Consider the following 416,407-nt stretch of genomic DNA (forward strand, 5'->3'; position numbering starts at 1 on the left):
GATACGAGTGGAAACGCTGGGCCGACGAACCTGCTTATCCAAACAATAATAATGCTATCAGGGTCGTGTATAGGTGATCTTCCGGACCGAGCGGACGCTTGAAAGCGAAAGTCTCTCGCGATCCGATACTTGTCTTGAAAACTTTGCACGAACAAGTCGTGCGAATTGAACTGATCCACAGTCATTAACGCCTTGTTGTCGTTACGGCATGGCGTTCATACAGCCTGCTGTGCCAACCGTTGCACATTTTTATGTTGCCGCATTCTTACCCCCATACCGGCGCACCCGAAGATCCGCCTGCTCCTGGTGCCCGGAGAAATTCTCGATCGCGCACAGCCGCGAACAATATTCCCCGATCATTGCCGTCGCCTCCGGGCTGACCTGCTGATACGTCACCGTCTTGAGGAATTTTCCCACCCACAGGCCGCCGGTGTAGCGCGCGGCCTTCTTTGTCGGCAGCGTATGGTTGGTGCCGATCACCTTGTCACCATAGGCGACATTGGTTTCCTTCCCCAGGAACAGCGCGCCGTAGTTGGTCATGCGATCGAGGAACCAGCGCGGCTCGCGGGTCAGCACCTGCACATGCTCGCTGGCGATCCGGTCGGCCTCCGCCACAAGTTCCTCATCGGTGTCGCACAGGATCACCTGGCCATGGTCGCGCCAGGCGACGCTGGCGATGTCAGCGGTCGGCAACACCGCCAACTGGCGCTCGATCTCCGCCTCGATGCCCTCGGCAATACGTCGGCAGGTCGTCAGCAGCACCGCCGGCGAGGTCGGCCCGTGTTCGGCCTGGCCCAGCAGGTCGGTGGCGCACATCTCCACATCGGCGGAGTCGTCGGCAATGATCAAGGTCTCGGTGGGGCCGGCCAGCAGGTCGATGCCGACGCGGCCGAACAGTTGCCGCTTCGCCTCCGCCACGAAGGCGTTGCCTGGGCCGACCAGCATGTCCACCGCCGCGATCGTCTCGGTGCCCAGCCCCATCGCGCCGATCGCCTGGATGCCGCCCAGCAGGTAGATCTCATCGGCGCCGCCCAGCGCCATGGCGGCAACGGTGGCAGCCGGGGGCACCCCGTTCAGCGGCGGCGTGCAGGCGGCGATCCGTTTCACCCCGGCGACCTTCGCCGTCAGCACCGACATATGGGCCGAGGCAACCATCGGATACCGCCCACCCGGCACATAGCAGCCGACGCTGGCCACCGGGATGTTCTTGTGGCCCAGGCGGATGCCGGGCAGGGTTTCCACCTCGATATCGCGCAGCGCCTCCTTCTGCGCCTGCGCGAAGCGGCGGATCTGCGCCTGGGCGAATTTGATGTCGTCGATGACCTGGGTGGGCAGGCTGTCGATCAGCGACTGGATTTCGTCTGGCGTCAGCCGGAAGGATGCCGGTTGCCACTTGTCGAACCTTGCCGACAATTCCCGCACCGCGGCGTCGCCGCGAGCGCCGATATCCTCCAGGATGGCTTCCACCGTCTGGCGGACGCGACGGTCAGCCTGATTTTTTTCAGCTTCGGTCGCACCTTGCTTCAATGTCCGGATCATGCGCTCGCCCTCTTTGTCGATCAGGCGCGATAGGCGGCCTCCGGAATTTTCGCAAGTTCGGAGCTGCACAGCTTTCCCGACGCCAGGCCATAGAAGTGCTGGAAACTTATGATCAGCGGGCGCCATTTGTCGGGATCGATGCGGTCGGGTTCGCCCTCGGTCAGAACATCGGTCGCGGCGTGGACGTTCCGCACCACGACGTGCAGCGCCAGGCTGCGGCCGCGCCAGATGGGGTCCTTTTCCGCGATCGGGTGGACCGCCTCCAATTCGGCTTCAAGCTGGACCGGGCATTCCATCACGCGGAGCGCCTTGACAATCAGCGAAGCGGTTGGGGTCAGACCGGCGACCTCGAATTTCCCGCCGACATGGCGATAGCCTCGACGGGCTTTACCTTCGGGCACCGGATCGCTGCCGGTGGTTCGGGCGATGCGGTCCACTTGAGCGGCCATGCTGTCCGAGGGAAGGTTCAGCACACACTCGCCGGTGCGCAGCAGGTTTTGCGTGGTCTTGGACATCGCCGCGAGGCCCAGGATACAGCGCTGGCCGAGCCACCAGGCGGAGGACATCGGAGCGAGATTGGCTGAACCGTCCTCGTTGACGGTGCTGATCAGCACGACAGGGGTGCCGAAGTACAGGATGGCGGGGTGGGTAACCTGATGCATGGCGTCTCTCCTTGTGCCAGCGAGAGATAGGCCGCGCATGGGAACGCTCGCCTGCCGGTTGTTGCCTAGGTTATCGCAAGCATGGCCGGAACGAGAGAGCGGCGCTGAGCCACCTTCGAGTCACACGTTTCTCAACGTCGCGGCAGGATCCAACTGGCTCAGGCAACCAGTCCATGCACCAGCCCAAGGCCTACCTTCCGGCGCCGACCGCGATCTTGGCCGGCACTAACTCAACATCCCCCTCATCGCCTTCGTCTTTCAGTTGCGCACGCTCGGCGAGCATCTGGGCGATCAACCGGTCGAAATGAAAGTGTAGCGCACACCGGATCGCATAGATGCGAAGCAAGTGGAGTCTTTTCGGCCGCTTGACGACATTCCACAGCCGCCAGCGGTACTCGCGGCGCAGCGTCGCGTCGGGAACGCCGCGCATCAGTTGCATGACAATGAAAACTGTCTCGGCAAGCGACCACGACCAGGCCTTCAGGCGGCGCCAGGGATGCCGGCGCAGATAGCGCGTCCGCGCCGAGGCCGGTGGCAGCTCGCCCTCGAGATAGAGCGCATCCAGGCGGCCGAAATAGGCCTCGGGCGTGTACAGGTCGCGGATCAAGGCCAGGTAGCCGTCGCATAGCGCGCGCCGGCTGATCCGTTTTGGAATCACATTGGTGCTGACAGTGCCAAAACTCGACAGCTCTCCGCTGTTGTCGAGCCGTCCTTCCTTCTGCAACCGGGCGAAAAGCGGGGTCCGCGGAATTGCCACCAAAACATTGACCATGGCGAGCGGAATCCGCGCGTCCCGCAGAAAGCGCCGTTGCAGGTCGAACACGCTCTCATCGTCGGTGTCGAAGCCGACGATCATCCCGCACCACACCTCGATGCCAGCCCGTTGGATGCGATGGACCTTGTCGAGCAAGCTGCCGTGCCTGTCGGTCAGGTTCTGGCTTTTCTTGGTTTCCCGCAACGCCTCCTCGTTGGGCGATTCGATGCCAACAAACACTTCGGTGATATTGGCATCGAACATCAGCCGCAGAAGTTCCTCGTCTTCCGCGAGGTCGATCGAAGCCTCCGTAGCGAAGCTGAGCGGGTAGCCACGCGCCTCCTGCCAGGCGATGATCTCACGCAGGATGCCTTTTATGACTTTCTTGTTGCCAATCAGATTATCATCGACAATGAAAAGATTGGTCTTGCCGACGGCAAGGCAGCCTTCGAGTTCGGCGATGACCTGTGACACGCCTTTGACTCGCGGGCGGCGGCCGAACACCACAATGATGTCGCAGAACTCACAGGTAAACGGACAGCCCCGCGACAACTGCACGCTGCCATAGACATACTTGCTCATTCGCAACAGATCAAGGCGTGGTGGCGGCACTGTCGCCATGTCGGTCTTTTCGGCCTGCTCATAATGCCGACCATGGCGGCCTTCGCGCCATTCCACCAGGAAGCGCGGCCAGGTCTCCTCCGCCTCGCCGACGAACACCACGTCTGGAACGTCGCCAAAATCTTCCGGAAAGACGGTGACCCAGGGACCGCCGACGACCGTGAAGATTTGCCGCTTCTTCAGTTCGCCGAGGATTTCATGCATGCGCGCACGTTGAACATTCATGCCGGTGACGCCGACGATATCGGCGCGGGCGCAGCGCTCGAAATCGATCGCTTCGACATTTTCGTCAATCAGCGTGACGGTATGATCCGCCGGGGTCAGCGCCGCCAGCAGCGGCAGGTTGATCACCGGCAGCACCGCCTTGGCATCGAGAAAGGGTAACGCGTAGTTCATTCCCCAATAGGATGGGCTGAACCGAGGATTGATCAGGACGATGTCGGCTATGGTCGCGGCCCTCCATTTGTACAAGGATGCAAATCCGCTTGATCCATCGGCCAACAAAGCCCGATTTCAAGGCGCCGTATCCTACGATGAACACGCGACAGGAATGCCGACGCGCCCCAGCCATCAAAATGACCTCGGTCACCGATCGACTTTATAATGATCGGTATAACTAGGTTAACCTACAGTGCACGGATTTTGCCCCTCAGACAACCGGGGGACAGGGCAGCGCCTTGATGCATGCCAAGGAGCCTGCCGGCGTCGATCGCTTCGATCAGCCGCGTAGAAAGCCTGCGCCACCAGGACTATCGGTTCGCCGCGTGAGTGATAGCGTTAGGTGACGCTATCGCAGATTGGCCGGGGTTGCTAACCACCGCTTCAAACCCATCAGTGCCGGCGCGCTTGCTCAGGAAAGCACTTCGGTTTCAATCCATCCCACAACACGTGCCGCGAGATCATCACTGTTGTCGTCCATCATGAGCATATGGGAGTTTCCGTGCACGCCCATCTCGGCCAGACGCCAGTCGGTCACCCGTGCGCCCTGCTGGATCAGCCGAACGGCCAATCCCGTCATCGCCGCCGCTAGTCCTTGCCAGAGTGGTGTCGCGTCAAGATAGTCACCCATCATGAACAGAAAGGGAATGCCGCTCAGCTTCGCGGCGGGTTCACCTTGCGGAAAACCCGATGGCTCCACCAGGACCGCGCCAGCGATCAGGTCAGGGCGACGCCACGCCGCCTCCAACGCGATCAAGCCGCCATTGCTGTGCGACACCAGGACCGCGGGCCCGATGCGATCGAGTATCGCCACCAGCGCCTCCGCGGCAGCCGGGATGGTGGAGAACCAGCGTGGCACGTGCTGGCAAAGCAGTGTGTCCAGCGCCGCCACTGGATGCCGCTGCCCCTTGAAGGCTTGCCGGTGCGGATAGCCCTCGGGCGGGCCGAACCGATACAACGTCCACATCTCCTGCGCACTGCGCGCGACCGGCGTCTCCGGCCAGACCCCCGGCAAGGCGCACCAGCCCGCTCGGCCGCGCTCCACCCCGTCCACCAGGTGAACGGGGAAGCCTGCCCGCAGAAAGCGGTCAAGCCATCCGGGGCGGCCGTCAGGCGTCGTTTCCCACATCGCGCCCGTCAGGCAGCCGCCATGCACGAGCACGACGGGCGGTCGCCCGCCAGCATTCGCCGGAACGATGAATTGCACATAGGCCTGCTCGATCCAGTAGGTCCCGTTGGGGTCATGCTCGATCGCGGCCTGGGCGGAGAAATGGATGGAGCGCGTCGCCTGACCCGCGACATCAATGCGCTTGCCGCCGGCAAAATAACTGCCGAACTGCGTGATGCTAAGCGACGATGAGGCCATCTGAACCCGTTTCCCCGTTGCAACACGATAAGAGTCGAAAGGACTAACATACGTCCTGGCAAGCGTCTGCTAGCTCGATTCTCGGTTTTGCTTGCGGACGGCATGGTCTCTCAAGCGGTTGAGGACGACACCGCCCTGGCGGTCGATGGCACAGGGCGCAGGCGAGCCGGCCGCAGCGCCAGGCCGGAGGCGCCCAGCATCAGCGTCATGCCCGCGGCGTCGCCCCAATCCAGCTTTTCGCCAAAAAACCCGCAGCCGATCACCACCGCGATGACCGGGGAGATGAACGCATAGGTTCCCGATCGGCTGGCGCCCCAGTCGCGCACCAGCATGAGATACATCGTGGTGGAAAGCAGCGCACCAGGAACCAGCAGGTACAGCCAGGCCAGCAACGCCGGCCATCCCCAGTGGAATTGCATCGACCGCCACGCTCCTGGTTCGACGGCCAGCGAGGCAAGCAGCAATATCAGGCCACCGGTCAGGTCGGTCAGGCCGGCCAACTGGACCGGTTCCAGGGTGCGCATGATTGGCCGGGTCATCACCGAACCGGCGCTATAGCAGAGGCAGCTTATGATGACGCCGGCGGCGCCGATCATCTCCCACACGTCCAGCCTGCCAGCCAGGGCAGCCGGGCCGAACAACACCAGTACGCCGATGATGCCGACACCGATCGCGCCAAGCTGACGGATGTTGAACCGTTCCTGCCCACAGCCAACAGCGAACACCAGCAGGGCGATCGGGGTCAGCGCGGAACTGATCACCGCGGCGAGGCCGGCGGTGATGTGCTTCAAGGCATAAAGCTGGATCACCTGGTTCAGGGTGATCAGCAGTATCGAGACGAACAGCAGGCGCGCGATCAGCCGGGGCGGCGGCATCACCCGCTGGCCGCGGAAGCGGCGGAACGCCAGCAGGATGGCGCCCGCGATGCTCCAGCGCAGGCCGGCGAAGACGCCAGGCGACACCGTGGCGATGCCGATTTTCATCGCCAGCCAGGTGGTGCCCCAGACAAAGCAGATGAAGACGAACATCGCACGCTGCGATGCGGTCGAGGTGATTATCATCGGCAACGCGGACGCCCTTCAACCAGACTGGTTCATCTGGTTGCCCCCCAGTAGCCTATCCAAGCCAATAGTTGCCGCGCCGAAGCGGAAAGGCCGCTATGCATCAGACGGACGCGCCGGCCTCACGATAATCGCCAGACGAACGCGTTTGCCTGATGAGAGCCGTACGCCGCGTCACGGCCGGTGGTCAGGCCGCTGTCGTTCGCGCGAACCGGGCGAGACGGAAAGGCGTCGGATCGACCGCCGGCCGGTCGCCGGCCACAAGGTCCGCCATCAGCCGGCCGGCGCCCGGCCCAATGCCGAACCCGTGACCGGAGAAGCCGGTGGCAATGAAAAAGCCCGGTGTGTGGCTGACCTGGTCGATCACCGGCACGGCATCGGGCGTGACATCGATCAGGCCGGCCCAGGACTCGGCGATTTTCATGCCGGCAAACGCCGGGAAGGCGCGGGACAGGACCTTGCGCGCCTCGTCCAGCACGCCCTGTTTGGGTTTGGGATCCAGCATCCGGACCGCCTCGAACGGGGTGGCTTCATCCAGGTTCCAACGGCGCGCGATACGAAGTTCGTCCCAGGATCGCCGGCCGATGCGCAGGCGGATCTCGTTGCGGTTGTTGATGATACGCGGCAGGAAGTCGGACAGCAGGCGAAAATGGTCGGGCGTGATCTCCGCCGTGTTGGCGTTGCGACGGGCGATCGAGTAGCCGCCGTCCAGCCGTTTGCGAAACGCGAAGACTGATCCGGCGGCCGTCATCTCGGGTGCCCCGCGCAACGGCGTGGTTCGAAACACCGAACCGAGGACTTTCAGTTGCGGCAGATCAAGCCCCGCGTTGCCGGCGAACAGGCGCGACCAGGCGCCGCCGGCCAGCACCACGGCGCCGCAGGCGATGCGGCCGCGTTCGGTGACAACGCCGCTGATGCGGCCGGCGCTACGCTCGATGCCGCGGACCGCGGTATTTGTAAAGATCAGCGCGCCGTGGTCGCGGGCAGCCTCGGCGATCGCCGGGGCGGCGATGGCGGGTTCGGCTCGCCCGTCGGACGGTGTGTGCATGCCGGCGGTGAAGGCGTGGCTGGCGCCGGGCAGGGCTTTGTCCAGAGCCGAACCGCGCAGCAGGCGGGCATCGACCTGATATTGGCTGGCCTCGGAAAGCCAGGCCTCCTGCGCGGCGATCTCCCGTTCGGTCTCGCATAGATACATCACGCCGGCTTGGCGGAAGCCGGTTTCGCGGCTGGTGCGGCGGTTCATGTCGCGCCACAGGCGCAGACTGTCCATCGCCAGCGGGATTTCGCCCTTGTCGCGGCCCATGGTACGGCACCAGCCCCAGTTGCGGGACGACTGCTCGCCGCCGATGCAGCCTTTTTCGCACAAAGTGACGGCAGTCCCTTTCTCCGCCAGGAACAGGGCCGTGGTGACGCCGATGATGCCGCCGCCGATGATCACGACATCCGTATGGTCGGGCAGCGTGGGATCGGACGCAACGGGCTCGACAGGGGGCGACATAGGCGCATCATAGTGCATTGGGTCAAAGAGGTAAGGCCAGGGCGCTGCCCTGGACCCGCAAAGGGGGCCAGCCCCCTTTGATCCCATCAATAGACGGGTTCCAAGGGCGTCAGCCCTTGGCGGGGTTTGGGGCAGCGCCCCGATCTTGCTTCTGCCATAACACGTCCTCGGAGGGTGTGCGCGCATGGCATGGCGTATCAGCGTTGATCAGGCATTGTCGAAGGCGGCATGATCGATCCCATCACGGTCGAGGTGATCGGCAGCGCGCTGTCCTCCATCGCCGAGGAGATGGGCGAGGCGCTGGTCCGCGCGTCCTACTCGACGAACATCAAGGAGCGGCGGGACTGTTCCACCGCGCTGTTCGACCTGGAGGGACGCACCCTGTGCCAGGCTGAACATATCCCGATGCACCTGGGCAGTTTCCTCGACCTGATCCCGCACATCATGCGGCGCCACCCGATCGAGCAGATGCGGCCGGGCGACGTGTTCTGCGGCAATGACGCCTATCAGGGCGGCGGCACGCACCTGCCCGACATCGTGCTGGCGGAGCCGGTGTTCGTCGATGGCGCGATGCTCGCCTGGGCGGTGAACCTGGCGCACCACGCGGATTTCGCCGACCGCGGTCACGCGCATATCTATCAGGAGGGGCTGCGCATTCCGCCGATCCGGCTGTATAGCGCCGGTGTGCTGCAACAGGATGTGCAGGCGCTGATCCTGCTGAACTGCCAGGTCCCCCGAGAACGACTGTCCGACTTCCGCGCCCAGATGGCAGCCAACCGGCTCGGCGTGCAGCGGCTGCAAGGCCTGTGCGCCAAGTACGGCCGCGAGACGGTCATGCAAGCCGGCGCGGCGCTGCAGGATTACGCCGAACGCAAGATGCGCGCGGGGATCGCGCTGATCCCCGATGGCGTTTACCGCTTCGCCGATCGCTACGACTGTCCGGAGATCGATGGCGAACTCGATTTGTCCTGCGCGATCACCGTAACCGGCGGGCAGATGCATTTGGCGTTCGAGGCGCCGCCGCAGGTCCGCGCGGGGCTGAACATGACGATGACGGCGCTGCTCTCGACGGTCTATTACGCGGTCAAGGCGATCGTTGATCCGACGATCCTGCCGAATGCCGGTCTGGCGCGACCGCTAAGCGTCACCGCCCCCGCCGGCAGCATCGTCAACTGCGTGCATCCCGCCGCGGTGAACGGGCGGCTGTCGCTGTGCCAGCGGGTGGTGGACCTGATCTTCGGCGCGCTGGCGCAAGCGGTGCCGGAGCAGGTCACGGCCGCCTCCAACGGCGCCTGCTTTTCCATTACGTTCGCCGGTCACCAGCCGGCGGACGGCGCGCTGTGGGTGTATCTGGAAACCATCGGTGGCGGCTCCGGCGCGCGGTTCAACAAGGACGGCCTGGATGGGGTGCATGTGCACATGACTAACACCTCCAACCTGCCGGTGGAGGCGCTGGAGCTGGAATACCCGCTGATCTTGCTGCGTTACGAACTGGTGGACGGGTCCGGTGGGGCCGGACAATACCGCGGCGGGATGGCGATACGGCGGGTGTACCGGGCGGATCATGATTGCCATGTGCGGGTGGATGGGGCGCGGTTGCTGTTGACGCCCTGGGGGCTGGACGGTGGGCTGGACGGAGGCAAGGCGACGATCCAGGCGTCCGCGCTGTTGGATCATGGATCAGGGATGTTACGCCAGGGCGACTGGATCGAGGTTGTCACTGGTGGCTCGGGCGGCTATGGGCCGCCGGCGGCTCGCCCGCGGGATGCCGTGGCGCGGGACCTGGCGGAGCGGCGGATCGATGCGGAAACGGCGGTTCAGGCTTACGGGTTGTCGCTCTAAGCCGAGGGCATATGGCGGGATTAACCTTGCAGGGGCAGCCGGTTGCTTCATACGCCTCGACCCGAGCATTGACTCCTTACGCACTTTGTGCGTATAAACTGCGCACACAGTCAATCAGAGTTGTTCCCGATGAAGTCGCAAAGCATGAGCGCCAGCGAGTTTCGAGCAGAAGTCAAGGGCCTGAGCCTGAACCAGTCCTCGTTCGCAGCATTGGCTCAGGTCCCGCTTCGAACTGTGCAATCCTGGGCTCTTGGTGAACGCAGAATACCTGGCACGGCATGGGCGCTCATCGAGAAGGTTGCGCGAATGTCGACGAAAGCCCGGATTACTGGAATTACACAGACGCTGCCTGAGGAGAAGCTGAAGGCTTTTGCCGCCATCGTCGAAGTCGTAAGTCGCGGAAACAAGGAGGTGAAAGCGCTCAGGGATGAAGTCCAAGAGCTAAAAGGCTCGGTCTCGAAGCTGCAAGGTGACCTAAGCAGGCTGCAGGAAACTTGCGTTTTCCAAGCCAACAAACTTTCGGCTTACGCGCACGATCTCCAGAAACGCGCCGAAAAGGTCGTGCCGTTCAACACATAGGATCGACCAGCGCCGGCTAGGCGACGCCTATGGCCGCGCTAATGGAGGTTGAGAACCGTGGTGGATAAATTTCACTGGGAAAAAGCCAATCGAGGGAAGAAAGTAGAGCAAATAGAACGCACGGAATTTCGGCGCGCTAAAGATGCAGCGGCAGCGCAGCAGAAATTTGCCCACCATTGGTTTCATCCATTTTCCGACTATCCAGGATGTGAAATGATCGAAGCTTGCGCCAGATGCGGATTCGGCAAAAGTCCGGATAACATCAATTCGCGCTGCCGTGGGCTGATCCTGACCCCCGAACAGTTGTTAGACTATGAAGATGCTCCTCGCCCTCGCGGAACGATAACGCGCATCAGGGGTTAATAACGCATCGGATACTTCGGAAAATGGTGCAAGTCTCCATATGTGATATGATACCACCAGTCACAGCGAAAATTCGGATGGGTGGTGGACGATTTGGCGTCCACCGAACCAAACCGAGCGCGCCCGGAAGTCGCGTCCCGCGAAATCGATCAGATCGGGCCAAGTTGGATGGGGGCGTTGGTATCGAGGCGTCTCGTAATCTGTTCTCCACCATCGATTCAAGAGTGTCGCCGGTTTGGGCGGAGGTCTGTTTAATTTAGTATTCATCGGTAGCCCCATAAAATACACATGAAGCCACTCGGCATATCGAAGTGTATTAGGCGTAGCGGTTAATCTTCTTCCTGACGGTTCCGCTGTGGAGACTTCTCCCAACCATAAGCCTTGAGCGTAATTTAGATTGTTCATTACATGATGTTGTAGGTTTGTGCTGCGGCGAGCAACATTATAGTTGCTAATGCCGATATATTGCGGTCGCCGCTTGTGGTTGCCCTTTCCTTTAGGGGAGCCGATAGCGAAATATAATCCCGCACCGAAATCCGGGATCTTTTCTATCGCTTCACTGCGGCCATACGGGCCATACCAATCAATACCGATGATGAATTGCTTTGCCACACGCGTCTCCGTCTGTCGGCTCTTGCATTTTGCTAAGGAGCTGGAAAAGGATGCTGGCGAGAGCCTTTCCCCGTATGTCAAAGCCGCATAACGAGGATATGGTAAGTCGACGTTTCCCGATATCGGCTATTTTCGGGAGCTCCAATCAGTGCATTACCCTGATACCTGAATGTTCGGTTTCCACCACATGCAGACTATCAAGGCAGGCAGATCATCGCCGCAACAAGACGGTGGAGTGTCGGAAAGCCGGGAATAACCTCCAGGTAACTCGTAAAAAACCCTGTGCAGCGTGACGAGCCTGTTTCCACGAAGCGCGGAAACAGGCGCCATCTATACATCAGCAAGCCGTTTCATCACCCTGGCATCGCCTCACCGTTCCAGCGACACTGTCACCACCCTACCCAATCGAAGCATTAAACGCCCCACCATCCAGCAGCAGGTTCTGCCCGACGATGTAGCTGATCTTCGCTGAACACAGGAACGCGCAGGCGTCGCCGAACTCGGCAGGGTCGCCGGGCCTCCCGGATGGATTGGTCGACAGCCGCTCCTTCACCAGCTCATCCACCGGCCGGTTGCTGGACCGCGCGGCCTCCTGGAACCCGCCACGCAACCGGTCGGTCAGGAACGGCCCAGGCAGAATATTGTTGATGACCACGTCGTGCTTCGCCACCTGCCTCGCCAGGCCGGCGACAAAACCAGTCAGGCCGGCGCGGGCGCCGTTGCTCATGCCCAGCTCCGGGATCGGCGACTTCACCGAGCCCGAGGTGATGTTGACGATGCGGCCAAACCGACGCTCGATCATGCCGTCCACCACCGCCTTGATCAGGAAGATCGGCGCCAGCATGTTGGCGTCCACCGCCTTGATCCACGCCTCACGGTCCCAGTCGCGGAAATCGCCGCGCGGCGGCCCGCCATTGTTGTTCACCAGGATATCCGGCGCCGGACACGCCGCCAGCGCCGCCGCTCGGCCGGCTTCGCTGGTGATGTCACCAGGCACCGCGGTGACCGTCACCCCCGTCATCCGCCGGATCTCCGCCGCCGTCGCCTCAAGCTCGGACGCCGTGCGGGCGGTGATCACGACCTCGACCCCCTCTCTCGCCAGGGAGATCGCGCAGGCGCGCCCCAACCCCTTGCTGGCGGCGCAGACGATGGCTTTCTTGCCTTGCAGTCCCAGATCCATGGTCGGTTCCCTCCGTTCCGCCACCGCACCGGCGGCGGTATCAGCCGCACGTTATCAGCGTGTTTCCCCGCCGCCTACCGCACCGGTCCGCAGGTTCATCCCCAAGACCTGATCGGACGCTCGATCAACGATCAGCCCGTTGCCGCGTTGACGCGCCGCACAAGGGGGATTGGACATGCATAAGATCGTAGTGATTACCGGCGCCGGCGCGGGCGTCGGCCGAGCAACGGCGACCGAGTTCGCGCGCAACGGCTGCGATTTGGCGCTGCTGTCGCGCGATCCCGACCGGCTGGAGCACGCGGCCGCCGAGTTGCGGCGGTTCGGCGTCCGCGTCCTGCCGATCCCCACCGACGTCGCCGACGCCAAGGCCGTGGAAGCCGCCGCCGACCGGGTGGAGCAGGAACTCGGCCCCATTGATGTCTGGGTGAACGTGGCGATGGCGACGGTGTTCGCGCCGGTCCACAAACTGACCGCCGAGGAATTCCAACGCGGCACAGCGGTCACGTACCTGGGTCAGGTGCACGGCACGATGGCGGCGTTGAAGCACATGCGGCCGCGCAACCGCGGCTCCATCGTCAGCGTCGGCTCCGCGCTGGCCTACCGCTCCGTGCCGCTGCAGTCGATCTACTGCGGCGCCAAGTTCGCCATCCGTGGCTTCCTGGACGCGCTGCGATCCGAGCTGCTGCACGACAAGATCAACATCACCCTGACCGCGGTGGACCTGCCCGCGGTCAACACGCCGCAATTCGACTGGGCGCGCAACAAGATGGGATACAAGGCGCAGCCCGTGCCGCCGATCTATCAGCCGGAGGTGCCCGCGCGCGCCATCTACTTTGGCGCCTTCAACCCGCGGCGGCAGATCTGGGTCGGCTTTCCCACGGTGCAGGCGATCCTGGCCAACCGGATCGCGCCGGGGCTGATCGACCGCTACCTCGCCAAGTCTGGCTATACCGGCCAGATCACCGACCAGCGGTCGGACCCGGATGCGCCGGGCAACCTGTTCGATCCGGTGCCGGGCGCCTATGGCGCGCATGGTCGCTTCGACGGCCAGGCCCGCAGCGGAAGCTGGGAGATGTTTACCAGCCGTCACCGCAACGCGATGTGGGGCGCGATCCTTATCAGCGCGGTGACCGGCGCGCACCTGCTGGCGAAGCGCCTGAAGATCTGAAGGATCGCCTGACAGGCTCGCCCGTAAGCTCGGTGACCCGGAGCATGATCGCGCTGAGCGGAACGTTCAGCGCGCGTCTATCATGTGAGCAAACACGGAGCCAGACCACTTTCAGGCTGTACAGTCAGCCTGAAAGTGGTCTAGTGGTTGAAATTTGACAGTTGGTACCCGATGCGAAGATGTACCTCGGAGAGGAAACAGTCGCCAATGCCGAAAGTCAGCACCTGCCTCTGGTTTGGGAAAGATGCGGAGATGGCCGTCCGCTTCTATGTCTCTGTCGTGCCCGGCTCCAGCATCGAGAACATCCAGCGCTCCCCAGGAATGTGGCCCGGCGGGGAAGCGGGCGACGTGATCCTGGTGACCTTCACCCTCGGCGGTCAGAGCTTCCAAGCGTTGAACGGCGGCGCGCCGGCCAGCTACGGAACCGCCGCTTCGATCTCAGTGACGTGCGCCGACCAGGCGGAGGTAGATCGGCTGTGGGCCGCGCTCACCGCCGATGGCGGATCGGAAATCCAGTGCGGCTGGCTACGCGATAGATGGGGCGTGCCTTGGCAAATCGTACCCGAGATACTGCCGCGTCTCCTCGCCGACCCAGACCCGACCGTCTCGGCCCGTGTCTTCGCCGCTATGACGGAGATGGTAAAGCTGGACATTGCCGCGCTGGACCGTGCGGCCGCCGGATGAAGCAGGTGCACCTGCGCTGCTACCCACATGGCGGACCGTACGACGTGTCAGGTTTTGGCCACTAGACACGCCACTGATGTTCGCTTCGTCAAAGTTCATATAGGAAACAATGCTTGATTCTTGTTACAACTTAGGGTAGAAGTCCGCCAGCATTTTTCGGGACGAACCATGAGCGAAACCACCACCCGCGGCGAGCCAGCAACGCACGACGCCCTGCCGATCCGGCCGAGTGACGTGCTGATAAGCCTGCTGATCAACCTGCTGGCACCGATGTTTCTGTGCGGCAGCGGCGGCAATGTCGAGTTTGCCCGCCTCGCGGCGCGTGAGACGGTGGAGGCTTACCGGGTCAGCAGCCGGATGGACCTGCTGGCGGTCGCGCAGATCGTCGCCTTCGGTCTCGCCGCGCTGGGCTCGCTCAGCCTGTCGATGGCGGATGGGATCGGGCTGCCGATGATGCTGCGGCTGCGCGGCAACGCGGCCTCGTTGAACCGTGCGGCGGAGCAGAACCGTCGCGCGCTGGAGCGCAGCCAGGCGGCCCCCCCGGCGACAGAAGCGCCGGCGACAGAGCCATATGACGAAGCCTATGAGAACGAGGTGCTCGAGTCGCTGCGGCAGACCGAGATCATGGTCGCACAGGCGCGGGCTGAGTTGGCGGCCCAGGCGGCCGCGGTAGCGGTTGCTGATGCACCGGTTGCCGGATCGGTTGCCACAGCCGCCAAACCGGTCCTGCCGGCGAATCCCGCCGCATCGGCCAACCCGGCTCAGGTGGCCGGTTTCGCCCCGGCGTCCCCGCTTGCTTCACCGCGCATGCCTGTTCCAGCGGCAGCCGACGCACGCGGCAAGACTGGCACGGCGGCCATCGCGGGTTCGGCTGATCCGATCCTGACCGCAAGCGAACGGACGTATCGGACAATGTTTGCCGCCGCGATGACCGAGGTTGCCGGCGAGTACGTCACGGATCTGAGCAACCAGCCGCCGGCGCAGCGCCGGGAGGCCTCGATCCGCGCCGAGGCGTTGAGAAGCAGCGCCAGCGCGCTGCTGGCCGGCAGTGAACCGCCACCGTTCACCTTCAGCCTGCGCGATATGGTCAGGCCGCCGAACGCGGAGTGACATCGATCCGCACATGTGTTGATCGGTTGGCGCGGCTGCGGCAACCGTCATGGGGCGAAGGCACCATAGGCGTAAGAGCGTGATCGCCTGCGGCTGACCCAGTCAGAAGGCGTGAATCACGCGATCAAACAATGCCTTAAAGCGCGATTCGTGGGTCAACCTAAACCAATCGCGCTTTAGAGCGGTTGCCGATCACGTTGCACCACTTCGTCATGGCCGGGCTCGTCCCGGCCATCCGCCCCCAGCCGTTGGTGCAAAGATGGCCGGGACAAGCCCGGCCATGACGGGTTCAAAACGGAGCGACTTGATTGGAACGGGCGCGACCCCAGGATCAGCATGACCAATGCGTATCGCCCAACGGGTCAAGGTCTCGCCCGCCGGTACCATGGTCGGCCCGACGATAACCTATGGCTGCTGCGCGCCGCGCTGGTTGGTGTAGATCGCGAACAGCGTGTGCGACGCGCAGATGAACAGGCGTGAGCGGTTGCGGCCGCCGAACGTCAGGTTCGACACGGTGAACGGCACCTTGATCCGGCCCAGCTTCGTGCCGTCCGCCGCGATGCAATGCACGCCGTCGCCCGCGCTGCTCCAGACATTGCCGTCCTGATCCACCCGAAACCCGTCGGCGAAGCCCGGCGTGACGGTATGGAACACCCGTCCCCCGGCCAGCCGCTCGCCATCATCCAGCACGTCGAACACCCTGATATGACGCTCCGGATCGGCGGCGAACTGCGGTCCGCTCTCGGCCACGTACAGCAGCCGCTCGTTGGGCGAGAACGCCAGGCCGTTCGGCCCGACGAAGTCATCCGCCATCACCCGCAACCCGCCATCGCTAGGATCGAGGCGATACAGCGCCGATGGCAGTTCCGCCGTCTGCTTGCCGCCCTCATAATCCGTGTTGATGCCGTAATGCGGATCGCTGAACCAGATGGTCCCGTCCGACCGGCACACGATATCGTTCGGCGAATTCAATCGCTTGCCGTCGTAATGGTCCGCCAGCACGGTGATGCTGCCGTCCAGCTCCGTCCGAGTAATGCAGCGATGCCGATGCGAGCAGCCGATCAACCGGCCCTGCCGGTCACGGGTGTGGCCATTGGCGAAGCCGGAGGGTTTTCGAAATATCGACAGGCCACCGTCCTCGGTCCAGCGCATGATCCGGTCGTTGGGAAGATCGCTGACCAGCAGGCAGTTCAGGTCGGCGAACCACACCGGGCCTTCCAGCCAGGCGAACCCCTCGCCGAGTTTCACCAGCGGCGCATTCGGCAAGACATAGGCCCGGAAGCGCGGGTCCAGGATTTCCAGTTCGTTCATCTAGCTGAGATGGCACGGCTTGGGGACGGGCGGCACGTGCAACTGCACGGTCATCAGCACCGCCGGCACATCGCCGATGGTGCCCGACCGGTGGCCTTTGCGCCCGTCAGTCAGGCTGCAGCCCTGATCCTCACCGAGCGAGAATTCGCCGGCCCCTTGCTCGATGCGCGTACCGTCCATCGACTCGATCCACCAACGTCCGGACAGCACGACGATCCATTGCGGCGCCGGGTTTTCGTGCCACTCGCCAACCCAGCCAACCGGCTGCACCGTGTAGACGACCGTCGCCTCGGAGCGGTCCTGCTTGTTGTTCCACTGCGGCGCGGCGCCGCCGACGCCCTTCAGTTCAAACCCCGTCAGGGTGCAGCGGGTCTGGTGGCTGATCCCCTGTTCGTCGCGCCACAGATGCCAGTACGGCACGTCCGGCCGGGGTCCGCTGGTCTCGCTCATTGGCTGCTTCCTTTGATACCGGTCGTCAGTCAGCCTGAACTTCCCAACGCACGCGGCGTTCCGTCACAAGGCCGTCCCCGGCAGTCCGGTGGCGCCAGCGCCCTCACCGACCAGGATCAGCCGATGTCCGTCGGGATCACGCCTGCCGCAAGGCTGGTCGCTCGGCGAAGGGCTGACCTCGATCGTGACCCAGTCGGCAGCCACATCGTTCGACTGAATGGCCGTCGCGGTGCGCCCTGGTGGCATGTAGCCGAGCAATTCCAGGCCGGGGCTGGTGTCCGACGCGGGACGCAGTGCGGTGATCCGCGCCTGCGCGTCCGGCAAGCCGTCCAGCCGATCCTGCGCGGGACCTTGGTTCAGCGACCGGTCGCTCACGTGAAACCCGAGTGCCTGATAGAAGCCCAGGCTTTCCGTGGTCGAGGCGACGGACAGCGCGCTGTGGTCGATACCCTGGAACAGCCCGCCAGCCACGTTCTCGTGCCAGATTGCCCGTCCTTGACCGGGTGGAAACCAGATCAGCTCCAGCGGGTGACCATCCGGGTCGCGGAACTTGAAAGCCCGCACGCCGCCGTTCGCCGGCGGCAGGTGTTGCGGGCCGCCCTGGCTGATTGGCTGCCACCCCGATTGCCGGCCCAGGTGATCATAGGCCGCCGCCATGTCGGTCACCACGATCGCGAGATGCTGAAACCAAAGATCGTTGCTTTGACTATCGGCCGGGTATGGGCTGCCCGGCGGCATCATTCGCACCAGGGCGACGACCTGCGTGCCCAGCCGCAGCACGACCTCCTCGGCTTTAGCGTTGGCAAGGCCGAGCGCTGCCAGGATCAGGGGGTCGACGGGTCCGTGAGAGACTGTCTGGAACCCCAGTGCGTCGCGGTAGAATGCTTCCGCCCGCGGCAGGTCCGACACCACCCGGCAAATCTGCCGAATCCGCCGCACCTGGAAATGCTCGGCGTTTGCATCGCCAGCAGTTGCAACCGCTGGACGCATCATCATGCACCCAGCCGCTGCTTGATGTGGTCGGCCACCCGAAGCGCGTTGGCGATGATCGTCAATGTCGGGTTCACCGCGCCGATCGACGGAAAGAAGCTCGCGTCCGTAACATAGAGGTTGTCTAGCTCATGCGCCTTGCAATCAAGGTCCAGCACCGAGGTTGCCGGATCGGTGCCGAAACGGCAGGTGCCAGCCTGATGCGCGGTTCCGCCGATCGGGATGTTTTGGCCCAGATACAGGCGGCGGTCGATCAGATGCGGCCAGCCGCCCAGCGGCCCCAGCAACGACTGCAACTTGGCCCGCAGCCGCTTGGCAGCTTCCTCGTTGCCTTCGTGGATATCCAGCATGACACGGTCGCCATCGTAACGGATGCGGTTCTCCGGCCGTGGCAGGTCCTCGCTTTGCATCCAGAAGTCGATGGAATGCTCCGCCATCTTCTCGAACGGCATTTCCGGCAGCCAGGACAGCATGGCGGGCAGCGCCTCGCCGCGGATCTGCTCGCCATGCGTGGTCGCGCACATCTGGATCAGGCCCATCGGGTAAGGCCACTCGTCGCTGCCGAAGTAGAAGTCGCTCAACGCCAGCGTCTTCTGGAACACCGTGTGGTTCGGCTCCTTCAGCAACGCCATCACGATGGACATGTTGTGACGCATGTAGTTGCGTCCGACCTGATCGGACCCGTTGGCCAGCCCGTTCGGGTGCGCGTCGCTCAAGGATCGCAGCAGCAGCAGGGCGGAGCTCAGCGCGCCGCACGCGGCCACCACGATGTCGGCCGAATATTGCTCGAAATTGTTGTCGCGGATCACGTGCACGCGGCTGACGCTGCGGCCGGCGGCATCGGTCTCCAGCCGGGTGACATAGGCGTTGGTCAGCAGCGTGAAATTGGGGTGGGCGGCGCGGGTGGGATCGACGCAGATCACCTGGGCGTCGGCCTTGGCGTTGATGGCGCAGGGGAAACCATCGAACGCGTCGCAGCGGATGCAGGGGCTGTAGGTGGTCGCGCTGCCGTCGGGGTTCTGCTCCAGCTTGATGCCCAGCGGCAGGTGGAAGGGATGCAGTCCCTCTTGCTTCAGGATGTCACTAAGGCCCTCGATGCGCGGTTCGTGCTGCACCGGCGGATAGGCATAGGGCGCGCTGGACCACGGTTCGTTGGGGTCCTCGCCGCGCTGTCCGTGCACGTGATACAGCGCCTCGGCCTGGGTGTAGTACGGCTCGAACACGTCGTAGCCGAGCGGCCAGGCCGGCGAGATGCCGTCCGTGTGCTGCAATTCCTGGAAGTCACGTTCGCGCAATCGGAACAGGGCGGCGCCATAGACCTTGGAATTGCCGCCGACGAAGTAGTGCAATCCCGGATGGAACGTGCTGCCATCGCCGCCAAACCAGGTCTCCTTCGTCTGATAGATGGCGTCGACGAAGACCGCCTTGGAATCCCAGTTGGTGCGGGAGCGTGGCAGGTAATCGCCCCGCTCCAGCATCAGGATGCGTTTGCCGGTGGCGGCCAGGCTTTGCGCCAATGTGGCACCCCCTGGCCCGCTGCCGATCACGATCACATCGTAATGGTCACCCGTCGCCGCCATGCTGGCTCCTGTCGCTGGCGCGTGCGGCCGGCGGCGTGATGCCTCCGCCGAACACATCGCGATGCTGGTCATCGCCTGGCACGGGGTCAAGCCACCACTGGTCGCAATGGCGCGAGGCCGATATGGCGCGATTGTCGGCGGACCGGGTCAGGCTGATCGGCACGTCGCGGGTCTTGCCGATCGAAATGGCGTCGGATCACGCTGACGCGCGTGGTCGGGCGGGTCTTCCGGACGATCTCGGTCATCGGCGCGACAGCCAGCCGGTCCGGCGGCGTGATCGTGGCGCGACATGCAAATCATGCCTCGAATTCGCCCTCCATCCGGCCGCGCCGCCGGCGGCCGATCGCCAGTTCCGTCACCATGCCGTGCAAGGTGCGAAGCTCCTGCTCGGTGATCTCGCCGCGCTGGAACAGGTGCCGGATGTTGCGCACCATGCCTGGCCGCTTCGGCAGGTTGCGCAGGAAGCCGCAGGCGTCGAGCTGATCGACAAGGTGCGTCAGGAAGTTCTCCAGCGACCGCTTTGTCGCGACCGCTGTCTCGTTGGTCATCAGCGTGCGCGGCGGCGTGCCGTCATCCGCCGTCCACCATTCGTAGGCCATTACCAGCACGGCCTGCGCCAGGTTCAGCGACATGAAGTCCGGATTGAGCGGGAAGCGCACCAGGGCGTCGGCCTGCGCCATGTCGTCGTTGTCCAGCCCGGCCCGCTCCGGCCCGAACAGCAGCCCGGCGCGCAGGCCGCGGGTGCTAACCGCCCGCAACTCGACCGCGGCGCCGCGGGCGGTCAGCACCGGCTTGACGATGTGACGTGGCCGCGGACAGGTGGCGAAAACATGATGCAGGTCGGCCACCGCGTCGGCCACCGTGGGATGCACGGTCGCCACATCCAGCAGCCGATCGGCGCCTGATGCGGTGCGCCAGGCCTTCTCCTGCGGCCAGCCATCCCGTGGTGCCACCAGCCGCAGGTGGAACAGGCCGCCATTCGCCATTGCCCGGGCGCAGGCGCCGATATTGTCGGCCAACTGCGGCCGCACCAGAATCACGACGGGTGCATTGCCGATCGGGTGCAGGTCAGCGCCGCCGTCCCGTCCGGTCACGTGCCGGGCTTTGTTTCGGCATCAACCGTGATCTTGCCGGCGCCCTTGAGGTCCACGCTCGCGGAATGTCGCCAAGTGGTGCCTTTCGGCCCATCCTCCAGCAGGATACCTTTCGCAGCCAGTTCCGAGCGAATTGCATCCGCCCGCGCGAAGTTCCGCGCCTGACGCGCCGCAAGGCGTTCGGCAATGGCTGCCTCGATTTCCGGCGCGTCATCCGCCGCGCCCCGAAACCAGACGTCCGGCGCCTGTTGCAGCACACCCAGCATGTCCCCGGCGGCGCGCAGGCCGGCGGCGGCGGCGCGGTCGCCGGCCAGTGCCGCATCCGCCAAGCCGTGCATGGCGGAGATCGCCAAAGGCGAGTTCAGGTCGTCGCACAGCGCCGCCAGCACGGCTGCCGGCATCTCGCCGGCCGCCATCTGCGGGAACCGTTCCAATGCGCGGTAAAAGCGGTCCAGTTCCCGCCGCGCGTCAGCCAGGCCTTGATCGGAGAAATCCAGTTCAGACCGGTAATGGGTGCGCAGCAGCAGCAGCCGGATCACCTCCCCGGGGACTTTCGCCAGCACGTCGCGCACCGTGAAGAAGTTGCCCAGGCTCTTGGACATCTTCTCGCCGTTCACCTGCAACATGCCGTTGTGCATCCACATGCGGGCGAAGCGGCTACCCGGAAAGGCGCACAGGCTCTGCGCCATCTCGTTTTCATGATGCGGGAAGATCAGGTCGCTGCCGCCACCGTGGATGTCGAAGGTCTCGCCCAGGTAGCGCCAGGACATCGCGGAGCACTCGATATGCCAGCCGGGCCGGCCGCGGCCCCAGGGGCTGTCCCAGCCCGGCAGCTCGTCCGAGGATGGCTTCCAGAGTACAAAGTCGCCAGCATCCCGCTTGTATGGCGCGACATCGATCCGTGCCCCGGCCAGCAGTTCGTCCTGGCTGCGCCCGGACAGCGTGCCGTAGCTGGGATCGGAGGCAACCGCGAACAGCACGTGCCCCTCGACTTCATAAGCATGGCCGGACCCGATCAACCGCTCAATGATCATGATCATCTCGGCGATGTGCGCCGTTGCGCGCGGCTCCTGATCCGGCGGCAATCCACCCAGTGCGGCCATGTCGGCGTGGAAGTCGGCGGTGGTGCGGGCGGTTATCACGCCGATCGCTTCGCCGGTTTCACCGGCGCGGGCGTTGATCTTGTCGTCCACGTCGGTGATGTTGCGGACATAGGTCACCGATGCATACAGCCGGCGCAGCAGCCGGGCGAGCACATCGTAGACGACCACCGGCCGGGCGTTGCCGACATGGGCGAGGTCATAGACCGTCGGGCCGCAGACATACATCCGGACATGGCTCGGATCGACTGGTTCGAACCGCTCCTTGCGGCGGGTCAGGCTGTTGTGCAGGTAAAGTTCGGGCATCGCGCGCGGTCCATTCCTCGGCCCTGCGTTGTCCGCGAAAGCCGCTGGCAAAGCAATGCGATTTGACAAAGCGGCGGCGGCGGCGGTAGGCACGGCTTTCCTGATTGAGAACCATTCGCAATGCTGGATGAAGTGGCGACTTCGCACACGAGCTCGCGGGCCGGCCGCCGGCTGCCGCGACTACTGGCCGTGTTCGGTCCCGGACTGGTGGTCATGCTGGCCGACACGGATGTCGGCAGCGTCATCACCGCCGGGCAGAGCGGGGTACAGTGGGGCTACAAGCTTCTGGCGCTGCAGTTCGTTCTGGTGCCGATCCTCTATATGGTGCAGGAGCTGACGGTTCGTCTGGCGATCTTCACCGGCCGGGGCCATGGCGAGCTGATCAGGGACACCTTTGGCAAAGGCTGGGCCTGGATCTCGGCGGTTGGCCTGGGCGTCGCCACCCTCGGCGCGCTGCTGACCGAGTTTTCCGGCGTCGCCGGGGTGGGGGAGCTATACGGCCTGCCCCGCTATATCTCCCTGCCGATCGCGGCGATCACGTTGCTTGTCGTGGTAATCACCGGTTCGTATCGCCGTGTCGAACGTGTCGCCATCGCGGTTGGTCTGTTCGAACTGGCGTTCTTCTTCGTCGCCTGGGCCGCCCACCCGAACCTATCGGAAATGCTCGTCGGCAGCATCAGCATTCCTTATCGCAATCCAGATTATCTGTATCTCGCGGCGGCCAACATCGGCGCGGTGGTGATGCCCTGGATGGTGTTTTACCAGCAGTCCGCCGTTGCCGATAAGCGGCTGCGGCCCGACCATCTGACCGTGGCCCGCTGGGACACCGCCATCGGCGCGCTGCTCACACAGCTCATCATGGCCGCGGTGCTAATCGCCTGCGCCGCCACGATCGGCCGAACCAATCCGGGGGCGAGCCTTTCCTCGGTTGGTCAGATGAGCCAGGCGCTGACGCCGTTCCTGGGCAACACCGTCGGCAACATGGTCTTCGGCCTGGGCGTGCTGGGCGCCGGCATGGTCGCGGCCATCGTCGCGTCGCTCGCCTTCGCCTGGGGCCTGGGGGAGGTGACCGGCTATCGCCGCTCCCTGGAGCTGCACCCGCTGGAGGCACATTGGTTCTATGGGGTTTACGCGCTGTGCGTGGTCGTGGGGGCCGCGGTGGTGGGCGTATGGCCGGATCTAGTGTCCCTGAACGTGGGCGTTCAGGTGATGAACGCGCTGATGCTGCCGATCGTGCTCGGCTTCCTGATTGCCCTGGCGGTGCAGGCGCTGCCGCAGGCGCACCGGTTGCGCGGATGGTATCTGTGGACGGTGGTCATCGTGGCGGCGGTCACCTGCGCGCTGGGTGTGTTCGGCGGACTTTCGGGGGCTGGGCTAGTCTGATCGCGGGCGGCGCCCTGCCCGCCGCGGCGCCTTCCTGAGCTGCCGCTGAACCGTGGCAGCAGGCACTGCTCGCTTGCGGCGTCTGACGAAGGGTCGCTGGAGCGGTCGCACCAGGAGTGGAACCGCTCCAACTGTATTTCACGCGCGATTCCAACCTGATACCAACGACCTTGGATGTTGACCGGTCGGCGTGGCGACGTTGACCGTCATGGCGGGCGAAGGGCCGCCATCCGCGCCTGCATGGACTTGGAAAAGGCGTGGATGCTGACCCGCGTCGGCAGGACGACGTCGCGTCGCCGATGTGTCAAGTCCCGCGACGGCTGTTGGGGTGGACGGCCCCACGGCATCGCGTGCCAAAGTTGGGTTGTCATAGCTCCAACAAGAGGACCGTCCAGATGAAGCTTAAGCGCATTGCCATTGATACCTCCAAGCATGTTTTCACGCTGCACGGCGTCGATGAGCAGGAACATCCTGTTGTGCGCAGGAATCTCAGGCGCGCAGAAATGGAAACCTTCTTTGGCAAGCTTCCCAGCACCGAGGTGATCATGGAGGCGTGCGGCGGCGCGCATCATTGGGGGCGCTTGCTGGCCCGGCTGGGCCATACGGTGCGCCTGATACCGGCTCAGTACGTCAAGCCGTTCGTCAAGCGCGCCAAAAACGATCGCGCCGATGCCGAAGCGATCAATGACGCGGCGTCGCGCCCTGGCATGGCCTCGGTGCCGGTCAAGAGCGCCGAGCGGCAAGCCGCGCTGGTCATTCTGCGCCACCGTGAGATGCTGGTCGGCCAACGCACTCAATTAATAAACGCCCTGCGCGGGCATGCCACCGAGTTCGGCGTCATTGCCGGCAAAGGCACGGCGCATGTCCAACCGTTGCTGGACAGGCTGGGTGCCGAGACGGCGATCCCAGCGGCGGCACGGACGATGTTTGTGCGCATCGGCGAGCAGATCGCAGAGCTTGACCGCCAGATTGGCGAACTCGATGCCGAGTTGCTCGCCCAGCACAAGGCCAACCCGGTCAGCCGCATGCTGGCTGAGGTGCCCGGCATTGGCCCGGTCACCGCCATCACCCTGGCACTCGCCATTGATAGCCAGGACTTCGCCTCCGCGCGCCACTTCGCGGCCTGGCTTGGCCTCACGCCGAAGGAGCACTCGACGGGCGGCAAGCAGCGCATGGGCCGCATCAGCAAAGCCGGCAATGAACGGTTGCGCAGCTTGTTCGTGGTGGGCGCCACCGCGGTGATCCAGCATGTCAGGCCAGGCAGGCCAAACACCTCCACCTGGCTGCTGGCGTTGCTCGCGCGCAAGCCAAAGAAGCTGGCTGCGGTGGCGCTGGCCAACAAGACAGCCCGCATCGTGTGGGCGATGATGTCGCGCGGCGAGGCCTACCGGCATCAGCCGGCTACCGCCTAGCCGCAGCGGCTGCCGGGGTTCAAGGCCAACAGCAAGATGACCAACGGTCGCACCGACAAGCGAGAAATGCCGTTTATACCTGTGGCCGAACCAGGCCGCGCGGTTGTTTGGCACTCGCTTGCGGATCCCATCTGGGCCAGCGGTCATGCGACCGCGCCAACAGGCCGGACACATGACCGCATGCGACCCTCAGCTCATCCTGTGCATAGCCGTCTTGAACCCAAGGGGCCGTCCACACATGGTATAAGATCGCTCCACTATTCCAACCCCGCGCGCGACGGCCGAGGTCCGAACAGCCGCAAATTGTCCAGCGCCCTGACAGTCGAAGGATGCGTACGTTGCCAGACCGGCAGCCGTGCCAACACCGGCGTACCATGCGACTTCCCTACAACTGGCGCATCAGAACGCCGGCCAGCAACGCCGATCCCGCGGCGAACAAGAACGGCGCACCCGGGAACACCACTGGGACAAGATGGGTGGTGAAGGCGTAGAACAGATCGGCGGTCAGCATCGGCGCGACGATCGCTGTCAGGCCTTCAACCGCCGACAGCACGCCTTGCATCTCGCCCTGGCTGTTGACCGCGCCGCGGCTCGACACCATGGCGCGAACCGACGGCGTGGCCAGCCCGCCCAGCGCGATCAACGCCACGGCCGGTATCATAGTCCAGCCGGCGAACGCGATGGCGAGGACACCGTAGCCAAGCGCGCCGCACAGATATCCCACGATGGCGGTGCTTCGGTCACCAATCCGGCCGGTGACATGGCGCAGCAGAAAGCCTTCCACGACCGCCTGTGAAAGACCCACGCCGGCGAGCACGAACCCGCTCAGCAGCGAACCCCAGCCAAAGCGGTAGCCGGTGAACAGCACCAGGCTGCTTTGCACCGCGCCTAGCCCGATCCAGGTGCACGACCACGCCACAGCCAGCCGCACAAGCGCCCGATCGCGCACCACGCCGAGCAGGAAACCGAATGGATTGGCTCGCGCCCAGGTGATCGGTCGCCGACGCTCCTCCGCCAGGCTCTCCGGCAGCACGAAGAACCCGAAGCACAGGTTGATGAATGATAGCCCGGCGGCAACGGTGAACGGCAGCCGCAGGTCAAATCCGCCGAGGAAACCGCCGAGCGCGGGGCCGATGACAAAGCCCGCGCCAAAGGTCGCGCCGATCAGCCCGAACAGGCGGGAGCGGTCTTCGGGCCGCGACACATCCGCGATATAGGCCGTCGCGGCAGGCACGTTGGCTGATGTCGCGCCGGCGATTAGCCGCCCGGCGAACAGCCACCAGAGGTTGGGCGCGAACGTCAGGAAGACGTAGTCGCAGCCGAGACCGAACACTGACGTCAGGATAATCGGGCGGCGGCCGAAGCGGTCGCTCAGTTCACCGAGGATCGGCGCCGCGAGGAACTGCACGCCGGCGTAAGCGGCGATCAGCGCGCCAACCCAAGGCGCGGCCCGTTCCGGCGGCAGATGCGTCAGTTGCCGGACCAGTCCCGGCACGATGGGCGCGATGATGCCGACGCCGATCGCGTCCAGACCGAGCGTCACCAACACAAAGGCAACGGAAGCGCGGCGTTGCTGTGACATGATGGACCAGATGTTGGGGGAACAAAGCGGCTGAACACCTCGCACGGGAACGTGCGATCGCAACCTCGGCCAACCGGCAATACTGTAAAGTTGTGCTGTCTGGATCGCCCTTGCCGCGGTTTCTGGTGCTCTACGCGGCGATGTTCGCCGCGTTTGGTGCCACGGCGCCGTTCATGCCTGGCTTGCTCGCACAGGACGGTCTGCAGGCTGACGCGATCGGGGTTGTGCTGGCTGGCGGCACGGCGATCAGGCTGTTGGCAGGCCCGATGGGTGGTCGCCTGGCCGACCGCACCGGCTGGCCTTCAGGCGTCCTTGGGGGCTTCACCGCCGCGGCTGCCGTCATCGCCCTGGCCTACGCCCCGGCGCGCGGCCTGCCGGTCCTGCTTCTGATCAGCGTTGCCCATGCCTCGGTCCTGGCGCCCTTGACGCCGATCGCCGATGCGCTGGCACTGGGTTCGGCGCAAGACAAGCCAGGCTTCGAATATGGCTGGGTGCGCGCCGCCGGCTCGGCCGCCTTCATCGTCGGCACGCTCGTTGCCGGGCAATGTGTGAGCCGAACCGGGCTTGGCGTCATCGTCTGGCTCAATGCTGGTCTGCTGGCGGTCGCCGCCTGTCTGGCCTGGCTGGTCCCGAACCGCGTCGCCGGCGCCAAGGCGACGGAGCGGGCGGCGGCGGCCAGCAGCCCGATCCGGACATTGCTGCGAATCCCGATGTTCCGCCGGCTGATGATCGTCGCCGCGCTGATCGGCGGCAGCCATGCGCTGCATGACGGCTTCGAGGTCATCCGATGGCGCGCCGCCGGCCTGTCGGCGAGCCAGTCCAGCGTGCTGTGGGCCATGTCGGTGGCCGCCGAGGTCGCCGTCTTCCTGTTTTTCGGCCGCCGCCTCCTGGACCGCCTCGGTCCGGGAAAGGCGATGATGCTGTCGGCCACGGCGGGGATCGTCCGCTGGGGCACGGCGGCCCAGACCGCCTGGTTCCCCGCCATGGCGCTGGTCGAGCCCCTGCACGGCCTGACGTTCGCCCTGTTGCACCTTGCGTGCATGGACATGATCGAGACCGTTGTGCCGGCCAACCTGGCGGCCACCGCACAGACCTTTTACGCGACCATCGCGATGGGCGCGATGGCGGCGGCGGTGACATTGGTCTCCGGCCCGCTGTACGGGACATTTGGCGCCGAAGCGTTCTGGGCCATGGCGGCGATGTGCGCGCTCGCGTTACCGATTGCCCGCGGCATTACACTGCCGCGGCGGCGGCCGGCCGCGTAGATTGCCGAACACGCAGCCCCGTCACCTAGAGCGTTTTCCGTTTCCGTTTGCCTTGGCTCACGGACCCCCCTCTAGCCCTTTGCTTGATCGCGTGATACACCGTTTCGGTGATGCCACCTGCTCGGATCACGCTTGTCTTATGACTTGCCCCAGGTTTTGCGGAACAATGGTTCACCAGCGGCGGGTTGCAACCCGCCGCTGGTGAAGCGGGATGGATCGAGATCACGCCGGTCGGGTAGGACCGAGTTAGAGTGGGATCGCCCGCTTCTTTTCCTCAAGGCCCGAACGGATACCTGGGTGTTGCACGCCCCGGATGACAAGCATGGGACAGGAAAAGATGAGCCACGCCATAGCACCAACCGCGGATCACGTCACCCTCGGCATCGACGTCGCCAAAGACACCCTCGAGGTCCACCTCCACCCGCAGGGCCTCGCCCAGCGGTTCACCAATGATCGCCAAGGCCACGCCAGGCTGATCGCCTGGATCACCCCCTACCAGCCAACCCGCATCGTCTTCGAGGCCACCGGCGCCTACCACCGCGCCCTCGAAATGGCGCTGGGCCGCGCCGCGCTGCCCGCCGTCAAAGTCAACCCGCTGCAGGCCCGCCGCTTCGCCGAGGCCACCGGCAAACGGGTCAAGACCGATCCCGTCGATGCCGCCATGCTGGCCCGCTTCGGCGCCCTCCTGCAGCCCGACATCCCCCCCGCCCGGGATCCAACCGTTGATCAGCTGGCCGAACTGCTGGCCGCACGGCGGGCCTTGGTGAAGGACCGCACCGCAGCACTCAACCGCGCCAAGACCCTCACGCTGCCCTGCTCAAGCGCCAAAGCCAGCAACACCTCAAGCAAATCGACACCCAGATCCAGGCCATCGATCGCCAGCGGACAACCATTCTGGCCGCCCATGACAGGCTCAAGGCCCGCTTCGACATCCTTGTCAGCATCCCTGGCCTGGGCGCCGCCACCGGCCTCGCCTTGCTTATCGACATGCCAGAACTCGGCTCGATGGACGCCAAGCAGGCCGCCAGCCTCGCTGGCCTGGCGCCGGTCACCCGACAATCCGGCACCTGGCAAGGCAAAAGCTTCATCCAGGGCGGCAGGGCCAACCTCCGGCAGGCGATCGACATGCCCGCCCTGGTCGCCATCCGCTTCAATCCGCCGCTGAAGGCCAAATACCAGGCGCTGCGCCAGGCCGGCAAACCCGCCAAGCTCGCCATCGTCGCCATCATGCGCAAACTCGTCATCATCGCCAACGCGCTGCTGCGGGATCATCGCAGATGGACGCCAGACGTCGCTTGACCAAGACGCATACTCTAGCCCTTGGTTTGATCGCGTGATTCACCGTTCCGGTGATGCCACCTACTCGGATCACGCTCTAGTCTCGAATTTCGCCAGCCTGACCGCGGTATGCCCCCGGCTTGGCCGCAGGCTGGGCATGACCAGCAGGCAATCGTCATGCGGCGTGCGAATTTCCGTCTCGCCGTCCATCGCGATCAAGGTGTTGCGGCGTGCGATGATGTCGCCGCCCCGATAGGCCTGCACGAAGGCGAAGTTGGAGGTCATCGCGGTCACCGCCGTGGTGACCTTGGCGATCCGGCTCTGCTGCGCCAGGGGCGGCGGCAACGGCGCATCCGGCGCGACAATCCCCAGGTGCCGCAGCAGTCCCGCGACGCTGCCCAGCAAGGTGTCCACGGTAGATTGTTCCCAATGCTGCCCGGCCTCCACCAGACAGGCGACATAAGGCGTGGCAGCGCTGCAAAATCGCGTGTAGTCGATCAGCCGCCGGCCGTTCACATGGCCTTCGTCGGCGATGACCAGAGGCGGCGTGCCGATGCCGACCGCCAGCGCCTGGCCCTTGGCCGGGGTGCCGCTCAGGATCAACGCCTCCGACGGCCACAGCATGGAATGCAAGTCGAGCAGGACGTCAACGGTGCCGATGAAGGCGCGGATCTCCCGCGCCCGATCCAGTTCGATCGAATGCCGTGGTCCGTCCAGGATCGCCTCGTCCCAGACCCGGTTCAAGTCCTCGTCAATAAAGCGCGAAGCGGTGGGCCGCCGAGCATCAAAACGGTCAAAGGCGGACAGGTTGATAAAGCCGAGTGACAGCCGGCCGACGGTTGGCACAAGACCGGTGCGCAGCAACAGATCCAGGACGATCGCGCCGGCGAATTCATTCCCGTGCATCAGGCTGAACAACGCGACATGCGGACCTCGCCGCCCGGAATCGCGCATCGTTATGCCCTGGATACCGGTGTTGCCGGCGATCCAGGCCGAAAGATCGGGCGGAACCAGACGGACCTCGAAGTCAGGCAGCGGGGGGTGGGGAATGAACGGACCCATCGGGCACCTGGATCAGGCCAGCAGCCGGTCCGCGAGCCGCCGGACGAACCGGTCGCAGGCATCCAGCTCGGACTGGGCGATCCACTCGTCGGGCTGGTGGGCCTGCACGATATGACCGGGGCCGCAGACGATCGTCGGGATGCCAGCCTGCTGATAGAAGCCGCCCTCGGTGCCGTAGCTGACCTTCCCGACACTGTTCGACCCGGTGACCTGCTTGACCATCGCGGTCAGCGCGTGATCCGGCGGCAGCGCCATGCCCGGCATTTCCAAGCCGACTTCATATTCAAAGCCGCAAGTGGCGTGCACCGCCTTCATCGCAGGCTCGATGGTTTCGCCGATCCAGGCCCGCATCCGCTGCATGTGCCGCTCCGGCGGGTCGCCTGGGATGCCACGCCATTCCATGCTGAACGTGGCGTGTTCCGGAATGATGTTGAGGATCGTGCCGCCGTACACGGTGCCGACATGAATGGTGGTGTGGGGTGGATCAAAGCCCGGCTCGAACGGGCCTTCCATCGCCAACCGGCGGGCTTCGCGGGCGACCCAGGCAATCGCCTCTCCGGCCGCCTGGACTGCGTTCACGCCACGCGCGGGATCACTGGAATGGCCGGTCAGCCCGCGCACCGTGACAGTCAGATCCAGTTTGCCCTTGTGCGCCAGGATCGGCTGCATGCCCGAAGGTTCACCGACCACGCACATGTCTGGCTTGAGGCCGGAGTCAGCCATGTCCTCGATCAGCCGGCGTGCGCCAAAGCAGCCGACTTCCTCGTCATAGCTGATGAACAAATGCAGCGGACGGACCAGTTCACGGGCCTGGAAATCCGGTACCGCCGCCAGGCAGGCGGCAACAAAACCTTTCATGTCGCAGGCGCCGCGGGCGAACAGTTTGCCGTCACGCCGGCGCAGGGTGAAGGGATCGCCAGTCCAGGCTTGGCCATCCACCGGCACCGTGTCGACATGGCCGCTGAGCGCCAGGCCGCCCGCCGTGTTCGGGCCGATGATGGCATGCAGATTGGCTTTCTGCCCGGTGGTGTCGGTGCTGACGCGATATGCCACGCCATGGCGGTCCAGGTAATCGCGGATAAACTCGATCAGCGCGAGATTGCTGTTCCGACTGGTGGTGTCGAACGCCACCAGACGCTCCAGCAGCGCTGTCGTGGTCATCCGATCGGCGACGGAAGCATGATCCATGGTCTTAATGTATACGGGTTCAGGGTGCCGGCAACCATGGACGCCCATGATGTCTGATGCAGCCACGGGACGATGGCGGTATCGGCACACGAATCACAAAAAATGAGGCACCGGGCTGCGCCGCCAAACGAACGAAGAAAAGCTTGGGATCAGAGGGGTTGGTGCATGGAATCGGAGTGGCCGCTCAGCCCCGTAGTAACCCGAATTTACTAACCCGGGGTTTCCGGCAAATGCGGTCGCGCCCTCTGTTCCTGGTTTACCCTGCCTTTCGTGCCAAGTGCCATACGTGCGTATCCTGAGCCGTCTGCTGATCCTTATGGCTGGCGTGTTTGCTACGGGAGGGTGATGAATGGGTTTGCCGAAACCGTAATTGCTCCGGAGTGAGCGAGAATGGCACTGATTATGTCGGTCGTTGGGCCAGCCGGTGATGCAGGCATGATGATCGGCACGACTATGGTCGCGGCCAAGCGGATCGGAGGCGGGTTGCCCGCGGTCGGGACGTTTCGCGGAACGCCGATCGTGTCAGGCGTTGAGGTGACGACGACGTAGCGGTCGCCGGGCTCTCCTGTCGTGGAGGCCACCAGGGTGCCGGCCGCGCCCCTGAACCCGCCGATCTCTCGACGCGGACGGTCATCCGCGCCATAGATCGTTGCTTCAGGCGAGATAAGGGCGCCCCCACGCGGGTGGCTGCGAACGGTGATCTGATAGGGGCTGTTATCGGCCGGTAGTGCGAAAACGATGTAGCTTGCTCGGCCCGCGGGCGTCTCGACGCACGGCGAGGCGGCGTCCATGATCACGGTGCTGCTGCCCCCGCGTCCAAGCGAGACCTCGTTGCCCGGCATGAGCCGGGGCGCCGTATCACACACGCGGTCCGCGAGCGAGAGGAGCGGCGGCTGACTGCAGCCAGCCAGGAGCATCAGCGACAAAGCCGGAATCGCGCTGGTTTTCATCACGTGAGCCGCTTGCAGACAGCGGACGCCGCTGAGCCCATTGCTGACTGAAGCGTGCGCGCGGCCCCATCCGAGTTGGCGGCGATGTCCGAGTAGTCCTGAAAGGAAGCAGCGGTCACCGTGGGATCGGCCGAAATCACATTTACCATGTTGATCGTGTCCTGCATGAGGACCCTGTGGCTTCGTATGTCCACGAGGCGCGCCTGCATGACGATGTCAGGCTTGAACGGCGCGGCGTTGGTGACGGCGTAATAGCCGTAGCGCGTGACCACAACATCAAGAACGGCGTCCGCGCCTTGGGCGCCGACCGAGCCATACTGCTTCAGGAGACTTGTTCTCCGCACGTCCGCCGGGAGCGCGGACGGCTGCACGCCGGCGTCACGCAGGCACGCGACCAGTGCCTTCGAGAACGCGGCTTCGGGGTCGGATTTGGCGTGAACGAGGGATTTCGCGAACTCGCGGCTGCGGTTGCCCTCCTGCACCGCGTTGACGAGCAGGAACAAAGCGCCATTCGTGGGCGGCAATACCGCAACGGTCGGCTGCTCCGGGAAACCCGGCGTGAGAACGTCCATACGCCGCACGCTGGCCAGGTTCGCATGATCGAACACGATCGGCGCTGTCCCGCAGCTCGCGAGAGACAGCATGCCGATCAGCGTGGCCCGTCATGTCACGATTGAGCCCATAAGCTGGAACACGCGCCATGATTCTGACATCGGAATGATCTTCCTTCGACTCACAATGCACGAGGTTCATGAATTCTGGCGCACGGACCGTGCGTCTAGATGGAACGGTACACTATCATAGTGAACTTTTGCACAATAAATCAGTTAATTGGAAGATTATAGATTCGATATCGCGTAGATACTAGGGGATCGGACAAACCATGTCGCAGAAGCCTGGACTTCCGCGCAAGCCTTTTATCATCCGGCATCATATTGAAATATTTGGATTAAATTCAGCAGAATTTGCTTTATGAATGTTTCAAGTTCCGTATGGTTGCCTGTGACAGTACACCGTACCGCTCAGACGCATGGACCTACTACCGGCGCGCTAGGGTAACGGCAACGCGATGATCAAAATGCAAGACTTTCGGATACCTAGCTGATGCTTATAGTTTCAGCAGCTTACAAGTTCCGAAAGTAACAGGGGCAAAACTGTGGGCAGCGCCTGTTCAGGCGGGGCGGAACTGGCCTCTGACATACCGATCGAGCGGCTGAACGACGATGTGCCCTGGCGTCGTGAGTCTGCTGCCCAGATAGTCCCAGAGCGCGATGCCAAGTTTGTCGCAGGTCTTGGCGAGACCCAGAAACGCATCACGGCAGTCGCGGCCGCCGTCGCTGCGTGTTCCGGCGCTGACGTTTCGCCGGGTCACGTAGCACCGGATGTCGTTCTCTGACCCGTTGGTGTGGAGCGGGATTTCTGGCCGCTGCAGCACCATCAGCAACTCGGCCTTGTTGGCATGCAGCCGCTTGAGCAAGCGGTCCAGCGTGACGAAGCCGGTACGGCGCAGGAAGATGCGGTCGAACCGCGCGCGCAATCCGACAGCCCGGCGCGGGCTTGGCTTGAGCCGGTAAGCCTTAAGACTGGTGTAGAAGTCCCAGATCAGGCTGCGCACCCGGGTCTGCGCCGCGCGATGCATGTCGGTGAAGGCGTCCAGCTTATGCACCAACCGTTCCGCATGGACCCAGCACAGCGCGTGATGTCCGACGTTGAACTGGCCGGCGTCATCGCTCAGCACGACGGCATCGCAGAGGAATTTGTGCGCCTGAACGCTGCCCCACACGGCGGCCTCTGTGGCAACCCGCACCGGATCGGGCGTCACCTCCAGTGCGGTGAAGCCTAGGCGGTCGAGATGCGCCAGCCATGCTTTGTGATTGGCAAAGCGCGTCTCCGGCTGACCCGCAAGGCGGGCGATCAATGGCGTGGCCAAAGAATGCTTTCGCATGTAGCCATAGGCTGCGTCGTTGAGCACATAGTCGCTATGACCGGCACGCAGCAGGTCAAGGAAGTTCAGCCGGGTTTTCGATGTGCGGGTGGCGAACCAGGTGAACCAGTCATTGCCGATCTGCGTGCAAAAGCCGTTCTTGGCCTTATGCCGTGCCCCGGTATCGTCCACCGAGACGTAGGGCGCCGTCGCCAGCCCGGCGCGCAGAACGTCCTGGGCTTCGGCGACGAAATCCGCCTGCTTGTCAGTCAACAGGCGTTGTAGCTGGCGCTTCGAGATCGACACGCCGACCGAGCGCAAGAGTGTCGTCAGCCGGGCTAGCGTGGACTGCCCCTGATGGTAGTGCATCAGCACGAAGCGGCGAAGTTCGGGACCAAAATGGCCATCGATCCCCGCCGGCAACGGCGCCAGCAGCGTGCGTCCATCCGGCGTGACCCAGCGCTCGCGCTGGTACCGGGTTGCACATACCGAAATCACCAGATCCTGCACCAGAAATGGCTCATGACCCCGGAAGCACGAGCCTTCCGGGACGGCGACCTTCACCACTTGGTCTTCGATGCTGACCCGGGGCGCCACCTTGCCCCGGAACCGCCGCTTCTCGTTCTTGGCGGGCCTGGGCGGCTCTGTCCCCTTGTCCATGCCGCTCGGTTTGATCGTCGGACGGCCCGTCAAACCTTTCAGACGGGCGATCTCTTCGCGTTGCTCACCAATGACCTTTTCCAGAGCGGCGACTTTACCAAACAGCTCAACCAGCAGCGCCTCAAGCTCTGCACGACTCAGCCCGGAAAGGGACGGTGGCGCCGGCACACCTGTAAAGAACCCGACCAAGTCGAGCCAGAGCAAGAGAAAATGCGACGGTGCCCACAGTTTTGCCCCTCTTACTGCTTATAGTTTCAGCAGCTTACAAGTTCCGAAATACGACCGGAAGCCTGCAGCACAGTCAGCGCCGAATGGCACGATCTCGCGTTCGTATCAATAAGCGTGCGGCCGTTCTCCAATAGCATGGGTTGGGCACGCCCATTCGTCTCAGCTAATTTGCGTCGAAAAAACCGATGATTGTGCGTTGAAGCGTTCATCATAGTGCGCCGCACCACCTATCTCCGCGTCCTAGCCCGTCAAAAGGCGGGTCCTCCCCCATGCTCGCCCAAAGCAGGGCTGCGCGTGGGTCCGGTCCCGGCTGCGCCGCTTTTGACGGACTGCGGGCGCTCCGATGATTCTGAATTGCAGGTGATTCTGAATTGCAGGGCGGGGACGAGGAACGGGCTTTTCAGGCCGAACAAGGAACGGGGCTAGAAAGCAAGGAAGAAAAAGGCTTGGCAAGGGAAGTTTAAATTGACGCTTGACGTATAGCGTATATATGCTGTATCCAAGTAATAAATGATTCTCAGCTACAGGGACAAACAGACCGAGCGGTTCAGTCAAGGTGAATTCGTCAGGGCGTTCCAGGGTTTCGAGCAGCAGGCTGAACGGCGGCTTGCCATCCTAAACGCCGCGTTGTCGCTCGATACGCTGCGGGCATTACCGAGCAACCGGCTTGAAGTCCTTAGGGGAGACCGCGCCGGCCAGTGTTCCATCCGGATCAATCATCAGTGGCGCATCTGCTTTGAGTGGCCGGACGGGCAGCCGGGACCGGATAATGTTGAAATCGTGGATTATCATTGAAGGAAAGGAGACCGTCATGTTCAAGCGCGCTGTTCATCCCGGCGAAATCCTGAAAGACGAGCTGGAAGGGTTGGGCATCACGCCCACTGAATTTGCGCGCCAGATCGACGTGCCTGCCAATCGCGTCAGCCAGATCATCGGCGGCAAGCGCGCGATCACCGGCGACACGGCGCTCCGCTTTGGGCACTGGTTCGGCACCGACCCGCAGTTCTGGCTTAACCTCCAGGCGCAGTTCGATCTTGCCATCGCCGACCGCCAGACCGGCAATGCCATTCGCCATCTGCCGACCAAGGCCACCTTGCCGCCGCACACCGAGCCGCCGAGGTTTTTTTGATGACGGGGCGGAACGCATGACCAGCCGCATGACCGACAAGGGGTTGCTGTGAAGCACTCGGATTTTACCCTTGGCGGGATATTCCGGTGCGGCGGGCGGCAATGGCGCTGCACGGATCTTGGCACCCGCACCATCATCGCCATACGCATCGACAGCGTTGACGTGCAGAGCACCACCGCCGAATTGTGCCGGACGCTCGACCGGGCCGCAGCAGAGGCGGAAGGTTGGTTTAGTGGCCCACCTTACGCCGTCGCGGAGCACGTTTTCGATGAAGACGGCATAGAGGGATGCACGGAGCAGCCGGGATAACCGATAAGTTTCTAGTGTTGATTTAGCAAGAAAATATTTGACAATCATAGCAAAAATGCTATAATTTTCTATGACTTGGACGGTGGAATTTCTGGATGACGACGTAAGGGCGGAACTTGACGCCCTCCCTGATGACATCGGGGCTGCGTTTTTGCGGATTGCTCGGTTGATCCAGAGCGAAGGGCTGCAAAAGGTGCGCGAACCCTATGTCAAACACCTTGAGGGGCCGCTGTGGGAAATGCGGATGAAGGGCAAGGACGGCATCGCCCGCGCCGCCTAAATCACCGCCACGGGCCGCCGCGTCATCGTCGTGCATGTCTTCCCGAAGAAGACGCACAAGACACCGCGCCGCAACCTCGAACTGGCCCGCAAAAGGGCGAAGGAGTTTTTACGATGACCAAGACCATTCCGGTTGATCAGTGGGCCGACGAAAAGCTGAAAGACCCGGCTTTCAAGGCCGCTTACGACGCCCTGGAGGACGAGTTCGCCCTTGCCGCCGCCCTGATCCGCGCCCGCGCCGACGCGGATATGACGCAGGAGCAGGTTGCCGAGGCAATGGGGACGACGCAAACCGTTGTCGCCCGACTCGAAAGCGGGAAAACCATGCCTTCCACCCGCACCCTTGAGCGATTTGCCAAGGCTACCGGAACGCGCCTGTGCATCAGCTTTAAGCCAATCCCTGCACGGCAATAACGTGTGCCGACCCGTTTTCAGCCTACCGGATCGGGCGTATGTGAAACCATGTTTGGCACCCGACGGATGGGAAGACTGACCCTCGCCGCAGCGTGCCTATTGGCGCAGTGCGCACAACCGCGCACAGCAAAGACCACGCTCCCAAGCGTGATGTCCTCTACAAACTCCTCGTTCCCGTATGGAACCTACACCGTTGACAGTTATCACATGCCGACGTTAGAGATGGTCGGCTTCGTCGCTACAGCATTTCGCCTCCGTTAAGTGGATCTCCTGCCTGTTGGTTACGTAAGGTACTGCTGTCAGGTCGCCTCGCAGGGAGGGCGTAGCCTGATCGGAGAGGCGACCCGACAGCAGCGGCAAAATTCATGCGGCTGCCACGTGTGGCGGCAGGTGGGTGAAGTAGGCTTGGTCCGGCGTCCGGGCGTCAAGGCTCGAGTGCGGTCGTTTGCAGTTGAAGAAATCCAGATATACCCCGATCAGGCGCCGCGCTTCGGCGACGGTTTCATAGGCCCGCAGATAGACCTCCTCGTACTTCACCGACCGCCACAGCCGCTCGACAAATACGTTGTCTCGCCACGCACCACGACCGTCCATGCTGATGGCGATCCCGTTCTCCAGCAGCAGCCCGGTGAACGCGGCACTGGTGAACTGGCTGCCTTGATCGGTGTTGAAAATGTCCGGTTTTCCCTGCCGCGCCAGCGCTTCCTCGACGGTCTCGAGGCAGAAATCAACCTCCATGGTGACCGACACCCGCCACGCCAGAACCCGCCGGCTAAACCAGTCAACCACCGCCGCCAGATAGACAAAGCCTTTCGCCATCGGAATGTAGGTGATGTCCATCGACCACACCTGGTTGGGCCGGTCAACCGGCAGGCCGCGCAAAAGATATGGGTAAATCTTGTGTCCTGGACACGGCTTTGACGTGTTCGGCCGACGGTAGATCGCCTCAATACACATTCGGCGCATCATCGTCCGCACCATCTCGCGGCCAATGATCACCCCCTCCCCGCGTAGCAGATCGCGCAGCATCCGGCTGCCCGCGAACGGGTAGTCCAGGTGCAGCGCATCAATCCGCCGCATGATGACAAGCTCGCCCTCGGGCACCGGCTGCGGGTCGTAGTACAGGCTGCTGCGGCTCAATCGCAGCAACGCCGCCTGCCGCCCCAGCGGCAACTCGTGCGTCCGGTCAATCATCGCTTTGCGCTCCGCAGGCCGGCCTTGCTGAGCGCACCGGACAAAAAATCGTTCTCCAGCGTCAGCTCTCCGATCTTGGCGTGGAGTGTCTTGACGTCGATGACAGGTGCCGGTTCGGATGCTCCGCCGCCCGAACCAAACAGGCCCGAGGCTGCCTCCAGCAGGTGTCCCTTCCAGGCAGTGATCTGGTTCGGATGCACCTCAAACTGTTGCGCCAACTCGGCCAGCGTCTTCTCGCCCTTGATCGCGGCCAGCGCCACCTTGGCCTTGAAGGCCGCAGCGTGGGTCCGGCGTGTTCGCTTCGTCATATTCGCTCCTGATCCGCGGCATCCTCGCCGCTCTCAGGCAGAAGTTCCACTTAGCAGACTGTCCGAATTTAGCCGACCACCTCTGTTCTCGTGGCCGGGCCACGCGAGCGAAACGCCAATTCCGGCGCTGTGTGAGCAGGAGGCAGACGACGCACAGACAGCGCGGCACACCTACCTCAAGTGGAGAACTCAGGGCTTGGCTCACGATGACGCCAACGATGCGGCGCGGCTAGAGCTCCGAGGCAGCAAGGCGGGAGAGAAATTGGAGACAATGAGCCAATCTCGGGAGACGCTGACGCCTCAAGAGGCATGGCTCTATGGACTCCGAAACTGCGTGATTAGCACAGAGGTAGAGCGGGCTAATAAAGAGGGGCGCTGATCATAGCCCACCTTGCCGCCGGATGGACTTTACGCATCCCGGATGCAATAGCTTATCCCGGTAAAATCAAATGGCGGCGTGACAAGACCCATTGTGGTAAGGGCCTCTTTGGCCTCCTTGATCAAGTCGGGCGGGACTGACGATCCCATGGAATGTCCATAAGCCAGCGGGACGGCGGCGAGCAGTTTCCCGTCCCGTGTGCATTCCACAATTTTCTTGATCGTGCTCGACATGCCGGGCCTTTTGCCTTCAATTACCGGGGAAGCTTAGCGCGACCCAAATCCGAAACTCAACATTATGCGGCACCGCCGGAGCGCCCGAGCCTACGGCCAGGGATGTCCTTCGTAACATGCGATACCCCAGTCCTCGGCAATCCGCCCATCGACAAAGCGATAGATTGCGATACAGGGCATCACGACCGGATGACCCTCCTTTTTGCCAGAGAAAAGCCACCGCACTGCGACGCGGTCGTCTTCTTCAACCATGTCTAGTATCTCAAACCGTGTTTCGGGTATTAGAGCCGTCCGCAAATGAGCCAGCATTCGCCGAGCACCCTCGTGACCAGTGACGCGTTCAAGTGGAACACCGGGCTCATACAGCTTGAAATCTTCAGTATACCATTCAGCAACGTCCACATCCCCAGCATTCGCTGTAGCGGCCAATCGTTGGAGAATCTCTTTGTTTGACATCGACGCCTCCGATTAAAAGTGACTTACTTAAATCTCACTTTGGGGGGCATTCCTCTATGTCATCAAGGAAGACCGTTCTCCTACGGATCGTGGAAGCGATGTCCACGGGAGACATTGACCACGTCCCCGAATGGTTCACGGAAGACTTCAAGTTGCATGATCCTTCGATCGGCGGCTTTCGATCGGGTCATAATGGTGCGCGAGACATGTTGCGGTCGCTTGCCGAGCATGTGCCAAGCGCTCGAATTGATGCCCTCGACATGCTGGAAGAAGGCGACCGCGTCGCGGTGCGGTGGCTTTTCTCTGGTAAGAAGGACGGCAGGCCCGTATATTTGTCGGCGGTAGCGACCTACCGCTTCGAGGGCGAACGTATTGCCGAGGATTGGGGGATTGCGGTTAAGGCGGAGTGGCCGATGACGACCACTCTTGCCAACCATTAAATTTCGTATGTGACCCAGCCGAGTGCCAGATGCACGTCAGGCCACTGGCACGAAACTCAAGATTTTCGGATACCTCGCTAATGCTTACAATTTCAGCAGCTTACAAGTTCCGAAGAATATGACCAGAAGCCTGCAGCGCAGTCAGCGCCGAACGGCACGATCTCGCGTCCGTCTCAATGAGCGTGCGTCCGTTCTCCAATAGCATGCGTTGGGCACGCCCATCCGTCTTAGCCAGCTTGCGTCGAAAAAGACCAATGATCGTGCGCGAAGCGTTCATTATTGCGCGCCGCCACACTTAGACCGTACCCAGTCCGTTCTTGCGCTGGCGGCTCGCGAGTGCCAACGTCCGGCTGAACAATAAGTAATCAAGCGGGAGGACAACGATGGTGGACGCATCCACGGCCTCGGCTGTGGAACAGGCTACCCTGCGCAAGGTGTATCTGCGCCTGGTGCCGTTTTGCTTTCTGCTTTACATCCTTTGCTATGTCGACCGGATCAATGTCAGCTTTGCGGCGCTGACGATGAACCGCGACCTCGGTCTCAGCGCCTATGTCTATGGGCTTGCCGCCGGCGCCTTCTTCTGGGGCTACTGCCTGTTGGAGGTTCCCTCCAACATCATCCTGCAGAAGGTTGGCGCTCGCCTGTGGATCGCGCGCATCATGATTTCCTGGGGCCTGCTGTCGGCGGCAACGGCGCTGGTGACCGGGCCGACCAGTTTCTTCATCATACGCGTGCTGATCGGCGTGGCCGAGGCCGGCTTGTTTCCCGGCCTGCTGCTGTACTTCCATCGCTGGTTCCCGCAGGCGCATCGCGGGCGGGTGACCGGCTGGTTCCTGACCGGACTGCCGCTGGCCACCGCCATCGGCGCGCCGATTTCCACCGCGTTCCTGCGGATGGAGGGGATCGGCGGCCTGCATGGCTGGCAATGGATGTTCATTGGCGAGGGCCTGCCCACCGCGCTGATCGGCGTGACGGTGCTGTTCTTCCTGACCGAGCGGCCGTCCGAGGCGAAGTGGCTGACCGAGGCGCAGAGAACCTGGCTGGATCATGCCCTGCGCGGCGAGACGCAGGCGATCGAGCAGGTGCGGAGCCATTCCATCCTGTCGGCGATGACCAATCCTCGCTTGCTGATCCTGACGGTGATCTTCGCCGGCATCGGCATGGCGGGGGTGGGGACGGTGCTGTTCCTGCCGCAGATATTAAAGGCGATCGGCGTGTCCAACACGCAGGCCGGATTGCTGACCGCGGTGCCCTACCTGTTCGGCACCATCGCGATCGTCGGCTGCGGGCATCTGTCGGACAAGCTGGCGGATCGTTACTGGACGTTGGTCGTCACCTGCGGCTGCGCCACGATCGGCATGCTGTTGGCGGCGATGCTGCACGACAGCCTGTGGGTGCTGGCGGCGTTTTCGCTGGCCACCATTGGCTTCTACGGCATGAAGTCGCCGTTCTGGCCGCTGCCATCGACGTTCCTGACGGGCTCCGCGCTGGCGGCCGGCCTGGCGCTGATCAACTCGCTGGGCAATTTCGCCGGCTATCTGGGGCCGATCGCGGTGGGCTGGACGAAAGAATCGACCGGCACGTTTCAGGCCGGGCTCTATGTCCTGGCCGCCGCCGCGTTCGTCTCGACGTTGACTGCTTTGGGCTGTGCGTTATGGATGCCGCGAAGTGCCATGTCCGGTGCAAGGCTGGTGCCGGTTCGCCGGTAGTGCTGGTCAGGCCGAGGCTCAAGATCAGGCCGAGGCTCAAGATCAGGCCGAGGCTCAAGAACAGAACATTGAGGAACACGATGACCAAGAAATGGATGGCCGGCGCATTGCTGGGTGGCGTGGTGGCGTTGCCGGCCTGGGCGCATGCCGCGACGCCCGGCGTGACCAATACCGAGATCAAGATCGGCCAAAGTGCTCCATTCAGCGGCCCGGCCAGCGTGTATGGCCAGATCTCCACCGCCGAATCCGACTACTTCAAGATGATCAACGACCAGGGTGGCATCAACGGACGCAAGATCAACCTGATCGCGCTGGATGACGGCTACAGCCCGCCCAAGACAATCGAGGTGGTGCGCCGCCTGATCGAGGAGGACCAGGTGGCGATCCTGTTCCAGACCATCGGCACCGCCCCCAACGCCGCCATCCGCAGATACGTCAACCAGAAGAAGGTCCCGGACATCTGGCTGGGTTCCGGCGCGTCGATGTTCGTTACCGACACGCAGGCGTTCAAGTGGAGCATCCCCTTCCAGCCGAGCTATCGGTTGGAAGGGCAGATGTATGCGAAGTTCATTCTGGAGAGCAAGCCAGATGCCCGGATCGGCATCCTGTACCAGAATGACGATCTTGGGCGAGACTACGTGGCCGGCCTGAAGGACGGGCTGGGCGACAAGTTCGACAAGATGGTGGTCAAGACGCTGTCCTATGAGGTCAGCGACCCGACGATCGATTCACAGATCCTGCAACTGCAGGCCTCCGGCGCGGATGTGCTGTTCGATGCGAGCACGCCCAAATTCTCCGCCATGTCGATCCGCAAGGTGGGCGATATCGATTGGCATCCGCTGCACATCATCGATTCCAACGGCGCACTGGTAAAACCGGCGCTGGAGTCGGCGGGCCTTGACAAGTCGGTGGGCGTGGTCACCGCGCAGTATCTGAAGGACCCGACCGATCCAGGCTGGGCCAATGACGCCGGAATGAAGCAGTTCCAGGCGTGGCGGGCGAAATACGCGCCCGAGAGCGATCCGGCGAACCCGGTCTGGGCGTATGGCTACACCATGGCGCAGGCGCTGGTCGTCGTGCTGCAGCGGGCCGGCAATGACCTGTCGCGGGAGAATATTCTACATGCCGCGACCACTCTGCCTGATACAACGACGCTGCCGATGGTTCTGCCGGGCATTACCATCAGCACGACACCGACCGACTACCGGCCGATGAAAAGCATGCGGCTGGCCCGTTTCGACGGCAAGATGTACCAGCTCATGCCGGAATAGACGGGTGCTTGTCGGCAACCACCCCGGCCGTGCTCATAATCGCAGTTCGGTTAATCCGGGGTGGTCCGCCGGCCGCGGCGCATTGCGGTCCCACCGAAACAGCCGCTTATCGGCGGTGATCGGCAGATCATTGATGCTGGCATATCGGACGCGCATCAGGCCGTTGGCTTCGAATTCCCAGTTCTCGTTGCCATAGGCGCGGAACCAGTTGGCGGAATCGTCGTGGTACTCATAGGCGAAGCGGACGGCGATGCGGTCCTCGGTGAAGGCCCAGAGTTCCTTGATCAGGCGGTACTCCAGTTCCTGGTTCCACTTCCGCGTCAGGAACGCGACGATCGCCGAGCGGCCGTGGATGAACTCGGCGCGATTTCGCCAGACGCTGTCTTGCGTGTAGGCAAGCGAGACTTGCCCGGGATCGCAGGTGTTCCAACCGTCCTCGGCGGCGCGCACCTTCTGGATAGCGGTTTGCTGGGTGAACGGCGGTAGCGGCGGGCGGTCGGTGGACACGCGGATCTCTGGTTCAGGCGGCTGAGACGGAGCGGCTGCGTAGCAGGGTGAAGGCCCGCTCGTCGTGATCCAGGCTGGCGGGATCGGATCGTATTGTGTCGCCGATCGTGCGGCAGGTCAAAACATCCCAACCGGTCCGCTCGAACAACCGCAGCAGACCGGCTTCGCTGAACGTCCAGTAATTGGTGGAATCGTTATTCGACTCGGTCGGGTGCAGCAAATAGGCCACGGGGATTTCATGGATCGGCTGCCCTTGCGGGGCGAATCGCGCGACCCGTGTGCTGACCAGCAGGTGTCGCGTGACCTTCGACAGGCTTTCCATCACCAGGAACGGATTCTTAAGATGGTAGAGAATGCCGAGAAAAAACACCAGGTCGTAGCGTGTATCAGGCAGCAGGAAGTAACTGTCGAGGTCGATGTCGTTGATCGGGATGGACGAGGCGAGGTGGCGGGACAGCAGGCGCGCGCCGCGCAGGCCGTTGAAGTTGGTCGGGGCATGATCAATGATTTCCGCCGCATAACCAAGTTTCTCCAGGAAGAAGGCAAGATCGCCATCTGCGGCGCCGATATCCAGAACGGCCCTGCCGCTGATGAGCGTGCCGAGGGGAAAGCCGTGGAAGATCGGCTTGAGATGAATGAAGTTGTTCAGGATGCCATAGGGATACCAGGGAAACGTCGGATCGATTGCTTGCTTGAGCGCCTCGATCTCGCGCATGAACAGCAGCGCGGCGGCTTCGAGATCATCGGCATGCAGCGACATGATGGAACTCAAGGTTGGTTGAGCAACCGTATCATGCACGTTGTGATTGTTCCATCACGTTAGCCGGCAGCCTTGGACATTGTCGCGACAGCGCTGGCCCAGCCGCGGCTCAGCCAGAAGCGGGCGCATCCTGATGGCGGATGATCGACCGCCCCGTCATCTCAGTCGGCTGCGCGATGTCCATGAGGTCCAGCAGCGTGGGTGCCAGGTCCGCCAGGCGTCCGTCCTGAAGGGAGGTCGCGCCGCCGCCCAGCAGCACGACGGGAACCGGATTGGTGGTGTGCGCCGTATGCGGGCCGCCGGTTTCCGGGTCCTTCATCATCTCGCAATTGCCGTGGTCGGCGGTGACCAGCAATGCGCCGCCCTGGCGCGTGATGGCGTCGGCGATGCGGCCAAGGCCAGTGTCCACCGTTTCCACCGCCTTGATCGCGGCGGACAGGACACCGGTATGGCCGACCATGTCGGGGTTGGCGAAGTTCAGCACGATCAGATCGTATTTTCCGTCGTCAATCGCCGCCACTGCCTTGTCGGTCAGTTCCGCTGCCGACATCTCCGGCTGCAAATCGTAGGTCGCCACCTTGGGTGACGGAACCATGGTTCGATCCTCCCCGGCATACGGCGTTTCCAGACCGCCGTTCAGGAAGTAGGTGACGTGCGGGTACTTCTCCGTCTCCGCCAGGCGGAGCTGGGTCTTTCCCGCGTTGGCAACCACCTCGCCCAGGATGTTGTGCAGCGTTTCAGGGGCGAACAGCACGCCCAGGAAGGGCGCGAGCGCGTCGGAGTAGTGGGTCATGCCGACCGCCGCGGCCAGGTTTAGCATGCGCTTGCGAGGAAAGTCGTCGAACGCCGGGTCCAGCAGCGCCGCCAGGATCTCCCGGACGCGGTCGGCGCGGAAGTTGAAGCACAGCAGGGCATCGCCGTCCTGCATCCCGGCGTAGTCGCCGATGACCGAGGCCGGAATGAACTCGTCGGATCTGTCCGCGGCGTAGGCGGCCTGCAGCGCGGCGTCCGCGGTGGGGAAGTTCGCGCCTTCGGCGTCCGCGATCGCGTTGTAGGCCTGCGCGACGCGGTCCCACCGCTTGTCGCGATCCATGGCGAAGTAGCGGCCAATCACGGTGCCGATCGGCACGCCGGCGGGAAGTGCGGCTTGCAGGCGGCTGAGGTCCTCGCCGGCGGATCGCGGCGGCGTGTCGCGACCGTCGGTAAAAGCATGCACCACCGTCTTGATGCCGGCATCGCGCAGGTATCGCGCCAATGCCGCCGCGTGTTCCTGATGCGCGTGGACCCCGCCGGGCGACACCAGTCCCATCAAATGGCAGGTTCCGCCGGATTGCCAGAGTGCCGAAACCAGGGCGGTGAAGGCCGGGGCCTGGGCGATACTGCCATCCGCCACGGCGTCGCCGATCCGCGCCAGTTCCTGTTTCACCACCCGCCCGGCACCAATGTTCAGGTGCCCGACCTCGGAATTGCCCATCTGTCCCTCCGGCAGGCCGACATCCCCGCCGGAGGTATGCAGGAAGGCGTGCGGGCACGCCTGCCACAGGCCGGAAAAGCTCGGCGTCTTCGCCAGGCGGACGGCATTATCCGACGTTTCCTCCCGCCAGCCAAAGCCGTCCAGGATCACCAGCATCACCGGTCTACTTGTCATGCTTGGAATTCCTTTACCTGACACTGCGCCATGATCCTGGGTAGCGCTGACCGGAGGCCTCCGACAAGCCATCTGCCTGATCCGATTTAATCAGTTTCTGGACACGGTCGATTGCCCGAGACAGATTTGGTGACTGGTAGGCAGCATGGACAGGCTGGTGCGTGGTCCAGAGCAACTTTAGCGCGGTGCTTTGACCAAGATCGGCTGCATCAAACCAGCACGTTCAAGCTAGCCTTCGCGATCGCGACATTCGGCATGAACCCCGTAGTGACGGCAACGATGTCAATGACCTTGCCATCGACCACCAGCGAAAGTTGTCGAAACGGTTTACTCGGAAGGCGCCGGCACGGCCCGCAATCTTGACCATGGGCGCCAATGGGTTTCCCATCCTTGCCAGCAACAACTGCGACGGGACACAACCATGCATGACACGGTGATCCGAGGCGGTACCATCGTCGATGGAACCGGACAAGCGGCTTACACGGGCGACCTTGCCCTGGATGGCGACAAGATCGCCCAGGTCGGCGGCAAGGCCGGTCCTGGCAAGCGCGAGATCGACGCGAACGGCCTGCTGGTCACGCCCGGCTGGGTCGATGTTCATACGCATTACGACGGTCAGGCCACCTGGGACCCGGTGCTGGCGCCCTCGTCCTGGCATGGCGTCACCACCATCCTGTTCGGCAACTGCGGGGTCGGCTTCGCGCCGGTGCGCAACGAGGACCATAGCGCGCTGATCGGCATGATGGAGTCGATCGAGGAAATTCCGGGTATCGCGCTCGCCGACGGCCTGAAGTGGAACTGGGAAACCTTTCCGCAGTACCTTGATGCGCTGGACCAGATGCCGCGCGCGATCGATATCGCCGCGCAAATCCCGCATCATCCGTTGCGCGTCTATGTCATGGGCGATCGGGCGATCAACCGGGAGCCGGCCACCGCCGACGACATCACGGCGATGCGCGATGCGGTGACGCAGGGCCTGAAGGCTGGCGCCTTCGGCTTCACCACGTCCCGCACCAACTCGCACAAGACGCCGAGCGGGGAAATGGTGCCAGGCCGGTATTCCGAGGTCGATGAACTGCTGGGCATTGGTGCCGCGTTCAAGGGCATGGGCTTCGGCGCCTTCGGCGTGAACAGCGACTTTGACGATGAACGTGAAGAACTGAAATGGATGACCCGGTTTGGCTGGGACACCGGCCGGCCGGTCTGGTTCCTGCTGACCGACCGCCCGACCGACAAGGTTCGCTGGCAGCGGCTGATGGACGGCGTGCACAAGGCGCGTGCGGACGGTGCCATGGTCACCGCGCAGATCGCCGGCCGGCCGGTGGGCGTGATGCTGGGGATCGATACGGCGCTGAACCCGTTCTCCATCCGGCCGAGCTACCAGGCGTTGTTGCAGCTTCCGGTGGCGGAACGGATCAGCCGGATGCAGGACCCGGCGTTCCGCGCCCAGGTGTTGTCGGAGGCGCCATCACCCGCGCTGCTGAACCGGCTGTCGCAATTCCGCCAGCACATCACCACAAGCTGGAACCGCATGTTCCCGATGGGCGATCCGCCGAATTATGAGCCGGAGGAGAAGGACAGTATCGCGGCGATGGCGACCCGGACCAACCATACGCCGGATGAGGTCGCGTATGATTACCTCGCCGGCGGGCCGGAACGGTTCCTGTTCTTTCCGATCGTCGGCTACAACGAAGACAATCTGGACATCATCCACACCATGCTGACGGATGACGCGACCATCCTGGGTCTTTCCGATGGCGGCGCGCACTGTTCGTCGATCGTCGATGCCAGCGTGCCGAGCTGGATGCTGATCCACTGGGCGCGGGACCGGTCTCGGGGTCCCCGGTTGCCGCTGGAGATGATGGTAAAGCGGCAGACCAGTGAGACAGCAGATTTCTTCGGCTTCCGTGACCGCGGCCGGCTGGCGGTCGGCAAGAAGGCGGACGTCAACGTGATCGACTATGAAGCCCTGCGCCTGCATATCCCGGAGGTGCGGTACGATCTGCCGATGAACGGCCGCCGGCTGGTGCAGCGGGTGGATGGCTACCGCAACACGTTCATGTCGGGTATCGCGACGTTCGAGAATGGCGTCTATACGGGCGCCACGCCGGGCCGGCTGGTGCGTGCCTCCGCGCGCTAAGTTCGGCTGATCCGGCGGAAAGGGCGATGCACCGGCGCCGCCCTTCTTCTTGTTGTTCGACCAGAGGAAAAAAGATGGAAAAGCGCAGACTGGGACAATCATCCTTGCAGGTATCGCCGATCACCTTCGGCTGCAACGTGTTCGGCTGGACAACGGATGAGAAGACGTCCTTCGCCTTGCTGGATGCGTGGCTGGACGCCGGCTTCAACTTCCTCGACACGGCCGATGTCTACTCGCGCTGGCATCCGGGCAACAGCGGCGGCGACTCCGAAATGATCATCGGCAAGTGGCTGAAGACGCGCGGCAACCGTGACAAGGTGATCCTGGCCACCAAGCTGGGGATCGAGATGGCGCCGGGGAAGAAGGGCCTGTCGCGTGCCTATATGCGGCAGGCGGTGGAGGCTTCGTTGCGCCGGCTGCAGACGGATTACATCGACCTGTACCAGTCGCATCGGGATGACCCGGAAACGCCGATCGAGGAAACCCTGTCCAGCTATGGCGATCTGATCAAGGCCGGCACGGTGCGGGAAATTGGCGCGTCCAACTTCTCCGCCGAACGTCTGGCGGAGGCTTTGAAGATCAGCGAGGAGAAGGGCTTGCCGCGGTATCAGAGCCTGCAGCCGCACTACAGCCTGGTGGAACGGACGGAGTTCGAGGGGAAGCTGGAAGAGCTGTGCCTGGCGCGGAAGGTCGGCGTGATCGGCTACTACTCGCTGGCGAGCGGGTTCCTGACCGGGAAGTATCGGTCGCGTGCCGACACCGAGGGCCGCGCGCGTGGGTCTCGGGCGGAGAAGTACCTGAACGATGACGGCTTCGGCGTGTTGGCGGCGCTGGATGAGGTGGCGAAACGCTATGAGGCCAAGCCCGGTCAGATCGCCATCGCCTGGCTGATTGCCCGCCCCAGCGTCACCGCGCCGATCGCCAGTGCGACGAACCTGGAGCAGTTGGCGGAACTGGTGGCAGCGGCGGACATCGCGCTTGATGCGGAGTCGATCGAGAAGATCGATGCGGCCAGCAAGCCGAGGTAGAGGTCGCGGCGAGCAATATCGCAGATCATGGCATGGCCGTCCGATCGGCCATGACGCAAAAGGAGCCGGCCGCTTAACCTGCTTTCTTCCCTCTCGACCCATGCAAGCGAGTAGGACTTGGTTCAGATCATTCCCTTGAGCTTCAGCAGCCCAAGTGCGGCAATGGTGGTCGCATCTTTTATGCTGCCGTCGCATGTCATTGCTTCAATCGCGGCTATGTCGAACGGTCGCGTGATAAGATCCTGCTCCTCGTGCTCCCGGTCCGCGTGGCCTTGCCGCAAACCCTTGGCCAGGAAGATATGATAGCCTTGCGTTGAGTAGCCGTAAGCCAGGAACAGGTGGCCGCCATACTTCATCTCGTCGGCTTCAATGCCGGTTTCTTCCCGTAGCTCAGCGCGGGCAACATCCAGCGGGTTGGTGCCGGGTGCCTGTTCCCATGAGCCTTGGGGAAGCTCCCAGTAGCGCCCGTGAACGGGGTAGCGGTATTGCTGCACCAAGTGGATACGTCCAGCATCAACCGCTGCGATTGTCACAAAATCAGGTTTTTCGATGACTCCGTAAATGCCTTCTGAGCCGTCACGACGTGCAACGGTATCCTCACGCACACGCATCCAGCGGTTCTCGTAAACAGTGCGGCTTTCGATGGTTTTGATGTCGGGGGTCATGTCAGCCTCACTGTTCAAGCCCTATTGGAAGCATAGCTGCCTGGAGCGGTTTCCGATCAGGTCGCTCCATCTTCGATTTGCCATGCCGCGGCTGGTCCGGGCCATCTTCGCAACAACGGCTGAGGGCGGATGGCCGGGACAATCCGCGTGGTCGGTCGCCCGGCCATGACGAATTTGTGCAACGTGATCGGAAACCGTTTAAGCAGACGAACCTCGCTGTGTTGTTTAGCATTTTGAATCTATGAATATTGGCGACGCAGTTCCCGCTTCAGCAGCTTTCCCGCCGTGTTACGCGGTAGATTGTCGACGAACAGAATTTTCTTCGGCAGCTTGTAGGCCGCCAGATGCGCCCGCGCGTGGCCGAGCAATGCCGCCGCATCCGCCGCATGGCCCGGCCGCAGCACGACGAACGCCGTCACCGCCTCGATCCATTTCTCATCGGGCAGTCCCACGACGGCGACTTCTGACACGGCGGGATGGGTGAACAGCACCTCCTCCACTTCCCGGCTTGCCACCAGCACGCCGCCGGTGTTGATCACGTCGCGGATGCGGTCGACGATGTACAGGTAGCCTTCCGTGTCGAAGTATCCGACGTCGCCGGAATGAAACCATCCGCCGGCGAAGGCCTCGGCGGTTTCCGCCGGCTTGTCCCAGTAGCCGACCAGCAGGTGCGGCGAGCGGTGCACGATCTCGCCATGCGAGCCAGGTGGCACGTCGTTCATGTCGGGGTCGACCACCCGCGTCTCGACGTTCAGCACCGGGCGCCCACAGGACGCCGGACGCGCATCATGCTCCTCCGGCCGAAGCACGGTGGCCGCCGGTGCGATCTCGGTCTGGCCATAGCAGTTGTATGGACGCGCCCGCGGCAGCCGTTCACGCAGTTCGTGCAGCACCGGGACCGGCATGATGGAAGCGCCGTAGTAGACCTTCTCCAGCGATGACAGATCGCGCGTGGCGAAGTCGGGATGGCGCAGCAGGCTGATCCACACTGTCGGCGGCGCGAAGAACGACGTGATCCGCTCCTGCTCGATCAGGCGCAGCACCAGGTCCGGCACCGGCGCCTCGATCAGGATGGTGCGCGCGCCGACCAGAAGCTGCGGCATGGTGAAGGCGTGCGTCTGCGCGGTGTGGTACAGCGGCAGGGCGGCCAGCGCGCGGTCGGACGCCGCGTAGTCCATGTCGTGGATCACCGAGTAATACTGCGACAGCATCGATTTGTGCGTCATCATCGCGCCCTTGGGCGCTGCTGTGGTGCCGGATGTATAGACGATCTGCGCCAGGCTGTCGTCGTCGAGGTCGAGGTCGGGGTCGGAGTCGGGGTCGGGCAGCTCCGCCGGCGCCGCTTGGTGCAGCGCCACCGCCGGCAGATCGGCCAGCGGCCGGTACGCCACGTCGATGCCGGAGAGGTTTTCCTCCAGCCCGGCGCCCACCAGGACCAGCTTGGCGCCGGACTGGCGGACGATGTACGAAAGCTCCTGCCCGGTCAGCGCGTAGTTCACCGGGACATGGACGAAGCCGCCGCGCAAGCAAGCCAGCCAGGCGATAAAGTACGCGTCGGAGTTCCGGCCATAGGCGGCGATCCGATCGCCGGCCGCCAATCCCAGGCCGGCGAAATGCGCCGCGACCCGGTCCGCCGCGCGATCCAGCGCGATGAACGACCAGTCCCGCTGCCCGAATACCAGCGCCGACCGATCCCGAAACACCCGCGCCGCGCGCCGCACCGCGTCGCCGACGGTATTGCGACGCAGCGGGTTCACGTCACGCCACCGCTTCGGCTTCGATCTCCACCACGAAGCGCGGGTCCGCGAGACCTGCCACGAACAGCAAGGTGGAGGCCGGCGCATGTTCGCCGAACACCGCGTTGCGGGCGGAGCGGAACACCGGCAGCAACTCGCGGTCGGTCAGGAAGACCGTGGTCTTGACAATGTTGCCGATGGCCATGCCGTTGGCGGTCAGGACCGCGCGCAGATTGGCGAAGGCCTGGGCGACCTGACCCTCGGCCGAACTCGCCACGGTGCCGTCCTGCGCCATGCCAATCTGGCCGGAGATGATCAGCCGTCGAACCTCTCCGGTGATCTGGATCGCATGGGTGTAGCCGGTCGGCTTGCTCACGGTGGGCGGATTGTTCCGGGTGACTTCGGCTGGCATGGGTGAACCTCCCTCTGGAGCATGATTGCGCCGGCGGAACGCCCGTCGTCCGAAGGACGCGCTGTTCGCGCGCGGCGCGTTGATCATGCGATGAAACATGAAGTCAGGCCATCCTCGGCCTGCATCGTCAGGCTGAGGAAGGTCTAATGCGCGAGCCAGGCTCGCACTTCCCGCTTGATAAACTCGAAATCGGCTGGATTGACAATCGGGTTGCCGGCGCGGTGGCCCCAGATGCTGCGGATCGGCCGCAGCAGGGCGTGGCGCAGGTACGGCAGCTCGGCCTCGTTGTCGGCGGTACGGAAATACAGGTCGGTGGCGCCGGGCATCAGCAGAACCTGGGCCTGAACGGCACGCAACGCCGCCGGCAGGTCGCCATCGTACTGGTCGTTGGCGCTGATGTCGGCGGCGTCCCAGGTGCGAAGCTGAGCGTACAAGTTGGCGGCGGGGCGCGCACCGAAACGATCCTCCCAATCGGTCTTCAGGAACGTCTCCAGGTCGGCGGCGCCGAGGTTCGGCCGCGGGCCGTCCGCCAGATGCAGGCCGGCGCGATAGAAGTCCTGGCTGAGCCCCCAGCCGGCGTAGATCCGCCCGAAGGCGCGTTTCGCGGCGCGCGGTTCGGCGGAAAACCGGCCATTGCCGATATGCTGCGGCGCGGCCTCCAGCGTCGCCATCAGCGAGCGCAGGAAGACCTGGTTATGCACCGCGGTGCGGGCGACGCCGCAGTTCACCACGATCCGCTGCACCGCATCCGGGAACAGGGCGGCCCAGTGATAGGCCTGCAGCGCACCCATCGACCAGCCGTAGACGCAGGCCACCCGCTCGATGCCGAACAGCGCCCGCAACGCGTGCCGCTGCGCCTGCACGTTGTCGTGCACGGTCACCAGGGTGGGATACTCCTCGGTATCGGACGGGGAGGACGACAGGCCGTTGCCGAACATGTCCGCAATGACGATGAACCACCGCGCCGGATCCAGCACCTTGTCCAGTCCGATCAGCCACTCCAGGTCCGGATGTTGCGCGCCGTAGCTGGTGGGATAGACGATCACGTTGTCCCGCGCGACGGACAGCGTGCCGTGCGCTTTCCAGGACAGCCGAGCGGCGGCAAGCCGGACGCCGGATTGCAGGGTGATGTCGCCGAGCTCGAGGACGCCTTGCTGCATGGGCCAGGTCATGATCCCTCCGTCTCCATTCGGGTTTTCAGGTCAGTATGCGGCTTCCCGCGGGTGTTGGGCAGTGCGGTCCTGGGTAGGGCCGGCGAACTTTTCCCCTTGCCTTGGCAGCACAACCTGGCGTAGTAATTCCGGAACAGACGATGAACAAGACACAGGACCCACCTATGAGCAGCCTATCCAAGCGCAGCCTTCCCGCCCACAGCGGTCAGCCGAACATTGAACTGACAGACCGGCTGGTGGATCGGGTGGTCGCTCGCATTGCCCCATTCTTCGACCCCGACCCCAGCTTCCATGAGGCAACCGCGCGGGAAGCCGCCCGCGAATTATTGAACGGCTATAATGCCGCCACCGGAAAGGAATTGCAGCTTGCCGCCCAGATCGCGGCCTTCAGCATGGCTGTGCTGGACTGTCTACGGTGCTCGATGAGCCAGCGCGGAATGCCGGTGCAGGTTATCCTACGCATGCGGAACGACGCCGTGAAGTTGGACACCATGTCGGCGAAAAGCACCAAGGCCCTGGAGGCTCGGCAGCGCGAACGGGCGCGGGGTCAGGCGCTGGGCCTTGAGGCCACGCAATTTGATGAGGCGGAGTTCAACGCCGCGATCGGCAAGGCGCGCGATATGGTGACGTTTGCGCGAGCGAAGCTGGAGGCGCATCGTGACGGTCATGCCAGGACCGTGGCGGCCGTCGTGGCACCGGCCCGGTCCGCCCCACCGCCTGCCGCGGACGCGATCGCCTTGCCTCCGCTGCTTGCCGAACAGATGACGCCGCAGGTGCCGGCGCGCCGCAAGAACCCTGATCCGTCGTGGGCTTCGGCGCTCGACGAGCTTGCCCGGATGGCGGGGCAGACCAGGCACTGAGGGGTGGGGTTGAGTGGGGCTTATCCTGCTATTCGGTAGCAACCGCCACCAAAATGCATCTAAACCAACTGTTTTTCATTGATAAATCGCGGTTCGTAACGGCACGTGTAGCTAAACCGAGTCATAACCTCACCCACCGTTACACGGCACATCTGCTACGAAGCGGCCTATGCCGGATGCCGTCTGAATGGAAACGGTCTGCTCTTGAACAAGGGACTTTTCGGATGCGCTCTCGTTTTCTCCTCGTGCTCTCTGGTACCGCGCTCCTCATCGGCTGTGCACAACAGCGACCGTCCAACCTCGTCACCGAATTCTACGACATGTCCGATAGCAAGTTCAGCGTGCGGGCAATTGCCCCGCCCGCCGCAGTGCGGGAGTTGGCTGTCTGCAAGGCGGTGTGGTTCGCCGAGAAGCGGAACGCGCGCAGCCTTTCGCTGAGCAACCCAGCCTACTCCGCCCCCAAGAACATGCCAGCCTATGTTGGGAAGGTACCGCCGGACTGGGTTGTATTGACTGCCACTGCCTATCTCACGGCGCCAAATCCTGATGGAAACCCGATCGTCACTGTGGCAGACAAGGCGCCAGAATGCCGCTCGATGTGGCCTTGGTATCAATAGCTGGAGACAGACCAGCCATCTGTTCGGATTTACTCGGGTAACTCCGGGCGCCACTTAAGGCACAACCTCGACCAACGATTGTGCGAACCTCGACACTTCCGTCCAAAGCCGGCATGAACATCTGTATGACGTTGAATCTGTCTCGCTGGATATGACCTTTCCGGTCTCAGAAACGGGCTAACATGTGCCGTCGCGTCCGTCTTTGAGGTGTTCCAACATGATTCCACTACGCAAGATATTGCGCTCTCTAACCTTGTGAACAGCGGGACGATCACCGCCTCAAAGGTTTTGAAGCTTTCTCTGTCCTGTGTTAGCCAATCGGATCATGTTGATCGCTCTGACACCCGAACAGCAGGCCTGGATCAAGGCCCACGTTGCGTGCGGCGACTTTGATTCAGTCGAAGACGGCGTCCGTCAACTCCTGGACGAGCGCATCGCGGAGCGTTCGGCTGAAGCGGAAGACGACCTGGCGTGGGCGAAACCCTATGTGGATGAAGCCCTGGCGGACGTCGCCCGAGGCGAGTTCTTGACGTTGGAGGAGCATCGCGCCCGCAGCGCCGCCCTTCTGGCGTCTTTCAAGGACTGATGGCGGCCGTCATCATCGCACAGGCCGCCATCATGGACACCGACGGTATTCTAACGGACCTCGCCAACAAAGCTGGATGGCGCACAGCCGCCTGATACGAAGGTCTGTTCGGAAGCCTCTACCAACGCCTTTCCGAACACCCTGACAGTGGCGCGCCTCGTCCGAAACCTGGTCAGCAGATCCGGATCGGGATCGTTTCACCGTATATCATCATCTATCGGCATAGCCGAACCGATGAGCCGTGATCGTGCTGCGCATTATGCACGGCCGGCGACGCATCACCGGCGGGCCGCTGACGGCCTCGCGTTGATCCGCACCGCGGCAATCCCGTTTCAATAACAACCAGCCTGGCGAGCCCGCTCCCGCACCAGGGCCAGAACTGATTGGCACAGCGGCATTGGCGTCCCGACCATCCCGCCCAGTTCCACCACCGCGCCCAGCAGCGCGTCGATTTCCATCGGCCGGCCTCGCTCCAGGTCCTGCAGCATGGAGGTCTTGTGCATCCCGACCTCCGCCCCGCCGGCGATCCGCTTGTCGACGTCGATGGCGAAGCGGACACCCAGCGCCTCCGCCACCAGCTTCGCCTCCAGCATCATGCCCCGGCACAGCGTGCGCAGGTCGTCATCGCCGGTAATCCGGTCCAGCGTCGTCGCAGTCAGCGCGGAGATCGGATTGAACGCCAGGTTGCCCCACAGCTTCACCCATAGCTCGTCGCGGATCTTCGGCCGTACGGGCGCCTTCAGCCCGGCGGCGATCATCGCTTTCGACAGTGCCTCGACCCTGGGGCTGCGCGACCCGTCCGGCTCGCCCAAGGTGAACCGGTCGCCGTAGGTGTGCTCGATCACGCCCGGCTCGATGACCTCGGCCGCCGGGTAGACCACACAGCCGATCGCCTGGCGCGGCGGCAGCACATCCCACAGCCGCCCGCCGGGATCGACGCTCTCGACGACCCGGTCCCGATACGGACCATCGACGCCATGGAAATACCAGTACGGCACGCCATTGATGCCGGTGACCAGCGCGCTGTCCGGCCCCATCATGGCGGCGATCTGCGCCGCGGCGGCAGGCAGCCCGTGCGCCTTCAGCGTCACCACCACATAGTCCTGCACGCCGGCCTCGGCGGCGGTGGCGACGCACCGGGGGCGCACCGTCACACTGTCACCGCTGACCGAGCGCAACGTCACGCCATTCGCCTGCATCGCCGCCAGATGCGGGCCGCGCGCGATGAACGTCACATCGATATCGGCCTGCGCCAACCGAACGCCGAGGAACCCGCCGATCGCCCCTGCCCCGAAGATCGCGACCTTCAAGCCGACAGCCCCAGCTTCTCCGCCAGCCCGATGCGTTGCAGCTTGCCGGTGGCGCCCTTGGGAATTTCGACCAGGAAGACGATCCGCCGCGGCACCTTGAACGCCGCGAGCCGCTCCGCGCAGAAATCTCGCAGCTCGGTGTCCTTGACCGATGCGCCGTCCCGCAACACCACCGCGGCGGCGACTTCCTCCCCCAGCTTGGCGTGCGGCATGCCGAAGGTCAGGCATTGCGCGACGGCGGGATGCTCCATCAGGATTTCGTCCACCTCCAGCGGGCTGATCTTTTCGCCGCCGCGGTTGATCAGTTCCTTCAGCCGCCCGGTCAGCCGCAGATAGCCCTCGGTATCGATGGTGCCCTGGTCGCCGGTGCGGAACCAGCCATTGGTGAACGCCGCCGTGTTGGCGGCCGGATTGTTCTCGTAGCCAGCGGTCACGTTGCGGCCTCGGATCACCACCTCGCCGAGGCCACCCGAGGGCAGCAGACTGCCGGTTTCGTCCATGATCGCGATGTCCGGCCCGGCGGCGATGCCGACGCAGCCAGGGAAGCGCGTTCGCGGCGGCAGCGGGTTGGATGCCATCTGATGCGCCGCCTCGGTCATGCCGTAGGCCTCGATCACCGGCACGCCGAACGTCGCCTCCATCGCCGTCATCACCGGCCCTGGCAAGGACGACGAGGACGAGCGGATGAACCGCAGCCGCCCGTTGGCGATCGCTTCACGGTGGCGCGGCGCCAGCTCCAGGATCGTCTGGTGCATGGTCGGCACCGCGGTGTACCAGGTCGGCCGCAGCTCGGTGAACCATGGGAAGAAGCGGAACGCGTTGAAGCCGGGGGAGCAGGCGACCGCGCCGCCCGCGGCCAGGCTGGACAGGGTCGCCGCGATCAGCCCATGGATATGGAACAACGGCATGATGTTCAGGCAGACGTCATCCGCACTGAGTGCCAGCGTCGCGCCGATATGATAGGCCGAAGCCGTCACATTGACATGCCGCAATGGCACGATCTTGGGCCGTGACGTCGTGCCGGAGGTATGCAGCACCAGCGCCACATCGTCTGGCTCCGCCTCCCCCGGCCGCTTCGCCGGTCCGGCCATTCCGGACGGCGGCAGCAGGACGAAGCCCCCGGCCGGCCCGTCCGCATCCGGCAGCAGGTCCACCACCGGAATGCCCTGTGTCGCGGCGACCTGTCGCGCCGGACTGTCCATCCCGGCCTGGATCACCAGCGCACTCGCCCCCAGGTCGCCGAGGTAGAACGCGAATTCGTCCGCCTTGTAGCCGGGATTCAACGGCGCGGTGGTGGCCCCGCAGGCGATGGCCAGGAACGACGAAGCCGCTTCAGGTCCGTTCGGCAGCACCAGCGCGACCCGGTCGCCGCGGCCGATCCCCATGGCGTTCAGGTCCGCCACCGTGCGGCCGGCCAGGCCGCGCAATTCGCCATGGCTCAGCCAGCGCCGTCCTGATGGCCCCGTCGTGGGTGCGCCGATCGCCGGCGCCTCGTCGGCACCCTTCGTCAACAGGTGGAACACCGTGTCGGCCGGATAATCGATCATTGTATCCTCCCGAAGAGACGCTTCGGCGCGCCTGGCTGTTTCGCAAAGCACGAAGCACGCCCTCTGACAAGACGCTCCGCGACAACTTGCGCGGCCCGTTGCCGCTTGCTTTCCGCTGTATGGCGGAAATTGACGCGATCCACCTAACAACGTTTGGGTTATGGTCGGGCAACACAGGAGAATGCATGAGCGAGGCAGGCGAAGCGTCCCCTCATCTGGATCGGCGAGAACAACGGCAGGCTGCCGCGGCGGCACCGATGGGACCACTGGTGATCCACGAGATCGTCCGCGCCCAGGGCGAGGAGGAGCTTGAACGCTCGTTCGGTGGCTTGGCCTGGTCTGGCTTCGCCGCCGGCGCGTCGATCGGCTTTTCGTTCGTTGTGCAGGCGACGCTGCAAGGCGCCCTGCCGGATACGCCTTGGAGCCGTCTGGTCTCCGGCTTTGGCTATTGCATCGGCTTCCTGATCGTCATCCTGGGCCGCCAGCAGTTGTTCACCGAGACAACATTGACGGCGGTGATACCCGCCCTGACGCGCCGCAATGTCTCGACCCTGCTGCAGACGTTGCGGGTCTGGGCCATCGTGCTGATTGCCAATATCGCCGCGACATGGATGTTCGCCGCCCTGGCCGCCTGGTTCGACGTGTTTCCGGCGGCGACGGTCACGGCGATGAATATGTTGTCAGCCCATACGATGGAGCACTCGTTCTGGCACACCGTGTTGACCGCCGGATCAGCCGGCTGGCTGATCGGACTAATGGTCTGGCTGCTGCCGGGCGCCGGGCCAAGCCGCCCGCTGATCATCATCCTGCTGACCTATGTCGTGGCGGTCTGCCAGTTCCCGCACGTCATCGCCGGGTCGGTGGAGGCCGCCTTCGGTGTCCTGTCGGGCCACGCCACGTTCGCCGGCTACCTGCTGGGCTTTCTCGTCCCCACGCTGCTCGGCAATTCGGTGGGCGGCACGATCCTGGCGGCGCTGTTCAACCACGCTCCCGTGGCCGGTGAATTGGCGGATGAGCTGAAGTCGGAAAACAAGTAATACCAACTGAGGTGGTCCCCGATGCGGGCAGCCCTTCCCGAAGATGACATTCACCGGGCAATGAGCTGCGAAATTTGCGTGAGATCGGTCCGCAGCAATGGCGCGGCGAAGTCGATGAAGGACCGCAGCTTTGCCGTCATCGACCGATCAGCCTGCATGACGAAGTGGACGGGAATCGGCGGCGGCTCGTAGGCCTTCAACAGCAGGACGAGCCGTCCCGCCACGACGTCCGAGGCGATCTGATACGACATGACACGGGTGATTCCGTGCCCGTCCAGGACGGAGTCGATCGCGGCTGACGCGGCATTGACGATCAGACGAGGGTGTATGACGGCCATCTGAAGCGCCCGCCGCCGGCCCGCCGCTTCATGCGCGAAGCTCCACGGTTCGGCGGCCGCTTCGTTGGACATGATGCAGGCATGGCTCGACAGCTCTGACGGCGTGTGCGGCATGCCGTGGCGCTCAAGGTAGGCGGGGGAGGCACACAGGACACGGCGAACCTCGCCAAGCTGCGTTGCGACCTGCGAGGAATCCGGGAGATGCGCAAGCCGGACCGCCACGTCGATGCCTTCGTCGAGCAGGTTGACCACACGATCGAGCAGGACCAGCCGCGCCTGGACGGCCGTGTTCGTATCCAAAAACCGGTCCAGCACCGGGCGGACCCGCAGGCGGCCGAACAAGACTGGCGCCGTCAGGGTCAACAGGCCGCGTGGCGTATCCTGGTCCGCGGCCGCCCCGCGCTCGGCCCGTTGCAGTTCGTCCAGGACGTGGCGGCAGGTGGTGAGATAGCTTTCGCCAAGCGACGTGAGGCGCAGCGCGCGCGTTGTGCGATGCAGGAGCTGCGCGCCGAGCCGATTCTCCAGCGACGCGATCGCCCGTGTGACCGCCGCCGGCGAGTAGCCCAAGCGCCTGGCCGCCGCCTGCGTCCGAGGACGGGTTGGATGCGCTGGTCGACGAATTCGTCGTTGCTGCCAACAAGGTATCTCCCGGCGTTTGTGTCCATTTCGAGGACTGTAAGGGAACGGACGCCATCCGGCTGCTGAGCCGGTACTCGGAAAGGTGCTCCGCTACAATGATGACATCCACGGCACGCCATCAGTAAGCATCGCTGGCCTGACGACGGCGCTGCAGATCAGCGACATGAAGCTGAAAGACCAACGTATCTTCTTTCTGGGCGCCGGGTCGGCGGGCATCGGCATCGCCAACATGATCGTCGAGGCGATGGTCGCCCACAAGGCGATGAATGACGACCTGACGCTCAAGCAGGCCGCGGTGCAGTCCGGCGAGGTGAGCGAGCAGCAGTTCGAGGAGATGGTCGATGCGCGCAAATTGGTGGGCAGCGGGTTGGCAGGAGCCTGAACAATGAGCAAAACCAAAGTCGCCGACCTCCTCACCGATGCCTTGAAGCGGGCCGGGGTGAAACGCGTCTACGGCATTGCCGGGGACAGCCTTAATGCCGTGACCGAGTCCTTGCGCCGCGACGGCGGGATCGAGTGGATCCACACCCGGCACGAGGAGGTCGCGGCCTTTGCCGCCGGCGCCGAGGCGCATCTGACGGGCTCGCTCGCGGTCTGCGCCGGAAGTTGCGGGCCAGGCAATCTGCACCTCATCAACGGGCTTTATGACTGCCACCGCTCGCGCGTGCCCGTGCTCGCAATCGCGGCGCAGATACCCAGCGCCGAGATCGGCCGCAACTACTTCCAGGAAACCCACCCGCGGAACCTGTTCGGCGAATGCAGCCACTACTGCGAACTGGTCACCAGCCCCGAGCAGCTTCCCGGCGTGTTCGAGACCGCGATCCGGACGGCCGTGGCCAAGAGCGGCGTCTCGGTGATCGTGCTGCCCGGCGACGTCGCCAACATGGCGTTGCCAAAGCTGCCCGAACTCTCCGCCTCGCTCCTGCCCGTCGCCTCGCTGGTCCGGCCGCACGATGCCCAACTGGATGCGCTGGCCAGGCTGCTCGATGGCTCCGCCCGCGTGACGCTGCTGTGCGGGCGCGGCTGCTTTGGCGCCCATGCGCCGCTGATGCGACTGGCCGAGGCGCTGAAGTCGCCGATCGTCCATGCGTTCGGCGGCAAGGAAGGCGTCGAGTGGGACAACCCGTACGACGTCGGCATGACCGGGCTGATCGGCTTCAGCTCCGGCTACCACGCGATGATGGATTGCGAGACGTTGCTGATGCTAGGGACGGACTTCCCCTACCGCCAATTCTATCCCACGGACGCCAAGGTGGCGCAGGTCGACCTCCGCGCCGAGAACCTGGGCCGCCGTTGCAGGCTGGACCTCGGCCTCGTCGGCGACGTCGGCGCCACGATCGAGGCGCTGCTGCCGCGGCTGGCCGTCAAGACCGACCGCGCGCACCTCGACGGCAGCCTGGCCAGCTACAAGAGGGCGCGCGGGGGCCTGGACGAGCTGGCGGTCGGCAAGGCCGGCGGCATCATGCATCCCCAGTTCGTCGCCCGCACGCTCAGCGAGGCCGCCAGCGAGGATGCGGTCATCACCTACGACGTGGGCACGCCCGCCATCTGGGTCGCCCGCTACGTGCACATGAACGGCAAGCGCCGGCTGATCGGCTCGCTCAACCACGGTTCCATGGCCAACGCGATGCCGCAGGCGATCGGCGCGCAGGCGGCGTATCCCGGCCGGCAGGTGATCTCTTTCTCCGGCGACGGCGGCTTTACCATGCTGATGGGCGACCTGCTGACGCTGGTGCAGCAGAGGCTGCCGGTGAAAGTGGTCGTGCTCAACAACGGCACGCTCGGCTTTGTCGAGATGGAGATGATGGCCGCCGGCTACCTCGATACCGGGGTTAAGCTGACCAACCCCGATTTCGCCGCCATGGCGCGCGGCGCCGGCATATTCGCACGCCGGGTCGAGGACCCGGCGGACCTCAAGGCCGCCATGGCCGAAATGCTGGCCCATGACGGCCCGGCGTTGCTCGATGTCGTTTCCGCCCGGATGGAGCTGGCGATGCCGCCGAAGGTCGGCATGGCGCAGGCGGCCGGCTTCGGTCTATGGCTGGCGCGGGCGGTCATCAACGGCCGCGGCACCGAGATCATCGATGTCGCGCGGACCAACCTTATCCACTGACCGGCAGGAGTTCCGCCCATGCGTGTCGGACTGTTCATCCCCTGCTACGTCGACGCATTCCATCCGGAGGTCGGCATCGCCACCCTCGAATTGCTGGAGCGGCTGGGCTGTGAGGTCGAGTATCCCACGGACCAGACCTGCTGCGGCCAGCCGATGACCAACACCGGCTGCCACGAGGAATCCGCCGCGACGGAAACCTTGTTCGTCCGCAACTTCGCCAAATACGACTACATCGTCGGCCCGTCCGGCAGTTGTGTACACCAGGTCCGCTTCGCATTCGACGCCATCGAGCAGACCGACGAGGTCAAGGCGGTGCGCGCGAAGACATTCGAACTGGTCGAGTTCCTGCACGACATCCTGAAAGTGGAGGCCTTTCCCTGGGCGGAGTTCCCGCACAAGGTGGCGCTGCACAACAACTGCCAAACGCTGCGGGGGCTTGGCATCGCCAGCACCTCGGAGCAGCGGCGCGCGTACTTCTCCAAGCCGATCGACCTGCTGAGCAAGGTCCGCGGCATCGAGTTCGTGGAACTCACGCGGCCAGACGAATGCTGCGGCTTTGGCGGCACGTTCTCGGTGTTCGAGGAAGGCGTGTCGGCGAAGATGGGGCACGACAAGGTGCGCGACCAGCACCAGGCCGGGGCGGAGTATGTCACCTCGTCCGACAGCTCCTGCATGCTGCACCAGCAAGGCTGCGCGGAACGGCTCGGCCTGCCACAGCGCTACATCCACATCGCGCAGATCCTGAACGGAGCGCGGCAATGAGCGAGGCTGAACCGATGCTGCATCCGGAACTGGCGGATGATGGACCCACCGAGGGCGCCACGCGGCATGGCGCCCGGCTGGACCATGCCGAGGGCACCTCCAAGCCGATGCGCTCCAAGACCGGCGAGCGGCAGGCGCCCAGGACGCCGGAGCCGCAGCCGCGCGGCGCGGTCATCCGTGGCAACCGCCCCGTGGACCAGTCGGAGGCCGCCAACCGCTTCATCGCCGCGACCGAGCACGAGAAGATGCACGACGAGCGGCTTTGGGACCTGCGGCAGAAGCGCGACCGCGAGATGCACGGCATTCCCGAATGGGAGGAGCTGCGCGAGCTGGCCTCCGCCATCAAGGAGCACACGCTTGTCAACCTGGCGCAGTATCTCGAACAGTTCGAGGCCAACGCGCGGGCCAACGGCATCCACGTACACTGGGCGCGTGACGCCGCCGAACACAACGAAACCGTGCTGCGAATTCTCAACGAGCACGGCGCCAAGCGGCTGATCAAAAGCAAGTCCATGCTGACGGAGGAGTGCAACTTCCGCGCGTTCATGGGCCAGCACGGCATCGAGATCATCGAAACCGACCTCGGCGAGCGCATCCAGCAGCTTGATGGCGAGGCGCCGAGTCACGTCGTCGTCCCCGCGGTCCACAAGCTGCGGACCGACGTGGCGCAGGTGTTCGCCGACAAGCTTGGGTCCGACCCGGCGAACGACGACCCCAGATACCTGGCCGGCAAGCAGCGGGACGCGACCCGGCCGCTGATCCTGTCCGCCGACGCCGGGATGACCGGGTGCAACTTCGCCGTCGCCGAAACGGGCACGGTCGTGGTGTGCACCAACGAGGGCAACGCCGACCTTTCGGCCAACACGCCGCCGCTGCACATCGTTTCTGCCGGGATCGAGAAGCTGGTGCCGCGCCTGGACGACCTGGCTGTCTTCGTCCGCCTGCTGTCGCGATCCGCGCTGGGTTCGCCGATGACGCAGTACACCTCGCACTTCCGCGGCCCCCGCGCGGGGGGCGAGATGCACGTCGTGCTGGTGGACAATGGCCGCTCCGAGCGGCTGGGCATGGAGCAGTTCTGGACGTCGCTGAAATGCATCCGTTGCGGCGCCTGCATGAACACCTGCCCGGTGTTCCGCCGCTCCGGCGGCCTGAGTTACGGCGCGACCTATGCCGGGCCGATCGGCCTGATCATCGACCCGACGTTCAACGCCCACAAATACAGCAAGCTGCCGTTCTCCTCGACGCTGAACGGCAGTTGCACCAACGTCTGCCCGGTCAAGATCAACATCCACGAGCAGATCGCCGCCTGGCGCCAGGTCATGGCCGAGACGCACGAGTTGCCGCTGCTGAAGAAGGCGATGATGAAGGCGGCCGGCGCCCTGCTGGCCAGCCCCAAGCTGTACCGCGCGGCGCTGCCGATGGCGGACAGCGCGTTGCGTCATCTGCCGCGCTTCGTCGTCTACAACCGGCTGAACACCTGGGGCCGCGGCCGCGACGTGCCGCATGCGCCGAAGCAGACGTTCCACCAATGGCACGCCGCCAACCGAGCGCCCAAATCATGAGCAGCCGCGACGACATCCTCGCCGCCGTCCGCGCCCACGCGCCGAAGACCGAGCGCCCGCTGCCGGACGTGCCGCTGTTCGACACGGCCCCGCCCGCCGATCTGACGGCGGCGTTCGTAAAGATGCTGGAGCTGATGGGCGGCGAGTGGCTGCGGCCCAGCGGGACCGATCCGCTGGCCCCCGTGCACGCCAAGCTCGCCCAGGCCAAGGTGGTCTGCTCGAACGTCCCGGAGATCACGGGCAACAAGGCGCTTGATGCCGGCACCAGGCCGACGGACCTGGCGGATGTCGATTACGGCGTGGTCCGCGCCGTCTTCGCCGTCGCCGAGACCGGGTCCATCTGCCTCACTGGCAGACAGCTCGGCGTCAACACGCTTGGCTACCTGCCGCAGCACCTGATCATCCTGCTCGATCCGGCGGATATCATGCCCAACATCCACCACGCCTACCGCCGCCCGGAGTGGCGGGACAGCCATTATGCCGTCTTCCAGACAGGCCCGTCGGCGACGGCCGACATCGAGGGCGTGCTGATCCATGGAGCGCAGGGTGTGCGGTCCCTCTCCGTCGCCGCAGTGCCCCGGCGCAACTGACGCACGTCTGGGATGGAATTTTTTGAAGGGCGATCGATTTTCCCACGCCGGTCAGGCAACAACTTTTTAATTCAAGAAGATTTTCCCGGGGTTCATGACACCGTGTGGGTCGAGCGCCTGTTTCACCGACCGCATGACCGCCAGCGCCTCGGCGCCGTGCTCCTGCTCCAGAAACTCACGCTTGCCGATGCCAACGCCATGTTCGCCGCTGCACGACCCACCCAAAGCCAGCGCGCGGGCGACGATCTTCTTGTCCAGCTCCCACGCGCGCGCCAGCCCATCCGGTTCTGGCGGCACCAGGATCACCGTGTGAAAATTTCCGTCGCCGACATGTCCGACGATCGGCGCGGTCAGGCCGGAGGCGGCGATATCCGCCTTGGCCCCCAGAATCGCCTCGTTCAGGCGCGAGATCGGCACGATCGCGTCCGTCGCGATGCCCTGATGACCTGGCTTCAGCGCCAGGCCGGCCCAGTAGGCGTCATGTCTGGCCTGCCAGAGCTTGGCGCGTTCGGCGGGATCAATGGCCCAGTGAAAGCCGCTGCCGTCGTTGCCCGCGGCAATCTCCTCGGCTTGGCTGGCTTGTTCCGCGACGCCCGCTTGGGTGCCGTGGAACTCGAAGAACAGGGTCGGCAGGGTTTCCAGCCCCACCAGCTTTGAATAGGCGATGCAGCCGGCCATCTGCACATCGTCCAGCAGTTCCATGCGGGCGACCGGGATGCCCATCTGCATGATGGCGATCACGGTTTCCACCGCGTCACGCAGCGTCGGGAACTGGCAGGTGGCGGAGGAGATCGCTTCCGGGATGCCTTGCAGGCGCAACTGAATTTCGGTGATCACGCCCAGCGTGCCCTCTGACCCTACGAACAGCCGGGTCAGGTCGTAACCGGCGGATGACTTGCGGACGCGTCCACCGGTGCGGATCAGCCGCCCATCGGCCAACGCGACGGTCAGGCCCATCACACTCTCCCGCATCGTGCCGTAGCGCACCGCATTGGTGCCGGAGGCGCGGGTGGCGGACATGCCGCCGATCGTGCAGGCCGCGGTGCCGGGATCGACCGGAAAAAACAGCCCCATGTCGCGCAGGTGCCTGTTCAACTGCTCCCGCGTCACGCCGGCCTGCACGCGGCAGTCCATGTCCGGCTGGCTGACGTCGAGGATGGCGGTCATATGGGACAGGTCCAGGGTGATGCCGCCGCGGACAGGGGTGACGTGACCCTCCAGCGAGGTGCCGGCACCCCAGGGCACCACCGGCACGTGTGCGCCGTGGCACAGTCCGAGCAGGCGGGCGGCTTCATCGGATGTTTCGATGAACGCAACGGCGTCGGGCAGGACAGGGGTTTGCGTGTCCTGGCCGTGCGAGTGATGGTCGCGCAAGGTCGCGTTGGTGGTGATGCGGTCGCCGAGGAAGTCGCGGGCGGCAACAATAACGGATTCCACGGCTGAGTTTCCGATCGGCATGGACGGGTCCTGCGCTGGGTCAGCGAGGAGGATTGGACCACTGCCCCTGTCCTGGCAAGCATATTTGGCCGAACCGGTTGTCAAGCCCTCATGGTTGCCTCATCGGGTAGGCCAACCCGTGAAAATGAGGGAAGATTCTCCCCCATGTCGTTATCGGATTCAGGCGGTCCAACGCCCGTCACTTAAGTCATCGGCGCTCGGCCATGGCCGGCTGAGATGCTGCCCGCGTCAGACAAGGTTCTCGGCGGCTTGTTTAATTACGCAGTTGGTAGCGGCGGGTTCTCTCGCCTGTTTGACAATTGATATCACTGAATGCAAATTTCTTACGCTTTCCCCAGAGCCGCCTCGCAAATCATAAGCTATTGCCGAGATGGCGAGCGACCGAGGCCTCATTCTCCGCCTGGATATCCACCGAACAACCTCATCCCATTGCGGTCTTGGCCGCGGTATCGTCCTGCTAAATTTCCGCGTCCCGCCGACCGACGATCATCCGGGGAAGCAGAAAGACCAGCGGAATTGTGAGCGCCGTGGTGGCCGAATTGGCGATCACTAGCGAATCAAATGAAAACCCGTATTGATCCAGCAATTTCGAGCCGAACCAGTCGGTTCCGAACAGTGCCAGATTTCGTACGCTCACCATCAGCGAGAAGCCGAGTCCCTCGCTTCCGACGGGCGTGGCACGCACGGCAAGATCCATCAGCGCAAGTTCGGCCAGCGTATAGCCGAAGCCGTTCAGCCCCTCGATCGCCTGGGCCTGTCCCACGGACGAGTAGAACAGGTACCCCAGGTTCGCCATGGTGCCCAAAACCATGCAGCCGACCAGCAGCGTGCGGAGTTTCAGGCGCCGGCACATAATCCCGTATCCCACTGCGGCCAGCACGCCGAAGACCCCCGCGATCAACTGCAGGAATCCTTGTGCCTGGGTATCGAGGTGCAGGTCGTTCTGCTGCTTGTAGAACACCGCGGTCGCGAAGCCCGGCGCGAGGTAGAACAGTGCCATCAAGCCCGCCGCGCCCCACATCGTCCGGGCCGTCGCGATGTTGATGAGTTGCCCGCGGGCGTTATGCAAAACCTCGTGGGAGTCCACGCGCTTCTGTGGCTCATGCAGGAACAGGACAGTGATCGGCACCAGAAGGAACATGACGCCGCCACACGCCGCGGCGGTCCATCCAAAGGCAATGCTGGCGAGATATCCCGCAATCGGACCGTTGACGATCGAACACCCTTGCTGGACGAACTGCCGGATGGCGGTCAAGCGGCCCGAGCCTGACATCGCTTGCGCTGTCTCCACCATGTAGCCGCCGACGACCGTGCTGCTCACGACCATGAACGTGTTGATCACGATCACGACCAACAGCAGGTCGCGGTAGTCGTGCGGCGTAACGGTCAAAGCGAGCCACGACAGCGCCGCCAACGTCGCGCTGATCAGAATGTAGCTCTTGCGGCGGTTGCCAAACAGCGGGAAGGCATCGGTGATGATCCCGGCGATGGGCTTCAGGTACCAGGCCAGCCCCGCCCAGAAGAAGAATGCGGCGCTGCTTGTGCGGTCCATGTGCAACGCGTTCTTGAGCAGATTCTGCAGTGGCAGGCGCGCCAGAACCTGTGGCTGCGCCAGGGTCGTGGCCAGCACGCCGGTAATGATGATGATCGCAGCAAAGGTTAGAACCTTGCCAGGCCGTGCTGCGGCGTTGATTGATGTGGCCATGCATCAGGGTAGGTCGCCATCTGGCCGGAGTGAATACCTGGATGGCAAAAGATCCGCCGCCTGGACGATGCCTAGACGATCCCGGTCCCCGTGATGAAGGACGCCACCGCCAGATGATCCCAGATGTGAACGCCGATCGCCTGTGGCAATCGATCATCGACATGGCCGAGATCGGCCCGATCCCAGGCAACGGCAATTGCCGCATGGCCTTGACGCCCGAAGACACCGCCGCCCGAGCGCTTTTCCTGCGCTGGTGCCAGCCGCTCGGCCTGCGCCATGAGCAGGATGCGATCGGCAACATGTTCCTCCGCCGAGCGGGCACGGATGCCGCTGTTCCTGCCGTCGCGTTCGGCAGCCATCTGGATACGGTGCCGACCGGCGGCCGCTTTGACGGAACCGCCGGCGTGCTGGCGGGATTGGAAGTGCTGCGTGCGCTTGAGGACGCTGGTCTGCGGACGAAAGCGCCGCTGGAACTTGTCAACTGGATGAACGAGGAAGGCAGCCGCTTCCATCCCGCCATGATGGGCAGTCGCGTCGCCGCCGGAGCGCTTTCGCTCGACGCCGCCCTGGCCGTCACGGATAACGCCGGTATCTCCGTCGCCCATGCGTTGGCCGAAAGCGGACAGGCCGGCCCGCTGTCACCCATGCCGCGTGACTGGACCGCGTGGCTGGAACTGCATATCGAGCAGGGGCCAGTGATGGAGGAGACCAGTACCGATATCGGCATCGTCACCGGCACCATGCATGCGCGGTATTTCAACCTGACCATTGTCGGCGAACCAAGTCATGTCGGCACCACGGCGATCGGGCGGCGAAGGGACAGCCTGGCGGCCGCGGCCGCGGTCATCCTGGCGGTGGAGCAGATCGCGCTGACGGCGGAACCGGACGGCCGCGCCTCCGCGACCTGGATCGAGAATACGCCCAACGCGCGCGGCAACGTTGCCCACATCACCCGGCTGCACTGCGACGTCCGCCACAATGAGGCGGCGCGGTCGGTCGCAATGGAGGCTTCCCTGCGGCAGGCGCTGAGCGAAATCACCGCACGCAGGCAAGTCCACATCGACATCGATCCCTATGCAACGTTTGGACCGATCCTGTTCGATGCGGGACTGGGCGCGCTGCTGCGGCGAAAGGCCAACGATCGGCAGTTGACGACACGGGATATGACGGCGGCGGCGGGGCATGACTCGGTATTCGTGGCGCCGCTATGTCCTTCGGCAATGCTGTTCGTGCCCAGCGTCGCCGGCATCACGCACAATCCGGCGGAGTATTCGACGAAAGAACAGGTGGCGCGGGGCGCGCAGGTGATGCTTGACGCCGTACTGGACTTGGCCGGATAGGCCGGGGGATTACAATGACCCGGCTGAACCGCTCGGGTTGAGGCACCATCTCGGCAGGATCATGGCCGTCCTCCGGCGCCAGGCCGACGTATGGTTCCCGTTCCGCGAGCGATAGCTTGATGCGCGACAGCATGGCGCCCGGGATCCCCCGCTTTCATAGCCATTCTCCGGACTGCTCAGGAGCGCGTTGACGGTCGTCTGCCTCGCGCCTAACTTGGTGTTTTGGTTCGTCTGGGGGAATTGCTCGAATGTCCAACAAACTCAAAGCCCGCATCGGCGCCGGCAAGGCCGCGGTCAACGGATGGCTTGCTATTCCGTCCGGCTTCGCCGCCGAGGTCATGGCGCAGTGCGGCTGGGACAGCGTCACCGTCGATATGCAGCACGGCGTGCAGGATTACCAGTCCATGGTGCAATGCTTCCAGGCAATGCAGGCGCATCCGATCACGCCGCTTGTCCGGGTGCCGTGGAATGAGCCAGGGATCATCGGCAAGTGTCTCGACGGCGGTGCCATGGGCATTATCTGCCCGATGGTAAACAATGCGGCGGAGGCGAAGGCACTGGCGGATGCCAGCCTGTACCCGCCCATGGGCAAGCGCAGCAACGGTCCAATTCGCGCGGCCATGTATGGCGAAGCCAGCAGCTACCAGGCGACCGCCAACAACGAGATCCTGGTCATTCCAATGATCGAGACCCAGCAGGGCATCGACAACATCGACGAAATCCTGAGCGTTCCCGGCATCAGCGGCATCTACATCGGCCCCTCCGACATGGGCCTCTCGCTCGGCATGATCCCGATCCTCGACCGCGAGGAGCCGATTATCCTGGAGATCTACAAGAAGCTGCTGGCGTCCTGCAAAAAGCACGGCAAGTTCGCCGGATTGCACAACGGAACCGCGGCCTATGCGGCACGCATGATCCAGATGGGTTTTCAGTTCACCACCATCGCCAACGACAGCGGTCTGATGGCACGGGCGGCGCGGGAGGCAGTGGCAGCCACCCGGAAAGCTGGCGGTGAGGCTGCCAACTAGATCGCCTGAGGCTGACCCAGTCGGAAGGCGTGAGTCACGCAATCAAGCAATGAATAAAAGCGCGATTGGTGGGTCAATCTAAACCAATCGCGCTTCAATGGCACCGGCGGGATCGCACACTTCGCCGGTCAGTCGGTCAAGCAAACAGGAAGTATCACGGCCCCACCGCCGGTCGCTCAAGCTTGTTGCCGGATCCCGCCCTGGTGTGATGGTCTTATCAGGTCGACGCTGGTGAAGCCGAAAGATCGGCTATCACAAGCCTGCCTTTTATCGTCGTGGCCGACGCATTAGAGCAATATCAGCCTGACTGGAATAGCGAAGCGATCTCAGGTTGATGAAAGTGCTCGTGAAATACAGCGAGAGCGGTTCCACGCTTGGTGGAACCGCGCCAGGGCACCTGTCGCGGCACGCGCTGGGGACTGCCGGCCAGGCTGAGCATGTCCATGACCAATTGAATGTTTCTGTTTCAACACGTGCTGGCAGAAGGGGATGACCAGTCCACGCGTTCGTCCAAAGGTGCCTACTGCGCTCTCCGCCCGGTATCAAAAAGATCGCGTAAGAACCCTGGCGTCAGGATACTAAGGGGATTCACCGAAACCGTCGTATCGCCAAACGGTCCATCGACCTTGTACCGAGCGGCGAATACGCCGCCACCGACCTCCGGGCTGAACAGCTTGCCGATCAACGGGATGTGGCCCAGCATCGAATTGATTGCATAGACTGGCACAATGGTTCCGTTAAGCGCCAACCGGTTCGTCGACAGATCGATCATCCCTCTGACTGTCAGGCCGAGCGACGGGCTGAATATGCGGCCGTCGCTGATCCGCAGATGGTTCTGCTGATAGCCGAGCGGAACGATCATGCGAGAAATCCCAATTCCTGGTCCCCTCAGCAAGTCTGCCAATCCGTACAACGTTACCGCCTGCAGCACCTTGCCGAGGATCGGAACGTTAACCAGACGAGCGTCTTCGATACGGGCAATTCCATCGAAAGGGTGATCGGGAACCCGGTCGTTGAAATCACCGTTGACCGTCAGCCGACCGGATCTGACGGTAGGGGTCAGGCCCGTGCCCGCCAGAAAGGCACCGGCATCCGCCGCGGCAACAGCCAGATGGCGCTCGCCCCCCGCCATGTTGATCCGGACAAAGAACACCGAAGCAGGTGATAGCGATCCATTCAGATCAAGGTAATGTAGCAACCCGCCGCTGGAACTTGCCCGAACAGACAGCGGCACGGCGGTTTCGCCGTTCGCCAGCAAAACCCGGTCGAACCGCGCATCCAGAGTCCAATCCGGCACCTCGGCTGCCACTGACCCGGCGTGGTCCGACAGGCTTTCCAGCGGTGACGACAAATCTATCTGTGCTCCGGACAAGCTGACATTGATCGGTTGATTGGCCGGAATCCGAATGGCGCCATGCATGTCGGTCTTGCCCAAGTTGGCGCGGTTGATCGAAATGGACTGTAGCACGCCGTCGGGACATTCAACCGATGCGGCCACCAAGGCATCGGTCGACACGGCAACGATATGCACGATCGAAACCAGCCTGTCGTGCGACAGCAGGATTGTTGCCGACGCCTTGGATGGCGTGCCGGCCGCCTTGCTCCAGCCAACTGGCTTGACCTGAAGCACCGCGGCCGCGAGGTTGGCATTCAGTGCAATGGATCCATCGCCATTGCGACGTTCCAACAGCGTGGCGGTCAGCGGGACTTGTCCCGATACTAGAACCCTTTTGACATCGATGCCCGCGTCGGCAAGCTGACCGGCGTCCGGCCGGCCGCTGATGCTGATCCGTTGCAGCACCTGGGTCGGCGGTCCGGCGGAAAAATCCATTGTTCCCGTCGCGGTAATCGGAACCATGGCCAGCGACCCCTGCCCGTTCGCGCTCAGGCCCGCCTTGTCGGCAAGCAGATCAAACTGTCCGTCGCTCAGATCACGACCCGCGACAACGTCCGCCAGATGAAGGCGATGGAGGTGCGCACCGACATGAAACACGATTTCATCGGCCCGCAGGTTTTCGTCCAACGGAAAGTCCAGGCTGACGGTGGCCGATGTGTCGCCCGATGGGTCTTTCAGGTCGAACGGCTGCTCGCTCAGAAGATGAAGTCGCGGCTCCTTCAACAGCGTGATCGCACTGGCGACCGGTCCATTGACCCGCAGGCTGATCCGTGTGACTTGGTCACGTCCGGCCAGGCCGGTGATCAGCATCTGGCCATCCTGGATCAGCAGGTCGGCGCCGCCCTTGCTGATGCGCTGATGCCCGGACGGCATGGATATGACCATCCTGTCCGGGTCGATCAGATGCAGATGGACCTGTGCCTGTTCGATTGGTGGCAGCGGCTCCAACCAGGCTATCGAGACGTCGTCTCCGTCCAGATCGCCAGTCGCTTTCGTCAGGACGACATGGTTGAAATTCTTGCCCGCTTCCATGACAAGCGAAACCGCGGCATGCGAAATCGTGCCCGTGGTGACGTTTTGCACAATCCAGAGGCGCGCGCCGCCGCCGACGCCGATCGGCCAATTCCTTGCAAGGTCAGCCAGGTCCAGGTGATCAAGCGTCAATGCGACAGCGATTGTCAGGCGTTCGGCCTGCCGTCGGATCTCGCCGCTGAACCGCACATCCGCGGATGGTCCAGCCTTGGACGATGGCAGGCTCAGTCGAGCGTCCTCGATCATCACCCGATCCATCGACCCGGACAACACGACACTGCCCCCGCGGATTGGCAGGCTGCCCTCTCCCATGTCGATCCTGCCCGCATCAAGCTTCACCTCGGCGTGGCCGCTGAGAGGCATGAAACCAGGGTCGAGCGCCAGAGTGGCTTTGATCGACGCTGGCGCTTCCAGCGCTGCGAGAAAACCGAGCGAAGGCACGATCTGACCGATTGCCGGCGGCTGGATCGGACTCAAGCTTGCCTCGATCTGGCCGTTGGCGTGAAACGGCAGGGCCACGGTCACTGCAAGGTCCACATGCTGATTGGCCAGAACGAAAGGCACATGCGCCGAACCCACGATGGCGCCGGTCGCCTGCCGCTGAAAATCGAGTTCGGCGCCTGATGCCTGCCAGTTCAGCCCACGCTGTTCGTCGTGAACGGTCACGCCGAAATTGTCCAGTCGGACGCGGCGGAGTCGCCCCAATCCATCGGAACCTCGGGCGAACCCGCCAAGAATAGACCGAAGATCGGGCGACCGGTCGATTTGATCCGTGTCCGCACCGCGTTCGGTTCCGGGTGTCAGGGCGAGGTTGAAGGCGCCTTCATGATCCCGCGTGATCGTGACGAGCCCATCGTCCAGTTCCACATCACGCGGCACGAGTTGTCCGCGCAGCAAGCCGCTGAGGGATAGCGACAGAAGCGCCTGGCGTGCCACGACCCGATGACGGCCCGCCGCATCGTTGACGGCAATGTTCACCAGTCGCAGATCAACAGGAAATCCCACCCCACGGTGGAACCCCTCCCAGGCCAGGGTGAACCCGTCGAACGACAGGGTGCCTGGGCCGACGCTGACGGTGAACGGTGCGCCACGGAACAGGCTGCTTGCGTTGATCGGCCCGGTGGACAGCCGAAATGCGATGCCGGCCAGCAACAGGCTTGCGGCGAGCAGCAGACCCATGGCGATAATCATGATAAAATGCAACATCCGAGCAGCGCTTTGCAAGACTTGACCGGACACTCGAATCATTGCGAGACTATTGCGTAATGCAATCCTGCTCCTTGCCGGACCAGTGGCCGACTCCTTATGATCAAACAGCGGCGGATCGGCTGGTGGAACGCTTCCGCGAGCTTGGTCGAGCCGAAGCACAACTGATTGGCGAGCCCCACTTTCTAACCATGCTCCGCTGCCTGGGTGGGAATAGTCCGTACCTGGCTGACCTTGCAATCCGCGAATCCCGTGCGCTCCGACGGCTTGTCCGGGATGGTCCGGATGCAATCGTCGCCGACCATTTGATGCAGCTAAAAAACACGCCGCCGGGGAGTTCGCGCCAAACCATATCGGCCGTGCTTCGGCAGGCGAAGCGGGTCACTGCATTGATCACGGGAATAGCGGATATCGGCGCGATCTGGTCGCTTGGAAACGTCACCGCGGTGCTGTCCGATCTGGCCGAGGCAGGGCTGCGCCTGGCCATCAGCCATTTGTTCCGAATTGCGCACGATGCTGGAAAGATTCACCTGACTGACCTGCACCGGCCGGAACAGAACACCGGCTTTGTCGTGCTCGGCATGGGCAAATTAGGCGCACGGGAATTGAACTACTCTTCTGACATCGACCTGATACTGATCTATGACCGGACTTCATCGATCTACAGTGGTAGTGTGTCTGAAGAGACGGCCGGCCCATTCACATCCCGCCTGGCACGCGACCTTGTCGGCCTGATGCAGGACCGCGACATTAATGGATACGTATTCAGAACAGATATGCGGCTGCGTCCTGATCCCGCCGCGACACCACTCGCGGTCGCTTACGATTCCGCTGTCATCTACTACGAAAGTCTCGCCCAGAACTGGGAACGCGCGGCAATGATCAAGGCTCGGCCGGTCGCCGGCGATCTGGCTCTCGGCCACCGGTTTCTGGCGGCGATCCGTCCGTTTGTCTGGCGTCGCGGGCTGGACTTTGCCGCCATGGCGGACATCCACGCAATGAAGCGCCGCGTCAACGCCAGGAAAACCTTGGTCGCGAACACGGCGCGGGACCTCGTCGCGCAAGTCGCCGAACGCGATGTCAAACTCGGTGAGGGCGGCATCAGGGAGATCGAATTTCTGGTTCAGACGCTGCAGCTTGTCTGGGGCGGACGCGATCCGGCGGTGCGGGTATCGCCAACCTTGCCGGCGCTCGATGCGTTGGTAGCGGCCGGGCATCTCAAGGCGACAGCATCCGCTGAACTCAAGGCAGCCTATCGGTTCCTTCGACAGGTTGAGCATCGGCTGCAGATGGTCAATGATCGCCAGACCCACAGTTTTCCAAGGGCGGGAGCCGAACTGGATCGCATCGCCCGGTTCCTGCGCTTTGACAGTTCCCATGATCTCGCCACGCGATTCTTGCGCGTCGCCGATACGGTTCGGCAAAACTATCAAGCTGTCTTCCGACATGTTCCCGATCCCCCCGGTGTCGTGGCGATCAGGCCCGATCTCGACTTCGGTCATGATGACCGGGAACAAGCCGGCACCATCGCGGCCTTGGAAGCCATGGGATACCATGCATCCTGGCATATCCTGACCACCGTGCGCGGCTGGCTGGCCGGGCATGTTCGTGCTTTGCGATCAAGCCGCGCACGCGAGTTGATGACCACCATGGTGCCGGCGATCCTGACGTCGCTCAGCCGTCAGTCCGATCCAGATGAAGCCTTCAGGCGGTTTGATCGTTTCATCACCGCCCTGCCATCGGGGGTGCAGCCAATGTCCCTGTTTCAGCACAATCCGGCGCTGCTGGAGCGGATCGCCGTCGTTCTCGGCGGCGCGCCGCTTCTGGCGGAACATCTGGCGCGCTATCCCAGCGCGCTGGAGGGACTGATCGTGCCGGAAGACGACATGTCATCGGCTCATATGCTGCAAACCCGCATCGCCGACAGTCGCCAACTGGAAGATACCATTCAGATCATCCGCAGCGCGGTGAAGGAGAAGGATTTTCTTATTTCGGTGGCCACGCTGGAAGGCCGCCTGGATGCGAATGCCGCGGGACGTCAGCGAACCGGCCTCGCGGATGCGACCCTGTCGATACTGATCCCGCGGGTGCTGGCTGATTTCGCCTTACGCTTCGGTGAGGTCGAGGGTGGCGCACTGGCGGTGGTCGCCATGGGCAAGGCGGGCGGCCAGGAGATGATGGCCGGATCAGACCTCGACCTGATACTGATCTACGACCACCCGCCTGACGTGACCGAAAGCCGCGGCGCACGCAGCTTGCCAGCCAGCCAATGGTTCGTGCGGGCGACCCATGCCTGTATCGCCGCGCTGACCACACAGGGATCCGAAGGACAGATGTACGCCGTTGATATGCGGCTGCGACCGTCCGGCAACAAAGGGCCGGTCGCGGTTTCGCTGGAAAGCTTCGTCCGCTATCACGCCCAGGATGCGTGGACCTGGGAACGCATGGCGCTGACGCGGGCCAGGGTCGTGGCCGGCCCGCCAGCGCTGTGGGAACGTGTATATCAGGCCATTCAGGATGTCCTTCACCAGCCTGGTGATCCAGCCCGGATCAGGATCGATGCGACCGCGATGCGGGCCAGGATGAGACGTGATCATCCGCACCATGGGCCATGGGACGTCAAGCTTCGCCCAGGCGGACAGATCGATGTGGAGTTCGTGACGCAGGTGCTGCAGTTGGTTCATGCGCCGGATCATCCCGATATCCTGAGTTCGACAACAGCCAGCGCGCTTCGGCGACTGCGGGATGCCAGCTTGCTGCCTGGCGATGATGCCGACCTGCTGATCAACGCCGATCATGTGTGGCGGACGATTCAGGGCATCCTGCGTCTGACGGTGGGGCAGGTTGGCCCGCGTGGACTGCCGCCGACAGCGGCGGACCTGCTGCTGCGGGCGGTCGCCCAGGCTGGCATTCAGGCGGTTGAAATTCCCGAACTGCTGTTTAAGCTCGATGATATTGCGCGACAGGTACGAACCATCTTCATCAGGCACGTGGGAGATTGCGGCGAATGAGCATTGCGGAAGGTGATCCGGCACCTGATTTCGAACTGCCCGCCTCGGGCGGACGAACAGTCAGTCTATCCAGAATGAAGGGCAAGACGTTTATTCTCTATTTCTATCCGAAGGCGGACACGCCAGGCTGCACGAAACAGGCCTGCTCGTTCGAGGAAGCCGGCGCCACCCTCGGCAAGATAGGCCTGGATGTCATCGGCGTCTCGCCGGACAAGATGAAGCCGATCGAGACATTCGCCGCCAAGTATGGGTTGACCTTTCCGCTGGCATCGGACGAGGCGCATGCGGTGTCGGAACGCTTCGGCACTTGGGTCGAGAAGTCGATGTACGGCCGCAAATACAATGGGATCGAGCGAAGCACCTTTCTGATCAACGAAGACGGGAAGGTGCTGAAGGCATGGCGGAAGGTCAGCGTCACCGGCCATGTCGACGAGGTGCTCAAGGAAGTTAATAAACACCTGGGATAATGTGGGGGATCGGCTTGCCGCCGCTGCACGCGAGTCATGGCCGGCCCAGGTCTCGGCCGCTCATGAGCCACATCGGGTTATCTGTCTGAGCCAACCAGGCCTGAGGCGCCTGCTTGGGCAAGATCAGTCACGATACGAAGGCACATCACCCGACGTTCGCGGCCCGCATCAATACGACGGCGGCGTCACGGGCCTGCACGGCAACAGACGGATCCTCGCGAACCAACATCGATGCGATCGCGCCTTCCAGCAGCAGCGCGATCTGGCTGGCGAGCCGATCTGGCTCGGATGCGCCGGCTTGTGCCAGCAGCGCGCGGATGTGGAGGCGCCGGTCCTCCTTGTATCGCAACGCAATGGCGCGAGCGGCTTCGCAATCCCGCGCCAGTTCCGTCACCGCGTTGACAAAGGGGCAGCCGCGGAAGCCGCCGGCGGCCAGGCGAGCCTGTAGCTGGTCGAACAGCGCCAGCACCTGCGCCATCGGATTTTCCGCTGAATCGGGAAATGGAAGAATGCGGCCGCGCAGGTAGGCGGCAACAAGCAGGTCCTTGGACGGGAAAGTGTCATAGAGCGACCGTTTGCTGATGCCGGCTTCGGCGGCGATGGTATCCACCCCGACAGCGCGAATGCCCTGCTGGTAGAACAGCCGGTCGGCCGTCGCCAGGATCCGCTCCGTCATGGATATCTTGTCCGCCACTGCAATAAACCTTCTGCCTGCCCGCTGGAATTAACTTGTCAACCGCCCTGATGCACCCCAAGTGCCCGACACACAGATCGGTGTGCCGCTTGCTGTAGACAAGGAGTAGATATCATGGACGTCGCCATCCACCTGCCGTGCGTCGAAGGCGCGGTCGTTTACCTGGCGAAGACCAAGGACAAACCGCATACCTATACCTACGATCCGCCTGAAGGCGTGGCGAAGTCCAACATCATCAGCGAACAACACGTGGTGCCCATCCATGACATGCGGCCGCTCGCCGATGGCCTGGCGCTGGACACGCAAGGTTTCCTTCTGACCAACGCGCCCACTGCCGTGCGAGACTTTTATAACGAGGCCGAACTCCGCGACACCTACTACGCGGAGGCCGAGGCGCTGGTGAAGCAGGCAACCGGCGCAAGCCGCGTGATGGTGTTCGACCACACGATCCGCCGCCGCGAACATGGCGTGGAAGACCGCACGCCAGGAACCGCGCGCCAGCCGGTGACCCGCATTTATGGAGACTATACGGAGCTGTCCGGCCCGCAGCGCGTCCGCGACCTGATGGGCGCGGAGGCCGAGACCCTGCTCACTCGCCGGTTCGCCATTGTCAACGTCTGGCGGCCGATTCGCGGTCCTTTGACGGATGCGCCGCTGGCGGTATGCGATGCCGGAAGCCTGGCTAACGGTGACCTGGTGCCGCAGGACCTGATCTACCGCGACCGCACCGGCGAGATTTACGGTTTGACCTACAATCCGGCGCATCGTTGGTACTACGCCCCGGACATGCGTGCCGAGGAGGCGTTGCTGCTGAAATGCTACGACTCCGCGCATGACGGGCGCGCGCGGTTCATGCCGCACACGTCATTTCAGGACCCAAACGCGCCGCTGGACGGGCTTCCGCGCGAGAGCATCGAACTGCGGACCCTGGTGTTCTTTTAGGTCTAGGGAGCGTGATCGCCTGAGGCTGACCGTCGGAAGGGTGAATCACGCGCTCAAGCAAGCCGTTAGACCACGATTGGACATCGGCAACGAGGCAGCCTTGAACGATCAGGTGGCTCCGTTTTGAATTCGCCATGGTCGGGCGCCCAAGCACGAGAGGGGATTGTCCCGGCCATCTTCGCACCAACGGCTGGGGGTGGATGGCCGGCACAAGGGCAGCCATGACGAGTTGATGCAGCTTGATTGAAAGGCGCCCTAATATCCAGCGACGCGATCGACGACTTCCCTCAGCGGTCGGCCATCGAGGAAGCGGCGCAGGTTATCGACAAACAGGCGCGCAACGATCTCGTCACGGCGCGGATGCGGGCCACCAATGTGCGGCAGCACCAGAATACCGTCGGTGGTCCAGAACGGATGCTCCGCGGGCAGCGGTTCCTGGCGAAACACGTCCAGCACCGCACCGGCGATCCGCTTCGCTGTGATCGCGGCGATAAGGTCAGCATCGTTGATCAGGTGCCCGCGGCCAAAATTCAGCAGCCAGGCGTTGGACCTCATTTGTCCCAGGCGTTCGGCGTTGATGAAATTCTCGGTTTCCGCCGTTGCCGGCAGCAGCAGCAGCACATAATCGGATCGCGCCAGCAGATCCTGGGTTCGTTCCGGCGGCAGTACTTCGACCGGACCGGACATCGGTTGCGGACGTCGGCGGGTGCCGATCACCTGCATGCCCAGCGCAGCGGCAAGGCGCGCGACCTCCTGCCCGATTACGCCCAGGCCTAGAATGCCGAGCGTCTTGCCGTTCAGCGGCTCCGCGACGCGGTTGGTCCATCGGCTGTGCTTCTGGTCCTCGGCGATCGCGGCGAGGGGCTTGGCGATATGGAACAACGCGGCGAGGATGTTCTCCGGCATTGATTCCCCGTGTGTGCCGCGGGCGCAGGTCAGCATCAGGTCCTTCGGCAGATCTGGCAGGGCCAGCCACGCCTCCACCCCCGCCGTCAGCGCCTGCGCCCATTGCAGCTTTGGCATCCGCGGCAGCAGACCAGGCGGAACATTGGCAACAAGCAGCATGTTCGTCTGTGCGAGTTGCGTATCCGACGGGGAAGCCTTGCGCCCCAGCGTCTCGATCACGATGCGGTCGGACAGGCCTGCCTCGCCGATCGCATCGACATAGGCGGCGGCGGCATCGGTCCACAGCAGCAGGCGAAGGGCATTGGTCACGGCGGGCGATCCTGTCCGGTTCGCCGGCAGCGTAGTGGCATATGCGGGCCTGGGGAAGCGACCGCCACACTGTTTGACAAGCCGGACGTCGCCACGTTCATGAACCGTAGACACGGATGACCAAGGACGTATGGGCTTGCGGATGGCTGCCGCCGGATCTGGGTCGCTGCGTCCATCTCACCTGCTGGCGCAGGCCTCAACCGAGGCCGACATAATCCTGGTTTGCCGCAACGCGGGCCGGATCGCCAAACACGGCAAATGATAATAGAACGGAACATAGATGATCATTGGCCGCAGCAACATCACAGAGGCAAGAGGATGCCTCCGTGACGGAACGCCACGCGCCGCCGTGCGTTTACTTTCGACCATGGAACGCATTGTCCAGCCTCGCAGAAGGGGCAGTGTGTCCTCTTGGTCTCGCAGTGAATGGATTCCCCTCATCTCATGTCGGTCGTGTCATCGTCAGACCCCGGCGACCTTGTTGTTCCACTGCACGCCGAAGACCTGTCGGTTGAGCGGCGGACAGTCGAGCGGAAACTCCGGATAAATATCCGGACCGTCAATCACGACCATCTGGTTGATGAAGCTGTTACGCACGAGAAAGTCGAGATCGAGCGGACTCCGATTGGCCGGCCAGTTGATGCCGTTCCACCGGTTCGCGAGGAAGGCGACACAACGGTGATTTCCGTTGTCGAGGAAGTACTCGTTGTCGAGCGCCGGCTGGTTCTCAAGGAGGAGATCCGGCTGCGACGTGTGCGGACGACGGAGCGGCACCGCGAGACGGTCACGCTGCGCGAGCAGCAGGTCGTCATAGAGCGGCCGGGTTCAGAGGAGCCCGGGAGTGGTCTCCGCCCTGAACTTGCGCCGATTCCCCAACCCCAGGCAGTTAAGGAAGATTGACACATGACGGATGAAACCATCGTTGCCGTATTCGATACGGCTGAACACGCTGCAGCCGCTGTTCGCGATCTTGAAGCAGCGGGCGTTCCGTCGGACGCCATCACCCGGCATGCGGAGGGCGGGCTTCCCGCGGACACGAGCACCAAGCCTGCCGTCAACCGCGAGCAAGGTTTTTGGGCAAACCTCTTCGGCGGCGCGCCGGAGCGTGAACATGACACCACCGTCTTTGATCGCAGCCTGGCGGGCGGGTCGGTTGTCTTGACGGTGAAAGCGCCGGAGCAGCACATCACCCAGGTGATGGATATCCTTGAGCGGCACAACCCGATCGATATCGATGAACAAGCCGCCGGCTATGGTGCAAGCTCGACGACGACAACCACCACTACCGCCACGCCGCTGACCGACAGCACGACTGCGGGGACTATGGCTGCCGGAACTATGCCTGTTGGAACTACGACTGCCGGGACCACACCTGCTGGAACTACCACCGCCGGGACCATGGCGGCCGGTGCGCGTGCTGGCGACGGAGAGGCGATCCAGTTATCCGAAGAAGAATTGGTGATCGCCAAGCGTGCCGTCAATCGCGGCACGACCCGGGTTCGTCGTTACGTCGTGGAAACCCCTGTGGAGGAGCAGGTTACGCTGCGCGACGAAACGGTATCGGTCGAGCGACGTCCGGTTACCGACGCACGCCCGGCGACGACAGCGGACTTCACCGACAAGGTCATCGAAGTCACCGAAAGCGGCGAGGAGGCTGTCGTCGGCAAGACAGCCCGAGTCACCGAGGAAGTGGTGATCCAGAAGGAGGCCGCCGACCGCACCGAGACCGTACGCGATACGGTGCGGCGGGAGGATGTCGAGATCACCAAGGAACCTGGAACCGCCACCGCGACCCCAGTCACTGGGACACCGGTCAACGAGACGCCGGCTACCGCTGCGCCGGGGACCACCAAACCGGCGGTCTGATCGATCCGATCATTAGCCCAAGGCGGTGGCCCGCCTTGGGCGCGGCTTCCAGGGTTTTGCAACAGCTCAACCGGTTCCGGCGAAGACGTTTCGCGAAACATGTGGAATTTGGCGGGCACGCCGACAGCGCGACAATGTTTCGATCTCCATCACCGCCGCGCCAGGATCAGATCCAGGGCAGTCGATCGTCGACACCGCGTTGATTCTTGATAACCCGCCGCCAGAAGACCGCCGCAACCAGCCGTCGATGACCGCGGCGTGACGCTACCGGGCCGGCAAGCATAGGCGCCCACTCCATCCGCACCCGGTCCTCGCGACTGATCCGCCCCAGCAGGACGCCAAAACTTGCCGGTCGGCACGGGCTGCGTCAGGATCAAACGCGATCATGGAAGAAGGAGAATCCTATGCCAGAATATGATCTGGTCATCCGCGGAGGCACCGTCGTCGACGGCACCGACAGCGCTCCGCTTGAGGCTGATGTCGGTATCATCGGCAACCGTATTGCCACGGTCGGCGCGGTGAGCGGCAGCGGTTCCGAGGAGATCAACGCCAAGGGCAAGCTCGTCACCCCGGGTTTTGTCGACATTCACACCCACTACGATGCCCAGGCGGTCTGGGACAGCCACATGTCGCCCTCCTCCAGCCACGGCGTCACCACCGTCGTGATGGGCAACTGCGGCGTCGGCTTCGCCCCCTGCAAGCCGACCGACCGCGAACGCCTGATCGAGCTGATGGAAGGGGTGGAGGACATCCCCGGCGCGGTCATGCATGAAGGCTTGAATTGGGAATGGGAAAGCTTCGGCGAATACCTGACGGCCCTGGAACGGCGCCGGCGCGACATCGACATCTGCGCCCTGCTGCCGCACGCCGCGGTGCGCGTGTTCGTCATGGGCGACCGGGCGATCAACCTGGAGAATGCCAACCAGTCCGACATTGCCCATATGCGCCAGATCGCCCGCGAAGCGATGCAGGTCGGCGCCTTTGGCTTCTCCACCTCCCGCAGCCTGTCGCACAAGACCTTGCGCGGCGATCCGACCCCGACCCTGCGCGCGCAGGAGGAGGAGCTGCGCGGCATCGCGCTCGGCATGAAGGACGCCGGGTCGGGCATGCTGGAGATGGTCTCCGAATGGATACCGGACCATAACGAAGAATTCGCCATGCTGCGCCGGATCATCGAGGCCAGTGGTCGTCCCGCCGTCTTCACCCTGACCCAGCGCCATTCCCGCCCCGACGTCTGGCGTGACTTGCTGGCGCATGCCGACCAGGCGGCCCGTGACGGCCTGTCCATCCGCCCCGTCGTCGCGCCCCGCGCGATCGGCGTGATGCTCGGCCTGGCCGGCAGCCAGAACCCGTTCTCCGGCACGCCGACCTACAGGTCGATTGCGGAACTGCCGGTGGCGGAACGCGCCCGCCGCATGGCCGATCCTGACGTCCGCCGCCAGATCCTGAGCGAGGATCCGAAGAAAGGCAGCACCTTCCCGTTGTTCCACCGCCTGTCGTTCGACTTCATGTTCCGCTTCGGCAACCCGGCCAACTACCTGCCGGCCAAGCAGGACAGCATCGCCGCCATCGCCGCCCGCGAAGGCCGCACGCCGCCGGAGGTCGCCTACGACATCCTGATCGAGGACGACGGCGCCAACTTCATCTACATGCCGCTGGGCAATTACGCTGGGGGCGACCTGACGGTTTCCGAAACCACGCTGGACAACCGCAACTGCATCATGGGTCTGGGCGACGGCGGCGCGCATGTCGCCTTCATCCTGGACGCCGGCTACCAGACCTGGCTGCTGACCCACTGGGGCCGCGACCGCAAGCGGTGGGATGTCGCCGAACTGATCCGCCGCATGACCTCGGACACCGCGACGGCGGCCGGGCTGCACGACCGCGGCATCCTGGCCGCCGGCAAGAAGGCCGACGTCAACATCATCGACTGGGACCGGCTCGGCGCCGACGCGCCCTACGTGGTCAGTGATCTGCCGGCCGGCGGCAAGCGGCTGCTGCAGACGGTGCATGGCTACGATGCGACGATCGTCTCCGGCAATGTGACGTTCCGCGACGGCCAGCCGACCGGCGCCCTGCCGGGCAAACTGGTGCGCGGCCCACAGACAGTATTGGCGGCGTAACAGCCGGCATTATCCCAGGCTGTCCGGCGTGGGGCGGCACGCCGGGTTCCAGGATAAGGCACGTCTGGACATCATCAGATGGTTTGCAGCAACTCAACCGCCTTAGATCGTCGTTATGGCGGGCGCAGGTTCGTCGTGCACGCCTTGCGGCCATGATGTTCGCAAAGACGTAGATAGCGAGCCTGCGGCAGCGATGAAAGCGCCGAGCGCGGTATGCAGATTGCATCTGTCTTGGCGCTGCGGAGCAACCGGAGAGACTAAGATGACCCGCCTTGGACAAATGCGGTTGGGCCTGTCGATGCGCTATCACGGGTATCATTTGGCCGGTTGGCGGCATCCTGATGTGCCGGCGGCGGGCACGCTGGATTATCGATATTTCCTCGATACTGCCCAAATGGCGGAGCGCGCCAAATTCGACATGGTATTCCTGGCGGATGGCATCGGAATGCGTGTCCGCGACGAACCCGAGGGTTCGCTGTGCCGCTCCGCCCAGACCATCGACCTGGAACCGCTGACCCTGCTGTCCGCCATCGCGGCGAACACGCATCACATCGGGCTGGTCGCAACCGCATCGACCACCTACAACGAGCCATTTCACGTTGCCCGCAAATACGCCTCGCTTGATCACATCAGCGGCGGCCGAGCAGGGTGGAACATCGTGACATCGTGGTCGGATGAGGAGGCGCGGAATTTTGGTCGGGAAAAACATCTCGATTACGAAACTCGCTATGAGCGCGCCGCGGAGTTCGTCCAGGTCGTGACGGGGCTGTGGGACAGCTTTGAAGACGGCGCGCTGGTGCGAGACAAGGAAACCGGTCTGTACTTCGATCCGGCGAAGCTGCATGTGCTGAACCACAGGGGCAAGCACTTCTCGGTACGCGGTCCATTGAGTTCAGGGCCGACGCCGCAGGGCCGGCCGATTCTGGTGCAGGCCGGCGCGGCGGAGCAGGGCCAGGCGATCGCCGGCGCGTATGCCGACGTGGTCTATTCGATGGCGTTCGACCTGGTCTCGGCGCAAAAATATTATGCTTCGGTCAAGGAAAAGGCCGCGCGACATGGACGCTCGCCGGATGCGGTGAAGGTCCTGCCCGGCTTCACGCCCTATGTCGGCCGCACTGAGGCGGAGGCACGGGCCAAGTATGACGAGATGCGGCGGCTGATCCATCCGAAGGTCGGGCTGGCGGTGCTGTACAACTACCTGGGTGATCTGTCCGATTACCCGATCGATGGACCGGTGCCGGAGCCCGATGGGAACGTGCGGATCCGCAGTATAGGCAAAGGCTTGTTCGAGATGTCTCAGCGGGACAAGATGAGTATTCGCAGCCTGTATGAATTCATGATGGCAGGGAATGGCGGACGCGTGCTGGTCGACACGCCCGGCCAGATCGCCGACGATATGCAGGTTTGGTTCGAGGCAGGCGGCGCGGATGGGTTCAATATCTGTCCATCGCATCTGCCGGGCGGCTTACAGGATTTCGTTGAACTGGTGGTGCCCGAACTGCAGCGGCGAGGGTTGTTTCGAACGGAATACGAGGGTTTCACGTTGCGGGAGAATCTTGGATTGACGCCTTACGTCAATCGTCATCAAACCCTGGCATCATCTTCCCAGGCGGCCGAATAAGCTGCGCTGCCCGGGGTCCTGGAAAGCGTTGTTCAACCTCTGCCTGATCGGCACGCCGGCGCGGATTGCCGACGAGATGCAGGCGAGGTTCGAGAGCCAGGCCTACGATGGCATTAACATCACGCCGACCCATCTGCCCGCCGGGTGCGAGGATTTCGTCGGCATGGTCATTCCCAAGTTGCAGTGGCGTATAATGTTTCTGCATAAGTACTGATTCCAGACACTGCGCGAGAACCTCGGGCTCAGGCCATGCGTTGATCGCAACCATCGGTACGATAGCCGACGGGCGGCCGAGTGAGCTGGCCTGCGGTTGACCCGCCGGTCCGGAGCCGATCGGCCGCCCTCGCCAATGAAGCCAGTAAAGTGTAGATAAACATCGTCCAAGAACCAACACCGGGGAGAATCCGGATGACCATATCCGGTATGCCAGCCAGCGCCAGGCCTGCCAGCAGTTACCGCTGGGTCATTTGTGGTCTGCTGTTCGTCATAACCACCGTCAACTACATGGACCGCAACATCCTTGGCGTGCTCAAGCCGACGATCCAGGGCAATCTGCACTTCACCGAAACCGATTTCGGCAATATCATCTTCTGCTTTTCGATCGCCTATGCCATCGGTTATGCGGGGATGGGGTGGCTCACCGACAAGATCGGCATCCGCCTTGGCCTTGCCGCCGCCGCGATCCTATGGTGCCTGGCGTCCACCGCGCATGGCATAGTTAGTTCCGTTGCCGGGTTCATCCTCGCCCGCATCGTCCTCGGCCTCGGCGAAGGCGGCAATTTCCCGACCTGCATCAAGACGATCGCCATATGGTTCCCGGTTCGCGACCGCGCGTTCGCCACCGGCATTTTCAATTCCGGCAGCAACATTGGCGCGATGCTCGCGCCGTTGATCGGCGCCCTGGTCGTCGCCTTCTCAGGCTGGCAGGCCGCATTCTACGTCACCGGCGCGATCGGGCTGATCTGGGTTGTCTTCTGGCTGATCAGCTATCGCAGCCCCGCCGAGCACCCGCGCGTCGCGCCGAGCGAACGCGCCTACATCAACCAGGATCCGGAAGTCTCTGTGCAGAAGGTTCCCTGGGGCAAGCTGCTGGCCTATCCCGGCACATGGGTCTACATCGCTGGCGGTGTGCTCACCAATCCAGCCTGGTGGTTCTACAACAACTGGGTGCCGAGCTTTCTCAACTCCAAGTTCCATGTGTCGCTGTTCGCTGTGGGATTGCCGCTGATACTCATCTATCTGCTCACCGATGTTGGCTCGATCGCCGGTGGGTGGGTATCCTCGGCACTGATCAAGCGTGGCATGGACGTATTCCCCGCCCGCAAGATTACGCTGCTTATCTGCGCTGTCTGCACGGTACCGGTATTCCTAGCGCCTCGGCTTGATAGCGTGTGGACCGCGGTTCTGCTGATCGGCATCGCCATGGCCGCGCATCAAGGCTTCTCCGCCAATCTGTTCACGCTGGTATCCGATACCATGCCGCGCGGGGCGATCGCCTCCGCGGTCGGGCTCGGCGGTGCCATAAGCTCCATCGCGGGTGCTTTCTCCGCTGCGGTCATCGGTCGTGTGCTTGACGCGACCGGCAACAACTACACCGTTGTTTTCTTCGCCTGCGCCAGCGTCTATGTGATTGCAACCGTGATCATCCACTTTATCCTGCCGAGCACCCGGGCATCGATGGTCACGGTCCCCGCCGAGACTGCCGTGCTGTAGCTCTGAAGCCCATCAGAACCTCATCCATCGCACCTGCCACGTCGCGATAGAGAGATGAGTTTCTGGAAAGTAGTTAACCGCGCGCTGATCAAACCGCATGCGATCCGCAATCAGCTCTGGACTCTCTGGGAGGGGTGGGATGTCCACCTGCTTGACAAAGTCCTATGCTCCGACCGCCTGCTTGATTCCGACGTATCGATTTGTCCGGAACCGGAGCCCCAGGTTTTCCCGCAACGTGGTGCCCTCATACTCGGTGCGGAAGATCCCCCGCCGCCGCAGTTCGGGTATCACCGTTTCGACGAACAGCTCAAGCGGCTGCGGGAAATACGGCGACAGCATGGTGAAGCCGTCCGCCGCATCCTGGGTCAGCCATTCCTCCATCATATCCGCCAGCCGCATGGCGGTGCCGACATAGACCAAGTGGCCCAGGCTGAAGGTGAAGCGCCGGGCCAATTCGCGGATGCTCAGGTTCTCCCGGCGCGCCAGGTCGATCATCATCTTCTGCCGAGCCTTGGCGGCGTTGCTGGGCGGCAGATCGGGTAGCGGACCATCCAGCGGGAAGTCACGTATATCCAGATTGCCACACAAACGTTGCACACTTGCCAGGGCGCCGTCGTCGGAGGCTTCCGACAGCATCATTTCGTACCGTTCCTGTGCCTCGCTCTCGGTCGCACCGAGCACGTAGCGGATGCCCGGCATGATGACGATGTCGTCCGTCGATCGGCCGTAGCGCGCCATGCGGCCCTTGACATCGGCGTAGAACGCCTGCGCTTCGTCCAGCGAAACCTGGGCGGTGAACACCACATCCGCGGTGCGGGCTGCCAGTTCCCGCCCAGGATCGGACGATCCCGCCTGCGCGACAATCGGATAGCCCTGCGGCGGTCGGGCGACGTTCAGCGGCCCGCGGACAGAGAAATGCTTGCCCTTGTGGTTGAGCACATGCAGCTTGCTCGCCTCGATGTATCGGCCGGTCTTGTGGTCGCGGATGATCGCGTCGTCTTCCCAGCTATCCCAGAGACCGGTGACCACATCATAGAATTCCTGCGCCCGCTCGTAGCGCAGCGCGTGGTCCATGTGCTTGTCCTGGCTGAAATTCTGCGCCTCGTCGACGTTCTGCGAGGTCACCAGGTTCCAGCCGGCGCGCCCCTTGCTGATATGGTCGATCGTCGCGAACTTGCGGGCGATGTTGAACGGGTCGTTGTAGGTCGTGGTCGCGGTGGCGACCAGGCCGAGGTGCTTCGTCACGGCTGCCAGGGCCGCAAGCAGGGTCAGCGGTTCCAGCCGCACGCAGCGCGCGGCTTCCGCCAATGTTTCGGCATTGCCGCCGGACAGATAGAACGCCGGTGCCACGGCGGCGCTGTCCTGGAAGAACAGCATGTCGAACTTGCCGCGCTCCGCCACCTGCGCCAGGTAGACGCATTCCTCGAAGTCCATGTCGGTGGGTTTCGCGCCCGGCATGCGCCAGTGGCCGGGCGGATGGCAGAAGGCGGTGAGCTTGAGCTGGCGTTTCGGCATGACAGGCGCTCCAGGCTTACAGATCGAGATGGCAGGCGGTCAGGTGGGCCGACGCGACCGGCCGCAGCGCGGGCTTTTCCACGACGCAGCGGTCGAAAGCGTGCGGACAACGGTCGCGGAAGCCGCAGCCGACGGCAAGATCCAGCGATCCGCCGCGGTTGTGCCGCAGCAGGATGGGTGCGCGGTTCTGCTGCGCGCGCGGCACCGGAACCGCGCTGATCAGCGCTTGCGTATAGGGGTGTCGCGGCCGGCGCACCACATCGGCGGTGGGACCGTCCTCGATAATGCGGCCGCGATACATCACCAGCGTGCGGGCGCAGACATAACGTACCAACGTGACGTCATGGGAGATGTAGATCGCGGCGAGACCCATCGCATCGCGCACATCCCGCATCAGGTTCAGGATGCCGGCGCGGACGCTGACATCCAGCATCGACACCGGCTCGTCTGCCACGATGAAGTCAGGCTCGAGGATCAACGCCCGTGCCAGTACCACGCGCTGAAGCTGCCCGCCGGACATCTGGTGCGGAAATGTTGCGAGGACCGACGCGGCATCAGGCAGGTGCACCTGCCGGAGGACCGCCTGCATCCGATCCTCCCGCTCGGCTTTTGCCACGCCGGCATTGATCAGCGGTTCGGCCAACGACTGGCGCATGGTGAACCTTGGGTTCAGCGCATCGAACGGGTTCTGAAAAACCAGTTGCGCCTGGGTGCGAAATGTCTTCAGCGCCGCGCCACGCAGCGACGCGACATCGGCGCCGTTGAACCTGATCTCGCCGCCGCTGGGTGGCGTCAGCCGCAGCAGCAGCCGGCCGGTGGTGGTCTTGCCGCTGCCCGACTCGCCCAGCAACCCGACGGTCTCGCCGCGGCTGATCCGAAAGTCCAATCCATCGACCGCTCTGGTGACGCCGCCGCTTGTGGTGAAATGCTTGGTCAGTCCACGCACCTCGACCAAGGCCGTGTCGGTCATCGCATCCACGTCGTCGCCTCCATGGCGCGTTGCCGCAATATGCCGGCTTCAGCGCTGCGCCAGCAGGCGGCCTTGTGGCCAGGTTCGATCTCGACCAGCGGCGGTACCTGAACAGTGCAGCGCGTGACGGCGAAGGGACAGCGTGGGGCGAAGCGGCAGCCGGCCGGCGGCTCGTGCAGGTCGGGCGGGCTGCCCTGGATCGGCACCAGCAGGTCCGCCGCCCGCTCCAGGTCCGGAAAGGCATTGCACAGGCCCATGGTGTAGGGATGCGCCGCCGCACCCAATAGCGCGCTGCTGGGACCGGATTCCACGACCTGGCCGGCATACATCACCACGATGCTGTCGCAGCAATACGCCACCACGCTGATGTCGTGCGTGATCATGATCACCGACAGGTGCAGCCGCTTCTGCAGGTCGCGCAGGGTGTCCAGCACCTCGCGCTGGACGATGACGTCCAGGGCGGTGACCGGCTCGTCGGCAATGACCAGCAGCGGGTCCAGCGCCAGGGCCAGGGCGATTGCCACCCGTTGGCGCATCCCGCCGCTGAGCTGGTGCGGGAAGGCGGCCAGCACGCTTGGCTCAAGCCCTACCATGTCGAGCAACGCCAGGGCACGCGCCCGCGCCGGCCGTCCACGCAGGCCGTTGCGGATCAGCACCTCCTTGATCTGCCGTTCCACCCGGTAGACAGGGTCCAGCGAGTTCATCGCCGATTGCGGCACGAAGGCGATCTGCTTCCAGCGGACCGCGCGCATCGCCTGCTTGTCCAGCGCCAGCAGGTTCTGGCCGGTGAATGTGACATTGCCGCCGGTGACGCTTGCATTGCCGGCCATCACGCCAGTCAGCGAGCGGGCGGCCGTGGTCTTGCCGCAACCGGATTCGCCTACCAGCCCGACCATCTCCGCCTGACCGACGTCAAAGCTGGCGCCGTCCACCGCATGGGCGATGCCCCGTCCGGTGCGGTAGGAGACGCGCAGGTCGCGTACCGACAGCAAGGCGGGAACGGCATGACGCAGCGGCGTGTGGGCATTTTCCGGTGCCAGCAGGTCGGGCATGAGCAGCTAGTCCCGCAGCCGCGGGAAAAGGAACTGCTCGTAGCTGCGGCTGATGAAGAAGCCGGCGGAAACCAGCAGCACGATGCAGATCCCCGGCGGCACGAACCAGTTGTACAGCCCACGCGACAGCGCCTGCGACACGTAGGCGTCCTGCAGCATGAAGCCCCAGGTCGTGGTATCCGGATCGGCGAAGCCCAGGAAGCTGACGCTGGCCTCGGTCAGGATCGCCCAGCCGATGGCGATGGAGCCGAACAGCAGCGCCAACGGCAGCACGTTCGGCGCGATGTGGTGGAACAGAATGCGCCAATGGCCTGATCCGGCGGTGCGCGCGGCCTCGATATACGCACGTTCCCGCAGGCTGAGCACCTGAGCGCGGATGATGCGCGCGGCATTCGGCCACAGCAGCAGCGACATGGCCAGCACCACGTTCCAGGTGGTCGGGCCGAGGAACGCCGCCAGCACGATGACGAAGGGCAGCAGCGGAATGCCCAGCGCGATGTCGGCCACGCGCATCAGCACGGCATCGACCAGGCCGCCGAAGTAGCCGGTCAGCAGCCCGACCAGGGTGCCGACGCTGACGACGACGACGGCGGCGCTGGTGCCGACGATCAGCGCGCCCTGGGCGCCGTGCACAAGCTGCGAGAAGATGTCGTTGCCGGATGTCGTCGTGCCGAGCGGAAACGCGGGGCTGGGCGGCAGCGCCGCCGCGAGGGTGCCATCGGGCCGGAACAGGATATCCCTTGGTGCATTGGGCGCAATGCTGTCGGCGAACAGCGCGACCACGATGAACAGCAGGTAGATTGCCATGCCCGCGACGAAATAGGGATCGCGGCCCTGCCGGCGCAGCGACACCGTCATGATGCTGGTGGTCGACATCAACGCTGTCCCACTCTCGGGTCGAGTGCGGAATAGACCACATCCGCCACGCAGTTCATCACCACCTGCGCGGCGGCGATCATCATGAACGCGCCCTGGGCCAGGGGATAATCACTGGCCGACACCGCCTCCACCAACCGCTTCCCGAGGCCAGGCCAACTGAACACGCTTTCCACCACCACGTTGCCGCCGAGCGACGAACCGATACCCAGCGCCAGCGCCGTGGCGACCGGCAGCAAGGCGTTGCGCGCGGCATGGCGGATGATGATCGACCACTCCGACAGACCCTTGATGCGGGACATCACGACGAATTCCTCCTGCATCACCTCCAGCATGTTCGATCGCATCAACAGGGTCGGCAGGCCTTGCAGGAAGATCGCCAAGGTCAGCGCCGGCAACACCAGATGGCGGAGAAAATCCAGCGACGCATAGCGCGCAAGGGCATTGGGGAAACTCGCACCGGGACTGGTGGCGCCGCCCGCCGGGAACAGGCCGAATGAAAAGCTGAACACCGCCAGCAGCACCATCCCCAGCCAGAATTCCGGCAAGGCTCGGCTGGCCAGCACCGCCGGCAGTGATATCGTTTCGATCCACGTGCCGCGGCGCGCCGCCAGGAATGCACCCGCCAGCGTGCCAAACGCGTAGGCGATCAGCAGCGAGGTCAGCGTCAGCAGCAGCGTGTTCGGCAGCGCCGCCAGCAGCAGCGTCCGTACGGGTTCCTTGTAAATGAAGGAGACCCCGAGGTTGCCCTGCGCCAGGTTGAACAGATACAGCAGGTATTGCTTCCAGAGTGGCTGGTCGAGCCCGAACTGGTGCAGCAGGATGGCCTGCTGCTCCGGCGTCATGGAGGTGTCGATGTAGGCTGCCAACGGCGATCCCGGCATCAGCCGGAACATGAAGAACAACAGCGTGGTGACCACCCACAGGATGAACACGGTCTGGCCAAGCCGCTGCAGAAGCGCCCTGCCGTTCACCCGCTGGTGATCTCCTCTTTGCGTCCCGCCGGATAGTGCAACTGGCCGCCCGCCAGCGTGTAGCCCGCCGCCGCCAGCAACTGCTTCGACTTCGCCAGGTCGCCGCCGGCCAGCAGGCTGTCCTCGGCGTGCCAGAACGGCAGCGCCGTGGAGACGCAGGACCCGGCCGGTTCCGCGTATCCGTTCCACGCCGCCGCCGCCATGATGCGACGGCTGATCGCGGTGGACAGTGCGACGCGGAACGCGGTGTCGTCGAACGGCGGGCGGCGCAGGTTCAACGCAATATACTGGAAGCCTAGATCGGTGGTGGTGACGACCTTGATCTTCGGCTCCTGCTTCGCCAGTTCGGCGACGTTCTGCGGGTCGCCGGTGAAGATCGCCAGGAAGTTGATCTCGCCGTTGCGCAGCATCCCCAGCGTTGCCTCCTGGTTGGACACCGTGCGCAGGATCCAGCGGTCCAGCTTCGGCGGCGACCAATGGTCAGGGTTACGCTCCAGCATGATCTCCTCCGGGTCGCGCCAGTGCACGAAGCGGAACGGGCCGGAGCCAATGCACTTTTGCTCCCGGTAGTCTTCCACCGTCTGCGACGTGCCTTCCAGGCCGTCCATGATGGGCTTCCAGACGTGCTTCGGAATGATCGCGATCTTCGACAGCGTGGCGGTGAAGAACGCGGCTTGCGGCGCCTTGAGCTTGAATTGCACGGTACGTGGCCCGGTGACGGTCACCGAGTCGATATTGGCGACGTTGGGATAGAACTGCGGCGCCTTGGCCTTCACCGCTGGCATTTGGAAAGAGTATTGCACGTCCTCGGCCGTGACCGGCTGGCCGTCATGGAATTTCATGCCGTCTCGCAGCACCGCCTCCACCGTCGTCGGATCGGTCAAGCGGACCTGCTCCGCGGCCCAGGGCACCGGGTTGCCATGAATGTCCACCCGCATCAGGTGGTCCCAGATCATGTCGGTGACCCAGCTTCCGATCGGGTCCATGTGCACCGGGTTGAGCGTCGACGTCGGTTGCGGCGCGTTCAGGATCATGTCCTTCTGCGCGCCAAGCGGTTTGGCTTGCAGAAAGCTCCAGAAGTTGCGGATGCCGATGCCGGCTTCCTCAACGATGGTGGCGGGATCCCAGATTTCAGTGTTGAAGGCCATCGAGCGGCGCGGATACACCAGATACACATAAGGCTGATCCCGCTTGATCAACATCTGGGTCTGCTTCACCAGCGCAACGCGCTTGTCGCGGTCCTCCTCGGCCCGCTGCGCCTTCGCCAGTCGGTCGTATTCCGAGTTCTTGTAGCCGACGAAGTCGTAACCGGTGTCGGCCAGGCCGGAATAGAACAGGCTGTAGGTGAGTTCGTCCGGATCGCTACGTTCCGGCCGTCCCACCATCTCCCACGTCGTCATGTCCCACTTGGTGCGGTTCATCCATACGGCGGAGCTTTGCTGCGTGGGCGGCAGCACCTGCAAGGTCACCTTCAGGCCCAGCTTGCGCCATTCCTGCATCGCGAGCTGCGCCGCCTGATACTGCGCCGGATCGTTTGCCTGCGGCTTGCTGATCAGCACCAGCGGGCGGATCGGATCGCCCGGTGTCTCGGCGTGCAACGGTTCGGCACCCAGCGCGAGTGCGGCGGAGGCGCCGCTTAACAGCGTCCTGCGGGTTGGCTTGCCATGCTTCATGACCTGATCCCTTGTCTGGATGCCGCGTAGCGGTTCGGCGGCACTGGAACACCAAGGTTTTCCCGCAGCGTGCGGCCTTCATACTCGGTGCGGAAGATGCCGCGGCGTTGCAGTTCCGGCACCACCAGATCGACGAAATCATTCAGTGGCCCCGGGAAGAACGGAAACAGCAGGTTGAAGCCGTCCGCCGCGCCGGCCAGCAGCCATTCCTCCATCGTGTCGGCAATGCTTCTGGCGGAACCATGCACCACCCGGTGCCCCTGGGAGGTGCCGAGGTAGCGCGCGATCTGTCTGATGGTCAGGTTCTTCTCGCGCGCCAGTTCCATGATCAGCGCCTGGCGCGCCTTCGCGGCATTGCTGGGCGGCAACGGCGGCAGCGGGCCGTTCGGGTCGTATTGATAGATATCCAGATCGCCGGTCAGGCGCGCCAGCGAGGTCATCGCCAGACGGTCGTCGATCAGTTCCTGCAACTGCTCGAACTTGTCTTGCGCCTCCGCATCCGTGCGGCCGGTGATCGGCATCAGGCCGGGCAGGATCTTGATGTCCTCCGGGGCGCGGCCATGACGTTCCGCCCGGCTTCTCAGGTCCGTGCGGAACGCCCGGCCGTCGCCGATCACGGTCTGCGCGGTGAACACCAGATCCGCGGTGCGTGCCGCCAATTCCCGCCCGACGTCGAAGGAGCCCGCCTGCGCCACGACCGGACGGCCTTGCGGCGTACGCGAAACGTTCAGCGGGCCGCGGACAGAGAAATGCGCGCCCCGGTGACGCAGGAAATGCAGCTTGTCCACATCGTAATAAAGCCCTGATTGCTTGTCGTGCAGGAAGGCATCGTCCTCCCAGCTATCCCACAGGCCAGCAACGACATCGTAGAATTCCGACGCCCGTTCGTAACGGTTGGCATGATCGACATGCCGGTCAAAGCCGAAATTGCCGGCCTCGTCCTCGACCTGCGAGGTAACAAGGTTCCATCCGGCACGGCCGCCGCTGATATGGTCGATGGTGGCGAAGCGACGGGCAAGGTTGTATGGCTCGTTGTATGTTGTCGTGGCGGTGGAGATCAGGCCGATCCGGGTGGTGACGGCGGCCAGGGCGGCGATCAGGCTGACCGGTTCCAGATGCACCTGCCGGCCCTGCGATGGCCGGTATGGACTGGTGCCGTCCAACGCGCCGCTGCCGCCCACCGCGGCGGTATCCTGCAGAAAAATGGTGTCCAGCTTGCCACGCTCCGCCGTGCGAGCCATCTCGACGTACCAGGGAAAGTGCATGTCGGTCTGTGGCACCGCGTCCGGGTGGCGCCAGCCGGCGCTGTGATTGCCGGGGGTGTAGAGGAAGGCGCCGAAGTGCAGTTTGGGGCGGGTCATCGCGCGGCACTAGCCAGCGTGACCCGGCGGAGCAGGCTCATGTGCGATCGGTCCATTCAGGTGAATACGGTGGCTTACGAGCATGCAGGTCCAGCAAGCGCCATGCCAGCAGATAGCAGCCGCGTCAGGTCGCCGCCGAATTCGTCGGCTGGCTGGGCTGCACGCGTCGGAGCTGCCTAATATCTAGCCGAAACATGGCGTTGATGCGCGACAAGGGCCTTGTTCCCAACTGGACCGGATGCGTCAGTCTGCCGCCGCGCACATCGGTCTGCTAGCCTGAACCATGTCCTCCGAGTCCCGTATCCGCCTCACGCTCACCACGTCGGAGGCCAGACGCATCTGGCTCCGGGCTCAGCGGCTCGATGCAGTCGCGCCATTCGGAACCGGACCCGAAGCGGTGTCCAGGGCGGTGGACCATCTAGGCTATGTGCAGATCGACACGATCAACGTGATAGAGCGCTGCCACCACCACATTCTCTGGACCCGCATTCCCGCATATCTGCGCGAGCATCTGCATCAGGCGCTGACCGTCGACAAGACCGTCTTCGAGTACTGGACGCACGCCCTTTCCTATGTTCCAGCCATGGACATCCGCTTCTTTCTGGCCGCCATGAAGCGCTACCGGCAATCGCCGAGGAACTGGTTCAGCTCGGTAAAGCAGGCAGATCTGCGAAGGGTTCTTGCGCTTGTTCGAAACGATGGCGCCCTGTCCATCCGCGACATCGACGACGAGGTGCTGATCGACAAGGAGCATGCCTGGGCCAGCCGGAAGCCATCAAAGCGGGCCTTGCAACTGGCGTTCTTCACCGGGGAACTGACCGTCAGCGCACGCCGTGGCATGGTCAAGACCTATGAGCTCATGGACCGCCATTTCGGCTGGGACGAACGGCCAAGGGCCGCGTCCGAACGGCAGGTCCTGGTCTACCTGCTCGATCGCGCGTTGCGGTCGCAAGGTCTGGTCAGCCTCGATTCGATCTGTCATCTTGATGCCGGCCGAAAGGCCCACATCCGGCGATTGATCGAAGCAAGAGTCCGCCGCAAGGCGCTATTGCCTGTCGCGATAGCGGGCGCCGGGAAGCTGGAACACTGGGTGCAACCCGAGGTGCTCGATATCCCGCCACCCTCTGCCCAGGCGATGGTCCATCTGCTATCGCCTTTCGATCCGTTGATCATTCAACGGAAGCGGCTGCGGCTGTTCTTTGACTATGGACATCGCTTCGAGGCCTATGTGCCAAAAGAGAAGCGGCTGCTCGGCTATTTCGCCCTGCCCGTGCTGGTCGGCGACGAGATCATCGCCGCCATTGATCTCAAGGCGGATCGGGAGAAGCAAAAGCTCCTGGTCCAGCAATGGACCTGGGTCGGACGCGGTTCGGCTCGATCACACAAGGCTTGTGTCGAGCAGGGACTGCATCGTTTCAGCCAGTTTCAGTTTGACCAGCGGCAACGGGTGGAAGCGGCGATGCCGCCATCCACGACCGACGCGCGATCAATGCCATTGTGATGTCGAGCCGCTCGCGACCGCCTCGTTCCGGCCGGCTTTTGCCATGGATCAGGCTTGCGGCGCTGATCCTGCTCGCGGGCCCCTTGGCCATCATCGTCGCGTTCCGGTTCGTGCCGCCGCCGGTGACACCATTGATGTTGATCCGCCTCGCTGAGGGCCACGCAATGCACCGGCATTGGGTCGCCTACGGGCGGATGTCTCCAGCGCTGGCGGACGCGGTCATCGCGTCCGAGGACAACCTGTTTTGCGAAGAGACCCTGGGTTTCGACTTCAAGGCGTTGCGCGGCCAGATCGAGGCGTGGTCGGACGGGGATCGCCCGCGTGGCGCCAGCACGATCACCACGCAGACCGTGAAAAACCTGCTGCTATGGCCGGGCCGCGATCCGGTCCGCAAGCTTGTTGAAGCGTGGCTTACGCCGCAACTCGCTCTGCTCTGGCCAAAGCGCCGGATCCTCGAGATGTATCTGAACATCGTGGAATTCGGGCCCGGCATCTATGGTGCCGAGGCCGCGGCACAATCGTTCTTCCGGAAGCGGGCGGCGGACCTCTCGCCGCATGAGGCGGCACTGCTCGCGAGCGTGCTGCCGCTCCCGCTTGCATGGTCGGCGGTTTCGCCTGACCCGCATATACGCCACCGGGCGTTTGTCATTGAACAGCGGGTCGCGCAGATCCGGCCGTTGCTTACGTGCGCCCGATAGGACGTGATACCAGTCGGTCGAGCGATTGGACCGGTCGGCACCGCCTGTCATCGTCATGGCCGCGTATGACCGTGGAGGCAGCGCGTCACCGGTTGATAGCAGATGGATGGCACGCCACTTTCGATCCGCGGCAGGCGCCGCGAGACGTTACGGTGCCTGCCGCAGCAGGTGGTAGCCGGAAAGCGCGGCCAGCACCTGCGGCTGTGGTATATCGGCCCGCAGCACCGAGGCGGCCTCGTCATCATCGCCGGCCAGCGCCAGCGCCACCGCCAGATCCTGGCGCATCCGCGGTGACGCGCCGGGGCTGCGCGCGAGCGGGCGCAGAATACTCAGCGCCTGCCGCGGATCGCCGGAAAGCGCCAGCGACAGCCCGAGATTGACCTGCCCGCCGACGTTGTCCGGATCAACCGTAAGGGCGGAGTGATAGGCGCGTTGTGCTTCAATGTGCTGGCCAAGCAGGTCTTTCGCAATGCCGAGGTCGATCAGCGCGGCGACGTTTCGCGGGTCGCGGGTGGTGAGCCGGAACAATACGCCCGCGGCCGCGGCCGGATTGGTTGCCAGCTCGAGTCGCCCCAGCCCGAGCGCCGCCCCGGTGTTGTCCGGTGCGATGGCCAGCGCCTGGTTGAAGCTGCGCGCCGCCTGATCGCGCTGGCCAAGCAGGGTTTGCGCCTCCCCCAGCCGCACCAGCGCCGGCACATCGCGCGGATTGGTGGCAAGCGCATGTTCGGCTATGTGCAGCGCGGTTTCGGGCGAACCGTTGGCCAACGCGACATCGGCCACATCGAGGCCAGGCGGCTGCGTTGAAAGCAGATTGTCGGGATGATTGGCGCAGGACGCGAGCAGCAGCAGCGAGAGCAGCAGGATGGAACGCATTTTGCGTGCCTTTCTAGTGGTGAAGGAAGGTTCGAGCGACCGTGAGACCCGCCGGTCCTCCAACGACAATGAAAATACAGGGTAGAATGAACAGGATCATCGGCACGGTCAGCAGCACCGGCAGCCGCGCGGCCTGCGCCTCGAAGCGCATCAGCATCTCGTACCGCATCTCGGTCGACAGCGTGCGCAAGGCCTGACTCAGCGGCGTGCCGTATTGCAGTGTCTGGATCAGCGTGGCGCCCAGCCGCTTCAGTGTCTCAAGCCCGGTCCGCGTGCCCATGTTGGTCAGCGCCGTGCGCCGATCGGCCAGGATGCGCAGCTCGCCCGAGGTAAGTTTCAGCTCCGCGGCGATCGCCGGGTGCGCCGGTTCGATCTCGTTTGCGACGCGCTCCAGGCCAAGCTCGAGGCCAAGCCCCGCCTCGCTGCAGATCACCAGCATGTCGAGCGCATCCGGCAGGCCACGGCCAACCGCGGCGAGGTAGGCGGCGCGACGTTTGCGCACGATGAAGTCGGGCAGCAGCAAGCCGACGACCGCGCCCATCGCGATGCAGATCAGCCGGATCATCGGCGAGATCGCGGTGCCGTGCAGCAGCCCATACACAAGCAGCGGAAGCAGCAGACAGAAGATAAGCTTGCCACCAATGAACAGCCCGAGCGCACTGCCCTGCCGCAGCCCCGCCGAAACCAGGGTCTGTTCCAGTTCCGCCACGGTGGCCGCGGGCAACAGACCGCTTTTGGACATCAGGGCGCCGAGGCCGGTGACCAGCCTGATCGGTAGACTTGCGTCCGACCGTGTCTCCAGCGCCGAGGTCGCGGCCCCCTGCCGCACCGCCATGACGCGACGTTCGCGCAGGTCCTGCCGTGCCACGGCGCGGAGCAACCCGAACCCGGCGCCCATCATGGTCAGGCTCAAGCCGCCAAGCAGGCTGAGCAGCCCTGGATGCATCATGACAGGCTCTTGCGGATCAAGGTCCGCATGCTGAAGGCGCCGATGCCAAGCAGGACGACGGCGAGCAGCAACAGATTACGCCCCGACGGATCGGTGAACATGACCCCCATGTAGTCGGGGTTGAGCAGCGACAGCAGGGCACCGGTGACCAGCGGCAGCGCGCCGAGGATGTAGGAACTCATTCGCGCCTCGGCCGCGATCGCATGTCCACGCATCTTCGCGGCGACCCGCTTGCGAACGGTGTCGGCCAGATTCTCCAGGGTTTCCGTAAGGCCGCCACCAGTCTGGCTCTGCAGCGACAAGGCTGTCGCGAAGAAACGATATTCCGGCAGCCGGTTGCGTTCGGCCATCTCCCGCAGCGCATCCTCCAGCGGCACGCCGATCGTGGTCTGCGCCACCAGCGCCGCGAATTCCCGTGCCGTCGGCTGCGAGCTTTCGTTCGCGACAACGCGGATCGCCTCCACCATCGGCAACCCGACGCGTACCGCGCGAACGATCATCGCGAGCGCATCCGGAAACTGCCGATACAGCGTTCCCGACAGGCGGTTATCAAACCAGCCAAAGAACGACCGGCAGACCAGCACGCACATGCCCGGCATCGTGATCCATCCCGCCAGCCCGACAAAGCCGGCGACGACATGCGCGAAGACCACCGCCGGCACCAGCGCCAGCGTCAGCACCACAAGCGGCCGTGCCGGATAAATGTCCCGATGAAGCGGATCATAGCGCAGCAGTCGGGCAACCAGGCCTACCTGGTCGGCGGTCTGCCGCGAGAGACTGAAGACGCGGCTTCCCAATGCAAGGTCGGAGCGCGATGCGCCATGGGCGCTTGCGACATCCTTGATGCGCGCGGCCCATTGCCGGCTGCGCCGCTGGTCGCGGTACAGCAGCACGCCACTGGCTATCAGGCCGAGCAGGCAGGCGCAGGATAACAGCAGCAGATGGGCCAGCTCCGGCTTCATCCTGGGGACGCCTCTTCGAGCGCCGCCGACCACGCACGGTCGATCTGGAAGTAGCTTAGCCGTTCATAGAAGCTCGGGCGTGCGCGATTGACCTTGTAACGGGCGATAAGCTCGCCGTTCTGCGTTTCGCCGTCGATTTCCAGCCGGAAGATGTCGTTCAGCGTCACGACCTCGCCTTCCATGCCGATCACATCGGTGACCTGCGTGATGCGGCGTTTTCCGTCGCGCTGACGTTCGACCTGCACGATCAGGTCGACGGCGCCGATGATCTGGGTGCGGATCGCGCGCAACGGCAATCCCATGTTGCCCATCTGCACCATGTTCTCGATCCGGCTGATGGCATCGCGGGTGGTGTTGGCGTGCACGGTGGACATGCTGCCGTCATGGCCGGTGTTCATCGCCTGGAGCATGTCGAAGGCTTCCGCGGAGCGCACCTCGCCGATGATCACCCGGTCGGGCCGCATTCGCAGCGCATTTCGAACAAGGTCGCGCTGCGTCACTTCGCCCTTGCCCTCCAGGCTTGGCGGCCGGGTCTCCATGCGCACGACATGCGGCTGTTGCAACTGCAACTCGGCCGCGTCCTCGATCGTCACGATGCGCTCGCCGGGATCGATGGTGGTGCTGATCGCATTCATCAGCGTGGTCTTGCCGGAACCGGTGCCGCCCGAGATGATGATGTTCAGCCGCGCTCGGCCGGCGATCTCCAGCACCCGCGCCAACTGCGGCGTGCAGGAACCGCCCGCCACCATGCGAGCGAAGGTCAGCCGACGCTTGGCGAATTTACGGATTGAGATATACGGGCCATCGAGCGCCAACGGCGTGAACACGATGTTGACGCGGGACCCGTCGGCCAGCCGGGCGTCGCACATCGGGCTGCTTTCGTCGACCCGCCGCCCGACCGAGGAGGCGATGCGCTGGCAGATGTTGCCGACATGCGCGGCGTCGCGAAACCTAACGTCGGAGAGCGAGACCTTGCCGGCGCGCTCGACGAACACCCGGTCTGGTCCGTTAACCATGATATCGGCGACGGCCTCGTCGTCGAGCAGCAACTGCAACGGTCCGAGTCCGAGCATGTCGTGCACCAGGTCGCTGGCGACCTGACGCTGCTCACGGCCATTAAGCTGGATGCGCCGTTCGGTGGCGATCTCGGAGACCAGACGCTCGACTTCCGGACCGAGGCGATCCGGCGGCAAGGCGGCGACCGCCGCCGGATCGATCCGCAGCAGGCACAAATTCCGCAATTCGGTAATTGGCTGCGATACGGTTGGCCGAACCACCAGCGGAACCGCGGCCGCGATCGCCGGTTGCGTCTCCATCTCGGTATTCTCTGGCCGGCGGCGGCCGAAGCTGGCCATTACCCCTTGCTCCGCCGGCCGAACAGCTTGCCGAACCGCCACGGTGCCTTGCCGACCGCGCCCGACGCCGCGACCTGCTGCGCCAGATCGCCGATGCCGGTGCGAAAGCCGCCGTGCGACGCCGCGGCGGGGGTGCCCATGGTTGCCGCCTGATTGACCACCCGCGGCAGGTAGGGAATGACGACATCGACCTTGTGCTGCAAGGCTGCCTCGACCTGCCGCCGCGTCATGGTTCCCGGCGCGCCGACCTTGTTGAGCACGATCACCGATTGGCGGACCTGTTGCGCGCCCGTCGGCAGCGCCATGATACGCAGGGCATCGCGCAACGCCTGCAAGGTCGGCTCCATTACCAGCACCCGCTGGCGTGCCTGGTCGAGCAGCTCGTTGTGCCAGCCGACCGGACCCAGGGGTACGTCGGCCACGATATAGTTGTAGCGCTGCCGCAGTCCGCGCAGCAGTGGTTGCACGGCACCGCTGGCGATGGTCATTCGCTCGGTCAGCTTCTCCTCTCCCGCGACCACGGCGAGGCGATCGGCCGCCGGTTGCGCGATGCGTTCCATGAACAGCTCGTCCACCCGATCCGGCGTTTCCAGGGCCAGCCGCAAGCCGCCTCCGGTCTTGGCGCCCAGCAGCATGGCCGCCGAACCGGTGTACAGGTTCGCGTCGAGCAGCACGGTATGCCGCTTGGCCTCGGTCGACAGATGCCAGGCGAGGTTAGCGGCCAGCGTGGTCACCCCGGCACCGCCGCAGACGCCGGTGATGGCGAGGATGCGGCCGCCGTGAACCTGCGTCGCGGCGACGCTGGCCGGGGCGATAAAGGGTCCGAAATGCTGCGCCACCACATCGGCATTCAGCGGCTTGTAGAGATATTCGCCGACACCCAGCGTGCGGGTGAGCTGGCGGTAGAGATCGACGTTCTGCCGGTCGCCGACAACCAGCACCTTCACGTCCGGCTCGACCACTTCGGACAGCGCGGCCAATGCCGACATCGGCTGTTCCTCACCGCTGATGTCCACCACCAGGACGCGCGGGCTTGGCATCCTGCTCATGGCATTGATCGCGCTGCGGCTGTCGCCGCGTTGCACGACAACGTCCTCGGCGGTGGCAACCAGGCCGAGGCGCAGCACCGCCTCGGTATCCGCATCAGTGACGAAGGCGAGCACCTGGGTGCGGCCACTGCGGCCGGCGGCCGGCGTCGCGGCGGCCGGCGCGGTCTTTACGGCGATATCGTCCGACATCAGGGGCTGCCTGACGAGGATGGCGATGATTGAACGCGCAGATCACTGATGGCGCTGTCGGGCAACGCCTTCACATGGCCGGTGCGAAGCCGCAGGATGGCGGCTGCCGCCAATTCCCCATCCGTGCCGCCAGCCGGCTTCCGCCCACGCTGCAGGTCCATGGGATTGACGACTTCCGCCGCGATGTTGGCTTCGTTGGCGCCATTGGGATTCCAGCTTCTGCCGTTCAGCAGCGGATCGGTGGCGGCGCAGCTCGCAAGCATGCCGAGCAGCATGAAGCCGGCCGTCCTGGTCGCGACGGTCCGGTGCATGGGCGGCATCATTGGACGATGAACCCGGCATCGCCGGTGATGTGGGCAACGGGTACCGCCGGCGATTGCCCGTTCTGCCGCAGCAGCAGGATGCGTTCCAGGTCGTTTGGCGGGCTCCATCCGTCGGCCGGGGTATGCAGCGCCGTCGGGTCGCTGACCGGGCGCACGATGTAGGGTGTCACCAGGATCACGAGTTCGGTTTCCTGCCGCTGAAAGCTGTCCGAGCGGAACAGCGCGCCAACGCCAGGCATGTCGCCAAGAAAGGGCACGCCGTTGCCGCTGTGGGTGACGTTGTCGGACAGCAGGCCGGCAATCGCGAAGCTCTGCCCGCTGCCGAGTTCCACCGTCGTGTCGGCGCGGCGCACGGTCAGCGCCGGGATGACGATGCTGTTGTTGCCCGCCGTCAGTTGCACGGCGCCTTGGTTGGTCAATTGGCTGATCTCCGGCCTGATATGCATGTTGATCCGATCGCCGCCGACCACTGTCGGCACGAACGCCAGCGAGATGCCGTACTGCTTGAAACTGACGGAAATGGTGTTCTGCTCCTGCGCCACCGGGACAGGAAACTCGCCGCCGACCAGAAAGCTCGCGGGTTCCCCGCTCATGGTCGTGAGGTTGGGCTCCGCTAGGATGTGGACGAGCTGATCCTGCGCCAGGGCGTCGACGATCGCCTCGACGCTGGTTTTCCTGAATGCCGCGCTGGCCACGACCGGCGCGGCTGCTCCGCTGGTCAGGTCCGCCAAGGGGAACTGCGTCGCCAGGCCGATTGTCGCGAAGTTGCCGATCCTGCCGGCAAGATTCTGCCAATTGAGGCCGAGATCGCGGGTCAGCGTGCGTGACATCTCCACGATGCGGACGCGCAACAGCACCTGGATCGGTTCGCTGACCTGAAGCCGGTTGGCGACGAATTGCTTGTCGCCGACGAAGGACCTTGCCATGGCGGCGGCGTGTTCGGCATCGGCCGGCGTGGCAACGTGGCCGCTGATTTCGACGCCGTCCGGTACCGCATGGGTTTGAATTGTCTCACCCGGCAGCGCTCGGCCGATCGTCGCCCCAGCCTGTTGCGCCGCGGCCGACGAGGGCAATACCGTCACCTGGTAGACACCCACCGGATGCCCGGCGTTGTCCATGGCGGCAACCGTCGTATGACCGATGGCGATGCCGAAGACGAAGACGCTTGTAGGGCTTGCCGGGCGCGCCTCGGCGACTTTCGGATCGGCGACAAACAGGTTCGCCGCCGGTCCGGCAAGCTGGATCACGCGTCCGGATCCGGCTTCGACCGTCACGCTGGGCGGGCCTGCCGGCGCGGCTTTTGCCGGCGCCTTCGCGGCCAGCGCCGGAATGCTAACAAGTACGGCTGCAAGCAGACGAAGCGCCCATTTTGGGTGCATCATTGGAAATGGAACTCCTTGCCCTCTGCGCTGCCCTCGTAGACGTGCAGCATTGCGTTGGTGGCGTCGCCTTTTGGCCCCGCCCGTAAAGCGGTGGAGACGTCGCCACCCCAGGTGACAGGGGCTGGCGCGGCGGCCTGGATTACGCTTGCGGGTTTCACCGGAACGCTTGGCGTGTCGGCGGAAATCACCGACAGCGACAGGTGGCCGAGCCTGGTGGCGACGGCGACGCGTTCGGCATCCTCCGGCGATACTTCCAGCGTGACCGTGCGGCCTTGCGAGGCGTTGAACGTCGACCCCGGAGTCGGCGCGGTTGCGCCCTGCATCAGCTCCTGGTCGATCGCGATGACGCGGACGTTGTGCAGCACGGTTTCCCCGGCGACGCGACGGCCGAGCGGCGCGGCGGGATTGTCGATCGTTTCTGTCAAGATCAGGTCGACATGGTCGCCTGGCCAGATCAGCCCGGCGCTGCCGGTGACCGCATCCACCCCGACGGTTGTCGCGCGCATGCCGGGGCCGAGGACAGCGGCAAGGAAGCCGCGGTCGCCGGCCCGCATCACGTGGATGGGCAGCAGCACCTCACCCGCCAGGACATTGCGGCGGAGCATCGCACCCAGCAGATCGGCCCGGTTCGCGGGCGTATCGAGGCGGGCACCCTCGGGAACCGCCGACTGGGCCACGACGGCGGCCGTCAGGTCGTCGGGCTTCAGCAGTACGCCGGGGCGCAACGTATGAGCCGCGGCCAGCACGGAGACCTTCACTGGCGGCGCGACGGCTGCCGCGGCCACGCTGGGTGGCGGAGGCGAGCGGGTGCTGATCCAGGCGACCGCGCCGAATCCGGCAAGGCCGGCGGCCATCAACGCGAAAAGGGCAATCCGAAGCAGCATATGATCAGCCCTTGGCCAGCATCAGGAGTGCCGCGGCACTGATTGCCGTTGCATAGGGAAGCGAAGCGCGGCGATGGATTCGGCGGCACTCGACGACGAAGACGCGCCAGAGCAGGGGCGCGGGATGGTGTCGACGGGGGTTCGGGATGACCCGTTCCAGCAAGAGATAGATCACGGCAAGACCGCCGCCGGCCAAAGCGACGGCAGCGATGTAGCCCGGAACCAGGGTCGGCGGGACAAGGATCGTGGTTGCCCCTAGCAGTTTGACGTCGCCGCCGCCCAGCCAGCCGCGCCACCAGCAGATCGTGGCGAGCGCGAAGACGGCGAAACCGCAGGCAAGATCAGCCCATAGATGCTCATTCAAGCTGCCCAGCATGAGTCCATCGGCTGCAAGCACCGCCGATACCCAGTTGGGGACGGTGCGGAACGCGATGTCGTGCAGTGCCGCGAATACCAAGGCGACCGCCGCGAGCGAGATCAGAAGGCTAGGACCGCCGAACGTCATTGGCTGGGACCATGGGCGGTGAAAGAGGCTGTGCCGTGATGTGACACAGCCCCTACCGTGTTTACGGAGCGGTTGGGGTAGGTAGCCCGTTCATTGCCCCGGACATGCCGGTGAATGTGCCTCGGATAGAAGTGCCCAACCCGGCCACGGCTGCAATGATTACGCCGGCTATGAGGGCGGCGATCAGACCATATTCCAGGGCAGTCACGGCACGGCTGTCGGTCTTCAAGCGAAGCCAGAGGTGCAGGAAAGCGTACATCAATAGTATCCTTCTGTTGCGTGGGTTGCGCCTTTAGCCGAAGGGTACTCACCTCGCGGAATGACACGAGTTCGACGTAGAAGGACATCTCTCCCAGCCTCTCCTATGAGGGAAGTCAGTTCCATCCGTGCAACGTTCACCCGGATGGTGTCGAAAGCGGCCCAAGGCCCGGCACCGCGCAAAATGATGGGTCAAAGTTAATGAATTCTTTACAGCCCCGATTTTTTTATGGCAGGCCTCGTGCTGAACTAGCTCATGGTCTGGATGCATGACATCGCGCATCAACCGAACCACGCCTGTTTCGCAAACGGGCCGTCACGGTTTGTGAAATACATAGCTGCACCTGCGGAACGCCCTGCCGCGGCGCCGACTGATACATCATTGTAAGATGTCAATGCGGAAGCGGTAGCGCGCCCCGCCGGCGAGCCTACCAAACTTTCGGGATCAATCGCGCTGTGGATCTTGCGTAGCCGTCATAGTCTGGCAAGGTTCGCCGCAAAAGATCCTCCTCATAGAAAATCCGCCTAACCTGCAATGTCCAATGGCACAGGAAGAGCAGCAGCATTATCGGCGAATAACACTGCAGCAGAATGCCCAGCAGTGCGACTTCCTCGGCAAGATACAATGGATGCCGAACAACCGCGTATGGTCCCGTCCGCACCAAGCTGCGCGCCTGGGGAACAATGCTGAAGCAACGACCTAGGTGAAGGATGACAACGACCATCGCTACGGCACCGATCAAGAGAAGCCCGGCTGAGACGATTTCCAGTTTGGCGGAAGCCGCGCCGGGCGCAAGCAGTCCAAAGGTCCACGGAAGATAGGTGCCGGTGAATGCGGTCAGCGACGGTAGAATGCCGGCGCTCCGTGCTGCCGGAGCAGGCCGATGAAGGATCAACCAACAGAGCGCCAGATAGAACAGAAATAGGCACAGGCTTGATAGCAACGCTGGCCATCCGGTTGGACCGAAATTGGTAATACTCATGCCACCGGCGACGATCAGGACCTTCAGGAACCCTGCAATCGTCAAGATCAAGAACCAGCTGCTGCCGAGAACTTGCAGCGTCATGTCCCACCCCTGGACTGTTCGAAGGCGGCAGGGCCATTTCCTCCAGGGCAAGCGGACAGATGCGGCCGGGCGACTGCTCGAAGCTGCATTGGTGTTCACGTAGTTCCCTCAGATTCCAAATGAATTGGTTACGGTTGCTCGACCGTCGGCATCATGCCACGCATGGGTCAAGGCCGGATGACCGGGATCGCGCGCGCCGTGGCGGACATGAGGACGACGAACTGGTCCTGGGCCAGCGGCCGGCCGACCACGTGCCGGGCGGCGGGCGTGGCGGCGGCTCCGAGAAGGACACCGCCCGCCCCCCATTGCGCCATGACCTTCTGCCGATAAGTCTCACCCTCGATTGCTTGGCTTGAATGGTAGCCGGCGATCGCGGCCGCCCAGCTACCGGTCTGGCCGTGCAGGGTGGTCAGGAAGCGCGCGGCGTAATCGGCGTTGGAAATTGGATCAAACGCCTGTTCCAGGCTGGAGAAGGCAGCCGGATGATAAAACAGGTCCACCTGGAAGCAGCCGACGTCGATCAGACGGACACCACGCGACTGCAACGCTCGCACGAACGCAACCGCCTCGGCGCGGGCCGTGAAATAGAAACCGCGACCATCGGCATTGACCGTCCATGGCCAAGGCGCCACGCGGCCTGTGGTCGGATCAAAGCGGCCGCTTTCCGCTCGGCCGATGGCATGGATAAGGTTGGGCGGCAGCGTCCAGTTGCGCTCCGCGATGTCCGCGGCATCGAGGCACGCGGACGCCGGCTCGGTCGCCGCCACACGGGTGGACAGGAACGTCGCGACGAGCAGAAGGGCGATGAGGCAGGCCCTGGGCATGACGCCAATCTGCCTCTATAGTCTTAGCAAATCGTAAACGCGGTGGAGATTACCGGACGGACCGCGGCAGGCCAATACACGCTCCGGTGCCGGTAGCCTCCGGCGACCCGCACTGGCAAGCGACCCGCACTGGCAGTTCGAGGGCGATGCGATTACACTCCGTGACTCTTGGATTGCCGGCGGCGCCACGTTTGCGTTGATGATCCGCTGCCGACCTATTCTGGTTTGAAGGAGGCCTCGCAATGAACGCGCCTGTCGACCTCGCGACGAAAATCCCGGACGTCTCCGGCAGGCTGGGGATCATTGATTGCGACATCCATCCCTACCCCAAGGCCGGCGCGCTGAACCAGTACCTGTCGGAGCGTTGGCGCAGGCACGTCCTCGAATACGGCAAATTCAACTGCGGGCCGTATGCCGACCGCGGCACCTATCCGCGGTTCTCGCCGAACACCTCGCGGCGCGACGCGTGGCCGCCGGCGGGTGGCGCGCCGGGATCCGATGTCGGCTTCATCCGGGCGCAGTTGCTGGACCCCTACAACATCGCCTATGGCGTGCTGGAGCCGCTGCTGGGCGGCAACACGTCGCGCAACCTGGACGAAGCCGCCGCCTTGTGCGGCGCGATGAACGACTGGCAGGCGCAGGAGTTCGTCGAGCCGGAGCCCCGGCTGCGCGCATCGATCCTGGTGCCGCAGGACGATCCGGAGGCTTCGGTCAAGGAGATCGAGAAGCGCGCCGGCGACTGGCGGTTCGCGCAGATCCAGCTAGGATCAAAGACCAGCGAGCCGCTGGGGCGCCGCCGCTACTGGCCGATCTTCGCCGCCGCCCAGGCCAACAACCTGTCGATCGGGCTGCACATCGGCGGGACACAGAGCAGCGCCCCGTCCGCCGGCGGCTGGCCGCAGTTCTACCTGGAGGATCACCACGTCCTGGTCCACTCCATGCAGAACCAGGCGGCCAGCCTGATCCTGGAGGGCGTGTTCGACGCGTTCCCGAACCTCAAGGTCGTGCTGATCGAGGGTGGCTTCGCCTGGGCGCCGCAACTCGCGTGGCGGCTGGACGCGCACTGGGCAAAGATGCGCGACGAGGCGCCGCTGAAGCGCCGCCCGTCGGAGTACATGAAGACCAACCTGTGGTATGCGACGCAGCCGGTGGAGGAACCGGAGCATCCCGACGATCTGCGCCAGGTGTTCGACTGGATCGGTTGGGACCGGATGGTCTACTCCAGCGACTATCCGCATTGGGATTTCGACGATCCGCATCTTGCGTTCCGGTTCCAGATGACCGAGTCGGAGAAGCGCATGCTGTATCGCGACAATGCACTGGACGTGTATTCGTTCCGCTAGCCGCTTGGATCGGCTGCATGTGGAAAGCCTGTAAAGCGGTCCGACCCATCTGTGATCGGCAATGGCGGAGCCCTTCGCGAGACCCATATCACGAGATGCGAACGGGCCTTGCGCTAGATGCCGCGATCAGGCTCCGTGACGCTTGGCTGCACCACAGTGCGTATTAGAATTTGGGCGGTTTCCCCATATTAATAGGATCTGTCCCGCGATCGGCGGCGTAGGCCAACGATCTGGCATCATCGGACCTGGCCATTTTAATCCGGTATAAGAACGATTTCGGCGCTCAAAACCCTTGCCCAGGCTTGATTTCGCCGCATCCGACGGCTTCGTGAATGGACAAACCAGCGGAGAACACGGCCTGTTCCGACTGGTCTTGCACGAGCTGGCGGACAGACGGTCAGCCGTTGCGGACGTGCAATATATGCACTGCATAGGGGGAGGCTGACGTGGTAAGTTATACCTGGGCAAGGGGCGTAAGCGGCATCTGGAACGCGCCGGTCAGTTGGTTACCCGCGGCGGTGCCGAACGACATAGCCGCGGACGTAACGATTGATGCGCCGCCGGTGGTGGCCGGTCCCTATGACGTGTTGATCGCCGCGGGCACGACGGAAACCGTCCGGTCACTCAGCCTGAACCCGACGAACAACTACTTGAACACCAATGTCGCCCCATTCAGCGCGGCGCAGCTTTCGATCGATGGCACGCTGGTTTTTGCGCCGGGATCGACCGGCACCCTCGCCGGCCCGCTGCAGAACATCATGCTGATGAACGGCGGCACCATCGTCAATCCCGGCACGGTCAACGCCTTTATCCAGGGCCGGGGGAACGTCCTGTTCACCGGCACCAACGGGTTCTACATCACCAACTGGCTGCAGTCCCTGTCGGGCAACGTGACCATCGATACCGCATCGATCGCGGAAATGACCGGGAACACGCTGTTCGACGGCATCTTCGAGACGCAGGGCGTCAACGCGTTCATCAACATGGGCGGTCCGCTGCAGCACCTGGTCGTCAATATAGCGACGATCGAGGGGCCGCCGTTGATCCCGAATGGCTGGACCGAGATCTTCCTGGACAACCCGAATGCCGACGTCAGGGAGTGGAACGGGGCAGCCTATGTCAGTCTTGAAACGACATTGGCCGACATCGGCGCACGCGGCACGGTTGACGTGCTGGGCGGCCGAGCCTACGCGACGGCGAATACGCTGACTGTCGCTGCCGGCGGCTTGTTGAACCTTCAGGCCAGCGCGTTCAACGCGGCGGCGCTGGACATCAACGGTGGGCTGGTTCAAGGCAGCGGCACGATCGGCAACGGCGTCGTCAACACCGGCATCCTGGCGGCCGAGGGTGGCGCCCTGGACATCGTTGGCGCCGTCACCGGCATCGGGGCGATGGTGTTCGACTTCGACCACAAGGCCGGCACGCTCAGTGCGACAGGATCGGTGCTGGAAGTGCATGCGGTCGCCGCCGGGCAGACCGTCTTCATGAACGGCGACGACATCTTGAAAATCGATACGCCCAGCACTTTCGCCGGCGCAATCTCGGCCAACGTCGGGGATCAGATCCTGCTTGGCGGCGTCTCCGCGACCAGCGCCGTGCTGACCAACGGCACACTGACCCTGAGCAATGGCACGCAGGTGGTGGACGCGCTGCGGCTATCCGGCAGCTACGCCGGGGACAGTTTCAAGGTCACGCCGGTGGCGGCCGGAACCACGCTGACAGTGACCGGCCCGGCGCCCAACTTCAAGATCGAGGACGCGACGACGGACAGCATCATCACGTCGACCGGCTCCGCCTATGCCGGCGGGCCGTCAGGTCCACAGTATGAATATGCGAACATCACGCCTGATAGTCTGTATATCACCTCGGCGGTGCCGAGTTCCTTCATTCAGACCGGCGGCGGCAATGACACCATCGACGTGAGCAAGGCCAACGGCAACAACGTGCTCGATGCCGGCACTGGTTCGAACACGTTGATCGGTGGCACGGGCATCGACTCGTTCTACGTCAACGATGTCGCGCCGGCCGCCAGCATCTCCGACCTGGTGGAGAATTTCCATTCCGGCGACTACGCGACGATCTTTGGCGTCTATCCAGGCGGCTTCAGCGTGCAGGCGCAGACTGTCCTGGGTGCCGGGAACGTCAGCGAACTGCAGTATTCCGTCTCGACCGCCAGCCAACCGACGGCGACGCTGACCCTTGCCGGACACAGCTTCGCCGATATCACCAGCGGCCGCATAACCGCGACGTTTGGAACAACAACCGGGACGCCGACGGGCACCCCGATCCTGAATATCCACGCAACCTGATGTCTGGCCCCAAAGTTGGCCGCATCTTGTGACGGACCTAGGGGACAAGGCCGCTGAAACCAAAGCATTAGCAGCCGTGGAGTCAGATGTTCGCCTGCCATGGCGAACGTCTTATCCACGATACAAGAGCCTTGATTTTTGCAGGTTGGCAGGCGTTCGGTGAGAGACGCCTGGCAGCAGGCCGGCGCGAAAAGAGGAACGCTCATGAGATGCCCGCAACTCATTGTCGCGGCTTGCCTGCTGCTGGCCGGCTTGCCGAATGCTCAGGCGCAACCGGCGCCAGCCAATCCGGTCAAGCTTGGCATGATCCTGGACATGGGCAGCCTTTACGCGGATGTCACCGGACCAGGCAGTGAACTGGCGGCGCGGATGGCGGTGGCCGATTTTGGCGGCAAGGTGCTGGGCCGGCCGATCGAGGTGCTGGTGGCCGATCATCAGACCAAGGCGGACATTGCCGCCGCCATCGCGACGGAGTGGTTCGACACCGAGAATGTCGTGGCACTGCTGGATGTCGCGGCTTCATCGCCGGCGCTGGCAGTGATGAACGTGGCAAACCCGCGCCACAAGATCGTGCTGCTGAACGGACCAGGCGCCGCTTCGATCACCAACGAAGCCTGCATCGCAACCGCGGTGCACTACACCTACGACACCTATGCGACGTCGCACGCGGTGACCAAGGCGGTGATGGACCAGGGCGGCAAGAGCTGGTTCTTCGTGACGGCCGACTACACGTTCGGACATCAACTGGAGAGTGACAGCGCCGCGGTGATCAAGGCCAATGGCGGCACGGTTCTGGGCGACGCCGAAGCGCCGATGAATACAGCCGACTTCTCGTCATTCCTGCTGCAGGCGCAGCAGTCGAAGGCGCAGGTCATCGGCCTGGCCAACGCCGGCAGCGATCTGATCAATACGGTGAAGCAGGCGGCGGAGTTCGGCCTCACCGCCAGCGGCGCGAAGCTTGCGAGCCTGGGCGCCAACATCAACGATATTCACGGCATTGGCCTGGACGCAACGCAAGGCATGATGGTGAGCGACGCGTTCTACTGGGACATGGACGACGATACCCGCGCATTTTCGAAACGGTTCTTCGACAAGCTGAAGAAGATGCCGAACATGCTGCAGGCCGGGGTCTACTCCGCCACCATGCATTATCTGCAGGCGGTGCAGGCCGCCGGCACGACTGACAGCGCACCGGTCATGCGGGCGATGCGGGATGCGCCGATCCACGATTTCTTCGCCCGCGACGGCCATATCCGTGCCGACGGACTGATGGTGCACGACATGTATCTGTTTCAGGTAAAGACAAAGGCCGAGTCGAAGGGACCATGGGACCTATACAAACGCGTCGCCACCATCCCGGGCGATGAGGCGTTCCAGCCGCTGTCGCAGTCCCGTTGCCCGTTGATCAGGAAATAAGACCCTGAGCGCCCTGTTAGGGTCTATGCGCGAGTGGTTTAGGTTGACCCACGAATCGCGCTTTAACTCATTGTCTGATCGCGTGATTAACGCCTTCTGACTGGGTCAGCCTCAGGCGATCACGCTCTATGTGCCTACGCCCCCGATGACGGTTGCTGACCCGCAGGCGGCGTGGCCTCCGATGCCAGTTCGGCGAGTTGCCGTCGCGCCGTTTCGATCTTCTCCCAGGGAATGTCACCGAGCGGAAAGTGGCCTCCCACCATTACGCTAAGCACCGCGTTGATCCGCGCCAGCCGCCGCCGGTCGGTCATACTGCCGCTATGGCGCCACGCCGCGATCAGCTCATCGCGGACGGCCGTGACGCAGCGCGTGGCCTCGGAAAAATCATGTCCCACCTTGTCCGGCCGTTCCGACAGCAGCTTGTCGACCATCCGCAGAGCGGCCTCCATTGGCGCGGTCATTGCATGTTCGGCGAAGACAGGCGGCCGCGGCGCAGATCGCAGGTCAGCGCCTTGGTGGTGTGGATGCTGGTGTTCGGGTCGCCATGGATCGCCAGCAGCACATTGGCGATGTCGCCGCGCGCATAACCCTCCCAGCCGAACACCCACGGCATGCCGACCTGGTGCACGGTCTTGCCATTCAGGGTGAAGGGCCTGATGCGGGCGGTCACCAGCGTCTTGGCCTCAATCCGCCCGCGCTTGGTGGACAGCACCGCCCAGTCCAGGTTCCGGATGCCAAGTTCCGTGGCCAGCTCAGGGGAAATCTCGATGAAGGCCTCCGGTTGCAGTTCGGCGGTATGCGGCATCACGCGGGTGGAGATCCCGCCGCAGTGCAGTTCGGTCAGGCGATAGGTGGTAAAAATGTACGGATACCGGGGGTCCGCCGCTTCGTGATATTCATTGCCCGGTCGCGGCCAAAGCTTCGTGGCCGGACTGATCTGCTGTGGATACAACGGATTGAGCATGGGACTTTCCACCGGCTCGTAGTGCGTCGGCAATGGGCCGTCCTTCAATCCCGAAGGCACGAACAGCATGCATTTGCCGTCCGCCTCCATGATGAACGGATCATTGCCGCCCAGCGCGTCCATGCCCTTAGGGTGTTGCGCCCAGTCCGGCCGCATCGAGGGCGCTTTGGTCGGAATGAAATCCGGCGTGTCGGTGCCGACCCACTTTCCCTGCTCCGCGTCCCACCAGACCATTCGCTTGCGGTCCGACCACGGCTTGCCGTCCATGTCGGCCGAGGCGCGGTTGTACAGCGTGCGGCGGTTGTCCGGCCAGGCGAACGCCCAGCCTTGGTGGCTGCCTGGTCCGTCCGGACCATCCGGCGTGCGTGACCGGGCGCGATTATGGGCATCGGCGGGAAAGATCCCGCTGTACATCCAGCCGCCGCAGGCAGTGCTGCCGTCGTCCTTGATCTCCTGGTAACTTCCCAGCAGTTTGCGGTCGGCCACGGTGTAGCCGTTGATCTCCTGCAGCACCGAGGCCGCGTGCGGCTCCGCCACCGGACCGCTGACCGGATACTCCCATGCCAGCGCCTGGATCGGCGCATCGGCGGGCTCTGTGCTGTCGGCGTAAAGCTGCTTCAGGCGGCGGCCCAGGTGGTAGATGAACCAGAGGTCCGAGCGCGAATCACCCGGCGCGTCGAGCACCTTGTCGTGCCACTGCACCAGACGCGAGGTGTTGGTGACGGTGCCTTCCTTTTCCGCCGACATCGCCGACGGCAGGAAGAACACCTCGGTGCCGATCTGATCGGGCGCCAGTTCGCCACGCTGGACAAGCCGTCCCTTCTGCCAGAAGTTCGCCGTCTCGATCATCGCGAAGTCGCGCACCACCAGCCATTCGAGTTTTGACAGCCCGCGCTCCACCAGGTCGGAGTTGACGGCGCCGACCACCGGGTTCTGGCCGAGGATGAACTGCCCCTTCACCACCCCGTCGGCCATTGCCAGGGTCATCGGCAACTGCGAATGGTCGCCGGTCAGCTTCGGGATCATGTTGAAACAGAAATCGTTATCCGGCTGAGCGGCCGGCCCGTACCAGGCCTTGAGCAGGCTGATCATGTATTTCGGGAAATTGTGCCACCAGCCGGTCGCCGGCGTTTCGACCTTCAGGAATTCCGCCAGATTGTGGTGCGGCTGCATGGCATTCGGCTGCGGCAGGTAGGTAGGGAGCATGTTGTACAACGTCGGAATGTCGGTGCTGCCCTGAATGCTGGCGTGGCCGCGCAAAGCCATGATGCCGCCGCCTGGGCGCCCAATGTTGCCGAGCAGACCCTGGATGATGGCGGCGGCGCGGATGATCTGGACGCCGAAGGCGTGGTGGGTCCAGCCCACCGCATAACAAAATGCACCGGTCCGCTCGCGGCCGGTGTTGCGGGTCAGCGACTCGCAGACACGCAGGAAGGTGACTTCGGAGCAGCCGGTCGCCCGGGCAACCATATCCGGAGTGTAGCGCTCGTAGTGCCGCCGCATGATCTGGTAGACGCAATTGCGATGCTGCAGGGTGGGATCGGCGGCCGGGGACTGGTCGGGATTGCTGTCCTTGCCAGGGACGTGGTGTTCGGCGATTGCCGGCGAAACCGTGCGGTTGGCGTATTGCCAGGTTTCCCCTTCATAGTCGCCGCCCTTCACGTTGAAGCCCGAGAACACGCCATCATGGTCCTCGGGATCGCCATACGCGTCGTTTATGATCGCGGCAATATTTGTATAGGCCAGGGCGAAATCGCGGAACCACAGATCGTTCGCCAGGATATAGCGGATGATGCCGCCGAGGAACGCGATGTCGGAGCCGGAGCGGATCGGCGCATGGATGTCCGCCAGCGCCGAGGTGCGGGTGAAGCGCGGGTCCACGTGAATCACCGTCGCGCCGCGCGCCCGCGCCTGCATGACAAAGCGGAAGGCGATCGGATGGTTCTCCGCCATGTTGGAGCCCATGATCACGATGCAGTCCGAGTGGGCCAGATCCCACAAGGCCATCGTCGCCGCGCCACGGCCGAATGTCGTCCCCAGACTGGGTACCGACGAGGAGTGTCAGATGCGCGCCTGGTTCTCGATGTTCACCATGCCAAGGCCGCCGCCGAACAACTTCTTGATCAGGTAGTTCTCTTCATTGTCCAGCGTGGCGCCGCCGAGGGAGCCGATACCCAAAGTGTGGTTGACGTTGCTACCATCCGGCAGGGTTTCGGTAAATGTCTCGTCGCGTGTCTGCTTGACCCGCTGTGCGATGCGCTCCATTGCCCAGTCCAGCGGCCGCACTTCCCAATTTTCCGCATAGGGCGCGCGATAGAGAACCTGGTTGATACGCTTATCCGACAGCAGCATCCCCAGCGTGCCGGCGCCTTTCGGACAGAGCGTGCCCTGGTTGACAGGACTGCGCGGGTCGCCCTCGATATGGATGGGTTTGCCGTTCTTCGCATAGACGAGCTGGGCGCAGCCGACGGCGCAGAAGGGACAGATGCTGGTGCCGACGCGGTCGGCCTGTTCCAGCCGCGGACGCAGCGACCGCGACTGGGCGCTCTCGGCCGCCTTCGCCATTACGCTTTGTCCGGCTAATTGCCGCGGAAGCGACCAATCCTCAACGAAACCTGTCACCCGGTCGCTGATGCTGCGGCGCAGTTTCTTCATACGGAATTTTTCCCAACCACATGGCGCAAACGCCGGAAACGCGGCACGGTTCCGTCAGAAGGGGGAACCAGGCAGCGCCTGTTGCATTGACTGTTCGACCCAAACGAGGCGCACATGGACACGATGGAAGGGTTGCTGATCTTCACCCAGGAGAGTCGGTTCCAGTTGCTGGACCGCAACGGCGTCGGCCATCACTTTATCCTCGGCCACGACTGCGCCGCCGAACCCGAACAGTTGCCGCCGCTGCAAAGCCGCCAGGCCCGCATCAAGGTGCATTACCACAGCGCCCCGGACCTGCTGGCGCATACCGTGTCACGCATCACCTTGCTTGAGGGCTGAGCCCGTGGAGGACATGCATCCACGCGCATCGCAGCACTCGCAATCGGACCTCGACACCGTCATTCCCGACGAGTCGGAACTGACCGCCGGCGTACGGATCGTGCCTGGCCGGTCCTATGGTTTCTTTACCGACACGACACTGTGCATCGGCTGCAAGGCCTGCGAGGTGGCGTGCAAGGAGTGGAACAACCTGCCCGCCGACCACATCGGCCTGACCGGCAACAGCTACGACAATACCGGCGCGCTATCGGCCAACACCTGGCGTCACGTGAACTTCATCGAGCAGACTGTCCGTAGCGACAACCAGCCGGCGTTCCAAAGCGGCTGGCTGATGATGAGCGACGTCTGCAAGCATTGCCACAACGCCCCCTGTCTGGAAGCCTGCCCGACCGCCGCCCTGTTCAAGACCGAGTTCGACACCGTGGTCGTGCAACAGGATATCTGCAACGGCTGCGGCTATTGCATTCCGGCCTGTCCGTTCGGCGTGGTGGACCTCAGCCCGGTCGACGGCAAGGCGCACAAGTGCACGTTGTGCTACGACCGGCTGAAGGGCGGTCTGGAGCCAGCCTGCTCCAAGGCCTGCCCCACCGATTCCATCCAGTTCGGCGAGCTTGGGGAGCTGCAGGAGCGCGCCGAACGGCGTGTCGCGAACCTGCACGAACTGGATGTCAAATCCGCATATCTTTATGGCACGCCTGGGGCACCGGGTGCGACCGGGGACCTGCGGCACCTCAACGCGTTCTTCCTGCTGACCGATCGACCGGAAGTCTACAACCTGCCAGCGGCGCCGACACGTGCCTCCAATCGGGTGGTGCCAAGCCTGGTCAGCGGGCTTTCGATGGTCGCGGGGCTGGCGCTGGCGGCGGTAGCGATCTTTAGCCGGAGGCGCTGAAGCATGGATCAGTGGAATGGACCGACCTATTACGGCCGGCCGCAGCTCAAGCCGGCGCCGTTCAAGAAATCCCTGGTGGGCGGCTACGTCTTCCTGGCCGGTGTGTCGGGCGGCGCCCAGCTTCTGGCGACCCTGCTGGACCTGACGCGCGGAGACGCGGTGCGGGGGGTCGTACGGCGTGGGCGGATGCTGGCCTTGCTGGCGCCGGTGATCGGCAGCCCGCTGCTGATCGCCGACCTGCACACACCGAAACGCTTCTACAACATGCTGCGCGTGTTCAAGCACACCTCGCCGATGTCGATCGGAACCTGGATCCTGACGGCGTTCAGCCTGTTCAGCGGGGCGACCGCCGCGGCCCAGGTGCTGATGGACCGGGTCGGTGGGTTCGGCCGGATCGCCAAGCTGGCGCAGGTGCCGGCGGCGGCGGCGGGTGCCGGATTGGGAACCTATACAGCCGGGTTGTTCTCGGCCACCAGCACGCCGTTCTGGGCCGCCGCGACACGCGCGCTGGCGGTGCGTTTCGCCGCCTCGTCGATCGCTTCGGCCGCTGCCGCATTGAGCCTGTGTGCCGATCGGCGGGATGTGCGGCAGGACCTGGACATGGTCTGTGCCGGCGCCCTGGCGGTGGAGCTGGCGGCGACGCTGGCGGCCGAGGAGGTCAATCGGCGGACCGGTGTGGACCGGGCGCAGGACGGCGTGGACGGGGCAATGGATCGGATCGGCGCGGTGGGTATCGGAACGCTGCTGCCGCTTGGCCTGCTGAGCGTGGCTCTGCTGACAGGCAGCCGGTCCCGCACCTTGTCGGGTAGCGCCGCCTGTGCCGTGCTGGGCGGCAGCCTGATGATGCGCATCGCGATGATCGGCAGCGGCGAGGCCTCCGCCAAACGGCCCGATATCAGCCTGTGGTACACCCAGGCGCGGTAGCGCGTGATCGGCTGAGGCTGACCCGTCAGAAGGCGGGAATCACGCGATCATGCAAGGCGTTGGACCGTGATAGAACACCGGTGACGAGGCAACCTTGGACGAACATGGTCCAACGCGTCGTCCGGCGCTGCTTGGCAAGATCGAGAGCCGCCGCTCAGGGCGTGTCGATTGCGTCCCACTCGACGCGGTCGTAGCCCAGCCTGATCGCCATCTCCTCGACCCATTGCTTCACGCCGGAGGCATCCGTTCCAATATGCGAGTCCGGGAATGCTTCGACGCCGGCCTGATCCTGGTTCATTTCGCCGCGGTATTCCGCGCTGAACAGCCCCGGCTCCACTTCCCGAAGGATCGCGTGCAATGTGCCGAACGTGCCGCGCGGTGTCTGACTCATGGTGTCCCTGTTGACGGAGTGGTCTGCGGGTGGGCCAGCCGATAACGGTAGGCTCCGCGACGGGTTCCGAAGTGCCTTGCATGATTCATGTCGGTGAACCACCCCACGTGCCGGCTTAAGCGCCGGTGCAGCGTCGATTTCCACCTGTATCCGTCACAGTCCATTGTTCATGCCATCGCGCCAGGGGGGTGTTCATGCCATCGCGCCAGGCGATGAGATCGACCAGAGGCGTTGAACCATGATGCCGGAACGGACCGTCCGCCTAATCATCCGGCCGGGTCACCACCCGTGCGCTGCGCTGGAACGTCACGTAGTTCCATGCCCAGGTCAGCGAAACCACCACCCTGTCGCGAAATGTGACCAGGAAGAAGATATGCGCGACGCTCCAGAACAGCCACGCGATCAAGCCGGTGAGCTTCACCCGGCCGATCCGGACAACCGCCGACTTGCGTCCGATGGTCGCCAGTTCCCCCTGGTCCCGATACTGAAACCGCGCCGGAACCGACCTGCCGGCCAGCAGCGCCGCGATCCGGCGGCCCACGAAGTGGCCCATCTGCTTGGCGGCGGGCGCCACGCCGGGAACTGGACCGCCATCCGGCTGCTGCGCCGCCGCGGTATCGCCAATGACATGGATTTCCGGATGGCCCGGCACGCTCAGGTCGGCCGTCACCGGAATGCGCCCGTGCCGGTCAGGCGTCACCCCGATCCATGATGCCGCGGCCGAGGCGCGCACCCCCGCCGCCCAGATCAGTGTGGACGCGTCCACCCGGCCCGCCTGCGTGTCCACACCGCCAGCGTCGCACCCGGTGACCTGCACCCCAAGGCGCACATCGACATCCATGCGGCGCAGCGCCGTCTCGGCGTAATGCGACAGCGTCTCTGGCAGCGTCGCCAGCAGGCGGGGCCCGGCCTCGATCAGCACCACGCGCGTGTTCGCCGGATCGATCGACCGGAAGTCATGACGCAGCGTGTCGCGCGCGATCTCGGCGATCGCGCCGGCCATCTCGACCCCTGTCGCGCCGCCGCCGATGATGACGAAGGTCAGCAGGCGGCTGCGTTCGGCGCGATCATCGGCCAGTTCCGCGCGCTCGAACGCCAGCAGGATGCGCTGGCGGATCGCGGCGGCGTCGGCGATGCGCTTCAGCCCCGGCGCGAACGCCGCCCATTCGTCATGGCCGAAGTAGGAGTGCGTCGAGCCGGTTGCCAGCACCACATGATCATATTGAAAATTCGGCCCGTCGGTCCGCACCTGACGGGCGCCGACATCGATCCCGCGTACCTCGGCCATGACCACGCGGACGTTGCGCTGCCGGCGGACCAGGCTTCGGATCGGCCAGGCCACGTCGGAGGACGAAAGCGCCGCCGTCGCCGCCTGGTACAGCAGCGGCTGAAACGTATGGTGGTTCTCGCGATCGATCAGGGTGATGCTGGCGTCGGCTCGCCGCAGCGCCCGCACGGCCGAAAGGCCGCCGAAGCCCGCCCCGATGACAACAACGCGGGTGGGTGTGGTATCAGGCATCGGACTCGGGAACCGGAACGTCGAACGCGTTCAGCCGCTGCTCACCGATAAGGTCCGAAGGGGGCATCACGGGAAGCCGCATTGTCGCAGCACCTCGATCGTTTCGCCCGGATTGATCCTGTCAGCCTGCGCGAGAAGCGTTTCCGCACTTTCCGCGTCGGCTTCCTGCTCCGCCCGTAACGACTGTTCGGCCAGCGCGCAGGCGGGATACCGCCTGACCCCGGTGTCGTTCATCTCAGCCATGATGGCTCATCCGTCGTTTCTCGCTGATCCACAACGGCGGCTGGTCGGCAAAAGTTTTTTGCGGTGCCGCGCCCGAGGCACCACACGGTTCCGCGATGGCGAGCCTATTCTCGCTGGATACACGATCAATTGCAGCGCACGGCTGAAACCAATGGCTTGCCTCATGCGATCCAGGGCTCATGACCAAAGATCCGATCTTCCATAACACCTCCAGCAAGACATCTGGCAACGACCCGGTCGAGGGCGTTGATCCCGGTGGAACCCGCAGCACTCATCCCGGGCAACGGGATAAAACCGCACCCAAGACCGGCGACGCGGCGGTGGAGCAGACGGTCAAAAGCGGCGATCGCAACCCAAGACTGGAATCGCAGGGTCCGCGACCGAAGTAGGCATGACGAGCCGGCCCATTTCATTCGTGACCGGTTCGGCTGGCGATTGGCTGCGACCAAGCTGACGTCCTGCTTATCCCCTACGTTCATCACAGGATGCGCTGGACCTTGGGGGCAGGCACCGGATCAATCGTTGCCAGCTACGGCCGGGCTTTGGCGCCCTATACAGTGACGTTGGTCCGCCTCCAGTTTCAGCCATCCTCATTCCTAAAGCATCGGGCGGCCGCCCGTCACCGGCAGCATTGCGCCCGAAATGTAACTCGCTTCGCCGGATGCCAGCAGCACATAAGCCGGCGCCAGTTCAGCCGGCTGTCCGGCGCGACCGAGCGGCGTGGCGGTCCCGAAGCTCTTGATTTGCGCCTCCGGCATGGTTGACGCTACCAGCGGCGTCCAGATCGGTCCGGGCGCCACGCAGTTCACCCGGATGCCCTTTTTGGCCAGCATCTGCGCCAGCCCGGCGGTAAAGTTCGCGATCGCCCCTTTCGTCGTCGCATAGGCCAGCAAGGTCGGCGAAGGCGTCTTCGCATTCACCGATGACGTGTTGACGATCGCCGCACCCGGCTTCATGTGCGGCACCGCCGCCTTGCACAGATAGAACTGGGCATGAATGTTCGTGCGGAACGTCTGGTCCCATTCCTCCGCGCTGATCTCCTCGATGTCCTCGTGGGTTCGCTGCATGGCCGCGTTGTTCACCAGGATATCCAGCCGCCCGAACTCCTTCACCGCCCGCGCGATCACCGACTTGCAGTGTGCCTCCTCCGAGATGTCGCCTGGCAGCAGCACCACGCGACGCCCGGCTTGCTCCACCCAACGCGCGGTTTCCTCGGCATCCTTATGCTCGTCCAGATAGGCGACCAGCACATCCGCGCCTTCCCGCGCGAAGGCAATGGCCACCGCTCTGCCGATACCCGAATCGGCGCCCGTGATGATGGCGGCCTGGCCGGCCAGCCGACCCGATCCCTTGTATGAGTGTTCGCCATGATCGGGCGCCGGAGTCATCGCTTCCGTGGTGCCGGGCGGCGTCTGTGACTGCGCCGGCTGTGGCGGCTGGGGATGCACCTTCGTTGGATCGTTGGGCATGCGACACCTGTCAGCTCTCGTGGTTGAAGGCCGGCGGACTATTCCGCTGCCTGCGCCAGTTTCAATTCGGTCTTGATCCAGCCGCTTTCCCGGCGATCGAAATGTTCATAGGCGTCGATCACGTTGGTCAGCGGCTGGACCTTGGTCAGCACCTGCAACGGGTCGATGCGTCCCATCCTGACCATTTCGATAAGCTGCGGAATATAGGCGCGGTGATTGCAGTTGCCCGCGTTGACCGACAGGTTCTTGTTCATGACCTGACCGATTGGAAACGATTCATCGTTTGTTGGATAGACGCCGATGATGCCCAAAGTCCCGGCCTTGGCGATACATTCGACCGCCCAGCGCAACGCCTGCCCTGGCGCGTCGCCGGGAACCCAGTTGCCGTCACGTGGATTTCTATCCGGCGCAACCTGTTCAACCTCCTGCTTGAAGGTTTCAGCCTGCTGCGCGGCTGCCTCACCCGCCGGCCCGTGATGCGCGTGCATGGCATCCACGCCGACCGCATCGATGACCCGATCCACGCCCACGCCGCCGGTCAGCTTCTTGATGGTCTCGACAGGATCTTCAGCCTCGAAGTTGACGGTGAACGCGCCCTGGCGGCGCGCCATCGCCAGACGGTCCGCATGCTTGTCCACCGCGATCACCCGCCCGGCGCCCTGCAGGATCGCGCTGGCGATGGCGAACTGGCCGACTGGCCCGCAACCGAACACCGCGACCGTATCGCCGTTGCTGACCTCGGCCAGCACCGCGCCATACCAGCCGGTCGGGAAGATATCGGAGATCAGGATCGCCTGATCGTCGCTGACCTGCTCCGGCAGTTTCACCATCGTCGCCGCCGCGAAGGGAATCCGCGCCCGCTCGGCCTGCAGTCCATTGACCGGGCCGGTCGCCGCCGGCCCGCCAAAGAAACTGGTTCCCGCCGAAGGTCCGTTCGGGTTGGCGTTGTCGCACTGCGCGTAGTACCCCGCGCGGCAATAGCTGCATGTGCCGCAGGCGATGGTGGAGCAGATCACCACCCGGTCCCCGACGTCAAAATTGCGCACGTCGGCGCCGACTTGCTCGACAACGCCGACACCTTCGTGGCCCAGGATCGTGCCTGGCTTCATGCCGCTGAATGTACCGCGAACGAAATGCAGATCGGTGCCGCAGATGGCTGATGCGGTCAGACGGACGACTGCGTCCGTCGGCTGTTCAATTTTGGGCTCCGGCACCTCATCCAGACGAATATCGCCGATGGCGTGCCAAACAACTGCTTTCATGACAAGCTCCAGGTAATGCCATGGTGCCGGCGAGCCGGCACCATGGCGGACAGCTCAGGCCGCCATCTGGTTGACGCGGCTGTCGGCGATCGTGGTCAGCTTCTTGTCCGCCGCTTTTTCCTCTTCCAGCGTCTGCTGCAGGACAGCGGCGCAATCGGCGCGGCCGAGCTGTCGAGCGAAGGCGACAAGCGTGCCGTAACGGGTCATCTCGTAGTGCTCGACCGCCTGGGCGGCTGCCAGCATCGCGGCATCGCAGACATCAGCACTGCCGCAGTCACTGATGATCTCCTTCGCCTCTTCCAGAATGCCGTCCATCGCGGCGCAGTCAACGCCCTTCACCGGCTGGCCATGCATCTGGAACACCTGCTCCAACCGCCTGACATGCCCCTCGGTCTCCGTCAGGTGGCTCTGGAACGCGGCCTTGAGTTCCGGATTGCTGGCCTTGCCGATCATCGTCGGCAGGTTTTTGACGATCTGGTTCTCGGCGTAGTAAATGTCCTGCAGCGTATGAACGAACAGGTCGTCAAGCGTCTTGATCGGCGTGGTAAACAGACCCATCGGGGTTTCTCTCCGTTGTTCGCAAGCAACTGGCGTTGCACGCGACAGACTGTCACGTGCAGGCGATGGCCGTTCCCGGCGCTGTCGCTGTCGTGCTCAACAGCGGATTCCGCACGGCGTTTCACGCGGCAAAAAAACTTTTCCGTGCCGCGGCTTCATCAACAAATCGAGACAGCGAAGCAAAGCATCAGCGGCGTGCGTTCAGGCCGGGCTTGCTCCAGACGGCTTCTTTCGCGGAGGATACAATGAGTTCATCAGCCACCACCACCGATCACAAGACGATCCGGAACTGGGTGGAAAGCCGGAAGGGCCGTCCGGCGGTTGTCAAGGGAACCGAGGGCGAGGATGGCGAGGGCATCTTGCGCATCGAGTTCCGTCACGCCGACAAGCTGGAGGATGTAGACTGGACCGAGTTCTTTGACACGTTCGAGGATCGCAAGCTGGCGTTTCTGCATCAGGACAAGACAGCCGACGGAAGCGAGAGCCGGTTCTTCAAGTTTGTTAAGCGCTCCGACTGATCGGCTGCCGCTGGACGGCTGCCGCTAGACAGTTGTAGACGCAGGTCATGCGCTCGCCCCTGCGCGACCTGCAAGGGTTCTTCTTCATCAACCCATTGTGACGGGAACGCGGCGGATTAGGCAGCGTTAATGAACGAGACTTGCCTTTCACCTCGTTTATGTTCCCGACCCGTCTCTCAACATTTTGGCGGCGGATGAAAATTCGCCGGGGGCCGCCGCTATGTCTTGTATTCTTGTTACGGGAGGCGCCGGATTCATCGGCTGCCATCTTTCCGCTGCCTTGCTGTCGCGCGGTTATCGGGTCCGGGTGCTGGATTGCCTGCTGCCGCAAGTGCATGACGGCCAGCCGCTGGACCCGGTGCTGAATGATGTCGAGTTGATGATCGGCGACGTGCGCGATCCAGATGCCGTTGCCAAAGCGGTTCACGGCGCCGATGCGGTCGTGCATCTGGCAGCCGAGGTTGGTGTCGGGCAAAGCATGTATGCGGTCGACCGCTACGTCGCCACCAATGATCTTGGCACCGCTGTCCTGCTGCAGGCCCTGCTGGCGCATCCGGTTCCCCGTCTGGTAGTCGCCTCCTCCATGAGCATATACGGCGAAGGCTTGTATCGCGACGCCGACGGCAACCTGATCGAGGACGTCATTCGCCGCCCGCGGCGGGAGACGGGAAGCTGGGATCCGGTCGACCGGCAAGGCCGCCCGCTGGTGCCGCTGCCGACACCGGAGACGAAGCGTCAGGCGCTGGCGTCGGTCTACGCCATTTCCAAGTTCGTGCAGGAACGCCTGATCCTGACCGTCGGCGCGGCCTACGGCATGCGGGCGGTGGCGTTGCGGCTGTTCAACGCCTATGGGCCGGGCCAGGCATTGTCCAATCCCTATACGGGCGTGTTGGCCATCTTCGCGTCCGCCCTGCTGAACCGCCACGCCCCTCAGGTGTTTGAAGACGGCCTGCAACGGCGTGACTTCGTTCATGTGCAGGACGTCGCCAATGCGTTCGTGCTGGCGCTGGAAACGCCAGAGCTCGTCAGCGATGCCTTCAACATCGGCAGCGGGCGGCCCGTCACCATCAATGAGGTCGCGACCGAAATTGCCGCGGCCATGGGACGCAGCGACTTGCGCCCGGCGTTGCTGAACAAGGCGCGTGCCGGCGACATCCGTCATTGCTTTGGCGACATCAGCCTGGCCCGCCGCGAACTTGGCTACGTCCCCCGCCGCACCTTCGCCGACAGCATACCGCAACTGGCGGACTGGGTGCGCCGCCAGCAAACCGTCCATCGCGTCGATGAAGCCCGACGCGAGCTTGAGGTGCGGGGACTGGTCGCATGAGCCTCAAGCCCGGGATGCCCGGCACCGCTCCTTCAGACCCAAGCACGCTCGGCGTTGTCCAGTGGTTTCGCCCAGGCGATCATGACCTGGTGGAAGAATGCGTCATCGCGCTGCAGGCCCTGGGGGTCAATCGGCTGCGAACGCACCTGTCCTGGGCGGACTATCATGGCGAAAGCGGCAAGGCCTGGTACGACTGGTTGTTGAAACGTCTTGGTAGCCAGTTTGAATTGCTGCCGTGTGTCCACTACACGCCGCCTTTCCTGTCCGAAAGCGGCCGCACCTCCGGTCCTCCCCGGAACCTCCGTGCGTTTGCCGACTTTGTCGACGCCATCATCACTGCACACGGCGATCATTTCGACACCATCGAGCTGTGGAACGAACCGAACAACCTGCTGGACTGGGACTGGCGGCTCGACCCCGACTGGATGAAGTTCTGCACCATGATCGGAGCGGCGGCGTTCTGGGCGCGGCAGCGGCACAAGTGCGTGGTCTTGGGCGGTCCTTGCCCAACAGATACGAACTGGCTGCGGCTGATGGGGCGGCGCGGCATATTGAACGTGGTTGATGCCGTTGGCATCCATGGCTTTCCCGGCACCTGGGATTCGCGCGAAGGCGGCACCTGGCCCGGCGAATGGAAAGATGTGCTGGCCGATGTCCGGGCTACCGTTCACGCCTTCAACCCAAGCCTGGAAATCTGGATCACGGAAACCGGCTATTCGACCTGGCGTGACGATCCGGCGCAGCAGGTGGGCGCCTTTCTGAAGGCGATGGATGCGCCGGCCGACCGCATCTACTGGTATGGGTTGCGCGATCTGCCGGCCGATATCCCGGTGCAGCAGGGCCTGAACTTCGATGTCCGGCACTACCATTTTGGTCTTCACCATGCGGACGGTCGGGCCAAGCTCCTGGGCCGGCTGCTGCAACAAGGGCTGCCCGCGGTGCGCGGCCTGGCAAGCCTCAACCGCAGTGTCGCGGTGGTGGGCCGCAAGTCGCCCGTCCTGATCACCGGGGGCGCCGGCTTCATCGGCAGCGCGTTGGCCGACCGCCTGGCGAGCGAAGGTGAAAACGTTCTGGTCTACGACTCCTTCGCCCGTCCCGGCGTCGAAGAGAATGCCGCCTGGCTGCGGGAGCGTCACCCGCGCCGTATCGCTTGCGTCATCGGCGATATCCGCGACAAGGCGGCGCTTGCCGAGGTTGTCCGTGAAACCGCCGCGGTGTTCCACTTCGCCGCGCAGGTCGCCGTGACCACCAGCATGGCCAACCCGGCGGACGACATGCAGGTCAACCTGCAAGGCACCTTCAATCTGCTGGATGCCCTGCGCCGCGACAAGCAGCCCTGCATCTTCGCCAGCACCAACAAGGTCTATGGCGCGATGGAGGACCTGGACCTGGTCTGTCCCGCCGGTGCCTGGCGCCCGGCGGATGCCGCGATGTACGCGCACGGCTGCGACGAAAGCCAAAGCCTGGACTTTCGCACGCCCTACGGCTGCTCCAAGGGCGCGGCCGATCAATACGTGCTGGATTTCACCCGCAGCTTTGGTGTCCCGACCTCGGTGATGCGCATGAGCTGTATCTACGGCCCGCGACAGCTCGGCACCGAGGACCAGGGCTGGGTCGCCCACTTCGTGTTGCGCGCCCTGGCCAACCAGCCGATCAGCATCTACGGCGACGGGCGGCAGGTGCGCGACATCCTGTTCGTTGATGACGCGGTCAACGCCTATGTCGCGGCCTGGCGCAACATCGGCCGCGTGTCGGGTCAGGCCTTCAACCTCGGTGGCGGCCCGGACAACGCCGTCAGCCTGCTGCAACTGATCAAGCACATCGGGGATTTGACGGGTCAGCCGATCGACCTGCGGTTCGCGCCATGGCGCCCGAACGATCAACGCTATTATGTATCCGATACACGCAAGATCAGGCGCGCGATCGACCTGCCCCGGCCGCGTGAGTGGCGCGCTGGCCTGACCACGCTGGTCCGGTCTTTCACCAGTCGGGCCAAGATTTCCCGCTCCGCCAGCCGGGTCGTCGCATGAAGGTCGCGCTGATCAATCCCGCCTGGCGCTTCGATCACAGCATCTATTTCGGCTGTCAGGAGCCGCACCTTCCGCTGGAACTCGGCTACGCGAAAACGTTGCTTGAGAACAATGGACACGACGTTCTGCTGCTGGACGGAATGCTCGACGCCCTGGATGCGGCGGCGCTCGCGGTTTCCGTGCAGGCGTTTCAGCCTGACATGACGGTGGTCACGACAGCACCCACCTATTTGTTCTGGCGCTGTGCACCGCCGGAACTGCGGGTCCCGCGCGACATGGTTCGCCGCCTGGCCGCGCTTGACACGCTGACCGTGGCGGTCGGCCCACACGGATCTTCCACCCCTGAAGCGACGCTGCGCAAACTCGACGTGGACGTGGTGCTGCGCGGCGAATGCGAGCAGGCGATCGTCGCCCTGGCGGATGCTGGTTCGCCGCGCGCGGTCGCCGGTGCCGCCTGGCGTGCCGCCGACGGCGAGATCCAGGTGAACGGTCCACCCGTGGCCGCCCGCTTCACCGATGCGCCGCCGCTGGTCTGGCCAGACGCCTGGGTGCAACGCCATCGGCATCACCATCACCGCTTCGATACATCATCCGATGTACCCGGCGCCGAGGTCGAGGCATCACGTGGCTGTCCCTATGCCTGCAGCTTCTGCGCCAAGATCGATTTCCGCGACAGCTACCGCCGTCGCGACCTTCCCTTGCTGCTGGCGGAGATCGACGGGCTGATCAGCCAGGGCGTAGGATACCTGTATTTCATCGATGAGATCTTCCTGCCGCAACGCCCACTGCTGCAGGCGTTGCGCGAGAGGAACATCCAGTTCGGCGTGCAGACGCGGATCGACCTGTGGAAACCCGACATGATCGCGCTGCTGGGTTCGGCCGGCTGCGTCTCGATCGAGGCGGGCATTGAAAGCCTGACGCCGGAAGGCAGGGCCGCCCTCGACAAGAACTGCCGCATGACGACCGAGGAACTGACGGAACGGCTGGTGCTGGCGCGCCAGGCCATTCCCTTCGTCCAGGCAAATCTGATCCGGTCACCGGGCGACGACATGGACATGATCGCCGCCTGGCGTGATCAGTTGCGCGCGCGCGGTGTCTGGGCCAACGATCCGGTGCCGATGTACCCTTATCCGAGTTCGCCGGATTACCGTCGCCTGTGGGGCAATCCGGACGATCAGGCCTGGGAGCGCGCGCATGCGCATTACCTCGGCAACTTCGAGGTCTTCAGCGACATCCAGGGATCCGGTCCGCTGCCTTTGGCGGTGCTGGAGGACATGGTTTGCTGAAGCGCATCCTGCTGACGACCGATGCGGTGGGTGGTGTCTGGCGCTATTCGATGGAAGTCGCGCGGGGTTTCGCGGCGCGGGACATCGAGATCGTGTTGGCGGTGCTGGGCCCGCCACCTGGACCCGCGCAACGTCGGGAAGCCGCTGCCATTCCAGGTCTGCGGCTGTTTGAAACCGGGCTTCCGCTGGACTGGCTTGCTGAAACGCCTGACGAAATTGACTTCGCCGCCAACGTGCTTGCCGCGATGGCGCGCCAAGTCGATGCCGATACGGTCCAGCTTCATGCGCCGGCATTGGTCGGCGATGCGTCATGGCCGGTGCCCGTGGTCGCGGTCGTGCATTCCTGCGTCGGAACATGGTGGCAAGCGGTGCGGGACGGTCCATTGCCGTCCGATCTGGCCTGGCGAAGCGAGGCGACGCGGGTCGGCCTCGCCCGCGCCGATGTCGTCGTGACACCCAGCGCCAGTTTCGCCGAGGCGCTACGCGCGTGCTACCGTACCGCACGACCGATTGAGGTCGTCTTGAATGGGCGGACGCCGATGAGCGGAACGGGTCAGCGGCGGAGCCAGGCACTATGTGCTGGCCGGCTCTGGGACGAGGGGAAGAATATCGCCGCTCTGGACGCAGCGGCCGCGGCACTCGCCTGGCCGGTACTGGCGGCTGGACCAGACACCGGCCCATCCGGCGCGCGCGTGACGTTCCGCCATTTGCGAACGCTGGGACCGCTGGATGACGCTTGCCTGGCTGACGAGTTTGCCCGCGCCGCCGTTTTTGTTTCGGTTTCGTCTTATGAACCCTTCGGCCTGGCCGTGCTGGAAGCGGCGCAGGCCGGCTGCGCATTGCTGCTCTCGGATATTCCCACGTTCCACGAACTGTGGGATGACGCCGCGATATTCGTCCCGCCGGACCAGCCACAGCGTATCGCCGCGGAACTCGATTGCCTGCTTCGAGATCCAGCCGCGTATATCCAGTATGGCAAGCGCGCGTTTGCACGTGCCGCTTGCTACGATTCCATGCGGATGGCTGACACCACATGGGCAATCCATGACCGGTTGACCGCCCGCGTCAGGACCGCGGCCTGAGCATGCGGTTTGTCTACTTCACCCACTCGCTGATGTCCTGCTGGAACAACGGCAACGCGCATTTCCTGCGCGGCGTGCTACGCGAACTGCTGCATCGTGGTCATGATGTCCATAGCTACGAACCCGTGGACGGCTGGAGCCGGATGAACCTGCTGCGCGAAGCCGGAGAGAACGCCGACCAGGTCGATGCTGAATTGCTTGCGCATGCCGACTTCCTGACGCCGGACCTCGATGCCATGCTGGACAGCGCGGATGTGGTTCTGGTGCATGAATGGAATGATCCGGCGCTGATAGAAGCCATCGGCCGCCGCAGGGCACGGGGCGGCCGGTTCGTGCTGTTGTTCCACGACACGCACCACCGGGCGGTAACCGACCCTGAGGCTATCGGTCGCCTGGATCTCTCGGCGTTTGACGGCGTCCTGGCGTTCGGTGAAACCTTGGCGCGGGTCTATCGCGAGGCCGGCTGGGGCGCCCGCTGCTTCGTATGGCATGAAGCAGCGGATACGCGGCTGTTCCATCCGCCGGCAACAGAGGTTGAAGACCGCCGGGACGTGGTATGGGTCGGCAATTGGGGCGATGAGGAACGCAGCCAGGAACTATCGGATTTTCTGCTTCACCCAGTTCAGGATCTGCGCCTTAAGCTAGACGTCTACGGTGTGCGTTATCCGCAGGACGCTCAGGCGAGGCTGGCGCAAGCCGGTGCCCATTACCGTGGCTGGCTGCCCAATGCGCGGGTGCCGGATGTCTTCGCCCGCTACCTGATGACCGCGCATATTCCTCGGCGTGCCTATGCCACCCAGTTGGCCGGAATTCCGACCATCCGCGTGTTCGAGGCCCTCGCCTGCGGCATCCCGCTGATCTGCGCGCCGTGGAACGACATGGAATATCTGTTCCGCCCAGGCATCGACTACCTGCAGGCCGCGACGCCCGACGAAATGCGCGCGCACATGGCGTCTGTCGCGGCGGACGCGGGGCTGCGCCACTCCATGACCGCGCATGGGCTGGAGACGATCCGCGCGCGCCACACCTGTGCGCATCGGGTCGATGAACTGCTCGCCACCGTCGCGCACCTGAACGTGCAAGGCGCGGCCTGATGCGCATTGCGTTCTACGGCTCCAGCCTGCTGTCGTCCTACTGGAATGGCGCCGCAACATACTACCGTGGCATCCTCGCGGCCCTTGCTCGGCTTGGCTACGAAATCACGTTTTATGAACCTGACGCGTTCGACCGGCAGTCGCACCGGGACATCGGTCCCCCGTCCTGGGCGTCTGTCCGGGTTTATCCCGCGACAGCCGATGCGGTCCGTGGCGTGCTGGCCGAGGCGGCGAAAGCCGACATCGTTGTCAAGGCCAGCGGTGTCGGCGTATTTGACGACGCCTTGCTGACCGGCGCGATCGCATCCGCCCGACCGGACGCCTTGCGCGTGTTCTGGGATGTCGATGCGCCGGCGACCCTGGCGGAGATGCGTGCGGACCCGGCAAACCTCGTCCGGCAGTCGTTGGCTGCGTTGGATCTCGTTCTGACCTATGGCGGCGGTGTGCCGGTGGTCGACGCCTATACCGGTTTCGGCGCCCGCCGCTGCGCGCCGATCTACAATGCGCTTGATCCCGAAACGCATTACCCGGTGTCGCATGATCCCGCCTTCACGTCGGACCTGTCCTTGCTTGCCAACCGCATGCCGGATCGCGAGGCGCGCGCCGCGGACTTCTTTTTGCAACCAGCCTCTCGCCTGACGCACAAGACGTTCCTGCTGGGTGGGTCCGGCTGGCACGATGCTTCGGTGCCGCCCAACGTCCGCCGGCTCGGTCATGTCGGGACGCACAGCCACAACGCATTCAATGTGTCGGCTCGTGCCGTGCTGAACGTGGCGCGTGACAACATGGCAAGCACCGGGTTCTGTCCCGCGACGCGGGTCTTCGAAGCCGCTGGCGCCGGCGGCTGCCTGATTACCGACGCATGGGAGGGGATCGAAATGTTTCTGGCGCCGGGTCAGGAGGTTCTGGTCGCGCGTGACGGGCATGACGTGGTGGATTACATGTCCACGCTGTCAGCCGAGGCGGCGCGCGCTATCGGAAAAGCCGCCCGCCTTCGTGTGCTGGCGGAGCATACATATGCCCATCGCGCCGCGCTCGCCGATGCAGTGTTTCGCGACTGCCTAATGCGCAAGCGCGCGGAGTGAAAGGTCGATGCGGATTGTCTTCCTGGGACTCAGCCTGAGTTCATCGTGGGGCAATGGACATGCGAGCACCTACCGGTCGCTGCTGAAGGGTCTTCACGAATCCGGCCATGATGTGCTGTTCCTGGAACGGGAGCAGCCGTGGTATGCGTCGAACCGCGATCTGCCGGTGCCCGGTTTTTGCGACTTTCAAGTCTATCAGTCGTGTGCCGAGCTGGACCGTTATCATGAGGCGGTGACGCTGGCCGATGCGGTCATCATCGGCTCCTACGTACCGGACGGTTTGGCCGTCATCGAGTGGGTGGACAAGCATCGGCGCGGCCTGCTGTGCTTCTACGACATCGACACGCCGATCACCGTGCAAGGTCTGGCCGGCGACAGTGTCGCGTATCTGACGCCTCGGCTGATCCCGTGGTTCGATCTGTATCTGTCATTCACCGGCGGCCCGACCTTGCGAATATTGCGCGACGTGTATCACGCCCGTCGGGCCGTTCCGCTGTATTGCTCGGTTGATCCGGCCTTGTATCATCCGACCGGCGCGGCGAAGCGCTGGGACCTGGGTTATCTGGGCACCTACAGCCCGGACCGGCAGGATGCGCTGGATCGGCTTCTGCTCGAACCGGCCCGCCGGCTGCCGGAACGGCGGTTTGTCGTTGCCGGACCGCAATACCCTGCCGACATTGCCTGGCCGGACAACGTCGAGCGGATCGAGCACCTGTCGCCTTCCGAGCATGCCGCCTTCTACTCAAGCTCGAATTGGACATTGAACGTTACGCGACGCGACATGATCAGTAGCGGCTACAGTCCCAGCGTCCGGCTGTTTGAGGCAACCGCCTGCGGCGTGCCTGTGCTTTCGGATCAATGGCCTGGCATCGAGGATGTTCTGACGCCGGCTCACGACCTTCTGGTGGTGAACGATACCGCGGAGGTAATCGAGGCTTTGGCATTCCCAGATGATCGGCGTGTCGCGATCGGATCAGCCGGTCGAGCCAGGACATTACGAAATCATACCGGACGACAGCGGGCTGAAGAACTGATACGACATCTCGCCGCCGCACGATTCTAGAGCGGGTTGCAATCACGTTGCACCAACTCGTCTTGGCCGGACTTGTCCCGGTCATCCGCCTCCAGCCGTTGGTGCGAAGATGGCCGGGACAAGCCCGGCCATGACGAATTGAAGGTGGAGCGACCTGGTCGGAAACCGCTCTAAACGGTCATTGTCGCTATACATGACAACAGGAACGCGGCCATCACTTCCAGAATTTGCGCCTGTTCCGAAACATCCTCCATCGTTTCGCGAGTTTCCGTCTTCCGTCCTGCCTTTGCTGGTCGAGCTGTTTGCCCAACGCGCCGAGCGCCGGCACAAGATCAGGTCGGTTGCCCCTGCCGAGACCGTCCGCCAGCGCGGTCGCTGTCACCGCGTCGTTCAAGTCGCCCAACGTCTTCTGCAGCTTCTTGCAAGCGTGCAGATACCGATCCACTGATTCATTCCGGTAGACGCAGCGCAGATAGTCAATCCCATAACGCAACTTCTTAACGGATTTACGCAGCGCATGCCGTTCCGCATCGGAATGGCGGCCGATGTGACGGCCCCGCCGGCGTACCTTGCGCATCAGCCGATCGAGCAGGATCGGCGCCAGATCCTCGATCGGCCGATTGAGCGCTGCGTCTCCCAACAGACCACGTTGCGTGAAGCCTTCTTCCACCCACGCTGCCAGGCCAAGCGCCAATGCGGTAAATCCAGGCGCCCGCACTTCCTCCGCGAAGCGCCAATGCGCGGCCGCCTGTTCCGCCATCGCCGGAGCCCGCAGCAGTTCATGCCAGCGCGCCGCACCGGCGGCATCAAGCGCATCCGGCAGCACCTGCAGGCTGAACACGTCCCAGTCGCGCGCCTGCCCGAAAACCCGCCCGATCCGGCGCAGCTCGGTCTGGAAGCGGGACGCGGTGTGCGGCTCCAGGTGCGGCTCAAACAACGTCAGCGCCGCCCGCAGACGCCGGATGGCAACGCGCATCTGATGCACACCTTCGGCATCACCAGACAGAGCGGCCGGCTGGTTGGCCAGCAGGTGGCCAAGCGCGGCTGTCACAATGTCCCGAAACGCCACCGCGGCACTGACGGCGGGCTCAAGCGCGACATCCTTGGCCTTTTGTACCGCCGGCTTGGCGTCGTTCCTTAGCGGATACCCACGTTCGGCCTTGCTTTCGCTTTCGATCGTCAGCGCAACGGCCGCATGCAGTTCCAGAGCCCAGCGGAACAGCGGTCCAGGATCGCCCTGCCGCAATTCCAGTTCCAGTTCATGAACCGGCCGCCGCGCCTCGCCCGCGGCGATGGTACCCTCGTCCAGCGCTGCTTCGACACGCGTGCCATCATCAAGTTCCAGGACGCGGACCGACCGGTCGATGTCCGTCGAGACGACCGGCACCAGATCAAGCCCAGACGGAAGCTTTTCGGCGAGCGGTGTCTGTGCCACCAGGTTCAGGTCGGGTTTGTTTTCGTCCACGGGCCATTCCCACTCCGCCCGGTTGGCCGCGACGCCATACTTGCGGTTTGCCTTCAGTGTCTGGACGTAGCCGCCGTCGCTGCAGCGCACGCGCAGGCTGATGCCGATTCGGGACAGGGCCTGGTCGTCGGTGTCGAAGTAGGTAGTGACCTCATGCCGATGGCGCGGCCCGCCTTCGGCCATGCGGGACCCGAGCTTGTGCCCGATGGCGTTGACCGCCTTCTCGGGAATTGTGAACTTCAGCTCGACTTCACGCGCCGGCTTGTTTCGGATGGCCTCCGCCAGGGATCGCCCCAGGGATCGCCTTGACTGGTGGTGTGTCATATTGCTGCAACGCGGACAACGCCTGGCCGCCGCATTAAATTCGCTGATTGATGCTCTACATCTTTCCTGATGTCCGCTATCGACCAGGCTTGCCCGAGGCCCGACGGTCAGATCGTGATCCGTACCCCAAGCTCCACCACGCGGTCGCTGGGAATGCGGAAGAACTCTGTCGCCGGTACGGCGTTGCGCGCCATGAACAGGAACAGCACACGCCGCCACCAGGGCAATTTCGGCGCCATGCCTGGAACCAGCACCTCGCGGCCCAGGAAGTAGCTGGCCTGGGAGACGCGGACGCCAAGCTTCTCGGTCTGCTCTTCCAGTTCGCGCGGGATGTTCGGACTTTCCATGAAGCCATAGCGAAGGATCACCCGGTGGATGCCGGGCGCCAACTCCGAGACCTCGGCCCGCCGCGACGGCGATATCTCTGGCACGTACTCGTTCTCGACCGTCACGAACAGGACGTTGTCGTGCAGCACCTTGTTGTGCTTCAGGTTGTGCAGCAATGAGGTTGGCACATAATCGCGGTTGCCGGTCATGAACACCGCCAGGCCAGGCACGCGAATGATGCGCGACTGCGGCAGACGCGCCAGGAATGGAGCCAGCGGCATGCTGGACTGCTTCCAGCGCGACAGCAGCAGGTCGCGGCCTTGCTTCCAGGACGTCATCATTCCGATCAACCCGATGCCCAGCGCCAGCGGCACCCAGCCGCCCTCGACAATCTTCAGCGTGTTGGCCGCGAAGAACACGGTATCTATCAGGAACAGCGCGCCGAACACGGACACCGCCGCGGCACGCGACCAATGGAACTGACGGCGGAATACCACTAGCGCCAGCACCGCCGTGCACAGGAACGTGCCGGTCACGGCAATGCCATAGGCCGACGCCAGATTATCCGAGGTCTTGAACGCCAGCACCAGCAGCACGACACCGACCGCCAGGGCGTTGTTCACCTGCGGCACGTAAATCTGCCCTTCCTCGGTGGTAGAGGTATGGCACACCGTCATGCGCGGCAGGAAGCCAAGTTGCATGCACTGGCGCGCCATGGAAAACGCGCCGGAGATAACCGCCTGGCTGGCGATCACGGTTGCCACCGTCGCCAGCAGCACCATCGGCAGCCGCAGCCAGGTCGGGCCCAGCAGGAAGAAAGGATTTGTGATCGCCGCCGGCGTCCGGATCATCAGTGCGCCCTGGCCGAAATAGTTCAGAATCAGGCAAGGCAGCACGAACACCAGCCAGGTGATGCGGATCGGCCGAGCGCCGAAATGGCCCATGTCGGCGTACAGCGCCTCGGCCCCTGTCACGCACAGCACCACCGCGCCCAACACGAAGAAGGCCAGCTTCTTGTAGATGATGCAAAGTGTTACGGCATAGGATGGCGATATCGCCAGCAGCACGAACGGGTGCGGCACGATCTCGATCAGCCCGGTTAGGCCAATGATAAGAAACCACGCCGCCATGATCGGTCCGAACACCCGCCCGACCCGTCCGGTGCCCAGGTATTGCATGGCGAACAGCAGAACGATGACGACGATGCTGATCGGCAGCACGTAGAATTGCAAGCTGGGAGCGGACACCTCGAGTCCCTCCACCGCCGACAGCACGGAAATCGCCGGGGTGATGACACCATCGCCGAAGAACAGGCAGGCACCGGCGATGCCAACCAGGGCGATGGTGCTCTTCACGCTCCGGCCGACGGAAACGCGCTGCGCCAGCGCCATCAGCGCGAGGATGCCGCCCTCGCCTCGGTTGTCGGCGCGCATCACCAGGAAGACGTATTTCACGGTCACGATAATGATGAGTGACCAGAAGATCAGCGACAGCACGCCCATGATCTCGATCGGCGTTGTATGCGCGGGATCAAAAAGCTGCAGGCTGGCCTTGAAGGCATACAGCGGGCTGGTGCCGATATCGCCATAGACGATGCCGAGAACTGCCATCAGCACGGCAAAACTGGGTCGGGAGACCGGGCCGGACGCATGATCCTGGCTCAAATGGACGACCTCGCGAGAAACTGGAACCGATGGTGGATGAAGCCGTCCTTACCCTGACGTTGAGGGTTCGGCAAGATTAGGTTCAGGCCGGCTCAGCAGTGCGGGCAATGGGCGCGCCGCTTCGGATTTAGGTTATTCCGCCGCAGGAAATCAGAAAGCTCTAAAACGGAATCTCATCATCTAGATCGCCACCCTTGGGAGCGTCCCAGGAAGGGCCGCCTCCTTGCCGTGAGCGCCGTGCGGGAACGTCCGTAGGTTTGGGATATGACGCCCAGTTAAGATCAGTGCGGTCGTCTCGGTATCCCGTATATGTTTTGCCGTCTTTTTCGATCCTTCCAAGGGTCTCGTCTCGAAATTGAAACCAGACACTGTCGTCATCAAAAGTCACACTTCTTACCAGTGCGTGGTTAACAAGCACGTCCCTCGCCAACACCCTCAAGTCTTTCTCCTCTTCATATCGATCACGCAGTTTCCGTAAGATGTCGGGCACCGCGTCACGCATCTGAAGGGCCGAGTCCAACAAGCGCCTTGCCGCCTCCACCTCGGAAGCTATGCCCTGAGATGCCTGGAACGCTTTTATGCGCTCGCTTAGTTCGGTCGGCAGAAGCCAGACTTTCCGTTCAACGCCGTCCTTATCAGCCATGCAGCCTCTTTGTTAACTCACATGCACACGAGCATGTAACCTTAGACGTGACATCATCAAGTCCTAAATTCCCTAAATTAAAGTCATTGACAAGGGTCAGATCACACACCTAGCGTTGCATGTCTGCTGTAGCATAGGAGTCGTCAGTAAATAGTTGGACTGCTGGTTATGCCCGCAAAGCTAGCACGGAGATAACAAGCCGACTGATCGCGGCATTTCCGAGGCACGAAGTCGAGCGCCTTGATGCATGAGTTATTGCTGCGGGCATGCCTAGCAGGACGGCGGCTTTCCAAGTCCTGATCTCGAAGGGACTAGAGGCTGTCGAGACTACGGCGACGGAACAGGCTGGCTAGAGCCTTGTTTCGCCGCCGTGCACGCAATCCCCGCTTGCACCGGGGAAGCTTAATCACGTCTCGAAAGGTCTAACGAAACATGACACCCGATTGTTTAACACCCTTCATCTTTGAAGGCGATACCATTGTAAGGGTAAAAGATATCGACGGCCTTTATTGGTTTGTTGCTGTGGACGTGTGTCGGGCTCTTGGTCTGACCAACACGGCCGAGACGATGAAAGCTTTAGATAATGATGAAAAGGGCATCAGCACTACCGATGCTCTTGGCGGACGTCAGGAAGTTATCATTATCTCCGTGTCTGGCCTTTTCGCTCTTATTGGTAAAAGTCAAAAGGTCGAAGCTAAACGGTTCCGGAGGTGGGTTACCTCAGAAGTCTTCCCCAAAATTCGCCAGCCCGGAAGTTACTTCACGCACAGCGGTATATGGGCCAAGAAACCCTTTGCTGAATGGTCTCTTGAGGAGAGGCGCGTCAATCTTTCGACGGTTAATACGGCACGTATAACAATCAACCCGGCGGCAGGGATATGGATGTGGGAACAGGTTGGCTTTCCTGTTCCTCCCCGCCATCTACTACCTGCTTGGTGGCAAGGTGATCTTCTGGGTTAGCAACTAAACCAATACTTCGATACTAGAATAGCTCGGTATTGTGTATACCTTTCCACCAAGATCAACAATTTTGGTGTAGCTGCTACATAATATCGAGCATTTTCGCCGATCTTTATACATTGCATGATCCAAATGGCGTACCGGTTCAGGCTTGGTCTCGGCTTTCTACATTGACAACCGTCAGCGCGAACGACTGCCGTTCGTTCAAGCCCCTTTTCACCGGCTCGGCCGATTTCGATGCCCTGACAACTCTGCCCCCGCGTCGGCATCCAGCCAGGTCGCCAGCAGCGGCGCCATGAACGACAATGCCGCCACGAACAGGAAGGCCGCGGAGAAATCCGCCAGCCGCGGCTCCGCATGCCCGTTCACCGCGATCGACGCCGCCAGCGCCGCCGCCGACAACGCGATGCCCAGCGTCAGCGACATCTGCTGGAACGTCGTGTAGAAACTGGTGGCCGCGCTCATGTCCTCGCGCGGGACGTCGGCATAGGCGATCGTGTTGTACGCCATGAACTGCAGCGACTGGAAAAACCCGTTCGCCACCAGCACGGCGTAGATCAGCGGCAGCGGCCACGCCGGCCGGAACGCAGCACTCAACGCCAGCAAGAACGTCGCCAGCGCCCCCACCCAGGTCAGCACCGGCTTGAAGCCCAGCCGCTTCAGGAACCACGGCGCGCAGGTCCGCATCGCCAGCGAGCCGATTGAGCTGACGAACGTGATCAGCCCGCTCTGCACCGCGGACATGCCAAAGCCAAGCTGGAACATCATCGGCAGCAGGAACGGCATTGCCCCGACCGCGATGCGCGACAGCGAACCGCATAGCAGCGACATGCGGAACGTCATCACCCGCAGCAGCCGGAAATCCAGCATCGGGCGAGGTGTGCGCCGAGCATGCAGGACATACAGACCAGCCGACAGGGCGCCCACGCCCACAAGAGCCACCACGCCCCAGTGCGTCCCAAGCCCGCGGCTGGCGACCTCGATGCCAAACATCAGGCATGACAGCGCGGTGCCGGCCAGGATCAGACCCCGCAGGTCGAACTTCGTTCGCGTCGGCTCCTTCATCTCGTCGATGAACACCGTCACCAGGACGATGCCGGCAATGCCGATCGGCACGTTGATGTAGAAGATCCAGTGCCAGGACAGGTATGTCACGATGAACCCACCCAGCGGAGGCCCGACGATCGGCCCGATCGTCGCCGGCACCATCAGCCACGCCATCGATCGGACCAGCTCCGCCTTCGACACCACCCGCAGCATCACCAGCCGGCCGACCGGCGACATCATCGCGCCGCCCGCGCCCTGCAGCATCCGCGCCGCCACCAGCGCCCACAGCGTCGGCGCCTGCGCGCACAGGATCGACCCCAGCGTGAACAGCCCGATGGCGAAGCGGAAGACGGAGCGCGATCCGAAGCGATCGGCAATCCGTCCGCTCGCGGGAATGAACATCGCCAGCGTCAGCAGATACGACGTCAGCGCGATGTTCATATGCAGCGGATCGGCACCGAAGCTGCGCGCCATGGTCGGCAAGGCGGTGGCCAGCACGGTGCCGTCCAACTGCTCCATGAACATGGCGCTGGCGACAATCAGCAGCACGGTATGCGGGTTGACCGGCGGTCGTGCGGCCTTCGTCTCCGCCGCCACCGGCTCCATCCACTCACCCCCGCGCACCATCGGCAAAACGTAGCCACACCTGCCGCCATTGCCAACCGGTTTGGCCGCGGCAAAGCTTGCGGCGGCGCCCGCAAGGAGGAACCACGTGCAGCAACCCACCGGCCCGCTCTCCGGCATCCGGGTCATCGATGTCACCACCGTTGTGCTCGGCCCCTTCGCGTCGCAGATGCTGGGTGACATGGGTGCCGATGTCATCAAGGTCGAGACGACCGACGGGGACACCACCCGGCTGATCGGTCCATCCCGCGGCCCCGGCATGGGCAGCTACTTCGCCAATCTCAACCGCAACAAGCGCAGCCTGGCGATCGACCTGAAGAAGCCGGCTGCCAGGCAGGCTCTGCTGCGCCTGGTGGAAAGCGCGGACGTCTTTGTCCACAACATGCGGATCGGCGCGGCGAAGCGGCTTGGCCTGGATTACCCGACCCTGTCCGCGCGCAACCCGAAGCTGATTTACGCGGCGGCTAGTGGGTTCCGGCAGGGCAGCTCGATGCAGGAGTCTCCGGCCTACGACGACCTGATCCAGGGCATGTCCGGCGTCGCCACCTTGAACGCCGGGCCAGATGGAGCGCCACGCTATGTCCCGACCGTGCTGGTGGACAAGCTGACCGGAACCTATCTGGCATCCATGATCGGCATGGCGCTGTTCCACCGCGAACGCACCGGACAGGGCCAGGAAATCCATCTTCCGATGATGGAGACGATCCTGTCGTTCATGTTGGTCGAACATCTCTGGCACGGCACGCTGGGCGAACCAGAAAAGGGCCTGGGCTACCCACGGATGCTGACGCCGCACCGCCGTCCCTACCAGACCAAGGATGGGTTCATCAGCGTCATCGCCCACAGCAACGCGCAATGGGGGAAATTGTTCGACGCGATGGGCGTCCCCGCGCTGATCGATGACCCGCGCTTCAGCTCGGTCCAGGCGCGATCAGCCAACATCGACGCGGTCTACGCGACGCTCGCTGAAGGGATGCAGCAGCGCACCACCGCCGAGTGGCTGGCGGAACTGCGTCCCGCCGACATCCCCTGCGGCAAGGCCAACACGCTGGATGATTTGTTCAAGGATGATTATTTGACCGAAACAGGATTTTTCGAACCGCACGATCATCCCGACGAAGGCAAGGTCGTGATCCCGGCAATCCCAGCCCGGTTCTCGAAGTCACCCCCGAACGTGCATCGGCCCTGGCCGAGGCTAGGGGAGCACACGCGGGAAATTCTGCAAGAGGCGGGCTTTTCGGAGGTGGAGATCGGGGCAATTGTTGGCAGCTAGTGCGTCTTGCTGGAAATCAGAACCCGCTTGAGCATGTCACGCCGCCAGCGGCTTGTTTTTCATTATCCATCAGAACGGCTTTGCCATTGTGGCATTGAAGTAGCCGATCAAGCTCCAGATCCTCTGCTGGAGATGCGCCTTGGTTATGAAGTTGCCACGGCGGAGCCGTTCGCGGACCAGGATCGAGAACCCGATCTCGATCTGCTTGAGCATGCCGGATGTATTCGAACGCCGGCCGTTCGATGTGGCCAGATTTCATTGGCAGACGCTTGGCGGCACGTTCCAGCGCCTGGATCCCGGTCATCTCATCGATCGAGACGGTCTGCACCCCGCGCGCCCCTAGATCTCACGCGTGCTCATGCCGCGCGTGTGAAGCGAGATTACCTTGTCTACGAAAACGGCAGTGGTTAAGGCCCGCTCCTCGGTCGGATGGGGGTTGAACTCGGCCGCCATCAGCCGGTTCAGCAGGGCGTTTTCATCGCACCCCGCAAGCCATCCTGGCGCATCGCCGACGACGGGTCCTGGCCGGAAAGCGGTTCATCAACCGACTCGTTGCGGTTGCTCATGGGATTGGATTGACCCGTGGCGGTTGTCGGCAAATAGCGCTACCGTCACCGTGTCCACCCTACCCTGGTGAACCGCCATCATGATCCCACATCCGCTTAAACACGACATAACGCCTCGTATGCAACACAAAGGGAAACCGCTTGACGCAGGCCTGGCTGAACCGGATCGGCACCGCTGTCCCTCCACACGATATCCATGCCGCATTCATGGAGTTCGGCCGTGATACCATCGTGGATCCGCACAAGCGTGCCTTGTTCGACCGCATGGCTGCCATGGCCGACATCGAGCATCGTTACGCCATCATTGAAGCCGCCCCAAGGCCGCGCGACGTCGTCCTCGACACTGATGGCTTCTATCGCCGAGGCGCCTTTCCCACCACGGCCGCCCGCATGGCGCAATACGAACCTCATGCTCTGCACCTCGCACTGAAGGCCATTCGTGCGCTGGACGCCGACCCGAGCAGTATTACGCATTTGGTTGTCGCAAGCTGCACCGGCTTCACTGCCCCTGGTCTGGATTTCCAGATCATGCGGGAGGCCGGCTTGCGCGATAGCACGCAGCGCACCATCGTCGGTTTCATGGGTTGTTTCGCCGCAGTCAATGCCATCAAGCTGGCCGATCACATTGTTCGCGCCAACACCGCCGCTCGTGTGCTGGTGGTCAACCTGGAACTCAGCAGCCTGCATTTGCAGGAGGACTTCCAGGACCTGCCGAAAATGCTCAGTTTCCTGCTGTTCGCCGACGGCGCCGCTGCAGCGCTGGTCACCGCTGATCCGTATGGAATTGGGTTGGCTTGCTTCCGTGCCACCGTGATCCCGCGCAGTCACGACCTGATTACCTGGCATATCGGCGACGCTGGCTTCCAGATGCATTTGTCTGGTCAGGTCCCCGGGCGTATTCGCCGTTGGCTGCCGGAACATGGTCCCGCTTTGCTGCCGGCCGAGACGCCTGCTCTGTGGGCGGTCCACGCTGGGGGCCGGTCAATTCTTGACGCCGTTCAGCACGGCCTGCATCTGCCCCCTGAGGCGCTGCGCTATTCGCGCGACATCCTGCGCAACCACGGCAACATGTCCTCCGCGACCCTGATGTTCGTGCTGGCGAAAATCCTGTGCGATCCCGATGCGCGAGGCCCCGGCATGGCGATGGCGTTCGGCCCGGGAGTAACGGTAGAAACATTTTCCTTCGACCGTCCATGATTAAGGCTTGGTCATAGGTTCATGAACCTCTCCAGGCGCAGCATGGAATCGGAGCAGATGGACACCGACTGCGTCGATTTCGACGAGTATAGTCGATGCCTGCGCGACCTCTCGCGGGTCAACGTAGTTACCCTGACACATCGGCCAATGCTCTATTGGCTGGCGAAGCAGGCAAAGGACCGGCCTGAGTTCTCCCTGCTGGATATCGCCTGCGGTCACGGTGATGCATTGCGGAAGATTCGCGGGCACTACCCGAAAGCCAGCCTGACCGGCATTGACCTCAACCCCTGGGCTACCAAAGCGGCGACAGAGGCCACCGACCCCGCCGCCGGCATCGCCTTCATTAACGACAATGCTTTCACCTATATCCCGACGCAGCCATTCGACTTCATCATCAGCTCCCAGTTTACCCACCACCTGACCGACCAGGAGGTTGTCAACTTTCTGATTTGGCAAAAGAAAAGTGCTGGAGCGGGATGGTTTATCAGCGACATCCACCGGCATGTGATACCGTACTACGGCTTTCCGCTGCTTGCCCGGATCGCTTTCTGGCACCACATCGTCCGCGAGGATGGACAGATTTCCGTCTCTCGCGCTTTCGTCCGCTCCGAATGGGAAACGTTGCTCCGTCAGGCTAACATTTCTGAAACTGAGGCAACGGTCGCGTGGTACTTTCCATTTCGACTATGTGTTGGCAGCGTTTGAACAACGGGCCACTGATCATTGGCGCCGGTCCGGCCGGTACCGCCGCCGCGATCCGCCTTGGGCAGGCTGGCCACCCGTCGACGCTGATCGAGCGCTTTAGCAGACCAACCGATAAGGTTTGTGGGGACTTCTTGGGTGTTGATGCGATCGAGCGGCTACAGTCCCTCGGTGTCGACCCGATCCGTTTAGGAGCCATCACGATCCACCGCCTGCGCTTGATTAGTCATAACCACGTGACGGAAGCCACGCTGCCGTTCCGGGCATTGGGGTTGTCGCGCCGAATCCTCGACGACGCCTTGCTGCACCGGGCGGAGGCGGCAGGAGCCACTCTACGTCTGGGTGAGACCGTCCGCCGTCTCAGCCGGGATGGCGCCGGCTGGCAGGCCCATGTCAACGGAGTCGAGCCGATCAACGCCGTCGATCTGTTCCTTGCCACCGGCAAGCACGACCTGCGCGATCGGCCGCGCCCTGGCGTCGTGGGCGGCGCAATCGGAATGAAGATGTATTACGATTTGTCAACGGCACAGGCCGCTGCCCTGGCAGGCACAATCGAGCTTTTCCTGTTTTCCGGTGGCTACGCCGGACTGCAATGCGTGGAGGCCGGAAAAGCTGTCCTGTGCATCGCGCTCCGACGCACCAGGTTCCATGCCCTTGGCGGCACATGGCCCGCGCTCCTGGGCATGATCCAGGCTGCGAATCCGTGGATCAAACAAAGGCTGGAAGCCGCGACACCCCTGCTGCAGCGTCCACTTGCCGTAGCCGGTGTGCCATACGGTTTTCTACATCGGCGGCACCCAACTGGGGATCCCGACCTGTTCCGGCTAGGGGATCAAGCTGCGGTCATCCCCTCGCTGACCGGGGACGGTGTTGCCATTGCCTTGCACAGTGGCGTACTAGCGGCCAACTCCTGGCATATGGGCGCCAATGCGCTGGCTTACCACCGCCAGCTTGCCCACGACCTCGGCAATCAGATGCGCCTCGCCCATTTGCTGCACAAAGTGGCGCTGAGTGCCCCGCTGCAAGCCGTCACGATCCATGGTGCAAGGTGGCTTCCGGGCCTGTTGCGGCGGGCAGCGCGTGGTACACGTGTTGGTGGACGTGCGTCAGGCCGGTTGACATTACGCGGTTTGCCATGCCCGTCATGGTCCGGAATAGTTCCTCCCGAACGCTTTCCCTGACGCTACGGCAGCACCTTTCCAGGATTCATAATTCTGCCTGGATCGATCGCCGCCTTGATTCGCTGCATCAGAGCCAGCTCCGCGCCGCCGCGCCAATCCGGCATCATGTAAGGCTTCAGCCTGCCGATCCCGTGTTCGGCGGAGAAGCTGCCGTCGAACGCCTGAACCACCTCGTTCACCGCATCCATAATCGCGTGATCCCGCGCTAGGAACCATGCCGCGTCCGATCCGGCCGGCTGTTCAAGATTGAAATGAATATTGCCGTCGCCCATGTGGCCGAACGGCACGACACGGATGCCGGGGATCAGCGCCTCGCACGTTGCGGTGGCCTGACGGATGAACGCTGGGACCTTCGACACCGGCACCGAGACGTCGTTCTTGACGCTGGCGCCCTCGCGTTTCTGCGCTTCCGAGTGTTCCTCCCGCAGCCGCCAGATCGCCGCCCGTTGCGCGTCCGAAGCGGCGATGACGGCGTCCTGCACGATCGCCGTGTTCAGCGCCTGCTCCAGCACCTGTTCCAGCATGGCGTGCAGACCGGCGTTCGGGCGCGGACTGGCGAGCTCGACCAGCACGTAGAACGGTGCCGATGTTTCCAGCGGCAGCACCGCGCCGGGGATGTGTCGCAGCACAAACGACATGCCAAGACCCGACATCAGTTCGAAGGCGTTGATGGCGTTCGGATCGTGCGCCTGGAAGCGGGTAAATAGCGATAACGCGGCCTCGGGCGAGGCGACGCCGCACAACGCGACGGCAACCTCGCGCGGCTGCGATGCCAGTTTCAGCACGGCGGCGGTGATGACGCCGAGTGTGCCCTCGGAGCCGACGAAGAGTTGGCGCAGGCAGTAGCCGGTGTTGTCCTTGCGCAGCCGGCGCAGGCCGTTCCAGATGGTACCGTCGGGCAGGACGACTTCCAGCCCCAGCACCAGGTCGCGGGCATTTCCGTAACGAACGGTGTTGTTGCCGCCGGCGTTCACCGCCAGCACGCCACCGATCTGTGCCGATCCTTCCGAGGAGATCGACAAAGGCAGCAAGCAGCCGGCTTCCGCGGCGGCGGTCTGCGCTGCTTTCAACGTGACGCCGGATTCGATCGTCAGAGTCATGTCCGTCGGGTCCAGGTCGCGGATGCGGTTGAGGCGGGCAGTACTCACAACGAGTTCCGAGCCATCCTCGTTTGGCACGGCACCGCCGACCATCGAGGTGTTGCCGCCTTGTGGTACCACAGGCGTGCCTGTTTCGGCACAAAGCCTGATAACCTCGGCAAGTTCCTGAGCGGTGGCCGGGCGAATGACGGCGCTGGTGCGGCCTTGATACAGACGGCGCCAGTCCTCGCTGTAGGGAGCGGTATCGGTGCTGTCTGTCAGCAGACCGCGATCGCCAACAATAGCGCGGATTGCGTCGAGAAGAGACGTGGTGGGCATGGACGGACGGATCCTTGCTGGCTGAGGCAGTGGACAGGGGACAGTGGTGAGACCGACCATGCCGTCACCCAAAGTGAAGTCAAGTTTTGGGCTTGATTGGCGGACGCGGATCGGTAGGGTCAGGTCAAGCGAAATGCACGGATTGGCACTGGAAACCGGATCCTTTCCTGGGCACATTGGCGACATGAACGCGAACGAACACCTGAAGGCGGCGGCCCAACGGGCGCGGGCGGCCGCGCATGTGCTGGCACGCAGCAGCCGAACTGTCCGGGATTCCGCGCTGCGGGCGATGGCGGATGCGCTGCGTGACGCCATGCGCGACATCCTGACCGCGAACGCGGCGGATGTGGCGGCTTATCATGGGACGGCGTCGTTTCTGGACAGGCTGGTACTGACTGAGGCTCGGGTCGAAGCCATGGCGTGCGGCCTGGAGGCGGTCGCGGCGCTGCCGGATCCGTTGAACCGGGTTTTAGACGACTGGACACAGCCGAACGGATTGCGCTTCCAGCGAATCGCCACGCCGATCGGCGTGATTGGCATGATTTATGAAAGCCGGCCGAATGTCGCGGCGGATGCCGCCGCATTGTGCCTTAAATCCGGCAACGCGGTGATCCTGCGCGGCGGGTCCGACAGCACGCTAAGCGCTGCGGCAATCGCGCTCGCGCTGCGACGCGGGCTTGCGGCGGCGGGGCTGCCGGAAGGCGGCGTCCAGATTGCGCCCAATGCCGACCGTGCCTACGTTGCCGCCATGCTGGCAGGCGCCGACCTGCTGGACCTGATCATCCCACGCGGGGGGGCCTCGCTGGTGGAGCGGGTGCGGCGGGAAGCGCGTGTAGCGGTGCTGGCGCACGCTCAAGGGCTGAACCACACTTATGTGCATGCAGCCGCAGACCCCGCGATGGCCCGGGCGATCATCGCGAATGCTAAGATGCGGCGCACCGGCGTGTGCGGCGCGACGGAGACCTTGCTGATTGACCGGCTTGTGGCCGACTCGCTGCTGCCGCTGCTCACGGATGATCTACGTGCGCTGGGATGCACATTTCGGGCGGACGCGGCGGCGCGCGCGGTGGTGCCTTGGCTGCCAGCGGCCGCGGACGGGGACTTCGATACGGAATGGCTTGATGCGGTTTTGTCCGTCGCGGTGGTGGACGGAGTGGATTCGGCGCTGGCGCATATTGCCGCGCATGGCAGCGAGCATACAGACGCAATCGTGACGGAAGATGCGGCGGTGGCAGACTACTTCCTGCGCGGCGTGGACAGCGCCGTGGCCTTGTGGAACGCCTCTACGCAATTCTGTGACGGCGCGGAATTCGGTTTTGGTGCTGAAATCGGGATCTCTACCGGCCGCATCCATGCGCGCGGGCCGGTTGGACTGGAGCAATTGACAACCTATCGCACCATTGTATTTGGCGCTGGTCAGGTGCGTTCCTGACCACGCTGGATCGCCTTCCTCGCTTCGGCGACCGGCGGCGGATGCGTATCGGGCTGCTGGGGGGATCGTTCAATCCGGCGCATGACGGCCACCGTCATATTGCCCTGATGGCGCGCCGGCGACTGCGGCTGGATCAGGTCTGGCTGCTGGTCTCACCGGGCAATCCGTTAAAGCCGCGGGACGGCATGGCGCCGCTGGCCGAGCGGCTGGCGGGCGCGGCGCGGATCGCCGATGGGCGGCGGGTGGTGGCAAGCGCCATCGAGTCGAAGTTGCACACCCGCTACACGGTGGACACGCTGCGGCTGCTGATGCGGCGGTTCCCGCGTGCTCGGTTCGTCTGGATCATGGGCGCCGATATCCTGGAGGAGCTTCCTCGATGGCACCGGTGGCAGGATATCACGCAGCGACTGGGGTTCGCGGTGCTGCCGCGGCCGGGTTATACGCATCGGGCGCTTGCGGGAGAGGCCGCGCATCGGCTACGGGCGAGGCGCCGACCAGCGCGTGAAGCGTCGTTGCTGCCGGATGCCAACCCAGGGCGGGCATTCCCGGGATGGGTCTTCCTGCCGGGCCGGCAGACCGCCGTGTCCGCGACCATGCTTCGTCAAGCCGCTGAAGGGACAGTGTCATAACCAAGACGTCGAAGATGTCCGCCTCCCCCGCTCGGCATAAGCCGACACCGCGCAAGAAGGCGGTGAAGACTGCGTTGCCGGAGGCCATGGCACCGGGAAGTCCCCGCAAGAAGACAATCGCGGCTGGTCCGAAGGTGAGGTCTGTGAAGCGCGTGGAGGCAGAGCCGACGGAGCTTGATCGGCTGCAGGCCGTGATCATCGGCAGCCTGGAAGACGACAAGGCGGAGAACATCGTCACCATGGATCTGGCGGGGAAAGCGATGTTCTGCGATCGGATGGTGATTGCTTCCGGTCTGGCCGACCGGCAGATCAGCGCGATGGCGACGCACCTGAGCGAAAAGCTGAAGGATGTTGGCCTGAAGCGCGTGCAAGTGGAAGGGGCCGGCGGGTCGGATTGGGTGCTGATCGACGCGGGGGATATCCTGGTGCATCTGTTCAAACCGGAGGCTCGTACAATGTATGCGCTGGAGAAGATGTGGGGCGAGGATCTGGACGAGGCGATTTAGTAAGTCTTCAATTCGTTCGAAAATCCTTCGATCGGGCCCCTAAACCGCCGTTCTCTGGCCATTCCAGCGGCTGCGCCGGCAGCACCTTCAGGCAGCCTCCGCCGCGCCGCTCTTGTCGCGCGCGGCCAGCTCCGCGATGGTGTCCCTGATGGTGCATGCGGCTATTGTGACAGACGACACAAAGGCTTTGGCAAAGCGAGACGGCAGGCGCAGCATGGCGGCGTCTCCTGGCAAGGATGATTAATTCTGTCCCCGGCAACCGCTGCGCCACCTAATACGGGCATCCATGATCTCCCGCAAAAGAGCCAAAGTCGAACTTATACCACCGGGCGTAAGTCTTGACCTGTGTCCAGGTCTGCGTGGCGAACAAGGCGAGGTTTCAGGCCCCACCTGGGACTCTACCGAGGGTCAACACGTCCGGGCAGCGGAATTACACGTCACTACGTCGCAATAGCTAACAACGCCATCAGCACTATCTTCATTCATAAAATCGAAGTCATCCTAATCGTGCGAAGTCGGAATTGTATCGCTAAGTGTCGTCCGTTCGTATTAATGCGGCGCGCAGGGCGTTCAAACTTCCTTGTCAAGCATTCAATGCCAGGGAAGCGTCGTCCCTTGTCACGGATTGTGACGCAAAACTTGTGTTTCAGCGACGTCCTGCCGGGTTTCGCGCAGTTTGAAAGGAGATTTCGCGTGAGTGGCTGTTACATTAATGTTAAGCGATCCTGCGACCGGCAGGACGGCGGATTCACTTAGTAATGCTCAACGTAACCGCGGGCCGAAAAGCAAACCCTAATAAGTATCTATCAAATATAATTCTGAATTCGAAATTTGATTACCGGAACAAATACGCTTGGTACACTGCTTCGTTACGAGACACGAATTCAGAGGCATGACACCTATCGTCGTGTGGCTGACACTTCGGTCGGGTGCAGCTGGGACTTCTTACAGGAAAGGTACAGGAGAATGATCACCAACGAAGTCAGTGATGGTCTGGCCGGCATCCTGCGAACCGCTATCGTGGAGCTCGTCCGTCGTGACGGTCCGGATCTGTCAGCGCGCCAGCTCGGCGTATTTCTGACATGTTATCTGGAAACCGAGGCACAAACGGTGCGGGGCCTTGCCGCGAAACTTGGCGTTTCAAAACCGGCGATAACGAGAGCTTTGGACCGGCTGTCGGAATTTGACTTGGTGCGACGCAAGACGGATCCGCTGGATCGGCGTAGTGTCCTAGTACAACGTACCGCGACAGGAATGGCCTTTTTACGTGAAATGCGGACGATACTGCGAGATGCGGCATCTACGCTGCGGATTACTGCCGAACCGGTACAGGGTCGTCAGCGCTCTGGCAGCGAAACGGCACGGGCGGCTCATTGAAAACCGGGCCAGCGCGTGGCCCGGTAGATTCCGACCTTTTCAAAGCTGCACCGCCTCCGATTGATAACCCGGCTTGAAAAAAGTTGGTTTAGGACGGAGTACAGCCAAATTAGAGCTAGGCTTTGCGTTCTCTAGGCGTTTGGGCTCTGTGTTCAGATGGGGTAAACGCGGGTCGAGAATGCTGATCTCCGCATTCGGACAGGTGGAATGAGCCAATCTCGACTGGATTAGAACGGGAGATGGCCAGGATCTCTCGCGAACATCACCGCCTGAGTTCAAGGCGAGATGACGTTGGAAGCGATCACGGATAAGCTGACGCAAGCTGGAATCCATGCCAATCACGGTGTTTAACTGACACTTGTGGCAAATGGAAAAAAGGCTGTAGCCGATGGGATGACAGGAACGGTCACCTCGAAGGCCGCAACTTCGAGGGCAGACGCGAGACCTACGCAATTTTTCAATCCACAAGCCAAGATTGGCGAGCGGAATCGTGAAACTGTTTAGCGAAAGCGTGCGGCTAACGAACATGGTTCGCAGGTGCGAAACGGTTCCGTGTGATCACGCCGATCTGTCGATTGATTGGTCCTGCGAACTACTCTCGATCAGCCGGTCGTGGTCTTCCTCAGATCCGCTTGAGCCGAGTGAAATCACCCTGTTGTTGATGCGGCTGATAAACAAGCGGTTTCTGGAGACGCCGTTTTACAGCGCACGACCAAGGCGCTGAACGTTATCGAATGCACCGGTTGATGCGCCGGATGGTGTTCGAGGCGTTGTACCAGACGCCACGCACCAGGACACCACATCCGAAACACACGACAATTTCCAACTTTTGCGCAATTTGACGATCGATCGGATGGCTCAGGTCGGACATCGTCTACATTCCGATGCGGCGCGGCTTTATCTCGCTGCGGGAGGAACTTGCTGCCCGCAAGGTGCTGTCGTAGCGATCGGACGGCTTGCCGTGCCAGGGATCTTCAACGCCGATCAGAGCAGCCAGAGGTTTCCTGCCCAAAGAGAGACGCGCGTCGCCCAGACTGACCTTTATCTCGAACGCTGTCATGCTTGTTCTGAGATCTGTAGTCCGATCGCCTTGGCCTCAGATCAAGACGTTGACTGTCGAACGCTGCCCCAGCACATTCTGAAATTCAGTTTCAACTGGCATGCTGGATGGCTTCCAACACCACCTTGACAGGCTGCTAGACATTTTTACTTCTTGGGGAGAATGCGAATTTGAACCCTTACACCGACTCTCTTGCAGAACTTCCCCCCGGAGCCAACAGCTTACGCGCCGGCCCAAGCTCACAAGGTCGTTTTGGCGAATTCGGCGGCCGTTTTGTCGCGGAGACGCTGATGCCACTCATCCTGGAGGTCGAGCGCGCCTACAATCAGGCAAAGGTCGATCCGACCTTCGATGTCGATCTCAAGCATCACCTGACGCATTATGTCGGCCGTCCGAGCCCCCTGTGGTTTGCTCAACGTCTAACCAATCGGCTTGGGGGCGCGAAAGTTTACTTTAAGCGCGACGAGCTGAATCACACCGGCAGCCACAAGGCGAACAACTGCATGGGCCAAATCTTGCTGGCTCGCCGCATGGGCAAGACCCGCATCATCGCTGAAACCGGCGCTGGGCAGCACGGTGTGGCGACTGCCACAATGTGCGCGCTGTTCGAGCTGCCTTGCACCATTTACATGGGCGCCACTGATGTTGAGCGTCAAGCGCCGAACGTGTTCCGAATGAAGCTGCTGGGTGCCGAGGTGAAAGCGGTGACCTCAGGCGCCGGCACCTTGAAGGATGCCATGAACGAAGCGATGCGCGACTGGGTCGCGAACGTCGCCGACACCTACTATCTTATTGGCACGGCCGCCGGCCCACACCCGTACCCAATGATGGTGCGCGACTTCCAGTCAGTGATTGGTGAGGAGGCGAAAGTCCAGCTTCATCAAGCCGAGGGTCGCCTACCCGACGCGGCAGTGGCCTGCATTGGCGGTGGCTCCAACGCCATCGGGCTGTTTCACCCGTTTCTGGACGACAGAACGGTGCGCCTGATTGGTGTCGAGGCCGGTGGACACGGTGTCGCGACAGGCCAGCACGCCGCCAGTCTGACCGGCGGCCGCCCTGGTGTACTGCATGGCAACCGTACCTATTTGCTGCAGGACGATGACGGTCAAATAACTGAAGCGCATAGCATTAGTGCCGGCTTGGACTACCCCGGCATTGGGCCGGAGCATTCCTGGCTGCACGATATTGGCAGGGTGGAATACGTTTCTGCCACCGATCAGGAAGCCCTGGCTGCATTCCAGCTTTGCACGCAAACCGAGGGCATCATTCCTGCGCTGGAACCGGCTCATGCGCTGGCCTATGTGACCAAGTTGGCACCTACGATGTCCCGGGATGAAATCATTCTGATGAATCTGTGCGGGCGAGGAGATAAGGACATTTTCGCGGTTGCCGAGCATCTTGGGGTTAAGCTGTGAATCCTGAATTAGCCTGCTTGGCTTTGCCAGCCACGTCGTGCGCGCCGGTAGCCGTTTCGACCCGCCGGGCGCTGCACCACTTCATGTCCGTAGCATGAGCCGCATTGCCACCCGGTTCGCCGAGCTGAAAAGTCAGGGCCGCGGTGCGCTGATTCCGTTTCTGGAGGCTTGGGACCCGGATGGGCCAACCTCAATGGCCCTGCTTCGCGGAATGCCGGCGGCTGGCGCGGATCTCATCGAGATCGGCATGCCGTTCACCGACCCGATGGCCGACGGCCCAATTATTCAGGCGGCTGGCAAACGCGGCCTTGCTGCCGGCGTGAAGGTGGCCGACGTGCTCACGATGGTGCAAGACTTTCGCCGGTGCGACAATAAGACGCCGATAGTCCTGATGGGCTACTTGAATCCCATCCTGTCCTATGGGCCACAGCGGTTCTGCGCCGATGCCGCCGTAGCGGGAGTGGACGGCCTGATCATTGTTGACCTGCCGACTGAAGAAGCCGATCTGCTGCTGCCTTATAGCGCAGCCAACGAGTTGGACTTCATCAGGCTAATTGCTCCTACGACAGACGATGAACGCCTGCCGCATGTGCTCAACGGCAGCTCTGGTTTCGTCTATTATGTGAGCATCACAGGAATTACCGGCACGCGCAGCGCGACTGTGGAGCATCTAGAGGCAGCGATCCCCCGCATTCGCAAGGCTACCGACTTGCCCATTGCCATCGGCTTCGGCATCCGTATGCCGGAGCAGGCTCGGGCCGCATCGCGCATAGCCGATGCGGCAGTGGTGGCCTCCGCGCTGATCAACACGCTTTCAGCGAGTCTGGATGCGGATGGAAAGGCGGGCGCCGGGACGGTGGAGAAGGTGCTGGACCAAGTACGAGAATTAGCGGCCGCAGTGCGGCGCTGAAAGAGAATTAGCTGCCGCGGCACATCGAGAAACCTGCCTGAATTCCAAGCAGCCTATCAAACTCCGCCACCGAAAGCGTCTCCGCTCGCCGTTCGGGTGCGATTTCGGCTTCCGCCAGCAGCGCTTCCCCGCCCAGGGCGCGCAGCGATCCGCGCAGCATCTTCCGGCGTTGCCCAAAGGCGGCCGCGGTGAGCGCCTCCATCCGGCTAAATCGGGTCGGATCCGGCTGCACGTCATGCGGTGTCAGGCTGACGACGGCGGACCACACCTTCGGCGGCGGCGTGAAAGCGGCGGGGGGAATGCGCATGACCATCCGCGCGTCGCACGTCCACTGCGTCAGCACCGACAGCCGGCCATAGCCGGCGGTATTCGTACCCGCGCAGATCCGCTGCGCCACCTCCTGCTGCAACATCAAGGTTAGCCGCTCGAACAACGCGGCTTGCCGCAGCCAGCGGACCAGCAGCGGCGAAGCAATGTTGTAGGGCAGATTGGCGATGATCTGGCGCGGCGCTGGCACCAAGTCCGACAGATCGATCGCCAGCGCATCGGCTTCGATGACCCGCAAGCGTCCCGCTGCCTCCGCCGCCAGTTCCTCCATCGCAGCCACCGCGCGCCAGTCGAGTTCGATTCCGGTAACGTTGGCGGCGGCCGAGGCCAGGATGGACCGCGTCAAGCCACCAGGCCCTGGCCCAACCTCGATAACATGCCGGCCGGCCAGATCACCAGCTTCCCGCACGATACGATCGGTCAGGTTGCCGTCCAGCAGGAAATGTTGCCCTAGCGAATGCCGAGCGGCCAAGCCATGCCGCGCGATGACGTCGCGTAACGGAGGAAGTTTAGTCAACAATGCAAGACCAGGGCTCCGCCCTGGGACCCGCAAAGGTGCGGATGCCTCTTTGATCCACATTAATTAGGGGGGTGACGACGCAGGTATTGCAACCCCCTGGTCGCTCCCTTGCCTGCAACGAACTTCGCGGGTTCTGAGGACATCAGTCCGCAACAGGGTCGAAGGGCGCTCCTCCCGGCTTGCCTGATCCGGCCTCACACCCCGCCGCCGCGCAAGTCGATGTTGGCCTGGCGGTGCAGGTCCCGCATCGTCTGCCGAGACAGCAATTCCACGTGCTCATTGATCAGCCTGCGGCGGACCTCCTCCGTCGTGATTTCGGCGGTGTTCTTCTCCTCCCGCGTGCACACCGAGATGACCGCGATCCCATCGCGAGAAATCAGCGGTTCGGTAGCTTTGCCAATCGGAATCGTCGCCAGCAATTGACGAAATGCTGGTGGATTGACTCCCTCGACGCGGACTTCGCCAGGATTGATCGGCCGGTTGCTCTGATTCGTGGCTTTGGCGACCTGCTCCATCTGCTCACAGCTATGCACGGTGCTGCTGATGTTCCGTGCCTTGGCCAGTGCCTGGCGTTGCTGATCGGTGGGCGCCTGCGGATCGAGCGCCGAGGTGAATGAAACGAAGGCCTGGCGCATCGTCACCACCGTTGCGATGTCGCGGCCGACTTCGCGCCTGCCTTGAAGCGCGACGATGGTGAAGCCGCCCGGCACCTTCACCGGATTGCTGACTGCGCCTATGGGCATCTGGGTAACCAGCCTGGCGATCTGCGGGTCGAGCTGGTTGGTCTGCACCCAGCCGATCTCGCCACCCTCCAGCGCGGTCTGGGTCTGGCTGAACTGCGCGGCGACCAGCGGGAACGCGGCGCCGGCATGTAACTCGTTTATCACGGTTTCAGCAAAGCGCTGGGCGTCGGCGGTGTTGGCCGGGTCGTCCACCGGAATAAAGATTTCTCCCAGCCGGTATTCCGGCTGGCCGATCATCTGGGTTTCCAGCTTCTGCTGCTCCAGCACATCGGCATCGGTAATATTGACCTTCTCCGCCACCAGGTCACGCAACACCTGGCCCCAGGCAAGCTGGGCGCGGATCTGGTCGATCAGGGTGCGCTGGCTGACTCCGTCCGCCGCCAGCTTCTGCCGCAAAGCCCCGGCCGGCATGTTGTTACGCTGCTCGATGTCGTGGATCGCATCGGCGATCTGCTTGTCCTGGATGACCACCTTGCGCCGTTGCGCTTCCTGAATGCGCAGACGCTCATCCACGAGCTGGCGCAGGATCTGCGGCTTGAGCCGATCCAGCACGTCGGGCGCCATGGCCATCCCGGTGGACATCGCGAACAGGCGGCCGCGGTTGTCGATGTCGTTGTTCGTGATCACGTCGCCGTTCACGACGGCGGCGATTCGGGTCGCGTCCAGCAGTTTCTGTTCCGTCTGCGCGGGCGCTGCCTTGGCGGGAGACGCCTGCCCGGGCATCGTACGGCCAAAGGCCGGACAAGCCCCCAGCAGCAGCAAAAGCACCGCCAGCCTCGGCTTCGCCCAATGCGCGCGACTGACCTGGATGGGATATACGCGGCGGGAGGCCGAGCGAAACGTGAAGCCAGGACTGCGAACCGCGGCCAACATGACAGGTACTCCCGGGAGCATTATGGCGCGCCCACGATCATATGGCGCGGTAGCCGAACTGGCCGATCGTCTTGAAGGTCAAGAGAAACAACACGCTGGTCGACCCGCTGTCACCATCGATGCTGGTATAGCGGCGAAAGAACCGCAGATCAAAGATGAAGCACTCATCCTCGTAAACCGCGTCGGCGCCGGCCGAAACCATCCTGTTGGTCGCCACGTCGCGGCGCGCGTTGGCGCCGAATCGGTAGTTTCCCCAGCGGGAGGACGCAGCCAAGGTGATCTCGTTGCGCGGAAAATAGTAAGGGTTGCCCGCCGGCGGTGGGGCAGGCTGGTCATAGAAGGTGTATGGATCAAAATTGGTGTAGATATAGCCGCCCGAGACGCGCAACAGCGGCGCGCCGACCGACGCGACGGCGTCCGACTCGTGGATTGCCAGCGAGTTCTTGTTCAATCGTGCGCGATAGGTCACGTCGAGCCATCTGGTCGGCGTCAGCGTAGCGCTCGCGACGATGTCGGATACCTGGTCGTGCAGGCCAGAGGCCTCGGGAAACAGGTTATCCTTGGTGGTGCGGTAGGACTGGCCGACCAGCCCGTCGAATGTCGTGCCGCCCAGGTACCAGGCGCCGTGCAGCGCGACATTGGCCCGAACCCCGCCGTCCAGCCGGTCCACACCGGTGAAGCGGTTGAAGCCGAACAGGTTGGCGTCGGTGAAGTCGAAATCCAGGCTGTCCTCGTTCGGATAGCGGCGGATCTGGCTGTCGCCGGCCTGCGGTGCGACGATCACCTGGGCGATCGGCTCGATCAACTGGGTGCCCCAGACGCCGCCGTCGCGGGCAAACGGCCAGCGGAAATCCACCGCCATCTGCGGCAGCGCCCGCGCCGTTCCGACATTGCGCAACGGGCCGAAATTGGGAATCTGGTTGAACTGGGACGCGTCGTAAGCCGCGGCGTCGCCATGCAGGGTGAGTTTCCACTGATCCCCGAGCGGCCCGGCGAAGGGCCGCTCCCAGTTGACCGCAAGCGCGGCACGCCGCGTGTTGGTCCCGACCGTCCGTATCACATTGAAGTCGGTGGTGTTCAGCGACAGCCGGCCGCCAAGCTGATCGGGTGTGCCGAAATAGCTGTATTCGTAGCGCGGCAGCACGATCGGCAGTTCGCTGTTGGTGATGACCGTCGTCTCGCTCTGGTAGAACTTCGAATCGAGACGCGCATAGGAACCCTCGCCAAAGCCCTCCAGGTAGAGCTGGCTGGTCAGGATGTTCGGATCGCCGGTCAGTCCCGCCGTCAGATGGAAATCACGCACGTAAGCGGAGGAAGAGGCCGTGTTGACATTAAATCCCCAGCGCCAGGTGTCGTTGATGCTGAATTGCCCATTGCCGGCGAATGAGCCCTGCAATGCGCCGTTCAGATACCCGCCGGAGCCATTCAGCAGCATCACGCCATCGTTGAAGCGTCGGCGATACTCCACATCAAGCTGTGGACCCGCATTGGTCGTGATCAGCGGTATGAAGGTGGCGTCCGATTGATCGTCGATGACCCAGTAATAGGGCTGCGCATAGAAAGCACCAATATTGGACGAGTTGCCGATCAGCGGCGGTAAAATACCGGATTCGCGTTTGACCGAGGGATCGGCGGTCCAGAAGTAAGGGAAGTACGCGACCGGGATGCCGTACATCTCCAGCGTCGCATTCTGGAACTCGACCTTCTTGTGCTCCAGGTCCTGAACGGCCGAGGCGGCGCGGATCTGCCAGAGCGGTGGGTGGTTCGGGTCCTTGGCGCACAGGTTACAGGTTGAATAGACCACCTTGGACAGTTCGTTGATCTTGCCAGCGGTGCGCTGCGCGCCGTTGGCCGCCAAGCGACCATTCTGCTGCAGCAGCGCACGCATATCCTTCAGGATGCCGTCGTTCATGTTGTTCTGCAGCTCGGCGTAGTCGGCGAACAGCACCTCCCCATCCGGTTCCAGCAGCACGACATGTCCGGTTGCCGCCGCCACCCCGGTGTTGCGGTCGAAGGTTATCTTGTCGGCGCGCATCACGTGGCCGTTCTGCCAGGCCTCCACATGACCGGTGGCGGTCACCAGGTTCTTGTCCTTGTCGTAGTCCACTTCATCCGCCGAGAACGTCACCGGCTGATCCTTGTTCGGCTGCGGACCCGTCTGAGGGGAAAGCAGGCTGCCAAGCTGCGCCCGGGCGGCTGGCGGCCAGAGGATCAGGCAAAACAAAGCCATACAGGCTGCAACGCCCACCACATGAAGCAGCATCCGGCCGGGGCGCAACCGAGGCAAAGCCATCATTTTCAGCCATCTTCCGTGTGCAGCAGCAGGGCGATCGCCAGCATCAGGCCGGACGCCGCCGGCGCCCAGGCCGCCAGCACCACCGGCAAGGCGCCGGACTGGCCAATCTCCTCGGCGATCTTGGAGACCACGAACAGCGCGAAGCCGGCCGCCACGCCGCTGCCGATCATCCTGGCAACCCCACCGCGGCGCGCCGGCCGCATGGAGAACCCGGCGGACACCAGCGCCATGGTCGCCGCCAGCAGCGGCAGCGCCAACAGCGCCTGGAAATGCAGCCGGTGCCGGATGGAGGAGAATCCCGACCGGTCGAGCAGCGCGATGAAGTCCGGCAGCGCCCAGACCGACAGCGTATCGGGCGAAGCAAAGCTCTCCTGCACCCGGTTGACCGTCAGGTCGGTCGGCAGGTTCATGGTTCGCGGCGGCTCCGGCAACTGGTCCGGCCGGATGGTGCGCGCGTCCTCGAGCTGCCAGTGTCCCGCGTCGAGCGTGACATGCGCGGCTTCAATGCGCGTCAGCAACTTGTCGGCCCCATCCAGCCGAAACACGCTGACGTCCTGGGCGGTGAGTTGCCTGCCATGCAGCTCCACCCCATGGGCATGGATGATCGCGACACCCCGCGGCGTCAGCATCCGGTCCGACTGGCGCAGCCAGAGCTGGCCGCCGTTCAGCGCCAACGGGCCGCCGCCGCTGCGCAGGTAGGCGTTCTCCATGGTTTCGGCGCGCGCCAGCATGACGGAGGACACCGGACTGATCAGGGCGGTGGCGATGACGCCGAACAGCATGGCGCAAAGCGTCGGCGCCGCCAGAAACTCCCACGCCGAAATGCCGGAGGCGCGGGCGACAATCAGCTCGGAGGATCGTGTCAGCCGCCAGAAGCACAGGATGCCGCCCAGCAGGACGGCGAAGGGCAGAATCTGCATTGCGACATAGGGCAGGCGCAGGGCGGCGATCTGGCTGACCACGCCGAAGGTAGCATTCGGCAGACTGGCGGAGCGGCGCAGCAGCTCGATGAAGTCGAACATCGACACCAGGCCGGACAAGGCGAGCAGCATACTGACCACCGCAACGGCGAACTGGCGGACGATGTAGAGCGAAAGGGTAACGATGGCGGTCATTTGGCTATGCCGGGCTGGGCCGCAGCCGAGTGCCGAATGACCGCATGGATGGCGCCAACAGCAGGATGGCGCAGACCACGCCTGGCACCACCGCGTGCAGCCACATTAGAATCACCAGATTGTTGTCGCGCGCGGCCAAGGTGCCGACCGCCAGCCCTACAGCCAGCAGGCCCACCATGATGCTGACCGTCACCAGCGGCCGCAGGACGCCGCCATGCCGCCTGAACATTCCGCCCAATGTCGATAGCAGGCCGACCATGGCATAGGATAATGTCGTCAGCGGCGTGGTGAGCCGCTTATAAGCTTCGGCGATCCATTTGGATCGGTCTCGTTCTAAAAATGGATGCGGATGAAGCAGCGCGCCGAGGGAGACTTCCGACATATCGGCCGGCCGTTCCGCATCGTCCTTGGTGGCGTCGGCAAGATCAATGTCGTTCTGCGCGAAGGTCAGCATGTTCAGCCGGCCTGTCTGATGGTCGATCTGCTGCCGGCTGCCATCCAGCAGGATGACCCTGGGCCCGTTGGGGCCATCGACCAGCCGCCCGCGCTCCGCCAGGATGGTCGCGTGCGCGCTGGGATCGCGGGCATCGTCCACCAGGATGCCGCGCAGCGTGCCATCCGGGTCACGCGCGCGGACGTAGACGGTCAGCTTGTCGGATAGCGGGGTGAACACACCATCCTGCAGCAGGAAGGCGGCCAGACGATTCCTGATCTCCCACTGATCCTGGCGGAAATCGGCCAGGGTGGCCGGAACTCCCCACAGGCTCAGGCCGTAGCCGAGCATGGTGGTGAGCAGCGCGACCATCAGGGCGGGACGGGCGAGCGCCCAGGGTGAGAGGCCAGTGGCGCGCATCACCGTCAGCTCACGGTCAGTGGCCAGGCGTTGATAGATGAACTGAATCACGACAAAGGTGGTGATTGGCAGGATCACGGCGATAAAGCTGGGGATCAGCAGTGCGGTCAGGTGCAGGAAGACCAGGAACGACAGGCCGCGATTGACCACGAGATCAACGAAGCGAAGCGACTGGGTGAGCCAGATCAGAGCGGTCAGCCCGCCGGTCGCCGCTACCAGCGCCATCAGCACCTGCCGGAAAATATAGATATCAAGTCGGGTTATCAGCTTGCCGGAGCGCATGTCGCTTTCTGCGGCAGGCTCCGGTCAGATGCAACCCGGACCTTTCGTCGTCACCCCTCATTCCGTGTCGATGCACGAATTCATGTCGCGGGTTGAGTCGGATAACCAAAGGTCAGGATGCCGTTCGATATCCGAGCCAAGGATGAACAGGCCTCACTCAACGTTTCGCCGGCGTTACCCATTAATAAAAGGCTTGGATCGGTCAGCGTCGGGTGTTGCCCGACCGCGATGTCGCGGCAACCAGTCTACGCCTTGATCTACCTGATTGCGCGCACCCCCAGCACATGAGCGATCGCGTATGTCAGGTCCGGCCGATTGAGCGTGTAGAAATGGAACTCATCCACGCCATTCGCCTGCAGCAAACGCACCTGCTCCGCGGCGATCATCATGCCCACCAGTCGACGGGTTTCCGGGTCGTTGTCGGTTCCCTCGAAAAGCCGCCCCATCCAGCCCGGCACGCTGGCGCCGCACATTGCGGAGAACCGCGCCGCCTGCGCGAAATTCGAGACCGGCATGATGCCCGGGACGATCGGTGCCGTGATTCCCGCCGCTAGGCAAAGGTCGATGAACCGCAGATAGACCGAAGTATCAAAAAAGTACTGCGTGATTGCCCGCGTAGCCCCGGCATCCAGCTTGCGCTTCAGATTCTCCAGATCCGCGACCGGGTTGGACGCACCCGGATGCACTTCAGGATAGGCTCCGATTGAAATCTCGAAGTCCGCCACCCGACGCAACCCGGCGACAAGGTCTGCCGCGAACCGATACCCGCCCGGGTGCGGCTCATATTCCGAACCCGGGGATGGATCGCCGCGCAGCGCCACGATGTGCCTCACGCCCGCCGACCAGTATTGACGAGCGACCTCATCAACCTCATCCCGAGTCGCGCCGACGCAGGTCAGGTGGGCGGCTGGCACCAGGTCGGTTTCCGCCGCCAGCCGCGCCACGGTCGCATGGGTGCGCGCCTGCGTGCTGCCGCCAGCGCCATAGGTGACCGAGACGAAACGCGGCGCCAGCGGCGCCAGCCGCTGAATGCAGGCCCAAAGCTGCTGCTCCAGCGCCTCGGTCCGCGGCGGGAAGAACTCGAACGACAGGGCGGGCGGTGGGCGGTCCATCGCCAGCATTGGTAATCCACTGAACCGAGGGCCGGTGAGCCAGCGTTGCAGGGTTGGGGCGAAGGTATCATTCATACGGATTGATTTCCTGGTTTCCGTCCGTAACGCAAGGGTCTCGGAGTACACTATCTGAATTGGATCGTCGTCAGGGATTTTTGGGGTTTCCCAAGCGTGGCGCCCATGGTAACTCCGTCGCGACGTGTCGTTCACGAAAAGGTCAATGTCCGGATGTTCCAATTCCGGTCAAACGTGCCAAACCAATGGTCGTTGGACCAGCGTGATGCCTGGCCCATGCGGCCGCTTGCCCGAGGTAGCTAATGCCATCTGTCCCACGCTCGCTTCGCTCATCCGTCGGGGCAATAAGGATTTGGGCCTTGTCCGGGGCGCTGATCGCCGGCCTCGCCGGTTGCGCGACACGGCCCCCGGCGAGCGATCCGGATGCGGTAGCTGAATACAAGCAGACGGATGATCCGCTGGAACCCACTAATCGTGTGTTTTACGCCATCAACAATGGACTCGACACGGTGATTCTGCGGCCCGCCGCCCAAGCCTACCGCTATGCCGTGCCGACCGCCGTCCGGGACGGCGTACACAACGTGTTGTCCAACATCGGCACGCCTGTCCAGCTTACCAACGACGTGCTGGAGGGTAAGCCGAGACGAGCCGGCGACACCGCCATGCGATTTCTGATCAACACCACGGTTGGTGTGCTGGGCATCTTCGACGTTGCCACCAGATTTGGCTATCCCAACCACGACTCGGATTTTGGACTGACTCTCGCGCTGTGGGGCGTGCCCGAAGGCCCCTTCCTCTACCTTCCGGTACTCGGTCCCACCGATCCGCGCGATGCCAGCGGATTCGGAGTCGATATCGCCTTCGACCCATTTACCTGGATTGGTGGTTCGAACGCCACCGGCCTGACCGCCTTCCAATGGTCGCGATATGGCTTGAACGCGGTTGACACGCGGGAGCGACTGCTTGATCCAATTGCGCAGATCAAGAAGACGGCGCTCGATCCCTACGCCACCTTCCGCAGTCTGTACCGCCAGCACCGCCGAGGTCAGATCGAAGACGTGCGCAATGACAACCGTGCGACCGTTCCGGTATGGTTTGCCCAGCCGAAAGACAAGCCCGCGCAATAAACGGGTCCGCCATCGGAGTTAGGATACATATGATTCAACGTCGGACCTTCCTGACCTGGCTTGTGGCCTTGTGCGCCACCGGATCGATGCCGCTGGCGGCCCGTGCCCAAAGCACCGACCGCGCGAGTAGCTTCGTCAAGGCCACCGGCGACAAGCTGGTCGCGGTCGTCAATGGCCCGGGCTCAGCCGCCCAAAAGCGCGGCGAGATGACCCAGATCATCAATGCCTCGGTCGATGTGGACAGTGTCGGCCGCTTCTGCCTGGGCCGCTACTGGCGCCAGGCGTCCGAGGAGCAGAAGAAGCGCTACCTGGACCTATTTCATGAAGTGCTGATAACCAACATTACCTCCAAGCTTGGCGATTATAAGGGCGTGAAGTTCACCCTCGGCCGCAGCCGTCCGCAGGACGAGGAGGTCGCGGTTTCCACCACGGTGGACCGGCCGAACAACCCCCCGACGGCGGTGGACTGGATCATCTCCAATCCTGACAGCGCGCCGAAGATCATCGATGTGGTCGCCGAGGGAACCTCGCTGCGGCTGACGCAGCGCAGCGACTATGCGTCCTACCTGGCGCACAACAACAACAACATCAATGCGTTGATCACCGCCATGCATCGGCAGGTCGAACAGAACGCCTCAGGCTGAGCCCAGGCTCTCGTACAGGATCATGCGATAGCCGCGCTGTTCGAACGCCTCGGCCTCACGCATGCCAATGCTGCCCAGGATGGTGCGGGAACCAAAGTTGTTCTCCCGGGCGACAGCGACGATGCGGGAAAGCCGGACGCGTTCATGGCCAAACCGCAGCGCCGCCCATGCGGCCTCTCTGGCCAGGCCGCGGCCTTGTGCTTCCGGCCAAAGGGCGAAGCGCAATCCGATCCCGCGCTGATCCGGCCGGTGTTCAAGTCCGGTAATGCCGACGAAGCGGTTGCGGTCCGCCGGCTCGCGGATCGCCCAGATGCCGAAGCCGTATTGCCCCCAGGCGACGACCTGGCGCGCCAGGTTGTCGCCGGTCTGCGCATGATTCCGCACGCCGCTCAGCATGACCGCGAAGACGCGGGCATCGCCGGTGATCGCGCACAGGTCGCGCAGGTCGGCACCGCCCACCGGCGTGAGTAACAGGCGCCCGGTCCGCAAGGTCCAGGCGGAACTCATGGCAGATCGCGGTTGGCCCGCGCGATGTCAGGTGCGGTAGCTGGGATCGATACCGTCAAGTTGTCGAAGATACGCCGGCCACTCGGCCGACGCGCGCCCCCGGTCATGCTGCTCGTATTGCGCGGCGACTCGTTCGCATACGTGGGCCGGGATCTCCAGCAACTTGGCGCCGGTGGCTTCCATCTGAAGCTGGATGCGAGCCGCGCGGACGAATTCCTTCATCAGCGAGAACGCTTCCCGCGCGGTTGCGCCAACGGTGGTGATGCCGTGGTGGCGCATCAGCAGGGCCCGATTCCGGCCCAGCGCGGCGGCGATACGGTCGCGTTCGTCAAAGCTATCGGTCAGGCCTTCATAGTCGTGATAGCCCATCCGGTTGTAGAAGCGCATTGCGTTCTGCGACAGCGGCCGCAGCCCATGCGCCAGGCCGGACAGGGCAATGGCTTCCTCCGGATGGACATGGACCGAGCAATGCACATCGGGTCGAGCGCGGAGAACGCCGCTATGCAAGGTGAAGCCCGGACGGTTGACGCCGGACCGCTCGTCCAGGTCGTCGTCCATGCTGACTTCCACCAGGTTGGAGGCAGTGACCTCGGCATACTGCAGCTCGTGCCGCTTGATCAGGAAGTGCCGCGGGTTCGACGGGCAACGCATGGCAGCGTGATTAAAGATCACGTCCCCCCAGCCGTGCAGAGCCAGCAGGCGGTAGACGGCGGCCAAGTCAAGTCGAGCCTGGGTGTCGGTGTCGGACAGGGCAGCGGTTTCGGCGTCCATTTGTTTGGCTCCTCCGGTTGGCAAGTCAGATACCGAACTGGGAGCCGGCGGGCAATGTCAGCCCGGCGCCTATCAAGGTAGGTGCCAAGCTGACAAATTCCGCCGCACGAGAGGAAGCGCGGCAGCGTGGTCGCGGGCTTGGATCGGCGCGAGATATGCGCCGGCCCTTTGCCGCCTCGACCGAGGAGCCGTGCTTCTTGGACAAGTCGGCGTTCAAAGCGCGATGGGTTTAGGTTGACCCACGAGTCGCCCTTTAACGCATGGTTTGATCGCCTGACTCACGCCTTCTGACTGGGTCAGCCTCAGGCGATCATGCTCTAGCGAACCACGCGTTGCGCGACCTGCAACCGACGCTGGACGGCGAGTGAACCGCCGATCGCAGCCGCGATCGCGCCGAGAAGCAGGTCACCGAAGGCGGCGAATGACGTTCTTGACGCCGTTGCGGCACTTTCGTCGGCTGCATTCTTTGCCGTCTGCACAGCCTGGTCGCGCTGCTGCTTCAGCTTTGCCTGCGCGTCATCAAACCGTTTCGTGGCATCGTCCTGGCTGATGTGCTGCTGCGCCGCCATGATCGCGATGATCTGCTGCTTTGCGGCGGGCGCGTCAGGACCGCCCTTGGCATAGGTCACGAGATTGCTGGCAACCTGCTTCTGTGCCTCCTGCGGGCTCATGGTCGCCGGGTCGGTGTTAGCGGGTTGAAGATAGCCTTGGGCCTGCTGCTGGATCATCTCAGGTGACACGCCCGTTGCCTGAGCGAGTGGCTGTGCAGCGTCCTTGACGCCGCTTCCCGCGGCGGACGCCACGCCACCAAGCGCGGAGAATCCGCCACCAATGATGCCGCCGACCGCGGAGGTTAAAAGATAGATGGTCAGCATTGTCGCGATGCCCCAGGCCACCAGCCCGTGCAGCATACCGTCGAAACGGACCTCGATACCCGCGAACCAGGCAGCCACGTAGCCGCCAAAGAGCAGCGCGATGCAACTGCTGACAACCCACCATACACCGGCACCAATGCCGAAGCTGCTGGCATCGGGGGTGCTGCCGGCATTGACGTTGACAGTGCCAAGCCCAATCCCGGCGCCAAGCATGCTGAGCAGCAACTGGACGACAATGATCATGATGACGCCGCCAAAGATGGCTGCCCAGGAAATTCGCCGATGAATGTGCGAGCCGGCGCCGACCATTGTGGTCGTGGTTTCAACGACGCCTGGCGCGGAGGGATCGCCATAAGCAGTTGTGGGCATGATAATCTCCATGCGAAAGCCCGGAGTGCTATGCACCCCGGGGTCATGAAAGACAGGTGGCGATCAGCGACGGACGGGCGGAACCGCACCGGTCGCGCGGGTGGTGCCGGTCTCGACGGCTGCGTCCTTGGTGATCTCGACGTCCTCGCGGCGCACGGTGTCGTGGACCGTCTCGACGCGATCGGCCGCATCCTTGCGAACGACCACCTCCTCCTTCACGCGCGCGGTCTTGCCGACAACGGCTTCCTCGTCCGTCTCGGTCATTTCGATCGTCTTGTCGGTGAAGTCCGCATTGGTCACGCGGGCGTCCCCCGAGACGGGACGCCGCTCGACCGAGACGCGCTCGGAGTGCAAGGCGACGTTCTCTTCGACCGGCGTCTCCACCACGAAGCGGCGGATGCGGGTGGTACCGCGATTGACGAGGCGCTTGCCGACGCTGATCTGCTCCTCGGACAACTGAAGCTTCTCTTCGCCACCACGCAGCGCCGTGGCGGGCGTACTTGCAGCAGCCATCGTGCCTGGCATTTCGCGTGTCGTCGTTGTCGTTGTCGCGCCGGCAGTGCCCACCCCATAGCCCGTCGCCCGCTCGTCGATGTCGACCGGGTTGTGCCGTTCCAGGATGCTGGTCACGCTCGCAACATAGCTTTCCGGAGCCTTGACCGTCACCACATGGGAGCCGCCCTCGACGCTGCGATCATAGACCGACGTGTCGTGGTCCGGCTCGCCACCGAACAGATTGCTCCAGAAGCCCTTTTCCCGAGGCGGTGCCGATCCGGTCGCAGTACCGGTCGTGGAAGGTTGGCGGCTGATCGCGTCGGCGGGGACATTCGCGGCCTGCAGGTCGCGCACGGCGGCATCGGCATGGGCGGCGGTGTCGTAGACGGCAACAATCGTCTCGTCGGTCATCATTCAGTCTCCAGGGTTGGGGTGGCAATTTGAACTAGTGGAACCGGTGCGGTTTGCTCACCTGCCGGAAGCCGCGTGATCACGGCTTCCTGCTCGCGAACCTGCACTGTCTCCTTGTGCCGTTCCGTCGTGCGGACACGCCGGATATGCACCTCCTCGCGAAGCAGAAGCCTGCGTTCGACAACAACAATTTCCTCGATGACGGGCATGATCGTCAGGTCGCCTTCTTCACGAACCACTGGCATGGTTTCGACATACCGGTTGACTGGCACGCGTTGGACCTCGACGTGCTCGTGGGCGAGTTCTTCGTCGATGAGTTGGTCGCGACTATGCGTGACCGTGGCGACGCGGACGACGGACTTTTCACGCTTGCGTTTTGTAACAGCAATATCTTCGGCATAGAGCGGAACGACCTGCTCCTCTCCGCTCAATGGACGCCGATCGCCCACCGCTGCCATGGCACCGTCTTCATGCGGTTGCATGGGCTGATCCGTCGGTTGCGAGATCAATTCTTGAACGTATCGCGCACGGTGTCCTTAGCGCCGCCAACCGCGTTTTGCGCCTTGCCGGCGAGCTTCTCCTCGGTGCCTTCGGCCTGCGTCTCGGTGTTGCCGGTCACCTTGCCCACGGCTTCCTTGATCGAGCCTGACACCTGCCTGCCCGCGCCCTTTAAACGATCCTTGTCCATAACAACTCCTTCTTTTCTCTGGCAGCGCGCTTGCCGGACAGCATTAGTGCCCGCTTAACACGGCGCAGGACGAATAATAAGGTTGAGTCGCACGAACTTCCAGGCAACGTAATCCGCCAGTGCTACTAAACCATTTGCACTAGACACCCGTGAGTTCTAAACCATGGATGATTATTGCCGTTTGGTGCGGCGTTGTTTCGTTTGAGTTTTTTTGGGAGCACCAAGACCATGTTCCCGCGCCCACACGACCAGCGCGCTTCGTCGATGCACATCTAGCGTCTTGTAGATCGCAGAGACGTGATTGCGAATGGTGTTCCGGCTAACGCGCAACCGAGCAGCAATGTCATCGTCCGACAGCCCCTGAGCTATGAAGGTAAGCACTTCGCGGGCCCTGGGTGTCAGGTCGCTGACCTTCGGGTCAGGCTTGCTGGATGTGCCCTGTCGCGTGAGATTGGCCAGTTTTTCAACAATCTTCTGGCCGAACCAGGACGTATCCTGCATCACCGCCTCGATCGCGGTTAGTAGTTCGGCTTCGGTCTGCTTGCGCTCGGTGATGTCCAGCATGACGGTAAGGACGCAATGCTCCCGGTGGATGGTAACGGTTTCCGCTGACAGCAGGTAATCGCAGACGCGGCGGTCTTTCATTTCGATCTGGATGTCGACGCTGCGAAGATGGCCTGTCTGCTTCACCAGTCGGGCAAGATCTTCTCGCGCGGCGCCTTTCCCCCAAAGCCCGAGTTCGGCTTCGGTCCGGCCGATCACCTCCTCTCGCCGCCAGCCTGTCGCCGCGGTGAAGGCGTCGTTCACGTCGAGCAGGCGCATGCCATCAAGCGCGATGATCGCCATCGGGCCAGGCGCCATGCGGAACGCCACGGCGAATCGCTGCTCGCTCTGCCGCAAGGCATCCTCGGCCTGCTTGCGCGGATGCAGGTCCGCGAACGTGAACAGCATGCAACTTTCATCGCCGATCTCGATGGGCTGACCGGCGACAATGACCGTCTTGGCGTCACCGTCCGATCCGCGAAGGCGGGCTTCCATCTGCGGAATGGTCGTACCAGCATGGAGACGCTCGACAGCAAGGTCTCGCTTTGCCGCGCCTTCAAGCACATCGATCTCATGCATGGATTTTCCAATCAGGGCTTCCCGAAGATAACCAGTCAATTCCAGAAATCCCTGGTTCACCTTGACGTAGCGCATGTCGGATAGCCGGGCGATGATGGCGGGTGCCGGATTGGCGCCAAACGCCCGTTCAAAGCGTTCCTCCGCATCGAAGCGCTCGGTCTCGTCTTCCAGCACCAGGACCAGGCAGTCGGGCCGGCCTTCAGGGTCGGTCAGGACCAGGCTGCGGATCTGTTGCACCCGGCGCTTGTCCTCTCCAGGCCGAACGACTTCAACCACCACCTCACTGAAAGCCTCTCCGGCAACGGCCCGATCCATCGGGTATTCATCCGGCGGCAATTTATGCTTGTTGCGATACCGCAGTTCAAAGCGCGCCCGGTATCCCGCCACCGTGTCGCCAAGCTCCCTGAGCGACTTGACCCCATGCATCGCGAGAGCCGCCCCGTTCGCCCAGGCGATCGTCTGATCCGGATTGATGATGATGACGCCCTCAGGGAGCTCGGCGATGATCTGCTGAAGGTGTGTTCGGTGGGCGCGTGCCCTGGAAACGCCGTCTGTCATGCCTCTGCAACGCAGCAAGCCGGGTGCGCGTCATCGCTCAGCGTTAACAAAATGAGGTGCGCGATTTGTCGGCGGCTGCTGGAAAATCCCCTGGGTCCGTCTTCGCCGCCGTCGGCTGCTGCTTCAAGCTTCCAGTCGCCAGGTGTATGCGCGCTGCTGGCGATAATACTTCTCGCAACTAAAACGGGTCCGCGTCGAGAGTAACTTTGGCTGATCAGCGCTCCGCGCGAACGACCAAAACAACGGCTTCAGTGTTGCTCATTCTTCAAGCCATCTTCCCGATCAGCCGTAACGCTGCTCCGCGGGCAAGACTGGCGAAGGTATCGCAGGGCACTCGGGTGAAGTAGACTGAAGACACGGGATGGCGCATCTGCCGCTGTGTCATCACCAGGCTTGGCCCGGTAACCCACGACTTTGGCTTGGTTTGGCACCGCAAGTCGTGGGTAGCCGGGCCAAGCCCCGGCCATGACACAAGGCAATGCGGCGCGGCCAGGACGCCAGTCGGGTGCCCGTGGCGCGGAATTCTTCGCGTCATCCGGTTCACCTGATTGCCCTGGAAGGTATCGCGGCCAGCGTTGCCGCGTGCCCACCGGCGTGGCACCGTGATCGCACACGCATACGGAACCGCCACGGTGACCTTGATCCTTGCCAGCCGCCCGAACGTCTATTCCTCCAGCCCGCTTGATCGCATCGCGGCAAGGCGGGAGGACCCAGATTGGATCGCTGCCCAACTGGCCGACCCCGAAACGCTGTTCGTGCCGGTCTGGCGAACGCGGAACCTGGTTCGCACGTCCCGCGAGGGAGATCCGGAAGCCGTCTATGTTTCCGGCGCCGTGGCGGCGACGCTGCGAATGCAGGACGCACCTCATGGCGCGCCCTGGGCCTTTCTGGGCATCCAGGATGGCCGCGCCGTGTTCGCCATCGATATCAGCGCGACCGACGATCCGGCGCCGCTGCTGCCAGAAGAATTCGGCCGCTTCGTCGACCTGCGCTCGGTCGGCTGGGGCGTGCCGCGGCCGGAGGCTTCCGTACTGGCGCATGCGCGCGGATTGCTGCACTGGCGCCAGCGGCACAGGTTCTGTGGCGTGTGTGGCAATCCGTGCGAGGTGAAAAGCGCCGGCCATGTGATGCGATGTACGGTGTGCGACATGCAGCACTTTCCGCGCACTGACCCGGCCGTCATCATGCTGGTGCATCGCGGCGACCGCGGGCTGCTGGGCCACTCCACCCGGTTTCCGCGGGCGACGATGTATTCCACGTTGGCCGGCTTTGTCGAACCCGGCGAAACGTTGGAGGAAGCGGTGCGGCGCGAAGTCCTGGAGGAGTCCGGTATCCAGATCGGTGCGGTGCATTACCACTCCAGCCAGCCCTGGCCTTTCCCCGGCAACATCATGCTGGGATTTTACGCCGAGGCCCTGACCGAGGACATCACGATTGACCCTGAGGAGCTGAAGGATGCCCGCTGGTTCACCCGGCATGAGATGCGGGACCACAAGCAGCACGGTTTCGACTTGCCGCGAGCGGACAGCATCGCCCGCCGGCTGATCGAGGACTGGCTGGCCGCTGGCTGATGCCGCACCTGCTGTCCCCTGACCTGCTGACGATTGGCTACGAGGGCTGCACGATCAACGCCGTGATCAACACGCTTCAAAGCGCCGGAGCAGCCCTTCTGATCGACGTCCGCGCCGTGCCGCAATCCCGCAAACCGGGCTTTTCCAAGCGGCAGCTTGCCGCGGCGCTGGATCAGGCGGGTGTCGCCTATGTGCACCTCCAAGGGCTGGGCACACCGAAGCCCGGCCGCGACGCGGTGCGGGCCGGGCATCCGGAACGCATGGAGGTGATCTTTCGGGAACACATGACGTCCGATCGGGCGCAGGCGGATCTGGCGCAGGCGAAGGGCTTGGCGCGGGAACGGCCGGCCTGCTTGCTGTGCTTCGAGCGAGACCATGCGATATGCCACCGCCGGCTGGTGGCGGAGATGATCGTAGCCGAGACAGCGCAGGCCGTGGTGCATCTGGCAGCACCTTGGCCTGCGGCGTGATAGGGTGCAAGAATCACGCTGCCCGGCGAGTCCTGTTCGAGTTCATGCTCGCCTCTGGCCAAGCCGCCGTGGCGGCCTTCGCGTGATCGCCTGAGGCTGGCTTAGTCAGAAGGCGTGAATCACGCAATCAAACAATGCGTTAAAGCGCGATCCCGTGGGTCAACCTAAACCAGTCGCGCTTTAACGGGCTGTCGTGAAGTTAAACAGAAGGTTGGTCTCGGCCGCTCCGGCCGCCGCGGCTTCACCATGACAGGGTACTCAAGCGGATTGAGTAACGTGGCAGGATCGAGACTGCCGATTGTTGGATCGCTTCCGCGTCATGACGCTACAACCATACGATCCATACTACCACGCCTGCCGCCACCATCAGGGTTACCGCCGCCAGCAGCGAACTGACCAGACGCGGCGCCACCGTCCCGTCAGGCAGCATCTTCCGTCCGGTGATCATCGGCCGCACCAGGTCCTGACGCTTCAGCGTCGCATATATCGCGATTGCCAGCACGTGCAGGACGATCGCCGCCTCGATCAGCTTGAAGTTGATTGAATGAATATGGCTCAGCCAGTCGCTCTGGTCCTTGCTGACGAAGTGCATCAGCGGCCCTTCGGTCGCGGCATCGTCGTTGCTGAACAGCCCAGTGCCGGCCTGAACACCGATTAGCGCCAACATCAGCAATACCATCCAGCCGCCGGCGGCGTTGTGGCCAATTTCCCGGTCGGCTTCGCGCCGGCCGATGTGGGACAGGTGCCGCAGCGCTGCCACGGGACCTTTCAGGAATCGCGTGAACCGAGCGGTATCGCTGCCAATGAAGCCCCATACGAGGCGAAACAGCAGCAGCGTCAGGATCGTGCAACCGGTCCAGACGTGCCATTCCATCCAGTTATATTCCTGCGTCAACCATGCCACCAAGATCAGCAGTACGATGACCCAGTGGAACAGACGAACCGGCAGATCCCACACCTTGATTGGCCGCATACACTTGTCCCCTTGTTGACACGCGGCAGCATGTAGACACGTTCTGTCGGCTGCCATCCCCGCCAGGCTGATCAGCACCCCCAGTCGGCACCCCCGTTGCGTCCGGCCGACGGATACGCTTTCCTGCCATTATCCCATCCGGAGGCAGATGATGCGCGTCAGCGTGATGCAGATGAACCCCGGCGCGAACAAATTGGACAACATCGCCCAGGCCCGCCGGCTGATTGAAAGCGCCGTGGCGCAGGACCGGCCCGACATCGTCAGCCTGCCGGAGGTCTGGGATTCGCTTGGCGGCGACCGCGCCACCCGCGCCGCCAATGCCGAAGTGCTGCCGCCCAGGGGGTCCAATGAACCCGGCGGCGAAGCCTACGAGTTCCTGCGTGACACCGCCCGTTCAGCGCGCATTCACGTGCACGGCGGCTCGATCATCGAGCAGGGACCAGAGAAATTGTTCAACACCACGGTTGTGTTCAACCCGGACGGGACCGAGCTGGCACGCTATCGCAAGATCCACCTGTTCGACATCACCGCGCCAGACGGCACCGGCTATCGTGAAAGCAACAGCTACGGGGCCGGCGACGCGGTGGTGACCTATGAAGCCGCTGGGGTAAAGGTTGGCTGCGCCATCTGCTACGACATCCGCTTCCCTGACCTGTTCTGGACCCTGCGCCAGCAGGGCGCGGAGCTGATCTTCCTGCCCAGCGCCTTCACCCTGGCCACCGGCAAGGACCACTGGGAGGCGCTGATCCGCGGCCGAGCCATTGAGACTCAGTGCTGGTTCGCCGCCCCGGCGACCTGGGGCAGACATCTGGAAGGCAAGGGCGATCCGCGCTTCACCTATGGTCATTCGATGGTCGTCAACCCGTGGGGTCACCTCGTCGCGCAGGTTTCCGACGGCATTGGCTGGACCACGGCGCGGATCGACCAGGCGCTGACCGCTCGGGTCCGTCGTGACATGCCGGTGCTTGAGCACAGGAAGCGTGTGTGAGCGACGCTCCGCCTGGCCCTCCGATCCCTGAGGACCGGGGTTTCCTGGCGGGCCAGATCGCTTTCGTCGCCGCTCCGACCGCGATTGCCAATGAAGCACGCGATCGACTGATCGTACGCTACGGCGCCTGTGCCCCGGAACAGGCCGCCGTGGTGGTGGCGCTAGGTGGCGATGGCTCCATGCTGGAAACCATTCATCAGGCACTGGCGCTGAACGTGCCGGTCTATGGCATGAACCGCGGCTCGGTTGGCTTCCTGATGAACGCTTACAATGAGGACGACCTGCCCGGCCGGCTGTCCCGCTCCCAGGCGGCGGAGCTGCATCCGCTGCGGATGCGCGCCGTCACCGCCACCGGCGCGGTCGAGGAGGCCCTGGCATTCAACGAGGTCAGCCTGCTGCGCCAGCTTCGCCAGGCCTCGAAGGTGCGCATTCTGGTCGATGGCCGTGTGCGGCTGGAGGAGTTGTCGTGCGACGGCGTGCTGATCTCCACGCCGGCCGGATCGACAGCCTATAACCTGTCGGCGCATGGGCCGATCGTACCGCTGTCCGCCAACCTGCTGCCGCTTACGCCGATCAGCGCGTTCCGCCCGCGGCGCTGGCGCGGAGCGTTGCTGCCGAGCAGCGCCGACGTGCTGTTCGAGGTGCTGGAGGCGGATAAGCGGCCAACCGCCGCGGTGGCGGATTTCACCGAAGTGCGCGACGTCGTCTCGGTTGCCGTCAGCGAGGATCGGTCGGTCACGGTGACGGTGCTGTTCGACCCGGATCAGGGGTTGTCGGAGCGGATCATCGCCGAGCAGTTCACGGTGTGAGCAGGGAATGTCGGACAGGCCAGCATGTTTCAGGTGGCCCGCGTTTTCGCCGCGATGATGGGCGATGCACTCGCCTGCGTTGCCGCTGATCGTCGCCGCGAGTGTCAGATCAGCGTGGCTGGATAACCCTTTTGAGGATGTTGCAATGCCACAGAACAGTCTGATTGCCGAACTGAAATCGTACGAACCCGAACTGGTGCAAATCCGCCGTGATATCCACCGCCACCCTGAAGTCGGCTTCGAGGAAACACGCACCGCCGCGTTGGTCGCCGACCGCCTTCGTCGATGGGGTCTGGATGTCACCGAGGGTATTGCCGGCACTGGCGTGGTCGCGACGCTGAAGGGACGGCTTCCTGGACAGCGTGCGATCGGCCTTCGCGCCGACCTGGATGCGCTGCACATCCAGGAAGTGCCCGGACGGGATCATGGCTCGACAGTGCCGGGGAAGATGCACGCCTGCGGGCACGACGGACACACCGCCATGCTGCTGGGAGCCGCACGTTACCTGGTGGAGCATCCGGCGGACTTTGGCGGCACCGTCGCCTTTATCTTTCAGCCGGCCGAGGAGGGCCTCGGTGGCGGGCGGGTGATGGTGGAGGAGGGGCTGTTCGATCGGTTTCCGGTGGACGCGGTCTACGGCATGCACAACATGCCTGGCATTCCGGTTGGCGAGTTCCGCACCCGCACCGGCGCGTTCCTGGCTGCCAGCGACACCTGGACGGTCATTTTTCGCGGCACGGGCGGTCATGGCGGTGCCGGCGCGCATCTGGCGACAGACGCCACCTTGCCGCTGGCGCACTTCATCCTGGCTGTCCAGACGATCGTCAGCCGCAATGTCAAGGCCAGTGAAACCGCTGTCATCAGCATTGGCTCCATTGCCGGCGGCGATGCCGGGTCGCCCAACATCATCCCGTCCCAGGTGACGGTATCGGGCACCGCACGCTCATACGAACCGAAGGTCCGTGACCTGATGGAGACCCGGCTGACGGCGTTGGCGCATGCCCAGGCGGCGGCGTTCGGCTGTTCCGCCGAGGTAAGCTACAGCCGGCGCTACCCGCCCTTGATCACTCATGCCGAACAGACCGCCGTCTCGGTGGCGGCGGCGACGGCGCTGGTAGGTGCCGACAAGGTTGATCCGGATTGCCTGCCTTCCACCGGCTCGGAGGATTTCTCCTTCATGCTTGAGGCCCGGCCAGGCAGCTTTGTCATGATCGGCAACGGCACGGCCGAGCATGGCACGATCCACCACGTCCACACGCCAGGATACGACTTCAACGACGCCATCCTGACGCTTGGCGCGGCTTACTGGGTCCAGCTTGTGCACACCGAGCTCGGCCTGGCTTGAGGACACGGGATGTCTGCCTGAACAACTGTCCATCGTCGTTCGGGCTGATTTTCCTTTATCGCAGCTTTGGTCGGCCCGGCGGATTTTGCTCCGCGCAACAACCCTGACTAAGATTGCGCGGTGCAACCGCCCGCCAGAAGGACTGTCCGGATGATCACACCGCTTCCTATCGCCCGGCCCGAGGAAGTCGGCCTCCACGGCAGGGCCCTCGACCGCCTGTCCGCCGCACTGCAAGACCGCATCGCGAGTGGCCACATCCCAGGCGCGGTCGCGCTGATCGCGCGCCACGGCAAGGTGGCGTATTTCAACAGCTTTGGCAGGCTTGATCCGGCGTCCGGCGCACCGATGGGCACGGACGCCATATTCCGCATCTATTCCATGACCAAGGCGATTGTTTCCGTTGGCGTGATGATGCTGTGGGAGGAAGGACGCCTGCTGCTGGGCGACCCGATCAGCAAGTACATTCCCGCATTTGCCGACACAACGGTTGGCGTCCTCTCCGACGGTCACCTTGACCGGACCGCTGTCCACCGCCCGATCACGATCCAGGACCTGCTGCGCCACACCTCCGGCCTGACCTATGAATTCCGCGGCGATACTCTGGTCCACAAGGCGTATGGCGAGGCCCGGATCGCGCGTCTCAAGCAGACCAACGCCGAACAGGTGGACGCCTTGGCGAAACTGCCGCTGCTGCACCAGCCCGGCACGGTCTGGGAATACAGCCGCTCCACCGACGTGCTCGGCAGGCTGGTCGAGGTCGTCTCCGGTCAGACCCTGGGAGCCTTTCTGTCCGAACGCATCCTGGGCCCGTTGGGCATGTCGGACAGCGGCTTCTCGGTGCCCCAGGCTGATCAGTCCCGCATCGCCGAAGCCTTCGCCACGGACCCGGAGAACGGCACCGAGGTCAGCCTGCTGGACATCCGCCGGCCGGCGGTGTTCGAATCCGGCGGCGGCGGCATGGTCGCCACCACGATGGACTACGCCCGCTTCCTTGCCATGCTGATCGGCAACGGCCGCCTGGGCGACAGTCGTCTTCTCGGCCGCAAGACGGTCGAACTGATGACGTCGGACCATCTGGGAAGCATCACCGGCGCGTCTGATCTGCTGCCGCCGGGGCATGGCTTTGGCCTGGGCTTCGCGGTGCGCACCAGCCCGGGGCTTGCGCCATTCCCTGGATCGGTCGGCAATTACTACTGGGGTGGCGCGGCCGGCACGACCTTCTGGGTTGATCCGGCCGAGCGGCTGTTTGCCGTCCTGATGATCCAGGCCCCGGTGCAGCGGGAGCATTATCGGGTCCTGTTTCGCGATCTGGTCTATGCGGCGGTAACCGACTGACACGATGCATCCAAAGATCGGGATGACGCGGCCGCGCCATGCGGCGCGTCGGGAGTTCTGCTGACTGGCGCAAGACCATTGCCGCGGAAAAACCGCCCCGAATCCGGCTTCCGTTAACCAGTTGCTAACCCTGCGCCCCGATGATCCACGGGATCGATGAAGGATTTGCAATGTTGAGGGTCATCGGCTGCGTCGTGCAGAAACATGACCTTGGGTTGGTGGCGACGGCCCTGCTGGTTTGTATCCTCGCGGCGCTGACCAGCGTCCGGCTGCTGGCGCGTGGGGCGAGCAGTCAGACCGGGCTTCCCACAGCTTGGGTTGCCGCAGCGGCGGTGACGTTCAGTTGCGGGGTATGGACGACCCATTTCCTTGGCATGCTGGCTTTCGTCCCCGGTCTGCCGTTCACCTTCAGCCTCTCGCTTTGTGCCTTGTCCCTGGCATTCATCGCGCTACCATCGCGAATCGCCTTCGGTCTATGGATCGACAGGCCAAGGTCCTGGTCGATGGCGATCATCGCCGGCCTGTCGATCAACGCCGGGATTGTCATGACGCACTTCGCCGGCATGCGTTCGCTGCGCCTGCCGGCCGTGATCCACTACGACCTGGTCCCGATCGTCGTGTCCCTCATTCTTGGTGCCTTGCTCTGCATCGCGGCGATCCGGATGCTGGACCGGACGCACACCGTCCCCGCCGCGCTGTTGCTGACTTTGGCCGTAAGTTCGGTGCATTTCATCGCCATGGGAGCGGTGAAGCTGGAGCCCGTCGCCGGCACGGATGTCATACCCATGTCGATCGCGAAATCGACACTAGCAATTCTGACTGTCGGGGGTTGTCTGCTGATCCTGGCAGTGGCGCTGGCAGGCTTTCGGCTTGACCGCCTGATGTCCACCCGTCTGGCAGCCGAGGCGCGCCGCTTCCGAGCCCTGGCTGACGCGACAGTCGAGGGGCTGATCGTCGAGCGCGCTGGCCTGATCATCGATATCAATCGGGCAATGTGCCGCCTGATGGGGGTTGAGGCCGATAAACTGGTTGGAAAGGCGGTTGCGACGGTGATCAGCGGCGGCGTATCGCTGCATCCATCCAGCTTTGACCGCGCGATGGAACACGAACTAATGCTGCCGGACGGTGGCAGCCGATCCGTGGAGGTGCTCTGGCGAAACGGTCCCGATCCGCACGGGCATGTGCTTGCGGTGCGAGACATCTCTCGGGAAAAAGCCGCACAGCTTCAGATCCAGCGGATGGCGCATTTCGATCAACTGACCGGAGTCGCCAATCGCCAGTTGCTGGAGAAGACGCTGCAGAAGGCGCTTGCGCTGTCGGACCGGGCGACTGTCGGCATCGCCCTTCTTTGTATTGATCTGGACCGCTTCAAGGCAATCAACGATGCGCTGGGTCCGAGCGTCGGCGACCAGGTCCTGGTCCTGACGGCGCGCCGGCTGTCGGGCGTGGTGCGGGATACCGACACGGTGGCGCGCATCGGCAGCGATGAATTCGCGGTCGTCCAGCCATTGGCCGGACAGCCCGCGAATGCCGCCGCACTGGCGGAGCGGATCGTGGCGGAACTCGGGCTGCCGTACGAGATCGATGGCCAAACGATCATGATCGGCGGCAGCGTTGGGGTTGCGCTGTATCCCGCGGATGGCACAACCACCCTGGACCTGATGACGAAAGCCATGCTCGCCCTCAATCGGGCAAAGCGGGAGGGCCGCAACACCTGGCGCTACTGCGAGCCTGGCATGGACTCCAGGCTACGCGATCGACGGGCGCTGGAGCGCGATCTGCGCGTCGCCGTGGCCAAGCGCCAGCTCTATCTGGCCTACCAGCCATTCTACGACGCCTTGACGCTGCGGGTCGCCGGCTACGAGGCTTTGCTGCGATGGAACCATCCGCTCAGGGGCAACGTCTCACCCGCCGAGTTCATTCCGATTGCCGAGGAAAGCGGGCTGATTGTGCCGATTGGCCAGTTCGTGCTGGAAACCGCTTGCGCCGAGGCCGCAAGCTGGAGCCGCCCGCTGGTCATCGCGGTAAACCTGTCACCCGCTCAGCTTGCGCAGGGGCGGATCGTGGCAACGGTCGATGCGGTGCTGCACGATAGCGGGCTGGATCCATCGCTGCTGGAACTGGAGATTACCGAGGGCGTGCTGATGGACGACACCGAGCAGGCACTGACAACCCTGATGGCGTTGAAGGAACGCGGCGTCACCCTGGCGATGGATGATTTCGGCACCGGTTATTCAAGCCTGAGCTACCTGAAGAAATTCCCGTTCGACAAGCTCAAGATCGACCGCAGCTTCGTTCGCGACCTTGACGATAACGCCAACGGCGAACCGATCGTGGCGGCCATCATCGCACTGTCCCGCAGCCTGCGTTTGGAGGTGACCGCGGAAGGCGTCGAGACACCGCGCCAGCTTGCCCTGTTGCGCGCCGAGCGGTGCGCATTCATTCAAGGTTTTCTGCTTGGCCGTCCGATGCTCGCGAACCAGATCGACCGCCACGGCATCGAAGCGCCCATGGCGGTGGCGGAGCTTGTCGAAACGGCTGGTCTGGAGACGGCACTGACCCCGCTAGGCCGCTGACGGAACAGGACCCAAGCCAAAGTCCCGCGGCCCAAAGGGACGCAGCGAACGCCTTGATGCCGCATCAACCGATGCGGCGCTTCCACATGTCGAATATATCCGACCAGGTCTGTTCAGCGGCCGCCGCGTCATACACCGCCCGTTCGGCGAAGCAGAAACCATGGTTGGTACCAGGAAATACCTTCACTGTGTTGGCAACGTCCGTTGCCGCCAGCGCGGTGCGCAGGGCCGGTATGACATGCGCGGGCACCGATTGGTCGTGTTCGGCAAACGCATAATAGAGTTCACCTTCAACCTGGCCGACAAGCTGATGCGAGGAGTCTGCCTTGTCGGTCACGATGTTGACTCCATACAGCGACGCAGCCGCCTTGATCCGGTGAGGAAAGCGGGCTGCGACCGTCGTGATGTAGCATCCGCTCATGCAATGACCGACACAGCCGATCGCGCCGGGCTTCGCCTTGTCCTGCGCATCCAGCCAGCCGATCATCGCGGCGGTATCGTCCGTCACCAGGGCGTTGGTCAGACTGTTCATGGCCGCGCGGATCACGCCCGACATGGCATCGTCACGCCGCGGGATGTCGAACCGGATCGTTCCCAACCTGTAGTACATGTCCGGCAGCAGACAGAAGTAGCCGGCCTTGGCAATCCGACGTGCCATGTTGCGCAATTCTTCCCGTGTGCCGGGTGCGTCCATGTAGAAGATGACCGGCGGGAACGGCCCCGCCCCATCGGGACAGACCGCGAAGGCCGGCATGCGGCCGTGCTTCGTGGTAATCGCTACATCCTGTTCCAACATCTTATTTGCCCCCCGCCGCTCGTCGTGCATTGTCCTGCGTATGCCGCGAGGACGCAAATCCGCCACCGTCGGTCTCCAGCGCCTGGACTTGCTCGCCGGCCTCGCGCACAACTGAAGTCATGAACCACACAGCTTTCATCGACGGCGTGCTGGCGAACGCCATCACCAGTGGCAAGATCCCTGGACTGGTCGCCGCCGCGGCGGACCAGACCGGCACGCTGTATCACTCAGCGTTGGGTCGTCGCGACGCCAGCCGGCCGCAGCCCATGACGGTTGATTGCGTGTTCCGCATTGCCTCCATGACCAAGGCCATCACGGGTGCCGCCGCGATGCAGATGGTCGAGCAGGGGAAGCTCTCGCTTGACCAGCCGGCGCGCGAGATCCTGCCGTTCCTGGCCGAAACCAAGGTGCTGGACGGGTTCGATGACAATGGCACACCACGGCTGCGCGCGCCGCGCGGCGAGATCACGCTGCGCAAGCTGCTGACCCACACCGCCGGCTTCGTCTACGACACCTGGAACGAGAACCTGAACCGGTACGCGCGCCTCACCAACCTTCCCGCCACGCGAACCGGCAAGCTCGCTGCTCTCACCGCCCCGCTTGGTTTTGATCCTGGTGAGCGCTGGGAATATGGCATCAACATCGACATCGCCGGGAGGATGGTCGAGGTCACCAGCGGACTCGACCTGGAAACCTACATGCAACGCCATATCTTCGCGCCGCTGGCCATGGTGGATACCAGCTTCATCTCGCGGCCGGAGTGGGATAGCCGAATGACCACTCTCCACGCTCGGCAGGCAGACAGCACGCTGAAGCCAATCGACGCGCCGGTGACAGCGACCGAGGAACGGGAATTCTTCACCGGCGGTGGCGGGTTGTTCTCCACCGTGCCGGACTATCTGCGCTTCCTGCGCGCGCTGATGCATGGTGGCGAACTGGACGGCAGCCGCATCCTGCGGCCGGAGACGGTCGCAAGCATGAGCGAAAATCACATGGGCGCGCTGAACGTGCTGCCGATGAAAAGCTTTGTTCCCCACCTGTCGAACGACGTCGAGCTGTTCCCCGGTATGCCGAAGACGTGGGGCCTGAGCTTCCTGATCAACACCCAGGACGTGCCCGGCGGACGCAGCGCTGGCAGCCTCGCATGGGCTGGGCTGAACAACACCTATTATTGGCTGGACCTGTCCCGGAAGGTGGCCGGCGTGTTGATGACCCAGATCCTGCCGTTTGGCGACGCGGCGGTCCTGGATGCGCTGGCGGCGTTCGAAACCGTTGTCTATCAGGCGATCAGCTAGTTGTAACAATCAGAAAATTTCCCCTTTCAAAACACTTTCATTTGTGAGATAAAATGTCTGTGAGTGTAGCTCGCCCTGTGTCACACGGATTTCACGAACGCACCTGAACGAGGATCGCATCGCGAGATTTTATAGCCCGAAATTGGCGGCCAACTGTAGTGGTCCTATTGATAGCAGAGAGTTCTAACCAAAGATAGCCAAGAACGTCTTGGCATAAGTGGCATAGTTTTCCGGATCTTGCAGGTGGTGGAGCAGGCGCAGTGACAGATCGACCATGGTGGGACACTTGGACACGACCTTGGTCTTGCGTCGAAAGCGAGCGAGATAATGCCTGACGTTGCTGTTGTCCTGCTCAATGGGGAAGGTCAAGTCCTTGCCGGTGAACAGTTGATCCTCCGGGATCAGCCGGTGGTAACCCTCCCAATCATCGGTGACGAAGGTCTTGCCGCTCAGGCCGACCTTGTCGAGCAGGCGGCGGCAGGTTGCATCATCACGCCCACCCAGAACCCAGGCCACAACGCGGCGTGTATCAACGTCATAGGCGCGCCAGACCCACAGCTTGGCAGACTTTTTTTGATGAAGTGCCACATCTCGTCCGCCTCGACCGTGATCACCTGCGCCGCTACCTCAGGCTCCGGCAAGGCGGAGGCTTCGGCTCGCACCCACTTCAGCACCGCCACGTCGCTGACACCCAGCAGGCGTCCGATCATGCTAAAGCTCATGTTGCCCATGCCATACAGCAGCATAGCCAGCGCCTTCATCGCAGGCGGCTTGCCCCGCAACGGGGTATCGGTGAAGTTGCAGCCACAGCGATGACACCGGTAGCGCTGGTGGCCGCGCACCGTGCCGCTCTTGACGTAGTCCAATCCTCCGCACTGCTTGCAGTTCAAACCATCCGCAGACATTACAGCCTCCAGCCCAAAAACCGTCAGTCTAGCAAAGCTGGCAGATATCTCAAGTTAGAACTCTCTGATAGCAGCCGGAACGTCTATGATTGCTGACTACTTGGAGAGGGTGTTTGGCGATAATTCATATGATCGTCTTTCTTCCGCCCCTGTGTTTTTCAGCGTTGTTGCATTGGTGTCGACGAGCATGATTTGGAAATCGAGGCGGACGGGTCCCATTGTTACCGCGGCAACAAGCAGCGTTCGCCGTGAGCTACCCAAGGTATTGATCAATAATTCAGAATCAGTCGCCAGCACGACGTCGCAACCTCTGGCCGGACAATGATTTGGTTTGTCAAGTTCCTGATCGTGCAAGTCGTGTTCAGGTCGATCGCTTGGGTATTCGTCCAAACATTTGTATTAATCGGTTCGATTATGCCGGACGCGGTCGCAGCAAATACCAGCACCGTTTGGATAGCCGTGGAGCGCGTTCTGTCGAATCCGTGGTTATGGGCGGCTCTGGTGCTAATAGCGCTGCTAGGGCACCGCATAATCCTGGCCCGCCGCCGCGTTGTAGTTGGTCGCCGCGTCAGTTCAATTTCCTCCGAGTGAAAGTGCACGTTCAACCGCTCGAGATTAACTCTATGCAGATACCGACAACCGGCCAACCAACCAAGCTGAACGTTGCGATGTCTACTGAAAAAGTTTGGTCTATTTAACAAGCTATTTAGGGAACTTCCAGCCAATACGATTGACAAGCGGCGATCCAGTCACTACCCCGCCGCCTCCCCTGCACCGAGTCCGCTGTCAATGTCCCGCCGCAAGCCTCGCGGCCGCCCACTCGACGGGTGGCTGATCATCGACAAGCCGGCCGGATTGACCAGCACCGATGTGGTCAACCGCGTGCGGCGCATTTTCGATGCACAAAAGGCCGGCCACGGCGGCACGCTGGACCCGCTGGCGACCGGCCTGCTGCCGGTGGCATTCGGTGCCGCCACGAAGACCGTGCCTTATGTCATGGACGGCACCAAGCTGTATCGCTTCACCCTGCGTTTCGGTGAAGCGCGCGACACCGACGACGCCGACGGCCAGATCACCGCCACCAGCGATGTTCGCCCCAACGACGCGGCGATCGAGGCCGCCTTGCCGGCCTTCCGCGGCGCTATCATGCAGGTTCCGCCGGCGTTCTCCGCCATCAAGATAGCGGGCGAGCGCGCCTACGACATGGCGCGAGAGGGGCGTGCCCCGGTGCTCGAACCCCGTCCCGCCCGTGTCGACCGCTTCACGCTGGTCGAGCAACCGGACGCCGACACGGCGGTGTTCGAGGTTGCCTCCGGCAAGGGTGTGTACATGCGCAGCCTGGCACGGGACCTGGCGCGGGCCTGCGGCACGGTGGGACACATCGCCACGCTGCGCCGTCTGCGGGTCGGGCCGTTCCTGGAGCACCATGCGATACCGCTGGACAAACTGCGTGAACCGGACGATACCGCGCCGGCTTCCCCGGACCTGCTGCTTCCGGTCGCGACCGCGCTGGCCGACATCCCGGCGCTGGCCCTGACGGAGCAGGAGGCCGCCGACCTTCGGCATGGCCAGGTAATCAGCCTGGTCGCGCTGATGGGCCGGATTCCGGCCGCGGCCGATCCGAATGGCGGATTGGCCCGCGCCATGGCGGGGGGCCGCATGATCGGGCTGTGCCGGCTGGAAGATGGCCTGCTGAAGTCCGAACGGATCCTCTGATCCGCATGCGTCCCAACCAACCTCTTTTTCAGGAGATCCCTGATGTCGATCACGGCGGAGCGTCGCACGACGCTCATTGGCGACTATGCGACCGGTGCCAGCGACACCGGCAGCCCGGAGGTGCAGGTGGCCCTGCTGTCCGAGCGCATCGTGAACCTGACTGAACATCTGAAGACGCATGCGAAGGATTTCCATTCGCGCCGCGGTCTGCTGATGCTGGTGGGACGCCGGCGGCGGCTGCTGGACTATCTGAAGGGCAAGGATCAGCGGCGGTATGAGACGCTCATTGGCCGCCTGAAACTGCGACGCTGACCGCGACCGCGCTCGTTACCCGGCGCGCTCGACCTTGCTCAGCGCCCACTTGACCATCTGCGGGCCGTCGGCGAAGCCGGTCAGCACGATCTGCTCGCTGCGCCGCGGTTCCGTGCCGCCCAGGTAGATGCTTTCCTCCAGGGTCAGCCGAGCCCCGTCGGCGCGCAGCCGCCAGAAGCTGCCGGACCGCAGCCGCAACAGGGCGGTTGCGCCGTCCTGCTGCAGGCTGGCCTGGACATGCGGATGCAAATGGAAGCGCAGCGTGAACGGCTGCGGGTCGGGTGATTCGATCAGGTCCTCGCCGCGCACGTCCTCACCGCTTTCCGCCATGTAAAGCCGGCGGCGATAGATCGCGTTGAACGGCTTGCGCCAGCCGTCGTGGGAGGCATCAAGCCAATGCGCCCCAGCGCCCTCCTGCCGCTGTGCCTCCACCACCACCGGCCGCCGTCCCAGACCTTCAGGCCGCAGCTCACTGCTGTTGATGTCGCCGAGAACCATGGTGGAGTGCGCGGCGGTGGCGCGGGAGGCATCCCGCCACTGCGGCGAGCCGGCCGGGAAGGCGCCGCAGTTCACGATCAGCCGATCGCGGCCGACGGACAGCTCCATCGACAGGGTTCCGGCATGGGCGTGACGGTCCACGCCAGGCGGCGGCGGCGCGCCGCAATCCACGATCAGCACGCTGCGTCCGGCCTGCATGCGGTGAAAGCCGCCCTCGTTCAACGCTGGCGGGCTGCGTCCGCCGCGTCCGGCCTGGTTCAGCACCAGGTTGACCAGGGCGTCGCTTTCCTCCTTGCTGCCGTTGAACAAGGCGAGGCCGCCGTCGCCGTGGCGCATCAGCCGCAACGCCGGCGCCATGCGGTCGATCGCGTTGGCCAGCGCTGGCGGCGGGGAGGTTTGCGAGGTTTGCAACAGCGCGCGAATCTCGGTCAGATCCTGCAAGGCGGACAGTTGCGCCGCCGGGCTGCGTTCGGCGTGGCAGCCATCCGGCAGGATCTGGCGGGTGATCTCCTGCGGCAGGAAGCGCAGCGCGCGGGCGAGAAAGCCGGTATGTTCACGCAGCGCCACGGCGGCGGCGACCAGGCCTTTCAGCGCGGTCAGCGCACGCGCGTCAAGTTCCTCGGCCGGCAGCGCGGCGGACAGGCTGCGCGCATCGGATACCAGGCGCGCCATCAGACGCTGGCGGAACGCATCATCGGCGGTCGCGGCGAAGAAGTCGTAATGTGCGAGCCAGGCGGTGATGCGGGCACCAAGGACGTCGGGACGGTGCGCGATGCTGTCAGAGGGCGAATTGTTGATCCAATCAGACACCAGGCCGCGGGCACGCAAGCGGGCGGCGTCAGTCCCCAATGCACGGAGGTCGCGGAGCCAGGTGAAACCGTGTGTGCCGGCCCGCAGATCGGGTGAGCCATCGACCGCCGCCCAGCCGCCCAGCCGCAGCACCTGAATAGCGCCGTTAATCTCAAGCTCGCCCTTGATGAGTTTGGCACCACGATCGCCATCACCTGGCCAAGGATCGCGCACCGACAGGGCCGGGGCATCGGGCACGCGACCCATCCGCAGGCTGGGCAGCCGAGCCATGGTTCTGCGGGCACCGCGCAGCCACTTGCCGGAACTGGCTGGACTCATTTGCTATTCCGCAGGCCGTTAATGGATCGGGAGGGCGCGACGGCCGAGATCGCGACAAGTCTGTCGAGCCACCAGCGAAACCCAGCGGCCACCAGGCCAGGCACCATGACAATATAGCGGGAACTGGAAGACATGCGGGCGTTTCTAGACATTGGTGCCGATGCCGCACAAGGCGGCATCGGCACCAATTGGTTGCGTGTTTGCTCCTTCCGGAGCAACCGACGAACGCCGGTTTAGCATGGCTGCTGTCCCGGCATCAGGCGAACATGGGAAAAGCGACGCTTTTCAAAGCGCATGGCCGGCGCGAGGCATCGGCGATCAAGCGTTGCCATCGAAGCGGCATATGCAGCGCCCAGACTCACGTCCGGATCAGCCTGGCGGCAAAAAATCCGTCCATGCCACCGCGGTCGGCCCACAGACCGGGATGCGTGCGCAGAAAACCGTCTGGCGTCAGCGCCTCCGGCAGGTCGGCCAGTTCCTCCGGCTTGAACGGGTCATGCCGCACGCCGCCCCGCCTGAGGGCAGCAAGAATTCGAGGTGCGCCTTCCTCGGCCTGAAGCGAACAGACGGCATAGACAAGCCTGCCGCCGGAACGCAGCATGGCGACCGCCGCGGCCAGCAGCAGGTCCTGCGTCTCGGTCAGTGTCTGCACATCGCGCGGCCGCTTTAGGCGGGCGACATCGGGATGGCGGCGGATGGTGCCCGTGGCGCTGCATGGCGCGTCCAGCAGGACGGCGTCAAACGTCTTGGATGGTACCCATGCCGTCGCGTCAGCCGTGATCACCTCGGCTTGCAAGCCCCAGCTCCTCAGGTTGCCGGACAGCCGTTCCAGCCGGGAAGGATCGCGCTCCAGCGCGGTGACCGAAGCACCCGTTGCGGCAAGCTGCGCGGTCTTGCCGCCTGGTGCGGCACAAAGATCGGCCACACGCTCCCCCGGTTTGGCGGCCAGCAGCCGGGCAGGCAGCGCGGCGGCGGCGTCCTGCACCCAGAGCACGCCGTCGTCGAAACCCGGGATCGAGGCGACTGGGGTGCCGGCGGGATAGCGTACCGACCCGGTCGGCAGCGGCCGCCCGCCCTCCGGCGCAAGATGACCAGGTTTCACGGTGACATCCAGCGGCGCTTCGGTCTGGTGCGCGGTCGCAATCACCCGGGCCGCGGGACCCCAGGACGCCCAAAGCCAGGCGGGTGTATCGAGGCGAGGCTGATCGAGTTCCTCCAGCGCGGCAGGACCGGCGGCGGCGACCTTGCGCAGGACAGCGTTCACCAGGCCGGAGAAGGGAGTCAGGCCGCGTGCCTTGGCCAGGGCCACGGCGGTGGCGACGGCGGCATGGCCGGGGGTGGCCAGAAGCAGCAGGCCGGCGGCGCCGATCCGCAGTACCGTGCGCACCGGTTCCGGTGGCTGCTTTCGCAAATGCGGCTCCAGCACCGCGTCCAGCGTCCCCATGCGGCGCAGCACGCTGGCGGCCAGGCGATGCGCGGCGGCGCGGTCCCGCGCGGCTTGTGGCGGCAAGCCGTCCAGCGCCGCCTCCAGCGGACGGTGGCCTTCCAGGACCGCGGTCAGCAGGTCAAAGGCCGATTCGCGGGTCGGATCACGCACGCCCTGCCCGCGCGCGGCATCACGCACGCCTTGTCCGCGCGTGGCATCACGGACCCCTTGTCCGCGCGTGGCATCACGGACCCCCTGCCCGCGCGTGGCATCACGGACCCCCTGCCCGCGCGTGGCATCACGGACCCCCTGCCCGCGCGTGGCATCACGCGACAAGCGGACGACCAACACCATGGTAGTCGAAGCCGGCCTGGCGCATGGCGACAGGATCGTAGACATTGCGCAGGTCGACCAGCACGCGGCCGCGCATCGTGTCGGCCAGGCGGGTTGGCGCCAAAGCGCGAAATTCATTCCATTCGGTAATCAGCACCAAAGCGTCCGCTCCGGCGGCGGCATCCAGCGCGTCCTTGCAGTAGGTGACGGATTCCGGAAGCATCGACCTGGCCTGCGCCATGCCCTCCGGATCGAAGGCGCGGATGACGGCACCATCGCCGGCGAGGCGGCCGACGATGGAGACCGCTGGCGAATCCCGCATATCGTCGGTCTCCGGCTTGAACGTCAGACCCAGAATGGCGATGGTCTTGCCGCGCACGGACCCGCTGCAGGCGGCGATGACACGCATCGCCATGCTGGATTTGCGCGCATCGTTGACCGCGACGGTCGCCTCCACCAGGCGGGATGGCGCGCCGTGATCCTGTGCCGTGCGCACCAGCGCCAGGGTGTCCTTGGGAAAGCAGGAGCCGCCGTAGCCCGGCCCCGGATGCAGGAATTTCCGGCCGATCCGGCCATCCAGGCCAATGCCGCGGGCGACGTCGTGCACGTCGGCGCCGACCTTCTCGCACAAATCGGCCATTTCGTTGATGAAGGTGACCTTCATCGCCAGGAAGGCGTTGGCGGCGTATTTGGTCAGTTCCGCGGTTTCGATGGCGGTGAAGACGATCGGCGCTTCGATCAGGTACAGCGGGCGATACAGCCGCCGCAGCACCTCGCGCGCCCGCTCGGTCTCGGCGCCGATCACCACCCGGTCGGGACGCATGAAATCGCCGATGGCATTGCCCTCGCGCAGGAATTCCGGATTGGAGGCGACGTCGAAATCCACGTCAGGACGGACCGACTGGACAATATCCTTGATGCGGCGCCCGGTGCCGACCGGGACGGTGGACTTCGTGATGATCACCGCATATCCGGTCAGCGCCCGCGCCACCTGCTCGGCTGCCGCATAGACATAGGTCAGATCAGCATGGCCGTCGCCGCGTCGGGTCGGCGTGCCGACGGCGATGAACACCGCCTCGGTCCCATCCACAGCGGCTTTCAGGTCGCCAGAGAACGCCAGACGACCGGCGGCGGCATTCTCCTGCACCAGTTTTTCCAGGCCAGGCTCATAGATCGGCATCCGCCCATCGCGCAGCGCCGCAAGCTTGCAGGGGTCGGCTTCGACCACCGTGACCTCGGAGCCAAACTCGGCGAAACAGGCGCCGGAGACGAGACCGACATAGCCGCCACCAATCATCGTAATGCGCACGGTAAAATCCTTCAGTCGATATTCGCGTGAAGAAGCACAAGGTGGCGCGGCTTTCCAGTAATTTGCGACGCAAGTGGCCCGATCGGCTTGGCAAACGATCGTCCGGTTGGATTTTCGGTCTTGACACGGCACGACCCGACGGGATGTGTGGCGCGGCAGCTTGCTTCATCGCTTTGGTCCCGTTCGGTTGGAGTGTCATGCCGCAATCCCGCGTTCAGGTCGGCGTCGTCGGCGCTGGCCATTTTGGCCGCTATCACGCGCTGAAGGTCGCGGCATCGGCTCGCGCCGACCTGACCGGGGTTTTCGATCCCGACCTGGAGCGGGCGAAGACGGTCGGATGGGAAGCCGGCGGACCGGAGATGGGGCTGGAGTCGCTGCTGGCGCTGAGTGATGCGGTCATCATCGCCGCGCCCGCGGATGCGCATTACGCTCTGGCCGCGACGGCCCTGCGCGCCGGCAAGCATGTGCTGGTCGAAAAGCCGATCGCCGCCACCCTGGCCGAGGCCGAGGAACTTGGTGAGCTGGCCGGCGCGCGACAGCTTGTGCTGCAGGTCGGCCACCTGGAGCGGTTCTCGGCCGCCTATCAGGCGATGGCAGGCAAGATCGGCGTGCCGCTGTATATCGAGGCGACGCGGATCGCTCCGTTCAAGCCGCGCGGCACCGATGTTTCCGTCATTCTGGACCTGATGATCCACGACCTCGACCTTGTGCTGGCGCTGGTGAACAGCGAGATCGAGAGCGTCGACGCGATCGGCGGCGCCGTGGCAAGCCCGCACGAAGACATCGCCAACGCTCGGCTGCGGTTCCGCAATGGTGCGGTGGCGACCATCACCGCCAGCCGGATTTCACCACGCACCGAGCGTCGGATGCGGATTTTTGCCCAGAACCGCTATCTGGCCGCCGACTTCGCCGCACGCAAGCTGACGGTGATCAGCCGAACGTCCACGGACGCGCAAGCCGCGGAGTCGACGTCGGTCGCGGGTGTCGCCGGTTTCGGCATCGAAGAGGTCGCGTGGGAGGATCATGATTCCCTGGCCGCCGAACATGCCGCGTTCGTGGCGTCCATCCTGGATGGCGCGCCGGTGCTGGTCGATGCCGCCGTCGGCCGGCGCGCCCTGGCGGCGGCGCTGGCCGTGGCCGAGGCGATGCAGGCGTCACGCGACCGGATGATCGCGTCGGGGATCATCGCGCGAGGGGCGGGAGACGACAGCTAGATCATGATCGTTTGAGGTTGCATCATCGCCGATGCCCGGTCATGGTCTAGCTCCTTGTTTGGTAGTATTAGGTAGCAGCTGCCACCACAGGATAGCGGCGCAGAGGCCGTGCTGCACCTACAATATGTGGCATGGAACATGAGCATGTCATCTACGGCCTACAACGGAAGCGTGCGGAGATCGCGAGCAGGCTAGAGGTCGCGCACGCGGAGATTGCGCGCTTAGCGGTGGACCTAGCCAGGCTCGACGCGACGATCCGCATGTTCGCGCCGCACGCTGAATTGGACGAGATCAATCGCAAGAGGCCGCCAGCACCCGGCGCGGCACAGTCCGAAGAGATCAGCCGGATTGTGTTGACTGCGCTCAGGGAGGCGTCGGTGCGCTCTCAACCCGTGATGTGATCCTGGCCGTCATGGCTGCACGCGGCATGCCCGTTGCCGATACCCGGCTGTTCGAAGCCAATGCAGAAGTGGGTATTGGCTTACCTGCGTAACCTTCGCATCCGAGGCGGAAAAGGGCGGAAGGAAGAGGGGAAGGTGATGGCGTGGGGGTTGGCTGGGTAGAGCGAGTTGAATAGATAGAGCGCAAGCAGTTAGTCTTGAACGATTGATGGTGGCTTTTTTTCTAATTTATTCAACAACTTAGCTTCAATTTCATTGCGTATTATTATAGATTTTTCTGAATCGATTAATTCAGCAAGTTTCCAAGCGGGGACGACTAGCATCATGCCAACATTAGATTTTACTTTTGTCTCCTCGGACAGTAGTTCCCCGGATTTATCTCGGACTTTTTCCCAATCTGTAAGATGCCCCCAATTTATACCCAGGAGGTATGCACCGCCGTTTTCGCGAGATATTGTCACATGAGAAAATCGCGGCGACGGAAGCAATTGGATGAACACAGGAGATCCGCTAAAACCACTGATTGATCGGGCTTTTACAAGAAAACTTTCTTGTAAATGGCCATTGGATAGGAGAAATTTTTCTCCAGGCATTTGTGCTATGTTGCCAAATCTCGCGGCTGGTAAGTTACGTTGCTTACCCTCGCTTCCAACAACGCGCCCTACTGTAAAAGTGTCATCGCCAATTCCAATATCCAGTTGCCTAATTAGCTCTCTTGTAACAAGAAACTCCCGGCTAAGGTGTATAAAGCGATACAAGCCAGTATTTAATCCTATGGGACAGATTGATACATCATCATGATCGTCGTGATGCGTCCAGTAGAATGCGTCAAGGTCAACCACATCTACTTTGCCATCGTGGGTATTAAGCCGCATGGATCCAAATTCTAAAGCTATATGTTTATTCGTGACGACGTAGACAAATGGCCTTTGGGCACTTTTATTGTTTGGGAGAGTTATTAAAAAGCCGCATCCGCCTGCGCCTTCTCCAGCAATTGCGTCCTGTCGGTTACGATACAGATAGACCACGCAATCCAGCATATCGTCAGGGATACGTGGCATAGGGTGCTCCCATACTTGGAACGGACATCCACGAGCAGACAGTTTAGTAATCATCCGAACCAAACTCATAGACAGCCACACCTGACGCTTATGGTGCCATAAGCGTCAGGTGTGGCGGATATCTTCGACGCGCTGGAATTGCCCTCCCGCCGTCTGCCCATCCCTTATCAGATATCAGGAGCCGCGCTAAGCCGCTTTCTGCGTCCGCTGCCAATACCCGCACCAGTCAACAGACGTAGGCGCGGCCATTGCCACCGTCGCCACGCCCCGCACTTGAACTCCGTTAGCCATCCGGGCGTGATCCTCCCGCCAAGCGCTCTCCTGCGCATACCGAATCAGGTAGGTGCCAGCCCGCCCGCTACGGCACCGGCAGGGCCTTGTTTCGGCATTCCAGGAAGCAAGCGTCGCCGTAGGAGTAAAACCGGTAGTTCGCCGCGACCGCATGCGCGTAGGCCGCCAGCATCCGCTGCCGGCCCGAGAACGCCGACACCAGCATCAGCAATGTCGATCGCGGCAGATGAAAGTTCGTGACCAGCCGGTCTACCACCTTGAACCGGTAGCCCGGCAGGATGAACAGCGTCGTCATGCCATCGAATGCCGCCACCGTTCCATCCGCCAAAGCCGCGCTTTCCAGCAGCCGCAGGCTGGTGGTGCCCACCGCGATCACCCGCCCTCCGGCGTGACGCGCCGTATTGATTGCCGCCGCCGCCTCGGGCGAGATCCGCCCGTATTCGGCGTGCATCCGGTGCTCCGTCACATGGTCGACCCGCACCGGAAGGAAGGTTCCCAAGCCGACATGCAAGGTCAGCGTGACGCATCGTACGCCGGCCGCCCGCAGCGCCGCCAGCAGAGCCGGCGTGAAATGCAGTCCGGCGGTGGGTGCCGCCACCGCACCGTCCCGTCGCGCGAACATCGTCTGGTAATCCACGGCGTCACTGGGTCTCGGCCCGTGCGGCCGGTCGATATACGGCGGCAACGCCAGCGCCCCGACCGCCCGCAGCGCCGCCGTCAGCGCCTCGCCCTCTAGGCTGAAGCGCAGCCCGAGGCTGCCGTCGGTGTCCTTGTCGGTCACCGTGGCCGTCAGCGCGGCGGCCCCTTCAGCGGCGGCCCCTTCAGCGGCGGCCCCTTCAGCGGCGGCCCTGTCAATCGACAGCACATCACCGGACCGCAGCCGTCGGCCATTGCGGGCGATTGCCTGCCAGCCGCCGTCCGAGCGCGGCCGATCCAGTGTCAGCCCGATCCGCGCCGCGCCGCGTCGCGCGGTCAACTGCGCCGGGAAGACCCGCGTGTCGTTGACGACCAGGATATCGCCGGGCCGCAGCAGCGACGGCAGGTCGCCGATGGACAGGTCGCACAGTGCGTCCGCCCGCACATGCAGCATCCGCGCCGAATCGCGCGGCCGAACGGGTTGCTGCGCGATGCGATCGGCGGGCAGGTGGTAGTCGAAGTCAGCCAGGCTCAGCAATGAGGAGGGCAGGTCCGGCACCAGCGATCTCCCGCCGCCATGGCTGCTGACATCAGCCGGAGAAGCACGCCGCGCCTCAGTCCCGCTGATAGGATGACAGCTCGATCAGGTTGCCGTCCGGATCGCGGCAATACACCGAGCGGATCGGCCCCAGCGCCCCGGCCTTCTCGACGGGTCCTTGCAGGATCTGCACGCCGTAGTCGTGCAGGTGGGCGACGACCTCATCCGGCGGGGCGGCGGTGATGAAGCAGACATCGGCCGCTCCGGGATCGGTAATCGCCCCGGTGGGCCAGGATCGCTCGTCCGCGTCCATCGGGCGAAGGTTGATCTTCTGGCCGCCGAACTTCAGCGCGGTGCGGCTTTGCGTGCCGAAATCCTCCCGCTCCATGCCCAGCACGCGCTGATACCAGGCGGCGGCGACCTCCACGTCCTTGACGTTGATGACGATGTGGTCGATGCGGTCGACGGTGAAGCGCATCAGCCGAGCCCGTCGTAGAAGTCGTTGCCCTTGTCGTCGATGACGATGAAGGCCGGGAAGTTCTCGACCTCGATCCGCCAGACCGCCTCCATGCCGAGTTCGGCGAACTCCAGCACCTCGACGCGGCGGATACAGTTCTGCGCCAGATTGGCCGCGGCGCCGCCGACACTGCCAAGGTAGAAGCCGCCATGGGTGCGGCAGGCGTCCTTCACCGCCTTCGACCGGTTGCCCTTCGCCAGCATCACCAGCGAGCCGCCGGCGGCCTGAAATTCGGCGACGTAGCTGTCCATGCGCCCGGCCGTGGTCGGGCCGAAGCTGCCGGTCGCCAGGCCGGCGGGGGTCTTGGCCGGGCCGGCGTAATACACCGGATGGCGCTTGATGTAGTCAGGCAGCGGCAGGCCGTTGTCCAGCCGCTGCTTCAGCTTGGCATGGGCGATGTCGCGCGCCACCACCAGGGTGCCGGTCAGCGACAGCCGGGTCTTCACCGGATGGCGGGACAGCTCCGCGGTGATCGCGGCCATCGGCCGGTTCAGGTCCAGCGCCACCGCGTCGGCGCCCAGATGCTGGTCGGTTGTCTCCGGCAGATACTTCGCCGGGTCGGTCTCAAGCTGTTCGAGAAAGATCCCCTCGGGCGTGATCTTGGCCTTGATCTGCCGGTCGGCGCTGCACGACACGCCGATGCCGACGGGCAGGGACGCGCCATGCCGCGGCAGCCGAACGACGCGGACATCGTGGCAGAAGTATTTGCCGCCGAACTGCGCGCCGATCCCGCTGTCGCGGGCGATTTGCAGCACCTGCTGCTCCAGTGCCAGATCGCGGAACGCATGCCCGGCCTTGCTGCCGCTGCTGGGCAGCCCATCCAGCCACTTGGTCGAGGCCAGCTTGACCGTCTTCAGCGTCGCCTCGGCCGACGTGCCGCCGATCACGATCGCCAGATGATACGGCGGGCAGGCCGAAGTTCCCAGCGTCTTCATCTTGGTTTCCAGGAACTTCGCCAGCCGCTCCGGCGACAGGATGGCGCGGGTCTCCTGGAACAGGAAGGTCTTGTTGGCGCTGCCGCCGCCCTTGGCGACGAACATCAGGTGGAACTCAGCGGCGTGCCCATGCAGGTCATCGTCGCCGGGCGCGGCCATGATATCGAACTGCACCGGCAGGTTGTTGCCGGTGTTGACCTCCTCGAACATCGACAGCGGCGCCATCTGCGAGTAGCGCAGGTTGGTTTCGGTGTACGTGCGGTGCACCCCCCAGGACAGCGCCGCCTCCTCGTCGCCATCGACCCAGACGCGCTGGCCCTTCTTGCCGAAGACGATGGCGGTGCCGGTGTCCTGGCACATCGGCAGCACGCCGCCGGCGGCGATGTTGGCGTTCTTCAGCAGGTCCAGCGCCACGAAGCGGTCGTTCGAGCTGGCCTCGGGATCGTCGAGGATGGTCCGCAACTGCGCCAGGTGGGCCGGGCGCAGCAGGTGCGAGACATCATGGAACGCGTGCAAGGCGAGATCGCTCAGCGCGCTGGGCGCGATGCGCAGCACCGTCTTTCCCTCGACCGTGATGCTGCGGACACCTGGGATCGGCAGCTTCCGCCAGACGGTGGTGTCCGGCCCCAGCGGGAACATCGGCGAATAGGTGAACTCGGCGGGCCGGTGGGCGGGAGATTCCACGGAACTGTCCTCTCGAAAGACGTGTGGCCCGGCGATGGCTCACATGCATGGGCACGATCCTAGACCAGGATCGCGCCAACCAGAAGCGAGCAGTGCTACTCCTGCGGTGAACGGCGGCGAAACGCGTCCAGGCTGACCACCTGACCTGGTTCGGCAGGCGCGGCCGGTGCCTGGGTCTCGGCTGCGGGGGTGTCTGTCGGGCCAGGGGTCGATGCCGGGCCAGGGGTGGATGCCGGGCCAGGGGTCGATGCCGGACCAGGGGTCGATGCCGGGCCAGGGGTCGATGCCGAAACGGGCGCCGCCGCGGTTTCCTCGCGCGGTTGAAACCGCAGACCATAGCGGACATGCGGATCGGCGAATTCGACCACCGCGTCCAGCGGGATCACCAGCTTGGCCGGCACGCCACCGAATGACAGGCCGACGTGCATGCTCTGGCGATCCGGGTCGAAGCCCAGATCCCAGAATTGGTGCTGCAGCACGATGGTCATGTCCTTGGGATATTGCGCGCGCACCCGCTGGGGAATTTCGACGCCCGGATCGCCGGTGCGGAAGGTGATGTAGAAGTGATGGCCGCCCGGCAAGCCTTCCCGCGCCACGTGTTCGATCGCCTGCGACACGACATGCCGCAGCGCCTGTTCAATCCATCGCTCATAAGGCAGCAGACTATCCGGCCGCTGCTTCTGATCATCGTCCATCCGCGCCCTCATGCCAGTTACGCCATCTATAGTGCGTGATCGACCACCGGCAAAGAGGTGCGCCGGCAAGGCGATCGCCGCTGCAGCCGAGTCGGCAAGGCCTTTGCGAGTGCCAGCCGACCCGGCAAGGCCGGCGACCGAGACAGATCTGGTTGTTGCCACGAACGTGTCGCGGCACGCAATATTGGAACCGACGCTCATGGCGCGACCACCGCTTGCCTCGGCACACCGGCAGGCAGCCGTGCACAATGTCCGGCCGTGGCGGTGCGGCTGCGGGGCGCCTGTCAGCTTTGGCGGCAAGATCAGCCGGCATGCCGGACAAATCCTGCACCGCCGTCCGATCGAACCCGCTGCATGCAGGCCGCGATCATGGCCGGGACTGGCCTGGCAAAGCCGCTTCGCGCTGGTCATCGTCATGCCGGCGCAGCTATGATCGCCGCATGATTAAGTCCTCGCCTCTCCGGGCCTCGGCTCTCCGGGCCTCGCCTCTCCGGGCCTCGCCTCTCCGGGCCGCAACTCTCGCGGCCGCCAGATCGGCGTTGCGCGTTCGCGCCAGCGAGGCGGATGCGGCGCTGGCCGCTGGCCGCCGCGGCCATGGCTCCGCCACCACGGCGCCGACCGCCGCCGTGCCATGCCGGCGCGGCGCGCCCTGACCCCGCCATGTCATGTATTCGCCTGCTGTCGGAGACCACCGTCAACCGCATCGCCGCCGGCGAGGTGATCGAGCGGCCGGCCGCCGCCGCCAAGGAGCTGGTGGAGAACGCGCTGGACGCCGGCGCCAGCCGCATCACCGTCTGCCTGGACGGCGGCGGCATCGACCGTCTGGAGGTCACCGACAACGGCAGCGGCATGACCGCCGAGGAACTGGCGCTCGCGGTGCTGCGCCACGCCACCTCCAAGCTGTCCGACGAGACTCTGATCCGCATCACCACCCTGGGCTTTCGCGGCGAGGCGCTGCCCTCCATCGGCGCCGCGGCCCGGCTGCACATCACCGCCCGCCGGCATGGCGCGGATCATGCCAACTGCATCGCCGTGGAGGGCGGCGTGGTCTCCGCCGTCACCCCCAGCGCCGGACCCGCCGGCACCCGCGTCCTGGTGCGCGACCTGTTCTTCGCCACCCCGGCTCGGCGAAAATTCCTCAAGAACGCACGCATCGAAGCCGACCATGCCGAAGCGGTGGTGCGGCGTCTGGCGCTGGCGGCGGCGGCGGTCGCGTTTCGCCTGGAGATCGACGGCCACATTGTGTTCGATGCCCCGGCGCAGCCCCGCGTCGAACGGGTCGCTGGCCTGTTCGGCGCCGATGCCGCGGCCGTCCTGCTGCCGGTCAACCAGGACCGCGGCGGGCTACGCATCAGCGGCTATGTCTGCACGCCATCGGTAAGCCGTGCCACCGCCGCGGCGCAAGCCTTCGTGGTAAACCATCGGCCGGTGGCCGACCCGGTGCTGCGAACCGCCCTGCGGGTCGCTTATCGCGACGTGATCGCCGCGGGACGGCATCCCGTGGTCGCATTGTATCTCGATCTGCCGCCGGATGAGCTGGACGTGAACGTGCACCCAGCCAAGACCGAGCTGCGCTTTCGCGATCCGGCGGCGGTGCGGTCGCTGGTGATCGGCGCGGTGCGGCGCGCCCTGGGCGTTGGCACCGGGCAGGTGGTACCGATGCCGCACCCGGCACCATCCTGGAACCGCCTCGCCTGGTCGCCCCGTCCCAGCACTGGTCTAACGGGAGATCCAGCGGGAGATCCAGCGGGAAGCCTGATCGGAAGCCCGCTGGAGAGCCCGATGGGGAGCCCAGTTCAGCCGTCGCCAACGCGGCCATTCCTGTCGCTTGCCGCAGCGTCCGTGCCGCCTGGCCATCTGGCCGAGGCGCAGCTTGGGTTTCTCGCCGGGGCGCCCGCCGCGCGGCAGATCGCCGCTCTGGCACCGTTGCCGGATCATCCGCTAGGCGCGCCGGTGGCGCAGGTGCTCGACACCTACATCATCGCCGTCGCCGCCGATGGCGCGCTGGTGCTGGTGGACCAGCACGCCGCGCATGAACGGCTGACCCACGAGGCAATCAGCGCGCAGATGCTGGAGGGCGGCGTCCGCGGCCAGCCGCTGCTGATGCCGGCGGTGGTCGACCTGCCGCCGTCCGACGTCGTTCGGCTGATCGCGCGCGCGGCGGAGCTGGCCGGCCTAGGGCTGGAACTGGAGGCGTTTGGACCCGGTGCGATCCTGGTTCGCGCCATGCCGGCGGCGCTTGGCGCGCCGGAACCGGCGCCGCTGCTGCGCGACCTCGCCGACGAGCTTGCCGAAATCGGCGAGCAGACCGTGCTGTCGTCGCGGCTGGACGCGATCATCGCCCGCCTGGCGTGCCACGGCAGCATCCGGGCGGGACGCAAGCTCGCCCCGGCGGAAATGGGCGCGCTGTTGCGGCGGATGGAAGCCACGCCCCGCGCCGCGACGTGCAGCCATGGACGGCCGACCGTGCTGAAGCTGTCCAAGGCGGACATCGAGAAGATGTTCGGCCGGCGCTAGACCATGATCATTTGAGGTTGCATCCGCGCCAGCGTTCGATCATGGCCCCGGCTTTACCGCCCGCCGAAGATCGCGCTGCCCACCCGCACCCAGGTGGCGCCACAGGCGATGGCGGTCTCGAAATCCGCCGACATGCCCATCGAGACGGTCCGCAGCCCATGCCGCGCCGCCCGATCGGCCAGCCAGGTGAAGTGCGGCCGTGGGTCCTCGTCTTGCGGTGGGACGCACATCAGCCCCACCAGCGCGGCGCCAAAACGGTCCCGGCAGTCACCGATGAAGCTGTCCGCGTCATCCCGTGCGATGCCGGACTTCTGCGGTTCGGCCCCGGTGTTGACCTCGATCAGCAGGTTGGGCGCGCGGCCTGCCGTGTCGATCGCCGCGGCCAGCGCGTCGGCCAGCCTGCGGCGGTCCAGCGACTCGATCACGTCGGCGATCCGCACCGCGTCGCGCGCCTTGTTGGTCTGCAATCCGCCGATGATGTGCAGGCTCAGGCGATGCCGGGCGCGCAGCGCGGCGAATTTGTCGGCGGCTTCCTGCACCCGGTTCTCGCCGAACACCGTCTGACCGGCTTGCAGCGCCGCGATGACCGCCTCGGCCGGCTTGGTCTTGGAGACGGCGACCAGGGTGACATCCTCCGGCTTGCGCCCGGCGGCGATCGCGGCGGCGGCGATGCGCTCGCGGATGCGGCGCAGATTATCGGCGATGGGACTGGTATCGGACATGACGGGCTTAATAACCCGGATACTGCTTCTCTTCCACCAGGGGTGACCGCAGCGCCCGGTTGAGCGCCTGCTTGATCCGGCCCCGCTCGTCGTTCTCGTGGTAGACCGTGCGGGCCAGGGCGACGAAGCCGGCGCCGAAATCGCCATCGCGTTCCTTCTCGCGGATCAGCTCCTCGATCCGCCACAGCCGCGTGTTCACCGCCAGCAAGGCGCTGCGAAGTTCGGCGATCTCGGACGGCACGGCGATGGCCTGCCGCAGCAGCGCCAGTTCCCGCGCCGCGTTGGCCACGGCATCCGGTCCGCGCAGGCGGTGCGTCTTGATCTGCAGGATGGCGATCTTGTCGAGCAGTTCGCCCCAAGATACCGGGATGATCGGCGCGGTCACGGCAGGCGATCGGCCAGCGCCGCGGCGATCTCCGCGAACACCGTGGACCAGTCGCCATCGCGGCTTTGCCGGAACAGCCGCATCGTCGGGTACCACGGACTGTCGCTGCGATGCACCATCCAGCGCCAGTCAGGCACCAGGCGCAGCGCAACCCAGACCGGACAGCCGAGCGCACCGGCCAGGTGTGGAATGGCGGTGTCCGAGGTCACCACCAGATCCAGTGTCCGCATCACCGCGGCGGTATCCAGGAAGGCATCCGGACCCGCGTCAAGTCCCGCCAGCGTCTCCACCGGGAAGCCGGCGCCGGCGATCTGCGCCTCCCCCTCGCCTTTCTGCAGGCTGATCAGGCGCACGCCTAGCAATGCCAGCGACCGGAAGGCGGTCAGCGGAATGGACCGCCCCTTGTCCTCGTGCCGGCCGGAAAAGCCCTGCCAGGCGATGCCGACGCGAAACCCGGTCGCGCCGATGCGGTCGCGCCAGGCGCTTTCGCGCTCCGGTTCGGCGGCCAGATAAGGCGGTCCGGCGGATTTTTCCGTCATGCGGGCTGGCAGGCTGAGCAGCGGCGCGACCACGTCGAACCGTGTGGTGCCGGCGGTGCCCATCGGCGGCATCGCCGGGTTGCTCGACAGCAGGCGGGTCAGCTTCGGCGGCGCGTCGAACACCACGCGGCCGGTGATCGCGGGCAGGTAGCGGCAGAACTGGATCGTGTCGCCCAGCCCTTGCTCCGGGTGCACCAGCAGGGTCCGGTCGCCCAGGCTGTCGCCGTTCCATTCCGGCCGCGGGACGTGCCGCGCTGGCACCGCGCCGGCGCGGAAGCGTTGCTCCCAGCCGGCCCAGGCCTGCTCGGGCCGGTCCAGCAGCAGCATCAGCAGCGACCAGTTGTAGTGCAGGATCGGGTCGCCAGGGGCGAGCGCGAGGGCCTGGCGCAACGTCGCCTCCGCCCGGTCGAACGCACCGCGTTCCTTCTGCACGCTGGACAGATTGACCAGCGTGCCGGCCTCGGGCGGTGCGGCGCGCAGTTCCTGCTCCGCCGCCTCCAGCCGATTGGCCTGGCGCAAGGCCGAACCCAGGTTGTTGCGGATATCGGGCAGGTCGGGGTTCAGGCGCAACGCCTGGCGGTAGGCTTCGATCGCGGCTTGCGCATCGCCGCCGTCGCTCAAGGCATGGCCCAGCGCCTGGTGCGCCTCGGCACTGTCCGGCCGAGCGCGCAGCACCAGGCGGCAGGCCCGTTCGGCCAAGGTCGGCCGGCGCAAGGCGAGCAGCACGTGCGCCCGTGTCAGGTGAAACATCGCCGCGGGTTTTAGCGCGATGGCCTGCTTTACCAGCGCCTCGGCCGCGTCCGCTCGGCCGGCCTGCAGCGCCAGCGCGCCGAGGGCATGCAGCGCCTCCGCATGGCGTGGAGCGGCGGCGAGGACCTGCCGGTAGATCGGCTCCGCCTCGCTCAGCCGCCCGGTCCCGTGCAGGCGCTGGCCCTGCTGGAACAGCGCCTCGATCTGTTGCGACCGCCTGCTCATGGTCGGGGCGTAGCGCTACGTGCGCGAGCCGTCCAGCGGGTGCAGTGCCAGCGGTCATAGGCCTGGAAAAGCCGCTGCCGCGCGCCGGCGCCGGCCAATGGATCGTGCGCCGGTCCACCGTCATGCGCCGGCAGAAGCGGTCTTGCGACCCGACATCATTCGGTTGCATGGCCGGCGCCATCGCCCGTGCCGGCCATGGTCGCCGAACCTTAGCGGCAAGACGCGGGCGATGCAGGCGGTTTCCGACGGAATGGGCTTCCCTCTGGCCACGTCCGGCGCGACACTGGCGGCATGCCGGATCAGCCAGTTCCCCGTTCCAACCGGGTCTCCCGCCAGACTCGCCTGACCGCCGTTATCGTTGCTTGCGCGCTGTTCATGCAGAACCTCGACTCGACGGTCATCGCCACGGCCTTGCCGACGATGGCGCGCGCTTTCGGCTACGACCCGGTGCGGATGAACGTGGCGCTGACATCGTATCTGCTCAGCCTGACGGTGTTCATTCCGGCCAGCGGCTGGGTGGCCGACCGCTTCGGCACGCGCAACGTGTTCCGGGCGGCGATCGTCGTGTTCACCGTGGGCTCGATCCTTTGCGGCCTGTCGAACGGCCTGGTGGAACTGGTGGCCGCGCGGGTGCTGCAGGGCGCCGGCGGGGCGATGATGGTGCCGGTCGGGCGGCTGCTGCTGCTGCGCACCGCGGCGAAGTCCGAGCTGGTGGCCGCGATGGCCTGGCTGACCATGCCGGCCTTGTTGGGTCCCGTGGTGGGACCGCCGGTGGGCGGCTTCATCGTCACCTACTTCAATTGGCGCTGGACGTTCTTCATCAACATCCCGGTCGGCCTGATCGGTCTTGTGGCAGTAAGCCTGTTCATCAAGGACTTTCGCGAAACACCGCGCGGCGGCTTCGATCTGCGAGGACTACTGCTCACCGGGCTGGCACTGATCGGCATCATGTTCGGGCTGGAGACGGCCGGGCGCGGCGTCGTCTCCGCGGCGCTGACGGAAGCCATGATCGCCGCCGGCATCGCGTTCGCCTTGCTGTATTACCTCCATGCCCGGCGGCATCCCGCGCCGCTGCTGGATTTCACGCTGATGCGGCTGCCTTGCTTTGGGTTGTCGTTCAGCGCGATGATGCTGTTCCGCACCGGCATCGGCGCGATCCCCTTCCTGCTGCCGATGATGCTGCAGGTCGGCTTCGGCCGGACCGCGGTCGCCAGCGGGCTGATCACCTTCGCCAGTTCCGCCGGCGCGCTGGTGATGAAGCCGGGCGCGCAGTACGCGCTGCGGCTGTTCGGCTTCCGCGACACGCTGATCTGGAATGGCGTGCTGTCCGGGATCATGCTGCTGGCCTGCGCCGCGTTCCGCCCGACCTGGCCGGCGGCGGCGATCTACCTGGTGCTGCTGGTCGGCGGCTTCCTGCGGTCCCTGCAGTTCACCGCCTATAACACGCTGGCCTATGGCGACGTGCCGCGGGCGCAAATGAGTGCTGCGACCAGCCTGTACACCGCCGGACAACAGCTCGCCGCGACGATCGGCGTCTCGGTCGGCGCGCTGGCGCTGGAGGTCGCGCGGCTGACGGCTGGCCACGCGGCCCCGGAAACATCGGACTTCAGCGCGGCGTTCGTGGTGGTGGGCTTGATGACCCTGGCAGCCGCGCCGATCGCGGTGCTGATGCCGATCGGCGCCGGCGACGATCTGACCGGGCGGCATGCGGCCGAAGCCGCGGCGCCATTGCCCGCACCGGCGCCGCGCGCCGGCGAATAGTCCCGCCAACCGCCTGCCGGAAGACCGTTGGACCATGATCGTCCGAACTTGCATCTTCGCGGGTGGCCGGTTGACTCGCGTAAAGCATGCCAAACAATGAGTTTAAGCGCGACCCGTGAGTCAACCTGAACCACTCGCGCTTTAATGCAGCTTCACGATCGGCGTCGGCCGCTGGGAAATCGTGCTGACCACGGTTCGCCAGAACACCGAGGCGCCGCCATGCAACGCCGTCTCATGCATCTTGTACAACGAACGATACATGACGCGGGCGAAGAATCCCTCGACGAACATGCTGCGGCCCATCAGGCCGCCCATCAGGCTGCCGACGGTGCTGTGCCTGCCCAGCGACACCAGGGAGCCGAAGTCCTTGTAGCGCCAAGGCTGCAGCGGCTTGCCCGCCAGCCGCAATTCGATCTGCCGCAGCATGTGGGAAGCCATCTGATGCGCCGCCTGCGCCCGCGGCGGCACCGGCGTGGTGGATCCCCGCTGCGGGCACGACGCACAGTCGCCGATCGCGAAGACATCCGGATCGCGCGTCGTCTGCAGCGTCGGCGACACCATCAACTGGTTGGTCCGGCTGGTCTCCAGCCCGTCGAGGTCCTGCAGGAAATCCGGTGCCTTGACCCCGGCCGACCAGACCACGAGTTCCGACGGAACGACCTCTCCGGTGGACAGCACGACGCCATCCGCGCGAACCTCGGCCACGCGGGCAGCGGTCCGCACCTCGACGCCGATCGAGCGCAGCAGCGCCAGCGTAGCGATCGAGATCCGTTCCGGCAGGGCGGGCAGGATGCGCTCGGCCGCCTCGATCAGCACGATATGCACGTCGCGCAGCGGGTCGACGTGGTCCATGCCGTAGGCCAGCACGGCGCGCACGGTACGGTGCAACTCGGCGGCCAGTTCGGTGCCGGTGGCGCCGGCGCCGATGATCGCCACGTGCAACTGGCCGGGCCGTACCGGTTCGGCCTGGGCATTGGCCCGCAGGCAGGCGTTGACCAGCCGGCGGTTGAACCGGCTGGCCTGCTCCGGATTTTCCAGCGGCACCGCGAATTGCGCCGCGCCGGGCGTGCCGAAGTCGTTGGTGACGCTGCCGATGGCCACGACCAGCATGTCGTAGGCCAGCGACGACGGTGGCGTGATCTGCCGTCCGTCCTCATCGTGCATCGCGGCCAGATGCAGTTGCTTGGCCGCGCGATCCAGGCCGATCACTTCGCCAAGTCGGTAATTGAAATGGTGCCAGTGCGCCTGGGCCAGATAGTTCAGCTCATGCTGCGACCGTCGCAGGCTGCCGGCGGCCACCGAGTGCAGCAGCGGCTTCCAGAGATGGGTGCGGGAACGTTCAACCAGGGTAATCCGTGCCTGGCCGCGCTTGCCAAATGTATCGCCAAGCTTGGTGACGAGTTCAAGGCCGCCCGCGCCGCCGCCGGCGACGACAACGTGGTATGGTTCGCTGGTCAATTTCGCCGCAACTGTCATGCAATGGTTTATCCGTACCGCTGTTGTATGGATCGTAACGAGACTTGCCTGGTTCAGCAAAGCCTTATGCGAATCTCTTGATCATTCCCTCATCCATGGCCACGGCCTCCTGGGTTGGATCACGCCGTCTGGCGGTCCAGCCAACGCCGTATCGTCGCGGGCGATGCCGCAGGTGTTGCTCAACTGGCTGGACTTCGGCATGACGCCACCGGCGGCGATCGAGCAGCCACGCTCCTTCTCCAGCAGATTTCCGGGTTTCTACAGCCCGCATGCCGACACGCCTGGCCACCTGGCCATAACGCCGCATTCTGATAACGGAACCATGATCGTGCACGGCCAGACGGGTCACGGCGTGGATTGCTGGCGGAACCAGGCATGGAAGGCCGGTTCGGTCTGTGCCATCATGCAGGACATGGGACTTGGAATGATGCAAGGCGGCGCCGACGCAGGCTGCCCGGACAGCGTGTGCCGCTGGTAATGAACGGGAACAAGCCGCGCCGCCCGAACCGGCCGATTCCGATCTTGCAAGGCGATCTCAGCCTGCTGAAGCTGGGCGCGTCGCGGTTCGACATTCATGATCCCTATCATCTGGCCGTCAGCCTGTCCTGGCCCGCCTTCGTCGCGGTCCTGCTGGTCGGCTGGCTGGCTATCAATCTTCTCTTCGCGTTGCTCTATGGGCTCAGTCCCGGCGACATCGCCAACGCCCGGCCTGGATCGCTCAGCGATTCGTTCTTTTTCAGCATCGAGACGTTGGCAACTGTTGGCTACGGCGTGATGGCGCCGGCGACGACCTATGGCCACATTGTCTCGGCGATAGAGATTGTCAGCGGCATGATGTTCACCGCCATCGTGACCGGTCTGCTGTTTGTCCGCTTCTCCAGGCCAAAGGCGAAGATCGTCTATGCGGAGCAGGCCGTCATTACCGCGAACAACGGCCAGCACACGCTGATGGTGCGCTTCGCCAACGCCCGCGTGACGATGATGACCAGCGCGCAGGCCCGCCTGTTCGTCCTGCTGGGCGAGCGTACCGCGGAAGGCGGTTTCTTTCGGCGCATTCACGATCTGCCGCTGATGCAGTCGCATCTGCCGCTGTTCGTCATGCCCTGGACGCTGATGCACCCGATCGACGATGCCAGCCCGTTGCGCGGCATCAGTGCCGATTGGTTGGAGCAGGGGGAAGTCAGGCTGTTCCTGACGCTGGAGGCGCGCGACCAGGCGCTCGCCACCGTCGTGAACGACATGAAATACTACGACGCCACGCATATTCGCTTCGGCATGCGCTATGCTGACTCCGTTACGCTGGGGAACGATGGCCAGGCCACCGCCGACCTGTCCCGGATCAGCCTGCTGGAACCCGACCTTGGGAACGTTCAAGACCAGACGCGCTGGGCGAGCTGATGTCCACCGCGACCTCGTTGCGCCGCAGGAAAGGGATCGTGAACGGCGCATCATAGGTCAGCAGGAAGGGCTTGCCGTCCGCGGTCTTCCCCGCCTTGGCCAGCGCCTGCAGCAGCAGGCGGTCATGGGCCTCGACGCTGGCGCGGTCCGGCCATCCAGTGAAGCGCAACACAGCCAGTTGTTCGGCCGGGACAGTGACGATCCGCACATTCGGGTCCAGCGGCTTTGGCGCCCCCTTCGCCACGACGTCGTTGGGCAGGAAAAAGCGCATCACGCCGCCAGCCTTGCTGCTTTGCACCGGCACCGTCATGGCGATCTTCTCGCCGCGCTGCGACACCGGGGCGGTCATCTCGATCTTCTCGCCGGTGGTGTTGTTGCCGGTGATGTAGCGGAACAACCGCGGGAAGGCGACGCTGCCGCCGCTGTCGTCATCGGTCTCCGCCGCGACGCGCTTGGGATAGTCGCGGATTTCCACACTGCCCGGAAGCCGCTCAACGACCGTGTAATGCGGCTGCTCGTACAGGCCGCGAATGCCGACCACGCCCAGGCTGGCTTCCGCGAAGGTCATCAAATAGTAGAAGATCGTGCCCATGTGCGTGTCCGTTCCCTGTCGCATCTACATGCGACAGACGGCCGCGGGGACAAGTCCGCGAGCAGGTCGGGTGCATCATCCGTGATAGCCGGAAGATCACGTCCGCCGAGCGCTTGCGGAAGCATAGGCGGCCTTGCCGGCCTGGCGGCGTTGCACGATCCAGGCAAGCCGCTCGCGCATGTTGGATAAATCGAGGTCGTCCGGATCGTAAGGACCACCATACCACTCGATCAGCCGGCGATGCTCGCGGTTGCGCCGGTTGGTGACCGCCTTCAGGAAGTCCGGGTAACCGAATGGGCCACCGACATCCTCGGGCGGCCCGCGTCTGGCGCCGTCGACGAAGCGAGGGTAAAACAGTGTCGGATCGGTTTCTCCCACTGCTTCGATGACCACGGTCAGATGCCAGTCGTCGCCAAAGTCGTAGGCGTAATCGAAGCGCTCGATGCCCTTGTTGACGAGCGCCTGGAGTTTCATTGACTTCGCGTGGTGGACCTTGCGCCCGTAATCCTCATCAGGGGCGGGAACGCCGTAGGATTTCTCCCCAATCCTAAACTCGAACAGATGGTAGTCAGACCAGCCGATCACCGCCTGGATCACGTCGTGCAGACCCTTTAGGTTCATGCCGAGCGGAACCTCGACCCGACGCCAGATTTCGGGGGTGATGTCTTGCAGGCTGAGGCGGATGCGGGCGTATTTCTCCGGGGTGTCCATGCCGATCACAATCCTTTTGGATAGGTCAGGAACTCCTCGATCACGTGCGGCGGCGCCTTGACGTAGTCGGAGGTGCGGCTGACGCCCAGCCCGGTCAGGCGGCGCAGTTTTACCGCGGTCTCGGCGGCCTTCACCACGATCGGGATGCCGTTGATCACCGGGGCGCCATCAACCGCATGGGAACGGATGCGGGCGAACAGCAGCATCGGGATGCCGCCACCGGGGATCAGCACATCGACGCCCTGCGCCACCAGCGGCTTCGCCTGTTCGGCGTATTTCCGCTCCACGTCGACCGCCAGTGCATTGTCCTGGTAGGCGCGCAGGATCTCGCCAGGCTCGAAGGTCATGGCATGCACGCCGGTCACCCGATGTTCCAGGCCGTACTTGCGAATCTGATGGTGGAACCAGGAGATGTAGCGCGGGTTGATCGTCACGATGCCGGTTCGTTGTCCCAGTTGGCAGGCGTGCAGCATGGAAGCTTCGCCCAACGCGACGACCGGGATATCAACGACGGATCGACATTCGTACAGCCCGGCGTCCTGGAAGTGGCCGATGATGAACGCGTCGTAGCCTTCCTGTTCGGCGCGGATGGCGTTGCAGATGACTTCGCGCGCGCAGCGGAATTCCATGATCGGATGCGCATAGGAATCGTGTGGCGTGATGCCGTGCACCTCGATGTCGGTCCCAGGATCGACGATATCCTGCAGATGCGCGCGCAGCATGTCCCAATACAGCGCGCCATTCTCGTAGTCGACGTAGCTCTGGTACCAGATGCGCATGCCGGAATTCCCTTCAGATCGTCAGCGAGCCTACGCTGGAGCCGCCGCAGACGAACAGGGTCTGCCCGGTGATGAACCCGCTGCCCGGGCCGGCGAAGAACATCACCGCCTCGGCCACGTCCGCCGGTATACCGAGGCGCTTCACCGGGATCGCGGCGGCGAGGGCGGCTTCCCGTTCACTGTCCGCCGGCACCACGGCGTAGAACATCTCGGTCTCCCGGATCGGGCCGGGTGCGACGACATTCACGGTAATCTGGTCGTGGGCCAGTTCCAGCGCCCAGGTACGGGCCATGCCGATCATCCCCGCCTTCGTTGCGGAATAGGCGGTGCGGGTGGCAAGGCCGAGCGCCGCGCGGGAGGAAACCAGAATGATGCGGCCGAAGCCAGCGGCGCGCATCGCCGGCAGTGCGGCCTGCACCAGCGCCAGGGCCGCGTTCAGGTGCAGTTGCGCGAGGGCGGCGATGTCCTCGGTGCCGACATCGGGCAGCGGCCGCGCCCGGATCGCGCCAGCATTGTGCACGACGTGAGAGATTGCATGGCGCTGCGCGATCGATTGTGCGGCCTGCGCGGTCGCCACCGCATCGTAAAGATCGACTTCAACATGCTCACAGCGGGCGTCCAGGGACGGGCGGCGCGATAGAGAAACGACGTGATGGCCGGCGGCAAGCATCCGCGCGCAGATCGCCGCACCGATGCCGGTGCTGCCGCCGGTGACCACAGCGACCGTCACGGCGTTGTCTCCACCAGCGCCAGCACGCGCAGCGGACTGCCGGAACCCTGGCGGATCTTCAGCGGCGCGGTCAGCAGCAGCGCGCCCACTGGCGGCAACAGGTCGAGGTTCGCCAGGCACTGCAAGCCGTAGCGCCCGCGCCCGTGCATGTAATGGTGCGCCGGATAGGGCGGGGTGAAATGCGCGGCTTGCCCGGCGTCGGTGCCAATTGTTTCCGTGCCTAGGCCATGCACGTCGCGTTCCTCCACCAGCCACTTCACCACCGCCGGCGCCGGGCCGGGCGAATGCGGACCGTCATCCGACAGGTTGACGTAATCGCGCGGCGGCCGCTTGTGCCAGTCAGTGCGCAGCAGCACCCAGGCGCGCGGCGGGATGCGGCCATGACGCGCCTCCCAGGCCTCGACGAAGGGGATGGTCAGGACGAAGTCGGCGTCGGCGGCGCATTCGGTTGAACAGTCGATAACGCAGGCAGGGGCGAGGAAATGTTCCGGCGGTATCGTGTCCACCGCATTATCGGGCAGTTCCTTGCCGGTTACCCAGTGGATCGGCGCGTCGAAATGCGTCCCGGTGTGCTCGCCCATGGAGACGTTGTTCCAGTACCAGGCAGGTCCGCGCTCATCGTAGCGCGACACTTCCTCCATGCGGAACGGGGCGCACTGGCCGAGCTCGGGCGGCATGACGATGGTCGGGAAGTCGGGTGCCAGGGTGTGGGTCAGGTCGATGACGCGAATGGTGCCGCTGGCCAGGGCGGCGGCGAGGGTCGCCAGGACGCTCACAGGCCAAGCTCCCGCTCCAGCGCCTTCGGCTGCACATCCAGGCGGGCACGGATGTCCTGCGCGATGTCGCCGACATAGGCGTCCTCGACGCCGCGCCGCAGTGCGTCGACGGTCGCCGAGGCCAGGGCGGCGGGCGCCACCTTGGGCGGCGGCACCGACTGGAACCATTCGGTTTCCAGCGGACCCGTGAACATGTTCAGCACCTTTACGCCGCCGCCGCGCAACTCCGCTCGTAACGCCTGGGCCGCGGACAGGCACGCTGCCTCGGCTGCCGAGAACGCGCCATAAGGCGGCCAGTTCATCAGCGCATGGACCGACAGCAGGTTGACGAACGCCGCCGCCGCGTTCACCCCGTCGGCGCCACGCGCGCGCATGGTCGGACCAAACTGTTGCGCCAGCCGCAACATGCCGAAGTAGCGGACGTCCATTTCCTCGCGCGCAATGGTCAGGCCGTGACGATGCATGATGCCGCCGAACCGGACATGCTCCGTGGTGTTGACCAGGATATCGACGCGGTGACTGATCTCGCCTGCAACGTCGGCGACGGCCTGGCTGTCGGTGACGTCCAGCGGCACGATCTCCACGCCGGCAATCGACAGCAACGCCGCCTCGTCAGGGAACGGCTTCCATGGATCGGCAATGCCGACGAAAATGAGGGACGCACCCGCCGCCGCCATTGCCCGTGCCATCGCCTGGCCGGTGGCGTTGCGGCCGTCGGTGACCAGCACGCGGCGGAACTTGGGATCGCAGGTCAGCTCGCGAAGCTGCACGTCGTCCTCCTGATGCGCGGTCGGGGCTTCCGGCATGGCCATGGCAACCGCGTTGCCGCTTTTGTCCAGCCGCAGGGTCATGCGAACCTGTGCTCCTTCCACCACATCGCCGTGCAGATGTGCGACGAAGGACGGGCCGCACTCCAAGGCCACCGTGCCGATGCGCCAGGGCATGCGCTCGCGGAAATAGACATCGGTGCTGGTGCGGATCGTCGTCTCCGCCAGCAGCACGCCCCTCGGCGAGACGTCCTGGAACGGCACACGAACCGAAAGGCAGTGCGGGCAGGCGTCGCACGGGGGATACAGGCAAGAACCGCAATCGGCGCAGACCTGCAGGGCGAAGCGTCCCTCCGCCGCCGCGGCGGTCAGGCCATGCGCGGTGCGGCTGCGCGTAGGCTGCGGCAGCAACGGCTCCCGCGTTTTCTTCAACGGGTCCTTCCGGCGAGGGCGGATCAGCTTCTGGGTCATGCGCGAGCCAGCAGCACGGCGGAACTGGCCAGGCCGCGGTCGTAGTTGATCATTCCGAAGCCGGAGACCAGGCCGATCCGTGCATCGGGAACCGTCGTGGCACCCGCTGTATCGGTCAACTGCCGCACCGCCTCCACCAGCCCCAGGTAGCCGCCGCCGGCGCCGGCCTGACCGACCGAGAGCTGCCCACCGCTGGTGTTGTGCGGGAAATCGCCGTCGCCGGTCAGGCTGTGGGCGCGGACGAACTCAGGTGCCCCGTTCTTGGCGCAGAAACCCAGGTCCTCGATCTGCATCATCACGATCACCGGATAGTCGTCGTAGGTCTGCAGGAAGTCCACCGCATCCGGGGTAACACCGGCCATGCCCCAGAACTCCTCCCGGTCCACCGCCCAGCCGCCGCGGAACTGGATCGGGTCGTCGGGAAAGGCGTTGTGCCGCTCGATTGTTGACAAAACACGGACGAATGGCAGGCCGAGTGCATAGGCGTCATCGTCCCGGCAGACCAGGAAGGCTTCGGCGCCGGCACACGGCATCACGCAGTCGAACAGATGAATTGGATCGGCAATCGCCCGGGCGCCGAGGTAATCGTCCAGCGTCAGCGTCTTGCGCATCAGCGCACCATCGTAGCGCTGCGCGTTGGCGCGTTGGGCGACGCAGATGCGGCCGAAATCTTCCCGCGTGGCACCAGTGCGGTTCATGTAGTGACGGGTGATCAGCGCGAAGCTGGCGTTCGGGCCGCCCGAGCCATACGGATAGACCGCGTCCTGGGCGAAGCGGGAAAACGTCGTCAGCGTCTTGCGAAAACTGTCCACGTGGTTGGTATCGGCGGCGACGCAGGCAACGAAATCCGCATCCCCCGCCTGGACGGCTCGCGCGGCCCGCCGCAGCGCCACGCCGCCGCTCGCCCCGCCCATCGGCACGTGATCCAGCCAGCGTGGCGAAAGTCCAAGATGCTGGGTCAGCCCTACCGCTGTATCCGGCGCCAAGGTGAAACTGGACACCGACAACCCATCAAGATCCCCCGGCTTCAGCCCCGCCCGTCGCGTCAGTTCACAGAGCGCTCGGCCGATCCACCAGTGCGCGCTGTTCACCGAGTAGCGGCGATACGGGATGCTGATCGGTGCGCACACCGCCACCCCATCGTAGCCGCGGCGTTTCATGGTTGCCGCCGCTTCAAGCTTCTTGTGTCGTACGCGGTGCCGGCCAGCGAGGCGACCAGCCGCTTCAATTCGCCACGCTGGATTTTTTGCGTCGATGTCAGCGGCAGTTCCGGAACGAACGCAATGAAGCCAGGGGCCTTGTAGTAGGCCAGCCGATCAACGCACCAGGACGCGATCTCGTGTGCCAGCGCCTGGTTCGGTTCGGCATGAGTGACGATACAGGCGAAGACTTCCTCGCCGCGCACCGGATTGGCGATTGGCGCGACGGCGACACCGGCGACGGCGGGGTGCTGGCGAAGCGCGCTTTCGACCTCCACCGCCGCGATGTTCTCGCCGGAGCGGCGAATGACGTTCTTGCGGCGGTCGACAAAATGCAGCGAGCCGTCCGGCCCGCGCCGCACCACGTCGCCGGTATGGAACCAGCCGTCCTTCCAGGCCTCGGCCGTGGCGAGAGGGTCCTTCAAGTATTCGCGGAAGAAGCCGAGGCGCGGATCCGGACCAGCGTGACGGACCAGCAACTCCCCAGGTTCGCTGCCGGCCTCGCGGATGATGTCGCTGCCGTCCTCGCGGACGATGTCGCTGCCGTCCTCGCGGACGATGTCGCTGCCGTCCTCGCGGACGATGTCGCTGCCGTCCTCGCGGACGAGTCGACATTCAATCTCTGGCGCGGGGCGGCCGAAGCAGCAGGTGCCGATGTGGCGGGGTTCTTCATGCGCGGCGATGACCGCGCCGGCGCCGGTTTCCGTCATCGCCCAGGCTTCAATCAAGGGAAAGCCGAAACGCTGCTCGAACGGCGCATGCAGCTTGCCATCCACCCCGGCGCCGAAGCCGAAACGCACAGCATGGTCATGGTCGGCCGAACCGGGCGGATCAGCCATCAGGATTGGCGGTATGACACCAAGGTAGTGGATGACGGTGGCGCGAGATTCCCGCACCGTCGCCCACCAGCCGCGCGGATGGAATCGGTCGAGCGGGATCAGGCAGCCGCCGGTTTCCAGCATCGCCATGGCGGAATAGGCCAGCGCGTTCATGTGGAACAGCGGCAGCGGGGTCAGCATCCGCTCCTGCGCCGTATGCATCGCGCCCAGGCCGCCGAGGCCGGCGTACCATTGGCCAGCTTGCAGGAAATAGCCATTCGGCAGAACGCAGCCCTTGGGCTGTCCCGTGGTGCCGGAGGTATAGAGCAGCGCCGCCTCTTCACGTGCGGGACCACCCGGTGTCACAGGCGCGGGCGGAGCGTCGGGCGCGCTGATCGGCACGTTCCGATCTCCGACGGCTTGCCGCAGCGCGGACTGCCGGGACGGGACGGCGACAATGGCGACAAGTTCTGAGTGTGGAATGACATAGGAGAACTCGGTGATGCGCAGGTCCGGGTTCAGCGGGACGATGGATACGCCAAGAGCATTCAGCGCGAACCAGTGAAGCAAGAAGGCGGGACGATTTTCCAGCAGCAGACCGACCCGATGGCCGGGGCCATAGCCAGCTTCGTCATAGAGTGTCCGTAGGCGGAGGACGTCCTCCAGTGCCCGTGCATAGGTGATGTCTCCGGCGGAGATGCCGTAGGCGGCGGCGGTGTCCCGCGTTACGCACAGCCAGGGGCGCGTGGCGTGGGTGCGGGCGGCGCGGGCGAAGGTCTCGAAGACGGTGGATGCGGCGGACGTCACTAGGGAAGCCTTCCGCCTCGTGTCATCGCCGCGTCCGGCTCGGGCAACATTCATGGGAAAAGCTGAAGGCTGCCGAAGGCCGCATCGCAGTTGACCAGATCGACCCGCTTGAGCTGGATGCGCAAGGCACCGCCGATCAGCGTCAGATCATGCGTCGCCCAGGCGGCATAAAGGTCCTGCCGGTCCTGCCGTGTCTCCACATAATGCATTGCCGTCCACACGACATATCGGTTCGCCTCGGGATCGAACACATCCACCTGCGGCTGCTGCAGCACGTGATGGCACCGGCTGCGCGGCTTCTGACTGTAGGTGCGGTTGCCCTTCAGCCGTTCGACGCGCAGACGCAGCAGGAACAGGTCCTCGTCCATCAGCGACGTGGTCAGCCGCCGGTCGGTCTGGCCGTATTCGAGCGGCATCCAGTAGCGGCCATCCTCGGCGAACAGCGCCAGCCATTCGTCGAAGCGCTGTTCATCGATCAGCCGAGCCTCATGGTAGACAAAGGTGATCAGGTGGTCCTTGGTGATCATGATGCAGCCTGGGTCATGCCGCCGCGGTCATGTAGCGGGCCCAGGCGCGGAACTGGTTGCGCATCTGCCGCTCGGTGGTGCCGTTGTCGACCGCCAGCGGCGCTTCGTTCGGCGTGTAAAGCCGGTGCAGGCTGACCCAGGGATTGCCGTTGGCTTGCAGCCCCTCCTGCGCGCGCTCGTACATCTCAAGGTCGTCATGGCCGACAACCGAGGTCGGGGCGTTGATCAGCCGGTTGTAGACCAGCGTGCGCTCCAGCAGGAAGTCCGGCGCGTCCACCAGGCGGAACGTCCAGCTTTCCACCAGCGTGCGGTCGGCGGCGAGCGGCTTGAACAGCCGCAGCAACTGGATCGGCCCCTTCACCATCAGGTTGGGAAAATAGATCGTGTTGTGGCGGCTCTCATCCAGGATCGCCTTGGCCCGCGTCTCGCCATAGGCGTTGACCATCTGCTCGAAATAGCCAGGCACCGCCGCATAGTTCGAGTGGATCGAATGGCTGACCCCGGTATGGCCATGACCGTTGTTCCAGGTGCGGATACCCATCGTCTCGTAGAACTCGTACGGCGCCATGAAGGGCGCGTAGATCTCCACCGCAATCGGCTTCGGCGTCTGCTCACCAGCCCGCTTCCACAGCTCGATCGCGGCGCCGGCCGAGGACATGTGCGCGACCATCGGATGGCAGGTGTCGGTCTGGTTCTCGACCAGCATCTTCCAGTTGCAGTTGTGCATATAGCGCAGCACGCCGCCGGCGACCTCCAGCCGGCCGGCTGGCGAGCGGTCCACCATGTTGTCGATGCTGGACAGGGAGTCTCCGAAATAGGCTTCGAAGCTGGGGCCGCTGTCCGTCATCCGGGCGAAGACGAAGCCGCGGTAGTTGTGGACATGACGTACCGGCGTAAGGCCCTGCGCCGCCTGGCTTTGCGCGAAAGCCGCATTTTCATAGCCCGTGGGCAGCGGCAGCGCGGCCGGGGTGCCGTCCGTCCGAAAGCTCCAGGCGTGGTAGGGGCAGCGGAAGAACTTGCCGGTGTTGCCGTGGGTTTCGGTAGTAATCCGGGTGCCCTTGTGCGGGCAACGGTTGTAGAAGACGTGGACCACGCCGTCCTCATGCCGCACCATCAGCACGGGCTGCGCGCCGATCGTCGTGCCATAATAGTCGCCCGCCTTGGGCACCTGGCTGTCGTGGCCGACATAGATCCAGGTGTTGGCGAACAGCCGCTGCATCTCCAGCGTGAAGATGTCCGGGCTGGTGTAGACGTCGCGATGCACCTCGGCGTCGCGCACCAGGGCGGCCAGGGCATCAGGGTTGTCGTGATACCGGCTGGTCATGCCGCCGTCCTTTCGTCAAGGAACGAATCCACGGTCCGCAGCGCTTCCTCCAGCGCCGCACCCTGCTCGTCTTTCAACGCGGCCTCCCGCAGGCGGCGGACCCAGACAGCAGCGTCGGACCGGCCGCGCAAGCGTTCCGCCGCCGCCATCACGCGGGCGTACTTGTCTAGCCCGCGTGCATGAGTTTCGCTGTAGCCCTTGATCAGCCGCTGGTTGGTCAGCAGTTCCGCCGCTAGCGCCGGGTCGTGCGGGGCGACGGCGCGCACGGTGGACAGCCAGGCCTCGATGCGCGCCGACTCCCGCGCGTGCCGCAACGTCCGCCGCCGCCAGCCGCGCAGGCCGGCAGCGGCGTAGAGCATCAGGAAGCCGGTCACGGTGTCGGTCCTGATGCGCCGCGGACCGCAGATCACGCGGTCCAGCGAGGCAACCAGCCGGGGGCGCCGTTCGACGGCCTCACCCAGACCAGGTGGCAGCAGGCCAAGGAGTTCTTCCATGCGCGGATGCATGAATTCGGTGGTGGCGATGAGCTGACCGGATTTGGCCGCCATTTCGTGGCGGACGCGGGCGGTGCGGGACGGCTGGGTTTTCAGCGTGGCGACGCGGATGACATCGTCGTAGACCATGGCGCGGGCGATGTACTTGGCAGCGGTTTGGGCCAGGTCGCCCGTCATGACAGCGGAAGCAACCGACTCCACCGCGTCCAGATACGCCGCGCCATAGGCGACGTCTTGGTATCCCACGACATGCCGCAGCCCCTCGGCCAGCATCTCATGGGCTGCCGGCGGCAGCATGGCGGCACGGGCCAGCAACGCGTCGTACGGCGCATGTCCCACCGGCTTCAACATGGACGGCAGGTCCGGCGGCGCGGCCGTCGGAGCTGCTTGCGGCGGCGTGCGCGCTGCATCGAAACCCAGCGCAAAACCCCGCAGGCTGGCTTGCACGCCGATGCCGGCTTCGCTGATCGTCGCCTCGAACGCGTCGCGGCCGAACGGCAGCACAGCCGCGCCGCACAGCGCGCCGAACAGCACTGACGAGATCACGCTGCCGGCCTGCTCCGCCAGCGCCGCCATGTCGAACGCCACGAACCGCCTGGATGCAGCCTGTGCCGCCCGCGTTACCGCGCCTGGGTCGGCCGTGCCGTCGCCCGGCATTTCCTTCTCCGACACCGCGAAGGCGCGATGCGTGGAGGCGATCAGGGTGGTCCGGTCCGGTGTGACCAGGCCGCGCTGCATGGCGCGTCCAGCCTCCATCCACTCGGCCGCGATCACCACGTCCACGTCGCCCGGCGCCGCCATGGCGGAGAACACCGGCACCTGGCCGGGCAGCGCGGCGATCGCTTCCACGTAGTAGACCGTCGCGCCGGTACGCTGCGCCACGCCGGGCACGCTGGTGGATTGCGCCTGCCAGCCCTCCCGCTCCACCAGTGCCACGATCCAGTCGACCAGCACGCCGCCGCCCTGGCCACCGATCGCCAGCACGGCGACGGTGATCGGGCGCGTCAGGGTGCTGGCGTGTGTAAGGGTGCCATCCATCTCAGGCCGGCATCCAATGGCGAGCGGCGCGGCGGCGTTGCAGGGCGGTGATGACGGTGGCGCGGAGGCGCGCCAGCATGCGGTCCGCCCAGCGCGGGTTCTCGATGATGTCGGCGCGGTAGAACGACGGACACAGCACCGCGGCCGTCGCGACTTCTCCGCAGTGGCCGCAGCCGACGCAGGAATTATCGATCGCCGCCACCGGGTCGTCGCGCAATTTCTCGCCGGTGTGCTTCAGCGACAGCGACGGGCAGCCGGACAGGCGCATGCAGGCGTGATCGCCGGTGCAGACATCCTGGTCGACGCCGAAACGGGGCCGTACCACCCGCTTGCCCGCCTTGATCGCCGCCTGTGCCAGCGGTTTTTCCCGCCGCTGGCGGTTCAGCATGCATTCGGATGACGCGACGATCACCTTCGGCCCGCGCGTGACCGTCGTCAGCGCGTCCCGCAGCACGTCGCGCATCCTCGCCACGTCATACGTCCGATCGACCTGCCGCACCCAGCGTCCACCAACGCCGCGCACCGCCTGCGCGATGGCGTGGCCGGTGGATCGCCGCCGGCCGGGTGCGCGGGACGACAGCAGGTCCTGCCCGCCCGTCGCCGCCGAGTAATGATTGTCGACAATGATCGTGACGTTGTCGCTCTTGTTGTAGACCGCGTTGCCGATCCCCGACGTCAGGCCGTTGTGCCAGAACCCGCCGTCGCCCATGACCGAGATCACCCGCTTGCCCTCGCCGCCATTCAGCGCCGAGGCCGAGGCCGGGCCCAGCCCATAGCCCATCGTCGTGGCACCGATGTTGAACGGCGGCAGGATGGAGAACAGGTGGCAGCCGATATCCGCCGCGATGTGATGCGAGCCGAGTTCCTTCTCGACCAGCTTCATGGCGGAGAAGATCGGCCGCTCCGGACAGCCGGTGCAGAAGCCGGGCGGCCGCGCCGGCACCACGGCGGCCAGGGCGCGAACCGGTTCCTCGTCCAGCACGGCGGCGGCGTTGGCACGCGGCAGGAGTTCCGCGGCCAGATCGGGGGCGGCCGTGGCGAGGAAGCCGCGCACGCCGTCCTCCAGCACCGCGACGGTGTATTCGCCTGCCATCGGCAGGACACGCTTGCCGATCAGGCGGGTGGGCAGGTCGGCTTCACGCAGGATGCGGGACAGCGCCTGCTCGATGAAGTCGGGCTGGCCTTCCTCGACCACCAGTACGGCGCGCTTGTCGCGGCAGAAGTCGACGACTTCCTCGTCCACCAGCGGATAGGTGACGTTCAGCACATACAGCGGCACGCGGGTGTTGCCCCAGATGTCGGCGAGGCCGCTGCGCATCAGCGCGCGCATCACGCCGTTGTACATCCCGCCCTGCAGGATGATGCCGATGTCGGACAGATCGCCGTCGAGGAACTCGTTCATGCGCAGGTTGCGGATGGCGTTCACCGCTTCGGGCCAGCGGCGGGCGATCTTGTCCCGCTCATGCGCGAAGCTGGCGGGCGGCAGCACGATGCGGCTGGTGTCGCGCCGCGGCGCGTTGCGCGCCTGGGTCAGGCTGAACGGCGGCTTCTTGTTGTCCTTGGTAACGAAGCTGCCGTGCACGTGGCAGGCACGGATGCGCACCTCCAGCATCACCGGAGTGTTCGACGCTTCCGACAGTTCGAACCCCTGTTCCACCGCCCGCACAATAGAAGGAAGATTCGGCCGCGGATCGAGCAGCCAGAGCTGCGATTTCATGGCAAAGGCATGGCTGCGCTCCTGCATGATGGAAGAGCCTTCGCCGTAGTCCTCGCCCAGGATGATCATCGCGCCGCCGGTCACCCCGCCGGACGACAGGTTCGACAGCGCGTCGGACGCGACGTTGGTCCCGGCGGTGCTCTTGAACGTCACCGCGCCGCGGATCGGATACATCACCGAGGTCGCCAAGGTGGCGGCGGCGGCGGCTTCATTGGCGCTGGATTCAAAATGCACGCCAAGCTCGGCCAGGATGTCGGACGCATCCGCCAGCACGTCCATCAGGTGGGAGATCGGCGCGCCCTGATAGCCGGCGACGTAGCCGACGCCGCATTCCAGCAGCGCCTTGGTGATCGCCAGGATGCCCTCACCGCGGAATTCCTGCCCGGCGCCGAGGCGGAGCTGCTGCACTTCACGGGCAAAGGAGCGTTCTGCCATGTTGATCCTATGGTGTCAGTGGATCATGCACCAGAGCGGGGCTTTGATCCAGCGTGCGGCAGCGCGGCGTCGGGGCGAGCATTCATAAGAAGCTATCGGGGTCGGGGATTTCTGGATTTAAGCCACCTTCAACCAGATAAAAGCCGAGCGCGCTCAATGGATCAAGGTCACCAGTTCGGAATAGGGCGTCAGCTTCGCATCCGCGGTATAAAGCCGCGCCGGTTCGGCGATCGCCTGTGCCACCAGCAGGCGGTCGAACGGGTCGCGGTGATGCGGCGGCAAATCCGCGACCTTGGCGGCGGTCGCGGCAAACACCGGAAGCTCGGTAAAACCGGTCGAACGCGCGGCATCCGCGATCGCTTCGGGTCGAACCGGAAAATCGGTTCGGCCGAGCCGCACCTTGATGGCGATCTCCCATATCGAGGCGGCGCTGAACAGGACTTCGTTGCTCGGGTCCTCCAACAGGTCTCTTGTCTCCCGGTCCAGCCGAACCGGTTCATCGAGCGCCCAAAGCAGGACGTGGGTGTCGAGCAGCAGGCGCATCAGGATGCTTCGAAGCGGTCGAGTTCCTCCTCGGGCAGTGCGGCGTCGAAATCGGCTGGCACCTTGAGCTGCCCGGCGAGTATGCCCAACTGGCGGCGCTCGGATTTGGCAGGGGCCATGAACGGCACGAGACGGGCGACCGGCTTGCCAGCGCGGGCGATGACGATGTCCTCCCCCGCGCTGGCGGCATCGACAAGGCGCGAAAGCTGGGTTTTAGCGGCATGAATGTTGATGAGAGACATGATTAGTATCCAACCGGACTAAGCTTAGTCCATAATGCAGATACGGGTTGGGCTGCAAGCAGGTTTTGTCCGTGAGGCGTGGTGATCACAGACGTGCGGTGATCGGCAAGCGCGGCTAGCCGAGGGTGCTCTGAACCCGTGACCTCAGGTGTCGCTGAGAAGAAGTGCGCCAGATTGCGCCGGCATGTGCATCGGATCGCTTTGCACGCGCCATCTATTTCAATCATATCTCGCGGAAGTAAGAGGGGCAAAATCCCGGGCAAGTTATGTAAACTCGAGCATTGTTGCGATTCTCATCATCACAACAATGGCGGATTGCCGTCATTTGGTCCTTCGACGCTGCATCATGCTGCACCTGCGTGCCCGGGGTTTTGCCCCTCTTACTCGCGGAAGCTGTAACCTGTTGAGACAACAGAATTAATGGAAATGACCGAATGTCTTGAGTTTCGAAACAGGAGTGCGCATTAGCCGCCGCATAACATCGATTAGGCGGTCTCGTAGAGCTGGTGATTTGTGGCAGACTTTCGTGTCGCACAATGCCATGAACCGCGGAGGCGACCTGCTCATGGAACATATTGCCAGCTCTGGCTGTGCGCCGGTCGGGACACGGTTCGACCCTAATCGGCGCCAATCCAGCGTGGCCGGCGGGCGTGGCTCAGGGCTACGTTGCGAGGCGCGCGCGACATGAACACTGAACAGATCAAAATTCTGGCAACAGCGCTTAACAATGTCGGCGTCGGTTCCATTCTCGCCGGGATCATAGCGCCAACCGTGGCTGGCACAGTCGGCGATCCTGTCCATATTATGTTATGGATTGGCTGTGGCATCAGTTTTATTTCTTTGGCCTACGGCCTGCTTGGGAGGCTTCCATGACTTTTGAACTGTATTGGGCGCTCGTCCCCGCGATCGGCATCGGCCTGTGCGGCGTCGGCTGGCTGGCGCTCTGGGTTACGCGACCGCGCAGAATGGTTACATCCGATTTTGACCGAGTTTTCGCTTAGGCTGGACGGAACTCCAGATCATGACATCCCAGGAATTCAAGGCTTGGCGCGAAAAGCATGGTTTTACCCAGTTTCAAGCTGCCACCGAACTCGGCTTTCCCGCCAGTGCCATAGCAGGCTATGAACGTGATCAAAGTGTTGAACCTTCGATTTCAAAGACCATCGAGCAAGCCTGCGAGAATTTCGACCATCGTATAATACTCAGATTAAGGATTAAGGAAAAGATTAGGGAAAAAATTAAATCTGGGGGACCTCCAGGCAGTATTACTCCGGAAATCTTACAAGAAATTCTTCTTGGGATCGTTGATGCAATTTAGCGGATAGCGATAGTGGAGGACAATCAGCCGTACAACCGCATAATAACGGATTATGTTAACCATTAGACACAACTTGAGCCTGTCAGGAATCTTGCGTGACGGGCTTGGAGTGGTCCCTTACAAAAGATTCCTGACAGGCTCGTGCGTCAACCTACGCTGCCCCATCCACCATCTTATTCGTCGTCACAAGCTCTCACCCGGCAAGCCACTTGCGATCTCTCAAACCCCGCCGCTGCTGATAACCCGCCTTCTTTGAAATTACCCGGTCAGGGCTGACGCGTATCCACTTCCTTACGCCTGGGACGGTGTCGCTTCACCTCTGTCCCAAGGCTATCAAGCCCGGAAATGGTGACGGGTTTCCGGTCGGGGAACTCCGCAGTCAGCCGCAACTGCCCGCCCATCGCCTCGACATACGAGCGGAGCGTCGAAAGCAGGAAATCGCTGCGCTTTTCAATGCGCGACACACCATCCTGCGAGATACGCAGGGCCTCCGCCATCCTCGTCTGCGTCAGTTCATGCGCCTTGCGTAAGTCGCGCAACGTCATCTCGTCCTCGATGAGACGCGCCGAAGCCACCGTGATGTCCTGTTGCTGGTCTGGCGGCAGGCCGCCGATCACGTCATCCAACGTCCTTGCCATGTCAGTCGCCCTTTTTCTGCCGCGCCAGGTGGTCGTCAAACCGCTTGTCCGCTGTGGCGCTAAGGCTGCGGTAGAACCGTGCCTCACTTCCGCCCGACTTGTCGCCGGCGACCAGAACGATGGCCTGCCGCGAAATGTCGAAAGCAAAGGCTGCACGCCACGCACCATCCGCCGCGTTGAACCAAAGTTCCTTCATGTTGCCGTGCCGCGAGTTCTTGAATGTATCCACATGAGGCCGCCCCAGCATTGGCCCGATGCTTTCCAGTAACCGCGCTTTGGCCGCCAGTGCCGTTTGCACGTCGCGGGGCAGTTCGAGAAATTCAGCGTCGAACGCCTCATGGAAAACAACGACCCAAGCCATATGTCACTATTAGTTTAGGGAAATATGTTTCTGAAGGCATATTTCAGATGCCAACCGACTTCCCTGTTTAGCTCTCCTGATGACCTCTAAGCATTTTGGCTAGAGCCTGTTATGGACCTGCGGCGGAGTAATCACCAAGTTTGCAGGCATGAGCACCGTCCGCAAGCCCTACCCGTCTGATGTAACTGATGAAGAATGGGTTTTGGTTGCGCCGTACCTGACCTTGCTGGCGGAGGATGCCGGACAACGGGCCCATCCGCTACGGGAAGTGTTCAACGGCCTGCGATACATCATCAAGACCGGCGCGCAATGGCGCTGGATGCCAAATGACCTGCCGCCCTGGGCAGCGGTCTACCAGCAGGCGCAGCGGTGGTTGGCAGCGGGCTGTTTCGAGGCGCTGGTTGACGATTTGCGGGCGGTGCTCCGCCACGCCTTGGGCCGCTCAGCAGAGCCAAGCGCCGTCATTCTCGACAGCCGTACCCTGCGGTCCTCGCCGGAAAGCGGGCAGCGTGCGGGCTATGACGGTGCCAAGCGCAAAAAGGGCTCGAAGCTGCATCTGGCGGTCGATACGCTGGGCAGTCTGCTGGCACTGCACGTCACTGCGGCTGATGTCGACGAGCGGGTTGAGGTCGGCCGACTGACCCGGACGGTGCAGGCCGTGAGTGACAACAACGTCGAGGTTGCGTTCGCCGATCAGGGCTACAATGGTCCCAACGCCGCCGCGGCCGCCGAAGCCAACGGTATCGAACTGGTTGTGGTCAAGTTGCCGGAAGCCAAAAAGGGTTTTGTCTTGCTACCGCGTCGCTGGGTGGTCGAGCGGTCGTTCGCTTGGATGACCCGCTTTCGGCGCCTGGTCAGGGATTATGAACGATATGCCAGTACTCTGGCAGGATTTCACCTCATTGCATTTGTATGCCTCATGCTCAAACGCGTCGCTTCACTGGCGGTAGGTTCATAACAGCCTCTAAGTCGATAGCCTGATACTTTTTGTTGCCCTCCACGGACCGTAACGCCCATGGTCCACCCGCGTTAGCCGGTCTCCCGCCGCCGCCCCAGATACGTTTCGACCACCCGTGCATCCTCGGCCAATGCCACACACGGTCCATGCAGTGCGACGCGGCCCATCTCCAGCACATACCCATAATCCGCCAACTGCAAGGCGGCCCGAGCATTCTGCTCCACTATCAAAATGGCGATGCCCCGATCGCGCAGTCCCGCGATCACCCGGAAAATATCCCCCACGACCTTCGGCGCCAGCCCCAGACTCGGCTCATCCAGCAGCAGCAACCTGGGCTGAGCCATTAGCGCCCGCCCCAACGCCAGCATCTGCCGCTCGCCGCCCGACAGCGTGCCCGCCAACTGCCGCCGCCGCTCCGCCAGCCGGGGAAACACAGCAAACACGTCCGCCATCGAGGACCGCAGGTCGCGCGCACCCTGCCGCCAGCGAGCGAAGGCGCCGAGTTCCAGATTGTCCTCCACGCTCATGTCGGTGAACAGCGCGCGGGTTTCCGGCACCAGGACCACGCCGTGCCGCACCAGCCAGCCGGCATCGCCTGCCTTCTGGCCCATGAACATGACGCTGCCCTGGCGCGGCAGAAGCCCCATCACCGCGTGCATCAACGTCGTCTTGCCGGCGCCATTTGGCCCGACGATGGCGACGATCTGCTTCGCCGCGACCGATAGCGTCACGCCATGCAGCACCTCCGCTCGGCCATAACCGGCGGACAAGCCGTCGACCTCCAGCAAGGTCATGCGATGCCACCGAGGTAAGCTTCCTGCACCGCGCGATCGTCCTGCACCTGCTCCGGCCGGCCGTCGGCGATCTTCTCGCCGAAATCCATCACCACGACCCGATCAGCGAGGCCCATGACGAAATCCATGTCATGCTCCACCAGCAGGATCGCCAGGCCCTCGTCACGCAGCGCCTCCAGCAGGGTGGCCAGCGCCTGCTTCTCCCGCAATCGCAATCCCGCCGCGGGTTCGTCCAGCAGAAACACCACGGGATCGAGGCACAGGCCGCGGGCGATCTCCACCAGGCGCTGCCGCCCCAGCGGCAGGTTGCCAGCCGGCAGGTGCAGCGCGTCGCCAAGTCCGACGCGGTTCGCCTGTATCCGCGCGGCATGCAGCAGCGCCGCCTCCTGCGGCCGGTCCAGCCGCAGCATGGAGCGGATCATGCCGCCCCGCCCGCGCAGGTGCGCGCCGAGGGCGACGTTGTCGAGCACGCTCGCCTCCGGCAGCAGCTTCACATGCTGGAACGTGCGTGCCAAACCGCGACGAGCGGTCGCACGCGCGCCCTGACCCTGGATGTCGTGGCCCAACAGGCTGATCGACCCGGCGTTCGGCGTCATCGCACCGCTGATCAGGTTGAAGGTGGTACTCTTTCCCGCGCCGTTCGGGCCGATCAGCGCCACGATCTCCCCCGCATGCACCGACAGGTCGATGGCATGGGCGGCAAGCAAGCCGCCAAAGCGCTTTTCCAGCGCGGTCGCCTCCAGGACCAGTGCGCCGCGCGCCGGCATGTCCCGATGCGCCAGCCTCGCGCCCGCGGGCAGCGGCACCGGCCGAACCCGGCGCGTCAGCAGCGGCGCGATCCCGCGCGGGGCGTATTGCAGCAGCAGGATGACACCGAGGCTGAACACGACCGTCTCGAAATTGCCGGATGAGCCCAGCAGGCGCGGCAGCAGCTCGGTCAACTGGTCCCGCAGCACCACGACCACGGCGGCACCGATGACCGCGCCGCCCAGTTGCGAGACGCCGCCGATGACGACCATGAAGACATATTCGATGCTGGCGTCCAGGCCAAACGGAGCCGGGCTGACGTAGCGCTGCACATGCGCGAACAGCCATCCCGCCACGCCGGCCAGCAGTGCTGCCAGCACGAAGGCGGCGCGCGCCTGGCGGGCGGTGTCGATGCCCACACTCTCCGCCATGACGCGGCTTCGCGCCAGCGCCCGCATCGCTCTGCCGGTGCGGCTGCGCAACAGGTTGCCGCACAGGACATAGACGCAAACCAGGACACCGCCGATCAGCGCCGCCGCGACGCCACGGGTAATGCCGGGGAACAGCGGCGGAATTTCACCAAAGCCGTTGAAGCCGCCCAGACCGGGGATGACGCCGAACAGGTAGAAGAAGCTGGCGCACCACGCGATCGTGGCCAGCGGCAGATAATGGCCGGAGATGCGGGAGGTGATCAGGCCAAGCAGGTAGGCGGTGCCCCCGGTTATCGCCAACCCGGCGGCCAGGCCGGCCAGCGGCGGCCATCCGGCGAACCGGGTCAGCCAGGCGGTGGTGTAGGCGGCGAGTCCGACAAACGTTGCCTGCCCGAAGGACGTCTGCCCACTGACGCCGGTCAGCATGACCAGGCCGAGGGCAACGATCGCCGCGATACCGACAAAACCGGCCATGGTCGCCTGGTATTCGGTCAGGACCGAGGGAAGCAGGGCGCAGGCAAGCAACGCTGCCAGCGGAACAAGGGCACGATTCATGAAGAAGGCGGCAGCCTGCCCGGCATGATCGCCTGATTTCGATCAGGACAGGCTTCGCCATGACGGTGTTCCGACCGCCGGATGGCCGTCACGCCTGGTCCTCCGGCGTGCCGCGCGCCAGCGACAGCCAGACCAGCACCGGGATCAGCAATGCGAAGACGATGACGTTGCGGTATTCGCTCGCCCAGAAGCTGGAGAACGATTCCAGCACCCCTACCAGCAGCGCCCCCGCCGCCGCCACGGGGTAGGAGGCGAGGCCGCCGATCACCGCGGCGACAAAGCCTTTCAGGCCGATCTCGAACCCGGTGTCATAGGACAGCGGCGTGATCGGCGCGATCAGGATGCCGCTGATCGCCGCCGCGAAGCTGGCCAGCGCGAAGGCCGTGCGTCCGCTCAAGGCATGGTCGACGCCGATCAGCCGCGCGCCCAGCCGGTCCGACGCCGCCGCGCGCAGCGCCTTGCCGTACAGTGTCCGGACGAAGAACCAGCGCAGCGCGCCGACCATGACCAGGCACACCAGCCCGACGCAGAGCGACTGGCCGGATACCTCCGCCGATCCGATCTCGAAGCTCGCATCCGTCAGCGCCGGCGTGGAGACGCCCTCGGCGCCGAAGGCATAGAGCGAGACGCCGATCAGCACGAAATGCAGCGCCATCGAGACGATCAGCAGCGCCAGCATGGATGACTCGCCCAGCGGTTCATAGGCGAAGCGATACAGCAACGGGCCGAGGGCGGTGACGATGGCGAGTGTCAGTACCATCATCACCGGGGCAGGCGCGCCATAGCGCGCGGCGGCCCAGCAGGCGAGGGTCAGCGCGGCGGGTGCCAGGCCATATGGCAGCAGTGCGCGTATCCGTCCGCGCCCCAGATCCAGCACGAGCGCCAGCACGCATAGCCCATCCAGCAGCCAGATCGTCCCAGGCACCCGATGGCCGATCATGCCGGCCAGCGAAAGCGCGGCATAGGAAACCAGGTCGCCCTGCGGAATGAAAATCACCCGCGTCACGCTGAAGGCAATCAGCAGCCCGACCGCCAGCAGCAGATAGATCGCCCCGGTCGTCAGTCCATCCTGCAACAGCGCCAGGACAATCGGGCCGTCCATTCACCGCAGCCGGCTAGTGGACCAGCCGCCATTGTCCGTCCACCGCCTGCACCAACACGCGGGCGCGGTCGTCCATGCCGTTATGGTTGGTCGGCGACATCGAATAGACGCCATGCACGCCGATCAGGTCGTGGGTCTTTTCCAGCGCGTCACGCAGCCCGACGCGGAATGCCTCGGTGCCGGGCTGGGCGGCTTTCAGCGCGGCCGGGATGGCGGCCTGAAGCAGCAGCAGCCCGTCCTCGCTATAGCCGGCGAAGGGGCTGACGGAGTCGGGGCCGAATTTCGCGATCAGGGCCTTCATGAATGTCGTGGCCGGCGCCCGGGACGGCACGCTTGCGGGCAACTGATCATAGACCACGACCGGGCCAGTGACCGCGATGGTGCCGTCCACCTGGGCGCCGCCGACGCGCAGGAAGGCCGGGCTGACCATGCCGTGGTTGCCGTAGATCAGGCCTTTGTAGCCACGCCGGTGCAGCCCGACATCCGGCAAGGCACCGGGCGTGCCGGAGCCACCGATCATCACCGCATCCGGCTTCTTCGACATCGCCTTCAACACCTGCGCTTCAGTCGAGGTATCGGTGCGGGAATAGCGCTCGTCCGCCACCAACTCGATGCCGGCCTTGGCGGCGGCGGTCTTGGTCGCCTCATACACCTGATCGCCGAAGCCGTCGGCAAAGCCGATATACGCCAGCCTTTTGACGCCGTGCTTCTTCATGTCGGCGACCACGGCATTCACCATCAGCCCAACCGGCTGCACGGCGGAGAACGTGTAGGGATACTTCACCGCATCATAGTCGAGCGGTGCCGTGGCGATCATCGGCACCTTCGCCGCGTTCATCAACGGCTGCACGGCCAGGGCGGAGGATGTCAGCGTCGGCCCGATCATCGCGTCGATGTGGTCATCCTCGATCATCCGTTGTGCGATGGAGACAGCGGCGCTGGCGTCGGAGGCGTCGTCACGGATGATGTAGGTGACGCTCTTGCCGTCGATCTCCGCCGGAAAGGTCGCGAAGGCGTTCTTGTAGCCGACGCCAAGGGCCGCCGTGGGTCCGGTGATCGATATGATCGCGCCGATCTTGATCTGCGCCGATGCCGCTGTCGCGAGGCTTATCAGCAGCGCCGCCGTCCCGAGTATCCTGGCTATCCGCATGTCAGTCCCCGACTTGTCATGGTTCAGTTCGTAGGATTGGAGCGATGGTCGCCGGCAGCCTCGACCGTAAAGGCGTGGACCCGACAATCAGCGCGGCAACACGCCTTCGCGTCATGCCACGTCCCTCGGCGGCATGCACGTCCCCTGCTGTCATGCCCCCGAAGTTCGTCATGTCTTAATGACGGACGTAGGGGATAAGCAGGCCACTGCTAACAAGGAACTAGCGCACATGGTCGCCGCCAGTGGCAGCGTGGCTTTTCGGCCGAACGCGCCGGCGAAGTTCCAGCAGGTCGGCTCGTTCCCGCCCGGCGCTGCGCATCAGCGCGTCGCGTCCGTATTCGTATTGGATCGGACAGGCCATGTCCGTCACGCCATAATCCGCCGCCGCGCGCATCGCAAAGCCGGCATCCACCAGATGCGGCCGAGCGAGGGCGACCAGGTCAGCGCGGCCGGCGGCCAGGATGGTGTTGATCTGATCCGCCGAGGTAATCGAGCCGACGCACATCGTCGCCAGACCCGTCTCATTGCGGATCATGTCGGAAAACGGCACCTGGAACATGCGCCCATAGACCGGTGCAGCATCGGCCACGGTCTGCCCGCTGGAGACATCGATCAGGTCGCACCCATGGTCGGCGAAGGCGCGTGCGATCGCGGCGACATCGGTTTCGGAAATCCCGCCATCCGCCCAGTCGGTGGCGGACAGACGCACCGCCATCGGCTTGTCGATCGGCCAGACGGCGCGCATCGCGTCGAACACCTCCAGCGGAAAGCGCAGCCGGTTCTCGACCGGGCCGCCATACGCGTCGGTCCGGATGTTGGTCAGCGGCGACAGGAAGCTGGCGAGCAGGTAGCCGTGGGCGCAGTGCAGTTCCAGCATGTCGAAGCCGCAACGCTCACCGCGCAGCGTCGCTTGCCGGAACTCCGCCACCGCACGATCCATGTCGGCGCGGTCCATGGCGCGCGGACGCTGGCTGTCGGGGTGATATGGAATCGCCGAGGCGGACATGACCGGCCAGTTCCGATCAGGCAGCGGCTGGTCCATGCCGTCCCACATCAGCCGCGTGCTGCCCTTGCGCCCGGCATGGCCGAGCTGAAGGCACATCTTGGCCGACCCGTGCATGTGGGTGAAGCCGACGATACGCGTCCAGGCGGCTTCCTGCGCGTCGGTCCAAAGTCCGGCGCAGCCCGGCGTGATGCGGGCATCGGCCGAAGGACAGGTCATCTCGGTATAGACCAGCCCCGCCCCGCCGGTGGCGCGCGCGCCATAATGCACCAGGTGCCAGTCCGTCGGCAGCCCGTCCACCGCGCTGTACTGGCACATCGGCGAAACCACCACGCGGTTCGCCAGGTCCATCCCGCGCAGCCTGAAAGGCTGGAACATCGGCGGCCGCCTTGTATCGCCGGGCAGGCCATTGCCGGCGGCCTCTCGCGCGAACAACGCGTCCACCTGCTTTACGAAGTCAGGCGCCCGCATCGCCAGGCCGTCATAGCTGATGGCTTTCGACCGGGTCATCACCCCGAAGGCGAAGCGGGTCGGGTGCATCGGCCAGAAACGCCGCACGCGCTCGAACCATACCAGCGACACATCCGCCGCGTGCTGGATCTTCTCCACGGCTTCCCGCCGTCCATGCTCGAATCGCGCCAGGCTTTCCGTCACCGTCCCGCCGCCGATGACCGCGCGGTGCAGCGCGATCGCATCCTCCATCGCCAGCTTGGTGCCGGAGCCGATGGAGAAATGTGCGGTGGCCTTGGCATCGCCCAGCAACACGACATTTCCATCTGTCCAGCGGGCGCAGCGGATCATCGGGAATTGCCGCCACAGGCTGCGGTTGGTGATCAGCTTGTGGCCGCAAAGCTCCTCGGCGAAAACATGCTCCATGAACCGGGCGGACTCCGCCTCGGTCGCCTGATCCAGGCCGCTTCGGCGGAAGGTCTCGGGTTCCATTTCCAGCACCCAGGTGCTGGCGCCGGGTTCATACTGGTAACAATGGGCGATGAAGATGCCCTCGGCACATTCCTTGAAAAAGAAGGTGAAGGCGTCGAACGGGCGGGTGCTGCCCATCCAGGCGAAGCGGTTCGGCCGCAGATCGATCCGCGGCTGGAACCGCGCCGCCGCCCGCTCTCGGATCGCGCTGTTGATGCCGTCGGCGGCGACGATCAGGTCGGCATCCGGAAAATCCTCCGGCATCGCGTCGCGATTGAACAGCAGCTCGACGCCCAAGCTCCGTGCCCGGTCATGCAGCAGCATTAGCAGCGATCGGCGGGAGCAGCCGCAGAACCCGTTTCCGCCGACGCGGTGGACGCTGCCGCGGACGTGGATCTCGATGTCGTCCCAATAGGCGAAGTTGTCCGTGATCGCGCGGTAGCTGACCGGATCGGCGGTGGCGAACGCATCCAGCGTCTGATCGCTGAACACCACGCCAAAGCCGAACGGGTCGTCGAGACTGTTGCGTTCGGTTACCGTGATTTGCGCGTCGGGCCGATCCCGCTTCAGCAGGATGGCAAAGTAGAGGCCCGCCGGACCGCCGCCGATCACCGCAACGCGCATGCGTCCTCCGCGATACCTGGAAATTGCTTTAAGCTTGAACATTTTTGGACGCAAGGTCTATATGGTCGTGAGGGAGTGCAGGACATGGCGGCGATCAGCTTGCCGGGGCAAAAGACTCGCGCACTGCCGCTCACCGGACGGCATGCGCTGGTGACGGGCGGCGGCACCGGCATCGGCCGCGCATCAGCGTCATCTCTGACGGCAGCCGGCGCGCGCGTCACCGTGCTTGGCCGGCGGATTGCCCCTTTAAGGGCTGCTCTGAAGGCTGGCGATGCCGCGTTCCACGCCATCGTCGACCTGGCCGACGAAGCGGCGGCCGTGGCCGCACTGGCGGCGGCGGCGGCGGCGCTGGGTCCGGTTCTGCTGCTGGTCAACGCCGCGGGCGCCGCCGAAAGCGCGCCATTCCAGAAGACCGACGCCGCGATGTTCGAGCGGATGTGGCGGGTGAACGTGGCGGCCTCGGTCGCGACCACGCGCGCCGCGCTGCCGGGCATGCTGCACGCCGGCTTCGGTCGGGTGGTGAACATCGCCTCCACCGCATCGCTGAAGGGTTATCGCTACGTCAGTGCCTATGTCGCCGCCAAGCACGGGCTGCTGGGATTTACCCGCGCCCTGGCGCAGGAGGTTGCCGGCAGCGGCGTGACAGTGAACGCAGTTTGTCCCGGCTTTACCGATACCGATCTGGTGGCCGACAGCGTGGCGCGTATCGTCTCCCGCACCGGCCGCACGCCCGACGAAGCGCGCGCCGACCTCGCGCGCAACAACCCGCTCGGCCGGCTGATACGGCCCGAGGAAGTCGCCGCCAGCGTGCTGTATCTCTGCATGCCTGGCTCGGACGCGGTGAACGGCCAGGCGCTGGCAGTGGATGGAGGTGAGACATGAGCCTGCATAATGGACACGCGGCGGTTGACCGGGAGACGGTGCTTGCTGGCACCCCGGCCGAACACAAATCGAATCTGCGGCTGTGGCTGCGGATGCTGTCCTGCGTGAACCTGATGGAGGCGCAGATCAGGCGCCGGTTGCGCGAGCAGTTCAGCACCACGCTGCCGCGTTTCGATCTGCTGGCGCAGCTTGAGCGAGCGCCGAACGGCCTGACCCTGGGCGAGATCTCCCGGCGCATGATGGTGTCCAATGGCAATATCACCGCCCTCGCCGCCAGCCTGGTGGCGGACGGACTGGTCGAGCGGCGGGCGCATGAAAGCGACCGGCGGGCCCAGCGGCTGCGCCTGACGCCGGAGGGACGGGCAGACTTCGAGCGTCAGTCCGCCGCGCACGAAAGCTGGATCGCCGAACTGTTCACCCAGGTGCCCCCCGCCGATCGCGCCAGCCTGCACGGGCTGCTGGGATCGGTGAAGGCCAGTGCTCGGCTGGGATTGGCGGAAGACATGGCGTAATGGCTCCCTTGGCCTCATATCGCGCCAGCAGCCTGTCGTTCACCATCGACGCTTCGGTGGCAACGCTGACCCTGGACCGGCCGGAACGAAAAAATCCCATCACCTTCGACAGCTACCGGGAAATGGCGGCGATCTTCCAGGCCGCCATCGGCGATGACTCGGTGCGGGCTTTCGTCATCACAGGCGCCGGCGGCAATTTCTGCTCGGGCGGCGACGTGCACGAGATCATTGGTCCGCTGCTGGATCGTGACACGAAAGGATTGCTGGCGTTTACCACATTGACCGGGGCACTGGTGAAAGCCATGCGAGCGTGCCCGCAGCCGATCATCGCGGCGGTGGACGGTGTGGCGGCGGGGGCCGGCGCGATCATCGCGATGGCCAGCGACCTGCGCCTCGGCACGTCGGCGGCGCGGGTCGCATTCCTGTTCAATCGCGTGGGCCTGGCGGGCTGCGACATGGGCGCCTGCGCCATCCTGCCCCGCATCATCGGCCAGGGACGCGCGTCGGAACTGCTCTACACCGGACGGGCAATGAGCGCGGAGGAGGGACTGGCGTGGGGCTTTTTCAACCGCATCGTGCCGCGGGAGACACTGGCGGGTGATGCCGCCATGTTGGCGCGGGAACTGGCGGACGGACCTGCCTTCGCCAACGGCATGACCAAGCGGATGCTGCAGATGGAATGGGCAATGTCGGTCGATCAGGCGATCGAGGCCGAGGCGGTGGCTCAGGCGCTGTGCATGACGACCGGCGATTTCCGTCGCGCGTATGACGCGTTCATCGCCAAGCGGAAGCCCGTGTTTGCGGGCAACTGAATTGCATGGGAATCACGGGAGACACCGCGGCGTGACGGACCTGACCATCCTACAACCCACTGGCTGGCCGGTGCCGCGCGGCTACAGCAACGGAATCGCAGGGATCGGCCGAATGGTGATGATCGCCGGCCAGATCGGCTGGGATGCACAGGGCCGGTTCGCCAACGGCTTCGTCGCGCAGACGGCACAGGCGCTGCACAACGTGGTGACGGTGCTGCGAGAAGCTGGTGGCAAGCCGGAGCACATCGCCCGCCTGACCTGGTATGTGGTGGATATCGAGGAATATCGATTGTCTCTGCCCGCCGTGGGTTTGGCTTATCGGGGCGCGCTTGGCCAGTGGTATCCGGCCATGACGCTGGTGCAGGTCGTCGCGTTGGTGGAGCGCGAGGCCCGCGTCGAGATCGAGGCAATGGCCATTGTGTCGGAAACCGCGGCCGACCGGCCTCTGATCGTGGACAGGCGCGTCAGTGAATGATGTAGCCGCCGTCGACCACCAGATCATGGCCGTGTATGAAGCTGCCTTGCGTGCTCGCCAGGAAGGCGATCGCCTCGGCGATTTCCTGCGGGCGTCCCATTCGGCCGGCCGGCACGCGCGACACCATGGTTTCCAGCTTGCCCGGCAGCCTGCCCCAGGTATCGATGTTGAATTGCGTCGCGATCGGACCGGGGCTAACCGTGTTTACCTGGATGCCATCCCGCGCCAGTTCGAACGCCATGTTCCGCGCCAGATGGATCAGCGCAGCCTTGGTCGTCCCATACAGGGCGTTTTCCTCTGCCGCGACTGAACCCATCTGACTGGCGACATGGATGATGCGTCCGCCGCCCTGGCGCCGCATGACTGGCAGAACCGCCTGGCTGGCGAAGAACGCCGCCGCCAGATTGACCTCGATCAGGCTGGCGAAGTCGCTTCGGGTAAAGCTTCCAAATGCCTTGCGGCAGCGGATGCCGGCGTTGTTCACCAGCACATCGACCCGGCCGAAGCGGCCTACTGCCGCTTCCACCATCGCCTCCGCCGCTTCTGGCACCGCCAGGTCGGCGATATGATGGCAGGCCGCTGGTGCGCCATGGGTCAGGCAGGCCGCCGCGGCTTCCTCCAGTTCCGCGGAGGTGCCTTCCGCGGCAAGGAAGATGCCAAAGCCCTTGGCCGCCAGCGCATAGGCAGTCTCCCGCCCGATCCCGCGTGAGGCGCCGGTGACGAGGGCTATCTGGGTCTCCGGCATCAAGTTGGATCTCTCATATGCTAGCGGATGCCATCCCCGGTGCGGCAACGATCGGCCGGTAGCGTATGCTCATCGAGCAGATGAACAAGCCCGCACCGACGCCGGCAAAGACCATCAGCGCCAGGTAATAGGAGCCGGTCATGCCGACAATAAAGCCGACAACCACCGGGATCACGATGCCGGACAGATTGCCGGCGAAGTTCATGCATCCGGCCAGGAAGCCGGCCCGCTCGCCGCCGATCAGCAACGCCGGCAGCGTCCAGTACATGCCGCACCAGCGCAGGAAGAACATCGTCGCAGCCAGCAAGGCAACCACCGCCGCTTCCTCATGCACATAGCCGACCAGGAACACCGCGACGGTCGCCAGCACGGATGAAATCCCGAACAGGCGGCGGAACACCACCGCCGGCCGGCCATCGGTGCGCATCCAGTAATCCAGCAACTGGCCGCCGACCATTTCCCCGACAAAGCCGGCGAAGAACACCAGGAACGTCAGCCAGCCGAGCGCGGCGATGTTCAGGCCTTGTGTCTTGGCAAGGAAACTGGGGATCCAGGTGAGAAAGCCATACCATAACGAATTGAAACAGAACCAGCCGACGAACAGCAGCCAGATCGACGGGCTGGAGAACATCTGGCGCGTGTGGATCGCTCCGCTGCCTGCCCGCCGGCTGGCATCGCTGGCTTCCCGCAGGCCCGCTTCGATATGCTGCCTCTCGGCCGCGTTCACCGATCCATGCTCCTGTGGATGGTTGCGGATGTAGAACCAGGCGAACACGCCGCAGGCGATGGTGCCGAGGCCGGCGATCAGAAACGCCAGGCGCCAGGAGTTTAGCAGCGCGATCAGGCCGGCGATGATCAATGATCCCACCGCGGACCCAAGCGGTGCTCCGCCATCCAGCAGCGCCGCCGCGCGGCCACGCTCGGTCGGAGTCATCCAAAGCCCCACCAGCTTGGCGCCGGCTGGATAGATCGGCGCCTCCGTCGCACCCAGGCCGAAGCGGGTCGCCAGCAACATGATCCATCCGGTGGAGGCCGCGGCCAGCGCGGCGAAGGCGCCCCAGCCGATCGTGGCATAGGTGATCACGACGCGCGGCAGGAAGCGGTCCGCCAGCAGGCCGGCGGGGATCTGCATGAAGCAATAGGTCCAGAAGAAGCCGCTCAGCAGTAGCCCCTGCACCGCCGGTGGGATGGTGAACGTTCGGCTTATCAACGGCATCGCGACCGACAGCGACGCGCGATCGATATAATTCACCGCAACCGTCAGCAGGATCAGAAAAAACATCCGCCATCTGACATTGGTCATGCCATCCGTGGTGACGGAAGAATGTCTGGTGTTAGCCGCCAACTCGTCCATACGACCTCCCGTTCGATGTGCCGCGGCTTTTGCGACATTTTCTGGCTGACTTGCAGCGCTATGGTCCACACCACGACCCGAGGTCATAATCAATCGGTCCAGGCCATCGGAAAGGAGCCATTCGTCATGCAATTGATCGATCTCAGCCGGGATATTCATCACAAGATGGCGCGGCTGCCCAATCACCCGATGGTCATCATCGCGCCGTTCACGACGCATGAGGAAAAGCGGGTCGCCGACGGCTATACTTTCTCCTCGGCGGTGACGTCGCTGAACATGGGCGATCATTCCGGAACCCATGTCGATGCGCCGGTTCATTTCGATGAGAAGCCGGGGGCACGCTCGATCGACCAGATGCCGCTGGAGGATTTCTTCACCGAGGCGGTGTGCCTCGACCTGTCGCACAAACCGCTGAAGAGCGACATCAGCATCAGCGACCTGCGGCAGGCGGAAGCCGCCGCCGGGGTCGAGATCAGGCGTGGGGACACCGTGCTTCTGCACATGGACTTCTATCGTCGGACCTACGGCACCGAGGCTTACATCACGGATTTCCCAGGGCTGACGAAGGACTCCGCGACGTGGCTTGGCCAGAAGGGCATCAAGATGTTCGGTGTCGAGGCGGCCAGCCCCGGACGCCCGGGCCGCGGCAACTTCGAGGTTCACCACGTCTGCCGCGACATGGGCTTCACCCACATGGAGGGGCTGGTCAACCTTGAAAAGCTGGTCGGCCGCGGCCGTTTCCGCTTTATCGGGTTTCCGCTGAAGATAAAGGGCGGCACAGGGAGTCCGATCCGCGCGGTCGCCTGGCTGGAAGACTGACCGTCTGCCTCACCCTGCCCATCGGCCTCACTCCAACCGTCGCCGCAGCGCCGCGTTCAGCGTGTTCTCCAGCAGGCAAGCCACGGTCATCGGCCCAACCCCGCCCGGCACGGGTGTGATGGCGCCGGCAACCAAGGCGCATGTTTCGAACGCGACATCGCCCACCAGACGCCCGTTCGGCCGCCGATTGATGCCGATGTCGATCACCGTCGCGCCCGGCCGGACCCAACCGGGCTGAACCATCTCCGGCTTGCCGACGGCGGCGATCAGGATGTCCGCCCGGCGGCACTCGCCCGCCAAGTCCCGGCTGCGCGAATGGACGATCGTGACCGTGGCGTCGGCCGCCAGCAGCAGCGACGCCATGGGCCGTCCGACGATGGAGGAGCGGCCAAGCACGACAGCCCGCGCACCGCTCATCGCCACATCAGCCGCCAGCAGCAGCTTCATCACCCCCAGCGGCGTGCAGGGCGTCAGCGTCGGCCGCCCATCCGCCAGGCGACCGACGTTCAGGGGATGGAATCCATCGACATCCTTCGCCGGATCGATGGCCTCGATCACCGCATGCTGGTCGATGCCGCGCGGCAGCGGCAACTGCACCAGGATGCCGTCGATCGCCGGATCGCCGTTGAGCTGCTCGATCGTCGCCAGCAGGTTCGCCTGGGTGGTGTCGGCCGGCAGACGGATGGAGCGCGCGTCGATGCCGGCCTCCCGCGCCGCACGATCCTTGGTTCGGACATAGACGGCGCTGGCCGGGTCCTCGCCCAGCACGACGACCGCCAGGCCTGGCCGGAAGCCGGCCGAGGTGATCCGCCGCGCCACCGAAGCCCGCAGCGCGGCAGCGATTGATCTGCCGTCGATCAACCGGGCGGTCATGGCCGCGCCCGACGTTCAGCCAAGGTCGCGGTCGGCCTGACCATCCGCGACGTCTTGTGCCGCGTGCTCTGTTCGGCTGTCCCCGCCGCCGGAAACAGCCGCCGGGCCCGTGTCAAAGCAGGTCGTGTCAAAGCAGATACTGCATCGCGCCGGTCACGATCGCGGCTTCGATATTGCTGAGCAGGATCAAAACCGCTTGAATCAGCAGGAGCAGGATGATCGGGCTTATATCGATGCTGCCGAAACTCGGCAGGAAATTTCGGATCGGCCGCAGCGCCGGCTCGGTCACACGATACAGGAAGTCGCCGATCGACCAGACCACCCGATTGCGGGTATCGAGGATTCCGAACGACGCCAACGTGCTAAAAATGGCTGCCAGTATGACAGCCCACCAGTACAGCCACAGCAACTGTTTTACGAGCCAGAACAGCGTCGTGATCATGCAGGCTACACTCCTGATAAGCGGCGGACCCTAGCGATGGTCCTGTCGGCCCGCAACAACACTGACGCGCCGCCACTGTTCAGGCCAGAAGATGTGGAATGGCCGACGCGCTATCCCAGGGAATTTTGCCGTTTCGGCTGGACGTGGCAAACCAGGGAGGCTTCAGGCGACCTGTCCGATCAAGGTGCCGGACCAATGCCGGTTCACCGCCATCATCGCCTGGACGCCCGCCTGCTTCGGCGCCAACATCGCGGCGGAAATCTGCAGGAGACATTCGGATGCACACCCCCCGCCTGTTCGAGGCAGCCTGACATGCCGGTCGATCCGCAAATCCAGACGCTGCTCGACCTGCGCGCGGCCCTGCCGCCGCTGCATACCCTGACGGTGCCGGAAGCGCGGGAACAATTCGCTGCCCGGGCGATCCCCGGCCTGCGCATCCCAAAAGTTGCCAGGGTGACCAACCGCGACATGCAGGCACCGGCTGGATCGCTGGCGTTGCGCGTCTATACGCCGATCGGCGAAGGCCGGTTTCCGCTAATCGTCTTTTTCCACGGCAGCGGCTTTGTCGTTTGCAACCTGGACACGCACGACGGCATGTGCCGCAATTTGTGCGCCGGCACCGGCTGCGTGGTCGTGTCGGTGGATTACCGCCTTGCGCCGGAACACAAATTTCCCGCCGCGACGGATGACTGCCTGGCGGCCACCCGCTGGGCCGTGGCGAATGCCGCCGCGCTGGGCGCCGATCCCGGCCAGGTGTTCGTTGCCGGCGACAGCGCGGGCGGCAACCTGGCCGCCGTCACCGCGCTGCGCATCCGCGACGAGGGCGGCCCAGCGCTGCTCGGCCAGTTGCTGATCTATCCGGTGACCGACTACCACGACGCCGGCATGCCCTCGATGACGGAGAATGCCGACGGCTACGGCCTGACCCGGAAAGGCATGCACTGGTTCTGGGGTCATTATCTGGCCGATCCGGTCCACGCCGCGCACCCGCACGCCAGCCCGCTGCGGGCCGCGACCCTGGCTGGCTTGCCGCCGGCCCTAGTGGTGACGGCCGAGTACGATCCGCTCCGGGACGAAGGCGAAGCTTACGCGGACCGCTTGCGCCAGGCTGGCGTGGCGACGCGGATGAAGCGCTGGGACGGCATGAACCACGGGTTCTTCAATGTTCCAGGCGTGGTGGAACGCGCCAGCATCGCGATCGACGAGGCGTGCGACTGGGTCAGATCATTGCTGCCGAACCACGAGCAACGGGATTAGCATGCAGTTGGGTTCATGGTGTATTGGCTTTGACGAAACTATCACGCATGAATGAAAATATGTCCATCGTTGGGGGTTTCACCCCGATTTAGACGGTTCCGATTGACCTGCGCGAGGCCGGTCCATAGCTTCGCGCCATGCCCGATACAGTCCGCAACAACCAGGCCGGCATTCCAAAAGCCTGGCCATTCGAGGAAGCGCACAAGGTTGCCAAGCGACTGGCCGCAGCCGGCAAAAGCGCCGCGCTGTTCGAAACCGGCTACGGCCCGTCCGGCCTGCCACATATCGGCACCTTCGGGGAAGTCGCCCGCACGTCATGGGTCCGCCATGCTTTCACCGAACTCACCGGCCTGCCGTCGCGGCTGTTGGCGTTCAGCGATGACATGGACGGGCTGCGCAAGGTGCCGGACAACGTGCCGAACCGGGATCTGTTGACTCATCACCTCGGCAAGCCGCTGACCCGCATTCCCGATCCATTCGGCACCCATGACAGCTTCGGCGCGCACAACAACGCCCGGCTTCGCGCCTTCCTTGATAGCTTCGGCTTCGAGTATGAATTCGCCTCCTCCACCGCCTATTATGCCGCTGGCCGTTTCGATGCGGCGCTGCTCCGTATCCTGGAATGCTATGATGCCGTCATGGCGGTCATCCTGCCGACCCTGGGACCGGAGCGGCGCGCGACCTATTCGCCTATCCTGCCGATCCATCCGCGCACCGGTATCGTCATGCAGGTGCCGATGGAGCGCATCGATGCGGCCGCCGGCACCGTCACCTGGAAGGACCCGATGACCGGCGATAGTCTCGAAAGCTCGGTCAAGGGCGGTGCCTGCAAGCTGCAGTGGAAGGCCGACTGGGCGATGCGTTGGTATGCGCTGGACGTGGACTACGAGATGTCGGGAAAGGACCTGATCGATTCGGTGAAACTCTCCGGCCGGATCTGCCGTATTCTGGGTGCCCAGCCGCCGGAAGGCATGACCTATGAACTGTTCCTGGACCAGGAGGGGCAGAAGATCAGCAAGTCCAAGGGCAACGGCCTGACGGTTGACGAATTTCTCACCTATGCGCCTGACGTTGCCCTTTCGCAGTTCATGTACAACCAGCCGCAGCGCGCCAAGCGGTTGTATTTTGACGTCATTCCGCGGGCGGTGGACGAATATGTCGGCAACCTGGACAAGGCTCGTGCCCAGGCACCCGAGATGCAACGCGCCAACCCGGTCTGGCACATCCATGCCGGCCGCCTGCCCAACCACGGCGGCAGTCCGATCTCCTTCGCCATGCTGTTGAACCTGGCTAGCGTGGTCAACGCCGAGCAGCCCGACATCCTCTGGGGTTTCATTCGTCGCTACGTCCCTGGCGCCAGCCCGGAAACCCAGCCGTTGCTGGGGCGGCTGGTGGACCACGCCATCGCCTACTATCGCGACTTCGTCCGTCCGGACAAACGCTACCGCGATCCCGATGCGAACGAGCGCGCCGCGCTGGAAGACCTTGCCGCGGCGCTCGCCACGCTTTCCGACGGCGCACCCGAAACAATCCAGAACATCGTGTTCGAGGTCGGCAAGCGCCATGCTTTCCCGGAACTGCGCGCCTGGTTCGGCTGCCTGTACCAAGTTCTTCTCGGCCAGCCGGAAGGTCCGCGTTTCGGCGGCTTCGTTGCCCTGTATGGCATTCCGGAGACCATTGCGCTGATCCACGCGGCCCTGGCGCGCAAGCCGGATGCGGACGCGGCCTGAGCCATGGGCGCCAGGCTCTTGCAAGGCAAAGGCTGGTTACGGCATCTGCCGGCGGTGCTGGGCGTGGCGCTGCTGATCGGCGCCATCTACGTGGTGCAGCGGGAATTCCGCCATCTGCGCCTGAAGGACATCGGCGCGGCGCTGGCCGCGATCCCCGTCAGCGCGCTGGTGTTCGCCTTCGTCTGGACAATCCTGTCCTACTTCATCCTGACCTTCTACGACCGGCTCGGCACGATCTATGCCGGCCACAAGGTTTCCTACGGACGGGTGGCCTTCGCGTCGTTCTGCGCCTATGCGCTGTCGCACAATCTGGGATTCGCGGCGGTGTCCGGCGCGGCGGTGCGCTACCGCCTGTATGCGCATTGGGGCCTCACGCCGCTGCAGATCGGCAAGACCGTGGCATTCTGCAGCCTGACCTTCGGATTGGGCGGCCTTGTCCTCGGCGGCGCCATCCTGTTTGTCGAGCCGCGCGCGATCCCATTCTTCGGACAGCATCTACCGCATGCGGCGCTGTATGGCGTCGGTGTCCTGATGTGGGCGATCGTGCTCGCGTACGTGACCTTGTCCCGCGTCTTCAAGACGCTCCGCCTGTTTGGACATACGATCGAGCTGCCCGGCTGGCGCATGGCGATCGTGCAGGTGTTGCTGGCCACGGTGGACGTCGCCACGACGGCGACGATCTTCTACGCGCTGTTGCCGCACGCGCCGGGACTGACCTGGCTGATCTTCCTGGGTATCTATGTTGCCTCCTACACAGCCGGCCTGGCCGCCAACCTGCCGGGCGGCATCGGCGTGTTCGACACCGCCATGCTGTTCGGTCTGGCGCCGTATCTCAGCCCGCCGCACATCGTCGGCGCCATCCTGGTGTTCCGGGTCTACTACTACGTGATCCCGCTGTTCCTGGCGGGATCACTGTTTGCTGGCAACGAGATCATCCTGCGCGGCGGCGGCCTGCTGCGTCACCTCCGGCGCCTGCCGCCGGTCCAGGCGATCGGCCATTGGAGCGAGCCTGATTTCGCGGTCACCGCCGCCACCGGCGCCGTCGGCCTCTGTGGCATGTTGATGCTGTGTCTTGGCGTGCTGGCGCCGCAGGCCGACTTCTCCTGGCTCGACCCGGATTACGGCGCGGTGGCCAGCCAGGCCGGCCAGTTCGTGCCATCCTTGATCGGCGCTGGCCTGGTCATGATGGCGATCGGCCTGTCGCACCGGGTGAACCTCGCCTGGGGACTGACCATCCTGCTGCTGGTCCTGGGCGCCGCCTTCGCTGCCACGCAGACCAATCGGCTTTGGGTAGTAGGTATCCTAGTGCTGACGACCCTGCTGCTGGCGCCGTTCCGCGCCTGCTTCTATCGGCACGCACATCTGCTCAGTGGACCGCTGCGGCCGGGCAGTGCGCTGTCGCTGGTGGTGCTGGTGGTCTGCCTGCTGTCACTGGCGGCGACCCGGTCGCATACACACCTGCTGCAGAACAACGCCTTCTGGGCAGTGATCATATCGCGCGAACTACCGAATTCGGTGCGTCTTTCGGTGGGTATCGCCATGCTGTTCGGGCTGACCGCGATCTGGCTGCTGCTGCGGCCTGGCCGGGTACGCTATCTGCCGTGGGACAATGACACCAGGCGGCTTTTGCTGGGGCTGGGTGCTGGCCCCGGTTATGCCGCCTCGGTGGAGGCGGACGGCCTGGTGATGGGAGAGGCCGCGCGGGCGGCGATTCCGTTCCGCCGCTGCGGCCGTGTGCTGCTCGGGCTTGGTGACCCGTCCGGGGAGCAGGCAGACCGGGTTTCGGCCATCTGGCGGCTGCGCGATCTGGCACAGCAGGAAGGGCTTGACGCCGCGGTATGGCGAGCCGGGCCCGACCTGCTGAAAGTTTATGGTGACCTGGGCTTGACGGCCTTGCCGCTGGGTATGGATGGTCTGCCGATGCCGGAGTCTTTTGGTGATGCGCCTGTGGCCGACCAATACCTGGTGTGTGTCGCGGAGCGCGATCTGGACATCCTGCTGCCAGTGCTGCCCCGGCTGGCCCACGCCATGGCGGCGATGACCGCGACACGTGCCGGCGTGGCAATCTCGGCCTGACGGTGCGGCAGCCCGGCCCTTGAATTAATCGAATGGGTGCTGGAGGTCAGACTGAGACAACAGCATGAAGATTAGCGGACGACGCCAGTCTAAATTCACAGCATTGTGAATAGATAGATCATGCCGCGGCGGCAAGCAAGAAAGCCAGAGTTCAATCAACTCATCCAGCCCTTTGCGGCGCTCCAGAACATACCGGGCACCGTGCAGGTGGCCCACCGTGCAGGTTGGAAACATCAAGCGCCGGTCCGGCAGCGCGCAATCCTGCGACGGCTGGAGCGAGACCGCGTGCCTTGCCCGCGAAGCTCGTCGCCTCTCGTGACGAATGTAGAGGCATAAGCACACGACTGAAAACAAAGAGCTAACAGCCGAAGTCAGGGGTTCGCCAGCGGTCGCGGAGTCCTGAGCCAGGATCCGTGTCGACGCTCGTTTTAAGGCGTCAAGCGACGCGGTGTTGAGCGGATGGAGGTGGCTTGGCCGGGAACCTGCTGGAACCGGACAGCGTGACCAGGATCTGGCGTCCAAAGAACATGGGAGAACCCAGCGGAAAGCCAAAGATTCGATCCTGCACACTGAACATCTTCTTGACAGGCGACTGGAATTTCATCGCCCGGAGTCGATTTCCGCTGCATTGGGTATGGGCGAAACCAGTTGCGCGCGATATAGTCAAGGATCAGTCGTGATGACTGCCGGTGGATGTGCAACGTGGCAGTATGCAGCGCGGGATCAACCGCTACGCTACGGGTACCTGCCATCGCCGGACGGAGGCAAACCGGCGCCGATGTCTTGTGGGACATTGAACGCCATACATAACGCGTATAATAATAGGGACGACCCTCTCTTGAACATGACCAACCGCGGCCGCGGACGCCCGAGCCGGCGCCGCGGCTTCGACGACGATTTCGCCTTTGATCGTGCCCCGCCTGGCGATATGCCGCGGCCCGCACCATCATGGCCCTCCTCGGCCGGTTTCGGGCCAGAACATGATGCCACCGTCAAGTGGTTCAACCCGGAAAAAGGCTTTGGCTTCGTGGCATTGTCCGATGGATCCGGTGATGCGTTCCTGCACGCCAATACCTTGAACCAATCAGGCCACAGCGCGGTCAGCCCAGGTGCGACGCTGCGCGTGCGTATCGGCCAAGGCCAGAAAGGTCGCCAGGTGTCGGAGGTGCTTTCGGTCGACGAAAGCACAGCCACACCGTCAGCCAGCCGTGGCGCCGGTGCAGGCGTGGGTGCCCCTCGCGGTCCCGCCGGCGGCTTCGGCGGCGGCGGATTTGCTGGTGGCGCCGGTGCGCCGCGACGCGGCGCACCAACCGGACCCGCCGTCGAGATGCAGGGCACGGTAAAGTGGTATAACGCGACCAAGGGCTTCGGCTTTGTGGCTCCGGCTGAAGGCGGGAAGGATGTTTTCGTTCATGCCTCCGCCCTGCAGCGGGCCGGCGTTATGCAGCTCGCGGAAGGCCAGACGATCTGGATGGATGTGGTTCAAGGTGCCAAGGGCCCGGAAGCGGCGTCCATTCGCACGACCTGATCAGACGCCACTTAATTTCCCTGTCACGGCCGGGTGACTCGAGTAAAGGCTGATCCGTCCACTCACGCATTGCCGCGGACGGCAGTGACGTCGAGTGGACGGAGCGCCCCCTGATCTGAAGCCTGACCATGAACCGGCAATCACATGATGCGCCAGGCGGCTACGAGCTGAACGGCCATTCCCGCATCCGATAGGCGCCGTCCCAGAACAGCCATTCGAACTGGCTCGAGCGGATGAACGCTTGTATCATCTTGTCCTGCACATTCGGTGTTGCAGTCTCCGCCGCCCTGTCAGTTGCTGCGATCACCGCACCGACTGCTTTGCCGAACGCCTCGTCGGAATAGGTATCGATCCAGGCACGGTATGGATTGTCTGCCGCGGCCTCACGCGAGATGGTGTTTCCGACATCCCAGTAGATCCAGAAGCACGGCAGCAGCGCCGCCAGCAGCACCTCCCACGGTTCCTGATAGGCGGTGGCCAACAGGAAGCTGGTGTAGGCCAGACAGTCCGGCGTCGGTTCGATCCTGGTTGGATCAATCGTGAAGTGGGCAAAGTAATCGCCATGCAGCGCCTGCTCCACCGTCACCGCTTCCAAGGCTGATCGGGCGAATAGTTGCAGCGTTGCGCCATCCGGACCTCGCGCGCCGGCCAGGGCCAGGATGCGCGCATATTGCTCCAGGTACAACGCGTCCTGCGCGATGTAGAACCGGAACCGGTCCTGGCAGAGCGTTCCGGCAGCCAGCTCGCGGTTGAAGGGCAAGGCGTGGATGGCAGAGCGCAATGCGGTCGTGCGCTGCCAGGCCTGATCGCAAAATCCGGTCATGTCCCCTGCTTTCACCCAAGGCTCTTTGATGCCATCTCGAACGTGTTCGGTGACAGGTTCGGCCTGTCCAGAATGCGCCGCAGTTCCGCCTTCATGCGCGACTGCCGGCTGGGGTCGAACCGTCTCCATTGCCCAAGCGGCGACACCATCCGCGCCGCGACCTGTCCGTTCGTCGGGTCGAGTTCAATGATCGTATCGGCGTACAGCCGATAGCCGGCACCGGATGCGTCATGAAACCGCACCTGATTGCCGGCAAAGCTGCTGATCAACGCACGCACTCGGTTGGGATTGCGCATATCGAAGTCGGCATGCGCCTTCAATGCCGCGACCGCCGCGACGGTTCCCGCCAGCGGCGACAGCGCCTGGATGGCAAACCACTTGTCCAGCACCAGCGGATCGCCACGCCAGGCGGCGTAGAACGCTGCCAGCGCATCGGAGCGTTCCACCGACTCCACCGCCGACAGCACCGCCAGCGCGGCCAGCACGTCCGTCATGTTCTGTCCGGCGTCGAACTGTGCCTTGGCCAGGCCGACCGCGGCGGCGTCGCCCGCCACCAGATACGCCAGGCAGGTGTTACGCAGCGAGCGCGCCCCGATCGAGGCACCGTCGATCCGGTATGCCCCGCTATCCGTCAGCCGGTCGTAGGTCGCCCGCAACCGATCGGCCAGCGCCTGCCCGATGGCGGCGCGCGCCATGTCGCGGGCGGCATGGATGGCATCGACATCGACCACCGTCATCCTGTCGGCGAGCGTCGCCTCCCCCGGCAGCACCAGCGCCTCGGCCGCGAAAGCCGGCGCCTGGTCCAGGGTCGAGGCCGCCGCCTCGATCAGCGCGGGATCGACCGCCGGAGTATGGCCCTGCTGGATCTCCGCCACCATGTTCAGCAGCACGGATGCGGCGTATTGCTGCGCCGAATCCCAGCGCACGAACGGATCGCTATCGTGCGCCGCCAGGAAGCGCAGACGCTCCGGGGCGATGCCGGACAGCTTCACCGGCGCCGAGAACCCGCGCAGCAGCGACGGCACCGGGGGGCTGGCGACATCAACGAACTCGAACCGGGTTTCCGCGGCCTTCGCCAGCAGCACCCGCGGGCCGGCTGTGGCCGCCGGTTCGCCATCCAGGCGGGTGGACAGGTCCTGCCCGTTGCCGTCGAGCAGTCCCATCGCCACCGGGATGACCAGCGGCTGCTTGTCCGGCTGGCCCGGCGTCGGCGGCGTGGTCTGCCGGATCGTCAGCGAATAGCGCTTCGCCGCCGCATCGTAGGTGTCCTCGATGCTGACGTCCGGCGTGCCGGCCTGATGGTACCACAGCTTGAAGTCGCCGAGGTCGATGCCGGACGCGTCCTGCATCGCCTGCACGAAATCGTCGATCGTGACGGCGCTGTTGTCGTGCCGGACGAAATATAGATCCATGCCACGACGGAACGCCTCGCGGCCGACGATGGTGGCCATCATGCGGATGACCTCGGCACCCTTGTTGTAGACGGTCGCCGTGTAGAAATTGTCGATCGCCAGGTAGCTGGCCGGCTGCACCGGATGTGCCAGCGGACCATTATCCTCGCGGAACTGCGCGGCGCGCAGGGCGCGGACATCGCCGATCCGCTTGACCGCGCGGCTGCCCTGGTCGGCGGAGAACTCCTGATCGCGATAGACCGTCAGCCCTTCCTTCAGCGATAGCTGAAACCAGTCCCGGCAGGTGACACGGTTGCCGGTCCAGTTATGGAAGTATTCGTGCGCGATGACGGATTCTATGCCCTCGTAATCGCCATCCGTCGCGGTTTCCGGCCGAGCCAGAACGTATTTGGTGTTGAAGACGTTGAGGCCCTTGTTCTCCATGGCGCCCATGTTGAAGTCGGACACGGCGGCGATGTTGAACACGTCCAGGTCGTATTCCAGGCCGAAGACGTCTTCGTCCCAGGTCATCGAGGTCTTCAACGCCTGCATGGCATGCAAGCAGCGGCCCTCGTCGCCGCGGCGGACATAGATGCCCAGATCGACATGCCGGCCGGATCGCGTGGTGAAGCCATCCTTCACCGAGACCAGATCGCCCGCCACCAGCGCGAACAGATAGCACGGCTTCGGATGCGGATCGGTCCACGTGACAGTCTGCTGTCCGTTGCCGAGGTCTTTCACCGGGCCAGGGTTGCCGTTCGACAACATCACCGGGCACGTCATCTTGTCGGCAACGATGGTCGTCGTGTAGCGCGACATCACATCCGGCCGGTCGGCGAAAAACGTGATGCGACGAAAGCCCTGCGCCTCGCACTGGGTAAAGTAGTTGCCGCCGGAGAGATAAAGTCCGGTGAATTCCGTGTTGTCCTTCGGCGCGATGCGGGTCACGACCTCCAGCACGCAGGTCGCGGGCATGTCAGGGATCACCAGGCCGCCGGCAATCTGGCTATAATGGTCCTGTGGCAAGGCCATCCCGTCGCGTCGCAGCCCGACAAGCGTCAGCGCCTCCCCATCCAGGTGCAGCGGCGCATCGGCCGGCGCCGCGGGATTGCGGCGGACGGACATCCGCGAGACAACCCGCGTCGCGGCCGCGTCGAGTTCAAACGTCAGATCGACCGTATCGATCAGGAACGCCGGCGGCGTGTAGTCCGCCAGCCTGATTTCCCGCGGCGTGGCGTCGGTGCTGATGGCGTCGGCTGGCATGGTTTCTCCGGCATACAAATGTGAATACGGCTGCTGGGTCGAACGCTATCGATTTCGCGCGGCTTCCGCGAGTACCTCCCGCGCCAGGGGCAGCATGGCGTAATCCACCATGGCCCCCTGGTAGCTGACCGCGCCTAGGCCAGCTTTCTCCGCGGCTTCGAAGGCCGCCAGCAGGCCGGTGAAGTAGGCGACCTCCTCCGGCGTGGGACGGAACACCGCGTTGGCGATCGGCACATGGGTTGGATGCATCACCGCCACGCCGGTATAGCCGATGTCGCGCGCTCGTCGGATCAGCTTTTCCACCGCCGGCAGATCGTCCTGCGGCGTGCCGAAAATCCCCGCGATCGGATACATCGCCCCGCCGGCTCGGCTGTCCAGCACCATCTTGGATGCGAGATACAGTTGTTCCTCGCCGCCCGCCGTTGCCCGGAAGCCGAAGGCGCGGGCGAAGTCGCCGGATACCGGACCGCTGAGCGCGCCGTGAATCCCGCGCACCCGCGTGCTCGCCCTGGCGAGCCCGTATGCGTCATACATTCCCTGCGCCGTTTCCGGCAGCGGCAGAATCCCGACGCTGCCGTGGGCGACGCTGGCGCGTCCCTCCGCGTAGCTTAACAGATCGTGCAGGCGGCGGATTTCGTCCGGGCTGGCGACCTTCGGCGGGACGATCGCGGTCAAGCCATCGGTGACCGCGGCGGCGATTTCCGCCACCGTGCCATCATGCAGCGGCTGGATGCGGACGAAGGCGCCGACGCCGGCCTCGCGCAGTTCGGCGATCTCGCTTTTCAAGTGGTCCATCGCCTGCGGCTTGAACTGCGGCGGTACCGAATCCTCGATGTCCAGCACGACGGCGCCGGGAGACACACGGATCGCCTTCGCCACCCAGTCGCGGCGATGGGCGGGTACGAACAACGCGGATCGGATGGGCCACATGTCGTGATCTCCCTTCGGTATCTCGTGCTGAGTTTGGGCGGACCAATGGCGGGGCGCAATCCGCCGGTCGGCGGTCCGGTTGACCTGGCGTATCTTGCCTGTCGCCGCCTGGCATGAAACCATTCCATCAACGCCGGGGAGAAACCGCACCATGATCGAGGACATCCGCGACATCACGACCCGCGCCGGGACGATGGAGACCTTCATCTGCCACCCCGAGCGCAACGGCGCGCATCCCGCCGTGCTGATGCTGATGGATGCGCCCGGTATCCGTGAGGAACTGTATGACATGGCCCGCCGCCTCGCCACGGTCGGCTACTATGTGGTGCTGCCGAACCTGTACTACCGCGCCGGCCGCGATACGAAATTCGGCCCAGAGGTCACGACCAAGGGCAGCACCGAGCAGGCACGGATGCGCGCGGTCCGAACCAGGATGACGATCCCGCCGGTGATGGAGGACATCGCCGACATGCTGGCGTTCCTGGAGTCCCAGCCCGGCGCGAAGGCCGGTCCCGTCGGTACGCATGGCTACTGCATGAGCGGCCCGTATTGCCTTGCCGCCGCCGCCCGCTATCCCGACCGCATCGCCGCCGCGGCGTCGTTCTATGGCACCTGGCTGGTCAGCGAAAACGCGGAAAGCCCGCACCTGAACCTGGCGAAAGCCAAGGGCGAACTCTATATTGCCTGCGCCGAACATGACGAACTGGCGCCGCTGCCGATGGTGGCCGAACTGAAGGCGCTGTTGGAAAAGTCGGGCAACCGCGGTGAACTGGAAATGTATCAAGGGGTTCATCACGGCTTCGCCTTCCCGCAGCGCTGGTGCTACGACAGGCCAGCCGCGGAACGCCACTGGGAACGCCTGATCGCGCTGTATCGCCGCTGTTTAGGATAACCGCCATGGAATTGTGGAACCACTGCGAGAACCCCTACCCGTTCGTCCCGGCCGAGGTGCTCGACGCCGCCCCCTCCGTACGCGCCAGCCTGCCCAGCCGCTATTGCGACCCAGAGATCGCCGCCCGCCTGTATGACGAGGTGTTCGAGGAATACCAGCTCTGCGACGACATCGGCCTGAACATCGTCACCAACGAGCATCATTCCGGCATCAACAATCTTTGGGCGGCCAGCCCGGTGATCACCGGCATCGTTGCCCGCCTGACCCGGAAGGTTCGTATCCTGTCGCTGGGCACGCTGATCACCGTGCGCCCCGATCCGGTGCGCGTCGCCACCGAGTATGCGACGATCGACGTGATATCGCGCGGGCGGCTCGATATCGGCTTCGTCAAGTCGGGTGCGACGGAAATGGTGTCCGGCGATGCCAATCCGATGCGCATCCGCGAGCGCGAGTGGGAAGCGATCGACCTGATCGAGAAATCGCTGACCAGCCACGACGGCCCGTTCAGTTGGGAGGGCAAGTTCTTCACCCATCCCCACGTCAACGTCTGGCCGCGGCCGTATCAGCAGCCTCGGCCGGAGTTTTGGGCCGCCACCAGCGACATGCCGACCTGTGCGGAACTCGGACGAAGGGGCTTCGTCAACACCCTGCTGTTCGGCGGCTACGACCGCACGAAGCAGGCGTTCGACACCTACAAGCAGGCGCGCCGCACCGCCGGCCTGGCGGCGCCGGGGGAGGACCGCTTCTCCTACATGGCATTCTGCTTCGTCGGTGACACCGATGAGGAGGCATACCGGATCGGCCAGAAAATTCCCTGGTTCCTGACCGTCAGCATGAAAAGCCCGCCACAGATGTCAAAATTCCAGCCAGGCCAGATCGCGCCGGAAATGGCGCCGGCCGCCTGGCGTACTGGCGCATCAAAGCGGCCGACGAACCTGACGGTCGAGAGCCTGGTCGCCCAGGGCCAGATGTTCGCCGGCAACCCCGACACCGTGGTGAAACAGATCAAGGCGTTCCGCCAGCGCGTCGGCGGCGTCGGACGCATCATCATGATGACGCGTCAGGGGCTGGTCACTCACGCGGAAGCGATGAAAAGCTTCAGGCTCGCGGCGAACGAGGTGCTGCCGCAACTGCAGGATTTGCCGCCGGTGGATCAGCAAGATTTTTCCACAGCCGCGGAATGAGGCGGTTTGGTCCGCATACGCTGGAGGTGCTCGAGGCCGGTCCCGTGGATGCCGGCACGACGCCTGTCCTGCTGATCCACGGCATCAACCCGATCAGCGCCAAGGCACCGTTCCTGGCCAGGCTGGCGGAGCACCGGCGGGTCATCGCGCCGTCGCACCCGGGGTTCGCTACATCGCCGCGGCCCTCCGACTTCGACACGATGTACGACCTGGTGAACCTGTACCTGGACCTGCTGGACAGCCTGCCGGACGAGAAAGTCGTTGTCATCGGGTTCGGCTTTGGCGGCTGGATCGCAGCGGAACTCGCCGTCACCGGCCATCCCAGGCTAGACCGCCTGATCCTGGTCGATCCCGTCGGCATCAAGCTGGGTGGGCGGGAGGACCGTGACATCGTACACATCTTCAACACGCCGCCCGCCGAACTGAACCGGCTGGCCTGGCACGACCCGGCGCGCCGACCGCCCGGGATCTACGGCCTGGGCTGGCAAGCCACGATCGACGACGCGATGAGCGATGCCGACATGGTCGCCCTTGCGCGCAACTGGGACGCGCTGTGTCTGTACGCGTGGCGGCCGCACATGTTCAACCCGCAACTGAAACACTGGCTGCATCGCATCCGGGCGCGCACGCTCGTGCTGTGGGGCGACAACGACGGGATCGTCACGCCGGATTATGGCAGGCGCTACGCCAGCCTGATCCCCGGCGCGGTGTTCGACACCATCCCGCACACCGGCCATCACCCGGAACTGGAACAGCCTGAGGCTTTCATGGACAGGACAGAACGGTTTCTCGACGCATGATGTTCATTGTCAGAACCGAGCAAGGGCAGGTGCCGGACCTGGATGTCCGAATGGTTCGCCGCACGCCGGCGATCGTGACTGACAGTGCTGGCCGGATCGATTGCTTCTGCGCAGGCGATCTGGATGCCGCCCGCGCCGCCGGCTGGCCGACCGTGCCAGTGCACGATGGCTGGTATCCCGACGACCACGGTGGCGGTGTCGCGATCTGGGGGCAGGGCTTGTTCTGGGAGGTCCGCGACACTCCGTTCAGCGTGCGCCAGGCCTCCGGCCCGACCAAAACCGCCGCGGCGGCCGACGATGCGGCGGTGCTCGACGTCCGCGGAGCGATCTTCGGCGGCGGCGTGTGAGGGTCAGGCCCGCCAAGATTTGACGTCGTTTAAGTACTGCACTCCGATGGATTGCAACTTATCCGACCGAGCCCAATAAAAGATAGATTGATCGGTCTAACGAGGCTTGACGCAGGATCCGGCGCAGATATAATTAGAGCGAACGGTCGCACTATCCATAACCTACATTGAAGCGGACGACTTGACGCGTGACTGGCATTCCAGTCGTCCAAACCAAGCAGCGCGGCTTGGAATCAAAGGCACTCAGCGACGATGGCATGAGGATTTCATCTCGCCCGATCCTGCCTTAACTTTCCCCTTGCCCAATGCTGTCCCTGGAGGCTTGAACCATGAACCCACTTCGCCATGTCGGTGCAGTAACGGTACTAATCGCGATCGCTGGGTGTGCTCAAGTTCCATCCGATCCGGCGGCCCGCGCCGATTATCAGCGCATCAATGATCCGGCCGAACCAACCAATCGCGCCGTGTTCAGCGCCAATCAAGCAGTTGACCATAATGTCATCAAACCCGTTGCCACGGCTTACAAGAACAACGTGCCAAACAGGGTGCAGCATGGCGTCCATAATTTCGTAACAAACCTTGGGGAACCCGTGGTACTCGTAAACGACCTGCTGCAGGGGAATGTAAGCCGCGCCTGGAACACCACGCGGAGGTTCGTGGTGAATACCACTGCCGGAGGCATCGGGATTTTCGATGTGGCGGGCGGCTGGGGACTGCCCCATCACGAGGCCGACTTTGGTCAGACCTTTGGGGTGTGGGGCATCGGCCCAGGACCCGCCGTGCAGTTGCCGCTGCTCGGACCATCCAACGTCCGCGACTCCGTGGGCGGCGTACTGGGCTTTGTCGCCAATCCGCTAAGTTATGTTCCAGGCGGAGCAGTCTCGACAGTCACCATCGCCGGGGCCGGCGGCGGGGCTCTGGACACGCGGAGTCGGCTGCTGGGCACAACGGACTCGCTTGAAAAGAACTCGCTGGACTACTATGCGACACTTCGCAGCATCAGCGCGCAACGACGCGCTGCCCTCGTGCAAGAGGGCAGGCAGGGCAAGGTGCAGGGGCGGGTGCCGGGCGGTTCCGAAACCCAGGAGCCGGGATTGGGCGTGACCGGCACGCCGGGCGCGCCATGAAGCGGCACGCCTGGATGCCGGCGTGGCGCGGATGGCGTCAAGCTTGGCTACCCCACAAGACTGCGAGCAAGTCCCGCCCTTGATGAACCCCGACGACCGAACACAGATGACTTTGCTGACAGGAAAATCAGGCGCGGCGATGCGGGCTCGACGATCATGAGGTTTCAGCCGCCCTGGATCTAGCCTATGTTCATCGCGTGTCCATCACCGCAGCCCCCGACTACCTGACCCGCCTCAACCCGGAGCAGCGCGCCGCCGTCGAAACCGTTGATGGCCCGCTGCTGGTGCTGGCCGGCGCCGGCACCGGCAAGACCCGCGTCCTGACGACGCGCTTCGCCCACATCCTGCTGACCCAGCGGGCGTTTCCCAATCAGGTGCTGGCCGTCACCTTCACCAACAAGGCGGCGCGCGAAATGCGCGACCGGGTCGCCGCCATCCTCGGCTCCCCTGCGGAAGGCCTCTGGCTCGGCACCTTCCACGCCTTGTGCGCCCGTATGCTGCGCCGCCATGCCGAGCATGTCGGGCTGGCATCGAACTTCACCATCCTGGACAGCGACGACCAGCTTCGCCTGCTCAAGCAGGTGATGGAGGCCGCGCGGGTGGATATCAAGCGCTGGGTGCCGCCGGCGCTGATGTCGGTGATCCAGCGCTGGAAGGACCGCGGCCTGACGCCGGAACGCGTCAGCGCGAATGAGGATACCGATTTCGCCAACGGCCGCGCCCGCGCGCTGTACGAAGCCTACCAGGCCCGCCTGCGCACCCTGAACGCTGCCGATTTCGGCGACCTGCTGCTGCATATGACCGAAATCCTGCGCAGCCAGCCGGACATCCTCGCCGACTATCACCGCCGCTTCCGCTACATTCTGGTGGACGAGTATCAGGACACCAATCTGGTGCAGTATCTCTGGCTGCGGCTTCTCGCCCAGGGTCACCGCAACATCTGTTGCGTCGGCGACGACGACCAGTCGATCTACTCCTGGCGCGGCGCGGAGGTGGAGAACATCCTGCGCTTCGAGAAGGACTTCGAGAATGCCCGCATCGTCCGGCTGGAATCGAATTACCGGTCCACCGCGCCGATCCTGGCCGCCGCCTCCGGCCTGATCGCGCACAACGAGGGGCGCCTGGGCAAAACGCTGCGTCCTGGCCGGCAGGACGCGCAGACCGGCGAGAAGGTCACCGTCGTCGGCCTGTGGGACTCCGACGAGGAAGGCCGCATGGTCGGCGACCGGATCGAGCGGTTGCGGCACGACGGCCACCCGTTGGCGGAGATCGCCATCCTGGTCCGCGCCGGCTACCAGACCCGCAGCTTCGAGGAGCGGTTGATCACCCTCGGCGTGCCCTATCGCGTCGTCGGCGGTCTGCGCTTCTATGAACGGGCGGAGATCCGTGACGCCATCGCCTATATGCGCGCCACGGTGCAGCCAGCCGACGATCTGGCGTTCGAGCGCATCGTCAACGTGCCACGCCGCGGCGTCGGCGATGCGGCCTTGCGCGCGATGCACGAGGCGTCCCGCTCGTTGGGCGTTCCGCTCGCCGCCGCGGCCGGGCACCTGTTGGAAAATGGCGGCCTCAAGGGCAGGGTGAAGGAGGCCATCGGCACCCTACTGCGCGGCTTCGCCCGCTGGCGGCAGATGCTTGACGTGGACGGTCACGTCGTCACCGTCGCCACCCTGCTGGATGAAAGCGGCTACACCGAGATGTGGAAGCAGGACAAATCCGCCGAAGCCCCCGGTCGGCTGGAGAACCTGAAGGAACTGGTCCGCGCCCTGGCCGACTTCGAAACCCTGAGCGGCTTCCTCGATCACGTCTCCCTGGTGATGGAAAATGAGGAGCGCGCGGAGACCGACCGGGTCAGCCTGATGACCCTGCACGGCGCCAAGGGCCTGGAATTCGATACGGTTTTCCTGCCGGGCTGGGAGGAAGGCATCTTCCCCAATCAGCGATCGATGGATGAAAGCGGCAACAAGGGCTTGGAGGAGGAACGCCGCCTGGCCTATGTAGGCCTGACGCGGGCGCGCCGGCGGGCGATCGTCAGCCACGCCTCCAACCGCCGCATCTACGCCAACTGGCAGGCCAGCGTTCCCAGTCGCTTCCTGGACGAACTGCCGACGGAACACATCGAGCATACCGGCTCCGCCGCCCTGGCCCGCGACAACCGGATTGCCGCCGCCACGTCGTTCACCGGCCAATTCCCGCTGGTCGCCCGCCGCCCGCGCGTGATCGACGTGTGGGAGCAGCCGTCCCGCCCCGCCCGTGCCGACCAGATCCCGATCGGCGCCCGGGTGTTCCACACCAAGTTCGGCTACGGCACTGTCACCGCGGCGGACGATGACAAGCTCGACGTGCGTTTCGAGACGTCCGGCGACAAGCGCGTGCTGGATCGGTTCGTTGAACGCGTCTGATGCCGCGCTTTGCGGCCGCAGAGCTCGGAACATCGGCGAAGGGCCGCTTGGCGGGGCCACTTATCAGCGATTTGTTACAGGACGGCCCTGATGCCGCGCCACACGATGCCGCTGGAGACTGTTGCCGTCACCGTGCCGGAGGCAGCTCTGGAAACGTTCGAGGCGGCGCTGATCAGTGCCTGCGAAACCGTCGGCTTCTTCCGTGACGACGAAACCGGCGACTGGCGGCTAGAGGGTGTCAAGCGAATTGGCGTCAAGGATGCCGAACTGGCTGCATCCATTGCCTTGGCCGCCGCGGTCACCGGAATATCGGCTGAAGTGGCACATGTTCCGACACCGGCGGATGGCTGGCTGGCCCATAGCTACGCGTCATTTCCCGAACAACTGATCGGCCGCCGCTTCGCCGTGCGTGGCACTCATCTGGCCGGACCACCAAAGCCCGCTCGGATCAGCCTTGTTCTGGATGCCGGCGTCGCCTTCGGCTCCGGGGAGCATGGCTCGACCCGCGGCTGCCTGCTGGCGCTGGAAGCGGTCGCTCGCCGGCGTCCGCGCCGCATCCTGGATCTGGGGACTGGGTCCGGCATCCTGGCAATGGCCGCCGCCGCGCTGCTGCACCGTCCGGTGCTCGCAACCGATATCGAGCCATGGTCGATCCGGGTCGCGCGGGAGAACGCGGCTCAGAATGGGCTTTCCCATCTGGTGCGGCCGCTCCTGGCGAATGGCTGGCACGACCCATCCGTCCGCGGTCCGTATGACCTGATCTTCGCCAACATTCTCGCTCGGCCGCTCTGCGCCATGGCGAAGGATCTGGCGTCGAACCTGGCCTTCGGCGGGACGGCGATCCTGGCCGGGTTGCTCGCCAACCAGGTACGCTGGGTGCTGGCCGCGCATCGTCGCCAGGGCCTGCGCCTGGAGCGGCTGATCCCGCAGGGAACCTGGACCACGATCGTGCTGCGCAAGTCGGGGGTCCGCTAGCCCGAACTTTGCTGTGTTTTTGAGCCATCCGGTTGATTACCAAGGAAACGTGCCACGAACGTAGTCAAGCATTTGGCGAATTTCTCCTTGACACAGGCCGAACCGGTTTGATTCTATGCCTCATGCACATCGCCAAGGTCCCAAACCGTAACGCCAAACCGTCCTTCCTCCTGCGCCAAACCTATCGCGAGGACGGCAAGGTCAAGAACCGCACGCTGGCCAACCTCTCCAAGCTGCCGGTCGAGCGCATCGAGACTCTGCGTGCTGCCCTGCGTGGCGACCCGCTCGCCCCGGTTGGTGACAACGGCTTCGAGATCCGCCGCTCGCTGCCGCATGGCCACGTGCTTGCGGCGCTGAGCGTGGCACGGCGCATCGGCCTCGACGATCTGCTGCCGCGCCGCGCCCCGCCGCGCCGCCGTGACCTGGCGCTGGCGCTGATCGTCGCCAGACTGCTCGACCCGGCGGCGAAGCTGGCGACAGCGCGCATGCTCGACAGCGCCACCGCCAGCCACTCGCTGGGTGAAAGCCTCGGCCTTGGCTGCGTTACCGCCGGCGAAATCTACACCACCCTCGACTGGCTCGGCAGCGAGCAGGCCTTCATCGAAAACCAACTCGCCCGCCGCCATCTGAAGAACGGCGCGCTGGTGCTCTACGACGTCACCTCCACCTACCTCGAGGGCCGCTGCTGTCCGCTGGCCCACCACGGTTACAGCCGCGACAGCCGTGGCGATCGGCCGCAACTGGTGATCGGCCTGCTGTGTGCCGCGGATGGTTGCCCCGTGGCGGTCGAGGTGTTCGAGGGAAACACCGCCGACCCGGCCACCGTCGCGGCGCAGATCAGCAAGCTGAAGCAGCGCTTGCGGCTGCGCCACGTGGTGATGGTCGGCGACCGCGGCATGCTCACCGCCGCACGGATCGAACAAGCCCTCCGCCCCGCCGGCCTAGACTGGATCACCGCGCTGCGTGCCCCGGCGATCCGGCAACTGGCGGAAGGCGGACAGCTGCAATTCTCCCTGTTCGACACCCGCGATATGGCTGAGATCAGCAGCCCGGATTATCCCGACGAACGGCTGGTGGTGTGCCAGAACCCGCTGCTGGCGGCGGAACGCCAACGCAAGCGTGACGCGTTACTGGCGCTGACCGAGGCCGACCTGAGCAAGATCCAGGCCCGGGTGACGCGCGCGAAGAACCCTCTGCGCGGGGCTGGGGACATCGGCCGCGCGGTCGGCGCTCTCCTGGGCAAACGCAAGATGGCCAAGCATTTCGCGTTGACCATCACCGACGCCGCATTTGACTTCACGCGCAAGGCCGAAGCGATCGCCGATGAAGCCAGGTTCGATGGCTTTTACGTGCTGCGCACCAACCTCCCCGCCAAGCAGATCGATACCGCCGGGACCGTGCGGGCCTACAAAGCCTTGGCCCAGGTAGAGCGCGCGTTCCGCTGCCTCAAGAGCGTCGATCTGGACCTGCGGCCGGTGTTCCATTGGACCGCGCCGCGGGTACGCGCGCATGTCCTGCTGTGCATGCTGGCGTATTACCTGGAGTGGCATATGCGCCAGCCGCTGGCGCCGATGTTGTTCGACGATCATGACCGCGCGTCGGCCGAAGCAGAGCGGACGTCGCCAGTGGCCAAGGCCAAGGTCTCCAAGGCGGCTTATCGCAAGGCCTCGACGCAGCGCGTGGTGGACGCTAGCGGCGAGCTCCAGCCGGTGCACAGCTTCCGCACCCTGCTGGGCGATCTGGCAACATTGGCCCGAAACACCGTCTGCTTCGCAGGGCAGAAGATGCTTACCGTTCAGACCACCGCAACGCCGATACAGCGCCGCGCACTCAGTCTGTTGGGGGTCGAATTGACGGCAGCGTAGACAGCAAGCAGGTGGGGTCCGGAGTCGGATCAATGACTTACGTCGAAAAGACGGTAAAGTTCAGGCTAGCAACGGACCCGAAAGTTCGCTTCAGCATAAACTCGATGCTAGGTAAGTTTGCTGGCGGCAGATAGATGCACGAGTTGATACGCGCCGAAGCCCTATGCTGTCGCAAGAGACGACCGTTCTCCGGCTCGTGCATCAAACGTTGGTTTTCTGCACCTGGTCCATGGCGGTAATCGCCCTCATTTGTGGGAAGCGGACAAGTTCTCCCGCTTTCAGGCCTGATGCCAAGGGTGCAGGATCACGCCGTGACGACCTGCTGGGCCGCCGCGAAGATCTCGCGTGCGCGCGTCGTCCCCGCGACGTGCTCAGTGCCCCCGACTCCGAGGTCCATCCATCCTGCGTTCACGGCCTCGAACATTTCTTCGGCGGGCTCGGTGTGGCCCTTCGGGATGCCGAACTGCTCGAACGCTTCAGCCCACCCTGCACGCGGGACTGCAAAGGCTTTCACGTCGAGCTTCAGGACTTCACCCAATTGCTCCGCGACTTCATCCGCGCTGACCATCGAACCAAGCTCGATGACGCGCTGCCCTGACCAGGCTGGTCTGGTCAGAAGGGTTGCGACCTCCGCGCCGATGTCGTTCGTCGCGACCATGGTCGATTTCCGGTTTGTCGGATTGTAGTAGACCGGCAGCGTTCCGCCCTGGGCGACCTGCAAGCCGTAAAGGAAGTTTTCGAAGAAGCCGCCTGCGCGCACAAGTGCGATTGGGGTTGTCAGGCTGCAAAAACCTTGCTCCAGAAGCGCCAAGGCCGTGATCATCCCGAGCCCGCTGATCCTGTTCGCTCCCATTGACGAGAGTGCGACTACCCGCGGCGGCGCTGCCTTGGTCAGCGCCTCCATATAGTTTGCAATCACGCCCTTTGCTTCTTTGTAGTCAGGCGAGGGTGCCCATACAGAAGGCAACATGACAAACGCACCTTCAACGTCTTTGAGCGCCCGCTCGATGGCCGCTGAGTCATTCCAATCACCGTCTACCAGTTCCACGCCCTGGCTTGCCCAGTTCGCCGCCTTCTCGCGGTTGCGGACCAGCGCGCGCACTTTCGTGCCGTGCGCCAATAGGTGTTTCGCAGTTGCGCCGCCCACCTTCCCCGTGATTCCCGTTACCAAAAACATGCGTCTTCTCCTGAGCTTTAGGGACCTAACAATGCCCTGTTGGTTCAATGGACGAGTGGCAGAACTGGCAGAACGGCCCGGATACGGGGATCGCGCAGATAGAGGCCGCCCCATGTCATCGCGCCCAGAAGCAGCGAAACAAGTTCCGGCTGCGATCCCAACTCACCGATGCGGACATGGGCGCAGATCGCGCCTCCCAGAAAACCAGTCACCAGGATCGCGCCTAGGGCGGAGGTGGCCGGAATGGCATAAAGGATGGCGCAGGCGAGTATTATCGGACCCACGATGCGGGTCAGGTCCATCGTGAACCCGGTTTCCTGCAACATGCTCGCGATCCGTGCCGGCGCGAGAAGCTGAATAGTTCCATCTGCCACCAGAGCGACAACGACGAACGCGCTCATCATCCGGCCGGCCCACAGGGCGCGATGCAGCTTCATGGTTTCAGGCACCTGATGTAGGCTCATGGTTTCGGACACTTGTCGTTCTCCTATAGGGGTTCTCATTCTCAAGACTTACTGTGCCTCTTAGGTATGATAAACACCGGGAAACCGAACTCACTGTTCTCTCTGCGGTGAACAATACCGAAGTACGAAAATGCAAAATCTCGAACCCATCCGCATTTTCATAACGGTAGCGGAAATGGGGAGCTTCACCCGCGCAGCCGATAGCCTGGGCCTTCAAAAGGGAAGGGCCTCAATGGCAGTCCGGAAGCTGGAAGAAGATGTCGGCGTCAGACTCCTGCACCGGACCACGCGCAGCGTGCAGTTGACGGAAGACGGACGGGTGTTTCATGCACGTGCCCGCGATCTGCTTGCTGACGTTGATGACCTGCACTCAATGTTCGCAGGCGATCGAGTGGCACTTCGCGGGCGCTTGCGGGTTGACCTGCCGAGCGAGCTGGCGCGCACGACTATCGTGCCGGCCTTGCCGGCTTTCATGGCGACTTATCCCGAGTTGGAGCTGGAGGTGTCGAGTACGGATCGGCAAGTTGATCTGGTTCAAGAGGGGTTTGACTGCGTATTGCGACTTGGACCTATTGGGGACGAGACGCTGATCGCCCGCCCGCTGGGCAAGTTGCGCATGGTCAACGCTGCCAGTCCTGCCTACCTGGCGCGCTATGGCGTCCCTCGATCGCTAGAAGATCTGCAGCATCAGGAACATCGGGCAATTCATTTCGCGAGGACGCTCGGCGCAAAACCCTATGGATGGGAGTATCCGCACGGTGACAGCTATGCGACGCTTCAGTTGCGAGGTGCGCTGCACGTTAACAGCGTACAGACCTACGAAGCCGCTGGTGTCGCCGGTATTGGCTTGATTCAGGCACCACTGTTGGCGATCGGCCGTTACTTGGAGAGTGGAGCGTTGATAGAGATCCTACCCGATTTTCAGCACAAGCCGCTCGTCGTCTCCCTGGTAGTGGCGCATCGGCGCAACCTGTCGCGCCGAGTCCGCGCATTCATGAAATGGATCGAAGATGTGCTTTCGCCCTACGTGGAATAGCAAACGGACCGCTTCGTCCGGCTCTCGAAATTACCATGGTGAAGGCATATCTGCTGGCGGCGGGCGGCGGTCCAACAGAATGCGACACTGTGGGTGTATCTGAATCAAACGCTCGGGTCTGTTGCTACCGGACCCCAAGTCCGCCCATTGCTGATTATTGGCGCCGCGGGCTAGGCGCCCACTACGCCGTAGATCTATCCCAGTGCGGATCCTGCCTTCACCCAGGCTGGTGCCATTCATTAACATGAGCAAGGTTGTTCGCGATCGTTAACAGCCGACGCGTGGAGGCTTTCGCCTCCACGCCCCGACATAATAGCTAGTTCTTTCGAAGTGCGATCAGCAAATGAGGCAGCCGCACCATTAAGCACAGCAGTTTTGTCCGCCAATCCAGATCAGCCCTGGCTGTTTGGATCCACCGTCACACCCACGAACACCGGCTGACCATTGCGGATCACCCGCAGGGCCAACGCGTGATCGCTGCCGGACAGGGCGCCGCGCATCGCCGTTGCCGCCTCGGCCGGGGACTTCACCGCGTGCATGCCAACGCCAACGATGACATCCCCAGGCTGCAGACCGGCTGCGTCCGCCGGTGAGCCAGGACGCACACGCTGCACCACCGCGCCATTCGTGCCATCCGGCACATCAAGCTGGTTGCGCATGTCTGGTGACAGCGGCGCCAGCGCCAGACCCAGTTCAGCATGATGCGGATTGGCCTGGGCGTCGTTGCTGGCGGTCTGCTCGTTCGGCATCGTGCCGACCTTGACCGTCATGTCCTTGCTCTGGCCGTCGTGCAGGACGGACAGATGCGCCTGATCACCCGGCTGAATGCTGGCGACGTTCACCGCGAGCTCGCGCGGATTGGCGATCTTGGTGCCATTCACCGACTCGATCACGTCGCCCGGCTGCAGGCCAGCCGCGGCGGCGGGACTGTCGGGCTGCACGCCGGCCAGCAGCGCGCCGGACGTGTTGGCCAGGTGCAGCGCCTTCGCGGTGGGAGCCGTGATCTGCTGCGCCTCGACCCCGACATAGCCACGCACAACCTTGCCGTCCTCCTGCAGTTCGGCCGACACGGTGCGGATCATGTCGGACGGAATGGCGAACCCGATACCGACCGAGCCGCCCGTCGGCGACAGGATCGCCGTGTTCATGCCGATGACCTTGCCGTCCTGGGTGAACAGCGGTCCGCCGGAGTTGCCCTGGTTGATCGGCGCGTCCACCTGGATGAACTGGTCATACGGGCCGTCGCCAATGTCGCGGCTGACGGCCGAGACGATGCCGGCGGTCACGGTGCCGCCCAGGCCAAACGGGTTGCCCATCGCGACCACCCACTCACCCGGCTTGACGTCACGCGAATTGCCGAGCTGGATGTATGGCAGCGGCTTGCTTGCATTGACCTTGAGGACGGCGATGTCGGTCCTCGGGTCACGGCCAATAATCTTGGCCGGCAATTCGGTGCCATCATCCAAAGTAACACTGACGCTCTTCGCGTCCTTCACCACGTGGTTGTTGGTAACGATCGTGCCGTTGGCGTTGATAATGAATCCGGAACCACGTGCCTCGACAGCGTGGGGAGTCTGTTGCTGGCCGTGCGGGATCATCTGGCTGAACGGAAAGGGCAACTGCGGCATCCCCTGCCCCTGGCCCTGCCCATCCTGGTCCTCTTCCAGCGCCGCCGGCGTCGCACGGAACTTCGTGGTGATGGAGACAACCGCGGGCTTCACCTGCGTGACCAGGCTGGTGAAATCAGGCAGCGTGTGCGGCTGAACCTGCGTGCCGGGCGGGTTGACCGGCGTGACATCATCGGCCCAGGCGGTGTGGCCGAGGGCCAGGCCGCCCAGGCTGGTGCCACCTAGCAAGGTCGCCGCCAAGGCAGCGCGGCGCCACGGCCGCACCGCGGAACGTCGTGTTGAAGGGAGTTCGGTTTTTGTGTCCATGTTCGCATCTCCGTCGCTTGTCACTGGATTGGTGTATGAATTCGGTGCAGGGTGGTCCGATTGGACCGCACGAAAGACGATCATCAGATACGGATGCGGAGGTGACTGTTCTCTAGGCGGAGCAATTAAACTCGAGTCATGCAGGTTACGGCTTGGTCAGGTACGCAGGCCTGTTGAGGAACAACCGGCTACGCAGCGCCCATGGCAATGGCGAAAAGGCTCGTTTGTCCAAGCACGCGCGGCCGACACGCCCGCTATTCCAGATATCGCTTTCGCAAATGCGCCTGAAACGCCGATGGATCCAGCACCCGCCCCGTCGACTGTTGTAGAATCTCATTGAATGTCAGCCGGCTGCCGACGCTGTGCACGTGCTGGCGCAGCCAACCCAGTAACGGTGACAGATTACCCTGGCCAAGCGCGTCATCCAGCGCGTCCACCTGCGCCCGCGCCGCCATCATCAACTGCGCCGCGGCCATCGCGCCCAGCGTATAGCTGGGGAAGTAGCCGAACGCGCCGTCATACCAGTGGATGTCCTGCAGGCAGCCCTGCGCGTCGTCGGGCGGCGTGATTCCCAACAAGGCCTGAAGCGCCTCATTCCAGGCACCGGGCAGGTCGCGGACACTCAGTTGGCCGTCGATCAGCGCGCGCTCCAGCCGGAAGCGCAGGATCACATGGGCCGGATAGGTCATCTCATCCGCATCGACACGGATGAAGCTGCGCCGCACCCGGCGCAGGGCACGCCCCAGGTTTTCCGGCCGGTAAGGCGCCGGATCGCCACCGAACGCATCGCGCAGCCGGCCGCCCATCCAGCCGAGGAAGACATCCGACCGGCAGGCCTGCATCTCGAAGATCAACGACTGGCTTTCATGCATCGCCATGCCCGCCGCCTCGCCCACCGGCAGCCTTGCATACCGCGTCGGCAGGCCCTGCTCATACAAGGCATGGCCGGTTTCGTGGATCACGCCCATCAGCGCGCCGGCGAAGTCCGCTTCGTCATATCGGGTGGTGATCCGGACATCCGTCGGCGTGCCGCCGGAAAACGGATGCGCCGACTGATCCAGTCGGGCATGGTTGAAGTTGAGGCCAAGCCGTTCCGCGATCGACCGGCACAAGCTCTCCTGCGCCGCGACCGGAAACCGGCCGGCTGGCCGTACCGGTTCGGCTTGGCGCGCCTGACGCGCTTCCGCTTCCGGCAAGGCGGTTGCCAGGAAGGCTTCATAGGCGGCGAAGACGGGCGCCACATCCTCGGCCCTGATGCCAGGCTGATAGCCGTCCATCAGCGCGTCATAAGGCGACAGCCCCAGCGCCGGCGCCAGGTTCGCGGCGGTCTCGCGGGTCAGGTGCACGACCTCGGCCAGATAGGGCGCCACCTGAGCGAAGTCGGCGCTTTGGCGTGCGATCCGCCAGACCTTCTCGCAGGTGGCATTGGCCTTCGCCTGGGCGACCACCAGGTCCTCCGGCACGGCCTTGGCGCGGACATAGGCGTGTCGCATCAGCCGCAGATTGGCGTTGTCCCACGGGTCGCCCCCCGGGTCGCCCCCCGGGTCGGCCGTCTCCGCTGCCGCCAGATCCTGTTCGATCTCGGGTGCGGTCAGGTGCTGGTGGCCGAGGCCGGCGAGCAGGGCAAGCTGGTCGCCACGCGCCGGACCGCCGCCAAGCGGCATGACAGCGGAGGCATCCCAGCCGAGCAGGGAGGCGCATTCGCCGATTAGGGCGATCCGGCGGAAGCGTTCGGCCAGGCGATCGTAAGGGGTCATGTGCGGGAAGGCTTTCGTGCCCAGACAATGAAGATGACAATCAGCGCGACCGCCAGCCCATACCACGTGATCGCGTAGGTCAGGTGATTGTTCGGCGGTCGCGGCAGTGTCTGCGCAGGGACCGGGTACTCGATCGAGGACGCCGGTCCCAGGGCGATGAGCGTGAATGGCAGCGGCGCCGGCAACCTCAGTGCCATGGCGATGGTAGCGGTGTCGAGCGTATAGAACTGCCGTGTCGCCAGGTCGTCCACCGGACTGAACCAATGCGGCTTTTCAGTCGGACGAACATAGCCGGCGACGGTAACCTGTCCGGGCGGATCATCCAGCGGCGCCTGCCGCATCTGCGGCACCCAGCCGCGATCGACCAGGATCGGCGGCGCGTCGGCGCGCTCCAGCGGCACGATCTGATAGTTGCCCATCGTGGGTCCGGCGCTTGTGTCGCGCACCTCGGCGCCGAACTGGGCGGCGAGGTCATAGCGAAAGCGGCCGGTCACGGCGATCTTGGTGTAGGGCTGGGGATCGGGTTGCAACGGGATGGGCGGCGCGGCTTCGGCCACGGCGATCCGCGCCATGATCCTTTCCTTCCAGTGCAATCGATAGACCTGCCAGGTGCCCAGGCCGATCAGCATCGCCAGCATGACCACGACGGTGACGCCGGGGATCAGGAACCGTCGTCTGGCCGGCTTCACAGGCCCATCTCGGATGAACGATAACGATACTGCTGCGCGATCAGCGCTGCTTTTGCCAGCCGGATCAGCCAGATCGCCAGCGGGATCGTCACAACGGGCCAGAGAATGGCGTGAACCCAAAGCGGCGGATTGAAGCGAAACTCCACCCAGAATGCCAGCGCGACAATGAAGGCGCCCAGCACCATGATCACGCCGGCGGCGGCGCCGTCACCGGTATCGACCTGCCGAAAGTCCAGTCCGCATGATCCGCAGGCCGGCCGGATCTCCAGCAAGTTCTTGTACAGGCGACCGATGCCGCATCGCGGGCATCGGCAGCGCAGGGTGGTCAGAAGGAAGGACGCCTTGCTGTCGGGCGCCGGTCCGGGATTATTCGACGGCAATCTGGCCGGCGCCGTACCAGTAGATGCAGACGAAAAGGAACAACCAGACGACATCGACGAAATGCCAATACCAGGCAGCCGCCTCCAGCCCGAAATGCCGCTCCGGCGTCAGTTGGCCGGCGCGGGCGCGGAACCAGCAGACGATCAGGAAGCAGGTGCCGACAATCACGTGGAAGCCATGGAAGCCAGTGGCGAGGAAGAAGGTGGACGAGTAGACACCGCCGCCGCTGAACTTGAAGGGGGCGTGCGAATACTCGACCACCTGGCACAGGGTGAAACTAAGGCCAAGTAGAATGGTCAAACCCAGGCCCTGGATCAAGCCCTTGCGGTTGCCGTCCAGCAGACAATGGTGCGCCCAGGTCACGGTGGTGCCCGACAACAGCAGGATCATCGTGTTCAGGATCGGCAGGTGGAACGGATCAAACGTATGCACGTTCGTTGGCGGCCAGACCGTTTGGCCGTTCCCCTGGGTATCCGGGAAGATGAGAAAATTGAAATAGGCCCAGAAGAAGCCGACGAAGAACATCACCTCGCTGGCGATGAACAGGGTCATGCCGTAGCGCAGGCCAAGCCGCACGATGGCGCTGTGGGCGCCCGCAACACGGCCTTCCCGCAGAACATCGCGCCACCAGAAGAACATGGTGGACAGGATGGTCAACGCCCCCAGCACCAGCACGACGTAGTTGCCGAAATGCGCCGCCAGGATGATGCCAAGGACGGTCAGAAAACCGCCAATCGCCCCAATGATCGGCCATGGGCTGGGGTCAGGCAGATAATACGGTTGCTTTATACCGGAGATCACCGGAACCGGTGCACCGTGCGCGTCACTGCTCATGCCATGTCCATATCAACTGCCAGGTAAACCGCCCCAAGGAGACCCTCGGCTTCGGCAGGCGCATAAACGCTAAAACCCGACCGAGTTCAAGGGGCGACGGTTGAAGATGGCTTGTTGCAGCCGCCGTCGAGGCTGGACGCGCCGGCATTGGCGCGCTTCCGGGCTGACTGTAAACAGTCAGCGCGCTCTATCATTTATCTGATCGCATGATTCACTTGCTTTGAACGTTCCGCTTCGCCTTGCCGTGCTGGGGGCCGATGTCGGGCCCCCAGCAGCGGCGCAAGCCTGGATCGAGCGGGATGTCGCGGCTGGAGCGGCTTTGACTATACGCTGCACGGGACGTTGACGCTGTCTGATGGCGTTATGTCCGCGCTGGGCGTGCTGATCCTGGCCGGCTCGGCTCTGTGGACCGTGACCGGAACCTGCCCGGTTTTCCCCAATGACAGCAGCAGCGCCGAGCCGGCCGGTCCGGCGGTAACGTGATGCTGCCCCCGCTGCTCAGAACTCCGCCCCGAAGCCAAGCAGGCTGCGCAGGTCCTGCCCTGTGAAGCCATCTGGGGTGGCGTTATTGATCGCCGCCTGGAACAGCAGATAGGTGTCCCGGGAAAGTGTCTGCGCGGCGCCGTATGCGCCGGGCAAAGCCGCCCGCAGCTCATTGGGAATAAGATCATCGAGAAGCGCGTTCAGCATCGGCTGGGCACGTGGATCGCCCGGCGTGCTCACCAGTTCCGCCGCCCCTTGCGCCGTGCTGTAGTCATAGAACTCCGATTGCGTGGTTCCCGCCTCGATCTGCCCAGTCACGGGATTCCACTTCGAGTAGGTTCCCAGCTTCGTCGTCTGCGTCCGCAGGCCAACGATGTGCAGCGGCGAGTCGTTGAAGTTGTAGAAGCCAGGGACAAGTTCGTCCGTCGCGAGAAGCACGTAGGGCCGGCCCGACGCCGAAGCGGACCGCAGCATTGGCACCATGTCGTGGCGTCCGCCGTAGATCTCGGCGAGGTGGCCCCTCATCCAGGCGCGGCTGCCGTTATGACCGAGGCTGACCAGAAACGCCATCATATCCACCGAAGAGGTCAGTTCCGTCCGGACCGTGTCGTTATCCCCCGTGAACCGGCCGCTCGGGTCCACGACAATCAGCGGGATGTGGAACGGCTCCTCATAGACGCTGCCGACCTTGCCGGCGACGAAGCCGTGCGCACCATTATACTCACCGTGATCCGAGCCGAAGATGATGACCGTGTTCTGCGCCACGTCCTCCGACAAGGCGCCAAGAACCTCCCCGATCCGCTGGTCCACGATGCTCATGACGTTCGTGTAGGAGTCGAGGTTGCGCTGCCAGTAGCTGTAAGGGGCGATCCCGACGCCGACATTCGGCGCCTCGCCTGGATACTGCTGGATCGTGAAATCGGTCTGGCTCGGGTCGTTGGCAATGCCGCCCCACACCGCGTCCGAGAACGTACGGGCGAAGAACTGAGTCGAAGGCTTGTTCGCCTGGATGCTCGCCGCCGACTCCCAGTTCGGCGGCAGCGTGGGATAGCCGAGCGGCGGTGGCGCCTTGAGCGGATCGTCGTCCCAGGACACGATCGGCGGATTCTTCGTCGTAGAGTAGCTCAGGAGGGGCTGCAAGGTCGAGCTCGGCGGGAACATGTCGTTGTAGGTCTGGAACTCGGTGCCGGCCCAGAAGAATTGCTGGTCATGGGGGTTGACGAGCCCGACGGTGAGGCACCAGGGCTGGTCGCTGGCTTGGCGCGCGCTCAGATACTGCACCGCCTGGTTCGTGATGTATTGGTCGTTCAGGTACCCCTCGGACTCGTTGCCAACCGTGGCCTGCAGGTTGGCGCCGTCGGGGTCTGGATAGGTAAGACCTTCAAAGCCGTAGATCTGGAGCCGCAAGGCGGCGTTCTTGCTGGGCAGGGATGCGTGCCACTTGCCGATGTAGGGCGTCTGATACCCGGCTTGCCGGAGGAGTTTCCCATAGGTCGGGTAAGCCGGGTTCAGTGACGGCGTTGGCGACCTGTGTGCAAGCCCGAGACCGTTCTTGATCGTCTGCAGCAGCCAACTCTGCTGGCTGTAGAGGCCCGAGATCAACACGCCGCGCGACGGCGAGCAGGCCGAGGCAGCGGTGTAATGGCTCCCGAACTTCACGCCCCTCTGCCAGAGCGAATACACGTTCGGCATGAAGCGGGCCAGGAACTCGTCTACGCTGGTCACGCCAGCCGGGAAGACGGAGGGAAACCTGAGTTCATCAACCAGGATGAACAGGATGTTTGGTTGCGGTCCCGGCACCGGCGCCGTTGTCTGCGCGAAACTCTGCTGCGTTGGAAAAGCCGCGCCGACTGCTGCGCTGCCTGCCGACTTGAGGAAGTCTCTACGGTCCACGTTCAATCCCCCTCAGGTTGTTGCGCCACCTGCCCCTTAGATATATTTCTCTAACGCGCTTCAAGGCGGTCGACAAGGCGAGGTCGGGATGAAGCCTTCGCCCAATCACTTGACTGTGTTGCTCGAACCAGTTGCGAAGCGCCAGATCATTTCTGGGCTGACCGGAAATAGCCTTCATGGCGGAGAAAGTTGGCGCATTCCTGTCGTGTGAAGCAGGTGACAAGTTCTCCTGGAGCGTTCCACAACGCTTGGACGGTTAGCAGCTTCTTGGCCGCGGCAAGGCCTTCAGCTTGGCGAAAGCCATCTCGATCGGGTTCAGGTCTGGGCTCTAGGGTGGGATGAACGGCAAGCTGGCACCGGTTGCCCCGCGCACGCCGGCGACTTTGTGCAAGTAGGGTTGTCCATGATGACGGCATCATCTTTGCGCAGGATGAGGACGAGGACCTGTTTGACGTAAGCCACGAACATCGCATCGTCGAATACGGCTGGCGCTGTCAGGCCATCGCAGCGCAGGGCGGCGCTGAGGGTGGAGGTCTTCCAGTAACCATGCGGGACGGCATCAACCAGACGCTGGCCGCATGGTGAGCGGCCATGAAGGCGGCTCATGTTGGTCTTCGTCCAGGCGCATGGCTGCGATTCCAGTCAGGTCGGACTTGCTCTAACGGGCCCTGGTCGGCGCAGGCAGGCGGTTTTCAGGGTGCAGGGCCTGCATCGGTCAGCCTTGCCACGGACCGACAGCCCGATGCCCGGTTTTACGGCGCGGTGCATGGGCCTTGATCCGGCTATGACATCCGAGAGCCTCGGGCGGCGGCAATGAGACATAATAAGCTTTCGTCACGATGCTATTCATGTAATATCGATATTAACACACTTTGGAATTTAAAGTCGGATATAATTCAATATGTTTCCGCTAAAAGACGAAAATGCTACCATTTTGACAAAACAACAGACCGATCAGCTACTTTTGCCTGCTTCCGGTTCCGCCACGACCGGCAATCCCGTCACGCGACGCTCTGCCATGACGAGGCAGGCCCTGATCGGTGCCGCGATGGGGTTTGTTTTGAACGCACGGCGACACGGCAAGGTGTCGCCGGCCGGTGGCGCGAGCTATCTGCGTGCGCTTTTAAGTGATCTGGAAGGTTGCCGCCGGCTGGGGCGGCAGTACCTGAACATTCATCCTGAGGAAGCCGACATCGGACTGCTGGCCGCCTCGCTCTGTGCCGGAGCTGATCGGTGTTGGCCGGATGGCCCCGCGGCGGTTCGGCGGAACGTCGCCGAACGCCGAGCTGCGGATTTCACCGCCGGCCGGATCACCCATCTTGATGGCTGGCTCCTGGCACAGACCGAGGCACGCGCCTGCGCGCTCGTTGCACTGACCTGACGCCATGCTGATCGATTTTCGCTCGGCCGATATTGGCGCGGCGCTTGAGGTCGATGTCTGCATCGTCGGTGCCGGGGCCGCCGGCATCGCGATCGCGACGTCGCTGATCGAAACCCATCACCAGGTGTGCGTCCTTGAAAGCGGCGGTCTTGATTTCGAGGCGGAGACGCAGGCCCTGTATGAGGGCGAAGCTGTCGGCGTGCCTTGGGGTACCGACCTGGCAACCTCGCGGCTTCGCTTTTTTGGCGGGACGACCAATCACTGGGGCGGTGGCTGCATCCCGCTCGACGAAATGGACTTTCGGCAACGACCGTGGGTTCCCCACAGCGGCTGGCCAATCTCGCGGTCGGACCTCGACCCCTGGTACGACCGGGCCCGTCCGGTCCTCCATATACCGGACATCCCGTTCGACAACGCGGCGGTGCTCGCCCGCACTGCTCCCCCGTTCCAGTTTGATCCCGATAAGCTTGTCCATCGATACGATTTGCCAAGCCAACAGCCGCGGTTGGGCCCGGTCTATCGCGCCAGGCTTGAACGGGCAGCCAACGTCCGCGTGCTGCTGCACGCCAACCTGATCGCGTTCGCCACGAACAATGCCGCGAACGCCGTTTCCGAAGCCCGCATACGAACATTGGAAGGCAAGAGCGGATTGGTGCGCGCGCGCTATTTCGTCCTGGCCTGCGGGGGGATCGAAAACGCTCGCCTCCTGCTGCTCTCCAATGCCGTCAACCCGCAAGGGCTCGGCAACAGCCACGACCTGGTTGGCCGCTTCTTCATGGATCACCCCAGCGGAAAGTTGGGCACGATCACCTCGGACGCGCCCGCTCGCCTCGCCGATCCCTACAACCGGCAACTGGAGGTGCCTGGAGTCCCACACCCTGGGGAGATCAGCCTTTCCCGGACCATTCAGGAAAGGGCGCGCCTGCTCAATGGACGTCTGCGGCCGCAGGATTACGAGGAATCTCCACCGGATGGCGTTCTTGCGGTCCGCCAGTTCGATGCAGGCCTGCGGGACGGTCATTTTTCCGGCGGATTGGCAAATGAGGTCTGGCGGATGGCCGCGGATCTCGGCGACATCGTGCCGGGCATCTATCGCAGGCTCCTGGGCCGACCCGTGGTGCCACTCCATCGCATCGACTTCGAGGGATTTTTCGAGCAGGCGCCCAATCCGGACAGCCGTGTCAGCCTGGCCGATACCATCGACGCGCTCGGGCAGCAACGGGTTCGGCTGGATTGGCGGCTCACCGAGCTGGATAGGCGAACCTACCGGGCCGCGGCCGACATCTTTGGCAGCGAACTCGCCAGGCTAGGCCTGGGCAGGGTGCAGCTTGATCCATGGCTGCGGCCGGGCGCGGATGGGGGTGTCGACGGAAACCCGGAGATCCAGGGTGTCGCTCATCATCTCGGCACCACGCGTATGTCGGACGACCCGCGGAAAGGTGTCGTTGATCCCGACTGCCGGATCCACGGCATCGACAATCTCTATGTCGTGGGCGGATCGGTATTTCCCGCCGGCGGCTGGGCGTTCCCAACCTTCACGATCGTCGCCCTGGCGCTGCGGCTGACAGACCATCTGACGCAAAGGCTGAACGCCGGATAGGCTGCGCAACCGGTCGACAGCGGTCGGCGGCATACCACGCAGGCACTTCCGGCTCGAGCGTCTCGTCCAGTTGTGGTCTTTGTGATCGGCCTGCCGGAAAGCGGGGATTTCTAACTTCCAGAATTCCCGGCAGAAACATGGCTCGATCGCCTCCCAACGGGTGATCTTCGACAAGAATGACGATCTGGGAGAACATCCATGGATTCCGCGCTTGCCCACGCCAGCCCTGCCGCTCCGCCTTTCATCGACAAGATCGAGCGGGAAACCATGCGGCGCGTTGCCCGTCGCCTGATCCCGCTTCTGATGGTGTGCTACTTCGCCGCCTATCTCGATCGGGTGAATGTCGGCTTCGCTGCGCTGACCATGAACAAGTCGCTTGGCTTTTCGTCCGCCATCTTCGGCATCGGCGGCGGCATTTTCTTTTTCGGCTACTTCCTGTTCGAGATCCCAAGCAACCTGATCCTGTCAAAGGTGGGCGCCAGGCGTTGGATCGCGCGGATCCTGATCACCTGGGGCGTGATCTCGGGCATAACCGCTTTTGTAACCGGCACCTGGTCTTTCCTCGGCATCCGCTTCCTGCTCGGCCTTGCCGAAGCCGGCTTCTATCCCGGGATCATTCTCTACCTGACATGGTGGTTTCCATCATCCTACCGGTCGCGGATCATCGGCATCTTCATGACGGCGATTCCGATCTCCATCGTCACCGGTTCGCTGGTGTCGAGCCAGATCATCAGGCTGGGTGCTTGGGGCGGCCTGGAAGGATGGCAGTGGCTGTTCATCCTGGAAGCCGTGCCCGCGGTCATACTCGGTTTCGTCGTCTTGATCTACCTGACCGATGGGCCCGAACAGGCGAGCTGGCTAGAGCCAGAGCAGCGCGACTGGCTCGTCAGGCGCCTGGCAGCCGAGCGCGCGCAGCGTGAGGCCATCCGGCACTACAGCCTTGGCGAGACGCTGCGAAACACACGGGTCTGGCTGCTCACCCTGGTGTATTTCGGCCAGAACGTGAGCGGTTACGGACTGGTTCTTTTTCTGCCGCAGATCGTCAGCCGTTTCGGCGTCGGCGTCGGCATGAACGGGGTGATCAGTGCATTGCCCTTCGCGGCCGCGGCCATTGCCATGGTTGTGTGGGGCCGCCACTCGGATCGTACCGGAGAACGCAATCTGCACGCCGCCGCAGCATGCTTCCTGAATTTTGCCGGGCTGGCGGTCTGCGTCTTCCTGCAGGACCCGACGCTGATGATGATTGCGCTGATCCTGGGGCAGATGGGCAACTCAGCCATTGCCCCAACCTTCTGGACGCTGCCGACCGCGATGCTTTCCGGCACGGCCGCGGCCGGCGGCATTGCGCTGATCAACGCCGTAGGCAACCTTGGCGGGTTCTTGGGACCTTACCTGATGGGTGTCATCAAGGATGGCACCGGCAGCTTCAGCCTCGGCCTTTTGGCCATAGCCATGGGCGCGTTGGTCTCAACCATTGTGCTCGTAGCACTCGGCCACGATCGTCGCCTCGAGGAAGTGCCGGACACGGCAGGAAAGGGCAGTCCGGTGACTGCCCGATGATCGAGGCATCCGCGGCCGTTATGACAGACTGGGATCAGTTCGCCCGGGACTTAGCATCCGCGGCCGACATCGGTCCGACATGGGGTCCGGCTTTCGCCAAGCCGCCCGCTTTCGCGGCATCGTCCAGGGAGCGGAAGAACGTGTAGGACAGGGTGATCACCTTCACGTCGCTGGTGTTTGGATCGCTCCGGATAGCGGGGTCGACCCAGAAGCTGACCGGGAATTCCATGCTTTGGCCGCCCGCCAAGGTTTGCTGGTTGAAGCAGAAGCAGGCGGTCTTGTGGAAGTATTTTCCAACTTTCTCGGGCGTGACATTGTACAGCGCCATGCCTGTGACGGCGTGATCGGTCTCATTGCCGGCATGATAGAAAGCCACCTGCTCATCGCCGAGCTTCAGGTCGACCTCGGTCTGGTCGGGAGCGAATTTCCACGGAAGGTTTGAGTTGGTGTCGGCATTGAAGCGGACGCGAATGGTCGCTCCATTGCCGCCCGGCGCGGCCGCCAGGCCGATGCTCGGCGTTCCGCCGTAACCGGTTGCCGAGCAGAACAGGCGGTATAGCGGCACCGCGGCAAACGACATGCCCACCATCAGGCAGATGATTGTCGCCACCGACCAGCCAACAAGAAGATTACGGCTGTTTCGAGTCATTCAAGGATGCGCCATCTTGACGATCGTGATCGCGTAGAACAACGCGCATAACCCTAATAGCACCACCAGGATGGCCCAGCTTCGGCCACGTCTGCGTCGCGTGATCTCGGCCAGTGGCCCTCGCTCCCGGTCCGACAGCGATGGATCTTCAACCATCCGGACATCATCCCACAAGACGGTCGACTGCCAGCGTCCCAAACAACGCGAACAGATAGATAATCGAGTATTTGAAGGCGCGCTTTGCCGGCGCATCATTGGTCAAGCTGTTGCCTTTCTTGTCCTGACAATCGCTCAGCGTGGCATAGGTGCGCTGCAGGAAAATCAGGCCCAGCAGGGTCGCGGCGATGCCGTAGGCAATGCCGCTGAAGCCAACCATGACGGGTACCAGGCTTAAAGGAACCAGCACGATCGAATAGATAAAAATCTGCCGCCTGGTCTCCCGCGCGCCAGCGGTTACAGGCAGCATCGGCACGTTCGCCCGCTTGTAGTCATCGTTCGCCCACAGGGCCAGCGACCAAAAATGTGGCGGCGTCCAGATGAACACAATGGCGAACATGATCAGCGGAACCAGATCGACCGACCCGGTCACGGCTGCCCAGCCGATGACCGGCGGAAACGCCCCGGCCGCACCGCCGATCACGATGTTCTGCGGCGTACGGCGCTTCAACCATACCGTGTAGATGAACACGTAGAAGCAGATCGACAGTGCCAGCACCAGTGCGGCTGGGACATTGACCGCCAGGCCCATCACGATGACCGAGCCAACCGCCAACGTGATGCCGAACGCCAATGCGCTGCCTGGTTCGATCCGGCCGGCGGGAATCGGCCGGTTCCGGGTCCGCCGCATGATTGCGTCGATATCCCGGTCATACCACATGTTGATCGCCCCGCACGCGCCGGCGGCAACGGTAATGCACAGGATCGCCGTCAGAGCCAGGACCGGATTGAGGTGTCCGGGCGCAACAAGCAATCCGATCAGGCCGGTAAAAACCACCAGCGACAGGACTCTTGGCTTCAGCAGCGCGATCCAGTCCCGGTAATCCGCCTCCTCGGCTACTTGCGCGACCAATCCATGAGGACCCGCCTGCTGGCTTAAGGCCGGGGAGTTGATGTCGCCTACCACCACGCGGAAGCCTCCATCCCGATAGTCACTTCGAGGCGATCTCTGGAAGTGGCGCCATGGACGCCGCCTTCTTCGCCTCGGCGACCCAGGCGGTGAACTCTTGCGGCGTGACCGCCTTTACGGAAATTGGCATGCGGCTATGGTTTTCCCCGCAAATCTGGTTGCACTCGCCATAGAAGGTGCCGACCTGCGATGCCTCGATCCAGGTCTCGATGGTCCGGCCGGGGATCGCATAGCGCTGCACGCCCAACGCCGGAATGAAGAAGCTGTGGATCACGTCCCCGCTGGTTGTCAGGATGCGGATCTTCTTGCCGACCGGAATGACCATCTGCTCATCAACATCCAGCAGGCGACGCTGACCCGGCTTCAGATCCTCATCCATGATATAGTGGCTCTGGATGTCGAGATTGTCCTGATCCGGGTAGCTGTATTCCCAATACCACTGATGCCCGGTGACCTTGATGGTCATGTCCGGGTTCGGGGTGCGGTCCTGATAGTAAATCAGACGGAACGACGGGATCGCGATGATCACCAGGATCAGCACCGGGATGACAGTCCACGCCACTTCGATGATCGTGTTGTGGCTGGTCTGGCTTGGCACCGGATTGCGGCGCGCGTTGTAGCGAAACATGACCCAGAGCAGCAGCCCGCCGACGAACAAGGTGATCAGGGTGATGATCACCAGCACCAGATCATGCAGCGCTATTTCCTTGCTTTTGATTGGGCTGAACGCCCGCTGCATGCCCATTTCCCAGGCGCGTGGCGCGCCGACCACCGATTGCGCCCACGCGACAGGCGCTGCCGACATCAGGAAGGCCAGCCCCCACAAGACTCCCAAAAACCGCTTGATTATTGGCATAAAACAATCATCCCACTCGCTCGCAAGGCGCAAACCCCGAAGTCCGGCCTCTTCGCCGTCCGCCTAGCGGACGAACCAGCGAAGATCAAGATGCCGGGAAGCTGTCTGCCGCGATCATCGCGGACAAGATGCGATGTAGGGTGAAAGCGTCAGACGCGAAGCCTGACAAGCGTGAATATCCCAACCGGCGGAACCGGCTCCACCTCGATCTGCGCCAGGTCCTCGGCTGAGAAGATCGCATCCATGGAAAAATCCGGATGCCAGCCAAGGGCCCGTGATGCCGGCGCCATCGCCCGTTCCAGCCACCAGCGCGGTCCCTTGGAGGCAGCAAAATGATTGATCAGCAGGATATTGCCGCCCGTCCGCACCAGCCGGCGCATTTCGGCCAGCAGCCGCCGAGGATTAGGCACGACGGACGCCACGAACATCGCGACCGCAATGTCGAATGAAGCGTCGGCGAAGCTGGTCGCCTCGGCGTCCATTTCATGCAAGGCCTCGACGTGCGCCAGACCGTCGCGCCGTGTCCGCTCGCGTGCCTTGCGCAGCATCTCGAGAGACAGGTCGATGCCGGTGATGCGCTTGTCATGATTGTATTGGGGCAGCGCCAGGCCAGTGCCAACCCCGACTTCCAGAACATCCCTGCCTGGCAGCGTGTTCGCGAGATCAACCGCGCGCAGTCGACCTTTGGAAGACACGCCGCCGAACACGGTGTCGTAAATACCAGCCCATCGCCGGTAAGCTTCCAGGATCGAGGCTGTGTCCAGCGCCGCAGCCGGACCGAACGGTGCCGTCGGAGCGGTTACGTCCCGCTTTCCCATCGTTCTGCTCATAAGCTGACTGCAATCCTTCCGACGATCGCCCGAAGCTCGACGGCGATTTGCCGGCTCGAGGCACCCCCGGCTCGTGAAACTTACGCCTTAGATGACGACGCACCATGGCGCAAGCGGGCCACAAGCCGGTGTGATCGAACGATAGCCGTCAGCCAGGCTCAAGACGTCGTGGACGGCTCGCGTGTCGTCGTTGTCGTCGTGCGAGTACCAGGTGCTGCGATCGTACCGCTCGGCTTGGCGTTGGCCTCTTCCATCGATTCGTCGTCCGGCTCCGCCATGTTCTTCTTGAACGACTTGATGCCCTTAGCAAAGTCACCCATGACGCCGCTGATCTTGTTCCCGCCGCCAAAGAGCAAAAGGATCACGGCCAGAACGACCAACCAGTGCCAGATGCTGAAGCTACCCATGGATCCTCCAAAAATCCGCGCGATGATGAGTTTCCGCCGATAAAGCTCACATCGTCTGGCTCGCGTCGGCCAGCTCATCGCCCACTAGCGGACATGGCGCGAGTTGAAGCACGATGCAAGTAAAGACTGCCGTCCGGGGCCGCACAAGGTTACGCGCCAGGCCGGCTGCTCCGATGATAGGGATGCCCCGCCGCGATCGACCGGGCACGATAGAGCTGTTCCGCCAGCATGGCGCGGACGAGAAGATGCGGCCAGGTCATCGCGCCGAGCGACAGCACGAAATCAGCTCTGGCGAGGACGGGTGCATCCAGGCCCTCGGTGCCGCCAATCAGGAAGCAGATCAATTGTCCACGCGCCAGCCATCGCTCGAGATGTGTCGCAAGCTCTTGACTATTCAGCGCAATGCCCCCCTGATCGAGCGCTACCGCGAAGCCCTGCCGCGGCACCGCGGCAACCAGGGCCGAAGCCTCGCGACGTCTGACTTCGGCGGGACCGCCGCGCGCCTCGGGCAGTTCAATGACGGCGAGTTTGGGCTGCAGCCTGGTGTTGTAGCGGTGAAACAGCTCGGCCTCCGGTCCCGCCCGAAGACGCCCGATGGTGATCAGGTGCATGGGTCCGAATTCATCGTTGATCCATCTGGCGGAGCAAAAGTTCCACCCTTGCGAAGGGATGGACGTGCGGGCTAAACACCTGCTCCCGAACCGGGGGCGCGTAGCTCAGCGGTAGAGCACTACCTTGACACGGTAGGGGTCACAGGTTCAATCCCTGTCGCGCCCACCATTTCTGGCGAAGGTCAGGGCGCTGTCCCGGACCTGTCAGGATGCCGTCATGCCGGTGCGTCGGTTGATCCTAACATCAGAAGCGCGGTGCACCTGAGTAAACCACCGGCCCATCGCTCAGCAGGGCCTCAGTCCGCCTCGGCCCCCATCTTCGCCGCGAGCGCCGGCATACGGCTGCGCCGTGGCGACAGCCAAAGTTGCAGCCGGCCGAGATAAAGGTAGATCACCGGCGTTGTGTACAGGGTCAGGATCTGACTGACCGCCAGGCCGCCGACCATCGCGAAACCGAGCGGACGCCGCAGCTCTGATCCTGCGCCGGTGCCCAGCATGAGGGGCAATCCGGTGAGCAGGGCCGCCAGCGTCGTCATTAGGATGGGCCGAAAGCGCAGCAGACAGGCTTGGCGAATGGCATTGAACGGAGTCTGGCCGTCGCGGCGTTCAGCGGTGATGGCGAAATCAACCATCATGATGCCGTTCTTCTTGACGATGCCGATCAGCAGGATGATCCCGATCACCGCGATCATCGACAGATCATAGTGGAACAGCAGCAGCATCAGCAGCGCACCCAGGCCGGCGGACGGCAGCGTCGACAGAATGGTCAATGGCAGGATGTAGCTTTCATACAGGATGCCCAGGATGATGTACACCGTGATGACGGCGGCGATGATCAGATAGGGGGTGCTTTTCAGCGATGACTGGAAGGCCTGCGCGTTCCCCTGGAACGACGCTTCCATGGTGACCGGCGTATTTAGATCCCGCATCGCGGCGTCGATCGCGCTGACCGCATCGCCGAGCGCCGCGCCCCGTGCCAGGTTGAACGATATCGTGACGGCGGGAAACTGGCTCTGGTGGCTGATTGACAGCGGCTGGACCGGCCGTGTGCTCCATGTCGCGAAGGTGGATAACGGCACGGACTGGCCGGTGCTGGAGTGGACGTATAGGCTCCTCAATGTGTCCACGGTTGCCAACTGGTTTGGCGGCACCTCCAGGATCAGGTGATAGCTGTTCACTTGGGTGAAGTATTGGGCGATCTGGCGCTGTCCGAAGGCGTCATACAAGGTATCGTCGATAACCTGCGGCTGGATGCCGAATCGCGCCGCCCGATCGCGGTCGATCACCAAGGTCGCTGTCGTGCCGCCGACCTGCTGATCGGATGTCACATCACGCAGCATCGGCAAGGTCTGCAGCTTCCCGAGCACCTTGGGCGCCCACTCGAACAGCTCATTCAGACTGGCGTCCTGCAGCGTGTACTGGTACTCGGTTTTCGAAATACGTCCGCCCAGCTTGATATCCGGGATCGCCTGCAGAAACGCTCGGCCGCCCATGACGGCGTTGAACTTCGGCCGGTTGCGGTCGATGAACTGCTGCGCGTTGCCGCCGGTTCGCTCGTCCCAGGGCTTCAAGGCGATGTACATCCGGCCGTTGTTGCCGGTCTGGCCGCCAACGCCGGCGCCCACCAACGCGCCGTAGGACGCGGTATCCGGGTCGGCCGCGACAATGGCGTTCAGCTTCTGCTGTAGCTCCGCCATCCGCGTGAAGGAGATGTCCTGCGCACCCTCGCTCGCGCCGAAGATCACGCCGGTGTCCTGGGCGGGGAAGAACCCTTTCGGAATGATCATGAACAGGTAGACGGTCAGGCTGGCGGTGGCCAGGAACACCATCAGCGTGATGAACTGAAAGCGCAGCGCCACATCCAGGGTGCGCCGATAGCCGCCAATCAAGCCTTCCAAGAACCTCTCGACCATGCGATAGGCCCAGTTATGGCCGCCTGCATGATGCCGCAGAAATCGCGAGCACATCATCGGCGTCAACGTCAGCGAGACGAAGGCCGAGACCAGCACCGCGATCGTGACGGTCATGGCGAATTCTCGGAACATGCGTCCGACGATGCCGCCCATCAGCAGCAGCGGGATGAACACCGCGACCAGGGAAAAGCTGATGGAGACAATGGTGAAGCCGATCTCTCCGGCGCCCTTCAGCGCTGCCTGCATCGGATCCATGCCATCCTCGATATGGCGGAAAATGTTTTCCAGCATCACGATCGCATCGTCCACGACGAAGCCGACGGCGATGGTCAGCGCCATCAGCGACAGGTTATCCAGGCTGTAGCCCGCGATGTACATCACCGCGCAGGTGCAGATCAGCGCCACCGGCACGGTGATGGATGGAATGATGGTGGCCCAGAGGCTGCGCAGGAACAGGAAGATCACCATCACCACCAGGGCGACGGACAGCATCAGGGTGAACTGCACATCGGCCAGCGACGCACGGATCGTCAACGTGCGGTCCATGATGATGTTGACATGGACCGAAGGCGGAATCGACGCTTCAAGATGCGGCAGCCCAGCCTTGATGCGTTCGACCGTATCAATGACATTGGCGCCCGGCTGCTTGAACACGATCAGCAGGATGCCGCGCTTGCCGTTCTGCCAACTGCTGAGAAGCTGATTCTCCGGCCCGTCAACCGCCCGCCCGACATCGCGCACCCGCACCGGCGCGCCATTGCGCCAGGCCAGGATCACGTCGTTGTACTCCGCCGCCTTGGTCAACTGATCATTGTCGAACAATGCGAAGGACCGGTTCGGCGTGTCGATGACGCCCTTCGGGCTGTCCACCGTGGCGTTGACCAGGACGCCACGCACGTCCTCCAGCGTCATGCCCATGTTCGCCAGCTTGGCGGGATCGACCTGGATGCGCACGGCACGCTTCTGCTCGCCGCCGATCAGCACCTGGGACACCCCGGCGATCTGCGACATCTGCTGCGCCAGCACGACATCGGCATAATCATCGACGTTGATCAGCGGCAACTCGTCGGACTGCACCGAAATGATCATGATCGGCGAGTCGGACGGGTTCACCTTGTAGTAGGTCGGCGCCGACGGCATGTTTTTCGGCAATTGGCCGTTGGCGGCATTGATCATGGCCTGCACATCGCCGGCGGCGCCATCGATGTTGCGGTCCAGGTCGAATTGCAGGGTGATCTGCGACTGGCCGAGCACGCTGACGGACGTCATCTGCGCCACGCCGGGGATCTGCGCGAACTGCCGCTCCAGCGGCTGCGCCACGGTGGATGCCATCGTCTCGGGACTGGCGCCGGGAAACTTGCCAGTGACATTAATGGTGGGGAAGTCGATGCGCGGCAGCGGCGCGACCGGCAGGAACGGGTAAGCCGCGAGACCGACCAGTACCATGGCCGCGGTCAGCAGCGACGTGGCGATCGGGCGTCGAATGAACGGCGTCGAGATGCTCATGTGCCTGGCCTTCCCCGGACGATCAACTGCCGGATTTCACCGGTGACGACGCATCCTCCCGGATCGCTACCTTGCTTCCGGCCTGTAATCTGGATTGGCCGGCAACCACCACGACCGCACCGGCGGCCAGACCGCGGGAGATGACCGACACGTCATCTTCCTCCCGCGTCACCGTGACCGGCTGCACCGATACCGTCTTGTCCGGCCCGATTTGGTAGACGTAGAGCCCATCCGGACCATGCTGAACCGCCACCGACGGTACCGTTACCACCTGGGCGTCGGTGCCGATCAGCAGCCTTGCGCGAACGAACTGACCCGGCCAGAGGCTGTGGCTGGCATTCGGGAAGGTCGCCTTCACCTTGATTGTGCCGGTGCTGACATCAATCATGTTATCGATCGTGAGCAGCGTGCCGCGATCCAGCTCCGTCTTGTCGTCGGAGGCGTAGGCCACAACCTCCAGCGGATGCTTGCCCATGGCCTTGGTGATCGCCGGCAGGGTGTCCTGCGGCAGCGTGAAAGTCAGCGCGATCGGCTGCACCTGCATCACGGAAATGAGCGGGGTCATTTCGCCGGAATGGACAACGCTGCCCGGATCAACATTACGCAGACCGATGCGGCCGGCGAATGGCGCGGTGATGTAGCAGAAACTCAGGTTCAGTTGCGCGGACTCGATCTGCGCCTCATCGCCCAGGATCGAGGCGGTGAACTGTTTCACCATTGCCTGCTGCGTATCGAGCTGCTGGTGCGACGCGAAGTCCTGCTTGACCAAGGACGCATACCGCGCGAAGTCGGCCTGGGCGTTCGCCAGTTGCGCCTGGTCCTGCTGCTTCTTGGCCATCGCGGTGTCCAGCATGGCCTGATATGGGCGAGGGTCGATGACCGCAAGCAGGTCCCCCTTCTTGACATCCTGGCCCTCGGCGATTGGTACCTGGGTCAGCGTGCCGTCAACCCTGGGACGCAGTTGTACGCCGTAATTCGGTTGAACGGTGCCGAGGCCGCGCAACCAGATCGGCACGTCCTGCTGGACCGCTTTTGCCACACTGACTGGAACCGCGGACGGTTGAGCGCAGGCAGGGGTCGCGGTGACCGCCGCCAACAACAGCCCACCGAACAAAGCCAGTTTAGCCTGCAAGCCGCGCCGGCCCTGATCAATCATGACGGTTGTCCCATATCCCAGGAAGCTCTCCATGGTGTTACCATGAAAAAGCCGCCACAAAGCATATGACGGTCAGGTGACCAATCACGATTTTCTTTTTTTCGTTTTCAGCCGTCCTGAAAATTGGATTATTATTCAAATCAGGCGAGTGCGCCAGGGTGAATATCTGGTCACGCGGCACGTCGCGTCGCGCCTTGCCTGTCCATGCATGTCACATTATGGCAAGATAGTTGGATGACATTCGTTGGATTCGGGTCAGCCAGGGGTCAGCAGATGGGTCCGGTCACACGGGTCGGTGTCACCGTCACGTTCCTGCGGATGGACCATGCGCCGAGGCAACTCTTCCATGGCCGGGCATCAGCGAGCGACGCATCCCTGACATTGCCGGCAAAATTCCAGGTTGTGCGCGCGCAGGCTCCGTCGGTTCCCTTCTACCGCTACCTGTACAACACGGTGGGTGCCGATTACGTCTGGTGGCTGCGCCGGACGACGTCGGACAGCGATTTGGCGGCGCTGCTCCGGGACCCGGCGATCAGCATCCACACGCTGTACGCGGATGGCGAACCGGCCGGCTTCTTTGAACTCGATGCGCGCACCTGGCCGGACGTCAACCTGAGCTATTTCGGCCTGATGCCGCGCTCCATCGGCACCGGTTCCGGCTATGCCTTCCTGCGCTGCGCCGTCGACGAGGTCTGGCGGCGGGGCGCCCGCGGCATGACCGTGAATACCTGCACCGCCGATCATCCGCGTGCCCTGCCCACCTACCTGCGCGCCAACTTCCAGATCGTCCGGCAGGTGCGGGAAATCTGGAACGTTCCGACCAGCCTGGGTCTGCGCATCCCGGCCCGCTTGAAGCTTTGACTCCTGAAACCTTGCCTGCGTCGGCGAACCCGCTCGCCCTCTACATTCACTGGCCGTTCTGTCTGGCGAAGTGCCCGTACTGCGACTTCAATTCGCATGTCCGCGATCGGATCGATCAAGACCGCTTCGCCGCCGCGCTGCGGCGGGAGCTGGCGACAGAGGCGGATCGTCTCGGGCGCCGGCGCCTGACCTCGGTGTTTTTCGGCGGCGGCACGCCAAGCCTGATGCGGCCCGCGACGGTCGCCGCGCTGCTGGATGACGCGGCCCGCCTGTTCGATCCGGAAGACAATCTTGAAATCACCTTGGAGGCGAACCCGACCAGCGTCGAGGCCAGCCGTCTGGCCGGTTTCCGCGCCGCCGGCGTCAACCGGATCTCGGTCGGCATCCAGAGCCTGGATGCGGATGCGCTGCGGATGCTGGGCCGCGAACATTCGGTCACCGAGGCCATCGCCGCCCTGACCCTGGCGCGCGCGCTGTTCCCGCGTGTCTCCTTCGACCTGATCTACGCGCGTCCAGGTCAGTCACGCGACGCGTGGCGGGCAGAGCTGCAAGCCGCCCTGGCGATCGCCGCCGATCATCTGTCGCTGTATCAGCTCACGATCGAGCCAGGCACCCGGTTCGAGGCACTGCATCGGCAGGGCCGTGTGATCCTGCCGGACGAGGACCTCGCCGCGGAGCTTTACCGCACCACCGAGGCGGCGTGTGCCGAGGCCGGCCTGCTTGCCTATGAAATCTCGAACTACGCCGTATCCGGGGGCGAAAGCCGCCATAACCTGACCTACTGGCGGTATCAGGATTACGCCGGCATTGGTCCCGGCGCGCATGGACGGATCATGCTGAATGGGACGCTGCACGCCACCCGCCGGCATCGCGCGCCGGAAGCCTGGGCGGAGCGTGTCGAGCGGCTTGGCCACGGACTGACGACCGATGACCCGGTGCCGACGGCGGAACGGGCGCGTGAGGCCCTGCTGATGGGACTGCGCCTGACGGAAGGCATCGATCTGGCACGCTTCCACGCACGCACCGGGCAGAGCGTGCAAGCATCCGTCAACCAGGTCATGCTCGCCGCGGTCATCGAGGAAGGCTACATCCGGCAGACCGCCGACCGGCTGATCGCGACACCGGAAGGACGGCTGCGGCTGGATGCGCTGCTGTCCGCACTGGTCCTGTAATCCGGCTGCCCGCTGCGTTCGGCATCTGATGCATTTGGCGGAGACGGTTTCAGGCGGCGGAGAACTTCAGAGAGCGTGCTCGCCTGGGGCTGACCCAGTCAGAAGGCGTGAATCACGCGATCGAACAACGCGTTAAATCGCGATTCGTGGGTCAACCTAAATCAATCGCGCTTTAAGTCCCTAGCAGAGGATCTGGCGCTGACTGAGCGGGACAGGATAACAGTATTTGGACGGTCGGGAGCTGCTCGCGCCCGCCGCGATCGCCATGCTCCGCCTTGATCACAGGTTTATTCGCCGCTAGCGTTTCAGGTGCGTGACCAAAGCTTATCTTCTCTGGTGACATTTCAACCATTCGCGCCTTTGATACATTGATGGACGGTCCCATACCCTCATCCAATCTGACATCCCAACTCGACGCGGACGAGACCGCGCCGTTTCGCTTGCTGATGCCGAAGCGACATTTCTCGCCGGTTCTGTTCACCTCGTCTCATTCAGGTCGGGTCTACCAGGCGGAGTTTCTTTCAAGTGTCCGCCTGTGTCCGCTCGATCTGCGTCGCAGTGAGGACAGTTTTGTCGATGATTTGTTCAGTGCCGCGCCCGAACACGGCGCGCCGCTGCTGGCGGCAAACTTTCCGCGCGCCTTTTGCGACGCGAACCGGGAGCCATGGGAGCTTGACCCGGCGATGTTTACTGATCCGCTGCCGACATGGGTGAACACAACCAGTACGCGGGTGGTGGCCGGCCTGGGTACTATCGCCAGGGTCGTCGCCTCGGGGGAGCCGATCTACCGTGCCAAACTGACCTTCGCGGAAGCCGAGCGGCGGATTCAAACCTATTGGCGGCCGTTCCATGACACGCTGACTCATTTGGTTCATGCAACGAAAGCGCGCTTTGGATACTGCTGGCTGATCGACTGCCATTCGATGCCGTCCAACAGCCAACTCCGGCGGTCAGGCGGCCGGCTGGTGGATTTCGTGCTGGGCGACCTGCACGGCGTATCCTGCGCTTCCCGCGCGACGCAGTTCGTCGACACCTTTCTATCCGGTCAGGGGTTTCTGGTACGCCGAAATGACCCCTATGCCGGTGGTTTCATCACCGCGCATTACGGCCGGCCCGCCGATGATATTCATGTGCTGCAGATCGAGATCGCACGCGGGCTTTATATGGATGAAGCCCGCATCGAGCGGCAACCGGGGTTCCCTGTCATTCAGCGGCAGATCACCGAACTGATCGAGGCTTTGACGCACGAGGTCTATGACCTGATTGGCTGAGTTGGTCAGGCCAGATCTGCGCTGGCAATCGCATTATCCCAGGGCCAAAGCCGCCTGCTGATCGAATGACACCCTCGCAAGGCATGGCTTCCCCCGTCCGCTTGGCTGAGGCCAAAAAAAGTGGCGGAGCTTTTGGCTCCGCCAAGTTTAGGGAGGAAACGTCCAAGAAAGCAGACAGCGCGGTCAGGGACCGCATTGCTGCGATGCACAAGTTAGGCGCGGCCCAGACCAAACGCAAGTCTTTTTTTGCAGTGCAGCATCGCTCTTGTCGCTATGTCGATGCGCGATGCCTTCAGGCTTCAACCCGAGCGTTGCATCTTCCGAGGGAAGCGCGGTAGCAAGGCTACAGTCTCCGCCTGGCCCTAGTCCGATTCGTCCGCCTTGAGCGGTTCGGCCAGACAGACGTGAATACGCTCTGCCTATAAGCCGGGTCCGTCACAGCACCCGCATTCGTGATCAGGAGCCGCTTGATGAAGCCTTGGACTCTCATGTGTCTCGCTGGCGCTGCTTTCCTCGGCGCCTGTTCGTCGGATAACACCTCGGGCAGCGCCAACGGTGCTGGCGGCACCACCACCACCAACGCCAGTGGCTATGGCGCGGGCGGCGCGGGTCACGGCACACCCGGCAGCGAGGAAGATCTGGTCCAATCCGCGGGCGATCGAATTTTCTTCGACACCGACCGCAGCACCGTCAGCGCGCAGGCACAGGCGACGCTCGACCGCCAGGCTTCCTGGCTGCAGCAATACGCCCAGGTGAACGTCTGGGTCGCCGGCAACTGCGATGAACGAGGCACCGAGGAATACAACCTGGCGCTAGGCCAGCGCCGGGCTAGCGCGGATCGCGACTACCTGGTCGCGCACGGCATCAACCAAGGGCGGATCGAGACGATCAGCTATGGCAAGTCACGGCCAATTGATCCAGCCTCGACACCCGAGGCGTGGGCGCAGAACCGCAATGCGATCACCTCGGTCAAGTAGCCGCAACCGGGCGTTCCTCTTGAGCGTGATCGTCTGAGGCTGCCCCAGTCAGAAGACGTGAATCACGCGATCAAACAATGAGTTAAAGCGCGATTCGTGGGTCAACCTAAACCAATCGCGCTTTATGCCACGACCGGATTCGGCCTGCCCGCTGATCCGGCCCGCCGCCGCCTAGAGCAATATCAGCCTGACTGGAATAGCGAAGCGATCTCAGGCTGATGAAATTGCTCGTGAAATACAGCTAGAGCGGTTCCACGCTTGGTGGAACCGCTCTAGTGATACCCGATATCGGCCCGGACCTTGCCGCGAAACACCCAGTACGACCAACTCGTGTAGATCAGAATGATCGGTAGCAGGATCAGTGTGCCAACGAGCAGGAACGCCTGGGTAGACGGGTCCGAAGCCGCCTCCCAAAGGGTGAAACGATGCGGAACGATCATCGGCCATAGACTGATGGCGATACCAAGATACGACATGGCGAACAGTGCGACGGCGCCCAAAAATGGCCCATGGCTGGCATGATTGGTCGAGATTGACCGCCACGTCGCCACGCCAACAAGACATGTGATGATCGGGATCGGTGCCAGGATCGCGATATTGGGCCATCCGAACCATCGGTTGCTGATGCCGCTGTTCATCAACGGCGTCCAGATGCTGACCACCAGCACAGCGGCGGCGACACCGGTCAGTGCCACGCGTGCCCAATGGCGGGCTTTCACCTGTAGCGCGCCCTCGGTCTTCAGGATCAGCCAGCCGGCACCCAGCAAGGCGTAGCCGAACACCAGGCTTACGCCGGTCAACAAGGAGAAGGGCGTGAAGCAGTCCAGGCTGCCGCCGCTGAAGACGCGGCCGGTTACCTGAAAACCTTGGATGAAAGCGCCCAGCGCCACGCCCTGTGCGAAGCTGGCAATCAAGGAGCCATAGGCGAAGCCATAATCCCAGAAGCCACGGTTAGGCCGGTCGCGGAACCGGAACTCGAACGCCACGCCGCGGAAGATCAGCGCCAGCAGCATGATCAGGATGGGGAAATACAGCGCTGGGATGATGATCGCGAAAGCCAGCGGGAAAGCCGCGAATAGTCCGACGGAACCCAGGATCAGCCAGGTTTCGTTGCCATCCCAGATCGGCGCGATCGACCCCATCAGAAGGTTGCGGTCGACGGACTCCCGCGCGAAGCCATACAGGATGCCGACGCCCAGGTCGAAGCCATCCAGCAGAACATAAAGGAAGATGCCCAGGCCAAGGATGAAGGTCCAGATGGGAACGAAGTCGACCATGATGTCTATTCCGCCGGCACTGGGCGAACCGGCGACGACGGCCGGCCACTCTGAACAGCCTCCCGCGGCGTCTCGTCGACGCTCGGCCCGCTTCTGATGATGCGCGAAACGACCAGCCAGCCGCCGGGATAGATGACCGTATAGACTAGGAAGTAGCCGGCAAGTGAAACCGCCACGTTCCAGCCGGTCAGCGAGGGCGACACGGAATCGGCGGTGCGCAGCAGACCATACACCGTCCAGGGCTGACGACCGGTTTCCGTGGTTGTCCAGCCTGCCAATACGGCGATAAAGCCAAGCGGGGCGCCCCATTGGCAGACCAGCAGGAACAATGGGTTGATGAAGACGCTGCCATGCCGGCGCAAGACATTTCCCGCCACCACGATGCCTAGCATCAGCAGGCCGACCCCCACCATGATGCGGAAGGCGAAGAACGGCAGAATGACCATCGGCCAGTCCTTGCGTGGAAAATCCTTCAGGCCGCGGACCGTGCCGTTGGCGTTGTGGGTCAGGATCAGGCTACCCAGAACCGGCACTTCAATAGCGTCGTGGTTCGTCGCGTGCTTCTCGTCCGGAATCGCGAACAAGGTCAGCGGAATGCGCGAGCCGGTGTCCCAACGGGCTTCGATCCCGGCCAGTTTCGTCGGCTGATAGTGCAATGCCACCAGGCCGGATGCGTCGCCCAGCACGATCTGGATCGGCACCAGGGCCAGCAGCAGCCACAGGGTGATGGACAGCATGAGCCTGGCTTCGGGAATGAAGCGGTTTCTGCGCAGGTAGAAGCCGGCGACGCTTAGCACGACGAAACCGGTGGTGATGTAGAAGCCGACGACGGTATGGCCAAGCCGCGTGGGGAAGGAGGGATTGAAGACGATCGCCCACCAGTCCCGCGGCATGAAGCGGCCGTCAACGATCTTGTAGCCTGCTGGCGTCTGCATCCAGCTGTTCACCGACAGAATCCAGAATGTCGAGAGCAAGGTGCCAAGGGCGACCATCATGGCCGCGATGAAGTGCGCCCAGGGTGGCACCAGCTTGCGGCCGAACAGCAGCACGCCTAGAAACGCCGCTTCCAGAAAAAACGCGGTCAAGCCTTCATAAGCCAGCATCGGCGAGATGATATTCGCGGTCGCGTCCGCGTAGCGGCTCCAGTTCATGCCGATCTGGAACGGCATCACGATACCGGACACCACCCCCATGCCGAAGGTCACCGAGAACACCCGGATCCAGAAGGTGGAGATCCGCAGATAAATCCCGCGGCCGGTAAAGAAGCTGAGACCTTCCATGAAGGCGATGAAGGAGGCGAGGCCGACGGTCAGCGCCGGCAGGATGATGTGCCAGGCGACCACCCAGACAAATTGCAATCGCGACAAGATAAGCGGGTCCAAGCTCATGCCCCTTCCTTTGGCCCTTTGGCGTGCGCTGGCTATAGTGGCGTAGGCGACGGGGGAAGGCGGCCTGGAGCAGGTTGCTCCCGCCGATCGCTGCATGCGCAGGGTGATAGCCGATCATCCGATAAGGAGGAAGACATGGCACTGACAGTGGCGGTCATCGCGCCAGGCATGATGGGAAGCGCCGTCGGTAAACGCTTGTCGGAAACCGGCGTGACAATTCGCACATCCCTGGCCGGCCGATCGCCGGCGAGCCACGCGCGGGCCGCGGCCGCTGGGATGCTCGACGCGGGCGATGCACAGATCGCGGAAGCCGACATCATCCTGTCGATCGTGCCGCCCGGCGAGGCGCTGGCGCTGGCGGAGCGGCTGGCTCCGGCCATGCGCGCGGCGAGCCGCAAGCCGATCTATGTCGACTGCAACGCTGTCTGTCCGGACACCGTGCTGCGCATCGATAGCGTGGTGCGTGAAGCCGGCGCTCGCTTCGTGGATGGTGGCATCATCGGCCCGCCGCCCGAGCTAGACGCGCGGAAGACCCGGCTTTATCTCTCGGGACCCGATGCCCAGTTGGTCACGGTGCTACAGCGGCACGGCCTGTCGACGCCGGTGCAACCGGGGCCGGTGGGCGCGGCCTCCGCCATGAAGATGTCCTATGCCGGCATCACGAAGGGCTTTACCGCACTGGGTGCGGCCATGATGTTGGCCGCCACGCGCGCGGGAACGGCGGACGCGCTGATCGCCGAGATGCAGGTCAGTCAGCCGGCGCTGCTGGACTGGCTGACGACGCAGATGCCGAAGATGCATTCCAAGGCCTACCGTTGGGTGGCGGAGATGGAAGAGATCGCGGCATTTCTTCACCAGGACCCCGACGGTGCTGACTTCTACCGTGCCGCCGCTCGGCTATACGCCCGTATTGCCGACGACTTCGACGGGCCACGTGCCGAATGCGCCGCGCTGGACGCGTTCTGCGAGAAAAACCCGTAGCGGAAGCAAGGCCGATCCTATTCCGGCGGCAGCAGTTCTTCCAGCTTGCTGACCAGCTCGTCCCGCCGGAATGGCTTCTTCAGGACGTGGATCGCATCGTTGTCGTGAAAGCGAGCCACGCCTTCGGCCAGCCGCAGATAGGCTTCGCTGAAACCGGAGGTCAGGATGATCTGCGTATGAATGCCCGTTAGCAGGACCTCGTTCAGCACGTCCACGCCATCTTTCTCGGGCATGATCATATCAAGAATAACAATGTCGGGTCGAAATTTGATAAACGCGTCCAGCGCCTGAAGCGGATCATTCACGGTCTCGACTTCCAAGCCGATTGTGGACGCCACGAGTCCAACGACTTTGGTAATGCTAGCCTGATCATCGATCACCAGAAGTTTGCCACGCATCTTGGGTTCCAAATACATTATGTTCGCCGGCTCGGGGATCGGCCGTTGATGCATTATACCAGTTGGCATCAAGTATGACAGGCCAGGACCCTGTGGTAGCCATCATCGCCGGGCGATCGACCACCGCGATAGGGCGTCGGCGACCTCTCGGCTTCACCCAACGCAGGCTGGTATCGGACTGTTGTCAAGTCCCTACTTCGGGTACGGCCTTTCCATCATTGTCGTGAACGAGCCTCGGTTTTCTTGATGGGAGGCTGCTGTTGACCGGCCGCTTCTGTTCGTCCTTGACACTGACTGGTTTAAAGATGCTGATCATTAACGAAATGTTAATCCGGCATTAAATGCTGCCAGGCTTTGCCGAGGCATGGCAAAGCGGCATTTGTTGGCATCTTGTCTTAATCTTGATTCGCTAAAGTATAAGACTGAAATGGCCCACCACGGCAACATTCAAGAAACAGCTCCGTTGCGTCCAAAACTTTGAACGGCCGGCGGCCACCCGCGCTCGGGGTCGGCCAGATCTATCGGTTCGCCCCCGGCACCCAGAGCACGTCGGAAGCGCCGTTGTCGTTCAGCACGCGCGCCAGCACGAACAGATGGTCAGACAGCCGATTCAGATACTGCCGGACGAAGGGATTGAGATCGTCCACGCGCACGACCGCACGCTCCGCGTGGCGCACCGTCACCCGCGCCAGATGGGCGAAAGCGGCGCCATCCGAGCCGCCAGGCAGCACAAAGCTGGTCAATGGCCGCACATCCGCGTTCATCGCCTCGATTTCAGCTTCCAGCCGCGTGATCGGCGTGGCGTTCAGGCGGAGCCGATCGCCGCCCCCCCCTGGGACGCCCTCCCCTGGGACGCCCTCCCCTGGGACGCCCCCCCTTGGGACACATAGGTCCGCGCCAAGGTCGAACAGGTCGTTCTGGATGCGCGCCAGCATGGCATCCGCCGCCGGCTGATCACGGGTCCGGGTGCGCAGCAGGCCAAGCACGGCATTGGCCTCGTCCACCACGCCCATTGCCTCGACCCTCAGGCTGTCCTTCGGCACCCGCTGACCATTACCCAGGGAGGTCTCACCGCCGTCACCGCCCCGTGTCACCACCCGATCGATCCGTACCATCTGGATGTCCTTATCCCGAGTCAAAAATGAACCGCATCGGCATGTCGAAGGGAACCGCCCGTCCATCCTTCAGCGCCGGCCGGAATCGCCACTTGAGCACCGCATCCAAGGCGGCCTGGTCCAGTGATGCAACCCCCGACGTCTTCGCGATATCAGCCCCGGTCGCAGCGCCCTCTTCGTTGACATGAATGATCAAGACCACCGCCCCGTGGTCGCCCCGTATGGCCGCATCATAGGGATAGATCGGCGGCCGGTTGCGGAACCTGTCATCCGGAGAAGCCGGAATGACATGTCCGCCCAGGACAATGGCATTACTTTCGCTGTCCGTGCCATCCAGGTTGAACACCAGCGCCTCCGGTTTTTGTGGCGCGGCAGCCTTTGGTTGCGCGGTCGCCTCGGCATTGGGTTTTGCTGCCGCCGCCGCCGTTGGTGCCGCCGCCGCGGCCGGTGGCATCGGCTCTCCAGACAGTTCAGGCGGCGGGGGCGGCGGCAGAAGGGGCGGCGGCAGAGGGGGCGATGGCAAAGGAGGCGCCGGGGCGGCGGCCGCTGTCTTTTCGGCCACCGCCGGTTTTGGCTGCGGCAATGGCGGCCGCGGGGATGGCGGCGTCTGGGTCTGTGGTCGGCCGCCCGCAGAAGGCTTGCCGCTGCCCTTCTTTTCAACCATCAGCAGTTCAACGGTGCCGACCGGGTTCGCCGCTGGGCTGGCTGGCCGCGATCGCACCATGAACAAAAGAAAACCCGCGAACAGCAGATGCGCGCCAATGGACAACAGGCCGGCGATCCACCATGACCGGCGCTCCGCCATCGATACGAAGCTTCGCCGCCGTCCTGTCATGGCCCCGATGAACGCCCCGATAAACGCCATGTCAAAAACCCGGGACGCCTCAAAGTTCCATCCGTCATTGCAATCGCGCGTGATACCACCAGCGCGATCGGGCTGGTGGTGCGCGAAGCCAGTCCATCGAGGCTCAGGATAATGGAAAACGGGGTTTCATGCCAGAAGCCAACGGCGTCCGGTCTGATCTTGCTTTCGACATCGCGCGAACACGCAGGCTATCATGTCCGCATGGTCACCAGGCCACCAGACGAAATCTTGCGGGCCCTGCGGCGCATGCGGCTGCTGGATGACGCTCAGCCCACTGGCGAGCGCCTGACCGGCGGGGTTTCGTCCGACATATGGCGCATCGATCTCCCCACCGGCCCAATCTGCATCAAGCGCGCGTTGGACAGGCTCCGGGTGGAGGCCGATTGGCGCGCGCCGGTCGAGCGCAACATCTATGAGGCGCGCTGGATGCGCGTTGCCCGCCAGGCCGCACCGCATGCCGTTCCCACCCTGCTCGGCCAGGACGAGGAAGCCGGCCTGCTGGCAATGTCATACTTGCCGCCGGACCGCTACCGCCTTTGGAAGACCATGCTTCAGGCGGGGATGGCGGACACCGACTTCGCCGCGTCGGTCGCGGCGACGATGGTGCGTATCCATGGCGCCACCGCCCGCGATCCCACCTTGGCCAAGGCCTTCGCGACCGAAGCGATATTTCGTGCCATCAGGCTGGAGCCTTACCTGATCGCAACAGGCCGCGCGCATCCCGATCTGGCGGACCGGCTGGACCGGCTGGCTGCCGCGACGGCCGCCACCAGGATCGCGCTGGTGCACGGTGACATCAGTCCGAAAAATATCCTTTCGGGTCCGGACGGGCCGGTGTTTCTCGATGCCGAATGCGCCTGGTGGGGCGACCCAGCCTTTGATCTGGCCTTCTGCCTGAACCACCTGCTGCTCAAGTGCATCTGGGTTCCCGCCGCCACGGCGGGATTCCTCGGCTGTTTCGCGGCCATGGCATCGGCCTATCTCGCGGCGGTCGACTGGGAGCCGGCGGCGGCATTGCAAGCCAGGGCCGCGCACCTGCTGCCGGCGCTTTTGCTGGCAAGGGTGGATGGCAAGTCGCCGGTCGAGTACATCACCACGCGGCAAGCCAAGGACGCGGTCCGCCGCTTCGCTCGACGCCTGCTGCAACAGCCGCCTGACCGTCTAACCGACATTGCCCGCGCCTGGGAGCGAGAAACAGACCGATGACCGACACCAGCATTGCCTTCATTCACGCCCGCCGCATCTGGGACAGCCGCGGGCGGCCCACCATCGAGGCGGACGTCCTGCTGGAAGGCGGCGCGGTGGGGCGGGCAATCGCACCCGCCGGCGCCTCGACCGGAACGCATGAGGCGCTGGACCTGCGCGATGGCGGTTCGGCGTTCGGCGGCTATGATGTCACCAGGGCGCTGGCGCACGTCAACGGCGTGATCGCCAATGCGGTGATCGGCCTGAACGCCGCCGATCAGGAGGCATTGGACGAGCGCCTGATGGAGCTTGACGGCACCCGGAACAAGACCCGCCTGGGCGCCAATGCGTTGCTCTCGGTCTCCATGGCCGCGGCGCATGCCGCCGCCGCGGCGGCGGGTCAGCCGCTGTACCACTATCTGGGTGGCCCCGATGCGGCCCTGATCCCGCTGCCGCAGATCCAGATCTTCGGCGGCGGCGCGCATGCCGGCCGGCGCGTCGACATCCAGGACTTCATGGTGATGTGCCCGGCCGCCAGTTCCTTCGCCCAGGCGCTCGACTGGACCGCCGAGGTCTATCGCGCGGCCGGCAGCTTGATGGCGGAGGCCGGGAACCTCGCTGGCGTGGCCGACGAAGGGGGATGGTGGCCGGTCTTCGCGACGAACGAGCAAGCCCTCGATATGCTGGTGCGTGCGATTGAGCGCGCCGGCTTTCGTCCAGGCGAGCAGATCGGCATCGCGCTCGACATCGCGGCATCGCAGTTCGGCCGGGACGGGCTTTACAAGATCGCGCTGGACCAGGTGGAACTCGATAGTGCCGGCATGGTCGAGCTGCTGACCGGTTGGATCGGCCGCTATCCGATCCTGTCGATCGAGGACCCGCTGGCCGACGATGACCTCGATGGCCTCGTCGCCTTGACCCGTGCGGTCGGCCACAAGGTGCAGATCGTCGGCGATGATCTGTTCGTGACCGATGCGGACCGGCTGCGCGATGCCGCAACCCTTGGCGCGGGCAACAGCGTGCTGCTGAAACCCAACCAGCGCGGCACGTTGACGGAAACCCTGGACGCCAGCCGGGTGGCACGCGACATCGGCTACGCCCCGATCGTCTCGGCTCGATCAGGCGAGACTGAGGATATCACGATCGCGCATCTTGCCGTCGGCTGGGGGGCCGGACAGCTCAAGGTCGGCAGCTTCAGCCGCGGCGAGCGCATGGCGAAGTGGAACGAGGTTCTGCGCATCGAGGAAGCCCTGGGTGGCAAGGCCCGCTTCGCCGGCGGCGCCGTTCTCGGACGATGCGCCGGATGATGGACGCAAGGGCAAGCCGCCATCTCGATGGGCTAAAGCGCCAGGCGGTCGCCTACCCACCGAAAGCTTGACCGCAGAGCCGTTGTTGACCATTTTCCATCTCCAATTCGGTCTGCCGGCAGCCGGCGGACCATGCTGAAGGATTACGCTCATGGCGAAGTCGAACACCGTTCAGATCAAGCTGGTGTCCACCGCGGACACCGGGTTTTTCTATGTGACCAAGAAGAACGCGCGGGCGCAGACCACCAAGCTCGAGCTCAACAAGTATGATCCGGTTGTCCGTAAGCACGTTCCGTTCAAGGAAGCGAAAATCAAATAGCCGATCAGGTTCGCGCCACTTCAACCCGGTTCCGCCCCTTGCGCTTGGCGTCATCAAGCGCCGCATCGGCGGCTTGCAGCAGCGTCTCGGAATTGACGGCGTGCTCCGACGTGCAAGCGACGCCAACACTGATGGTGATGGTCACCCAGACAGTGGTGGCTGTTTTGAATTTCAGCAGTTCGATGGCTGAGCGCAGGCGTTCGGCAGCCGCCGCCGCCTCCATGACGCCTGCCCCAGGCATCACGACGACAAATTCCTCGCCGCCGTAGCGCGCCAGTGAATCGAACAGGCGGATGTTCATTCTCAGCGTGTCGGCGATCAGCCGCAGGGCACAATCGCCGCATGCATGCCCATACCGGTCGTTCAGCATCTTGAAGTGATCGACATCCAGCATCAGGATGGCCAACTGGCGGCCCTGACCGCCGTCCATCAGGCTGCTGAGGTGCCGACGCAGATAACGCTGGTTGTATAGCCCGGTAAGCGGATCGGTCAGCGCCATTTCCAGCGCTGTCCCCAGGTCCGAGCGCAGCCGCTCCTGATAAAATTTCCGGCGCACCTGATTGCGTGCTCGTGCCCGCAATTCATGGCTATCGATCGGCTGGACCAGCCAATCGCTTGCCCCCAGTTCGAAGCCTCGAAGCACCAGGTTTTTCTGGTCTGGTTCCGCAATCAGCAGAAGCGGTGTCTCGTGCGTCGCATCCGATGCGCGCAACACGGAAATCAGATGCAGCGGATCATCCTCGACCAGAGACAGGTTGACGATGATCAGATCGAAGTTGACCGATGCGGTCATCGCCACCGCATCGCGTTCGCTGCGTGCATGGCCGGAGATGATGCCTTCTTCCTCCAGCGAATTCTGGATGCTTTTGCCACTTTGAGACCAGTCGTCCACCACCAGGGCCCGCGCTCCAGACACCGGCGGTATGGCGGTTCGTTCGGTGCTCAGGCCCAATGCCCGGGCGGTCTCGCCCCGCACACGCCACTCATCCAGCAAGCGCTTCAACCGAACCAGACTGCGCACGCGCGCCATCAGTGTGTCGTACTCGACCGGCTTTGTCAGAAAATCGTCGGCACCCGCTTCCAAGCCACGCAAGCGCTCATCAGGCGCGCCCAACGCGGTGACCATCATGATTGGAATATGCAGGGTCTTCAGGTCGGTCTTGAGTAGACGACAACATTCGTAGCCGTCCATGTCCGGCATCATGACGTCCAGCAGGATCAGATCCGGCTGTTCGGCTCGAGCCGCCGTCAAGGCTTCAAACCCGTCCCGGGCCGAAGCGACCTGGTAGTACTCGGCCCGAAGTTTCGCTTCCAGCAGGCGGGTATTCGCCGGCACGTCATCAACAATCAAAATTCGGGCGGTCATCAGGTGCTGACCTACCTCCAAGGCTGCTATCGGCACCCTAGCATCGGTTCGAATAGTTTATAATGGAAATCTGTCGCTACCAGAGGAAACCGCGACACGCCTTCAAACATTCGTGCACACCTGTCGGGAAAACAGATCAGTGCAGCCGAAGGTTTGTATGCCAGTCGTGCAACAGGAGATCAGTCGATGCCCGCCAAATCGAAAGCCCAACAGAAAGCCGCCGGCGCTGCCCTGTCCGCCAAACGGGGCGGGCAAAAAGTCAGCGATCTTCAGGGCGCCTCTCAATCGATGTACAAGTCCATGAATGAAAAACAGCTGGATGATCTCGCGTCCACCAAGCGGAAGGGAAAGCCAGACCACGCGACCAAATCCGGCTGACCCGGAAGCTTTATCCAGCCTTTCTGGCGCCGTGTCCGCGGCGGGCGGTTGGACGGTTCACGCCTGACGCGCTATTCGATCATCCCCAGTATCCGCCCCAACTTGTCAGCGAGCACCGCCAGCCATGCCCGAGCCAACAACCGCATCCGCGCCGAAGCCTCTGCCCGCGCCACGCGACCAGAACCTCCGCGACCTCGCGGACTGTATCCGCGCCCTGGCAATGGACGCCGTGCAAGCCGCCAACAGTGGGCATCCCGGCATGCCGATGGGCATGGCGGACATCGCAACGGTCCTGTTCAAGGATTTCATGCAGTTTGATGCCGCCGACCCGCATTGGCTGGATCGGGACCGCTTCCTAATCTCCAACGGCCATGGCTCGATGCTGCTATACAGCTTGCTGTACCTGACCGGCTATCAGGACATGACCATCGACCAGCTCAAGCACTTCCGCCAGGTCGGCTACAGGACCCCCGGCCACCCGGAGTACCGTCACGCCGACGGCATCGAGACCACCACCGGCCCGCTCGGTCAGGGTCTGGCGAATTCCGTCGGCTTGGCGCTGGCGGAGCGGATCATGAACGCCAAGTTCGGTGATGACCTGGTGAATCACTTCACCTACGTCTTCTGTGGCGACGGCTGCCTGATGGAGGGCATCAGCCACGAAGCCATCTCGCTCGCCGGCCACCTGAAGCTCGGCAAGCTGATCTTGTTCTTCGACAACAACGCGATCTCGATCGACGGCTCCACCGGCCTGTCCGTCTCCGACAACGAAACCGAGCGGTTCCACGCCTCGAGCTGGCACGTGATCGAGATTGACGGCCACGACACCGATGCCATCCGCACCGCGATCAAGGAAGCGCATGCGGTCACCGACAAGCCGTCGATGATTTCGTGCAAGACGGTGATCGGCTTCGGCCTGCCGACCAAGGCCGGCACGCAGAAGGCGCACAGTGACGCACCGGGCGTGGACGAAATCGCCGGCGCGCGAAAGCTGCTGGGGTGGGATTCGCCACCCTTCGTGATCCCCGAGCCGCTGCTGCGGCAATGGCGCGAAATCGGCGCGAACGGTCGAGCGGCGCGGGGCCGGTGGGCGGATCGGGTGGCGAAGGCGCCAGATACGGCGCGCACTGACTTCGAGCGGCGCAATCGCGGTGAGCTTCCACCGGACTGGAAGCAAGCGATCGCCGCCGCCCGCGCGCAGTTCATCGAGAGCGGAAAAGACATCGCCACCCGGGCGGCCAGCGGCGCGGTGCTGGACCATCTGTTCGCCGCCATCCCGGAACTGCTGGGCGGTTCGGCTGACCTGACGCCCTCCAACAACACCCGCGCCAAGAACCAGGTCGAAATCCGGCCGGGCGAGTATGACGGTTCCTACGTCCATTATGGCGTGCGGGAACACGGCATGGCCGCGGCGATGAACGGCATCGCGCTGCACGGCGGCCTGATCCCCTATGGCGGTACTTTCCTGTGCTTCTCCGACTATTGCAGGCCGGCGATCCGGCTGGCATCGATGATGGAGGTCCGCACAATTTTTGTCATGACGCATGACTCGATTGGCCTGGGTGAGGACGGGCCCACGCATCAGCCGATCGAGCAACTGGCCTCGCTGCGGGCCATCCCGCATCTTGCGGTGTATCGTCCGGGCGATCCGGTCGAAACCGCGGAGTGCTGGGAATGCATCCTGGAAGCGCCGCGCCAGGCCGCGCTAATCGCGCTGTCCCGCCAGCCAATGCCGCTGCTGCGACGCGAAGCCGGCAGCGAAAACAAGTCCATGCGCGGCGCTTATGTGCTGCAGGAGGCGGAAGGTGGACCTCGGGCACTGACTTTGATCAGCACAGGATCGGAACTGCATCTCGCGGTTCAGGCGCGGGAGATCATGCAGAAGGACGGCGTCCCCACCGCCGTGGTGTCCATGCCATGCCGCCTGCTGTTCGAGCAGCAGGACGTCGCCTACAAGCAGGCTGTACTCGGCGCCGAAACGGGTGCCAGGGTCGCGGTCGAGGCCGCGGTCGAATTGGGATGGGATCGCTATATCGGTTTCAAGGGCGCCTTCGTCGGGATGCATGAATTTGGCGCATCCGGAAAAATCGGCGATGTGTATAAAAGGTTCGATATCACGACGGAGGCGGTGGTACGGGCAAGTAGGAGCGTGCTGGCGATGCTCTCGTGAATCCGGCCGGTGGCATCAGGCTGTTGCGGGTTGCTTCTAGTGCGCTTTCGCGGTGACTGGACAAGGGCATAGGCCTTTCCTATTCGTCATGGCCGGCCTTGTGCCGGCTATCCGCGCACAAATGTTGGGGGGCAGATGGCCGGCACAAGGCCGGCCATGACGGCGGGTGGTAGATCGAGCGGTTCCAGTCACCGTGAAAATGCTCTATAACGGCGTTGCCGCCGTAAACCAACATGTGCATTCAATACGCCGAACCCTGCCACTATCACGCGCAAAGCTCGGCTAATACTTAATCGACTCTACAGTCCGCCAAACGTGTATCGCAGTCCGATCAGTATCGCATTGTCCTCCACCGAAAATCCGTTGCGGGTTTGCAGCGATGGAGTAGCGCCATTGATCAGGTTCGTGGTATTGGTCGCAGTCCGGTTTACCAGGATATCGGCGCGGGACATGCCGAAGAACCGGTATTCCAGGGTCATTTGAAGTCCGCTAAGTAGCCGCAGTGGCGTCGATAGGCCGACGATGGCCTGGTATGCGAACGCTCCGGCGGATCCAAAGCTGACAGTGGTCGGACCCGTATAGGTGTTGCCTTGCGCCAGTCCAAGCCGACCAAAGCCGGCGCCGCCGCCGTTGCCGAAATCAAGCCATCCGTAACCCAGGCCGGCACCGATATAAGGCTGCACCGGAAATCGCAGTGGAATGTCATACAGGATGTTGGCCATGACGGCGTAGGTCATCGCGCTGGCGCTGACACCGCCGAGTGGCTCCAGGCTTCCATCGCCACGGCGTGTCGAGATGCCCGCGACATGATTGGACCGATAGCTTCCCTCGACTTCGGTACGAAGGCCATTGCCATATCCCCACCCCAGATCGACCAGGCCGAGCGGACCGGGGTCGGTGTAGACTTTGGTGGTTTGGTCGGAGGATGACAGGGAACCCGCGAAGTTCACGCCGGTTTCGCCGCCAACATAGAAGCCATTGAGCGGCTGCGCCTGCGCGACAACCGGCAAAAATAACGCGCAGGCCAGCAACGCCATCCGAGCGATCATCTGTTCCCCAGTCAATGCTTGCAAGTATCGTATAGCGAGCATCGATGAAGGTTTCAACATCGATATGCCGCTCTTCAACCAGTGCGACATGGCTAGTCCGGCCATTACAAATAGTGCAATGTGATCGGAAACAACTCTAATCTTATAGACAGCCCGCATTTGCCGCTCGACAGCGTTCCTGATACGCTGAAGAGATGAACTCGGGACACTTGTATAGACCTTTTAACCAGCTCGCCACCATGCAGAGTTCGTCAAGCTGCATCACTTCATCCAGCGTGCCGGGCGGAAAACGAACTTCGAAGCTTTCGCCGATGATGCCCAGAAGATCTTCCACCTGATCAATCACCAGACCACAATCTTTCTCGAGCACAGCCGAACGCACCAGCGCCGTCTCGTCAACGCCATACTCATCGCGAATCAGTTTCACGATCCAGCGAAACATGTTCATCCAGTTTTTCACCTCATCAACCGAGCGTGACATGGTGCGTGCCTCAGGTCAGGAGACCAGGTTATAAGCGAGAGTCCCGCCATATTGAAATAATTTTGATATTCATACCGATGCATGTGACAACCAGCCAGCATGAACGACACGCCAAGCGTTGCAATGCCTGCCGCCGAGGGCGCGCGCGAACGTGCGGCTGTGCTTTTAACCTTGCACGCCACGCGGCGCCGCGGCCCGCCGCAGCCGGTCGTTGACCGCCCGCCCCAGGCCCACATCCGGTATCGGCATCACCGCGATGCCGATCGCCCCCGGCTCCCGATCCAGCCGACGCAGCCCTTCAAACAGCTTCACCGCCGCCTCGGTCGCATCGCCGGCCGCACTCAACTGAAAGACGCGGCCGGCGCCGGACAGCGGCGGCCCAAACGCCAGCAGCGCCTCCTCCGGCGCCACCGAACTGGCGCCCAGCCGCACCGGCAGGGTCGGCGCGTAGTGCGAGTCCAACATCCCAGGAGAACGCAAGCCTTGCACGACCGCGGACGATGCCGCCGGCTGCACCGGGCCAAGGCAGGCTTGCAGCGCCTCGAGCGTCACCCCGCCTGGCCGCAGCAGGACAGGCTCCGGCCCGGACAAGTCCAGCACGGTCGATTCCACCCCGATCGGGCAAGGCCCGCTGTCCAGCACCGCGGCGATCCGGCCTTCCAGCCCGTCCAGCACATGCGCCGCCGATGTCGGGCTGACCCGGCCGGAGCGGTTCGCCGAGGGCGCCGCGATCGGCATCCCCGCCAGCCGCAGCAGCGCCAACGCCACCGGATGCCGCGGCACCCGCACCGCCAGCGTGTCGAGCCCGGCCCCGGCAAGCAGCGCCACCGGACAATGGCTGTTCCGTCGCAGCACCAGTGTCAGCGGACCGGGCCAGAACGTCCGCGCGACCATCCGCGCGCGCTCGTCGGCAACGACATGCGCGACGGCTTCCTCAACCGTCGGATAATGGCAGATCAGCGGATTGAACCGCGGCCGGCCCTTGGCGGCGAATATGGCCGCCACGGCCTCGGCGTTCGTCGCATCGGCACCCAGGCCGTAGACCGTCTCCGTGCCGAACGCCACAAGTGTGCCTTGCCGCAGCAGTTGTGCCGCCCGCGTCATGCCCGTCTCGTCCGCTTGCAGCAGCTCGGTCGTGGCGTTCCCCATCATGGCGCATTCTTCGTCATGCCGCATTCTTCGTCATGGCACATCCTTTGTCATGGCGGGAGCAATATCCATTCCGGGAAGGCATGGCAAAGCCCGCGGTGCGGCGCTAAACCTATCGGCCCGCTGGATAGACCAAGGAAACCACCGACATGCTCGACATCGCCTTCGCCAAGCCGACCCTGCCGAAGTCCGGCGCGCTCGCGCTGATGGTGCATGAGGGCGAGCAGCCGTCGGGCCTGTGGGCGCAGTTGGATGAGGCAACCGGCGGCGCCATCGCGCGCGCCTTCGCGGTCGCCGAGTTCAAGGGTGGCAAGGGCAAGACCTGCTCCATCCTGGCCCCAACCGACGGCCTGACCCGGGTCCTGGCGGTCGGCCTCGGCAAGCCGGCGGATGCGACGCAGAAGATCCTGGAGGAAGCCGGCGGCGCGGTATCGGCTGGATTGGCACGGGAAACCGCCGTTGCCATCGCCGTCGGTGCGCTGACCAGCGCGCAGGCGGCCGAGGTCGCTCTGGGCGCCGTCCTGCGCGCCTATCGCTTCGATCGCTATCGCACCAAGGAGAAACCGGAGGACAAACCAAGGCTGACCAGGATCACCATCCTGACCAACGAGCTTGCCAAGGCAAAATCGGCCTGGGAGCCTTTGGCCGCCACCGCCAACGGCGTTTTCCTGACCCGTGACCTCGTCAGCGAGCCGCCCAATGTCCTCAATCCCGCGGAAATGGCCGACCGCTGCCGCAGGCTTACGGAAATCGGCCTGAAGGTGGAGATCCTGGGCCCGAAGGAGATGGGCAAACTAGGCTTCGGCGCGCTGCTCGGCGTATCTCAGGGCAGTGTCCAGGAGCCTCGGATGGTCGTCATGACGTGGAACGGCCTGTCCGGCACCTCGAAACGGCCAAGGGACAAGCCGGTTGCCTTCATCGGCAAGGGCGTGACCTTCGATACCGGCGGCATCAGCATCAAGCCGGCCGGCGGCATGGAGGACATGAAGTGGGACATGGCCGGCGCCGGTACCGTGATCGGGCTGATGGCCGCTCTGGCCGGCCGGAAAGCCAAGGTGGATGCCGTCGGGCTGGTCGGGCTGGTTGAGAACATGCCGTCAGGCACCGCGCAACGGCCGGGCGACGTCGTCACCAGCTACTCCGGCCAGACGATCGAAGTGATCAACACCGATGCCGAAGGCCGCCTCGTGCTGGCCGACGTGATCTGGTACGCGCAGCAGAAATACGACCCCAAGTTCATGGTCGATCTGGCAACCTTGACCGGCGCGATCATCATTGGTCTCGGCCATGAGTATGCCGGCATGTTCAGCAACGACGACATGCTGGCGCAGCGGCTGGCGGCGGCCGGCCAGGAAACCGGGGAGCGGGTGTGGCGCATGCCGCTGGATGAAGCCTACGACAAGCAGATCCGCTCGGAGATCGCCGACATGAAGAACGTCGGCGGCCGTCCGGGCGGCTCGATCACCGCCGCCCAGTTCATCCAGCGTTTCGTCAACGGCAAGCCCTGGGTCCATCTGGATATCGCCGGCGTGGCCTGGAGCAGCAAGGACACGGCGGTCACGCCAAAGGGGTCGACGGCATTCGGCGTTCGTCTGCTGGACCGGCTGGTCGCGACGCACTACGAAAGCTAGTGCCCTGCCCGCGAAGTTCGTCCTATCCTATGACGGACGGAGGCAACAAGCAGGCCACTGAAGACAAACAGTTAGCGGCCGCGGTCAGGCAAGACGTCAGGCCATGATCGGACACCGACGATGATGCAACCTCAAACGATCATGGTCTGATGGCTGAGATCGGATTCTATCATCTCAGCCGATCGACGCTGCCGCAGGTCCTGCCGCCGCTGCTGATGCGCACCCTGGCCGCCGGTCAGCGCGCGCTGGTCCTCGGCACCAGCTCGATCGGCCTGAACGCGCTCAGCACCGCGCTATGGGAGCAACCGGCCTGGCTGCCGCACGGAACCGTCGCCGACGGAGATCCTGATCTTCAGCCGATCTGGCTCAGCACCACGCCGGAGCCGCTGAACGGCGCGCGTTATCTGTTTCTGGTGGATGGCGCCGGAACAGACCGCCTGTCCGGCTTCGACCGTGTGTTCGACCTGTTTGACGGCACCAAGGAAGACGCCCTGCTGGCAGCCCGGCTGCGTTGGAAAGCAGTAACCGATGGCGAATACGCAGTCACATACTGGCAGCAAACCGAACGAAGCTGGCAAAGGAAGCGGTAGCAGCGTCAGGCAGTGTAATGGCGCCTGTCGGACGGGCCTGCTTTACTTGCGTTTGGCCATCGACTTTGACGGCGCAAGCCACCACTTGACCGGTTCAGGTTCGGCGTCCTGCACGGCGCTGGTCGACGGCCGGCCGCGCTTGACCTTGGCAGCGATGACTTCGGGTTCAGCCCCTGCCGAACGGCGGGTGGGCACGGCGTTGTCGGCTCGATCCGGTAGATCCTCGGACAACGTCCGGGCAAGCCGTTCGGCCGCATCACGACCCACCTCCGCGGCATGAAGAGCTTTCTCCAGGACCTTCCTGGCATGACGCTCATCCGCCAGCACGGACTGATGCTCCTGTATTGCCTGGTCGGCGGCCTCAGCGCGCGCGCGCGTTTCGTCAACTCGCGCCGTCAGGGCTTCTACCTCGGCGCGCAAGGCAGCCGACACCTCCCGCTCCTGGCGAAGCGCCCCGATCGCCTCGTTTTTCGTCAGTTCGGCGTGGCCGATCTTGGTTTGCAGGTCGCGTGCGACCGCCTGCGCTTCCGCCAACAGTCGTTCCGCCTTTTCCCGCCCGGCGGTTTCAACGGCCAGCGCCGCCTCGGTTCGCTGCAAACGGCTGCTGGTGGGCGTGGCAATGGCCGCGACCGAACGATGCGCTGGGGCTTCCTGTCCAGGCTCCCGCCGCAGCACGGTGACCGGAACGTCTCCGTCCTGCACGAAGCGGCGCCTGTGCAAGCCGCCGTTGAAGCGGTCGGAGCCGCGGTTCGGCTGCTCCGACCGCTCCGACTCCGGACGATGTCTTGGCGATTCCCCCAATAATCCCAGCGCTTTGCGCATCTGGGACTCGGCTTCATCAGCCTGACCGGTGTCATCGCCCTCGGCCGGCGTACTATGTAGTGGATCCGGCGCGCTCTGAGGGGCCTGGCCGGATGGACGGTCAAAGCGAAGCTTGGAGTTTTCAGACAATGCAATCACCCGGGAGATTAGAAACAAGAGACCTGATGAAGCAGAGGCAATGGCAAGCCTTGCAGGGCCGCCAACAAGAAGTTTCGTTTGCAATCATCAGCACTCGGTTTCAGCTTTCGTTGCCGCATGCCAGATGGCGAACGGGAAAACGACTTGGTTCGGTGGTAGGAGCGTTTGGCGGCAGGGAATGACTGCCACCCTGGTTGACGGCCGCTTCATGATGGCTGACATACTCAATGTATGGAGTGTTCGCAACAATAGCAAGTGATGCGGCGCTTTAGGCTTTGCCGCCGGTTCCCGGCACGGTAGTTTTTGTGTACATGCGCATCGTATTAGAGGTTCGCGCTTTGAAGGACACTTCCGCCATGAATAAGGAAAACGTGGGTATCGTTGCCGTCATCGACGATGACAATGACGTGGGCGACGTCCTGGGGGGCCTGCTCGAAACCATGGGATACCAAGTGGCGACGTACCAGTCGGCGACCGATTTTCTCTCTGATACGCAGATGGAGCGCCTCGCCTGCTTGATCGTCGACCAGAATATGCCGAAAATGACCGGTCTTGACATGATCGCCCGGTTATCCGAACGCGGCGTTAATATTCCAGCATTATTGATCACAGGTGTGCACGATCCGGAAGTAGAGCGTCGAGCCTCCGCATTGGGCGTGATGACCGTATTGGAGAAGCCAATGTCACACCATGAACTATTGCGATTCATTTCGGTTTCAGTCGGATAACCAGCGCGTCGCGACCTGCGCGGCCATCGATATTAGGATCTGTCCCGAATAACCACGATCAATCGCAGGACGCTCCCACAGCACGAATCTGCAATATCAATGAATAGTCTCTCGCACCGGTCAAAAGACGTTGCAAGCGGTTAGTTCGTTCCGGCAGGACAGTGCGCTCAGGCCGCCATCGTGGACCATGCCCCACAGGCGCTGAAACATCCCGAGGAAGGCACTTCCAACCTACCGCATGCCAGAATTACGGCGCGGTGGAAAGCGCGCCTTCAAGCGCCTGTTCAGCCATGAGCCATGCTTCCTCGGCCACCGCCGCTGCCTTTCTGATCGCCGCCAGGCGCGTATTGGCCGCGGCGATCTCGTGCGCTCGGCCTGCCGCGTAGATCGCCGGATCAGCCAGTCTCGCCTCTATCCGACCCCGCTCCACTTCAAGTTTTGCCAGTTCGACCTCGGCGTCCCTGGCTTGCTTGCGCAGCGGGCCGAGGGCGGTACGGGCTTCCGCCCGCTCGCGGCGGTCGTCCTTGCGCGTCGCGCCGTCGGACTTGGCCGCCGGGCGACCGCGTTCCGCCAACAGGCAGCGATAGTCCTCCACGTCGCCGTCGAACGGCCGGACAGTCGCATCCGCCACCAGCCACAGGCGGTCCGCCACCAGCTCCATCAGATGCGGATCGTGGGTGATCAGCAGCACCGCGCCCTGAAAATCCGCCAATGCCTTCACCAATGCATCCCGCGCATCGATATCGAGATGATTTGTCGGCTCGTCCAGGATCAGCAGCTGCGGCGCCTCTCGTGTGGCCAGGGCCAGCAGCAGGCGCGCCTTTTCGCCGCCGGACAACTGCGCCGTCGGCGTATCGGCGCGGTCGGCATCCAGCCCGAAGCGGGCGAGCTGCGCACGAACTTGCGTTTGCGTCGCACGGGGCAAGGCACGCGCCATGTGTTCGATCGGGTGCTCCGACGCAACCAGTTCGTCGGATTGATGCTGCGCGAAGTACCCGACCTTCAGGCGCGGATCACATCGCACTTGGCCAGCCAACGGTGCCAGCCGGCCGGCCAGCAACTTCGCCAGCGTCGACTTGCCGTTGCCATTGGCACCCAGCAACGCGATCCGGTCATCCATGTCGACGCCAACAGAAATATTGCGCAGCACCGGCACGGATGCGTAGCCGATGTCCACCCGATCCAGCGTCAGAATCGGTGGCGCAAGCCGAGCGGGTTCAGGGAAGGCGAAACGGGTGGGGGCGTCTTCGATGACAAATTCGATCCGCGGCAGGCGTTCCAACGCCTTGATCCGTGCTTGCGCCTGACGTGCCTTGGACGCCTTGTAGCGGAACCTGTCGATGAACGACTGGATGTGGGCACGTTCCGCCGTCACCCGCTCTGCCATGCGGGTCTGCTGCATGGCGCGCTCGGTCCGGATGCGGACGAATTCATCGAACCCACCCGGTGTGACCGAGATCCTGCCCTTGTCCAGATGCGCGATGGCCGTCACCGCTCGGTCGAGCAGCCCGCGATCGTGCGAGACGACGAGCGCCGCGCCGGGAAAGCGCGCAAGCCAGCTTTCCAGCCAGAGGGTCGCTTCCAGATCGAGATGGTTCGTCGGCTCATCCAGCAGCAGCAGGTCCGGGTTGGCGAACAGCGCCGTGGCCAGGGCAACCCGCATCCGCCAACCGCCGGAGAACGTCGCCACGGGACGGGATTGCGCGGCCTCGTTGAACCCGAGGCCGGCGAGAATTGTCGCGGCCCGGGCAGGTGCGGAGTCCGCGCCGATGCCGCGCAAGCGTTCATGGACCTCCGCCAGACGATGCGGATTGGCGGTTTCAGCCTCTTCCAGCAGTGCCAGCCGTTCCGGATCACCTTGCAGAACGGTTTCCAGCAGCGAGGCCGGACCTTCCGGTGCCTCCTGCCGGACGGTTGCCATGCGGGCGCGGGCGGACAGGCGGATCTCCCCGCCGTCGACGGCAAGTTCGCCGGCGATGGCGCGCAGCAGGGTGGATTTGCCGGCGCCGTTGCGGCCGACCAGCCCGATGTGCCGGCCGGGGTCGATGGTCAGGTCCGCACCGTTCAGCAGGGTCCGGCCGCCCATGCGGATGACGGCGCCAGAGATTACCAAAACAGACATCGGAAGGGTGTTAGCGCAATTTCAGTCTGGCTCAAATCGGGCTGCTCTATCGATCTTGAGCGCAATCATGCGCCGCGATCCGGATGCGAAAGCGCGCGACCTTATCCGGTCGGCGCCAGGTCGGTGCGTGACATCTCGGGCCGGAGGTTCGCTCAAGTCACTCAGGCCGAAACCGTGACCTCAGGTCCGTGACGGCGCGTTCCCGAGCAATGCATCCGGCAGCCACACACGGTGAACCTGCCATTCGCCATGGCGCAATTTCATCTCCAGCCGAATCGGCTCCGCTAGACCCGGCGCTCGGAGACTAACGGAGAACACCGTGGGGCTATCGAAGAACGCCCAGGCCAGATGCACGTCCGCCCCCTGTTGAGGTTCGTCATGCTTGCCGTCCGGCAGTGCGCTGGCTGCCGCCACTATCGCCTGAGGCGTCACTTTCTGATCGATTTTGCTGGACGCGATACCGCGCATGAACGACGCGCCAAATGGCGGCAGATGCGTCTCACCCGTGGTGTTCGGTTCGTCCACGACCAGATCGCAGATGTCCTCCTTGATCCCTTCACGCACCGACGGCCAGTCCACCAGGGCTTCCAGTGTGCTGGCATCGGCGCCACGCATGGCCACGCCGAGGCGATATAATGTCACATAGGGATAGGCGACATAGGCGACGCCGACCGTTAGAACTGTCGCAAGAAGTGGCCACTTGACGCGCATGAGCTCGCTTCCTCGGATTAGCATTAACACCGCCGAATGATCGCGGCGGATTTTCGTCAGCCCGGCGGTTAACCTAGCGGCCTGGGTCGGAAGTTCGCCATAGTGGGCGCCCCCTGCCCCCGCCACTAGCTCTTTGTTTTCAGTGGCCTGCTTGTCCCTCCGCCCGTCACAAAATATGACGAACTTTGGGGGCAGGACACTAGGCCAAAACCAGTTGATATCCCGCTAACTCCGGCGTGAGTACACCATGGGCCTGCATACGCCGATGCTCATGGCATCCTCGCTACCGAACCGCAATACCTAACTTTTTTCCAGGACCGGGACGGCCCCACGCATCCGCAACCACGGAATGCTAACAGAAGGTCCGCGATCTGCGCCACACCTGATTCACCTAAGTTTAGCTATCGTTTCGCCAGCGGCCGCGAAAAATCGATGGCCGCCTTATGCCGCGACCGTCACGAAATTTCCCGCCGCCCGCTCCAGTTCCGGTTACGCCAGCAAACCGGGCTTGCTGCAAGCAAGATAGACCAAGATCGTATCAACCCACCTGTCACCACCGCGAGGCCGCCCTGCTCGGCACCGGCCAGCGGCATATTCCGGCCTGACCAGGATTACAGCCCGGCTGCTGGCCGGACCGCCCCCGTATCCGCATGAACCCGCCACCGCCGCGGCGCCCGCGACGCCGGCCTGTGTCAGGCGGCAAGCGATCACGCAGCAAACCGGATGGCAGCCGATCAACGATCGGCGGTGGACCGCTCCACAAGGGGGTGCGATCTATCTCGCAAGATAGGGAGAACGCACATGCTCATTTCCATCCTCGGCGCTGGTGGCTTCCTTGGCCGCAAGGTGGCGGCCAGGCTGGCACAGGACGGTACGCTGGGCGGTCAGCCGGTGACCGGACTGACCCTGTTCGACATCGCCGCACCGCCGAAGCCCGACGCCGCTTTTCCCGTCACCGCCCTGGCCGGTGACATCGTGGACCTGCCTGACGAAGCGATTCCCGCCGGCACCGACGTCGTATTGCATCTGGCGGCGGTGGTCAGCGCCGCGGCCGAGGCGGATTACGCGCTGGGCCGACGGGTCAATCTGCGCGGCACCGATGCGGTTGTTGATCGCTGCCGAGCGTTGGGAACGTCGCCGCGGGTGGTGTTCACCAGCTCGGTCGCCAGCTTCAGCGGCACCCAGAACTCGGTCCTGCCCGACAACACGCGGCAGGTGCCAGGTAACAGCTATGGAGCGCAGAAGGCGGCGGCGGAGCTGATTCTGGCGGATGCCTCCCGCCGCGGCTTTCTGGACGCGGTGACGCTTCGCCTGCCGACGGTGATTGTCCGGCCGGGTCGGCCGAACAAGGCGGCCAGTTCGTTCTTCTCCGGCATCGTGCGGGAGCCGTTGCTGGGGCTGGAGACGGAACTGCCGGTGCCCGACGATTTCGCCGTCTGGGTTTGCAGCCTAAGGCGCGCGGTGGAGTGGCTGCTGCACGCCGCGGCGATGGACACCAGCCGCATGGGGCTGGACCGCAGCGTCGATCCGCCAGGCATCAGCACGACGGTGGCGCATCTGCTGCAGGCGCTGGACCAGGTCGCGCCCGGTGCCTCCAGGCTGGTGAAGCGGGTGGAGGACAAGACGATCGCCGCCATCGTCTCCACCTGGCCGCCGGCGTTCGAGGCGCTGCACGCCCGCACACTGGGATTTTCCGCACACGAGCCGATCCTGGAGGTGGTGCGTGCCTTTATCGAGGACGACCTGGAGGCAACCAAGGCGGATCGCGCCAAGGCATCCTGATCAGCGTCGGGCGCATGACATGGCGTATAGGCAGTCCGATGGCGGCGCCACACAGCACGGCGGATTGGGTCCGCAACGGCAGTGCCAATGGATCACGCCACGGGTTCGCCTCCCTGCTGTTCAGGCCATGCCGGGCAGGCGCGGTGGACTGACTGTTTTCACCAGTATCTGATCGCAGAGAAGCGTGAGACGCGTAGCGGCCACGTTTCGCCGCGTGAATCAGATACTTCAGGCCAATAGCGACGTATCGCGCTTCTCTGATGCGCGATACTAGAGCATGATTGCACTGGGCGGAACCTCCAAAGCGCGTGAATCATGCGATCAAATATAGAGATTGACCATTTTCAGCCTGCACAATCAGGCTGAAAATGGTCTATGGCGCGCGGGGCAAAGCGACGGCTGCCAGCGGTGCGGGGACCTGCCGCCTGATCTTTCGATCCATGAACGATGTTTTTACCATACTACCGCCCCAATCGAGGGATCAGGTGTTGCCTGAGACGCACCATCGTCCGAAAACATTTTTTGTTGTTCCTCGCTCCGCTGGACGCCGCGAATGCCGACATTGCAAGGCGAGTCTGCCATCGCGGACGCGGATCGCATCCGCCTTGCCGGGAAAGCCGCGTCCACGGACAATCCTGAAGCCAGCACCCGACGCATTGCCACCCGCCGTCCGCGCCGGCCATTCGGTTCGGCCGTCCTGCATGCGCCGCAGGTGCTGCGGGCGCTGGTGCGGGCCGACGAGATCTGGCTTGTTGTTCTGGCCGCCGTCCTGGGTTGCGCCACCGGTATCATGGTGTGGCTGATGGCCGCCACCACGCAACTGATCCACCAACTGCTGTTCGACATCGGGCCCACACAGCGCCTCAGCGCGATGAGCTATGTCGATCCGCTGCGCACTGTCGTGGTTCCCGCCGTCGGCGGCCTGGTCCTCGGCGTGCTTTCGCTCGGCATCCACCGCTTCCGGCCGCGCCGGACCGTGGACCCGATCGAGGCCAACGCGCTGTTCGGCGGCCGCATGTCGTTGAACGGCAGCCTGATCGTGGTGCTGCAGACCGTCATATCGAATGGCGTCGGCGCCTCGGTCGGGCTGGAGGCCGGCTATACCCAAATCGGCTCCGCGATCGCCTCCCGCTTTGGCCATGCGTTCCGGGTCCGGCGCTCGGACCTGCGCCTGCTGGTGGGATGCGGCACGGCGGCGGCCATCGCCGGTGCGTTCAATGCCCCCCTAACCGGCGCCTTCTATGCGTTTGAGCTTGTCATCGGCACCTACACGCTCGGCACCTTCGCCCCGGTCGCGGTCGCCGCCCTGGTGGCCCAGGCGGTCGTCCGTGCACTCGGCGGCAACATCTTCGACGTCGTCGCGACGGTGCCGTCGGTCATCGACCCGCTGGACTACATCCCGATCCTCGCCCTTGGCATGCTGTGCGCGCTGCTGGGCATCTCCATCATGCGTGGCGTCACGCTGACCGAGGAAGCGTTCCGCCGCAGCGGCGTGCCGGCCTGGTTGCGGCCAGCCATCGGTGGTGTCGCCATCGGCCTGCTGGCGCTGGTCACGCCGGCGGTGCTGTCGTCCGGCCACGGCGCGCTGGGCGCTTCGTTCGAAACGGTGACGCCGCTGAAATGGGTCGTCCTGATGGTCGCACTGAAGGCGACAGCCTCGGCGATCTCCATTGGCTCGGGGTTTCGCGGCGGGCTGTTCTTCGCCTCCCTTTTCCTCGGCGCGCTGCTCGGCAAAGCCTTCGCCGGCGCGCTGGCTCTGGTCAGCACGGCACATGCGGTTTCCCCGGTCGTCTGCGCCCTGGTCGGCATGAGCGGCCTGGCGGTCGCCATCATCGGCGGCCCGTTGACCATGGGATTCCTGGCCCTGGAGGCGACCGGCAGCCTGCCGATGACGGTCGCGGTGCTGGCCGCCTGCGTGGTGTCCTCGCTGACCGTGCGGCGGACCTTCGGCTATTCCTTCGCCACCTGGCGGTTCCATCTGCGCGGCGAGGCGATCCGCAGCGCCGTCGATATCGGCTGGATGCGCAACCTGACCGTGGGACGCATGATGCGGCGGGAAATGCGGACGGTGCGCGCCGAAACGCCACTGCCGGCGTTCAAGCGCGACTTTCCCCTGGGCACCACGCAACGGGTCATCGCGCTGGATGAGGAGGACCGCTACGCCGGCATCGTGCTGCTGCCGGAGGCTCATGCCGATGGCGACGACGATCACACGGTGCGCGACACCGTGCATTATGCCGATACCGTGTTGCTGCCGCAGATGACGATCAAGGAGGCGGTCGCGATGTTCGAGAATGCCGAAAGCGATGCGCTGGTGGTGGTGGACAATGCCGACAACCGGCATGTCATCGGCTTGCTGACGGAACAGTACGCGCTCCGGCGCTACAGTGACGAACTGGACAAGCGGCGGCGGGAGCTATCGGGCGAGTAGATGGCTCGCCAGCGCATCCAGGATCAGCGCTGGTAACCACTCGACATCCGCCGCCAGGGACGGTTCTGGATCTCGCCGTGACCCCAGATGGCGGATCGGCGGCCTGGTCGAGGCCGCGGTGGTCCGCTGACCATTCTGCCACGCAATTGACGATAGCGCCCGGACCCCAGCATGATCGGCCGGCAGCCGTATAGACGCCGGCGGCAGGGCAGCAGGAGCGCACGATGGAGTTCGGCATCTACCATGAGTTCCCAGCCCTGGATGGCCGTCCGGATGCCGATGCTTTCCACAACGCCTTCGCCCTGACGGATGCGGCGGAAGACTGGGGCCTGGACGTCATGTGGCTGGCGGAGCTGCATTTCGATCCGGCCCGTTCGGTACTGTCGGCGCCGCTATGTGTCGCCAGTGCCATCGCCGCCCGCACCACGCGGATGAACATCGGCATTGGCGTGCAGGTGCTGCCGCTGTGCAATCCGCTGCGCATCGCCGAGGAAGCCGCCACGGTGGATCAGATCAGCCGCGGCCGGCTGATCTTTGGTGTCGGCCGCAGCGGCGTCGCAAAGACCTACGAGTCCTACAACATCGCCTATGCGGAAAGCCGTGAACGGTTCGCCGAGGCGCTGGATATCATCCAGGCGGCCTGGGCCAACCCCAGCCTGTCCCATACCGGCCCGCATTTCAGCTTTCGCGATGTCGCAGTCACGCCGCGGCCGTACCGGCCTGGCGGGCCGCCGATCCGCATCGCGGCGACCAGTCCGGATACGTTCGTGACCATTGGCCGCCAGGGCAAGCCGATCTTCCTTGGCATCAAGCATGAGGATGCAAGACAACTCGGCCCGCTGATCCAAGCCTATCGCGAGGCATGGCGCTCCGCCGGCCATCCCGGCGCCGGCGCGGTCTATCTACGCGCCCCCGGCTATCTGGCCGCGACACACGCAGCCGCCCGCGCGGAGGCCGAAGCCAGCCTTATGCACTATTATCATGACCAGGCCGCGTTGGCCCTCGACTCCGCCCGCAGACCGGGTGTGGATGGCGCGGAAAAGCGCATTGCCGCGGCGGAACGGCTGCACGCGATCACCTATGACGACGCACTGCGAGGCAGTGTGCTGATCGGCACCCCGGATTCGGTTACGCAGCGGATTAGCGCACTGCGGGATGATCTGGGCCTGGATGGGGTGATGATCGAGATGAATTGCGGCGGCAAGGTGTCGCATGTCCAGCAGTTGCAGGCGCTGCGCCTGTTGTGCCAGGAGGTGATGCCCGGTTTTCGCTGAAGGTCGCCGGTGCCTGGCCTGCCGCTTTTCCAATGCGTTGCGGTCGCTCACCACCGACATCCTGGTAAAGCCTTCGCGCGGGCTTTCCTGGCTAAAGGCAATCGGCTGACATCGGCGCCGTCAAAACCGCCGGCCGGTGCTGGAAGCCAGGCGCTGGTAGCGGCCCCGTGCCAGCCGGCGGCAGCCAGCGATTTAGAATTCCCAGCGGTTCAGAATTCGATATCCAGTTCATCGATCTGTTCCGGCTCATGCTGCGCCGCGGCGAACCATTCCCGCATGTCCGGCCAAGCCAAAATTTGCTGGCAATAGCGTTCACAAACGGCCTCCATCTTGACATCGTAGCTGCGGAAGCGGGTGACGACCGGCGCATACATCGCGTCGGCGATGGAGGGCGCCTTGCCGAACAGCCACGGCCCTTTCCAGGTGGTGATGCACTCGCGCCATATCTCGGTAATGCGATCGATGTCCGCCTGGACCGCCGACCAGACAGCGAAGTCCGGCCGGAACAGGCGCAGGTTCATCGGCAGGGCTTCTCGCAGCGCGGCGAAGCCGGAATGCATCTCCCCCGAGATCGACCGGCACCGGGCCCGCGCCAGGCGATCGGCCGGCAGCATGTTGGCAGCCGGAAAAGCCTCATTCAGGTATTCGGCGATCGCCAGCGTATCCCAGATCGCCACATCGTCGTGCATCAGCGCGGGAACGCGGATCGACGATGACTGCATCAGCAATTCACGGCGGTTGGCCGGATCGTTGGGATCGACCACCTTCTCCTCGAACCGCAGGCCGGCGAGGCGCGCCAGCAGATAACCTCTGAGCGACCAGGAGGAATAATTCTTGCTGCTGATGAGCAGTGTCGCGCCGGCCATAGTGACAATCCCCCGATGGCATTCTACCTATCAATATAATGACGGTAGTGCCGCAATGGCGAGGGTTTGTGTTAGGGCTACGACGAACGGTTGACGGGAGCTGCGGCACGCAGCAGGCAATGCTCTATAAATTCTATCAGGCGCAGGCTGACCTGCTGTATCCTGCGCGTCAGATGGCCCGGTTGGGTGCTGGCCTGGCCAGGGCGATGGACATCGGGGACTACACCCCGAGACTGCTGCGGCAATTTGGCGCCGCCTGCAGCCTGCTGGCTGAAAGCGCCTTGACGCATCACCGACCGGATTATGGCTTCAGCAACAGCCGGCTGGGCAACGGCATTGTGGGTGTGACCGAGGAAGTCGCCTTCGACACCCCGTTCGGCAGCTTGCTCAGGTTCAAGAAAGATACCGATACCGTGCAGCCGCGGGTGTTGGTCGTGGCGCCGATGTCCGGCCATTTCGCCACCTTGCTGCGTGGTACGGTGTCCGTGTTGCTGCCGGACCACGATGTCTACATCACCGATTGGAAGAACGCGCGCGACATACCGCTGTCCGAAGGCATCTTCGGCTTTGATGAGTATGTCGATCACCTGATTCAATTCCTCGAGGTGATGGGCGAAGGCAGTCACATGATCGCCGTTTGCCAGCCGGCGGTCGCGGGCCTCGCCGCGACTGCGGTGATGGCGGAAGCCGGCAACCGGGCGCAGCCGCGCAGCCTGACCTTGATGGCCGGCCCGATCGACACGCGGTCCAATCCGACCAAGGTAAACGAACTCGCCAAGTCGCGTCCGATCGAGTGGTTCGAGAAGAACCTGATCGCAAAGGTTCCCTGGCGCTATCCAGGTGCCTTCCGCCGGGTCTATCCGGGTTTCCTGCAATTGAGCGCGTTCGTCAGCATGAACCTGGACCGCCACATCAACGCCCACATGGCCCAGTTCCGGGCGCTTGCCTGCGGCGACGTGGTGGCTTCCGAGGCACATCGCAAGTTCTATGCGGAATACGGCGCGGTCATGGACCTGCCGGCGGAGTTCTACCTGGAAACCGTCAAGCGGGTGTTTCAGGACCACGACCTGCCATTGGGCCGTCTGACCTGGCATGGCCAGCCGGTGCGTCCGGAGCGGATCCGTCGCACTGCGCTGCTGACGGTCGAGGGAGAGCGTGACGATATCTGTGCCATCGGCCAGACCATGGCGGCGCTGGACTTGTGCACCGGCCTGCGCATCAGCCAGAAGCGGCATCACCTGCAAACCGGCGTGGGGCATTATGGCGTGTTCAGCGGCTCGCGCTGGGCGCGGGAGGTTTATCCCAAGGTGCGGGCCATGATAGCGGTGACAAATCAGTAGCAGGACCGCCGAACCTCTGGCCGCCGAACCTCTGGGCCGCCGGGCTTCTGGGCCGCCCGGCTTCTGGGCCGCCCGGCTTCTGGACTGATTGACCACTGTTCCGGCTCTGCGGCGCGCGAGCCACTGGCATTGGGTCGGCCGTCCGATACCAGCGGCTCGACCGGCTAGAGCGGTTTCCGATCGGGTTGCTCCACCTTGAACCCGTGTGACCGGGGCGACCTTTCCTCGCGTGCTCGGTCGCCCGGCCCTGACGAGTTGGCGCAACCTGATCGGAAATTGCTCTAACCGGCCTGCGCGCCGGGTTGGTGGTGCGGCCGCGCGAGAAATCAATCAGATGCCCACGGCCGTTGACCCGGCTATTATGGCTCAACACCACGTGCCGTTGTTATGATACAACGACAGCGTCACCCTCCGGCGACGCCAGCTTCAAAATCGGCCTGCTCTGCATAATGCGGTAAAAAGCTTGGGAATAGAACAAAGTGGCTGCCTTCACCCGCGCGCTCGAAGCGCTGCTCCACCTCCTCGCCCAGCTCGGTGAGCTTGTGCTCGCCGGCATCCTCGCCATCGAGCTGTGGCTGCGTGCCCAGCTCAGTCAGCTAGGCGTGTCCCCGCCGATCCAGACAGTGCTGCTGATCGCGCTCGCCGTCCTGCTGATCGTGGCGGCGCTGCGGCTGTTCGGCGGCCTGATCCGGGTCGCCGTCATCCTGATCCTGCTGCTGGTGGTCATCCACGTCCTGCTGCCGGTGCTCCAGCATCAGGCGCCGCCGCCCGGCTGAAGCACTGCGGCGGGGCCTGATGCTGGCCTGTCAGCAGACAAATACTGCAAGCCGTGCAGCGGGATGGCTCGGGTCAACATGGCGGTGCCAATCGTCGGCGCCTGGTCAACCCGGACACAGGCTGCCGACCGGCCGCAGTGGAAAGACACCGCTTCGCCCCGCGCCTCAACTGTTTGCGCGTATATACATATAGCTGCTGCCATCTACGCTGCCGAAGGAAACCGACAGACGGCCGCTGCTCAGGTCGCCCTGGCTGTAGCCGACCAGCGTCAGCGACGCGGTCGGCACGCCGGGCGCCGTGGCGTGCAGCGTCAGCCCGGTGTAGCCGACAGCCCCTTGCCCATCCACCCAGTTCAGCGCGAAGTCCTGCGGCGTGACGCCAAACACCGTCGCGGCATCGCCGGCGTGGAAGTTGCTGACCGTGCTCCAGATGTCCGCCGGGGCGGCGCGGTCATCGACGAAGAATGTGTCCGTCCCGCTGCCGCCGGTCAGGAAGTTGGAGCCGGTGCCGCCGTCCAGCACATTCGTGCCGCCGGTGACGGCGATGGCATCCGTGCCGGCGCCGGTATGAATGAACCAGTTGTCCGTGCTCGCCGTGACATTCAGGCTGTCGCTGGTGGTGTTGACATACTGCTCCTGCAGGCCGCTGACGGGGCCGCTATAGGTCTGCCCCGCGCTGGGCAATTGCTGGTTCGTCGTGGTATCCTGAACAGTCAGACCGGGTGTTCCCGGTGTCACCGTGACATTCGTGCCGCCGTTGCCGTCCGAGGCCAACTGGAACACATCGCCGAGATAGTTTCCCGCCAGTTGCTGCGTCGTGACGCCGCTGTCGTTGGTGATCGTCAGGATGTCGTTCAACGGGTCCAGCGTCGCCGTCGCGCCGGCAAAGCCGACGGCTTTCAGGTCGACCGTGCCGTAAGGGTTCAATACCGTCCCCGTGGCGACGCCGCCGGCCTGCACAAACTCGATCCCGCCGCCGTTCACCGTGGTGCCGATGGCGGTGGCGCCGGAGCCGACTGACTGGCTGCCGCCGCTGTCCAGCACCGTGCCGCTGGCGGTGGCGGCGGCGAACAGGATTTCCTGCCCGCCGTTCAGCACGGTGCTGCCGATCACCGTGCTGCCGGAGGATACCGTCTCGATACCCGATGTGCTCACCAAGGTGTCGATGGTGGTGCCGCCGAGGAAAACCTCGTCATAGGCCGGTCCGCCTGACGTGCTGCTGAAGACGGTGCCGCTTTGCGGCACGCCGGCCGAACCCGCTCCACCGGGCGCGCCACTCAGGACCGTGCCGCTCGCGATGCCGCCATCCACCAGAAGATAACCCGAGATCACCGCCGTGGCGCCGGCTGCTCCACCATGCTCCACCTGGATGAAACCGCCGTTCAGCACCGCGCCGCTGGCGCTGGCGCCCGACGTCAGGTCGATGTAGCCATTGTTGACTACCACGCCGCTGGTCGCGCCGCCGGTCAGCGTGCCACCATCGACCTGCGTGTTGGCGGGTACGATGGCGCCGGCATCCAGCGTGACCGTGGTGCCGGCGCTGATCACGGCAAGCCCGAGAACCTGCCCGGCGCCAATGGTAAGCTGTTCGGTGCCGCCGCTGTTCACCACGTCGGTGGCGGTGCCACCCGCGTTGACCGTCACAAGCCCGCCGCTCCCGATCGTCGTACCCGTCGCCGCACCACCGGAAGCAACCGTGAGTTCCAGGAACCCGCCGCTGGTGGCGTCAAGCACCGTGCCGCTGGCGACGCCGCCCGAGGCAACCAGGAACTGCGCCGCATCACCGCTGCCGGCGGATATCACCGTATTGGCGGCAATGCCGCCCGCATCGACCTCGAATTGCGCGGTCCCGCTGCTGCTGGCGTTCACCATCGTGTTGCTGGCGACACCGCCGTTCGACACGGTCATCGTCCCGCCTGCATCGACGGTGATCGCGGTGGCGGAGCCGCCGGACAGAACCTCGAAGGTATCACCGGCGCCGACGGTAATGCCGCTGCTCGTCTGACCGCCGCTTACGACCGTGGTCGTCATGAAGGTGCCTCATTTGTAAACAGTAACAAGCAAAACGACGCGCCGGCAGCCGACGCGGGAAAGCGATCAGACGGACAGGATCAGCGTCGTTTTGACACACGCTCGCGGCGAGCAAGCACCGGCTAGTCCGGGAAAACAGGCCGCAGCGACGTGACACGGATATTCACATGAACTTGCACGTGCCGCAACAGCAATTATTCTGATTTAATATATAAAATTACACGATGACGTGATCCTAGAGTGCCGGTCAGGCCATCCATCGCAGACCACACGCCCGCATCATGGTCGTACGCCTGCACCAGCCACGACATCAAGACGGTGGCGTGGGCCTGCAACCCGTCGATGTGCGGGCGCTTGCTCCGCCCCGGCCGCCTTGCCAGGCGGACCAGCCGCGCTCAGATCACGCCGCTCTCCCGCAGCCGCTTCAGTTCCTCCGGTCCGACGCCGCACAACGATGCCAACAGGTCTTCCGTGTGCTCGCCCAGCAGCGGCGGCCGCGTGACCTGCGCCGGTGAGTCCGACAGCTTGATCGGGCAGCCAACTGTCTGGAACGTGCCGCGCGTCGGGAAGTCGACGTCCACGATCATCTCGCGCGCCCGCAGATGCGGGTCGGCCAGCACCTCCCCGGTATCCTGGCACGCGCCGCTCGGCACCCCCGCCTCCCCCAGTCGCCGCATCACCTCGTGCTTGTCGCGCTGCCGGGTCCAGGCGCCGACGATCGCATCCAGCGCCTCCCGGTTCTCCCACCGCGCCTCCGGCGAGCCGAACCGCGGGTCGTCCGCCAGTTCGGGACAGCCGAGGACACCCAGCAGCGGCCGCCACATCTGCGGCTGGGCGAAAATATAAACGTGGTCATTCGGTCCGCCGGGCGCGCAGGGATAGGTTGTTCCGGGCACAGTACGGCCAAGCTGGTTGCCGACGCGCGGCGGCGGGTGGCCGAACCGCTGGTGGTCGCGCAGGCTGACGCGGATCAGGTTGACCACGGCATCCTGCATGGACACCTCCACATGCTGCCCCTTCCCGGTCGCGTGCCGCTGCTGCAACGCCGCCAGGATGCCGATCGCCATGTGCATTCCGGTGCCGGAGTCGCCAATCGCCGGAAACACATAGGTCGGCGGGTTCTCCGGGAAGCCGGTCACCGCCATCGCCCCGCCCATCGCCTGGGCGATCGGCTCGAAGCTCTTGTAGCCGCTGTACGGGCCGTAGGTGCCGAACCCCTTGATCGTTGCGTAAATCAGCCGTGGCGCGAGCTGCGCCAGGTCTTCATATCCCAGCCCCAGCCGATCGAGCGCGCCCGGCCCGAAATTCTCCAGCAGCACGTCGGAAGACGCCATCAGCCGGCGAAACAGCGCCTTGCCGTCCCCGGTCTTCAGATCGAGCGTCAGGCTGCGCTTGTTGGCATTCAGCATCAGAAAGAACAGACTGTCGCTGTCGGGCCTGTCGCGCATGTTGGTCCGCGCCACGTCGCCGCCCTTGGGTTCCTCCAGCTTGATCACGTCGGCCCCCAGGAAAGCCAGGATCTGCGCGCAGGCCGGACCGGCCTGGTTGTGCGTCATGTCGATGACGCGGATACCGTTCAAGGCCTGGCTCATGTGATGCTGTCTCCTGGTTTTGATTATCGTGGACGGTCCGCCGCCAGCAGCAGGAACGCCGGACGGCGGCGTTCCTCGTGCAGCGCCGGGCGCGCCGCCAGCAGCGCGGCACTCTCCGCCTCCGGCTCTTCCAGCCGGACCAGCAGCAGGCCAGCATCCAGCAGCGCGTTCACATAGGTCTCGATGGTGCGGTGGTATTTCACCACGCCGTCGACGAACCACTGCACGCGCCGTTCGCCCTCGTCGCGATAGCGGTCCACCGGCCAGTGTGCCGGCGCGCCATCGGCCCCCGAATGCCACTCAGACGTCCCGCGCGCGGTGTAGATCGGATGCTCGACGGAGAACGCCAGCCGCCCACCCGGCGCCAGCCAGCCGGCGAAGCGGCGGACGATCGACCGGTAATCCGCGATGTAGTGCAGCGCCAGCATCGACACCACCAGATCGAAGCCGGCCTGGTCCGGTTCGAACGCCTCCAGCGACGCCTGCCGATAGGTGATGCCGGGATCGTCGCCGCGCGCCCGCGCCGCGGCCAACATGTTCCCGGACAGGTCCACGCCGATGACTGAACGCGCGCCCCGGACCCGCGCTTCCCGCGCGAAGTGGCCCAGGCCGCAGCCCAGGTCCAATATCCGCCGTCCCGCCAGCGGCGGCAGCAGCCGCTGGAACGCCGGCCACTCCAGCGCCGCCCCAAGCCCCTCGACCGACCGGGGAAGCCGAGCGTAGCCGGCGAAGAAATCGGCATTGTCGTAGATGTTCTGCTCGGTCATGACGTTTGGTTGCCGATTCGAACATCCGTTGCGGGCGTGGTCCGTGGCTCCATCAGTTCAATCCGGTTGCCAAAAGGGTCATCGACATACACGCTGTCATAGCCCGCGAGCGGCTGATCCGCCACGACGTCATGGCCGGCGCCTCGCAGCTTCGCGGCAAGCGTTCGCAGATCATGCACGACGAAGGCCGGATGTGCCTTCCGCGCCGGCCTGAAATCCTTCTCCACCCCCAGATGGACCTTGAGGAAACCCCGCTCGAACCAGCATCCGCCGCGTGCGGCGAGATGCGGCGGCTTGGCGACTTCACCTATGTCCAACATGTCTTGATAGAATGCTCTCACGTCATCCTCCCGGCCAGCAGGCATGGCGAGTTGGACATGGTCTAGGTAACGCACCTGCATATCGATACCCTGGCATGTTGATACCCTGAACGTTTAGAGCATGATCGCGCTGAGCGGGACGTTACAAAGCGCGTGAATCATGCGATCAACAAAGGAGCTAGGCCACTTTCACGCGGTGCAGCCTGAAAGTGGCCTAGACGCGGCAGCCTGTCCCGCCACGCGCTGCCAATCAACCGCCCGAGTTGACCCACGGCGGTCATCCGCGGGAGGATCATGCTGGCGCAGCACTTGGCACCACCGGCTGTGCCGACCCCGCCGGACAACGCGGTGCGCGAACCTCAACCCTTGCCGAAGGCTTGATCCATGGACCTGACCGCATTTCGCGCCTCGATCGAAGCGGCTGAACCGCCGCCCGTCTCGCTGCCCCTGCAAGCATTGTGGTGGGACGCGAAGGGCGACTGGGCGAAAGCCCATGAATGCGCCCAGGCCGGCCCGGGACCCACAGGCGATGCCGTGCACGCCTATCTGCACCGCAAGGAGCCTGACCTGGCGAACGCCCGCTACTGGTACAACCGTGCCGGGCGTCCGCCGGCGACCGACAGCCTGGCGCGGGAATGGGACGCACTGGCGGCGGAGTTCCTGGCCGGCTAGAGCATGATCGCGCTGAGCGGAACGTTCAAAGCGCGTGCATCATGCGATCAAACAAAGCGCTAGACCACTTTCACGCTGTACAGTCAGCCTGAAAGTGGTCTAGTATCGCGCATCATTCTGTCGCCTGATCAGGTTCAGCGGCGGTCGTCATTCAGCGAGAATGAACTCTCGAATCGCGCCAAGGACACGGCCGGGATTATCGGCAATGACGTCGTGGCCGCAGTTTTCCAGGCGCTCGAAGCGGACCAAATGAGGCGAAATGCATTGCGCCGTCATTTCGCTGAGCGAGATCGGCGTGATCGGGTCCTTCTCTCCACCCATCATCAGCACGGGACACGCAATCCTGGCCAGCTCGTGGCGAAAGTCCATGCGACCCTGCTCGTTGCCCGGACCGTTGAAATAAGCCGCGACCTCCGTCTTTATGATGGCCCGAGCCAGCCTTCCATTCGATGATGCATCACGGCGCTGATTGTAGAACGGCATGCATTTGGCAATGTAGTTGGCTCCCCCCTCGGCGGTGGGATTGGTCCAATAACTTTCGGCCAGGGCGCCGATTTCGGCGCCGCCAAGGCGTGTGAACGTCTCGAAGACAAGGCGGAAATCCATCTTCGCGACAGTGCTCAACAGGATAAGCTTGCCGGGATGTTCGGGATACCGCGTTGCGTAGGCCTGGGCCACGAAACCGCCGAATGACAGACCGCAGACGATCGGTTTGACAATCCCGAGCGCGTCGCAAAGCCCTTTCACGTCGTCGCCCCATTGGGCGAGAGTCCAGGTTGCCGGATCAATTCCCGTGCTGCGGCCGTTGCCGCGGTGATCGTAGTAGACGATTTGCGCGACATCGCTTAAGGCGGAAAACGCGGGTTTGAAGCCGGTGTGGTCGAAGCCGGGACCACCATGCAGCAAGACAAGGGTCGGCTTTTCGCGCATTCGATCGCCGTCGGGGATCAGGCCGGCGTTCTCCACATCGACGTAAAGTTTGGCACCGTTCACTTCGACAAGCATGGACTGAATACCTTGGTGGCTGTGAAGCGATTTTGCTCGTGCCTGACTTTCCGCGCGCTCCGCGCCAAGCCTATGCGTTTCCCGTCGGCGGCCATCGCCTGAGCTTGTTGTCGTGTGACCCAAGAAGTTTGCGCTGTCAAAGCCTGAACCGCTTGCCGACCGCGGTGGGAACGAGCTTGTCACCGTATGCGGCCGCGAGCGCACCGAGTGCCCGCCAGCCCGTGCAATGGCCAGCCGCAATCAGCGCCAGGTTGAACGGGGCGAGGGCCTCCACGGTCTGCGGAATGATCGCCTCGGTTTCGCCGGAAAGGTGAAAGCCGCCAAGCACGCCATGGATGGGGATATCGGGAAATCGGGCGCGGGCCTCGGTAAGCACGTTGATCAAGCCGGCGTGCGAGCAGGCGGTAAAGACCACCAGGCCCTTGCCGGCGACGTGAACGGCGACGAAACGCTCGTCCATCAGCAGTTCATCGGGCTCCCAGACGCCCTCTGCGGTCTGCCGGTGCTGGCCGGGAAGCCCGTGCTCGAAGCCGCTGAGACGAGGGATCTCGCCGCTGACGTAGAACGCGCCTTCAAGGATCGACCGCGCCTCCGTCGTGACGACAACCTCGGCGCCGCTCCCGGTCAGGATGTCGACGCCGGGAACCAGCTCCATGGGGCGGACGCCGCCGTCGGGGAACTTGATACCGCGCAAGGCGAACATCTCGGGATGCATGTAGGTAGGGACGGGTTTGCCGCCGTTGTGCTGCGTGATCATTTGCAGGGCACGCGGCATGGCGCCGGCATGGTCCCAATGGCCATGCGAAAGCACCACCGCCTCCACCGCGCCGAGATCGGCGCCGAGGCGAACGACGTTGCGCTCGAATACCCATTCCTCGGGACCGGTGTCGAACAGCAGCGTGTGGGCGGCGCCGCCGGTGCGCGCCGTCAGCAGGCAGGACAGGCCGTGGGCGGCGCAGCAGAGGCACTTGCCGGAGAGCCATTTCATGCCGCGACGCCAGTTGCCAGCGAACTCGGTTTCGACAAAGGCAGGGGTCGAGGACAGGCTATCGGTCGTGTTGTCGATCAGGACGGTGATTTCAAGCTGGTCGATAGGTTGCATCAAGCGCTACCCTTTCGGAACGTGGTGGCGGTGACTCTCGTGTCGGTTAGAGTGGTTTCCGATCGGGTCGCTCCGTTTTGAACCCGTCATGGCCGGGCGACCGAGCGCGCGAGGGAGGGTTGTCCCGGCCATCTTCGTATCAACGACGGGGGCGGACAGCCGTGGGACGAGCCCGGCCATGACGAATTGGTGCAACTTGATCGAAAATCGCTCCAGTCGCTACGTGGTTGATCGCTGATAACACAAGCTCGCCTCCATGGTATCCGACAGACACGCGGTATCACGCTCCGCCCACCGTGGCGGCAGCCAACCCGCCCGCGCGCCACTCAAGAGCTGAACCGGGCACGATACGCCTGCGGCGTCGCCGCCAGCAGGCGCAGGAAGCTGCGGCGCATGGTCTCCTCCGACCCGAAGCCGCAACGCTGCGAGATCCGCTTCACCGGCAGCCGCGACTCCGACAGCAGTCGCCGCGCCGCTTCCACCCGCAGCCGTTCCACCGCTCGGCCCGGCGTCAGCCCGGTCGCCGCGACATAGTGTCGGTTGAAACTACGCTCGCTCATTCCCGCCTGACCGGCCAGCACCGGAAGCGAAATGTCATCGGCCAGATGCCGGTTGATCCACTCGTGCAGCGCGCCAAATTTGTCCTCCGCCGTTTGCAGCGACAGCGTCGCGCTGAACTGCGCCTGCCCGCCCGGGCGCTTCAGGAACACCACTAGGTAGCGCGCCACCGCCAGTGCCACGTTACGGCCCAGATCCTCCTCCACAAGCGCCAGTGCCAGATCGATGCCGGCCGTCACCCCCGCCGAGGACCAGACCGGGCCGTCCCGCACGAAGATCGGATCAGGCTCCACCCGCACCGCGGGGAAGCGTCGCGCAAGTTCGGCGCAGTACCGCCAGTGGGTCGCGGCGCGCCGCCCATCCAGCGCGCCCGAGGCCGCCAGCAGGAACGCTCCGGTGCAGATCGAGGCGACGCGACGGGCCTGCCTCGCCCGTTGCCGCACCCAATCGACCAGCACCGGGTCCACGGCGGCCGCTTCGACGCCCTCGCCGCCGGCGATCATCAGCGTATCCACGGCCGTCCCGATCGGCGGCAGCGGCTCCGCCACCAGTGCCAGCCCGGCCGTGGCGGTCACGCCCCGGCCGCCTTGCGCCACGATCCGCAGCGCATAGGGCGGCGTTCCCCCCGCCGCGGCGACGTGATCGTTGGCCGACGCGAAGACCTGAAGCGGCCCCGTGACGTCGAGCAACTGCACGGACGGGTAGGCAAGCATTTCGATCGCGCGGGCCATGTTTGGCGCGGAAGGAGGGGTTTTTGGCATTTCCGCCAGACCGTGCCGGGATAGCTTCGCGCTGTCCACCCCTGCCCTTCAACCCGGAAATTCCCATGATCCCGCATGACACCCACCTGCAAATCGGCTCCCTGCTGTTCGAGGAATTGGACCAGATCGACCTGACCGGACCGTTCGAGGTGCTGTCGCGCATTCCGAACGCGACCTATCGCATCTACGGCAAGACGGCCGGACCTGTTCGCGATGTGAAGGGGTTGCGGCTGACGCCGGATGCGGCCCTGGCCGACGCCCCGCGGCTCGATGTGCTCCACGTGCCGGGCGGCTTTGGTCAGGAAGCCCTGATGCAGGACACCGAGGTGCTCGACTGGATCCGGCAGCAGGCGGCAGGCGCGCAAAGCGTCTTCTCGGTGTGCACGGGTGCCCTGCTGTGCGGCGCCGCCGGCCTGCTCATGGGACGTCGAGCGACAACGCATTGGGCCTCGTTCCACCTGCTGCCGTTCTTCGGTGCGATTCCGGTGAACGAACGCGTGGTGGTGGACGGAAACTGGATCTTTGCCGCCGGCGTCACGGCCGGAATCGATGGCGCCCTGCGCCTTGCCGCGGCGTTACGTGGCGACGACGCCGCGCGGGCCATTCAGCTCGACATGGTGTACGCGCCGGAGCCGCCCTTCAACAGCGGCACACCCGAGACCGCCCCCGCCGCGATCCTGGAACGGGCGCGGCAATCCTTGCGGAGCATCACGGCGCGGCGGGAAGCCACCGCCCGGCGTGTCGCTGCCAGCCTAGGCATCGCCGCTCCCGCAGCCCCGGCTGATCAAGTTCCATGAACACGTTGCGCACCAAGGAGGTTTGGCGGGAAACGAGGGAGAATTGGCACTTTCGCCAGCGCCTGCTTGCCCAAATCGGGTTCTGCTGATGCTGGACAGCGGGCTCTCCGCACGAAGGTCAGCGATCGCTGACCTTCTTCAACCTCGATCGGTTCGGCGGCATTCGTCCCATGACCAACAGCGGCGACGATCGCCTCGACCCGCTGCCGCCGCGCGGTCGCTGCATTAATCCACTTGAGCCAGGAGCATGGCATGACCACGATCACCTTCACGAAAACCGCCCCACCGGAATGGCTGCTCGCGATGTGGAAGGAAATCGACGACAAGACCTTCGGCAAGGGATTCGATTGTTTCGCGGAACATGCGGTCTGCAACCTCGGCGTTGCGGATTGGCATGGACGCGAGGCGATCCGTCAAAATCTGCGCGACTTCATCGACACCGGGTTTACCGCGCATCACGACGTGGTTGAATACTGGGATAGCCCATCGCTCAAGATCTTTCATGGCACCGTGGCAATGAAATTCGATGACCCCGGCATGGAGCCCGCGCAGCCTTCCATGGCCCATTTCTTCTACATGGACAAAACCGATCCATCCAAGGTCATCCGCTGGGTTGGAGCGGTAGGCCCCACCGGCTTCTAATACCAGCAGTCCAAGGATACCATGTAGCCGAAGGAGCAAACGGGTAATCGAGCGGTGCCGGCACCTTGACCGGCTGCCGCCGAAACAGACTGACAGCGGAGGTTCGTGGTGTTGATCCCGGCTCGCCGGGTGTGGCCGATACCGGACTGACGGCCTTGGGCGATTTGCACGCCGGAGGAAACGTTCACGTCCGAAGGGTCACACAGCAGCGCTCAAGTCAAACCGGTCTATCCGAAGAAGGTTGATCGTCACCCGCATCAGACAGTCAGCCGGCGGCGAGCCAGGCAGATGGCTCGACAATCCGCCAAACCCCCTGTGCAACGATCCCAATGAACGGGTCCAGGTCAAGGCTTCACCGGCTTTAGCACGAACTCGTCCTTTGGCTTGGGCAGGTCCACTGTGTTCTTGTCCCTGGCGTCGTTGCAGTTACGCAAGACGTCGCCTGCCGCCAACACTTGCTAGTCCCTCGCCATCCGGTCCGAGGTAGTGTGTCACTCACTGCATCGCGGCGCGACCGCCTCAGTCGCGGGCGTGGACAGATCCTGGGTCCGCGGGCCAGAGGCGCCAGACACGCCCGAAGCTGAAGCGCTTTCCAATCAAGTTGCACCACTTCGTCATGGCCGGGCGACCGAGCGCGCGAGAGGGTCGTCCCGGCCATGACGGGTTCAAAACGGAGTGACCTGATCGAAAGCCGCTCTAGCGCGGCTCGCTCTTCACGCCGCCGGAACGACGCGGAGCACCACGCCCTTGCCCCGCACCTCCGCCTCCTCGAAGTCGGCGGCGCTAATCGCCCGGTCGAGCGCGGCGCGCAGCTCCTTCGCCGTCTCCAGCGTCAGCTCGACCCCCGCCCGCGCACCGGGATCAAGGTCCGCGTTGATGAAGTCGAGCGTGATGACGTCGCCCAGCGGCGCATGGCGCGCGTGGTCATAAGCAACCACCGCCCGCGATAGCGGGAACCATGCGTCCCCGCGCTTCGCCATGCCCTCCGCACGCGCGATCTCGATGATGGAGGTGCACATGTCCGGCCCTCCTACTTCGCCAGATACTTGCCGAAGAAGGCGAATATCTTGCTCCAGCCATCCATCGCCTGCTCGGGCCGATACAGCGGCCGGTGCCAATAGAAGAAGCCGTGGCCGGCACCATCGTAGCGGTGGAACTCATACGTCTTGCCGAGCTTCTTGAGCTCGGCCTCGTGTTGGTTCACTTGCTCGGGGCTCGGTGCGCGGTCGTCGTTGCCGAACAGCCCAAGCAGCGGGCAACTCAGGTCCTTCGTCATGTCGATCGGTGCGACTGGCGTCTTCGCGTTGAGCTCCTCCGGGCCCATCACCACGCGGCCACCCCATTGTTCGACGCAGGCATCGACGTCCTTCCGCTGGCAGGCATAGATGAAGGCGTGCCGGCCGCCCGAGCAGGAGCCAATGAGACCGACCTTGCCGTTGCAATCGGGCTGCGCGCGCATCCACTTCACGGCGGCTGCGGTATCGCCGACCATCTGCGAGTCGGCGATGCCGCCCTCGGCGCGCACCTTGGCGGCGACGTCGTCAGGGTTGCCGTCGCTGCCGCCACCCTCGCGCTCGTAAAGGTTGGCGCAGATCGCCAGATAGCCGTGATGCGCGAACCGACGCGTCGTCTCGATGTAGAGCTCGCTCCAGCCCGGAAGATGGTGGATAAGCACGACGCCCGGAAACGGGCCAGCACCAGATGGCCTGGCCACGTAAGCCGTTATCGGCGTTCCTTGGTCGCCGTTGATGGTTACATTCTCGCAGGTCATGCCTCGGTAGAATGACATTGATCTTCCTCCATGGGACTGGGTGTTGGGCCTTCATCTGGCCATCGGAGCGCCGCACCGTCGGGGTGAACGCGCGGTGCTGCCCGAGGTCGTCGTGCCACCACTATTCAACGGTCGCACAGCGCGCGCAACAGCAGGCAGGTGTCAGACGCAATGCTCGGCCCACAAAGCGGTCGTCACCGCACGGATACAGCCGGACAGCAACATGATCTCACGCGAACGCGTGGTCCGGAAACGGGGGGCCCGTCGCAATCTCGGCCCCCGATATGCCGTCTCATCCGTAATATTCTGGTCGGTTGATATCCGTGATGAGGCCGATCTCCCTCGGCTCCCACCCGAGAACCTCTCTGGTCTTCTCACTCGAAACGGGTCCACTGCCCGTCACCCAGATCGCCAGGCCGCCGAAGTGCTCCTCTGCTTCTTCGCGCGTTATGGCCTTCGCGGGCACGCCGACTTGCCGACCAATCGCCTCGGCCATCAACCTGAACGGCACGCCTTCGGCAACGGCATGATACGCCTCATTCCCCGCACCCCGCTCAAGAGCGAGGCGGAAGACACACGCCGCATCCAGCCGGTGCACGGCCGGCCAGGGGTTCTGTCCGTCCCCGACATAGGCGGAAATGCCCTTCTTGCGGGCGATCTCGGCAAGCTGTGGAACGAAGCCATGACGCTCTCCCACTCCGTGGACCGAGCACGCGGGGCGAACCGTGGATGCACGGATTGTGCGCTCCGCGAGCGCAAACGCCGTCTGCTCCGACGCGCGTGGGTATTCGGGAATGACGGCCGGCCTCGCGTCCTCGGTGAACGTCTCTCCGGCAGGCAACGTCCCAAGGCCGCTCGTCACCACGATTGGCCGGCCCGATCCGGCGAACACCTCTCCGAACGTCTCGATTGCTGTGCGATCTTTCTGACTAAACTTCTCGTAATCTGAAAAGTTGAGGCCGAACGCCGTATGGATCACCCCATCGGCATCGGCGGCGCCTTGTCGAAGCACGTCCAAGTCGGTGAGAGAGCCGAGCAGCGGCGTGATGCCGGCGGCGAGCGCCTCACCGCTCTCCTTCGAGCGCACCAGACCCACGACCGGGTGGCCCGCATCGATGACTTCGCGGGCGCTGACAGTAACTGACATACATAGTCTGTCATTCACTGACAAGGTAGAGAGGTTGCCGATGGCGAAGAAAGAGGATGACGTGCGCACTCGCCTGCAAGGCGCGGCGTTGGAGTTGTCCCGCGAGCGCGGCTATGAACGGACCACGGCCGCTGAGATCGTCGCACGGGCCGGCGTGACGGAACGGACCTTCTTCCGCCACTTCCCGGACAAACGGGAGGTGCTGTTCGACGGCGAGGCCATGGTGCGGGCGGCGCTGACCGCCTCGATCGCCGACGCGCCGGCCGGGCTCGGACCGCTCGACACGCTGTTCGGAGCGTTCCGGTCCTTCCAGCCAGCGCTTGAAGACAACTGGTCATATGCAAAGCCACGCCACAAGGTCATCTCTGCCACGCCCGCGCTCCATGAGCGCGAGCCGGCGAAGATCGCTGCGTTGACCGATGCGCTCACCGCTGCCTTGAAGGCGCGAGGTGTTGCGGACCTTCGCGCTGTTCTCGCGGCCCGAACCGGCATGGCCGCGTTCGTGCATGCTACGCTCTCTTGGCTGAACGACCCGACCGCGGTTTGGCGAGCGTATCGATCTCGCCCTTAGCGAGCTGAAAGCGCTTTTGACCAAAAGCGGCTAGCGTCGGCGGAGGTCTGTCACCAGCCGGCTACCTGGCCCACCGGCAGCATCCGGGTCGTACCCGGACATCGTGGGCGCAGCGCTCAAGGCATGAAACGGGAGGCGGGTTGTCCGTCAAGGTTGATTTGCCGGACAGAACGGGCAGGCTGTCCGGTCACGGTTCGTTTGGCGGACAGCTATGCTGCAAGGTTGGCGTCCGGTCGCGCAGCCTGCTAGGCGCCACGGCGCCCGCGCCAATGACGCCTTACGGCGGCGCGGTGGCGTAGATCGCGTCGATTGTTCGGGTCAGGCTCTGCCGCCAGTGCGGCAGGCTGACATCGAACACATCCCGCAGCCGGGTGCAATCCAGCCTCGAGTTGGCCGGCCGCTTCGCCGGCGTCGGCCAATCGGCGGTGGCGATCGAGGCGACCTGGGGAATTCGGGTGCCATGGCTGGCGGCGTCCTCGAATGTCGCGACCGCCAAGCCATACCAGGTGGTCGCACCGGTGCCGGCTGCGTGGAACACGCCGTGGTAATTCGGCTGCCATCCGGTGCGATCCAGGCGGCGGGCGATGACCAGGATGGCATCGGCCAGATCGTCGGCGGTGGTCGGACAACCGTGCTGGTCGGCGACCACGGTCAGCCGGTCGCGGCTCTTGCCAGCGGTCAGCATGGTGCGAACAAAATTCCTGCCGGTCGTGGCATAGACCCAGGCGGTGCGCAGGATGATCGCGTTGGCGCCGGCCGCCAGCACCGCCTGCTCGCCGGCCAGCTTGCTGGCGCCATACACCCCCTGCGGCGCAACCGGATCGGTTTCCACGTATGGCTCCAGCTTGGTGCCATCGAAGACATAGTCGGTGGAGACATGGATCAGCGGGATGCCGGCGTCGGCGCACAGCCGCGCCAGGATGGCCGGACCGTCGCGGTTGGCGCGCCAGGCGGCCGCGACATCCCGCTCCGCGGCGTCCACTGCGGTGTAGGCGGCGGCATTCACCACCAGCCGAGGGGCGGCGGCACGAAAGCTGGCCTCGATCGTCTCCGGCCGGTCGAAGTCGAACGCCGGGCGTCCCACGCGTCGGACATCGGCGCGGCCCGCCAGAGCGGTCGCCAGTTGACCGGTGCCGCCGGTGACGAGGATGCGACGATCAGATGTCGTATCCCGACTAGACATGGAACCAGTCCGCGCAGTCCGCCAGCCTCGGCAGCAGCTTGTCCTTGTCCGACAGGATGACGGTGTCAGCCGACACCGGCCATTCGATGCCGATATCGGCATCGTTCCAGATCACCCCGCGTTCCGCCGATCTGTCATAGTCGGCGGTCACCTTGTAGATCACCTCGGTTGCCTCGGTCAGCGTGCAGTAGCCGTGCAGGAAGCCGACCGGGACCCAAAGCTGCGACCAGTTCTCCGCGCTCAGGATCACGCCGACATGCCGCCCGAACGTCGGTGAACCATGGCGCGCATCCACCGCCACGTCGTAGATCGCCCCCTTGACCACGCGCAGCAGCTTGCCTTGCGCGTTCGCGCCGATCTGGCAGTGCAGGCCGCGCAGCACGCCCGCCGCGGTCGACACGGCGTGGTTGTCCTGGACAAACGGACCGGGGATGCCAGCCTCGGCAAATCGACGGTTGCTCCAGGTCTCCGAAAAGAAACCGCGCGGGTCCTGGAACCGGGCCGGCGTGACCAGCTTCACATCGGGGATCGCGAGCGGCTCGACCTTCACTCCATTTCTCCCACCGCCAGTTCCATCAGCACGTGGCCCAGCTCGGTCTTGCCCAGGTGGGTCGCGTGATCGCGCAGCCGGTCGGCGTCGATGAAGCCCATGCGGAACGCCACCTCCTCCGGGCAGCCGACCAGCATTCCGGTGCGCGACTGGATGGTCTGCACGAAGGTGGCCGCCTGCAGCAGGCTGTCCGGCGTGCCGGCATCCAGCCAGGCGCAGCCGCGCGAAAGCTTTTCGACGTGCAACGTGCCCAGGTCGAGGTACACCCGATTGAGGTCGGTGATTTCCAGCTCGCCGCGCGCCGAGGGCCTGATCTGGCGAGCGATATCGCTGACGTGCCTGTCGTAGAAATACAGCCCGGTGATCGCCCAGTTGCTGGTCGGTGCCGCCGGCTTCTCCACCAACTCCACGGCTCGCCCCGTCGCATCGAAGACGACCACGCCATAGCGCTCGGGGTCGCGGACCTGATAGGCGAAAACGCTGGCGCCCATCGACCGGCCGGCGGCGGCGCGCAGCAGCGCGGACAGATGGTCGGCGTGGATCAGGTTGTCGCCCAGCGCCAGCGCGCAGGCCTCGCCCGCAAGCCAGTCGCGGCCGATCAGGAAGGCCTGGGCGATGCCATCGGGTTTCGGCTGCACGGCATACTCGAAGCGGACGCCAAAGCGGCTGCCGTCGCCCAACAGCCGGCGGAACTGCGGCAGGTCGTCCGGGGTCGAGATCAGCATGATGTCGCGGATCCCCGCCAGCATCAGCGTGGACAGCGGGTAGTAGACCATCGGCTTGTCGTAGACCGGCAGAAGCTGCTTGGACGCCGCTAATGTCATCGGATGCAGCCGCGTGCCGGAGCCGCCCGCGAGCAGAATCCCCTTCATGCTGCCTTCCCTTGGGCGGCTTTCGCTTGAGCTGCTTTCCCTGGGACTGCCTTCCCTTCGGCCGCTTTCCCTGGGGCCGCCATTCCTAGCCTTTGGCCGGCATAGCGGGCGGCGCGGATATCCTGCCACCAGGTGCGATTATCCAGGTACCAGTCAATCGTGCGGGCCAATCCCGTTTCGAAATCATGCGGCGCCTTCCAGGCCAGCGCGGCTTCGGTGCGGGACGGGTCGATCTCGTAGCGGAAATCATGGCCAGGCCGGTCGCTCACGTAGCGGATCAGACGCTCCCTTGAGCCGGCGTGATCCGGGAGCCGCCGATCAAGATGGGCGCAGATGGCCTGGACGACCTGCAGGTTGCTGCGGGGCTGGCGGGCGCCGATCGCATAGGTCTCGTTCGGCACCCCCTGTTGCACGATCCGGACCAGGGCTTCGGCATGATCCTCGACGAAAAGCCAGTCGCGCAGGTTCGAGCCATCGCCGTAGACCGGCAGTTCGCAACCCGCCAACGCATTCAGCGTGACCAGCGGGATCAGCTTTTCCGGAAACTGCCAGGGACCGTAGTTGTTGCAGGTGTTGGAGACAATTGTCGGCAGGCCGTAGGTATGGCCCCAGGCGCGGACCAGATGGTCGGATGCCGCCTTGCTGGCGGAATAGGGGCTGCGCGGATCGTACGGTGTCGATTCGGTGAATGATGGGTCGCCGGATTGCAACGCGCCGAAGACCTCATCGGTCGAGACATGATGAAAGCGGAAGGCGGCTTGCCGAGCTGTGTCCAGGCCGGCGTGGTGGCGGCGGGCGGCTTCCAGCAGGGTAAAGGTGCCAACGACATTGGTGTGGACGAAGTCACCCGGATCGTCGATCGAGCGGTCCACGTGGCTTTCCGCCGCCAGGTGCATCACCGCGTCGGGGTCGTGCGCTTCGAACACCGCCCGCATCGCCCCCGCGTCGATGATGTCCGCCCGGATCAGCTTGTGGCGGTTGTGGCCGACGCCTTCCTCCAGCGCATCCTCCGACGCGGCGTAGGTCATCTTGTCGACGTTGATGACCGTATGTTCGGTGTGCCGGAGCAGGTGGCGCACCACGGCGGAGCCGATGAATCCGCATCCCCCGGTCAGCAAAAGCTTCATGATCCGGAACACCCTCGCGATTTCTTGTGGTGCCTGCCGTAACATCAATTTGGTCGGCGCAGCAATCGTAAGCTGCATCGGCTTGCAACAATCCCGGACCTTGAAGGGGGCGCCTGCCGTGCCGCCGCATGATCAAGCGATGGGCCGGGATGGAACCGCTTGTCGCGCTAGCCGCGACGGTTTTCTCGGTGCCGATGGCGACCGCGGCGGCGTCACTGGACCGGCTACGGCGGCGCATCGATGCCGGGCACCGCCGCGTCCCGAGGCAGACAGCCAGACAGGAACAACCGCACCGCCGCTTCACGCCACGTGTCGCGGGCCTGCGCATCCAATGGCGTACGCAGGCCAAGCGCTCGGCGTTGTGGACCGGCGAGAATGAGGTGAAGGAATTGTTCGGCGGCAAACGCGGTATCCAGCGGACGAAGCTGGCCGGCGGCCACGCCACGCGCCAGAATGCGCGCGATGCGGCGCATGCCTTCCTGCGCACCGGCCTGATCCATGATCACCTGGAGTTCCGGGAAGCGGTCGCCCTCGGCGATCATCATGCGGTGCAGCGCGATCGCCTCCGGCGTCAGGCCCACATCCAGGATGCTGCGCGCGGCGACATGCAGCGCGGCTTGCAGATCATCGGTTTCCGGCCAGGTATCGGTCAGCGAAAGCCACGCCGTCATGAGGCGCCGCGCCACGGCGAGAAATAGCGCGGGCTTGCCCTCCCAACGCGTGTAAATGGTTCGCTTGGCGACATGGGCATCGCGTGCGATGGCCTCGATGCTGGTGGCGGCGTAGCCGTCGCGCAGGAAGGCGACGGTGGCGTGATCCAGAATGGTGGTTTCCAGCAAGGCCGCCGCCGCCGCTGTCGGGCGACCGCCTGATCGCGGCGCGACGGCGCTGCTCATGCGGGTCAATAACCCCAATAGTGATGCGGATGGTAATACGGACCGGCCGGCACGATGACGCAGCCGGACAGCAGGATGCCCATTCCAAGAGCGGCACCCAGGGCGATGGCCTTACGGATCAGTGGATTTCTACGCGACATGGTCGGGACCTCCCGGAAAGAGTGTAAGCGTCATATGGTGCGAAAAAACGAAACGCAACGGGTGCGATGTAATTCAAAGTGTAACTTGAACCTTGGAAGAGCGCGCTGAGCGATGGCGTTGCCGCGACAGCGGACGAACCGGACTTGGCGCGGCCCTTGCGATGCGACGTGTTTAACCATCAGTCGAGGCGATCCATCGGGCTGACAACGGGTGTCCCGTATGGCCTGACCCGGTGCGGCCTAGTGGCCGGTGCTAGAGTGGTTCCACCAAGTGTGGAACCGCTCTAGCTGTATTTCACGAGCAATTTCATCAGCCTGAGATCGCTTCGCTATTCCAGTCAGGCTGATATTGCTCTAACGTGGTACGCTGCGCCGAATGTCTGATGACGCAGGAGTAGGCCGTCGAGGCTTGAAAAGGACGATCGGCAAGAAGATGACAAATGCGACCGCGGGATTTGCCGTGCTTGATGGTCAAAGGTACCTGAACCTTGAAACCTTTCGCAAGAACGGCAAGGGCGTCCGAACCCCTGTCTGGTTTGCGGCCGCATCGGCTGATGGTGGCGCGCCGACGCTGTATGCCTATACGCTCTCGAATTCCGGCAAGGCGAAGCGGATCCGGCAATCCGGCGCGGTCAGGATCGCCCCCTGCGACGCGCGAGGCAGGGTGACCGGTTGCTGGATTGAGGCACATGCCGAAATCGTCGTCGACGCGGAGTTTGCCCGCGGCATGCGCCTGATCGACCGCAAATACCGTCCGTGGAAGCAGATCCTCGACCTGTCAGTCCTGCTGTTGCGCCGTCATCAGCGCATCGTGCTCGCGATCCGGCCGGTTTGATCGGGTGGTATGCATCACGCGATAACACGAGGCAGCTAGAGCGGTGCCACCAAGCGCGGAACCGCTCTAGCTGCATTTCACGAGCAATTTCATCAGCCTGAGATCGCTTCGCTATTCCAGTCAGGCTGATATTGCTCTAGAAGCTCAGCTCCGCCGGCACCTGCTCCGGCGTCACTCCGTTCAGCGCCAGACCGGCGATCATCTGCTCGCGGATCGTGCCGATGCCGCGGTTGAAGTCGATCCAGGCATTGACGACCTCGACAAAGCGCGTATCCGGCTCCCGCTGAATGCCATAGCAGCTTGGCAGCGAGACGATCGGCGTATTGAGCAGATGAAAGGGACCAAGGCTGGGGTTACGGCCGACCGTGCTCAAGCCGATGGTGGCGGCGATGACCTGTGCATCGACACGGCCGGATTGCAGTGCCAGGACGCAATCGTCGATGCTCTTGAACCCGGTCAGCCGCGCCTTCGGGGCAAAGCGGCGGGCGCAGGTTTCGTGCAACGAACCCAGATCGAAGGCGATGCGGACATCGGACTTGTTGAGGTCGCCCCAGGTCTTTGGTGCGAATCCTGCCTTGGCGAGGCAGCCGAACGGGGCGACGATATAGGGACGGGTGAAACCGATGGCCAGCGCGCGCTGCGGCGTCGGGTTCAGCGCGAAGGCGATGTCGATCTTGTTCGATTGCAGGTCGAGGACGGAATTGCCAAAGGTCGACTCAACAAAGACGACCTTCGCGGACCAGACCGAAGCGATGCCCCTTGCCATCTCGATCGCAGCACCTGTCCATTCGCCGGTGGCCACATCCCGCCTGAAATAAGGTGGACTGCCGGATACCACGGCGATGCGGAGCTGGTTGCCTTGGCTGACCCGCTCCAACGTGCTCTGGGCGGTGGACTGTGCTTGCGCGCTGCCAATGAAAAACGTGGCGGGCAGAGCGGCGGCGCCGGCGGCGAGTGCGCGTCGGGTCGGGCGATGGGTCATCCTATGCTCCTCGGTAGCTGGATTTACTTCCGCAACGGCTGGTTGGCGCGCCGCCGACATGTACCAACGACAGGAAGGCCAGCGCGACGTCACGGCGGCAAAAGGAATGCAAGGATCGCGCCGAGGCGGACCAGGCGAACATCGACGCGGCGTGGCAGCGCAACCCGGGCCAATCCGGCCGGGAAACGCCACAATAGCTTCACGCAAGCGGGGGAACCCATCTGCTCGAATCCGCATCATGCAATTGGCACTACAGGGGCCTTCACATGAGCGACGTTGCAGCGAGCGGACCGGACGTGCTGACGCGGATGGACGACTCGCACATCACCCGTCAGCACTGGAAGATCATGTTCATCTCCGGCATGGGCTTCTTCACTGACGCATATGACCTTTTCATCATCGGCGTGGTCATCTCGATCCTGAAGGGTGAGTGGCATCCCTCGCCGGCGGCGATCGGGCTGGTCACCTCGACCGCGCTGCTGGCCTCCGCCGTGGGCGCCATCCTGTTCGGGCGGATCGCCGACATGCTGGGGCGCAAGCGCATCTACGGCTATGAGGTACTGGTGCTGGCGGTCGGCGCGATCGCCTCGGCGTTCTCCCCCGACATCTGGTGGCTGATCGGCTTTCGCGTCATTCTTGGCATCGGCATCGGCGGCGACTATCCGGTCAGCGCGACCTTGATGAGCGAATTCTCCGGCAAGAAGTCGCGCGGCATGATGGTCTCGCTGGTCTTCGCCATGCAGGCGGCCGGGTTGATCGTCGGGCCGCTGCTGGCGGCCGGACTGCTGGCGAGCGGCCTGTCGCACGACCTGACCTGGCGGCTGCTTCTGGCGTTTGGCGCGATCCCGGCCTTGGCGGTGTTCCAGATGCGCCGGCACATGGCTGAAAGCCCACGTTATCTGCTGGCGACCGGGCAGCACGAAGCGTTTCATGCCGCCGCGGGCCATACGCTGGGCAACGCCGGCGCCGGCGTTGCCGCTGACGGACGCGCACCGAAGGTGTCGTTCGTCGACGGGTTCCGCACGCTGATGGCGCAACGCCACATGGCCACCCGCCTGATCGGTGCCAGCGTTGCCTGGTTCGTGATGGATTTCGCCTATTATGGCAACACCGTCAGCAGCCCGCTGGTACTGCATGCGATCGCACCTGGCGACAGCCTGCTGACGACGACGCTGACCCAGCTTGCGGTGTTCGCCGTAGCCGCCGTACCGGGGTATCTGGTCGCGGCGGCCATGATGGACCGGCTTGGCCGCAAGCCGATCCAGATCCTCGGCTTCGCGATGATGGCGATCAGCTTCGGCGCGATCGCGCTGATCCCCGGCATCGAGAAGCTGATCCTGCCGTTCCTGCTGATCTACGGCATCAGCTACTTCTTCACCGAGTTCGGCCCGAACGCTACCACCTTCGTCTATCCTGCCGAGATCTTTCCGGTGGAGGGCCGCACCACCGGGCACGGCATCGCCGCCGCCGCCGGCAAGATCGGCGGCTTCATCGGCGTGTTCCTGTTCCCCATCCTGATGGCCTCCGGTGGCCTGACCAGGGCTGAAATGGTTGCCGCGGTGGTCAGCGTGCTGGGCATCATCGTCACCGTTACCATGCTGCCGGAAACCAAGGGGCGCAGCCTGGAGGAGCTGTCAGCCTAGCCCGCCCGCGCGGATCGTGTTCGCCGATGCCGATATGCAGATCGGCGTCCGCCTTGCGCTGACGACGCGTTCGGACCATGGCAACTTCGCGGCTGGGCCCGCCGGCGCCGGCCAGTTGCCGGCCTTGACGATCTGACTTGAAGCCGCGGCATGCTGACGGCCGCTGACACCCGCAACAAGGTCACCTGACGGAGCTTCGGGCGGCGGGCTGGCCGCCGTAAGCCTTGCTCGGGCCGCGCCGAACGCCGACCAGACCGCGCTTCAGAAATCGAGGTCTGCGTAATGCGCCGGCGGCACCAGACCGGGAACCCGGTCCGCCAGTACGCCGCGAAAGCTTGGTCGCGACTTCATCCGCGCGTACCACTCCTTGACCGGCGGCGCGATCGACCAATCCAGCTCGCCGAGGAAATCGAGCGTCGACAGATGCGCGGCGGCGGCGAAGTCTGCTTGCGAAAGCAGGCTGCCGGCCAGCCATTTCCGCGTCTCCGCCAGCCAGCCGAGGTAATCCAGGTGATACCGCAGCGCGGCATAGCCGGTGCGGATCGCGGCGGGATCAGGATTGCCCCGTCCGGTCAGCCGACGCAGATGCTTCTGGCCGTAGAGGTTGTCGGTCACCTCGCTGGCGAACTTGCCGTCGAACCAGGCGGTGAGCCGCCGCACCTCGATCCGTTCCGACAACGTGCGGCCCATCAGGCTGTTGTCCGGATAGGCCTCGTCGAGATATTCACAGATCACCGTGGAGTCCGGGATAACCAGGCCGTTGTCCTCGACCAGTGTCGGCACGGTGCCAGCCGGGTTCATTTCGAGGTACTCCGACCGGCGTTCCCACATCTTTTCCGGCCGCAGTTCACAAGGCAGGCGTTTTTCGGACAGCACGAGGCGGACCTTGCGGGCGTACGGCGACTGCGGCAGGTGATAAAGGATACGCATCGCGCGCTGTATCGCACCGCATCCCGCGCCAAGCCAAGCAGGAAGTGAGGGCGTTTGCAGCCGGAGTGACTGCAGGGGCGCACTTGCGCGAGACGAAGATCGTTTCGTGAGGAAGCACGGGATGCCCCGGACCATGATCGTTCGCGATTACATCATCGCCAGTGTCCGATCAGCGGCCAGCACCTTGCTGGACCGCGTGGTTGACGCCTTCTGACGGGTCAGCCTCAGGCGATTGCGCTAATGCTGCAGCCAGCCGTCGAAGCGCTGGCGCAGTTTCCCCAGATTGTCGTGCCAGAAGCCGGCATCGCTGCGCAACGCGCCGCTCAGGTTCGCCGGGTTGCCAGGTGCCATTGCCAGCAGCTCCGGCGCCAAGCCATCGTTCACGCCCTTGGCCAACCCGGAGTCGCCACTGGCATGCAGCAGCCGCACCTCGATCGCCGGCAGGCCGGTGAAATACAGGAATTGCTGGGCGGAACGCAGCGCCGGGCTGCCCTTCATGATCGCCCAGCTTTGCACCTCATACAGGCTGCCGGCGAATTGCAGGCCGAAGTTCCGATGCTCCGCCAGCCCACTTGTGGCAATCTGCCCGCTCGGCGCACTGGTCATCAGAACGTCGCCCGAGGCGAGGATATGCGCCGCCTCGGCATCCAATCCCCACCAGACGATGTACGGCTTGAGCTGGTCGAGCTTGCGGAATGCCCGGTCGACGCCGTCACTGCTGGCGAGCGTCTTGTAGACATCGCCGGGCGCCACGCCGTCGGCCAGCAGCGCGATCTCCAGGTTGCCACGGACGCCTTTGCGCAGGCCGCGCTTGCCGGGATACTTCGCCACATCCCAAAAATCGGACCAGCTCGGCGTGACCGGAAACTTGTCGCGGTCCCAGGCCAGAACGAGGTTGGCGATCACCGCACCCAGACCGCAGTCGCTGACGGCCTGGGGCATGTAGTGGTCCTTGCCGCCAATCGTCGACCAGTCGAGCTTCTCGAACAATCCTTCGCCGCAGCCGGTGGCAAGCTCGTCCGGATCCACCAGCAGCAGCGTCCAGTCGTTGCTTGGCGACTTCGCCTGGGTCCGCAGGGCATCAATCCCGCCCTCCCACACCTGCTGCTGAACCGGCAGCTCGGTGACCGCGGTAAACGGCTGCACGTAGGCGGACTGCATCGCCCGCTGCAAGGACTCGTCGCGGGAGACGATCGTCAGATCGTTTGGGCTGGCAATAGCCGCGGGTGCGGCCAGAAAGACGGCGGCCAGAAGCGCCACAGCGGCCAGGAGCGATCGGGCGGGCATGAACAGACTGGTATCCGGCTTCCTGATGTCGGAATAAAGCTACAGGCCAATGGCGTTGGCGGCAACGACCCTGCGGAAACAACCGCGTGCTGATATCCGTTGTCTTGCAAGAGCCGCCAGATCATTTCTGCAACGAGACTGCCATGCTCGCCATGCGGTCCGTCGCCGCTTGATGCCGGCTGGTGTCCTGGATCAGAGGTTCGCCATGGTGGGCGAGCCGCTGACCCCAGCCACCGGCTGCTTGGTTTCAGTGGCCTGCTTGTCCGCTACGTCCGTCACAAGATGCGACGAAGTTCGAGGGCAGGATACTTCCTTGCAATTTGCCATAGCCAGACTAAGCCAACCGGACCGACCTCGGAGGATCAGGTGGTGCGGACGGTGAACATGCATGAGGCGAAGACACATCTGTCCCGGTTGGTCGAACAGGCCGCCAAAGGGGGACGCTTTCGTGACCGCCAGGGCAGGCAAGCCGCTGGTCAAGGTTACCCGGCTTGACGCACCCGCGCCGGGACCCGGCCGGCGCCTCGGCTTCCTGGCTGGTCAGATCGAGGTGCCCAATGACTTCGACCGGATGCAGGACGCTGAAATCGAACGTCTGTTTTGCGCGGAGCCGTCCTGAGCCGGAATCCGGCATGAAATTCCTGCTGGACACGCATCTGCTGCTATGGGCGGCGGGCCGGCACGAGCGGCTGCCAAACGCGGTCCGCGGCGTGATCCTGGACCCCGACAGCGAGATCGTCTTCAGCGCCGCCAGCCTGTGGGAGGTCACGATCAAGCACACGCCTGGCCGCGCCGACTTTCGCGTCGACCCGAGGTTGCTCCGCCGCGGCCTGCTGGATGCCGGGTACCAGGATCTGACCATCACCAGCGCGCACGCGGTCGCTGTGCAGGACCTGCCGGCGCTCCACCCCGCGCTCCACAGGGACCCGTTCGACCGCCTTCTTGTCGCACAGTCGGTCGTCGAGGGGATCACGTTGCTGACCACGGGCCCTTTGGTAGGCCAGTATCCGGGACCGGTGCGCCAGGTCTGATCACGACCGCCGGACAGCAGCGCCGCGATGATCCCGGCCCGCGCCAGGCGCACCCCAAGTTCCGTCATGATCGGCGGCCGAAAGCCGGCTTTCCCCTCCGGCCGCCTTGGCAGCGCCCGAAGTCCCGGGCTAGACGAGTGACAACCGAGGAGACTGAACCGTATGCCCGCAGAAGACACCGTAGTCAGCCGCCGCGACGGACGCGTGGGACGCATCCTGCTCAACCGCCCCAAGGCGCTCAATGCGCTTGATCTGGCGATGATCCGGGCCTGCGCCGACATTCTATCCACCTGGCGGGACGATCCGCACGTTCATGCGGTGGTGATCGAAGGCGCCGGCGACCGGGCGTTCTGCGCCGGCGGCGACATCCGTGCGATGCGCGACGGCGTAGTGTCCGGCGACCGCGCCGCAGTGGACCGGTTCTTCAAGGAGGAATACGCGCTGAACCTGGCCATCGCCACCTATCCGAAGCCCTACATCGCGCTGGTGGACGGCATATGCATGGGCGGCGGCGTCGGTGTGTCGGTGCACGGCACGTGGCGCGTGGCGACCGAGCATGCGGTGTTCGCCATGCCGGAGACCGCCATCGGCTTCTTCCCGGATATCGGCGCCACCTATGTGCTGCCCCGGCTGCCGGGGGAGCTTGGCACCTTCCTGGCGCTGACGGGTCAGCGGATGAGCGGTGCGGACGCGGTGCATGCCGGGCTGGCGACGCACTTCGTTCCGCGCGCCCGTCTGGCCGAGCTTTCGGCGGCACTGGCGCGGCAGGGTGCCGCGGCGATCGCCGGGTTCGCCGAACCGCTGCCGGCCTTCTCGCTGGCGCCGGACCTGGCGGAAATCGACCATTGCTTCAGCGCCGAAACCGTCGGCGACATCTTTGCTCGGCTGGAGGCGGGACACGGCGCCTGGGCCGAGGCGGCGTTGACGACGCTGCGCGCGATGTCGCCCTCGGCGCTGCACTGGACGCTGCTGGCCTTGCGCCGGGGCCGCGATCTGACCTTGCCGCAGGCACTCGACGTCGAGTTCCGGATGACCCGCACCACCACGGCGCATCCCGACTTCGCTGAGGGCGTACGGGCCATGCTGGTGGACAAGGACCGCAACCCGGCCTGGCAGCCGGCGCGGATGGAGAATGTCGATCCGGCGGTGATCGCGGCTATCGTCCCTGGCTAGAGCATGATCGTTTGAGGTTGCATCCCTTGGGGCGTCCGATCATCGTCTAGCGCTTTGCGGGTGCGTTGCCCCCTGTGCCAGGGCGTCCCGGACGTGGCAGCCTGATGCGTCCGCAGTGTCCCGCGGGCCGGAAACCTGAAGCGGAGAGCAATGCCATGCCGGCTTTCATCTGCACCACCTGCGGCGCCCAGTATCCGGACACCGAGGCACCCCCGGATAACTGCCTGATCTGTCGGGACGACCGCCAATATGTCAATCCGGCGGGGCAGGCCTGGACCACCCTGACGGCGATGCGGAAGACCTACTACAACGCGTTCCGCCAACTGGAGCCGGGCCTGATGGGTGTCGGCACCTTTCCGTCCTTCGCCATCGGCCAGCGCGCCCTGCTGCTGCACACGCCCGGCGGCAATATCATGTGGGATTGCATCAGCTTCCTTGATGAGGCGACTGTCACGATCATTACCGCCCTTGGCGGCCTGCGGGCCATCGCCTGCTCGCACCCGCACTTCATCACCTCGGCCGTCGCGTGGAGCCAGGCGTTCAACGGCGTGCCGGTGCATGTCCATGCCCGCGACCGCCAGTACATCCCTCGGCCTAACGCGGCGATCAAGCTGTGGGACGAAGACCGGCTTGAGCTGGCGGAGGGGATGGCCCTGATCCGCTGCGGCGGCCATTTTCCTGGCAGCGCCGTGCTGCACTGGGCGCAGGGCGCCGGCGGGCGCGGGGTTATCCTCACTGGCGACACGCTGCAGGTGCGCCCCGACAAGGGTCTGACGTTCATGCGCAGCTACCCGAACCTGATCCCGCTGAACGCCGCGACGGTTCGGAAACTTGCCGAGACGCTGGCGCCGGTTGCCTACGAGAGCATCTACGGCGGCTGGTGGGAACGCGTGATCCCAGCGGACGCCAAGCAGGTGATGGCGAATTCGGTCGCGCAGTACCTTCGCGCGCTCAGCAATGATGGGGAGTCGGCCTGAAATGCCAGACCGTTCGCACCCGACCCGGTATCCTACCATGGCGAGCGCCGGCTTCTCTGTCCGATACATAGACGTGGATGGCGAACCTGCACCCAATACACGCTAAAGCAGTTTCCGATCACCAACGGCTGGGGGCGGATGGCCGGGGCGACCCTCCCTCGCGCGCCCGGCCATGACGAATTGGCGCAACGTGATCAGAAATCGCTTTAACATACCGCTCTGACGGCGGCTCTCATGGCCGGCGCAGGCCGGCTATCCACGCCTTTGTCGAAACCAGCACCGCAAGGCGTGGATGGCGGCCGACCGAGCACGTGAGGAACGGTTTACTTAACAGAGGTAATGGCGTTGCGATTCTGCGCCCAGGCCTGCTCGGTGGAGCCTTGGGCTGTCGGACGATCCTTGCCGTAGCTGATCGTCGAAATGCGCCCTCCGGCGACGCCTTTCGCGGTCAGATAGGCGGCCGCGCTACGAGCACGCCGCTCGCCCAGCGCGAGGTTATACTCCTCGGTCCCGCGCTCGTCGCAGTTGCCGGCAACCTGGACGTTGACGCTGCCATACTTGGCGAGCCAATCGGCCTGCTTGTCCAAGGTTCCCTCGGCGTCGGGTTGCAGCGTCGATGTGTTGAAACCAAAGAAGACGCGGTCGCCGACATTGGCAACCAGGTCTTCCTGGCTGCCGGGAACGATGCCGCTGGTGGAGGTGGCACCGCCGCCAGAGGTTGTCGTATCCGGTTTGCTGCTGCACGCCGTCATCAGGGCGACAGCGGCGAAAGCGCCGAGGATCTTGATGTTCATCTTGTCTTGGTCCCTGGATGGGTTGCAAACTAAACCGCAAGCAATGCCTATGCGGGCAAACGGTAATCCGTTGCGCCCAAGGAAGCGATTAGCCCGTCCGTCGGCGCCTGGTCAAGTTCCAGCGCACGGCTTCGTGACACTGAGCGGTCCTGTTGCCATAAAATCACATCGGCGTGTTGCGAAAAACACGTCGTCGATCGGTCAATCGGCCTAATTCGGCGCGGCCTGGCAGGTCCGGACGATCATGTCCCCAAAGGCGACCATGCCGGATCGGAGGCATCCGTCGGCGTCTGCACCGGCTGCTCATTGAAGCCGGTGATATCCACCGAGACCAGCCGGGAGGAGAATCCGGTTCCACGCGCATCCCGTGCCCGGGTTTCGCGGAAGAACATCAGCACCCGGCCGTTCGGCGCGAAGGCCGGGCCCTCGACCAGCCAGCCTTCGGACAGGATGCGTTCACCCGAACCGTCCGGGTGCATCACGCCGATGGCGAAGTTGGCGGTCTCGCCGGCATAGCGGGTGAAGGCGATCAGGTCGCCGCGTGGCGACCACACCGGTGTCGCATAGCGGCCATTGCCGAAGCTGATCCGCTTCGCCCCGCCGCCGCCTGCGCCCATGACATAGATCTGCTGATCGCCGCCGCGGTCGGAGGCGAAGGCGATCTGCGAGCCGTCCGGGCTGTAGCATGGGCTGACGTCGATCGAGCCGGACTGGGTCAGCCGCCGCGATGCGTGGCTGGCGAGGTCAACGGTGATGATATCCGATCCGCCACCGTCCGAGACCGCCATGATCACGTTGCCGCCGTCCGGCGCGAAGCGCGGCGCGAAGGTCATGCCGGCGAAGTCGCCCAGGGACGTCTGCCGGCCCGAGGTCAGATCGAACAGGTACACGCGGGGATGGTTGTTGGCGTAGCTCATGAAGGCGATCTCGTCCCGTGTGGGATGAAAGCGCGGCGTCAGCACCAGCCAGGAGCCGTCGGTCAGCAGCCGGTTGTTCTCGCTGTCCTGGTCCATGATCGCCAGCCGCTTGGTGCGCCGGTCGCGCGGACCAGTGGCCGAGATATAGACGATGCGGGTATCGAAATAGCCTTTCTCGCCGAGCAGCCGCTGGTAGATGACGTCGGCCATGATGTGGGCGATGCGCCGCCAGTTGGCCTGGGTGGTGGTGTAGGCGGTGCCCTGGATCTGCGTCCCCGGCAGGATGTCCCAGAGACGGAATTCCACCCGGATCTGACCGCCGCCGAGGATCTGCACGTTGCCAGTCACCAGCGCCTGCGCCCCGGTGACCTTCCAGTTCTGGAAGTTCGGTATGGCCGCAGCGGCACCACCCGCGTTGCTGCTGGCCTGGATGAAGGCGGCGCGTTCGATCAGCCGGAACAGTCCGCTGCGTGCCAGGTCGTTGCTGATGACGCCGGCGATGTCCTGGCCAAGCTGGGCGGAGGCGCCGTCCGGACCACCCAGGTCCGGCACCGCGATGGGGATCGGCGCGGTGCGCGCGCGGTTGACGTCGATCACCGCCGACTGGCCGTCGTCCGAACCGGCTGGCGCGACAGCTTGCGCGAGCACCGGCACCGGCGCGGCGGCGAGCAGTCCGGCGGCACCGGCGATCAGGCCGCGCCGGCCGAAAAACGGATCAAGACCAGGTCGTTTCGAAAGGTCGGTCATGGCGGTGTCTTCCACGTCTGGCGGTTGGCACACGACGCGAGCGGCGGGTGCGTCGCGGTAATGCGTAAGGCGGATTTTAGAGTGGCGGCGGCGGCATGCCGTTGCCCGATCGTGCGGCGGCGCACCGTTGCAACGCCGTCGTACCAGGCCTCATGAGCACGCCGGGGCGGCCTGTTCCGATGCCGACGATGAAGCCACGGCGCGCAGCGCATGCTTCGCGGGAGCCTCATGGGCTGAACCGGAACGTCAGGTGGTTGACCTTGCCCAACGCGGTTGGCGGCAGCGGCAGGTTGGCGCAGCGGGGATCCATGACGGCTCTTTGGGCGCGTTCGGCGAAAGCACGGAACCGCGGGTCACTGTTCTCCCGGGCAACATCGTCCCCCGCGACATCCGCGCGGTGGACAATGCCGGACGCATCGGTGGTCACCGTCAGCAGCACCCGCTGCTTGTCGATGTCCAGTGCACCGGCATCCTTGGTCCAGCACTCCCGCACGTGATCGCCAATGGCGCCACGCTCGCTGGCACTCAGCGCCGCCGTGTCATTGCCCAGCGGATTGCCGCCGCTGTTCGGCTTGCCGCCGGACCGTGGATCCGGACGCGCTTTCGGCGGCTGTGACTGGGCAAGCTGCTGCTTCAGCCGGTCCAGCGTGTTCTCGACGGAATTGCTGCCCGGTGCCGGATTCCGCGTCGCGTTCGGCTGTGATGTGGTGCTGGGCGGTGCCGGGGGCGGCGGCGCTGGCGGCGGCGGCAGCGGCAGCGGCGGCGGTTCCTTCGGCGGCGTTGGTGTGGGCGGCGCCGGCGGTGCGGGCGGCGGCGGCGGCAGCACCGGCGCGGGCTCCGGCTGCAACTGCGGTGGCGGCACCGGCGGCAGTGGCACCGGCGGCGCGGGTGCCGCCTCGGCCGGAGTGGGTGGTGGCGGCGGCGGCGGGGGCGGCGGTGGCGGTGCGGTCGGCTGCGGCTTTGGCGGCTCGGTCACCGGCGGCGCCGGGGGTGCCTCATTCGCGGCGGGCGCCGGCACGTCGGCCGGCTTGATCGCCTTCATCGATGTCTTGGCGGTGCCCTCGAACACCATGGCCACGGTGGTCTCCGGCGGCGTCTCGTCGTCCTTGGGCATGAAGGATGGCAGACCCAACAGCAGGAACAGCATCACCCCGAGATGCAGCGCGGCCGAGGCGAGCAGGGCGACGCGCAGCCGTGGGCTCATGCGCCCGCCGTTCTGGTCCAACCGATCGGCGCCTCGGAATACCCGCTGGAGCACGCGGTGATGGCTCCTACTTGTGCTGACCGCTGGCGGTTGCGGGGGCTGGCGCGAAACCGGCGGCTGGGCCGGTTGAAGGCGGCCCGGAGGAAGCTGGGCCAGCCGAAGGTGGAGTGGCGGAAGCGGCGGCGGTCTGTTCCGCCAGCAGCGCCACCTTGGTGAAGCCGCCCTGGGTGATCGTGCCCATCACCTGCATGATGCGGCCGTAGGCCAGGTCCTTGTCGCCGCGCACGAAAATCCGCCGGTCAGGATTGTTCCTGGCGATCGCCTGCAGCTTGCCGACGAGATCACCGACATCGACCGCCTGATCCTGCAGGAAGATCGTGCCGTCGGCCTTGATCGACACAGTCAGGGGTTCGCTGTCGCTGTTCAGCGGCTGCGCGGTGGTCTTGGGCAGATCGACCGAGACCCCGGATGTCATCAGCGGCGCGGTCACCATGAAGATGATCAGCAGCACCAGCATGACGTCCACCAGCGGGGTGACGTTGATTTCCGCCAGCGGCTTGTAGCGGCCCCGGCGACCGCGGCCGCCGGCGTTCATCGAAAATGCCATTCAGCCCCGCTCCTCGCTGGAAAATGCCATTCAGCCTCGCTCCTCGCTGGAAAATGCCATTCAGCCTCGCTCCTCGCTCTGGCGGGACAGGATGGCGCTGAACTCGCTGCCGAAATTCTCCAGGCGGCCGGCGAAGCGCGCCAGGCTGGTGCTGATCTGGTTGTAGGCGAGCACCGCGGGGATAGCGGCGACCAGGCCGATGGCGGTGGCGAACAGCGCCTCGGCGATGCCAGGGGCGACAACCGCCAGGTTGGTGTTGTGCATGGCGGCGATGGCGGAGAAGCTGTGCATGATGCCCCAGACGGTGCCGAACAGGCCGATGAACGGCGCGGTGGCGCCGACGCTGGCGAGAAACACCATCCAGCGCTCCATGCGGTCCATTTCCCGCTGCACCGTCACGGTGATGGCGCGGTCGATGCGCTCCCGCACGCTGGTATGGGAGATGTCGGCGCCGGCGACCTTCAGCGAACGCCGCCACTCACCCATCGCCGCGGCGAAGACCGAGGCCATCGGATTGTTGGGGTTGGCGCCCTCGCGGTCGAACAGTTCGTCCAGGCTGCCGCCGGACCAGAAGCGGTCCTCGAACCCATCGGCCTCCCGGTTGGTCTTCCGCAGGGTGGTCCATTTCTCGAACACCACCGCCCAGACCCATACGCTGGCGGCCAGCAGGCCGAGCATGACGAGCTTGACGACGATGTCGGCTTGCATGAACAGGCCCCAGAGCGACAGGTCGCCGCCGGCCGCCCCCAGGTTTACCGCATCCACTGCCCGATCCATTGCCTGGCTCCCCTTCAAGTGTCCGTCCCGACGCCGTGCCGCAAGGCGACCATCGCCTGCCGCCACCGGGTCGGGATGCGGGCCGGCCGGTGTTCCCCGATCCGCACGCAGGCGAGCCTGATGCGCGCGATGGCGCAGACCCCGTTTGGACCCCGCACCGTCTGGCGTAACGCGACCGTCGCGGCGCGCACGTCCAGCGTCTCGGTCTCAACGACGATGGTATCATCGAGGCGAGCCGGGCGCGTGTAATCTATTTCGGCCCGATTCACCACGAACATCAGATGAAAATCTTTTACCAGTTCGGCATGCGGAATGCCGGCTTGCCGCAACGCTTCCGTCCGGGCGCGTTCGGCGAAACGGAGGTAGTTGGCGTGATAGACAACACCGCCGGCATCGGTGTCCTCATAATAGACCCGGAAGCAACAACGGTGGATGGAGGGCGCCTCAAGGTTCATTCATGCCAACCTGACAGATCGCGCAACAGACCTGCACTGGTCCCCGGCTTGATCGGGCGGAGCCAGGCAACCCCCGGTGGCGGCAAACCCCGGTGACCGCATGGAGTTCCGGACCAGGCCGGTGGGCGACGGGATCGGCATGACGCCAGCCGCCGGCTCATTCCTCCGGCCCCAGCACATCCAGCAGCGGCATGGCGGAGCGCGGCCGGCGCCTGTCCAGATGGCGCCATCCCGGCTCGCCCAGCATGCGGCCGCGGCTGGTGCGCAGAATGAGACCTTCCTGGATCAGATAGGGTTCGACCACGTCTTCCAGGGTATCGCGCGCCTCGGCTAGGGCGGCGGCCAGGGTCTCGACCCCAACCGGGCCACCAGCGTGATGATCGGCGATGCGGCACAGATAGCGGCGGTCCATCGCGTCCAGGCCGAGACGATCGACCTCCAGCCGGGTCAGCGCGGCGTCGGCGATGGCGCGATCCACCGGGGTGTCGCCCTGCACCGCGGCGAAGTCGCGCACCCGGCGCAGCAGGCGGCCGGCGATGCGGGGCGTGCCGCGGGAGCGGCGGGCGATTTCCGTCGCGCCGTCGGCGGTGAGGCTGAAGCCCAGCAGGCGCGCGCCACGGGCGATGATGAGCTGAAGCTCCTCCGGCGTATAGAACACCAGGCGCAGCGGGATGCCGAAGCGGTCACGCAACGGCGTCGCCAGCAGACCGGCGCGGGTGGTGGCGCCGACCAGGGTGAACGGCGGCAGGTCGATGCGCACGCTGCGCGCCGCCGGACCGTCGCCGATGATCAGGTCGAGCTGGAAATCCTCCATCGCCGGATAGAGGATCTCCTCGATCGCCGGTTGCAGGCGATGGATCTCGTCGATGAACAGGACATCGCGCGGCTGCAGGTTGGTCAGGATCGCGGCGAGCGAGCCGGCCTTGTCGATCACCGGGCCGGAGGTGGCGCGGAAGCCGACACCGAGCTCGCGGGCGACGATCTGGGCGAGTGTCGTCTTGCCCAGGCCGGGCGGGCCGTGCAGCAGCACGTGGTCAAGCGCCTCGCCGCGGGCCTTGGCCGCCTGGATGAAGACCGCGAGGTTCTCACGCGATGCCTTCTGGCCGGTGAAGTCCGCCAAGGTCTGCGGGCGCAGCGATGTCTCGGCTGCGTCGTCCGGCTGACGTTCCGCCGAGATCGTCCGGTCGGCGTCGCTCATGCCATCCTCCTCATGCGGTGTGGCTCACGCCGTCCCCGTTCACGCCGTACCCCTGGGCGCCAGTTCCTTCAGGCTATCACGGATCAGCGCGTCCAGCGTGACGCCGTCGCCCAGGCGGCCGGCGATGCGCGCCACGACGGGCTGCGCCTCTGGCCTGCGGTAGCCCAGATTGATCAAGGCCGAAAGCGCGTCGTCGGCCACGCCGGTGGAGGCGGTGGGCGTATAGGACACGCCGGCGGAGGACGGCATGGCGCCGGCCTTGTCGCGCAGTTCGGTCAACAGCCGCACCGCCAGCCGCGGGCCGACACCGGGCGCGCGCGTCAGACTGGCCTTGTCGCCGGCGGCAATGGCACCGATGAGGTCCTTCGGCGCCAGCGCCGAGAGGATACCCAAGGCGACCTTTCCGCCGACTCCCTGCACGGTCGTCAGCAGACGGAACCAGTCGCGTTCGGCGGCGTCGGAGAAGCCATACAGCAGGATGGCATCTTCCCGCACATGCGTCTCGATCAGCAGTCTTGTCGGCGTGGGCGCCTGCGGCAGGGCGGACAAGGTGCGTGACGACGCCTGCACCAGATAACCGACGCCGCCGACATCGATGATGCAGGTGCCGTCGGAGAGCGCATCCACCCGTCCGGTGAGCTGGGCGATCATACTGACGATGTCCTGGGCCGTGTCCGCGAATCGGACCACGGTAGGGATTTATAGCAACCGGCGCAGGAAGTGACACATTGCGGACGCCGCCTCGATCAACGGCGGGAAGGTCGCCGGCCGGCCCGCCAGGGGACCCGTGCTGGCGGTTCTTCCGCGCACCGCGCGCTGGAGGCGACCGTTACGCGCCGCGTGGCCGGCGGCGGCTTGATTGGCTGCGCCGATGGCTAGAGCGGTTCCACCAAGCGGGGAACCCCTCTAGCTGTTTTGCACAAGCAATTTCATCAGTCTGAGATCGCTTCACTATACCAGTCAGGCTGATATTGCTCTAATTGTATTTCACGAGCAATTTCATCAGCCTGAGATCGCTTCGCTATACCAGTCAGGCTGATATTGCTCTAATTCAACGGCTATGGCGCCTGCGCCCGCCATGGTGGTTGAGGCCATCGCGGCGACCGGTCAACCTGCCGAAGGACGCCGACTACTGGATGTGTCCGCCGGCAACGCCGCTTGCCGGGTTGACGAGAAAATCCGCAAAGGCCTCGTCAGGAGCACGCCTGTCCTGGCTGGGCGACCCATGAAACGTCGCCTGGGATTGGCGCCATGAGGGGAACCGGACCATGACGCCACGTGCTTCATCCCACAGCGCGAAGCTGGGCGCGCGAAGGGCCTGGCGGAGCGTCAATGTCGTTACACCATTAACGAAGATGGGTTCGGCATCATGGCAGGCCTGCAAGCGGTAATTTGGCACGCGTGGCAGCATGTGATGCACGTGATGGAAGCCAATATTCCCGGTGAACCACTGCAGCAGACGCGGCAACCTCAGCAGGGAACAACCATGCAGCGCCGCCTCGGCCGGAGACCATTTACCGCCGCGGAACCATTCCGAGTCCTCGAACCGGTGCTGTACCGAGAACAGCCAGACGCCGACGATGGACGCGATCACCATGATCGGACCTTGCACGAACAGCACCGGCTTCCATCCAAGGAACGTTACCATCGTGGCGAGGACCGCGACAAGACCAAGATTGGTCAGGTAGACGCTGCGGCGTTCCTTGCGCCAGGCCTTCGGCGTGTCGAACGGCAGACGATACCATACAACGAACAGCAGCGGCGGCAGCAGAAGCTGGGACACCACCGGATGCCGAACAAGCCGATAGAACCAGCGGCGGAACGGAGACAGCGCCTGATACTCCTCCACCGTCAGGCAGGTGGAATACAGGTCCGTGCCGCCGTGGCGCTTGTCCAGGTTGTTCCAGATGGCATGATGCCCGGCATGCTGGCGGCGCCAACTCTCATACGGCGTGAACGTCAGCAGACCGCAGAACCAGCCGACGATCTGGTTGGCTCTGCTGGAACGGAAAAAGGAGCCATGGCCGCAATCATGCTGAATGATGAACAGGCGGACGACGAAGCCAGCCGTTGGAATGGTCAGCACAAGGGCGAGCCATGGAGACAGGTGGATGCCGACGTAATACATCGCGGCGAGGCCGACAGCATACAGCGCGGCGGTGCTGGCAAGCTGCGCAATGCTGCGGCCGACCGACGGCACTTGGAAAGCGTCCAGCTTGGCTGCGAGTGCTCGTCTGTTCAGCCGTGTATGCATGGCGGTCTGCATCAAATGGTCTTCTCGATGAGGTAGGATCTGGCGGCGTCCAGACTGGGACAGCGGCGCCGAGATCGTGACGACGATAATGTAGCTGATATCGCCAGGCCGAGGAAAAGAAAAGTATGCCTTGACAGAATAATTCGAAAAGTCCGGCGCGACTTTTCTCGCTGATCCTCGCCTGCCATGACGTTGGCGGGATAATGGCTGGTTTCCGCAGTCATTCCGGACTTCCAATGACCATGCCGGCCAGAAGGCGGCGGCGCGGCCGGATCCGAGCCTGATAAATCGCCGTCTCCCGGACCGGCACCACGTGATAATCGCCCTGACAAGTCATTTGATGAAGAGACCATGAGCATTGGCAATAGGCTGTACCTGCGCCTGGGCGGTGGCCAAGCATGTTGGCTTGCCTGATCGCCGGTTGGAGCGGACCAAGCAGGCCAGGACACGCGTGAAGCGCCACGGCTCGTTTGGTCAAGCGGAACAGCGTTTCCTGGGGCGGGCACGAGGCGGATGGCGATGTCCTATCGCAGCGAGAAGCCCATCGCGTGCAGCGTGGCGACCAGCTTGTCGCGGCCGCTCATGGCGGTGATCTTGCCCATCCGGCCGATCACCCGCCTGGTCCAGGTGTCGAACGCCATGCCGTGCCGCAAGGAAAACGCCGCCATGCGTGCGTCGTAGGCGGCGCGCAGTACCGGCTCCCGCGACGCGTCGTAGACATCGTGATGCACCACCGCGTCCTGCGCCAGCCGTGGCTTCACCTCGGCGGCACCCGCGGCCGAGGCGTATCCCACGCATAGACCGAATACGGCGAAGGCGCCGGGCGGCAGGCCGACAAGCTTGGCCACCTCGGTCGGATTGTTGCGCAGCGCGCCGATATAGACCGTGGACAGGCCAAGCGACTCTGCCGCCACCACCGCGTTCTGCGCCGCCAGCGCGGCATCGATCGCGGCGACCAGAAACGTCTCCTGATATGGCAGCGTCTCCAGTGTCACGCCTTCCTGCTCGCCCAATCGCCGGTTGCGGGATATGTCAGCCAGCCAAACCAGGAACAATGGGCACTGCTCGATATGGTTCTGGTGGTTTGCCAGCGTTGCCAACCTGGCCTTCTTGTCCGGGTCGGTCACGGCGATCACCGACCAGGTCTGCAGGTTGGAGCTGGTGGCGGCCGATTGGGCGGCGGCGATCAGCGTCCGCAGGGTGTCGGCCGGCAGCGCGTCAGGCTGATAGCCGCGCACCGACCGGTGCGACAGCAGCAGCGCGATGTGCGCGTTCCACGGACCGGCTGGGGGCACCTGATCAGCGCCGTAGCGCAGCGCCAGGGCCTCGGCGGCGGGCAGGGCGTGAGGCTGTGCGATATCCATGAGGGAAACCTAGGTTTGAGTAGCCGCAGCCAACTGTTCCGCAATCAGGCGGAAGTCGGACGGGTGCCAGAAGTATCGGGAAATTGCCTGACCCATCGTTCCGCGGCAAGGGCATCTCGGCGCAGGCGTGGGGCATCACGGCGCAGGCGTGGGCGCTCCACCACCCGCGGTGGGTGCCGCCAGGCCGCCGGGGTTGAATCGGCCAATGTTGCCGAGAAGCTGTTGCAGGAACGATGCCTCGGTTCCCGGTGAGGGTGTGGTCCGCGCCACCACGCTGACGGGCAGCGCGTCCGCCTTATCCAGCTTTCCAACGTTTCGCAGCACGCCCTTGTCATCAAACGTCAGGACCACGACGTTCTGGTTCAGTTCGCCAAGCGTCCGGCCAATGCGCTGCCGGGTTACCTCACTGATGTAGAGCCAGACATTGTCGTCGAACGAGTCGTGCGCGGTCGGCGAGCCAATCACCGCCGTCACGTCCGCCTTGGTCGAAGTACCGGGTACAAGTTCCTTGAAGTTCTCCGCATCCACCTTGTTGCCACGCAACTGCGGCGGTGGCATCAGCCAGCCGCAGGAGGACAGCGCCAGGCAGGACACGACCAACAGGCGCCGAGTGGTGGATGGCGTGAACCGGATGGGCATGATCAAGTCGGTATCCCATGAATTCTGATTGGCGGCGGATTGGACTGCCGCCGTGACACTCTATGTTGTGGGTGTCACGGTCGTCCATGCCGTGTCAATCGGCGGTTGATTCCATAGTGATCGAGGCGGTCTTGGCGGGTTTCCTGACTCTCGGGCGCAAGCCCCAGCATGAGCGTGTGGGCTTTCATCTATATGGCGCCGCCGTCGCCGCGGCGCGTAATCCCTTCCTCTATGTCGATCTCGGTGCGCCGGACACGCTGGACGGCCGGTTCGATGTAATCGGCCTGCACGTCTTCCTGCTGATACAGCGGCTGAAGCGTGACCTGGAACCGGGGCCCGCGCTCGCTCAGGCGGTATTCGACGCCATGTTCTTGGACATGGACATCAACCTGCGGGAGATGGGCGTTGGCGACATGTCCGTCGGCAAGCGCAACCGGGCGATGTGGGAAGCTTTTCACGGCAGGGCGGCGGCTTATGCCGCGGCCTGGGAGGACGACGAGGCGCTGGAGAAGGCATTCGCCCGCAACGTCTGGCGCGGTGCCGACCCGCCAGCGGGATCGGCCGCGGCCTTGCGGCGTGTTGCCCGCGCGCAGGATCGTGCGCTGGACGAGCAGCCTCTGGCCGCGCTGCAACAAGGGATCGTCACGTTCCTGCCGGCGGAGGAGGCCGCTCGATGACATCGGAGTTTCACCGGCCGGTGGCTTTCGACCGCGTCGGGGCGCACGGCCTGGACGTGACGGTTGACGCCACGGCGGCCGAATGCGCTGCCTTGGCTGAACGCATGGGGATTCCGGGCGTGCATGCGGTGTCCTGCGTCTTCCACCTGACCCGCGAGCGCCATGATGCGGTTGCCGCTCGCGGACATCTGCGTGCTGTTGTGACGCAAACCTGCATCCTGTCGCTGGAGGATTTTCAGCATTCGGTCGAGGAGGTGTTTCAGGTTCGCTTCGTTCCAGCCGACCAGGTGTCGGACGACATCGATCCGCAAGCCGACGATGAAATCCCGGTTGAAGGCAATGTCATCGACCTGGGTGAAGCAGCGGCCGAACAGCTTGGCCTGGCGCTTGATCCCTATCCGCGGATGCCGGGTGCGGACGTGCCGGAAGCCGAGACAGCGGCCGAACCGCACCCGTTCGCCGCGCTAGCCGGACTGCGCCGGCTCAACTGAGCGGCCGGGCTGGCGAAGCTCCGCGTAGGCGCGGGTAAATTCGGCGCCGTAGAGGAAGATCTGTGCCGAGTAGTAGACCCACAGCAGCGCCGCCAGCACCGAACCGGCGGCGCCGTAGCTGGAGGCGATGCCGCTGGTGCCGATATAGATGCCGATCGCCAGCTTGCCGATGGTGATCAGCAGCGCGGTCACCATGGCGCCCACGACAACGTCGCGCCAGCGCAGACGGGTGTCCGGCAGGATCTTGTAGATCGCCGCGAAGATCGCCCCCAGCAGCACCAGCGAGACGACGAAATTCAGCAGATGCAGCAATAGCGCGGTGAACGGCATGGCATTGTTCAGCAACTGCCCGACCGCGGCGATCGCCGCCCCGAGCACCAGCGACAGCAGCAGCAGGAAGCCCAGCGTCACCACCAGGGTCAGGCTGGTCAGCCTGGCCTTGATCAGGCGGGTGACCGTGGTGCCTTCCGGATTGGCCCGCCAGATCGCGTTCAGCGCCGTCTGCATCTCGCCGAACACGCCGCTGGCGGTGATGATCAGCGACACCACGCCGATCAGCGTGGCGGCAACGCCGGAGCGGTGGTTGGATGCGCTGCCGATCGCGGATTGCAGGAATTCGGCACTCTGCGGCCCCATGGCGTTGCCAAGCTTGGTCATCAGTGCGCCGCGCGCCGCGTCGTCCCCGAACACCAGGCCGGCGACGGCGACGACGATCAGCATCAATGGACCGACCGAGGTGACGGCATAGAACGCGATCGCCGCGCCCCGGCTGAGAGCGCCGTCGTCAATGAACGCCTCGGCGCTGCGTCTGGCGACAATCCAGAGGGTTTTCAACATGATTGTGTAACGCCGTGGTGGCGCAACGGTTCTTAAAGCACGATTGGTTTAGGTTGACCCATGGAATTGCGCTTCAACACGTTGTTTGATCGCGTGATTCACGCCTTCTGACTGGGTCAGCCGCAGGCGATCACGCTTTTAACGCCAGTTGGGCAGTTCCAGCGTGGCGGCCGTGCCATCGGTTGCTTCCAGGGTCAGCGAGCCACCGTGACGTTCGGCGAAGCGGCGGGCGAGCGTTAGGCCTTCACCCTCTCGCGGGCGGCCAGTGAATCCCCAGCCGTTGTCGATGATCGTCAGCGTGGTGAAAGCGGTCTCGGTGGCCAGCCGGACGGCGATGCGGCCGCTGGGCCGGCCCTTCATGCCGTGCTTGACCGCGTTGCCGATCAGTTCGTTCGCGGTGCGCATCACCGCCTCCCGCAGATGAATGGGGCAGGCGCCGCGGACGGAGACGCCGACGCGGATCGTCTGATCCGCCGCGCGCATCATCTCGACCATGGCGCCGCCCAGCAGCCGCAGCCGCTCCGCCATCGAGGCGGGTGCGTTGGTCAACCCGAACAATGCGTTGGAGATGGTGGCGGACAGGCAGATCCGGTGCTCCAGTTCCCGCGCGATCCGCTCGCCGTCCGGCGTATCGTGCAGGCCGGATGTTTCCCCGATCAGTCCGATGATGCGCTGTAACGTGTTCTTGGTATGATGGCGAAGCTGGCGCAGGTCGATTTCCGGCATGGCGACGGCATCGTCTTGCACCGCGCTGGCGGCGGACTCGGATGGCATGTCATTGGCGTGCGTCATTGAGTCCTACGTTGCGGCGCCCCGCCGCGTGGCACGGGACGGGGCGCCGGACTGGCGGGAAGCTGCCGTGATGGCTGGGACGAGACGGCGGCGAGCGGCATGAAGCCTCTGATCGATCCTGCATCTTGGTGCGGCGGCCAATTAGCCGAGCGTTCCGAAGCAGTTGGGTGATGAGGCCTAGCAAATGAAACTTAAGCGAATGTTAATCCGGACCTTGCGTCGGTGGTTTTCCTGGACAGGAACTCGTTCTGGTATTTTGCATCTTTCCGGACCGCTTGTGTGCCCTGAATGCGTTATCCCGACGTTGTTTCTGATAAATACCAAGTGCCACATATGTTGACCCATCGGAGATGGCCTCAACCGTCATGGCGGGCGCGGGCCGCCATCCACGCCTTTACATGTGTTGAGAAAAGCCGCGGATGCCGACCTTCGTCGGCATGACGAGGTGCCGCCGCCGATGCGTCACCTCTGCCGCCGGCTGGAATGAATACCAGTGTCTTCCATGTTCATTGGTCGGCGCGACGGTCGTAATTTTCCTTCGGATATGCCCGTTGTGCCGCAGCGGTCGAGGCGGTTGATCAGCGGGTTTCAGCCGTCTTCGGCCGCGGACAGGATGAACTGGCGCAGCAATGGAATCGTTAATGTTCCATCTTGAAGGTGGGCTGCTATAAGATGCCTGCATCAGGAAGGTTTCGATATGCTCGCCAAGCAACGACCGCAGCCGCCGGTCAGACCTGTCGGATTGATCGCCGTCTGGCTCGCGGTGTTCGCCCTGCTGACCGCCGGGCTGCCGCGCCCCGGACTGGCGGCGACGCTCGAGGTTGGGGCCGGCAAGCCATACCCGATGCCGTCCGCCGCCGCCGCCGCGGCACACGACGGCGACCACATCAACATCGCCGCCGGCTCATATTTCGACTGCGCGGTCTGGCGCGCCAACGACCTGACGATCCGGGGCGCCGCGGCCGACACCACGGTGATCACCGACAAGACATGCCAGGGCAAGGGGCTGTTCATTACCTATGGCAACAACATCAAGATCAGCGACCTGACCCTGACCCGCGCCCGCGTCGCCGACTTCAACGGGGCCGGACTGCGTGCCGAAGGCGGCAACCTGACCCTTGAGCGTGTGCGGTTCGTCAACGACCAGGACGGCCTGCTCGCCGCCCCCGCGCCCGGCAAGTCGATCATCATCCGCGACAGCCTGTTCCTCCACAACGGCACGTGCGAGGGCGGCGGCGGCTGCGCGCACGATATCTATGTCAACGAGATCGGCTTGCTGCGCCTCGAACACACGCGGTTCTTCGAGACACGGTCGGGCCATCATATCAAGTCGCTGGCGCATCAGACGGAGGTAATCGGCTGCGACCTTGCCGACGGCCCGAACGGTTCGTCGAGCTATGTGGTCGATGTGCCGCACGGCGGCGGCGTGCTGCTGCGTGACAACCACATCGAGAAGGGTCCCAAATCGGAAAATCACAGCTCGGCGCTGATCATCGGCGAGGACGGCGTAAGCCAGCCCACGCCGGAGATTGTTGTCGAGCACAACACCTTCCTGGTGGATGGTGACTACAACTCGTATCTTGTGAACAACATGACGGCAACCGAGGCGCAGTTGAAGGGCAACACGCTGCAAGGCAACGCGAAGGCGCTGCGCGGCGACGGCGTGGTGCATTGAAGGATCGGCGGCAGGTGCGGCTGACGTGGCGGCGGTGCATGGTTTGCCTGGACCTTTCGCGGGCGGCACCGGGGCATTCGCGGCTCCAGCACAGAAGACGGCCTTGGCGGATCGAGCGATGAAGCGAATGCTTAAAGGACGTTCGTGTTGCCGACGCGCCGACAGCGGCTGGTTGCAGCGGCACAGGGTCAGGATCGCCGGTTGCTGACGCCGGTTCCGGCGGTGCCGCCACGACTGGGGTACGACCGCTCGCCGGACCCGGCGATGCCGGGACAACAGGCGGTCTCCCGCATACCGCTGCTCTGCGTCGTCGCGCTGCTGATCCTGTTCATCATCTACGGCTCGCTCTACCCATTCGTCTTCATCGCGCATCCGGCCGCCGGCGGTCCGGTCAGCTATCTGATCGGCACCTGGCGGGACTGGGATGCGCGCGGCGACCTTCTCTCGAACATTCTTCTCTATTCTCCGCTCGGCTTCTTCGTCATCCGGGTGCTGCCCGACCGGCTTGGCGCGCCCATATGCGGGATGCTCACGATTCTGGCTTGTACCACATTGTCGATCTGCATGGAGATGTCGCAGTTCCATGATGCCGGCCGGGTCACCTCGATGGGGGACGTCTACGCCAACGCCATCGGTTCGGCGTTCGGCGCGCTGACTTCGGCGGCGCTGGGCGCCGGCCTGCGGTGGCCTCTGGTAGCGGCTTTGGCGGAATGCCCGAACGCGGCGCTGTTGCTGGTCATGTTCCTGGGTGATCGGCTTTACCCGTATGTTCCGATGATCGACATGCACAAGTACTGGCATGCGGTCCGGGGAATGATCCAGCATCCGGTCCTGCCGCCGGAGGAGGTGGCGCGCTACGCCATCACGTGGCTGCTCGTTGCCATGCTGGTACATTCGGTCTACGGGTTCCGGTCGTGGTGCCGGCTGTTCCCGCTGTTCGTGCTGGGAGAATTCGCCGGCAGGATCCTGATCGTTAATGCTGTCCTGACTTGGCCCGATGTGGCGGGCGCCGCGATCGCCTTGGTCCTGTGGGCCGGGCTGCTGGGCCGGATGCCGTCGCGCGCTGTCATCCTTACCGTGGCATTCGGCGGGCTGGTGATCGCGCTGCGTCTGCAGCCGTTCCAGTTCAGCCCGGTTGCCTTGCGCGGCTTCGGCTGGATACCGTTCTGGAGCCTTATGCATGGGTCGGAGAATGTCGCGATGCAGGCGTTCTGCGAGAAATTCGTTCAGTATGGCGGTATGATATGGTTACTTGGCCGCACCGGAACACCGCTGCCGGGCGGCACGGGGCTGACAGCGGGGATGCTTTTCCTGACAAGCTACGCGGAAACCTACCTGCCGGATCATACGGCCGAAATAACCGATGCCATTTTGGCGGTGGGAATCGGTGCGGCCTTCACGCTATTGGCCACCGTCGACTGGGCACGCGTGGCCGGGCGATCGGGACATGACGGATCAAAAGCCACATGATCTGGTTACAGCATGGCTGTCCAGGCGACATACGTGCGATTCAAGCTTCTGTGATTGTTCCGCACGCTTCGAGGGCTCCGCCCGCTTCGAGCCTATCAGGAATCTTGTGTGAGGGGTCATAGTGAAGCCCGAGGACGGGCGGAGGTATCTATGACAATTCGCAACGAGCTAATCGACGAGCTGCTCGCCGGCCAGGACCCATCCTCTGTCATGCGCCAGGACGGCCTATTGGGCGAATTCAAGAAAGCCCTGCTGAACCGGCTGATGGCCGCCGAGTTTGAGCCCCACCTGATCCAGGACCGCGCTTTCGGCGAGGGCAAGAACCATCGCAACGGCGCCACCCGCAAGCGCGTGCTGACCGACGACAGCCATGTCGAGGGTGACCATCCCGCGCGACCGTGAGGCGCGCTTCGATCCAGTACTGGTCGGCAAATACCAGCGCCGGCTGCCGGGTTTCGATGACAAGGTGATCTCGCTCTACACCCGCGGCATGAGCACCCGCGAGATCCAGGGCCACCTGGAAGAGATCTACGGGGCCGAGGTTTCGCCGCAACTGATCAGCACGGTGACCGATGCGGTCAGCGCCGAGGTCGCCGCGTGGCAATCGCGGCCGCTGGAGCCGCTGTATCCGGTGATGTTCTTCGATGCCCTGCGGGTGAAGGTGCGCGACCAGGGCACGGTCAGCAACAAGGCGGTTTACCTTGCCCTCGGCATCACCCCGGACGGCCGCAAGCATATCCTGGGGCTGTGGATCGACCCGAACGAGGATGCGAAGTTCTGGCTGCGCATCGTCAACGAGCTGCGCAACCGCGGGGTCCGCGACATCCTGATCGCCGTGGTCGACGGGCTGAAGGGGTTCCCCGCGGCAATCAACGCTGCGTTCCCGCAACCCTCCGCCGACTATTCCATCGGCTTCGCCGACGGAACCTTGAGCCGGCTCCGCCCTGGTGCAAATCTGCATCGTGCACACGATCCGAACGCAATTGCGCGTCGGCGATATGCGGGCCGTCGCCGCCAGGCTGGTTAGCAGACAGCGGAATGACATGGCGGATCTCCAAGCTGTCTTCGCCGACGATGATGCGCTCGATGACCAGCTGCAAGATCGCCTGCTTTTCGAAGAGTGTCGCTTCATCGAGGCGGGTAGATATGCGCGAGCAGAACGCCGTCAGGTTGGTCCGCACGACTTCAGCCTGTACGCGCTGCTGGCGTAGCCGATCTCGCTCCTGCTGCTGTCGCTCCAGGCCACGCCGCTGCTCAGCAAGGTGGTGTCGGCGCTGGGACAGCTCCGCCAAGTTGATAGCGTCGGCTTCGTAGGCGTCCAGCAGGCGCTTGTCAGCCCGGGCAATGCGGTCCAGCCGCGTGCGGAGTTGCTGATCGGCAGCACGATCGCGGGTGGTGCCGGCTTCCGCCGTCGCGGCGAGATGCTCGAATTGCGCCACCAGTCGGTCTGGATTGGACAGCAGGCCGGCGACGTGATCCCACACGGCCGTCTCGATCTCTTCAGCTTTGACGTTGCGGCTTGGGCAAGCCGTTGGACGAGCCGTCATGATGCAGTCCTTACCATGGCACTGATAGTAACGCCGTTCCGGTTGATCTGCTCGCGCCGGATAAGTGCGTCCGAACATGGCCAAGCCGCAGATCTTGCAAGTGAGTAGGCAACGCAGCAGATAGCTGTACTTGCTGTTGTTACGAAACGACAGTGAAGCGTTGCGCGCAAGCTGCGCCTTTGCCCGATCCCAAAGGTCGGGATCGACGAGCGCCGGCACAGAAATGGCAATCCACTGCTCACGCGGCTTGAGTTGGCGGCACGATGCCTCATGACTGTGCGGGCCGCGGTTGCGACGTGGCTTCTTTGGCGGCACAAAATTGTAGCGGTTGGCGTAGGCGATACCGGCATAGACCGGGTCCGCGAGGATGTGGTGCACGACCGTGGGCGACCAGGGATGGCGGCCGGAGCGCGGGTAGTGCGGCCCATGGTTCAGCTGTTTGAGGATCTGCCGGATGGTCATCTGCTCGTCGACGAGCCAGCCGTAGAGCAGGCGCACCAATTCGGCCTCCGCGTCATCGATTACGAGATGCCCAGGCACCGCCTCATGTCGTGGAACGTAGCGGTAGCCATACGGGGCACGACCGCCCAAGTAGTGTCCATCGCGCGCCTTCTGCAGCTTGCCGCGGCGGAACCGTTCGCCAAGAACGGCGCGTTCGTATTCGGCGATGGCGCCTTGGATCTGCAACAGCAACTGGTCGTTCGGATCGTCCGAGATCGGGTGCTGCAGGAACGTCACCTGGCAGCCGGCGCGGCGGAACTCTTCAAGCAGCAGAACCTGGTAAGCGTAGCGGCGCGCCAGGCGATCAGGGCTCAGCACGACGATGTGCTCGACGGCGCCGTCTCGGACAGCGTCACGCAGGCCGTCGAGACCAGGTCGGTCGAGCCGTGCCCCGCTGTATCCTTCGTCACGGAAGATATGCGCCTCGGCGAGGTGGTGATCCCCGGCTGCGACCCAGGCGCGCAGCGTGGTGAATTGGCTGTCAATGGTCTGCTGACGTTCCTGGCGCTCGGTTGAGACGCGGGCGTAGAGGGCGATGCGCATGGCGGACTGACCTCTGTATTAGGGATGGGATAAAGGGAGGTGGACGTGTCATCCAGAAGACGGCGGTAGACCTGATCCAGCCGCTCGGGCCCATCCCGTGTGCGGATGGGCACCGAGTGGATCGTCCAGGTCGCCCCCGCCCTGGCGCATGATGGACGCGGCATTGGGCTGGACCTTTGCAGGGACTGGACCCAACCGAATGCACCACATTCTGCTCAGGGAAACCGCGCGTCCCGCCGTCGGCGCCGCAGAGTCGGACCAGCACCGACGAAGGGAACCGAAACAGCACAGCGAACCGCGTCGATTGTGTACGGATCGTGCACCTGCTGCGCAACGCGCTGACCTACGTCGCCTGGCAGGACCGCCGCCAGGTTGTCGCGGCGCTGAAGCCGATCTACCAGGCGCCCATGGCGGATGCCGCGCTGCCGGCGCTGGATGCCTTCGAGGCCGGCCCCTGGGGCGAGAAATACGCCGCCATTGCCCCGCTCTGGCGGCGGCAGTGGGACCAAGTGATCCCGTTCTTCGCCTTTCCGCCCGAGGTGCGGCGGATCATCTACACCACCAACGCGATCGAAAGCGTGAATGCCAGACTGCGAAAAATCATCAAGACGCGCGGTCATTTTCCGACGGACGACGCAGCCAGCAAGCTGATCTGGCTGGCCTTGCGCAACATCACCGCCGCCTGGGGTAAAGCGGCGCATCATTGGAAGCAGGCGATGAACCAGTTCGCGATGCTCTACGCCGAGCGCTTCACCCGGGAGGCCTGATGCGACTGTCGGTTTGATGGCGACAAAACAGCCCCTGCTTTGCCGAGCTTGGCGCCGTGCTCAGCCCCGGTCAAATTGTGGGTCCTTGCCATGCTCGCCCCCAAGCGGGGGCTGCGCGTGGCTCAGGTCCCGCCGCAAGCGGCGAATTTGACCAAGCCTGCGCGCGACGCCGGTGGAATGGCAGGTCGGGACGGAGGAACAGGCGCTTTGATCGAACCAAGGAACATCGATCAGCAACGTCATGGCAGCTTGCCGAGTCGGGCGCTCGGTTCGATAAAGCTATCCACCCAATGGTGGGTACGACTGAAAACGCCTCACACACAGAAAATCTGACACTCCCACCTGGCGGTCTTCCTGCACACACAGGATCTCGGTCAGGTCAACTCCGGGAATGGCGACAAAGGCCGAGCCCTCCTGCTCTGCCTTGATGCTAAACTGCTTGTTGTATGCGGGAATATAGACCTCGCAGATAAAACGGGCGGCGGCCTCGACAGTGCTGATCGCGGCCAGCGCCAACTCCTTCACCAGCCGGTCGTGCAAGGTCTGAAACAGCCGCTCCGAGCGGCCTCTCGCCTGTGGGGAGTAAGCCGCGATGTGCTCGACGCCCAAATGCGCCAGCGCCCGGCCAACCTGCGTCGGACGCTGGCGATCGACCGGGCCGCCAGCCTCGGGGGTGTGGAAATAATGGCTGCCGCGGTCGGTGTAGAGGCTCGGCGGCAGGCCATGCTGGCCAAACACCTCCAGCAAGGCCTGGAACGTCGACGCCGTGCCTTCCTCGGGCACCAGGAAGGCCGAGTAGATCGTGTTGGTGTCATCGTCCATCGTCACGATCAGGTCCAGCGCGTCGAGCCCGGCAATCCACGCATGCCGTGAGCTATCCTGATGCAGCATCATCCCCGGCAACGGCCGCCGTGGCCGCTTGCGCCGGTGCGCGCCGCGCCGCTTGGCCTGCGCCAGCAAACCCTTGGATTGCAGAAATGCCTTGATCCATGTGTAGCTCCAGTTGAAGTTGTGATCCCGCACCAGGTGTTTGTGGAAATGCTTCGCCGTGAAGCCGCTGTAGCGGTTGCGATACAAGGCCTCTACCTGTTCTCCTTGATCGACCGGCACACGCTTGCCCGAGGCTCGGCCCAGCCGGCGGTCCAACAAACCAGCCTCGCCGCCCTCTTCGTAGCGATGGCACCAGCGGCGGAAGGTCCGCTCGGTGATGCCAAGCAAATCCGCCGCCTCGATCTGAGAGATGGTCGGCTTCGTCGCTACAGCATTTCGCCTCCGTTAAGTGGATCTCCTGCCTGTTGGTTACGTAAGGTACTGCTGTCAGGTCGCCTCGCAGGGAGGGCGTAGCCTGATCGGAGAGGCGACCCGACAGCAGCGGCAAAATTCATGCGGCTGCCACGTGTGGCGGCAGGTGGGTGAAGTAGGCTTGGTCCGGCGTCCGGGCGTCAAGGCTCGAGTGCGGTCGTTTGCAGTTGAAGAAATCCAGATATACCCCGATCAGGCGCCGCGCTTCGGCGACGGTTTCATAGGCCCGCAGATAGACCTCCTCGTACTTCACCGACCGCCACAGCCGCTCGACAAATACGTTGTCTCGCCACGCACCACGACCGTCCATGCTGATGGCGATCCCGTTCTCCAGCAGCAGCCCGGTGAACGCGGCACTGGTGAACTGGCTGCCTTGATCGGTGTTGAAAATGTCCGGTTTTCCCTGCCGCGCCAGCGCTTCCTCGACGGTCTCGAGGCAGAAATCAACCTCCATGGTGACCGACACCCGCCACGCCAGAACCCGCCGGCTAAACCAGTCAACCACCGCCGCCAGATAGACAAAGCCTTTCGCCATCGGAATGTAGGTGATGTCCATCGACCACACCTGGTTGGGCCGGTCAACCGGCAGGCCGCGCAAAAGATATGGGTAAATCTTGTGTCCTGGACACGGCTTTGACGTGTTCGGCCGACGGTAGATCGCCTCAATACACATTCGGCGCATCATCGTCCGCACCATCTCGCGGCCAATGATCACCCCCTCCCCGCGTAGCAGATCGCGCAGCATCCGGCTGCCCGCGAACGGGTAGTCCAGGTGCAGCGCATCAATCCGCCGCATGATGACAAGCTCGCCCTCGGGCACCGGCTGCGGGTCGTAGTACAGGCTGCTGCGGCTCAATCGCAGCAACGCCGCCTGCCGCCCCAGCGGCAACTCGTGCGTCCGGTCAATCATCGCTTTGCGCTCCGCAGGCCGGCCTTGCTGAGCGCACCGGACAAAAAATCGTTCTCCAGCGTCAGCTCTCCGATCTTGGCGTGGAGTGTCTTGACGTCGATGACAGGTGCCGGTTCGGATGCTCCGCCGCCCGAACCAAACAGGCCCGAGGCTGCCTCCAGCAGGTGTCCCTTCCAGGCAGTGATCTGGTTCGGATGCACCTCAAACTGTTGCGCCAACTCGGCCAGCGTCTTCTCGCCCTTGATCGCGGCCAGCGCCACCTTGGCCTTGAAGGCCGCAGCGTGGGTCCGGCGTGTTCGCTTCGTCATATTCGCTCCTGATCCGCGGCATCCTCGCCGCTCTCAGGCAGAAGTTCCACTTAGCAGACTGTCCGAATTTAGCCGACCACCTCTCTGGTTGAGCTCACTCGACTCATAACGGCCCAAAACGCTCTGGAACTTGATCATACGCACACCCTGAAGGGCTTCCGACCAGCGCATCTTTGGCCCTCCAAAGGGCCTAGTATCACCGGACAGATCGTGCGCTACCTAAACCGGATATATCGTGTGCTATCGACACTTTATTTTCCGTGGGTTTCCGCGCCGCCGCCGGCGGCTTATTATCTTTAAATCATCGTTGACCAGAAGGAGGACGACGACATGAAACGTTTGTTTGGTGGCGGCCACGACACTGTGGAAGCCTTCCCGGTGCAGTTTAGCGACGAGGACTGGCGTCACAGACTCGACCCGTCACAGTACAACGTGCTGCGCAAGCACGCGACAGAGCGCGCCGGCACCAGTTCACTGAATTCGGAGAAGCGTGGCGGTACATTCGTATGTGCCGGCTGCGGCAAGGCGTTGTTTGCCTCGGACACCAAGTTTGAAAGCGGTACCGGATGGCCGAGCTTCTATGAGCCGCTTGAGGGCGCAGTGGAGACGACGGAGGATCGAAGCCTGTTCATGACGCGCACGGAAGTACATTGCGCGGCGTGCGGTGGTCATCTAGGGCATGTGTTTTCCGACGGGCCACGGCCAACTGGGCAACGCTACTGCATGAATGGCGTGGCGATGGCATTCAAGCCGGTGTAGCGGCTGGCAAGGAATGATTTTCCTAATGGCGGCGTGACCGTGTGCCATGCCTGGCATGGCGGAGAACCCGTTGAAAGTTTATTGCAGGTTCGTAGTCGCCACGGCCGCCGTAGTAGCAGGGCGCCTTGATCTTATTTCTCAAGGCAGTGAAGTGCTGCCTGGTTCCATCCGGCCAAACGCGCTAGCGAGACGATTAATGGGAGCGTATCTGTGACCTTTTGCCAGGCCGCGAGGGCTCGGTTGGGGTCACCGCGGCGAACAACCGCTTGTTCGTCGAGGCGGTGCTGTTCCGCTTTCACGCCGGCGTTCCCTAGCGTGAGCTGCCCGAGCGGTTCGGCGATGGCGTGAAGGTCCACCGCCGCTTTAGCCGATGGGCGAAAGCGGGCGTGTGGGAGAGACTGTTTTAGCCACTTGGCGGCAGACGCGGATAATGAGTATGCGATGATCGACAGCACCATCGTGCGCACCCATCAGCACAGCGCCGGCGCCCAAAAAAGCCGGCGAAGAGCAGGCCATCGGCCGCTCACGCGGCGGGTTGAGCACCAAGATCCACGCCCTGGTCGATGCGCTGGGCAACCCTGTTGCGTTCTGCCTGACCGGCGGACAGGCCCACGATCTGGTCGGCGCCGACCACCTGCTGCCCGACATAGCGGCTGACATGCTGATCGCCGACAACGCGTTCGATGCCAACGAGCGGGTGATTGAGCCGCTGGCCGAAGCCGGCAAGACGGTGGCGATCCCGCCCAAAGCCAACCGCCGCGTCGCGCGGGACTATGACCGCGATCTCTACAAGGCGCGCCACCTGATCGAGAACTTCTTCACCAAGCTCAAGCAGTTCCGCGCCATTGCCACGCGCTATGACAAGACCGCTCGCAACTTCCTTGCTGGCGTTTACCTGGCTTCCACCGCAATCTGGCTCAATTGACGACACGCCCTAGCTTGCTCCCGTCCTAATCCCTCGCTATCCAGCAGCGATGAGCTGGCTCTCTGAATACGTTCGCCCGAGAATTCGAACTCTGTTTAACCGGTCGGAGGTCCCGGAAAATCTCTGGCATCAGTGTCCTTCCTGCCTGCAGATGATTTTTCATCGAGACCTCATGACTAATCGCAAGGTGTGTACGCATTGCGGCCACCATATGCGTGCTACCTCGACCGAACGCTTAAATTGGACGTTTGACGAAAACGCCTTCACGCGTATTGAACTTCCCAAACCTGTCGCCGATCCGCTGAAATTCCGCGACACTAAGCGCTACGCCGACCGCCTTAAGGAAGCTCGGGAGAAAACCCACTCAGACGACGCCATCACCGTTGCTCATGGAACTATCGCTGGTCATAAGGCTGTCGTCGCTATCATGGACTTCTCCTTTATTGGCGGCTCCATGGGCGCAGCAGTAGGCGACGCCATCGTCGCTGCTGCTCGGTTGACAGTCTTGCAACAGGTCCCGCTAATTGTTTTCACCGCCTCCGGCGGCGCCCGCATGATGGAAGGCGCAATCAGCCTAATGCAGATGCCCCGAACAGTCATCGCCACCCGCTTGGTTAAGGACGCTGGCCTGCCATTCATTGTGGTGCTCTCCGACCCTACTACCGGCGGTGTGACTGCCAGCTTTGCGATGCTCGGCGACATCCAGATCGCCGAACCTGGCGCTCTGATCGGCTTCGCCGGCGTCCGCGTCATTGAACAGACTGTTCGCGAAAAACTACCCGAAGGCTTTCAGCGCGCGGAATACCTGCTTGAACATGGCATCATAGATTTGGTTGTCAAACGCACTGACATGCAAGCTGTGCTGGCTCGCATCGTCGGTCTGCTGTGCACAAAGAACCTTCAGGCAGCGGCGTGACAAACTCAATGGCTCTTATCGTGTTGATTGTTGATAAGGTCCAAGTCCGATAGCGCCGAGAATCATGGCGGTTGATGTGGCGTTCTGTCCCAGCGCCTCGAGAGTTCGGCGCCATCCGAGATAGTTCGTCAGGTTTTTGGTGGCGACGCCATGGAAGCGGCGCAGCCATTCCTTCAGCCGGCCATGGTAGGCATTGACCTTGTTGAGGTGAAAATCCGGTGCTTGCGGGTTTGGTTTGCCAGGCATCGGCAGGACGTGGGCCGCGGTTCCAGCGCGGCGCGCAAAGGCGACAATGGCCGTGCCGCCATCGCAGCAGAATTCGTTGGCCGGGGTGACGACGTCGCCCAGCGCCGCGGGAATGGAGACACGGTTCAATTTCGGCAACACCGCGTCCGTGGTCGCACCCTGACGGTCGCGCGCAACAATGACCGGGATCTGTTCGGTGGATAGGCCGCGCTTGGCCGATTTGCCACCTCGCTTGCGCGACTTGCGCGGCAGGCCCGATCGCTTGCCCTTGAACGATTCCAGAATGAAGGTCTCGTCGCCTTCGACAATGCCAGCCAGTGCCTTGGGTTTGTCGCCGGCCAGAGAGTCCAAAAACCGGTGACGCCAGCGAAACGCCGTGGTGTAGTGCACGCCGCATCGATGGGCGGCTTTCGCGATGCTGACGCCCTCGATCATGGCCTCGGTCTGCGCCGTCCATTTGTCCTTCATGCGCAGCTTCGCCAAGGGGGTTTTGGTCAGCGCGTTGAACGTGCGCTGACAGGCTTTGCAGCGATAACGGGCCAGATTGCTCGCCTCGCCCCAGCGCACGACGTCGTGGTTGTTGCAGTGTGGGCAACCAACGCTGTCCACCCGGCGTTGCCCAAGCTGCGTGATACCGGCCGCTTCAACCTGGTTCGCTGGCCGCGCTCTCGGCGGCGGGCTTGCAGACAGACCTTCGTCCGCTGCCGACTGCACCAGCCGTGAGGCGTCGGGGGCCAGTCGGCTGTGCATCTCAATGTCACCGCCGTCCGCAGTTTCGGATAACGCCAGCGCCTGCAACGCTTGTCGCCGCTGTGACGCGGTCAAAGCCGTGATCCCACAAAGTCACCTCTCAAACGCCGTCAACTCCATGGCAATCCCCTTCGTCGGCGTCGTCATTATAGCCGATATCAACAATTAACGCGATAAGAGCCTATGCAAAAGGCCACTAGCAAAGGAGTTCTAAAGGGCAAGTTCATGCACGCAGGCTGGGATGACCGTTACCTTGCCAAGCTACTGGCACTATTCGGAATGCGATTGCCCTGCCCCTCGGTTAATAATGTTGCAGCACCCTTCCGCGGACCTGCGTGGCTAGTCGACGTGAGGTTCGCATGTTGTGGCTCAGCCGGCCGCCGATGCCGCGCTGATGCGATAGGCGACTGGATGGTCTCAAGCTGCCATAGCTTTGAACGTTGACATCACAAGGCATCACCGCTCACACTTGCAGCAGGCTGTTCCGGGACGCTTGAACGGTTTGGCGGACGGTCCAATCTTACAGGTAACTGATTTCAGGAAGGTCCAATATGAACGCGAACACCATCCCAGTAACCGATAAAAGCTTTGCAACCGATGTTGTGGAAGCAAGTAAAACTAGCCCCGTATTGGTGGATTTCTGGGCGGAATGGTGCGGCCCGTGCAAGATAATTGGACCAGCGCTGGAGGAACTTGCGGGCGAATTCGCCGGAAAGCTAAAGGTGGCGAAGGTGGATATCGACAACAATCCAATGTTGCCAAACCAGTTTGTAGTCCGCGGCATTCCGACGTTAATCCTTTTCAAGGATGGCAAGCCAGTGGCGACTCAGGTTGGCGCTCTGCCTAAGAGCAAGCTGAAGGACTGGATTGCCGGGAACATCTGAAGCGACCGCCAATTATAGCTGGTGCATCCTTGCACCATATGCGAATGGCCCCTGGGGTTCAAGGGGTTGAGCGAGAGATTGGCTGTGGGTTGAATGCATTCATGTGTCCGGCCTGTTGGTGCGGCCCTATGATCGCTGGCCAAGATGGGATCCGCAAGCGGGCGCCAAACAACGGCGCGACCTGATTGGATCACAGGTATTAACGGCCACCCCTTTCAGGGTGGTCATTTCATTCCCAGCCTTGGTGGATGAGCGGTGCATCGGACGGGACTGGGTTGGTATGGTCTGTTGTTCTGGATCGGTTTGAGCGGCGCGTGCCGGCAAGTGTGATGGCGCGCGCCGCTCAAACCGATCCAGAACAACAGACCATACCAACCCAGTCCCGTCCGATGCACCGCTCATCCACCAAGGCTGGGAATGAAATGACCACCCTGAAAGGGGTGGGTCTTACATGCCAGAGTTCATCGCGCCGCAGGATGGCGCTGAGAAGCAGGACTGCGAACGCAACGCCGCCAAGCGCTGGCTCGCCACGCATGCGAACCGCGTCAAGGACCTGCAACTGATCTATCTCGGCGACGACCTGTTCGCCTGCCAGCCGATCGCCGCGGCCATCACGGCGGCGGGCGGTGATTTCCTGCTGACCGCCAAGCCGGCGTCGCACAAGGCGCTCTATGACTTTATGCAAGGGGCGACGCGCGCGGCGCATACCGTGAAGCAAAAGGTGGCCGGCAAGCCCCTGACCTATCGCTACCGCTGGTTCAAGCAGGCGCCGCTGCGCGCGGGCAAGGACGCTCTGCTGGTCAACTGGATCGGCGTCACCATTGCCGACGCCAAGAGCAAGGTCACCTATGACAATGCCTTCGTGACCTCGCTGCCGGTCACCCGCGACACCGTTGCCGAACTCGTCGCCTGCGCCAGGGCCAGGTGGAAGATCGAGAACGAGAGCTTCAACGTGCTCAAGTCCAACGGCTACCACCTCGAACACAACTTCGGCCACGGCAAGCAGAACCTGGCCATGGTGTTCGCCGCCATGAACCTGCTGGCCTTTGCTATCCATACCGTCTGCGATTGCCTCGAACAGCTCTGGATCGACGCCAGGACCGCCAAGCGGGCGCGCCAGCGCTTCTTCGAGCACATCAGGACCATCACCGCCTACCTCGTCTTCCCCGACTGGCAGACCCTCACGCAAACCCTGACCGACTCCAAACCGCCCCCCGACATCGCCGCCCAGATCGCGATGTGAGACCATGACGGACAGGGGCATTTAGAATTTCTGGATCATGGTCCAGTGAGTTCGCTTAAAAATTTGCCGGCCGTAGCAGACGAGCCAACCGGTCCAGCACGGCATTGGCAATCCCCGGCTCCGGGCCGGTAAAGAACCCTCGCGCCACGTCCAGGTATTCGCTGATCACCACCTTGATTGGCGGCCCATCGGCCATTTTTAATTCCGCGGCACCGGCTCGTAACAATGCCCGCAGCACCGGGTCGATCCGATTAAGCGGCCATTCCGCCGGCAAGGCTTCGGATACCATCGTGTCGATGGCGGCCTGTTGCAATACTGCGTTACGCACCACGCGGGCAAACAGCGGCACTTCTGCATCCGGCACACGGCCATCTTCAAATCCGCCAGCCTGCTGACCATTGAGGGCCGGTAGTTCTCCCAGGCGGTGCTTGACGAACTGGTCGATCACGGTTTCCGCGTTATCACCAGCCTGTTCGCTCTGGAACAACGCCTGCACGGCGGCAACCCGCGACGCCGTTCGCGTCCGAGTCTTCGGCGGACGCGCCATCAGGCGGCGCCGAGGTGACGGGCCGCGTCGATCTGCAACAGTGCCGCTGCGGCGGCTTCGGCACCTTTGTTGTGGCCATCCTGACCTGACCGGGATTCAGCCTGGACGATCGTATCGCAGGTCAGCAATCCAGTTCCCAGTGCAATGCCGAATTGCAATGCGACGTTCATGATCCCGTCCATCGTCGTTCTGCAAATAAAGTCATAGTGGTCGGTCTCGCCACGAACGATGCAGCCAAGCGCGATAAATCCGTCGAACCGCTTGCTGCCGCGCATGGCGATCCGGATGACCTGCGGCAACTCATAGGCTCCGGCAACGTCCAGGACCTCCGCCGTGGCGCCGATCTCATGCAGAATACGCCGCGCGCCGATGGTCAGTCCATCCACCACGCCGCGGTAGTAGGGCGCACGCGCGATCAGCAGATGCGGCGGCGGCCCCTGCACGCGCGGCGCGCTGGGCAGTGTGGCGTCCTGCGTGCTCATCCCTCGTAGTCCAGGCCGACGATGTTCGGGATTGGCCGGCGCTCGACGATGTTCAGCCCATAGCCTTCCAGGCCAATTATGTTCCGCTGGTAGTTGGTCAGCAGCACCATGTTCTCCACGCCCAGATCCAGAAGGATCTGAGCGCCGATGCCATAATCTCGCAACTCCCGAACCGGTCGTTTGGCCCCCGCAGCCAGCACGCGGACGCGTTCGGCTAGTGCGGTGGGCCGGTGTTCGCGGATAAACACCACCACGCCGCGGCCGGCCTTGGCGATCAGGTGCATGGAGTTGTGCACCGACACCCAATGCGGCGATCCGGTCATGTCATCCAGCAGATCGACCGCATGCATGCGCACCAGCACGGGCTCGGGACCGCTGACGTCGCCCTTGATCAGCGCCAGATGCTCCTGATACTCGACCGTGTTGGCATAGACAATGGCGCGCCAACCGCCGCCAGCGGGATGCTCGTAATCGCCTTCCTCAACACGTTTCACTAGCCGCTCGGTTAGGCGGCGGTGGGCGATCAGGTCGGCAATGGTGCCCAGCTTCAGGTTGTGTTTCTGTGCAAAAGTCACTAGATCCGGCAGACGAGCCATGGTGCCATCGTCATGCATGATCTCACAGATCACGCTGGACGGGTTCAGGCCGGCCTTGCGGGCTATATCGACGGATGCCTCGGTATGGCCGGCGCGTACCAGGGTTCCGCCCTCCCGCGCTACCACCGGGAAGATGTGGCCTGGCGTGGTAATGTTGTCGCGCGTGCTGTCGGGGCTAATCGCTACCGCGATGGTGCGCGCCCGGTCGGCCGCCGAGATGCCGGTGGTTACACCCTCTCGCGCCTCGATCGACACGGTGAAGGCGGTCTGGTGCCGCGTGCCGTTCTGCCGGCTCATTAGCGGCAGGCCGAGCGTTTCGACGCGTTGGCGGGTCATCGCCAGGCAGATCAGGCCGCGGGCGTGGCGGGCCATGAAGTTGATCGCGTCCGGCGTGGCGAACTGGGCCGGGATCACCAGGTCGCCCTCGTTTTCCCGGTCCTCGTCGTCAACCAGGATGAACATGCGGCCGTTGCGGGCTTCCTCGATCAGTTCCTCGGCCGAGGATAGAAATTTTGACAGTTCCACCGTGGCGAAGCTCTGCTGCAGGTTCTCCATCACGCGGTCTCCGTTCCAAGGGATTCGGTTTTAAGGCACTCGGTCAGGCGCGCGACGTAGCGGGCCAGCATGTCGATCTCGATATTCACCGGGTCACCGGGCTTCATTGTGTCGAAGCCGGTGACCGAGGCGGTGTGCGGAATGATGTTCACCCCAAAGGTATCGCCCCGCACCTCGTTGACCGTCAACGATATGCCGTCAATCGCGACGCTGCCCTTGGTGGCAATGAAGCGGGCAAGATTGGGTGGAACCTGGAAAACCCAGCGCATCGATCCATTCTCCGGCATGACGGAAATGGCTTTGCCGACGCCGTCGGCGTGGCCGGAGACGAGATGCCCACCCAGTTCATCGCCCAGGCGCAGCGATCGTTCCAGGTTGACCCGAGAGCCGACGGTCCAGGTGCCCAGCTTAGTGTACGCCAGGGTTTCCGCCGACGCATCGACGGCGAACCAAGTCGGTTGAGGCGCCGGATCGAATTCGACAGCCGTCAGACAGCAGCCGGAACAGGCGATAGAAACGCCGAGTGCAACCGGCGGATCGGCCAGGAAGGCGGCGGGCGTGTCGATGACCAGGCGCATGTCGCGGCTGGCACCAGTTGGTTCTATGGCGCGGACGTGCCCGAGGGCGGTTATAATGCCGGTGAACATGGGGTCTGCCTCGTGTATACGGAAATCATGTCATCGCCGATCGCGGTGACGCAATCCCGCTTGAAACGAGGCATTAGGTCAAGGGCTTCCACGCCGAACGCCTGCACGGCTGGCCAGCCATCGCCGCCCATAATGGCCGGGGCGTGGAACCAGGCGATGCGATCCACCAGATCCGCGCGCAGCAGTGCGGCGGCAATCTGCCCACCCCCTTCGACCAGCAGGCGGGTCAGACCCGCTGCCCCCAATGCCTGAAGGCCCGCCGCCAGATCAATCCCAGCGGCGGCGGCTGGCACAGTGATCAATGTTGCACCGAGATCGGCGAAGGCGGTGCGACGGGCGAGATCGGTGCCCTCTCGGATCAGAAACCAGGTGGGAATTTCCGCTGCGGTGGCGGCCAGCCGAGTGGTCAGCGGTGTGCGCAGATGACTGTCGGCAACGATGCGGGTATTTGGAAATGGCCGAAAGCCAGAAATGCGACAGGTTAGATCGGGATTGTCCGCCAGCACAGTGCCCACTCCGATCATGACCGCATCGTGCTGGCCACGCAGCGCGTGGCCCAGACGGCGGGCGGATGGGCCGGTGATCCATTGGCTCTCGCCGGCACGGGTGGCGATGCGCCCGTCCAGCGTGGCAGCGAGCTTCAACGTCACCATCGGCCGGCCCAGGGTAACGCGCTGAATGAAGCCACACGTAACGTTTCGCGCCTCGGTCTCCAGCAGACCGGCTTCCACCGCGATACCGGCGGCACGGAGTTTCGCCAGCCCCTGACCATTGACCCGCGTATCGGGATCGCCACTGCCGACGACGACGCGGGAAATGCCGGCTGCGATCAACGCATTGGTACAGGGGGGTGATTGGCCCCAGTGGCAGCAGGGTTCCAACGTGACATAGGCGGTGGCTCCACGTGAGTGCTCTTCGGCCATCACCAACGCAATTGGTTCGGCATGCGGCCGTCCACCGGGCGCGGTGGCACCACGGCCGACTACGCGTCCATCGCGGACGATGACGCAGCCGACGGACGGATTGGGCCACGTGGTACCCAGACCCCGCCGCGCCAATGCGAGAGCAGCACGCATGTGAACCATGTCGGCGGCGGTGGCGCGAGCCGGACTGGGGGCGGGTGGACTATTGTCGGCGGCGGATAATGGATGGGTCACCAAGCGCGTACCCAAGCATGTTCTCCCCCGGCCTGCGCCCGCCGTGACACCAGGCAAAGGCCGTGGGGTTCCCGTCCGACCACGCCGTCAAAGAAAAGAGATATGCGCCCTAACACTACTCCTGTACTCCGTCCGCCAGGCCGCCGACAAAATCCTCGAAATCCTTCGCCTCCCGAAAATTACGGTAGACACTGGCGAATCGTACATAGGCAACCTGGTCCAGCTCCTTCAAGGTGTCCATCACCAGCTCGCCGATCTGCTTGCTCGGGATATCGCTGTCGCCTGAAGCTTCCAACTGGCGCACTACGGAATTGACGATGCGTTCAATCCGCTCTTCCTGGATCGGCCGCTTGCGCATGGATATCCGGATCGAGCGGGCCAATTTGTCGCGGTCGAACGGCACCCGTCGGCCATCGCTCTTCAGCACGGTCAGTTCGCGCAACTGCACCCGTTCGATCGTGGTGAAACGCTGGCCGCAGTTGCCGCAGGAGCGGCGCCGGCGAATTGCACCGTTATCCTCGGTCGGGCGGCTGTCCTTCACCTGGGTGTCGTCAGAGCCGCAGAATGGACAACGCATGCCGACTAATGGCCCGGATATAGTGGAAAACGGGCGCAGAGCGCCTTGACTTGCGCACCGACGGCGGTTTCCACAGCGGCATTGCCGCCGTCATTAGACCCACCAAGACCCTCCAGAACCCTGTTGATCATCAGGCCAATCTGCTGGAACTCGTCAATCCCAAAGCCGCGCGTGGTTCCGGCGGGGGAGCCTAAGCGGATGCCGGAGGTGATCGCTGGCTTCTCCGGGTCGAACGGGATGGCGTTCTTGTTGGTGGTCATGTGGGCGCGTTCCAGGCTGGCCTCGGCTGCCTTGCCGGTCACTCGCTTGGGGCGAAGATCCACCAGCGTAAGGTGGCTGTCGGTGCCGCCGCTGACGATATCCAGCCCCTGCTGCTTCAAGGTTTCCGCCAGCATCCGGGCGTTGTCCTGCACCGATTTCTGGTACAACCGGAACTCCGGCCGCAATGCCTCTCCGAACGCCGCTGCCTTGCCGGCGATGACGTGCATCAGCGGGCCACCCTGCAGGCCAGGGAAGACGGCCGAATTGATCTTCTTTCCAAGGTCCGGGTCGTTCGACAGGATCATGCCGCCGCGTGGGCCGCGCAGGGTCTTGTGCGTGGTCGTGGTCACCACATGCGCATGCGGCAGCGGGCTTGGGAACAGCTCAGCCGCCACAAGGCCGGCGAAATGCGCCATATCGACCATGAAGTAGGCGCCGACCTCGTCCGCCACCTTGCGAACACGAGGAAAATCAATGAAGCGCGGATAGGCGGAGCCGCCGGCGATGATCAGTTTCGGCCTTTCCGTGCGGGCCAGATGTTCAAGCGCCTCATAATCCAGCAGTCCGTCTTCTCGGCGCACCCCGTACTGCACCGCGCGGAACCATTTGCCGGACAGGTTGGGCGCCGCGCCGTGCGTCAGATGGCCGCCAGCCGCCAGACTCATGCCCAACACGGTGTCCCCCGGCTGCAGCAGCGCCAGGAATACCGCCTGGTTTGCCTGGGCGCCGGAATGCGGCTGCACATTGGCGAAGGCGCAGCCGAACAGCGTATTCGCCCGCTCGATCGCCAGCGTTTCCGCCACGTCCGCATAGATGCAACCGCCATAGTAGCGGCGGCCTGGATAGCCCTCGGCGTACTTGTTGGTCAGGACGGAGCCTTGCGCTTCCAGCACGGCGGCGGAGACGATGTTTTCCGAGGCGATCAGCTCGATGCCGTGCTGCTGACGGTCGAACTCCGCCTGGATCGCCGCCGCGAGTTGCGGATCGGTATCCGCCAGCGGGGCGGAGAAGAAACGCTGCGTGCTTGCAGCGAGCATATGCTCGTTCATGGGCTTCCCGCGGTATCGGTGTGTAGCAACCGTGTAGCATGAGGTTGAGGGGGTAGAAACGGGAGTCTCAGCGCGCTGCTGTAATCCATTGTGTCCGACTCCGTTGGCAGGGCAAAATGCCGTCATGCCGCCGGCTTCGCCCCTCATCCTCGCGCTGCCTGACCTTCCGGCGACGGAAGCACTAGCCCGGCGCATCGCGTCCCTCGTCCGCCCGGGCGATAGCCTGCTGCTGGAAGGCCCACTCGGCGCCGGAAAGACCGCTCTCGCTCGCGCCTTTCTCCGTTCGGCCGCGGACGATCCCGCGCTGGAGGTACCTAGTCCCTCCTTCACCCTGGTGCAGGCCTATGACACGCCAATCGGTCCGATCTACCATTACGATCTATGGCGTCTGGATCGGCCCACTTCGCTCACTGAACTAGGCTGGGAGGACGCACGCGACGGCATCGTGCTGGTCGAATGGCCGGATCGCCTCGGTTCACTTCGGCCCGACAGCGCCCTGACGATCGCGATCACCCTGGCTGTGGGCGATGCACGGGTGGCAACCATGACCGGGTGGCCCGACCGGATCGGCCGCATTGCATGACCCGCGACGATCGGATCGTGCTGTTCCTTGCCAACGCTGGTTACGATCCCGCCGACGCCGAACCGCTTGTTCAGGATGCCAGCTTCCGCCGCTACCTCCGGCTGCGAGGGACACGGCCCGCCGTGCTGATGGATGCTCCACCGCCCGAGGATGTCCGCGGCTTCCTGCGCATCGCCGCCCATCTGCGCGACGTCGGCCTGTCAGTGCCCTCGGTGATCGCCGCCGATGCAGACAATGGACTGGTTCTGGAGGAAGACCTTGGCGATGACCTGCTGTCCGTCCTGCTGGATAACGCCACTATTCCGGCCGAAAGGATTCTGGGTGCCGCAGTGGACGCGCTGGTTGTGATGCAGCGCGCCACGCCGTCGGCGGACCTGCCTGCCTGGAACGCGCCGACGATGGCGCAGACCGCGATGAGCACGTTGTTCGACTGGTGGTGGCCAGCTCGCCACGGCGCCCCCGCCCCGATCGCGGCGCGTCGTGATATCGCGGCGGCACTTGAAGCGACGCTGGAACCGGTCGCATCCGGCCCGGGCTGCTTTGTTCACCGGGACTTCTTTGCCGGCAACCTGCTCTGGCTGCCGCATCGAAGCGGGGCGCAACGTGTCGGGATCATTGACTTTCAAGGCGCCGCGATTGGACATCCGGCGTACGACCTGGTCTCGCTCATCCAAGACGCCCGCCGCGACATTCCGCCCGCTTCACGAGATCACGCGGTCCAGCACTATCTGGCCGCCCGCCCCGAGCTAGACCCCGGCAGCTTCCTCGCCGCCTTCACTGCCTGCGCCGCACAGCGCCATCTGCGTGTCGCCTGCCAATGGGTAAGGCTTGCGCAACGAGATGAGCGGCCGCAATACCTCGCCCATGGGCCACGGACCTGGCGCTTGCTGGATGACGCTCTGCGCCAGCCCGCCGCCACGCCGCTCGCGGCCGCCCTGAACCATTGGATACCACCCGACCAACGGGGCAATCCGCCAGGACTTGCAGCATGACCCTTTCCCCCCACTCAGCCATGGTTCTGGCGGCGGGTCTCGGCACCCGTATGCGGCCGTTGACCAATACCACCGCCAAGCCGCTGCTGAAACTCGGTGGGCGTACTCTGCTGGATCACGCGCTGGATCATCTGGCTGCCGACGACGTGCGGGTCGTTGCGGTGAATGCGCATTGGCACGCGGACGCTGTTGCCGATCATCTGGCGCGTCGAACGGAACCACCACGCACCGTGCTGCTGCGGGAAAGCGACCTGCTGGAAACCGGTGGTGGTGTCCGCGCCGCTTTGTCGTTGCTTGGCTTCGATCCATTCTTCGTTATCAACGGCGACGCGTTCTGGCTGAACGGACCAATGACCGCCCTGCACCGGCTAACTCTGGCGTTCAGCAATGATGTGGACGGTGTGCTGCTGGTGCACCGTACGTCCCACGTCCGCGCCGAGGTCGGATTTGGCGACTTCGCGCTGGACAAGTGGGGTGCGCCGCGCCGCAGGGTACAGGCCGAGGTGGTGCCCTATATTTACGCCGGCGTGCAGTTGATCCATCCACGCCTGTTGGCTAGCGCGCCGAAAGGCGCCTTCAGCATGAATCGGCTGTGGGACCGTGCGCTCGCCACTGGCCGACTGCGGGCGGTCGTGCATGATGGCATCTGGTTCCATCTCTCCACCCCGCCCGACCTGGCGGAAGCCGAGCAGATTTTGGAAGCACGGGTAACCGGCGATGCGCGGTGGCCGTGGCGCTGAACCTCTTTTCCATCCCGCCGCATGTGCCGTTCCTCGACGCGCTCGCGAACGGCTGGCTGGCGCGCGCAACCGACCCGCTATCGGTCAGCCATGGGTTGATCCTGCTTCCCACCCGCCGCTCCGCCCGCGCGCTTGTCGAAGCGTTCCTCCGTGCCACCAACGGCCGCCCGCTGCTGTTGCCGCGCATTACCGCGATTGGGGCGCTGGATGAGGCGCCGCTGGCGCTGGCCGGGGCGCTGGACGTGCCGCCGCCGGTCGAGCCGATGCAGCGTCTGGCCGCGCTGGCCGCGCTGATCCTGGCGATGAACGGAGACGGCGGCGCGCCGCGCAGCGCGGATCGTGCCTGGCTGCTGGCCGAGGAACTGGCGTCGCTGATGGATGACGCAGAGTGGGCCGGCATCAACCTTGACCAGCGGTTGCCCGACGCGGCCGACGCGGAATACGCGGCGCACTGGTCAAAGACACTGAAGTTTCTGCACATTGTCACCACCGCTTGGCCCGCCTGGCTGGCCGACAACGGCCTGATGAACCCAGCGGAGCGTCAGGTCGCCCTGCTGGACGCGCAGGCTGCGGCGTGGGAGGCAAACCCGCCGGACCACGCAGTGCTAATCGCCGGCACCACCGCCGGCATTCCCGCCGTTGCCCGCCTGCTGCGGGTGGTCGCCCGTCTGCCGCAGGGTCAGGTGGTGCTGCCGCAATTGGATATAGGCATGGCGGAAGCCGCGTGGCAGGATCTGGAGGCCTCGCACGCGCAGGCGGGACTGTTCCGATTGCTGGCCGACCTGGGCGCGAGCCGCGGCGATGTGCATCCATGGCCGGTCGAGGCGGTGACAAACATTCCGCCGACACGCTTTCCGCTTCTGTCAAGGGCGTTGCTTCCGGCTTCCGCGCTGCATGCATGGATGGACCGGACGCCGGTGCCGCTGGAAGGGCTCACGCGGTTGACGACGGCGGACCAGCAGCAGGAGGCCGACGCCATCGCGCTGGCGCTCCGCGACGCGCTGGAAACGCCGGGCGCGCGGGCGGCATTGGTGACGCCGGATCGGACCTTGGCTGAACGCGTCGCCGCGACTCTGCTGCGCTTCGGCGTGGTCGCCGATGACAGTGCCGGGGAGCCTTTGGCCAATACGCCGCCGGCGGTTTTCCTGCGGCTGCTGATCCGCGCGGTGGCCGAGGATCTGGCGCCAGTGCCGCTGCTGGCTCTGCTGAAGCACCCGCTGACCGCTGCCGGCCTGTCGCAAGCTGCCTGTCGCGCGTCCGCTCGAGAGCTGGAAACCTTATGCCTGCGCGGTCCGCGTCTTCCGCCCGGTCTGGGCAATCTGCGCAGAGCGATTGCAAAGGCCGGCGGACCAGAGTCCGCCAGTGCGGCGTTTGCGGCGCGGGTGGAGGCCTGCCTGGAACCGGCATTGCGGATGGATTCAGCGATGGAGATCGAGCCGCGGACGGCGATGGGCGCGTTGATCCAGACGGCTGAACGCTTGGCCGCGACTGCCACTGCGTCCGGACCTGCCAAGCTTTGGGCGGGCGAGGAAGGCGACGCGCTCGCCAGCCGCCTGGCGGCGGTTCAGGACGCATTCAGGCTGCTGCCCGATCTGCGGCGGCGCGTGCTGCCGGGCCTGCTGGATGCCGTGCTGCAAGGCGCGGTGGTGCGCACCCGGCGCGCGCTACGCGGACGGACAGGGACTGAGCATCCTAGGGTCTTCATCTGGGGCCTGCTCGAGGCGCGTTTACAGACTGCTGACCTTCTGGTTCTGGGCGGTCTGGCGGAGACTGTGTGGCCGCCGGTGGCCGAACCCGGGCCATGGCTGTCGCGCCCGATGCGCGCCCGTGTCGGCTTGCCGGCACCGGAGGAAGCCGTTGGCCAGGCGGCACACGACTTCATCGCCGCGTGCTGTTCGGCACCCCACGTGGTGCTATCCTGCTCCGTTCGTCGCGACGGCGCTCCGGCCGTGCCGGCACGCTGGCTGACGCGGCTGGAAATGTTTTTGGAAGGACGGGAGTCAACGGCGGTCCCAGTTGATTTGGTGTCGTCGAATGATGTGTCACGACCGGACGAACGAGCATGGGAGGGAAGGTCTCCCGAGACCCAATCCCTTCCCGAACATCCTGCATCCGCCTGGGTGAGAGCGCTTGACCTGCCTGCCGGGGAGGCGGTGCCAGTTAAGCCGCCGCGCCCGCGGCCGCCCGTCCATCTCCGTCCACGCAGGCTGAGCGTCACCGAAATCGAGACTTGGCTGCGCGATCCCTACGCGATTCACGCCAGACACATCCTCAAGCTGATCGCGTTGCGGCCGTTGGATGAGGCGACGGACGCAGCCGACTATGGCTCTCTGGTGCATGACGGTCTGCATCGCTTTTTACGGGAATTTGGCCCGAATGGTCCGCCTGATATGGATCAGGCACTGCGCCGGGCCATGCGGCAGGCGCTGGCCGCCGCGGAGCTTCGGCCAGCGCTTCAGGCCTGGTGGGCGCCGAGGCTGGAACGAATTGCCGACTGGGTGGCGGCGATGGAAGCATCGCGGCGGGTGCTGCGCCAGCCGTTGACTATTGTCGCCGAGGCGGCCGGGGCAATCGACCTGCAACGGCCTGGCGGCCGGTTCCGGCTGACCGGGCGGGCAGACCGGATCGAGCGCTACGGCGACGGCAGCCTGTCGATCCTGGACTACAAGACCGGCACCCCCCCCAGCCAGAAGGAGGTTGACCAGGGTCTCGCGCCGCAGCTTCTGCTGGAAGCGGCCATGGCGGCAGAGGGCGGTTTTGGCGACGCGCTGACCGGCACCACCGCCGAACTTATCTATTGGCACCTGTCCGGGGGCTTCAAATCCGGCGAAGCCCGGCTGCTGTTCGACAAGCGGCCGACGGAGATCTCCGGCGCCGCGGCGGCGGCACGCGACAATCTGTGCCGGCTGATCGACGAATTCGACGTGCCGGCGCGAGCCTATCTGTCCCGGCCCAACCCTGGCGTGGCGCCAAGATTCTCGGATTACGAACAGCTTGCCCGGGTCGCCGAATGGTCGGCGGTCGGAGACGCCGATGAGTGAGTCGGCCCGCGATCGTGCCAACCGCGCACAACTGGCAGCCTCCGACCCAGCGACTTCAGCCTTCGTGGCGGCGTCGGCCGGATCGGGCAAGACCAAGCTGCTCACTGACCGGCTGCTGCGCCTGATGCTGGCCGGCGCAAGGCCGGATCGCATTCAGTGCCTGACCTTCACCAAGGCGGCGGCGGCGGAAATGTCCCTGCGGCTGCAGAAGACCCTGGGCCGCTGGGTGACGATGACTCCGGCGACATTGGCCCAGGCGCTGCGGGCGCTGGACGTGGAGCCAACCGAGGATGCCTGCCACGCCGCGCGGGCGCTGTTCGCCCGGGTGCTGGATCTGCCCGGCGGCATGCGCATCGGCACCATCCATGCCTTCAGCCAGTCCCTGCTCCGGCGCTTTCCGCTGGAGGCGGCGATTTCCCCGCATTTCCAGCTTGTGGAGGATCGGGACGCCGACGCGGCGCTGACCGAGGCGCGGGAGGATGTCCTCGCTGAAGCCAGCACGCCGGCAATGCTGGCCGCCCTTGCGACCTTGGCTGGCCTGGCCTCGGCCGAAGATTTCGGCGGCCATGTGAAGACGCTGCAGACCGACCGGGAGCGGCTGCGCGGCGCGTTGCAACTTGGCGGGGACCTGGAACGGGCGCAGCGGCGTGCGCTGGGGGTAACGTCGGCAACCGACGTGGAAGTGGTGGCCAATGGCGTAGCGTGGCTGGGTGAGGGCGCGCTGCGGGAAGCCGCCAGAGTGGTGCTCGGTGGCGGCGCCGCAAAGGTTGCCGCAAAGGCCGCGGCGCTGCTTGACTGGCTTGGCTTGCCGGCGGATCGGCGGCAGGCACAATGGCCTGCCTGGTGCGACATTTTCCTTAAGCCTGACGGCGAATCGCGCGGTGACACAGCGTTGGTCAGCCCAAAGCTGCTTGAGGCCCATCCGGAGTTGCTGCACCGCTATCGCGAAGAGGCAGATCGGATCATTGCGGTGGAGCATGAAAGGAAGGCGCTGCGGCTGGCCGCGGTGTCTGCGGCGTTGGCGGCCCTGGCTGGGCCAGTGGCGGGCGGCTACGCGCAACGTAAAGATGACGCCGGGCTGCTGGACTACAACGATCTAATCGATCGGACCGGGACATTGCTGTTCGATCCCGGCGCAGCCTGGGTGCTGTACAAGCTCGATGGCGGCCTGGATCATCTGTTGCTCGACGAGGTGCAGGACACCGCTCCGCAGCAATGGCGCATTGCGCACGCGCTGAGTGAAGAATTCTTTGCCGGTAGCGGATCCCGCGACGGCGTCCGCACGGTGTTCGCCGTCGGCGATCGGAAACAGTCCATCTACTCGTTTCAGGGTGCCGACACGGCGGAGTTCGACCGGTCCCGGAATCTGCTCGAGCGGCGTGTGCGCAACGCCGGTGAGATCTGGGTGGATGGCGCGCTGGATGTATCGTTTCGCTCGACCGCCCCGGTGCTGGCGCTGGTGGATGCGGTGTTCGCCGATCCGCTGGCGGCACCCGGCGTGGTCGCGCGAGGGGAGCGTCTGACGCACTACGCCGACCGCGCCAGCCATGCCGGGCTGGTGGAACTTTGGCCGCTGGCGCCTTTGCCGGACGTGCCACCGCACGCGCCATGGACGGTGCCGGAGCAGAACCAGTCGCAGACGTCAGCCCGTCAGTTGTTGGCCGACACCCTAGCCGGCTGGATTGGTGCGATGACAAACGGATCGGAATTGCTGGAAAGCAAGGGGCGTCCGCTGGCCGCCGGCGATGTGCTGGTGTTGGTGCGCCGCCGAGATGAATTTGCCCGGGCGCTGGTGCGGGCGCTGAAGGCGCGCGGCGTGCCGGTGGCGGGCCTGGACCGGATGGTGCTGACCGAGCAGCCGGCAGTGCGTGACCTGATGGCGCTGGCGGATGCGCTACTGCTGCCCGGCGATGACCTCACCTTCGCCTGTATGCTGACCAGCCCGCTCGGCGGCCTGACCGATGACGAGCTGACCGAGCTGGCGATCGGGCGCACTAGATCATTGTGGGACACGTTGCGCGACCGTGCCGATGAACGGCCATCCTGGCGCCAGGCCGCGAATTTTTTCGCCCGTTTGTTAGCCCGGGTCGACTACGTCACTCCGTTCGTACTGCTGGCCGAAACGCTTGGGCCGCTAGGTGGCAGAGCGCGCCTGTTCTCCCGTCTAGGACCGGAGGCGGCTGAACCCGTGGACGAACTGCTTAACGCGGCGCTGACCTACGTCAGTCTGCATCCACCATCGCTGCAAGGGTTCTTGCATTGGTTGCGCCGCTCCGGTGCAGAGGTGCAGCGGCAGGCCGAGGCGGCTGGAAACCTCGTGCGGATCATGACGGTGCATGGCGCCAAGGGCCTGCAGGCGCCGTTGGTCGTCATTCCGGATACCACGGCGCTGCCGAAGGATGATGGCGCGATTGTCTGGGCGGACGATCCCGCCACGGGACACGCCGTACCACTTTGGTCGCCACGCGCGGCCTTTCGCTGCGTGGCATTGGACAAGCTGCGGCAGGCTGATCGGCAACAAGAGATCGAGGAATACAATCGACTGCTCTACGTCGCGCTTACCCGCGCGGAGGACCGTCTGCTGATCTGCGGCTGGCAGGCCAAGACTGCTTCAAAGGACATGTGCTGGTACAACATGGTTGCCCGGGGCTTCGAGGCGCTTGGCGCGGAGCGGGAACCATTCGGCCTGTGGGATGGCGACATGATGCGGCTGGGCTCGCCGCAGCGGATTGAGGCTGAATCGACTCGAGCATTAACGCCGGCGGCGCTCTCGGGTCCTAGACCGGACTGGATTGGCGTCGCGCCTGATTGGGTGCCGGCGGTTTTGCCAGCGGAACCGCCTCGACCGACGGCACTCGCGCCGAGCCGGCCAGAGGGCGTGGAGATGGGCTCGTTACCAGCCGCCGACTCGCCGCTGGGTGACCGCGCCCTGGCGGATAACCGGTTCCGACGGGGCCGCTTGATCCATACGCTTTTTCAGCATCTGCCAGCGGTGCAGGAGACCGGCCGACTGGAGGCCGCGCTGCGCTTCCTGCAGCGTCCCGGGCATGGCCTGCCGGATAATGAGGCGCGTCAGATGGCGGTAGAGGTCTTAGCGGTGATGGCACACCCCGACCTGCGACCGTTGTTCGGGTCAGGCAGTCGGGCAGAGGTGCCTCTAACCGGTGTGGTCGCGGGGTCGGTCATTAGCGGGTTGGTGGATCGGCTGGTGATTTTGCCAGACCGGGTTCTGGTGGCTGAGTTCAAGACAAACCGTCGGCCGCCGAACGAGGTGGCAGCTACCCCCGTAATGTATTTGCGCCAGATGGCCTCCTACCGCGCTGTGCTGCGCGGCGTGTTTCCCGATCGGCCGATACGCTGCGCCTTGATCTGGACGCAGGTGGCGCGGGTGGCAATGCTGCCGGATGAGATGCTCGATCCGCATGAACCAGGTCATGTAAAGGACGCAGAATAACGATGTACGAACATTAGGGTCTGTTTACATTTATCACACAGCCAGGATGGCACTGCTGAGATAGATCATCGCTGAGAGGGGCCGTAGCTTTCACGTTCTGAACGTGACGGCCAACAACCTTTATCTGATCGTTGCTCGCCACACCCATGCGGATAGCCGGTTCATGACCGACGACACCAGCGTCTACACCGCAATCGGCCATACCTTCAAAAGGGGTACGAGACTGTCGACCACTCCTTGGTCTTGATCAGGGAGATAAGCGCAAGGTTGGCTGCTTCCGACCTCGCGGAGAAGACGTCGGCTGTCTCGTGGCAGGCACAGCTCGCTGGATTATCGATGGAGTACCGCCTGCGGCACATCATATTGCTTCAGCGATTGCCAATACCGCTCCAGGTCGCCTTTGAATAACCCGCGCGTCAGCCCCGACACCAGCTTCGGCACCGATGTCGTCATCGCATTGATTGACGAACCTGACGGACCGAAGCTCATGGTCGAGGCGATGTTGAACATGTGAATATCCGCCATCCAGTCGGTCAAACCAGGCTGCCGTGGCAGCAGAGAGAAATCCGCAGCCAGATAGGGAAACCGGGCCAGGCGCTCATCACGCTCCTCCGGCGGCGGCTGATACCTGTCGGACCACCGCGCAATATTGCCAGCCAACCGGGACAGCTCCGGACGCTGGCTGAAATCCATTTCGACACCGGTGCCACAGATCAGAAAGTCCGCTTTAAACGGTCCCTTTGAAGTCTGGATCTCTACCGCGTCACCCACCCGGCGTGCTGATGTCCACGACGTGCCGGTGCGCAGGCGGAACGTGGGATGGCGGGCGCAGCGATCATAGGTCGCTTGAGGAAATCCCTCACGCATGCGCATGATGTGACTCATGAAGCGCCAGCGCCAGGCATCGTCGAGTTCGGAGACATGCCGCAGGAAGCCGGCGAAGGTCAGCCAGCGGTAGGGCTGCACGACTTGCGGCTCCGGCCGTCGGCAGAACAGCACGACCTCGACGGCGCCCGCCTCCAGCGCCAACGCGGCGTTGTCAAAAGCCGAGGCGCCGGCACCAAGAACCGCAACGCGCCGGCCCCGCAACGCCGCGAAATCGATCGGGTCGGCGGCGTGGGCGCGGAACCCTACCGGCAATGCGGCAACGAAATCTGGCATCCACCAGACGCCGGCACCGTCCTGGCCGGTCGCCAGCACCACCTTGCGGGCATATTTCATGGCGCCATTGCTCAGCGTGACGGCCAGCAGTCCATTGGACGCCGGAACGATGTCCACGACCGCGGTTTCGTTGCGTAGCGGCACGCCGACGGTGTCGCGCACCCAGCCTAAGTACACCGCCCAATCATGGCGAGAGATCTGCTCCAGCGCCTGCCAATGCGCCACTCCATACCGCGCCTCATGCCAAGCCTGATATCCCAGACTCGGCAGATCAAGGTCTGGTCCAGTGTAGTCCTTCGGCGAGCGAAGCGTGTGCATGCGAGCGAACGTCAGCCACGGACCTTCCTGCCCAGATGGCGCCCGATCCACCACAAGAATATTGGTGACCATGGCTCGTAGCAGGCCGGAAGCGATGGCGATGCCCGACTGGCCGCCGCCGACGATCAGCACATCCAGCGCTGGCTGCCCGTCCGGCCCGATCCGCGGCTCCAGCCACGGCGTGCGAGGGTGGGCGATGCGAGCAAGATCATCCCGCGCCCGGACGGTCAGCATTGCAACAGCCTCATTTGGCAGCGGCCAGGCTCCAGGCATGCCGCTTGAATGCGGGATCACGTGCGGCAGCGCCTGTTGCATGTGGGTGCCTCGGATGCTCGAACACGGCATGGCTGGATCGGCCTCCGGCTACGCCCCAACCGCCTCCGCTCGCAGCTTGCGCGGCAGGTCGTGGGCGCAGCGGCCGAGGCCGACGCAGAAGTGGTTGATCACAGGCGCGAGACGTTCCGCCGCTAGACGGCCGGGTGAGTTCGCTTCAGCCAGCCGTGCCGCGGAGGCGCGGGCGCGGGCGACAACGCCTGGCCAATCCAGGCCAGGTATCGCTCCATCACGCAGCACGAAGCGGCCGCCGATCATGACATCCCGAACGGCCGCCCCATCCTCGGTGTTGACCAACTGGTTCACTGCGTTGTTAAGCGGCACCAGGTTGACGTGGTCCAGATCGAGGAATGCCATGTCCGCCTTGTAGCCCGGTGCGATCTTGCCAATCAGCTCAGCCATCCCCAGCACTGCGGCACTTCCCTCGGTCGCCAGCCGTAGCGCCTCGGCGGCACTGATCCAGTCCTGGGGCGGGCGATCGAAAACGCGGGAGACGTAGGCGGCGAGGCGCATAGCCTCGAACATGTTCTGGTTGTCGGCGGAGGCGGATCCATCCGTTCCGACGCCAACGGTGATGCCGGCCGAGATTGCCCGCCGCATGTCGGCGATGCCGTTGCCGAGGCGGAGGTTGGAGCCTGGATTGTGCGCGAGGGTGCCGCCACGGCGGGCGATCAAGGCCATCTCAGCATCGTCGATCCAGATCGCGTGTGCACCGCTGAAGCCAGAGCCGAGCAGGCCGAGCTTGTCCAGAAGCGCGGTCATCGTCATGCCGTATCGCTGAAGGGCGGCGGTGCGCTGGACCGGCGATTCGGCCAGATGCGACTGCACCGGCATGCCGAACTCCGATGCAAGGTCACGGCAGCCGATCATGAATTCGTCCGAGCAGTGCAGCGGGATGGTTGGTGCGATACCGATACGGATGCGGTCACGTGGGTACGGCCAGTGCCTCGCCGCTTCATACATCGGCGCCAGGATTGCTTCGGGCGCCGCCATGCGCATCGAATTCGCGACATCGCGCAATTCCGGCGGAAACGCATCGAGCAGACCAGGAATTGCCTGATAAAAGGTGCGATCGGCGACCATGGGCGAGATTACCGCCCGCATGCCAAGGTCGTTGTAGGCGCGCGCCGTCTCGTGCAGTCCCTCCGGCGTCGGGACGGGCAGCATGAGTGCGAGGTCGTAACACGATGTGCAGCCCTTGCGCAGCATCTCCACCGCCGCGAGCAGGGTGGAAAGGTAGCGGTCCTCATTCGTACGTTGACCGCCGATCCAGGGGCCGGCATTGAGCAGCAACTCCAGTGACCACAGGTCGCCAATGCCCTTCGAAAGGCCGCCGTGGCCATGTGTGTGCGCGTTGATCAGGCCGGGAATAATCAAGCGGCCGGATGCATCGACCGTTTCGCCCGCTTCGGCGGTGCCTGGCGGCACGATGGCGGCAATGGTGTCGCCGTTCAGCACGATGTCCGCTGGCATGGCAGTAGCCTCGCCATTTGCCAGCACCAGTCCGCCCGCGATGACGATTGTCATGGACTGCTCCTTTGGTACTGGCTTGCCGGACGTGGCAGGCCAAGATTTTCGCGCAGCGTGGTGCCCTCGTAGTCTTCCCGAAACAGGCCGCGCTTCTGCAACTCCGGGACGACCAGTTCGACAAAATCATCAAGTCCGGCGGGCAACACCGGCGGCTGCACCAGAAACCCATCGACGCCCCTGCCGCGAAACCAGGTTTCCATTTCGTCGGCGATCCGTGCGGGCGTGCCTTTCACGGTGCGCTGGCCACGCGCGCCGGCAAAGCGCTGATACATCTGCCGCAAGGTCAGGCCGTCGCGTTCCCACATGTCCACCACATGGCGCGCATCGGTCTTGCCGGTGGCCAGCGCAGCAGCGCGGATCGGCGGCGGCAACGTCTCATTCTCCTTGCAGGCGGACAGGTCCACCTCGCCGATCGCGGTGGACAGCAGCGCGCGGCCGACATCGGGATGAATGAGCGATTGCAGATATTGGTGCTTTTCTTCCGCCTCCGCCTCGGTGCGGCCCACCACGGGGTTCAGGCCGGGCATCAGCTTGATGTGGTCAGGCTCCCGGCCATAGGCGACGGCACGTGCCTTGAGGTCCCGATAGAGGGCCTGTGCCCCTTCAAGTGTATGGAGAGGTGTGAAGACAATCTCTGCCTGCCGAGCGGCCATGTCCTGGGCGGTGTCGGAGACGCCGGCCTGGGCGAAGACGGGATAGCCTTGCGGCGGCCGCGCGGCGTTCAGCGGACCGCGGACCTGGAAATGCTTGCCGCAATGGTTCAGCGCATGCAGCTTGTCAGGGTCGAAGTAGATCGCACTGTCACGGTCGCGGATGAATGCGTCATCGTCCCAACTATCCAGCAATCCCTTGACCACGTCAGTGAACTCCATCGCGCGCTCGTAACGCTCACCGTGCGGCAGCGGCGCGTCCCGGTTGAAATTATAGGCTTCCGAGATGTTGGATGACGTGACGACGTTCCAGCCGGCGCGGCCGCCGCTCATGTGGTCCAATGCGGCCAATCGGCGCGCGATATTGTATGGCTCGTTATAGCTGGTCGTTGCGGTGGCGACGAGGCCGATATGGCTGGTGACCGCCGCCAACCCGGCGAGCAGCGTGAGCGGATCAAAGAATACCATGTATTGTGGCCAGTGGCGGAGCGTATCGAGTTTCCCGGCCCGCGTCGCGGCGGAGTCGGCCAGGAACACCAGATCGAATTTGGCCCGTTCCGCTGTCTGTGCCAATTGCGCGTAATGGCGAAAATTGGTGCCGGCGTCGATCTGCGATTGCGGGTGGAGCCAGGACGCCACATGGTTTCCGGTAGGATGGAAGAAGGCGCCCAGTTTCATCTTGTCGGTGCGCGGTGCGTTCATCTGCTTTCCTCTACCAGCCGGACTCGTAGCACGCGATCGACAGCAATCGCGACAGCAGTGGCGGCCAGCATGATCAGCGTCGCCACCGCGGCGATCATCGGATCAATGCGACTTTCCATGTAGGCAAACGCGATCACCGGCAAGGTCGCTGTCTGTGCCGTGGTCAGGAACATCGACAGCGGCAGGTTTACAAATGACAGCACCACCGACAAGACAAATCCGGCGATCAGGTTCGGCTTCAGCAGCGGCAGCGTGACCAGCCACAGCACCCGCGGCCGGGTGGCGCCCAGGCTTCGGGCAGCTTCCTCCAGATCGAAGTCGAAGCGGCTCAGTCCGCCCAGCGACAGGCGCACCGACAGCGGCAACACGAAGACCGAGTGCGCCGCCACCAGAACAAACAATCCAAGCGGCAGGTGTGCCAGCCCGACCAGTTGCAGAATCGCCAGGCCAACGACCAGTTCCGGTACCAGCAGCGGCCCCATCAGCGCTGTGGTGATGGCATTCCGGCCGCGCATTCGGCCACGCGCCAGCGCGTATGCCGCCAGGAAGCCGGCAACCAAGGCAACCGAGGCGGCGATCACAGCGACCTTGATACTGGTCCAGGCCGCGTCGAGAAATTCAACATGATCGCGCAGGGCGGCGTACCAGTGCAGCGTCGCAGCCTCGAACGGGCTGGGGAAACTGGTAGCGGCGTTGAACGAGTCGACCAGCACGACCACGGCCGGCGCCATGATGAGCACCATCAACAGCAGCAGATAAACCCGCCCGGCATAGCGCAGCACGGCGGTCATGCGCGCACCCAGCGGGACGCGCCGACGGTCAGCAGCAGGATCAGCCCCGCCATGGCCAGCAGCAGCACGACGGAGACCGCCGCCGCAAGTTGTCCGTTGTAGGTCGCAAGCACGAACTGAGCCACCAGCGTCGTCAGCGTCATGTCGCTTGGTCCGCCAAGATAATGCGGTGCGATGAAGCTGCTCATGGAGAGGGACAGGGTAATGATGGTGGCGGACAGCAATCCCGGCAGGCTGAGGGGCAGGATCACGCTGCCAAACCGTTGCCAGCAGTTCGCGCCCAGGTCGCGCGCCGCCTCGATCAGCGAAGCGGGAATGGCGCGCAGCACGCTGGCCAGCGACAGCACGACAAATGGCAGGACAAAATGCACGACACCGATCACGATGCCGGTCTCGGACCCCAGGATGCGCAGCCGGCCAATCAGGCCCCACTGCGTCAGCGGATGCAGCAGAGGTCCGCCGTCAGACAGCAGGATCATCCAGCCCAGCACCACCACCAGCGGGCTGGCCAGGATGGGCAATGTCATCGCCAGGGTTAGCGCCGCCGCCAGCCTGGCCGGGAGATCTCGCAGGACGAGGGCCGCCGGATAGCCCAGCAGCAAAGCTATTACGGTTGTTTCAAGAGCAAGCCAAAAGCTGCGCCGAGCGACACCGACGTAATAGGGTTTGCTGACCATGTAGGTGTAGTTGCCTAGACCGCGACCAGGAAAACGAACGAGCGTGTTGGATGAAAGGCTCAACCATAGCGTCGCGGCGAGAGGAACGGCGAGGAAGGCGATCAACAACAGTGCCGCTGGTACGAGCAGAAGTGGCGTCAGTCCCCATTGCCATTTGCGGTGGAGCGGTTGCCGCCGTATTGCGGAGTTTGTGGATGCATTCGTAGGGCCGCCAAATATGCGTGCGGGCCCAGTCGTTTTGGTCGTCATTGATGCGAAACGGACTTTGACGAGGTCGAGATGAAGGTTTGAGCAGACAGCCGATCCATTGCACAGGGGTTGTTCAATCGCACTATCGAACCCCCCACTCCGGCACCACTTCCGTATTCAGCCGTTCCGTCCAAGCCGGCCGGTTCTCATGCCAAAAAGCTGGATCAAAGAAGCGGATGTGTTTCAGCTTTTCGCCATAGGACATCCTTGCCGCGATATCCGCGGTGAGCTGGACTTTCTTGTTGGTTGGTCCCTGAAACGTCCTGGTGGCGAAGGTTTCCTGGATCGCTGGATCAATCATCAGGTTCAGGAAAACGTGCGCAACCTCCCGGTTCCTTGTGCCGGCGACCAGGGCCGCGCATTCCGCCGCGCCGATGGCACCTTCCGACGGGAAGACGTAGTCAATCGGATAGCCCTGCGCCTTCATGGTTTCCGGATAGTAGTCGAACTCGGTCGCCGAATTGGTGTCGCCGGTCTTCAGCATTGGCGCCCAGTCCGTCCAGAAGAAGGTCAGCTTGTCCGGGCGCAGTTTCGCAAGCTTTGCAAAGCCTGGATCGACATTCGTCTTGTCGCCGCCCGCCAACTCGGCCGCGATGATCACCAGGCCAGGCATCTGGCTATGTCCCGGCGCGGCGAAGGCGAGCTTGCCCTGAAACTCCGGCCGCCAGAGGTCGCCCCAGCTTATCGGCCTGGTTTTCACCGTGTCCGGATTGAAGGCCAGCACGTAGGAGATCAGCGTATATGGCACGCCCGCCACCTGGGTCGCCCGATCGGGCGGCTGGACCGTCCTGGACCAGTCGTGAAGATCCGCATAGTTCGGGAGCGCCTTGAGATCCGCGGTCTGCAGCACGCCGGCACGCAATCCGCCGACAAGCGCCTCATCCGTACCAAAGAACACGTCGGTGCCCTGGTTGCCCTTCTGCGCCAGCAGTTTGTTGTAGCGCGCGCCCTGGCCGCCAATGTCGAACGCGAGTTTGGCGCCGGTCTGCTTCTCGAACTCCGGGCCGACATAGTCGCGGATACCGTCCGAGGTGACGCCGCCCCAGGTGGACAGGGTCAGCGTGGTGCCCTTGCCGATCGCGGGGGCGGGTTGCGCGGTGGCAAGCCTTGAAGCAGCCACGGCACCGGCGGTGGTCGCCAGCTTGATCACGGAGCGGCGTGGAATTCCGATCATGCCGTTGAGTTTCCTCCATGGTTGAGCGTCAACGCTGTCGATGCAAACCGCTGTCCGGACGCGCTTCACCAACGCGCTGGACGTGCACATCCTCAGACCGCACGCTATAACAGTTCGAACGGGCGGAGGCGATAATGCGGCTGACACGTGATGCCCTCCACGGCAAGGCCCAGACGGTGCTGGGCCTGGTGGATCCGGCGCAACTCGGTTCTACTTTGATGCATGAACATCTGTTGTGGGACATTCGCACACCGGCGATGCGCGCGGAACAAGACCAAGGCCCGGAAATCACATTATGTAATTGTTACGAAATAAGTTACGGACGAAAGCGGGCGCCGCGGAACTTTCGTTTGAGTTGCGAGGCTACGGCGGCTGACGAGGTTCGGCTGATGGCGGCGGCAGGCGGACGCACGATCGTGGAACTTTCGTCCGGCGGCCTCGACCCGCGGCCGAACGGGCTGGCAGCGATCGCGCGTGATGCCGGGGTTCATGTCGTCATGGGTTGCGGCCACTACGTGGATGAATACCAGCCCGCCGCCAACCGTCTGCGTACCAGCGAGAACTTCGCGACGGAGATGGTGGATCAGATCCAGATTGGCGCCTGGAACAGCGACGTGCGCGCCGGGATCATTGGCGAGATTGGTTGTCAGGCACCCTGGACCAAGCTGGAGCAATGCGTCATGGCCGGCGCCTTGCTAGCGATGGAGCAAACCGGGGCAGCGGTGAACGTCCATCCCGGCCGTGATCCGGATCAGCCACAACAGGTCGCCGATTTTGTCCGGGCGCATGGCGCCAATCCAGGCCGAGTGATCATCAGCCACATCGATCGCACCATCTTTGACGAAGCTCGGCTGCTGCGCCTTGCCGATGCCGGCGTGGTTATCGAGTTCGACCTGTTCGGGCGGGAGCAGTCCTACTATGGCGCGTCCGACATCGACATGCCGAATGACGCCGTCCGCCTGCGGATGATCCGGGCATTGATCATGCGTGGGCACCTTGATCGCGTCGTGATCAGCCATGACATCTGTCACCGCACGCGCCTGACGCGCTGGGGCGGCCATGGCTACGCCCACATCTTTGCCAATGTCCTGCCTATGATGCTGCGCCGAGGCTTCACCTCAGCCGAGGTCGAGGCGATCATGGTGGGTAATCCGCGCCGGTTGCTGACGTTTATCTGACATCCTAACTTTACCCGCGACATGGCCGGAAATTGCTCACGCCGGTCAGCAGGGAAACCAGGCGCCGATGAGGTGAACCTGCCGGAGATGGAGGACCGTCGACCAGTGCGAACGAAAATGCGCCAGCGACCAGACCCATGTCTTAATCATCAACGATTTCTTAACCGATTTCGCATACTGGAAAAGCTTCCGTATCGGAGCGCCGATGGACAGCTCACTCGTATGCAGCATGCCGGATCAGACGATTGCGCTGGATCAGGCCATACAGGACCATCAGGCCGGACGATTAGCGGTAGCGGAAGCCACCTATCGCCGTATCCTCGACCACGACCCGAACCAGTCCGACGCGCTGCACCTGCTCGGCCTGCTCGCCTGCGACCGCGGCGATGCACAGACCGCGCGACAGCTGACGGATGCCGCCATTCGCCAGGACCCAACGCGGGCCGCTTTCCATAACACGCGTGCCCGCGCGCTCATCGCGCTTGGCTTGTTCACGGAGGCGGAAACCGCCTATCGCACTGGCTGGTCGCTGCGGCCTGATACCCCGGAAATCGCCAACAACCTCGGCTGCCTGCTGCGGGATCGCGGCGACATTGATGGCGCTGTGGAATGGCTGGGCCGAGCCAACAGACTGGCCGGCACTTCGGCGGAAATCGCTTGCAACCTCGCCGACGCGCTTGCCGCGAAGGGCGCGTCGGATGCGAGCCTTATTATGTTCCGCCAAGCGATGACGCTGAGTCCGCACTCCGCCGACATCCGCTACAAGTTCGGCCAACTGCTGGTTGCGCTGGGACAACTCGGGGAAGCCGCCAACAGCTACCGTGCGGCAATCCGGCTGCGGCCGGAGCATGCCGCTAGTCACAACAATCTTGGCCTCGTTCTCCAGGAGCAAGGCGACCCCGACGCCGCGACGCGATGCTTTCAGCACGCTCTGCACCACAATCAACATTGCGCGGACGCGCATTACAACCTGGGTTGCCTGCTGCTGCTCAATGGCCGAACCGATGAGGCGCGCGACTGTTATGAGCGGGCGATCAAGGCCGACGCGCTGCATGGCGGAGCACTTTGGGCACGCTGCATGGTGGAACTGCCTATTCTTTATGAGGCAACGGAACAGATCTCGCTGCAACGGGCGCGCTATGCCGAGCGCCTGATGGCGCTTGTGGACCGTGCGGACGATCCGGCCGTTGCCCGAGTGCTCGCCGCGACGATCGGGGACAGCCAGCCGTTCTTCCTGCCATACCAAGGCGCCTGCGACCGAGACCTGCAGACTTCCTACGGAACGCTGGTGGCACGCCTGCTGCGGACCGAAACGCCGTCGCTAGCGGCTTCGCCGGCGCCCGGAGAACCAATCCGCATCGGCATCGTCAGCGGCTTCTTTCGGGAGCACACCATTTGGCGGCTGATGCTGAAGGGCTGGCTGAGCCAACTCGATCCCGACGGTTTCAACGTTCATGCCTACCACACCAGTTCGGCGGAGGACGAACAGACCGACGTCGCCCGCCGGCTATGTGCCCGGTTCACCGGTGGCCGGGGCATCAATATCCGTGCCGCGATCCGCGCCGACCAGCCGCATGTGCTGCTGTATCCCGAGCTTGGCATGGACCGCGTCGCCATCCGGCTGGCGGGCGAGCGGTTGGCGCCGGTGCAATGCGTCGCCTGGGGACAGCCTGAAACCAGCGGATTGCCGACCATGGACTTCTTTCTCTCCAGTGCCCTGATGGAGTCGGACGCCGCCGCGGCGCACTACAGCGAGCGTCTGGTGACGCTGCCGAACCTGGGTATCCACTATACGCCGGACGATCATGTGGCCGAAGCCTGCTCGCGCGCCGAACTGGGCTTGCGCCAGGACGCGGTAATCTTCTGGTGCGGCCAGGCGCTTTACAAATATCTGCCGCAGTACGATGACGTCTTGGCGCGTATCGCCGCCGCGGTGGGTGACTGCCAGTTCCTGTTCATCGGCTTCGCGAAAAGCCGGGCGGTGACGGAGCGGTTTGGCCTGCGGTTGCGAAAGGCCTTCGCGGGGCGCGGACTGAATAGCGACCGGTATTGCGTGTTCCTCGATCCGATGTCGCAGGCGCGCTTCCTTGGCACGGTCCGGCTGGCCGACATCGTGCTGGATAGCATCGGCTGGTCCGGCGGCAAGTCCACGCTGGACGCACTGGCCGAAGCACCAGTAATTGTCACCCACGCGGGCACGCTGATGCGCGGACGGCACACGACGGCGATCCTGACCGGTATCGGCGTGACCGAGACAATCGCCACGACGCTTGATGACTATGTTGAAATCGCTGTCCGCCTCGCCCGCGATCCGTCGGAGCGCACGTCGCTGCGTGCACGAATGGCGGCGGGTCGGCACAGGATCATCGCCGACACGGCGCCAATCCGGGCGCTGGAGACATTCCTGATCCAGGCGGTAAGGCAAAACCCCACGGCCTGACGCCTTTACGCCTCGCGCTCGGCGGACTACCACCTCCGCATGCTCAATAGCATTCCGGAAGCCATCCCCAGGGTAGCTCTTGTCACCGGCGGCGGGCAGCGTCTCGGCCGAGCGATCGCGCTTGAACTGGCGCATGCCGGATTTGATATCGCGCTGCATTGCCATACCAGCGTCGCGGCGGCCGAGGAAACCCGCTCGCTTATTCACGCCCTCGGCCGGCGCGCAATCGTCCTGCAGGCCGATCTCATGAACGAGGATGATGTCGAAAGCCTGATTCCTCAGGCGATTGAGCACTTCGGTGCCATTGGCGTTCTGGTGAACAATGCCAGCCGGTTTGACCGCGACGAATGGCACGACGTCACCCGGCAGTCCTGGGACGCGCACCTTGGGCCAAATTTGCGAGCGCCTTTCGTGCTGATCCAGGCCTTCGCTCGGGCCCTCTCCAGCACTGACGAAGGGGTCGTGATCAACATGATCGACCAGCGCGTCTGGTCGCTGACCCCGCATTTTGTCTCCTATACCGTATCAAAAGCCGCGCTTTGGGCGTTGACGCAGACCATGGCCCTGGCGCTGGCGCCGCGTATCCGGGTCAACGCCATCGGCCCTGGCCCCGCCTTGCCTAGCCTGCGGCAGACCGAGGCACAATTCGCCCGCCAGTCCGCGTCCGTTCCCCTCGGCCACGGCACCAGTCCGGCCGAGGTCGCATACGCCGTACGGTCGATCCTGTGCCTGCCAGCCATGACCGGGCAGATGATCGCGCTGGATGGTGGGCAGCATCTGCAATGGGACACAGGACACGCCAAGGCAGGACCTGAAGAATGAGCACGCCGTCGATTGCCAGTTTTGATCTGGCGCTGCGTCATGTCTTCCTGCGGGATATGGTGCTTCCAGCCAGTATCGGGATTTATCCGCACGAACATGTGGCCGCGCAGCGAATTCGCATCAACATCGATCTTGGCGTTGATGATGAAGCCGTGATCGCAGGCTTGGCGGTTGGACCGGATGAGCTTGCCCGGGTGGTCGATTACGAAAAGATCGCATCCGCCGTGCGCGTCCTTGTCAGCGCGGGACATGTTCGCCTGGTGGAAACCCTGGCCGAACGGATCGCCCAGTCGTGCCTCCTGGACCCGCGCGTAAGAACCGCCCGCATTCGGGTCGAAAAGCTGGATGTTTTCCCGGATTCCATCTCCGCCGGTACGGAAATAGAACGATCTCGAAAACATTCATCCACCTCCGGCGCGGGTGCATAACGAAACCGCGCGGGCTGCTCCAATGTTTCCTTTAAGTGACATATACTTCCGAAGAATGCCGTATAATCAATGGTGTAGTTTTTTTGAATGATGCGCTAAGCGCTTGTTAATTGAATTCACCAACTGCTTTCACGGCTTTCAGAGAATCTACGTCCACAGAGTTATCCACAGATTGATTGGCGATTTGCACAGCGCTCATCAACTGCTTGGCGTTGTTGTCCAACTTGCACTAGGCAAACCGAAATTGCTGACATGAACACCTCAGCCGAGAAGGGCGTCGCGGTCATCGAGACGGCTCTGGAGACAATGCCGGCCAATCCCGGCGTCTATCGCATGCTGGATGAAAAGGGGGAGGCGCTTTACGTCGGCAAGGCGCGCAGCCTGAAGCGCCGTGTCACGTCCTACACCCAGATTGGCCGACTGCCGGAGCGCCTGCGCCGCATGGTCTCGGAAACTGTGGCGATGGAAATCGTCACCACCCATACCGAAGCCGAGGCGCTGCTGCTGGAAGCCAACCTGATCAAGCGCCTGAAGCCGCGCTTCAACATCATCCTGCGCGATGACAAGTCTTATCCCTGGCTGATGATGACGGAGGACCATCCCTATCCGCAGATCACCAAGCACCGCGGCGCGCAGGGCCGTAAAGGCAGCTACTGGGGGCCATTCGCCTCAGCCTGGGCGGTCAACCAGACGGTCACCGCCATGCAGCGCGTCTTCCTGCTGCGATCCTGCGCCGACACGGTGTTTTCCGCCCGCACCCGGCCATGCCTGCTGTTCCAGATCAAGCGCTGCTCCGCACCCTGCGTTGGCCGCATCAACACGGAGGACTATTCCAGGCTTGTCGGACAGGCGAAGGCCTTCCTCGCCGGCAAGTCCGGAACGGTGCAGAAGGAACTCGCGGCCGAGATGGAGCAGGCCGCCGAAGCGCTGGAGTTCGAGCGGGCCGCGGCGGTGCGCGACCGCATCCGCGGGCTGACCTTCGTGCAGGGCAGCGGTGTGGTCAATCCGGCCAGCCTGACCGACGCCGACGTCATTGCCGGCTGGCAGACCGCTGGGCAAACCTGCGTACAGGTGTTCTTTGTTCGCGGCGGACGCAACAACGGCAACCGCGCCTTCTTCCCGACGCATGCCAAGCCCGAGGAAGCGCCGGAGGTGCTCAGCGCCTTCATTGCTCAATTCTACGACGACAAGCCGCCGCCGCCGCTGCTGCTGGTGAACCAGGACCTGCCCGAACAGGACCTGATCGCCGAGGCGTTGAGCCTGAAGGCCAGCCGCAAGGTGGAGATCAGCCTGCCGCAGCGGGGAGAGAAACGTGCTGTCGTGCTGCACGCCGAGACCAACGCCCGGGAAGCGCTGGAGCGTCGGTTGGCCGAAACCGCCGGGCAGGCGAAACTGCTGGAAGGCGTGGCGAAGCTGTTCTGCCTGCCAGGCACACCGGAGCGGATCGAGGTTTACGACAACTCCCACATCATGGGCACCAATCCCTACGGCGTGATGGTCGTGTCAGGCCCTGAAGGGTTCATCAAGGCGGCGTATCGGAAGTTCGGCATTCGCGGACCCATCGCCCCTGGTGACGATTTCGCGATGATGCGCGAAGTCCTGCAGCGCCGCTTTACCCGCGCCATGAAGGAGCAGGCCGAGGGCGCAACGGCCGCCGACTGGCCCGACTTGCTGCTCATCGACGGCGGGGCTGGCCAACTGTCGGCCGCGCGCGATGTCCTGGCCGATCTTGGTGTGCAGGATGTCAAGCTGATCGCGATCGCTAAAGGTCCGGACCGCGACGCGGGACGCGAGTGGCTGCATACCGACGGAATGGTGCCGTTCCAGCTTCCGCCGCGCGATCCGGTGCTGTATTTCCTGCAGCGTCTGCGGGATGAGGCGCATCGCTTCGCCATCACCACGCATCGTGCCGGCCGATCAAAGGCAATCCGGCAAAGCGAACTCGACGAGATTCAGGGGATCGGGGCAGCACGCAAGCGTGCGCTGCTCAATCATTTTGGATCGGCTCGGGGCGTAAAGATGGCCGGTCTGACGGATCTGGAGGCCGCCCCCGGCATCAGCCGGGAAACCGCTCGACGGGTCTACGCGCATTTCCATCCCGGCGTACGAATGGAAAGCGTTTCCTAACCCACAGAGAAAGCCTAGCGTAGGACGGCATGCTGACCGATCTGCCAAATCTCCTCACGCTTTCGCGCATCGCGGCGATTCCCCTGCTGGTGGTGCTGGTGGCGCTGCGTACGCCAACGGCTGATCTGTGTGCCTGCATCCTGTTCAGCGCGGCGGCGATCACCGACTTCTTCGACGGCAGGCTGGCGCGTTCGCGCCTCCAGCAATCCAACCTCGGTCGCATGCTGGATTCCATTGCCGACAAGCTGCTGGTCGGCGCCTCACTCATGATGCTGGCCGGGCAGGACCGGTTGCCTGGGCTGGGACTGTATCCGGCGATCGTCATCCTGCTGCGGGAGATCCTGGTCAGTGGACTGCGGGAACACCTTGCGGAGATTCGCGTTGGCTTGCCGGTGACCAGGCTGGCGAAGTGGAAGACCGGGTTCCAAATGGGCGCGCTTGGCACATTACTGGCTGGCGATACATCGGCGGCGCTGCTGCACATATCCTGGCTGCCGGTGTCAGCCATTGGTGAGGCGATGCTATGGGTCGCCGCCGCGCTGACCTTGATCACAGGCTGGGACTACCTGAACACGGGGTGGCACCACGCCGCAAATGCTGCCTCGGTCCCACCTGATAGCGGGTCGCGCTTTGTCGAATGAAGGTGCTGGGCATCATCGGTTGGTCCGGCAGCGGCAAGACAACCCTGCTGACGGCGATGCTTCCGCTACTGCGCGCAGCCGGACTTACGGTGTCGACGGTGAAGCACACCCATCAGGGGTTCGATCTGGACCGGCCTGGCAAGGACAGCTATCGCCATCGGGAAGCCGGCGCGCATGAAGTTTTGATCGCCTCCGGGAGCCGCTGGGCGCTGCTGCATGAGCTGAATGGCGCCGAACCGAGCCTGGAGGAACTGCTGGCAAAACTCGCTCCGGTCGATCTGGTGCTGGTTGAGGGCTTTAAAAGTCATCCTTTCCCCAAGCTGGAGGTCTATCGCCCGGCCTTGCGCAAGCCGCCGATCTGGCCGGATACCACCGATGTGGTAGCGGTTGCCAGCGACGCCGAGCTCGATGTCGACGCCCGCATCCTGTTGCCGTTGAATCGGCCTGATCATGTCGTCACCTGGGTCGCTGAGTCGATTTCACGTGGTGTTGACATCCATCCTTGAGTAGCAAGCGGTCTGGCGGCACAGTCCGCCGCGCCTTCCCTGCCCTATCCCTACCGGAGCTTGTTGATGCGGTGGATCGTTTTGCTTGGCCTTGGGCTGTCCCTGAGTGGCTGTGGCTACAAGACGTGGTGGAACCCGCCGTTCACCGGCGGCTCCAATCCGAACAGACCGGTCAGCGACAGCGAAAACATGCAGCGGGTGATGGGTGGCGTATCAACGATGGAACCAATCACGACGGAACCAGGTGATATCTGGCCTGGACCGCTGCCGCCGGCGCCCACATTGAAGGACCTGGAGACAACCGGAGGACTAACCACCCAGCCGGAACAGGCGGTTCCGGGTTCGCCGCTGAGCCGAGGCAGTGCTCCGCCGATGGTATCTCCCAATCCCAGCACGGGAAGCTCGACGCCCCCAGCCAATCTGCAACCGCCACCGGGTCTAGCGACGCCGCAGCCGGCGCCGCCGCTGACCAGCTATGCGGCACCCCCGGTCGCGCCGCCGCGGAACGGACCAAGCGGCCAAGTCCTGCAGGTTCCAGGCGCACCCAATGTCGTGACCGGTGGTGGACCAGGATACCAGACAACGATCGGGCCGGGCGGCGCGCAGTCGATCGTGGTGCCCAACGGCAATGGGACCAGCACCGTCATTCATCCTGACGGCCGTATCGAGACAGTCCCGACAGCCAAGTGATCGCATCCTATATGGAGCCAATGAGCAAACCCCTGACGATCCTGTATTTCGCCTGGCTGCGGGAGCGCACCGGCACATCTCAGGAAGAACTGTCATTGCCCGATGCGGTGACGACAGTGACTGAACTCGTGGACTATTTGTCAGCGCGTGGGCCGGGTCACGCGGCGGCATTTCAAAACCGTCGGAGTATCCGCTGCGCGGTGAACCAGGAATTCGCTGATCCGTCAGCCCCGGTTCGTCCTGGCGACGAAGTAGCGTTCTTCCCGCCTGTGACCGGAGGGTAGGCGGCGCGGGTGGAGTGACTGATGGCGTCGATGCGTTCTCTCAACAGGTGGGACCTTTGGCCGCCACAACGAGAAGCGTAGCCGCATCAGCGTGCCGTCCGATGATACTCTCGATTCGGGATCATGTCGGTCGCGGATGCCATCCGGTTCGACAGGTTGAACAGGCCCACCGTTTCGGCCAGATCAAAGATGTCCTCCTGGCTCAGCCCCTGCTGGGACAGCACGTCGCGGTCGGCATCCTCGATCAGGTGCGGCGTCGTGGTGAGCTTCCAGGCGAAATCCATCATGGCGCGCTGGCGCGGGTCCAGCGTCGCAACGCGGTAGTTGAACGCCAGCATTTCGCCCAGTTCCGGATCGCCGGAAAGCTGCCGGACCGCGGCACCATGTGCCACAAGGCAATAATAGCAGCGGTTGGCGGAGGACACGACGACTGCCACCATCTCCCGCTCCAGCTTCGACAGGCCGGATGAGGACAGCATGATCTCATTGTAGATAGCCATGAAGTTACGCAGACGCTGAGGCCGCAGACTGTAGGAGCTCAGCACGTTAGGCACGTAACCCAACTTATCCACGCATTTCACAAAGACCTGCCGAAGGTCCTCATCGACCTCGGATGGAGCGGGAACGCCGAGCTTGGAGATGTGGTCGGGCTGGGGCATCAGATATAGACTTCCGGGTTGATGGTGTTTTCGCGGTTTGGTGAGCCGTCGAGCACGCTGAGAATGTTCAGCGAGGTCGCCACTGCCATGGCGGCGACGGCCTCGACGGTAACGCCGGCCATGTGCGGTGAGGAAATCACTGAGTCCAAGGTCAAAAGTGGGTTGTCAGGCGGGGTAGGCTCCTCCTCGAAGACGTCCAGGCCAGCGCCGGCGAGGTGTCCGGTCGTCAACGCCGCATGCAGAGCAGGCTCATCAATAATGCCGCCGCGGGCGGTGTTGACGATGAAGGCACCCTTTTTCATCAGCCCGAGGCGGCCGGCATTGAACAGGCCCACGGTCTCCGGGTTCTTCGGGCAATGGATGCAAACGATGTCGGCTTGCGGCAAGGCGGCATTCAGATCGGCCACAGGCTGATAACCCGCGGAGCGGATCTGTTGTTCATTGATGTAGGGGTCGTGGATAAGTACGGTCATATCGAAGGCGGCACAACGCCGTGCGGTGCGGGTGCCGATGCGGCCGAAGCCGACAATCAGGATGGTCTTTCCCGCCAGCTCCATCGGCTGCATGCCGTGCCGCTGGTGCCACGTGTCGCCACGCACGATGGCATCCATCGGCTTGTTCTTTTTCGCCAAGGCGATCATCAGGTGGAACGCCTGTTCGGCGACCGAGGTGGAGTTGGCGATGCCGGCGGTCATCAGTGGCACACGGCGAGCGGTCAGCGCCGGAACCTCTACCGCGTCATAGCCGACGCCGATGCGCGCGACGACCTGCATGATGAGCGAGGCATCCATCTCGGCTTGCCTGAAGGGCGTGCCGGACAGCGCGATGCCGGTGATGTCAGCCAGCCTGGGCAGCAGGTCGGCCTGGGCGATGCCGGCCGGATAGATGATCGTCTCGATGTCGTCGCGCGCCTGTATCAGCGCCATTCCCTGCTGCCCCATCGTGTGCGGCAGCATGACCTTCCGCTTGTTCGTTGGCATGGACGCGATCCTAGAGTTGGCGTTGCAGAGCGGCGACGTAGCCGCGGTTCCAGGTTGGCGACAGATGAACCTCGTTCATCACCACGTGCTTCGGCAGGCAGGCGATGGTGCGGATTAGCTCTCCACAGTCGGCGGGCTGCACCATGCGGGCCCGAACCTCCGGTCCGACCGGGTTGGGGCGGGCATCCAGGATCGGCGTGGCGACCTCACCCGGCAGAAAGACCGTGGAGCGGATGCCGTTGACGCATTCCTGCATGTTCAACCCGTGGCTCATCGCCACGATGCCGTGCTTGGCGACCGTGTAAATTGGTCCGGCGACCCCGCCGATGAAGCGGCCGGCCATGGAGGCGGTGTGGATCAGCAACCCGTCCTGCTGCGCCCGCATGAAGGGAAGTGCCTCGGTGACGCAGTACAGCGCGCTGTTCAGGTTGCCTTGCAGCAGCGTGTCGATGCTTTGCGGAGTCAGCTTGTCCCAGTGGCGCTCGACGATGTTGACGCCGGCGTTGTTTACCAGGATGTCCAGGCGGTTGAAGGTGGCGCGAATATGATTGCCAAGCTTTTGCACCTGCGCCGCATCCGTCAGGTCGGCCGATTGCACATGGGCGTGACCGGTCTGGTTGATGCGTTGGGCGACGGCTTCGAGTGGTGCGGAACGGCGCCCGGTCAGGATGAGGGTGGCGCCTTCCTCGGCCAGCGCCAGCGCAGCGGCCTCGCCTATACCGGTGCCGGCGCCGGTTACCCAGGCAATCTTGCCCGCCAGTCGGGTCATGTCGCTTTCCCCCTTGTTGCGTTGGGTATTCTTGTGGGCTGTGCGAAGGCAGGGCAAGCCCCGGCCGCTTTCCTGGCGCTTCCGCTACCAGACGGCATTCAGGCTGACTGTTCAGCCTGAATGCCGTCTGGCCCGTTTTTTGATCGCATGATTCACGCGCCTCGCGCGAACAGCGCGTCCTGCGGACGACGAACGTGCCTCTCGACGCGATCATGCTCTAGCCAAGCAGCGAACGGTTCGTCAGATTAGGCCTGGGTCAGGAACGTCAAAAGAGAATCAATGGACCTGTCTTTCGATCTGCTGGGTAACGCCCTGATATCGGGGCTGTTGCTGGGCGGCTTCTACGCCGCGGTGACAATCGGCGTGTCGATTTCGTTCGGCATGCTGGACATCGTCAACATCGCGCATCCGGCTTTCATCATCCTGGGATCCTACACCGCCTACATCGCCAACAGCGTGTTCGGCTTCGATCCGATCCTGTCTAGTATCGTGTTGCTGCCAGCATTCTATCTGCTGGGCGTGGCGATCTACCATGTCTACGACGTGTCGTTTGAACGACGAGGCGACGCATCGATCCGCGGCCTCGCCTTCTTTTTCGGCATTCTGTTTATTACCGAAGTGACGCTGATTCTGGTGTTCGGCGTCGATTACCGCCTGGTGGAGGCGCCCTATATCGGGCCGAGCCTGCATCTCGGTGTGGTGGATCTGCCGTTGCGGCTGCTGGTTCCGTTTCTCGTGTCGATGGCCTTGATCGGCGTGCTGCAGGTGTTCATGTCGCGCACGTTCATCGGCCGAGCGATTCAGGCCGTGGCACAGGACCCGATGGCGCTGCGGCTGATGGCGGCCAGTCCCAGCCGGATCAAGCGCATTGCCTTCGGGTTATCCATCGCCACGGCCTCGGTCGCCGGAGCGATCCTGATCATCATCCAGCCGGTGGAGCCTTCCATCGCGCGCGACTACATCGGCCGCGTGTTCGCGATCTGCGTCATGGGCGGGCTGGGCAGTTTTGGCGGCACCGTGGTGGCGGCGATGATCCTCGGCATTGTGGAAAGCCTGACCTCGACGTTCTATGGACCATCCTGGTCGCCCGCGGTGGCGTTCGGGTTTCTTCTGATTACCCTCGCGGTGCGGCCCGCCGGCTTGTTCGGACGCATCTGATGCGCGACATCCGTTTCATTCTGTTGGCCCTGATGGTGGCGGTCGTGGTGTTCGCCGCCGCCCGCCTGGTGGGCAATGCGTATGTGTTCTTCGCCGGCTACGTCGTGCTGCAATACGTCGTGCTTGCGACCGCATGGAATATCCTCGGCGGATATACGGGCTATGTGAATTTCGGCACGGCGGCGTTCTTCGCGCTGGGCGCCTACACGACCGTCGCGCTGCACAAGACGGTTCCATTGCCATTGCCGGTCATGATGCTGGTGGGCGGCGTGATCTCCGGGGTCGTCGGCCTGGGCATGGGCTACCTGACGTTGCGGCTGCGCGGCACGTTCTTCTCGATCGCGACGCTGGCCATGGCGGTGGTCGCTCAGACGCTGATCACCAACTGGGACTTCGTTGGCGGATCGCGTGGCGCCTACGTCATTCGCCCGGCTGATTCGCCGATCTTTCCCGGCGACTACATCCAGTACCTGTTTTTCATCATGCTCACCCTGTCGGTCATTTGCGTCGCGGTGGCGCGGGCCATCCAGCACTCCCGGCTGGGCTACGGTTTTTCCGCCATCCGCGATGACGAATCGGCCGCCGAGGCGTCCGGTGTACCGACCTTGCGGTTGAAGCTGATCGCTACGGCTCTGTCTGGCGGCTTCATGGGCATGGCCGGGGCGCCGCTACCATACTATGTGACGTATCTTGATCCGGCTTCGGGTTTCAGCCTGAGCTATGCTGTCAATACGATCGCCATGCCGCTGATTGGTGGGACCTCCACCTGGTTGGGCCCGGTCATTGGCGCGGTGCTGCTGGGGACCTTGCAGCAGGTTGCGACGGTGACAATCTCGTCGGCGCTGTCATTGCTTATCGTGGGTCTGTTGCTGGTGGGGTTCGTGATCGCCGCACCACGCGGCATTGTCGGCTGGTTCAGGCGATGAGCATTCCGCTGCTGCTGGTCACCGGCCTCGGCAAACGTTTCGGCGGCTTCGTGGCACTGGCCGATGTGAACCTTCAGGTCGCGGAAGGCGAGCGTCTGGGGCTGATCGGCCCGAATGGCTCGGGCAAGAGCACGCTGGTGAATTGCCTTTGCGGCACCTTGCGCAACGATCGGGGGCAGGTGCAATTCGCAGGCCATTCGCTGAACGGACTGCCGGCGCATCGGCGTACCCGCCTGGGCATGGCGCGCAGCTTCCAGTTGCCGCGGCCGTTTCCGACGCTGACGTTGGCGGAGAACGTGCGGGTGCCGATCCTGTATGCGGCGCAGGTGCGCGGCAGCGGCGCGGTAACGGATATCCGTGCGCGCTGCCACGAACTGCTCGATACGGTTGGACTGGTGCAGAAGGCCGACCACCGGCCGGCGGACCTGACGCAGATCGAGATGCGCAAGCTAGAACTCGCCCGCGCGATGGCCAGCGAGCCGCGTCTGCTGATCGCGGATGAGGCGATGGCCGGCCTGTCGCATCAGGAGGTCGACGACATCCTGGAACTGCTGATGCGGCTGAACGCCCAGGGCATCACGATCATCATGATCGAGCACATCATGCGGGCTGTGCTGGCATTTTCCGAGCGGCTTGTGGTGCTCGTCGCCGGCCGCAAGATCGCCGACGGCCTGCCGCGGGATGTCATCCGTCAGGCCGATGTCGTGGCGGCCTATCTTGGCAGCTAGTCTTTCCATCACGGGTCTGGATGCCGGCTATGGCGCGGTGCGGGTCCTGCACCATGTCTCCTTGTCCGTCGGCGAGGGTCAGACCGTGGCGCTGCTCGGCACCAATGGCAACGGCAAATCGACGTTGATGAAAAGCATCATGGGAATGCTGCGGCCGACGGCTGGCTCCGTGGTCGCGGAAATCGATGGCCGCCGGCATGAGCTGGTGGGTCTGTCGACGGAAGCAATCGTGGACCTGGGGATCGCCTTCGTGCCGGAGGGACGGCGGCTGTTTCCCCGCCTTTCAGTCACGGAAAACCTGCTGATGGGTGCATTTCGGAAAACCGCCCGCCCGGACATCCAGAAGAACCTGGCCTTCTGCTTCGAGGTGTTTCCCAGACTGGCGGAACGGCGCAAGCAACTGGCCGGCTCCATGAGTGGCGGCGAGCAGCAGATGCTGGCGCTGGGGCGAGCGTTGATGTCGGCGCCGCGGTTGCTGCTGATCGACGAACCCTCGGTGGGGTTGGCGCCGCTGCTGGTGGCTCGGACGATCGACAAGATCAAGGAGCTGAAGGACAGCTTCCAGTTGGCCGTGCTGATGGCGGAGCAGAATTTCACCCAGGCGATTCGGATCGCCGACCGAGGCTACGTGATCGTGCATGGGCATATTGCATTCGAGGGCCGATCGGCGGATGAATTGAACAATAACGAACTGATCCGGCAGTTTTATCTGGGAGGATGATGGCACCGCGATCCGGCGACCGCGCGACCGCATAGCACCCATGTCCACGACTATTGCATAAATCCAATGCTGCATTACGGCGTTATCCGCGGCCGTGCGCAGGCCCATTTATTCATCCATCAAAGCCGGACATCCCGCCCGACTGATCAGGATGGAGAAATCCGATGAAGAACCTTATTCTCGCCGCTGTAGCAGCTCTCAGCTTGACCGCTGCCATTGCGCCGGTCGCGAATGCCGCGACGTTCCATAACGGCAGCACGATCGCCGGCGACACATTTGCGACACGGACGCAGCAGATCGACAACTACGGTCGCTAAGGCGGCGCGGCGGAGGGTTGGACGCGGAAGTGCCCGTCGGGCAAGCGTTCTTCCGCGGCTCCTTCGGAAACAGAAAGCCTTTGAGGCCGGGACAACCCCGGCCTTTTTGCTTTTCGGACAATCTGCTGATTGTCACGCAGGCAGCTTGCCGGCGATGTCTTCAGGCAGTTGGTCGATCGTTTCCTGCCGACTGTCGAATGATCGGCTGCTTCACTGAAAGGCCATCATGGATGATTATGATGTCCGACAGACCTGACTCAAATCATATCCGTTACGAGTGACAGCAAGTCCTCGACCGGTTTTTTTCCAGTCGGCTCATCAAGGATGGTCGACCACGATCGCGGGACAGACTTGGGTTGGTCATCAACACATGAACACCCGGAGATCAGATCGTTCGCACAGCTCTGGCGGCGTGCCGCGGCCGAATCTGCTTTTTGTTCCCTCGCGGCGTCAAAGGCGTTGCACACCTGTTTGAACAGAGCGGCGCCGGCCAGGCCGCGCTCGGTCTCCCACGTCTTCAGCGCATCCACCATGTCGTAAACAGCACGCAGCAGCGCCACCGCTGCTGGATAGCCGTTGGGATCATCGTCCCGCGTGCATCCCATCCAATGATCAATTCGCTGATGCGCAAAGGCCGCCAGACCGTCAGATGCGGCTGGACATCCCACCCGATCGGGGCGGGAGGTGTACCGGTTGGTCTTTTCAATCCAGCTCGACACGTCGGGATGCGACAGATGATGAATGCAAACCCCATCCTTGGTGGCAAGCTCAAGCATTCGATCTGAGTGACGGACGATGCCGGCATGCACCGTGCGGGAGAATGTCACTGCGCCGCGACGAAACAGCCTGATCTGATGCTCCGGCCAATAATACGCGCGCTCGTCGTGCACACCCAGGATGTAGTGACGCTGCGGGAAGGCATAGATATCCGCGCTCGGATTTAAGACTTCCGCCTGGATCAGCCGTGCGGCCTCGGGACTGAGGCACTCATCGTCATCCATGAACAGGACCCACTCATGCCGACAGAGCGACAGTGCGAGGGTGCGGGTTTCTTCTACCGTCGGCGTCCAGGGAACCGTCACGACCCGGGTGGCAAGGGTTTCCGCGATCAGCCGGGAGTGATCGGTCGAGGATTTGTCCACAACGATCAATTCATCCGCGAACGCCAGCGCCCGCAGGCAGGTGGCCAGCAGGTCGGCGCGATTATAGCAGATCACGAACGCGCTGATCTTCGGACTGGACATCCCACCGCTCTGCTTGCCTGCTGACGGGGACCCTAGGGGCGAATGAGTAAACCGAAGGTTAATGACCGCGGGCTGTCGGCATACAAATCTGCCAATAATCCGGAGCGCGTGAGCAATATCGTCGGCGGTGCTGGATGTGGATTGCGGTGACGCCGTTGCCACCCGGCGTGTGATGCAATGGGCAACGCTGATTTAACCGATAAACTTGAGGATCTCCGCCGCAACCTCGATTGGCTTGTCCAATTCGGCTAGATGGCCCGCGCCGACGATGGTGCGTATCGTGGTTTCCGCTGAAATGCCCTGGGCGAAAACATCCGCGTAGGCGCGCGGCATGATCCGGTCCTGTTCCCCCCAAAGCAGCAGGGTTGGGGCCTTGATCAGCCGCAGCCGCTTCTCGATCCTGGTATTGCCAAGCGGCCAGAAGATGCGGGCCGCAGCTTCGCTGGCACGGACCTGCTCGATCGGCCATTCGATGGAGTTGGCGCCTTCAGGGGGCGCCTTCAGCGCTTTCCATACCTCGGGATCGGCACACATTAGGCCTGCAACGTCGACTGCGCGCTGCGCCCAGGGATCCGTTGGCGGATTGGTTTCATCAAACAGACCGAACGGCGCGATCAGCGCCAGCCTGCGCACCATGTCCGGCCATAGCGCCGCAACCTCGGCGGCCAGCGAGGCGCCGACCGAACTGCCTGCCAGATCAGCTCCCGCCAGACCCGATTTGTCGAGAATTTCCCGCACCGCCAGCAGCCAGTCCAAGTGAGAGTCCAGAACCGAATGACCTCGGTCGCCGCCGGGAAAGCCTGGCAGCGACGGCACGATCACAGTGTGGGAGGCAGCCAGTTCATCGAGGAACGGCACCCAGCGCGGCAGGCCGCCAAAGCCGGCGAGGAAACCCAATCTCGGGCCGCTGCCCTTGCGCCAGACGCGGGTCGGGTAGCCGTTGACCTCAATGGTCATGGTCTCGGGGGCGGAGATCTGGGACATGGGCTACTCCGCCGCCAGCTTGGGCATGAAGGCGGCGATTTTGGAGTGGTGCTCGTTCACGCAGATGGCATCAAAGCCGCACGCAGCGGCATACTCCCGCTCATCCATGAAGTCGTTGTACATCAGGTGCGCGCGCTTGAGCTCAAACAGCGAGGAATGGATGTCGACCCAAACCGACGGATTGGCTTCCCGAAAATCGGCCGGCAGTTCCGTATATGGCATGAGATGGAACCACATCAGCTTCATGAACGGTCTTCCTCGGCAAGAGCTACTGGTCAGTATTGCGGCTGGGTTTTCGGCATGTCAAATTGGCTGGGTGCGCAAAAGGCCTAGTGTGTTAGAACGTTGATAATCAAAGGATCAGTGAGATGAACGACCTTGCTGGCACAATCTCGACATCCGCGCTGGACGGTTCGCCCGCGGCCTGTCTGACCCGTGCCCGAAGCCTGATTCCGCTGCTGCGTTCAGCCGCCGACCGGATCGACGCGAACAACGAACTGCCGCCGGATGTGCTGGACGCGATGCACGAGGCGGGGCTGTTCAGGCTGCTGCTGCCGATAGCCTATGGCGGCTTCGAGCTGAGACCGGTGGATTTTATTCAGTGCGTGGAAGCGGTTGCCGAGGGCGATGCCTCGGCCGCCTGGTGCATGAACCAGGGGTCCGGCTGCTCCATGGCTTCGGCCTACGTGGCGCCGGCGGTGGCGCGGGAAGTCTGGGGCGGCAAGCGCGACGTGCTGGCGTGGGGCCAGGGACCAGGCGCGAAAGCGATCCGGACGGACGGCGGTTGGCGAGTGACCGGTACCTGGACCTTCGCCAGCGGCTCGCGCCACGCCACGTGGCTCGGCGCGATGTGCCCTAGCTTTGAGGGCGACGGCACGCCGATCCGCCATCCGGACGGCAAGGCGTGGGAGCGGACCTTCCTGTTCCGCCGTGAGCAGGCGCGCATCGAGGACGTGTGGCAGGTAATGGGTCTGCGCGGCACCGGCAGCGATACCTACATCATCGAAAACCTGTTCGTGGATGATGCGCACGCGATGACGCGCGAATACGAGCCAGAACGTCGGGCATTCGGGCCGCTGTACACATTCCAGGCCATGCAACTCTATGCCACTGGTTTCGCCAGTGTGGCGCTGGGTGTGTCACGGGCGATGCTGGACGCCTTCGTTGATTTGGCAAAAACCAAAAGCCAGGCTTGGTCAACGGATCAGATGCGTGACAACCAGGCGGTGCAGAACATCATCGGTTATTCCGATGCGGCCTGGAAAGCGGCGCGGGCCGGGCTGCACAAGGTGGTTGATGC

At 64.0% G+C, this 416,407-nt stretch carries 380 protein-coding genes, 1 tRNA gene and 6 pseudogenes (1 of these 387 only partly in view); 171 read left to right on the plus strand and 216 right to left on the minus strand.

All coding sequences use genetic code 11. The features are described 5' to 3' along the window. Positions 1-249 precede the first annotated feature (249 nt). The 6 genes from hisD to ACQY4S_RS22125 form a co-directional block, all read right to left on the minus strand. Positions 250-1,539 carry a histidinol dehydrogenase gene (gene hisD, locus ACQY4S_RS22100; protein ID WP_428487354.1) on the minus strand — a complete coding sequence of 430 codons (1,290 nt, stop codon included), beginning with the start codon at positions 1,537-1,539 and terminating at the stop codon, positions 250-252. Positions 1,540-1,559: 20 nt separating this feature from the next. Next, entirely contained in the window at positions 1,560-2,201 is a 642-nt protein-coding gene (locus ACQY4S_RS22105; protein WP_428487355.1) for a flavin reductase family protein, read from the minus strand. A gap of 190 nt (positions 2,202-2,391) precedes the next feature. Beyond that, complete coding sequence (locus tag ACQY4S_RS22110) at positions 2,392-3,936, minus strand: DUF4070 domain-containing protein (RefSeq protein ID WP_428487356.1); 1,545 nt, start codon at positions 3,934-3,936, stop codon at positions 2,392-2,394. A 490-nt stretch (positions 3,937-4,426) separates the two neighbouring features. Beyond that, positions 4,427-5,380 (minus strand): alpha/beta fold hydrolase, encoded by a 954-nt coding sequence (locus ACQY4S_RS22115; protein WP_428487357.1) that lies wholly within the window; start codon positions 5,378-5,380, stop codon positions 4,427-4,429. Between the two features lie 110 nt (positions 5,381-5,490). Further along, positions 5,491-6,441: a DMT family transporter gene (locus ACQY4S_RS22120; protein WP_428487358.1), complete on the minus strand. Its 951-nt coding sequence runs from the start codon at positions 6,439-6,441 to the stop codon at positions 5,491-5,493. A gap of 187 nt (positions 6,442-6,628) precedes the next feature. Next, positions 6,629-7,939: an NAD(P)/FAD-dependent oxidoreductase gene (locus ACQY4S_RS22125; RefSeq protein WP_428487359.1), complete on the minus strand. Its 1,311-nt coding sequence runs from the start codon at positions 7,937-7,939 to the stop codon at positions 6,629-6,631. Positions 7,940-8,167: 228 nt separating this feature from the next. Between ACQY4S_RS22125 and ACQY4S_RS22130 the strand changes: the two genes are divergently transcribed. From ACQY4S_RS22130 to ACQY4S_RS22140, 3 genes are all read left to right on the plus strand, one after another. Then, positions 8,168-9,781, plus strand: a complete 1,614-nt coding sequence (locus ACQY4S_RS22130) for a hydantoinase B/oxoprolinase family protein (RefSeq protein WP_428487360.1) — start codon at positions 8,168-8,170, stop codon at positions 9,779-9,781. Between the two features lie 144 nt (positions 9,782-9,925). Further along, on the plus strand, positions 9,926-10,360 hold the full coding sequence (locus ACQY4S_RS22135; protein ID WP_428487361.1) for a helix-turn-helix domain-containing protein: 435 nt from the start codon (positions 9,926-9,928) through the stop codon (positions 10,358-10,360). A gap of 57 nt (positions 10,361-10,417) precedes the next feature. Continuing rightward, positions 10,418-10,723 (plus strand): hypothetical protein, encoded by a 306-nt coding sequence (locus tag ACQY4S_RS22140; RefSeq protein ID WP_428487362.1) that lies wholly within the window; start codon positions 10,418-10,420, stop codon positions 10,721-10,723. Positions 10,724-10,783: 60 nt separating this feature from the next. On the opposite strand, the gene ACQY4S_RS22145 is transcribed toward ACQY4S_RS22140, so the two are convergent. Both ACQY4S_RS22145 and ACQY4S_RS22150 read right to left on the minus strand, forming a co-directional pair. Further along, the gene (locus ACQY4S_RS22145; protein WP_428487363.1) at positions 10,784-11,335 is read right to left on the minus strand and encodes a hypothetical protein; all 552 of its coding nucleotides are present in this window, start codon (positions 11,333-11,335) and stop codon (positions 10,784-10,786) included. Positions 11,336-11,732: 397 nt separating this feature from the next. Next, positions 11,733-12,515 carry an SDR family oxidoreductase gene (locus ACQY4S_RS22150; protein ID WP_428487364.1) on the minus strand — a complete coding sequence of 261 codons (783 nt, stop codon included), beginning with the start codon at positions 12,513-12,515 and terminating at the stop codon, positions 11,733-11,735. Between the two features lie 175 nt (positions 12,516-12,690). Here ACQY4S_RS22150 and ACQY4S_RS22155 point away from each other — a divergent pair, with 175 nt between their 5' ends. The 3 genes from ACQY4S_RS22155 (at position 12,691) to ACQY4S_RS22165 (ending at position 15,477) form a co-directional block, all read left to right on the plus strand. Beyond that, a complete protein-coding gene (locus ACQY4S_RS22155; protein ID WP_428487365.1) occupies positions 12,691-13,683 on the plus strand; it encodes an SDR family oxidoreductase in 993 nt (330 codons plus the stop codon). A 207-nt stretch (positions 13,684-13,890) separates the two neighbouring features. Continuing rightward, entirely contained in the window at positions 13,891-14,367 is a 477-nt protein-coding gene (locus ACQY4S_RS22160; protein WP_428487366.1) for a VOC family protein, read from the plus strand. Positions 14,368-14,535: 168 nt separating this feature from the next. Further along, the gene (locus ACQY4S_RS22165; RefSeq protein ID WP_428487367.1) at positions 14,536-15,477 is read left to right on the plus strand and encodes a hypothetical protein; all 942 of its coding nucleotides are present in this window, start codon (positions 14,536-14,538) and stop codon (positions 15,475-15,477) included. A gap of 405 nt (positions 15,478-15,882) precedes the next feature. On the opposite strand, the gene ACQY4S_RS22170 is transcribed toward ACQY4S_RS22165, so the two are convergent. The 4 genes from ACQY4S_RS22170 to ACQY4S_RS22185 form a co-directional block, all read right to left on the minus strand. Continuing rightward, entirely contained in the window at positions 15,883-16,788 is a 906-nt protein-coding gene (locus tag ACQY4S_RS22170; RefSeq protein ID WP_428487368.1) for an SMP-30/gluconolactonase/LRE family protein, read from the minus strand. Further along, positions 16,789-17,238, minus strand: a complete 450-nt coding sequence (locus ACQY4S_RS22175; RefSeq protein WP_428487369.1) for a cupin domain-containing protein — start codon at positions 17,236-17,238, stop codon at positions 16,789-16,791. Between the two features lie 63 nt (positions 17,239-17,301). Then, positions 17,302-18,234: a VOC family protein gene (locus ACQY4S_RS22180; RefSeq protein ID WP_428487370.1), complete on the minus strand. Its 933-nt coding sequence runs from the start codon at positions 18,232-18,234 to the stop codon at positions 17,302-17,304. Next, positions 18,231-19,808 (minus strand): GMC oxidoreductase, encoded by a 1,578-nt coding sequence (locus ACQY4S_RS22185; RefSeq protein WP_428487371.1) that lies wholly within the window; start codon positions 19,806-19,808, stop codon positions 18,231-18,233. Before ACQY4S_RS22185 ends, ACQY4S_RS22180 begins: the two co-directional genes overlap by 4 nt. On the opposite strand from ACQY4S_RS22185, the gene ACQY4S_RS22190 reads away from it, so the two are divergent. Further along, positions 19,807-20,013, plus strand: a complete 207-nt coding sequence (locus tag ACQY4S_RS22190; RefSeq protein ID WP_428487372.1) for a hypothetical protein — start codon at positions 19,807-19,809, stop codon at positions 20,011-20,013. The two genes, ACQY4S_RS22185 and ACQY4S_RS22190, sit on opposite strands and share 2 nt — an antisense overlap. Positions 20,014-20,104: 91 nt before the next feature. Here ACQY4S_RS22190 and ACQY4S_RS22195 read toward each other — a convergent pair whose 3' ends face one another. Then, on the minus strand, positions 20,105-20,902 hold the full coding sequence (locus tag ACQY4S_RS22195) for an RNA methyltransferase (RefSeq protein ID WP_428487373.1): 798 nt from the start codon (positions 20,900-20,902) through the stop codon (positions 20,105-20,107). Then, complete coding sequence (cysS, locus tag ACQY4S_RS22200) at positions 20,899-22,308, minus strand: cysteine--tRNA ligase (protein WP_428487374.1); 1,410 nt, start codon at positions 22,306-22,308, stop codon at positions 20,899-20,901. The genes ACQY4S_RS22195 and cysS overlap by 4 nt, the downstream gene beginning before the upstream one ends. Before the next feature lie 120 nt (positions 22,309-22,428). On the opposite strand from cysS, the gene ACQY4S_RS22205 reads away from it, so the two are divergent. Next, positions 22,429-23,691, plus strand: a complete 1,263-nt coding sequence (locus tag ACQY4S_RS22205) for an NRAMP family divalent metal transporter (RefSeq protein WP_428487375.1) — start codon at positions 22,429-22,431, stop codon at positions 23,689-23,691. 395 nt (positions 23,692-24,086) lie between these two features. Then, positions 24,087-25,103, plus strand: a complete 1,017-nt coding sequence (locus tag ACQY4S_RS22210; RefSeq protein WP_428483443.1) for an IS110 family transposase — start codon at positions 24,087-24,089, stop codon at positions 25,101-25,103. A 385-nt stretch (positions 25,104-25,488) separates the two neighbouring features. On the opposite strand, the gene ACQY4S_RS22215 is transcribed toward ACQY4S_RS22210, so the two are convergent. Next, positions 25,489-26,685 (minus strand): TCR/Tet family MFS transporter, encoded by a 1,197-nt coding sequence (locus ACQY4S_RS22215; protein ID WP_428487376.1) that lies wholly within the window; start codon positions 26,683-26,685, stop codon positions 25,489-25,491. 110 nt (positions 26,686-26,795) lie between these two features. On the opposite strand from ACQY4S_RS22215, the gene ACQY4S_RS22220 reads away from it, so the two are divergent. Both ACQY4S_RS22220 and ACQY4S_RS22225 read left to right on the plus strand, forming a co-directional pair. Then, entirely contained in the window at positions 26,796-27,950 is a 1,155-nt protein-coding gene (locus ACQY4S_RS22220) for an MFS transporter (protein ID WP_428487377.1), read from the plus strand. A gap of 337 nt (positions 27,951-28,287) precedes the next feature. Then, positions 28,288-29,249 (plus strand): annotated as a pseudogene (locus tag ACQY4S_RS22225) (IS110 family transposase). A 69-nt stretch (positions 29,250-29,318) separates the two neighbouring features. On the opposite strand, the gene ACQY4S_RS22230 reads toward ACQY4S_RS22225, so the two are convergent. The 5 genes from ACQY4S_RS22230 to ACQY4S_RS22250 form a co-directional block, all read right to left on the minus strand. Next, on the minus strand, positions 29,319-30,290 hold the full coding sequence (locus ACQY4S_RS22230; protein ID WP_428487378.1) for a peptidase M14: 972 nt from the start codon (positions 30,288-30,290) through the stop codon (positions 29,319-29,321). Between the two features lie 12 nt (positions 30,291-30,302). Continuing rightward, on the minus strand, positions 30,303-31,478 hold the full coding sequence (gene argE / locus ACQY4S_RS22235; RefSeq protein ID WP_428487379.1) for an acetylornithine deacetylase: 1,176 nt from the start codon (positions 31,476-31,478) through the stop codon (positions 30,303-30,305). Positions 31,479-31,810: 332 nt separating this feature from the next. Then, positions 31,811-32,428 (minus strand): hypothetical protein, encoded by a 618-nt coding sequence (locus tag ACQY4S_RS22240; protein ID WP_428487380.1) that lies wholly within the window; start codon positions 32,426-32,428, stop codon positions 31,811-31,813. Further along, positions 32,428-33,072, minus strand: coding sequence for a hypothetical protein (locus ACQY4S_RS22245; RefSeq protein ID WP_428487381.1), 645 nt, complete (start codon positions 33,070-33,072; stop codon positions 32,428-32,430). Before ACQY4S_RS22245 ends, ACQY4S_RS22240 begins: the two co-directional genes overlap by 1 nt. Before the next feature lie 527 nt (positions 33,073-33,599). Then, the gene (locus tag ACQY4S_RS22250; RefSeq protein WP_428487382.1) at positions 33,600-35,012 is read right to left on the minus strand and encodes an IS66 family transposase; all 1,413 of its coding nucleotides are present in this window, start codon (positions 35,010-35,012) and stop codon (positions 33,600-33,602) included. Positions 35,013-35,750: 738 nt separating this feature from the next. Here ACQY4S_RS22250 and ACQY4S_RS22255 point away from each other — a divergent pair. The 4 genes and pseudogenes from ACQY4S_RS22255 (at position 35,751) to ACQY4S_RS22270 (ending at position 37,371) form a co-directional block, all read left to right on the plus strand. Then, the gene (locus ACQY4S_RS22255; protein WP_428487383.1) at positions 35,751-36,035 is read left to right on the plus strand and encodes a type II toxin-antitoxin system RelE/ParE family toxin; all 285 of its coding nucleotides are present in this window, start codon (positions 35,751-35,753) and stop codon (positions 36,033-36,035) included. A gap of 16 nt (positions 36,036-36,051) precedes the next feature. Beyond that, positions 36,052-36,369, plus strand: coding sequence for a HigA family addiction module antitoxin (locus ACQY4S_RS22260; protein WP_428487384.1), 318 nt, complete (start codon positions 36,052-36,054; stop codon positions 36,367-36,369). Positions 36,370-36,760: 391 nt separating this feature from the next. Continuing rightward, a pseudogene (locus ACQY4S_RS22265) lies at positions 36,761-37,075 on the plus strand (type II toxin-antitoxin system RelE/ParE family toxin). Then, the gene (locus tag ACQY4S_RS22270; protein WP_428487385.1) at positions 37,072-37,371 is read left to right on the plus strand and encodes a helix-turn-helix domain-containing protein; all 300 of its coding nucleotides are present in this window, start codon (positions 37,072-37,074) and stop codon (positions 37,369-37,371) included. Before ACQY4S_RS22265 ends, ACQY4S_RS22270 begins: the two are co-directional and overlap by 4 nt. Before the next feature lie 363 nt (positions 37,372-37,734). Here ACQY4S_RS22270 and ACQY4S_RS22275 read toward each other — a convergent pair. Together ACQY4S_RS22275 and ACQY4S_RS22280 are read right to left on the minus strand one after the other, a co-directional pair. Then, positions 37,735-38,873 (minus strand): IS3 family transposase gene (locus ACQY4S_RS22275; RefSeq protein ID WP_428483442.1). Its coding sequence is split into 2 segments (ribosomal slippage): positions 37,735-38,615 and positions 38,615-38,873, totalling 1,140 coding nucleotides; the frame shifts between segments, so codons are not numbered across the junction. A 702-nt stretch (positions 38,874-39,575) separates the two neighbouring features. Continuing rightward, positions 39,576-39,941 (minus strand): ester cyclase, encoded by a 366-nt coding sequence (locus ACQY4S_RS22280; RefSeq protein ID WP_428487386.1) that lies wholly within the window; start codon positions 39,939-39,941, stop codon positions 39,576-39,578. A 56-nt stretch (positions 39,942-39,997) separates the two neighbouring features. On the opposite strand from ACQY4S_RS22280, the gene ACQY4S_RS22285 reads away from it, so the two are divergent. The 3 genes from ACQY4S_RS22285 to ACQY4S_RS22295 all read left to right on the plus strand — a co-directional run bounded on the left by ACQY4S_RS22285 (position 39,998) and on the right by ACQY4S_RS22295 (position 43,361). Beyond that, the gene (locus tag ACQY4S_RS22285; RefSeq protein ID WP_428487387.1) at positions 39,998-40,381 is read left to right on the plus strand and encodes a nuclear transport factor 2 family protein; all 384 of its coding nucleotides are present in this window, start codon (positions 39,998-40,000) and stop codon (positions 40,379-40,381) included. A 383-nt stretch (positions 40,382-40,764) separates the two neighbouring features. Further along, entirely contained in the window at positions 40,765-42,090 is a 1,326-nt protein-coding gene (locus tag ACQY4S_RS22290) for an MFS transporter (RefSeq protein ID WP_428487388.1), read from the plus strand. An 80-nt stretch (positions 42,091-42,170) separates the two neighbouring features. Then, on the plus strand, positions 42,171-43,361 hold the full coding sequence (locus ACQY4S_RS22295) for an ABC transporter substrate-binding protein (protein WP_428487389.1): 1,191 nt from the start codon (positions 42,171-42,173) through the stop codon (positions 43,359-43,361). 33 nt (positions 43,362-43,394) lie between these two features. On the opposite strand, the gene ACQY4S_RS22300 is transcribed toward ACQY4S_RS22295, so the two are convergent. The 3 genes from ACQY4S_RS22300 to gpmI all read right to left on the minus strand — a co-directional run bounded on the left by ACQY4S_RS22300 (position 43,395) and on the right by gpmI (position 46,276). Beyond that, complete coding sequence (locus ACQY4S_RS22300; RefSeq protein ID WP_428487390.1) at positions 43,395-43,868, minus strand: DUF1348 family protein; 474 nt, start codon at positions 43,866-43,868, stop codon at positions 43,395-43,397. Between the two features lie 13 nt (positions 43,869-43,881). Next, the gene (locus tag ACQY4S_RS22305; protein ID WP_428487391.1) at positions 43,882-44,628 is read right to left on the minus strand and encodes a class I SAM-dependent methyltransferase; all 747 of its coding nucleotides are present in this window, start codon (positions 44,626-44,628) and stop codon (positions 43,882-43,884) included. A gap of 109 nt (positions 44,629-44,737) precedes the next feature. After that, on the minus strand, positions 44,738-46,276 hold the full coding sequence (gene gpmI / locus ACQY4S_RS22310) for a 2,3-bisphosphoglycerate-independent phosphoglycerate mutase (protein ID WP_428487392.1): 1,539 nt from the start codon (positions 46,274-46,276) through the stop codon (positions 44,738-44,740). A 421-nt stretch (positions 46,277-46,697) separates the two neighbouring features. Between gpmI and ACQY4S_RS22315 the strand changes: the two genes are divergently transcribed. Beyond that, positions 46,698-48,416 carry an N-acyl-D-amino-acid deacylase family protein gene (locus ACQY4S_RS22315; protein ID WP_428487393.1) on the plus strand — a complete coding sequence of 573 codons (1,719 nt, stop codon included), beginning with the start codon at positions 46,698-46,700 and terminating at the stop codon, positions 48,414-48,416. 74 nt (positions 48,417-48,490) lie between these two features. Next, positions 48,491-49,444, plus strand: coding sequence for an aldo/keto reductase (locus ACQY4S_RS22320; protein ID WP_428487394.1), 954 nt, complete (start codon positions 48,491-48,493; stop codon positions 49,442-49,444). A gap of 122 nt (positions 49,445-49,566) precedes the next feature. Here the strand turns inward: ACQY4S_RS22320 and ACQY4S_RS22325 are convergent, their stop codons facing one another. The 4 genes from ACQY4S_RS22325 to ACQY4S_RS22340 all read right to left on the minus strand — a co-directional run bounded on the left by ACQY4S_RS22325 (position 49,567) and on the right by ACQY4S_RS22340 (position 53,429). Continuing rightward, the gene (locus tag ACQY4S_RS22325) at positions 49,567-50,109 is read right to left on the minus strand and encodes an NUDIX domain-containing protein (RefSeq protein ID WP_428487395.1); all 543 of its coding nucleotides are present in this window, start codon (positions 50,107-50,109) and stop codon (positions 49,567-49,569) included. 239 nt (positions 50,110-50,348) lie between these two features. Next, on the minus strand, positions 50,349-51,866 hold the full coding sequence (locus ACQY4S_RS22330) for a fatty acyl-CoA synthetase (protein WP_428487396.1): 1,518 nt from the start codon (positions 51,864-51,866) through the stop codon (positions 50,349-50,351). A gap of 1 nt (position 51,867) precedes the next feature. Further along, positions 51,868-52,257, minus strand: a complete 390-nt coding sequence (locus tag ACQY4S_RS22335) for a RidA family protein (protein ID WP_428487397.1) — start codon at positions 52,255-52,257, stop codon at positions 51,868-51,870. 143 nt (positions 52,258-52,400) lie between these two features. Beyond that, positions 52,401-53,429: an alpha/beta fold hydrolase gene (locus tag ACQY4S_RS22340; protein WP_428487398.1), complete on the minus strand. Its 1,029-nt coding sequence runs from the start codon at positions 53,427-53,429 to the stop codon at positions 52,401-52,403. A 164-nt stretch (positions 53,430-53,593) separates the two neighbouring features. On the opposite strand from ACQY4S_RS22340, the gene ACQY4S_RS22345 reads away from it, so the two are divergent. The 3 genes from ACQY4S_RS22345 to ACQY4S_RS22355 all read left to right on the plus strand — a co-directional run bounded on the left by ACQY4S_RS22345 (position 53,594) and on the right by ACQY4S_RS22355 (position 55,492). Continuing rightward, on the plus strand, positions 53,594-54,289 hold the full coding sequence (locus tag ACQY4S_RS22345; protein WP_428487399.1) for a hypothetical protein: 696 nt from the start codon (positions 53,594-53,596) through the stop codon (positions 54,287-54,289). Positions 54,290-54,513: 224 nt separating this feature from the next. Further along, on the plus strand, positions 54,514-54,906 hold the full coding sequence (locus ACQY4S_RS22350; RefSeq protein WP_428487400.1) for a hypothetical protein: 393 nt from the start codon (positions 54,514-54,516) through the stop codon (positions 54,904-54,906). A 325-nt stretch (positions 54,907-55,231) separates the two neighbouring features. Next, positions 55,232-55,492, plus strand: a complete 261-nt coding sequence (locus tag ACQY4S_RS22355; protein WP_428487401.1) for a hypothetical protein — start codon at positions 55,232-55,234, stop codon at positions 55,490-55,492. Positions 55,493-55,824: 332 nt separating this feature from the next. On the opposite strand, the gene ACQY4S_RS22360 is transcribed toward ACQY4S_RS22355, so the two are convergent. Together ACQY4S_RS22360 and ACQY4S_RS22365 are read right to left on the minus strand one after the other, a co-directional pair. After that, positions 55,825-56,802: a 2-dehydropantoate 2-reductase gene (locus ACQY4S_RS22360; RefSeq protein ID WP_428487402.1), complete on the minus strand. Its 978-nt coding sequence runs from the start codon at positions 56,800-56,802 to the stop codon at positions 55,825-55,827. Continuing rightward, entirely contained in the window at positions 56,799-58,349 is a 1,551-nt protein-coding gene (locus tag ACQY4S_RS22365; protein ID WP_428487403.1) for an acyl--CoA ligase, read from the minus strand. The genes ACQY4S_RS22360 and ACQY4S_RS22365 overlap by 4 nt, the downstream gene beginning before the upstream one ends. 185 nt (positions 58,350-58,534) lie before the next feature. On the opposite strand from ACQY4S_RS22365, the gene ACQY4S_RS22370 reads away from it, so the two are divergent. Next, positions 58,535-59,386, plus strand: a complete 852-nt coding sequence (locus ACQY4S_RS22370; protein ID WP_428487404.1) for a formate/nitrite transporter family protein — start codon at positions 58,535-58,537, stop codon at positions 59,384-59,386. 50 nt (positions 59,387-59,436) lie between these two features. On the opposite strand, the gene ACQY4S_RS22375 is transcribed toward ACQY4S_RS22370, so the two are convergent. Continuing rightward, on the minus strand, positions 59,437-60,291 hold the full coding sequence (locus ACQY4S_RS22375; RefSeq protein WP_428487405.1) for a LysR family transcriptional regulator: 855 nt from the start codon (positions 60,289-60,291) through the stop codon (positions 59,437-59,439). Between the two features lie 154 nt (positions 60,292-60,445). Here ACQY4S_RS22375 and ACQY4S_RS22380 point away from each other — a divergent pair, with 154 nt between their 5' ends. The 5 genes from ACQY4S_RS22380 to ACQY4S_RS22400 are packed head-to-tail and all read left to right on the plus strand — an operon-like array spanning position 60,446 to position 65,390. Next, positions 60,446-60,745, plus strand: coding sequence for a malic enzyme-like NAD(P)-binding protein (locus ACQY4S_RS22380; RefSeq protein WP_428487406.1), 300 nt, complete (start codon positions 60,446-60,448; stop codon positions 60,743-60,745). Between the two features lie 3 nt (positions 60,746-60,748). Next, positions 60,749-62,476: a ubiquinone-dependent pyruvate dehydrogenase gene (gene poxB / locus ACQY4S_RS22385; protein ID WP_428487407.1), complete on the plus strand. Its 1,728-nt coding sequence runs from the start codon at positions 60,749-60,751 to the stop codon at positions 62,474-62,476. 18 nt (positions 62,477-62,494) lie between these two features. Continuing rightward, positions 62,495-63,238, plus strand: a complete 744-nt coding sequence (locus tag ACQY4S_RS22390) for a (Fe-S)-binding protein (protein WP_428487408.1) — start codon at positions 62,495-62,497, stop codon at positions 63,236-63,238. Beyond that, on the plus strand, positions 63,235-64,800 hold the full coding sequence (locus ACQY4S_RS22395) for a lactate utilization protein B (RefSeq protein ID WP_428487409.1): 1,566 nt from the start codon (positions 63,235-63,237) through the stop codon (positions 64,798-64,800). The genes ACQY4S_RS22390 and ACQY4S_RS22395 overlap by 4 nt, the downstream gene beginning before the upstream one ends. Beyond that, a complete protein-coding gene (locus ACQY4S_RS22400) occupies positions 64,797-65,390 on the plus strand; it encodes a LutC/YkgG family protein (protein WP_428487410.1) in 594 nt (197 codons plus the stop codon). The genes ACQY4S_RS22395 and ACQY4S_RS22400 overlap by 4 nt, the downstream gene beginning before the upstream one ends. 66 nt (positions 65,391-65,456) lie before the next feature. Here ACQY4S_RS22400 and ACQY4S_RS22405 read toward each other — a convergent pair whose 3' ends face one another. Both ACQY4S_RS22405 and ACQY4S_RS22410 read right to left on the minus strand, forming a co-directional pair. After that, positions 65,457-66,848, minus strand: coding sequence for an FAD-binding oxidoreductase (locus ACQY4S_RS22405; protein WP_428487411.1), 1,392 nt, complete (start codon positions 66,846-66,848; stop codon positions 65,457-65,459). 457 nt (positions 66,849-67,305) lie between these two features. Beyond that, positions 67,306-68,478 carry an MFS transporter gene (locus tag ACQY4S_RS22410; RefSeq protein ID WP_428487412.1) on the minus strand — a complete coding sequence of 391 codons (1,173 nt, stop codon included), beginning with the start codon at positions 68,476-68,478 and terminating at the stop codon, positions 67,306-67,308. A 188-nt stretch (positions 68,479-68,666) separates the two neighbouring features. Between ACQY4S_RS22410 and ACQY4S_RS22415 the strand changes: the two genes are divergently transcribed. Together ACQY4S_RS22415 and ACQY4S_RS22420 are read left to right on the plus strand one after the other, a co-directional pair. Further along, the gene (locus ACQY4S_RS22415; RefSeq protein ID WP_428487413.1) at positions 68,667-69,893 is read left to right on the plus strand and encodes a hydantoinase/carbamoylase family amidase; all 1,227 of its coding nucleotides are present in this window, start codon (positions 68,667-68,669) and stop codon (positions 69,891-69,893) included. A 248-nt stretch (positions 69,894-70,141) separates the two neighbouring features. Beyond that, complete coding sequence (locus tag ACQY4S_RS22420) at positions 70,142-70,921, plus strand: HpcH/HpaI aldolase family protein (RefSeq protein ID WP_428487414.1); 780 nt, start codon at positions 70,142-70,144, stop codon at positions 70,919-70,921. A 520-nt stretch (positions 70,922-71,441) separates the two neighbouring features. Here the strand turns inward: ACQY4S_RS22420 and ACQY4S_RS22425 are convergent. Continuing rightward, positions 71,442-74,540 carry an AsmA-like C-terminal region-containing protein gene (locus tag ACQY4S_RS22425; protein ID WP_428487415.1) on the minus strand — a complete coding sequence of 1,033 codons (3,099 nt, stop codon included), beginning with the start codon at positions 74,538-74,540 and terminating at the stop codon, positions 71,442-71,444. 74 nt (positions 74,541-74,614) lie between these two features. Here ACQY4S_RS22425 and ACQY4S_RS22430 point away from each other — a divergent pair, with 74 nt between their 5' ends. Together ACQY4S_RS22430 and bcp are read left to right on the plus strand one after the other, a co-directional pair. Further along, entirely contained in the window at positions 74,615-77,566 is a 2,952-nt protein-coding gene (locus tag ACQY4S_RS22430) for a bifunctional [glutamine synthetase] adenylyltransferase/[glutamine synthetase]-adenylyl-L-tyrosine phosphorylase (protein WP_428487416.1), read from the plus strand. Beyond that, complete coding sequence (bcp, locus tag ACQY4S_RS22435) at positions 77,563-78,033, plus strand: thioredoxin-dependent thiol peroxidase (RefSeq protein WP_428487417.1); 471 nt, start codon at positions 77,563-77,565, stop codon at positions 78,031-78,033. The genes ACQY4S_RS22430 and bcp overlap by 4 nt, the downstream gene beginning before the upstream one ends. A gap of 145 nt (positions 78,034-78,178) precedes the next feature. Here the strand turns inward: bcp and ACQY4S_RS22440 are convergent, their stop codons facing one another. Continuing rightward, entirely contained in the window at positions 78,179-78,709 is a 531-nt protein-coding gene (locus ACQY4S_RS22440) for a TetR/AcrR family transcriptional regulator (RefSeq protein ID WP_428487418.1), read from the minus strand. A gap of 132 nt (positions 78,710-78,841) precedes the next feature. Between ACQY4S_RS22440 and ACQY4S_RS22445 the strand changes: the two genes are divergently transcribed. Then, positions 78,842-79,669, plus strand: coding sequence for a CmcJ/NvfI family oxidoreductase (locus ACQY4S_RS22445; protein ID WP_428487419.1), 828 nt, complete (start codon positions 78,842-78,844; stop codon positions 79,667-79,669). A 255-nt stretch (positions 79,670-79,924) separates the two neighbouring features. On the opposite strand, the gene ACQY4S_RS22450 is transcribed toward ACQY4S_RS22445, so the two are convergent. Next, positions 79,925-80,884, minus strand: a complete 960-nt coding sequence (locus ACQY4S_RS22450) for a D-2-hydroxyacid dehydrogenase (protein WP_428487420.1) — start codon at positions 80,882-80,884, stop codon at positions 79,925-79,927. Positions 80,885-81,328: 444 nt separating this feature from the next. On the opposite strand from ACQY4S_RS22450, the gene ACQY4S_RS22455 reads away from it, so the two are divergent. The 6 genes from ACQY4S_RS22455 to ACQY4S_RS22480 all read left to right on the plus strand — a co-directional run bounded on the left by ACQY4S_RS22455 (position 81,329) and on the right by ACQY4S_RS22480 (position 88,207). Further along, on the plus strand, positions 81,329-81,784 hold the full coding sequence (locus tag ACQY4S_RS22455) for a DUF2382 domain-containing protein (protein ID WP_428487421.1): 456 nt from the start codon (positions 81,329-81,331) through the stop codon (positions 81,782-81,784). Between the two features lie 3 nt (positions 81,785-81,787). Continuing rightward, a complete protein-coding gene (locus ACQY4S_RS22460; protein ID WP_428487422.1) occupies positions 81,788-82,750 on the plus strand; it encodes a YsnF/AvaK domain-containing protein in 963 nt (320 codons plus the stop codon). A gap of 404 nt (positions 82,751-83,154) precedes the next feature. After that, the gene (locus ACQY4S_RS22465) at positions 83,155-84,873 is read left to right on the plus strand and encodes an N-acyl-D-amino-acid deacylase family protein (protein WP_428487423.1); all 1,719 of its coding nucleotides are present in this window, start codon (positions 83,155-83,157) and stop codon (positions 84,871-84,873) included. A 262-nt stretch (positions 84,874-85,135) separates the two neighbouring features. Continuing rightward, entirely contained in the window at positions 85,136-86,494 is a 1,359-nt protein-coding gene (locus tag ACQY4S_RS22470; protein ID WP_428487424.1) for an LLM class flavin-dependent oxidoreductase, read from the plus strand. A 28-nt stretch (positions 86,495-86,522) separates the two neighbouring features. After that, positions 86,523-86,708: a hypothetical protein gene (locus ACQY4S_RS22475; protein WP_428487425.1), complete on the plus strand. Its 186-nt coding sequence runs from the start codon at positions 86,523-86,525 to the stop codon at positions 86,706-86,708. 194 nt (positions 86,709-86,902) lie between these two features. Continuing rightward, positions 86,903-88,207: an MFS transporter gene (locus ACQY4S_RS22480; RefSeq protein ID WP_428487426.1), complete on the plus strand. Its 1,305-nt coding sequence runs from the start codon at positions 86,903-86,905 to the stop codon at positions 88,205-88,207. 162 nt (positions 88,208-88,369) lie between these two features. On the opposite strand, the gene ACQY4S_RS22485 is transcribed toward ACQY4S_RS22480, so the two are convergent. The 7 genes from ACQY4S_RS22485 to ACQY4S_RS22515 are packed head-to-tail and all read right to left on the minus strand — an operon-like array spanning position 88,370 to position 96,628. Further along, positions 88,370-89,722: an LLM class flavin-dependent oxidoreductase gene (locus ACQY4S_RS22485; protein ID WP_428487427.1), complete on the minus strand. Its 1,353-nt coding sequence runs from the start codon at positions 89,720-89,722 to the stop codon at positions 88,370-88,372. Between the two features lie 16 nt (positions 89,723-89,738). Further along, positions 89,739-90,692, minus strand: coding sequence for an oligopeptide/dipeptide ABC transporter ATP-binding protein (locus ACQY4S_RS22490; protein WP_428488476.1), 954 nt, complete (start codon positions 90,690-90,692; stop codon positions 89,739-89,741). After that, positions 90,689-91,744, minus strand: a complete 1,056-nt coding sequence (locus ACQY4S_RS22495; protein WP_428487428.1) for an ABC transporter ATP-binding protein — start codon at positions 91,742-91,744, stop codon at positions 90,689-90,691. The genes ACQY4S_RS22490 and ACQY4S_RS22495 overlap by 4 nt, the downstream gene beginning before the upstream one ends. A gap of 6 nt (positions 91,745-91,750) precedes the next feature. Then, entirely contained in the window at positions 91,751-92,620 is an 870-nt protein-coding gene (locus ACQY4S_RS22500) for an ABC transporter permease (protein ID WP_428487429.1), read from the minus strand. Then, on the minus strand, positions 92,620-93,594 hold the full coding sequence (locus tag ACQY4S_RS22505; protein WP_428487430.1) for an ABC transporter permease: 975 nt from the start codon (positions 93,592-93,594) through the stop codon (positions 92,620-92,622). Before ACQY4S_RS22505 ends, ACQY4S_RS22500 begins: the two co-directional genes overlap by 1 nt. Beyond that, a complete protein-coding gene (locus ACQY4S_RS22510) occupies positions 93,591-95,267 on the minus strand; it encodes an ABC transporter substrate-binding protein (protein ID WP_428487431.1) in 1,677 nt (558 codons plus the stop codon). The genes ACQY4S_RS22505 and ACQY4S_RS22510 overlap by 4 nt, the downstream gene beginning before the upstream one ends. Further along, the gene (locus ACQY4S_RS22515) at positions 95,264-96,628 is read right to left on the minus strand and encodes an LLM class flavin-dependent oxidoreductase (RefSeq protein WP_428487432.1); all 1,365 of its coding nucleotides are present in this window, start codon (positions 96,626-96,628) and stop codon (positions 95,264-95,266) included. The genes ACQY4S_RS22510 and ACQY4S_RS22515 overlap by 4 nt, the downstream gene beginning before the upstream one ends. A 283-nt stretch (positions 96,629-96,911) precedes the next feature. Between ACQY4S_RS22515 and ACQY4S_RS22520 the strand changes: the two genes are divergently transcribed. Both ACQY4S_RS22520 and mtgA read left to right on the plus strand, forming a co-directional pair. Next, positions 96,912-98,129 (plus strand): winged helix-turn-helix domain-containing protein, encoded by a 1,218-nt coding sequence (locus tag ACQY4S_RS22520; protein ID WP_428487433.1) that lies wholly within the window; start codon positions 96,912-96,914, stop codon positions 98,127-98,129. After that, positions 98,129-98,827: a monofunctional biosynthetic peptidoglycan transglycosylase gene (mtgA, locus tag ACQY4S_RS22525; protein ID WP_428487434.1), complete on the plus strand. Its 699-nt coding sequence runs from the start codon at positions 98,129-98,131 to the stop codon at positions 98,825-98,827. The genes ACQY4S_RS22520 and mtgA overlap by 1 nt, the downstream gene beginning before the upstream one ends. 147 nt (positions 98,828-98,974) lie before the next feature. Here mtgA and ACQY4S_RS22530 read toward each other — a convergent pair whose 3' ends face one another. The 12 genes from ACQY4S_RS22530 to ACQY4S_RS22585 form a co-directional block, all read right to left on the minus strand. Continuing rightward, the gene (locus tag ACQY4S_RS22530; RefSeq protein WP_428487435.1) at positions 98,975-99,700 is read right to left on the minus strand and encodes a tetratricopeptide repeat protein; all 726 of its coding nucleotides are present in this window, start codon (positions 99,698-99,700) and stop codon (positions 98,975-98,977) included. Positions 99,701-99,713: 13 nt separating this feature from the next. Further along, positions 99,714-100,649, minus strand: coding sequence for a type II secretion system F family protein (locus ACQY4S_RS22535; protein WP_428487436.1), 936 nt, complete (start codon positions 100,647-100,649; stop codon positions 99,714-99,716). Further along, positions 100,646-101,611 (minus strand): type II secretion system F family protein, encoded by a 966-nt coding sequence (locus ACQY4S_RS22540; protein ID WP_428487437.1) that lies wholly within the window; start codon positions 101,609-101,611, stop codon positions 100,646-100,648. Before ACQY4S_RS22540 ends, ACQY4S_RS22535 begins: the two co-directional genes overlap by 4 nt. Beyond that, positions 101,608-102,966: a CpaF family protein gene (locus tag ACQY4S_RS22545; protein ID WP_428487438.1), complete on the minus strand. Its 1,359-nt coding sequence runs from the start codon at positions 102,964-102,966 to the stop codon at positions 101,608-101,610. Before ACQY4S_RS22545 ends, ACQY4S_RS22540 begins: the two co-directional genes overlap by 4 nt. Further along, on the minus strand, positions 102,966-104,204 hold the full coding sequence (locus ACQY4S_RS22550) for an AAA family ATPase (RefSeq protein ID WP_428487439.1): 1,239 nt from the start codon (positions 104,202-104,204) through the stop codon (positions 102,966-102,968). The genes ACQY4S_RS22545 and ACQY4S_RS22550 overlap by 1 nt, the downstream gene beginning before the upstream one ends. Further along, positions 104,204-104,515, minus strand: coding sequence for a hypothetical protein (locus tag ACQY4S_RS22555; protein WP_428487440.1), 312 nt, complete (start codon positions 104,513-104,515; stop codon positions 104,204-104,206). The genes ACQY4S_RS22550 and ACQY4S_RS22555 overlap by 1 nt, the downstream gene beginning before the upstream one ends. 8 nt (positions 104,516-104,523) lie before the next feature. Beyond that, positions 104,524-105,909, minus strand: a complete 1,386-nt coding sequence (locus ACQY4S_RS22560; RefSeq protein ID WP_428487441.1) for a type II and III secretion system protein family protein — start codon at positions 105,907-105,909, stop codon at positions 104,524-104,526. Further along, positions 105,906-106,793 (minus strand): Flp pilus assembly protein CpaB, encoded by an 888-nt coding sequence (gene cpaB / locus ACQY4S_RS22565; protein WP_428487442.1) that lies wholly within the window; start codon positions 106,791-106,793, stop codon positions 105,906-105,908. The genes ACQY4S_RS22560 and cpaB overlap by 4 nt, the downstream gene beginning before the upstream one ends. 4 nt (positions 106,794-106,797) lie before the next feature. Next, positions 106,798-107,298, minus strand: a complete 501-nt coding sequence (locus ACQY4S_RS22570) for an A24 family peptidase (RefSeq protein WP_428487443.1) — start codon at positions 107,296-107,298, stop codon at positions 106,798-106,800. A 61-nt stretch (positions 107,299-107,359) separates the two neighbouring features. Beyond that, a complete protein-coding gene (locus ACQY4S_RS22575; protein ID WP_428487444.1) occupies positions 107,360-107,557 on the minus strand; it encodes a Flp family type IVb pilin in 198 nt (65 codons plus the stop codon). Positions 107,558-107,984: 427 nt separating this feature from the next. Continuing rightward, entirely contained in the window at positions 107,985-108,623 is a 639-nt protein-coding gene (locus ACQY4S_RS22580) for a methyltransferase family protein (protein ID WP_428487445.1), read from the minus strand. 167 nt (positions 108,624-108,790) lie between these two features. Continuing rightward, positions 108,791-109,447: a transglycosylase SLT domain-containing protein gene (locus tag ACQY4S_RS22585; protein WP_428487446.1), complete on the minus strand. Its 657-nt coding sequence runs from the start codon at positions 109,445-109,447 to the stop codon at positions 108,791-108,793. A 242-nt stretch (positions 109,448-109,689) separates the two neighbouring features. On the opposite strand from ACQY4S_RS22585, the gene ACQY4S_RS22590 reads away from it, so the two are divergent. The 3 genes from ACQY4S_RS22590 (at position 109,690) to ACQY4S_RS22600 (ending at position 114,515) form a co-directional block, all read left to right on the plus strand. Further along, the gene (locus ACQY4S_RS22590; RefSeq protein WP_428487447.1) at positions 109,690-110,790 is read left to right on the plus strand and encodes an amidohydrolase family protein; all 1,101 of its coding nucleotides are present in this window, start codon (positions 109,690-109,692) and stop codon (positions 110,788-110,790) included. A gap of 446 nt (positions 110,791-111,236) precedes the next feature. Continuing rightward, the gene (locus ACQY4S_RS22595) at positions 111,237-113,099 is read left to right on the plus strand and encodes a hypothetical protein (RefSeq protein ID WP_428487448.1); all 1,863 of its coding nucleotides are present in this window, start codon (positions 111,237-111,239) and stop codon (positions 113,097-113,099) included. A gap of 204 nt (positions 113,100-113,303) precedes the next feature. Next, positions 113,304-114,515: an ABC transporter substrate-binding protein gene (locus ACQY4S_RS22600; protein WP_428487449.1), complete on the plus strand. Its 1,212-nt coding sequence runs from the start codon at positions 113,304-113,306 to the stop codon at positions 114,513-114,515. Between the two features lie 134 nt (positions 114,516-114,649). Here ACQY4S_RS22600 and ACQY4S_RS22605 read toward each other — a convergent pair whose 3' ends face one another. Beyond that, a complete protein-coding gene (locus ACQY4S_RS22605) occupies positions 114,650-114,964 on the minus strand; it encodes a hypothetical protein (RefSeq protein ID WP_428487450.1) in 315 nt (104 codons plus the stop codon). An 8-nt stretch (positions 114,965-114,972) separates the two neighbouring features. Next, a complete protein-coding gene (fdh, locus tag ACQY4S_RS22610; protein WP_428487451.1) occupies positions 114,973-118,134 on the minus strand; it encodes a formate dehydrogenase in 3,162 nt (1,053 codons plus the stop codon). 114 nt (positions 118,135-118,248) lie between these two features. Between fdh and ACQY4S_RS22615 the strand changes: the two genes are divergently transcribed. The 3 genes from ACQY4S_RS22615 to nrfD are packed head-to-tail and all read left to right on the plus strand — an operon-like array spanning position 118,249 to position 120,289. Further along, complete coding sequence (locus ACQY4S_RS22615; RefSeq protein ID WP_428487452.1) at positions 118,249-118,473, plus strand: hypothetical protein; 225 nt, start codon at positions 118,249-118,251, stop codon at positions 118,471-118,473. Between the two features lie 13 nt (positions 118,474-118,486). After that, complete coding sequence (locus ACQY4S_RS22620; RefSeq protein WP_428487453.1) at positions 118,487-119,365, plus strand: 4Fe-4S dicluster domain-containing protein; 879 nt, start codon at positions 118,487-118,489, stop codon at positions 119,363-119,365. Positions 119,366-119,368: 3 nt separating this feature from the next. Continuing rightward, complete coding sequence (gene nrfD / locus ACQY4S_RS22625; protein ID WP_428487454.1) at positions 119,369-120,289, plus strand: NrfD/PsrC family molybdoenzyme membrane anchor subunit; 921 nt, start codon at positions 119,369-119,371, stop codon at positions 120,287-120,289. A 154-nt stretch (positions 120,290-120,443) separates the two neighbouring features. Here the strand turns inward: nrfD and ACQY4S_RS22630 are convergent, their stop codons facing one another. The 3 genes from ACQY4S_RS22630 to ACQY4S_RS22640 form a co-directional block, all read right to left on the minus strand. Beyond that, positions 120,444-120,680, minus strand: a complete 237-nt coding sequence (locus ACQY4S_RS22630) for a hypothetical protein (RefSeq protein ID WP_428487455.1) — start codon at positions 120,678-120,680, stop codon at positions 120,444-120,446. A 262-nt stretch (positions 120,681-120,942) separates the two neighbouring features. Next, positions 120,943-122,199: an NAD(P)/FAD-dependent oxidoreductase gene (locus ACQY4S_RS22635; RefSeq protein ID WP_428487456.1), complete on the minus strand. Its 1,257-nt coding sequence runs from the start codon at positions 122,197-122,199 to the stop codon at positions 120,943-120,945. 66 nt (positions 122,200-122,265) lie between these two features. Further along, complete coding sequence (locus ACQY4S_RS22640; RefSeq protein ID WP_428487457.1) at positions 122,266-122,442, minus strand: hypothetical protein; 177 nt, start codon at positions 122,440-122,442, stop codon at positions 122,266-122,268. Between the two features lie 179 nt (positions 122,443-122,621). Between ACQY4S_RS22640 and ACQY4S_RS22645 the strand changes: the two genes are divergently transcribed. Beyond that, entirely contained in the window at positions 122,622-122,831 is a 210-nt protein-coding gene (locus ACQY4S_RS22645; RefSeq protein ID WP_428487458.1) for a hypothetical protein, read from the plus strand. Between the two features lie 207 nt (positions 122,832-123,038). Here the strand turns inward: ACQY4S_RS22645 and ACQY4S_RS22650 are convergent, their stop codons facing one another. The 3 genes from ACQY4S_RS22650 to ACQY4S_RS22660 are packed head-to-tail and all read right to left on the minus strand — an operon-like array spanning position 123,039 to position 125,731. Beyond that, positions 123,039-123,911, minus strand: coding sequence for an SDR family oxidoreductase (locus ACQY4S_RS22650; RefSeq protein ID WP_428487459.1), 873 nt, complete (start codon positions 123,909-123,911; stop codon positions 123,039-123,041). Positions 123,912-123,949: 38 nt separating this feature from the next. Then, a complete protein-coding gene (locus tag ACQY4S_RS22655) occupies positions 123,950-125,173 on the minus strand; it encodes a zinc-dependent alcohol dehydrogenase (RefSeq protein ID WP_428487460.1) in 1,224 nt (407 codons plus the stop codon). A gap of 54 nt (positions 125,174-125,227) precedes the next feature. Continuing rightward, positions 125,228-125,731, minus strand: a complete 504-nt coding sequence (locus ACQY4S_RS22660; protein ID WP_428487461.1) for a ferritin-like domain-containing protein — start codon at positions 125,729-125,731, stop codon at positions 125,228-125,230. Between the two features lie 245 nt (positions 125,732-125,976). Between ACQY4S_RS22660 and ACQY4S_RS22665 the strand changes: the two genes are divergently transcribed. From ACQY4S_RS22665 to ACQY4S_RS22700, 8 genes are all read left to right on the plus strand, one after another. Next, positions 125,977-126,249: a hypothetical protein gene (locus ACQY4S_RS22665; protein WP_428487462.1), complete on the plus strand. Its 273-nt coding sequence runs from the start codon at positions 125,977-125,979 to the stop codon at positions 126,247-126,249. 220 nt (positions 126,250-126,469) lie between these two features. Then, complete coding sequence (locus tag ACQY4S_RS22670; protein ID WP_428487463.1) at positions 126,470-127,576, plus strand: NAD-dependent epimerase/dehydratase family protein; 1,107 nt, start codon at positions 126,470-126,472, stop codon at positions 127,574-127,576. Then, complete coding sequence (locus ACQY4S_RS22675) at positions 127,573-129,606, plus strand: SDR family NAD(P)-dependent oxidoreductase (RefSeq protein ID WP_428487464.1); 2,034 nt, start codon at positions 127,573-127,575, stop codon at positions 129,604-129,606. The genes ACQY4S_RS22670 and ACQY4S_RS22675 overlap by 4 nt, the downstream gene beginning before the upstream one ends. Continuing rightward, positions 129,603-130,892, plus strand: coding sequence for a TIGR04295 family B12-binding domain-containing radical SAM protein (locus ACQY4S_RS22680; RefSeq protein ID WP_428487465.1), 1,290 nt, complete (start codon positions 129,603-129,605; stop codon positions 130,890-130,892). Before ACQY4S_RS22675 ends, ACQY4S_RS22680 begins: the two co-directional genes overlap by 4 nt. Continuing rightward, positions 130,886-131,974 carry a glycosyltransferase family 4 protein gene (locus tag ACQY4S_RS22685; RefSeq protein WP_428487466.1) on the plus strand — a complete coding sequence of 363 codons (1,089 nt, stop codon included), beginning with the start codon at positions 130,886-130,888 and terminating at the stop codon, positions 131,972-131,974. The genes ACQY4S_RS22680 and ACQY4S_RS22685 overlap by 7 nt, the downstream gene beginning before the upstream one ends. 2 nt (positions 131,975-131,976) lie before the next feature. Then, a complete protein-coding gene (locus ACQY4S_RS22690; protein WP_428487467.1) occupies positions 131,977-133,068 on the plus strand; it encodes a CgeB family protein in 1,092 nt (363 codons plus the stop codon). Continuing rightward, positions 133,068-134,153, plus strand: a complete 1,086-nt coding sequence (locus tag ACQY4S_RS22695; RefSeq protein WP_428487468.1) for a CgeB family protein — start codon at positions 133,068-133,070, stop codon at positions 134,151-134,153. The genes ACQY4S_RS22690 and ACQY4S_RS22695 overlap by 1 nt, the downstream gene beginning before the upstream one ends. A 7-nt stretch (positions 134,154-134,160) precedes the next feature. Then, positions 134,161-135,216 carry a CgeB family protein gene (locus ACQY4S_RS22700; RefSeq protein WP_428487469.1) on the plus strand — a complete coding sequence of 352 codons (1,056 nt, stop codon included), beginning with the start codon at positions 134,161-134,163 and terminating at the stop codon, positions 135,214-135,216. A 184-nt stretch (positions 135,217-135,400) separates the two neighbouring features. On the opposite strand, the gene ACQY4S_RS22705 is transcribed toward ACQY4S_RS22700, so the two are convergent. The 3 genes from ACQY4S_RS22705 to ACQY4S_RS22715 form a co-directional block, all read right to left on the minus strand. Further along, positions 135,401-136,975, minus strand: coding sequence for a CHAD domain-containing protein (locus ACQY4S_RS22705; RefSeq protein ID WP_428487470.1), 1,575 nt, complete (start codon positions 136,973-136,975; stop codon positions 135,401-135,403). A gap of 107 nt (positions 136,976-137,082) precedes the next feature. Continuing rightward, entirely contained in the window at positions 137,083-138,912 is a 1,830-nt protein-coding gene (locus tag ACQY4S_RS22710) for a potassium transporter Kup (RefSeq protein WP_428488477.1), read from the minus strand. Between the two features lie 214 nt (positions 138,913-139,126). Beyond that, positions 139,127-139,609: a hypothetical protein gene (locus tag ACQY4S_RS22715; RefSeq protein ID WP_428487471.1), complete on the minus strand. Its 483-nt coding sequence runs from the start codon at positions 139,607-139,609 to the stop codon at positions 139,127-139,129. A gap of 432 nt (positions 139,610-140,041) precedes the next feature. Between ACQY4S_RS22715 and ACQY4S_RS22720 the strand changes: the two genes are divergently transcribed. Then, a complete protein-coding gene (locus ACQY4S_RS22720) occupies positions 140,042-140,569 on the plus strand; it encodes a BRO-N domain-containing protein (protein ID WP_428487472.1) in 528 nt (175 codons plus the stop codon). A gap of 216 nt (positions 140,570-140,785) precedes the next feature. On the opposite strand, the gene ACQY4S_RS22725 is transcribed toward ACQY4S_RS22720, so the two are convergent. Beyond that, entirely contained in the window at positions 140,786-142,243 is a 1,458-nt protein-coding gene (locus ACQY4S_RS22725; RefSeq protein ID WP_428487473.1) for an MFS transporter, read from the minus strand. An 85-nt stretch (positions 142,244-142,328) separates the two neighbouring features. Here ACQY4S_RS22725 and ACQY4S_RS22730 point away from each other — a divergent pair, with 85 nt between their 5' ends. Then, on the plus strand, positions 142,329-143,513 hold the full coding sequence (locus ACQY4S_RS22730) for a CaiB/BaiF CoA transferase family protein (RefSeq protein WP_428487474.1): 1,185 nt from the start codon (positions 142,329-142,331) through the stop codon (positions 143,511-143,513). A 16-nt stretch (positions 143,514-143,529) separates the two neighbouring features. Here the strand turns inward: ACQY4S_RS22730 and ACQY4S_RS22735 are convergent, their stop codons facing one another. Next, a complete protein-coding gene (locus tag ACQY4S_RS22735; protein WP_428487475.1) occupies positions 143,530-143,841 on the minus strand; it encodes a hypothetical protein in 312 nt (103 codons plus the stop codon). A gap of 379 nt (positions 143,842-144,220) precedes the next feature. Between ACQY4S_RS22735 and ACQY4S_RS22740 the strand changes: the two genes are divergently transcribed. Genes ACQY4S_RS22740 through ACQY4S_RS22750 form a run of 3 tightly spaced genes read left to right on the plus strand, consistent with a single transcriptional unit; the run spans position 144,221 to position 147,159 of the window. Beyond that, on the plus strand, positions 144,221-145,276 hold the full coding sequence (locus tag ACQY4S_RS22740; RefSeq protein ID WP_428487476.1) for a type III polyketide synthase: 1,056 nt from the start codon (positions 144,221-144,223) through the stop codon (positions 145,274-145,276). A 21-nt stretch (positions 145,277-145,297) separates the two neighbouring features. After that, on the plus strand, positions 145,298-145,981 hold the full coding sequence (locus ACQY4S_RS22745) for a methyltransferase domain-containing protein (protein WP_428487477.1): 684 nt from the start codon (positions 145,298-145,300) through the stop codon (positions 145,979-145,981). Beyond that, positions 145,978-147,159, plus strand: a complete 1,182-nt coding sequence (locus ACQY4S_RS22750) for an NAD(P)/FAD-dependent oxidoreductase (RefSeq protein WP_428487478.1) — start codon at positions 145,978-145,980, stop codon at positions 147,157-147,159. The genes ACQY4S_RS22745 and ACQY4S_RS22750 overlap by 4 nt, the downstream gene beginning before the upstream one ends. A gap of 2 nt (positions 147,160-147,161) precedes the next feature. Here ACQY4S_RS22750 and ACQY4S_RS22755 read toward each other — a convergent pair whose 3' ends face one another. Then, positions 147,162-148,577 carry an FAD-binding oxidoreductase gene (locus ACQY4S_RS22755; protein ID WP_428487479.1) on the minus strand — a complete coding sequence of 472 codons (1,416 nt, stop codon included), beginning with the start codon at positions 148,575-148,577 and terminating at the stop codon, positions 147,162-147,164. A 184-nt stretch (positions 148,578-148,761) separates the two neighbouring features. On the opposite strand from ACQY4S_RS22755, the gene ACQY4S_RS22760 reads away from it, so the two are divergent. From ACQY4S_RS22760 to rsfS, 3 genes are all read left to right on the plus strand, one after another. After that, positions 148,762-150,009 (plus strand): glutamate-5-semialdehyde dehydrogenase, encoded by a 1,248-nt coding sequence (locus ACQY4S_RS22760; protein WP_428487480.1) that lies wholly within the window; start codon positions 148,762-148,764, stop codon positions 150,007-150,009. Positions 150,010-150,014: 5 nt separating this feature from the next. Beyond that, positions 150,015-150,638: a nicotinate-nucleotide adenylyltransferase gene (locus tag ACQY4S_RS22765; RefSeq protein WP_428488478.1), complete on the plus strand. Its 624-nt coding sequence runs from the start codon at positions 150,015-150,017 to the stop codon at positions 150,636-150,638. Positions 150,639-150,700: 62 nt separating this feature from the next. Beyond that, positions 150,701-151,144 carry a ribosome silencing factor gene (gene rsfS, locus ACQY4S_RS22770; protein ID WP_428488479.1) on the plus strand — a complete coding sequence of 148 codons (444 nt, stop codon included), beginning with the start codon at positions 150,701-150,703 and terminating at the stop codon, positions 151,142-151,144. 87 nt (positions 151,145-151,231) lie between these two features. On the opposite strand, the gene ACQY4S_RS22775 is transcribed toward rsfS, so the two are convergent. After that, positions 151,232-151,360: a hypothetical protein gene (locus ACQY4S_RS22775; RefSeq protein WP_428487481.1), complete on the minus strand. Its 129-nt coding sequence runs from the start codon at positions 151,358-151,360 to the stop codon at positions 151,232-151,234. 750 nt (positions 151,361-152,110) lie between these two features. Between ACQY4S_RS22775 and ACQY4S_RS22780 the strand changes: the two genes are divergently transcribed. Next, complete coding sequence (locus ACQY4S_RS22780) at positions 152,111-152,521, plus strand: MarR family transcriptional regulator (RefSeq protein ID WP_428487482.1); 411 nt, start codon at positions 152,111-152,113, stop codon at positions 152,519-152,521. 874 nt (positions 152,522-153,395) lie between these two features. On the opposite strand, the gene ACQY4S_RS22785 is transcribed toward ACQY4S_RS22780, so the two are convergent. Further along, the gene (locus tag ACQY4S_RS22785) at positions 153,396-153,581 is read right to left on the minus strand and encodes a hypothetical protein (RefSeq protein WP_428487483.1); all 186 of its coding nucleotides are present in this window, start codon (positions 153,579-153,581) and stop codon (positions 153,396-153,398) included. Between the two features lie 170 nt (positions 153,582-153,751). Here ACQY4S_RS22785 and trpB point away from each other — a divergent pair, with 170 nt between their 5' ends. Both trpB and trpA read left to right on the plus strand, forming a co-directional pair. Further along, entirely contained in the window at positions 153,752-154,996 is a 1,245-nt protein-coding gene (trpB, locus tag ACQY4S_RS22790) for a tryptophan synthase subunit beta (protein WP_428487484.1), read from the plus strand. A gap of 94 nt (positions 154,997-155,090) precedes the next feature. After that, entirely contained in the window at positions 155,091-155,906 is an 816-nt protein-coding gene (gene trpA / locus ACQY4S_RS22795) for a tryptophan synthase subunit alpha (RefSeq protein WP_428487485.1), read from the plus strand. Positions 155,907-155,913: 7 nt separating this feature from the next. Here the strand turns inward: trpA and rsmA are convergent, their stop codons facing one another. The 6 genes from rsmA to metF all read right to left on the minus strand — a co-directional run bounded on the left by rsmA (position 155,914) and on the right by metF (position 164,102). Then, entirely contained in the window at positions 155,914-156,750 is an 837-nt protein-coding gene (gene rsmA, locus ACQY4S_RS22800) for a 16S rRNA (adenine(1518)-N(6)/adenine(1519)-N(6))-dimethyltransferase RsmA (RefSeq protein WP_428487486.1), read from the minus strand. Between the two features lie 197 nt (positions 156,751-156,947). Beyond that, on the minus strand, positions 156,948-158,369 hold the full coding sequence (locus ACQY4S_RS22805) for a peptidylprolyl isomerase (protein WP_428487487.1): 1,422 nt from the start codon (positions 158,367-158,369) through the stop codon (positions 156,948-156,950). 37 nt (positions 158,370-158,406) lie between these two features. Beyond that, on the minus strand, positions 158,407-160,599 hold the full coding sequence (locus tag ACQY4S_RS22810) for an LPS-assembly protein LptD (RefSeq protein ID WP_428487488.1): 2,193 nt from the start codon (positions 160,597-160,599) through the stop codon (positions 158,407-158,409). Positions 160,600-160,667: 68 nt separating this feature from the next. Next, positions 160,668-161,780 carry an LPS export ABC transporter permease LptG gene (gene lptG / locus ACQY4S_RS22815; protein WP_428487489.1) on the minus strand — a complete coding sequence of 371 codons (1,113 nt, stop codon included), beginning with the start codon at positions 161,778-161,780 and terminating at the stop codon, positions 160,668-160,670. Between the two features lie 4 nt (positions 161,781-161,784). Next, positions 161,785-162,915: an LPS export ABC transporter permease LptF gene (gene lptF, locus ACQY4S_RS22820; protein WP_428487490.1), complete on the minus strand. Its 1,131-nt coding sequence runs from the start codon at positions 162,913-162,915 to the stop codon at positions 161,785-161,787. A gap of 257 nt (positions 162,916-163,172) precedes the next feature. Further along, positions 163,173-164,102 carry a methylenetetrahydrofolate reductase [NAD(P)H] gene (metF, locus tag ACQY4S_RS22825; RefSeq protein WP_428487491.1) on the minus strand — a complete coding sequence of 310 codons (930 nt, stop codon included), beginning with the start codon at positions 164,100-164,102 and terminating at the stop codon, positions 163,173-163,175. Positions 164,103-164,401: 299 nt separating this feature from the next. Between metF and ACQY4S_RS22830 the strand changes: the two genes are divergently transcribed. After that, on the plus strand, positions 164,402-165,169 hold the full coding sequence (locus tag ACQY4S_RS22830; protein ID WP_428487492.1) for an MlaA family lipoprotein: 768 nt from the start codon (positions 164,402-164,404) through the stop codon (positions 165,167-165,169). Between the two features lie 29 nt (positions 165,170-165,198). Continuing rightward, on the plus strand, positions 165,199-165,813 hold the full coding sequence (locus ACQY4S_RS22835) for an MlaC/ttg2D family ABC transporter substrate-binding protein (protein WP_428487493.1): 615 nt from the start codon (positions 165,199-165,201) through the stop codon (positions 165,811-165,813). Here ACQY4S_RS22835 and ACQY4S_RS22840 read toward each other — a convergent pair. The 7 genes from ACQY4S_RS22840 to ACQY4S_RS22870 all read right to left on the minus strand — a co-directional run bounded on the left by ACQY4S_RS22840 (position 165,805) and on the right by ACQY4S_RS22870 (position 171,609). Next, positions 165,805-166,320: a GNAT family N-acetyltransferase gene (locus tag ACQY4S_RS22840; RefSeq protein ID WP_428487494.1), complete on the minus strand. Its 516-nt coding sequence runs from the start codon at positions 166,318-166,320 to the stop codon at positions 165,805-165,807. The genes ACQY4S_RS22835 and ACQY4S_RS22840 overlap by 9 nt on opposite strands. A gap of 27 nt (positions 166,321-166,347) precedes the next feature. Next, positions 166,348-167,091, minus strand: a complete 744-nt coding sequence (locus tag ACQY4S_RS22845) for a class II aldolase/adducin family protein (protein WP_428487495.1) — start codon at positions 167,089-167,091, stop codon at positions 166,348-166,350. Positions 167,092-167,408: 317 nt separating this feature from the next. Then, entirely contained in the window at positions 167,409-168,335 is a 927-nt protein-coding gene (locus tag ACQY4S_RS22850; protein WP_428487496.1) for a hypothetical protein, read from the minus strand. A 63-nt stretch (positions 168,336-168,398) separates the two neighbouring features. Next, the gene (locus ACQY4S_RS22855; RefSeq protein ID WP_428487497.1) at positions 168,399-169,244 is read right to left on the minus strand and encodes a YsnF/AvaK domain-containing protein; all 846 of its coding nucleotides are present in this window, start codon (positions 169,242-169,244) and stop codon (positions 168,399-168,401) included. Next, positions 169,241-169,723: a YsnF/AvaK domain-containing protein gene (locus ACQY4S_RS22860; protein WP_428487498.1), complete on the minus strand. Its 483-nt coding sequence runs from the start codon at positions 169,721-169,723 to the stop codon at positions 169,241-169,243. The genes ACQY4S_RS22855 and ACQY4S_RS22860 overlap by 4 nt, the downstream gene beginning before the upstream one ends. A gap of 23 nt (positions 169,724-169,746) precedes the next feature. Continuing rightward, the gene (locus ACQY4S_RS22865) at positions 169,747-169,929 is read right to left on the minus strand and encodes a CsbD family protein (protein WP_428487499.1); all 183 of its coding nucleotides are present in this window, start codon (positions 169,927-169,929) and stop codon (positions 169,747-169,749) included. 171 nt (positions 169,930-170,100) lie between these two features. Further along, on the minus strand, positions 170,101-171,609 hold the full coding sequence (locus ACQY4S_RS22870) for a PAS domain S-box protein (RefSeq protein ID WP_428487500.1): 1,509 nt from the start codon (positions 171,607-171,609) through the stop codon (positions 170,101-170,103). Positions 171,610-172,211: 602 nt separating this feature from the next. Here ACQY4S_RS22870 and nudC point away from each other — a divergent pair. Then, the gene (gene nudC, locus ACQY4S_RS22875; protein ID WP_428487501.1) at positions 172,212-173,180 is read left to right on the plus strand and encodes an NAD(+) diphosphatase; all 969 of its coding nucleotides are present in this window, start codon (positions 172,212-172,214) and stop codon (positions 173,178-173,180) included. Further along, a complete protein-coding gene (locus ACQY4S_RS22880) occupies positions 173,180-173,650 on the plus strand; it encodes a DUF488 family protein (RefSeq protein WP_428487502.1) in 471 nt (156 codons plus the stop codon). Before nudC ends, ACQY4S_RS22880 begins: the two co-directional genes overlap by 1 nt. Positions 173,651-173,975: 325 nt before the next feature. Here the strand turns inward: ACQY4S_RS22880 and ACQY4S_RS22885 are convergent, their stop codons facing one another. Next, on the minus strand, positions 173,976-174,623 hold the full coding sequence (locus ACQY4S_RS22885; protein ID WP_428487503.1) for a cytochrome b/b6 domain-containing protein: 648 nt from the start codon (positions 174,621-174,623) through the stop codon (positions 173,976-173,978). Positions 174,624-174,774: 151 nt separating this feature from the next. Here ACQY4S_RS22885 and ACQY4S_RS22890 point away from each other — a divergent pair, with 151 nt between their 5' ends. The 5 genes from ACQY4S_RS22890 to ACQY4S_RS22910 all read left to right on the plus strand — a co-directional run bounded on the left by ACQY4S_RS22890 (position 174,775) and on the right by ACQY4S_RS22910 (position 181,676). Beyond that, positions 174,775-175,611, plus strand: coding sequence for a carbon-nitrogen hydrolase family protein (locus ACQY4S_RS22890; protein WP_428488480.1), 837 nt, complete (start codon positions 174,775-174,777; stop codon positions 175,609-175,611). Then, positions 175,608-176,420, plus strand: coding sequence for an NAD kinase (locus tag ACQY4S_RS22895; protein ID WP_428487504.1), 813 nt, complete (start codon positions 175,608-175,610; stop codon positions 176,418-176,420). The genes ACQY4S_RS22890 and ACQY4S_RS22895 overlap by 4 nt, the downstream gene beginning before the upstream one ends. A gap of 145 nt (positions 176,421-176,565) precedes the next feature. Then, the gene (locus ACQY4S_RS22900) at positions 176,566-177,765 is read left to right on the plus strand and encodes a M20 aminoacylase family protein (RefSeq protein WP_428487505.1); all 1,200 of its coding nucleotides are present in this window, start codon (positions 176,566-176,568) and stop codon (positions 177,763-177,765) included. Positions 177,766-177,915: 150 nt separating this feature from the next. After that, the gene (locus ACQY4S_RS22905) at positions 177,916-179,100 is read left to right on the plus strand and encodes a serine hydrolase domain-containing protein (RefSeq protein ID WP_428487506.1); all 1,185 of its coding nucleotides are present in this window, start codon (positions 177,916-177,918) and stop codon (positions 179,098-179,100) included. Positions 179,101-179,270: 170 nt separating this feature from the next. Further along, positions 179,271-181,676: a bifunctional diguanylate cyclase/phosphodiesterase gene (locus ACQY4S_RS22910; protein ID WP_428487507.1), complete on the plus strand. Its 2,406-nt coding sequence runs from the start codon at positions 179,271-179,273 to the stop codon at positions 181,674-181,676. 64 nt (positions 181,677-181,740) lie between these two features. On the opposite strand, the gene ACQY4S_RS22915 is transcribed toward ACQY4S_RS22910, so the two are convergent. Further along, positions 181,741-182,472, minus strand: coding sequence for a dienelactone hydrolase family protein (locus ACQY4S_RS22915; protein WP_428487508.1), 732 nt, complete (start codon positions 182,470-182,472; stop codon positions 181,741-181,743). A gap of 119 nt (positions 182,473-182,591) precedes the next feature. On the opposite strand from ACQY4S_RS22915, the gene ACQY4S_RS22920 reads away from it, so the two are divergent. Then, positions 182,592-183,767: a serine hydrolase domain-containing protein gene (locus tag ACQY4S_RS22920; protein ID WP_428487509.1), complete on the plus strand. Its 1,176-nt coding sequence runs from the start codon at positions 182,592-182,594 to the stop codon at positions 183,765-183,767. 183 nt (positions 183,768-183,950) lie between these two features. Here the strand turns inward: ACQY4S_RS22920 and ACQY4S_RS22925 are convergent, their stop codons facing one another. Together ACQY4S_RS22925 and ACQY4S_RS22930 are read right to left on the minus strand one after the other, a co-directional pair. Further along, complete coding sequence (locus ACQY4S_RS22925) at positions 183,951-184,283, minus strand: IS1 family transposase (protein WP_428483390.1); 333 nt, start codon at positions 184,281-184,283, stop codon at positions 183,951-183,953. Further along, positions 184,217-184,672, minus strand: coding sequence for an IS1/IS1595 family N-terminal zinc-binding domain-containing protein (locus ACQY4S_RS22930; RefSeq protein ID WP_428483389.1), 456 nt, complete (start codon positions 184,670-184,672; stop codon positions 184,217-184,219). Before ACQY4S_RS22930 ends, ACQY4S_RS22925 begins: the two co-directional genes overlap by 67 nt. A 789-nt stretch (positions 184,673-185,461) precedes the next feature. On the opposite strand from ACQY4S_RS22930, the gene truB reads away from it, so the two are divergent. Together truB and rpsO are read left to right on the plus strand one after the other, a co-directional pair. Continuing rightward, entirely contained in the window at positions 185,462-186,388 is a 927-nt protein-coding gene (truB, locus tag ACQY4S_RS22935) for a tRNA pseudouridine(55) synthase TruB (protein WP_428487510.1), read from the plus strand. Positions 186,389-186,430: 42 nt separating this feature from the next. Further along, entirely contained in the window at positions 186,431-186,700 is a 270-nt protein-coding gene (rpsO, locus tag ACQY4S_RS22940; protein ID WP_428487511.1) for a 30S ribosomal protein S15, read from the plus strand. A 15-nt stretch (positions 186,701-186,715) separates the two neighbouring features. Here the strand turns inward: rpsO and ACQY4S_RS22945 are convergent, their stop codons facing one another. The 3 genes from ACQY4S_RS22945 to ACQY4S_RS22955 form a co-directional block, all read right to left on the minus strand. Then, positions 186,716-188,326, minus strand: coding sequence for a heparinase II/III family protein (locus ACQY4S_RS22945; protein WP_428487512.1), 1,611 nt, complete (start codon positions 188,324-188,326; stop codon positions 186,716-186,718). Between the two features lie 358 nt (positions 188,327-188,684). Then, complete coding sequence (locus ACQY4S_RS22950; protein ID WP_428487513.1) at positions 188,685-189,950, minus strand: RsmB/NOP family class I SAM-dependent RNA methyltransferase; 1,266 nt, start codon at positions 189,948-189,950, stop codon at positions 188,685-188,687. Between the two features lie 127 nt (positions 189,951-190,077). After that, positions 190,078-191,394 (minus strand): UDP-glucose dehydrogenase family protein, encoded by a 1,317-nt coding sequence (locus tag ACQY4S_RS22955; RefSeq protein ID WP_428487514.1) that lies wholly within the window; start codon positions 191,392-191,394, stop codon positions 190,078-190,080. A 197-nt stretch (positions 191,395-191,591) separates the two neighbouring features. Here ACQY4S_RS22955 and ACQY4S_RS22960 point away from each other — a divergent pair, with 197 nt between their 5' ends. Beyond that, positions 191,592-192,608, plus strand: coding sequence for a Gfo/Idh/MocA family protein (locus ACQY4S_RS22960; RefSeq protein WP_428487515.1), 1,017 nt, complete (start codon positions 191,592-191,594; stop codon positions 192,606-192,608). A 131-nt stretch (positions 192,609-192,739) separates the two neighbouring features. Further along, the gene (locus ACQY4S_RS22965) at positions 192,740-193,009 is read left to right on the plus strand and encodes a hypothetical protein (protein WP_428487516.1); all 270 of its coding nucleotides are present in this window, start codon (positions 192,740-192,742) and stop codon (positions 193,007-193,009) included. A 191-nt stretch (positions 193,010-193,200) separates the two neighbouring features. On the opposite strand, the gene ACQY4S_RS22970 is transcribed toward ACQY4S_RS22965, so the two are convergent. The 5 genes from ACQY4S_RS22970 to ACQY4S_RS22990 form a co-directional block, all read right to left on the minus strand. Next, positions 193,201-194,070 (minus strand): hypothetical protein, encoded by an 870-nt coding sequence (locus tag ACQY4S_RS22970; protein WP_428487517.1) that lies wholly within the window; start codon positions 194,068-194,070, stop codon positions 193,201-193,203. Between the two features lie 358 nt (positions 194,071-194,428). After that, entirely contained in the window at positions 194,429-195,532 is a 1,104-nt protein-coding gene (gene queA, locus ACQY4S_RS22975) for a tRNA preQ1(34) S-adenosylmethionine ribosyltransferase-isomerase QueA (RefSeq protein WP_428488481.1), read from the minus strand. Between the two features lie 79 nt (positions 195,533-195,611). Further along, positions 195,612-196,013, minus strand: coding sequence for a VOC family protein (locus ACQY4S_RS22980; RefSeq protein WP_428487518.1), 402 nt, complete (start codon positions 196,011-196,013; stop codon positions 195,612-195,614). Then, a complete protein-coding gene (locus tag ACQY4S_RS22985) occupies positions 196,013-197,626 on the minus strand; it encodes a fumarate hydratase (protein ID WP_428488482.1) in 1,614 nt (537 codons plus the stop codon). Before ACQY4S_RS22985 ends, ACQY4S_RS22980 begins: the two co-directional genes overlap by 1 nt. Positions 197,627-197,766: 140 nt before the next feature. After that, a complete protein-coding gene (locus tag ACQY4S_RS22990) occupies positions 197,767-198,366 on the minus strand; it encodes an SspB family protein (protein WP_428487519.1) in 600 nt (199 codons plus the stop codon). Between the two features lie 199 nt (positions 198,367-198,565). Here ACQY4S_RS22990 and ACQY4S_RS22995 point away from each other — a divergent pair, with 199 nt between their 5' ends. Beyond that, positions 198,566-198,799 (plus strand): hypothetical protein, encoded by a 234-nt coding sequence (locus ACQY4S_RS22995; RefSeq protein ID WP_428487520.1) that lies wholly within the window; start codon positions 198,566-198,568, stop codon positions 198,797-198,799. Positions 198,800-199,026: 227 nt separating this feature from the next. Further along, on the plus strand, positions 199,027-200,883 hold the full coding sequence (gene mutL, locus ACQY4S_RS23000) for a DNA mismatch repair endonuclease MutL (protein ID WP_428487521.1): 1,857 nt from the start codon (positions 199,027-199,029) through the stop codon (positions 200,881-200,883). Between the two features lie 53 nt (positions 200,884-200,936). Here mutL and ACQY4S_RS23005 read toward each other — a convergent pair whose 3' ends face one another. Genes ACQY4S_RS23005 through ACQY4S_RS23015 form a run of 3 tightly spaced genes read right to left on the minus strand, consistent with a single transcriptional unit; the run spans position 200,937 to position 203,504 of the window. Then, on the minus strand, positions 200,937-201,605 hold the full coding sequence (locus tag ACQY4S_RS23005) for a YggS family pyridoxal phosphate-dependent enzyme (protein ID WP_428487522.1): 669 nt from the start codon (positions 201,603-201,605) through the stop codon (positions 200,937-200,939). 7 nt (positions 201,606-201,612) lie between these two features. After that, on the minus strand, positions 201,613-201,990 hold the full coding sequence (locus ACQY4S_RS23010; RefSeq protein WP_428487523.1) for a DUF6165 family protein: 378 nt from the start codon (positions 201,988-201,990) through the stop codon (positions 201,613-201,615). Continuing rightward, on the minus strand, positions 201,987-203,504 hold the full coding sequence (locus tag ACQY4S_RS23015) for a tetratricopeptide repeat protein (protein ID WP_428487524.1): 1,518 nt from the start codon (positions 203,502-203,504) through the stop codon (positions 201,987-201,989). The genes ACQY4S_RS23010 and ACQY4S_RS23015 overlap by 4 nt, the downstream gene beginning before the upstream one ends. A 291-nt stretch (positions 203,505-203,795) precedes the next feature. Between ACQY4S_RS23015 and ACQY4S_RS23020 the strand changes: the two genes are divergently transcribed. Then, positions 203,796-205,265 carry an MFS transporter gene (locus ACQY4S_RS23020; RefSeq protein WP_428487525.1) on the plus strand — a complete coding sequence of 490 codons (1,470 nt, stop codon included), beginning with the start codon at positions 203,796-203,798 and terminating at the stop codon, positions 205,263-205,265. 141 nt (positions 205,266-205,406) lie between these two features. On the opposite strand, the gene ACQY4S_RS23025 is transcribed toward ACQY4S_RS23020, so the two are convergent. Then, positions 205,407-206,741: an NAD(P)/FAD-dependent oxidoreductase gene (locus ACQY4S_RS23025; protein WP_428487526.1), complete on the minus strand. Its 1,335-nt coding sequence runs from the start codon at positions 206,739-206,741 to the stop codon at positions 205,407-205,409. 163 nt (positions 206,742-206,904) lie between these two features. On the opposite strand from ACQY4S_RS23025, the gene ACQY4S_RS23030 reads away from it, so the two are divergent. Both ACQY4S_RS23030 and ACQY4S_RS23035 read left to right on the plus strand, forming a co-directional pair. Next, a complete protein-coding gene (locus tag ACQY4S_RS23030) occupies positions 206,905-207,219 on the plus strand; it encodes a hypothetical protein (RefSeq protein WP_428487527.1) in 315 nt (104 codons plus the stop codon). Then, positions 207,219-208,139, plus strand: coding sequence for an ion channel (locus ACQY4S_RS23035; protein ID WP_428487528.1), 921 nt, complete (start codon positions 207,219-207,221; stop codon positions 208,137-208,139). The genes ACQY4S_RS23030 and ACQY4S_RS23035 overlap by 1 nt, the downstream gene beginning before the upstream one ends. Here the strand turns inward: ACQY4S_RS23035 and ACQY4S_RS23040 are convergent. The 14 genes from ACQY4S_RS23040 to ACQY4S_RS23105 form a co-directional block, all read right to left on the minus strand. Beyond that, positions 208,081-208,731 (minus strand): SOUL family heme-binding protein, encoded by a 651-nt coding sequence (locus ACQY4S_RS23040; RefSeq protein WP_428487529.1) that lies wholly within the window; start codon positions 208,729-208,731, stop codon positions 208,081-208,083. The genes ACQY4S_RS23035 and ACQY4S_RS23040 overlap by 59 nt on opposite strands. A 96-nt stretch (positions 208,732-208,827) precedes the next feature. Then, positions 208,828-209,442: a plasmid pRiA4b ORF-3 family protein gene (locus ACQY4S_RS23045; RefSeq protein WP_428487530.1), complete on the minus strand. Its 615-nt coding sequence runs from the start codon at positions 209,440-209,442 to the stop codon at positions 208,828-208,830. Positions 209,443-209,447: 5 nt separating this feature from the next. Beyond that, complete coding sequence (locus ACQY4S_RS23050; RefSeq protein WP_428487531.1) at positions 209,448-210,221, minus strand: aspartate/glutamate racemase family protein; 774 nt, start codon at positions 210,219-210,221, stop codon at positions 209,448-209,450. A 13-nt stretch (positions 210,222-210,234) separates the two neighbouring features. After that, complete coding sequence (locus ACQY4S_RS23055) at positions 210,235-210,951, minus strand: SDR family oxidoreductase (RefSeq protein WP_428487532.1); 717 nt, start codon at positions 210,949-210,951, stop codon at positions 210,235-210,237. Continuing rightward, complete coding sequence (locus ACQY4S_RS23060) at positions 210,948-211,727, minus strand: cyclase family protein (protein ID WP_428487533.1); 780 nt, start codon at positions 211,725-211,727, stop codon at positions 210,948-210,950. Before ACQY4S_RS23060 ends, ACQY4S_RS23055 begins: the two co-directional genes overlap by 4 nt. After that, positions 211,724-212,965 carry an SDR family oxidoreductase gene (locus tag ACQY4S_RS23065; RefSeq protein WP_428487534.1) on the minus strand — a complete coding sequence of 414 codons (1,242 nt, stop codon included), beginning with the start codon at positions 212,963-212,965 and terminating at the stop codon, positions 211,724-211,726. The genes ACQY4S_RS23060 and ACQY4S_RS23065 overlap by 4 nt, the downstream gene beginning before the upstream one ends. After that, entirely contained in the window at positions 212,962-214,125 is a 1,164-nt protein-coding gene (locus ACQY4S_RS23070) for a thiolase family protein (RefSeq protein ID WP_428487535.1), read from the minus strand. The genes ACQY4S_RS23065 and ACQY4S_RS23070 overlap by 4 nt, the downstream gene beginning before the upstream one ends. Next, complete coding sequence (locus ACQY4S_RS23075; protein WP_428487536.1) at positions 214,122-215,789, minus strand: AMP-binding protein; 1,668 nt, start codon at positions 215,787-215,789, stop codon at positions 214,122-214,124. The genes ACQY4S_RS23070 and ACQY4S_RS23075 overlap by 4 nt, the downstream gene beginning before the upstream one ends. 50 nt (positions 215,790-215,839) lie before the next feature. After that, on the minus strand, positions 215,840-216,316 hold the full coding sequence (locus ACQY4S_RS23080; protein WP_428487537.1) for an aromatic-ring-hydroxylating dioxygenase subunit beta: 477 nt from the start codon (positions 216,314-216,316) through the stop codon (positions 215,840-215,842). A gap of 13 nt (positions 216,317-216,329) precedes the next feature. After that, the gene (locus tag ACQY4S_RS23085; RefSeq protein WP_428487538.1) at positions 216,330-217,640 is read right to left on the minus strand and encodes an aromatic ring-hydroxylating dioxygenase subunit alpha; all 1,311 of its coding nucleotides are present in this window, start codon (positions 217,638-217,640) and stop codon (positions 216,330-216,332) included. Continuing rightward, entirely contained in the window at positions 217,637-219,172 is a 1,536-nt protein-coding gene (locus tag ACQY4S_RS23090; protein ID WP_428487539.1) for an indolepyruvate oxidoreductase subunit beta family protein, read from the minus strand. Before ACQY4S_RS23090 ends, ACQY4S_RS23085 begins: the two co-directional genes overlap by 4 nt. A gap of 1 nt (position 219,173) precedes the next feature. Then, positions 219,174-221,324 (minus strand): thiamine pyrophosphate-dependent enzyme, encoded by a 2,151-nt coding sequence (locus ACQY4S_RS23095; RefSeq protein ID WP_428487540.1) that lies wholly within the window; start codon positions 221,322-221,324, stop codon positions 219,174-219,176. 153 nt (positions 221,325-221,477) lie between these two features. After that, the gene (locus ACQY4S_RS23100) at positions 221,478-221,867 is read right to left on the minus strand and encodes a type II toxin-antitoxin system VapC family toxin (protein WP_428487541.1); all 390 of its coding nucleotides are present in this window, start codon (positions 221,865-221,867) and stop codon (positions 221,478-221,480) included. Beyond that, complete coding sequence (locus tag ACQY4S_RS23105) at positions 221,867-222,109, minus strand: type II toxin-antitoxin system Phd/YefM family antitoxin (RefSeq protein WP_428487542.1); 243 nt, start codon at positions 222,107-222,109, stop codon at positions 221,867-221,869. The genes ACQY4S_RS23100 and ACQY4S_RS23105 overlap by 1 nt, the downstream gene beginning before the upstream one ends. 684 nt (positions 222,110-222,793) lie before the next feature. Between ACQY4S_RS23105 and ACQY4S_RS23110 the strand changes: the two genes are divergently transcribed. Next, complete coding sequence (locus ACQY4S_RS23110; protein WP_428487543.1) at positions 222,794-222,982, plus strand: hypothetical protein; 189 nt, start codon at positions 222,794-222,796, stop codon at positions 222,980-222,982. 148 nt (positions 222,983-223,130) lie between these two features. Then, on the plus strand, positions 223,131-223,427 hold the full coding sequence (locus tag ACQY4S_RS23115) for a helix-turn-helix domain-containing protein (RefSeq protein WP_428487544.1): 297 nt from the start codon (positions 223,131-223,133) through the stop codon (positions 223,425-223,427). Between the two features lie 266 nt (positions 223,428-223,693). Here ACQY4S_RS23115 and ACQY4S_RS23120 read toward each other — a convergent pair whose 3' ends face one another. Together ACQY4S_RS23120 and ACQY4S_RS23125 are read right to left on the minus strand one after the other, a co-directional pair. Continuing rightward, positions 223,694-224,044 (minus strand): helix-turn-helix domain-containing protein, encoded by a 351-nt coding sequence (locus tag ACQY4S_RS23120; protein ID WP_428488483.1) that lies wholly within the window; start codon positions 224,042-224,044, stop codon positions 223,694-223,696. A gap of 22 nt (positions 224,045-224,066) precedes the next feature. Then, complete coding sequence (locus ACQY4S_RS23125; protein WP_428487545.1) at positions 224,067-224,426, minus strand: type II toxin-antitoxin system RelE/ParE family toxin; 360 nt, start codon at positions 224,424-224,426, stop codon at positions 224,067-224,069. 148 nt (positions 224,427-224,574) lie between these two features. On the opposite strand from ACQY4S_RS23125, the gene ACQY4S_RS23130 reads away from it, so the two are divergent. Then, positions 224,575-225,384 carry an IS5 family transposase gene (locus ACQY4S_RS23130; RefSeq protein ID WP_428483489.1) on the plus strand — a complete coding sequence of 270 codons (810 nt, stop codon included), beginning with the start codon at positions 224,575-224,577 and terminating at the stop codon, positions 225,382-225,384. A gap of 71 nt (positions 225,385-225,455) precedes the next feature. Here the strand turns inward: ACQY4S_RS23130 and ACQY4S_RS23135 are convergent, their stop codons facing one another. From ACQY4S_RS23135 to ACQY4S_RS23155, 5 genes are all read right to left on the minus strand, one after another. Next, positions 225,456-226,178, minus strand: a complete 723-nt coding sequence (locus ACQY4S_RS23135; RefSeq protein ID WP_428487546.1) for an ABC transporter ATP-binding protein — start codon at positions 226,176-226,178, stop codon at positions 225,456-225,458. Then, positions 226,175-227,911, minus strand: a complete 1,737-nt coding sequence (locus tag ACQY4S_RS23140) for an ABC transporter permease subunit (RefSeq protein WP_428487547.1) — start codon at positions 227,909-227,911, stop codon at positions 226,175-226,177. Before ACQY4S_RS23140 ends, ACQY4S_RS23135 begins: the two co-directional genes overlap by 4 nt. 88 nt (positions 227,912-227,999) lie before the next feature. Continuing rightward, positions 228,000-229,013 carry a branched-chain amino acid ABC transporter permease gene (locus ACQY4S_RS23145; protein WP_428487548.1) on the minus strand — a complete coding sequence of 338 codons (1,014 nt, stop codon included), beginning with the start codon at positions 229,011-229,013 and terminating at the stop codon, positions 228,000-228,002. Positions 229,014-229,026: 13 nt separating this feature from the next. Beyond that, positions 229,027-230,163 carry an ABC transporter substrate-binding protein gene (locus tag ACQY4S_RS23150; RefSeq protein WP_428487549.1) on the minus strand — a complete coding sequence of 379 codons (1,137 nt, stop codon included), beginning with the start codon at positions 230,161-230,163 and terminating at the stop codon, positions 229,027-229,029. 220 nt (positions 230,164-230,383) lie between these two features. Next, positions 230,384-232,711 (minus strand): bifunctional salicylyl-CoA 5-hydroxylase/oxidoreductase, encoded by a 2,328-nt coding sequence (locus tag ACQY4S_RS23155; protein WP_428487550.1) that lies wholly within the window; start codon positions 232,709-232,711, stop codon positions 230,384-230,386. Between the two features lie 84 nt (positions 232,712-232,795). Here ACQY4S_RS23155 and ACQY4S_RS23160 point away from each other — a divergent pair, with 84 nt between their 5' ends. Genes ACQY4S_RS23160 through ACQY4S_RS23175 form a run of 4 tightly spaced genes read left to right on the plus strand, consistent with a single transcriptional unit; the run spans position 232,796 to position 235,392 of the window. Further along, positions 232,796-233,593 carry an SDR family NAD(P)-dependent oxidoreductase gene (locus ACQY4S_RS23160; protein ID WP_428487552.1) on the plus strand — a complete coding sequence of 266 codons (798 nt, stop codon included), beginning with the start codon at positions 232,796-232,798 and terminating at the stop codon, positions 233,591-233,593. After that, entirely contained in the window at positions 233,590-234,105 is a 516-nt protein-coding gene (locus tag ACQY4S_RS23165) for a MarR family winged helix-turn-helix transcriptional regulator (protein WP_428487553.1), read from the plus strand. The genes ACQY4S_RS23160 and ACQY4S_RS23165 overlap by 4 nt, the downstream gene beginning before the upstream one ends. Beyond that, entirely contained in the window at positions 234,105-234,917 is an 813-nt protein-coding gene (locus tag ACQY4S_RS23170; protein WP_428487554.1) for an enoyl-CoA hydratase family protein, read from the plus strand. The genes ACQY4S_RS23165 and ACQY4S_RS23170 overlap by 1 nt, the downstream gene beginning before the upstream one ends. Before the next feature lie 31 nt (positions 234,918-234,948). Continuing rightward, a complete protein-coding gene (locus ACQY4S_RS23175; RefSeq protein ID WP_428487555.1) occupies positions 234,949-235,392 on the plus strand; it encodes a RidA family protein in 444 nt (147 codons plus the stop codon). Here ACQY4S_RS23175 and ACQY4S_RS23180 read toward each other — a convergent pair. Next, a complete protein-coding gene (locus tag ACQY4S_RS23180; protein WP_428487556.1) occupies positions 235,382-236,137 on the minus strand; it encodes an SDR family NAD(P)-dependent oxidoreductase in 756 nt (251 codons plus the stop codon). The genes ACQY4S_RS23175 and ACQY4S_RS23180 overlap by 11 nt on opposite strands. A 13-nt stretch (positions 236,138-236,150) precedes the next feature. Then, a complete protein-coding gene (locus tag ACQY4S_RS23185; RefSeq protein ID WP_428487557.1) occupies positions 236,151-237,440 on the minus strand; it encodes an MFS transporter in 1,290 nt (429 codons plus the stop codon). Between the two features lie 177 nt (positions 237,441-237,617). Between ACQY4S_RS23185 and ACQY4S_RS23190 the strand changes: the two genes are divergently transcribed. Then, positions 237,618-238,310 carry a cyclase family protein gene (locus ACQY4S_RS23190; protein WP_428487558.1) on the plus strand — a complete coding sequence of 231 codons (693 nt, stop codon included), beginning with the start codon at positions 237,618-237,620 and terminating at the stop codon, positions 238,308-238,310. A 27-nt stretch (positions 238,311-238,337) separates the two neighbouring features. Here ACQY4S_RS23190 and folD read toward each other — a convergent pair whose 3' ends face one another. Both folD and ACQY4S_RS23200 read right to left on the minus strand, forming a co-directional pair. Further along, positions 238,338-239,183 carry a bifunctional methylenetetrahydrofolate dehydrogenase/methenyltetrahydrofolate cyclohydrolase FolD gene (gene folD / locus ACQY4S_RS23195; RefSeq protein WP_428487559.1) on the minus strand — a complete coding sequence of 282 codons (846 nt, stop codon included), beginning with the start codon at positions 239,181-239,183 and terminating at the stop codon, positions 238,338-238,340. A 127-nt stretch (positions 239,184-239,310) separates the two neighbouring features. Then, positions 239,311-239,625, minus strand: coding sequence for a YggT family protein (locus ACQY4S_RS23200; protein ID WP_428487560.1), 315 nt, complete (start codon positions 239,623-239,625; stop codon positions 239,311-239,313). A 312-nt stretch (positions 239,626-239,937) separates the two neighbouring features. Here ACQY4S_RS23200 and ACQY4S_RS23205 point away from each other — a divergent pair, with 312 nt between their 5' ends. The 4 genes from ACQY4S_RS23205 (at position 239,938) to ACQY4S_RS23220 (ending at position 246,216) form a co-directional block, all read left to right on the plus strand. After that, the gene (locus ACQY4S_RS23205; RefSeq protein ID WP_428487561.1) at positions 239,938-240,882 is read left to right on the plus strand and encodes an alpha/beta hydrolase; all 945 of its coding nucleotides are present in this window, start codon (positions 239,938-239,940) and stop codon (positions 240,880-240,882) included. A gap of 137 nt (positions 240,883-241,019) precedes the next feature. After that, positions 241,020-242,612 (plus strand): lysine--tRNA ligase, encoded by a 1,593-nt coding sequence (locus ACQY4S_RS23210; protein WP_428487562.1) that lies wholly within the window; start codon positions 241,020-241,022, stop codon positions 242,610-242,612. A 3-nt stretch (positions 242,613-242,615) separates the two neighbouring features. Next, positions 242,616-244,688, plus strand: coding sequence for a lysylphosphatidylglycerol synthase domain-containing protein (locus ACQY4S_RS23215; RefSeq protein ID WP_428487563.1), 2,073 nt, complete (start codon positions 242,616-242,618; stop codon positions 244,686-244,688). Positions 244,689-245,532: 844 nt separating this feature from the next. Beyond that, a complete protein-coding gene (locus ACQY4S_RS23220; protein WP_428488484.1) occupies positions 245,533-246,216 on the plus strand; it encodes a cold-shock protein in 684 nt (227 codons plus the stop codon). Between the two features lie 160 nt (positions 246,217-246,376). Here ACQY4S_RS23220 and tenA read toward each other — a convergent pair whose 3' ends face one another. The 3 genes from tenA to ACQY4S_RS23235 are packed head-to-tail and all read right to left on the minus strand — an operon-like array spanning position 246,377 to position 250,623. Beyond that, positions 246,377-247,039, minus strand: coding sequence for a thiaminase II (tenA, locus tag ACQY4S_RS23225; RefSeq protein WP_428487564.1), 663 nt, complete (start codon positions 247,037-247,039; stop codon positions 246,377-246,379). Positions 247,040-247,050: 11 nt separating this feature from the next. Continuing rightward, positions 247,051-249,693: an aminopeptidase N gene (pepN, locus tag ACQY4S_RS23230; protein WP_428487565.1), complete on the minus strand. Its 2,643-nt coding sequence runs from the start codon at positions 249,691-249,693 to the stop codon at positions 247,051-247,053. Positions 249,694-249,738: 45 nt separating this feature from the next. Next, the gene (locus ACQY4S_RS23235; protein WP_428487566.1) at positions 249,739-250,623 is read right to left on the minus strand and encodes an HpcH/HpaI aldolase/citrate lyase family protein; all 885 of its coding nucleotides are present in this window, start codon (positions 250,621-250,623) and stop codon (positions 249,739-249,741) included. A gap of 151 nt (positions 250,624-250,774) precedes the next feature. Here ACQY4S_RS23235 and ACQY4S_RS23240 point away from each other — a divergent pair, with 151 nt between their 5' ends. From ACQY4S_RS23240 to ACQY4S_RS23255, 4 genes are read left to right on the plus strand one after another with little or no spacing between them, the layout of a single operon-like run. Further along, complete coding sequence (locus tag ACQY4S_RS23240) at positions 250,775-251,515, plus strand: dienelactone hydrolase family protein (RefSeq protein ID WP_428487567.1); 741 nt, start codon at positions 250,775-250,777, stop codon at positions 251,513-251,515. A 5-nt stretch (positions 251,516-251,520) separates the two neighbouring features. Continuing rightward, positions 251,521-252,699: an LLM class flavin-dependent oxidoreductase gene (locus ACQY4S_RS23245; RefSeq protein WP_428487568.1), complete on the plus strand. Its 1,179-nt coding sequence runs from the start codon at positions 251,521-251,523 to the stop codon at positions 252,697-252,699. Further along, positions 252,696-253,499 carry an alpha/beta fold hydrolase gene (locus tag ACQY4S_RS23250; protein ID WP_428487569.1) on the plus strand — a complete coding sequence of 268 codons (804 nt, stop codon included), beginning with the start codon at positions 252,696-252,698 and terminating at the stop codon, positions 253,497-253,499. Before ACQY4S_RS23245 ends, ACQY4S_RS23250 begins: the two co-directional genes overlap by 4 nt. Beyond that, positions 253,496-253,846 (plus strand): hypothetical protein, encoded by a 351-nt coding sequence (locus ACQY4S_RS23255; protein ID WP_428487570.1) that lies wholly within the window; start codon positions 253,496-253,498, stop codon positions 253,844-253,846. Before ACQY4S_RS23250 ends, ACQY4S_RS23255 begins: the two co-directional genes overlap by 4 nt. A 365-nt stretch (positions 253,847-254,211) precedes the next feature. On the opposite strand, the gene ACQY4S_RS23260 is transcribed toward ACQY4S_RS23255, so the two are convergent. Next, positions 254,212-254,409 carry a hypothetical protein gene (locus ACQY4S_RS23260; protein ID WP_428488522.1) on the minus strand — a complete coding sequence of 66 codons (198 nt, stop codon included), beginning with the start codon at positions 254,407-254,409 and terminating at the stop codon, positions 254,212-254,214. On the opposite strand from ACQY4S_RS23260, the gene ACQY4S_RS23265 reads away from it, so the two are divergent. The 4 genes from ACQY4S_RS23265 to ACQY4S_RS23280 all read left to right on the plus strand — a co-directional run bounded on the left by ACQY4S_RS23265 (position 254,311) and on the right by ACQY4S_RS23280 (position 260,215). Beyond that, positions 254,311-254,973 (plus strand): MlaA family lipoprotein, encoded by a 663-nt coding sequence (locus ACQY4S_RS23265; RefSeq protein WP_428488485.1) that lies wholly within the window; start codon positions 254,311-254,313, stop codon positions 254,971-254,973. The two genes, ACQY4S_RS23260 and ACQY4S_RS23265, sit on opposite strands and share 99 nt — an antisense overlap. 197 nt (positions 254,974-255,170) lie before the next feature. Further along, on the plus strand, positions 255,171-257,375 hold the full coding sequence (locus tag ACQY4S_RS23270) for an ATP-dependent helicase (protein WP_428487571.1): 2,205 nt from the start codon (positions 255,171-255,173) through the stop codon (positions 257,373-257,375). A gap of 90 nt (positions 257,376-257,465) precedes the next feature. Further along, positions 257,466-258,350, plus strand: a complete 885-nt coding sequence (locus tag ACQY4S_RS23275) for a 50S ribosomal protein L11 methyltransferase (RefSeq protein ID WP_428487572.1) — start codon at positions 257,466-257,468, stop codon at positions 258,348-258,350. Between the two features lie 122 nt (positions 258,351-258,472). Continuing rightward, positions 258,473-260,215, plus strand: a complete 1,743-nt coding sequence (locus ACQY4S_RS23280) for an IS1634 family transposase (protein ID WP_428483124.1) — start codon at positions 258,473-258,475, stop codon at positions 260,213-260,215. A 304-nt stretch (positions 260,216-260,519) separates the two neighbouring features. Here the strand turns inward: ACQY4S_RS23280 and ACQY4S_RS23285 are convergent, their stop codons facing one another. Beyond that, positions 260,520-261,392 carry an NmrA family NAD(P)-binding protein gene (locus ACQY4S_RS23285; protein WP_428487573.1) on the minus strand — a complete coding sequence of 291 codons (873 nt, stop codon included), beginning with the start codon at positions 261,390-261,392 and terminating at the stop codon, positions 260,520-260,522. A 44-nt stretch (positions 261,393-261,436) separates the two neighbouring features. Then, a complete protein-coding gene (locus tag ACQY4S_RS23290) occupies positions 261,437-261,868 on the minus strand; it encodes a DoxX family protein (RefSeq protein WP_428487574.1) in 432 nt (143 codons plus the stop codon). 118 nt (positions 261,869-261,986) lie between these two features. Between ACQY4S_RS23290 and ACQY4S_RS23295 the strand changes: the two genes are divergently transcribed. After that, positions 261,987-262,892, plus strand: coding sequence for a LysR family transcriptional regulator (locus ACQY4S_RS23295; protein ID WP_428487575.1), 906 nt, complete (start codon positions 261,987-261,989; stop codon positions 262,890-262,892). 392 nt (positions 262,893-263,284) lie between these two features. On the opposite strand, the gene ACQY4S_RS23300 is transcribed toward ACQY4S_RS23295, so the two are convergent. From ACQY4S_RS23300 to ACQY4S_RS23325, 6 genes are all read right to left on the minus strand, one after another. Then, positions 263,285-264,826 (minus strand): Do family serine endopeptidase, encoded by a 1,542-nt coding sequence (locus tag ACQY4S_RS23300; protein ID WP_428487576.1) that lies wholly within the window; start codon positions 264,824-264,826, stop codon positions 263,285-263,287. Between the two features lie 254 nt (positions 264,827-265,080). After that, positions 265,081-266,583 (minus strand): carboxypeptidase M32, encoded by a 1,503-nt coding sequence (locus ACQY4S_RS23305; RefSeq protein ID WP_428487577.1) that lies wholly within the window; start codon positions 266,581-266,583, stop codon positions 265,081-265,083. Further along, positions 266,580-267,272 (minus strand): SURF1 family protein, encoded by a 693-nt coding sequence (locus tag ACQY4S_RS23310; RefSeq protein ID WP_428487578.1) that lies wholly within the window; start codon positions 267,270-267,272, stop codon positions 266,580-266,582. The genes ACQY4S_RS23305 and ACQY4S_RS23310 overlap by 4 nt, the downstream gene beginning before the upstream one ends. Beyond that, positions 267,269-267,652 (minus strand): DUF983 domain-containing protein, encoded by a 384-nt coding sequence (locus ACQY4S_RS23315; protein ID WP_428487579.1) that lies wholly within the window; start codon positions 267,650-267,652, stop codon positions 267,269-267,271. The genes ACQY4S_RS23310 and ACQY4S_RS23315 overlap by 4 nt, the downstream gene beginning before the upstream one ends. Then, a complete protein-coding gene (locus ACQY4S_RS23320; protein WP_428487580.1) occupies positions 267,639-268,487 on the minus strand; it encodes a cytochrome c oxidase subunit 3 in 849 nt (282 codons plus the stop codon). The genes ACQY4S_RS23315 and ACQY4S_RS23320 overlap by 14 nt, the downstream gene beginning before the upstream one ends. A gap of 498 nt (positions 268,488-268,985) precedes the next feature. After that, entirely contained in the window at positions 268,986-270,863 is a 1,878-nt protein-coding gene (locus ACQY4S_RS23325; RefSeq protein ID WP_428487581.1) for a sulfatase-like hydrolase/transferase, read from the minus strand. A gap of 1,018 nt (positions 270,864-271,881) precedes the next feature. Here ACQY4S_RS23325 and ACQY4S_RS23330 point away from each other — a divergent pair. The 3 genes from ACQY4S_RS23330 (at position 271,882) to ACQY4S_RS23340 (ending at position 275,404) form a co-directional block, all read left to right on the plus strand. Continuing rightward, complete coding sequence (locus ACQY4S_RS23330; RefSeq protein WP_428487582.1) at positions 271,882-272,244, plus strand: hypothetical protein; 363 nt, start codon at positions 271,882-271,884, stop codon at positions 272,242-272,244. A 4-nt stretch (positions 272,245-272,248) separates the two neighbouring features. Continuing rightward, positions 272,249-273,844 carry a GMC family oxidoreductase gene (locus ACQY4S_RS23335; protein ID WP_428487584.1) on the plus strand — a complete coding sequence of 532 codons (1,596 nt, stop codon included), beginning with the start codon at positions 272,249-272,251 and terminating at the stop codon, positions 273,842-273,844. A gap of 198 nt (positions 273,845-274,042) precedes the next feature. After that, a complete protein-coding gene (locus ACQY4S_RS23340; protein WP_428487585.1) occupies positions 274,043-275,404 on the plus strand; it encodes an MFS transporter in 1,362 nt (453 codons plus the stop codon). Positions 275,405-275,438: 34 nt separating this feature from the next. On the opposite strand, the gene ACQY4S_RS23345 is transcribed toward ACQY4S_RS23340, so the two are convergent. The 7 genes from ACQY4S_RS23345 to ACQY4S_RS23375 form a co-directional block, all read right to left on the minus strand. Next, entirely contained in the window at positions 275,439-276,053 is a 615-nt protein-coding gene (locus ACQY4S_RS23345) for a cytochrome c oxidase assembly protein (protein ID WP_428487586.1), read from the minus strand. Further along, the gene (locus tag ACQY4S_RS23350) at positions 276,054-276,209 is read right to left on the minus strand and encodes a hypothetical protein (protein WP_428487587.1); all 156 of its coding nucleotides are present in this window, start codon (positions 276,207-276,209) and stop codon (positions 276,054-276,056) included. It abuts the gene before it with no gap. Between the two features lie 7 nt (positions 276,210-276,216). After that, complete coding sequence (locus ACQY4S_RS23355) at positions 276,217-277,122, minus strand: heme o synthase (protein WP_428488486.1); 906 nt, start codon at positions 277,120-277,122, stop codon at positions 276,217-276,219. Positions 277,123-277,201: 79 nt separating this feature from the next. Then, the gene (coxB, locus tag ACQY4S_RS23360) at positions 277,202-278,035 is read right to left on the minus strand and encodes a cytochrome c oxidase subunit II (RefSeq protein ID WP_428487588.1); all 834 of its coding nucleotides are present in this window, start codon (positions 278,033-278,035) and stop codon (positions 277,202-277,204) included. A gap of 149 nt (positions 278,036-278,184) precedes the next feature. Next, positions 278,185-278,853 (minus strand): class I SAM-dependent methyltransferase, encoded by a 669-nt coding sequence (locus ACQY4S_RS23365; protein WP_428487589.1) that lies wholly within the window; start codon positions 278,851-278,853, stop codon positions 278,185-278,187. A gap of 170 nt (positions 278,854-279,023) precedes the next feature. Continuing rightward, a complete protein-coding gene (locus ACQY4S_RS23370; protein WP_428487590.1) occupies positions 279,024-279,272 on the minus strand; it encodes a twin-arginine translocase TatA/TatE family subunit in 249 nt (82 codons plus the stop codon). Between the two features lie 149 nt (positions 279,273-279,421). Further along, complete coding sequence (locus ACQY4S_RS23375) at positions 279,422-279,883, minus strand: 23S rRNA (pseudouridine(1915)-N(3))-methyltransferase RlmH (RefSeq protein WP_428487591.1); 462 nt, start codon at positions 279,881-279,883, stop codon at positions 279,422-279,424. Between the two features lie 94 nt (positions 279,884-279,977). On the opposite strand from ACQY4S_RS23375, the gene ACQY4S_RS23380 reads away from it, so the two are divergent. Next, positions 279,978-280,052, plus strand: a tRNA-Val gene (locus ACQY4S_RS23380). A gap of 127 nt (positions 280,053-280,179) precedes the next feature. On the opposite strand, the gene ACQY4S_RS23385 is transcribed toward ACQY4S_RS23380, so the two are convergent. Both ACQY4S_RS23385 and ACQY4S_RS23390 read right to left on the minus strand, forming a co-directional pair. Further along, positions 280,180-283,302, minus strand: a complete 3,123-nt coding sequence (locus ACQY4S_RS23385) for a multidrug efflux RND transporter permease subunit (protein WP_428487592.1) — start codon at positions 283,300-283,302, stop codon at positions 280,180-280,182. Between the two features lie 22 nt (positions 283,303-283,324). After that, positions 283,325-284,458 (minus strand): efflux RND transporter periplasmic adaptor subunit, encoded by a 1,134-nt coding sequence (locus ACQY4S_RS23390; protein ID WP_428487593.1) that lies wholly within the window; start codon positions 284,456-284,458, stop codon positions 283,325-283,327. A gap of 234 nt (positions 284,459-284,692) precedes the next feature. On the opposite strand from ACQY4S_RS23390, the gene ACQY4S_RS23395 reads away from it, so the two are divergent. The 4 genes from ACQY4S_RS23395 (at position 284,693) to pal (ACQY4S_RS23410) (ending at position 288,739) form a co-directional block, all read left to right on the plus strand. Then, complete coding sequence (locus ACQY4S_RS23395; RefSeq protein ID WP_428487594.1) at positions 284,693-285,319, plus strand: GNAT family N-acetyltransferase; 627 nt, start codon at positions 284,693-284,695, stop codon at positions 285,317-285,319. A gap of 11 nt (positions 285,320-285,330) precedes the next feature. Next, complete coding sequence (gene hemW / locus ACQY4S_RS23400; protein ID WP_428487595.1) at positions 285,331-286,491, plus strand: radical SAM family heme chaperone HemW; 1,161 nt, start codon at positions 285,331-285,333, stop codon at positions 286,489-286,491. 371 nt (positions 286,492-286,862) lie between these two features. Beyond that, entirely contained in the window at positions 286,863-287,762 is a 900-nt protein-coding gene (locus ACQY4S_RS23405) for an N-formylglutamate amidohydrolase (RefSeq protein WP_428487596.1), read from the plus strand. 470 nt (positions 287,763-288,232) lie between these two features. Further along, positions 288,233-288,739, plus strand: coding sequence for a peptidoglycan-associated lipoprotein Pal (gene pal, locus ACQY4S_RS23410; RefSeq protein ID WP_428487597.1), 507 nt, complete (start codon positions 288,233-288,235; stop codon positions 288,737-288,739). A 272-nt stretch (positions 288,740-289,011) separates the two neighbouring features. On the opposite strand, the gene cydB is transcribed toward pal (ACQY4S_RS23410), so the two are convergent. Together cydB and ACQY4S_RS23420 are read right to left on the minus strand one after the other, a co-directional pair. After that, a complete protein-coding gene (gene cydB / locus ACQY4S_RS23415) occupies positions 289,012-290,016 on the minus strand; it encodes a cytochrome d ubiquinol oxidase subunit II (RefSeq protein ID WP_428487598.1) in 1,005 nt (334 codons plus the stop codon). Positions 290,017-290,021: 5 nt separating this feature from the next. Further along, positions 290,022-291,404 carry a cytochrome ubiquinol oxidase subunit I gene (locus tag ACQY4S_RS23420; RefSeq protein ID WP_428487599.1) on the minus strand — a complete coding sequence of 461 codons (1,383 nt, stop codon included), beginning with the start codon at positions 291,402-291,404 and terminating at the stop codon, positions 290,022-290,024. A gap of 135 nt (positions 291,405-291,539) precedes the next feature. Between ACQY4S_RS23420 and ACQY4S_RS23425 the strand changes: the two genes are divergently transcribed. Beyond that, entirely contained in the window at positions 291,540-292,385 is an 846-nt protein-coding gene (locus ACQY4S_RS23425) for a DUF1932 domain-containing protein (protein WP_428487600.1), read from the plus strand. Between the two features lie 17 nt (positions 292,386-292,402). On the opposite strand, the gene ACQY4S_RS23430 is transcribed toward ACQY4S_RS23425, so the two are convergent. From ACQY4S_RS23430 to ACQY4S_RS23440, 3 genes are all read right to left on the minus strand, one after another. Further along, positions 292,403-292,765 (minus strand): response regulator, encoded by a 363-nt coding sequence (locus tag ACQY4S_RS23430; protein ID WP_428487601.1) that lies wholly within the window; start codon positions 292,763-292,765, stop codon positions 292,403-292,405. A gap of 536 nt (positions 292,766-293,301) precedes the next feature. Further along, the gene (locus tag ACQY4S_RS23435; RefSeq protein ID WP_428487602.1) at positions 293,302-293,898 is read right to left on the minus strand and encodes a cob(I)yrinic acid a,c-diamide adenosyltransferase; all 597 of its coding nucleotides are present in this window, start codon (positions 293,896-293,898) and stop codon (positions 293,302-293,304) included. Between the two features lie 10 nt (positions 293,899-293,908). Continuing rightward, the gene (locus tag ACQY4S_RS23440) at positions 293,909-294,733 is read right to left on the minus strand and encodes an energy transducer TonB (RefSeq protein ID WP_428487603.1); all 825 of its coding nucleotides are present in this window, start codon (positions 294,731-294,733) and stop codon (positions 293,909-293,911) included. 231 nt (positions 294,734-294,964) lie between these two features. Between ACQY4S_RS23440 and ACQY4S_RS23445 the strand changes: the two genes are divergently transcribed. The 3 genes from ACQY4S_RS23445 (at position 294,965) to rpmG (ending at position 297,574) form a co-directional block, all read left to right on the plus strand. Next, the gene (locus ACQY4S_RS23445; protein ID WP_428487604.1) at positions 294,965-295,969 is read left to right on the plus strand and encodes a phosphotransferase family protein; all 1,005 of its coding nucleotides are present in this window, start codon (positions 294,965-294,967) and stop codon (positions 295,967-295,969) included. Next, positions 295,966-297,255: a phosphopyruvate hydratase gene (gene eno / locus ACQY4S_RS23450; protein WP_428487605.1), complete on the plus strand. Its 1,290-nt coding sequence runs from the start codon at positions 295,966-295,968 to the stop codon at positions 297,253-297,255. The genes ACQY4S_RS23445 and eno overlap by 4 nt, the downstream gene beginning before the upstream one ends. Before the next feature lie 151 nt (positions 297,256-297,406). Next, the gene (gene rpmG, locus ACQY4S_RS23455; RefSeq protein WP_104519101.1) at positions 297,407-297,574 is read left to right on the plus strand and encodes a 50S ribosomal protein L33; all 168 of its coding nucleotides are present in this window, start codon (positions 297,407-297,409) and stop codon (positions 297,572-297,574) included. A 4-nt stretch (positions 297,575-297,578) separates the two neighbouring features. On the opposite strand, the gene ACQY4S_RS23460 is transcribed toward rpmG, so the two are convergent. Continuing rightward, complete coding sequence (locus ACQY4S_RS23460; protein ID WP_428487606.1) at positions 297,579-298,940, minus strand: PleD family two-component system response regulator; 1,362 nt, start codon at positions 298,938-298,940, stop codon at positions 297,579-297,581. Between the two features lie 186 nt (positions 298,941-299,126). Here ACQY4S_RS23460 and ACQY4S_RS23465 point away from each other — a divergent pair, with 186 nt between their 5' ends. Beyond that, on the plus strand, positions 299,127-299,318 hold the full coding sequence (locus ACQY4S_RS23465) for a DUF3008 family protein (protein WP_428487607.1): 192 nt from the start codon (positions 299,127-299,129) through the stop codon (positions 299,316-299,318). A 124-nt stretch (positions 299,319-299,442) separates the two neighbouring features. After that, positions 299,443-301,488, plus strand: coding sequence for a transketolase (gene tkt / locus ACQY4S_RS23470; protein WP_428487608.1), 2,046 nt, complete (start codon positions 299,443-299,445; stop codon positions 301,486-301,488). A 299-nt stretch (positions 301,489-301,787) separates the two neighbouring features. Here the strand turns inward: tkt and ACQY4S_RS23475 are convergent, their stop codons facing one another. The 3 genes from ACQY4S_RS23475 to ACQY4S_RS23485 all read right to left on the minus strand — a co-directional run bounded on the left by ACQY4S_RS23475 (position 301,788) and on the right by ACQY4S_RS23485 (position 304,170). After that, on the minus strand, positions 301,788-302,537 hold the full coding sequence (locus ACQY4S_RS23475; RefSeq protein ID WP_428487609.1) for an outer membrane protein: 750 nt from the start codon (positions 302,535-302,537) through the stop codon (positions 301,788-301,790). A 142-nt stretch (positions 302,538-302,679) separates the two neighbouring features. Continuing rightward, positions 302,680-303,018: a hypothetical protein gene (locus ACQY4S_RS23480; protein ID WP_428487610.1), complete on the minus strand. Its 339-nt coding sequence runs from the start codon at positions 303,016-303,018 to the stop codon at positions 302,680-302,682. Positions 303,019-303,183: 165 nt separating this feature from the next. Beyond that, entirely contained in the window at positions 303,184-304,170 is a 987-nt protein-coding gene (locus ACQY4S_RS23485) for an L-threonylcarbamoyladenylate synthase (protein WP_428487611.1), read from the minus strand. 146 nt (positions 304,171-304,316) lie between these two features. Here ACQY4S_RS23485 and ACQY4S_RS23490 point away from each other — a divergent pair, with 146 nt between their 5' ends. Both ACQY4S_RS23490 and ACQY4S_RS23495 read left to right on the plus strand, forming a co-directional pair. Beyond that, positions 304,317-305,798 (plus strand): leucyl aminopeptidase, encoded by a 1,482-nt coding sequence (locus tag ACQY4S_RS23490; RefSeq protein WP_428487612.1) that lies wholly within the window; start codon positions 304,317-304,319, stop codon positions 305,796-305,798. Between the two features lie 149 nt (positions 305,799-305,947). Continuing rightward, positions 305,948-306,388 (plus strand): DNA polymerase III subunit chi, encoded by a 441-nt coding sequence (locus tag ACQY4S_RS23495; RefSeq protein WP_428487613.1) that lies wholly within the window; start codon positions 305,948-305,950, stop codon positions 306,386-306,388. A 42-nt stretch (positions 306,389-306,430) separates the two neighbouring features. On the opposite strand, the gene ACQY4S_RS23500 is transcribed toward ACQY4S_RS23495, so the two are convergent. Next, entirely contained in the window at positions 306,431-307,210 is a 780-nt protein-coding gene (locus ACQY4S_RS23500; protein ID WP_428487614.1) for a hypothetical protein, read from the minus strand. A 494-nt stretch (positions 307,211-307,704) separates the two neighbouring features. Between ACQY4S_RS23500 and ACQY4S_RS23505 the strand changes: the two genes are divergently transcribed. Continuing rightward, positions 307,705-308,076 (plus strand): response regulator transcription factor, encoded by a 372-nt coding sequence (locus tag ACQY4S_RS23505; protein ID WP_428487615.1) that lies wholly within the window; start codon positions 307,705-307,707, stop codon positions 308,074-308,076. A gap of 247 nt (positions 308,077-308,323) precedes the next feature. Here the strand turns inward: ACQY4S_RS23505 and ACQY4S_RS23510 are convergent, their stop codons facing one another. Both ACQY4S_RS23510 and ACQY4S_RS23515 read right to left on the minus strand, forming a co-directional pair. Continuing rightward, a complete protein-coding gene (locus tag ACQY4S_RS23510) occupies positions 308,324-310,198 on the minus strand; it encodes an ABC-F family ATP-binding cassette domain-containing protein (RefSeq protein ID WP_428487616.1) in 1,875 nt (624 codons plus the stop codon). A gap of 180 nt (positions 310,199-310,378) precedes the next feature. Beyond that, positions 310,379-310,909, minus strand: coding sequence for a DUF2939 domain-containing protein (locus ACQY4S_RS23515; protein WP_428487617.1), 531 nt, complete (start codon positions 310,907-310,909; stop codon positions 310,379-310,381). An 801-nt stretch (positions 310,910-311,710) separates the two neighbouring features. On the opposite strand from ACQY4S_RS23515, the gene ACQY4S_RS23520 reads away from it, so the two are divergent. The 3 genes from ACQY4S_RS23520 (at position 311,711) to ACQY4S_RS23530 (ending at position 316,396) form a co-directional block, all read left to right on the plus strand. After that, positions 311,711-312,691 carry an NAD-dependent epimerase/dehydratase family protein gene (locus ACQY4S_RS23520; RefSeq protein ID WP_428487618.1) on the plus strand — a complete coding sequence of 327 codons (981 nt, stop codon included), beginning with the start codon at positions 311,711-311,713 and terminating at the stop codon, positions 312,689-312,691. Between the two features lie 553 nt (positions 312,692-313,244). Continuing rightward, complete coding sequence (locus ACQY4S_RS23525; protein WP_428487619.1) at positions 313,245-315,122, plus strand: chloride channel protein; 1,878 nt, start codon at positions 313,245-313,247, stop codon at positions 315,120-315,122. Between the two features lie 224 nt (positions 315,123-315,346). Beyond that, positions 315,347-316,396 (plus strand): LLM class flavin-dependent oxidoreductase, encoded by a 1,050-nt coding sequence (locus tag ACQY4S_RS23530; RefSeq protein ID WP_428487620.1) that lies wholly within the window; start codon positions 315,347-315,349, stop codon positions 316,394-316,396. A gap of 209 nt (positions 316,397-316,605) precedes the next feature. Here ACQY4S_RS23530 and ACQY4S_RS23535 read toward each other — a convergent pair whose 3' ends face one another. After that, positions 316,606-317,262 carry a glutathione S-transferase family protein gene (locus tag ACQY4S_RS23535; protein ID WP_428487621.1) on the minus strand — a complete coding sequence of 219 codons (657 nt, stop codon included), beginning with the start codon at positions 317,260-317,262 and terminating at the stop codon, positions 316,606-316,608. A gap of 119 nt (positions 317,263-317,381) precedes the next feature. On the opposite strand from ACQY4S_RS23535, the gene ACQY4S_RS23540 reads away from it, so the two are divergent. Both ACQY4S_RS23540 and ACQY4S_RS23545 read left to right on the plus strand, forming a co-directional pair. Continuing rightward, a complete protein-coding gene (locus tag ACQY4S_RS23540) occupies positions 317,382-318,602 on the plus strand; it encodes a polyhydroxyalkanoate depolymerase (protein ID WP_428487622.1) in 1,221 nt (406 codons plus the stop codon). A gap of 479 nt (positions 318,603-319,081) precedes the next feature. After that, complete coding sequence (locus ACQY4S_RS23545) at positions 319,082-319,378, plus strand: hypothetical protein (RefSeq protein ID WP_428487623.1); 297 nt, start codon at positions 319,082-319,084, stop codon at positions 319,376-319,378. A gap of 165 nt (positions 319,379-319,543) precedes the next feature. On the opposite strand, the gene ACQY4S_RS23550 is transcribed toward ACQY4S_RS23545, so the two are convergent. From ACQY4S_RS23550 to ACQY4S_RS23565, 4 genes are all read right to left on the minus strand, one after another. Next, entirely contained in the window at positions 319,544-321,409 is a 1,866-nt protein-coding gene (locus tag ACQY4S_RS23550; protein ID WP_428487624.1) for an AIDA repeat-containing protein, read from the minus strand. A 395-nt stretch (positions 321,410-321,804) separates the two neighbouring features. Beyond that, positions 321,805-323,001 (minus strand): formyl-CoA transferase, encoded by a 1,197-nt coding sequence (locus ACQY4S_RS23555; RefSeq protein WP_428487625.1) that lies wholly within the window; start codon positions 322,999-323,001, stop codon positions 321,805-321,807. Between the two features lie 23 nt (positions 323,002-323,024). Beyond that, positions 323,025-323,768 carry a class I SAM-dependent methyltransferase gene (locus ACQY4S_RS23560; RefSeq protein ID WP_428487626.1) on the minus strand — a complete coding sequence of 248 codons (744 nt, stop codon included), beginning with the start codon at positions 323,766-323,768 and terminating at the stop codon, positions 323,025-323,027. Beyond that, the gene (locus ACQY4S_RS23565; protein WP_428487627.1) at positions 323,765-324,169 is read right to left on the minus strand and encodes a VOC family protein; all 405 of its coding nucleotides are present in this window, start codon (positions 324,167-324,169) and stop codon (positions 323,765-323,767) included. The genes ACQY4S_RS23560 and ACQY4S_RS23565 overlap by 4 nt, the downstream gene beginning before the upstream one ends. A 303-nt stretch (positions 324,170-324,472) precedes the next feature. Here ACQY4S_RS23565 and ACQY4S_RS23570 point away from each other — a divergent pair, with 303 nt between their 5' ends. Then, the gene (locus tag ACQY4S_RS23570) at positions 324,473-324,760 is read left to right on the plus strand and encodes a hypothetical protein (protein ID WP_428487628.1); all 288 of its coding nucleotides are present in this window, start codon (positions 324,473-324,475) and stop codon (positions 324,758-324,760) included. A gap of 147 nt (positions 324,761-324,907) precedes the next feature. On the opposite strand, the gene ACQY4S_RS23575 is transcribed toward ACQY4S_RS23570, so the two are convergent. The 3 genes from ACQY4S_RS23575 to ACQY4S_RS23585 all read right to left on the minus strand — a co-directional run bounded on the left by ACQY4S_RS23575 (position 324,908) and on the right by ACQY4S_RS23585 (position 328,156). Next, positions 324,908-325,969 (minus strand): alpha/beta fold hydrolase, encoded by a 1,062-nt coding sequence (locus ACQY4S_RS23575; RefSeq protein WP_428487629.1) that lies wholly within the window; start codon positions 325,967-325,969, stop codon positions 324,908-324,910. Then, positions 325,902-326,867 (minus strand): MBL fold metallo-hydrolase, encoded by a 966-nt coding sequence (locus ACQY4S_RS23580; RefSeq protein WP_428487630.1) that lies wholly within the window; start codon positions 326,865-326,867, stop codon positions 325,902-325,904. Before ACQY4S_RS23580 ends, ACQY4S_RS23575 begins: the two co-directional genes overlap by 68 nt. A gap of 326 nt (positions 326,868-327,193) precedes the next feature. After that, a complete protein-coding gene (locus ACQY4S_RS23585) occupies positions 327,194-328,156 on the minus strand; it encodes a GlxA family transcriptional regulator (protein ID WP_428487631.1) in 963 nt (320 codons plus the stop codon). Positions 328,157-328,251: 95 nt separating this feature from the next. On the opposite strand from ACQY4S_RS23585, the gene ACQY4S_RS23590 reads away from it, so the two are divergent. Continuing rightward, positions 328,252-328,983, plus strand: coding sequence for a DJ-1/PfpI family protein (locus tag ACQY4S_RS23590; RefSeq protein ID WP_428487632.1), 732 nt, complete (start codon positions 328,252-328,254; stop codon positions 328,981-328,983). Here ACQY4S_RS23590 and ACQY4S_RS23595 read toward each other — a convergent pair. Next, positions 328,971-329,255 carry a hypothetical protein gene (locus ACQY4S_RS23595; protein WP_428487633.1) on the minus strand — a complete coding sequence of 95 codons (285 nt, stop codon included), beginning with the start codon at positions 329,253-329,255 and terminating at the stop codon, positions 328,971-328,973. The two genes, ACQY4S_RS23590 and ACQY4S_RS23595, sit on opposite strands and share 13 nt — an antisense overlap. Between ACQY4S_RS23595 and ACQY4S_RS23600 the strand changes: the two genes are divergently transcribed. Further along, entirely contained in the window at positions 329,236-329,625 is a 390-nt protein-coding gene (locus ACQY4S_RS23600; protein WP_428487634.1) for a hypothetical protein, read from the plus strand. The genes ACQY4S_RS23595 and ACQY4S_RS23600 overlap by 20 nt on opposite strands. A 713-nt stretch (positions 329,626-330,338) precedes the next feature. Here the strand turns inward: ACQY4S_RS23600 and ACQY4S_RS23605 are convergent. The 3 genes from ACQY4S_RS23605 to ACQY4S_RS23615 form a co-directional block, all read right to left on the minus strand. Next, positions 330,339-330,644: a DUF6295 family protein gene (locus tag ACQY4S_RS23605; protein ID WP_428487635.1), complete on the minus strand. Its 306-nt coding sequence runs from the start codon at positions 330,642-330,644 to the stop codon at positions 330,339-330,341. A gap of 11 nt (positions 330,645-330,655) precedes the next feature. After that, complete coding sequence (locus ACQY4S_RS23610; RefSeq protein WP_428487636.1) at positions 330,656-331,396, minus strand: dienelactone hydrolase family protein; 741 nt, start codon at positions 331,394-331,396, stop codon at positions 330,656-330,658. A 292-nt stretch (positions 331,397-331,688) separates the two neighbouring features. Continuing rightward, positions 331,689-332,543 (minus strand): SDR family oxidoreductase, encoded by an 855-nt coding sequence (locus ACQY4S_RS23615; RefSeq protein WP_428487637.1) that lies wholly within the window; start codon positions 332,541-332,543, stop codon positions 331,689-331,691. Between the two features lie 40 nt (positions 332,544-332,583). On the opposite strand from ACQY4S_RS23615, the gene ACQY4S_RS23620 reads away from it, so the two are divergent. Continuing rightward, the gene (locus ACQY4S_RS23620) at positions 332,584-333,114 is read left to right on the plus strand and encodes a TetR/AcrR family transcriptional regulator (RefSeq protein ID WP_428487638.1); all 531 of its coding nucleotides are present in this window, start codon (positions 332,584-332,586) and stop codon (positions 333,112-333,114) included. A gap of 277 nt (positions 333,115-333,391) precedes the next feature. Here ACQY4S_RS23620 and rfbD read toward each other — a convergent pair whose 3' ends face one another. The 6 genes from rfbD to ACQY4S_RS23650 form a co-directional block, all read right to left on the minus strand. After that, a complete protein-coding gene (gene rfbD / locus ACQY4S_RS23625; RefSeq protein ID WP_428487639.1) occupies positions 333,392-334,297 on the minus strand; it encodes a dTDP-4-dehydrorhamnose reductase in 906 nt (301 codons plus the stop codon). After that, entirely contained in the window at positions 334,290-334,847 is a 558-nt protein-coding gene (gene rfbC, locus ACQY4S_RS23630; RefSeq protein WP_428487640.1) for a dTDP-4-dehydrorhamnose 3,5-epimerase, read from the minus strand. Before rfbC ends, rfbD begins: the two co-directional genes overlap by 8 nt. Beyond that, positions 334,844-335,719, minus strand: coding sequence for a glucose-1-phosphate thymidylyltransferase RfbA (rfbA, locus tag ACQY4S_RS23635; protein WP_428487641.1), 876 nt, complete (start codon positions 335,717-335,719; stop codon positions 334,844-334,846). The genes rfbC and rfbA overlap by 4 nt, the downstream gene beginning before the upstream one ends. Then, entirely contained in the window at positions 335,716-336,846 is a 1,131-nt protein-coding gene (rfbB, locus tag ACQY4S_RS23640; protein WP_428487642.1) for a dTDP-glucose 4,6-dehydratase, read from the minus strand. Before rfbB ends, rfbA begins: the two co-directional genes overlap by 4 nt. Positions 336,847-337,070: 224 nt before the next feature. Continuing rightward, a complete protein-coding gene (locus ACQY4S_RS23645; protein ID WP_428487643.1) occupies positions 337,071-337,742 on the minus strand; it encodes a TetR/AcrR family transcriptional regulator in 672 nt (223 codons plus the stop codon). Positions 337,743-337,747: 5 nt separating this feature from the next. Next, the gene (locus ACQY4S_RS23650; RefSeq protein WP_428487644.1) at positions 337,748-337,882 is read right to left on the minus strand and encodes a hypothetical protein; all 135 of its coding nucleotides are present in this window, start codon (positions 337,880-337,882) and stop codon (positions 337,748-337,750) included. 433 nt (positions 337,883-338,315) lie between these two features. On the opposite strand from ACQY4S_RS23650, the gene ACQY4S_RS23655 reads away from it, so the two are divergent. Continuing rightward, a complete protein-coding gene (locus ACQY4S_RS23655) occupies positions 338,316-338,717 on the plus strand; it encodes a PPOX class F420-dependent oxidoreductase (RefSeq protein ID WP_428487645.1) in 402 nt (133 codons plus the stop codon). Between the two features lie 136 nt (positions 338,718-338,853). Here the strand turns inward: ACQY4S_RS23655 and ACQY4S_RS23660 are convergent, their stop codons facing one another. After that, complete coding sequence (locus tag ACQY4S_RS23660) at positions 338,854-339,699, minus strand: transporter substrate-binding domain-containing protein (protein WP_428487646.1); 846 nt, start codon at positions 339,697-339,699, stop codon at positions 338,854-338,856. Between the two features lie 266 nt (positions 339,700-339,965). Between ACQY4S_RS23660 and ACQY4S_RS23665 the strand changes: the two genes are divergently transcribed. After that, on the plus strand, positions 339,966-341,342 hold the full coding sequence (locus tag ACQY4S_RS23665) for an MFS transporter (RefSeq protein ID WP_428487647.1): 1,377 nt from the start codon (positions 339,966-339,968) through the stop codon (positions 341,340-341,342). A gap of 261 nt (positions 341,343-341,603) precedes the next feature. Here the strand turns inward: ACQY4S_RS23665 and ACQY4S_RS23670 are convergent, their stop codons facing one another. After that, on the minus strand, positions 341,604-342,272 hold the full coding sequence (locus ACQY4S_RS23670; RefSeq protein WP_428487648.1) for a glutathione S-transferase family protein: 669 nt from the start codon (positions 342,270-342,272) through the stop codon (positions 341,604-341,606). A 237-nt stretch (positions 342,273-342,509) separates the two neighbouring features. Next, a complete protein-coding gene (locus tag ACQY4S_RS23675; protein ID WP_428487649.1) occupies positions 342,510-343,559 on the minus strand; it encodes an extracellular solute-binding protein in 1,050 nt (349 codons plus the stop codon). A 448-nt stretch (positions 343,560-344,007) separates the two neighbouring features. On the opposite strand from ACQY4S_RS23675, the gene ACQY4S_RS23680 reads away from it, so the two are divergent. The 4 genes from ACQY4S_RS23680 to ACQY4S_RS23695 all read left to right on the plus strand — a co-directional run bounded on the left by ACQY4S_RS23680 (position 344,008) and on the right by ACQY4S_RS23695 (position 346,740). After that, positions 344,008-344,178: a hypothetical protein gene (locus tag ACQY4S_RS23680; RefSeq protein WP_428487650.1), complete on the plus strand. Its 171-nt coding sequence runs from the start codon at positions 344,008-344,010 to the stop codon at positions 344,176-344,178. A gap of 13 nt (positions 344,179-344,191) precedes the next feature. Next, on the plus strand, positions 344,192-344,590 hold the full coding sequence (locus ACQY4S_RS23685; protein WP_428487651.1) for a type II toxin-antitoxin system VapC family toxin: 399 nt from the start codon (positions 344,192-344,194) through the stop codon (positions 344,588-344,590). Positions 344,591-344,752: 162 nt separating this feature from the next. Next, complete coding sequence (locus ACQY4S_RS23690; RefSeq protein ID WP_428487652.1) at positions 344,753-345,763, plus strand: enoyl-CoA hydratase/isomerase family protein; 1,011 nt, start codon at positions 344,753-344,755, stop codon at positions 345,761-345,763. A gap of 155 nt (positions 345,764-345,918) precedes the next feature. Beyond that, positions 345,919-346,740 carry an MBL fold metallo-hydrolase gene (locus ACQY4S_RS23695; RefSeq protein WP_428487653.1) on the plus strand — a complete coding sequence of 274 codons (822 nt, stop codon included), beginning with the start codon at positions 345,919-345,921 and terminating at the stop codon, positions 346,738-346,740. 323 nt (positions 346,741-347,063) lie between these two features. Here ACQY4S_RS23695 and pal (ACQY4S_RS23700) read toward each other — a convergent pair whose 3' ends face one another. The 11 genes and pseudogenes from pal (ACQY4S_RS23700) to ACQY4S_RS23750 form a co-directional block, all read right to left on the minus strand. After that, entirely contained in the window at positions 347,064-347,534 is a 471-nt protein-coding gene (pal, locus tag ACQY4S_RS23700) for a peptidoglycan-associated lipoprotein Pal (RefSeq protein WP_428487654.1), read from the minus strand. Between the two features lie 242 nt (positions 347,535-347,776). Then, positions 347,777-349,198: a Tol-Pal system beta propeller repeat protein TolB gene (tolB, locus tag ACQY4S_RS23705; RefSeq protein WP_428487655.1), complete on the minus strand. Its 1,422-nt coding sequence runs from the start codon at positions 349,196-349,198 to the stop codon at positions 347,777-347,779. Between the two features lie 226 nt (positions 349,199-349,424). Then, on the minus strand, positions 349,425-350,456 hold the full coding sequence (locus ACQY4S_RS23710) for a hypothetical protein (RefSeq protein WP_428487656.1): 1,032 nt from the start codon (positions 350,454-350,456) through the stop codon (positions 349,425-349,427). A 121-nt stretch (positions 350,457-350,577) separates the two neighbouring features. After that, a pseudogene (gene tolR, locus ACQY4S_RS23715) lies at positions 350,578-351,009 on the minus strand (protein TolR); the annotation flags it as partial. A 60-nt stretch (positions 351,010-351,069) separates the two neighbouring features. Then, a complete protein-coding gene (gene tolQ, locus ACQY4S_RS23720; protein WP_428487657.1) occupies positions 351,070-351,786 on the minus strand; it encodes a protein TolQ in 717 nt (238 codons plus the stop codon). 14 nt (positions 351,787-351,800) lie between these two features. Further along, positions 351,801-352,241, minus strand: coding sequence for a tol-pal system-associated acyl-CoA thioesterase (ybgC, locus tag ACQY4S_RS23725; protein WP_428487658.1), 441 nt, complete (start codon positions 352,239-352,241; stop codon positions 351,801-351,803). 157 nt (positions 352,242-352,398) lie between these two features. Beyond that, on the minus strand, positions 352,399-353,439 hold the full coding sequence (ruvB, locus tag ACQY4S_RS23730; RefSeq protein ID WP_428487659.1) for a Holliday junction branch migration DNA helicase RuvB: 1,041 nt from the start codon (positions 353,437-353,439) through the stop codon (positions 352,399-352,401). A 39-nt stretch (positions 353,440-353,478) separates the two neighbouring features. Beyond that, on the minus strand, positions 353,479-354,090 hold the full coding sequence (gene ruvA / locus ACQY4S_RS23735; protein WP_428487660.1) for a Holliday junction branch migration protein RuvA: 612 nt from the start codon (positions 354,088-354,090) through the stop codon (positions 353,479-353,481). Between the two features lie 478 nt (positions 354,091-354,568). Beyond that, positions 354,569-355,705 carry a fatty acid desaturase family protein gene (locus tag ACQY4S_RS23740; RefSeq protein ID WP_428487661.1) on the minus strand — a complete coding sequence of 379 codons (1,137 nt, stop codon included), beginning with the start codon at positions 355,703-355,705 and terminating at the stop codon, positions 354,569-354,571. A 512-nt stretch (positions 355,706-356,217) separates the two neighbouring features. Then, positions 356,218-357,057 carry an NADPH-dependent oxidoreductase gene (locus tag ACQY4S_RS23745; protein WP_428487662.1) on the minus strand — a complete coding sequence of 280 codons (840 nt, stop codon included), beginning with the start codon at positions 357,055-357,057 and terminating at the stop codon, positions 356,218-356,220. Positions 357,058-357,192: 135 nt separating this feature from the next. Further along, positions 357,193-357,696: an outer membrane protein assembly factor BamE gene (locus ACQY4S_RS23750; RefSeq protein WP_428487663.1), complete on the minus strand. Its 504-nt coding sequence runs from the start codon at positions 357,694-357,696 to the stop codon at positions 357,193-357,195. A gap of 116 nt (positions 357,697-357,812) precedes the next feature. Here ACQY4S_RS23750 and ACQY4S_RS23755 point away from each other — a divergent pair, with 116 nt between their 5' ends. After that, positions 357,813-358,373: a ubiquinol-cytochrome C chaperone family protein gene (locus tag ACQY4S_RS23755; protein ID WP_428487664.1), complete on the plus strand. Its 561-nt coding sequence runs from the start codon at positions 357,813-357,815 to the stop codon at positions 358,371-358,373. Next, positions 358,370-358,864 (plus strand): YceD family protein, encoded by a 495-nt coding sequence (locus ACQY4S_RS23760; protein WP_428487665.1) that lies wholly within the window; start codon positions 358,370-358,372, stop codon positions 358,862-358,864. The genes ACQY4S_RS23755 and ACQY4S_RS23760 overlap by 4 nt, the downstream gene beginning before the upstream one ends. Here ACQY4S_RS23760 and ACQY4S_RS23765 read toward each other — a convergent pair. Both ACQY4S_RS23765 and ACQY4S_RS23770 read right to left on the minus strand, forming a co-directional pair. Next, entirely contained in the window at positions 358,838-359,701 is an 864-nt protein-coding gene (locus ACQY4S_RS23765) for a YihY/virulence factor BrkB family protein (RefSeq protein WP_428487666.1), read from the minus strand. The genes ACQY4S_RS23760 and ACQY4S_RS23765 overlap by 27 nt on opposite strands. A 138-nt stretch (positions 359,702-359,839) precedes the next feature. Then, positions 359,840-360,493 (minus strand): ATP-binding protein, encoded by a 654-nt coding sequence (locus ACQY4S_RS23770; protein WP_428487667.1) that lies wholly within the window; start codon positions 360,491-360,493, stop codon positions 359,840-359,842. A gap of 697 nt (positions 360,494-361,190) precedes the next feature. On the opposite strand from ACQY4S_RS23770, the gene ACQY4S_RS23775 reads away from it, so the two are divergent. The 3 genes and pseudogenes from ACQY4S_RS23775 to ACQY4S_RS23785 form a co-directional block, all read left to right on the plus strand. After that, positions 361,191-362,168: a hypothetical protein gene (locus ACQY4S_RS23775; RefSeq protein WP_428487669.1), complete on the plus strand. Its 978-nt coding sequence runs from the start codon at positions 361,191-361,193 to the stop codon at positions 362,166-362,168. Between the two features lie 147 nt (positions 362,169-362,315). Then, on the plus strand, positions 362,316-363,638 hold the full coding sequence (locus tag ACQY4S_RS23780) for a VanZ family protein (protein WP_428487670.1): 1,323 nt from the start codon (positions 362,316-362,318) through the stop codon (positions 363,636-363,638). 150 nt (positions 363,639-363,788) lie between these two features. Next, positions 363,789-364,527, plus strand: a pseudogene (locus ACQY4S_RS23785) (IS256 family transposase); the annotation flags it as partial. On the opposite strand, the gene ACQY4S_RS23790 reads toward ACQY4S_RS23785, so the two are convergent. After that, complete coding sequence (locus tag ACQY4S_RS23790; protein WP_428487671.1) at positions 364,508-366,229, minus strand: recombinase family protein; 1,722 nt, start codon at positions 366,227-366,229, stop codon at positions 364,508-364,510. The pseudogene ACQY4S_RS23785 and the gene ACQY4S_RS23790 overlap by 20 nt on opposite strands. 314 nt (positions 366,230-366,543) lie before the next feature. Between ACQY4S_RS23790 and ACQY4S_RS23795 the strand changes: the two are divergent. Beyond that, a pseudogene (locus tag ACQY4S_RS23795) lies at positions 366,544-366,996 on the plus strand (transposase); the annotation flags it as partial. Positions 366,997-367,275: 279 nt separating this feature from the next. On the opposite strand, the gene ACQY4S_RS23800 reads toward ACQY4S_RS23795, so the two are convergent. Next, positions 367,276-368,238 (minus strand): ISNCY family transposase, encoded by a 963-nt coding sequence (locus tag ACQY4S_RS23800; protein ID WP_428488487.1) that lies wholly within the window; start codon positions 368,236-368,238, stop codon positions 367,276-367,278. A 139-nt stretch (positions 368,239-368,377) separates the two neighbouring features. Next, positions 368,378-369,516 (minus strand): IS3 family transposase gene (locus ACQY4S_RS23805; protein WP_428483442.1). Its coding sequence is split into 2 segments (ribosomal slippage): positions 368,378-369,258 and positions 369,258-369,516, totalling 1,140 coding nucleotides; the frame shifts between segments, so codons are not numbered across the junction. 330 nt (positions 369,517-369,846) lie between these two features. Between ACQY4S_RS23805 and msrB the strand changes: the two genes are divergently transcribed. The 3 genes and pseudogenes from msrB to accD all read left to right on the plus strand — a co-directional run bounded on the left by msrB (position 369,847) and on the right by accD (position 372,116). Next, positions 369,847-370,275: a peptide-methionine (R)-S-oxide reductase MsrB gene (gene msrB / locus ACQY4S_RS23810; RefSeq protein WP_428487672.1), complete on the plus strand. Its 429-nt coding sequence runs from the start codon at positions 369,847-369,849 to the stop codon at positions 370,273-370,275. Positions 370,276-370,481: 206 nt separating this feature from the next. Further along, positions 370,482-371,200: pseudogene (locus tag ACQY4S_RS23815) on the plus strand (IS5 family transposase). A 49-nt stretch (positions 371,201-371,249) separates the two neighbouring features. Then, complete coding sequence (gene accD / locus ACQY4S_RS23820) at positions 371,250-372,116, plus strand: acetyl-CoA carboxylase, carboxyltransferase subunit beta (protein ID WP_428487673.1); 867 nt, start codon at positions 371,250-371,252, stop codon at positions 372,114-372,116. Positions 372,117-372,131: 15 nt separating this feature from the next. Here the strand turns inward: accD and ACQY4S_RS23825 are convergent, their stop codons facing one another. Next, a complete protein-coding gene (locus ACQY4S_RS23825; RefSeq protein ID WP_428487674.1) occupies positions 372,132-373,160 on the minus strand; it encodes an IS1595 family transposase in 1,029 nt (342 codons plus the stop codon). Positions 373,161-373,663: 503 nt separating this feature from the next. Between ACQY4S_RS23825 and trxA the strand changes: the two genes are divergently transcribed. Next, complete coding sequence (gene trxA, locus ACQY4S_RS23830; protein WP_428487675.1) at positions 373,664-373,996, plus strand: thioredoxin; 333 nt, start codon at positions 373,664-373,666, stop codon at positions 373,994-373,996. A 451-nt stretch (positions 373,997-374,447) separates the two neighbouring features. Further along, positions 374,448-375,239 (plus strand): transposase, encoded by a 792-nt coding sequence (locus tag ACQY4S_RS23835; RefSeq protein ID WP_428487676.1) that lies wholly within the window; start codon positions 374,448-374,450, stop codon positions 375,237-375,239. A 55-nt stretch (positions 375,240-375,294) separates the two neighbouring features. Here the strand turns inward: ACQY4S_RS23835 and nusB are convergent, their stop codons facing one another. From nusB to glyA, 7 genes are all read right to left on the minus strand, one after another. After that, positions 375,295-375,786: a transcription antitermination factor NusB gene (nusB, locus tag ACQY4S_RS23840; RefSeq protein WP_428487677.1), complete on the minus strand. Its 492-nt coding sequence runs from the start codon at positions 375,784-375,786 to the stop codon at positions 375,295-375,297. Continuing rightward, the gene (gene ribH / locus ACQY4S_RS23845) at positions 375,786-376,268 is read right to left on the minus strand and encodes a 6,7-dimethyl-8-ribityllumazine synthase (protein ID WP_428487678.1); all 483 of its coding nucleotides are present in this window, start codon (positions 376,266-376,268) and stop codon (positions 375,786-375,788) included. The genes nusB and ribH overlap by 1 nt, the downstream gene beginning before the upstream one ends. Next, entirely contained in the window at positions 376,265-377,419 is a 1,155-nt protein-coding gene (ribB, locus tag ACQY4S_RS23850) for a 3,4-dihydroxy-2-butanone-4-phosphate synthase (RefSeq protein WP_428487679.1), read from the minus strand. Before ribB ends, ribH begins: the two co-directional genes overlap by 4 nt. Then, the gene (locus tag ACQY4S_RS23855; protein ID WP_428487680.1) at positions 377,419-378,066 is read right to left on the minus strand and encodes a riboflavin synthase; all 648 of its coding nucleotides are present in this window, start codon (positions 378,064-378,066) and stop codon (positions 377,419-377,421) included. Before ACQY4S_RS23855 ends, ribB begins: the two co-directional genes overlap by 1 nt. After that, entirely contained in the window at positions 378,048-379,238 is a 1,191-nt protein-coding gene (ribD, locus tag ACQY4S_RS23860) for a bifunctional diaminohydroxyphosphoribosylaminopyrimidine deaminase/5-amino-6-(5-phosphoribosylamino)uracil reductase RibD (protein ID WP_428487681.1), read from the minus strand. The genes ACQY4S_RS23855 and ribD overlap by 19 nt, the downstream gene beginning before the upstream one ends. Positions 379,239-379,338: 100 nt before the next feature. Continuing rightward, positions 379,339-379,800 carry a transcriptional regulator NrdR gene (gene nrdR / locus ACQY4S_RS23865; protein ID WP_428487682.1) on the minus strand — a complete coding sequence of 154 codons (462 nt, stop codon included), beginning with the start codon at positions 379,798-379,800 and terminating at the stop codon, positions 379,339-379,341. 5 nt (positions 379,801-379,805) lie between these two features. Continuing rightward, positions 379,806-381,110 (minus strand): serine hydroxymethyltransferase, encoded by a 1,305-nt coding sequence (glyA, locus tag ACQY4S_RS23870; RefSeq protein WP_428487683.1) that lies wholly within the window; start codon positions 381,108-381,110, stop codon positions 379,806-379,808. A gap of 124 nt (positions 381,111-381,234) precedes the next feature. Here glyA and tsaE point away from each other — a divergent pair, with 124 nt between their 5' ends. Genes tsaE through addA form a run of 5 tightly spaced genes read left to right on the plus strand, consistent with a single transcriptional unit; the run spans position 381,235 to position 389,920 of the window. Beyond that, a complete protein-coding gene (gene tsaE / locus ACQY4S_RS23875) occupies positions 381,235-381,693 on the plus strand; it encodes a tRNA (adenosine(37)-N6)-threonylcarbamoyltransferase complex ATPase subunit type 1 TsaE (RefSeq protein ID WP_428487684.1) in 459 nt (152 codons plus the stop codon). Next, positions 381,690-382,685 (plus strand): aminoglycoside phosphotransferase family protein, encoded by a 996-nt coding sequence (locus tag ACQY4S_RS23880; RefSeq protein ID WP_428487685.1) that lies wholly within the window; start codon positions 381,690-381,692, stop codon positions 382,683-382,685. Before tsaE ends, ACQY4S_RS23880 begins: the two co-directional genes overlap by 4 nt. Further along, on the plus strand, positions 382,682-383,425 hold the full coding sequence (locus ACQY4S_RS23885) for a nucleotidyltransferase family protein (RefSeq protein ID WP_428487686.1): 744 nt from the start codon (positions 382,682-382,684) through the stop codon (positions 383,423-383,425). Before ACQY4S_RS23880 ends, ACQY4S_RS23885 begins: the two co-directional genes overlap by 4 nt. Next, positions 383,422-386,466 (plus strand): double-strand break repair protein AddB, encoded by a 3,045-nt coding sequence (gene addB / locus ACQY4S_RS23890; RefSeq protein ID WP_428488488.1) that lies wholly within the window; start codon positions 383,422-383,424, stop codon positions 386,464-386,466. The genes ACQY4S_RS23885 and addB overlap by 4 nt, the downstream gene beginning before the upstream one ends. Further along, complete coding sequence (gene addA, locus ACQY4S_RS23895; protein ID WP_428487687.1) at positions 386,459-389,920, plus strand: double-strand break repair helicase AddA; 3,462 nt, start codon at positions 386,459-386,461, stop codon at positions 389,918-389,920. The genes addB and addA overlap by 8 nt, the downstream gene beginning before the upstream one ends. A gap of 330 nt (positions 389,921-390,250) precedes the next feature. Here addA and ACQY4S_RS23900 read toward each other — a convergent pair whose 3' ends face one another. From ACQY4S_RS23900 to ACQY4S_RS23925, 6 genes are all read right to left on the minus strand, one after another. Then, positions 390,251-391,633 carry an NAD(P)-binding domain-containing protein gene (locus ACQY4S_RS23900; RefSeq protein WP_428487688.1) on the minus strand — a complete coding sequence of 461 codons (1,383 nt, stop codon included), beginning with the start codon at positions 391,631-391,633 and terminating at the stop codon, positions 390,251-390,253. Between the two features lie 129 nt (positions 391,634-391,762). Beyond that, a complete protein-coding gene (locus ACQY4S_RS23905) occupies positions 391,763-393,259 on the minus strand; it encodes an amidohydrolase family protein (protein ID WP_428487689.1) in 1,497 nt (498 codons plus the stop codon). Further along, on the minus strand, positions 393,256-394,614 hold the full coding sequence (locus ACQY4S_RS23910; protein ID WP_428487690.1) for an LLM class flavin-dependent oxidoreductase: 1,359 nt from the start codon (positions 394,612-394,614) through the stop codon (positions 393,256-393,258). Before ACQY4S_RS23910 ends, ACQY4S_RS23905 begins: the two co-directional genes overlap by 4 nt. Next, complete coding sequence (locus ACQY4S_RS23915) at positions 394,611-395,405, minus strand: ABC transporter permease (protein WP_428487691.1); 795 nt, start codon at positions 395,403-395,405, stop codon at positions 394,611-394,613. Before ACQY4S_RS23915 ends, ACQY4S_RS23910 begins: the two co-directional genes overlap by 4 nt. After that, a complete protein-coding gene (locus ACQY4S_RS23920) occupies positions 395,402-396,082 on the minus strand; it encodes an ABC transporter permease (RefSeq protein ID WP_428487692.1) in 681 nt (226 codons plus the stop codon). The genes ACQY4S_RS23915 and ACQY4S_RS23920 overlap by 4 nt, the downstream gene beginning before the upstream one ends. 331 nt (positions 396,083-396,413) lie before the next feature. Further along, positions 396,414-397,505, minus strand: a complete 1,092-nt coding sequence (locus ACQY4S_RS23925) for an ABC transporter substrate-binding protein (RefSeq protein WP_428487693.1) — start codon at positions 397,503-397,505, stop codon at positions 396,414-396,416. A 134-nt stretch (positions 397,506-397,639) separates the two neighbouring features. Here ACQY4S_RS23925 and ACQY4S_RS23930 point away from each other — a divergent pair, with 134 nt between their 5' ends. The 9 genes from ACQY4S_RS23930 (at position 397,640) to moaD (ending at position 406,621) form a co-directional block, all read left to right on the plus strand. Continuing rightward, entirely contained in the window at positions 397,640-398,683 is a 1,044-nt protein-coding gene (locus tag ACQY4S_RS23930) for a phosphotriesterase family protein (RefSeq protein ID WP_428487694.1), read from the plus strand. 205 nt (positions 398,684-398,888) lie between these two features. Further along, positions 398,889-401,123 (plus strand): tetratricopeptide repeat protein, encoded by a 2,235-nt coding sequence (locus ACQY4S_RS23935; protein WP_428487695.1) that lies wholly within the window; start codon positions 398,889-398,891, stop codon positions 401,121-401,123. Between the two features lie 39 nt (positions 401,124-401,162). Next, a complete protein-coding gene (locus tag ACQY4S_RS23940) occupies positions 401,163-401,945 on the plus strand; it encodes an SDR family oxidoreductase (RefSeq protein ID WP_428487696.1) in 783 nt (260 codons plus the stop codon). Further along, positions 401,942-402,373 (plus strand): dihydroneopterin aldolase, encoded by a 432-nt coding sequence (locus ACQY4S_RS23945; protein WP_428487697.1) that lies wholly within the window; start codon positions 401,942-401,944, stop codon positions 402,371-402,373. Before ACQY4S_RS23940 ends, ACQY4S_RS23945 begins: the two co-directional genes overlap by 4 nt. A gap of 252 nt (positions 402,374-402,625) precedes the next feature. Further along, positions 402,626-404,500, plus strand: a complete 1,875-nt coding sequence (gene uvrC, locus ACQY4S_RS23950; RefSeq protein ID WP_428487698.1) for an excinuclease ABC subunit UvrC — start codon at positions 402,626-402,628, stop codon at positions 404,498-404,500. A 29-nt stretch (positions 404,501-404,529) separates the two neighbouring features. Next, positions 404,530-405,141 (plus strand): CDP-diacylglycerol--glycerol-3-phosphate 3-phosphatidyltransferase, encoded by a 612-nt coding sequence (gene pgsA, locus ACQY4S_RS23955; protein WP_428487699.1) that lies wholly within the window; start codon positions 404,530-404,532, stop codon positions 405,139-405,141. Next, the gene (mobB, locus tag ACQY4S_RS23960) at positions 405,138-405,647 is read left to right on the plus strand and encodes a molybdopterin-guanine dinucleotide biosynthesis protein B (protein ID WP_428487700.1); all 510 of its coding nucleotides are present in this window, start codon (positions 405,138-405,140) and stop codon (positions 405,645-405,647) included. The genes pgsA and mobB overlap by 4 nt, the downstream gene beginning before the upstream one ends. Before the next feature lie 66 nt (positions 405,648-405,713). Next, positions 405,714-406,337 carry a hypothetical protein gene (locus ACQY4S_RS23965; protein ID WP_428487701.1) on the plus strand — a complete coding sequence of 208 codons (624 nt, stop codon included), beginning with the start codon at positions 405,714-405,716 and terminating at the stop codon, positions 406,335-406,337. Positions 406,338-406,357: 20 nt separating this feature from the next. Next, positions 406,358-406,621 carry a molybdopterin converting factor subunit 1 gene (gene moaD, locus ACQY4S_RS23970; RefSeq protein WP_428487702.1) on the plus strand — a complete coding sequence of 88 codons (264 nt, stop codon included), beginning with the start codon at positions 406,358-406,360 and terminating at the stop codon, positions 406,619-406,621. 86 nt (positions 406,622-406,707) lie between these two features. Here the strand turns inward: moaD and ACQY4S_RS23975 are convergent, their stop codons facing one another. From ACQY4S_RS23975 to ACQY4S_RS23985, 3 genes are read right to left on the minus strand one after another with little or no spacing between them, the layout of a single operon-like run. Further along, positions 406,708-407,280: a peroxidase-related enzyme gene (locus ACQY4S_RS23975; protein ID WP_428487703.1), complete on the minus strand. Its 573-nt coding sequence runs from the start codon at positions 407,278-407,280 to the stop codon at positions 406,708-406,710. After that, complete coding sequence (locus ACQY4S_RS23980; RefSeq protein WP_428487704.1) at positions 407,280-408,260, minus strand: NAD(P)-dependent oxidoreductase; 981 nt, start codon at positions 408,258-408,260, stop codon at positions 407,280-407,282. The genes ACQY4S_RS23975 and ACQY4S_RS23980 overlap by 1 nt, the downstream gene beginning before the upstream one ends. Positions 408,261-408,270: 10 nt before the next feature. Beyond that, complete coding sequence (locus ACQY4S_RS23985; RefSeq protein ID WP_428487705.1) at positions 408,271-409,029, minus strand: SDR family oxidoreductase; 759 nt, start codon at positions 409,027-409,029, stop codon at positions 408,271-408,273. 279 nt (positions 409,030-409,308) lie between these two features. On the opposite strand from ACQY4S_RS23985, the gene ACQY4S_RS23990 reads away from it, so the two are divergent. The 5 genes from ACQY4S_RS23990 to ACQY4S_RS24010 all read left to right on the plus strand — a co-directional run bounded on the left by ACQY4S_RS23990 (position 409,309) and on the right by ACQY4S_RS24010 (position 412,879). Further along, on the plus strand, positions 409,309-410,187 hold the full coding sequence (locus ACQY4S_RS23990; RefSeq protein ID WP_428487706.1) for a branched-chain amino acid ABC transporter permease: 879 nt from the start codon (positions 409,309-409,311) through the stop codon (positions 410,185-410,187). Next, a complete protein-coding gene (locus ACQY4S_RS23995) occupies positions 410,187-411,113 on the plus strand; it encodes a branched-chain amino acid ABC transporter permease (RefSeq protein WP_428487707.1) in 927 nt (308 codons plus the stop codon). The genes ACQY4S_RS23990 and ACQY4S_RS23995 overlap by 1 nt, the downstream gene beginning before the upstream one ends. Next, complete coding sequence (locus tag ACQY4S_RS24000; protein ID WP_428487708.1) at positions 411,110-411,841, plus strand: ABC transporter ATP-binding protein; 732 nt, start codon at positions 411,110-411,112, stop codon at positions 411,839-411,841. The genes ACQY4S_RS23995 and ACQY4S_RS24000 overlap by 4 nt, the downstream gene beginning before the upstream one ends. Next, positions 411,831-412,562: an ABC transporter ATP-binding protein gene (locus ACQY4S_RS24005; protein ID WP_428487709.1), complete on the plus strand. Its 732-nt coding sequence runs from the start codon at positions 411,831-411,833 to the stop codon at positions 412,560-412,562. The genes ACQY4S_RS24000 and ACQY4S_RS24005 overlap by 11 nt, the downstream gene beginning before the upstream one ends. Positions 412,563-412,726: 164 nt before the next feature. Continuing rightward, on the plus strand, positions 412,727-412,879 hold the full coding sequence (locus ACQY4S_RS24010) for a hypothetical protein (RefSeq protein ID WP_428487710.1): 153 nt from the start codon (positions 412,727-412,729) through the stop codon (positions 412,877-412,879). A gap of 257 nt (positions 412,880-413,136) precedes the next feature. On the opposite strand, the gene ACQY4S_RS24015 is transcribed toward ACQY4S_RS24010, so the two are convergent. From ACQY4S_RS24015 to ACQY4S_RS24025, 3 genes are all read right to left on the minus strand, one after another. Next, a complete protein-coding gene (locus ACQY4S_RS24015) occupies positions 413,137-414,123 on the minus strand; it encodes a glycosyltransferase family 2 protein (RefSeq protein ID WP_428487711.1) in 987 nt (328 codons plus the stop codon). Positions 414,124-414,315: 192 nt separating this feature from the next. Further along, complete coding sequence (locus ACQY4S_RS24020; RefSeq protein ID WP_428487712.1) at positions 414,316-415,107, minus strand: alpha/beta fold hydrolase; 792 nt, start codon at positions 415,105-415,107, stop codon at positions 414,316-414,318. A 3-nt stretch (positions 415,108-415,110) separates the two neighbouring features. Further along, the gene (locus ACQY4S_RS24025) at positions 415,111-415,353 is read right to left on the minus strand and encodes a hypothetical protein (protein WP_428487713.1); all 243 of its coding nucleotides are present in this window, start codon (positions 415,351-415,353) and stop codon (positions 415,111-415,113) included. A 122-nt stretch (positions 415,354-415,475) separates the two neighbouring features. Between ACQY4S_RS24025 and ACQY4S_RS24030 the strand changes: the two genes are divergently transcribed. Next, positions 415,476-416,407: the 5' portion of an acyl-CoA dehydrogenase family protein gene (locus ACQY4S_RS24030; protein ID WP_428487714.1), read on the plus strand. It continues 274 nt past the right edge of the window; 932 of the gene's 1,206 nt are visible here — the first part of the coding sequence; the start codon lies at positions 415,476-415,478; its stop codon lies beyond the right edge, outside the window.

Source organism: Rhodopila sp. (assembly GCF_965276935.1).
Taxonomy (GTDB): Bacteria; Pseudomonadota; Alphaproteobacteria; order Acetobacterales; family Acetobacteraceae; genus Rhodopila.

Excerpts from the sequence above, each read along its gene's own strand:
- hisD (WP_428487354.1), bottom strand. The coding sequence starts at position 1,539 with ATGATCCGGACATTGAAGCAAGGTGCGACCGAAGCTGAAAAAAATCAG.
- ACQY4S_RS22105 (WP_428487355.1), bottom strand. The coding sequence starts at position 2,201 with ATGCATCAGGTTACCCACCCCGCCATCCTGTACTTCGGCACCCCTGTC.
- ACQY4S_RS22115 (WP_428487357.1), bottom strand. The coding sequence starts at position 5,380 with ATGGCCTCATCGTCGCTTAGCATCACGCAGTTCGGCAGTTATTTTGCC.
- ACQY4S_RS22120 (WP_428487358.1), bottom strand. The coding sequence starts at position 6,441 with ATGATAATCACCTCGACCGCATCGCAGCGTGCGATGTTCGTCTTCATC.
- ACQY4S_RS22125 (WP_428487359.1), bottom strand. The coding sequence starts at position 7,939 with ATGTCGCCCCCTGTCGAGCCCGTTGCGTCCGATCCCACGCTGCCCGAC.
- ACQY4S_RS22130 (WP_428487360.1), top strand. The coding sequence starts at position 8,168 with ATGATCGATCCCATCACGGTCGAGGTGATCGGCAGCGCGCTGTCCTCC.
- ACQY4S_RS22135 (WP_428487361.1), top strand. The coding sequence starts at position 9,926 with ATGAGCGCCAGCGAGTTTCGAGCAGAAGTCAAGGGCCTGAGCCTGAAC.
- ACQY4S_RS22150 (WP_428487364.1), bottom strand. The coding sequence starts at position 12,515 with ATGGATCTGGGACTGCAAGGCAAGAAAGCCATCGTCTGCGCCGCCAGC.
- ACQY4S_RS22155 (WP_428487365.1), top strand. The coding sequence starts at position 12,691 with ATGCATAAGATCGTAGTGATTACCGGCGCCGGCGCGGGCGTCGGCCGA.
- ACQY4S_RS22160 (WP_428487366.1), top strand. The coding sequence starts at position 13,891 with ATGCCGAAAGTCAGCACCTGCCTCTGGTTTGGGAAAGATGCGGAGATG.
- ACQY4S_RS22165 (WP_428487367.1), top strand. The coding sequence starts at position 14,536 with ATGAGCGAAACCACCACCCGCGGCGAGCCAGCAACGCACGACGCCCTG.
- ACQY4S_RS22170 (WP_428487368.1), bottom strand. The coding sequence starts at position 16,788 with ATGAACGAACTGGAAATCCTGGACCCGCGCTTCCGGGCCTATGTCTTG.
- ACQY4S_RS22175 (WP_428487369.1), bottom strand. The coding sequence starts at position 17,238 with ATGAGCGAGACCAGCGGACCCCGGCCGGACGTGCCGTACTGGCATCTG.
- ACQY4S_RS22180 (WP_428487370.1), bottom strand. The coding sequence starts at position 18,234 with ATGATGATGCGTCCAGCGGTTGCAACTGCTGGCGATGCAAACGCCGAG.
- ACQY4S_RS22190 (WP_428487372.1), top strand. The coding sequence starts at position 19,807 with ATGCTGGCTCCTGTCGCTGGCGCGTGCGGCCGGCGGCGTGATGCCTCC.
- ACQY4S_RS22185 (WP_428487371.1), bottom strand. The coding sequence starts at position 19,808 with ATGGCGGCGACGGGTGACCATTACGATGTGATCGTGATCGGCAGCGGG.
- cysS (WP_428487374.1), bottom strand. The coding sequence starts at position 22,308 with ATGCCCGAACTTTACCTGCACAACAGCCTGACCCGCCGCAAGGAGCGG.
- ACQY4S_RS22205 (WP_428487375.1), top strand. The coding sequence starts at position 22,429 with ATGCTGGATGAAGTGGCGACTTCGCACACGAGCTCGCGGGCCGGCCGC.
- ACQY4S_RS22210 (WP_428483443.1), top strand. The coding sequence starts at position 24,087 with ATGAAGCTTAAGCGCATTGCCATTGATACCTCCAAGCATGTTTTCACG.
- ACQY4S_RS22215 (WP_428487376.1), bottom strand. The coding sequence starts at position 26,685 with ATGTCACAGCAACGCCGCGCTTCCGTTGCCTTTGTGTTGGTGACGCTC.
- ACQY4S_RS22230 (WP_428487378.1), bottom strand. The coding sequence starts at position 30,290 with ATGGGTCCGTTCATTCCCCACCCCCCGCTGCCTGACTTCGAGGTCCGT.
- argE (WP_428487379.1), bottom strand. The coding sequence starts at position 31,478 with ATGGATCATGCTTCCGTCGCCGATCGGATGACCACGACAGCGCTGCTG.
- ACQY4S_RS22240 (WP_428487380.1), bottom strand. The coding sequence starts at position 32,428 with ATGAAAACCAGCGCGATTCCGGCTTTGTCGCTGATGCTCCTGGCTGGC.
- ACQY4S_RS22245 (WP_428487381.1), bottom strand. The coding sequence starts at position 33,072 with ATGCTGTCTCTCGCGAGCTGCGGGACAGCGCCGATCGTGTTCGATCAT.
- ACQY4S_RS22250 (WP_428487382.1), bottom strand. The coding sequence starts at position 35,012 with ATGGACAAGGGGACAGAGCCGCCCAGGCCCGCCAAGAACGAGAAGCGG.
- ACQY4S_RS22255 (WP_428487383.1), top strand. The coding sequence starts at position 35,751 with ATGATTCTCAGCTACAGGGACAAACAGACCGAGCGGTTCAGTCAAGGT.
- ACQY4S_RS22260 (WP_428487384.1), top strand. The coding sequence starts at position 36,052 with ATGTTCAAGCGCGCTGTTCATCCCGGCGAAATCCTGAAAGACGAGCTG.
- ACQY4S_RS22270 (WP_428487385.1), top strand. The coding sequence starts at position 37,072 with ATGACCAAGACCATTCCGGTTGATCAGTGGGCCGACGAAAAGCTGAAA.
- ACQY4S_RS22280 (WP_428487386.1), bottom strand. The coding sequence starts at position 39,941 with ATGTCAAACAAAGAGATTCTCCAACGATTGGCCGCTACAGCGAATGCT.
- ACQY4S_RS22285 (WP_428487387.1), top strand. The coding sequence starts at position 39,998 with ATGTCATCAAGGAAGACCGTTCTCCTACGGATCGTGGAAGCGATGTCC.
- ACQY4S_RS22290 (WP_428487388.1), top strand. The coding sequence starts at position 40,765 with ATGGTGGACGCATCCACGGCCTCGGCTGTGGAACAGGCTACCCTGCGC.
- ACQY4S_RS22295 (WP_428487389.1), top strand. The coding sequence starts at position 42,171 with ATGACCAAGAAATGGATGGCCGGCGCATTGCTGGGTGGCGTGGTGGCG.
- ACQY4S_RS22305 (WP_428487391.1), bottom strand. The coding sequence starts at position 44,628 with ATGTCGCTGCATGCCGATGATCTCGAAGCCGCCGCGCTGCTGTTCATG.
- gpmI (WP_428487392.1), bottom strand. The coding sequence starts at position 46,276 with ATGACAAGTAGACCGGTGATGCTGGTGATCCTGGACGGCTTTGGCTGG.
- ACQY4S_RS22315 (WP_428487393.1), top strand. The coding sequence starts at position 46,698 with ATGCATGACACGGTGATCCGAGGCGGTACCATCGTCGATGGAACCGGA.
- ACQY4S_RS22320 (WP_428487394.1), top strand. The coding sequence starts at position 48,491 with ATGGAAAAGCGCAGACTGGGACAATCATCCTTGCAGGTATCGCCGATC.
- ACQY4S_RS22325 (WP_428487395.1), bottom strand. The coding sequence starts at position 50,109 with ATGACCCCCGACATCAAAACCATCGAAAGCCGCACTGTTTACGAGAAC.
- ACQY4S_RS22335 (WP_428487397.1), bottom strand. The coding sequence starts at position 52,257 with ATGCCAGCCGAAGTCACCCGGAACAATCCGCCCACCGTGAGCAAGCCG.
- ACQY4S_RS22340 (WP_428487398.1), bottom strand. The coding sequence starts at position 53,429 with ATGACCTGGCCCATGCAGCAAGGCGTCCTCGAGCTCGGCGACATCACC.
- ACQY4S_RS22345 (WP_428487399.1), top strand. The coding sequence starts at position 53,594 with ATGAGCAGCCTATCCAAGCGCAGCCTTCCCGCCCACAGCGGTCAGCCG.
- ACQY4S_RS22350 (WP_428487400.1), top strand. The coding sequence starts at position 54,514 with ATGCGCTCTCGTTTTCTCCTCGTGCTCTCTGGTACCGCGCTCCTCATC.
- ACQY4S_RS22355 (WP_428487401.1), top strand. The coding sequence starts at position 55,232 with ATGTTGATCGCTCTGACACCCGAACAGCAGGCCTGGATCAAGGCCCAC.
- ACQY4S_RS22365 (WP_428487403.1), bottom strand. The coding sequence starts at position 58,349 with ATGATCGATTATCCGGCCGACACGGTGTTCCACCTGTTGACGAAGGGT.
- ACQY4S_RS22370 (WP_428487404.1), top strand. The coding sequence starts at position 58,535 with ATGAGCGAGGCAGGCGAAGCGTCCCCTCATCTGGATCGGCGAGAACAA.
- poxB (WP_428487407.1), top strand. The coding sequence starts at position 60,749 with ATGAGCAAAACCAAAGTCGCCGACCTCCTCACCGATGCCTTGAAGCGG.
- ACQY4S_RS22390 (WP_428487408.1), top strand. The coding sequence starts at position 62,495 with ATGCGTGTCGGACTGTTCATCCCCTGCTACGTCGACGCATTCCATCCG.
- ACQY4S_RS22395 (WP_428487409.1), top strand. The coding sequence starts at position 63,235 with ATGAGCGAGGCTGAACCGATGCTGCATCCGGAACTGGCGGATGATGGA.
- ACQY4S_RS22400 (WP_428487410.1), top strand. The coding sequence starts at position 64,797 with ATGAGCAGCCGCGACGACATCCTCGCCGCCGTCCGCGCCCACGCGCCG.
- ACQY4S_RS22405 (WP_428487411.1), bottom strand. The coding sequence starts at position 66,848 with ATGCCGATCGGAAACTCAGCCGTGGAATCCGTTATTGTTGCCGCCCGC.
- ACQY4S_RS22415 (WP_428487413.1), top strand. The coding sequence starts at position 68,667 with ATGATCCCAGATGTGAACGCCGATCGCCTGTGGCAATCGATCATCGAC.
- ACQY4S_RS22420 (WP_428487414.1), top strand. The coding sequence starts at position 70,142 with ATGTCCAACAAACTCAAAGCCCGCATCGGCGCCGGCAAGGCCGCGGTC.
- ACQY4S_RS22425 (WP_428487415.1), bottom strand. The coding sequence starts at position 74,540 with ATGATTATCGCCATGGGTCTGCTGCTCGCCGCAAGCCTGTTGCTGGCC.
- ACQY4S_RS22430 (WP_428487416.1), top strand. The coding sequence starts at position 74,615 with ATGCAATCCTGCTCCTTGCCGGACCAGTGGCCGACTCCTTATGATCAA.
- bcp (WP_428487417.1), top strand. The coding sequence starts at position 77,563 with ATGAGCATTGCGGAAGGTGATCCGGCACCTGATTTCGAACTGCCCGCC.
- ACQY4S_RS22440 (WP_428487418.1), bottom strand. The coding sequence starts at position 78,709 with ATGACGGAGCGGATCCTGGCGACGGCCGACCGGCTGTTCTACCAGCAG.
- ACQY4S_RS22445 (WP_428487419.1), top strand. The coding sequence starts at position 78,842 with ATGGACGTCGCCATCCACCTGCCGTGCGTCGAAGGCGCGGTCGTTTAC.
- ACQY4S_RS22455 (WP_428487421.1), top strand. The coding sequence starts at position 81,329 with ATGTCGGTCGTGTCATCGTCAGACCCCGGCGACCTTGTTGTTCCACTG.
- ACQY4S_RS22460 (WP_428487422.1), top strand. The coding sequence starts at position 81,788 with ATGACGGATGAAACCATCGTTGCCGTATTCGATACGGCTGAACACGCT.
- ACQY4S_RS22465 (WP_428487423.1), top strand. The coding sequence starts at position 83,155 with ATGCCAGAATATGATCTGGTCATCCGCGGAGGCACCGTCGTCGACGGC.
- ACQY4S_RS22470 (WP_428487424.1), top strand. The coding sequence starts at position 85,136 with ATGACCCGCCTTGGACAAATGCGGTTGGGCCTGTCGATGCGCTATCAC.
- ACQY4S_RS22480 (WP_428487426.1), top strand. The coding sequence starts at position 86,903 with ATGACCATATCCGGTATGCCAGCCAGCGCCAGGCCTGCCAGCAGTTAC.
- ACQY4S_RS22485 (WP_428487427.1), bottom strand. The coding sequence starts at position 89,722 with ATGCCGAAACGCCAGCTCAAGCTCACCGCCTTCTGCCATCCGCCCGGC.
- ACQY4S_RS22490 (WP_428488476.1), bottom strand. The coding sequence starts at position 90,692 with ATGACCGACACGGCCTTGGTCGAGGTGCGTGGACTGACCAAGCATTTC.
- ACQY4S_RS22495 (WP_428487428.1), bottom strand. The coding sequence starts at position 91,744 with ATGCCCGACCTGCTGGCACCGGAAAATGCCCACACGCCGCTGCGTCAT.
- ACQY4S_RS22500 (WP_428487429.1), bottom strand. The coding sequence starts at position 92,620 with ATGTCGACCACCAGCATCATGACGGTGTCGCTGCGCCGGCAGGGCCGC.
- ACQY4S_RS22510 (WP_428487431.1), bottom strand. The coding sequence starts at position 95,267 with ATGAAGCATGGCAAGCCAACCCGCAGGACGCTGTTAAGCGGCGCCTCC.
- ACQY4S_RS22515 (WP_428487432.1), bottom strand. The coding sequence starts at position 96,628 with ATGACCCGCCCCAAACTGCACTTCGGCGCCTTCCTCTACACCCCCGGC.
- ACQY4S_RS22520 (WP_428487433.1), top strand. The coding sequence starts at position 96,912 with ATGTCCTCCGAGTCCCGTATCCGCCTCACGCTCACCACGTCGGAGGCC.
- mtgA (WP_428487434.1), top strand. The coding sequence starts at position 98,129 with ATGTCGAGCCGCTCGCGACCGCCTCGTTCCGGCCGGCTTTTGCCATGG.
- ACQY4S_RS22530 (WP_428487435.1), bottom strand. The coding sequence starts at position 99,700 with ATGCGTTCCATCCTGCTGCTCTCGCTGCTGCTGCTCGCGTCCTGCGCC.
- ACQY4S_RS22535 (WP_428487436.1), bottom strand. The coding sequence starts at position 100,649 with ATGATGCATCCAGGGCTGCTCAGCCTGCTTGGCGGCTTGAGCCTGACC.
- ACQY4S_RS22540 (WP_428487437.1), bottom strand. The coding sequence starts at position 101,611 with ATGAAGCCGGAGCTGGCCCATCTGCTGCTGTTATCCTGCGCCTGCCTG.
- ACQY4S_RS22545 (WP_428487438.1), bottom strand. The coding sequence starts at position 102,966 with ATGGCCAGCTTCGGCCGCCGCCGGCCAGAGAATACCGAGATGGAGACG.
- ACQY4S_RS22550 (WP_428487439.1), bottom strand. The coding sequence starts at position 104,204 with ATGTCGGACGATATCGCCGTAAAGACCGCGCCGGCCGCCGCGACGCCG.
- ACQY4S_RS22555 (WP_428487440.1), bottom strand. The coding sequence starts at position 104,515 with ATGCACCGGACCGTCGCGACCAGGACGGCCGGCTTCATGCTGCTCGGC.
- ACQY4S_RS22560 (WP_428487441.1), bottom strand. The coding sequence starts at position 105,909 with ATGATGCACCCAAAATGGGCGCTTCGTCTGCTTGCAGCCGTACTTGTT.
- cpaB (WP_428487442.1), bottom strand. The coding sequence starts at position 106,793 with ATGCTGCTTCGGATTGCCCTTTTCGCGTTGATGGCCGCCGGCCTTGCC.
- ACQY4S_RS22570 (WP_428487443.1), bottom strand. The coding sequence starts at position 107,298 with ATGACGTTCGGCGGTCCTAGCCTTCTGATCTCGCTCGCGGCGGTCGCC.
- ACQY4S_RS22575 (WP_428487444.1), bottom strand. The coding sequence starts at position 107,557 with ATGTACGCTTTCCTGCACCTCTGGCTTCGCTTGAAGACCGACAGCCGT.
- ACQY4S_RS22580 (WP_428487445.1), bottom strand. The coding sequence starts at position 108,623 with ATGACGCTGCAAGTTCTCGGCAGCAGCTGGTTCTTGATCTTGACGATT.
- ACQY4S_RS22585 (WP_428487446.1), bottom strand. The coding sequence starts at position 109,447 with ATGCCCAGGGCCTGCCTCATCGCCCTTCTGCTCGTCGCGACGTTCCTG.
- ACQY4S_RS22590 (WP_428487447.1), top strand. The coding sequence starts at position 109,690 with ATGAACGCGCCTGTCGACCTCGCGACGAAAATCCCGGACGTCTCCGGC.
- ACQY4S_RS22600 (WP_428487449.1), top strand. The coding sequence starts at position 113,304 with ATGAGATGCCCGCAACTCATTGTCGCGGCTTGCCTGCTGCTGGCCGGC.
- ACQY4S_RS22605 (WP_428487450.1), bottom strand. The coding sequence starts at position 114,964 with ATGGAGGCCGCTCTGCGGATGGTCGACAAGCTGCTGTCGGAACGGCCG.
- ACQY4S_RS22615 (WP_428487452.1), top strand. The coding sequence starts at position 118,249 with ATGGACACGATGGAAGGGTTGCTGATCTTCACCCAGGAGAGTCGGTTC.
- ACQY4S_RS22620 (WP_428487453.1), top strand. The coding sequence starts at position 118,487 with ATGCATCCACGCGCATCGCAGCACTCGCAATCGGACCTCGACACCGTC.
- nrfD (WP_428487454.1), top strand. The coding sequence starts at position 119,369 with ATGGATCAGTGGAATGGACCGACCTATTACGGCCGGCCGCAGCTCAAG.
- ACQY4S_RS22630 (WP_428487455.1), bottom strand. The coding sequence starts at position 120,680 with ATGAGTCAGACACCGCGCGGCACGTTCGGCACATTGCACGCGATCCTT.
- ACQY4S_RS22635 (WP_428487456.1), bottom strand. The coding sequence starts at position 122,199 with ATGCCTGATACCACACCCACCCGCGTTGTTGTCATCGGGGCGGGCTTC.
- ACQY4S_RS22640 (WP_428487457.1), bottom strand. The coding sequence starts at position 122,442 with ATGGCTGAGATGAACGACACCGGGGTCAGGCGGTATCCCGCCTGCGCG.
- ACQY4S_RS22645 (WP_428487458.1), top strand. The coding sequence starts at position 122,622 with ATGACCAAAGATCCGATCTTCCATAACACCTCCAGCAAGACATCTGGC.
- ACQY4S_RS22650 (WP_428487459.1), bottom strand. The coding sequence starts at position 123,911 with ATGCCCAACGATCCAACGAAGGTGCATCCCCAGCCGCCACAGCCGGCG.
- ACQY4S_RS22655 (WP_428487460.1), bottom strand. The coding sequence starts at position 125,173 with ATGAAAGCAGTTGTTTGGCACGCCATCGGCGATATTCGTCTGGATGAG.
- ACQY4S_RS22660 (WP_428487461.1), bottom strand. The coding sequence starts at position 125,731 with ATGGGTCTGTTTACCACGCCGATCAAGACGCTTGACGACCTGTTCGTT.
- ACQY4S_RS22665 (WP_428487462.1), top strand. The coding sequence starts at position 125,977 with ATGAGTTCATCAGCCACCACCACCGATCACAAGACGATCCGGAACTGG.
- ACQY4S_RS22670 (WP_428487463.1), top strand. The coding sequence starts at position 126,470 with ATGTCTTGTATTCTTGTTACGGGAGGCGCCGGATTCATCGGCTGCCAT.
- ACQY4S_RS22675 (WP_428487464.1), top strand. The coding sequence starts at position 127,573 with ATGAGCCTCAAGCCCGGGATGCCCGGCACCGCTCCTTCAGACCCAAGC.
- ACQY4S_RS22680 (WP_428487465.1), top strand. The coding sequence starts at position 129,603 with ATGAAGGTCGCGCTGATCAATCCCGCCTGGCGCTTCGATCACAGCATC.
- ACQY4S_RS22690 (WP_428487467.1), top strand. The coding sequence starts at position 131,977 with ATGCGGTTTGTCTACTTCACCCACTCGCTGATGTCCTGCTGGAACAAC.
- ACQY4S_RS22695 (WP_428487468.1), top strand. The coding sequence starts at position 133,068 with ATGCGCATTGCGTTCTACGGCTCCAGCCTGCTGTCGTCCTACTGGAAT.
- ACQY4S_RS22700 (WP_428487469.1), top strand. The coding sequence starts at position 134,161 with ATGCGGATTGTCTTCCTGGGACTCAGCCTGAGTTCATCGTGGGGCAAT.
- ACQY4S_RS22705 (WP_428487470.1), bottom strand. The coding sequence starts at position 136,975 with ATGACACACCACCAGTCAAGGCGATCCCTGGGGCGATCCCTGGCGGAG.
- ACQY4S_RS22710 (WP_428488477.1), bottom strand. The coding sequence starts at position 138,912 with ATGGCAGTTCTCGGCATCGTCTATGGCGATATCGGCACCAGCCCGCTG.
- ACQY4S_RS22715 (WP_428487471.1), bottom strand. The coding sequence starts at position 139,609 with ATGGCTGATAAGGACGGCGTTGAACGGAAAGTCTGGCTTCTGCCGACC.
- ACQY4S_RS22720 (WP_428487472.1), top strand. The coding sequence starts at position 140,042 with ATGACACCCGATTGTTTAACACCCTTCATCTTTGAAGGCGATACCATT.
- ACQY4S_RS22725 (WP_428487473.1), bottom strand. The coding sequence starts at position 142,243 with ATGGTGCGCGGGGGTGAGTGGATGGAGCCGGTGGCGGCGGAGACGAAG.
- ACQY4S_RS22745 (WP_428487477.1), top strand. The coding sequence starts at position 145,298 with ATGAACCTCTCCAGGCGCAGCATGGAATCGGAGCAGATGGACACCGAC.
- ACQY4S_RS22755 (WP_428487479.1), bottom strand. The coding sequence starts at position 148,577 with ATGCCCACCACGTCTCTTCTCGACGCAATCCGCGCTATTGTTGGCGAT.
- ACQY4S_RS22760 (WP_428487480.1), top strand. The coding sequence starts at position 148,762 with ATGAACGCGAACGAACACCTGAAGGCGGCGGCCCAACGGGCGCGGGCG.
- ACQY4S_RS22775 (WP_428487481.1), bottom strand. The coding sequence starts at position 151,360 with ATGCTGCGCCTGCCGTCTCGCTTTGCCAAAGCCTTTGTGTCGTCTGTC.
- ACQY4S_RS22780 (WP_428487482.1), top strand. The coding sequence starts at position 152,111 with ATGATCACCAACGAAGTCAGTGATGGTCTGGCCGGCATCCTGCGAACC.
- ACQY4S_RS22785 (WP_428487483.1), bottom strand. The coding sequence starts at position 153,581 with ATGACAGCGTTCGAGATAAAGGTCAGTCTGGGCGACGCGCGTCTCTCT.
- trpA (WP_428487485.1), top strand. The coding sequence starts at position 155,091 with ATGAGCCGCATTGCCACCCGGTTCGCCGAGCTGAAAAGTCAGGGCCGC.
- ACQY4S_RS22805 (WP_428487487.1), bottom strand. The coding sequence starts at position 158,369 with ATGTTGGCCGCGGTTCGCAGTCCTGGCTTCACGTTTCGCTCGGCCTCC.
- ACQY4S_RS22810 (WP_428487488.1), bottom strand. The coding sequence starts at position 160,599 with ATGGCTTTGTTTTGCCTGATCCTCTGGCCGCCAGCCGCCCGGGCGCAG.
- lptG (WP_428487489.1), bottom strand. The coding sequence starts at position 161,780 with ATGACCGCCATCGTTACCCTTTCGCTCTACATCGTCCGCCAGTTCGCC.
- lptF (WP_428487490.1), bottom strand. The coding sequence starts at position 162,915 with ATGCGCTCCGGCAAGCTGATAACCCGACTTGATATCTATATTTTCCGG.
- metF (WP_428487491.1), bottom strand. The coding sequence starts at position 164,102 with ATGAATGATACCTTCGCCCCAACCCTGCAACGCTGGCTCACCGGCCCT.
- ACQY4S_RS22835 (WP_428487493.1), top strand. The coding sequence starts at position 165,199 with ATGATTCAACGTCGGACCTTCCTGACCTGGCTTGTGGCCTTGTGCGCC.
- ACQY4S_RS22840 (WP_428487494.1), bottom strand. The coding sequence starts at position 166,320 with ATGAGTTCCGCCTGGACCTTGCGGACCGGGCGCCTGTTACTCACGCCG.
- ACQY4S_RS22845 (WP_428487495.1), bottom strand. The coding sequence starts at position 167,091 with ATGGACGCCGAAACCGCTGCCCTGTCCGACACCGACACCCAGGCTCGA.
- ACQY4S_RS22850 (WP_428487496.1), bottom strand. The coding sequence starts at position 168,335 with ATGCCCACAACTGCTTATGGCGATCCCTCCGCGCCAGGCGTCGTTGAA.
- ACQY4S_RS22855 (WP_428487497.1), bottom strand. The coding sequence starts at position 169,244 with ATGATGACCGACGAGACGATTGTTGCCGTCTACGACACCGCCGCCCAT.
- ACQY4S_RS22860 (WP_428487498.1), bottom strand. The coding sequence starts at position 169,723 with ATGCAACCGCATGAAGACGGTGCCATGGCAGCGGTGGGCGATCGGCGT.
- ACQY4S_RS22865 (WP_428487499.1), bottom strand. The coding sequence starts at position 169,929 with ATGGACAAGGATCGTTTAAAGGGCGCGGGCAGGCAGGTGTCAGGCTCG.
- ACQY4S_RS22870 (WP_428487500.1), bottom strand. The coding sequence starts at position 171,609 with ATGACAGACGGCGTTTCCAGGGCACGCGCCCACCGAACACACCTTCAG.
- ACQY4S_RS22880 (WP_428487502.1), top strand. The coding sequence starts at position 173,180 with ATGCCGCACCTGCTGTCCCCTGACCTGCTGACGATTGGCTACGAGGGC.
- ACQY4S_RS22885 (WP_428487503.1), bottom strand. The coding sequence starts at position 174,623 with ATGCGGCCAATCAAGGTGTGGGATCTGCCGGTTCGTCTGTTCCACTGG.
- ACQY4S_RS22890 (WP_428488480.1), top strand. The coding sequence starts at position 174,775 with ATGCGCGTCAGCGTGATGCAGATGAACCCCGGCGCGAACAAATTGGAC.
- ACQY4S_RS22900 (WP_428487505.1), top strand. The coding sequence starts at position 176,566 with ATGCCACAGAACAGTCTGATTGCCGAACTGAAATCGTACGAACCCGAA.
- ACQY4S_RS22905 (WP_428487506.1), top strand. The coding sequence starts at position 177,916 with ATGATCACACCGCTTCCTATCGCCCGGCCCGAGGAAGTCGGCCTCCAC.
- ACQY4S_RS22910 (WP_428487507.1), top strand. The coding sequence starts at position 179,271 with ATGTTGAGGGTCATCGGCTGCGTCGTGCAGAAACATGACCTTGGGTTG.
- ACQY4S_RS22915 (WP_428487508.1), bottom strand. The coding sequence starts at position 182,472 with ATGTTGGAACAGGATGTAGCGATTACCACGAAGCACGGCCGCATGCCG.
- ACQY4S_RS22920 (WP_428487509.1), top strand. The coding sequence starts at position 182,592 with ATGAACCACACAGCTTTCATCGACGGCGTGCTGGCGAACGCCATCACC.
- ACQY4S_RS22930 (WP_428483389.1), bottom strand. The coding sequence starts at position 184,672 with ATGTCTGCGGATGGTTTGAACTGCAAGCAGTGCGGAGGATTGGACTAC.
- truB (WP_428487510.1), top strand. The coding sequence starts at position 185,462 with ATGTCCCGCCGCAAGCCTCGCGGCCGCCCACTCGACGGGTGGCTGATC.
- rpsO (WP_428487511.1), top strand. The coding sequence starts at position 186,431 with ATGTCGATCACGGCGGAGCGTCGCACGACGCTCATTGGCGACTATGCG.
- ACQY4S_RS22945 (WP_428487512.1), bottom strand. The coding sequence starts at position 188,326 with ATGAGTCCAGCCAGTTCCGGCAAGTGGCTGCGCGGTGCCCGCAGAACC.
- ACQY4S_RS22960 (WP_428487515.1), top strand. The coding sequence starts at position 191,592 with ATGCCGCAATCCCGCGTTCAGGTCGGCGTCGTCGGCGCTGGCCATTTT.
- ACQY4S_RS22965 (WP_428487516.1), top strand. The coding sequence starts at position 192,740 with ATGGAACATGAGCATGTCATCTACGGCCTACAACGGAAGCGTGCGGAG.
- ACQY4S_RS22970 (WP_428487517.1), bottom strand. The coding sequence starts at position 194,070 with ATGCCACGTATCCCTGACGATATGCTGGATTGCGTGGTCTATCTGTAT.
- ACQY4S_RS22980 (WP_428487518.1), bottom strand. The coding sequence starts at position 196,013 with ATGCGCTTCACCGTCGACCGCATCGACCACATCGTCATCAACGTCAAG.
- ACQY4S_RS22985 (WP_428488482.1), bottom strand. The coding sequence starts at position 197,626 with ATGTTCCCGCTGGGGCCGGACACCACCGTCTGGCGGAAGCTGCCGATC.
- ACQY4S_RS22990 (WP_428487519.1), bottom strand. The coding sequence starts at position 198,366 with ATGGACGATGATCAGAAGCAGCGGCCGGATAGTCTGCTGCCTTATGAG.
- ACQY4S_RS22995 (WP_428487520.1), top strand. The coding sequence starts at position 198,566 with ATGGCGCGACCACCGCTTGCCTCGGCACACCGGCAGGCAGCCGTGCAC.
- mutL (WP_428487521.1), top strand. The coding sequence starts at position 199,027 with ATGTCATGTATTCGCCTGCTGTCGGAGACCACCGTCAACCGCATCGCC.
- ACQY4S_RS23005 (WP_428487522.1), bottom strand. The coding sequence starts at position 201,605 with ATGTCCGATACCAGTCCCATCGCCGATAATCTGCGCCGCATCCGCGAG.
- ACQY4S_RS23015 (WP_428487524.1), bottom strand. The coding sequence starts at position 203,504 with ATGAGCAGGCGGTCGCAACAGATCGAGGCGCTGTTCCAGCAGGGCCAG.
- ACQY4S_RS23020 (WP_428487525.1), top strand. The coding sequence starts at position 203,796 with ATGCCGGATCAGCCAGTTCCCCGTTCCAACCGGGTCTCCCGCCAGACT.
- ACQY4S_RS23025 (WP_428487526.1), bottom strand. The coding sequence starts at position 206,741 with ATGACAGTTGCGGCGAAATTGACCAGCGAACCATACCACGTTGTCGTC.
- ACQY4S_RS23030 (WP_428487527.1), top strand. The coding sequence starts at position 206,905 with ATGCCGCAGGTGTTGCTCAACTGGCTGGACTTCGGCATGACGCCACCG.
- ACQY4S_RS23035 (WP_428487528.1), top strand. The coding sequence starts at position 207,219 with ATGAACGGGAACAAGCCGCGCCGCCCGAACCGGCCGATTCCGATCTTG.
- ACQY4S_RS23040 (WP_428487529.1), bottom strand. The coding sequence starts at position 208,731 with ATGGGCACGATCTTCTACTATTTGATGACCTTCGCGGAAGCCAGCCTG.
- ACQY4S_RS23045 (WP_428487530.1), bottom strand. The coding sequence starts at position 209,442 with ATGGACACCCCGGAGAAATACGCCCGCATCCGCCTCAGCCTGCAAGAC.
- ACQY4S_RS23050 (WP_428487531.1), bottom strand. The coding sequence starts at position 210,221 with ATGCGCATCTGGTACCAGAGCTACGTCGACTACGAGAATGGCGCGCTG.
- ACQY4S_RS23065 (WP_428487534.1), bottom strand. The coding sequence starts at position 212,965 with ATGACCCAGAAGCTGATCCGCCCTCGCCGGAAGGACCCGTTGAAGAAA.
- ACQY4S_RS23070 (WP_428487535.1), bottom strand. The coding sequence starts at position 214,125 with ATGAAACGCCGCGGCTACGATGGGGTGGCGGTGTGCGCACCGATCAGC.
- ACQY4S_RS23080 (WP_428487537.1), bottom strand. The coding sequence starts at position 216,316 with ATGATCACCAAGGACCACCTGATCACCTTTGTCTACCATGAGGCTCGG.
- ACQY4S_RS23085 (WP_428487538.1), bottom strand. The coding sequence starts at position 217,640 with ATGACCAGCCGGTATCACGACAACCCTGATGCCCTGGCCGCCCTGGTG.
- ACQY4S_RS23090 (WP_428487539.1), bottom strand. The coding sequence starts at position 219,172 with ATGGATGGCACCCTTACACACGCCAGCACCCTGACGCGCCCGATCACC.
- ACQY4S_RS23095 (WP_428487540.1), bottom strand. The coding sequence starts at position 221,324 with ATGGCAGAACGCTCCTTTGCCCGTGAAGTGCAGCAGCTCCGCCTCGGC.
- ACQY4S_RS23100 (WP_428487541.1), bottom strand. The coding sequence starts at position 221,867 with ATGCGCCTGCTGCTCGACACCCACGTCCTGCTTTGGGCGCTCGATGAA.
- ACQY4S_RS23105 (WP_428487542.1), bottom strand. The coding sequence starts at position 222,109 with ATGTCTCTCATCAACATTCATGCCGCTAAAACCCAGCTTTCGCGCCTT.
- ACQY4S_RS23110 (WP_428487543.1), top strand. The coding sequence starts at position 222,794 with ATGAACACTGAACAGATCAAAATTCTGGCAACAGCGCTTAACAATGTC.
- ACQY4S_RS23115 (WP_428487544.1), top strand. The coding sequence starts at position 223,131 with ATGACATCCCAGGAATTCAAGGCTTGGCGCGAAAAGCATGGTTTTACC.
- ACQY4S_RS23125 (WP_428487545.1), bottom strand. The coding sequence starts at position 224,426 with ATGGCTTGGGTCGTTGTTTTCCATGAGGCGTTCGACGCTGAATTTCTC.
- ACQY4S_RS23130 (WP_428483489.1), top strand. The coding sequence starts at position 224,575 with ATGAGCACCGTCCGCAAGCCCTACCCGTCTGATGTAACTGATGAAGAA.
- ACQY4S_RS23135 (WP_428487546.1), bottom strand. The coding sequence starts at position 226,178 with ATGACCTTGCTGGAGGTCGACGGCTTGTCCGCCGGTTATGGCCGAGCG.
- ACQY4S_RS23140 (WP_428487547.1), bottom strand. The coding sequence starts at position 227,911 with ATGAATCGTGCCCTTGTTCCGCTGGCAGCGTTGCTTGCCTGCGCCCTG.
- ACQY4S_RS23145 (WP_428487548.1), bottom strand. The coding sequence starts at position 229,013 with ATGGACGGCCCGATTGTCCTGGCGCTGTTGCAGGATGGACTGACGACC.
- ACQY4S_RS23150 (WP_428487549.1), bottom strand. The coding sequence starts at position 230,163 with ATGCGGATAGCCAGGATACTCGGGACGGCGGCGCTGCTGATAAGCCTC.
- ACQY4S_RS23155 (WP_428487550.1), bottom strand. The coding sequence starts at position 232,711 with ATGCGCGTTGCGGTGATCGGCGGCGGTCCGGCGGGCCTCTACTTTGCC.
- ACQY4S_RS23160 (WP_428487552.1), top strand. The coding sequence starts at position 232,796 with ATGGCGGCGATCAGCTTGCCGGGGCAAAAGACTCGCGCACTGCCGCTC.
- ACQY4S_RS23165 (WP_428487553.1), top strand. The coding sequence starts at position 233,590 with ATGAGCCTGCATAATGGACACGCGGCGGTTGACCGGGAGACGGTGCTT.
- ACQY4S_RS23170 (WP_428487554.1), top strand. The coding sequence starts at position 234,105 with ATGGCTCCCTTGGCCTCATATCGCGCCAGCAGCCTGTCGTTCACCATC.
- ACQY4S_RS23180 (WP_428487556.1), bottom strand. The coding sequence starts at position 236,137 with ATGCCGGAGACCCAGATAGCCCTCGTCACCGGCGCCTCACGCGGGATC.
- ACQY4S_RS23185 (WP_428487557.1), bottom strand. The coding sequence starts at position 237,440 with ATGACCAATGTCAGATGGCGGATGTTTTTTCTGATCCTGCTGACGGTT.
- ACQY4S_RS23190 (WP_428487558.1), top strand. The coding sequence starts at position 237,618 with ATGCAATTGATCGATCTCAGCCGGGATATTCATCACAAGATGGCGCGG.
- folD (WP_428487559.1), bottom strand. The coding sequence starts at position 239,183 with ATGACCGCCCGGTTGATCGACGGCAGATCAATCGCTGCCGCGCTGCGG.
- ACQY4S_RS23200 (WP_428487560.1), bottom strand. The coding sequence starts at position 239,625 with ATGATCACGACGCTGTTCTGGCTCGTAAAACAGTTGCTGTGGCTGTAC.
- ACQY4S_RS23205 (WP_428487561.1), top strand. The coding sequence starts at position 239,938 with ATGCCGGTCGATCCGCAAATCCAGACGCTGCTCGACCTGCGCGCGGCC.
- ACQY4S_RS23210 (WP_428487562.1), top strand. The coding sequence starts at position 241,020 with ATGCCCGATACAGTCCGCAACAACCAGGCCGGCATTCCAAAAGCCTGG.
- ACQY4S_RS23215 (WP_428487563.1), top strand. The coding sequence starts at position 242,616 with ATGGGCGCCAGGCTCTTGCAAGGCAAAGGCTGGTTACGGCATCTGCCG.
- ACQY4S_RS23220 (WP_428488484.1), top strand. The coding sequence starts at position 245,533 with ATGACCAACCGCGGCCGCGGACGCCCGAGCCGGCGCCGCGGCTTCGAC.
- tenA (WP_428487564.1), bottom strand. The coding sequence starts at position 247,039 with ATGACCGGATTTTGCGATCAGGCCTGGCAGCGCACGACCGCATTGCGC.
- pepN (WP_428487565.1), bottom strand. The coding sequence starts at position 249,693 with ATGCCAGCCGACGCCATCAGCACCGACGCCACGCCGCGGGAAATCAGG.
- ACQY4S_RS23235 (WP_428487566.1), bottom strand. The coding sequence starts at position 250,623 with ATGTGGCCCATCCGATCCGCGTTGTTCGTACCCGCCCATCGCCGCGAC.
- ACQY4S_RS23240 (WP_428487567.1), top strand. The coding sequence starts at position 250,775 with ATGATCGAGGACATCCGCGACATCACGACCCGCGCCGGGACGATGGAG.
- ACQY4S_RS23245 (WP_428487568.1), top strand. The coding sequence starts at position 251,521 with ATGGAATTGTGGAACCACTGCGAGAACCCCTACCCGTTCGTCCCGGCC.
- ACQY4S_RS23250 (WP_428487569.1), top strand. The coding sequence starts at position 252,696 with ATGAGGCGGTTTGGTCCGCATACGCTGGAGGTGCTCGAGGCCGGTCCC.
- ACQY4S_RS23255 (WP_428487570.1), top strand. The coding sequence starts at position 253,496 with ATGATGTTCATTGTCAGAACCGAGCAAGGGCAGGTGCCGGACCTGGAT.
- ACQY4S_RS23260 (WP_428488522.1), bottom strand. The coding sequence starts at position 254,409 with ATGGACGCCATGCTGCACCCTGTTTGGCACGTTGTTCTTGTAAGCCGT.
- ACQY4S_RS23275 (WP_428487572.1), top strand. The coding sequence starts at position 257,466 with ATGCCGCGCCACACGATGCCGCTGGAGACTGTTGCCGTCACCGTGCCG.
- ACQY4S_RS23280 (WP_428483124.1), top strand. The coding sequence starts at position 258,473 with ATGCACATCGCCAAGGTCCCAAACCGTAACGCCAAACCGTCCTTCCTC.
- ACQY4S_RS23285 (WP_428487573.1), bottom strand. The coding sequence starts at position 261,392 with ATGTTTTTGGTAACGGGAATCACGGGGAAGGTGGGCGGCGCAACTGCG.
- ACQY4S_RS23295 (WP_428487575.1), top strand. The coding sequence starts at position 261,987 with ATGCAAAATCTCGAACCCATCCGCATTTTCATAACGGTAGCGGAAATG.
- ACQY4S_RS23300 (WP_428487576.1), bottom strand. The coding sequence starts at position 264,826 with ATGGACACAAAAACCGAACTCCCTTCAACACGACGTTCCGCGGTGCGG.
- ACQY4S_RS23305 (WP_428487577.1), bottom strand. The coding sequence starts at position 266,583 with ATGACCCCTTACGATCGCCTGGCCGAACGCTTCCGCCGGATCGCCCTA.
- ACQY4S_RS23320 (WP_428487580.1), bottom strand. The coding sequence starts at position 268,487 with ATGAGCAGTGACGCGCACGGTGCACCGGTTCCGGTGATCTCCGGTATA.
- ACQY4S_RS23330 (WP_428487582.1), top strand. The coding sequence starts at position 271,882 with ATGACGAGGCAGGCCCTGATCGGTGCCGCGATGGGGTTTGTTTTGAAC.
- ACQY4S_RS23335 (WP_428487584.1), top strand. The coding sequence starts at position 272,249 with ATGCTGATCGATTTTCGCTCGGCCGATATTGGCGCGGCGCTTGAGGTC.
- ACQY4S_RS23340 (WP_428487585.1), top strand. The coding sequence starts at position 274,043 with ATGGATTCCGCGCTTGCCCACGCCAGCCCTGCCGCTCCGCCTTTCATC.
- ACQY4S_RS23345 (WP_428487586.1), bottom strand. The coding sequence starts at position 276,053 with ATGACTCGAAACAGCCGTAATCTTCTTGTTGGCTGGTCGGTGGCGACA.
- ACQY4S_RS23350 (WP_428487587.1), bottom strand. The coding sequence starts at position 276,209 with ATGGTTGAAGATCCATCGCTGTCGGACCGGGAGCGAGGGCCACTGGCC.
- coxB (WP_428487588.1), bottom strand. The coding sequence starts at position 278,035 with ATGCCAATAATCAAGCGGTTTTTGGGAGTCTTGTGGGGGCTGGCCTTC.
- ACQY4S_RS23365 (WP_428487589.1), bottom strand. The coding sequence starts at position 278,853 with ATGGGAAAGCGGGACGTAACCGCTCCGACGGCACCGTTCGGTCCGGCT.
- ACQY4S_RS23370 (WP_428487590.1), bottom strand. The coding sequence starts at position 279,272 with ATGGGTAGCTTCAGCATCTGGCACTGGTTGGTCGTTCTGGCCGTGATC.
- ACQY4S_RS23375 (WP_428487591.1), bottom strand. The coding sequence starts at position 279,883 with ATGCACCTGATCACCATCGGGCGTCTTCGGGCGGGACCGGAGGCCGAG.
- ACQY4S_RS23385 (WP_428487592.1), bottom strand. The coding sequence starts at position 283,302 with ATGAGCATCTCGACGCCGTTCATTCGACGCCCGATCGCCACGTCGCTG.
- ACQY4S_RS23390 (WP_428487593.1), bottom strand. The coding sequence starts at position 284,458 with ATGATTGATCAGGGCCGGCGCGGCTTGCAGGCTAAACTGGCTTTGTTC.
- ACQY4S_RS23395 (WP_428487594.1), top strand. The coding sequence starts at position 284,693 with ATGACATTCGTTGGATTCGGGTCAGCCAGGGGTCAGCAGATGGGTCCG.
- ACQY4S_RS23405 (WP_428487596.1), top strand. The coding sequence starts at position 286,863 with ATGGACGGTCCCATACCCTCATCCAATCTGACATCCCAACTCGACGCG.
- pal (WP_428487597.1), top strand. The coding sequence starts at position 288,233 with ATGAAGCCTTGGACTCTCATGTGTCTCGCTGGCGCTGCTTTCCTCGGC.
- cydB (WP_428487598.1), bottom strand. The coding sequence starts at position 290,016 with ATGGTCGACTTCGTTCCCATCTGGACCTTCATCCTTGGCCTGGGCATC.
- ACQY4S_RS23420 (WP_428487599.1), bottom strand. The coding sequence starts at position 291,404 with ATGAGCTTGGACCCGCTTATCTTGTCGCGATTGCAATTTGTCTGGGTG.
- ACQY4S_RS23425 (WP_428487600.1), top strand. The coding sequence starts at position 291,540 with ATGGCACTGACAGTGGCGGTCATCGCGCCAGGCATGATGGGAAGCGCC.
- ACQY4S_RS23435 (WP_428487602.1), bottom strand. The coding sequence starts at position 293,898 with ATGGTACGGATCGATCGGGTGGTGACACGGGGCGGTGACGGCGGTGAG.
- ACQY4S_RS23440 (WP_428487603.1), bottom strand. The coding sequence starts at position 294,733 with ATGACAGGACGGCGGCGAAGCTTCGTATCGATGGCGGAGCGCCGGTCA.
- ACQY4S_RS23445 (WP_428487604.1), top strand. The coding sequence starts at position 294,965 with ATGGTCACCAGGCCACCAGACGAAATCTTGCGGGCCCTGCGGCGCATG.
- eno (WP_428487605.1), top strand. The coding sequence starts at position 295,966 with ATGACCGACACCAGCATTGCCTTCATTCACGCCCGCCGCATCTGGGAC.
- rpmG (WP_104519101.1), top strand. The coding sequence starts at position 297,407 with ATGGCGAAGTCGAACACCGTTCAGATCAAGCTGGTGTCCACCGCGGAC.
- ACQY4S_RS23460 (WP_428487606.1), bottom strand. The coding sequence starts at position 298,940 with ATGACCGCCCGAATTTTGATTGTTGATGACGTGCCGGCGAATACCCGC.
- ACQY4S_RS23465 (WP_428487607.1), top strand. The coding sequence starts at position 299,127 with ATGCCCGCCAAATCGAAAGCCCAACAGAAAGCCGCCGGCGCTGCCCTG.
- tkt (WP_428487608.1), top strand. The coding sequence starts at position 299,443 with ATGCCCGAGCCAACAACCGCATCCGCGCCGAAGCCTCTGCCCGCGCCA.
- ACQY4S_RS23475 (WP_428487609.1), bottom strand. The coding sequence starts at position 302,537 with ATGATCGCTCGGATGGCGTTGCTGGCCTGCGCGTTATTTTTGCCGGTT.
- ACQY4S_RS23480 (WP_428487610.1), bottom strand. The coding sequence starts at position 303,018 with ATGTCACGCTCGGTTGATGAGGTGAAAAACTGGATGAACATGTTTCGC.
- ACQY4S_RS23485 (WP_428487611.1), bottom strand. The coding sequence starts at position 304,170 with ATGATGGGGAACGCCACGACCGAGCTGCTGCAAGCGGACGAGACGGGC.
- ACQY4S_RS23490 (WP_428487612.1), top strand. The coding sequence starts at position 304,317 with ATGCTCGACATCGCCTTCGCCAAGCCGACCCTGCCGAAGTCCGGCGCG.
- ACQY4S_RS23495 (WP_428487613.1), top strand. The coding sequence starts at position 305,948 with ATGGCTGAGATCGGATTCTATCATCTCAGCCGATCGACGCTGCCGCAG.
- ACQY4S_RS23500 (WP_428487614.1), bottom strand. The coding sequence starts at position 307,210 with ATGCGCAAAGCGCTGGGATTATTGGGGGAATCGCCAAGACATCGTCCG.
- ACQY4S_RS23505 (WP_428487615.1), top strand. The coding sequence starts at position 307,705 with ATGAATAAGGAAAACGTGGGTATCGTTGCCGTCATCGACGATGACAAT.
- ACQY4S_RS23510 (WP_428487616.1), bottom strand. The coding sequence starts at position 310,198 with ATGTCTGTTTTGGTAATCTCTGGCGCCGTCATCCGCATGGGCGGCCGG.
- ACQY4S_RS23515 (WP_428487617.1), bottom strand. The coding sequence starts at position 310,909 with ATGCGCGTCAAGTGGCCACTTCTTGCGACAGTTCTAACGGTCGGCGTC.
- ACQY4S_RS23520 (WP_428487618.1), top strand. The coding sequence starts at position 311,711 with ATGCTCATTTCCATCCTCGGCGCTGGTGGCTTCCTTGGCCGCAAGGTG.
- ACQY4S_RS23525 (WP_428487619.1), top strand. The coding sequence starts at position 313,245 with ATGCCGACATTGCAAGGCGAGTCTGCCATCGCGGACGCGGATCGCATC.
- ACQY4S_RS23530 (WP_428487620.1), top strand. The coding sequence starts at position 315,347 with ATGGAGTTCGGCATCTACCATGAGTTCCCAGCCCTGGATGGCCGTCCG.
- ACQY4S_RS23535 (WP_428487621.1), bottom strand. The coding sequence starts at position 317,262 with ATGGCCGGCGCGACACTGCTCATCAGCAGCAAGAATTATTCCTCCTGG.
- ACQY4S_RS23540 (WP_428487622.1), top strand. The coding sequence starts at position 317,382 with ATGCTCTATAAATTCTATCAGGCGCAGGCTGACCTGCTGTATCCTGCG.
- ACQY4S_RS23550 (WP_428487624.1), bottom strand. The coding sequence starts at position 321,409 with ATGACGACCACGGTCGTAAGCGGCGGTCAGACGAGCAGCGGCATTACC.
- ACQY4S_RS23555 (WP_428487625.1), bottom strand. The coding sequence starts at position 323,001 with ATGAGCCAGGCCTTGAACGGTATCCGCGTCATCGACATGACGCACAAC.
- ACQY4S_RS23560 (WP_428487626.1), bottom strand. The coding sequence starts at position 323,768 with ATGACCGAGCAGAACATCTACGACAATGCCGATTTCTTCGCCGGCTAC.
- ACQY4S_RS23565 (WP_428487627.1), bottom strand. The coding sequence starts at position 324,169 with ATGCAGGTGCGTTACCTAGACCATGTCCAACTCGCCATGCCTGCTGGC.
- ACQY4S_RS23570 (WP_428487628.1), top strand. The coding sequence starts at position 324,473 with ATGGACCTGACCGCATTTCGCGCCTCGATCGAAGCGGCTGAACCGCCG.
- ACQY4S_RS23580 (WP_428487630.1), bottom strand. The coding sequence starts at position 326,867 with ATGCAACCTATCGACCAGCTTGAAATCACCGTCCTGATCGACAACACG.
- ACQY4S_RS23585 (WP_428487631.1), bottom strand. The coding sequence starts at position 328,156 with ATGGCCCGCGCGATCGAAATGCTTGCCTACCCGTCCGTGCAGTTGCTC.
- ACQY4S_RS23590 (WP_428487632.1), top strand. The coding sequence starts at position 328,252 with ATGATCCCGCATGACACCCACCTGCAAATCGGCTCCCTGCTGTTCGAG.
- ACQY4S_RS23600 (WP_428487634.1), top strand. The coding sequence starts at position 329,236 with ATGACCACGATCACCTTCACGAAAACCGCCCCACCGGAATGGCTGCTC.
- ACQY4S_RS23605 (WP_428487635.1), bottom strand. The coding sequence starts at position 330,644 with ATGTGCACCTCCATCATCGAGATCGCGCGTGCGGAGGGCATGGCGAAG.
- ACQY4S_RS23610 (WP_428487636.1), bottom strand. The coding sequence starts at position 331,396 with ATGACCTGCGAGAATGTAACCATCAACGGCGACCAAGGAACGCCGATA.
- ACQY4S_RS23615 (WP_428487637.1), bottom strand. The coding sequence starts at position 332,543 with ATGTCAGTTACTGTCAGCGCCCGCGAAGTCATCGATGCGGGCCACCCG.
- ACQY4S_RS23620 (WP_428487638.1), top strand. The coding sequence starts at position 332,584 with ATGGCGAAGAAAGAGGATGACGTGCGCACTCGCCTGCAAGGCGCGGCG.
- rfbD (WP_428487639.1), bottom strand. The coding sequence starts at position 334,297 with ATGTCTAGTCGGGATACGACATCTGATCGTCGCATCCTCGTCACCGGC.
- rfbA (WP_428487641.1), bottom strand. The coding sequence starts at position 335,719 with ATGAAGGGGATTCTGCTCGCGGGCGGCTCCGGCACGCGGCTGCATCCG.
- rfbB (WP_428487642.1), bottom strand. The coding sequence starts at position 336,846 with ATGAAGCTTTTGCTGACCGGGGGATGCGGATTCATCGGCTCCGCCGTG.
- ACQY4S_RS23645 (WP_428487643.1), bottom strand. The coding sequence starts at position 337,742 with ATGAGCAGCGCCGTCGCGCCGCGATCAGGCGGTCGCCCGACAGCGGCG.
- ACQY4S_RS23650 (WP_428487644.1), bottom strand. The coding sequence starts at position 337,882 with ATGTCGCGTAGAAATCCACTGATCCGTAAGGCCATCGCCCTGGGTGCC.
- ACQY4S_RS23655 (WP_428487645.1), top strand. The coding sequence starts at position 338,316 with ATGACAAATGCGACCGCGGGATTTGCCGTGCTTGATGGTCAAAGGTAC.
- ACQY4S_RS23660 (WP_428487646.1), bottom strand. The coding sequence starts at position 339,699 with ATGACCCATCGCCCGACCCGACGCGCACTCGCCGCCGGCGCCGCCGCT.
- ACQY4S_RS23665 (WP_428487647.1), top strand. The coding sequence starts at position 339,966 with ATGAGCGACGTTGCAGCGAGCGGACCGGACGTGCTGACGCGGATGGAC.
- ACQY4S_RS23670 (WP_428487648.1), bottom strand. The coding sequence starts at position 342,272 with ATGCGTATCCTTTATCACCTGCCGCAGTCGCCGTACGCCCGCAAGGTC.
- ACQY4S_RS23675 (WP_428487649.1), bottom strand. The coding sequence starts at position 343,559 with ATGCCCGCCCGATCGCTCCTGGCCGCTGTGGCGCTTCTGGCCGCCGTC.
- ACQY4S_RS23685 (WP_428487651.1), top strand. The coding sequence starts at position 344,192 with ATGAAATTCCTGCTGGACACGCATCTGCTGCTATGGGCGGCGGGCCGG.
- ACQY4S_RS23690 (WP_428487652.1), top strand. The coding sequence starts at position 344,753 with ATGCCCGCAGAAGACACCGTAGTCAGCCGCCGCGACGGACGCGTGGGA.
- ACQY4S_RS23695 (WP_428487653.1), top strand. The coding sequence starts at position 345,919 with ATGCCGGCTTTCATCTGCACCACCTGCGGCGCCCAGTATCCGGACACC.
- pal (WP_428487654.1), bottom strand. The coding sequence starts at position 347,534 with ATGAACATCAAGATCCTCGGCGCTTTCGCCGCTGTCGCCCTGATGACG.
- tolB (WP_428487655.1), bottom strand. The coding sequence starts at position 349,198 with ATGACCGACCTTTCGAAACGACCTGGTCTTGATCCGTTTTTCGGCCGG.
- tolQ (WP_428487657.1), bottom strand. The coding sequence starts at position 351,786 with ATGGATCGGGCAGTGGATGCGGTAAACCTGGGGGCGGCCGGCGGCGAC.
- ybgC (WP_428487658.1), bottom strand. The coding sequence starts at position 352,241 with ATGAACCTTGAGGCGCCCTCCATCCACCGTTGTTGCTTCCGGGTCTAT.
- ruvB (WP_428487659.1), bottom strand. The coding sequence starts at position 353,439 with ATGAGCGACGCCGACCGGACGATCTCGGCGGAACGTCAGCCGGACGAC.
- ruvA (WP_428487660.1), bottom strand. The coding sequence starts at position 354,090 with ATGATCGCCCAGCTCACCGGACGGGTGGATGCGCTCTCCGACGGCACC.
- ACQY4S_RS23740 (WP_428487661.1), bottom strand. The coding sequence starts at position 355,705 with ATGCAGACCGCCATGCATACACGGCTGAACAGACGAGCACTCGCAGCC.
- ACQY4S_RS23745 (WP_428487662.1), bottom strand. The coding sequence starts at position 357,057 with ATGGATATCGCACAGCCTCACGCCCTGCCCGCCGCCGAGGCCCTGGCG.
- ACQY4S_RS23750 (WP_428487663.1), bottom strand. The coding sequence starts at position 357,696 with ATGCCCATCCGGTTCACGCCATCCACCACTCGGCGCCTGTTGGTCGTG.
- ACQY4S_RS23760 (WP_428487665.1), top strand. The coding sequence starts at position 358,370 with ATGACATCGGAGTTTCACCGGCCGGTGGCTTTCGACCGCGTCGGGGCG.
- ACQY4S_RS23765 (WP_428487666.1), bottom strand. The coding sequence starts at position 359,701 with ATGTTGAAAACCCTCTGGATTGTCGCCAGACGCAGCGCCGAGGCGTTC.
- ACQY4S_RS23770 (WP_428487667.1), bottom strand. The coding sequence starts at position 360,493 with ATGACGCACGCCAATGACATGCCATCCGAGTCCGCCGCCAGCGCGGTG.
- ACQY4S_RS23775 (WP_428487669.1), top strand. The coding sequence starts at position 361,191 with ATGCTCGCCAAGCAACGACCGCAGCCGCCGGTCAGACCTGTCGGATTG.
- ACQY4S_RS23790 (WP_428487671.1), bottom strand. The coding sequence starts at position 366,229 with ATGCGCATCGCCCTCTACGCCCGCGTCTCAACCGAGCGCCAGGAACGT.
- msrB (WP_428487672.1), top strand. The coding sequence starts at position 369,847 with ATGAAACGTTTGTTTGGTGGCGGCCACGACACTGTGGAAGCCTTCCCG.
- accD (WP_428487673.1), top strand. The coding sequence starts at position 371,250 with ATGAGCTGGCTCTCTGAATACGTTCGCCCGAGAATTCGAACTCTGTTT.
- trxA (WP_428487675.1), top strand. The coding sequence starts at position 373,664 with ATGAACGCGAACACCATCCCAGTAACCGATAAAAGCTTTGCAACCGAT.
- ACQY4S_RS23835 (WP_428487676.1), top strand. The coding sequence starts at position 374,448 with ATGCCAGAGTTCATCGCGCCGCAGGATGGCGCTGAGAAGCAGGACTGC.
- nusB (WP_428487677.1), bottom strand. The coding sequence starts at position 375,786 with ATGGCGCGTCCGCCGAAGACTCGGACGCGAACGGCGTCGCGGGTTGCC.
- ribH (WP_428487678.1), bottom strand. The coding sequence starts at position 376,268 with ATGAGCACGCAGGACGCCACACTGCCCAGCGCGCCGCGCGTGCAGGGG.
- ribB (WP_428487679.1), bottom strand. The coding sequence starts at position 377,419 with ATGGAGAACCTGCAGCAGAGCTTCGCCACGGTGGAACTGTCAAAATTT.
- ACQY4S_RS23855 (WP_428487680.1), bottom strand. The coding sequence starts at position 378,066 with ATGTTCACCGGCATTATAACCGCCCTCGGGCACGTCCGCGCCATAGAA.
- nrdR (WP_428487682.1), bottom strand. The coding sequence starts at position 379,800 with ATGCGTTGTCCATTCTGCGGCTCTGACGACACCCAGGTGAAGGACAGC.
- glyA (WP_428487683.1), bottom strand. The coding sequence starts at position 381,110 with ATGAACGAGCATATGCTCGCTGCAAGCACGCAGCGTTTCTTCTCCGCC.
- tsaE (WP_428487684.1), top strand. The coding sequence starts at position 381,235 with ATGCCGCCGGCTTCGCCCCTCATCCTCGCGCTGCCTGACCTTCCGGCG.
- ACQY4S_RS23880 (WP_428487685.1), top strand. The coding sequence starts at position 381,690 with ATGACCCGCGACGATCGGATCGTGCTGTTCCTTGCCAACGCTGGTTAC.
- ACQY4S_RS23885 (WP_428487686.1), top strand. The coding sequence starts at position 382,682 with ATGACCCTTTCCCCCCACTCAGCCATGGTTCTGGCGGCGGGTCTCGGC.
- addA (WP_428487687.1), top strand. The coding sequence starts at position 386,459 with ATGAGTGAGTCGGCCCGCGATCGTGCCAACCGCGCACAACTGGCAGCC.
- ACQY4S_RS23900 (WP_428487688.1), bottom strand. The coding sequence starts at position 391,633 with ATGCTGACCGTCCGGGCGCGGGATGATCTTGCTCGCATCGCCCACCCT.
- ACQY4S_RS23905 (WP_428487689.1), bottom strand. The coding sequence starts at position 393,259 with ATGACAATCGTCATCGCGGGCGGACTGGTGCTGGCAAATGGCGAGGCT.
- ACQY4S_RS23910 (WP_428487690.1), bottom strand. The coding sequence starts at position 394,614 with ATGAACGCACCGCGCACCGACAAGATGAAACTGGGCGCCTTCTTCCAT.
- ACQY4S_RS23915 (WP_428487691.1), bottom strand. The coding sequence starts at position 395,405 with ATGACCGCCGTGCTGCGCTATGCCGGGCGGGTTTATCTGCTGCTGTTG.
- ACQY4S_RS23920 (WP_428487692.1), bottom strand. The coding sequence starts at position 396,082 with ATGGTCAGCAAACCCTATTACGTCGGTGTCGCTCGGCGCAGCTTTTGG.
- ACQY4S_RS23925 (WP_428487693.1), bottom strand. The coding sequence starts at position 397,505 with ATGATCGGAATTCCACGCCGCTCCGTGATCAAGCTGGCGACCACCGCC.
- ACQY4S_RS23930 (WP_428487694.1), top strand. The coding sequence starts at position 397,640 with ATGCGGCTGACACGTGATGCCCTCCACGGCAAGGCCCAGACGGTGCTG.
- ACQY4S_RS23935 (WP_428487695.1), top strand. The coding sequence starts at position 398,889 with ATGGACAGCTCACTCGTATGCAGCATGCCGGATCAGACGATTGCGCTG.
- ACQY4S_RS23940 (WP_428487696.1), top strand. The coding sequence starts at position 401,163 with ATGCTCAATAGCATTCCGGAAGCCATCCCCAGGGTAGCTCTTGTCACC.
- ACQY4S_RS23945 (WP_428487697.1), top strand. The coding sequence starts at position 401,942 with ATGAGCACGCCGTCGATTGCCAGTTTTGATCTGGCGCTGCGTCATGTC.
- uvrC (WP_428487698.1), top strand. The coding sequence starts at position 402,626 with ATGAACACCTCAGCCGAGAAGGGCGTCGCGGTCATCGAGACGGCTCTG.
- pgsA (WP_428487699.1), top strand. The coding sequence starts at position 404,530 with ATGCTGACCGATCTGCCAAATCTCCTCACGCTTTCGCGCATCGCGGCG.
- mobB (WP_428487700.1), top strand. The coding sequence starts at position 405,138 with ATGAAGGTGCTGGGCATCATCGGTTGGTCCGGCAGCGGCAAGACAACC.
- ACQY4S_RS23965 (WP_428487701.1), top strand. The coding sequence starts at position 405,714 with ATGCGGTGGATCGTTTTGCTTGGCCTTGGGCTGTCCCTGAGTGGCTGT.
- moaD (WP_428487702.1), top strand. The coding sequence starts at position 406,358 with ATGAGCAAACCCCTGACGATCCTGTATTTCGCCTGGCTGCGGGAGCGC.
- ACQY4S_RS23975 (WP_428487703.1), bottom strand. The coding sequence starts at position 407,280 with ATGCCCCAGCCCGACCACATCTCCAAGCTCGGCGTTCCCGCTCCATCC.
- ACQY4S_RS23980 (WP_428487704.1), bottom strand. The coding sequence starts at position 408,260 with ATGCCAACGAACAAGCGGAAGGTCATGCTGCCGCACACGATGGGGCAG.
- ACQY4S_RS23985 (WP_428487705.1), bottom strand. The coding sequence starts at position 409,029 with ATGACCCGACTGGCGGGCAAGATTGCCTGGGTAACCGGCGCCGGCACC.
- ACQY4S_RS23990 (WP_428487706.1), top strand. The coding sequence starts at position 409,309 with ATGGACCTGTCTTTCGATCTGCTGGGTAACGCCCTGATATCGGGGCTG.
- ACQY4S_RS23995 (WP_428487707.1), top strand. The coding sequence starts at position 410,187 with ATGCGCGACATCCGTTTCATTCTGTTGGCCCTGATGGTGGCGGTCGTG.
- ACQY4S_RS24000 (WP_428487708.1), top strand. The coding sequence starts at position 411,110 with ATGAGCATTCCGCTGCTGCTGGTCACCGGCCTCGGCAAACGTTTCGGC.
- ACQY4S_RS24010 (WP_428487710.1), top strand. The coding sequence starts at position 412,727 with ATGAAGAACCTTATTCTCGCCGCTGTAGCAGCTCTCAGCTTGACCGCT.
- ACQY4S_RS24015 (WP_428487711.1), bottom strand. The coding sequence starts at position 414,123 with ATGTCCAGTCCGAAGATCAGCGCGTTCGTGATCTGCTATAATCGCGCC.
- ACQY4S_RS24020 (WP_428487712.1), bottom strand. The coding sequence starts at position 415,107 with ATGTCCCAGATCTCCGCCCCCGAGACCATGACCATTGAGGTCAACGGC.
- ACQY4S_RS24025 (WP_428487713.1), bottom strand. The coding sequence starts at position 415,353 with ATGAAGCTGATGTGGTTCCATCTCATGCCATATACGGAACTGCCGGCC.